This window comes from Actinosynnema sp. NPDC053489, assembly GCF_044544865.1.
GTDB lineage: Bacteria > Actinomycetota > Actinomycetes > Mycobacteriales > Pseudonocardiaceae > Actinosynnema.
Map to the genome: position 1 here is coordinate 1 of NZ_JBITXT010000005.1, position 458,969 is coordinate 458,969.

The window sequence follows — 458,969 nt, forward strand, 5'->3', positions numbered from 1 at the left end:
GACGACCCGCAGTTCTACATGGACTACACCGGTACCGGGAACTCGTTGAACGTGCGCAGCCCGCACACGTTGCAGCTGATCATGGACTCGTTGCGATACTGGGTGACCGAGATGCGGGTCGACGGGTTCCGGTTCGACCTGGCCGCGACGCTGGCGCGCGAGTTCTACGACGTGGACCGGCTGTCGACGTTCTTCGACCTGGTGCAGCAGGACCCGGTGGTCAGCCAGGTCAAGCTGATCGCCGAGCCGTGGGACGTCGGCCCGGGTGGTTACCAGGTCGGCAACTTCCCGCCGTTGTGGACCGAGTGGAACGGCAAGTACCGCGACACGGTCCGCGACTTCTGGCGCGGCGAGCCCGCCACGCTGGGCGAGTTCGCCTCCCGCATCACCGGCTCCTCCGACCTGTACCAGGACGACGGCCGCCGCCCGTACGCGTCGGTCAACTTCGTCACCGCGCACGACGGGTTCACGCTCAACGACCTGGTGTCGTTCAACGACAAGCACAACCTGGCCAACGGCGAGGACGGCCGCGACGGCGCGGACGACAACCGGTCGTGGAACTGCGGCGTCGAGGGCCCGACCGACGACCCCGAGGTCAACGACCTGCGCGCCCGCCAGCGGCGCAACCTGCTGGCCACGCTGCTGCTGTCGCAGGGCGTCCCCATGTTGCTGCACGGCGACGAGCTGGGCCGCTCGCAGGAGGGCAACAACAACGCCTACTGCCAGGACAACGCGCTGTCCTGGGTCGACTGGACGTTGCTGGAGAAGAACCGCGACCTGCTGGAGTTCACCGCGGCGCTGACGGACTTCCGCAGGCGGCACCCCGTGCTGCGGCGGCGCCGGTTCTTCCAGGGCAAGCCGATCCGCAAGGGCGACGAGCTCCGGGACATCGCCTGGTTCACCCCGTCGGGCGAAGAGATGACGGAGCAGAACTGGGGCGACGACTTCGGCCGCTGCGTCGTGGTGTTCCTCAACGGCGAGGGCATCCCGGACCTGGACCAGCGCGGCATGCGGGTGCTGGACGACTCGTTCCTGCTCGCGTTCAACGCCCACCACGAGGACATCGAGGTCACCCTCCCCGAAGAGGGTTACGGTCCGCAGTGGACGGTCGTGATCGACACCGCGACGGGTGAAGTGAAATCACCCGATCAGGGTGAAGTGGTTCCCGCGGGCGGCAAGCTGACGCTGGTCGCGCGTTCCCTCGTGGTGCTGCAGCGATTGGAGCAGGAGTGACCGGCACGCCCGGCGGACCGCCCTCGTCCACCTACCGCATCCAGTTCACGCCCGGGTTCACCTTCGCCGACGCCGAGGCCGCGGTCGACTACCTCGACGCGCTGGGCGTCGGCGCGCTCTACGCCTCGCCGGTGCTGGAGGCGGTGCCCGGCTCCACCCACGGCTACGACGTGGTCGACCCGACCCGCGCCCGGGAGGAGCTGGGCGGAGAGGCCGGCCGGGTGGCGCTGCACAAGGCGCTCCGCACCGCGGGACTCGGCTTCGTGCTCGACATCGTGCCCAACCACATGGCCGTCGGACCCGACGACGTCAACAAGTGGTGGTGGGACGTGCTCCGGCACGGGCGCGCGTCGCGGTACGCCGACTACTTCGACATCGACTGGGACTCCGGACCGCTGCTGCTGCCGTTCGCGGGCGAAGAGGACTCCGAGGAGGAGCACGAGCACTACCGGCTGGCGTTCTGGCGGCGCGGCAACACCGAGCTGAACTACCGGCGGTTCTTCGACATCACCACGCTGGCCGCGGTGCGCGTCGAGGACCCGGAGGTGTTCGACGCCACCCACGACGAGGTGCTGCGCTGGGTCGCCGCGGGCGAGGTCACCGGGCTGCGGGTCGACCACCCCGACGGCCTGGCCGACCCCGGCGGCTACGTCCGGCGGCTGCGCGAGCGCTCCGGCGTGTGGCTGGTCGTGGAGAAGATCCTGGGCGCGGACGAGCGGCTGCCCGCGAGCTGGCCCGTCGACGGCACCACGGGCTACGACGCGTTGCGCGAGGTGTGCGGGCTGTTCGTGGACCCGGCGGGCGAGGCGGCGTTCACCGCGCTGGCCGGCGAGCTGGGCGCGCCCACCGACTTCGCCGCCGTGGAGCACGAGTCCCGCGAGCTGGTGACCCGGTCGCTGCTGCGCGCCGAGGTGCGCCGGATCGCGGCCCTGGTCCGCGACGCCGACCCCGACGAGGCCGAGCGGGCCGTCGCCGAGGTCATGGTGAACTTCCCGGTCTACCGCTCCTACCTGCCCGAGGGCCTCGACGCGTGGGAGGCCGCGGTGACGGCGGCCACCTCGCCCGCGGCCGCGGCGCTGGACCGGCAGGTGCGGGCCGAGCCCGAGGGCGAGCTGGCCACCCGCATCCAGCAGACGTCGGGCATGGTCGTCGCCAAGGGCACCGAGGACACCGCGTTCTACCGGTACACCCGGTTCGTGGCGCTCAACGAGGTCGGCGGGGCACCGGACCGGTTCGGCGTGCCGCCCGAGGAGTTCCACGGGCGCGCGGCGGCCCGCGAGGCGGGCTCGCCGGCGGCGATGACCACGTTGTCGACGCACGACACCAAGCGGTCCGAGGACGTGCGGGCCCGGCTGGCGGTGCTCGCCGAGGTGCCCGAGGAGTTCGCCGAGGCGGTGCGCCGGTGGACCGCCGCGCACCCCATCGACGAGCCGTCGCTGAACCTGCTCGCGTGGCAGTCCCTGGTCGGCGCGTGGCCGATCACGCCCGAGCGGATGCGCGACTACCTGGACAAGGCGGCCAAGGAGTCGAAGGTCCGCACCACGTGGACCGACCACGACGAGGCGTTCGAGGCGGCCGTGGCGGCGTGGCCGGAGCAGGTGCTGTCCGGTCCCGTGGCGGCCGAGGTGGCGTCGTTCGTGGAGCGGATCGTCGCGGCGGGCTGGTCCAACGCCCTCGGCCAGAAGCTCGTGCAGCTCACCGCGCCCGGCGTGCCGGACGTGTACCAGGGCACCGAGCTGTGGGACCTCTCGCTGGTCGACCCGGACAACCGGCGACCGGTCGACTACGACGTGCGGCGGCGGCTGCTGGCGCGGATCGAGGACGGCTGGCTGCCCGACGTGGACGACTCGGGCGCGGCCAAGCTGCTCGTCGTGCAGCGCGCGCTGCGGCTGCGCCGGGAACGGCCCGAGCTGTTCCGCGGCTACCGGCCGCTGGAGGCGTCCGGGCGGGCGGCACGGCACGTGGTCGCGTTCGAGCGCGACGGCCTGGTCGCGGTGGCGACCCGGCTGCCGGTGGGCCTGGCCGACGCGGGCGGCTGGGGTGACACGGTGCTGCCGCTGCCGCCGGGGGAGTGGACCGACGTGCTCACGTCCCGACCCGCGGACGGGCGGCTGGACGCCATGCTGTCCCGCTACCCGGTGGCACTGCTGGTCGACGCCCGGCGGAGCCGGCGATCGGACGTGGGGGAGTCGTGAGCTTCTCGGTGTGGGCACCGGCGCACGAGCGCGTCCGGGTGCGGGTCGACGGCCGCGACCACGAGATGACGGCCGGCGCCGACGGGTGGTGGCACTCCGGCGCCACGGGGACCGACTACGGGTTCCTGCTCGGCGACTCCGACGAGGTGCTGCCCGACCCGCGGTCGCGGTGGCAGCCGAACGGCGTGCACGCGGAGTCCCGCGCGTACGACCACTCGGCGTTCGAGTGGACCGACCGGGCGTGGACCGGACGCGCCCTGCCCGGCGCGGTGCTCTACGAGCTGCACGTCGGCACGTTCACGCCCGCGGGCACGTTCGACGGCGCGGTGGAGCGGCTGGACCACCTGGTGGACCTCGGCGTCACGCACGTCGAGGTGCTGCCGGTGAACTCGTTCGACGGCACCGCGGGCTGGGGCTACGACGGCGTGCTGTGGGGCGCGGTGCACGAGCCGTACGGCGGGCCCGACGGGTTCAAGCGGTTCGTGGACGCCTGCCACGCGCGCGGGCTGGCCGTGGTGCTGGACGTGGTCTACAACCACCTCGGGCCCTCCGGGGCGTACCTCGACCGGTTCGGGCCGTACTTCGCGGGCAGCAACGACTGGGGCCCGGGCCTCAACCTGGACGGCGAGGGCGCCGACGAGGTGCGCCGGTACGTCATCGACAACGCCCTGGGCTGGCTGCGCGACTTCCACGTCGACGGCCTGCGGCTCGACGCCGTGCACGCCCTCGTGGACCGCAGCGCGCTGCACGTGCTGGAGCAGCTCGCGGTCGAGGTGGACGCGTTGTCGGCGGCCGTGGGCCGGCCGCTGACGCTGATCGCCGAGTCGGACCTCAACGACGCCCGCCTGGTCACCGCCCGGGAGGGTGGCGGCTACGGCCTGCACGCCCAGTGGGACGACGACCTGCACCACGCGCTGCACGTGGCGTTGAGCGGGGAGACGTTCGGCTACTACCCGGACTTCGAGGGCGCGCTGGGCCGGACCCTGCGCGAGGTGTTCTTCCACGCGGGCACCTGGTCGTCGTTCCGGGGCCGCAGCCACGGCCGGCCGGTGGACCGCGACCGGCTGCCCGGCTACCGGTTCCTCGCCTACCTGCAGAACCACGACCAGGTCGGCAACCGCGCGACCGGCGACCGGCTGACCGCGACGGTGCCGTGGCAGCGGCAGGCGGTGGGCGCGGCGATCGTGCTCAGCTCCCCGTACACGCCGATGGTCTTCATGGGCGAGGAGTGGGCGGCGAGCACGCCGTGGCAGTTCTTCGCGTCGTTCCCGGACCCGGAACTGGCCGAGGCGGTGCGCACGGGCAGGCGGCGGGAGTTCGGCCGGCACGGGTGGGGCGAGTCGGAGGTGCCCGACCCGATCGACCCGGAGACGGTGCGGCGGTCGACGCTGCGCTGGGACGAGGTGACCGAGCCCGGTCACCGGGAGCTGCTGGACGTCTACCGGGCGTTGATCGCGCTGCGCCGGTCGCGGCCGGAGCTCGCGGACCCGCGGCTGGACCGGTTCGTCGTGCGCGAGGAGGGCCGGGTGCTCGTGCTGCACCGGGGCGACCTGCGGGTGGTGTGCAACCTCGGGGAGGACGCCGAGGTGCGGCTGGACGTCGAGGTCGGCGAGGTGCTGCTCGCTTCCCCGGACGTGAAGGTGGACGGGCAGGCGGTGCACCTGCCCGCCGACACCTTCGCGATCGTCGACCGCGCGGCGGTCACGCCCGCTCGTCCGGCGTGAGCCACCCGACCTCGGTGAGCTTCTCGGCGAGCATCCGGCCGGCCAGCTCCACCTGGTCGGCGAGCTGCCTTCGCACCTCCGGCCGGTCGTCGTCGGAGTACCTCGCGGCGTCGTAGGCGGCGACCAGCCCGCGCGCCGCGTTGACCACCTCCACCCCCGGCCACTCGGCGACGGGCATCGGGTCGTCGAGTGGTTCGGAGGAGGTGTGGACGGCGCGCACGGCCTGCCGCGGCCCCAGCTCGGTGGAGAGGTCGAGCAGCTTCAACGCGATCGTGTGCAGCTTCACGTTGTGGTGCTGCGACATCCGGACGAGCAGCTGGAAGCCCTCCTGGGGCGTGCAGCCCTGCACGGCGGATATCAGGCCGGTGGCCTGCCCGATCACGGTGCGCGTCTGCACCGCCTTGCGCAGTCCCACGATCTCGGCCTCAAGGCTGGCGATCCGCGCGGTCAGCGAATCGTGCCCGTTGTCCCCGACCACGGTCGGGCTCCTCTCTCGCACGTCGGTACCGGTCAGCCAGGCCAGCAGTGCGAGAGCGTCAGGACACGCGGGTGCCAGCACCGGCAAGCCCACAGCTCTCGCTGACCCTGGTGCCCTTGCGGGTGCCGGGTGGCTTGCGGCTGGCTTTTCAACCGCGTAGACGATCACCGTAGTAGAGGACGGGTCCTCCGGTGCAACTGGAGGGTGCTTCCGCGTGGCGCGAGCAGCCAGAACTCGTCGCCCGCCGCGGCCGCGCACCGCCGGCGGACCGACCCGCCCGGCCGCGCGGACGGGTGCGCGGTGTTTCCGCCGTATGCCCCACGGGTACCTGATGGGTGACGGAGAAGCGCCCTACGAGAGGAACGGTCATGGGGACTGACGACAAGCTCAACAACAAGGCCGAGGAGCTCAAGGGCAAGGCGAAGGCCGCCGTCGGTGACGCCACCGACAACGAGCAGTGGCAGGCCGAGGGCCGCGCCGAGCAGGCGAAGGGGTCGTTGAAGCAGGCGGGGGAGAAGGTCAAGGACGCCTTCCGTGGCGACGACCACTGACAAGACCAGCGCCGCCGAGTTCGTGCCCGAGGGTGCGGACTTGGCGGCGCTTCGCCGTGCGGCCGCGGGGTGCCGCGGCTGCCACCTGTACGAACCGGCCACGCAGACCGTGTTCGGCACGGGGCCGGAGGACGCCAGGGTGGTGCTCGTCGGCGAGCAGCCCGGCGACGTGGAGGACCGGCAGGGCGAGCCGTTCGTCGGGCCCGCCGGCCGGCTGCTGGACAAGGCGCTGGACGAGGCCGACCTGGCCCGTGAGGGCGTCTACCTGACCAACGCGGTCAAGCACTTCAAGTTCGTCCCCGCCGAGCGCGGCAAGCGGCGCATCCACAAGACGCCGGCGCGCGGCGAGGTCGTGGCCTGCCTGCCGTGGCTGCGGGCGGAACTCGGGCGGGTGCGCCCCGACCTGGTGGTGTGCCTGGGCGCGACGGCCGCGAAGGCCGTGCTGGGCACCGGGTTCAAGGTCACCGAACGCCGCGGCCAGGTCGAGCGCGGCGAGGACTACGACGTCATCGCGACCGTGCACCCCTCGGCGGTGCTGCGCGCTCCCGACCGCGACGAGGCATACCGGGGTTTCCTGGCCGATCTGAAGGCCGTGCGCGCCCACCTGGGCCGACCTTCCCCGGAACGTAGAACGGCCCCCTGACCGCTTCCCGCACGGGGTGCGGGCCGAGCTGGACTGGGCTCGGGGTCACGGGGGCCGGGTGGCTGCCTGGGATTCGCCCAGACCACCTGGAAAGGCCGGTCCTAGCGGACAGCCACCTCACGCAGAGTCCTACAGCCGTTCAACTTCGGACCACCTCCTTCCTCGTGTACCACGAACCTATGCGAGGCCGACCTCCCCTCGCAACGCGATTTACGCCATGGCCGGGGTGCGCGGCAGGGGAGTGACGCTGGTCACAACCCGGCGTGCGAGAGGCAGCCGTCCGATTCCCGCCGGACCGGAATCCGCCGGGGCGGCAGGCTCGCGGCATGGCATTCGACGGCAAGGTCGCCCTGGTCACGGGCGGCAGCAGGGGCATCGGCGCGGCGATCGCGGTGCGGTTGGCGGAGCTGGGCGCGGACGTGGCGATCACCCACCGCAACGGCGCGGGTGACGTGGTGGACCGGGTGGAGGCGCTGGGGCGGCGGGTCGTGGCCGTGCGGGCGGACAGCGGTGACGCGGAGGCGGTGACCGCGGCGGTGGAGGAGGTCGTGGCCGCGCTCGGGCGGTTGGACGTGCTGGTGAACAACGCGGGCGAGTTCATCGTGGGGCCGGTGGAGGAGCTGGGCGCGGCGGAGTTCGACCGGACCTTCGACGTGAACGTGCGGGCGGCGTTCCTGGCGGTGAAGGCGGCGCTGCCGCACCTCGGACCCGGCGGGCGGGTGATCGGCATCGGCAGCAACGTGGCCGAGCGGGCGGTGTTCCCCGGGTTCTCGCTGTACTCGGCGTCGAAGGCGGCGCTGGTCGGGTTGACGAAGGCGTTGGCGCGGGAGCTGGGGCCGCGGGGGATCACGGTGAACCTCGTGCACCCCGGTGCGACGGCGACCGACTCGAACCCGGCCGACGGCGAGGGCGCGGACGTCGTGCGCGGCTTCACGGCGCTGGGGCGTTACGCGGAGCCGGCGGAGATCGCGGCGGCGGTGGCGTTCCTGGCGTCCGACGAGGCCCGCTACGTGACGGGGGCCCAGTTGCACGCCGACGGCGGCTTCACCGCCTGACCCGCCTCCGCGAGAGTCCTACCTCCAGACGGCGAGAGTCCTACGTCCAGGACACCCGAGTTCAACGCTCGGCACGCGGGCAGGCGGGCCTGAGCGTTGAACTCGGGGTGCGTGAACGTAGGACTCTCGCGTCGTGGACGTAGGACTCTCGCGTGCTGGAGGTAGGACTCTCGAGTTAGCCGGCGTTCACGTCGACGCAGGCGTAGAAGGCGTTTGAGGTGTCGCTGATGTTCCAGATGGCGAGCACGGTCTGGCGGCCGGACGCGCCCAGGTTCACGGTGTGCGACAGGGTGGACGGCGGCTGCTGGTTGTTGCCGGCGAAGTAGCCGACCCGCCTGCCGCCGACGTAGTACTCGTAGCTGGCGGTGGCGTGCCGCGCGGTGAACGTCCAGTTGAACGTCACCGTCTGGCCGGTGCTCGCGACCTTCCAGCCCTTGTTGTCGTCGTTCAGCTCGGCGAACCGCGCGACGCCGCCGTTGCAGCTGCGCAGCCCCTTCGGGCCCTCGACGCTCTGCGGCTCGTACTTGATGTCACCGCACGGCACCAAGCCGCGGGCGCACTGCGCCTGACGGCTGGGCGGTGACGAGATGTACCCGTGCGCGAACGCGGGCACCGAAGGCAGGGCGACCGTCACGAGCGGTGCGGCGAGCACGCCGGCCGCCACCGCGGCGATCCTTCGGCGGAGTGACATGTGGACTCCTCTGATCGGATGGGCGGAAACGCTTGTGGCGAACGCCAACCCGAGTGCGCCGGGTGGAGCGTTCACCCAAACGCGGCGGCAGGTCTAGACCATACTCTGTGTGACCGGCCTGTGACAACACCCGCGCCGGTCCTGCCCTGTACGGCTGTCCTGTTCGGGTGGACCTTGCGGGGTTCGCACCCAGTGGCTCGTCACGCGGCCTCGGTCGGGTAATGGGTCCAGGTGCGGATGGGTGAGTCGGTGGCGAAAGCCGGTCTTGGGTCGGGCTCGGGCGTTGCGCCAGCGGATGGACGAGGCGATGGCGGCGTTCTGCGCGGCGTGGCCGCGGTGGTCGGTGCCGTTGAGGGCGAAGTGGCGCAGGGCTGCGAACTCGGCCGCGGTCCGGTTCAGCCGGCTGGAGCGGGTCGGCAGGAACACCGGCTCGGTGTCGTGGTCGGCGGCCCGGTCGCGGATTCACCGATCGTCCGACTCCGCCCGCCGCTCCACCGCGGGTCCAGCGCCGCGAACCCCGCCCGTTGAACGCGTGGGTCCGTGGGGCACACCCGCACGTACTCCTCGCTCACCCGCGTCAACGAGGTGATGACCCAGACGGCCTGGCCCTGATCCGACATCAGGACCACGATCGCCCGCCTCGACCGCACCCGGTCCTTCGAGGTCCTGGCGATCCGCTGGACCTTCCGACCTTCCTCCATCGATAACGGCCTCGCGAACACGCTCGGACGACGAGCCACGACCACCTCGCGCACCCGGCGCACGGAACCAGCCTCGCCGATCAGCCCAACCGATCGACTACCGGGCCAACCCTCCGGGACGCGCCACTGGGGACCGGGACACAGGCGAGGTGGGAACGGCAGGCGGCGGAGGGAGCGGATACCCGTTTCAGGTGAATGTCCACGTTCCCCACGACCGCGGCCAGTCCCGCTCCTACCCTCGGTCCGGCTGACGCGACACGAGACAGGAGAGCGACGTGGCGGGAGGCATCCTCGATCCGGACGGCGCACGCGACCGTCTCGAGGCATGGAAGGGGCGCATCGACAAACTCGCCGCCGACACGCAGGTGATGAGCGAGCGTTTCCAGAACGTGCGGGTCACCGTGAACGATCAGAACGGGCTCGCTCAAGTGACGGTCGACTCGACCGGTGTGATGGTGGACCTGCGACTCACCGACCGGATCCACCGGGTCCCTCCGGGCGAGGTGGCGCGGGCAATCCTGGCGACGCTGAGTCAGGCGCGGGGCGAGCTGGCCGACCGGTCGCGGGAGATCATCGCGAACACGGTGGGCGACTCGCCGGCAGCGCGGGCCATCGCCGAGCGGGTCGGCAACCAGCTGCGCGGCAGTGGAAGTGCCCGCGTGGCCCCACAAGATGAAGACGACGGCAACGACTCGCGCACCTACCTCAGGGGGCGGTGACCATGACGTTCCAGGTCGATGTCGAGCAGTTGCGCGCCCACGCGGCGAACGTCGCCAAGATCCAGGCGCGGTTCGCCGCGGTGAAAGCCGCGAGCGCGCACATCACGCAGGATGGCCAGGCTTACGGGGTGTTGTGCGAGTGGATCTCCGGGGTGCTGGAAGGCAGGCACGCGGAGCAGGACGAGCTGATCGCCTACCAGGAGGAGACGCTCGACATCGTCGTGAAGACGCTGCTGGTCAGCTCGGACGACTACGAGACCGTCGACGCGGACAACGCGGGACTCGTGCGCGCGGCGGCGGGCGGGGGAGGGCCCTCATGACCGATCTGGTGGCTCCTGTCGGGTCGTCCCGCGAGGTGTGGACCGGCTCTGGTGTCGCCGACAGCATCGAAGGGCTCGTGGATGCCATCAAGGCGGACGGCTGGGTCGACGACCTGCTGGCCGGGACGGGTGCGGCCGTGGAGGTCGTCGCCTTCGCGCTCGACCCGATCAACGGCTTGCTGTCCAACGGGCTCGGCTGGGCGATCGAGTACTTCGAGCCGTTGCGGGAAATGCTCGACGAGCTCACCGGCAAGCCGGACATCGTCAGGTCGCACGCGACGACCTGGGAGAACATGGCCAAAGAGCTCTACAGCATGTCCGAGGACCTCAAGTCGTGCGTCGAGGCGGACATCCCTGGCTGGCACGGCGCGGCGGCGGACGCCTACCAGGCCAAGATGGCGAAGAACGTCGAGGCCATCGGCGCGCTGGGAGCGATCTCCGCGGCGATGGCCGTGGCCACCGAGGGTGCGGGCAACCTGGTGGAGATGACCCGCGAGATCGTCCGAGACCTGATCGCCGACCTGGTGTCCAGGGTGATCGTGTGGGCGGTCGAGGCGATCTTCGTCGTGACGATCCCGGTCATCGCCTCGCAGATCGTCGCGGCCGTGGTCAAGTGGGCAGGCCGCATCCTCACCTACACGATGGCGCTAATCAACAGCCTGACCAACCTGACGAAGCTCTTGAACGGGTAGGCGGCCATGCGCACACTGCTGCTCCTGTTGTCGCTCGTGCGGTTCGCGCTGCACAAGAAGCCACCCAGACCCGGCCCTCCTCCCGGCGGGCCTCGGAAACCGGGCAGACCGTCGCAGCAGCAAGGGTCCGTCGACGCGGGCGCAGGCCTGACCAGCGCCCAGCGAGCTGCGCGCGGCCTGGAGCAGGAGGCCAGACCCACGGGCGTGACCTCCGACCGCGACGTGCACGGCCGGATGCGCACGGGCCAGCGCGAGGTAGACGTGGATCACGTGTGGCAGAACGGCGAAATGTACATTCAGGGCGACGGGCAGATCGTCAAGGTCCTCCCCAACGGCGACGGCAAGACCTACTCGGTCGTCGTCAGGGACATGTCCAACCCGTCCGGCGCGCCGACCACCGTGCTCGACGCGCTGACCGAGAGCCAGTTGCAGAGCCGCATCGATCGTGGGTGGTGGGAATGACCTTGCCCCAGCAGGCGACCAGGGCGACGGTCGGCGAGGTGTGGCAGGCCGTGGTCGACGGCACCCTCAGCAGGGACGAGGCCCACCGTTGGGCGGCTCGTTGGATCGAGGCCGAAGACGCGGAGGACCTCGATCGGATGGTGTTGTCGGCGTTGCAGCGGTTGCACGGGTTCGACCTGGTGTGGACGGACGTGGCGCGGACCACCGTTCGGCACGGGGGTTCCGAGGTTTACGTGCACTCGGCGGGTGATGTCCGGCAGGCGCTCACGGCCTGGCAGGACGACTGTCGCAGCTACGACGCGGATCCCGTCGGGTACGTCCGGCGCAAGAAAGCCGCGGCCCGCGCCGCTGCTCGGAGTGAGCGTTAGCACTGTCCGACGATCGGTCGCGGAAAGAGCGGAGGTGGGGGGCGAGACCCCTCGTCCCCGACAGGGGTCCGTCTTGTGTTCCGCACTCGACGTGGCTCCTCACATGCCGCTGCCCGGCCGGCTCGATGCTGTCCTACCCGATGGGGCCCGGCCACCCGCTCGGTGACCAGCCCGACGATTCCCTCTGCCTCGGTTCGGCGGCACGACGCCAACGCGGCGTTCACGCGCCCGCAGCGCACTGGAGCGGGGGCGACCGATCGACGGCGTCGGACAGCCGCGTCGATTCACCCGCGCATGAGAGTTGCTCATCCGCCGGCCGTTGTCGCTTCGGCCCGATTCCCCGATCGAGTGACTGCGATGGTACGGACGGGGCGGCCCGCATACGGGGGCGATATGCCCTCGCGCCTAGCCTGCGGGCATGCGCGTGCTGATCGTGGAGGACGAGCCCTACCTGGCCGAGGCCGTCCGCGACGGGCTGCGGCTGGAGGCGATCGCCGCGGACGTCGCCGGCGACGGGGACACCGCCCTCGAACTGCTCCGGGTCAACTCCTACGACCTCGCGGTCCTCGACCGGGACATCCCGGAACCGTCCGGGGACGAGGTGGCCCGGCGCATCGTCGCCTCCGGCAGCGGCACGCCGATCCTCATGCTCACCGCCGCCGACCGGATCGACGACAAGGCCTCCGGGTTCGAACTGGGTGCGGACGACTACCTCACCAAGCCGTTCGAGCTGCGGGAGCTCGTCCTGCGGCTGCGGGCGCTGGACCGCAGGCGCGCGTACGCCCGCCCGCCCGTGCGGGAGCTGGCGGGCCTGCGGCTGGACCCGTTCCGCCGGGAGGTCTTCCGCGACGGCCGCTACGTCGCCCTGACCCGCAAGCAGTTCGCCGTGCTCGAAGTCCTCGTCGCGGCCGAAGGTGGTGTCGTCAGCGCGGAGGAGCTGCTGGAGCGGGCGTGGGACGAGAACGCCGACCCGTTCACCAACGCCGTCCGCATCACCGTCTCCGCCCTGCGCAAGCGGTTGGGCGAACCCTGGCTCATCGCGACCGTCCCCGGCGTCGGCTACCGGATCGACACCGGGGACCCCCGGTGAACCGGGGCACGGGGCTCAGCGCCCGGACGAAGCTCGCCATCAGCTACGCGGGGTTCCTCTTCATCACCGGCACGCTGCTGCTGGCACTGGTGTGGGTGTACCTGCTGCGCTACGTCCCGGACATCGACAAGGGCCTCCTGGGCATCGCGCCGAACCGCTACCTCCTCGTGCGCATCTTCTTCCCCCGCGCGCTGCTGGCGCTGGCGTTCTTGCTGGTCTTCGGCCTGGTGGGCGGCTGGGTGCTGGCGGGCCGGATGCTCGCGCCGCTCAACCGGATCGGTGACGCGGCCCGGCTCGCCGCCCGGGGCTCGCTCTCCCACCGGGTCCGCCTGGAGGGCCCGCGGGACGAGTTCCGCGAACTCGCCGACGTGTTCGACACCATGCTCGAACAACTCGAGTCCCACGTCGCCGAACAGCGCCGGTTCGCCGCGAACGCCTCCCACGAGCTGCGCACCCCGCTGGCGATCACGCAGACCCTCCTCGACGTCGCCCGCACCGACCCGGGGCGCGACCCGGTCGAGCTGATCGACCGCCTCCGAACCGTCAACAAGCGCGCGATCGACCTCACCGAGGCGCTCCTGCTGCTCAGCCGCGGCGACCGCCGGAACTTCACCCGCGAGCGGGTCGACCTCTCCCTGGTCGCCGAGGAAGCCGCCGAGACCCTGCTGCCGTTCGCCGAGCGGCGCGGGATCACGCTCGACGTCACCGGCGGGACGGCGCGGACCACCGGCAACGCGGCCCTGCTCCTGCGGGTGGTCACGAACCTCGTCCAGAACGCCATCGTCCACAACCTCCCCACCGGCGGCACGGTCACGGTCCACACCGAATCGCGCGACGACGTGAGCGTGCTGCGGGTGAAGAACACCGGTGACCCGCTCCCGCCGGAACTGGTGCCGACGCTCACCGAGCCGTTCCAGCGGGGCACCGACCGGACCCGCGCCGAGGGCCACGCCGGCGTCGGCCTCGGACTGGCCATCGTGAACAGCATCGTCCGCGCGCACGACGGGACGCTCACCCTCACCCCGCGCCCCTCCGGCGGTCTCCTCGCCACGATCCGGCTGCCGGGGTCAGCCGCGGAACGCGCGCTCGACGTGGGCGCGCAGCTCGCCGGGGTCCAGGACGGTCGTCAGCGGTGAGGCGGCGATCGCGGTCGAGCGCTCGTCGGCGCGCGCGGCGATGGCGTCCGCCGTGCGCCCCGTGCCGCGCAGCACGGCCAGCGGTCGGCGCCGGGCCAGGCTCTGCTCGGCGTCGTCGAACGTGATCCGCCCGCCGTTGACGACCACGGTCAGCGACGGCCGCGAGCCCGCGACCAGGCCCGCCACGTCGGCCACCCACGGCACCTCGTCACCCCACGCGTCACCGGGCACGAGGACGAGGAGGGTGTGGTTCGGCTCGAACGCGTCCAGCTCCACGGCCACCTGCGCGGCCACGCCGATCAACGGGAACGCGCCGCCGGCCGCCGCGCGCGCCAGGCCGACGGCCCGCACCACGCCGGCGTCCGTGCCGCCGTCGACCACCACCGCCCCGCACTCGTCCAGCAGGGGCACGAGGTCGCGCAGCACCTCCGCCACCGCCCGCACGTCGCCCGCCGCCATCCCGTCCGCCCCGCCGACCACCACCAGCACCGGTCGCCCGACCGGCAACCCGGCGCGGCCCAACGCGGCCCTCGACGTGACCCGAACCCTGTCCACGACCGGCGACGGTACCCGCGGCAACCGCGTCCTCGGCGCGTCCGGGCGCGGTACCGGGCGGGCACCGGGGAGGCCGGTGCGGCGGTGAATCCGAAGTGGACACCCGCGCGCGCCGACCGCCGCGGCCCGCCTCACAGCTCCAGGCCGGTCAGCACGAGGACCCGCTGCTCGGTCAGGTCCTCCATGGCCGCGCGCACCCCCTCGCGCCCCGTCCCCGACTCCTTCACCCCGCCGTACGGCATCTGGTCGGCGCGGAAGCTCGGCACGTCGCCCACGACCACGCCGCCCACGGCCAGCCGCTTGGCGGCGCGGAACGCCAGCCGCACGTCGTGCGTGAACAGCCCCGCCTGCAACCCGAACCGCGAGGCGTTCACCCGGTCGAACGCCTCGTCCACCGACGGCACCCGGTCCAGCACCACGACCGGGCCGAACACCTCCTCGTCCACCACCTTGCAGCCCGGCGGCACGTCGGCCAGCACCGTGGGCTCGTAGGTCGCGCCCGAGCGCCGACCGCCGGTCAGCACCCGCGCGCCCGCCGCCGCGGCCTCGTCCACCCACGCCTCCACCCGGCGGGCGGCGGCCTCGTTGATCAGCGGGCCGACGTCGGTGGCCGGGTCGGTCGGGTCGCCCGTGCCGAGCTCGCGCACGTGCGACACCACGGCGTCGGCCAACGCCGGGTACACGTCGTCGTGCGCGTACACGCGCTGCACGGAGATGCACGACTGGCCGCCCTGGTACATCGCGAACGTGGCGATCCGCTGCGCCGCCCAGTCGAGGTCCTCCCAGTCCGGGCACACGACGGCCGCCGCGTTGCCGCCCAGTTCCAGCACGACGTGCTTGCGCGGCACCCGGTCCAGGATCGAGTGGCCCACCGGGCCGGACCCGGTGAACGACACCACCGGCAGCCGCGGGTCCTCGGCGAGGGCGCCGGCGACGTCGTTGGGCACCGGCAGCACCGACCACGACCCGGCGGGCAGGTCGGTCTCCGCGAGCAGCCCGCCCAGCAGCAGGGCGACCAGCGGCGTGGTCGGCGCGGGCTTGACCACGATCGGCGCGCCCACCGCCAGCGCGGGCGCGACCTTGTGCGCCACCAGGTTCAGCGGGAAGTTGAACGGCGCGATGCCCAGCACGGGCCCGCGCGGTGCCCGCCGCACCAGCGCCAGCCTCCCGTTCGCCGCCGGGTCGGTGTCCAGCCGCTGCAACTCGCCGGAGAAGCGGCGCGCCTCCTCGGCGGCCCAGCGGAACGTCGACACCGCGCGGGTCACCTCGACCCGCGACCACTTCACCGGCTTGCCCGACTCGGCGGTGATCAGCGCCGCCACCTCGTCGGCGCGCTCGGCGAGCCGGCGGGACACGTGGTCCAGCGCCGCGGCCCTGGCGTGGGCGGGCAGGTCGGCGAACTCCCCGGCGACGGCGTGCGCGGCGGCCACCGCGCGTTCCACGTCCCCGGCGCTCGCGTGCGAGGTCACGCCGGCCACCGCGCCGTCGTGCGGGGTGCGGACCTCGACCGGGTCGTCGCTCGTCGCGGGCCGGCCCGCGACCCAGTACGGCGTCGTCGTCACTGAATGGCTCCTTCAAGCACGTCCAGGCCCTCGGCCAGCAGCTCGCCGGGGATGACGAGCGGTGGCAGCAGGCGGATCACGTTCCCACGGGTGCCGCAGGTCAGCACGACCACCCCGGCCGCGTGGCAGGTGGCCGCGACGCGTGCCGCGTCCTCGGCGGTGGCCAGTTCCACGGCCAGCATCGCGCCCCGGCCGCGCACCTCCACGACCGCGTCGGAGGCCAGGGCGCGCAGGCGGGGCAGCACGGTGGCCCCGATGCGGCGGGCGGCGGCGTTCAGGTCGAGGTCGCGCAGGGTGTCGATCGCGGCGACGGCGGCGGCGCAGGCGACCGGGTTGCCGCCGTACGTGCCGCCGAGCCCGCCGACGTGCACGGCGTCCATGACGTCGGCCCGCCCGGTGACCGCGCCCAGCGGCAGGCCGCCCGCGATGCCTTTCGCGGTGGCGACCAGGTCCGGCACGACGTCCTCGTGCTCGCACGCGAACCAGTCGCCCGTGCGGCAGAAGCCGGTCTGCACCTCGTCGGCGACCAGCAGCACCCCGTGCGACCGGCACCAGTCGGCCAGCGCGGGCAGGAACCCCGGCGCGGGCACGACGAACCCGCCTTCGCCCTGGATCGGCTCGACCACCACGCACGCCACCTCGTCGGGCCGGTCGACGGCGGCGACGGCGCGCCGGGCCGCCTCCGCGCCGGACAGGCCGTCGTGCAGCGGGTAGGAGCCGGGAACGCGCCGGACCCCGGGCGTGAACGGGCCGAAGCCGTGCTTGTAGGGCATGTCCTTGGCGGTCATCGCCATGGTGAGGTTCGTGCGGCCGTGGTAGGCGTGGTCCAGCACGACGACACCCGGCCGCCCGGTGGCGTGGCGGGCGATCTTCACCGCGTTCTCCACCGCCTCCGCGCCGGAGTTCAGCAGCACCGAGCGCTTCTCGTGCCCGCCGGGCGTCAGCTCGGCCAACTGCTCGCAGACCTCCAGGTAGCCCTCGTAGGGCGTGACCATGAAGCAGGTGTGGCTGAACCGGTCGATCTGCTCGTGCACGGCCGCCGCCACCCGGGGCGCGGGGTTGCCGACGCCGGTCACCGCGATGCCGGAGCCCAGGTCGATCAACCGGTTGCCGTCGACGTCGACGAGCAGCCCCGGCTCGGCGTGGTCGACGAACGCGGGCAGCACCGTGCCGACGCCGGCGGCGACCGCGCCTTCGCGCCGCTGCGCCAGCTCGCGGGAGCGGGGGCCGGGTACCTCGGTGCGCAGTCGGGCCATGGCTCCAGCATCGACCCGCCGGCCGCCGGCCAACAGTGTCCACTGTGGCGAAGGGACCGTCTGTGGTTGTACACACTGTCCATGGCGTTGACGGTCGGCGCGCTCGCGCGGGAGGTCGGGCTCGTGGTGCGCGTGGCCGCGGGGCTGGACCGGGTGGTGGCCTGGGTGCACAGCACCGAGCTGGCCGACCCGACGCCGTTCCTGGAGGGTGGCGAACTGCTGCTCACCACCGGGATCGCGCTCGGGCCGCCGGGTGAGTACGTGCGGCGGCTGGTCGCGGCCGGGGCGGTGGGCCTCGGGTTCGGCACCGGGTTGAGCCACGAGCACGTGCCCGGTGACCTGGTCCGGGCCGCGCGGGAGGCGGGTCTGGCGTTGCTGGAGGTGCCGCGGGCGACGCCGTTCATCGCGATCACCAAGGCGGTGTCGCGGGCCGTCGCGGCCGACGAGTACGCCGCGCTGCGGCGGGCCGGCGCGGCGCAGCGGGCGTTGACCCGGGCCGCGGTGGCCGACGGGCCGCCGGGCGTGGTGCGGCGGCTGGCCCGGCTCCTCGACGGCGCGGCGGCGGTGCTCGACCCGGGCGGCGCGCCGGTGCACGCGGTGGGCGTGCTGCCGGACCTGGCCGGGACCGTGCGGCGGCTCGCGGCGGCGGGCGGGCCAGCGGGCGCGTCCTGGCAGGCGGGGGAGCGGCACGTCGCCGTGCAGGTGCTGGGGCGGCGCGGGTACCTGGCCGTGGCGGCGGGCCGGCCGCTGGACGCGGGGGTGGTCAACGCCGCCGCGTCGCTGCTCACCGTGGCCCTGGCCCGGTCCGACGAGGTGGAGGCGGTGCGGCGGGAGCTGCGCGCGGCCCGGTTCCGGCTGGCGCTGGCGGGTGTGCCGGTGGCGGGGCTGCCCGAGGCGCCGTTCCGGGTGTTCGTGCTGCGGGAGCCTGCCGAGCCGAACGGGTTCTGGGCGGAGGTCGACGGGCGGGTGGTCGTGCTGGCGCACGCCGTGGACGTGCCGGCCGCCGCCTCGGGTCCGGTGGGCGCGACCGAGGTGGCGCGCGGCTACCGGGAGGCGCTGCGGGCGCTGGAGGCGGGGGTGGCCACGTTCGAGGAGGTCGCCGGGTCCGGCCTGCTGGCGGCGGACGCGGCCGGGTTCGCCGCCACCCTGCTCGCGCCGCTGGACGACGTGCTGCGCGAGACGCTGCGGGTGTGGCTGGCGTGCCACGGCCAGGCCGAGCCCGCCGCCGCGCGGTTGGGCGTGCACCGGCACACCGTGCGCAACCGGGTCCAGCGGGTCGAGCGGCTGCTGGGCCGTTCGCTGGAACCCGCGGGTGTGCGCGCCGAACTCTGGCTGGCGCTGCACGCCTGACCGTACGCTGGGCGTGGCCGCCGACCACTCCTTCGCCCGAGGGGGACCTCTTGGCGCGCTCCCGATTACCAGCCCACGTGGCCGGCGTCTGCACGGCCACCGCGCTCCTGCTCGCTTCCCTGTTCACCGGTCCGGCCAGCGCCTGCACCTGCGGCCCCGCCAACGAGGCGTGGCGGTACCAGCAGGCCACCTACGTCTTCTCCGGCGTCGTCCTGCACGAGAAGGTCGAGGAGACCGCGTACCGGTACACGGTCGCCGTCGACACCGAGTACAAGGGCGACGTGCCGCGCCGGGTGCACGTGCTGACCCAGCGCAACAACTCCTGCGGTCTCACGCTGGAGGTCGGCCAGGCGTACCTGGTGTTCGCCAAGGGCGACGCGGCCGACCGCCGGGTGGAGACCGACCAGTGCAGCGGCATCCGGCTCGCCTCCGGCGGCCCGCCGACCACCACGAGCCCCGCGGTCACCACCACGACGACCGCGCCGCCCACGACGCCCTGCGCCGCTGCCACGCCGTGACACCGGACGGACCCGGGTCGCCCCCGCCAGGGCGACCCCGCGTCCGTTCGGCCGCACACCGCCACCCAAGACCACGACCACAGAGGGGGTTCCCTTGGCGCGTTCCCGCTTCCTCGCGCACGCGGCCGGTGTCCTCACCATCACCGCCGCCCTGCTCACCGCCGTCGTCGCCACTCCCGCCAGCGCGTGCAGCTGCCAGCCCGGCACGGAGGGCGACCGCTACCAGCGGGCGGCCTTCGTGTTCGCCGGGACCGTGCTGCGCGAGACGCTCGACGCCGGCGACCCGGCGCAGGGCTACGACGACGTCTACCGCTACACCGTCATCGTCCGGAAGGAGTACAAGGGCGACGTGCCGCGCCGGGTGGAGGTGGTGACCTCCACCATCGGCAGCATGTGCGGCATCAGGCTCACCACGGGCGTCGAGTACCTCGTGTTCGCCCACGGCGACTCGTCCGACGGCAAGGTCGAGTCCACCCTGTGCAGCGGCACCCGGCCCGCGTCGTCGGGCCCGCCGGTCACGACGGGGACCTCCGGCACCACCACCGCCCCGCCGACGGCGACCTGCGCGACCGCCGCGCCCTGACCGCGACCCGGGCGCCGGGGGTCACCCGCGGGGGTGGTCTTCGGCGCCCGGCCGGTCGGCTGCCCGCCGCCGCCCGGCCGGGGACTCCTGCGCCGCCGGGGCCGGTGTTCGCTTCGGAGGACCGAAGAAGATCGATGTTTGTGGCGGGGTGTTGCGGGTACGCGCCCCCACGACGGCCGACCGGGTGGCTCCACCCGCCGCGCGACCGGTAGCTTCCGGCGTCCGGGCCGACGTCGTCGACGCAGCGGAGGTTCATCCGGGATGTGGGACGGTGACCTGACCGACGAGGTGGTCGACGACCGGTACGTGCTCGGCAGCCTGTTCGGGTCGGGCGGCATGGCCGAGGTGTACCGGGCGGTGGACACCCGCCTCGACCGGACCGTGGCGATCAAGTTCTTCCTGGGCGAGGCGTCCGGCGAGGACCGCATCCGGCTCGACCGCGAGGCCGAGGTGCTCGGTTCGCTCAGGTGCCCCGGCCTGGTCGAGGTGTACGGCACCGGCAGCTTCCGGGGCCGCCCGTACTTCGTGATGCAGCCGGTCGAGGGCGGCACGCTGCGCCGCCGGATGCGCGGCGCGATGCCGCCCGAGGCGGTGGCCGCGATCGGGGCGCAGGTGGCGGGCGTGCTGGCCCACGTGCACGCCAACGGCGTGGTGCACCGGGACGTGAAGCCGTCCAACATCCTGCTCGACCCGACCGGGCGGCGCGCGTACCTGACCGACTTCGGGCTGGCGCTCCAGGCGCAGGTGACCCGGGTGACCAGGTCCGGCGTGCTCGTCGGCACGGCGGGCTACCTCGCGCCCGAGCAGGTGCGCGGCGGTGACGTGGAGCCGGCCGCCGACGTCTACGCGCTCGGCCTGGTGCTGCTGGAGTGCCTCACCGGGCGGCCGGAGTACCCCGGCGGCGACACGGAGGCGGCCCTGGCGCGGCTGCACCGCTCCCCGCGCGTCCCGGCGGATCTGCCCGACCCGTGGGCCGGCGTGCTGACCGCGATGACCGCCTCCGACCCGGCCAAGCGGCCGTCGGCGGCCGAGTGCGAGCGGCTGCTGGGGCAGGCGCGGCGGGCGAGCGCGGGCCTTCCGCCGCTGGTCGAGGTGGCGGTGGTGGACCGGGCCGAGGTCGTCGAGGCCGAGCCGGGGCCGAAGTCGGACCGGCGGCCGCTGCTGGTGGGCGCGGGCGCCGCCGCCGCGGTGCTGGCCGTCCTCGGCGTCCTGGTGCTGGGCGACCCGACCGCCCCGGAGACCGGTGAGCACGTGGGTGGGCCCACGGCGACGACCACCGCCGAGCCGGTCGCCGAGCGGGCCACGGGCGTGGAGCAGCCCGTGCCGGGCAGCCCGTCCACGGTGACCGTGGTGGAGGGCGCGCCGCCGCAGACGGTCGTGGACGACGTGGGCACCGACGGCACCGACCGGGGCACGCCGGAGCCGACCTCGCCGAATCCCGAGGTGGTGGTCCCGACGACCACCACCAGGGTCCAGCCGCAGAACCCGATCGAGGTGCCGACGAACGCGCCGGTCGTGATCAAGCCAGACAACGGCCGGCCCACGATGACCGGGCCGCCGTCCCGGCAGCGCGAGGCAGGCCGGGGCTGAACCCGCCCGTCAGCGCAGGGCGGGCAGCAGCTCGCCCTTGGCGAAGTCGAGGAACTCCCGCTGGTGGTCGCCGCCGATCTGCACCAGCGCCAGGTCGGTGAAGCCCGCCTCGCGGAACTTGCCCACCGCCTCCACCACGGGGCCGACGTCCGGGCCGCACGGGATCTGCGCGGCCACGTCCTCGGGCCGCACGAACTGCGTCGCGCCGGCGAACCCGGCCGTGCCGGGCAGCTCGGAGTTGACCTTCCACCCGCCCGCGAACCAGCGGAACTGCTCGTGCGCCCGCTGGACCGCCGCGTCCCGGTCCGGGTCCCAGCAGATCGGCAGCTGGCCGATCTTGCGCGACCGGCCGCCCTGGAAGACGTCCCACTCCTGGCTCAGCGACGGGTCCGGCTCGGTCGCCACCATCGCGTCGGCCAGCGGCGCGAACGTGCGCACCGACTGCGTGCCCGACACCGCGACGGCGATCGGCACGCGCTGCTCGGGCAGGTCCCACAGCTTCGCCGAGTCGACCCGGAAGTGCTGGCCGGAGTAGTTCACGTACCCGCCGTCGAACAGCTGGGAGATGATCTCCACGGCCTCGCGCAGCAGCTCGTGCCGCACGTTGACCGGCGGCCAGCCGCGGCCGACCACGTGCTCGTTGAGGTTCTCGCCCGCGCCGATGCCCAGGGTGAACCGGTTGCCCGACAGCAGCTGCACGGTCGCGGCCTTCTGGGCGACGACCGCGGGGTGGTAGCGCACGGTCGGGCAGGTCACGTACGTCATCAGCTCGACCCGCTCGGTGGCCTGGGTGACCGCGCCGAGCACGCTCCAGGCGTAGGGCGCGTGCCCCTGCTCGTCCAGCCACGGCGAGTAGTGGTCGCTCATGACCTCGAAGTCGAACCCCGCCTGCTCGGCCAGGCCCGCGTGCTCGACCAGCTCGCGTGGCCCCGCCTGCTCGGTCATGAGGGTGTACCCGATCCGCACGATTCCTCCTACGCCATCGGCAGGTCGGTGAGGTCCGCCCGCAACTGGTCGAGTTCCTCGTAGACTGCCGACGCGCCGGCCTCCCGCAACTCGGCCTCGCCGAAACCACCCGTGCGAAGGCACACGACGGGCAGCCCGGCGCGCTTCGCGGCACCGCAGTCCCACACCGAGTCGCCGACGACCACGGCGCGCCCGCTGTGGTCGACCCGCCGCAGCGCCACCTCGATCAGGTCCGGCGCGGGCTTGCTGTCCTCCACGTCGTCCGACGAGGTCGAGGTGATGCCGGAGGCGTCGATGAGCTTGACGTAGTGGTCGACGTGGTGGCGCTTGCCCGAGCTGGCCAGCACGACCGTGAGGTCCTGCTCCAGCGCGGCGGCGATCAGGCGGTGCGCGCCCTCCAGCGGCCTGACCTCGGCCAGCATGGGCGCGAACTCCTCCTCCCACGCCTCGCGCAGCTCGTCGCCGTGCGCGCGTTCCACGTGCTCGCCCGCGACCGCGGCCACGAGCTTGTCACCGCCCATCCCGATGGCGCGGTGCAGCCGCCAGGTCGGGATGGTGAGGTCGAAGCGGCGGAAGGCGCGGAACCAGGCGACGGCGTGGTGGTAGTTGGTGTCCACCAGCGTGCCGTCGACGTCGAGGACGAGCGTGTTGGTCATGCGGCCTGGTTAACCGGACCCGGCGACCGGCAAACCGGGACGGCGGCCCTGCTCAGCGGGCGGGGACGGTGTCCAGGAACTCCTCGATGAGCCGCGCCCACTCGGCGGGCGCCTCCACGGCGGGCGAGTGGCCGCTGTCCAGCTCCGCCCACCGCGCGCCCGGGATCAGGTCGGCCAGCTCCCGCGTCGTCCCCGGTGCGATCAGCCGGTCGTGCTTCGCGCCGATGACCAGCGTCGGCACGGACAGCGCCGGCAGCTCCTCGCGCAGGTCGATCCGCTGCACCAGGTCGACGTGCTCGGGCGTGCCCGGCGGGACGGTGATCGCGATCAGCTCCAGGAAGCCCTCGGTCTGCTCGGCGGTCAACCGCCGCCGGAACGGCTCGCCCAGCGCGATGGACAGCAGGAAGCGGGCCAGCTCGGCGCGGTCGCCGTCCACGAGCCGGCGCCACTGCCGCATCCGCTCCCGGGTCTCGTCGTCGATGCGGGCGAACCCGGCGGTCAGCACCAGCGCCGTCACCCGCTCCGGGTGGCGCCGGGCCGCCCGCACCGCGACCGCGCAGCCCATCGAGTAGCCGACGACCGCGAACCGGTCCTCGCCCTCCGCCGCGGCCACCAGCAGGTCGGCGAGGTCGTCCAGCTCCAGCGGCCCGGTCGCGCGCGGGGTGGTCCCGGAGCCGGGGAAGTCCACCGCGTGCACCTTGCGCTTGCGCGACAGCCGCGGGATCAGCGGGCTGAAGTTCGCGCGGACCGTGCCACCGGCCCCGTGGGCGAGCAGAAGTGCGGGAGTCACGTGCCCGATTCTGCCGGTCCGCGGGGGTGCGGCGAAGCCGTTCGCGGGTTGAGGTGGATCACTGGGACGTGTCGACCGGCCACCTCGGGTGGTCGGGTCGGGGCAGCGGCCTGCGCAGGCAGACGCGGGTCGCCGGGTCCAGGCCGCGGGCGGCTTCGGCCGCGACCACGGCCGCCAGGCCCGGCGACGGGTCCACCACCTCGTGGAACCCGAGCCGCCGGTAGTAGGGCCCGTTCCACGGGATGTCCCGGAAGGTCGTCAGGGTCAACGCGGTGAGCCCGCGGGCCGCGGCCCAGCGGCCGACGTGGTCCAGCAGCGCCGCACCGATGCCGCGGCGGGCGTGGTCGGGGTGGACGCAGACCTGCTCCACGTGCGCCGCGCCGTCGACCGGCTCGACCGCGATCCACGCCACCGGGCGCGGGTCGGCGGCCACCCACACGTGCAGGCGGGCGAGGGTGCTCAACGGCATCGGCTCGTCGTCGGCGATCTCCGGCATGCCGTGGTCGCGGAAGGGCTCGCCGGAGGCCCGCTCGATCGGGGGCAGCAGCGGCAGTTCGTCGGGTCGGGCGGGGCGCAGGTCCACCCGCGCATGGTCAGCCGGCGGTGAGGTTCTGCTCAACCTCGTTCGCGAGGGCCTCCAGCAGGCGGGCCGGCAACTGCTCGTCCGGGCAGCCGTCCACGGCGAGTTCGGCGACGCTGCCCGCGACCCCGGCCAGGGACACCCGCAGCTCGCCCCGGCAGCCGGCACCGGCCAGCGGTTCCCAGGTCAGGAGCAGCCGGTCGTAGTCGGCGGCCAGGCTGACCTGGCGCGGCCCGTCGTGGGCGCGCAGGATCAGCACGTCGTCCGAGCGGCCGACCACCTCGTAGGGCCCGGGCAGCCACGAAGCCAGCCGCACGGGGTCGGCGGCGGCGTTGAAGACCAGGTCGGGCAGGGCGGGCACGTCTCGTCTCGCGTGGATGGTCACGGCCTCACGGTTACCCCGTTCGAGGAGCCGCACACGGGGTAACCAGCGCCCATGACCGCAGCAGACGGACCGGTGGACGAGCCGGTCGACCCGGACGAGGTGGCCGAAGAGGCGCCGATCGACCCGACCCCGCAGGAAGTCGACGAGTACCGCGCGCTGATCGGCGACGAGACGCCGGAGCCCGACGAGGGCGACCCGGTGCGGTAGAGCCGGTGCCGTAGACCCCGGTGCCGTAGACCCGGTGCCGTAGACCCGGTGCCGTAGACCCGGTGCCGTAGACCCGGTGCCGTAGACCCGGTGCCGTAGACCCGGTGCTCGTGGCTCTTGGGCTGCCAGGCGGTTCCGCCCGCCTGGCAGCCCCGTCGCGCGGGCCTAGTCGCCCGAGCCCGGTTCGGTCATCGTGCGCATCGCGCGGGCCTTCGCCGGGTCCGGCAGGACACGGCCGGCGACCGCCTGCGCCTTGGTGCGCAGCGACGCGGCGAACACGTGGTCCTCGCCGTCCATCAGGGCCTTGAAGCCCGCCCGCGCCACGTCGGCCGGGTCGTCCTTCGGACCGGTCGCGATCTTGGTGTCCGTCATCCCGGCGCGGCGGAAGAAGTCGGTGTCCGTCGGGCCCGGCATCAGCGCGGTGACGGTCACCCCGCTGTCGCGCAGCTCCTCCCGCAACGCCTGCGAGAACGACGCCAGGAACGCCTTCGACGCCGCGTACACGGAGTGGAACGGCCCGGGCGCGGTCGCGGCCACCGACGAGGTGAACAGCACCCGGCCGGCGCCGCGGTCCACCATCGCGGGCAGCAGCCGCTTCGCCAGGTGCACCGCCGAGGAGATGTTGAGGTCCACCACGCGCAGGTGCGAGCGCAGGTCGCTGTCGTCGACGAAGTCGCCGCCGATGCCGATGCCCGCGTTGACCGCCAGGGCGTCCACCGGCCGCCCGGTGCCCTCGACCACCGCCACCAGGTCCTCGTTGCCCTCGAACGTGGCCAGGTCCGCCCGCACCGGGTCGACCCGCGCCCCTCCCGCCGCCAACTCGCGCGCGACCTCGTGCACCGCGTCGTTCTCCGCCGCCACCACGAGGTCGAACCCGTTCTCGACGAACACCCTCGCCAGTTCGAGCCCGATCCCGCTGGACGCGCCGGTCACCACCGCCAGTGGCCTCTGCGAAGCAGTCATGGCCGTGAACTACCCGGAGCCGGATCACCCAATCCGGTTTCACCCGATGCGTTCCCGGGCACCCCTCCCGGTACCTCAACTCGCGAATGGTGGTGACGTATGTCCGCGCGGCCCGGTCAGGTGGGTGTGCTCGACGTCGGCAGCTTCAGCGCCCACCTCGTCGTCGTGTCGGGCTCACCGCTGCACCAGGTCGTCTCGCACAAGACCCGGCTGCGGCTCGACCGGGCCCTCGGCCGGGACAACCGACTGCGCCCGGAGGGCGTGGAACAGATCGTGACCGCCGTTCGCACCGCCCGCCGGGTCGCCGAGCGCGCCGGCGTCCCGCACGTCGTGCCGTTCGCGACGTCCGTGATCCGCGACGCGCGCAACGCCGACCAGGTCATCGCCGAGGTCGCCCGCCGCACCGGCACGCTGCTGCGCGTGCTGCCGGGGCAGGAGGAGGCGCGGTTGGCCTACCAGGCCGCGCGGCAGTGGTTCGGCTGGCACGTCGGTCCGCTGCTCGTGCTCGACGTCGGCGGCGGCACGGTGGAGCTCGCCGCCAGCCAGGACGCGGAGCCGTCCCTGGCCCGGTCGCTGCCCCTGGGCGCGCGGTCGCTGACCCGACGGCTGGGGTTGCGGCACGGCGGGCACCTCGACCCCCGCGACCTGGCCCGCGAGCAGGTGGCCGTGCACGACATGGTGCTGGCCGCGCTGGACGGGACGTCCGTCGCCGGGCACCAGGCGGTGGGGTGCTCGAAGGTGTTCCAGCAGTTGGCGCGGCTGGCCGGGGCGCGCCCGCAGCACGACGGGCCGTTCGTGCCGCGCACGTTGCGGCGGTCGGACCTGCGGGGCTGGATACCGAAGCTGGCCCGGATGCCCGCGCCCAAGCGGGCCCGGCTGCCCGGCATCTCGCGGCACCGGGCCGAGCAGTCGTTGGCGGGCGCGCTGGTGGCGGAGGCGCTGATGGTGGCCACCGGGCACGAAGAGGTGCGGATCTGCCCGTGGTCGACCAGGGAGGGGTTGCTGCTCTCCCTGCTGGGCACGGGTGATGACGACGAGTCCTACCGGGTGGCGTGAAGGGGTCGGGATGCTGGCGCTGTCGGTCGAGGCCCACCGGACGGGGTGCGCGGTGGTCGTGGCGACCGGGGAGTTGGACCTGGCGGGAGCGCGCCGGGTGCTGGACCGGATGGACCGCCTGGTGAGCGAGGGGCGTGACCGGATCGTGCTCGACATGTCCGGGGTCGCGTTCTGCGGTGCCCAGGCGATGAGCGCGCTGGTGCGCACCAGGGCGCGGGCGCAGCGGGCGGGCGGGTGGCTGAGGCTGGCCGCCGTCCCGCCGCACGTGCGGCGCGTGTTCGAGCGCACGGACCTCGACCGGCTGTTCCCGCGCTACCCGGACGTGACCTCGGCGGCGACCGGGCGTGCCGTGGCGAGCGGGGAGCAGGCCGGGGCGCGAGCCGCGGCGGGTGGCGCGGTGGCACCGGGACCGGTGGCGTCGGGGCGTGCCGCGGTGGGGCGCGGGCGGGTGGTGTCGCGCGGTGGTGGGTCGCGCGGTGGTGGTCGGGCGGTCGGCGGTGACGACGGGCGCGCGGCGGGTGCCGAGCGGTTCCCGCGGAGCGCCGACGGGCCCGCGGTCGACGGCGCCGGGCCGGTGACCGGTGGGCGGGTGGCGCGGAGCGGTGACGGGTCGGCGGGCGGCGGGCGGTCCGGTGGCCGCGGGGTGGCCCGGTCGGAGGACGAGGGGCCGGTCGGGTCCCGGTGATCGCGGGTCCCCGTGGGAGCGGGTGCCGGTGATCGCGGGTGCCGGGGGAGTGGGTCCTGGTGGGAGCGGGTGCCGGTGAGAGTGGGGTGCAGGTGGCAGCGGGTGCCGGGGGAGTGGGGTGCCGGTGAGAGCGGGTGACCGTGGATCACGGCCGTTTCGGGCGGTGGTCGCGGGGTAGTCGTGCGGCAGCCCCCGGTAACGACGAGGTGATCCGCGATGACTGCCGACGCACGGCTGCCGCACCCCCTGCGCGGGGCGGCCATGGCCGTCGCGGTCGCGTTCCTCCTGGTCGGCGTGCTCGGCTTCGTGCCCGGCCTCACCACCCACCTCGACGAGATCACCTTCGCCGGTCCCGGGTCCGGGGCGCACCTGCTCGGCGTGTTCCACGTGTCCGTCCTGCACAACCTGGTCCACCTGCTGTTCGGCGCGGTGGGGCTGGCGATGGCCCGCGGCGCCTCCTCCGCCCGCGCCTACCTCGTCGGCGGCGGCGCGGTGTACCTCGTGCTCTGGCTGTACGGGCTGGTCGTGGACAAGGCGAGCAGCGCCAACTTCGTCCCCCTCAACGACGCCGACGACTGGCTGCACCTGGGGCTCGGCCTCGGCATGGTGGCGCTGGGCCTCGCGCTGAAGGGCAACCCCAATGCGCGCAGCGCCTGACCTCCTTGAGAACGCCTTCCGCGCGCTGGCCGACGCGCGCGACGCCAAGGCGTTCCACCCGCGCGGCCGGTGGTTCGAGGGCACGCTGACCACGACGTTCGACCCCGCGCTGCCGCTGCCGGTGGGCGAGGTGGAGGTGTGCGGCCGGCTGTCCAAGGGCGTCGGCACGCCGGGCGGGCTGCCCGACGTGCTCGGGTTGGCGTTCCGGCTGCCGGGTCCGTGGGACGTGCTGCTGTCCACCTGCGCCGCCGTGGTGCTGCCCCGGCCCGCCCGCACGTGGACCAGCGCCCGGTACGGCAGCGTCACCCCGTTCCGCCACGGCGGCCGGCTGGTCTGGCTGGCCGCCGTCCCCGACCGGTCGAGCCGCGTCCGGTCGGCGGCGTTGGCCGACCTGCCCGCCGAACTGGGCTTCACGCTGGAGGTCGGCCCGTCGTGGCGGCCCGTCGGCAGGCTCGTCGCCCGCCCGCTGGACGTCGACCGGGACCTGCCGGCGCTGGACCCGGTGCGGAACCGGCCGCCGGACGTCGACCTGGCGCCGGCGTTCCTCGCCCGTGCCCGGGAGAGGGCCTACCGGGGCAGCCGACGCGGCCGATCGCCCGATCCGGTGACTGCTCCGGACGCATGAGCGGGCGCTACGCCGGGTAGTCGGACGATGTGGCGGTCGTGTCGACACCCGGGGGCTCGACCTCGCGCGGGGCCCGCCCGGGTCGTCGCCCACCCGCCGGCACCGGAGGGTGGTTCCACCTGGCCGCCTGTCCGCACCTCACCCTGCTGGGCGGCCAGTGGAACGGAGAGCGACCGATGCGACACCACCACTCGACCCCCCGACGGGTCGTCACCGCCTGCCTCGCGACGGCGTCCCTGCTGGTGGCGTCCCTGCCGGCGGCGGGCATCGCCCGGGGCCACGCCGCGCGGCAGGCCGAGGGGGACGTCCTCGGCGTCGGCCTGCCCGGTGCGGTGGAGGGCAGCTACATCGTCGCCCTGCGGGAGGACTCGGTCAGCCTGGAGCAGACCCCGGCCGTCGCCGAGTCGCTGGTCCACGAGTACGGCGGCGAGGTCAGGCTGACCTACACCGTCGCCCTGCGCGGGTTCTCGGCCGCCATGAGCGAGGCGCAGGCCCGCCGGGTGGCCGCCGACCCGACGGTCGCCTACGTCGAGCAGGACGGCCTGGCGCAGGCCACCGACACGCAGGAGAACCCGACCTGGGGCCTGGACCGGGTGGACCAGAAGGCGTTGCCGCTGGACAAGAAGTACACCTACCACAGCACCGGCGCGGGCGTGACCGCCTACGTCGTCGACACCGGCATCCACAAGGCGCACCCCGACTTCGGCGGCCGGGCCGCCGACGGGCACGACTTCATCGACAACGACGACGTGGCGCAGGACTGCCACGGCCACGGCACGCACGTGGCCGGCACCATCGGCTCGACCACCTACGGGCTGGCGAAGGCCGTGAAGCTGGTCGGCGTGCGGGTGCTCAACTGCCAGGGCTCCGGCCAGTGGTCCCAGATCGTCGGCGGGCTGGACTGGGTCGCCCGGCACGCGGCCAAGCCGGCCGTGGCCAACATGAGCCTGGGCGGCTCGGTCAACACGTCGGTGGACGAGGCCGTCAGGAAGCTGGTCGCCACCGGTGTGACGGTCGCCGTGGCCTCGGGCAACGACAACCGCGACGCCTGCGGCACCTCGCCCGCGCGCACCCCGGAGGCGATCACGGTCAACGCGACCGACGTCAACGACGACAAGGCGACGTTCTCCAACTTCGGCCGCTGCACCGACCTCTTCGCCCCCGGCGCGAACATCACCTCCACCTGGAACGACAACGGCGAGCGCACGATCAGCGGCACGTCGATGGCCGCGCCGCACGTGGCCGGCGCGGCGGCGCTGTTCCTGGGCGCCAGGCCCGCGAACGCCGCCGCCACCCCGGCGGACGTGGCCAAGGCCCTGGTCGACAACGCCACCCCCGACGTGGTCGAGAACCCGGGCGCCGGGTCGCCGAACAAGCTGCTCTACACCGGGTTCATCGGCGCGCGGGACCCGAACCGGCCGGCCTGCGCGGGCGGCTCGAACACCAAGGACGTCGACATCCCCGACGCGGGCGAGGCCGTGACCTCCGACGTGGTGGTCGCCGACTGCGCGGGCCAGGGCGTCGCGGACACCGCGGTGAAGGTGGACATCGTGCACCCGTACACCGCCGACCTGGCCGTGGACCTGGTCGGGCCGAGCGGCGCGGTGTTCCCGCTGCGCAAGGCGGGCGGCACGACCTCGGCGGACGGCGTGCACGAGACCTTCAAGGTCGACACGTCCAAGGAGGCGAAGAACGGCACCTGGAAGCTGCGGGTCCAGGACGTCTACACCTACGACACCGGTCGCATCGACGCCTGGTCGATCTCGTTCCCGTCCTGACCCGCCGCCGGTTGGCGGGTTGTTCCCCGGCGACCGGGCCGACGCGGCCGGCGCGAGCGCGAGTGGTCACCCGTGCGCGTCGGAGGTGGTCCGCCACCGCACGACGCCGACCGCCCGGGCTGCGGTGATGGCGGTCGGCAGCGCGGTCCCGCCGGCGGTCTCGCGCCCCGCGGGCCTGCCGATCGTGGTGACCGGCCTGGTCGAGGGGGCGGGCCGGTGGCGTCCGGTCAGGGGAGGGGGCGTCGCCCGGCGAAGCCGATGTCCGCCCGGTGGTACCAGTGCAGGCCGTCGTCGCCCTCCAGCCAGCACAGCAGCACGGGTACGCCGTCCAGCTCGGCGGGGAAGTCGACCAGCAGGGGCGCGAAGCCCTTCAGCTCGGCGCCCGTCTCCTGCACCCGGGTCATGAGGTCGTCCAGCCGGGCCTGCGCCGCCTTCAGCTCGGGCAGGCCGCCGAGGCCCGTCGGCGTGCCGCCGTCGAGGGAGGCGGCCAGCTCGGCGGCGTCGGCCCGGACCGCGACGATCTCGGTGAGCACCGGCAGCAACCCGGCCAGCTCCTCCCGCGCCTCCGGCACGCTGAACACGCCCCACCCCGATCCGCCTCGGCCGCCGTACCGGGACAGGCTACCGGCAGCCGGCGGCGACCCGGGGGTCGCCGCCGGCTGCCCCGACGCCGCGTCAGCGCAGCGGCGGGGAGGCCAGCTCCGCCAGTTCCAGCGCCTGCTCCGGCCACCAGCGGCCGGCGGCCGGGCCGCCCTGGCACTCACCGTCGGACTCGCCGGGCCGCTTGACCCACAGGAACGCGTCGACCAGCGGGATGCCGGTGTCGGCGGTGGGCCGCTCGCCCAGGCCGCGGCCGGGCGGGTTGCACCAGTCGGTCTCGCCCTCGCCCGGCGTGTAGTGGCCGCGCCCGTTGCGGCTGGTGTCCAGCACGAAGTGCGTCATCTTCGCCTTGTTCACCGGCATCGCGTCCAGCTCCTCGTCGGAGGGGCAGGTGGTCGCGCCGCGCTCGGTGCGCAGGTAGACGCACTTGGACACGCGCGTGCCGTAGCGGACCAGGTCCTCGGTGAAGCGGTAGTTCGAGGTGTTGAGCGCGAACCCGTCGGCCCGCTCGACGCCGCCCTTGATCAGGCGGTTGACGATGCCGAGCTGCTGCCGGGGCTCGCCGTAGCCCGCGTCGTAGTCGTTGAGCGCCTGCCACGCCGAGTGCCCGGCGTCGAGGTAGACGCGGGTGTGCCTGCCGCGCTTGAGCGCGTCGACGGCGTGGTTGATCTCGCGGAACCGCTGCGGCACCAGCTCCTCGTCCGGTCCGATCGCGCACCACGGCTCGCTGGTCAGCAGCGCCAGGCCGTCCGGCTCGACGACCACCACGGCCTTGTCGTCACCGATGCCCTCGGCGAAGGCGTCGATCCACTCCCGGTACTCCTGCTCGGTGCGCGCGCCGCCCGCCGACCACTGCGAGCAGTCGCGGTAGGGGACGAAGTACGCCACCAGCACCGGCACCTGGTGCTTGGCCCGCGCGGCGCGCACGACCTCGCGCACGTTCCGCCGCACCTCGTCCGCGCCCGCCGTGGTGAACCAGATGGCGGTCGGCTGCGCGGCCACCGCCTCCATCAGCTCGGCGTCCGCCACCCGGCCCTCGGCCCGCCACTCCCGCGCCTGCCGGGCGGCGTTGCCGTCCGGTTCGACGTAGAACGACGTCCCCTTGGGCAGGTGGGGAGGTCCCGATGCCGTCACGGTCGCCTCCGCCCCGGCGCCACCCGCGCCGATCAACGCGCACACCGCGGTCGCCGCCAGCGTCAGCCCGACGCGCCGCCGTCCCAGTCCGTTGCTCACTCGACTGCTCCTCACGGAACGCTGCCTGGGAGCGCTCCCAACCGGGCGCAAGCATGCGTCGTCATGAGCTGGATCACAACCCCCGACCGCGCGTGCGGTCACCGATTCGAAACCTGCCCGTTACCCGACCGGGGGTGGCGTGAAGCCGGCGGCGCGCAACAGCGCCACCGCGAGGTGCAGGTCCTGCAACGCGATGCCCGAGCTGTCGAACACCGTCACCTCGTCGGGCGACGTGCGGCCCGGCGCACGACCCGCCAGCACGTCGCCCAACGCGGTCGGCCGGGCCTGGGGCAGGTGCTGGAACTCGCCGATCACCGCGGACTGCTCCGGCCAGTCGCAGAACAGGCGGCCGGCCGCCAGCAGCGCCACCGGCAGCTCCTGCTTGCCCCTGGCGTCGGAACCCATGCTCGCCACGTGCGTGCCCGGGCGCACCCACCCCGCCTCGAACAACGGCGCGCGCGCCGTGGTCGCGGTGACGATGACGTCCGCCGACCGGCACGCCTCCTCCGCCCCGCGGGCCACCGCCGGCAGCCCCTCGGCCGCCAGGTCCGCCGCGAACCGCGCGCCCCGCGCGGGGTCCCGCGCCACCACGTGCACCGCCGACAGCTCGCGCACCCGGGCCAGCGCCAGGCACTCGTGCCACGCCTGCGGTCCCGTGCCGAACACGGCCAGCGAGCGCGCGTCGGGCCGGGCCAGCACGTCGGCGGCGACCGCGTCGGCCGCGGCGGTGCGGAAGGCGTTGGCGTACCCGGCCTCGACCACCGCCGCGACCCGGCCGACGGCCTGGTCGAACAGCAGCACCACCGAGTTGTGCCGCGGCAGCCCGCGCTCGGTGTTGCCCGGCCAGTAGCTGCCGATCTTCACCCCGGCCGCGGCCGGCGCGGCGGCCGACTTGACCGTGAACCGGTTGGCCGTCGACGACCCGTGCCCCACCACGGCGGGGAACAGCACGCCGCCCTCCGCCGCCTCCAGCAGCGCCGCCCGGGCGGCCTCGTAGGCCAGTTCCCGGGTCACCAGCGCGCGGGTCTCCTCCTCGGACAGGAAGATCACCAGCCGTTCACCCGCTTCCAGGTCGTGCCCGCGCCACCCGCGAACCACCGGTCATCGTTCCCCATCGGCGGGGCGGGCGCGGCACGCGGTCGGGTCGGCGCGGCGGGAGGCGGCGCGGCGGGAGGCGGCGCGGCGGGAGGCGGCGCGGCGGGAGGCGGCGCGGCGGGAGGCGGCAGCGGCGTTCAGCCCGACTTGCGGGCGACGACGCGGAACGAGTCCAGCTCCGGGTCCGACGGGTCGGGCAGCTGCATGCCGGCGGCCAGGCCGGACCGCACGTAGTCCACGACCTCCTTCGTGATCACCTCGCCCGGCAGCACGGCGGGTGCGCCCGGCGGGTACGGCGTGATCATCTCGGCCGCGACCCGGCCGACCGCCCGCTCCGGGTCGACCTGCTCGACCTCGGCGAAGAACGCGTCGCGCGGCAGCATCGCCATCTCCAGCTGCAGCTCGTCGGGGCCGGGCAGGTCGACCGGCTTCGGCGTCGGCAGCCCGTCGGCCGCGCGGACCAGCGCCCGCAGCGCGTCGAGCAGCACCTTGGCGCTGTGCTCGTCGTCGGCGTAGGTGAAGTGGGCGACGATCCGGCGGTGGTCGGACAGGCCCACGGCCACGCGCTGGTGCTCGCGCAGCCAGTCGGCCGCCTGGTAGCCGCTGATGTCCAGGCCCGACACGTCGATCACGATCTTGAGCGGGTCGAACGACCGCGCCAGGCCCGGCCCGGTGAACTCGGCCTCGCCCATGACCGCCAGGCCGGGCAGCCCGTCGACGTCCGCGCGGGTGGACCGGGCCAGCGCCAGCGCGGCCGTGAGCAGCTCCTCGCCCTGCTCGACCATCTGCCTGCGCCAGCCGTCCAGCGTCGCGTACACCAGGGAGGTGGGGCTGGTGGTGCCGAGCAGGTCCTCGCGCCCCTTGAGCACCTTCGGGTCGACCAGGTCGCCCTGGAGGTGGAACACGGAGCTCTGCTCCACCGCCGAGCCGGACTTGTGCACGCTGGTCACCACCACGTCCGCGCCGGCGTCCATGCCCCACGGCGGCAGGTCGGCGTGGAACGGCAGGTGCGCGCCCCACGCCTCGTCCACGATGAGCGGCTTGCCGAACGAGTGGCACACGTCGGCGATCGCCCGGATGTCGCCGCCCGTGCCGTAGTCGGTCGGCGTGACCAGCAGCACGCCCCTGGCCTCGGGCTCCGCCTCGAACAGCTCGCGCACCTGGTCCGGGCCGGGCGGGTGCGACAGGTGCCGCTCGGCGTCCCAGTGCGGCGAGAGCCACACCGGCTCGACGCCGCTGAGCACCAGCCCCGAGACGACCGACTTGTGCGCGTGGCGCGGCACGATCAGCTTCTCGTGCGGCCCGGCGACCGACAGCATGGCGCTCTTGACCGACAGCGAGCTGCCGCAGGTGGAGAAGAACGCGTGCTCGGCGTGCACCGCGTCGGCCATCAGCTCCTGGGCGTGCTCGATCACGCCCTGGCTCATCCGGCGGTCGTCCAGGCCGTTGAGCGAGATGACGTCGGAGGCGAACACCGCCTCGCCGACCACGTCGAGGACCCGCGGGTCGACGCCGCGGCCCTGCCGGTGGCCCGGCGGGGTGAAGGAGACGTAACCGCGGTCGTGGAACGCCTGTAGTGCTTCGAGCACCGGAGCTCTGCTGTGGTCCATGGCGGGGGAGTAGCCCGAACGGCACAACCTTGAACAACAGCGGCCGGGCCCGTTTCCGTGATCGTCCGGGGCGGTAGCCCACCACCGACGAAGGGAGGCCGCGGTGCCGTACCGGGTCCGCCGCGACGGCGGTGTCCGCAGCCTGGAGGCGGGGGTGGACCGCGCCGGGTCGCCGGTGGTCGTCGTGCCCGGTCTCGGGGTGCTGGGGCACCTGGTCGACACCCTGGTCGCGAGCGGTGACCGGGCCAGGTCGTTCCTGCTGGACGTGCCGGGGTTCGGGCACCGCCCGCCGCGGCCGTGCGCGCCCGAGGTCGGGGCGGTGGCCGACGCCGTCGAGGGGTGGCTGGACCTGGTCCTCGGTGACGAGCGGGTGGTCCTGGCCGGCCACTCGACCGGCGCGCAGGCCGCCCTGCGCGTGGCGGCGCGGCGACCCGACCGGGTGGGCGCGCTGGTGCTGATGGGGCCGACGTTCCCGCCGGAGCAGCGGCGGCTGCCCGGCCTGGTGCGCGGCTGCCTGGCGGACCTGTGCCACGAACCGCCGGTGCTGCTGCCCGTGGCGGCCCCGTACTACGCGCGCGGCGGGGTGCGCGGGCTGTCCCGGTTCGTCCGCTCCGCGCAGCGCGACGAGCCGGAGCAGGTGATCCGGGACGTCCGCTGCCCGACGCTGCTGGTGCGGGGGGAGCGGGACGCGTTCGCGCCGCGGTCCTGGCTGGACCGGCTGGCCGCCGCCGCGCCGGACGCGCGGCAGGTCGTCGTGCCGGGCGCGCACGTGTTCCAGTTCCGCCGGGGTCGGCTGACCGCCGACCTGATCGGGGAGGCGGCCCGGCGCGCCGGTCTCGTGCCGGGTGAGGCGACCCACCCGGACCGGCCCGCGTAGCCCGGCGGGTGGGCGGCGCGTCCGGACCCGCCCGCGGGGGCGGCGCTACACGGCTTCCGCGGCGACCTCCGAACTCGCCCGCTGCGCCGGGATCTCCTCCAGGGGCACCTGAAGCAGCGGGTTCGCCTCGGCCAGCAGTTCCCGCGCACCGCGCAGCCCCGCGGCGATCCGGTCCCGGCGCGTGCGCAGCTCGTCCACCCGCGCCCGCGCCTCGGCCACGACGCGCCGCGCGTGCTCCTCCGCCTCGCGGACCAGCCGGTCCGCCCGCGCCCGCGCCGCGGCCTCCTCCGCGGCCAGTGCCTCCAGCGACTCGGCCCGCCGCGCGGCCATCGCCAGCTCGAAGTCGACCCGGACCTCCTCGCGCAGCGCCGCCGCCCGCTCGTCCAGCTCGCGCCGCCGCTGCTCGGCCCGCCGCGTGTCGGCCAGCACCCGCTCGGCCGCCTCGCGCATGAGCTCCCGGTGCTCGGCCTCGGCCGCGCGCCGTTGGGCGTCGAGTTCGGCGACGAGCCGCTCCGAGCGCTCCCGCACCCGCGCGGCGGCCCGTTCGGCGGTGGCCCAGTGCCGCTCGGCGACGGCCCGCGCCCGCCCGGTCAGCTCGTCGGCCTCCCGGTGCGCCAGCTCGGCCATCCGCCGCAACCGCTCGGTGAGCGCGGTGGGGTCGATCGGGGTGCGGCTGATCCGGTCGACGTGCTCGCGCAGCACCCGGATCTCGGCCCGGGCGGTCTCCAGCTGACGGGCGAGGTCGTCGGCCCGCTCCTCGGCCGCGTCGCGGTCCACGGCGAGCACCCGGAGCTCGGCCTCGGCCGCCTCGACGTACCGCCGCACCTGGCCGCGGTCGTAGCCGCGCCACACCACGTCGAAGTCCGCCCGCAACGGCACCAGGTCCCCGTCCACCGCCATCACCGCAGCACCTTTCGTCATCACCCTCGACCACACCGGCCCTCGTGGGTGTGATCGACGAAGCCGGGCCGGATGTTGCGCACCGCCCACGATCTTTGTTAGCACTCTCCACCGAGGAGTGCCAATGCCCGTCCGCTCGGATCGGAGGTCGACTTGAGCAGCCCGCCTTCCACCGCACCGCGCCCCCGCCAAGCCGCCGGCGACCGGCTGCGCGTCGCGCTCGTGGCTCCGCCGTACTTCGACGTGCCACCCAAGGCGTACGGCGGCGTGGAGGCCGTCGTCGCCGACCTCGCCGACTCGCTGGTCGCCCGCGGCCACTCGGTGACGCTGCTCGGCGCGGGGGAACCCGGCACCGGGGCGCGGTTCGTGCCCGTGTGGGACCGCACGGTGCCCGAGCGCCTCGGCGAGCCGTTCCCCGAAGTCGTGCACGCCGCCGCGGTGCGCCGCGAGGTCGAGCGGCTGGCCGCGACCGAGGGCCTGGACGTGGTGCACGACCACACCCTCGCCGGCCCGCTGAACGCGCCCGCGTTCGCCGCGATGGGCCTGCCGACCGTGGCCACCGTGCACGGGCCCGTCGACACGGACATGCGCCGCTACTACCGGGAACTGGGCCGGGACGTCGGCCTCGTCGCCATCAGCGACCGGCAGCGCGAGCTCGCGCCCGAGCTGAACTGGGTCGGCACCGTGCACAACGCGCTGCGCCTGGCCGACTGGCCGTTCCGCGCGCGCAAGGACGACTACGCGCTGTTCCTGGGCCGCTTCCACCCCGACAAGGCGCCGCACCTGGCGCTGGAGGCCGCGCACGCCGCCGGCGTCCCGCTCGTGCTGGCGGGCAAGTGCGCCGAGCCGGTAGAGAAGGAGTACTTCGAGGCCGAGGTCCGGCCGCGGCTGACCGACCGCGACCACGTCTTCGGCGTCGCCGACGCGACCGAGAAGCGCAAGCTCCTCGCCGCCGCGCGGTGCCTGCTGTTCCCGATCCGCTGGGAGGAGCCCTTCGGCATGGTGATGATCGAGGCGATGGCCTGCGGCACGCCGGTGGTGGCGCTGCGGGCGGGCGCGGTGCCCGAGGTGGTGGTGGACGGCGTGACCGGGCTGGTCCGGGACGACCCCGCGGAGCTGGCGGCCGCGCTGCACGACGTGCGGGCGCTGGACCCGGCCGCCTGCCGGGCGCACGTGGCCGCGCACTTCGACGTCGACGGCCTGGGCGCGGGCTACGAGGCCGCCTACCGCGGCGCCCTCGAACCCGACGGCTCGCTCACCGCCCTGCGCCGCGACTACGCCGCCCTGGACTCCGCGCTCGACCGGGTCTACGAGCGCAACGCCGACGGCGGCCCGGCCCTGCACGCCTCCGGGGACCGCACGTGACCGCCGACCTGCCACCGGACCCGCTCAACGCGGGCGAGCCGGCGTTCACCGGTGACGTCGGCGGCACCACGACCCTGGTCGAGGGCAGCACGTTCTGCCTGTCCACCGGCACCGGCGACATCGAGCCCGGCACGCCGCACGGGCTGTTCTTCCGCGACGCGCGCGTGGTGTCGCGGTGGCAGCTCCGGCTGGACGGCCGCACGCCGCACCCGCTGTCGGTCGCGCACCCGGAGGCGTTCGCCGCGCGGTTCGTGCTGCGCCGGCCGCCGGCGCCGGGCGTGGCCGACAGCACGCTGCTGCTGGTGCGGGAACGGCTCGTCGGCGACGGCATGCGGGAGACGATCACGGTCGACAACCTCGGCCGCGAGGCCACCGCCGTGCGGCTGGAGCTGCACGTGGACGCCGACTTCGCCGACCTGTTCGCGGTCAAGGAGGGCCGGACCGCGCACGGCGGGTCCGACGCCGCGGTCGCCGGGCCGGAGCTGGTGCTGCGCGACCGCAAGGACGGTTCGCGGGGCGTGTCGTTCACGGCCACCGCCGAACCCGTCGTGGTGCCGGGCGCGTTGAGCTGGCAGGTCGTCGTGCCGGCGGGCGGGCGGTGGTCCACCGAGGTGGTCGTGCAGCCGACCGTGTCGGGCCGGCCGGTGCAGCCGCAGTTCCACCGCGGCGAGCGGATCGAGGCCAGCGGGCCCGCGCGCAAGATCCGGGCGTGGCGCGCGGCCAGCACGGTCGTGACCGCGACCGACCCCGTGCTGACCGGGGTGCTGCGCCGCACGGAGAGCGACCTGGGCGCGTTGCAGATCCACGACCCGGCGCGGGACGGGCGGCCGTTCGTCGCCGCGGGCGCGCCGTGGTTCATGACCCTGTTCGGCCGCGACAGCCTGCTGACCGCGTGGATGGCGCTGCCGCTGGACGTCGGGCTGGCGCTGGGCACGTTGCAGACCCTCGCCGAGACGCAGGGCAGGGTGGTCGACCCGCTGACCGAGGAGGAGCCCGGCCGGGTGCTGCACGAGCTGCGGCTCGGCCCGGACAGCACGGCCGTGCTGGGCGGCAACCACTACTACGGCACGGTCGACGCCACGCCGCTGTTCGTGATGCTGCTGGCCGAGTGCTGGCGGTGGGGCGCGGACCCCGAGGTGGTGCGCTCCCTGCTGCCCGCCGCCGACGCCGCGCTGGCGTGGGTCGACCGGTACGGCGACCGCGACGGCGACGGGTTCGTGGAGTACCGCCGCGCGACCGACCGCGGCCTGGCCAACCAGGGCTGGAAGGACAGCTTCGACGGCGTCAACGACGCCTCCGGCCGGTCCGCCCTGGCGCCGATCGCGCTGTGCGAGGTGCAGGGCTACGTCCACGCGGCGTTCCTGGCGCGGGCGGAGCTGGCCGAGGGGTTCGGCGACGAGGTCGCCGCCGCCCGGCTGCGGGCCCGCGCCGAGGAGCTGCGGCGGCGGTTCGCCGAGGCGTTCTGGCTGCCCGAGCGCGGCTGGTACGCCGTCGCGCTGGACGGGAACAAGACCCCGGTCGACGCCCTGACCAGCAACGTCGCCCACTGCCTGTGGACCGGGATCGCGACTGACGAGCACGCGGCGGCGGTGATCCGGCGGCTGGCCGAGCCGAACATGGACACCGGCTACGGCCTGCGCACGCTCGCGTCCTCGATGGGCGCGTACAACCCGATGAGCTACCACAACGGGTCCGTGTGGCCGCACGACACCGCCATCGCGGTGGCCGGGCTGCTGCGCTACGCCCACCTGCCCGGCGCGGTGGAGCTGGCGCACCGCCTCGCCGACGGCCTGCTCGACGCCGCCGCCGCGTTCGGGGGCCGGCTGCCGGAGCTGTACTGCGGCTTCTCCCGCGACGACTTCAGCCCGCCGGTGCCGTACCCGACGTCGTGCTCGCCGCAGGCGTGGGCCAGCGCCTCGCCGCTGCTGCTGGTCCGCGCGTGCCTGGGCCTGGAACCCCACGTGCCGCGGCGGACGCTGACGACCCGGCCGCACCTGCCGGCCCGGTGGGGCGAGCTGACCCTGAGCGACCTGAGGCTCGGTCAGGACACCGCGCACCTCACCGCGAAGGGGGAGGAGGTCGTGGTGTCCGGCCTGCCGGAGGGGTGGGTGACCGGGCCGGACGCGTCGGCGGGCGGTCCCGACCGGACCGGAGGGGGTGCCACCGTCGGGTGACCCGATCGACCGCCGCGGGGGGTTTGAGCCCCCCGGTGGCGTGTGAACCCACTCCCGGACGTCGCGTCCCCGTGCCGATGTGGAGGATCACCGCGATGAGCCTGGAGAAGCCGTGGAACGACGTGGCCGACCAGTCGCTGGCCGTCGACCCCGAGCCCGACGCCGGGGTCGTCGACGAGGAGGCCGCCGTGGGTCGGGCGCAGGACGCCCCGGAGCCGCCGGACGTGCCCGAGGCCGACCCGGCGGACGTGGCCGACCAGCACCGGGACGTGCCGCTGCCCGAGGACGTCGTGGAACCCTGGTAGCTCAGGGCGCGAGGTCGGCGATCGCGTCGACCAGCCGCGGGCCGTCGAGCAGCACGGGGTCGTTGTGGTCGGCCCCGGGCACCTCGACGGTCCGCGCGCGTCCGGCGGCGGCGACCGCGCGGCTCTGCTCCGGCGGCACGACCGAGTCGGCCGTGCCGTGGACGACGGTGACCGGGGCGGCGACCCGGGCCACGTGCCGCGCGGTGGCGAACTCGTCGCGCAGCAGCCACCGCACCGGCAGGAACGGGTAGTGCCGCGCGCCGACCGACGCGAGGTCCGTGAAGGGCGACCGCAGCACCAGCCCGGCGGGCGGGTGCTCGACCGCCAGTTCCGCCGCCACCGCCGCGCCCAGGCTCTCGCCGAGGTACAGCAGCCGTTCGGGCGGCACCCCGACCGCGCCGACCAGGAACTCCCGGGCCGCGCGCACGTCCAGCGCGAGCCCGGCCTCGGTCGGGGCGCCGGGGTTGCCGCCGAACCCGCGGTAGTCGACCAGCAGCACCGCCAGGCCGCGCGCGGTCAACGCCCGGGCCAGCGGGGCGCGCAGCCCGCGGTGGCCCGCGTTGCCCGGCGCGACCAGCACGGTCGCCCGCGCGTCGGCCACCGGGAAGTACCAGGCGGCCAACCGCAGGCCGTCGGCGGTGGTCAGCGCGACGTCCCTCCCGCCGGGCAGCACCTCGCCCGCGGCGGGCAGCGGCCCGCCACCCGGCAGGAACACGAGCCGGCGCTGGAACGCGAACGCGCCGCCGAGCACCGCGGCCACCAGGGCGACCACCGCGGCGAGGACCCACAACACGTGTCGGCGCACCTCTCAGCTCGTCGTGGCGGTGGTCGTGATGGTGGTCGAGGTCGTCGTCGGGTCGGGGTGCCGGGTCAGCGTGGGCGTCGGCACCGGGTTCGCGGTCGACGTGACCAGCGGCTGCGGCTCGTCCTGGGTGGTCACCCCGCACGCCGCCAGCAGCCCGGAGCACAGCAGCAGCCCGGGGCAGAACAGCAGCAGCACGACCGCGGTCCTCATCGCTCCGCCTCCGGCAGCTCCACCACGAACCGGGCCCCGCCGCCCGGCCGGTCCTCCACGCGCACCGCGCCGCCGTGCCGCTGCACGTGCTGGGCGACCAGCGCCAACCCCAGGCCGCTGCCGGTGTCCGCGCCGCGCCGCCCGGCCCGCGCGCCCCGGTCGAAGCGGTCGAAGATCCGGTCCCGCAGCTCCGGCGGCACGCCCGGCCCGGCGTCGTCGACCTCGATCCGCGCCTTGCCGTCCCGGGAGAACACGCCCACCCGCACCACCCCGCCGGCGTGCCGTTCGGCGTTGTCCAGCAGGTTGTCCACCACCCGGTCGAGCCGGCGGCGGTCGCCGAGCACCTGCGGCGGCGGCGACCCGGCGTCCACCGCGACCGGACCACCCGGACGGGCCGCGACGACGTTGCCCACCAGCGAGACCAGGTCGATCGTCTCCAGCGTCGGGTCCTCGGCCTGCTGGTCGGCGCGGGAGATCTCCAGCAGGTCCACCACCATCCGGGCGAACCGGTCCACTTCGGACGTGAGCAGGTCCAGCGCCTTGCCCGCCGTGCCGGGCACCTCGACGCGGCGGCGGCGCAGCACCTCGGCTGCGTTCACCATGGTCGTCAACGGCGACCGCAGCTCGTGGCTGACGTCGCCCGCGAACCGGGCGTCGCGCCGCACCCGCTGCTCCAGCGCCGCCGCGGTCGCGTTGAACGTGGTGGCCAGCGAGGTCAGGTCGGGGTCGGTCTGGGTCGGCAGCCTGGCACCCAGGTCGCCGCCCGCGATCCGCGAGGCCGCCCGGGTCAGCTCCGTCAACGGCCGCAGCGCCCGCCGGGCCGCCCACGACCCCAGCGCCACGCCCAGCAGGCCGCCGGCCACCGTGACGGCCACCAGCAGGGCGCTGAGGAACCGGAACGTGCGGTCGAGCTGCACCAGCGGCGCCAGCTCGACGTACGCGCCGTCGGTCGACTCGATGGGCAGCGTCACGGCCAGCACCGGGATGCCCTCCACGAGGAGCCGCTGCGCGGCGGGCGTGCCCCGCCGGCCCAGGTCGACCAACCGCCGCGGCAGCACCCGCGCGTCCACCTGCCTGCCGCTGGTCAGCACCTGACCGCCGTGGAACAGCAGGACGGTCGAGTCCGGACCGGTGGTCAACCCGGTCAGCAGCCCGGTGAGCCCGTCGGACCCGGTGCTCAGGGCCGCGTCGACCAGCCGCACGTTGACCTCGGCCTGCCGCACGGCGCTCTGCTCGCGCTGCCGCAGCATGTACCCGGAGGTCAGGTTCCACACCGCCACCGCGGTGGCGCTGGTCAGCAGCACCGAGCCCAGCCCCATCACCAGCGCGACCCGCCACCGCAGGGAGAACCGGGGCATCAGCGACCCCACCGGCGCACCGCGGGCACCCACTCGTCCTCGACCGGTTCCATCGGCCACCAGACTGCCCGACGGCGCGCCGGCCCGCAGCGATCGCAAGGCGATCGCAAGGTTGCGCCGGTGCCGACCCGAACCTCCCGGAGCCGTCGCCCGCCCGGCCGTCGATACAGTACGGGGGTAGGGTGCGCTCGTGCCCCGACGGTGGGTGACCGCCGTCACCGGGCTTGACGTCCGAGTTGACTCAGGTACCCCCCAGGGGTATGAATGTCCCTGACGGGCACGCACCAGTGTCGAAGGGAGCGGGACATGCGGGGCTACACCTCCGACAAGGAAGAAGTCCTCAAGCGCCTGCGCCGGGTCGAGGGCCAGGTCCGCGGGTTGCACCGGATGGTGGAGGACGACGAGTACTGCATCGACGTCCTGACCCAGATCGCGGCGGCGACCAAGGCCCTCCAGGCGGTCTCCCTCGGCCTGCTCGACGGGCACCTGAAGCACTGCGTGGCCGACGCCCTCGCCGCAGGCGGGGACGGGGCCGACGCGAAGGTCCGCGAGGCGAGCGAGGCGATCGCCCGCCTGGTGCGCTCCTAGCCGAGCGGCCCCGACCGAACCGAACCGACGAAAACCCAGGAGCACCAGATGGCCGAGTCCACCTTCACCGTCACCGGCATGACCTGCAGCCACTGCGTGGCGTCCGTGACCGAGGAGGTCACCAAGATCGACGGCGTGACCGGCGTGGACGTCGACCTGCCGACCGGCGCGGTCAAGGTCACCAGCGCCGCCCCCGTCGCCGAGGCGGACGTGCGCGCGGCGGTCGAGGAGGCGGGGTACGCCCTCGCCGGCTGACCCGGTGACCCCGCCGCCCCCGGTGGGCGGCGGGAGAAGAAGAACCAACGGCACAACGGCCGATCCGGAGCCCGCCCGTCGTGGCGGGCTCCACCAGTCTCGAGGACTGACCGAAATGAACACAGCAGCGAAGCTCTCCGCCTACGGTGCGGTGCTCGCCCTGGTCGCCGGTGGCGCCTGGGCGGCCGGTGGCGCTGTCGGTCCCCTCGCCGTCGACGCCGCCCCGGGCGGCCACGACGGCACGTCCGGCGGCGAGGACGCCGGGCACGGGGACGACCACGGCGGCACCGTCGCGGAGACCGCGCAGGACCAGCCCGCCGGGCTGGCGTCGTCCAGGGGCGGGTACACCCTCACGCCCACCGACCCGACGCCGACCGCGGGAACCTTCTCCTTCCGGGTCGTCGGACCCGACGGCGCGGCGGTCACCGCCTTCGACGTCGAGCACGACCAGCGGATGCACCTCATCGCGATCCGGCGCGACACGTCCGGCTACCGGCACGTGCACCCCGCGATGGCGCCCGACGGCACGTGGACCGTGCCGCTCGCGCTGACCGACGGGGGCACGTACCGCGTCTTCGCCGACTTCACGCCGACCGGGGGCGAGGCGCTCACGCTCGGTGTCGACGTGAACGTGCCGGGCGCGTTCGAACCGCGCTCCTACACGCCGTCCCGGGTGGCCCGGGTGGACGGTTACGAGGTGCGCCTGGACGGCGACCTCGTGCCCGGCCGCGCGTCCCCGGTGCGGCTGACCGTCAGCCGGGGCGGCACCCCGGTCACCGACCTCGAACCCTACCTGGCGGCGTACGGTCACCTGGTGGCGTTGCGCGAGGGCGACCTGGCCTACCTGCACGTGCACCCCGAGGGCGCGCCCGGCGACGGCAGGACGTCCGCCGGCCCGGAGATCGGGTTCGTCGCGGAGGTGCCGTCCGCCGGCCGCTACCGGCTGTTCCTGGACTTCCGGCACGACGGGGTGGTGCGCACCGCCGAGTTCACCGTGGCGACGGCGGGTGCGCACGACGAGGGGGAGAAGGAGCACGGCCATGGCTGACACGCAGGTGGAACTGGCGATCACCGGCATGACCTGCGCCTCGTGCGCGGCCCGGATCGAACGCAGGCTGAACAAGCTCGACGGCGTGACCGCGACGGTGAACTACGCCACGGAGAAGGCGCGCGTCACCTTCCCGGACGACCTCGACCCGCGCTCGCTCGTGGAGCAGGTGGAGGCGGCCGGCTACCAGGCCGCCCTGCCCGCGGCCGAGCCGGAGGAGTCGGTCGCGGAGGAGGACCCGACGGCGGCGCTGCGGCAGCGGCTGGTCGTGTCCGCCGCGCTGTCCGTGCCGGTGGTGCTGCTCGCCATGGTGCCGGCGCTGCAGTTCACCCACTGGCAGTGGATCTCGCTGGCGCTGGCGGCGCCGGTGCTGGTGTGGGGCGCGTGGCCGTTCCACCGGGCGACGTGGGCGAACCTGCGCCACGGCGCGGCCACGATGGACACGCTGATCTCGATGGGCACGGTGGCGGCGTTCGCCTGGTCGCTGTACGCGCTGCTCTTCGGCACCGCGGGCACGCCCGGCATGACGCACCCGTTCGAGCTGACCATCTCGCGCTCCGACGGCGCCGGCGCGATCTACCTGGAGGTGGCGGCCGGGGTGACGACGTTCATCCTGGCGGGCCGCTACTTCGAGGCGCGGTCCAAGCGGCGGGCGGGCGCGGCGCTGCGGGCGTTGCTGGAACTGGGCGCCAAGGACGTCGCCGTGCTGCGGGACGGCCGCGAGGTGCGGGTCCCGGTCGGCGACCTGGCCGCGGGCGACTCGTTCGTGGTGCGGCCGGGGGAGAAGATCGCCGCGGACGGCGTCGTCGTGGAGGGCAGCTCGGCGGTCGACGCGAGCATGCTGACCGGCGAGTCCGTGCCCGTCGAGGTCGGTCCCGGCGACGCCGTGGTCGGTGCGACGGTCAACGCGGGCGGCCGGCTGGTGGTCCGCGCGACGCGGGTCGGCGGTGACACGCAGCTCGCCCAGATGGCCAGGCTGGTCGAGGACGCGCAGAACGGCAAGGCCGAGGCGCAGCGGCTCGCCGACCGGATCTCGGCGGTGTTCGTGCCGGTCGTGATCGCCCTGGCCGTGGGCACGCTGGCGTTCTGGCTCGGCGCGGGCGGCGGCGCGTCGGCGGCGTTCACGGCGGCGGTCGCGGTGCTGATCATCGCGTGCCCGTGCGCCCTGGGCCTGGCCACGCCGACCGCGCTGCTGGTCGGCACCGGGCGCGGCGCGCAGCTCGGCATCCTGATCAAGGGGCCGGAGGTGCTGGAGTCGACCCGGCGGGTGGACACGGTGGTGCTGGACAAGACCGGCACCGTGACCACCGGGCGGATGAGCCTCGTGTCCGCGCACGTGGCGGCCGGGGTGGCGGAGGACGAGGTGCTGCGGCTGGCGGGTGCGCTGGAGCACGCCTCGGAGCACCCGATCGCCAGGGCCGTCGCGGCCGGCGCGGTGGAGCGGGTCGGCGACCTGCCCGCCGTGGAGGGGTTCCAGAACCTCGAAGGGCTGGGCGTGCAGGGCGTCGTCGACGGGCACGCCGTGATCGTCGGCCGGGAGCGGCTGCTGGCCGAGTGGGGCGTGCGGCTGGACGAACCGCTGGCGTCGGCCAAGCGCGCGGCGGAGGAGAAGGGGCGCACCGCGGTGCTGGTCGCGTGGGACGGCGAGGCGCGGGCGGTGCTGGTCGTCGCGGACACCGTGAAGCCGACGTCGGCCGAGGCGGTCCGGCGGCTGCGCGGGCTGGGCCTCACGCCGGTGCTGCTGACCGGTGACAACGAGGCGGCGGCGCGGGCGGTCGCGGCGGAGGTCGGCATCACCGACGTCATCGCCGAGGTGCTGCCGAAGGACAAGGTCGACGTGATCAGCCGGTTGCAGGGCGAGGGCAAGGTCGTGGCGATGGTCGGTGACGGCGTGAACGACGCCGCCGCGCTGGCCAGGGCGGACCTCGGGCTGGCCATGGGCACCGGCACGGACGCGGCGATCGAGGCGAGCGACCTGACGCTGGTGCGGGGCGACCTGCGCGCGGCGGTGGACGCGATCCGGCTGTCCCGGCGGACGCTGGCCACGATCAAGGGCAACCTGTTCTGGGCGTTCGCCTACAACGTCGCCGCGCTGCCGCTGGCGGCGGCCGGGTTGCTCAACCCGATGATCGCGGGCGCGGCGATGGCGTTCTCGTCGGTGTTCGTGGTGTCGAACAGCCTGCGGCTGCGCGGCTTCCGCGGCACGACCGCCTACGAGGACCCGGCTCGTGCGACGGAGTCCACAACGGACAAGGTGCCGGCCCGGGTGTGAACCACCGCGGCCCGGGACCGGTTCGGTTCCGGGCCGCGGGGTTCGGGTGACGTCGCGGGGGACCGGTCGCGGGCGCGGCCGGTCCCCCTCCTCGCGCGACGGTGTCAGCAGCCGCCGCAGTTGTAGTAAGTGACGTCCCAGTGGTTGCTCTCCAGGTAGTAGACGTTCCCGGAGGCGGACTGCCACTTGCTGCCGCCGATGGAGGTGAAGGTGCCGCGGATGTAGTTCGTCAGGCAGGTGGAGAGGCTGAAGTCGAGCTTGTAGCCGTTCCAGTGGCTGTAGGTGCCGCTGGCGTGGCCGGTCTCGGTGCCGCCGGTGATGTTGAGCGCGCAGCCGGTGGCCCGCTTGAGCGTCTCGGCGCCCTGGACCGTGGTGAGGTTGATCTGCTCGAACGACGTGCAGGTGGAGTTGTTGCGGTCGCTGCACCCGCCGCTGGAGGACCACGTGATGCCCGCGGTGCGGAAGCGGGAGGCGGCCTGGGAGTGGGTCAGCTTGGTGACCAGCGCGGTGACCGGGGTGTCGGCGGCGGGGGAGAAGGCGGTGTCCTCGACGGCCTGCGCGGGAGCCGCGACGGCCGTGGCGGTGAGCCCGGTGGCGAACCCGGTGACGGTGAGCAGGGCGGCGGCGGCGGCCACGACGGCGGTGCGGAATCGACCGGTGGTCATGGGGGAACGTCCTTTCGACGGGCAGCCCCCGCAGACCCGGCGGAGCGCGGGTCGGCGCGGGGGTGCGGCAGGGGTCGTCGGAAGTGCAGCTTAGGAGCCACCGTGTTACCGCACAGCGGCCAAGTGGGAGATTTTCCGACAGCATTGACCGTGGTATGGCGATCCCACGGAACCCGGGCCGGCGGAATACGGGGGTCCGATCCGCCGCGGGGCGCGTGATCGGGTTTCACACGGTCGGGGGAGGTCGCCCCGGTTAGCCGCCCGACGGGCGCGGGTACTCCTCCGCCGGTTCGAGCCGGGCGTCCGCACCCCGGCCGCCAGGAGGGGGAACGCGTGACCGCGCAGCCGGGCGACCCGACCCGATCCCGGGGTCGGTGACCGTGTCCCACATCGGAGGGCTCACCTGGGCGGTGACGATCGGGATCGTCCTCGTGCTGCTCGCGGTCGACCTCGTGCTCGCCGTCGTCCGGCCCCACCAGGTCAAGATCCGCGAGGCCACCGCCTGGTCGGTCTGCTACGTGCTCCTGGCCCTGCTGTTCGGCGTGTGGTTCACCTGGGCGCACGGCGGCGAGGCGGGCACCGAGTACTTCGTCGGCTACCTGGTCGAGAAGAGCCTGTCGGTCGACAACCTGTTCGTCTTCGTGATCATCATGTCGACGTTCGCCGTGCCCGAGGAGCACCAGCACAAGGTGCTGACCTTCGGCATCGCGCTGGCCCTCGCCCTGCGCGCCGTCTTCATCGCGCTCGGGGCGACCCTGCTGTCCCTGTTCTCCTTCGTGTTCCTGATCTTCGGCCTGCTCCTGCTCTACACGGCCGTGCAGCTGTTCCGCCACCGCGACGAGGACCCGGACGTCGAGGACAACCTCGTGGTCAAGACCGCGCGCCGGGTCCTGCCGATCGCGGACGACTACGACGGCGGCAAGCTGTTCACCCACGCCAACGACCGGCGCGAGGCCACGCCGCTGTTCGTGGTGCTGCTGGCCATCGGCAGCATCGACGTGCTGTTCGCGCTGGACTCCATCCCCGCGGTCTTCGGCATCACGTCCGAGCCGTACGTCGTCTTCGCCGCCAACGCGTTCGCGCTGCTCGGCCTGCGGGCGCTGTTCTTCCTGGTGAAGGGCCTGCTGGACCGGTTGGTGTACCTGTCGACGGGCCTGTCGCTGATCCTGGCGTTCATCGGCGTGAAGCTGGTGCTGCACTGGGCGCACGAGGACGTGGACCCGCGCGTGCCGGAGGTGCCCACGCTGCTGAGCCTCGCCGTCATCCTGGTGGTGCTGGCGGTGGTCACGGTGGCCAGCCTGGTCAAGACGCGGCGCGACCCGTCGCTGAAGGCCCGCCCCGGCTCGCTGCGGGCGCGTCGCCCGGAGCAGTCGCGGCGCCCCGGGCGGCCGGAGCGGGACGGGCCAGCAGGGACCGCAGGGCCTTGACAACCTCGCCGGGCGCTTCCTCGGCCATGAAGTGGCCGCACGAGACGGTCCGGTGCTCCAGGTCGGGCGCCCACTCCCGCCACCGGGCGGCGGCGTCGAAGCCGAGCGCCGCGCCCCAGTCCTGCTGCAGCACGGTCACCGGCATCCGCAGCCGGTTGCCCGCCGCGCGGTCCGCCAGGTCGTCCTCGACGTCCGCGGTCGCCGACGCCCGGTAGTCGGCGACGATCGACGGGACCGCCTCGCGGGACGCCTTCAGGTAGGCCGCGCGCACGTCGGCGGGGATCGCGGCGGGGTCGGTGGCCCAGAGGTCGAGGAAGTGGCCGAAGAACGCGTCCGCCGAGGCGGCGATCATGGTCTCCGGCAGGCCGGGCGGCTGCGCCATCAGGTACAGGTGGAAGCCGACGGCGGCGCTCGTGCCGCGCATCACCTCCCAAGTGTCCAGGGTCGGCAGCACGTCCAGCGACGCCAGGTGGGTGACCGCGTCCGGGTGGTCGAGGCCGGCGCGGATGGCGACCAGCGCGCCCCGGTCGTGGCCCGCCAACGCGAACCGCTCGTGCCCGAGCGCCCGGGCCAGCGCGACGACGTCGGCGGCCATGGTGCGCTTGGCGTACGTGCGCCCGTCGTCGGCCGGCTTGTCGCTGTCGCCGTAGCCGCGCAGGTCGGGGCAGATGACGGTGTGGTCGGCGGCCAGGTCGGCGGCGACGTGCCGCCACATCAGGTGGGTCTGCGGGAAGCCGTGCAGCAGCACGACGGGGCTGCCCGAGCCGCCGACGGCGGCGGTGAGCGCCACGCCGTCGGCGACGGTGACGCGCTGCTTGCTGAAAGAGGTGGTCATGTCCGCTCCGGGGTCTCGATCGGGTCGTCGGCACCACTGTGGGCGAGCCCGATCAGCGTTCGGTCAGCACGCGGTCGGCTACGTTGTCGGCGATGGTGCTTTTTCGGGTGCTGGGGCCGCTGGAGGCCGTCGACGAGCGCGGGCCGGTGGACCTGAGGGGCCCGCGCCACCGCGCCGTGCTGGCCCGCCTGCTCGTGGCGGGCGGCCGGGTGGTGCCGGTCACCCGCCTGATCGACGACCTCTGGGGCGGTGACGCGCCGGAGGGCGCGTTGGGCGCGGTGCAGACGTTCGTGGGCGCGCTGCGGAAGTCCCTCGAACCGGACCGTCCACCCCGGACGCCGTCCCGGTTGCTGGTGACCGTGCCGCCGGGTTACGCGCTGCGGTCCGGCGAGGTGGACGCGCGCCGGTTCGAGGCCGCCGTCGCCGAGGCCGCGCGACTGTCCCCACAGGACGCCCACGCGCTGCTGGACGACGCGCTCGCCCTGTGGCGCGGTCCGGCCTACGCCGAGTTCGCCGACCTGCCGTGGGCCCGCGCCGAGGCGGTCCGGCTGGACGAGTCGCGGCTGCTGGCCGTGGAACGGCGGGCCGAGGCGGCGCTGGCGCTCGGGCGGGCCGCGGAGGCGGTGCCGGAGCTGCGGGCGCACGTCGCCGCGCACCCGTTGCGGGAGGACGGCCGCCGGCTGCTCGCGCTGGCCCTCTACCGCACCGGGCGGCAGGGCGAGGCGCTGGCCGCGCTGCGCGAGTCCCGCGAGGTGCTGCGGGAGGAGCTGGGCGTCGACCCCGGCCACGCCCTGCGGTCGCTGGAGACCGACATCCTCGCGCAGGCGCCGAACCTGACCCCGCAGGCCGTCACCCCGTCGGCAGTCACCCCCTCGGCAGCCACCCCGCCGCACCCGTTCGTCGGTCGGGCGGAGGAGCTGGCCGAGCTGGACCGGGCCGCGCGCACGGGCGGCCGGTTGGCGCTCGTTTCCGGCACGGCGGGCGCGGGCAAGACGGCGTTGGCGCGGCGGCTGGCGGACCGGCTCGCCGCCGAGGGCTGGAGGACCGCGTGGGGCGAGTGCGCCGAGGACGCCCCGACCGCCTGGCCGTGGACGCGGATCGCCGACGCCCTCGGGCTCCCCGACGTCGTCGCCGCGACGAGGTTCGAGCGGCACCGCGCCGTCGCCGCCGCCCTGGCCGGGCTGCGGCGCCCGGTCCTGCTGGTGTTCGACGACGTGCACCGGGCCGACGAGGACACCCTCGCGCTGGTGACGTCGCTGGCGACCGACCCCGACGCCGGTCGCGTGCTGGTCGTGGCGACCTACCGCGCCACCGAGGTGCCGCCCGCCCTGACCGCCGCGCTGGGCCGGGCGGCCCGCGCCGAGCCGACCCGCGTGCACCTGGGCGGGCTGACCGCGCCGCGGGTGCGCGAGCTGGTCGAGGCCCTCACCGGCCGCGAGCCGACCGACGCCGACGTCCTCGCCCTCCACGCCCGCAGCGCGGGCAACCCGTTCCTGGTCCGCGAGCTGGCCCGCCTGTGGGAGACCGACCCGGCGCTGAGCACCGTCCCCGCCGGCGTCCGCGACGTCATCCGTCACCGCCTCGCCCGGCTCACCCCGACCACCCGCACGCACCTGCGCCAGGCGTCGGTGCTGGGCCTGGAGTTCGACCTCGACGTGCTGGTGCCCCTCGCGGGCGACGAGGACGCGGTGCTCGACTCGGTCGAGTCGGCGCTGCTCGCCGGCTTCCTGGTCGAGCAGGGCGCCGACCGGCTCCGGTTCGACCACGCGCTCGTGCACGAGGCGCTGTACGGCGACCTCCCGCGCGCCCGCCGCACCCGGTGGCACGCCACCGCCGCCGACCTCGTCGAACGCGTGCGCCCCGACGACGTGGAAGCCGTCGCCCACCACCTGCTGCGGGCCGGGGACCGGGTCGACCCCGCCCGCACCGCCCGCTGGACGAGGGCCGCCGCCGAGCGGGCCGAACGCCGGTTCGCGCCGCACCAGGCCGCCGCGCTGTGGCGCGAGACCCTGGCCCGACCCGGGACCGACCGGTTGGCGGCGCTGACGGGCCTGGTGCGGGCGCTGGCCGTGACCGGGGACCTGGAACAGGCTCGCCGGTACCGGGCCGAGGCGGTCACCGGGGCGGGCGGTGACCCGGTGCTGGTCGCCCGCACGGTCGGCGCGTTCGACGTGCCCGCGATCTGGACCACCAACGACGACGAGGCCCTGTCCGCCCGGCTCGCCGAGGCCGCCGAGCGCGCCCTGGCCGCCCTGCCGCCCGGTCACGACGCCGAACGCGCGCGGCTGCTGGTCACGATCGCGGTGGAACGGCGCGGCGACCGGGGCGGGCGCGGCCGTGAAGCGGCCCGCGAGGCCGAGGCCCTGGCCCGCCGGCTGGACGACCCGTCGTTGCTCGCCATGGCCCTGAACGGCCGGTTCCTGCACACCTGCCACCGGGCGGGCCTCGCGCCGCGGCGGGCCCTGATCGGCGATGAGCTGCTGGCCCTGGCGTCCCGGCACGGCCTGGTGCCGTTCGAGGTCCTCGGCCACCTGGTCCTGGTGCAGTCCCGCACGGCGTCGGCCGACCTCGCCTCCGCCGACCACCACGCCGCCGCGGCCGACGCCCTCGCCGAGCGCCACGACCTGCCGCTGGTCGGCGTCTTCACCACCTGGTACCGCGCCCTGCGCCTGGCCGTGACCGGGCGGCGGGACGAGGCGCGCGCCGCCTACCGCGCCGCCGCGTCCCGCCTCGCCGGTGCGGGCATGCCGGGCGTGGAGCGGGGGCTGCTGCCGCTGGCGCTGCTGAGCCTCGGCGACGCGGGGGACGGCGACCCGGGCCCCTACGCGCCGTGGGTCCGGCCGCTCGGCGCACCGGCTCCCGGCGAACCCGCCGCGGTGCCCGACCCGCCCCACGACCTGATGCTCGAAGCGCGGACGTGCCTGCACGCCGTCCTCGCCGTCGAGGCGGGCGACCGGGCGACCGCGGCCCTCCTCTACGACCGGCTCCTGCCGGCCGCCGGCGAGCTGGCCGGCGGCAGCGGCCTGGTCGCGTTCGGACCCGTCGACCGCTACCTCGCCGCCCTGGCCGACCTCCTCGGGCACCACGACCGCGCCGCCGGGCACCGCCGCCGGGCCGAGGGGGTCGCCGCCGCACTCGGCGCCCCGCAGTGGACGCCGCTCGACCGGCGGCGCTGAGCGTCACCCCCGCCCGCCGGGCGTGACCAGCCCGGTCTCGTAGGCCACCACGACGGCCTGCACCCGGTCGCGCAACCCCAGCTTGGCCAGGATGCGCGCCACGTGCGTCTTCACCGTGGCCTCCGACAGGTGCAGCGTCGCGGCCAGCTCGGCGTTGCTCAACCCGCGCGCCAGCAACCGCAGCACCTCCAGCTCGCGCGGGGTCAGCGCGGCCAGGTCCCGGTGCGGCGCGGCGGCGCCCTCGTCGCGGTCGGCGAAGCGCTCCACCAGGCGGCGGGTGATCGCCGGGGCCAGCAGCGCGTCGCCCGAGCGCACCATCCGCACCGAGGCGACCAGGTGCTCCGGCGTCACGTCCTTGAGCAGGAACCCGCTCGCGCCGGCCGACAGCGCGGCGTAGACGTAGTGGTCGAGGTCGAACGTCGTCAGGATGATCACCCGCGGCCCGGGCCCCGCGCCCGACAGGATGCGGCGGGTGGCCGCCAGGCCGTCCAGCTCCGGCATCCGGATGTCCATCAGCACCACGTCGGGCACCGTGCGCCGCACGGCGTCCACGGCCTCCAGCCCGTTCGTGGCCTCGCCCACGACGTCGATGCCGTCGGCGGTGAGGATCATCCGGAACCCCGTGCGCACCAGCACCTGGTCGTCGGCGACCACCACCCGCAGCGGCCCGCTCACCGCGCCCCCACCGGGATCGACGCGGTGACCTGGTACCCGCCGCCGGGCCGCGGCCGGGCCTCCAGCGTGCCGCCGTACACCGCCAGGCGCTCCCGCAGCCCGATCAGCCCGTGCCCGTTCCCGCCGGCCGCGCCCGGACCCGGCGTGCCGCCGGTGTCGACCACGTCCACCCGCAACCGGTCGTCACCGTGGTCCACGGTCACCGACACCGACCCGCCGGAGGCGTGCTTGACCGCGTTCGTCAACGCCTCCTGCACCACCCGGTACGCCGCCAGCTCCACCCCGGGCGGCAGCGGCCGCGGCTCCCCGGTCACCGTCGACCCGACCCGCACCCCGGTCTCCCGCACCCGCGCCACCAACGCCTCCACCTGGTCCAGGCCCGGCTGCGGCGCGAGGTCGGCGGCGGTCGTGCCGTCCACCGTCAGCAGCCCCATGACGTGCCGCAACTCCGTCATCGCCGCCCGGCCGCCCGCCTCGACCGCCAGCAGCGCCTCCCGCGCCTGCTCCGGCGCGGACGCCATCACCTTGCGCGCCGCGCCCGCCTGGATCGTCATCACGCTGACGTGGTGGGTCACCACGTCGTGCAGCTCGCGGGCGATGCGCGCCCGCTCGTGCTCGACCGCCCGCCGCAGCGCCTCCGCCTGCTCCCGCTCCAGCGCGGTGACCTGCGCCCGACCCCGGTCCGTGCGGATCTTCCACGTGCGCAGGCCGTTCGCCGCCACGATCAGCGGCACCAGCACCAGCAGCGGCACGTACTCGTCGGGCACCACGGGCAGCTCGGAGTCCCGGACCACGCCCACCGCCAGGACCAGCGCCGCCAGGCCCGCGAACGCGGGCGGCCGGTACGGGCTGTACGCGGCGGCGGAGTACGCGGCGACGACGCACGCGCAGAACGTCGGCCTCGGCGTGTCCAGCGGCGTCACCAGGGTCGCGTACAGCACCACCCACAGCACCGCCAGCGGGTAGCGGCGGCGCAACGCCAACGGCACCGCGGCCACGACGGCGACCAGCGCCACGCCGAACGCGTCCTCCTCCGACGGCGGCGGTGGCGGGGGAGGCACGGGCGTGATCAGGCCGCCGATCACCACCCGCTGCGGCACGTCCTGGGAGTCCATCCCGTACCGCACCGACACGATGCCGATGACCAGCGCCAGCACCGCGTCGAACACGAGGTTGCGCGCGGTCGGCCGGGGCGGCGGACCCGTCGGCACCACCGCCAGGGCGGCCCAGGACCGCAGCCGCCGCACCACCGGCGTGATCGTCACCCGGCCATTCTCACCGACCACCCGGCGGCCGGACATCCACCCGCACGACCCCTCCGCCCGCACCGCCGGACTACCTCCCGAGGATGACACCGCCGCCGCGTCGTCCCGGCGGGCTACCGGAAATGCCCCGCCGGACCGACGCGCCGCCGACCACCGCGCTCCTAGCGTCCACCGCGCCGAATCCGGGACGAACCAGGGAGCACCACCATGACGACGCCGGTGATCGAGCTGCGCGACGTGAGCCGCGGGTACGACGACGGGCCACCGGCGTTGCGCGACGTGACGCTCACCGTGCGGGAGGGGGAGGCCGTCGCGGTCCTCGGCCCGTCCGGCAGCGGCAAGTCCACGCTGCTCAACCTGATCGCCGGGCTGGACCGACCCGACCGCGGCACGGTCACCGTGGACGGGGTGCGGGTCGACGCGCTCGGCGAAGCCGCCTCCGCCCGGCACCGGCGGGCCCGCGTCGGCCTGGTCTTCCAGTTCTTCAACCTGCTCGACGACCTCACCGTCACCGACAACGTCGTGCTGCCCGCCCGGCTGGCCGGCACCAACCGCCGCGCGGCGGCCGAACGCGCGGCGGAACTGCTCGACCGGCTCGGCGTCGCCCGCCACGCCGACGCCTACCCCGGCCGGCTGTCCGGCGGCGAGCGGCAACGCGTCGCCGTGGCCAGGGCGCTGGTGAACCGGCCGGCTCTGCTGCTCGCCGACGAGCCCACCGGAGCCCTCGACACCGCCTCCGGGCAGGACGTCGGGGCGCTGCTCACCGAGCTGAACGCCGCCGGCCAGACCCTCGTCGTCGTCACGCACGACCTCGCCCTGGCGCGGTCCTGCACGCGCCGCACCGTGCGGCTGGTCGACGGCCGGATCGCGGGCGACGAGACCGCGGAGGGGGCCCGATGAGCGCCCTGGGCCGTGTCGTGCGCTCGGGCGTGGCCCGCCGCCGGGTGCAGACGGCCGTGATCGGCCTGGCCACCGGCATGGCGGTCACGTCGTCGGTGCTCGGCGGGTCGCTGCTGGTGGCGTCCGCCGCGCCGTTCGACCGGGCGTTCGCCGAGCAGCGCGGCCCGCACCTGTCCGTCCGGTTCGACGCGGCCAGAACGACCGCGGCGCAGCTCCTGAACCCGGTCGCGGGCGTCACGGCGTCGGTCGGGCCGTTCCCGGTCGTGACCGTCACCCCGGAAGGCGGGCCGGGCGGGTCGTCACCGCTCACGGTCGTGGGCCGGACCGACCCCGGCGGCGACGCGGTGGACGCCGTGACCCTGACCGGGGGCACGTGGGCCGACGCGCCCGGCGAGGTCGTGCTGTCCGCCGACAGCCCGTACGCGCACTCGCCGACCGGCTCCGGCCTCGGCCGCCGCCTCACCCTCGCCGACGGCTCCGCGCTCACCGTCGTCGGCCTGGCGCGGTCGGCCGGCCGCACCGCCGACGCCTGGGCGCCCCCGTCCTGGATCACCGCGCCCGAGGGCTACCAGGTGCTGTACCGCTTCACGTCCGCCGACACCACCGAGCAGGTCGACGCGGCCCGTGCCGCGGTGGCGGCGGCGACGCCACCGGACGCGCTGGCCGGCTCCCAGTCGTGGCTGGTGCTCAAGAAGGCCGCCGACCGCGCCGTGGCCGTGTTCGTGCCGTTCCTCGTCGCGTTCGGCGTGCTGGGCCTGGTCATGTCGCTGCTCGTGGTCGGCAACGTGGTCGCGGGCGCGGTCGGCGCGGGCACGCGGCGGATCGGCGTGCTCAAGGCCCTCGGCTTCACCCCGGCCCAGGTGGTGTGGGCCTACCTGGCCCAAGCCCTGGTGCCTGCCGCGATCGGCACCGCGGCCGGCGTCGTGGCCGGCAACCTCCTGGCCGTTCCGGTGCTCGCCGAGACCGAGGACGTCTACGGCGCGGTGAACCTGACCGTGTCCCCCCGGGTGAACGTCGTGGTGGTCGCGTGCGCGCTCGGGCTCGTCGCGCTGACGGCGTGGCTCAGCGCGCTGCGAGCCGGGCGACTGCGCACGGTCGACGCGATCGCGGTCGGCCGCACCCCGCGCCCCGGCCGCGGCCGGTGGGCCGCGCGCCTGGCCGCCCGCCTGCCCGTGCCCCGACCGGCCGGCCTCGGCCTGGCCCGCCCGTTCGCGCGACCCGCCCGTGCCGCGGCGATGGTCGCGGCCGTCCTCTTCGGCGCGACCGCGGTCACCTTCGCCGTCGGCCTCGCGTCCTCGCTCGCCGAGGTGCAGGCCGCCCGCGACCACGACTCGGCCGACGTGACGATCGGCGGCCCCGGCCCCGGCCCCGGCCCCGGTTCCCACCACCGCGGCGGTGACGCGGACCCGGCCGCGGTGTCCGCGGTCGTCGACGCCCAACCGGGGACGCGGGCGCACTACCGCACCGGCAGCACCCCGGTCACCGTCGCCGGGGTCCCCGGCACCACGACGGTCGTCTCCTTCACCGGCGACGCCACCTGGGACGGCTACCGCATGGTCTCCGGGCGGTGGTTCGAGCGGCCCGGCGAGGCGGTCGCGCCCACGCCGTTCCTCACCGCCACCGGCACCCGGGTCGGCGACACCGTCACCCTCGACGACGGCGACCGCCACGTCACCGTCCGGATCGTCGGCGACGTGTTCGAGATGGGCAACGACGGCATGGTCGTGCTCACCGACGCCGCCACCTTCCCCGCCGGGGCGGAGGAGACCGGCCACCACGTCGCGGTGCGGCCCGGCACCGACGTCACCGCCTACCTCGCCGACCTGAACACCGCCCTGCGCCCCCTCGGCGCGACCGCGCGCCCCGGCGGGTCCGGGCAGGCCGGCGACACCATCGTGCTGATCGACGCCCTCACCGCGACGCTCACCCTGGTGCTCGTCGCCGTCGCCGCCCTGGGCGTGCTCAACGCCGTCGTCCTCGACACCCGCGAGCGCGTCCGCGACCTCGGTGTCCACAAAGCACTCGGCATGACACCCCGGCAGGTCACCGCGATGGTCGTCGCCTCCGTCGTGCTCGTCGGGGCGGTCGGCGGCGCGGTCGGCGTGCCCGCCGGCGTCGCGCTGCACGCCGCCGTGCTGCCGGCGATGGGGGAGCGGGCCGGGATCGGCCTGCCCGCGTCGGCCTTCGCCGTCCACTCGCCGGTCGAGCTGCTGCTGCTCGGCGTCGGCGGCCTGCTGATCGCCGTCCTCGGGGCGCTGCCGGCCGCTACCTGGGCGGCGCGGACGTCGACGGCGACCGCGTTGCGGACGGAGTAGGGCGCAGGACCGGGACCAGGGCGAGCGCGGGGACCAGCAGCAGCGGCACGACCAGCAGCGCCCGCAGGGCGCCCACGTCGTCGCCGAGCAGGCCGACCACCGGCGGCCCGGCCAGGAACGCGGTGTACCCGATGACCGCGACCACGCCGACCCGCGCCGCCGCCCGGTCCGGCTCGTCGGCCGCCGCGCTCATGCCGACCGGGAACCCCAGCGACGTGCCCAGGCCCCACAACGCCACCCCGCCCACCGCCACCGCCGGGTGACCGCCGAACACCGCCGCCACGACACCCGCGGCCGCCAGCGGCATCGTCACCGCCAGCACCGCCACCCGCCCCCAGCGGTCGAGAGCGACCGTGCCCACCACCCGGCCGGCCGTCATGGTCGCGACGAACACGCCGAACACCACCGCGCCCGCCGCCGGCGCGAACGCGTGCCCGTCCACGAACGCCACCGCCACCCAGTCGTTCGCGGTGCCCTCGGTGAACGCCAGCACCAGCACCAGCAACCCGATCAGCAGCGTGCGCGGTTCCGACCAGGCCGCCAGGACACCGCTGCGCGCGCCGGACCCCTGGCCGCCGCCGTCTCCGAAGGACCGCGTGGCGACCAGCGTGCCGACCAGGGTGACGGCCGCCACGCCCGCCAGGTGCGCCGCCACCGGCACCCCGGCCCACGCCGCCGCCGACGCCGACCCGGCGGCCACCACCGTCCCCGAGCTCCACACCGCGTGGAACCGGGGCATGACGGTCCGCCCGACGAGCCGCTCCACCTCGGCCGCCTCGACGTTCATGGCGACGTTGCCGGTGCCGGAGCCGCAGCCGAGCAGAAACAGCCCGATCCCGGTCGTCACCGCCGACGGCCACACCCCGATCCCCGCGCCCGCGACGACCAGTCCACTCGAGACGCCGACCACGGACGCGCGCAGGGCGCGCCGCGGGCCGAGCCGGTGGGTCACCTCGCCGGCCGTGAGCATCGCCAGGGTCGCGCCGGTCGACATGGCGAGCAGGAGCACGCCCAGCTCGGCCGGACCGAGGCCCAACGCGTCCCGCGCGGCGGGGACGCGGGCGAACCAGGACGCCACGGCGACCCCGTTCAGCCCGAAGGCGACGGCCACACCGGCCGCGCGGACCCCGGTCGTCATGCGATTCCCCCTCTTCCGGTGTCGAGTACGTCGACCCCACACGTGGAAGCGCTTCCACCACAAGGCGCGGCAGCCGGCACACTGGCCGTCGTGGCGGGACAGCGGCGGAAGGCGACGTTGGCCGACGTGGCCCGGCGGGCGGGGGTCTCGGCGGCGACCGCGTCCCGCGCCCTGAGCAGCCGGGGTCACGCCTCCCCGTCCGCCCGGGACCGGGTGGCCGCGGCGGCGCGGGAACTGGGCTACACGCCCGACCCGGTGGCCCGGGCCCTGGCGACGCGCGGCGGCGGCACGCGGATCGCCATCGCCGTCGGCGGCCACACCGCGCACGTGGTCAACGACCCGTACGTGGCGCGGGTGACCGCCGCGACCGCCGTGACCGCCGCGGCGCGGTCGGTGGGCGTGTCACTGCACTGGCTGCCGCTGCACGACCCGGCGGAGTTGGTGCGGCTGGCCGAGAGCCGTGACGTGGGCGGTGTCGTCGTGGTCAACCCGACCCCCGCGGCGCTGGCCGCGGTCCCGCGCACGGCGCGCGGCCGGGTGGCGGCGATCGGCGTGGGGTCGCGCGACGTGCCGTCGTTCGACGTGGACAACGCCGGGGGCGCGACGAACGTCGTGGAGCACCTGCTGGCCACGGGGCGGCGGCGGATAGCGATGATCGCCGGCCCCTCGTGGCTCCCGTGCACGCACCGCGCCCTGACCGCCTACCGCCGTGCCGCGGAGGCCGCCTCCACCCCGCCGCGCGTGGTCGAGGGCGACTTCACGGCGGCGCGCGGCGACCGCGCGGCGACCGAGGTGATGGCGCGCTGGCCGGACACGGACGCCATCTTCGCCCTGGGCGACCTGTCGGCCCTGGGCGCGCTGGACGCCCTGCGCCGCAAGGGGATCGACGTCCCGGGCGACGTCGCCGTCGCGGGCTTCGACGACCTCCCCGTCACCAGCCTGACCCACCCCGCCCTGACCACCACCACCCACCCGGTGGAAGCCATCGCCACAGCCGCCGCCACCACCCTGCTGGACCGCCACCCCCACCCGCCTGTGACGTTCTACCCGTCCACCCTGATCCACCGCGCCAGCACCTGACCACCCACCACCGCACGCACCCCTCGTCCGGCCACAGCCACGGCCACGGCCACAGCCACGGACGCGCCCCGCCCCGCCTATCCCGCCCGTCTGTCCCGCTCCGCCTTGGCCCGCCCCGCCTCGGCTCGGCCTGACTCGGCCCACCCTGCCTCAGCTCAGCCTGCCTCAGCTCGGCCGGACTCGGCCTGCCTCGGCCCGCCTGTCCCGCCCCGCCTCGGCCCGCCCGCGCTTCGCCACTCGCCGCGCCCCGACCCGCCCCGGCGGGCACGTTCCCCGCCGCCTGCCGGGCGAGGCCGAACGGGGCTGCGGCCGGCCGGGCGAGGGCACGGGTTGGTTGCCGGCCTCGTTGTTCCAACCGACGTCCGAGCGGCTAGATAACGGCGTTACCGTTCCAACCCCGATCCAAGTTCACCCGTTCGAGCAACCAGCGAACCCGGAAAACCCCTGCTCAGCCGCACCCTACCGGGAAGCGGCACCCCGCGCGACCGACCGCTCCCGACGATCCACCGCCACCGCCGCCATCACCACGCACCCGACCATCGGCACCACCAACGGCGGCAGTTGCCAGGTGACCACCACCAGCACGGCCAGCGCCACCACCAACAGCAGCGACCCCCCGAAGTCCGCCACCGACCGACGCCCGCCCTCGCGCAGCACGGCCGCCCACCCCGCACCCGGAGCCCACGCCGCCGCCGCCCGCAGCACCACCACGGCCAGCCCCACCGCCACCACCCCGCACACGACGGCCACGAACCCGCCCCCCGCCACCCGCTCCCGCAGCACCACCACGTCCACCACGAGCACGGCGAACCCGACCACCACCCCCACCGACGCCACCCACCCGCCCGGCAACCCGGCCCGCACCCGCCCGAAGAACGCCCGCAACGAAGTCGCCTCGCCGTCGACGTGCGCCTTGATGTGCGCGCACCCCGCCGCCACCGCCGGCAGCAACGTCACCACCGGCACGGCGGCGAGCAGCACCAGCACCCCCGCGGTCAGGCACTCGGCGAACAGCGAGAACCCCTTCACCGCCTCACCCCTTCAGCCCGGACGTCGACACGCCCTCCACCAGGAACCGCTGGAAGAACAGGAAGAACAGGACCACCGGCACCAGCGCGAGCACCGACATCGCCATCAACGCGCCGAAGTCCGACCCGGCGGCCTCGTCGATGAACAGCTGCAACGCCAGCGGCAGCGGGTACTTCTCCGGGGTGCTCAGGTAGATCAGCGGCCCGAAGAAGTCGTTCCAGCTCCAGATGAACGTGAAGATGGCCGTCGTGATCAGCGCGGGCCGGCACAGCGGCAGGACGACGTGCCAGAACACGCCCCAGTGGTTGGCGCCGTCCAGCTTCGCCGACTCGTCCAGCTCGCGCGGCAGCTGCCGGATGAACTGCACGACCAGGAACACGAAGAACGCCTCGGTCGCCAGGAACCTGCCCGCCAGCAACGGCACGTAGGTGTCGATCAGGTCGAGGTTCTGGAACACCACGTACTGCGGGACGACCAACACGTGGAACGGCAGCAGCAGCGTGGCGATCATGACCGCGAACAGGGTCGACCGCCCCCGGAACCGCAGGCGGGCGAACGCGTAGGCCGTCGGCGCCGACGACACGACCGTGCCGACGACCGACAGCACCGCCAGCACCGCCGAGTTCCAGAAGAACCGGCCGAGGCCGATCCCGAAGACCCCGCCGAACACGCGCTCGTAGTTCGCGGTGGTCGGTTCGGTCGGCAGCAGGCGCAGGCTGCCGACGATGTCGCCCGACGGCTTGAACGTCGCCGCCGCCACCCACACGATCGGGTACAGCACGACGGCGAGCAGCAGCAGCGCGCCGACGTGCCACGCCACCCGGCGCAGCGCCCCTCCCGGCTTCACCGCCCGTCCCCCGGGTCCCCGGAGTAGAAGACCCACCCCCGCGCGGTGCGGAACAGGAACGCGGTGACCAGGCCGACGCCGAGCAGCAGCACCCACGCCATCGCCGACGCGTAACCCATGCGGTAGTCGCCGAAGCCCCGGTCGAACAGGTAGATCGTGTAGAACAGCGTGCTGCCGGCCGGCTGGCCGTTCGGCCCGCCCACCACGTACGCCGACGTGAACACCTGGAACGCGTTGATCGTCTCCAGCAGCAGGTTGAAGAACAGCACCGGCGAGATCATCGGCAGCGTGATCGACCGGAACCGCCGGGCCCGCCCCGCGCCGTCGACCTCGGCGGCCTCGTACAGCTCCCGCGGCACCTGCTTGAGCCCCGCCAGGAAGATCACCATCGGCGCGCCGAGCTGCCACGTCGCCAGCAGCACCAGCATGAGCAGCGAGAAGTCGGGGTTGCCCGCCCAGCCGCCGGTGTCGACGCCGAACCGCCGCAGCAGCTGGTCGACCACCGAGTCGTCGCCGAACATCGTCTTCCACACGATCGCCACGCCGACGCTGCCGCCGATCAGCGACGGCCCGTAGAACGCGGCCCGGTAGAAGCCCCGACCCGCGCGCTCGGTGTTCAGCAGCAGCGCGATCCCGAGCGCGGCGGCCAGCTTGACCGGCACGGCCAGCGCCACGTACAGCGCGGTCACGCCGACCGACCGCAGCCAGCGCGCGTCGGAGAACATCCGCTCGTAGTTCTCCAACCCGACCCAGGTGGGCGCGTTGAACAGGTCGTAGTCGGTGAACGACAGGTACAGCGAGGTCACCATGGGGCCGAGGGTCAGCAGCAGGACGCCGAGGAGCCACGGCGACAGGAACAGGTAGCCGGCCAGGCCGTCGCCGGGCAGGCGGGTCCGCCCGCCCGGACCCGCCGCGGCGACCCCGGCGCGGTCCGGCGCCATCGTCGCCCGGCTCACGACCCGAGGGTCTCTTCGACCTCGGTGAAGAACTGGTCGACGGCGTCGTCCACGGACACGCGGCCGTACTGCAGCTCCTCGCAGATCCGGGTGAAGGACTGCTCCAGCGCGCCGGCGCCCTTCGGCGGCGCGGGCGGGGTCCTGCCGAACCGGTCCTTCAACCGGTCCTCGTACGCGGCCACGGCGGCCAGCGGGCCTTCCAACCGCGCGGCGGCGCGCTGGGCGTTGGTCGGCGGCAGGCCGCGGTTCGCGCCGAAGATCCTGCCCACCTCGGGGTCGTTGACCAGGAACGAGACCAGCTTCGCCGCCGCGGCCGGGTGCTTGGTCCTCCGCGACACGCTCAGCAGCATCGACGGCTTGAGGTACTGCCCCTCGGTGCCCCGGTGGTCGGTCGGCACGGGGCCGAGCCGCAACTCCGCCCTGGCGCCCTTGTCGTAGCGGGCCAGGAAGTTGTCCCACGCGAGGTCGCCGGCAACCAGGTCCTGCTCCAGCGGGTGCGCCGGCTTGATCTGCACGCTCTTCTCGATCGGCAGCGTCACGCCGTCCCGGGCCAGCGCCGCGCCCTCCTCGAAGAACTCCGCCAGGCGCGCCTCGTCGAAGCCGATCTTGCCGTCCTCGGTGTAGAGGAGCCTGCCCTCCTGGCGCAGTTGCAGTTCGAGGTTGTAGTAGCTGCCGATGTACGCGCCACCGCCGTGCACGCCGGTCTTCCGCGTGATCGTGGTCATGGCCCGGCGGTAGTCGTCCCAGGTCCAGCCGTCCTTCGGCTCCTCGACGCCGGCCTGCGCGAACAGCGCGGGGTTATAGACGTAGCCCCAGGTGTTGCCGCCGGCGGGCACGCCGTACAGCTTGCCGCCGATCTCGCCCGCCCCCCGAAGGCCGGGCAGCAGGTCCGCCAGTTCGAGGTTCCCGCCCTCCTGCTCCTTCAGGTCGTAGAGGGCGTTGCGGTCGGAGTACTCGCGCAGGTAGGCGAAGTCCGTCTGGAGCACGTCGGGCGCGTTGCCGCCGGCGGTCTCGGTCGCCATCTTCTGCCAGTACGCCTCGAACTCCTGGAAGCTGGGGGTGACCTTGATGTCGGGGTTGCGGCTCTGGAAGAGGTCGACGGCCCTCTGCATCAGCTCGGCGCGCTCGGCGTTGCCCCACCACGAGAAGCGCAGCGTGGCGGGACCGGCCTGGTCCTGGTCGCCGCTGTCGCCGCTGCTGCCGCACGCGGCCAGCAGCGCGACGACCGACGCCGCCGCCAGTAATCTGAACCGTTTCAGTGCACCCATGATTCGGACCCTCCGGTCTCGGCCGCCGCCCCGCGTGACACCCCGGACGAGGAAAGCGCTTTCCGGGAGGTTACGAGCAGGTTGCGCCCACGTCAATGGCCACTTCGGCGGCCGTGCGGGCGTCGGGCCGCGCTGCGGGGAGGGCCGGGTGGTGTGCTCATCGGACTTCGGGCCACCTCACGGGGGTGAAGGCGGGCGGGTCCGGGTCGAACGAGGCGGGCGCTCCCGGTGCGACCGGTGGAATGTCCTCAGTGGACTGCGGCGCGGGTCGGCCGGGCCCCGGAGCGGTTCACGGCACGGTAGCGCGGGCCGATCGGGGCGAGCGAGGGTCGGGGCGAGCGAGGGTCGGGGCGAGCGAGGGTCGGGGCGAGCAAGGGTCGGGGCGAGCAAGGGTCGGGTCGGGCAAAGGTCGGGACGGGCAGGGGTCGGAGGTGGGCAAGGCTCGGGGGTGGGCAAGGCTCGGGGGTGGGCAAGGGCCGGCGGTGGCGTCAAGCGGCGGCGGAGTGGGTATGGCAACCGCATGACCGATCAGGAACCGCTGGACCTCGGCGTGACCGAGCTGTCGCCCGACGAGGAAGAGGCCACCAGGCGCGAGCACGACCTCGACCGGCCGGAGGTGTTCGACCGGCGCAACGACGTCGACCGCCGCGCGCGGACCAGGGCCGCGCTCCTGCCGGAGGAGCGGAACACCGGCAGCGCCGACCCCGAGGCGCAGGCCCGGGAGGTGTTGCGCGACTCCGACGTGCGGACCGAGGTGCCCGAGTCCGCGCCCGACACGATGGCGGAACGGCGCGAGTCCGGCGCCTGACCCGACCGGTGGAACCGGGCGGGCGGACGAGGGGAGAGTCAGGTCCGCCCACCCGGCGGGTCGTGGGTGTTCCGGGAAACTAGCGCATTGTTATCGCTAACACCAGACCTGCCGACTCATCTCGCCCGCCACCAGCGCGTTTGCTCAGCTCGGTGAGCCTCGGGTGTCTCATGCCCTCGGCGGGGCATGCATCGGCCGCACAACTGGGTATTGAGGCACGCCGACCTGCGCTGTTAGCGTTAACAGCCGCATCCCGACGCGCCACGATGGAGTGGAACCGATGGACAGTGCCGTTCCCCGGTGGACAGCCCGCAGGTTGGCGGTGGTCGCGGTGGCGGCCCTCACCGCGCTGGCGGGCTTGGCGGTGGCCCCCGCCGCGCAGGCGTCACCCGCCGCGCAGTACGCGAACCCGCTGGCGAACCAGCGGGCCGACCCGCACATCTTCAAGCACACCGACGGCTACTACTACTTCACCGCGACCGTGCCGGAGTACGACCGGATCGTCCTGCGCCGGGCCACCACGATCCAGGGCCTGGCCACCGCGGCCGAGTCGGTGATCTGGCGCAAGCACTCGTCGGGTGACATGGGCGCGCACATCTGGGCGCCGGAGATCCACTTCGTCAACGGCAAGTGGTACGTCTACTTCGCCGCCGGCCGCGCGGACGACGTCTGGCGCATCCGCCCGTACGTGCTGGAGAACGCGAGCGCCAACCCGCTGACCGGCACCTGGACCGAGCGGGGGCGGGTCAACGTCCCCTGGGACACGTTCTCGCTGGACATGTCGACCTTCGTCGTCAACGGCGTGCGCTACCTGACCTGGGCGCAGGCCGAGCCGGGTATCGCCACGAACTCGAACCTCTACCTGGCCCGCATGGGCGCGAACCCGTGGACGATCACCGGCGCGGTGGCCCGGTTGACCGTGCCGACGCTGGCCTGGGAGACGCGCGGGTACAAGGTCGCCGAGGGGCCCACCGCCATCCAGCGCAACGGCCGGGTCTTCCTCACCTACTCCGCCAGCGCCACCGACGCCAACTACTGCCTGGGCATGCTGACCGCGTCCGCGTCGGCCGACCTGCTCAACCCGGCGTCCTGGACCAAGAGCGCCGACCCGGTGTTCGCCACCAACGCCGCCACCGGGCAGTACGGCCCGGGGCACAACTCGTTCACGGTGTCCGAGGACGGCCAGAGCGACGTCCTGGTCTACCACGACCGCAACTACCGCGACATCTCCGGCGACCCCCTCAACGACCCCAACCGGCGCACCCGCGTGCAGAAGGTCTACTGGAACGCCGACGGCACGCCGAACCTCGGCATCCCCGTGGCCGACGGCGCGACGCCCGTGCGGCTCAAGTCCTTCAACTACCCCGACCGGTTCGTCCGCCACTGGGACTACCGGGCCCGGGTCGAGGCGAACCCCACCCCGCTGGCCGACTCGCAGTTCCGGGTCGTCACGGGCCTGAGCGGTTCGGGCACGGTGTCGCTGGAGTCCACGAACTTCCCCGGCTACTACCTGCGGCACCGCAACTACGAGTTCTGGGTCGAGCGCGCCGACGGCACCGCCGCCTTCCGCGCCGACGCGTCCTTCTTCCGCCGCGCCGGCCTGGCCGACGGCTCGGCGGTGTCCTTCGAGGCCCAGAACTTCCCCGGCCGGTACCTCCGCCACAACGGCACGACCGTCAACCTGACCACCACGCCCGACGCCGTCGCACGCGCCGACGCCACGTTCATCCTGGAGTGACCCCAGTGCTGCGCTACCCCCTGCTCCACCCGCCGCTGCTCAACGCCCTGGCCACGGCGGGCCACGGGTCGAAGGTCCTGCTCGCCGACGCCAACTACGCGCACCGGACCAACGTCCACCACCGCGCCGAGGTCATCCACCTCAACCTGCGCCCCGGCCTCGTGTCGGTGGACGAGGTGCTGGAACCGGTGCTGTCGGCGATCCCCGTGGAGGCCGTGCACACCATGCGGCCGGACGACTCGAGCACCCCCGGGGTGTGGGCCGACTACGCCCGCCTGCTCGGGCCGGACCTGCCGCTGCGGCCGTTGCCGCGCCAGGAGTTCTACGCGGCCTGCCGCGCGCCGGAGCTGGCGGTGTGCGTCGCCACCGGCGACGGGAGGCTCTACGCGAACCTGCTGCTGACGGTGGGGTTCGTCGCCTGACCCCGGTCTCCGGCCCGCGCGTGCCGGCGTGCGCGCGGGCCGGGGCCGGCCCTCCGCCGGACCCGCGGGGCGGGTCAGCCGAGCGGGCTGTGCAGGATCGCCGCGTAGCCGTCAGGGCCCACGGCGACGCACCGCCGCTCGTGCGGTCCGGTGGTGATCTCGCCGACCCGGAAGCCGAGGGCCTGCGCCCTGGTCCGGGCCTCCTCGACGTCGGGCACCTTCACCAGCACGGCCGGGCCGTCGTGCACGCGGTCCGCCCCGGACAGGGCCAGCCGCCCGCCCGCGACGTCGAACTGGGCCCAGCGGTCGCCGTCGACGAAGGTCGGCGCGACGCCGAGCAACGCCGACCACCGCTCGACCGCGCCGGCGAGGTCGTCTGTCGGGACAACGGGGGCGATGCGTTCAGCAGTCACGCGATCGACGCTAGTGACGCCACTCGGGACGGTCAACGCCGCCGCTGCTCCCCGTGCCACTTCAGCAACATCGAACAACCGTCCGAAGTGGATCGGGCGGCGGTGGATCGGGCGGCGGTGGATCGGGCGGCCGGCGGCGGCGGGGGCGACCGCCGGCCGCCGGCCTCAGCGGGGCTCGTCGATGCCCGGCACGGTCACGTCGTCGTCCGCGGGCGGCTCGGGGTCGCGCCACTCCTCGGCCCGGCTCGGCCGGTTGCCGCGCAGCGTGCCCTCCAGCTCGTGCTTGAGCTCGTCGTCCGTGATCGGGCCGTGCTTGTCGCTCTCGCGGTGCATGAACGGTCCTCCTCCGCACTCCTCGGGATCGGGACCCGGTTGGAGTACCCCCGTGCGGCCGACCGAACCACGCGGCCTAGCCGGCCCAGGCCGCGAGACCGGAGCGGGACGGCGTGGCGCCGGGGAAGGCGGCGGCCAGGGTCCGCGCGTACCGGCGCGCCTCGGGGGTCGTGAGGTCGGGCGGGTCGAGCCACGGCGCGAGGTGCGGCCGCGCGTCCGGGGGAGGTGCGCCGCCGAGGACCAGGGCGTCCGGCGCGTCGGGCGTGATGGGCAGGCCGAGCCGTGCCGCTTCCTCCCGCGCGATCGCCGCGGCCTCGGTCGCGCGCTGCGAGGCGTCCGCGACGAGGCGGAACGGCCCGCCGATCGAGGCGACCCGCGTGCGCAGCGCCGCCGCGTCGGCGTCGGTCAACCTCGGCCACGGCAGGTCGCCGCGCTTGCCGGTCAGCTTCGCCGCCAGGACGGCGGAGGCGTAGTCGGGGCCTTCTGGCCCGCGGATGTCGGGGCCGCTCCACGCCACCCGGCCGGTGTCGACGGGGACGGTGGTGCGCGTGCCCTCCCGGTCCAGCCACAGGTCGCTGCGGCCCTCGGGCAGCCACACCAGCGCCCACCGGCCCGTCGCGCCGTCGCGCGGTTCGGCGGGCACGAGGGCGTTCGGCGCGTTGCCCACCGCCAGCGGCGTGTCGGTGGTGTGCACGAGGTTCCAGCCCGGCATCTGCGGCACGACCAGCAGGTCTACCGGGCTCCCGCCGAGCGCGACGCGGGTGAGCAGCGGGTCGCCCGGCGCCGGTGTGCCGAGCTGCCCGGCGATGGTGACCTGGCCCAGGCCCGCCAGCAGGGTCACGCCCAGCGCCGCGCCGACGACCCGCACCGACGCGGTCGGCGGGCACAGCGCCAGCCAGGACACGCAGGCGAACGCGCCCATCAGCGTGATGTAGGCGGACGACGACGGCGGCCCGGTGAACCACGCGCCCGCGGCCGCCGTCACCAGGACGACGGCCGCGACCACGAGCCGGGCGAGGACCGGCCGCGGGCGGCGCAGCGCCACCGGGGCGGCCAGCAGGCCGATGAACGCCACCGCGGCGGGCGGCGGCATCCACGTCGCCTCCGCGATGAGCAGCACCACGACACCGCCGATGCCGGAGAACCCCGTGACCACCCGCCGCGTCAGCGTGCCCGACGCGGCGGGTGCGAACGGCCGGACCAGGGCCCAGCCCGCGACCGCGGTCACGGCGCCGAGCAGGATCAGCCGGAGGAGGGTGAAGCCGAGCGGCAGGCCGACGGCGCCGTGGTTGTGCACGCGGTCAGGCCGCCGCGCCGACCGGCAGCGCGCACGAGCACTGCATCTGCGCGCGCTCCTCCCGCGACGGCCGCATGTGCAGCACCATCGCGACGACCATCGGGATGAACACCACCGTGTTGTAGAACAGGTGCAGCTCCACCCGCGGGACGAGCAGCTGGATGATGCTCGTCGGCGCCGGCCTGCCCAGCAGGTTCGTCCCGGTCGAGGCCTGGATGATCAGCAGCAGGTGCTCGATGTGGTGCCAGAACTGCAGGCCCAGCGCGAGCGTCCACCACTTCTTCGAGCGGCCGACGAACCCCTTGCGCAGCGCGAAGAGGAACACGAGCATGACCAGCGCGTAGCCGTAGTGCATGACCTCGGACGTGACCAGCCACGGGAACCACAGGCCGAGCACGCCCTTGGCCTTGGGCACGGGCCAGCCGAGCGCGTAGATCTGGATGGCCTGGGCGATGTGCTCGGCCCAGTGGCCCAGCACGATCGCCGTGAAGACGTAAAGCGCCGCCCGGTGGCGCGTGGTGTTGAGCGGCCCGCCCACGGAATGGGTGTGGACCTGAGTGTCGACCATGGAATCCTCCTGCTGGGCCGGCCTCGATCGGGTCGATTCCCCGTGACCAGCGACGATATCTGGTTTCAAGCGGCGCAAGAACGCTTCGGTGCGGAAACGCAATCATGGAGAAGTCCACTGGTCCACGCGTCGGTACGGTGGTCGTCCTCCAGGAACCGCGCGAACCCGCGCGTCGACTGTATAGCGTTCCTATGGGGTCTTCCTCTTCCGGCTTGCGGTGGTGCGTTCACAACGCGCGGCGCCGCGTCATCGGGAAAAAGAGCAACCTGGAAGAAGCGAATGCGGTCCCGGTGTGCTGGGAACCGCGACGATTTGTCCGGATCCTGACTTTCCGGGTCGCGCGGGGTGGAATGACAACGATTTCGACCACAGCGGGGTCCCGTATACGTGAGGGACGCTCACCGTGCTGGGGTCGGCGCCCTACGCGGCCGGGCCCGGGGAGGGGAACGAGGCCAGGAACCGCATCGCCACGGCCCGGTCGCCCGACACCGCCAGGCTCCCGGCCGCGACGGCCTCCGCCGGCGTGCGCCGACCGCACACCACGTCCTTGAGCGTCACGGTGTCCGTGCGGATCACCGCGTCGGGCCGGTCGACCGGCTCGCGCGCCAACCGCAGGCCCTCGGGCGTCGTGGTGGCGCGGAACCCGTCGTCGCCCACGCTCACCAGCACGTCGGCGACGAGCCCGTCGGCCAGCGCGGGGTCGTAGAGCGAGCGCAGCGCGAGCATCATCGAGTCGACGCTGATCGGGCCGTCGCCGCGCTCACCCGGCGCCTGCGCCCCCCACCTGCCCAGGGCGGCCACGACGTGCTCCAGCTGCCGGCCCCACGGCGTCAGCTCGTACACCCACGAGGCGGCGGGCGGCGGGAGCCGGCGGCGGACCAGGACGCCCGACTCGTCCAGCTCGCGCAGGCGCTGCGACAGCACGTTGGGGCTCGCGCCGGGCAGCCCGGTGCGCAGGTCGGTGAACCGCTTGGGCCCGAACAGCAGCTCGCGCACGACCAGCAGCGCCCACCGCTCGCCGACGAGGTCGAGCGCGTACGCCGTCGAGCACCCGTCGTCGTACCTGCGCCTGGTCGCCACGGCCGAGCAGTCTAGTCCGCCCGGTACGGGAGTCACACCGGTTGGTTGCTTTTTAGGACCAACATCGATAGGTTGTGGGGTCCACGACGTCCGACGCGGACCGAGGTGCGGGGGGTGCCGGTGACCGCGAGCCGCCAGGCCGTGCCGCCACCCGCCGCGGGCGGCGGACTCCGTGCCCGTGCCGCGCCCCGACTCCACGGCGGGACCCCCAGCCCGCCGGAGCGGAGCGCGCCGGCGGTCCGCGCGTCCTACCGGGACTGAGCGACCGCCTCCCCGCGCGGGTGGGCTGGTACCGGCCCATCCGCGCGGCCCGTGGGCGACCGGTCGCGTTCTCGCGCGGGCACCCCCGCGCGTCCCGCCACATCGGCACGCCTTGCCACGCCTGCACTTCCGGTCCCGTGCGCCCGCCTCGTCGCACCCGCACGACCGGTCACGGGAGCACCTCCCGCCACACCCGTGCGTGCCGCCACGTGCGCACGTCCGGCCACATCGCACGTCGAGCCGCACCACGTCCCGCCGCTGCCGCACGTCTTGTCACGCCCGGGCGTGCGCCGCTGTGCGGTCCACAACGGACGGTGCGTCCGGTTCCGCGCGCCACCGCCCGTGCCGGGTGCCCCCGCCCTGCCGCTCCACGGGGTGGCGCGGACCTTGCGGCCGTCTGGGGTGGTCTCACCCGCCCCGTCCGGGCGCGCGTCAGCGCCGCCCATTGTTCGCGCGAATGACCGGGGCGGTTCGGGCACCGGGGGAGGGGCGCCCGGAATGGCCGTCGTCGGTGCGAGCCGGCGTCGGTCCAGTGTCCGCCCGGCGCCCCGGGCGGCGCATCTCCGAGATTGCCGTGAACCGGCCGAAAACGGACCGGGGGCGACCGCCGACCCCCGACCACCTGCGCCGACCCCGCCCGGGAGGTCGGGTCGCCGGCATCACCCGAAAGGCGCATCAATATCTTCGGCTCATGACCGAATATGTGTTCCATGGTCGCCGGAAATAAGGTCGAGGAACGTTCACAAGATCATCGGAACGGGGCGGGTCACGATCACGAGTCGTGCTCGTCAACGCCGTCTGCGCTCCTTGCGCAGGTTGTTGCGCCCCTGGTAGCTTTCAAAAATCGGGGGTACTGGGGTTACCGGGGGGTTTCACTGAGGGCCGCGGCGCGGCGTTGCGCCGGATCAACACCGCTCGAAGGGTCGATCGTCGGGTCGGGACGACGGGATTCAGCTTTCATTACATCTGCGAATGGGGGTCGTAGTGGAGGACGTAATAGAACGAGCGGTTGGCCGTGTCATCGACTTCATGCACGAAAATCTGGGTGAGCAGTTCACGATCGATGACATGGCCCGTACCGCCATGTACAGCAAGTTCCACTTCTCCCGGGCATTCCAGCGGGTCACCGGTGTCTCGCCCGGTCGCTTCCTCGCCGCGATCCGGCTGCAGGAGGCCAAACGGCTGCTCGTGTGCACCACGTTGGCGGTCACCGACATCAGCCATCGGGTGGGCTACACGAGCGTGGGGACGTTCAGCTCGAGGTTCCGCAACAGCGTCGGCGTCTCCCCGACGACCTATCGCCAACTGGGCGGACTGACCCCGCCGATCCCCATGGCGCGACGCAGTTCCGACGCCCGCACGTCCACCGTGCAGGGCGAGGTCCACGCACCTCTGGGGGGTGCGCCGGGAATCATCTTCCTGGGCCTGTTCCCGGACCGGATCCCGCAGGGCAAGCCGGTCCGCTGCACCATGCTCCACCGGCCGGGACCGTACGTGCTCACCAACGTGCCGCCCGGCACCTGGCACCTGCTGGCCCACTCCGTGGCACTGGGGCGGGAGTCGGTGCTCGGCGGGATGCCGTTCGGCCAGGACCAGGCGCTCAACGTGGCGTCGCACGGTCCGGTGCCCGTGCGGGCGGGGGCCCAGGTCAAGGACGTCGACCTGAGCCTGCGCCCGATCGGCACGCTTGACCCGCCCGTCCTGCTCGCCCTGCCCTACATCCGCACCGTGGCGCTGGACGCCGGCGCGGCGAGCTGACACCGGCGACAACACCCGGAAGACCCGCCGTCCCGGCCGGACGGCGGGTCTTCCGCTGTGCGGGGAAAACAATCCCGGCTCATTGTCCGGTGGCGTTCGAATACCGCTTCGGCCGTCGTGACCGTCCCCGCCCGGGCACGCGAACGGCCCAACCCCGCTTCGGCACACCGTACTCACCCACAGGCGCGCCACGAACCCCGGCGGTCACCGAGCGCGACGGGATCGTGTGACGTGGCGGAACGGACCCGCGGCCGGGAGCCTCCCGACGCCGGATGCGAAGCGGCGCAACGCTTCCCGGTACGCCCGTCCGGCATGCGGCCCTCCGGCTGCCATCACCCGAACAGGCCGGCAGCCCGCCACCACCTGGGTGACGGGCTGCCGGCCGATCTCACCTTGCGCGTCGGTGCGCGCGGACCGCGATCAGGTCGGGACGACCGCGGTGTGCTTGGGCGCGCCGTTCAGGGCCGGGTCCGCGACCGGCGGTTCCACCGGCAGGGCCTTCTCCGCCGCCAGCCGCTTCAGCCGCTCCTGCTCGACCCGGTTCTTCTCGATGAAGTGCAGCGCCCAGTGGAAGCCGCCGCGGATCGCGCAGACGATCGCCGTGGCGAAGAACAGGCCGTAGGCGATGCTCATGCCCATCAGGACGCCGTACACCGCCGCCACGCCCGCGCCGAACGCGATCTGCGCCCCCGGCTTGGAGGGCGAGGTGCCCGGGTCGGTCACCATGTAGTTGGTGTAGAGCACGAACGCGATGCCCGTCATCATGCCCAGGCCCGCGGGGATCGACACGTCCAGCACCATGCCGCGGATGATCGCCTGGAGGGCGAAGCCGACGAGCCAGCCCATGATCAGCCACAGCCGACCGGTGAGCATGCCGTTCAGCATCGTGCCCGCCGTCAGGATGATGCCCGGGATCAGCAGGTCCCAGAACGTCCCGACGTGCTCGCTGAAGTGGTACGGCGGTGCGACCGACGCCCACGGGAACACCAGCAGGACGACCGCGATGCCGAAGTTGGACGGGTTCATGTAGTGCCGCAGGCGGCCCTTCACCGGGGCCCGCAGGACCCACTTCGCGCCGACCGCCACGACCACACCGAAGATCATCACCCAGATCTGGTCGTTGACGTAGGTCAGCATGTTCACCGCCAGTGCGGTGATGTGCGAGGGGTAGAGGAACTCCACCAGGCCCTTCAGCCCGTTGCCCTGGTAGCGGGGCGCCCGACCCTCGATCCGCGAGCCGATCCGCTCCAGGCCGAGCTCGACGGTGTAGGCGGTGGCCAGGGCGATGAACGGCCACAGCCACGCCTGCTCGAACCCGAGGATCGTGTAGCCGAAGATGTTGAAGACGCTGATGGAGATCGCGAAGTTCCTGAGTGCCTTGGTGACCTTGGGGTCATGCCGCGGCGGGCTGGGCGCCGTCGTGGTCTCGGCCATGTCCGTCACTTCTCCTTGGCCTGGTCGCCGAGCTGGACGTCGTGCCAACCCGGGTTCAGTGTCATGTCCTGCTCGTGGATCTCGCCGCCGCGGTCGCGCCACTTGATGTGCGCCTGCACGGGTCCGTCCTCCGAGCCGAGTCCGAAGTGGACCTCGTGGCTCCGCTTGCCGGAGTGGCCGCTGCCACCGTCGACGCGGCCGATCTGCTTCTTGCCCGACGCCGAGGTGATCGTGACCTGCGCGCCGATCACCGGCGAGCCCGCGCCGCGGAAGGAGCCCTCGGACGGCTTGTCGTCGTAGGTCAGGCGCAGGCCGAGGAAGTTGTTGCCCGCGCCGCTGTTGTTGCGGTACAGCACGGGGTCCGACCACTGGCGGGACAGCGCCATGTCGAGCTTGCCGTCACCGTCGATGTCGCCGGTGGCGATGCCGCGGGTCGGGATCTGGGCGGCCATGCCCAGGTCGCCGGACAGGTCGCTGTAGAAGTTCTTCTGGTTCTTGGCGAAGAAGTGGAAGTGCTGGTTGCCGCCCACGTCGTCGCCGGGACCCACGATCGGCCACCACATCGGGTTGTCCAGCAGGGAGTCGTTCGCCGTGGCCAGCTCCTGGAGCTGGGGCCAGCGGTTGACGTCGCCCTTGACGAACCCGGTCGCCTGGAGGACCTCCGGGTCGGCGTTGTTGTCGAGGTCGGAGATCTTCACGTCCCAGCCCCAACCGGACCAGGCCAGCTGCAGCGGCGCGCTCTTGTCCTCCCAGATCGCGTCACCGTCCTCCAGCGCCGAGGTGACCCGGTTCATGTTGGTCTCCTGGCTCAGGAAGGCGAAGTGCGACTCCTCGATGCCGAACGACGTCGTGATGTTGCTGACGTACATGTCGTACACCTGGTCGCCGTTCAGGTCGCCGAAGTCGACGCCCATGCCCTTGAACGAGTCGATGCCGACGTTCTTGGACTTCGGCTCCATCGGGCCGCGCGAGCCCTCGACGAGCTTGAACTTCAGGTGGCCGGGCGTGGACTCGTTGAACAGCAGGCGGTCCGGGCCGAAGTCGTTGCCGACGTACAGCTCGGGCAGCATGTCGCCGTTGACGTCGTTGGAGCTGGACGCCAGCGCCCAACCCCGCGAGACCTCCAGCGGGAACGGGTCCGACATCTCCCACTTGGGCGTGCCGTTCGAGGTGCCCTTCGAGAGGAAGATGTAGTCCTCGCCACCGTTGAAACCGGCCGACATGGAGTGGTTCATCCACACGCCGCTGTTCTTGGACGGGTCCAGGACCGGGCCGTGCGGGAAGTAGTTGCCGATGAAGACGTCGTCGTGGCCGTCGCCGTCGAAGTCCGCGACGGTCGCGGAGTTGGAGTTCCACTGCGGGCCGTCGTAGGTGCCGGACGACTTGCCGGGCACCAGCTCGGTGGCCTGGTAGGCGGCGGCGGACATGCCCGTGGCGTCGGCCTTGGCCAGGTGCAGGATCGGCGTGCGACCCCACATGTAGACCAGCAGGTCGATCCTGCCGTCCTCGTTGTAGTCACCGGGCACGCAGCCCATCGGGGCCATCACGTCGTTCATGGGCAGCGAGCCCGGGGACAGCGCGAACGGCTCGTAGCGCGGCTTCTTGCCCGACTCCGGCGCCGGCGAGATGATCACCTGGTCGATGCGCACGTCGACGAAGCAGAGGTCGTTGGACAGCCCGTCGCCGTCGAGGTCGTTCAACGCGACCGCCGAGCCGACCGAGGAGATCCAGGCGTTGATGTGCTGGTAGCGCTGGTTCACCTGGCGAATGGTCTGCTGGGTGTAGCCGCCCGGCAGGGCGATCGACTCCGGCGTGAAACCGAATTGAGCCGCGACTTCCTGCCTCTGCTCGGCCGACACCGACGGCAGTCGGGCCACCAAGAACGTGGCCGCGACGAGCACGAGTGCCATGACGCCCGGTAGTTGCCTGCGCAGCCAACTGGCTGTGGAGGTCACAAGCTGACTCCTTCCTGGTGGACGAATTCCTCGGCGATGCGTCGCCGCCACGTCCGCGAGCGCGGGGCGGCCTCACCCGGTGACCCGGCCGGCGCCGCACCGGTGTGCGGCGCCCGGCCCGGGCGCGCCGGGACCTTCCCGATCGTGTCGGCGACGCGCTGGGCGTCGGACCTGCCGACGAACCACGTGGCACGGCCGATGTCCTGGTGGTCCGGGACGAGGCGGAGCTGCTCCGGTCGTCCCCGTCCGTGCCACGGCATGCGGGCCATCGCCCACCCGATGCCGTCGTGCTGCGTTGTGCCGTGACGCGCGGTCCGGTCCTCGTTCGGGAACCGGGCCGCCCGCCCGCCGCGACCGGTGACGAATGCCATTCCGGCGGGTTCGGGCGCGATCGCAAAGGCGGGTGTGCGGTGGAACCGCCGCCGTGCGATCTCCGGTAATTTGCGCCGTGAGGCGCGAACTGCGCTCAAGCTCTCGTCCCCCCAAGCTCGGGTGACCGTCACCGGACAAGCGAACGTTGAAAAGACTTGCAGAGGCTTCGTGAGCGCTGCTACTTCAGGCTTGCTCACCGGACGGAGCCGTGCACGAGCATTTGCAGGTGCGGTCGAGGGATCATCGACAGGTGTGGTGAACCCGTGTCGGATGAGGTGTCCTTGCAGCTCAGAGGGGGTGTGACCGCCTTTTGCGGTGATGGCGTCGCACTTCGCCCACCTTGGTGGTTGTATTTAGCTACCGACTTACCGGTGACGGCCTCGGGTGCGGTGCGGTCGCACTCGTCGTATTTACCCGGGGCTCGCCTAGGAGGTCGTCGGTCGCACTCGCGACGATCGAATGCGCGTGCCGCGAGGATCGGAGCATTGTCCGCGACCGAGTCGGCCGGACGATTCTTCCGGCTTGCTTCAGATGAGCAAGAATCCGGATGCGCGAGGTGCGGCCGGCCCCCATGCTGGACGACCCCGCCGCCCGTTCGGCGGCGGTGCCAAGTCGTCAATCTGGAAGAAGTCCCGCCGGCGGGAGCCTGCCTAGCCTGGTGGGGGATGGTTCCCGGGCCGGAACCGGGTGGCACCACTCGTCATCCGCCGTGTCGGGTCTCGGTGGAGTCGTTCCCCCGACAGTCCTGAGGAGATCTGATGACCCAGCCGAAAGTTGTCTCCCGAGCAGAGTGGTTGGAGGCTCGCAAGGCCCTCCTGGAGAAGGAGAAGGAAGTCACGCGCGCCCGCGACATGATCGCGGAGGAGCGCCGCAAGCTGCCGATGGTCAAGGTGGAGAAGGAGTACACCTTCGAGGGGCCCAACGGCAGCAGGCTGTCGCTGCTGGACCTGTTCGAGGGGCGCCGCCAGCTCATCGTCCGGCACTACATGTTCAGCCCGGGCGCGAAGGAGGGCTGCATCGGCTGCTCCATGCAGGCCGACAGCGTCGGCGAGCTGGCGCACATGTGGGCGCGCGACACGACGTTCGTCATGATCTCCCGCGCGCCGGTGGCCGACTTCGAGCCGTTCAAGCAGCGCATGGGCTGGAACATCCCCTGGTACTCATCGTACGGCAGCGACTTCAACTACGACTACGAGGTCTCGACCGAGCAGGGCGAGTCGCCGGGCGTCAGCGCGTTCTACCGCGAGGGCGACGACGTCTTCTTCACCTACTCGATCTTCGACCGCGGCGGGGACATCTTCAAGAGCTTCTACAACTACCTGGACATCACCCACCTGGGTCGGCAGGAGGACCAGCTCGAGCACCCGTGGGACTGGTGGCGGTTCAAGGACACCTACGACGCCGAGGACTCGCACGGTCCCGGCGACAACTGGTGGAACGGCACGCGCTACCAGAAGGCGTAGCCACCGTTCCGATCGACCTCTCGCGAGCGCGGGAGCACCGGCCACGGCCCGTGCCCCGCGCTCGTCCCGTGCGTGGGGCGGGTCGCGCCGGGGAGTCGTGCCGGGAGTCGTGCCGGGGGAGGGGGATCGGCCGGTCCGGGACGTGCGTTCGCCCGGGCGGAACCCCGCTCCGCGCCGAGGCCAACGACGCTGCCGCACCCGGGCCGTCCCGCCGCGCTGCGGCATGCCGTTGCCACGCGGTGGGCTGATCTGCGGGGGAGGGCGGTGGGCGGACCGGCGGTGGGCGGACCGGCGGTGGGCGGACCGGCGGGGGAGGGCGGTGGTCAGGGCCCGGTGGTCAGGGCCCGGTGGATGAAGGGCGGGTGGTGAGGGCTCGGCGGGTGAGGGATCAATGGTGAGGGACCGGTGGGTCAGGGACCGGTGGGTCAGGGACCGGTGGGTCAGGGGCCGGTGGGTCAGGGGCCGGTGGGTGAGAGCCCGGTGGGTGAGTGCCGGGTGGGTCAGGGTCGGGTGGCGACCGCCGGCTCCGGGTCCGCCTCGACCTCGGTCGGCCGACGCCTCTTCGAGGCCGCCATCGACGCCGCCACCGCGGTCGGCGAGTCGCCGACGCCCAGCATCAGGCTGTTGAGGATCGTGTCGTAGCAGCGGTCGGCGTCGACCGGGTCGATCAGGTAGCCGCCCAGCTCCAGGTTGACCAGGCCGTGCGTCGCGATCCACATCTCGTGCGCGATGAGGATCGGGTCGTCGCGGCGGAACCGGCCCTCCTCGATGCAGCGCGTGGCGCAGTCGACCACCGTCAGCAGCGTGTACCGACCGTACTGGCGGTCCTCCTCGGTGAGCGAGAAGCCGGCGAGCGACTGCCCGCCGAACATGACCGCGTACAGGTGGGAGTTCGCCTTCGCGTTCTGCCGGTAGGCGTAGCCCAGCACGGCCATGTCGGCCACCGGGTCGTCGGTCCTGCGCACCTGGGCGAACTGGCGCTCCAGCCGGGCGAAGCCCTCGTGCACCATCTCCCGCACCAGGCCGCTCATGCTGCCGAAGTGGGTGTAGACGGCCATCGTCGACGTGCCGGCCTCGGCGGCGATCTTCCGGGTCGACAGGGCCTCCGCGCCGTGTTCGGCCAGGAGCCTCGCGGCGATGTCGACGAGCGCGGCACGGGTCTCGGGATCCAGCTTTCGTGGACTCACCTTGACAGTGTTGCACAACGCCGTTATTCTTTGTGTAACGTTGTTATGCTACGTTGCGGCATTCGTGTGACATTTCCGCCCCATCGGGGTCGTTGGTCGCCCTGTCGCGCCTTTTCGCCGTTTCCGGATCCGCCTCCAGGTCGCCTGGGACGCCACCGCGGCCGTCGGCCGGGGGCGGGGTCCCCGCACGCGTTCCCGCCGACCTCCTTCGCGCTCAGGCGCGCCTGCGGCCCGGCCGCGCGGTCCTTCGCCGGCTGCCCGGTCGTCGCCGTCGACTTCGTGCGCCCGGCCCGGGGTCGTGATCGCCGGACGTTCGGCATGCCGAACCTCTCGGGCAGGAAGCCTTGCAACACCGAAGGGAGCGCAACCGACCGTCCACATCGGACCCGTGATGGGTGGTGGGGCGGGACAGCGGTTGGGGGGTGCCGCTGCCCCGCCCGTGGTGGAGCGGACGACTCGGTTCGCCGGCTTCTCCTCCACCACCGCGGGCGCCACCGGGGACCGGTCTGGGGTGCCGGTCGGCGGGTGGGCCTGGGTCCGCCGGTCGCCCTGGCGGCCGCGGGGGAGTGCCGCGCCGACTGCGAGGGGACCGGGACTGTAAGGGAACCATCCCTAGCATTGCCCGGCCAACACTAATGCAGGCGGATCGATGCAGCAAGGGTTCGTTGCGGATAGGGGGCTTCACCGGTGAACGGGGGAATTCCACGCCGATCGGCTCGGTATTGCCGGGTGTAATCGCCGTCGGCGCTGATCGGCCGGTCGGGTGTCGCGGGCGCGGCGTGGGCGGTGCGGATCGTCGTCGCTGCGGGAGTCCGATGCGGGTTTCTTCGGGGTTTCCGGCGGGGCCGGTCAGGGCATTGGTGCGGCCGGTGGGGTGATCCTGGAACACGTCGGGTGGAATTGCCGGGAATTGGCCACGGTCCGTCATTCCCGGCCCAGGGGGAATCGGCGACACGGGTGATCCGGCGGAACCGATCGGTTCCCGAAATGGTTGCCCCGCGTGTTGCATTACAGTGTTACGCATAGCGATGGTCGTCCCGCCTGGTGGCTCGTTCCGCCGTGATCGCCGGTCGGGTGTGTAGCTGGCCGTCCCAGTGGGTACGGAGATCCCCGGCGGCGGCTTCACCCCCTGCGACCTGCGCGCTCCGCTCGGGCGCCCGTCGGGGTCGGCCCCCGGCCGGCCGTCGCCGTGCTCCCGGTGGAGCTCGGGGCGCCGCCGCGGGAGCCGTGGTCCGCCGATCGCGCTGAGTGACCGGCGTTGGGCCACCTCGGCGGTCGGGTGCCGCCGCGCTGCGCTGTGCGGTCGTACCGGTTACCCGCAACGGTTCAGGGCCGTCTCGGAGATTGCGGTACTGGTTCCCGGGTAATTACGAGCGGCTCGCCGCCCTGCTAGCGTTCCTCGCGGTGCGGCGTTATGGGGGCTCCGCACAAAGGCCATCTGGGGTGGTGGAGATCGGCACCAGAGCAGGAACCGCCGTATTCACGAAAATGCGATCGGGTAGTTTCGCGCCGCACCGCTGCGGCTCTCTCCAGGACTCCGACCTGCGGGTTCGTCCTCCGTCCGGCAGCGGTGGCGTCGTACCGCGATCCGTCCGAGCGCTATTCAGGCCGAAAGGGAAACACCGTGCATGACGCTGTCCAGCGTGCCATCAAGCTGATGCGCACCAACTACTACGAACCACTCACGTTGCGCGATGTCGCGGGCGCCGCGCTGGTCAGCCCGTTCCACTTCTCCCGGCTGTTCCACGCGGCCGTCGGCGTGCCGCCCGGTCGGTACCTCACGGCGGTCCGATTATTCGAGGCGAAACGCTTGCTGCTGACCACGTGGATGAACGTCGCGGACATCGTCGCCACGATCGGGTACAGCAGCGTCGGAACGTTCACCACCAGGTTCACCCGCGCGGTCGGCCTCTCGCCGACGCAGTACCGCAACCCCCGGGTCAGCGGGCTGCTGGCGGCCGTCGCGCTGCCCGACTTCGACAACCCGCTGGAAACCGGCGCGCCCGTGTTCGACGCGATGCCCGCGCCCCGGTTCGGCGGCAGCGGCTCGGTCGTCGGCACGCTGGAGGTCCCGGCGCTGCCCGAGGCCTCCGTGGTCACGGTGGGGCTCATCGACGACCTGATCCCGTGCAGCGCCCCGGCGCCCAGCGCGCTCTTCGAGGGCCCGCTCGACCACGAGCTCCTCGTCGGCGCCACGGCCACCCGCTGCGTCGCGGTCGCCCTGCGCGGCGGCGAACCGCGCGCCGGGCTGGGGCTCGCCGCCGGGTCGAGCCACGCCATCCCGGTCGGCGCGGGCGAGCACCTGCGGGTGAGCGTCCGGATGCGCGACCGCGCCCAGGCGCCCGTCGCGGTCGGCACGGGCCGGCGCTAGGTCCCGTCCGCACCGCAAGCGTGGAGTAGTGCGGCCCGCGGCCCGCGGCGCACGCTCGGACGAACCGCCACCGCGGCGGCCGGACGTCGAAGGGGGAACCGCCGTGGACGGCACGCACCGGTCGGCGCGGGGGGAGGCGGTCCGGGTCGGCCCCGCCGTGCCGCACGGGCAGCCGGCGGGCCCGGTGCTCCGCGGTGCGCCGGTGGCGGTGGCGGTCGGCAGCCGGCACCGGCGGAGCGGTCCGGTCGACGGCGACCTGCCCGCCCACCCCGGTGCGGTGCCGGGCGCGCGGACGGGTCCCGCGGGTTGGGGTGGCTCTGACGGCCGGTCGACGCCTGCGGTGGCGTCGCCGGGAACCGGGGGTCGTGACCGCTTCGACGAGTGGAATGGAGGGACTGTTGTGCAGACCGCGGTAGAACGGGCGATCAACACGATGTGGAGCCGGTACCACGAGCCGCTCTCACTGGCCGACATGGCGGACACCGCGATATTGAGCAAGTTCTACTTCTCGCGGGTCTTCCGGACGCTGACCGGCACCTCGCCGGGCCGGTTCCTCACCGCCATCCGGCTCACCAAGGCCAAGCAGCTGCTGCTGGAGACGTCGTTGAGCGTCACCGAGATCTCCTACATGGTGGGCTACAACAGCCTCGGCACCTTCACCAGCCGCTTCACCCGCAGCGTCGGCGTGCCGCCCGCGCGGTACCGCGCGCTGTCGCACGGCGGCGTGCTGTCGCCGTCGTCGTTCTCCGGTCCCGCGCGGGGCGCGCAGGCCGGTTCGGTGTCCGGGTGGGTCGGCGTGCCGGAGACCGGGACGCCGGTGCGCGTCTACGTGGGCGCGTTCAAGGACCCGATCGCGCAGGGCATGCCGGTCGCGTGCGACATCCGCGACGGCGCGGGGCCGTACCGGTTGGAGGCCATGCCCGAGGGGCAGTTCCACCTGCGGGCCGCCGTGGTCGCGGTCGACGACCTGGACCCCAACCCGTCGAAGCGGCGGCCGCTGTTCGTCGGCGGCGCCGAGGCGGTCACGGTCCGGTCGGGCGCCGCCGCGGAGGCGGACCTGGAGACCAGGTCGGTGTGCACCTTGGACCTGCCGATCCTGCTGGCGCTGCCCGAGCTGGACACCCGCCGGTCGGCCGGCGTCGAGCTGGCCCTGCCGTCTCCCCGCTGAGTGGCGCCGAGCCCCGGGGTGCGCCGCACCGCGGGGCCGTGCGGCGTCCGGACAGGAAGGTGGGCCCGTGCGCCGCACCCGCTCGTGGAAGTGGTTGCGCCAACCCGCGGTGGCGGCCGCCGTGCTGGTGCTCGCGGTGGCGGGTGCCGTCGTCGGCGGCCGGGTGGGCGGCCCGGTGGGCGGCGCGGTCGGGGCGGGGGCGGGGCTGCTGGCCGCCGTGCTCCTGGTGGCCGCCGTGGACCGGGTGGTCTCGGGGTCGTCCCGCGACCGCCGTCGGTGAGTCCACCGCGACCGCGCCGGCAACCCGGGCGGGCTGCCGGCGCGGCGGTGTCAGTCCTGCGCGGACCGCGCGGCGGGCGGCCGGACGTCGGGCTCCTCCGCGCGGAACCGCATCCAGCTCCCCACGCGCCGCGCCGCGGCCAGGCTCGACCACGACGTCAGGTCGATCAGCGCCGCGTCGGACGGGTTGCCGGCCCGGAAGCGGTCCAGCACGGACTGGTCGATCTGGTAGGACGCCAGCGCCGTCAGCAGCGCGAGCCGCCCGGCGTCCCGCTGGTCCGCGGGCAGCCCGGCGATCGCCTCCTCGACCCACGCGCGGCTCACGCCCACCGGCCTGCCGTCCCACCGCGCCAGGCGCTCGTGGACGAGCGCGCGCACCTCGTCGGGCACCGAACGGCGACCGGCCCCGTCGATCGCCGCGGCGGCCCGCGCGTACGCGCCCGCGATGGCGGCGTGCCCCTCGGCCCACTTCAGGTCGTCGGGCAGCGGGGCCTCGGGCAGCAGGTCCAGTGAGGTGCCCGCGCGCGGTCCGCTCCGCTCCGCGGACTTGATCAGCCACACCAGCACCCGGCGCACCACGGTCATCGACGAGGCGGGCGCGCCCGGCGGCAGCGGCAGCTCGCCCAGGAAGATGTTCACCATCCGGTTGAGGTACTGCAGTATCACCGCCGTGCCGATCATCTCCGGGGCCTGCTCGGCCGGGAACGGCACCGGGTGGCCCGCCGCGCCGTCCGGCGTGGCGTTCGCGGTCGCCCAGTCGCCCACGGCCCGCGACCGCGGCTCCGGGTTCGCGCCGTCGCGGTAGCCCACGAGATCGATCAGCATCGAGGAGTGCATGGAGATGCAGAACGGGCAGTTGTTCGTCTCCGAGACCGCCGTGGAGACGGCCTCCTTCTGCGCCCGCGGCACCGCGCCGGGCACGAGCAGCGTCTCGCGCAGCATCAACCACGCACCCGCCAGCACGTCCGGCGAGGGCGCGTGCAGGGCGATCGGCGGCGCGAGCACGCCGAAGTCCCGCTCCAGTTCCCGGTACACCCGGGCCACCACGTCGTCCGCCGCGCCGTACCGCACGGCGCGGACCTGCCGGACCTGCGCGGTGGAGAGCCCGCGCAAACCGGCTCGTACCAGTGTCGCTCGCATCGAAATCGGTTCCTCCGCCGGCGCCTCAGGGATCGGGAAGAATGAAGAATCACAGCGTAATGGCCGACATGACGGGTCCGTAAGGCTCCGCGACCCGGTTGGGCCGTCCGGCCGTTCCCGCGGCGGCCGGGCCGCGCAGCCCGGCACCACCGGTCGCTGATCCCGTTCCCTGCGCCGTTCAGGTCGACGTCGGACGGACGCCGCGGCCCGCGGTGGGCGCGGCGCCCGTGAGCGCGGCGCCGCCCCCCGCGGGCGGTGCGGTCGCCCGCCCGGTCCTCACGCGACCGACCGCACCGTCATCGGCAGGCCGCCGCGCACCCGCAGCGTCAGCATCGGCTCACCGCGCACCTCGTAACCGGCCACAGTGGACAGCCGCAGTTCGCGCACGACGCTGGCCGCCACGATGGTCGCCTCCATCATCCCCAGGCCGCTGCCCACGCACACGCGCGGACCGGCGCCGAACGGGATGTAGGCGTAGCGGGAGCGGCCCGACGAGCGGCCGGGCGAGAACCGGTCGGGGTCGAACGCGTCCGGCTCCTCCCAGAAGTCGGGGTGCCGGTGCAGGGTGTACGGGCAGATGAGCACGTCGGCGCCGGCCGGCACGTGGTAGCCGCCGATCTCGTCCTCCTCGCGGGTGATCCGCGGCAGGATCCACACCGGCGGGTACAGCCGCATGACCTCCTGGATCACCTGCGTCGTGTAGCGCAGGCGCGGGATGTCCTGGAAGGTCGGTAATCGGTCGCCGAGCACCTCGACGGCCTCGGCGTGCATCCGCTCCCACACCTCGGGGTGCTTGTCGGCCAGGTGGAACGTCCAGCTGAGCGTGCTCGCCGTCGTCTCGTGCCCGGCCAGCAGCAGCGTCACCATCTCGTCGCGCATCCGCTGGTGCGCGACCGCCGGGTCCGGCTCGTTCCTGGTCGCCTCGACCAGCCGGGACAGGATGTCGTCACCGTCCTCGGTCGGGTTGGCGCGGCGCTCCTCGGCCAGCTGGGCGACGATGCGGTCCAGGTCGGCCCGGGCGCGGTGGAAGCGCCGCTGGATGGGCAGCGGCACCCAGTGCGGCACCGTGCTCAGCGACATCATCTCGAACATCGCCTGGTTCTGGACCGCCTCGAACGAGTGCCCGATGGACTCGAACGCGCCGAGGTCGGCGTCGAGCAGGGCGCGGCCGAGCACGCCGAGCGTCAGCCCGGTCATCTCCTCGCTGATGTCGATCGGGCCGCCGTCGCGGTGCGCGCGCAGCTTGGCGACCATGCCCGCGGCCTCCTGCGCGATCACGTCGGCCTTGCCGGCGATCCGCTTGGCCTGGAACACCGGCTGGATCGTCTTGCGCTGCGCCTTCCACAGCTCGCCCTCGCTGGTCAGCAGGCCGTCGCCGAGCGCGCGGCGGGCGTGCACCAGGCCGATGCCCTTGACGAAGTTGCCGGGGTTGTCGGCCAGCACGTACTTGGCGTGGTCGGGGTGGTTGAAGAAGTACATCGACTTCGGGCCCAGGCGCAGCCGCACGGCGTCGCCGTACTGCCGCGACACCGACGTCATGACGGAGAGCCGGTCGCGGGCCATCCTGGCCAGCAGGCTCAGCGTCTCGCTGCGCGGCGGGCCGGGGACGGCCCGCCGCGCGGGTGGCGTGTCGATCGCGGTCATGCCGTCACGTCCGCGTCCGTGGTCAGCGCGTCGGTCCGGAACGCCGCCGTGATGCGCTGCCGCCAGATCTCGAACGACGGGACGCCGGGGTGCTCGGGCAGCTCGGCGACGGCGGGCGGGCGCGTGTCGTGGCACAGCCGCGCGGCCTGCTCGGGCGTCATGTCGCAGAAGATCCGCGTCGCCACGCCGGTGTGGTCCACGACCAGGCCCTGGTCCACGCGCGCGGTGGCGGCGAACGCGCTGCCCTGCGCGACGTTGGGCAGGTAGCGGCCGACGCGCTCGGCGTACCACTCCAGCTCGCCGGGGGGCAGGCCGCCCGCGTAGGTCGCGGCCAGCCCCGAGCCCGCGTACAGGTCGGCGTGGCGCTCCTCGTCGAACGACTCGATCAGGTCCACCACGACCTTCGGGTCCGCGCCGCCGACGAACCACAGCGCCCGGCCGATGCCCTGGTCGATCCCGCGGGGCGAGTACCAGGCGTAGCCGTCGGTCGGCCACGGGAAGGAGGGCTCGCGGTACTGCTGCTTCACGTACTTCTCGGTGTGGAAGAACGCCTGGTGGAACCCGTAGCCGTCCAGCGCGAGCCAGCGCAGCAGCGGGTCGTCGAGCCCGAGCTTGGACCAGCGCGATCGCGGCACCCGGGCCATGGCCCAGCCCACGCCCACGATGACCATGTAGTCGTGCGCCCGGGCCTTGCCCTCCAGGAACCGCCCGGTCCGCCCGCCCCGGCCGAACGGGAGCGCGTCGCGCACGGCGAAGCCCATCCCGGCACCCTCGTAGGCGAACCCGCGGAACTTGTAGGGCATCTCCTCGAGCTTGCGCTCGGCGTCGAGGGGCACGCGCGACTCGGCCGCGTAGCCGTAACCCTCCAGGAAGGACCGGCCGACGGTTTCGAGCAGTTCCCGGGCGGTCTCGTCCTTGTAGTGGAAACCGCGCACCGACAGTTTCGTCGCGGAAATGTCGGGAGTCAGGATGCGACGTCTGAGCGCACCCCACAGGCTGGACATTGTTCGCTCCCCTCGTCCCGCTACGGGTGGCCGCAGCGATTGGACTCGACTGAAATGGTCGGTGCGACCGCGATCGGGCGCCTACTCCCAGCGTGCCCACCGAAGTGCCACGTGGGCACCGCCGACGGGCAAGTCGGCATGAACGGAGAAGGCCGCCGCGACGCCGTGAGCCGCGTTATTCGCCGCGACGGGTGGAATCCGCCGGTGCCCGTCGGGTGGAAAACCGAGGCGACCTCCGGTCGTTCCGGCCGGGCAACGCGCGAGTAGCAAGGTCATCGCGGCCGGTGCCACGCTCGGCTGGCGGGTCGCAGAACCCTGTGCCCGAAGCGCCCAATCTTCTTCGAGGACTGCTTATGACGGCTCAATATGACGACATCATCGTCGGCGCCGGGTCGGCCGGTGCGGCGCTCGCGGCCCGGCTGACCGAGGATCCCGCGCGGCGCGTGCTGCTCCTGGAAGGCGGCCCGGACTACGCCGAGCCGGAGCAGCTGCCGGAGGAGATCTTCTACGGCCGCGCGATGTCGTTCGAGGGCAATGACTGGACCTTCCGCGCGGACGTCCACGACGGCCGCCGGATCCGCTTCCCCCGGGGCAAGCTCGCCGGCGGCTCGTCGGCGGTCGGCGCGACGGTCGGCCTGCGCGGGGTGGCGGAGGACTACGACGACTGGGCCGCGGCCGGCAACCCGGGGTGGTCCTACGAGGAGGTGCTGCCCTACTTCCGCAAGCTGGAGAACGACTACGACTTCGGCGACAGCGAGTACCACGGCGGCGGTGGCCCGATGCCGATCCGCCGCTGGAGCCCCGAGGAGCTGTCGCCCGGTCAGACGGCGTTCGTCGAGGCGTGCCTGGAGGCCGGCTTCCCCGAGGTGAAGGACCACAACCACCCCGAGGCGACCGGTGTCGGCTCGATCCCGTCCACCCGGCACGACCAGGTGCACCGGGCCACGACCGGCACGACCTACCTGCGGCTGATCCGCAACCGGCCCAACCTGGAGATCCGGAGCCGGACCACGGTAGACCGGGTCGTGTTCGACGGCGCCAGGGCGGTCGGCGTGCTGGCGGCGGCGGAGGGCGGCTCCTACGAGCTGGTCGAGGGCCGCCGGATCATCCTGGCGACCGGTGCGGTCGCCTCGCCGATGATCCTGCTGCGCTCGGGCATCGGCCCGGCCGAGGACCTGCGCCGGCTCGGCGTCGACGTCCGGTCGGACCTGCCCGGCGTCGGCGGCAACCTGGTCGACCACCAGCGCACCGGCGCGTTCCTCGTGCCGCAGCCGGGGGTGATCGACCCGACCGAGGCGTTCCTCCAGCAGATCCTGCGCACCACCTCCCCGATCAGCGGCGAGTTCAACGACCTGCAGTACTACATGGTCAACCACTTCTCGCTGTCGCACTTCCCGGAGCTGCAGATGCTGGCGGGCGCCACCGAGATCCTCGGCGTGATGGTGGTGTCGCAGCGCCCCGGCTCCCGCGGCCGGATCACGCTGCCCTCCACCGACCCGTCGGCGCAGCCGAACATCGTGCTGAACTTCCTCGACGACCCCCGCGAGATGGACATCCTCGTCGACGGCGTCCGCACGGCGTGGAAGCTGGCGCACCACCCCGACATCCTCAAGCTGGGCCAGGGTTTCGTGGTGCTGCGCGACGCCATGATCGACAACGACGACATGGTGCGGCAGTACGTGAAGACCAGCCTGGACAGCGCCTACCACCCGGTCGGCACGGTCCGGATGGGACCGGCCTCGGACCCGGACGCGGTCGTGGACGAGCGGGGCGCGGTGTACGGCACCGAGTCCCTCTACGTCGCCGACTCGTCCATCATGCCGAGCACGGTGCGCGCCAACACCAACCTCACCTCGATCATGATCGGGGAGCGGATGGCGGCCTGGCTGCGCGAGGGCTGAGGACCGACCACGACGGAGCGGCTCCGGACCGAGAGGGTCCGGAGCCGCTCCGTTTCGGTGGCGGGGATCAGGGCTGGGGGAAGAACTTCGTCACGAAGACCTCCCAGGCCCGGTCGCCGAAGATCGCGCGCTGCGGCTTCAGCAGGTGGGTCGGCAGGCCGAGCCGGTACCGGATCCGCGGGTTCGGGTCCGTGATGGCCCTCTCGATGGTCTCGGCGACCTTGCCCGAGCGCACGGCCGTGCGGCCCCGGCCCTTGGGCTTGTCGACCTCCCGGTAGGCGCCGTGCCAGACGACGAAGCGCTCCCAGAAGTCGGCGTACAGGTCGCTGTCGGTGCTCAGCTCCAGGTCGCCGACCGTGGTCGGGACGAACGAGCCGAGGATGGGCGAGGGCTCGATGATGGACACCTTGATGTCCCACGGCTTCACCTCGAGCCGCAGCGAGTCGCTGATGGCCTCCAGGGCGTGCTTGGTGGCCTGGTAGTAGCCGCGACCCGGGGTGGCGAACAGGCCGAAGATCGACGACATCATGATGATCCGCCCGGAGCGCTGCTCGCGCATGCCGGGCAGCACCAGCTGCGTCATCCGGGACAGGCCGAAGAAGTTCGTCTCGAACTGCCGGCGCACCTGCTCCATCGGCGTCTCGCCGATCGTGCCGTTGAGGCTGTAGGCGGCGTTGTTCACCAGGACCCCGACCGCGCCGTGGTCCTCGGTGATCCGGTCCACCGCGGCGACCATCGACTCCTCGTCGGTGACGTCGACCCGCAACGTGGTGATGCCCTCTTCGGCCAGGTCCTTCAACCCGTCCACGCTGCGGCCGGTGGCGTACACCGGCCAGCCGGCGCGGTGCAGGCGCAGCGCGGTCGCCCGGCCTGTGCCCGAGGACAGCCCGCCGGAGGAGTTGACGCCGGTGATCAGGACCGCGCGCGAACCGGTCACGCCTCACCTCCCGTCGGGACCTCCTGCTGCGACACCCGGCTCGCGGCCACGGAGAAGCCCAGGCCCAGGCCGTCCACCATGCGGGTGATGAAGTTGAACATGCCCGCGATGAAGAAGCCCTCCAGCAGCTCCTCGGACGTCCAGCCGGCGTCCGTGGCGACCTTCCAGTCGACGTCGGTGATCTTGTACGCCTCCTTGCTGAGCTTGGTCAGCAGGCGCAGCAGGACCTTGGTCCGCTCGTCGACCGGCAGGTCCTCGACGGACTCGGCGGTCTCGACGGCCTTGGCCGTCTCCTGGGGGCCGCCGAACGCCTGGAAGAAGAAGTTGTGCGTGCCGACGCAGTACGGGCACTGGTTCACCTTGGACGTCCACGCGGCGATCAGCTCGCGCGTCGCCCGCGGCATGATGCCGGTGATGAACATGCCCTTGTAGCCCGCCACGACGCCTTCGAGCAGGTCCGGCCGCGTGGACAGCAGGCGGAACATGTCCGGCACGAACGGCAGGTTGGTGTTGCTCTTGATGTCGGCGTACAGCTCGGCGAGGCGGCCCTCGGCCTGACCCTCCTCGACCAGCGGAACCCGGACGTGGGTGGTTGCGTCCATGCTCGACTCACCTTTCAACTGCGGGTTGGGCGTCACGGGGGATGTTGCGTCGACGCAGGACCGGGATGGCCTCGGCCTGGAAGTCGAGGTCGGAGTCGAAGCCCTTGATCATGCCCTCGATGACCAGCAGCGAGAGCAGGGGGAAGGCGAACTCCGGGGCGGGGAACAGGCCGAACCGGCGTTGCAGGTCGAACAGCCGGCCGGCGAACCGCGCGAGGTCGAACTCGCCGGACTTCGCGCCCGAGGTCTCCGCCACCAGCTCGCCGAGCGCGGTGCGGAAGCCCTCCAGGTCGCAGTCCTCGGCGATCTCGGCGGCGCTCTCGATGACGATCTGGGCGCACATCCAGCCGTCGCCCATCGCCATGTTGATGAAGAAGTCCGCGAACGACCGGCGCACCGCGTCGGGGAGCTGGATCACGAAGCCCGCGTCCAGCATCACCAGGTCGGCGTTGAGGTCGAAGTACAGGTTGCCGGGGTGCAGGTCGCAGTGCACGAGGCCGTCGATGAACAGCATCTCGTAGACCGTGCCCAGCACGGCGCGCTGCACCGAGCGGCGGGTCTCGAGGTCCAGCTCGCCGGGCTCGAAGCGCCGCAGGTCGCTGACGAACTCCATCACCACGGTCTCGCGGGTGCACAGCTCCGGCAGCGGCGCGGGGATCGTGACGTTGCCGGAGCGGACCAGGTTGGCGCGCAACGCGGTCAGCGACGCGGCCTCGGCCTCGAAGTCGAGCTGCCGCAGGATCGCGCCGCCCACCTGGCCGTGCATGAGCTTGAACGGCATCTTGCGCAGCTTGGGCAGCATGCCCATGAGGCTCATCGCGGAGGCGGTCAGCGTGAAGTCCTGCCACATCACCCGCTCGATGCCGGGTCGGCGCACCTTGACCGCCACGTGGCGGCCGTCGGTGGTCACCGCCTCGTGGACGGTGGCGATGCTGCCGGAGGCGACGGGCGTCCAGTCGAACTCGCGGAACGGCCACGGCCGGTCGCGGTAGGCCTCGCGCACGGCCCGCTCGATCCGCCGCCTGCCGGGCGGCGCGGCGCCGTCGGTGAGCCGGCCGAGCGGGGTGGTGACCTCCTCGGGCAGCAGGTCCCGCCGCGTGCTCAGCAACTGGCCGATCTTGATGTAGGACGGCCCGAGCCGGGTCAGCATCCGCACCCAGCGGTCGCCGTCGCGCAGGCCGCGCCCACCCGGGGCGCGCCGCAGGCGGGCGCCGACCGCCGAGCCCGCGATGAGCAGCCCGTAGCCGAGCACGATCAGGCCGACCCACGCGCAGCGCAGCACCAGCCCGGGCAGCCGCACCAGGCGGCCGGTGGTCTCGCTCATCTTCGCCCCCTGTCGTGCGACGCGGCGGGGCGGCACGCCGCCGCCCCGCCCGATCGTGTCGACGCCGGTGGCGCGCCGACTACTCCTCCCGTGCCCCGCGGGAGTGGTCCGGCGGGGAAAGGGGCCGATTTCGACCGGAACGCCATCGCGGGGGCCGCCTTTCGGGAGGGATCACCACCTGAGGCATTACACCGTTACGGGTAGGGTGCCCTCTTCTCGCGGGTTGCTCTTCCACTCGGTCCGGTGTGGACGGTCGTCCGGGGGGCGCCCGGGAAAACACCCCGGAAACGCGACGACGCCGGCAGGGCCGAATGGCCGCACCGGCGTCGCGGTGGCGCTCGTCGATCAGAGCCCGAGCGCCTCCGAGGCGAGCCTCGTGCCCTCGACCCGGGCCGCGACCTTGGCGAACGCGGTGTCGCGCGAGGTGGACGTGTCGTCGGCGAACGGGGCGAAACCGCAGTCGTCGCACGTGCCCAGCCGGTCGAGCGGGATGAACTGCGCCGCCTCCAGCACGCGGTCGCGCACCTCCTCGGCCGTCTCCACCCGCGGGTCGATCGGGTCGGTCACGCCGATGAAGACCAGCGCGTCCGCGGGCAGGTGCCGGGCGATGATCTCCAGCACCCGGACCCGGTCCGGCTCGCTGGCCAGCTGGACGTAGAACCGACCCGCCTTGATCTTGAACAGGTCCGGCAGCAGCGCGGCGTAGTCGACGTCGGCGCTGTGCGTGGAGTCCTGGTCGCCGCCCGGGCAGGTGTGCAGGCCGATCCGGGCCCGGTCCTCCGCGGAGAACCGCTCCAGCACCGCGTTGTTGAGCGCCACGAAGTCGCGCAGCAGCCCTCCGGAGGGGTCGAGCTTGAGCGACAGCCTGCCCTCGGTGAAGTCCAGCTGCACCACGGCCGCGCCGGCGTCCAGGCAGGCCCGGATGTCGGCCTCGGTCTCGTTGACCAGGTCGGCGACGAACTCCTCGCGGGAGTAGCCGTCGATCCCGTCGGCCGGGTACAGCAGGCTCAGCGCCGACGGCGCGATCACCGGCTGCTTCACCGGCAGCGACGTGAGCCGCTGCGTGGCCCGCAGCAGGTCCACTGCGTGCGCGGTGTAGCGGAACGGCCCGCTCGTCAGCACGGGGAGCTGACGGGTGTGGCCGTCGGCGAACGGCACGACCGCGCCGCCCGCCGCCAGGTCCGGGATGCCCGCCACCGGGTAGGTGACGAAGCTCGGCTTGTCCTGCTCACCGTCGGTGACGACCGGTGAGCCGGTGGCCTCGAACCGGCTGACCGTGTCGGCTAACGCCTGGTCGGTCAGGGCGCGCAGGGCGGCGTCGTCGATCAGGCCCCCCGCGTGGTCCTGGAAGCCCTGCAGGAGCTCCGCGGGACGCGGGACGCTGCCGATCGGCTCGGTCGGAATGCCCATGTGATGTGGTTCCCCTCGACGCGATCAGGCCCACGGTGCCGTCGGGTACCACGGGATGATCTCCCGACGGGCCAGCAACCTGATGTCCCAGTACATGAAGGTGAAGACACCGGCGACGATCAGCGCGACCGCCGTGACCACGGCGATCCTGCTCGGTTTGGCCGAGAGCCACCGCTGCAGACGGCCGCCGGTGAAGTACGCCAGCGCGAGGAAGAGTAAGGCCATGATGACGATGTTGCCTACCGACTGGAGGGTGAACGCCACGGCGCCGTAGAGGGGGTTGTGGCTCTCCGCCGCGTCCCGGAACATCTGCCGGAACAGGGCGAACGGGCGGCCGATGAGGAAACCGCCGATCAGCACGCCCATGAACACCATCGGGGCGTTGGGGAACCGGCGGGCGATCCCCCGGAAGGGGTCGCGGACGTAGCCCAGCGCGGCGAGCCCCAGGTAGAACATCACGAGCCCGATGACGCCGAACACGATCAGCGACTGGACGCTGCGTCCGTTCAGCGTGCCCGGGGCGGTCGCCGCGGTGGAGAACTGCGGCATCCGCGTGCCGACGACGCCGACCAGCACGCCGTACAGCGCGGACACCGGGATCATGCCGACCGCGAGCCACCCGATCGGCTTCAGCGTGGCGGCGAGCTTCGACCAGCGCGACCCGGTGTGGCCGAGCATCGGCGCGACGGCGCCGAACGCGGCGATGTTGCACGCGGTGAAGGTGCCGGCGATGCCGCTGACGAACGCGAACGCGATGCCCGCCGCGATGCCCTGGATGGGCGTCTCCTTGGCGTCGTGGCCGAGCAGGGTGTTGGCCACGTTGTCGCCGATGGTCGAGTCGACGAACTGCGCCGACCACACGACGGTGAGCAGGAAGCCGCCGAGCGAGGCGAGCGCGAGGACGAGCCCCCGCCTGCGGGGGAAGTGGCCGTTGACGAACGACGACGTGGCTGCGGCCGCCGTGCGGGGCTCCCGTTGGACGAGCTGGTTGGTTCCGGTGCGCGCCATGTGATCCCTCTCCGGAGCAGTGCTGGTTCGGCCGACGTGGAGCGTCTTCGGCGTCGAATCGGGGTCCGCAAAGCATCCCAGTGTGATGTCAAAACGGCTTATTCGGCCGTGCGCACCTGCTGGGCCGAACGGTCCACGTCACGTGGCATCGCGGTCACTCACCCGGGCGAGGCCGCCAGCGGGCGGTCCGCGGCCGGTCGGGGCACGCGCAGGTGGCGGACCGTGCCCGCGGCGGAGGCCGTGTCGCGCGAAATTCGAATCACGCTGTTATGGAAAAAGCGCAGGTCAGCAGGGCAAGAGTGGAGAAGCAACGCGCTCGGGCGGTCGTGCAGGCTTGCGAAGCAGACTTTTTCGAAGTGCCGTGTGTTTGTCGTTTTTCACGCGCGGTGATTTTTCGGTCCATCCAGAACCCCCGATGTCCTCAAAGACGGTGAAAGCATGAGCAGTGAGCGGATCGCAATCGTCGGCATCGGCCTGCGCTACCCCGATGCCGGTTCCACCGGGGAACTGTGGGAAAACGTCCTGGCCGGTCGTCGGGCCTTCCGCAGGCTGCCCGACGAGCGGATGAACCAGGCGGACTACTACAGCCCCGACCCCGAAGCACCGGACCGCTTCTACTCCACGAAGGCGGCGGTGCTGCGCGACTTCGAGTTCGACCGGGTTCGCTACCGCGTGGCCGGCAGCACGTTCCGCTCCACGGACATGACGCACTGGCTGGCGCTCGACGTGACCGCCCAGGCGCTGGCCGACGCGGGTTTCCCCGACGGCGAGGGCCTGCCCAAGCAGACCACCGGCGTCGTGCTGGGCAACAGCCTCACCGGCGAGTTCTCCCGCGCGAACGTGATGCGGCTGCGCTGGCCGTACGTGCGGCGCACGGTCGCCGCCGCGCTGACCGGGAAGGGCTGGCCCGAGGACGAGGTCGCGGGCTTCCTGCGCGAGCTGGAGGTCCAGTACAAGGCGCCGTTCCCGGAGATCAACGAGGACACCCTGGCGGGCGGCCTCGCCAACACCATCGCCGGCCGGATCTGCAACTACTTCGACCTGCGCGGCGGCGGCTACACCGTCGACGGCGCGTGCTCGTCGTCGCTGCTGTCGGTCGCCACGGCCGCCAAGTCGCTCGTCGAGGGCGACATGGACGTGGCCATCGCGGGCGGCGTGGACCTGTCCATCGACCCGTTCGAGGTCATCGGCTTCGCCAAGACCGGCGCGCTGGCCAAGGACGTGATGAAGGTCTACGACAAGAACTCCAACGGCTTCTGGCCGGGCGAGGGCGCGGGCTCCCTGGTGCTGATGCGCGAGGAGGACGCCCTGGCGAAGGACCTGCGCATCTACGCCACGATCGCCGGCTGGGGCGTCTCCTCCGACGGCAAGGGCGGCATCACCCGCCCGGAGGCCGACGGCCACCGCCTGGCCCTGCACCGCGCCTACGGCCGCGCGGGCTACGGCCTGGAGACCGTCTCCTACTTCGAGGGCCACGGCACCGGCACCGCGCTGGGCGACGAGACGGAGATCGAGGCGCTGTCCTCGGCTCGCCGCGCCGCGGACCCGCAGGCCCGGCCCGCCGCGCTGAGCACCGTCAAGGGGAACTTCGGGCACACCAAGGCCGCGGCGGGGGTCGCCGGGTTGATCAAGGCGGCCCTCGCCGTGCACCACCAGGTCATCCCGCCGGGTACCGGGCACTACGACCCGCACCCGAAGCTGACCGCCGACAACGCCGTCATGTACGTGCCCTCGGAGGCCGAGCTGTGGCCGGAGGACCGCCCGGTGCGCGCCGGCGTGTCCGCCATGGGCTTCGGCGGCATCAACACCCACATCGCGCTGGAGGCCGCGCCCGACGCGACCCGCCGCGAGCGGCTCGACGTCCGGACCAGGGAGCTGGTCGCCGGTCGCCAGGACGCCGAGGTGCTGCTGTTCGACGCGCCGGACCGCACGGCGCTCAAGGACCGCGTGGCCGAGGTGGCGGCGCTGCTGCCGAAGCTCGCCCTCGCGGAGCTGGGCGACCTGGCCTCGGCCCTGGCGGCGCGGCTCACCGGCGCCCCGCTGCGCGGCGCCGTCGTGGCCCGCACGCCCGAGGAGGCCGAGCGCAAGGTCGCGAAGCTGATGGTGGCGGTGAGCGAGGGCGGTGCCCTGTTCGACGCCGCCGACGGGGTGTTCCTGGACGAGCGGAACACGCCGCCGCGCCTGGCGTTCCTGTTCCCGGGCCAGGGCTCGGGCCGGGGCGCGGTCGGCGCGATCCGCCGCCGCTTCCCCGCGGCCGAGGAGGTCTTCCGGTCGGCGAACCTGCCGACCGACGGCGACCAGGTCGCCACGGAGGTCGCGCAGCCGCGCATCGTGGCCGGTTCGCTGGCCGCGCTGAAGGTGCTGCGCGAGCTGGGCATCGACGCCAACACCGCCGTCGGGCACAGCCTCGGCGAGCTGACCGCGGTGCACTGGGGCGGCGCGCTCAACGCCGACCGGGTGCTGTCGCTGGCCGCCGAGCGCGGTCGCGTCATGGCGAGCGCGAGCCAGGGCGGCGGCGCGATGGCCGGCCTGGCCACCACGCCGGAGCGGGCGCTGGAGCTGGCGGCCGACGAGGACGTGGTGATCGCCGGCTACAACGGCCCGGCGCAGACCGTGCTGTCCGGCCCGGCCGAGGCCGTGGACCGGGTGTGCGCGGTGGCCCGCGCCGCCGGCGTGCAGGCGACCCGCATCAACGTCTCGCACGCGTTCCACTCGCCGCTGGTGTCCCCGGCGGCGGAGGCCATGCGGGAGCGGCTGGTCGACTTCGACTTCGGCAGGCTGATCCGCCCGGTGCACTCCACCGTCACCGGCGGGGTGCTGGAGGCCGGCACCGACCTGCGCTCGCTGCTGCGCGACCAGATCACCCTCCCGGTCCGGTTCCACGAGGCCGCCGCCAAGGCCGCCGCCGTCACCGACCTGGTCGTCGAGGTCGGCCCCGGCCGCGTCCTCACCGGCCTGCTGGAGGAGATCGCGCCCGACAAGCCCGTGCTCTCGGTCGACACCGACAGCGCGTCGCTGACCTCGCTGCTCACCGTCGTCGCCGCCGCCCACGTGCTGGGCGCGGAGGTCCGCACCGGGGCGCTGTTCGCCGGCCGGGTCACCCGCGAGCTGCCGCTGGACGGCGCGATGACGTTCCTCGCGAGCCCCTGCGAGACCGCTCCCGCGCTCGACGCCGGCCTGCTCGCCGGGCAGGACGCCCCGGCGACCCCGCTCGCCAAGTCCCCGGCGCAGGCCGAGGGCTCGGACGGCGAGTCCACGCTGGAGCTGCTGCGGCGGCTGGCCGCGCAGCGCGTGGAGCTGCCGCTGGAGGCCATCACCGCGAGCACCCACCCGCTGGACGACCTGCACCTCAGCTCGATCACGGTCGGCCAGCTGGTCAACGAGGTCACCCGCACCCTGGGCCGCCCGGCCCTGGAGGGCACGACCAACTTCGCCACCGTGCGGATGGGCGAGCTGGCCGAGCTGATCGACAGCCTGGCCGACACCGCGCACGCCGACGAGCGCGACACCGGCGAGGTCCCGGGCGTCGCACCGTGGGTGCGGCCGTTCCTGGTCGAGCACGTGGAGCGGGAGCTCCTCGCGGCCGAAGCGGGCCCGACGGGGGAGTGGGCCGTGTACGCCCCCGACGGCCACCCGCTGGCGGAACCGCTGCGGTCCGCCCTGCCGGGCGACGGCGTGCTGCTGCTCCTGCCGCCGGAGGGCGGTGACGAGCACGTGGGCCTGTTCCTGGAGGCCGCGCGCGACGTGCTGGCGTCCGGTCGCCGGTTCGCCGTCGTGCAGCACAGGCTGGGCGCGTCGGGCCTGGCCCGCACGCTGCACCTGGAGGCCCCGCACATCCCCGTGACGCTGGTCGACCTCGCCCCCGAGCGGGCGGCCGAGGTCACCGAGGCGGTCCGCCTCGTGGCGGCCGAGGTCGCGGCCACCACCGGCTTCTCGCAGGTGCGCTACGACGCCGACGGCGTGCGGACCGTGCCGGTGCTGCGGGCGGTGTCCGGACAGGTCGAGCCCGGCACCCCCGCCGGCACCCCGCTCGACTCGACCGACGTGCTGCTGGTCACCGGCGGCGGCAAGGGCATCACGGCCGAGTGCGCCATCGCGATGGCCACCGACTCGGGCGCGTCCCTGGCGCTGATCGGTCGGGCCGACCCCGCCGCCGACCCCGAGCTGGCGGCGAACCTCGCCCGGATGACCGCGGCGGGCATCAAGCACCGCTACGAGCGGGCCGACGTGACCTCCGCCGAGCAGATCGCCGTCGCGGTGGCGAAGTTCCGCGCCGAGCTGGGCGAGGTGACCGCCGTGCTGCACGGCGCGGGCCGCAACGAGCCCAAGGCGCTGACCGGGCTGTCCGAGGAGGACTTCCGGGCCACGCTGGCGCCGAAGATCAAGGGCCTGAACGCGGTGCTCGACGCCGTGGACCCGGAGCGGATCAAGCTCCTGGTCACGTTCGGCAGCATCATCGGCCGGGCCGGGCTGCGCGGCGAGGCGCACTACTCCACCGCCAACGACTGGATGTCCGAGCTGACCGTCGACTTCGGCGTGAAGCACCCGCGGGCGCGGGTCCTGGCCCTGGAGTGGTCGGTCTGGTCCGGCGCGGGCATGGGCGAGCGGCTGGGCGTGGTCGAGGCGCTGATGCGCGACGGCATCACGCCGATCTCCACCGACGCGGGCATCGCGGTGCTCCGCGAGGTGCTGGCCGACCCGACCGTGGGCCCCGTGCTGGTGGTCTCCGGCCGCGCGGCGGGCCTGCCGACGCTGGAGCTGGCCCGCACCGAGCTGCCGCTGGCCCGGTTCGTGGACCGCGTCCTGGTCCACTACCCGTCGGTCGAGCTGGTCACCGAGGCCGACCTGTCCGACGGCAGCGACCCGTACCTGGGCGACCACCTGCTCGAGGGCGACCTGCTGTTCCCGGCCGTGATCGGCATGGAGGCCATGACCCAGGTCGCGGCCGCGCTCACCGGCCACGACGCGCCCCCGCTGCTGGAGGGCGTCGAGTTCCTGCGGCCGGTGGTCGTGCGGCCCGGCGGCTCGCTGACGGTGCGGATCGCCGCGCTCGCCCGCGACGCCGAGACCGTCGACGTGGCGATCCGCGCCGAGGACACCGGCTTCTCCGCCGACCACTTCCGGGCCAGGCTGCGGTTCCCGCGCCCGGAGATCCCCGGCGACGTGGTCGACGGCGCGCCCGTGCTGCCGCTCGTGCCGGTCGACCCGGTGACCGAGCTGTACGGCAGCGTCCTGTTCCAGGGCAAGCGGTTCCAGCGGTTGCAGGGCTACCGGCGGGCCAGCGCCCGGCACGCGGTGGCCGAGGTCGCCACGACCTCCGTCGCCTCCTGGTTCGCCCCGTTCCTGCCGCAGGACCGGGTGCTGGCCGACCCGGGCACGCGGGACGTGATGATGCACGCCATCCAGTGCTGCGTCCCCGACGCCACGCTGCTGCCGCAGAGCGTGGAGCGGCTCTACCTGGCCGCGCAGGTCGACCAGCTCGCCGAGTACGTGGTGCTGGACGCCCGCGAGCGGTTCCAGGACGGCGACAGCTACACCTACGACCTCGACGTGCGCGACCCCGACGGCCGGCTGGTCGAGCGGTGGGAGGGCCTGGTGCTGCGGGCCGTGCGCAAAAAGGACGGCGCGGGGCCGTGGACGCCCACCATGCTCGGCTCCTACCTGGAGCGCTCGCTGGAGCGGGTGCTGGGCGGCAGCCGCGCGGTCGTGGTCGAGCCCGACCCGACCGACGTCACGCCCGAGCGCCGGGCGCAGACCGCGCTCGCGATCGGCCGGGCGCTGGACCGGCCCGTCGAGGTGCGCTACCGGCCCGACGGCAAGCCCGAGGTCGACGGCGTGGAGGTGTCCGCGTCGCACAGCGCGGGCGTCACGTTCGCCGCGGTCGCCGCGGGCGGCAGGCTCGGCGTGGACGTCGAGGAGGCCGTGGCCAGGTCGGAGGAGGACTGGGTCGGCCTGCTCGGCGAGGACCTGATCGCCGTGCGCGACCTGCTGGCGAAGGAGGCGCGCGAGACGGCCTCCGTCGCCGCCACGCGGGTGTGGGGCGCCCTGGAGTGCCTGCGCAAGACCGGTTCCACCACGCAGGCGCTGACCGTCGACCGGGTGGACCCGGACGGGTGGGCCGTGCTGTCCACCGGTGACGCCAAGGTCGCCACCTGGGTGACCACCCTCAACGACCGCGTCGAGCCGGTGGTGTTCACGGTGCTCGTCGGCAAGGAGGACTGACGTGACGAACTACTACGAGATCCGCCACACGGTCGGGTTCGAGGAGACCAACCTCGTCGGCAACGTGTACTACGTGAACTACCTGCGCTGGCAGGGCCGGTGCCGCGAGATGTTCCTCAAGGAGAACGCGCCCAGCGTGCTCCTGGACCTCCAGGACGACCTCAAGCTGTTCACCCTCAAGGTGGAGTGCGAGTTCTTCTCCGAGATCACCCTGTTCGACGAGCTGTCGGTGCGGATGCGGTTGGAGGAGCTGACCCAGACGCAGATCCAGTTCAGCTTCGACTACGTCAAGGTCACCGGGGGCCAGGAGGTCCTGGTCGCCAAGGGCAGGCAGCGGATCGCGTGCATGCGCGGCCCGAACACCAACACGGTGCCCTCCCGGGTGCCCGACGACCTGCGCAAGGCGCTCGCGCCCTACGCCGAGGCCCCGGCGCTCGCCCGCGCCGGGCTGGGGGGATGACGGCCATGTACGAGGCGGCGCCCACGATGGAGGAGACCTCGCTGAGGGACGCGATGTCCCTGTTCGCCACCGGGGTCACGGTGCTCACGGTCGGCGGCGAGCACGTCCACGGCATGACGGCCAACGCGTTCAGCTCGGTGTCGCTCGACCCGCCGCTGGTGCTCGCCTGCATCGCCCACTCGGCGGTGATGCACGAGGCGATCGCCACCACCAAGCGGTTCGGCGTGTCGATCATGGGCGCCGACCAGCAGGCCACCGCGAAGTACTTCGCCGACAAGCGCCGCCCGCTCGGGGCGGAGCAGTTCGACGCGGTGGACTGGGTGGAGGGCCGGCACAGCGGCGCGCCGCTGCTGAACGGGTCGCTGGCGTGGATCGAGTGCGAGCTGGTGCAGTCCTACGCCGGCGGGGACCACACGATCTTCGTCGGCCGGGTGCTCAGCGCCAGCCGGGGTGCGGACGCGCCCGCGCTGTTGTTCTACAGCAGCGCGTTCCACCGGATCTGACGTCGGCCGCACGCTTCGGGAGGTGGTGCACATGCTGGTGACCGTCACCGGTGGTACCGGGTTCGTCGGCTCGCACACGGTCGCGGAACTCGTGCGCGCCGGCCACCGGGTCCGCCTGCTGGTCCGGGACGCGGACGCGGTGGAGGCCGCCACGCGACCGCTGGAGGTGCCGCCGGGCGCGCTGGACGTCGTCGTCGGCGACGTGACCGACGAGCGGTCGGTCGCCGCGGCGGTGCGGGGCGCGGACGCCGTGCTCCACGCGGCGTCGGTGTACTCGTTCGACCGGCGCAGGCGGGCGGAGATGCTCCGCACCAACGCGCACGGCACGGAGGTGGTGCTCGGCGCCGCCCTCCGGGCCGGCGCGGGCCGCGTGGTCCACGTGTCGAGCACCGCGGCCCTGTTCGGGCCCGGGGTGCGGGTGATCGACGAGCGGTCGCCCGTCGGCACGAGCCGCGAGCCGTACGCGACCACCAAGGCCGCGTCGGAGGCCATCGCCAGGCGGCACCAGGACGAGGGGGCGCCGGTGGTCGTGAGCTACCCGCCGGCCCTCCTCGGGCCGCACGACCCGAAGCTGGGCGACCAGACGCAACGGCTGCGCAACACCGTGCGCGGCATCATGCCGATGTGGCCCGCGGGCGGGCTCCAGATCGGCGACGTCCGGGACACGGCGGCGCTGCACGTGGCGCTGCTGTCCCCGGACGCCGGACCGGACGCCCGGCCGGGCACCGCGGGCCCGAACGCACCGGGGTCGAACCCATCAGGGTCGAACCTCGGGCGGCACTTCGGGCCCGGGCACTACCTCACCACGCGGGAGTACGTCGACGCGGTCAGGGAGGCCACGGGGCGGTCGCTGCCCGCGGTCTTCCTGCCCGCGGCGGTGATGACGCCCGTCGGCCGGTTCGTCGACCTCGTGCAGCCCGCGTGGCCGTGGCACCTCCCGGCCGAGCACGAGGCCATCGCCACCGTCGGCGCGGCCGTCCGCGTCGACCCGGCGGCCAGCACGCTCGACCTCAAACCCCGTCCGTTCGCCGACACGGTCACCGACACCGTGCGGTGGCTCGCCGACACCGGAGCGGTGACCGAACGCCAGGCAGGACGCCGATGACCACTTCCGAGATCGACCACGTCAACACCACCCCGGTGCTCCGGCCGGAGCCGCCGGCGCGCACGATGGACCTGCTCCGCGAGCGCAACGACGACCTGCGCGACCGGGCGGTGTCCAACGCCGACGCGGCGCGGCGGCAGCGCGCCCTGGGCAAGCGGACCGCGCGCGAGCGCCTGGAACTGCTGCTGGACAAGGACTCCTTCATCGAGGTCGACCTGTACCGGCGGCACCAGGCGCACGGGCTGAAGGTGTCCGAGCACCGACCGCACACCGACGGCGTGGTGGCGGGCTCGGGCACCATCGAGGGCCGGCGCGTGTTCGTCTACGCGCAGGACTTCACGATCTTCGGCGGCTCGCTCGGCCAGGCGCACGCGGCGAAGATCCACAAGGTGATGGACCTGGCCGTCGACACCGGCTCGCCCATCATCGCGCTCAACGACAGCGGCGGCGCGCGCATCCAGGAAGGCGTGATGGCGCTGGACGGCTACGGCGGCATCTTCCGCCGGCAGGTGGCCGCGTCCGGTGTCATCCCGCAGATCGCCGTGGTGCTCGGGCCGTCCGCGGGCGGCGCCGCGTACTCCCCGGCGCTGGCCGACTTCACGTTCATGGTCCGCGGCACGGCGCAGATGTACCTGACCGGTCCGGACGTGGTGCAGGCGGTGTCGGGGGAGAAGGTGTCGCACGACCAGCTCGGCGGCGCCGGCGTGCACGGCGAGCTGTCCGGTGTGGCGTCGTTCGTGCACGACGACGAGGAGTCGTGCCTGGAGGACGTCCGCTACCTGGTGTCGCTGCTGCCGTCGAACAACCTGGAACCGCCGCCCGCGCACGGACCGGTCGGCGCGGTGGACGACGTGCGGCCGGAGTTCGCCTCGATCGTGCCCGTGGAGCCGAACAAGCCCTACGACATGCGCGCGTTGATCGCGGAGCTGGTGGACGACGGGGAGTTCCTCGAAGTGCACGAGGGCTGGGCGCGCAACGTGGTGGTGGCGTTCGGCCGGGTCGACGGCGACGTCGTGGGCCTGGTGGGCAACCAGCCGATGGTGTCCGCGGGCGTGCTGGACATCGAGGCGTCCCAGAAGGCGGCGCGGTTCGTGCGGTTCTGCGACGCGTTCGGCATCCCCCTGGTGTCGCTGGTGGACGTGCCGGGGTTCCTGCCGGGCACGGCGCAGGAGCACGCGGGCGTGATCCGGCACGGTGCGAAGCTGCTGTACGCCTACTGCGAGGCGTCGGTGCCGCGCATCCAGGTCATCGTGCGCAAGGCATACGGCGGCGCGTACATCGTGATGGACTCCCGGTCGATCGGCACGGACCTGTCGCTGGCCTGGCCGACGAACGAGATCGCGGTGATGGGCGCGGAGGGCGCGGTGAACGTGATCTTCCGCAAGGAGCTGGCGGCGGCCGCCGACCCGGACGCGCTGCGGGCGGAGCTGCTCGCGGAGTACTCCGAGCAGCTGGTGCACCCGTACTACGCGGCGGAGAGGGGACTGGTGGACGACGTGATCGACCCGTCCCACACCCGCGCCGCGGTGGCCCGGGGACTGGCCATGCTGCGCAACAAGCGCCGCCCGACCCCGGCGCGCAAGCACGGCAACGTGCCGCTGTAGCGACGGCGGCGCGAAGGCGACAGCGCGAAGGCGACGGCACCTCACCCTCGGGTGGGGTGCCGTCGTCTTCGCGCGTCCGGGGCTGCGCCGGCCGGGTGAGGGGAGGGGCGCGGCGCGGCGTCCGATCGGGCGAGGCGGGGTGCGGGAGCGCGTGGGCAATACGCCGGGTGGGTATATCCGGCCCGGCGGCCCGGATCGCCTTGACGGGGTTCCATAACGCCGCTATAAATAGTAGTAAGACAGTGTTATGGAACGTGTGGACGGGGTGGTTGCCGTGGTCGCGTCGGTCCGGGAAGTCGCGGGAGCGCTGGTGGTCCGCGGTGCGCTGCCCGCCGAGCTGGACGGTGCGCTGGTCTGGTCCGGCGAGTACGGCGCGTCCGGGGTCCGCCTCGGTCCCGGCGGCGCGCGCTGGTACCGCGGTCCCAGGCCGGCCGCCCTGGCGCCGGCCGACTGGCCCGCCGGTGCCACGATGGCCCGCCCGGTGTTCGACGGGAAGCTGTGGCACACGGCCATGTCCCACCCCGACCTCGGGTACGCCGAGCACGTCACCCTCGGCCCGGAGGGCGAGCTGCTGCGCGCCGAGCCGTTCCCGCTGGAGGCCGCGCCCCGGATGCGCGCCGCCGGCGTGACGGACCGGTTCGTGGTCGTCTTCGACTCCGCCCCCTACTACAGCCGGGCGGCGGACCTCGTCGGCCTGCGCGACCCGTACTCCGGCCCGGCCACGGGCCCCGCCCGCATCGGCCTGCTGGCCTACGGCGAGCCCCGCTGGTTCGAGGTCGGCGAGGGCGAGGTGCTCTCCCTCGTCAACGCCTACGAGGACCTCGGCCGCGTGGTCGTGGACGCCGTGTGGGCGCCGGGCGTGCTGCGCCGCCACACGCTCGACCTCGCCACCGGGGGCGTGCGCCGGGTGGAGCTGCCCGCGATGGACGTCGGCTCGGTCGACGGGCGCCTGACCGGTCGCCGCCACCGCTTCGTCTTCGGCGTGGCCGGCACCTCCGTCGTCCGCCACGACGTGGCCCTGGGCTGCACCTGGCGGCGCGAGCTCGGCGTGACGCCGGGCCAGCCGGTCTTCGTGCCGCGCGGCGCGGACGAGGGCGACGGCTGGGTCGTGGTGGTCGCGGGGGACGAGGTGCTGGTGCTCGACGCGGGCGACCTCGCCGGTCGGCCGGTCGCGGTGGTGCGCCTGCCGTTCGAGGTCCGGGCGTCGCGGCGCGCCACGTGGGTCGCTGGCCCGCTCGCGGGCTGAAAGCCTTGCCCGGCGGGCGGTCCCGGCCCGCCGGGGGTCCGGCCGCGGGGTCCGGTGGCGATCTTCGGTGATGGTCGGGCCACCGGCTCGGGAGTAGACTTCGGGGAACCATCCCTGGCGTGGCGACGGCGAGGGGAACCGTGCACCGATCCGCTGCTGAGACCCGGTCCCACGTGCTGCGCGTGGCCGGGGACCTGTTCTACCTGAGGGGGATCCGGGCCACGGGCGTCGACCTCGTGGCGGCCGAGGCCGGTGTCGCGCCCACCACGCTGTACCGGCTGTTCGCGTCGAAGGACGACCTGGTCGGCGCCTACGTCGAGACCGCCGACCTCGACTTCCGCGGCCGGTTCACCGCCGCCGTCGAGGGGGCGGGCCCCGATCCGCGCGACCGCATCCTCGCCGTGTTCGACCTGGTCTTCGCGGAGGTCGCCGCCGACGCCTTCCGCGGCTGCCGGTTCCTGATGTCGCTGGCCGAGTTCCCCGAGCCGGCGCTGCCCGCGCACCGCAACGCGCTCGCGGCGAAGTCGTGGACCCGGGAGCGGATCGCCGAGCTGACCGGGCAGCTCGGGGTCGCCGACCCGGGCGAGCTGGCCGACCACCTGATGCTGCTCTTCGAGGGCCTGCACGCGTCGGGCCAGTCGTTCGGCCCGGACGGTCCCGCCCGGCGCGCGCGGGGTTTGGCCGAGCGCGTCCTGGACGCCGCCGCGCCGCGTCCCGTCACTTCCTGACGATTTTCCGCCACTTCCGCCGGATTGTCCGGCGCGGCGACGTCCCGTCGTGCCCCGGTGTTTCGCCGGAACTGGTCCCGGGCACATTGTCAAGCATTTAGCCGACCGTCACTTCGGGAATGTGCGGGAATCCGTGGCGATCCGCCGCCATCCGGTTGTTCCGGCCCGTTCCGGCCTTGTGACCTGCGAAGATCGCTCCGTCGAACGCGTCGATCGCCCTCCACCGGGCCGTACGTGAAATCCGAAGCACAATTGGGTCACGCGTCCCTCGCACCGTGTTCACCTGGCACGATCGAAGGTATTCTTCGAGCCGATCACCCAATGCGCCGTGCGGCACGGCACGGCTTCGGCCGGGGTTCGGCCGCCTTCGGCGGGTAGCGCCAGAGGGGACAGAGGTGGCACGGTGAAAAGCTTCGACCAATTACGCAGGGTCGTCGTCGTCGGAGCGGGTTTGGCCGGCGTCGCGACCGCCATCCGCCTCCTCCGGTTCGCCCGCGAGCCGGTGCAGGTGGTGCTGCTCGAACGCCGGCCGGAATACCGGAACGCCGGCGTGGCGTACCAGCGGGAGAGCAACCACTGGCACCACGTGTTCAACATCCAGGCGGGCCGCATGTCGGCCTTCCGCGAGGACGTGGACGACTTCATCAGGTGGGCCAACCACGAGGCCGACCGGTCCGACTGGCCCGCCGACTGGCGCGACCACGAGTTCAGCGAGTCCGGTCCGGCGCCGCGCCGGATCTACCACGACTACCTGGAGGACCGCCTCGCCGAGGCGGTGCGGGAGGCGGGGGAGGGCGTCACGCTGGTCGAGGCCGACGGCGAGGCGGTCGACGTCGACGTGTTCGACGACCACGCGCACGTCGTGGTGGAGGGCCTGGCCATGCCGGCCGGTTCGCCGGCGACCGAGCGGGCGCTGCTGCGGGCCGACCACGTGGTGCTCGCCACCGGCCTGGAGACGAAGTACCCGGCGTTCGCGAGCGAGGTGCTCGACCACCCCGCGTTCGTCCGCAGCCCCTATTCCCCCAGCGGCATCCAACGGGTCCTCGGCGTCCGCGGAGACGGCGTCGTGGCCATCATCGGCTCGTTGCTCAGCGCCTACGACTCCGCGACGCTGCTCCTGCGGCGCGGCCACGAAGGCGCGATCCACATGATTTCCGGCTCCGGGCTGACGCCCCGCACCTATCCGGCCGACCACCGGCACCAGGTGCTCGAACTGCCGCCGCCACAACTGCTCGGCGACACCTACGAGGGCCGCGAGGAATTCATCCGCCGGTTCCGCGAGGAATGGGACCGGGCGTGCGCGCTGCTCACCCGGGAACACCCCGACGTGTCGCCGGTGGTGGTGACCGAACGCGTCGCCAAGTCGTGGGAGCCCTACCTGCCCGCGATCCTGGAACGCATTCCCACCGACGAACTGCGCGCGCTGCTCGACGGTTACGGGACCCTCCTGGCCGTGTTGCGGGTGAGCGCGATGGCGTACACCACGGACATCGTCGACGCCGCCAGGGGCGAGAACGGGCAGGTGGTGCTCACGACCGGCCGGGTGCGGCACGTCGAGGCCGCCGATTCCGGGAAGCTCGTGCTGACGGTCGTCACCCCGGATTCGACCACGCGCACGATCGAGGCCGACCTGGTCGTCTCGAACTTCGGGCGGGAGACGAATTACGAGCGCGCCGATTCCAAGCTCTGGACGAGCCTGCTGCGCAAGAAGCTCGCGGTCGTGCACCAGCGCACCGGTCGCGGTGTCGAAGTCGACCCGTGCGGCCGGCTCCTCGGACCCGACGGGGCGCCGTCCGGTCCGATCTCCGTCGTCGGCAGCCCGCGCGAGGGCGACGAGATCGTCCGGAACGGCCGGACGGGCGCCTTCACCTTCAACCTCGCCGCCATCAAGAACCACTCGGTGGAGGTCGCGGCGACGACGCTGCACCGGATCGAGTCCTGTTTCGACGAACGGGCCGTCGACGTCGCCGAAGCGCTCTCCCGCGCGGCCGACCCGGAACTGCGCGAGGCGGCGACGCGGTCGGTGGACCTCGAAGTGCGGCGGATGGCCACCAGGCCCCGCGACGAGCGCGAGTCGCTCGCCCTGCGGCTGGAGGGCGACCTCGGGCACGTCCGCGACCTGCTCGCCCGCGGCGCCGCGACCCCGCCGTCCGACCGGGCCGTGCGGTTCGCGGTCAGCTCGGCCGCCACCACGAAGCTGACCGACCTCTCCGTGACACCGCGCGAACTGCGCACCGCCCTCGGGCTCGAAGGATCCGTCGAGCCGGTCGGCTGAACCGAACTCCTCTCATCTCTCCACCATTTCTACGCGGCGCGTTCCGACACCGACTACTCCGCCGTTGCCCGCGCTCCGGCGGCGCTTCGCCGGCACGCGGGCTAACCGCACCCGCGCCGGGTGTGGCACGAATGGACCACGACCTCGCACTCGAGAAGATGCGCGGCCGCTCCGACGACTGCGAGGCTCGTGCCATGGCCCGTCGTGTTCGACGCAAACCCGGGGCCGACATCGGTTCGCACGACGTCGGCCCCCCGAGTCGGCACCAAGACCGACTTGCCCACCAGGTCCGCACCCCGAATGGAATCGGTAGGAGGATGCCGTGAGCCCGCGCGAGATCCCAGGGGTTCTGCTCGTCGGTTCGCCGTCGACGAGCGTCCGCGGCGTCGCCAATCACACCGGAAGACCCCTGCCCGGTTCCGTGTTGGTGGTCGAGGCACTCGGCCCGGAACTCTACGACACCATCGTCAAGTCCGCCGCGGTCGTCTGTTCCGGTGGCGGCCGCACCGGTCACATGGAATCCCTGTGCCGCTCACGGGGAATTCCGGTGCTCCGGATTCCGCACGCCGAACTCGCCGGCCTGGTCGGCCACGTGACCGTCCGGACGGATCGCGAGTCCGTCACGCTCGGCGAGTCCGACACCGCGGAGCAGCCCGCGGAATACCCCACCGTCACCCCGGACGACCTGCGGTCGGTCTGCGTCGTCATCGCCGACGCCACCGACATCCAGTCGACGAACGCGATCCAGCCGCGCGTCGACCAGGTCACCTCGTTCTTCATCCGCGAGGAGTTCGTGTGCCTCGCCTCCGGCCTGAGCCCGCTCGACGCGCTGCGCGCCGGCGTGGCGGAGGCCGAGCGCTACGGCGCGGCGATCGGCGCGGAGCTGTGCGCCATCGTGAAGGAGCTCCTGCCGGGCCAGCGGCTCGTGATGAGGCTGCTCGACCTCAGGTCCGACGACGCCGCGCAGATCACCAACGAGGTGGACGTCGACCACGAGTCCAACCCCGAGCTGGGCCTGCACGGCGCCCGGTGGCTGCTGCACGAGCCGTACTACCCGCACGCGTTCCAGGCGCTGCGCGCGTACGTGGCGGAGCGGCTGGGCCCGGAGGCGGGCCGCGTGAGCTTCGCGGTGCCGTTCATCAACGACCAGGACGAGTTCCTGCGGCTGAGGGCGCGCCTCGGGCTGTCCGCGGACGTGCCGCTGTCGGTGTTCGTCGAGACGCCGGCCGCGGTCCACTCGGTGGAGGAGTTCGCGGCGGCGGGCGCCAGCGAGATCTTCATGGGCACCAAGGACCTGACGCAGTTCTACCTGGCCGCGGACCGGGGCAACCACCGCGTCGCCTCGTCGTACCAGACGCGGCACGCGGCGGTCATGTCCGGGCTTCGTCAGTCGGTCGAGGCGGGGCGCAGGGCCGGCGTGCCGGTCCACGTGTTCGCCCTCGGCGCGGACGTCGGCTACTACTTCAAGCACCTGCCGACGGACCGGTTCATGATGTGCACCGCCGAACTCCGGCAGCTCGCCCTGGACGCGCACGCCGCACGGTGACGCGGCGGCCCCACCGCGCCCCGCGTCACCCGCCGCAGCACGACCGCGCCGCGCACCGCGCCGGTCGGGCGCTGCCCCCCGGAGTGGCCTCCGACGTCGACCCCCGGGTCGGGGGCCACTCCGCGGGAGGATCACCCGAGCAGCCGCTCCGGGTCGCGCAGCAGGTCCACTGTGGACGAGTACATCCGGGACTTGATGGTGCCCAGCGTGGCGCCCGCCTTGCCCGCGTGCGCGGCGGCGATGCCGACCGCGGTCGACCGGACGGCGTCCTCGGCCACCGCGACGTCCACGATGGCCGCGGCGGCGGCGTCCTCGCCCCCGTAGCGGCGGGCGGTCGTCATGGCCTCGTGCGCCGCCTGCGGGGTCAGCCGCGCCTGGATGAGCGACGACATGCCGGGCGTGAACGGGATGCCGATCTCGGCCTCCGGCAGGCACCAGAAGCCGCGGTCGGCGCGCATCACGCGGAAGTCGTGCGCCAGGGCCAGCATCGCGCCGGCGGCGAAGGTGTGGCCCTGCAGCGCGGCCACGGAGATCACCGGCAGCTCCAGCAGCCGCGCGAGCAGCGCGTGCACGGAGACGACGTACTCGCGGTACCGCTCGCCGTTGGCGGCCAGCCACTCCAGGTCCAGGCCGTTGGAGAAGAACTTGCCGGTGGCGGTGGTGACCAGGGCGCGGGCGCCCTCGGCCCGCTCGACCTCGCCCAGCGCGGCGTCGACCGAGGCGATCCAGTCGGGGTGGAACCGGTTCTCGGCGTCCCCGAGGTCGAGGATGAACACGTCGTCCTGGCGGTCGAGCTGCGGCATGGGCGTTCCTTCGGTCCGGACGGTGGCTACCGATCGGTAACATAGTGCCGGGGCCCGGCCGGTGCCACCCTTCTCTATGATCCCGGAGGTGACCGCCTACGACGATCTCGACGCGTTCGAGCACCTGGACACCTCCACCCTGCCGCCGCGCCAGCGGCGCATCCTGGCGGTGATCCGGGACTGGGTGGTCCGGCACGGGTACTCCCCGAGCACGCGCGAGATCGGCGACGCGGTCGGCCTGCGGTCCTCCTCGTCGGTGTCCAAGCACCTGGCGGCCCTGGAGGAGAAGGGCTTCCTGCGCCGCGCCGCCGCCCTGTCCCGGCCGATCGACGTGCGGCTGTTCCTGCACGGGACCCCGGCGCGGGAGTCGACCGGCGACTCCGTGCCCGTGCCCGTGGTCGGCCACATCGCCGCGGGCGCGCCCATCGCGGCCGAGGAGCACGTGGACGACGTGCTGTCGCTGCCCCGCGAGCTGACCGGCCGCGGCACGCTCTTCGGCCTGCGGGTGCGCGGGGACTCGATGGTCGACGCGGCGATCTGCGACGGCGACATCGTCGTCGTGCGGCAGCAGCACGAGGCGCACTCCGGCCAGATCGTCGCCGCGATGATCGACGGCGAGGCCACCGTCAAGGTGTACCGCCGCCGCAACGGCCACGTGTTCCTGGAGCCGCGCAACCCGGCCTACGAGGTGATCGACGGCGACCGGGCCGCGGTGCTCGGGACCGTGGTGTCGGTGCTGCGCAGCGTCTGACCGCGCCGGGCTGCGCCGAACGGCGGTCACCCGGCGTCACGTCGTCTCAGCCGAACGGCCTAATGCCTCCCGCGGCCGTTCGGCGGCAGACTGGGCCGGTCGAGACGCGCGGAGGTCGCATGGCCGGTATCGAGGCGGGTGGCCCGCAGGACCAGGGCCTGCGGCAGTACCTGCGGTTGATCGCCAGGACGCTCGGCGTCGACCTGGAGTCGTGCTGGTACGAGTGCGACCCCGACGCCACCGCCTACATCGCGCTGGACCAGCGCGTGCCGCGGCACCCGGACCACGACCTGGCACTGCTCTGGGACGAGCACACCGGGTGGTGCGCCGGCATCGAAGTGGGCCGGGGCGCGGACCTGCTCCCGCTGACCTACCTGGGCCCGCCGGTGCTGCCGCCGCCCGAGGCCGTCACGGTGTTCGTCTCGGACCTCGTCGCCGGCCGCCCGCCCGACCGCCCCGAGCCGCCCGCCATGCCGGCGGAGGCCCACCTGGGCGACCTGCTCGTCGAGTACGCCGACCACGCGCCCGCCGCGGTGCTGTGACCTCAGTCGGCGGGCCCGCGCAGGGTCAGCACGACCCGCAGCACGTGCTCGACCGCGGAGGGGAACGCGGCGCCCCGCAGCTCACCGCGCGTGGCGAGGTTGCGGGAGGCCAGGTCGAGCACCCGCTCCGGGCCGCCGCGCCGCACGACGAGCGCGGCGATCTCCTCCAGGTCCAGCCCCGGGTTGTCCAGCCGGGTCAGGGCGAACTCGACCACGACTTCCTCGTCCGTCACGACCGGCTCCCCCCGACGCGGCCTGCCCGGGCCCGGCGGGCGTGTCCGCCCGCTGCCGGGCTCACGACGACCACCAGGAGAAACCGCCGTCGCCCGGTGCCTCGTACCGCCCCGCGCGCACGGCGGCCACCGCCTCCTCGGTGGTGCGGTGCAGCCGCAGCACGTCCTCCATGTCGGTCATCCGGATCGGCCGCGCCACCGTGCGCCGACCCGCCACGACGGCGAACCCGGCGCCCACCACGTCGGCGCGCTGCCGCACCTCCACCAGGACCGCGATGCCCATCGACCCGAAGAAGCCGACGTCGCCGAGGTCGACCACCAGCGCGGCCGCGCGGCCGTTCAGGCAGGTGAACAGCGCTTCCCGCACCTCGCGGAACGTGTCGACGTCGAAGTCGCCGTGCACGTCGGCGATCACCACGCCGTCCGCGCCGCCGTCCCGCACCGTCACCGCCGGCTGCTCGACATCCACGTGCACGCCGCTCCCTCACCCCGATCCGGCTGGTCCGCGTCCCCCACCATTACCCGCTCGGCGCGCCGCCGACACCGCCGACCCGGCCGGGACGCCGCTCAGCCGCTGCCCAGGCAGACGAACGGCCGGCGCAGCGGGTCGACCGCGATGGCGTCGGCCAGCGCCACGGCCGGTCGCGCGCCGGCGGCCAGGCGGCGGTGGTAGTCGTCCATCGCGGCGGCGCACGCCCGGTCGCCCACCCGGCTCAGCGGCGCGACCACCACCTGCGAGCCGACGGCCAGCAGGGCGCTCGCGAACCCCAGCGGCTCGTCGCCGGGCCGGATGCGGTTCAGCGCCAGCTCGCACGCGGCCAGCACGACCTGCCGGGGCGGGTGCGCCAGGCCCGCCACCTCGTGCGCGTAGAGCGGGCCGTCGGCCAGCTCCAGGCGGGAGAACAGGGCGTTCTCCGGCTCGTGCACGCCGTGCGCGGCCAGGTGCGCGACCTCCGCGCCGTCCAGGGCCTCCAGCACCGAGGCGACCGAAGCGCCCTCGTCCGACAGCAACGCCGCCGTGGTGTAGTGCGCGCCCAGCCCGTCGATCTCGCCGACGGCGGCGGGCAGCCCCGGCCCGCGGGCCAGCACCGTGCGGCCGGGCGCCCGGCTCGCGGCCCGGTCCGCCGCCAGCCACGCGGTGGCCGAGGGCGCCACGGCGGTCGGCCGGCCGCGCAGCGTCGGCAGCACGCCCCACGGCACCGCGTACAGCGCGCCGGTCGGCACGATCACCAGCTCCCGGTCGCCGACCAGGCCGGTCAGCGGCTGGATCAGCTGCGCGTCGAGCCGGTCCGCCTGCTTGTGCGCCGACACCGCCATGACCCGCGCCAGCGGTTCCGGCAGGTGGTCGGGCGCGAGCGCGTTGAGGTCTGCGTTGAGCATCCGGGCGCTCTCGGCCGCCCGCTCGGCCGACCCGAGCCGCGCCAGCCGCACGTCCGAGCCCACCACGACGACCGCGACCAGCTCGTCCTCCGACGAGGCGAAGCTGACCAGCGCCCGCTCGCCCAACCGGGCCGCCACCTCGGCGAGCCGCGCGACCGGGCGCGGCCTGCCCCACCGGCCGGCGTGCCAGCCGAGCCGGTTCGCCTCGCGCAGGCTCTCCGCGTGGCGGGCGCGCAGCGCGGCGGTCGGGTGCCCCTCGTGCTCGGCCTGGTGGATCGACTGCGTGAGGCTGCGGACCTCGGCGATGCGCTCGGCCAGCTCCGGCTGGTCGGGCCGGGCCAGCGGCTCGTAGCGGTAGGTCTGCGCCCGGGTCCGCTCCAGCCAGGAGAACAGCCGGCGCGCGTCGCCGCCGTCCAGCACGAGCCGGACGGCCAGCTCCGTCAGCTCCCGCCCGTGCAGCGCGGTGCCGGACAGCAGCTCCAGCCCGCCCATCCGGTCGCGCACGTGGTCCAGGTCCGTCAGGCCGGCCCGGATCTCGGCGAGCGCGGCGGTCCGGTCGCCGCGGGCCACGGCCAGCTCGGCCCGGCACAGCCGGCGCAGCATCCGGTGGTCGATCGGCGTCAGCCTCCCCGGCCGCGGCACCCGGTCGAGCACGCGCTCGGCCGCGTCGACGTCGCCGCGCCGGATCTCCAGCCGCACCGCGAGCATCCGCGCCAGGGCCGCCTGCTCGGCCAGCCGCGGCGCGGGCAGCGCGTCGGCGAACTCCAGCGCCCGCCTGGGCACCGACCGCGGCACCCGGCCGGACCGCAGCGCCCTCGCGGTGTCCACGCGCAGCCCGATGAGGGTGGCGTTGGCGACGCACGTCTCGCAGCCCCAGCGCCGCATCCGCTGCCGCGCCGACGAGGCCATGGTCCGGGCGAGGTCGAGGTCACCGGTCATGTAGGCGGCCGCGGCCCGGTACAGCTCCACGTTGCCCAGGTACCGCGTCACGCCGTGCGCGGCGCGCAGCACGGGCAGCACGCCGTCGAGCTGGCTGCCGGCCTCGTCCGCGAGGCCCGCGGCCATGAGCGCCTGCGCCCGGTCCAGCCCGAGCAGCACCGGCATGTCCAGGCCCCGCTCGCGGAACGACCGCTCGCTGGTCTCGAAGCGCCGCAGGGCGGCCGGGACGTCGCCGCGCCGCAGCTCCAGCACGGCCAGCGCGTGGGCCGCGTCGGCCGCCCGGTCCGACAGGCCGTGCTCGGTCGCCACCGCGACGGCCCGCGCGAGGTCCTGGCGGGCCTGGCCGATCGACCCGAGCCTGGTGTGCGCGGTGCCCCGGCTCCACAGCGACTTGACCATCGGCTCGACCAGCGCGGGCGTCGGGTCGCCGATGGCCAACCGGCGTTCGTGGTGCTCCAGCGCGGAGTCGAAGACGGTCACGGCGTCCTCGATCAACCCCGCGTTCAGCAGGAGCAGCCCGCGGTTGTGCTCGACGTTGCCCCGCATCTCCTCCTTGACGAGCGGGTCGGCCAGGTCCTCGACCATCCGCCGCACCTCGGCCAGCCCGTCCAGCGCCGCGATGGGCCCGGAGGTCTCGGCCGCGAGCGCGGCGAGCGTCGAGGCCAGCCGGACCCGGGTCACCTGCCACTGCGAGCGGGTCTCGGGGTCGACGGGGGCGACCTGTTCCGCGAGGTCCTGCCCGCGGCGCAACATCCGCACGGCGTCGTGGTGCCGCCCGGAGCACGACGCGTCCACGCCGCGTCGGTGCAGCTCGCGTGCTTCGCGGATCACCAGGGCTTCGTCGTGGGCGACGGTTACCGGCACCCCTCTATGACACCACAGGCCACCCCCGCGAGAACGCCCGCCGACCAGGGGACCCGGTCGGCGGGCGTTTTCACGGTGTGACGGGTCAGGCCGGCGTCTTCGTCACGCAACCGCCACCCACGCACATCGGCGACAGCTCGCCGTCGTCGTGCGTGTGGTCGTGGTGGTGCTCGTGCCGGTGCTCCTGCGCGGTGTCCGACCCGGACGCGGTGCCGGTCTCCTCCGGCCGACCGCGCTCGGTGCCCTCGTCCCGCAAGTCGTTCTCCGTGGGCGTCGACAAAACGATCTCCCTCCCCTGGGATCTGTCGTGGCCGTGCAGCGACTCAACTGATTGCGCTGAGTCAAGTTCGGCGGACCCCTCGTACCGCTCGAACAGGTTAATGGTGGCACAACGGCCTAACGAGGGAGAGCGAATTTCGCAGATCTCGTGAACCGAGCGTTCCGGCTGTGCCTAAATGATCGTGATTTTCACCCATTCAGGTAACTGCGACCTGCGTGTTCCGAGCGCACCGCGAACCGGCCCGCGCGGCCCGGGGCGGACCCGGCCAACCGTTATCGCGCCGTGACGTCTCCGGGGCGGGCCGGCGCGTCACAGTGACCGTGAAGATCCTCCTGCCGGTGATCGCCCTCCTCGCGCTGGTCGCGGGCTGCTCCACGGCGGTGTCGGGCAGCGGCTCCGGGCCGACCCGCGCGACCACCCCCGCGACCACGCCCTCCGGGACCACGCCCTCCGAGGCGACACCCTCCGGGACGACGTCCGGGGAGGCGACCACGACCGCCTTGCCGCTGCCGACGATCGACGAGTCCGCGCCCGCCCGGTTCTGCCAGGACGCGTTCCCCGGCGCGCTGGGCAAGCCGATGCTCGCCGTGGTGGTCGAGACGCCGTCGGGCCGGCTGACGTGCGACCGGGCCGCGGCCGTGCTCGTGGACTACTACGCCGAGCGCCGCGACCCGATCACCGGGCTGCCGCCGCTGGTGGTCGCCGGCCTGACGTGCAACCAGGTGCCCGAACCGGCGCTGCCGCAGGTCGTGTGCTCCGACGGTGACGACCTCGTCTACTCGATGTGGCCGCAGACCTGACGCCCGGTCAGAACCGGCCGAACAGCCAGCGCCCCGGCTTGTCCGGGCTCGGGTCGAGGCAGAACTCGCGGGTGGCGCGGACCAGCTCGGCGACCTCGACCGTGCCGCGGCCGTCGGCGTCGAGGCGGTCGAAGAGGGCTTCGGCGTCCGGTTGGCCGCACCGCGCGAGCAGGGTCAGCAGCTCGTCCCGCTCGATCACGCCCGTGCCGTTCACGTCGACCAGCGACACCACGGCCTCGGCCAGCGGGCGCAGCGTCCGGTCGAACGCGGTGTGCGTCGCGCGGGCCGTCCAGGCCAGGAACTCCGCCTTGCCGACGCGGCCGTCGTCGTCGGTGCCGGACTCGGCGGCCAGGGCGCGCCACAGCGCGCGGTAGCCCGAGCGGACCGCCATCGCGGCGGCCGACCGGGGCGGGTGCCCGAACGACTGCGCCAGGCGCAGCGCGAAGACCTCGAAGTCGTCGCGGCCCAGCCGGCCGTCACCCGTCGCGTCCAGCAGGTCGAGGCGCGGCGCCGGCACGGCGGGCGCGGGGGAGTGGCCGGTGACCTCCGCCGCCCAGGCCACCGCGTCGGGGTGGGCGGCGGCCAGGACCGCGCCGTGGTCCGCCTCCGGGTACGTGGTCAGGCGCACCGCGCTGCCCTGCGCGGCGAGGGCGTCGGCGAAGTCGTGGACCACCTCGGGCGGCACGATCTCGTCCGCGCCGGCCGCGGCCAGGAACACCGGCCGGTCCAGGCGCGCGACCGGGACGCGGCACTCGTCCAGCACCCGGGCCACCTCGTCGTGCCGGGTCAGGTCGGTCAGCCCGGTCTCGTGGTTGGTGACGGCGGCGGTGGCGCGGAACATCTCCACCAGCGACACGCGTTCGGCCAGGTCGACCAGGGCCGTGCCGCGCTCGGTGAGGAAGCCGTGCGCGAAGCCCGGGTACCGGGCGCGCATGCCGGCCAGGACGATCGGGACGAACGGGCAGACGGCCGCGGCGGCGTCGCCGGTGCGGGTGGCGACGACCCGCAGCACGTGCACGGGCGGCGCGAGCGCGATTGTGCCGAGGAAGCGCAGCTCCGGCGCGTACGTCGTGGCCACGAGGGCGGTGAACAGCGCCGCGTGGCCGCCCTGCGAGAAGCCCGCGACGAGCCAGCGGTCCGACAGCGGGTGGTCCAGCCGCCGCGCGGCCCGGACGATGTCGATCACGTCGTCGGACACCGCCTCGCCGTTGAGGTACGGGTGCGGTCCGGGCGTGGCGAGCCCTTCGTAGTCCGTCGCGGCGACGGCGTAGCCGGCCCGCAGCCACCTCGCGACGTGCGCCCGTTCGAGCCGGAGCAGGCCGGTGCGGGAGGGCGCGGTGCGGTCGGACAGGCCCGTGGTGCCGTGGGCGTAGCCGAGGACGGGCCAGCCGCCCGGCGGCGGCGCGCCTTCGGGGAGGAACACGGACCCGGTGACGAGGCGGCCCCGGCCGTCGTGCCCGACGCCCTGGTAGAAGACCCGGTACGCGGCGTCGGCGTGGTCGGGCCGCAACCGCGCCGGCAGCGGGCGCGCCCGGATCAGCGTGCCGGGGCGCCTGGCGGGTCCGGTTCCGGTCGAGGAGGTCACGTCACCGGGACGGTAGCGGCTCGCGGGGTCGCCGACCGGGTGAACCGGTGGTCAGGCGTCGAGCCGGTACCCCGCGCCGCGCACGGTCAGCACGAGGGCCGGGTCGTCGGGGTTGGCCTCGACCTTGCGGCGCAGCCTGCGGATGTGCACGTCGAGCAGGCGGGTGTCGCCGAAGTAGTCGTAGCCCCACACGCGCTGCAGCAGCTGCTCGCGGGTGACGATCCGCCCGCCCGCCGCCGCCAGCTCGACCAGCAGCCGGAACTCCGTCCTGGTCAGGTGCACCTCGACGCCGTCGCGGTGGACCGTGCCGACGTCCGGGCGGATCTCCAGCGGCCCCACCCCGATCACCTCGTCCTGCCGCCCGCCGCCGCGCCGCCGCAGCAGCGCCCGGATGCGCGCTGCCAGCACGCTGGCGACCAGCGGCTTGGTGACGTAGTCGTCCGCGCCCGCCTCCAGCCCGGCGATCACGTCGGCGGCGTCGGCGCGGGCGGTCACGATGATGATCGGCAGGTCGCCGCGGGCGCGCAGGGTGCGGCACACCTCCAGGCCGTCCACGCCGGGCAGCACCAGGTCCAGCAGCACGACGTCGGGCTCGGTGACGGCGAGCAGCTCCAGGGCCTCCTCGCCCGACACCGCGTCGGTGACGGCGAAGCCCTCGTCGCCGAGGGCCAGCCCGAGGGCCTGCCTGATGTGCTCGTCGTCCTCGACCAGCAGAACGGAGAAGTCCATGGCACCGCGATCCTGCCGCACCGCGGCCGCCCGCGCCCGGATCGCAAGGTGACCGCAAGGTTCCGCCACCGGCGCGCCCCCGCGCGGACCTCGGACCACCCCGGCGACCTTGACGGGTCGGGGTGGGCCTTGAATACTGCTCGGAAAGCGCTTTCCGACGGAGGGGGTCCGCGTGGACGGGATCGTCGTCGCGCCCGGTGGCACGACCGCCCGGGTCGACGTGCCGGGGTCCGCGCGGTGAGCGCCCTGGCCCTGCGGCACGACGTCGGGACCGCGGTGGCGGTGTCGGACGGGGTCGTGGAGCTGGCGCGGTACACCTACGCGCCCGAGACGCCCCGGCTGGAGTCGCCGAAGCCGTTCCTGCACCCCGTCCGCACCCGGGCCGGGCGGGTGGTGAGCCTGTTCCGCCCGCACGACCACGTGTGGCACAAGGGCATCGCCTGGTCGCTGCCGAACGTGGGCGACGAGAACTTCTGGGGCGGGCCGACGTACGTGCGCGGGCGGGCCTACGTGCAGCTGGACAACAACGGCGCGCAGCGGCACCGGCGGGTGGTCGACGTCGGCGTCGAGGGCGGCACCGCCCGGTTCGCCCACGAGCTGGACTGGATCACGCGGTCCGGCCGCACCGTCGTCACCGAGCACCGCGCCCTCACCGTCACGCTGCTGTCCGACGCGGCCTGGGCGCTGACGTTCGACACCGCGATGACCAACACCTCGGGTCGGGAGGTCGCGTTCGGCTCGCCCACGACGCGCGGCCGGGAGAACGCCGGGTACGGCGGCCTGTTCTGGCGCGGCCCGCGCTCGTTCACCGGCGGCGTCGTCGTGACGCCCGACGGCACGGGCGGCGACGACGTGCGCGGCACGCGGGCCGAGTGGATGGCGTTCGCCGGCAGGCACGACGGCGACGACGCGGAGTCCCTGGTGCTGGTGGTCGACCACCGGGCCAACCCGCACCACCCACCGCAATGGTTCACCCGGTCCGAGCAGTTCGCCTGCCTCAACCCGGCGCCCTTCTTCAGCGAGGAGCTGGTCGTGGCCGACGGCGACACCGTGCGGTTCCGCTACGGCGCCGCCGTGGCCGACGGCGGCGTGGCCGACGCGGCGCCGCTGGCCGACGCGGTGCGGGACGTGCTGCGGCGGGGGGAGGGGTGAGCACGTTCCCCGGCGGCACGTCGTTGTCGTTCCTGGACGTCTACGACGACGCCGCACCCGACGGCGTCGTCGGCGGCAGCCCGCACGCGCACCTGGCGTCGACCGAGTGCTACGTGGTCGTGGGCGGGGAGGGCGAGCTGCACGCGGTGACCCCCGACGGCTGCCGCGAGGTGCCGCTGCGCGCCGGCGAGGTGGTGTGGTTCACCCCGGGCACCATCCACCGCGCGGTCAACCGCGGCGGCCTGCGGGTGGTCGTGCTGATGGGCAACGCGGGGCTGCCCGAGGCGGGCGACGCCGTGCTGACGTTCCCGCCGGACGTCCTCGCCGACCCCGACCGCTACCGCGCCGCCGCGACCCTGCCGCCCCGCGCGACGGAGGCCGAACGCGCCGCCGCCGCGCGCCGCCGCCGCGACCTGGCCGTCGAGGGCTTCCTGCCGATCCGGGACGCGCTGCGGGCCGGCGACGACACCCCGCTGCGGGAGTTCCACGCCGCCGCCACCGCGCTGGTCCGGGACCGGGCCGCGTCGTGGGCGCCGATCGTGCGCGACGGGCCGCTCGCCCAAGCCGAGGCGGTGCTCGCGCTGACCGACCGGCTGGCCCGCGGCGAGGCGCCGCACCTGGGGCGCGCGACCGTGCGCCGCGCGCCCGCGCCGGACCGGGTGTTCGGCATGTGCGGCCACCTGAGCCCCGTGGACGTGACCCGCGCACCGGAGGAGCACTTCCCGTGACCGGTCGCACCTACACCTGCGCGATCGTCGGCACGGGCGCCATCGCCGGCGCGCACGCCGCGGCGATCGCCGCGCTGCCCGGCCGGGCCCGGCTCGTCGGCGCGGTCGACGTCGAGCCCGGGCGCGCGGCGGCGTTCGCGGCGAAGTGGGGCGTGCCCGCCTACCCGACGTTGGCCGACCTGCTCGGCGCGGTCCGCCCGGACCTGGTCCACGTGTGCACCCCACCGGGCTCGCACCTGCCGCTGGCGCTGGAGTGCCTGGCGGCCGGCGTGTCGCCCGTGGTGGAGAAGCCGCCCGTGCTGTCGCTGGCCGACCTGGACCGGTTGCGGGCGGCCGAGGCGGCGGCCGGCGTGCCGGTGGCGACGGTGTTCCAGCACCGGTTCGGCTCCGGTGCCGTGCGGCTGCGCCGCCTGCTGGCCGACGGGGTGCTGGGCCGGCCGCTGGTGGCGTCGGCGAGCACGCTGTGGTTCCGCGACGACGACTACTTCGCCGTGCCGTGGCGGGGCAGCTGGGAGCTGGAGGGCGGCGGGCCGACGATGGGCCACGGCATCCACCAGTTCGACCTGCTGCTGTCGGTCCTCGGCCGGTGGACCACCGTCACCGCCCTGGCCGCGCGCCAGGCCCGCCCGACCGACACCGAGGACGTGTCCGCCGCCCTGGTGCGCTTCGGGTCGGGCGCGGTGGCCACCGTGGTCAACTCCCTGGTCTCCCCGCGCCAGACCAGCCGGCTGCGCTTCGACTTCGAGCACGCCACCGTCGAGCTGGAGCACCTCTACGGCTACACCGACGCGGACTGGACCGTCACCGCCGCCCCGGGCCGCCCGGACCCGACCACCGCCTGGGCGACGGGCGAGGACGTGCCGAGCGGTCACCCGGCCCAGCTCACCGCCATCCTGGACGCCCTGGACGACCACCGCCCACCACCGGTCGACACCGCGGCGACGAGGGAGACGATGGAGTTCGTCGCCGCCGTCTACGCCTCCGCCTTCACGGGCCGCCCGGTGACCGCCGGCGAGATCACCGAGGGCCACCCGTTCTACGGCAGCATGGCCGGCACGGGAGCGCCCTGGCCGGCGCGCGGCCCGCGCTGAACGCTCGTGGCCACCTCCGGTATCGGTCCTTCCCGGCCCGGTCAGCTCCGGGGTCGGTCGAGGAAGCGGCGCAGGCCGTCGCGGACGCCGTCGGTGGGCACCGAGGCCGCGAACCACGACGCCTCGACGGCCAGTCCCTCGTCGATGGGCAGGTTGATGCCCCGGTTCACCGCCCGCAGGCACGCGGTGACGGCGGTCGGGGCGTGCCGGGCGATGCGCGCGGCCACCTCGTGGGCCGCGTCGAGCACCGCCTCGCCCGGCACCACGGCGTTGACCAGCCCGATGGCCTCCGCGCGCCGGGCCGGGACCGGGTCGCCGGTCAGGATCAGCTCCAGCCCGCGCTTGCGGCCGACGTGGCGCGGCAACCGCTGCGACCCGCCGAACGGCGGCGGGAACCCGAGCGCGATCTCGGGCTTGGCGAACGTCGCGTGCTCCGCGGCGACGGCCAGGGCGGCCGCCTCCACGACCTCGCACCCGCCGCCGTAGGCGAGGCCGTTGACCGCGGCGATCACCGGCTTGGGGAACTCCTCGATCCGCCGGGTCAGCCCCTGCCCGCGCCGCACGACCTCGCGCAGCGCGCGCTCCACCCCGCCGGCGATGCTCTCCGCGAGCGCCGGGATGTCGGCCCCGGCGCTGAACGCCCTCGTCCCGGCCCCGGTGAGGATCACCGCCCGGACGCCCGACGCGACCTCCAGGCGGTCCAGCGCCGCGCCGAGGGCGTCGATCGTGGCGTAGTCCAGGGCGTTCAGCTTCGCCGTGCGGTCGATGGTGATCGTGGCGATGTCGTCCTGCTGGTCGATGTGGACCGTCATGCGCACCTCGTCGGATGGGTCACCGTTCGTGGACGCGACGAGGCTAGGCGGCCTAGGTTGGCACAATCCAACAATTGTCCTGGATACAGGGGTCGCCGTGCGCCCGCCTTCCTACAAGCCGCTGGTGGACGAGTTCGCCGCCGCCATCCGCCGCGGCGAGCTGGCCCCGGGCACGCGGCTGCCGACCCACCGCGACCTGGCGCGCGAACGGCGCGTCGCGCTGGCCACGGCCACGCGCGTCTACGCCGAGCTGGCCGCCATGGGCCTGGTCGTCGGCGAACGGGGTCGGGGCACGTTCGTCCGCGACCAGTCCGGGTTCGCCGGCCTCGACGCCTCGCGCGCCCTCCCGGTGCCCAGGCTCGCGGACCTGTCGTTCACCCAGCCGTTGGCCGACGAGCAGCCCGACCAGCTGCGCCACGCCCTGCGCGAGCTGGCCGGCTCCGGCGACGTGGCCTCCCTGCTGCGCCAGCACCCGCCGGGCGGGCGGCGGCACGAGCGCGCCGTCGTCGCCACGCACCTGCTCGACCGGGGCGTCGACACCGCCCCGGCCAACGTCGTGCTCACCGGCGGCGCGCAGCACGCGCTCGACACGACGCTGCGCACGATCACCCGGCCCGGGGACGTCCTCGCCGTCGACGCCCTGACCTACCCCGGCGTGCGGCTGCTCGCCGCCGCCCACCACCTCGACCTCGCGCCGGTCCCGGTCACCCCGACCGGCCCGGACCTCGACGCCCTCGACCACCTGTGCCGGACCCGGCGCGTCCGCGCCGTCTACACCATCCCGACCCTGCACAACCCGCTGGGCTGGGTGCTCGACCAGGGCGCCCGGGACCGCCTCGCCGACCTCGCGCACGAGCACGACCTGCTGGTCGTGGAGGACGGCACGTACGCGTTCCTCGACCCGTCCGCCCCGCCACCGGTGCACGCCCTCGCCCCGGACCGCACCTGCTACGTCTCCGGCCTGTCGAAGAACCTCGCCGGCGGCCTGCGGTTCGGCTTCGCCGTCGTGCCGGACCGGTTGACGGCGACGTTCGCGACGAGCCTGCGGTCCTCGACCTGGGGCACCCCGGCGCTGGTGGCCGCCCTGGCCACTCGGTGGCTCGCCGACGGCACCGTGACCCGCCTGGAGGAGCACCGCCGCGCCGACGCCCGCGCCCGGCAGGCCGTCGCCCGGACCGCCCTCGCCGGGCTGGACACGACCGCGCACCCGGCGTCCTTCTTCCTCTGGCTGCGCCTGGCCCCGCACCTGCACCCCGACCGGGTCGCTGCGGCACTGGCCCGCGAGGGCGTCCTGGTCTCCACCGCGGACGCCTTCGCGCCCGGCAGGCACGCGCCGCACGCGCTGCGCCTCGCCCTGACCGGGCCCGCGTTCGACGACCTCGCGCCGGTCCTGGCACGGCTGCGCGCGACCCTCGACGCCTTCCCCCTGTGACGGAGGTCGTTCCCACTGGGTGAGCGGCCGTCCCGGACCGTGGCCACGGGGAGGTACGGTCCCTCGCGCCAGGCCGATTACCACTTTCGGGTGAATGTCTGCTCACCGGAGCAGAGAGGGGACGGAAGCCGTGCGCCGTCGTACGCGGGGGACCGCTGTTGCCGCGATCGCGTTGAGCAGCCTCATGGTGGTCAGCGCCTGCGCGAAGGACTCCGGCGGCACCGGCGCCGGGTCGACCACCGCCGCGAGCGGCGCGGCGTGCGAGTTCGCGACCCCGCCCAGCGCGCCCGCCACCTCCAGCGCCGCCGGCGAGAAGCCCGCCGACGGCAAAAAGGTCGACGGCAGCGCCCTGAAGGTCGGGCTGGCCTACGACATCGGCGGCCGCGGCGACGCGTCGTTCAACGACCTCGCCGCCGCCGGGTTCGACCAGGCGATCAAGGACATGGGGGTCAAGAAGGAGAACACCCGCGAGCTGTCGGCCGCGCCGAGCGAGGACGAGTCGGTCAAGCAGTCGCGGCTGCGCCAGCTCGCCCGCGAGGGCTTCAACCCCGTCGTCGCCGTCGGGTTCGCCTACACCGAGTCGCTGAAGGTCGTCGCCCCGGAGTTCCCGGACGTCCGGTTCGGACTGGTGGACGCGGCCGTGCCGGACGCGCCCAACGTCACCCCGCTGGTGTTCGCCGAGCAGGAGGGCGCGTTCCTGGCCGGCGTCGTGGCCGCCTACCAGAGCCGCAAGTGCCACGTCGGCTTCGTCGGCGGCGTGGACATCCCGCTGATCCACAAGTTCGAGGCGGGCTACGCCCAGGGCGCCAAGGCCGCCGCGCCGAACGTCGTGGTGGAGAAGAAGTACATCACCCCGGCCACCGACTTCTCGGGCTTCCAGGACCCGGCGAAGGGCCTGGAGACCGCGAAGGGCCTGATCGACAAGGGCGCCGACGTCCTCTACCCGGCCGCGGGCGCGTCCGGCATCGGCGTCTTCTCCGCCGCGAAGCAGGCGGGCATCCTCGCGATCGGCTGCGACGCCGACCAGTACAACCAGCCGGCGCTCGCCGACACCAGGGACGTCATCGTCGCTTCCAGCCTCAAGCGCGTCGACGTGGCCGTGTACGACTTCGTCAAGGCCGCCGCGAGCAACGACCTGGCCTCCCTGCCGAAGGTCTTCGACCTGAAGGTCAACGGCGTCGGCTACGCCACGTCCGGCGGCAGGATCGACGCCGAGCTGCAGGGCATCCTCGAGGGCTTCAAGGCCCAGATCGTCGAGGGGAAGATCAAGGTCGCCGACAAGCCGTAGCCCGGGCCCCCGGTGCCCGGCACGCGCCGGGCACCGGGGGAGCGCCGGTCAGGACGGGACGACCGTCCGCGACCACTGCTGGTTCGCGCCCGTGTTGCACGGGTACTGCTTGAGGACCACGCCGTCGGCGGTCGAGGCGGCCGGCACGTCCACGCACTTGCCGCTGTGCCGCGCCCGCAGCTGGAAGTAGCCGCCGTTGGCGACCATCTGGAACTGCTGGTTCGCGCCCGTACCGCAGGTGTACTGCACGAGTTCGGCGCCGTCGGCGGTCGACGCGCTCACCACGTCGAGGCACTTCCCGCTGTGCCGGCTGACGATCCGCCAGTAGCCGCCGCCCGCGTCCTGGAACTGCCACTGCTGCCACGCGTTGCCGCCGTACGCGTACTGCCCGACGCGCGCGCCGTTGTCGGTGTTGGGCTGCTGGACGTCCATCGCCTTCCCGCTGTGGCGCACGTCGAGCCGGTAGAACGTGCCCGCGGGCGGGGTGGTGGAGCCGTCACCCCACGCGTACCGGACCCGGTCGGCCCCGGAGGCGTTGCGGATGCCCAGGTTCAGGTCCGTGCCGCCGCCGCTCAGGCCGAACATCGAGTAGTGGTCGTAGCCCAGGCCCGCGGTGACCTTGCCGCCGAGGGCGGGCCAGTACGTGCCGCCCATCCGGTTGTCCCGCATGACCTGCGCCATGGCGCGGAGGTAGCGCACGAAGTTGTCGGTGCTGTTCGCGTCGCCGTAGTCCAGGCCGGTGGCCATCGGAGCGCCGAACTCCGTCGCGACGGCGCGCGAGGCGCAGTTGCCCAGGCGGGTCTGGATGTGGCTGCGGAAGGCGTCGTAGGTCATCGGGCTGTAGAAGAACGCGTAGTAGTGGAACGACAGCAGCGTCGCGTTGAAGCGGCTGTCGTTGCAGATGTCCCGCAGGTCCTGGCTGAACCCGGTGCCGCCGATGAGCACCCGGCTCGGCACCGCCGACGTGTGTTGGCTCAGCCAGTTCGCCGCGACGGTGCGCCAGTCCGCCGAGCTGTAGCCGTGCGGCTCGTTCATCGGCTCGAAGTAGACGTTCGGGTTCGAGCCGTAGGTGGTGGTGACGCTGGACCACATCGCGTTCCACGCGGCCAGGTTGGTGATCCTGCCGCCGGAGGCCGCGCCGTCCTCCCAGTACGCGAGGATCACCTTGAACCCGCGCTCGGTGGCCGCGTCGATCGCCCCGCGGTAGGCGTTCCACCAGGTCGTGTTGGCCACCGTGTGGGTGTTGATCGGCAGGCGGACGGTGTTGACGTCCATGGTGGCGGCCATGTCGTCGTAGAGGGCGTTCGCCTTGGCCCGCACCGTCGCGTTGCTGTCGGACTGGCTCAGCCCCTGCACGACCAGCGTGCCGGTGCTGAAGTTGTCACCGAGCACGGCCCAGTTCATGCCGCGGAACTGGCTGGTGGCGGCCACGGCCGGCGAGGCGGGGACGACGAGGGTCGCCGCGGCGGCGAGCGCACCGACCGCGAGCACGGAGAGCAACCAACGCAACGACCGCCGTGGGCTGGACGGGTGAGCACCGGACGCCGTTGTCAGTGTCATGGGGTGTCCATTCGCTGGTATGGAGCGAGGTAGTGTTATCGCACACAAACAGGGCTGCTGGCCCTGATCGAACGATCGGGAATGAACATTGTTCGCGCTAACATCGAGCGTTCGACCTAGTGTGGGAGCGGTCACACGACAGTGTCAACACCGTAACGCTGCGTTGCTGCCACTAGGGGCGACACTCGGGCGCGGCTGGTCATATGTCGAGGGGGTGGTCGCCCGTGCCGCGACTCGCCGGTGGAGTCCCGGCTTCGCTCGGTGCGGTTCGTGCACTACCACCTCCGACCGCAGTTCGACGCCCCCGGCACGGAGCCGCCGGTTCTTGCCCGCGACGTGATGCCCACGGTCATTGCCGCGAATCGCCGACACAGCGTCGACCCGGTCGCGTCGACGTACCGCGCTCGTTGATCCCCGCGACCGCGGTACCGGTACAGGACCGCGGGGCGAACGCCTTCACCGACGGCCGGCGGATGTGTCGCACCCGGAAGAGCGTCGTGCGAAGACCTGACCCGACCCACCGCCACTCACCGCACCCGCACGTGCCGTAGGCCGAGCATCCCTTGCCGCCGGTGCGCGGGCGCGGTCAGGTGACCGTGGGTGGCCAGCGGTGTCGGCGCCACTGGTCCCAGGAGGGGAATCCGGGCGGTGCGTCGTCGACGGGTTCGGTGCCGTCCAGTTCGCCTTGTGTCGGGATCTGGAAGGCGACGGCCCATCGGGCCAGTTCCTCGTCGGACATGGGCCACGTGGTGCCCGGCTCGTCGGCCTGGCGCCGGTCGAGCCGTCTGCGCTGCTCGGCCGGGGACACCTCGAAGTAGTGCATCCGCACGCGGGCACCGCGGTCGGCCGCCGCCCGCCGCAGCGCGGACCGCTCGTCACGACTCCACAGCCCGAAGTCGACGACCACGTCGCCGCCGAGCTCCAGCACGCGCAACCCGATCTCGACCAGCCGCCCCTCGATCACGTCCGAGACCGATTGCGGGTTCTCGTGCCCGTAGAGCGCCTTCACCCACTCGTCCTTCGTCAGTCGAAGCGCCCTGTGCTCGACCTCTATGCGCCGCGCGGCCCTTGTCTTCCCGGAGGCGGGCAGACCGACCACCAGAAACAGGGTTGGTCGCACCATCCCGTCCCCCAGACCGAGCGAACCCTCGTCACCGATCACACTCTCATGCCGCAGGGGGTGCCGTCCTGCTGGTCCGGCTCCGGCGAGTCGGCAGCTGTGCTGTGTCGATTCCAGCTGGGATGTCCGCTCGACCACCAGTGGATCTGGGTGGGCACCGACGCCCGGGCGCACTGGTGGATCAGGTCAGATCCGCGAGGAGCGGGCTGCGGGTGGTCGTGGTCACCTGCACGCGACCGGAAGGGATGGTGGGGCGGACCGGTTCTGCTGGAGGCCATGGCCGTCGTGGACGGGAGCCTGGAGTTCGTCGACCGGGTGGCGGCTTGCGTTGAGCGATCAGGTCTCGAACCGGGCGACCCGCTGTTTCTCCTTCCCGGAGCATGCTGCGGTCGTGGACCCGGACCGGCGGCGGCTTGACCCAGGCGATCGCGGGACGTTGTCGCGCTGCTCCGTGCGGATGCCGGTGCGAGGCGTGCCGCCCTGTCCACGCCGGCTACCGGACCTTGTGACGGGCGCAGGGCCGGGATCGTCCTCGGCTTGGGAACCGAACCTGGCCGCGGCTGGGATCACGCGTCGGGTGCGGATGCACGACCTGCGACATGCCCATGACCCGTCGCTGCTTGCCGGTGGTGCTCAACGTCCAGGCCGTCCCGTCCGCGAGCGCCTCGGCCACGCCGCCCTCCGCGCGACCGAGAGGTACCTGCACGCTCTTGCGGCCTCCGACGTGACGGCCTTGGCGACCTTCGAGCGCATCCATCACCGGCACGCTGGTGTGGCGGGTTTCACGGTCAGCTGACGGTCAAATGCCGGAGGGTCTGTCGGCGGTGATCGCCGACAGACCCTCCGAGCTGCACTTCTCTGGTGGACGATACTGGGATTGAACCAGTGACCCCTACCGTGTCAAGGTAGTGCTCTCCCGCTGAGCTAATCGTCCGAGGCGGAGACGGGAATCGAACCCGTGTACAGGGCTTTGCAGGCCCTTGCCTAAGCCACTCGGCCACTCCGCCGTGACTCCCGAAGGCTAGCACCCGGGAGTCAGGCCTGAGCCCAAGGGGCCCTCTGCCGAGCGGATGACGAGACTCGAACTCGCGACCCTCACCTTGGCAAGGTGATGCGCTACCAACTGCGCTACATCCGCATGCTCCGTGGATTTCTCGGAACGTTTCCCTTTTGGGGCTTGTCGTTCCGGTCTTCCCCGGTGCGAGAGGAACTTTATTACATGCACCGCAGCGGGATCAAATCGGGGGGTGCTTGATCCCCTCGCAGGCCCGCCACCTGCACGTTCAGGTCAGATCGTTGGAGATCAGGTGGGTGAGGGCCTCGTCGACGTCGACCCACAGGTGCTCGTTGCCGGGCACGACGACGTCGTAGGTCCGGTCGAGGAAGTCGGCCAGCTCCTGCGCCGAGGCCTCGAACATGGCGTGGCCGGAGGGGGAGCTGAGTTCGATCACCACGACCTCGGGGTCGTCGGCGGCCGGGCGGATTCGCACGTCGCCGTCGCCGGCGTCGGCGATGAGGCCGTCGGCGAGCAGGTCGCGGGCGAACACCCACTCCACCCACCCGGCCCGGCCGGTGCGGAACGCGGCGACTACCGCGTACGGGTCTTTCGTGTCATAACGGAGTTCCACCTGCACCGGGACGGCCGGGGTCCGCGGCGCCAGCAGGTCGAAGACCGCTGTGGAGCGAAGTGTCACGTGGTCGTTGCGCATCGTCGTTACCCTCTTCTCCCTTCCCGGCCCATGGAACGACCGAGTTCTCTACTTGTGACGTGTATGTGGTGAGGAACGCTCAAGTCCCGACGGCTTGTCACCCGTTCGGGCTTACGTACCTCCGCTGGGCGACCACCTCGATGCGTTCCGTGTCCACTGGTCCGGCTGCACCCCATCTTGCTGGCTTTGACCTGACCCCGGTACCGGCTGTTGCGCGAATGTTGGACTGAGGTCCCTTCCGGTGGCCGGGTCGGCACTGCCGTGACGCGTCCCGACCGGGCGTCCCACGTCCGTGGAACTCGCCGCACGGGTGACGGTGCGTGACCGCACGGCGCTCGGTGCACTCTACGACCGGTATGTGAAGCCGGTGTACTCGCTCGTCCGGCGGATCAGCGTCGACCCTGTCCGACCTGTCCAGCCGGTCCAACCGGAGACGTCGTCACGAGAAGACACAGCGTAGACGAAGTGCCGCAGCGGTCGAAGAGGTTTCGGGGTGTGGCGTCTCGACTGGGTGAACACCGTGAACCGAGTCAAGCGCTCCCCACGCACGTTCGCCGAGCCCTCTGTGGCTTTGACCACATTCGGAATCACGCGTCTCCGTGCGGCATCGCGCGGCCCCGGTCCCGCGTGTGCCTCAAATGGGCGATGATGTGGCTATGAGCACAGAACAGCGCGAAGGCACGGGCAAGGACGCGGGGGACCGCCCGTGGTTCCGCCGCACCCCCGCGCTGAACCTCGCCTACCGCATCGGCGTCGGGGTGGTCGGCGGACTGGTCCTGGTCGGCGGCGTGCTGATGATCCCGTACCCCGGGCCGGGCTGGCTGGTCGTCTTCGCCGGCCTGGCGATCCTGGCGACCGAGTTCGAGTGGGCCGGTCGGGTGTTGAAGTTCGCCAAGCGCTACTACGACGCGTGGGTCGCGTGGCTGAAGCGCCAGAACCTCTTGGTCAAGGGCCTGGTGCTGGCGGGCACCGGCCTCGTGGTCCTGGTGACCTGCTGGCTGCTGGGCGTGTTCGCGCTGGTCGGTGGCTGGTTTGGGCTCGAGTGGAGCTGGCTGGAGAGCCCGATTTTTGGTTCGCGGGGATGATGTTGTAAGCTATGGCCACACCGCGAGAGCGGGAGTGAGAACCGAATAAGGGCGTTTAGCTCAGCGGGAGAGCGCTTCGTTCACACCGAAGAGGTCACTGGTTCGATCCCAGTATCGCCCACAGTGTGTTTTACCTGGTCAACGGCTCGTAGACGATCTTCGTCTGCGGGCCGTTGATCGTTGCGGGGAGCAGATTGGGAGCGGATGATCTTGACCGCCTTCGTATTTGCGAAGGTGGTCAGGGGTTCGTGCTCCCGGTTTGCTCCCGGGTGTGTTCCCAGCGGTGGTGGAGTGCGGCGAGCATGGTGTCGATCATGGGTTGGGTGACGTGGGAGTAGACGCCCATGACGCCGTGGAACTTGTGGCCGATGCGCTTGTGTTGGAGGACTTCGGGGACGCCGTGTTCGATGAGCCAGGTCTTGTGGGTGTGGCGCAGGTCGTGGAAGTGCATGTCGGGGTTGATGCGCGGTCGGTCGGTGGCGGTGTCGGCGCGGAGGGCGGGTAGCCAGACGGGGCGGCGGAAGTTGGAGCGTCGGTGGAGGCCGCCGTCGGTTCCGGTGAACACGAAGCGGGCGTGGGGGTGGCGGTCGTGGTGCTGGTCGAGCAGGTCGACCAGGAACTCGGGTAGGTGCACGGTGCGGACGCTGGCGGGGGTCTTGGGCGGTCCGAGGGTGAGCTTGCCGCCGACCTTGTGCAGGGCGCCGTCCTTGCCGTCGACGCGGATCTCGGCGTTGGCCGTGTCGACGCGTGACCATTGCAGTCCGGTCAGTTCACCCCAGCGCAGGCCGGTGTAGGCGGCGGTGACGATCAGGGCCGCGTTGTCGGGGGACACGCGGGCGGCCAGGCCGGTGATCTGGGCGGCGGTGGCGTGGGGCCGTTCGGGTTGATCACCAGTGGCCAAGCGGAGTTTGCGGCAGGGGTTGGCGCCGATCAGTTCCTCGTCGACGGCTTCGCCCATGATCCGTGAGAGCAGGTTGACCACGTCGCCGACGCTGCGTTCGCTGAGCTTGCGGCGCAGCTGCTTGGCCCAGACCTTGATGGTCATCCGGGTCATGTCGCCCAGTTCGGTGTCGGCGAAGCGGGGCAGGATGTGGTTGCGTAGGTGTGAGTCGTAGGTGGCCCAGGTGACCGCGCTGACGTCGTGGGCCTGGACCCACTCGCGCACCCAGTCGCCGAACCGGGTCTGCGCCAACCTGGGGTCGACGAACTTCCCGCGTCGCTGGTCGGACTCCACGTCCCGGATCCGGTTCTCCGCCTCTTCGCGCGTGTCGAACCCGTTCTCGGTGAACAACGACCCGTCCGGCAACCGGTAGCGAACCCGGAACCCGTCACCGCGTTTCTCCACCCAACCCATCACGCACTCCTCTTCCCTGGTGTGTCCGTCCGTCGTCCACGACGACGACAGTGGACGGACAGTGACGCTCCATATCCGTTGGAGAGCAACCGAAATGTGTTCAGGCCACCCCGCGCCGCAGGTGCGGGTCGCGGGTCTCGTGCCCGGTCGTGCGGTCCCCGCGGGCGGGTTGGGATCCGCGTTGGACGATGGAGCGCAGGTCCGCGTCGGAGAACCACAGATGCTTGCCCACGAACGTGCCCGCGATGTCGCGTCGTCCCGCCATCGCGGTCGGAGACCTCGTCCGGGGCCGGGGCCGGGGCCGGGGTTGTCGTGGTCCCGGCCAGGTTGTTGCACACTCCCGCTGAGACGCCCGACTGTTGGCGGTGCGGGAGTCGTGGCTGCGTCGGAACAGGCGATCGCCGTAGGGCCCCGGTCCTCCGCGTTGATCAGTTCGGCCGGGCCCGGACGCCCTCTGCGGTTCGCCAAGCCGTCGCGACCGTCCCGCCGATAGGCCCGCCACCAAGTGCCCACCGAGCGTTCGGAGACCCCGAACACCTCTGCGGCCTGCCGATAGCCCTCGACCTTTCCGGACTCCGCCGCGGCCACCACCCGCAGGCGCAGCACCTCCTGCTCCGCAGGCGACAAGCGGTGTGCACCCTCAACCTCGATCGCGAGTGATCAACTTGCAGGGAGGTGATCACTTTCGGCTCAATGACAACAATGGAACTCCTGGCAGAACGGCGCTTCGACAACGTCCGATCCACCAGGAGTTCCCCCGTCCGAGCTAAAGAGCCGTCACTCGCCCGAGCTCGGAAACGGTCGCTCAGGGGTTGCAGTTGCGGATGTAGAAGCCCGACGGGTCTCGGATGATCTTGACCGTGCAGGAGTCGGTGCCGTCGCCGCCGTCGAGGACGCCGTACCGGATGGATTCGTCGACGGTGATGGTGTCGTTGCCGGCTTCGCCGAAGACGTGGGCCACGTTCTCCGGTGGGTAGGTCGGTTCGGACCAGACGAGGGTGGTGACGGTGACGGTGTCACCGTCGAGGCCGCCGTGGACGTGGCCGCGGAGCCGGTTGATCTTGATGGTGTCGCTGCCTCCGGCGCCTTCGACGTTGCCGCCGAACTCGTGGTTCGCGATGTCGAACGAGTCGTTCTCGGTGCCGCCGCGCAGGGTTCCGGTGTTCACCCCCCCGGCGGGGACGATGATGGCGTCCGCGCCCGCTTCGCCGTCCACGGTGGCCCGGTTGGTGGTGACGGTGATGGTGTCCACGCCCAGGCCGCCGAGTACCTGTGCGCCGGAGTCGTTGGTGCCGACGTTGATCTTGTCGTCGCCGTCGTCGCCGCGCACGATGTTGCCGTTGAGGTTCTGGGACACGGTGAGGGTGTCGTTGCCGGCATCCCCGTAGACGGTGGGTTTGACGCTGGTGTTGGTGGGCTGGTCGGTGGTGACGGTGTCGGCGTCCTCGTTGCCGTGGATCGCGCCGTCGTTGCGGGTGACGGTGATCTCGTCCAGGCCGGGGCCGCCGTTGATCTGGCCGGTGGAGACGTAGTTGGTGCGGGCGCTGAGTTTGTCGTTGCCCGCGTCGCCGTTGATGGCGCCGCTGTTGATGCCGCTGCTGGTGGTGACGCTGATGGTGTCGTTCCCGGTGTCGCCCCGCAGGTTTCCGGCCGTCTCGTTGGACAGGGCGCTGAGCGTGTCGTCGCCGGGCCCGCCGTTGGCGGTGGCGTAGTTGTAGCCGGAAATGGTGATCTTGTCGGTGCCGATCCCGCCGTTGACCGTGCCCAGGTTGGTCTGGACGGTGATGGTGTCGTTGCCGTCCAGCCCGTCCACGGTGGTGTCGGACAAGACGTTGCCGCTGCAGTTGATGGTGTCATCACCGCTGGTGCCGGTGATGAGCGTGCCACTCCTGTTGGCCCCGTTGACGGTGCAGGTGCTCGCGGCGTGCGCCGGGAGTGCGGGGGCGAAGGCGGTGATGAGGACCATCACCGCGGCTGTCAGGGTGCTTCTCCGAATGCTGGTGCGGGCCTGGCCGGGTCTCGTCAGGGACCTCACGGGTGTTCCTTCCAACCGAAGGTATCGGGCGTGCGGATTGCCGCCGCCGGCCAGTTTCCTTGTGTTCCCGTTGGCGCGGCTATTCCCTGAAACGGGGTCACTGGAATGCCTCGGCCTCGATTTCCGGCACACCAGGCTGAGAACCACTCGATGGTTGCAACCGATCCCATCGCCCAGGCACGACCCGGCGCTTTCATCGACACGGTGATGACTCTGCGTGTCAAGCGCCTGCTCTGTTCACACGTACGTGAAAAGAACCGAGTGGGTTGCACGGGACGCGCATCGTGCGCGCCGTGTCAGGCCGCTGCGTCGAACGGTGTACGCATGCACCCGGACAGCTCATCACCACCACCCGCTCTGTTGCCCTGCGACGAGGCGAGTGCGCGGCAGAGTGTGCAGCGACCGTTGCGAACCGCCCTGTGAACCGCCCCGGGTTCGATAAGGACTTGTCGCAGTTGGCTATTCCAGCCGTGTGTGGCGCCGAAGTCGGCCGCATGGCTTGACCCGCGGTTGGGCTGCTGTGGGTTCGTACTCGTTGATCAGGCCGCCGAGGGCTGGTCGGTGGCGTATCGACGTGTAACCCGGCTTGGCGATCGGCTGGTCAGGTCGTGGGGGGAGCTTTAGCGCTTGGTGTGGTCGGCGGTGGTTGTCGTAGGCCGCGTAGCGGGTCGGCACTGTTCGCAGGGGGTGTTCGTTGATGATGAGCGGGCGGTCGGCGACTTCGGGTCGGATGGTGCCGACGAACCGCTCGGCGTAGCGGTTGGCCCGTTGGCACCGTGGTGGGATCTCCACGACCTGGCTGCCTGCCTCGGCGAGGACTGCGTCGAATGAGGCGGTGAACTGGCCGGCTTGGTCTCCGACGAGGAATCGGGTTCGATCATCGCCACGGTGGTGTCGTCGATCGGTGGGCACCCGATCCGGTTCGGGTGGGTCCACTTCTTCGCGACCAGGCGCCGATGCCGTCGAAGGACTGTGGCTGGTGCGCGAATCGGTGTTCGTGCGGCAGCGGCGGGTCGGCGGACCAGTGCGGCGAGCACCGCGCGGTCGGCCCTCTTCGGCCGCGCACGCTGTTCGCGGCGATGGCCGACTGCACGCCGGAGGAGTTGTCGGTCGGTGGGCCGTTGTGGACCCGTCGGACGGTGGTCGGATGAGGCCGCCAGGCAGACGAGGATGTGGTTGGACAGCAGGCACGGGCGGGGTGGGACGGCACGGTGCGGGTTCCCGGGTGGGGGTATCGGGTCTTGGTCGATTGGTGTCCCACCGGGAGCCTCGCCCACTCCGCTCTCGCGATGTGGCCTATGTCGTGACCTGCGACGTCACGATGACAACGGCTCGTGGTCACGGCCACTCCTCGGCATGTCGTAGGCGTTAATCGCGATCTTCTCGCAGTGGTGTTCCCGGCGCTCTACTCACGCGCTGTGTCGGACCCGATTTTTGCGTAATATCGTCACTCGTTCGCCGCTTTCGATCACCCGTCTGCTTTGTCCGATCCGCTTGACGCTTGTTGCGACGCTGCAGAGTATGTAGTCCGACGGCGGACGAATTGGCCAACTGTCCACTGTGTGAGCGATCTTCGCCCAGGCCGGTCGGGAGCGTTCGACGATGTGAACGAGTAGGTGTCAGACGAAGTCCTGGGCAGCGCGTTCGCAAATAATCGGTGGGCGATGCGCGGCTCGGGTGTCGGCTATCCGGTTTCGCGGTCGTGTCCGCATGTCCTGTCATGCCGCGCAGGGTGGTTCGGGGCTGTTGCGGACTTCTTGAGAAGGGTAGATCCAGAAATGAATACCGTACTGTCGCGTGAATTACGTCGCAGACCCGGGTGGCGACGCAGGGTGGCCTTGGCCGCGAGCGTGCCGTTGGTGTCGATGGGTCTGCTCGCCGTGGGCGCGCTGCCCGCCGCGGCGGACGTCACGCACCCATTTGCCTACGTGGCCAACAGCGGCACCAACACGGTGACGGCGTACGACACCGCGACCAACTCCGTCGTCGGCACGATCGTGGTGGGGTCTTCCCCGCTCGAACTCGCCGCCTTGCCGGACGGCTCGCGCGTCTACGTGTCCAGGTACACGGGCGGGGTCGTGGTGATCGACACCGCGACCGCCTCGGTCGTGTCGACGATCACGGTGGGGTCGACCCCCTACGGGCTCGCGGTCACGCCCGACGGGGCCCTTTTGCTGGCGGCCAACAGCGGTTCCGGCACCGTGTCGCTGATCGATACGAACACCAACACGGTGACCGCCACCGTCCCGGTCAGCGCCGGGCCCACCTCGATCGCCATCACCTCCGACGGCGCCACCGCCTACGTGGCCAACGACGCCTCCGGCACCGTCTCGGTGATCGACATCGCCACGACCGCGGTCACCGCCACGATCGGCGTCGGGTTCCAACCGCAGGACGTGGTCGTCACACCCGACGGCTCCACCGCGTACGTCACCCGTTACGGCAACGGCACCGTGGCCGTGATCGACACCTCCACCAACACCGTGACCGGGTCCATCGCCGTAGGCTCCATCCCGGCGGGCGCGGCGATCACCCCCGACGGCAGCCGCGTCTACGTGGCCAACATAGGCTCCGGCTCGGTCTCGGTGATCGACACCGGCACGAACACGGTGACCGCCACCGTCACGGTCGGGACCAGCCCGAGCAGGCTGACCGTCACCCAGGACGGCTCGTCGGTGTTCGTGCCCAACAACGGCTCCTCCTCGGTCTCGGAGATCGACACCGCCACCAACACCGTGATCACGACCTTCCCGGTCGGCTCCGGCCCGTTCGGCGTGGTCACCACAGACGTGGTGCAACCGGGGGTCACCGCGGTCAGCCCGACCTCGGGCCCGCCCTCGGGCGGCACGGCCGTCACCATCACCGGCACCGGCCTGGCCGCCGCCACCGCGGTCAAGTTCGGCACGACCCCGGCGACCTCGTTCACCGTCGTCAACGACACCACCATCACCGCGACCGCACCGGCCCACGCCAGCGGCACGGTCGACGTCACCGTCACCACCCCGACCGGCACCAGCACCACCAGCGCGGCCGACCAGTACACCTACGTCCTGGAAGCCGACCTGTCGGTCAGCGTCGCCGACTCGGCCGACCCGGTGTCGCTGGGCGGCGACCCGTACAGCTACACGGTGACCGTGGCCAACGGCGGCCCCTCCGGCGCGACCGGGGTGTCGATGTCCACCACCCTGTCCGGCTCGGCGGCCACGATCGACTCCGCCACCCCCTCGCAGGGCTCGTGCACCATCAGCGCCCCCACCGTGACCTGCTCGCTCGGCGCGGTCGCGGCCTCCGGCTCGGCCACGGTCACCATCACCGCCACCCCGTCCGCCACCGGCACGGTCACCGCCACCTCCTCGGTGTCGGCCACCGAGTCCGACCCGAGCGCGGGCAACAACACCGACGCCGAGTCCACCACCGTGAACAACGCGCTGGGCTGCACGATCACCGGCACCAGCGGCAACGACACGCTCACCGGCACCAGCGGTGACGACGTCATCTGCGGCCTGGGCGGCAACGACACCATCAACGGGGGCAACGGCAACGACATCGTCTACGCCGGCGCCGGCGACGACACCATCGCCGGTGGCAACGGCAACGACACCCTCTACGGCCAGGCCGGCAACGACACCAGCAAGGGGGAGACCCTTCTCGACAACCTGCTCGGGCTGTTCGACAACGGCAGCGACACCCTCTACGGCGGTCCCGGCAACGACGACCTGCACGGCCAGAACGGCAACGACACCCTCTACGACCACGACGGCACCGACACCATGAACGGCGACCTGGGCAACGACAGCATCAACGTCCAGGACGGCGTCGGTGGCGACACCGCCAACGGCGGCCTCGGCCTCAACACCTGCACCGCCGACGCCGGCGACACCACCTTCCTCTGCTGACCACCACCCATCCCGTCCGCCGCGGAGCACCGGAACGCCGACCGCTCCGCGGCGGGCCGCACCCCGACCAGTCGCGCACGCCGTGCTGCCACGTCCCCGGCGACTGGGCCTGTCGAACGAGTGGCCCTGCCCGTGGTCGGTGGTGCCGCGGAGCGGCTGTTCATGATCATGATTTTGTGATGGATGTCGATCCCCCGTGGCGACGGTGTTATCCGCGCTGTCGGCGCTGGTCGTCAGGACGTGGTGGACGGTGGCGGCATGGTGCTGGTCACGGCCCGTACCCGGGATGCGGCCGTGCCGTGTCCGGGGTGCGGGGCCGCGACGGCGCAGGTGCACGGCTACCACCGTCGGACGCTGAAGGGCGTGCCGGTCGACAGCCGTCGGGTGGTCGTGCACCTGCGCGTGCGGCGGCTGGTCTGCTCGGTCCCGGCTGCCCGGGGCAGACCTTCCGGGAACAGGTTCCCGGCTCCCGAACCGGTGATTCCGCGGGTGATCGGCGTGGACGACTCCGCCCTGCGCCGTCACCGCTGCGCCGCCACCGCTGCGCCACCGTCGTCATCGACGCCGAGGCCGTCCGACGTGCCTGCCCGACGCAGTGCAGGTCAGCGATCGATGGCATCTGTGGCGCAATCCCCGAGACGAGGTCCTGGTCGAGGTCCGCGCGCACGCCGGGTGTTGGCCGCGGTCGCCCGCCCAGCCCGGCGGGGTTCACGAGCAGGCCGTCCGCGAGCGCTGGAACAAGGTCCACGAGCTGCTCGATCAAGGGGTCGGTCTGCTCGACTGCTCGCGGCGCCTCGGCGTGGCCCTGAACACCGCCAAACGCCACGCCCGCATGTCCGAACCCCACACCCCGCGCATCGCCCCGACCTACCGCCCGACGCTGGTCGACCCCTACCGCGAGCATCCGCGCGGCCGACCCCGCGGTCCCGGTCACCCCCTGCTCGCCGAGATCCGGGAGCTGGGTTATGCCGGCAACGCCGACCTGCCGGTCCGCTACCTCAACCAGGGCCGCGCCGAAGGCGACCGCCCCGTCACGCCGGCAGCCTCCTGCTCACCAAATCCGACAACCCGCGCCCGAAGGACGCGGAGCTGTCGAGAAGATCACCGCGGCCTGCCCGGGGATGATCGCGCTCACCGACCTGGTGCGCGGCTTCGCCGCCCTGCTGACACCGGCCGCGGGCAACGACGCGAAGCCCACCGAGTGGATCGCGGAGGCCCGCGCCGTCGACTTGCCGTACGCGCAGCCTCACCAACGGTCCGGAGATCGATCGGTCCATCGTGGATTCTTCACTTTCCTGCCCTGCCACAACGGCCGCGCCGAAGGCGTCAATACGCGCACCACAAGGATCATGGGGTGGATGCGCGGACGCGCCGGATTCGACCTCCTCCACCACCGCATCCCCTACCCTGACAGGCACACGGCATCACCACCGACTACGAGTCAGAACCGCTCGTTCGACAAACCCCCTCACGTCTACAACGTCGCCTGTCGGGCGCCTTCAGCGTGCACCTGGCTCATTGTCGCGGTTGCATGGTCCTCATGGCTTCGCTCCCGGTCCGCGATCGTGCGGGTAACAGGTTGACGGGGTTCCGGGTCGTCACGGACTCGGAGTTGGGGCGCTTGGGCGACCGGGTGGTCGTTGCGGCGTCCGTGGTCGTGGTGGAGCACGCGGGTGCCGTGCTCATGGTGTTCGACGGTTGGCGGAGGCAGTGGGAACTTCCGGGAGGGTCGCGCGAGCCGGGCGAGACGTCGCGTCAGGCCGCGGTCCGGGAGTTGCGCGAGGAGACGGGCATCGACGGAGTGCAGATGGTCGGCGTCGCGGTGGCCGAGTTCGATCTCGTCGACCCCGATCGCCACGAGTTCCTCGCCGTCTACCGGGTCCGGCTCCGGGCCTTGCCCTCACTGCTGGTCAACGACGAGGTGCTCGACTTCCTGTGGTGGTCGCCGTCCGGTCCCGTCGGTGAGGACATGAGCCCACTCGACGCCGAGATCGCCAGGCGTGTCGTCCACACCCCGACCGGGTGAAACGACCTGTCGGGTGCCAATGGTCGGGCGCAGTCGCTTGACCTGCGGTCAAGTGGCTGCGGGTTCGCACTCGTTGCTCAGGCCGCCGAGGACTGGTCGGCGGCGTATCGAGGCGCGCCCGTGCTCCGGGATCGGGTGCTCCGGCTGTGGTGGCGCGAGTCGCGGTGCTCGGTGTGGTCGGCGGTGGTCGCACCGAGGGGGCGGTCGGGTGTGCGGTGGCGGCGAGGATGCGGACCGACGTCACAGCGGATGGCGGTCGTGCCCGCGAACGCTCGGTCGACGGACCCGCCGGCGGTCACCTGGCGGTCGACTCCTGCCATTCGTTCAGGTACTCGCGGAAGACCAGGTTCAGGTAGTGGCCGATCCTCAGGTAGTCCAGGTCCTCCAGGTTGGCCAGGGAGACGCGCACGGACCACTCGGGGCCGTCGAACCCACCGCCGTTGAGCAGGACCACCGAGGTCTGCTCGGCGAGCCGGAACAGGGGATCGATCGGCTCGTAGGTCGCCTGGAGGTACTCGGCGAACGCCGGGCCGTGCAGGCGCTCGGCTTCGGCGAGGATGTCCAGTTCGATGTAGTAGGCGGCGCGGTGGGGGTCGTCGGTGATCCGCATCTGGGAGCCCTCGAGCAGCAGGTCCAGCCGGCGATTCACGATCTCGCGGACCTGGTGCTTGTACTCCTGCCCCGCTTCCTGGAGCGCGTACAGCGAGAACAGCGTCATCTGCACCTGCTGCGGTGTGCTCAGGCCCGCGGTGTGGTTGAGCGCGACCCGGCGGGAGTCGGCGACGATCCGGTCGATGAAGCGGAGCTCGTCCGGTTCCAGCGTCAGCGTGCCGTAGCGCTGCCGCAGCCGGTCGCGCTCGGCGTCGGGCAGGTTCGCGATCTGCTCGTCGTAGATGTTGTCGTCGTGCAGGCCGATGACGCCCAGCCGCCAGCCGGTCGCGCCGTAGTGCTTGGAGTAGGAGTAGACGAGCAGCGTGTTGCGCGGCAGGTCGGCGGCCAGGCTGCGGAAGCCCTCGACGAACGTGCCGTAGACGTCGTCGGTGACGATCATCAGGTTCGGGTTGTGGGTCGCGACGACCTGCTGGATCTCCTTGCGCACCACGTCCGAGAGCGCCAGCGACGGCGGGTTGCTCGGGTTGACCAGGCAGACGAGCTTCACCGACGGGTCGGCCAGCTTGGCGATCTCCCGGGACGGGTAGCGCCATTCCCGCACGCCGGTGTCGCTGAACTTGTCGGCCTGCACCAGGACCAGCTCGAGGCCGTAGGTGTCGAGCACCGGGATCTCGATGTACGGGGTGAAGATCGGCACCATCAGCGCGACCCGGTCCCCCCGCTTCAGCAGGCCGTTGGCCATGAGCGAGTCGAAGATGTAGCACATGGCCGCCGTGCCGCCCTCGGTGGCGAACAGGCTCAGCGCCTGCCCTTCCGGGGCGTGCCCGTCGAAGAGCTCTTCCCGCAAGTACCGGACGACCACCTGCTCGCCGCAGCGCAGCATCCGGTCCGGCACGGGGTAGTTGTCGGCGGTGATGCCGTCGGCCAGCTCGTGCACCCAGGTGTCGGGGTCGAACCCGAACTCCTCGACGCCCAGGTCCACCGCCCGCCGCAGCTCCGCCATGCCCGGCAACCCCGGGTTGGCCAGCGCGTAGTCGGTGAACCGCGCGGCGATGCCACCCTTGGCGGGCATGCCCGCCAGGTCGCCCGCCGTCCACACGCGACGGCTCTCGGCCATCGCGAACGCCCCCAGGGCGTGGAACGCCTCTCGCGGGGCGGCCGCCGTCCAGTTCGGGTTGCCGCGTCCGGCGTTGAGCATCAGGTTGTTGGCCCGCCGCTTCTGCACGGGCTGCTCGGCGAGCCGTCGCTCGGCGAGGGCGATGAACCGCTCCTTCAGCTCGAACGGGCTCAACTGCGCGTACCGCCGCAGTTCCGCGTGGCTGTGGGCGGACTCGGTCATGGCCGCTGCCTCTCTGTGCGTCAGTGCCGGAGGATGACGATCACCGCGCCCCACACGGTGAGCAGCACGTTGCCCACGGCGTAGGGGATCGTGTAGCCGAGGGTGGGGATCTGGCTGCGGGCGGACTCGTTGATCGCCCCGATGGCGGCCGTCGTCGTCTGCGCGCCCGCGAGGACGCCCAGCAGGACGGGCAGCCGCATCTTGAGCACCCACCACCCGGCGGCGAAGCCCACCAGCAGCGGGACCACGGTCGCGACCGCGCCGAACCCGAGCAGCCCCCACCCGGCCTGGGCCAGGCCGCCGGCGAAACCGGGACCGGCGTCGATGCCGACCACCGCGACGAACAGGCACAGCCCGAAGGTGTCCATGAACCACTGCGCGCCGGGTGGCACGTTGCCGAACGTCGGATACTTGCCGCGCAGCCAGCCGAAGACCAGGCCCATGATGAGCGCGCCGCCCGACGTGGACAGGCTGATCGGCACCCCGCTCAGCGTCAGCGCTGGAATCCCGAGGCAACCGCCGAGGAACACCCCCAGCGACACCCAGGTCATGTCGGTGGCGAAGCTCGTGCGGACCGGCGTGCCGATGGCCCGGGCCGCGGGCTCGACCAGCCGCTTGGGTCCGGTGAGCACCACGGTGTCGCCGCGCTCGACCTCCGTGCCGAGCCGGAACGGGAACTCCGAGCCGGACCGGTAGAGCTTGTCGACGTAGACGCCCGCCATGAACGGCTCTTTGCGCAGTTCGGCGATGCTCTTGTGGAGTTGGTCGCGGTTGTGGACCACCACGTGCAGGTGCTCGGTCTCGTAGCCGAGCAGCGCGACGTCGTCGGTCTCGGGGCCGATCTCGTCCTCGGGGTCGAAGCCGACCAGGTCGCCGCGCAGGGCGCTGACCGCGACCACATCGCCCCGGGTGAGGACGGTGTCCTGGCTCTGCTCCAGCAGCCTCCCGTCCCGGCGCACCCTGGTGATGTAGATCCGTCGGCCCTGCTCGGCCTGCTCCCGCTCGAACGCGTCGATCGTCCTGCCCGCCACCGCCGTGCTGGTCAGCTCGTAGGCCCGCAGCACGACCTCGTAGTAGCCGTGGCCGAGGTCCGGGTCCTCGGAGTGGACGTCCATCTCCTCGGCCAGGTCCGCGCTCTCCCGGGCGAGATCCCTGCGCAGCAGCCGGGGGAGCACGTTGGCCAGCAGCAGGGCGGCCAGGATGGTGCCGAGCGGGTAGGTGACCGCGTACCCGACCGCCACCAGGTTCGCCTGCTCCGCGGCCTGCTCGGGGGACAGACCCGGCAGGTTGCCGATGGCGTCCCCGGCCACGCCGATCACCGCCGACTGGGTGAGCGCACCGCCCAGCAGACCGGCGGACAGCCCGGGGCCGTAGCCGAGCAGCGAGGTGAACAGCCAGCAGACCAGCAGGCCCGACCCGCACACGACGAGCGCGAGGAGCACCTGGGGCAGGCCGTCGGAGCGCAGTCCTCTGAAGAACTGCGGGCCGACCCGGTAACCCAGGGCGAACAGGAAGAGGACGAAGAACAGCGACTTGACCGTGCCGTTGACCTCGACCTCGAACAACCAGCCGAAGACGAGCCCGGACAGCAGGCACCCCGTGACGGACCCGAGCGCGATCGCGCGGTGGTGGAGCCTGCCGACGAGGAAGCCGAAAGCCACGACGAGGAAGACGAGCAGCTCCGGGTAAGGCCCGAAGACCTTGTCCTTCAGCAGGTCCACAACGACCACGCTCGCACATCGTCGTCGGTTCCGCGGGTGGGGAACAGCCGGATCACCCGTCAGTGGGGATGAGCGGACCGGGCCGTTCCCCGGCGGCACGCGCCGTGGCGCGGTCAGGCGCCGACGAGGCCGACCACGACCGGTCCCGTCAGCGGCAGCAGGATGCTGGAGAGCGCGTAGGTGATGGTGTAGCCGATGAGCGGCACGGAGTTGCCCGCCGCCGCGGTGACCGACGAGATCGCGGGCGTGCTGCACTGCTGCCCGGCGATGGCACCCATCAGGATCGGCGTCTCGATCTTGAGCAGCCGGTGCCCCACGAAGAGCGAGAGCAGGGCCGGGACGAGGACCATCCCGATCCCGGCCAGTGGCAGCAGCAGCCCGTACCGGACCAGCATCGGCCCGGCCTGCGGCGCGGCGGCCAGCCCGGTCGCGGCGATGAAGGTGGCCAGTCCGAGGTCCTTCATGACGGTGGCCGCGGCGGGAGGGATGTTGCCGATCGCCTTGTGCCGGGAGCGGAACCAGCCGAAGACCAGTCCCGCCACCAGCGCGCCGCCGCCGGTACCCAGCGAGAGCGGGACGTCGCCGACGCGCAGGGTCAGCTTGCCGATCAGCATGCCCAGGGTGACACCGAGCCCCAGGTAGATGAAATCCGTCCCGACGCCGCGCGGAACCGCGTAGCCGAGGCTCTTGGTCACCCGGTCGACGTCCGGGGTCGCGCCGACGACGTCCAGCGAGTCGCCCCGCCGCAGCGCCGTGCCGTCGACCACCGGGAGGCGCTTCTCCCCGCGCAGCAGCCCGACGACGAAGACCCCGTGGCTCGGCGCGCTCCGCTCCGCCCGGAACTCGCCCACGGTGGTGTGGTCCACGTCCTTCGAGGTCACCACGATCTCGCGGCTCTCCAGCGTCACCGGACCGCCGTCGACGGTGGCCTCCTCGCGGCCGAGCGCCGACTCCGCGTCGACGAGGGCCTCCCGCCTGCCGACCACCAGCACCACGTCGTCCTCCTCCAGGCGCAGGTCCGGCGCGACCGGGACCGGCTGCCCGCCCCGCACGACCCGCTCCACCGCGCCGCGCCCGGGCAGCGCCGCCTCCACCTCGGCCAGCGTGCGCCCCGCGGCCGGGCCGATCCGGTAGCTGCGGCCGACGACGGCGGGCATGGCGGGGGACAACCCCTCCTGGTCGCCGCCCCCGCCCATCCGCTTGAGCAGGTCGGCCGCCGACTCGCGCAGGTCCACCCGCAGCAGCGCCGGGCCGATCCCGCTGGTGAACAGCACGATCGTCACCAGGCCGAACAGGTAGCAGACGGTGTAGGCGGTGGCGACCTGCCCCTGCTGGGCGACGACCTCCTCGGCGGGCAGCCCCAGTTTCCCGATCGCCTCCGACGCCGTCCCGACCACCGCCGACTCCGTCGCCGACCCGGCCAGGATGCCCGACGCCACCCCGACCCCGAGGTCCATCACGCCCGCCAGCACCAGCACGATGGCCACCACGGTCACCGTTTCGACGAACGACAGCACCCCGATCTTGAGCCCGGACCGGTTGAAGTTGCCGAAGAACTGAGGACCGCCGGTGTAGCCGAGCGCGAAGATGAACAACGCGAAGGCGATGTTCTTCACCTGGTCGTTCACCGTGACGTCGAGCTGACCCACCACCATCGCCACGATCAGCGTGCCGCAGATGCCGCCCAGCTGGATCGGCCCCACCCGCATCTTGCCGACGGTGTAGCCGAGCGCCAGGCACACGAAGAGGGCGATCTCCGGGGTGGCCTGCAACAGCGATCTCACCCAGTCCATGTGGCCCTGCCCTTCCCGGCGACGGTCAGCACAGCCTCGACAGCCCCCGGCCCGCCCGCAGCGCGAGGTCGGCCACTTCACCCTTGCGGGCCCCCGGGTGCTTGCCCAGCCGTAGCGGACGTGCTGTCCGGTTGCGGTGTTGTCGTGGGGGCCTCGCGTGGAGCGTGGCGGGCAAGACGCCGCATCGGCGTCGGGCGTGAGCTGTCCGAGGCGATGGTGGGGACCTGCGGGGTTCCAAGACGGCCACACCATCTGAACTGGGCGGTGTCAACGGCCGGCCACAGGGTCTGACCTGCGGTGAGGCGGCTGTGTGCTCGTACTCGTTGATCAGGCAGCCGAGGACTGGTTGGCGGCGTGTCGAGGTCGGGCCCGGATCGTCGCAGCCAAGCCCCCGACGCGGAGTTCCGGAACCCCTCAGGACCGCGGGCGTAGGCTCTTCGGGATGCGGATCGGCGAGCTGTCCAAGCGCACGGGCGTGAGTCCGCGCTCACTGCGGTACTACGAGGAGCAGGGTCTGCTGACCAGTTCGCGCTCCGGCGCCGGGCAGCGGCACTACCCCGATGCCGCGGTGCAGCGGGTGTCGCTCATCCGGCAGTTGTTCGAGGCGGGTATGTCCAGCCGCGTGATCGCGACCGTGCTGCCGTGCGTGGACCTCCCTGACGACCTGGACGTCGCCGAGGAGACGTTCACGGCGATGACGCGCGAGCGCGAGCGGATCGACGCCGAGATCGCGCACCTCACCGAGGCCCGGGAAGCGCTCGACGTGCTGATCAAGGCCAACAGCCGGCACCGGGCGGAGCTGTCCACGGCACCGGAACCGGTGGCGCGGTCGGCTTGATGCTGTGACCCGCGCCTCAGCCGGTTGCCCCTGACACCGGTGGCAGCGGTGAGGATGGCCGCGGAGCCCGGGACCACCGGGCCGGTCACCCGGAAGGCGGCGGAAGATGGGGCAGGCGTGGGGTTTCGGCAGGTACGGCGGGCCCGAGGTGCAGGAGCTCTTCGATCGTCCCGATCCCGTCCCCGGTCGCGGCGAGGTGCTGATCCGGGTCGACGTCGCCGGCGTGAACCCCCTCGACCACATGGTGCGCTCGGGTCTGGTCCCCGGGCTCGACGGAGGGCGTCCGTTTCCCCGCGTGCTGGGCATGGAGGCGGCCGGAACCGTTCTCGCCCTGGGCGAGGACGTCGACGGGCTGGAGGTGGGTGACGCGGTGTTCGGCTTCGCGCTCACCGGTGGCGGTACCTACGCCGAGACGACGGTGCTGTCCGCGCCGAACACCGCGCGCATCCCGGCGGGCCTGTCCGCGACCGCGGCGGCGACGCTGCCGGTGGCCGGGACGACCGCGGTGGACGCGCTCGACCAGCTCGGCCTCCCGGCCGGTGCCACGGTCCTGGTCAACGGGGTGGGGGGCGGGGTCGGCCTGGCCGTCGCACGGCTGGCCGCCAGGCGCGGGCTGCGGGTGATCGGCACCGGGAGCACCGCCAAGCGCGAGGCCGCCGAGGCCGCGGGCGTGCGGTTCCTCGACTACACCGCCGAGGACGTCGTCGCCGCGGCGCGCGAGCTGGTTCCCGGCGGTGTCGACGGGATCGTCGACCTGGTCGGGGGCACGTCGCTGCGGACGGTCGCCCCGCTGGCCCGGAACCCCCGCGACGTCATCGCCGTGGGCGACATGTCGGTGCCCGATCTCGGTGGGCGCTTCGTCGAGCGCCGCCTCGACCGCGAGAACCTGGAGCGGTCCGCCCGGCTGGCCCTCGACGGAGCCCTCGCGCCCGTGATCACCGCGGTCCACCCGCTCTCAGACGCCCCGGCCGCCCTCGCCACCGTCGAGAACGGCCACACCTCGGGCAAGGTCGTCATCGAGGTGGCATGAGACGTGCCCGGCCACCGCTGCCACCACCGTCCACTGTGGACGGACGGCAAACCTCGTGGCCGGGGCCGTGCGGATCGCCCGAACCTCGAACGACGACTACCTCGACCACCACGCCCGTGCCGAGTCAGGGGGCCACGAGCACGTCGACCAGCGCCTGCCCCACGGTGTGCGCGGTCGGTGAGCCCAGCCGGTCCCTGCGGACGTGCTCGACGCTGGTCAACCGCATCAGCTTCCGGCCCTCGGCGAAGAACGCCGCGCAGTCCCAGAGCACCTCGACGTCGCCGGTCAGGTGCTCCTCGACCGTCTCGGTGTAGTCGATCGCGCCCCGTCGCACGCAGTAGCCGTAACGGTCGTCGATCATGGGTTTCGTCGAGGGCAACGAGTAGTCGCGGTAGGCCTGCCGGTTCAGCCACGTCGGGTCCTGCTGGTTGGGGTAGCACTTGCTGACCGCGCGGGCCTGCTTGACCGCGTCCCGAGCGGTGATCCCGTCGTAGACCGCGCTGTAGAGGCTGTACGGGATCGTGGTCCCGTCCGGGGCGGTCCACTGCCACCGCTGGGTCCGGCCTGCCGTCGCCGGGGTCGCCGCCGCCAGCTCCGGCACCGCCGCCGGATCCGGGCACGACACCAACGGCTGCACCCCGACCTCGGGTTGGCCCGTCGGTACCAGACCCGCCGCGGCCGTGACCTGGTCCGGCAGTACCAGCTTCTCCACCGTCGCCACCGCGATCGCCGCCTTGTCCTCCACCGGTGTCGGCGCCGGACCCGCCTGCGCCGAACATCCCGCCACCAGCACGGAGGCACACGCCACCGCCACCACACCACGCACGACAACCCCCACGGTCCCCACTGATCTGATCACTGTACGCAACCGGCACTCCAGCACGGCCGGGGGATCGGCTTCTCCCGGCTCGGGCGACGGTGAACACGCGAGGTGCGCCTGTTCTCCTGTGGCCTGGTCGTCGAGACTTCGAAATGATCACGAAGGCACCACCCGTGCGCGGGTGAAGTGGGCCGCACGATGTCAAGGCCCCCTTCCTCACCGCCGCACGGTCAGGTCCACGTCCGGCCTGATGCCGAAGGCGTCGAACGTCTCGTCGAGCATCTGCCGGTGCTGCCCGGTGGACAGCACGACCGGGGAGAAGCGGGGATCCGCTCGCAGTGCGCGGATGCCCGGCGCGCACTTGATGGCCTCGGGACGGGTACCGAGGACTACGGCTGTGGAGCGCACGGCGTCCCTTCGACGTGAATTCGTTGGGTGAAGAGCACTGGCTCGAATTCCCGCAACGATGTGCGATCGGTGATCCGATATCAAGACGCGATCGGTGCCGATCGGAACGGTGTTCAACCGAAGATTCATCGACAGTTGCACGCGGCGCCATCAGGGCTACGCGGTGCTATGCGTGGCCGGCGGTGCGGTGGGTGGTACTGACAGGGTCAGGTTCACGGCTCCCGACCGGGTTCCGATGCGGGACCATGGGGCCATGGACACGGAGTTGGGTGACTTCCTGCGCTCCCGTCGAGGCGGCCTGCGGCCGGAGGAGCTAGGCCTGGCCTCCTACGGCAGTCGCCGCGTGCCCGGCTTGCGACGCGAGGAGCTGGCGCAGTTGGCCGGGGTCAGCGTGACCTACTACACCCGCCTGGAGCAGGGCCAGAGCCAGAACGTCTCGGACAACGTGCTCGACGCCATCGCCCGGGCGCTGCGGTTGACCGACGATGAGATCGATCACCTGCGTGACCTGGCCAAACCCACTCGTCGCAAGCGGGCCAACCCCGCGCGGGCGGAGGCGGTGCGACCCTCGACGGCACAGCTGATCGGCGCGATGGAGGGCGTGGCCGTGGTGGCGATGGACCGCCGCAGCGACGTGCTGGCCTGGAACGCCCTGGGCCACCAGCTGCTGGCACCGCACTTCGCCGCGGACAGCCCGGGTTCCGCCGCGCAGCGGCCCAACCTCACCAGGATGCTGTTCCTCGACCAGGCCACCCGCGACCTGTACGTCAACTGGGAGGACGAGGCCCGGCGTTCGGTGGCCTCGTTGCGCCTGGTCGCCGGCCGCCACCCGGATGACCGCCACCTGGCCGAGCTGATCGGCGAGCTGTGCATGAAGAGCCGATTCTTCGCGACGCTGTGGTCGCGCCACCCGGTGCTCAACTGCACGTTCGGCGTGAAGTACTTCGCCCATCCCCAGGTGGGCCGATTGGAATTGCGTTTCGAAGTCGTGCAGATGCCCGACAATTCTGCGCACCGAATGCTGATGTACGCCGCGGAACCGGGGACGCCGGCCGAGGCGGCGCTGCGCCTGCTGGGCCGCGGTCCGGTGGACGAGCCGTCCGAGTCGATCCCCGGCGTGGTCGAGCGCTCGCACCGCGAACGCTGACGCGAACCGGGCCGGCACCGCGGGAACACCTCGGCATCGCCTTCGGGTGTTGCTCGCCGGCACGGCACCTCTTCGACGCCGAGCCTGCGCCGGACTCGAACTCTCCCGTTACCGAGTAGACCTGCTCATGGTCGTCAGCGTCCGCCGATCGCGCCTGTCCCCGGCAGTGCTACCCACGTCAGTGGTCGGCACACCAGGGTCCTGGTTGGCGGCGACCCTCGGCGACACCGTGGTTCCCACACCACCACGCGTGAAGGGACACCGCGATGTCAACGGTCGAGAACACCGGGAGCCCGGTGGTCGGGGTCTCACCACCGGTCGGGCGGATGGACGGTCGCCGGCGGCTGATCCTCGTCCTGCTGCTCACCGCGAGCTTCACGCTGGCGGTGGACTTCTCCATCCTCAACGTGGCGCTGCCCGCGATCGGTGCCGAGGTCGGGTTCTCCCTCGAGAACCTCCAGTGGATCGCCACGGCGTTCGCGCTGTGCGCGGCCGGGTTCACCCTCCTGTTCGGGCGCGTCGCGGACCTGTTCGGTCGGCGCAGGCTCTTCCTGGCGGGCATGGCCCTGCTCGGGGTCGCCTCGCTGGCGGGCGGCCTCGCCCAGGACCCGGCGCTGCTGCTGGTCGCCCGCGTCGCCCAGGGCCTGGCCACCGCCGCGGTCACCCCCGCCGCGCTGTCGCTGCTGACCACCTCGTTCCCCGAAGGCGGGCTGCGCGACAGGGCGCTGGGCCTCAACGGTGCGCTGATGGCCGCCGGGTTCACCACCGGCGCGATCCTCGGCGGTCTGCTCACCGACCTGCTCAGCTGGCGGTGGGCGTTCCTGATCAACGTGCCGGTCGCCGTGCTGGTCCTGGTCGTCGCGCCGATCGTGGTGCGCGAGAGCCGCCCCGCCGGGCGCGTCCGGCTGGACCTGCCGGGCGCGCTGACCGTCACCCTCGGCCTGCTCGCCATCGTGTTCGGGCTGACGCAGGCAGGTGAGCACTCCTGGACCAACCCGGTCGCCCTGGGCGCGCTCGCGGTGGGCGTGGTGCTGCTGGTGGTGTTCTGGGCGGTGGAGAAGCGCGTCGCGCAGCCGCTGGTGCCGGTGGCGATCCTGGGTCGGCGCAACGTCGGCTGGGGCAATCTCGCGGGCCTGCTGGCGTTCATCACCGAGACCTCGCTGGTGTTCCTGCTGACCCTGTACCTGCAGAAGGTGCTCGGCTTCACGCCGCTGTCGGCCGGGCTGTCGTTCGCCGTGCTGGGCATCGGCACGGTGCTCGGCGGCGTGGTCGCGCCCAAGGTCATCGGCAAGGTGGGGTCCAGGAACGCCATCATCGCCGGGTTCGCGTTCCAGGCCGCCTCGACGCTGCCCCTGGCGCTGCTGGGGCCGGGCTCCGGCTGGATGCCGCTGCTGCTGGTCCTCACCTTCACCGGCGGCGTGGCGAACCTGATCGCCATCGTCGGTTTCATGGTGACCGCGACGTCCGGCCTGCCCGACGCCGAGCAGGGCCTCGCGACCGGCCTGGCCACGATGAGCCAGCAGGTCGGCATCGCGATGGGCATCCCGATCATGAGCGCCATCGCCGCGGCCCGCGTCAACGCCCTCGGTGGGGAGAGCCCGTCGTCGGTACTCACCGGGGTCAGCACCGCCATCTGGGTCAACACCGCCCTCTGCGTCCTGGCGGCCGTGCTGATCGCGGCGTTCCTGAGGACGCGCGCCACGCGGGAGGTGTCGTGACCCCCTTGCGGAGTGGGACAACACGGTCGTCGCGGGCAGGCCGGTGCGGGTGTTCCGCCCGTCCGAGGGCCGGCGGGGGACCCTGGTCCGGGCGCACGGCGGCAGCTGGACCGGTGGTTCGGTGGCCGGGTGGCACGACCCGTGCGCCGACCTGGCCGGGTTGAGCGGTTGGAACGTGATCAGCGTCGGCTACCGCGTGGCACCCGCCCACCCCCACCCGGCCGCGCTGCGCGACGTGGCCGCCGTGGTGGAGTGGGCGACCACGCGGATCGGTGGGCTCGTCGCCGTCGGCGGGAACAGCGCCGGCGCGACCATCGCCACGAGCGTGGCCCTGGCCCTGCGCGGCCGCGGCCACGCCCCGGTCGCGCAACTGCCGGCCCACCCGCCGCTGGACCCCGAGTGCCGGGCGGCCTCCTACGGGCGCGGCGACTTCCCCACCCGGACCGACCTGCGCAACTCCTGGCGCGCCTACCTGGGCCGGACGCCCGTACTCGACCCGCCGGCGACCCCCTGGCACACCGACGACCTGACCGGGCTGCCCTTCTCGGTCCTGCTCGTCGGCGACGCCGACCCCGTCGTCGACGACGTGCGGGACTACGCCGCCCGGCTCGTCGAGGCCGGTGTGCCGACCCGGCTGCACGAGTTCGAGCACATGGGGCACGGCGAGTTCCTGCGCGCCGGCGACAGCCGCCTGCGCGCGGCCCTCGGACAGGCCCTGCGGGACATCTCCGCGCGCGACACCGCTCGCGGCGGCACCCGCCACCACGGCACCGCACCGACCAAGGAGTTCCCGTGACCGTCGTTCACCACCACGCCCTGCTGCGGCACTTCGCGGACCTGCGCGACGGCGACCACGGGAACGGCGCGGTGACCAGGCAGCAGAAGGAAGCGCTGTTCGCCACCACGGTGGACCTGCTCGACCCGGTCGCGCGCCGCGTCCTGGTCGAGCTCAACGCGGAACTGCTGCTGGACACCGGCACCGTCTCCGCCACCGGCCTGATCGACGCGTCCGACGGCGGCGTCCACGCCCTGTGGACGCTGTCGTGGGCCGAGCAGGCCGCCGCGGGCGTGGCGCCGGTCGTGCTGCGCGCCCACTACGGCAGCGGGTTCCACCACCCGCACCTCAGCGGCGGCACGGTCGGCGAGTGGCCGCTCAACGTGTTCGACGCCGAGCAGGCCGAGGCGGAGGCACCGACCCTGCGCGCCATCGCGTCGGCCGACCTGCACAACCTCGTGTTCCAGGCGGACTACCGGATCGTGCCCGCCACCCTGGCGGGGAGGTAGTCGCGATGCTGCTGTCGGTCCTGGACCAGTCCCCGGTGCCCGAGGGCGGCACCCGCGCCGAAGCGCTCAGGGCCACCGTCGCCCTGGCGGTCACGGCCGAGGGGCTCGGCTACCACCCTGGGTGGCCGAGCACCACGGTTCGGCGGCCTTCGCCGGCACCGCGCCGGAGATCGTCGCGGGCGGGGTGCCGGCGGCCACGTCGTCACTGCGCGTCGGCAGCGGCGGCGTGCTGCTGCCCCGGTACCGGCCGGAGAAGGTCGCCGAGGTGTTCACCGTCCTGTGCGCCCTGCACCCCGGCCGGGTGGACCTGGGTGTGGGCAGGGCCGGTGGCCCCGCGCACGACTTCCCGCACAGAGTGGTGGAACTGCTGAGGCGACTGCCCGACGGGCCACCGGTGTGGCTGCTCGGCGCGAGCCCCGGATCGGCGGACCTGGCCGCGGACCTGGGCACCGCCTACTGCTTCGCGCACTTCCTCAACCCGGGACCGGGCGTGGCGGCGATGGCCCGCTACCGCACGGCCGCGCAGCCTCGCGGTGCGGTCGCCGTGCGGGTGGTGGTGGCCGACACCGAGGTCGGGGCGCGGCGGCTCGCCGAAGCGCTCCTGCTGTGGCGCGCTCGCCGCGACCTCGGCATCGACGAGCCGCTACCCGACCCGGACCGGGTCGCCGCGCACGCGTGGTCCGAGCCGGAGCGCGTCCGCGCCGCGGTGGACGCCCACGCGTTGGTCAGCGGCACCCCCGAACAGGTCCGCGCCGACCTGGTGGAGTTGGCGCACCGGCACGGGGTCGACGAACTGGTGGTGAACACGCCGACCCACGACCCGGCCGACCGCTTGCGGTCATACCGGTTGCTCGCCGAGGCCATGGCCGACGCGCCCGTCTCCACCGGTTGACGGCGGGACGTTCGAGGCGGAGCTCGTCAGGCGTGGCCCACCGACGCCGGGAGCGGAAAACCTTCGTCCACGGACGCGACGAGCACCTCTTCTTGCCGGGGCCGGCCGCGGTGGCCCTGCACCTTGCGGGGCACGGGAGTCACAGCACCTCAGGTCCCGACCGGCGGCCGAGGCGGCCGAGGAAGCCCAGCACCTTGATCAGGACGACGAGGACCGCGATGATGCCGACCACCCACCCCAGGACGTCGCCGAAGTCGGTGTCCTCGTTGGGGTTCGGGTCGAGTTGGCGGGGGCCGAACTCCTCCAGCATCTGGTCCTTCGTGATGAAGCCTCCGGCGTCGTTGAGAGTCACGACGACCTCGTCCACTTCCTCCGGGTACGTGTGCCAGACGAGGCGGGCGATCTCGGTGCCGTCGTCGGTGGCCGGGGTCTTGTAGGCCGTGATCTGCACCGTGTCGTACCCGAAGGCGCTGATGGAGTGCCCGACCCAGACCCGGGTGTAGCCCGCGCCCTCGATGCGGGACCCGAGTTCGTCCATCGCCGCGCCCGAGACGCACCCGGCGGTCGGGAGGAGGCAGAGCAGCGCGCCGAGCAACAGCGGCAGTCGCGCACGAGTCGAATTCCTCACGTGGCTCCTTCGATTCTTCGTCGAAGCGCAGCGATGAGCGGTGACGTGACACCTGGCCTTGCGAATGGGCACTTCACTCTACTGTTGACGGGCTGCCCCAGGTAGCGATGTGGAGGTATTCCAAAGCCAATCGACTACGAGGCGTCCGGATCGCCCGCTTCCGGAGTCCGGTGGAGCGCTGTTCTGGACCACTGCGGACATCCGGTACAGCGTCGACGTCTCACACCGGTCTTCGTCAGCCGCCGCGGCGCTGACGGTAGGACTTCGCCCGGCCATACCGACGGTGTGATTTGTCATCAAAGGCCCTACGCCGGTCGATCGATTGTGGTTGCCTGGAAACGGGTCGGGGGACACCGTTGTGGGGGCTTGAGATGAGCGACGACAGACCAACAGTGCAGCCGCCGGGGGGCGGGTCGCCGGACGAAGAAGGTGAACCGGCGCAGGAGCAAACGGCGGAACCGGAGGCGGGGGCCGGAGTGCCGCGGGACGACGAGCCGGTGAGTGGTCAGCCGTCCGAACCGTCGGCGGCGAGTCCGTGGGCGCGGCCGGACGGGGTGGCGGAGCAGGTGGTGTGGGTCGATCCCACGCCCACCGATCCGATCCCGCGGGTTCCGCCGACGCCGCCGGAGCCGAGGTCGACGGCGGCGGCCGTGTTGTTGAACTCGACCGGGGTCGGGGCGGGGTACTTCTACTTGCGCCGACGGTGGCAGGGGTGGGTGGCGGCGGGTGTCGCCGCGGTCCTCGTCGTGGTGGCGTTCGCGACCGACGCGGCCGGTGATCCGTGGTTGTGGCGGGGGCTCGCGGCGTTGTGGGTCTTGCTGCTCGTGCTCGACGCGTGGCGGATCGGGGTACGGCACCCGCCCGTCGCGGGGCGGCGGGCCTTGGTGGTCGGGATCGTCGCCGTGGTCGCGGTGGTGGGTGCGTACGTCGGGTACGGCTTCTTGGGGCGTGTGGCGTATGACGACGGGGTCGCCGCCCAGGGCGGTGGCGACTGCGCGGTGGCGACCGAGCGGTTCGAGCAGGTGACCGGGCCGTACGAGTTGACGCTCAGCTCGGACGTCGCGGCGGCGGACCGGGGCTTGGTCGAGTGCGCCGACTTCACGCGGGCGGTCGACTCCGAGGGCGAGGCGGCTGTCGAGCGGTACCGCCAATTCCGGCGCGACCACGCCGCCAGCCCGTTGGGCCCGCTCGTCCACGACAAGCTCGTGCAGACCTACACGACCTGGGCCCGCGGGCTCCGGGACGAGGGCAGGCTCGCCGATTCGATCAAGGTGTACCGCGACCTGCTCGCCGAGGACGAGTCGTTCGCCCCGGAGGTCGCCGACGCCTACCTCCGGCTGGCGAAGAAGGTCACCTCCGAACCGCCCGTGAGCGCGAGCGAGGCGGCCACCGCGCTGGAGGCGATCGCCGACGAGTTCGCCGACACGCCCAGCGCGAAGGAGGTGCCGGCGGCGTTCGACGCGCTCTACGCGGCGGCCACCGCGCCGTTCGCGGAGGGCAAGCCGTGCCAGGCGGTGGACGTCCTCGCGTTCTTCGCGGCCCTGACGAACAAGGCCGCCGCGAAGGTCGTGGGCCAGGCGAAGACCCAGTACCCGCGTGCCATGCTCGACTGCGGGCTGACCGAGCTGCGCGACGGCCGGGCGACGGTCGCGATCGCCTCGTTCGACCGCTTCATCAGGACCTTCCCCGAGCACGGCGACCTGCCGCAGGCGCGGTCGGCGCAGATCGCCGCCCAGGTGGCCATCGGCACCGGCGCGCGGGTGCCGGTGCCCGCACCCCTCGGCGCGGGCGGCCCGAACACGATCACCTTCTACAACACCGTCAACAGCCCGATCACCATCAAGCTGGCGGGCTCGACCGCGCACGAGTTCACCCTGCCGCCGTGTGAGACCTGCCCGGAGGCCTACGCGCCCGGCGCGGGTCCGGCGGCCTGCGACTCGCCCATCGGTCGACCGTTGTTCGCCGTCGGCCTGGGCGGTGGCACGCACCACGTGCTCGCCGACTTCGGGGACGGCGAGGACCTGGTCCAGCAGTTCGAGGCCGCCGGGGAATTCAACTCGTTCTGCCTGTACGTGGAGCGCAAGAGGTGATCCGCGGCGCGCGACCGGACCCGGTGACAGGTGGTCCGGTCGCGCGCCGCAGCGGTCAGTACTGGGCCAGGTAGTAGTAGCCCTGGGCGTTGTGCAGGCAGTAGGACCCGTATGGGTAGACCTCGGCCCAACCCTCGTCGATGGTCGACTGCTTCCACGCGACGCACTCGGACTCGTCGGCCCAGTAGCCGTTGACCTCGAACCCCGCGGCGTGCGCGGACGGGGCGACGAGGACGGCCGCGGTCAGGGCGACCGCGAGCGTCGGCAGGCGACGTGGCATGGGGACCTCCGGCAGGGTGACGTGGGGCCCGACGATAAGCAGGTCCCACGTCCGGTGGACATCACCCGGTCGTGTGCCGACAGGGTGATGGCACGCCCCACTGCCGTTCGGGCGCACGGCGGGACCCGGGCGGCGGACCGGCGTCGCCGCAACCCCGCCCGGTCATTCCCGCACGCCGATGGCGTCGACCGGGCGGGCGCGCAGCGCCAGCCGCGTCGGCAGGCCCACCGCGAGCAGGCCCAGCAGGGCGGTGAACGCGACGATCCCCAGGTACACCAGGACCGGTCCGCCCACCAGCGGCGTGCCCGTCAGGCCGATCGACAGCAGGACCAGCGGTCCGGCCGGCAGCAACGTCCCCACGGCGACCGCGATGCCGACCAGCAGCAGCGCCTCGGCCCGCATCGTGCGCACCACCTGCCGCCGGGTCGCGCCGACCAGGCGCAGCAACGCGAACTCGCGCCGCCGCTGGGCCGTGGTGAGCACGAGGGTGTTGGCGACGGCGATCGCGATGTAGCCGAGGACCACGCCCATCGCCAGGACGTTGACCCAGAACTGGGTCCGCTGCTCCGCACGTTCCGCCGGCGCGAGCCGCGAGCGGTCGGTGACCGTCAGGCCGGGGAACCGGTCCGCCAGGGACGCCAACGCCCGTGCCGTCGCCGCGCGGTCGGCGTCGGGGGACAGGCGCACCAGCACCGAGGTGTCCGTGCGCGCGGACGAGTGCGCGCGCGCCAGCTCGACGGGCAGCAGGTGACCGCCGAACGCCAGGCCGCGCTCGTAGGTGGCCGCCACCCGCAGCTTCACCGGCGCGCCGTCGTCCAGGTGGAGCTCCACCTCGTCGCCGACCTGCCTGCCCGACCACCTCGCGCTGTCGCGGTCCAGCGCCACCGCGTCGCCGCGCAGGTCGTCCAACGACCCGGACACCACGCCGAAGTCCAGGTTCCCGCGCACCGACCCGACGCCCAGCGCCGGCGACCGGCTCACTTCAACGGAGTCGCCCGACCGGCTCGTCGTGATCACGTTCGTGCGCACCAGGGCCGTGACGGCCTCCACACCGGGGAGGCCGCGGGCCACGTCGGCGACCTCCGGGGACAGCCCGCCGGGCGCGGAGAGCACCTGGTCGGCCGTCGTGACGGTGTCGGCTTCCCGCCCGGTGGCCGTCTCGACCGCGGTCTGGCTGTAGAAGTTCACCACGGCGAACGCGATGGACAGCATCAGCGGCGTGAGGGCGGCCGACAGGCGGCGCGCGTTGGCCCGGCTGTTGTGCGCCGCCAGGTAGCCGCCGACGCCGAACGCGGCCAGCGGCCGGGCCACCAGCCGCACCAGCGGCTGCACCACCCGCGGACCGAGCACGGCCACGCCGACGACCATCAGCAGGACCGACATGCCCGTCATCGCGAACGCCGCCTCACCGCGGGTGAACAGCGGCACGACGGCGAGCGCCACGCCGAACACGAGGAACCCCGCCCCCGCGACCCCTCGCCACCGCCCCGGCTCCCGGGGTTCCACGGACGCCTCGACCAGCGCCTCCGTCGGCGGGATGCGGGAGGGACGCCGCGCCGCCACCAGGGCGGCCAACCGCGCGGCGCCCAGCCCCAGCAGGAACGCGGCGACCAGCGGGATCGGGCCGACGGAGAGGGCGAGGTCGTGCGGGATCACGCCGATGGCGGCGAACCCGTCCCGCAGCCGGCCCGCGACCAGCACGCCGGCGGCGGCACCGAGCGCGGCGGCGACCGACGCCACCACCCCCGTTTCGAGACCGATCAGCCGCCCGATCTGCCGCGGGGTGGCCGCGATCGCGCGCAGCAGCGCCAACTCGCGCCGCCGCTGGTCGATCGCCAGCGCGAGCGTCCCCGCCACCACGAAGACGGCGACGAGCACCGCGATGCCCGCGAAGGAGCCGGCGATCGCCATCAGCACGACCCGGGACCGGCCGACCTCGGCGAACTCGACGGCACCCCGGTCACCGCCCGCGGCCACGGTGACGTGGTCGTCCGCCAGCGCCCGCTCGACCCGCTCGGCCAGGTCCGCCGCGGCCACGCCGTCCTGCGCGAACACGCCGATCGCCCGGACCCGACCCGGTGCGTCGGACAGCCGCTCCGCCTGCGCGGTCGTGAAGTACAGGCCGGACTGCTTGACCAGGCCGTCCTTCCCCGCCGGGGCGGCGATGCCGACCACCTCGTACGCCGCGGGCGTCGACGTGGTCATGACCCCCAGCCGCGCGCCCACCCCCGCGCCGGTGCGGCGGGCCAGGTCGGCGTCCAGCACCACCTCGCCGGGCCCGGCCGGCGCACGGCCCTGCCGCAGCTCGAACGGCGTCAGCGCGGCGGCGTCCCAGTTGTGCCCCAGGACCTGCACCACCGAGCCGTCCGGGGCGACCGCGCGGGCGTCGAACGTCGACTCGCCCACGGCCGAGGCCACCCCCGGTACGGCGGCGACCTCCGCCACCAGCGCCGCCGGGATCGTCGGCACCGCGCCGACGGGCTGGGCCTCCAGGAACGGCGCGCCCTCGGGTTGGACGACCTGCTCCCCGCCGACCACGACGGACGCGGCGGCGTAGCGCTCGGTCGGCACGCCGGACCGCAGGCCCGACTCCATCAGCACCCCGCAGGCGGCGACGACGGCCGTGCCGCAGAGGATCGCGATGAACGCGCCGACGAACCCGAGCCGGTGCGCCTTCACCATCTGCCAGGCGATCGACCGCACCCTCACCACTCCCCGAGGCGCGTCAGCCGGTCCACCACGAGGGCGGGGGTCGGCCCGGTCAGCTCGCCCGCGAGCCGCCCGTCGGCGAGGAACAGCACGCTGTGCGCGTAGGAGGCCGCCACCGGGTCGTGCGTGACCATCAGCACGGTCTGCCCCGTCGTGTCCACCAGGTCGCGCAGCAACCCGAGGACCTGGCCGCCGGTGCGGGTGTCCAGCGCGCCGGTCGGCTCGTCGGCCAGCAGCACCTCCGGCCGCGTGACCAGCGCCCGTGCGATGGCCACCCGCTGCTGCTGCCCGCCCGACAGCTCGGCGGGCCGGTGGTCGAGCCGGTCCGCGATGCCGACCCGCGTGACGACCTCGCGCAGCCACGCCTCGTCCGGCCGCTCGTCGGCGAACCGCAGCGGCAGCGTGATGTTCTGCCGCACGGTCAGCGACGGCAGCAGGTTGTAGGCCTGGAAGACGAACCCGATCCGCCGCCGGCGCAGCGCGGTGAGCGCGTCCTCCTTCATCCCGGACAGGTCCGTGTCACCCAGCAGCACCCGACCGGACGTGGGCCGGTCCAGCCCCGCGGCGCAGTGCAGGAACGTGCTCTTGCCGGAGCCGGACGGCCCCATCACCGCGGTGAACGCGCCGCGCCGCAGCCCCACCGTGATCCCGTCGAGCGCCGTGACCGCCTGGCCTCCGGACCCGTAGACCTTGCGCACCGCTTCCATCCGCACCGCGTGGGCCGTGCCCACCGATGCCGTTCCCGCCACCATCGCGTTGTCCTCCCTGACGTTTGACCCGACGCTAGGTGCGCGGGTGGGCGGTGATCGATCCCGCTGCCGGGCGGGTCGTGGTAGCGCAGGCACTACCGCGCGCGGGGCGGTCGCCGGGGCAGAATCGGGACCATGGCCAGGCTCGCTCCGCTGTGGACCGCTGCGCGTTACCTCCTCGTCGGCTTCGTCACGGCGTTCCTGGCGGTGTTCGCGCTGGCGGCCCTGGCGCTGGTCGGCGCCCTGAGCCTGGTCGGCGTGGGCGTGCCCGCGGTGCCCGAGGCGCTGCGGCTGGTGCGCCGGCTGGTGGCGTTCGAGCGGCGGCGGGCGGGCGCGTTCCTCGGCGAGCCGATCCCCGAGGCGTACCGCCTGCTGGACGGACCGCTGTCCCGGCAGGCGGTGACGGCGGTCACCGACCCGGCCACCCGGCGTGACGTGGCGTGGCTGGCCGTGCACGCGCCGGTCGGCATGCTGCTGGGCGCGTGCGCGGTCGGCCTGCCGACCAGCGCCGTGAACCACGTGCTGATCCCGGTGTACTGGTGGCTCGTGCCGGGCGGCGCGGAGACGTCCTTCGGGGTGGTCGTGGACTCGTGGCGGATGGCACCGGTCGCCCTGGTCGGCGCGGTCGTGTACGGCGCGCTGACGTTCCGGCTGCCGTGGCTGGCCCGGTGGCAGGCGTCGTTCGCGCGGTGGCTGCTGTCGCCCGCGCCCGGTGTCCGGCTGACCGACCGGGTGGCCGAGCTGACCGCCTCGCGGGCGGGCGCGCTGGAGGCGCACGGCGCGGAGCTGCGGCGCATCGAACGCGACCTGCACGACGGCGCGCAGGCCCGGATCGCGGCCGTCGTGATGCAGCTCGGCATCGCGGGCCAGCTGCGGGAGCGCGACCCGGACAAGGCGTTCGAGCTGGTGGCCAAGGCGCAGGACACCGCGGTCGGCGCGTTGGCCGAGCTGCGGGACGTGGTGCGCAGCATCTACCCGCCGGTGCTCTCCGACCGCGGTCTGGACGGCGCGCTCTCGGCGCTGGCGGCGCGCTGCCCGGTGCCGTGCACCCTGGAGGTCGGCCCGGTCGGGCGTCGCCCGGCCGCCATCGAGGCGGCGGCGTACTTCATCGTGGCCGAGGCGCTGACCAACGTGACCAAGCACTCGGCGGCCCGGCACGCCGCGGTGAGCCTGGACGCCGCGGACGACGTGCTGCTCATCACCGTCCGGGACGACGGGCGGGGCGGGGCGGACGAACGCCGGGGGACCGGTATCGTCGGCATCCGGCGCCGGGCCGACGCGTTCGACGGCCGCGCCCACCTGAGCAGCCCGCCCGGCGGGCCGACCGTGTTGCGAGTGGAGCTGCCGTGCGCGTCGTGATCGCGGAGGACGACGTCCTGCTGCGGGAGGGCCTCGCGCTGCTGCTGGGCACGGCCGGGATCGACGTGGTGGCCGCCGTCGACAACGCGACCGAGTTCCTGGCCGTGATCGCCGACGACCGCCCGGACGCGGTCGTGATGGACGTGCGCCTCCCGCCGTCCTTCCGGGACGAGGGCCTCCGCGCGGCCGTCGAGGCGCGGCGGGTGCACCCCGGGTTGCCGGTCCTGGTGCTCTCGGCCTACGTGGAGGACAGCTACGCCTCCGAGCTGCTGGCCGACGGCGTCGGCGGTGTCGGCTACCTGCTCAAGGAGCGCGTCGGCAAGGTCGGCGAGTTCCTCGACGCCCTGCGCCGGGTCGCGGACGGCGGCACGGCGATGGACCCCGAGGTCATCTCGCAGCTGCTGGTGCGCCGCAGGGCCGACGACCCGCTCTCCACCCTCACCGCCCGCGAGCGCGAGGTGCTGGCGCTCATGGCGGAGGGCCACAACAACGGCACCATCGCGGACCTGCTGGTGGTCAGCGAAGGCGCGGTGCACAAGCACATCCGCAACATCTTCACCAAGCTGGACCTGCCGAACGACGAGGGCGGCCACCGCCGCGTCCTCGCCGTCCTGGCCTACCTCAACGCCTGACCTTCACCTCCGGTCGCGCAGGTGGAGCGCCACCAGCGCGACGACGCACAGCACCGTCACCCCTCCCGCCGCGATCCGCGCCACCTCGTCGAGCCCGACGAACGAGCCGATCGAGTTCACCGCCGCCGTCACCAGCAACACCAGCCACAGCACCGTCTTCGTCGCACCGGAACGCGTGCCGGTCCCTTCACCGCGAGTTCTGCTCATGGCTCGACCGTAGGTTCGCGCCGCGCCCGCGACGATCCCACCGGCTGCCGGACCGCGGTGGTGCCTGCACCACCACGGCCACCGGGGTTCGTCGCGATGCCGTTGCGGGACGCAACTCCGGATGACCCGGCGGCGCTGCTGGTGGAGATCACCGGGTCGAGCGCCCGCGTGGTGACCGAACCGGCCCGGCTGCGCCCCGCCCGCAGCGAGGTGACCCGGCTGCTCTCGGACAACACCAAGGCCCGGGCGCTGACCGGGTGGACGCCGACCGTCGGCCTGCGGGACGGCCTGACCCGGACCTCCGACTGGATCAGGGAGCACCGGCGGGAAGGACTGTCCTACCAGGTGTGAGCCGGGGCCGTGAACGGCCGGTGCCGCACACGCCCGAGAGGTACGTGTGCGGCACCGGTGGTGGAGCCGTGGTTCAGGGCGCGGTCACGCGCGGCGGGTGCGGGTCGGTGGCTCGGCCTTCGGGGTGGCGGTGCCGGCCCGGGTGGACGCGGTCACCGGCTGGTCGAGGTAGAAGGTGCCCACGACGTCCACCAGGACGTGGGTGCGACCGCTGTTGTTGTAGACGTTGACCCCGTTGTCCGGGCCGATCATCGTCTGCACGGCGTTGGGCACGATCGCCCCGGCGGCCGGGTTCAGGTTGGACGTGTTCGGTCGACCCACCCCGTCGAAGCCCTCGGGCCACACCGTCAGGTACGTCGCCGCGGTCGGCTCGACGGCGGTCACGTTGGTGGCCGGCGCCCGGGTCCGCGGGCCGGCGACCGAACCCGGTGCGACGATGGTCGCCGTGGTGGCCGGGCCGAGTGCCGACGGCCAACCCCGGCCCGCTCGGGTGTCGGTGATCCGCTCGGGCACGACGGGCTCGAAGCGCAGGCCGCCCGGCAGCGTGCCGTCGTCGTAGAAGCCCACGATGTCCACGATCACGTGCGTGTCCTGGCTGGTGTAGACGCCGATGGCGGGCGAGCCCCAGCCGTTGCACCCGCAGGAGTAGCACAGGTGGGTCGGGACCACGGCGAAGTTCGTCGCGGTCGTGTTGGTCCCGTAGTTCAGCGTGGACGTGTTCGGCAGGTTCGAGCCGAGGCCGTTCCAGGTCGTGAGGAAGCCCGGGGCGCGCGTGTCGGTGGCGGTGACGTTGACCGCGAAGGCGCGGACGCCCGAGTTCACGGAGCCGTCCCACGACGCCGACACGGTGGCGTAGTAGCCCGACGGCAACCGGCCGGTGCCCCACTCGCGCGTGTCGGCCAGCCGCACCGGGCCGGCCAGCGGGTGGTACTGCCCGCCGAGGTAGGAGGGGCGGCCCCCGGAGTAGAAGCCGTTGACGTCGGCGACGAGGTGGACCGGCGCGCCGTTGTTGTAGAGGTTGACCGCGCCGTCCGCGCCGACCTTCACGGTGACCGAGTTGGCCCCGGTCCACCCGGGCGTGTAGTTCAGCGACGAGGCGGTCGGCCGGGTGACCCCGGTCGGGTAGGCGGTGATGCGGCCCGTGCCGCCCGGCTCGGTGACGGTCACGTTGAGCACCACGGTCGACGCCTCCGCCGGGACCCCGGCCTGGCCGGTGACCTGGAGCCGGAGCGTCTGGCCCGACCCGACGGCCGCCCGCGGCGCGCCCTGCCCGGACCGGGTGTCCAGCACGCGGGTGGGCGTGAGCGGGAAGTAGGTGCCCCGGTCGCCGCGCGCGTCGAAGCCGTCGAGCGTCAGCAGGCGCCGGACTCTGCCCGCGTGCGAGTTCTCCAGCAGGGTCAGCTCCGCGGTCTGCGTGCCCTTCCCGGTGGCCGTCGCCAGGACGGTCAGCGAGCACTTCTGGCCGTACGAGAGGGTCTTGCCGGAGCAGGTGTTCGCCGTGATCCGGAACGAGGAGGGGTTCGGGCCCGCCAACGTGGCCGCGCCGAACGTCGTCGGCACGGTGCCGGTCACCTCGACCGGGACCTCCTGCCGCGTGCCGTCCCGCCCCCACGGCTGCTCGCCGAACCGGAGCTGGTGATCCCAGCTGTCGGCGGCGCTGTAGCCGAGGCCCGACCGGAACCGGATCTGGCCCGTGACCGTGCGGTCCGGGCTGCCGCACCGCACCGAGTAGTCGGCGGCGAACGCGGTGAAGAGGCCGGTCTCCCCGTCGTAGGCGACCTCGCGGACGTCGAGCGCGCCCGTGGACGGCCCCGAGGCGGAGGAACAGCCCCGCCCGTCACCGCTGACGTTGACCACCGCGATCGAGTCGAGCGGTGAGGAGGCGCTCGTCGTCGGGTAGGACCGACCGGCCTCGAACCGCGTCCCGTTGGGCGGCGACACGTCCACGTTGTGCCAGTGCGCCATGCCCGCGGTGGAGCCGAACAGGGCCAGGGCGTACCCGTTGCCGGTCCGCTGGTGGACGTCGACCTTGTTGCGCGACCTCTCGTAGGAGAAGCTGCCGTCCACGTCCCAGCCCTCGAAGTGGGCCGTCAACGCGGTGTACGGCGCGGCGGGCGGCTCGGTGGCGGCCGCCGACGGCGCCCCCGCCACCGCTGTCGTCACGGCCAGGAGCGCGGCAGCGCAGGCCGCGACGCCACGGAAAGCTCTCATGAAATCCCCCCGGTGAAGTGGACGCGGCCGGACGAACCGGCCGCGCGCCGCGCAGGACAGGGAACGCGAACCGCGCGGGGCAACGACGTTGAGGACCACCGAACCTCCCCACGGGACGAAGTGGACGGTCGCCCGGCTCGCCCCGCCCCGCCCCGTTCGGCATGATCGGCATGACGGGGCACGACCACGGGAGGCACGATGCGAAGCGACTCGACCGGCACGGGGCTGTGGGTCGGCAGCACGGACCCGCGGGTGGTCCGGGCGACCGCCGGCGGCGGCTTCGACTGGGCGTGCGTGGACGAGCAGCACGGTGGCGCGGCCGGCGGGCGGGACAACACCGGGCTGATCGCCGCCGTGCGCGCGGCGGGGGTGACGCCCTTCGTGCGCGTCGCCTGGAACCGGCCGGAGCTCATCGGCAGGGCCCTCGACAGCGGCGCCGACGGGGTGATCGTCCCGATGGTCGACGACGTCGAGCAGGCCCGGGCGGCGGCCGCGGCCACGAGGTTCGCGCCCCGGGGCACCCGCAGCTTCGGGCCGGTCCGGTCCGTCGACGCGGTGGCGCTCACCGAGCCGGCGCGGGCGAACGCGGACGTCCGCTGCCTGGTGATGATCGAGACGGTCCGCGGCCTCGACGCGGTCGCCGACATCGCGGCCGTGGACGGCGTGGACGGGCTCTTCGTCGGCCCGTTCGACCTGTCGCTCGCGCTGGGCGTCGACGTGACCGCGCTGCTGACCGACGACGGCCCGGACGCCCCGCTGCGCCGGGTGGTCGACGCCTGCCGGGCCAACGGCCTCGTGGCGGGCGCGTACGCCGCCTCGCCGGACCGCACCGCCCACCTCCGGGCGGCCGGCTTCACGATGATCGCCGCGGTGGACGACCTGACGATGATCGCCAACGCCGCCGCCGGAGCCGCGGCCGAGGCGAAGCGCGCGGGGCGGTAGCACCCGCCCGACGGCCCATGACAGATGTCATGGCGCGGTCGTGACGGTTGGAACCCGGCCCGGTCCGGCCGGGACCGCAAGCTCTACCCATGACGCACGCAACAGCCGTCCGCGCCGGAGCCGCACTGGCGATGCGCGACCTGCACAAGGCGTTCGGCGAGGTCCGGGCGGTCGACGGGGTCGACCTGACGGTGTCGCCCGGCGAGGTCGTCGCCCTGCTCGGCCCCAACGGCGCGGGCAAGTCCACGACGGTCGACATGCTGCTCGGCCTGTCCACACCGGACCGCGGCGAGGTGACCGTGTTCGGCCGCACGCCGCGCCAGGCGGTGGCCGAGGGCGTGGTCGGCGCGATGCTGCAGAGCGGCGCGCTGCTGGACGACGCCACGGTCGCCGAGACCGTCGGCCTCATCGCCGCGCTGCACCGCCGGCCGCTGCCCGTGGCCGAGGTGCTCGACCGGGCGGGGATCGCCGACCTGGCCGACCGCCGCTGCACCAAGCTGTCCGGCGGCCAGAAGCAGCGGGTGCGGTTCGCGCTCGCCCTGGTGTGCGACCCGGACCTGCTGGTGCTGGACGAGCCGACCGTGGCGATGGACGTGGAGACGCGCCGCCAGTTCTGGCAGTCGATGCGCGACTACACCTCCACCGGGCGCACCGTGCTGTTCGCCACCCACTACCTGGAGGAGGCGCAGGACTTCGCCGACCGGGTGGTGCTGATGCGCTCCGGGCGGGTCGTCGCCGACGGCTCCGTCGCGCGGGTGCGGGCCACGGTGTCCGGCCGCACCATCCGCGCGGTGGTGCCGGGCGCGCGGCAGGCCGAGCTGGCCGGGTACCCCGGCGTGCGCTCCGCCGAGCTGCGCGCCGACCAGGCCGTGCTGACCTGCTCCGACTCCGACGCGGCGCTGCGCGCGCTGCTGGCCGCCCACCCGGCGGCCCACGACATCGAGATCACCGCCCTCGGCCTGGAGGACGCGTTCCTCGCCCTGACTGGAGATGACCACCGGTGAACACCCGCTTCTTGGTGCTGGAACTGCTCCGCGCCGTCCGCAACGGCCGGTACCTGATCTTCACCGTGGTCCTGCCGACGGTGATGATGCTGCTGTTCGTGAACCTCTACGGCGGCAAGGGCGAGACGTTCCCCAACGGCCTGCCGGTGGTGACGTCGCTGATGATGAACATAGCCCTGTTCGGCGTGATGTCCGGGCCGCTGGCCACCGGCGCGCGGATCGCGGTGGAGCGCGGGTCGGGCTGGCAGCGGCAACTGCGGCTGACCCCGCTGTCGAGCACCGGCTACGTGCTGACCAAGGGCGTGCTGGGGATGCTCGTCGCGCTGCCGGCGGTGCTGCTGGTCAGCCTCGTCGGCGCGGTGGTCGAGGGCGTCCGGCTGGAGCCGGGGCAGTGGGTCGCGGTGCTGGCGGCGCTGTGGCTGGCGGCCGTCCCGTTCGTGCTGATCGGCATCGTCATCGGGCTGGTGGCCAGCCCGGACGGGATGCAAGCGGTCACCGCCGCGTCGTCCATGCTGTTCGGCCTGCTGGGCGGGATCTGGATCCCGGCCGACGTGGCCCCGGGCTGGCTGCGCGCGGTGATGGAGGTGCTGCCGACCTACTGGGCCAAGCAGCTGGCGCAGGCGCCGCTCGTGCCGGGCACCGAGGTGGGGCACGCGCTGCTGGTGGTCGGCGCCTGGGTGCTGGTGCTGGCGCTCGTCGCGGCCCGCCGCTTCCGCGCCGGCCGGGCCTGACACCTAGGTTGGCGACATGCGCGACGGGGTGAAGTGGCTGCTGTTCGGCTCGGTGTTCGTGCTGCTCTTCGTGCCGCAGGCGATGTACGAGACGGCGGTCGAGGACGGCCCCGCCGCGCGGAAGGCGCTGGGCATCTCGCTGCTGGCGGTCTACTCCGTCGGGTGGCTGTTCCTGCCGCTGGTGCTGTGGCGGTGGGAGGCGCACGACGACCGCCGCACCGCCGCCTGCGTGGCCCTGACCGTGCTGGGCCTGGCGACGGTCGCGGTGCTGGGCCTGGACGCGGCCACGCTGATGATCTACGTGATGTCGACCACGGCGGTGAACCTGCCGAGCCGGCGCGCGCTGGTCGTCGACGGCGCCGTGCTGGTGGGCCTGGCCGTCGCGATGGCGGTGACCGGTGAGCTGCCCGACGACGCGGCACAGCTCGGGACGGTGCTGTCGGTGACGCTGGGCATGGGTGCGATGGGGCGGATGCTGCGGGCCAACCAGGCGCTGCGGCGGGCGCAGGAGGAGATCGCCGCGCTGGCCGTGGTCGAGGAGCGCAACCGGCTGGCCCGCGACCTGCACGACGTCCTCGGGCACAGCCTCACCACCATCACGCTCAAGGCCGGGCTCGCCCGGCGGCTGCTGGAGAACGACGACACCGCCCGGGCGCACGACGAGGTCCGCGACATCGAGACCCTGACCCGGCAGGCGCTCGGCGACGTGCGGGCGACCGTGTCCGGGTACCGGGAGGTGTCGCTGTCCGCGGAGGTGGTCGGCGCGCGCGCCGCGTTGCGCGCGGCCGGCATCGAGGCTGACCTGCCGCACGCCGTGGACAACGTGAACCCCGACCTGCAACGGGTGTTCGGGTACGTGCTGCGGGAGGGGGTCACGAACGTGCTGCGGCACTCGGCGGCCACCCGGTGCGAGGTGCGGCTGGGCGACACGTGGCTGGAGGTGCGCGACGACGGCCGGGGGCGCGGCACGGGCGTGCCCGGCACGGGGTTGGCGGGCCTGGCCGACCGGCTGGCCGAGGTGGGTGGCACGGTGGAGGCCGGACCGCTGGAGAGCGGCGGGTACCGGCTGCGGGCGGAGGTCGCGTGATCAGGGTGCTGTTGGCCGACGACCAGGCGCTGGTGCGCGGCGCGTTCGCCGCCATGCTCGGCCTGGAACCGGACATCGAGGTGGTGGCGCAGGTCAGCGCGGGTGACGAGGTGGTGCCCGCCGCCCGCCGGACCACGCCGGACGTGGCGCTGCTCGACGTGCAGATGCCCGGCCTGGACGGGCTGTCGGCCGCCGCGCTGCTGCACGCCGCGCTGCCGTCGTGCCGGGTGATCGTGTGCACGACGTTCGGCCGGCCCGGCTACCTGGCGCGGGCGATGGCCGCCGGCGCGGTGGGGTTCGTGGTCAAGGACGCGCCGCCGGAGCACCTGGTGGACGCGGTGCGGCGGGCGCACGCCGGGCTGCGCGTGGTCGACCCGGTGCTGGCGGCCGAGTCGCTGGCCCACGGGCGCAGCCCGCTGACCGACCGGGAGCGGGACGTGCTGGCCTGCGCGCGCGACGGCGGCACGGTCGCCGACGTGGCCAGGGCTCTGCACCTGTCGGAGGGCACGGTCCGCAACCACCTGTCCGCGGCGATCGGCAAGACCGGTGCGCGCACGCGGGCCGAGGCGGTCCGGGTCGCCGAGGACAACGGCTGGCTGTGACCGACCCGGCCGGCGGGGCCGCGGTCGGTGGAATCGCGGTCGGTGGGAGCCCCGGTCGGGTGGAAGCCGCGGTCAGTAGGAGCCCCGGCCGGTGGGCTGCGGTCGGTGGGCTGCGGTCGGCGGGAGTCCCGGTCAGTGGGAGTCGCGGCTGACCCGCGACCCGCTGGAGCCCAGCAGGAAGTCCAGGTCGGCGCCCGTGTCGGCCTGGAGCACGTGGTCGACGTAGAGGCGCTCCCAGCCCCGGCGGGGTGCGGCGAAGCCTGCGTCCCGGGGCGCGCGGGCGGCCAGCTCCTCGTCGGGCACCTCCACGTCGATGCGCCGCGCCACGACGTCCAGGCTGATCACGTCACCGGTGCGCACCAGGGCGAGCGGACCGCCCGCGGCGGCCTCCGGGGCGACATGCAGGACGACGGTGCCGTAGGCGGTGCCGGACATGCGGCCGTCGCAGACCCGGACCATGTCCCGCACGCCCTGTTCCAGCAGCTTCTTCGGCAACGGCATGTTCGCCACCTCGGGCATGCCGGGGTAGCCCTTCGGGCCGCAGCCGCGCAGCACGAGCACGGAGTCGGCGTCCACGTCCAGGTCGGGGTCGTCGATGCGCGCGTGGAAGTCCTCGACGCTGTCGAACACGACGGCCCGCCCGCGGTGCCGGAGCAGGTGGGGTGAGGCGGCGGCCGGCTTGACCAGCGCGCCGTCCGGGGCGAGGTTGCCGCGCAGCACCGCGATGCCGCCGTGCTCGACCAGCGGCGCGGTGCGGGGGCGGATGACCTCCGGGTCCCAGATCGGGGCGTCGTCCAGGTACTCCACGAGCGGTCGGCCGGTCACCGTCAGCGCGTCGGGGTCGAGCAGGTCGCGGACCTCGCGCAGCACGGCGAGCAGGCCGCCGGCGCGGTGGAGGTCCTCCATCAGGAACCGGCCCGCCGGCAGCAGGTCGACCAGCACCGGCACGTCCGCCCCGACGCGGTCGAAGTCGTCCAGGGTCAGGTCGACGCCGAGGCGGCCGGCGATGGCCAGCAGGTGCACGACGGCGTTGGTCGAGCCGCCGATCGCGGCGAGGGCCACGATGGCGTTGTGGAAGGACGCCTCGGTGAGGAACGTGCCGGGCCTGCGGTCGGCGGCGACCAGCTCCACGGCGAGCCGGCCGGTGCCGTGCGCGGCTTCGAGCAGGCGGCTGTCGGGCGCCGGGGTGCCCGCCACGCCGGGCACGACGACGCCCAGCGCCTCGGCCACCAGCGCCATGGTGGAGGCGGTGCCCATGGTGTTGCAGTGGCCCCGGCTGCGGATCATCGCCGACTCCGACCGGAGGAAGTCCCGGTTGGCCAGCGTGCCCGCGCGGACCTCCTCCGACAGCCGCCACACGTCGGTGCCGCACCCCAGGGGCACGCCCCGGAAGGTGCCGGTCAGCATCGGGCCGCCGGGCACGACCACGGCGGGCAGGTCGACCGAGGCGGCGGCCATGAGCAGGGACGGGATCGTCTTGTCGCACCCGCCCAGCAGCACCACGCCGTCGATCGGGTTGGCCCGCAGCATCTCCTCGGTGGCCATCGCGGCCAGGTTGCGCCACAGCATCGCGGTGGGGCGGACCTGCGTCTCGCCCAGCGACACCACCGGCAGCTCCAGCGGGATGCCGCCCGCCTCGTAGATGCCGTTCTTCACCGACGCGGCGACCTCGCCCAGGTGCGCGTTGCACGGCGTCAGGTCGGAGGCGGTGTTGGCGATGGCGATCTGGGGGCGCTCGAAGGCGTCGTCGGGCACGCCCCGCCGCATCCACGCGCGGTGGATGTAGGCGTTGCGGCCGTCGCCGGCGTACCACTGCGCGCTCCGGAGCGTCACGTCCGACCGCCTTCCGACTGCCGACACGATGGTCTAACTTGTGGAACGCGATGAACGGTAACCACCTGTCGGCGGAACGGACAGCGTCCGAAAGCGGGGACGTGTCCCAGGTGGTCGGCAGCCCCCGGCCGACGGTGCACCCGGGCGCCGGGGTCGCCGCGCCGCGCCGGTCTCGTCGACCAGGACGCGCGCGGCCGGCACCTGCTCGGCGACGAGTTCCTCCGCACGGCGTTCGCCCACCACGAGGCGCGCCCGGACCACGTCCGCGCGCGCCCGGTGCTGGAGGTGCCGGCCCACCGGTTCGGGGAGACCGCGCACCACGCGGTGCTCGACGGCCGCGAGGTCGTCCACCGGGCGAAGGTCGACCCGCCGTCGGGCGCCGCGCGGCCGACCTCGACCGTCGGCGGGCGCAACCCCGCGCGCTCCACCGCCGTCGGCACGCCGCTGCCGACCCACCGCCTGCCGACCCGCGACGACGTCGTGGCGTGGGTCGGCGCGGCGGGCCTGGACCGCCGCACCCCGCGCACCCGCCGCACGGCCGACGAGCCGCACCGAAACCTGGCGCGGGTCCGGGAGCGCGGCTGCACGACCGACGACGGGGAGAACGAGCCCGGCGTGACCTGCCTCGCGCTGCCCGTGCCCGCCGGGTCGCCCACCGCGCCGTCGGGCGCGTCGAGCGTCAGCGCGGTGGCCTGCCGCACGCCGTTGCGGCCCCTGGTCGACGCCGTGGCCGAGATCCGCGACGCCCTCGGTGACCTCGGCGGGACGCGGTGAGCGCGGCCGGGATGCGGGCGTTCGTGCTGACCGGCCCGGGCGAGTGCGCGGTGCGGGAGGTGCCGGTGCCCGCCGCCACGCCCGGTGAGGTGGTCGTGGACGTCGAACGGGTCGGCGTGTGCGGCACGGACGTCGAGTTCTTCACCGGCGAGATGGCCTACCTGCACGAGGGGCACAGCTCGTACCCGATGCGGTTGGGCCACGAGTGGGCGGGCACGGTCTCCGCCGTCGGCGAGGGCGTCGACCCGTCCTGGCTCGGCCGCCGCGTCATGGGCGACACCATGCTGGGCGACCGCACGTGCCGCCGCTGCCTGCGCGGCCGGCAGCACGTCTGCGAGCGCCGGCAGGAGGTCGGCATCCGCGACGGCCGGCCCGGCGCGCTGGCCGAGAAGGTCGCCGTCCCCGCCTGGTCGCTGCACGCGCTGCCGGACCCGGTCGACGCGGTGCTCGGCGCGCTGGTCGAGCCGGGTGGCAACGCGCTGCGCGCCGCCCGGGCCGCCGACGCGGGGCCCGGCGACCGGGCGCTGGTGCTGGGGCCGGGCACGATCGGGCTGCTGACGGCGATGTTCCTGCGGGCCGCCGGCGCGGAGGTGCACCTGATGGGCCGCACCGACGAGTCGCTCGCCTTCGCCCGCGACCTCGGGTTCGAGCACACCTGGACCGAGGCCGCGCTGCCCGACCTGCCGTTCGACGCGGTGGTCGAGGCCTCCAACGCCGCCCACCTGCCGGCGCTGGCGCTCGACGTGGTCGAACCCGCCGGCCGCGTGGTCTACATCGGACTGGCCGGCAGCCCGAGCCGGGTGGACACCCGCGCGGTGGCGCTCAAGGACGTCACCGCGGTCGGCGTCCTGTCGGCCTCACCGGGCCTGGACGACACGATCGCCGCCTACGCCGCCGGGACGGTGGACCCCCGACCGCTCGTGGCCGCGACCGTCGGGCTGGCCGGGGTGGGCGCGGTGCTGGCCGGGGAGCCGGTCGGGGGCGCGGGGCCGGGCCCGAAGGTGCACGTCGACCCCAGGCTGCCCTGAACGGCCTCACGGCCCGTCGAGCAGCCCCCGTGCGCGGGCCACGTGGACGTCCGGCTCTCGCGGTGACAGCCCCGCCCCGTCGGGCGGCGGGGCCTCGGGAACACCGCCGAGGTCGCGGTGGACGCGGGCCGGCCGCGCCCGGGACCCTCCGTCGCAGCGCCCGGCGCCGATGTGGCGTGGACCGCACCGTGGGTGCCATCCGGTTCTGGGACGTCCGTGCCGCGCGGGACCTCCCGGCGGCGCTGTGCGCGACCGCCCGTCGCACCCTCACCACCGACGAGTGGGCACGGCACCTGCCCGGCGCGGAGTTCATCGAGGTGTGCCCGACCCGGTAGCGGGGAGGCGCGTTCCGGCGGGAGGGCGGTGGGGCACGGCGTGGTCGCCGCGCCCCACCCTCGGTCGGCCCGACCGGCGGGCCCAGGCCGTGAACGGGTCCAGCGCGCCCTCCACCTCGCACCGCTCGGTGGTCCGGCCGGAGCGGTCCAGGGCGCGGTAGGAGGCGCGGTAGTCGAAGCCGTGGGCGACGGCGTCCCGCAGGTGGGCGGTGACCCGGTCGACGTCCGGGGCGGTCATCACGCCCCGCCCGACGCGTGCCCGGGGCCGGAGGCCAGCTTCAGCCACACGACCCCGCCGATGATCACCGCCAGCCAGAGCACCCGCACCGGGGTGAGCGGCTGGTCCAGCAGGAACGCGCTGACGACCGCCGCGCCGGAGGAGCCGATACCGGTCCAGACGGCGTAGCCGATGCCGACGTCGATGTTCTTCAGCGCCAGGCTGAGCGTGAACACGGTGAGGAAGAAGAACACGCCGGCGGCGATCGACCAACCGAGGTCGGTGAACCCCTTGCTGCCGCCCACGCTGACCGCGTAGCCGATCTCGACGAGGCCGGCCAGCAGCAGGGTGATCCATGCGCGGCGGCTCGCGGTGGTGGTCGTGGTGTCCTCGTGCCGGGTGGTGCCGGGTCGGGTCGAGGTGGTCATCTCGTGTGCTCCCTTTGCGATGGTCCGCGTGCCAGGTCTTGGGCGGGTCCGTCGTCAGACGGCCGCGCCGGACAGTTCCAGCCCCACCACGCCGATGATGACGACGGCGATGCCGAGGGCCTTGCGCCAGTCCAGGCGCTCCTTGAACAGCAGCGCGCCGAGCAGCACGATGCCGACGGAGCCCAGGCCGGTCCAGATCGCGTAGCCCACGCCGACGTCCAGCGTGATGAGCGCCAGGCTCAGGAAGAACGTGCCGAGCGCGCCGATGACGAGGGTGAGGACCGAGGGCCACAGGCGGGTGAAGCCCTTGGCCGCGTTGGCGCACAGCGCGAAGGCGATCTCGAACACGGTGGCGATCGCCAGGTAGACCCAGTGCATGTCGCTTCCTTCCTAGCTCAGCGCTTCGCGCAGTTCGTCGGGGTTCGGCACGCCCTCGATGCGGTGCGAGCCGATGTCGATGGTCGGGACGGCCCGCACGCCCGCCGCCAGGGCCTCGGCGACCCTGGCCCGTGCCGCCGCTCGTACCGGCGCTCGGCCGGCGCGTCGGCGAACTCCCCGGCGTCCAGCCCCACCTCGGCGGCGAGGTCCCGGAGCACCTCCGGCCGCCCGATGTCCAGGTCCCGCTGGAAGAACGCCCGCAGCACCGCGCCGTGGTACTCCTCGGCCCGTCCGTGCTCCTCGGCGAACAGCGCGCCCTCGAACGGCAGGTGCGTGCAGGGCTGCGGTGACACGGTTGGCAACTTGACCGGCACCCCGAGCCGCTCGGCCATCGGGTGGACCGAGCTCCGCCAGACGCGGGGCAGGTACTCGTCCTCCGGCCGCAGGGTCGGGTTCGGGTGGGGCCGCAGCTCGTAGGGCCGCCACGTGACCGTCGCCCCCGCATCGGCGGCGGCCGTCTTGACGGCGTCCTCCGCGAGCAGGCAGTAGGGGCACACGTAGTCGAAGTAGACGACGACCTCGGGTGGGTTTATGTCTCCTCTCCCGATCCACACGAGGGTTGGTGCACAGAATTTGCATGCATGTGCATGCTCTTGTCAACTCTCCGGTCGGACAGATCACCGTGAAGGGCGATCAAGAGGTTTCTACCAGGCAGTACCTATGACCCCGCTGAGCGGTGATGACGGACAGTACATGCACGCACATAGAAAAAACCGGCAGTAACCGGTCGAGCCGAGTCAGGTCACGGGGGCGTACCAGCAGGCTTAGCCCCTCGACCGGCCGGTCTGGGGATAGAATGTTGCTCACTCATGGACCCGCTGCCCGATCGGAAGCGCAGGTGACGAGATGGGCGCCGCACCACGCCAGGCCACCGAGGCGGCCTCCGACCAGGCCGCCTGGAGCCGGGTCCTGACCCTGCACGTCCTGGTCGAGCGCCAACTCGCGCAGGCCATGCAGCGCCGCCACGGCGTCGGCCTGTCGGAGTACCGGGCCCTGGCCGAGCTGTCGAAGTCCCCCGCGGGCGAGTGGCGGATGCAGGAGCTGGCCGACCGGATCGGCCTGGGCCAGAGCTCGGTGACGCGCCTGCTCGCGCGGTTGGACGCCCTCGGCTTCGCCCGCCGGGACCTCTGCCCGGACGACAAGCGGGGCGTCTACGCCGTCATCACCGACGAGGGCAGGCAGCTGCACACGGCGGCCCGGGCCACCTACGCCGAGGTGCTCAGCTCGGCGCTCAACACCGCCGGCGCGGACCAGGAGCTGGCCCGGCTCGTCCAGGCGATCCGCAGCGCGATCTGACCCGGTTCCCGGCCGGACCCGCCGCCGGGCCGCCCACCCCGAACCGGACCGACGGTAGTTGCTTGACCGTACATCTGGTCGGCCGTTGACTTGCGGCCGCAGCGACAGGACGGTCGGGACCGCTGAGAGATCAGCCGGGGCGAACCCTTGCCGCTTCAGCGGGCACGTCGACCTTCGGCGCCCTTCGCGCCGGTCCGTCGCTCAGGCAGTCCTACTTCCGCGGCACAGCTTGCTCCGAGGAGGAATCGTGCCTTCGTCGCGTTTGCCCGGTCACCTCGCCGACCACGCGGTGAACCGGTCCCGGTCGGTCGCGCTGGTCGGCCCGGACCGGGAGCTGACGTACGGGGAGTTGTCCGGGCTCGCCGAGCGGTACGCGGCCGACCTGGCCGCGCTCGGCGTGACCCCCGACCGGCCGGTGTGCGTCCCCGCGCACAAGTCGGTCGAAACCGTCGCGTTGCTGATCGCCTGCTTCACCGCGGGCACCAGCGTCCTCGTGCCGTCGTCCGGATTGGGCCCGGAGGCCCTGCGGACCGTCTGCGCGCAGGCGCGATGCTCGCACGTGCTCACCGCGGACCCCGGAGGCCGGCCGGTGGCCGCGGCGGTCGACGGGCCCGCGCCCGAGGGCTTCGAGCCCGTCGACCCCCGCCGGACCGAGGTCGTGTTCACCACGTCCGGCTCCACCGGGACGCCCAAGGTCGTCCCCGTCCCGGAGTCCGCCTTCGACCGCTTCGCCGAGTGGGCGACCGTGACCGCCCCCGTCCGGGAGGAGGACCTCACGATGGCCGAACCGACCGCCGCTCCGGACGGTTGGGGTGCGCGCGCCCGGATCGGCGTGGTCGTGCCCCACGCCGACGTCGGTCCGGAGTCCGAGATGCAGGCCCTGGCACCGCGGGACGTGGTCGTCCACGGCTCGCGCGTCCACTTCGGAGCGATGCGCGCCGGGGGCGTGATGGACCCGAAGATCCCGCACGCGCCGGTCCGCGCGTTCGTCGAGCCGCCGCACGTCGACACGGCCGTCGAGCTGCTCGCCGCCGCGCCGCTCGACGTGATCGCGTTCGGGTTCACCAGCTCCGCGTACGTGCTCGGCGCGGCGGGGGAGAAGGACCTGTTCGACCGGCCGGCCGGGTACGCGCGCGGCTTGCCGGTCACCGGCACCGCGAAGGCCGCGGTGGCGGGGTTCGAGGCGCCGGGCGCCCGCCGCGTCGCGATCGTCGACCCGTCGTGGTTCGACGACGACCTGTCCGGGCTCGGGGCGCGGTACTTCGCCGAGCACGGCTTCGAGGTGGTGCGGCACGGGCCGTGCGGGTTGCCGAGCGACCAGGAGCTGATCACGCCGGAGGCGCTGGCGCAGTGGGTCCGCACGGAGGTGGCGGCGGCCGGGCCGGACGCCGTCCTCGTGGCGGGCAACGGCATCCGGGCGGTTGTTCGGCGTCCAGCCCCGGTGAGCCCGCTGTGGGATGAGCCCGCTGTCGGATGAGCCCCGCTGTCGGCCGGACGCCTCGCCCCCGCGGGGCGCCCGGCCGGCGGTTCACCGCGGTCGGCGGACCTTCACCAAATCCATGTCGGTGGCGGAGGCGCGCATGTCGCGGAAGTCCACGCCGAACTCCTCGACCGCGCGCGACGCCAGGGCCAGGGCGCGGTCGCGCACGGCCCGGTCGGTCGCCTCCACCTCGGCGCGCAGTTGCACGCGGAAGCTGAAGAAGTCCAGCGACTTGTCGTAGGACAGCGCGCCCTGCTCCGAGAAGCCGTTGGTCAGCACACCGTGCCGGTCGACCTCGGCCAGCAGCCGGGCCCGCCCGGCGTCGTCCAGGTCGGTGAACCTGCCGCGCACCATGACCCGGTAGGTGTGCTCCACCATGTTCCGTCCTCCGCTCTCGTCCGACTCCGCCCGCATCGTGGAACAGCGGCCGGCACGCCGCAATCGAGTTAACCGGTCACGCGAGCGCGGCCGGGCGGCGCGCGTCGGGGGTCGGCAGGTCCGCGGAGGCGAGCAGGGCCAGCTTGTCCGCGTCGACCGAGCCGGCGTCCGGGTGGTACACGACGAGCATCAAGCCCTCGGTCCCGCTGATGGCGAGGCGTTCCCGGTTCACCGTCAGCTCGCCCACCCGCGGGTGGGCGAGCCGCAGCGGGGTGCCGCGCTGGCCGCGGACCTCGTGGCGCGCCCACAGCGCCCGGAAGCGGGTGCTCGCCGCGGACAGCTCGCCGGTGAGCGCGAGGAAGCGGGGGTCGTCGACGTCCTTGCCCGCGGCCTGGCGGAGGTTCGCGATGAAGCACTCGGTGACGGTCGCCCAGTCCGGGTGCAGCGCCTGTTCGGCGGGCTCCAGGAACAGGTCCCTGAGCTGGTTGCGCCCCGCGACGAGGCGTGGCGAGACCGCCCTGGCGAGCGCGTTCGAGGCCAGGACGTCGAAGTACCGGTTCTCGATGAAGGCGGGGTGGACGAGGGAGTCGAGCAGCTTGAGCGCGCCCTCCGGCGGGGCCTCCCAGTGCGGCCTGCGGCGCGGCGGGCCCTCCGAGACCAGGGTCAGCAGGTGCGCGAGGTGCTCGTCGTCCAACCGCAGCACGCGGGCGATCGACTCCAGCACCTGCACCGACGGGTTGCGGTCGCGGCCCCGTTCCAGCCGCAGGTAGTAGTCGGCGCTGATGCCGGCCAGCATGGCGACCTCCTCGCGCCGCAGGCCCGGCACGCGCCGCACCCCGGTGTCGGGGATGCCGGCCTGCCCGGGCGTCACCAGGCCGCGCCGGGCCCGCAGGAACGCGCCGAGGGCGTTCTTCGGCGCGCTCACGACCCGGCGCCCCGCCGCCGCGGGACGGGCAGAGGGGGTCCTGTCACACCCCGGGCTGAACAGGGCTCTGGGTGGGGCGGGCAGCTGCGCATACCGTCCACAACAGTCCGCTCGGACCGGCTATTTCACGAGGAGAACCATGACCGTCACACTGATCACCGGGGCGAACAAGGGCATCGGCTTCGAGACGGCCCGGCAGCTCCTGGAGCTGGGCCACGTCGTCTACGTCGGCGCGCGCGACGTCGAGCGCGGCGAGGAGGCCGCCGCGGCGCTGGGCGCGCGGTTCGTGCGGCTGGACGTGACCGACGACGCGTCGGTGGCCGGCGCGCTGGCGGCGATCGACGAGGCCGAGGGTCGCCTGGACGTCCTGGTGCACAACGCGGGCGTCCTCGGGCACGGGCCGGTCGACGGACCGGCGGCGCTGCGCGTCTTCGACACCAACGCGGTGGGCGTCGTGCGCGTCACCGAGGCGGCCATCCCGCTGCTGCGCAGGTCCGCCAACCCCACCGTGGTCACCGTGTCGAGCAGCGCCGGGTCGTTCTGGGCGGTGAACAACCCGGAGCGACCCGAGTACCACCTGTCGCTCGCGCTGTACTCCGCGTCCAAGGCGGCGGCCACCATGCTCACCGTCCAGTACGCCAAGTCCCAGCCGGGCATCAAGTTCAACGCGGTCGAGCCCGGCCCCACCGCCACCGACATGACGGCGGCCTTCGGGATCGGCAGGCCGCCGCGGGAGAGCGCCCGGGTCGTCGTGCGGTTGGCCACCCTCGACGTCGACGGGCCGACCGGGACGTTCCAGGACGAGTCCGGGGTGCTCCCGTGGTGAGCCCGCCCGCCGGGCCACCTATCGCGGGCGTATGCGGAACCGCATACGCCACCGCAACGATCCGTCGAGTCCACTGGTGGGCATGACGACCCAATCCCCGGTGGCGAGGCGTGGCACCCGCAGGACGCTGTCGATCGGCCTGGCGGTCCTCGGCGTGGCGGCCGTGCTGTTCGTGCTGCGCCGGCCCCTGATGATGTCCGCCCCGGCGTGCGCGGCCGGGCGGTGGCACGGTTGCTTCGACACGGTGAACGGCGTGGTGCTCGTGACGCTGGCCGGGATCCCGTTGGCACTGCTGGCGGCCTGGGCCGTCGCGCGGGTGCGGCGTGCCCGCGGCGTCGCGTCGGCGTGGCGGGTGTCGCTGGCGGAGGTGGGCATGGTCTACGGGACGGTGCCGACCGCGTGGCTGACCATGACGCCGGGGGAGGGCGCGGGGGTCGTCCCCGGTCGGGTCAGCCTCGTGCCCCTGCGCGACCTGGTGTCGATGGGTGCGCTCGGGATCGTCGCCAACCTGCTGATCTTCGCCGCGCTGGGGTTCTTCGGCCCCGTGCGGTTCGCGGCGCTGGCGTCCGTGCCGCGGGTCCTGGCGCTCGGGGCGGCCTGCTCGGTCCTGGTCGAGTTCGCGCAGTACGCCCTGCGGCTCGACCGGGTCAGCTCCGTGGACGACGTGCTGCTCAACGCCGTCGGGGCGGCGCTGGCCGGGCTGGCGTCCCGCCGCTGGTGGCGCACCGCGGCGGGACCGTCCGACCGGCGCCGCCCCGGATCGGCGGCGACGGGCTGAGCGACGCGCGTCAGCGCCAGCCGAGGGCCGGCGCGACGTGGGTCAGGATGCTCTCCAGGACGTGGGCGTTGTAGTCGACGCCGAGCTGGTTGGGCACGGTCAGCAGCAGGGTGTCCGCCTCGGCGATGGCCTCGTCGCCCGCCAGCTGCTCGACCAGGACGTCCGGTTCGGCGGCGTAGGTGCGGCCGAAGATCGCCTTGGTGTCGGCGTCGATGTAGCCGATCTTGTCGGTGCTGTCGCCGTCCGACCCGAAGTACGCGTGGTCCAGGTCCGAGGTGAGCGCGAAGATGCTGCGCGAGACGGACACGCGCGGCTCGCGCTGCCACCCGGCCTCCGTCCACGCCTTGCGGAACGCCCGGATCTGCTCGGCCTGCTGCACGTGGAACGGCGCGCCGCCCTCGTCGTTCTTCAGCGTCGAGCTCATCAGGTTCATGCCCTGCTCGGCGGCCCAGACGGCCGTGGCGTTGGAGCCCGCGCCCCACCAGATGCGGTCGCGCAGTCCCTCCGAGTGCGGTTCGAGGCGCAGCAGGCCCGGCGGGTTCGGGAACATCGGGTGCGGGTTGGGCTGGGCGAAGCCCTCGCCCTCCAGCACCTTCAGCAGCACCTCGGCGTGCCGGCGGGCCATGTCGGCGTCCGTGTCGCCCTCACTCGGCCGGTAGCCGAAGTACCGCCACCCGTCGATCACCTGCTCCGGCGATCCCCGCGAGATGCCGAGCTGGAGCCTGCCGCCCGCGATGAGGTCGGCCGCGCCCGCGTCCTCCGCCATGTACATCGGGTTCTCGTAGCGCATGTCGATCACGCCCGTGCCGATCTCGATGCGCTCGGTCCTGGCCCCGATCGCGGCCAGCAGGGGGAACGGGGCGGTCAGCTGCCTGGCGAAGTGGTGCACCCGGAAGTACGCGCCGTCCGCGCCCAGCTCCTCCGCCGCCACCGCCAGGTCGACCGCCTGCAGGAGCGCGTCCGAGGCCGTCCTCGTCTGCGAGTGCGGCGTCTCGGACCAGTGGCCGAAGGACAGGAAACCGATGTTCTTCACGTCCGGTCGAACGCCTCGCCCGGCCGGTTGATTCCCCGTCCCGGGCCGTGCCCGCGGTCGCGGTCGGCGGGAATTCCACCCCATTCCCGAGGAGGTTCGGCAACCTCTGGGAGGGTGGCGCGGGGTTCCTGAGCAGCGGCAACGCCGGCGCGGTGAGCAGCGGACGGGTCCGCCGCAGCGCTCCACGCGGCCCGCCGAGGGCGAGGCGGTCGTGCCCGCCGCACGAGGTCGCGGACGCGATTCCAGGGCGCCTGGACGTGCCTTTGCCCCCGTCCCGGCTCTCGCGCTCGGCGGACGATCGTTCCGCGGCCGGGCAGGGGCCGGCCGCCGCGGGGATCGGCATGCCGCATCGGCCACTCGGGGGTCGCCTGTCGACGGCGGGCGAGCCGTGCCGGCACGGTGGGGGCACGTGGTCCGAGGAGGAGGCGCGCATGCGTGGTGTCCTGCTGGGTTTCGTGACGGCGGTGGCCGTGGTGGTGGGTGGCGTGGCCGTTCCGGCCTCCGCCACGGAGATCGGCGAGTGGGTCGGGCCCTACGACGTGTTCGAGCAGTGCGAGGCCGACCGGCAGCAGGACGTCCGCAGCTCGGGCCAGGTCTGCCAGCCGCGGGTGTTCGCGTGGTTCTACTTCGCCAACGGGGTGTGACCGGGTGCCGCGCGTGAAGCTCGCCGTCGTGCTCGCCGCGGTGGTGGCGGTCGTCGTCGGCGCACCCGCCCAGGCCGCCGGGGGCCGCACGCGGTACGTCGCGAGCTACCCGTCGCTGGACGACTGCGTGGTGGCCGGCGCGGTGCGCCAGGGTGACGAGGGCTGGTGGGACTACGAGTGCCGTCCCGACGGGTCGGGCACGTACGCGCTCTACGCCGTCTACTACCCGTAGTGCCGGGGCTTGTCCCCCGTGCGAGCTACCCGCGGATGTCCACCGCGCGGTGACGATTCCGGGCCGTCCGGTCCCTAGCGTTCGGGGCACCCGCGGCACACCGGCCGCGGACGGGTCGCGGAGGATCGGTCATGCGGTTGTTGGCGCAGTTCGGGGCGGTGGCGCTGGTCGCCTTCGCCGGCAGTGCGGTGGTCGGCGCGGCGGGGTGGAACGTGCCCCTCACGCTGGTCGGCGGGTTCGCGACGGCGGTGCTGTCGCTGTGGGTGTACGCGTGGGTGGTGCGGCGGACCGAGCGCCGCGAGCCCGTCGAGGTGGCCGTGGCCGGGGCGGCACCCGCGTTCGGGCGGGGGCTGCTGGTGGGCCTCGGCATGTTCGCCGCGGTCATCGCGACCATCGCGTCCCTCGGCGGCTACGAGGTGCTGGGCTGGGGGTCGCCGGCGGGCGCGGCGGCGCTGCTCGGGGTCACGGTGGCCGCCGTCGTCACGGAGGAGCTGCTGTTCCGGGGGGTCCTCTTCCGCATCGTGGAGCAGCGCATCGGCACGTGGGCCGCGCTGATGGTCAGCGGCGTGCTGTTCGGCGCGGCGCACCTGTTCAACGACAACGCCACGCTGTGGAGCGGGACCGCCATCGCGGTCGAGGCGGGGTTCCTGCTCGCCGCCGCCTACGCCGCCACGCGCACGCTCTGGCTGCCCATCGGCGTGCACTTCGGCTGGAACTTCGCCCAGGGCGGCATCTTCGGCACCAGCGTCTCCGGCCAGGACGCCCCGCGGGGCCTGCTGGACGGCGTGACGTCGGGCCCGGTCCCGTTGAGCGGCGGCGGGTTCGGTCCGGAGGCGAGCGCGTTCTCCGTGCTGGCGGGTCTGGTGGTGACGGTCGCGTTCCTGTGGCTGGCCAAGCGGCGCGGCAACCTGGTGCCCCCGCGCCGCCGCTCCGCCCCCGCGGCTACGCTCGCCGGGTGATCGGCCTCCGGCAGGTCCCGGACCTCTGGCGACGCCGGGACGTCACGGTCCGGGACACCCCGCTCGCGCTGCTGCTGGCGCTCGCCTCGCTGGTGCCGGCGCTGGAGAACCGGGGCACGCAGCTCGGCGACCTCCCGACCCGCCCGGCGGACGCCCTCGCCGCCGTCGTGATCGCGCTGGAGTGCCTGCCGCTGGTCGTGCGCAGGCGGTGGCCGCTCGTGACGCTGGCGGTGGTGGCCGCGGGGTTCGCGGCCGACCAGCTCCTCGCCTACCACACCGTGGCGGGCACCGCCCTGCCGCTGGCGCTGCTCAGCACGGGCCTGCACCTGGACCACCACCGCCGGGCGACCGCCGTGCTGGCCACGGCGGCGTACGTGCCGCTGGCCGTGGCGCTCGACCGGGGCGGGTCCACCGAGGGCGTGGCCGGGTTCGTGACGTTCTACCTGGCGCTGGCCGCCGCGTGGGCGCTGGGCGCGTGGTTGCGGTTGTCGCGGGCCGCCGAGGCGGAGCACCGCCGCCACGTGGCCGAGGCGACCCGGCAGGCGGAACGCACCCGCATCGCCCGCGAGCTGCACGACGTGGTGACGCACCACGTGACGGCGATGGTCGTGCAGGCGGAGGCGGCGCGGTACCTGGGCGGCGCGCCGGAGCGGCTCGACCGGGCGCTGGCCGCGATCACCGACACCGGCCGCCGGTCCATCGCCGACCTGCGGCACCTGCTGGACCTGCTCAACCCCGACCACGACGCCGACCCGCGCACCCCGTCCGTCGGCGAGCTGAGCGGGTTGGTGGAGCGGACGAGGCGGGCCGGGCAGCCCGTCGAGTTCACCGAGGAGGGCGTGCCGCCGCCGGGGAGCGCGAGGATGGTGGCCTACCGGGTGGTCCAGGAGGCGCTGACGAACGCGCTCAAGCACGCGCACGGCAGGCCGACCACGGTGCTCGTGCGGCACGGCGAGAGCGAGATTGTGGTGGAGGTCGGCACCGAGGGCGGTGGTGCGACGGCGGCGTCACCCGGCGGCGGGCGGGGGCTCGCGGGGCTGCGCGACCGGGTGGGCGTGCTCGGCGGCGAGTTCAGCGCGGGCGGGCGGGACGGCGGTTTCGTGGTGCGCGCCCGCATCCCGGTCGGGAGCCCGTCGTGACCGCGCCGGTGCGGGTGCTGGTGTGCGACGACCAGGCGCTGGTGCGCACCGGCTTCGCCACGATCATCGACGCGCAGCCCGACCTGGAGGTGGTGGGCGAGTGCGGTGACGGGCGGGCCGCGGTCGAGCTGGCCGCGCGGCTGCGGCCGGACGTGGTGGTGATGGACGTCCGGATGCCGGTGCTCGACGGCATCGAGGCGACCCGCCTGCTGGCCGGGACGGGGGTGGCGAACCCCGTCAAGGTGCTCGTCGTGACGACGTTCAACCTGGACGAGTACGTGTACGAGGCGCTGCGCGCGGGCGCCAGCGGGTTCCTGCTCAAGGACGCGCCGCCCGCGCAACTGCTGCACGGCATCCGCACGGTCGCGACCGGGTGGGCGCTGCTCGCGCCGGAGGTGACCCGCCGGCTCGTCGGCCGGTACGCCGAGCGGATCCGGCCCGTGCCGGGCGCGGCGGACGGCGGGCCGCTGACCCCGCGCGAGCTGGAGGTGGTGCGCCTCATCGCCGACGGCCTGTCCAACGGCGAGATCGCCGCCGCGCTCGTGCTCAGCCACGAGACCGTCAAGACGTACGTGTCCCGCATCCTCACCAAGCTCGACCTGCGCGACCGGGTGCAGGTCGTCGTCTACGCCCATCGACACGGCCTGGTCGCCTGACGCGCGGATCCATGCCGCGGTGTCGGCGTTGACGTCGCTGTCGCCGGGCGTCAGGCGGGAACGCGCGACCGCTCCAGCACGCCCAGGAACGCGCGCGACCACAGCGGGAGGTCCGGCCAGCCGCGGCAGGACACCATCGCGCCGTCGACCACGTCCGGTCCGTCCACGAAGGTCGCGCCGGCCAGCTCGACGTCCGCCCTCAGCGGTGGGAAGGCGGCGGTGGAGCGCCCGCGCAGCAGGCCCAGTGCGGCGGGCACCTGGGGCCCGTGGCAGATCGTGCCGACCGGCAGCCCGCGGTCGAAGAAGTGGCGGACGACCCGGGCCACGTCGGGGTCCGTGCGGATGTACTCCGGCGCGCGTCCGCCCGGGATCACCAGCCCGTCGTACTCGCCGGGGTCGACCTCGGCGAAGGGCAGGTCCACGGGCAGCAGGTGGCCGGGTTTCTCGGTGTAGGAGTCCCAGCCGGGCTCGAAGTCGTGCACCACCAGCTTCACCGGGCGGGTGGTCGGCGCGGCGACGACCGCCTCGTGACCGCCCTCGCGCAGCCGGAAGACCGGGTACATCGAGTCGAGCTCCTCGGCGGCGTCGGCCGTCAGGACGAGCACGCGGGCCATGGTCGCTCCCCCTCCCCGCTCGACGCGCCCCGGCGAGGCGCACGGACGGCGTTCACGCCCCCGGAGCGGACGTCGAACCGGTTCGACGGACGATCGTGACCGTACGCCGCCCGGAACCGCCCGGACAATCGACCGGACAGGTGCCCGGACGTTCCGGCTCCCGTCCGGCCGGGTGGGTCGGCCTCGCCGGTCACGCCTTCACGGGAGCCGAGCGGGCCCGGTCGATGTCCGGTCCCCGGTAGAGGTGCTCCGGGATGCCGGCCAGCGCCGAGGGGTGCACCTGCGGCCCCAGGCCGTAGAACCGCTGGAAGCTCATGATCAGCGGTCGCCAGGCGTCCGGGTCGACGTGGTCGGCCGCGTCGGCCCGGATGCCGTCGTGCGCGAACACGCGCAGCACGCGGGCCTCGAACGCGACGACCCCGCCGCGCAGCCCCTCGTCGGCCTCCGCGATCGGGTGCGCGGCCTCGACCACCACCTCCAGCGCCACCGGGCACTCGGCCACCCGCGGCGGGGTCACCGTCTCCGACGGGACCGGGGTGAGGCCGGCGCGGCCGAACTTGTCCGCGACGTGGGTGTAGCCGCGCCGGACCTTGCTCGGCGGCACCGGGTCCACGCCGGTCGTCAGCGCCAGCCGGTCCACCGCCGGGGCCAGGTCGTCCGACGGCAGGTTGAGCACCGCCTCGCCGGTGCGCCGGAGGTTGCGGGCGGTCTGCGACTTCGTGCCCAGGCCGAGCACGGCCCGCCAGCCGAGCCAGAACGCCGAGGAGATCGGCGCGAGGTTGGTCGTCCCGTCCTCGTTCTCGCTGGAGATCAGCACGACCGGCGTGCCGAAGTACAGGATGCCCGGTTCGATGCGGTGGTGCGCTGGGGTTTCCGTTCTCACGCGGCCAGTCTCGGCGTCCGGCGTGGACGGTCGCCGGCGGGAATGCGCCGCGGTGGTCCGGTCACCGCGACCGGCCGGCCGCGGCGGCGAAGCGGCGGGCCAGGTGCGCGAAGGCGTCCCGCAGCTCGGTCGGGCCGACCACCTCGACCGGGGCGTCGAACCTGCCGATGGCGGCGGCCAGGGCGGGCCACGACCACGAGCCCAGGACGAGCCGGCAGCGGTCCGGGCCGAGCGCCTCGGCGATCCCGTCCTGCGCGAACGGCGCGACCTCGGTCACGGGCAGGTGGAGGACCACCTCGCCGCGGCACGGCCAGTCGCCCGTGCCGTCGAGGCCCGCGAACCTGCCCGCGACGAAGGCCGCCACGTCCCCGCCTGGCACGTCACGCGGCGCGAAGCGCGGTCCGTTGGGGCTGCGCGGGCTGATCCGGTCGGCGCGGAACGTGCGCCAGTCGCCCCGGTCAAGGTCCCAGGCGACGAGGTACCAGCGACCGCCCCGGGTGACGAGGTGGTGCGGCTCGGCCCGGCGCGGCGCGGTGGCGGCGGCCGCGGGGGCGGCGTAGTCGAAGCGCAGCACCTCCCGGGCGTGGACGGCGCCGCTGATCGCCACCAGCACCCCGCTGTCGAGCGGTGGTGGCGCGGACCGCTCCACGGCGGTGACCCGCAGGGTGTCGACGCGGTGGCGCAGCCGGGCGGGCAGCACCTGCCGGACGGTGGCCAGCGCCCGCGCCGCGGCCTCCTCGACCCCGGCGCCGGCACCGGCGGCGAGCTGGAGGCCCACGGCCAGCGCGACGGCCTGCTCGTCGTCGAACAGCAGCGGTGGCAGTTGCGAGCCGGGACCGAGCCGGTAGCCGCCGTCCGGGCCCTTGGTGGTCACGATCGGATAGCCCAGCTCCCGCAGCCGGTCGACGTCGCGGCGCACCGTGCGAGGGCTGACCTCCAGCCGCCGTGCCAGCGCGGCGCCCGGCCAGTCCCGGCGCGCGTGCAGCAGCGACAGCAGTGCCAGCAGCCGTGCTGAGGTCTTCGGCATGGTCGCCATCCTGCCCTGAAGAAGAGGACACAACCTGTCCTCTTCCCCTGCGACCGTGGTCGGGTACCGAACACCGGGTCCGACCGAGGAGCGACCTTGTCCGTCACCACCACCACCCACCTGAACTTCCGCGGCGACGCCCGAGCGGCGCTGGAGTTCTACCGCTCCGTGTTCGGCGGCGACCTCGCCGTCGTCACCTACGCCGACGCCGGGGACGCCTCCGGCGATCCCGGGGCCGACCACGTGATGTGGGGCCAGGTGCTCGCCGGGAACGGCTTCCACGTGATGGCCTACGACGTGCCGTCGCGGCTGGCGTACGACCGGGGCGAGAACCCGTTCTTCGTCTCCGTGCGCGGCGAGTCCGTCGAGGAGGTCACCGGCTACTGGCAGGGCCTCTCCGAGGGCGCGACCGTCGTGGTCCCGCTCGGCCCGGCGGGGTGGGCTCCCGCCTACGGGATGCTGCGGGACCGGTTCGGCGTCGTCTGGGTCCTGGACGTCGTCAGCGGGCACCGGGGCTGACCCGGCGCGGAACGGGGACCGACCACGATGGCAGTGCTGGACACCAGGGCGCTCAACCGCGCGACGCTCGCCCGGCAGTCCCTGCTCGACCGCGCCGACCTGCCGGTGCTCGACGCGGTGGCGCGCCTGGGCGGGATGCAGGCGCAGGAACCGCAGGAACCGTTCGTCGGGCTCTGGTCGCGGTTGCGCGCGTTCGACCCGACCGCCCTCGACGGCCTGCTGACCGCGCGGCGCGTGGTGCGCACCCACCTCATGCGCCGCACCATCCACCTCGTCACCGCCGACGACGCCCTGGCCTGGCGGTCGCGGCACGACGCCATGCTGCGCCAGCGGGCGCTCGGGGCCTACCGCCGCGAGTTCGCCGGGGTGGACCTGGACGACCTCGCGGCGGCGGCACGGGAGGTGCTCGCCGACGACGAGCCCCGCACGATGGCCGACCTGGGCCGGGTGCTCGCCGCGCACTGGCCCGCCACCGGGCCGCGGGCGCTGGGCGAGGTAGCGGTCGCCGCGCTCGTCCCGGTCGTGCAGGTGCCGCCGCGCGGGCTGTGGCGCGTCAAGGCGGGCGCGCGGTACGTCCGCGTCGCGTCGTGGCTGGGGCGCGAGGTCGACCCGCCCGCACCGGAGGGCGCCGACCCGGTCGGCCGGGCGCTGGCCCTGCGCTACCTGGCCGCGTTCGGCCCCGCGACGGTGGCGGACCTGCGCGCGTGGTGCGGCCTCGCGGGCCTGCCCCGCGCGGTGGCCGCGATCCGGGACGGGCTGGTGGCGTTCCGCGACGAGCACGGCCGGGAGCTGCTGGACCTGCCCGACGCGCCGCGTCCCGACCCCGACACGCCCGCGCCGGTGCGGTTCCTGCCCGCGTTCGACAACGCGATCCTGGGCTACCACGACCGGGACCGGGTGGTCGACCACGCCCACCGCGGCCTGTCGGTCGCCGGCGAGCGCGTGGTGCTGGTGGACGGTCGGGTCGCCGCCACGTGGACCACCGCCAAGACCGGCGCCAAGACGGGCGCCAAGACGGGCGCCGGAACGGGCGCAGAGGCGGGTGCGGTGGCGGTCACCCCGCTGCGCCGCCTCTCCCCGGCCGAGCACGCCGCCGTGGTCGGGGAAGGGCGGGAACTGGCGTCGTTCCTCGGCGCCGGCGGTGACGCCGCCGAGCCGATCGTGCGGGTCCTCCGTTGAAATGACCGATTCCACCCCCCGCGGCCCGGTCGGGTGGCACTTCGACGTGTCCGGACGGGGTTCCGCCCTTTGCGGGGTTATGTCCGATTTGGGTGGACGATTCACCGCGTGAACCGTTTGTTCGTGACTGCTCGCATTCGCGTTCGACGGTCCGGGGAAAACCCGTTCGACGGTTCGGCGCGGCAGTTGTCGATCTTGGTGCGCGGGGTCGGCGCGCGGGCCGCGGTGCCGGCGCGCCGACCCCGCCGGCCGGGCCGGTGGGCGCCGTTTCGGGCGGTTCGCCCAACCGAAGCACGGTTCGGGCACAACTTCGACCGGTGTGGTGAGAAATCGTCGCGTTGGTGCTAAGGGTCGCGCGCCCCTGGGCGGCGCGGCGGGCCGTCGGGTGCCCGGTTCGGCGGTGTCCGTTGACCCGTTCGCCGCCGCTGAGACGCCGGCGCGGTTAATGGCGCGTTACGCGGTGCCGATGTGCGCGCCGGCCGTCGGGAACGCGGTTCGGCCGCCGGGGCGGCAAAAATGTCCGGGTTCGTGGACAAGTCGACGGGTCGTGCTATAAAGCGTCCCGAAGAGGGGGCACCGTCGCGAAAAGACCATCGTTCACCGGGCTGGAGGGGGCTGGGCAATTGGTGCCGACGGACCACGGTGGCGCCCTCGCCGAACTGGCCGACCTGTTCGTCGCGTGCACGGCGGGCACGGGCAGGCTCGCCCTCGTCAGCGGGGGTCTGGCCAGCGGGAAGACGGAACTGCTCCAGCGGTTCCAGCGCCACGTCGCCGCGTCCGGCGCGCTGCTGCTGACCGCCACCGGCGCGCCCGCCGAGCGCGCGTTGCAGGCGGGGGTCATCGACCAGTTGTTCCACGGCGCCGGTCTGCCGCCCGAAATAGCGGACCGCGTTTCGCACCTCATCACGCCGATCGCGGCGGCGGTCGGTGATCCCGGATCGGACGTCCGGAGCATCCAGCATTCGCACGTGCGGCCGGTCCACGAATTGTGCGGAATACTTCTTGAATTGTCGCGGGAACGGCCGGTCGTGCTCTGCGTGGACGACGTGCAATTCGCCGACAGCTCCTCCCTGCAATTCATCCTCTACCTGCGCAGGCGGATGAGGTCGGGACGGCTGCTCGTCGTGCTCGCCGAGTGGGAGCAGCCGCAGCCGACGCTGCCGCTGTTCAACGCCGAGCTGTCCCGCCGGCCGCACCACCGCATCCGGCTCGCCCCGCTGTCGCCCGCCGGGATCGCCGGCCTGCTGCGCGACCACGTGCCCGACCCCGACGGGCCGGCCGCCGTCTGGCACGGGCTCACCGGCGGCAACCCCATGCTGGTCCGCGCCCTGGTCGAGGACCTGGCCGCCGGGCACGAGGCCGTCGCCGACCGGGCCGGGCCCGCGTTCGGCCGCGCGGTGCTGGAGTGCCTGCACCGCTGGGAGGCCGGCTTCCCGGAGGTCGCCCGCGCGATCGCCGTGCTGGGCCGGGACGTGGTGGGGGAGGACCGCACCCCGGTCCTGCTCGGCCGGCTCGCCGGCACCACGCCCGAGGCCGTCGCGCAGGTGGTCGACGTGCTCACGGCCGCGGGGCTGCTCGCCGACGGCGGGTTCCGCCACCCCGGCGCGGCGGCGGTGGTCCTCGACAGCACGCCGGGCGCCGAGCGGGCGCGGCTGCACGCCCGCGCCGCCGAGCTGCTCTACCAGCGCGGCGCGGCGGCGGCCGTGGTCGCCGACCACCTCGTGGCCGCCGACCGGGTCGCCCCGGGCTGGCCGGTCACCGTGCTGCGCATCGCCGGTGAGCAGGCGCTCATGGACGACGACGTGGCCGCCGCCGTGCGCTACCTGGAGCCCGCGCTGCCCGCGGCCGAGCGGGACGAGCGGCTGCGCATCACCAGCGTCCTGGTCCAGGCGCTGTGGCGGGTCAACCCGGCCGCCGCCGTGGTGCACCTGGGGCCGCTGCACGAGGCGATGTGGGAGGGGCGGCTGCGCGGGCGGGCCGCCATGACCGTCGTGCAGCACGCGCTGTGGAGCGGTGACGAGACCACGGCGGTGCGCGCGCTGGGCGTGCTGGCCGACAACCCCGGCGTGCTGGACCCGCAGAGCGCGGCCGAGCTGCGGATCATCTGCCAGTGGTTCCACGGCCTCGGCGCGGTGTCCGCCGTGGCCTCCGACGTGCCGGCCGACGCCGACCCGTGGGTGGCGGCGGCGCAGGCCGTGGGCACGTTCTGGACCACCGAGTTCCACCCCGACGCGCTGGCCAGCGCCGAGCACATCCTCCAGAGCTGCCGGCTCGGCGACATGTCGCTGGAGGTCGTGCTCACCGCCCTGCTGATCCTGGCGCACGGCGGGCGCCCCGACCGGGCCGAGTGGTGGTGCGACCGGCTCGCCGCCGAGGCCACCCGCGGCGGCGCGGTGACCTGGCAGGCCATCCTGGAGGTCGTCCGGGCCGACATCGCGCTGCGGCGCGGCGAGGTGGTGGTGGCCGCGGCCCGCGCCGAGACCGCCCTGGGCCTGCTGCCGCACGAGGGCTGGGGCCTGTCCATCGGCTACCCGCTGGCCGTGCTGCTCGACGCCAACACCGCGCTGGGCCGGCACCGCGTGGTCGCGGGCGTGATGCGGCTGCGCGTGCCCGACGCCATGTTCTCCACCGTCGCGGGGCTGCGCTACCTGCACGCCCGCGGGCACGGCAACCTCGCCGCCGGGCGCGTGCTCGCCGCGATCAGCGACTTCCAGAACTGCGGCACCCGGATGCGCGAGTGGGGCCTCGACCTGCCGGTGCTCGCGCCGTGGCGCAACGGCCTGGCGCAGGCCAACCTCGCGCTGGGCCGCCCCGAGGTCGCCCGGGAGCTGATCCGCGAGCAGATGCGGCTGCCCGCGGGCGACCGGCGCACCTGCGGCGCGTCGCTGCGGGTGCTGGCGGCGGCGGGCGACCCGGCCGAGCGGCCGCGCCTGCTGCGCGAGGCGGTGCGGCACCTGCGGCGCGCGGGCGACCGGGTGGAGCTGGCCCGCGCCCTGTCCGACCTCAGCGAGGCCCTCGACGCGCTCGGCGAGCACGGTGAGGCGCGCGAGCTGGCCCGCGTCGCGGTGGCCGAGACCAAGGCGTCCTACTCCGGCGCGCTGCCCATCCCGGTCGACTGGGAGGACGGTGGCAACGACGCCGCGGGCGACGACCGGCCGGTCCTGAGCGACTCGGAGCTGCGCGTGGCCGAACTCGCCGCCAAGGGCCACACCAACCGCGAGATCAGCGGTCTCCTCTACATCACCGTCAGCACCGTCGAGCAGCACCTGACCCGCGTCTACCGCAAGCTCGGCGTGCGCAGCAGGGCCGACCTGCCGTCACGCCTGGCCCAGCGGGCGGGCGCCGGCGCCCGGGCCGTCGAAGCGCGCGGCTGAGCCCCGCCACCCACTCCAGCCGAGCAGAACGGAAGAGAGCCGCCCATGTCCACCCAGTCCACCTGCCGCGTCTGCGCGGGCGCGGTCACCGAGTTCGTCGACCTCGGCACGCAACCCCTGTCCGACGCGTTCCGCGAACCCGGGGACACCTCCGAGGAGTTCACCTACCGCCTCGCCGTGGGCTCCTGCGCCGACTGCGCCATGGTGCAGCTCATGGAGGAGGTGCCCAGGGAGCGGATGTTCCACCAGGACTACCCCTACCTGTCGCAGGGGTCGGCGGTGATGCGGGAGCACTTCGGCGCGCTGGCGCGGCGGTTCCTGGACACCGAGCTGGCCGGCGAGGACCCGTTCGTGGTGGAGCTGGGCTGCAACGACGGCACCATGCTGCGCACGGTCGCCCGGGCCGGGGTGCGGCACCTGGGCGTCGAGCCGTCGGGCGCGGTCGCCGACCTGGCCGCCGAGGCGGGCGTGCGGGTCCGCAAGGACTTCTTCGAGGAGCCCACCGCGCTGTCCATCCGGGAGCAGGACGGGCCGGCCGACGTCGTCTACGCCGCCAACACCTTCTGCCACATCCCCTACGTCGGGTCGATCCTGCGCGGCGTGGTGGCGCTGCTCAAGCCCGGCGGCGTCTTCGTGTTCGAGGACCCCTACCTCGGCGACATCGTGGCGCAGACGTCGTTCGACCAGATCTACGACGAGCACTTCTTCCTGTTCAGCGCCACCTCCGTGGACGTCATGGCGCGCCGGCACGGCCTGGAGCTGGTCGACGTCGAGCGCCTGCCGGTGCACGGCGGCGAGGTCCGCTACACGCTGGCGCTGCCCGGCGCCCGGGCCCGCTCCGAGGCCGTGGTCGCCCTGCTCGCGGAGGAGGAGGCGCGCGGGCTGCACGACCGGGCCGTGCTGGACGGGTTCGGCGACCGCATCCGCGCCATCCGCGACGACCTGCTGGACCTGCTGCGGCGGCTGAGGGCGGAGGGCAAGCGGGTCGTCGGCTACGGCGCGACGGCCAAGAGCGCCACCGTGACGAACCTGTGCGGCATCGGGCCGGACCTGGTGGAGTTCATCAGCGACACCACGCCCGCCAAGCAGCACCGGCTGGCGCCCGGCTCGCGCATCCCGGTGCTGCCGCCGGCGGCGTTCGCCGACCCCTACCCGGACTACGCGCTGCTGTTCGCCTGGAACCACGCCGAGGAGATCATGGCCAAGGAGACGGCGTTCCGCGAGGCCGGCGGCCGGTGGATCCGGTACGTCCCCGACGTCCACGTGGTGTGACCGTGCCGCGGGACCTCGCCGGCACGCGGGTCGCGGTGCTCGGCGGCTCGGGGTTCGTCGGCTCCGCGGTGGCGGCCCGGTTGGCGGCGGCGGGCGCGCGGGTCCGGGTGGTGGCCCGCGCGCCCGGCGTGCCGCCGTTCCCGGCCGAGGTCGTCGCCGCCGACCTCGCCGAGCCCGGCGCGGTGTCCGCCGCGGTCGCGGGCGCGGACGTGGTGCTGCCGCTGGTGCTGTTCACCGGCGGCGGCACGTGGCGGGTGGACGAGGGCGACGCGGCCGACGCCGCCCGGGTCAACGTCGGTGTGGTCGCCGACGCGGTCGCCGCGGCCGGCGCGGCGGTCGTGTTCGCGGGCTCCACCTCCCAGGTGGGGCCGGGCGCGCCGGAGCGGGTCGACGGCACGGAGCCGGACCGGCCGGAGTCGGCCTACGACCGGCAGAAGTGCGCCGCCGAACGGCTCGTGCTCGACGCGGGCGGCTGCTCGTTGCGCCTGCCCACCGTGTTCGGGCCGACCACCGGCTCGCCCGACCGGGGCGTGGTGACCGCGATGGCGCGCCGCGCCCTGGTCGGTGAGCCGCTGACCGTGTGGGGCGCCGGCGACATGGAGCGCGACCTGGTGTTCGTCGGGGACGTCGCCGAGGCGTTCGCCGCCGCCGTGGCGCACGCCGACCGGCTGGCCGGGCGGGCGTGGCTCGTCGGCTCGGGCGCGGGGGTGGCGGTGCGCGCGCTGTTCGAGCTGGTCGCCGCGACCGTCGCCGACCACACCGGACGCCCGCCCGTGCCGGTGCGGTCGGTGCCACCGCCGCCGCACGCCACCCCGCTGGACTTCCGCAGCCTCGTCGCCGACCCGGCGGCGCTGACCCGCGCCACCGGCTGGCGGGCCCGCGTGCCGCTGGCCGAGGCGGTGTCCCGGACCGTCGCCGCCCTCCTGGCGTCCTCTGTGGACGGTTTCGCGCCGGCACCCCTAAACCCGCGTTAGGGGTGCCCCTAGGCGGGTTGACCGGGCGGTCCGGGCCGCTGCACGCTGATCACCGTTGCGGCGGACGGGAGGTTGGCCATGAGGGCCCGTGCACTCGCCGTCGGTGGGGCCTGGGAGTTCGAGCCCGAGGTGTTCCCCGACGACCGCGGCCTGTTCGTCTCGCCGTTCCAGCGGGAGGTGTTCGCCGACGCCGTCGGCGCGCCGCTGTTCGCCGTGGCGCAGGCCAGCGCCAGCGTGTCCCGGCGCGGCGTGGCGCGGGGCGTGCACTACGCGCGCCGCGCGCCCGGCTGCGCCAAGTACGTGACCTGCTCGCGCGGGCGCGTGCTGGACGTCGTGGTGGACCTGCGGGTCGGCTCGCCGACGTTCGGGGAGTGGGACTCGGTGGAGCTGTCCGGCGACGGCTTCCGCGCCGTCTACCTGCCGCCGGGGCTCGGCCACGCGTTCCTCGCCCTGGAGGACCACTCCACCGTGCACTACCTGCTGTCCCGCGCCTACGACCCGGCCGACGAGCTGGCGGTGTCCCTGCTGGACCCCGACCTCGCGCTGCCCGTGCCCGCCGACGCCGTGCTGTCCGAACGGGACCGCCGCGCGCCCGGCCTCGCCCACGCGCGCGACAGCGGGCTCCTGCCGGTGCACACCGCGCCCGACCGGGAGGGGTCCGCCGAGTGACCGCGCCCACCCGCAGACCCACCCGCAGGCCCACCGCGACGCGCCTGGCCGAGTCGATGCTCGTGGGCGGCGGCACCGACGCCGTGCACGCCTGGCTCGCCGACACCGCCGAGCGCACCTGGATGCGCGTCGAGCGCGTGCCGCTGGACGACCTCGCGGGCTGGCGCACCGAACCCGGCACGGGCAACCTGCGCCACCACACCGGGCGCTTCTTCAGCGTCGAGTCGCTGGCGGTCGACCTGCCCGGCGCGCCCGTGCCGCACTGGTCGCAGCCCATCATCAACCAGCCCGAGATCGGCATCCTCGGCATCCTGGTGCGCGAGGTCGACGGCGTGCTGCACTGCCTGATGCAGGCCAAGCACGAACCCGGCAACCCCAACGGCCTGCAGCTGTCGCCGACCGTGCAGGCCACCCGCAGCAACTACACCGGGGTGCACCGCGGCAAGCCCATCCCGTACCTGGACCACTTCCGCGACACCTCGGCCCACCGGGTCGTGGTGGACATCCGGCAGTCCGAGCAGGGCGCGTGGTTCTACCGCAAGCGCAACCGCAACATGGTGGTCGAGGTCGACGGCGAGGTGGAGGTGCGCGAGGGCTTCCGCTGGCTGACCCTCGGGCAGGTCGCCGAGCTGATGACCGTGCCGGACCTGGTGAACATGGACGCCCGCACGGTGCTCGCCTGCCTGCCCGGCGGCGGCGCGGCGCTGGCCGGGGCGGCGACCGACCCGTTCACCGAGGCCCTGGTGCGGTCCGCGGACCCCGCCGCTTCCGGCGTGCACGGGATCGGCGACGTGCTGAGCTGGATCACCGAGGTCCGCACCCGCACCGACCTGCGGGTGAGCCTGGGACCCCTGGCGGGGCTGCCGGACTGGGCGCGGGAGAACGGCGTCATCGCCCACCGCGACGGCGGGTTCTTCACCGTCGTCGGCGTGGACGTGGCGGCGGGCGGCCGCGAGGTCGGGGCGTGGTCGCAGCCGATGGTCGAGCCGGTCGGCACCGGCGTGATCGCGTTCCTGGTCAAGGTGATCGACGGCGTGCTGCACGTGCTGGCGCACGCCCGCACCGAGGCGGGCTACGCCGACGTGACGGAACTGGCGCCCACCGTGCAGTGCGTTCCGGAGACCCACGACCGGCTGCCCGCGCGGCCGCGGTTCCTGGACGAGGTGCTGACCTCGTCGCGGGTCCGCTTCGACACCGTGCTCTCGGAGGAGGGCGGCCGGTTCCTGGGCGCGCGCAACCGCTACGTGGTCGTGGAGACCGACGTCGAGGTCCCGCCCGATGACCCGGAGTACCGCTGGCTGACCCTGAACCAGTTCGAGGAGCTGCTGCGGCACAGCTTCTACGTCAACATCCAGGCCCGCAGCCTGCTGCTGTGCCTGCGCAGCCTCGTCCCGCGCGGGTGAGGCGGACGCCGCCGCCCCCTCCGCCCGGTGGTCACAGCGTCGCGAGCACCCGCTTGAGCGCGTCCACGACGCGTTCCTGCGCGTCCTGCGGCAGCGACGGGTACATCGGCAGCGAGAAGATCTCGCCGGCCACCCGCTCGGTCACCGGCAGGCTGCCCTCGGCGTAACCCAGGTGCGCGAAGCCGGTCATGGTGTGCACCGGCCACGGGTAGCTGATGTTCAGGTGGATGTCGTGCGCCTTCAAGCGCTCCAGGATGTCGTCGCGCCGCGGGTGGCGCACCACGTGGACGTAGTGCACGTGGGTGTTGCCCGGCGCGGTCGCCGGCAGCACCAGGTCGGTGTCCGCCAACGCCTCGGCGTACCGGGCGGCGACCGCCTGCCGGGCCGCCACGTACTCGTCCAGCCGGGTCAGCTTGCGCCGCAGGATCTCCGCCTGCACCTCGTCCAGCCGGCAGTTGTGGCCGGGCGTCTCCACGACGTAGTAGGTCTTCTCCATGCCGTAGTAGCGGTGGCGGCGCAGGTTCGCGTCCACGGTCGCGTCGTTGGTGATCGTCGCACCGCCGTCGCCGTAGGCGCCCAGCACCTTGGTGGGGTAGAAGGAGAACGCGGCCGCGTCGCCTATCGACCCGGCGACCCGGCCGTGGTGACGCGCGCCGTGGGCCTGCGCGCAGTCCTCCAGCACCAGCAGGCCGTGCCGCCGCGCCAGCTCCGTCAACGGGGCCATGTCCACGCACTGGCCGTACAGGTGCACCGGCAGCAGCGCCTTGGTGCGCGGGGTGATCGCCGCGGCGACCTGCTCGACGTCCATCAGGTAGGTGTCCGGGTGCACGTCCACGAACACCGGCGTCGCGCCCACGGCGTCGATCGCCAGCACGGTCGGCGCGGCGGTGTTGGACACCGTGACCACCTCGTCGCCGCGGCCCACGCCGAGGGCCTGGAGGGCGAGGCGGAGGGCGTTCGTGCCGTTGTCCACGCCGACGCAGTGCGCGACGCCGTGGTAGGCGGCGAACTCCTCCTCGAACGACGACACGCTCGGCCCGAGTATGAGCCTGCCGGAGGAGAACACGGTCTCGACGGCGTCGAGGATGTCCTTGCGCTCCGATTCGTATTCACGGGTGTAGTCCCAGACGAGCGTGGCCATCGGCAGCCCTTTCGACAGGTCGGCTTCCCGATCAGCCTAGGTCCGGCCCTCGGCTAGGGGGTAACCCCTAATCTCCAGGTCACGGGGGTCGCCACGACCCTCGGGGATGAGCGTCGGCCGGCCCGTCCGCGGTCCCGGGGAGCCGTCCTCCGCCAGGGGTCTTAGGGGTGTCCAGCCCGCTTCGGGGGGCTTTACGGTGACCACGCTCCCGGCGCGGTCGCCGGATTTCCAGCACCCCCATCGTGGACGAGGACGACGAATGCCGCGGCATTTCCTTTTCATGTGCCACCCGGACCACGGGCACGTCATCCCGAACCTCGCCGTGGTGACCGAGCTGGTCGCGCGCGGGCACCGGGTCACCTACCTGACCGCGCCGAGCATGGCCGGCGTCGTGACCGAGGCGGGGGCCGCGGCCGTCACCTACCCCTCGCGCTACCGCGACGCCGACTTCGCGCTCGTGGCCGACGACCCCGGCTACCTGATGGGCGTGCTGCTCGACGAGAGCGAGGCCATGCTCGCCACCGCGACCGCCGACCTCGACGCCGACCGGCCCGACTGCCTCGTCTACGACACCTCGATCCTCTACGCGGGCCGCGTGCTGGCGCGCCACTGGGACGTGCCGGCCGCGCAGGTGATCCCGGTGTTCGCGTCCAACGAGCACTTCTCGTTCCTCAACGCCATGTACAACCCCGAGTCCGCCGCCGCCGAGCGGCCCAGCGCCGAGCGGCCCGCGCGGATGCCCGAGTGGGTCGGGGCGACGATGGCCCGCATCGGGGCGCTGTGCGCGCGCTACGGGGTGACCGCCGCGCCGCACGAGGTGTGGTTCGAGGTGCCGCCGCTGAGCCTGGTGACGGTGCCGCGCGAGTTCCAGTACGCGGGCGACACGTTCGACGAGCGGTTCGCGTTCGTCGGGCCGTGCGTCGGCGACCGGGGGTTCCTCGGCTCGTGGGAGCCGCCGGGCGACGACCTGCCCGTGGTGCTGGTGTCGCTGGGCGCGGTGTTCAACCGGGACGAGGGCTTCTTCCGCACGTGCGTCGAGGCGTTCCGCGGCCGGCCGTGGCGCGCGGTGATGACCACCGGCGGCGGCGTGGACCGCGCGGCGCTCGGCGACCTGCCGCCCAACGTCGAGGTGCACGACTTCGTGCCGCACGTGGCCGTGCTGGAGCACGCCGCCCTGTGCGTGACCCACGCCGGGATGGGCACCGTGATGGAGGCGTTGCGGTCGGGCACGCCGATGGTGTGCGTGCCGGGGTCCGCGCTCGACCGGCCCACCGGGTGGCGGGTCCGGGAACTGGGACTGGGCACGGTGGTCGACCCCGCCGACCTCACGCCGGGCGCCCTGGTCGAGGCGATCACCGCGGTGCTGGGCGATGCGGGGATCGCGGCCCGGTCGGAGCTGATGCGCAAGGTGGTCGCGGAGGCCGGCGGCACGGTCCGCGCCGCCGACGAGGTCGAGCGGCACCTGGCGCGGTCGCGTTGACCGCCGTGCCGGTCGAGTTCGGCGTGCTGGGCCCGATCCGCAGCCTGCACGGCGGCGTGGAGCGGCGGGTCGGCGGTCCCCGAGAGCGCGCGGTGCTGGGGCGGCTGGTGCTCGACGCCAACCGCGTGGTCAGCGTGGACCGGCTCATCGAGGCGGTGTGGCACGGCGACCCGCCGGCCAGCGCGCGCGGCCAGATCGCGATCTGCGTGTCGCGCCTGCGGCGGGCGCTGGGCGAGGCCGGTCGCGCGATCGACACCGCGAACCCCGGCTACGTGGCGCGGCTGGACGACGACGCCGTGGACTGGCTGCGGTTCACCTCCCTGGTCGGCCGGGCCCGGTCGCGGGCGGCCGGTGGCGACGCGGCGGGCGCGGTGGCGCTGCTGCGCGAGGCGCTCCGGCTGTGGCGGGGCGTGCCGTTCGAGGACCTGCCCGGCCTGCGGGCGGAAGCGGTGTGGATGCAGTCGGCGCGGCTGGACGCCGTGGAGGCGTGCGCCGAGCTGGAGCTGCGGCTGGGCCTGCACCACCGGGTCGGCGAGGAGCTGACCGCCGTGGTGGCCGAGCACCCGCTGCGCGAGCGGGCGTGGGCGCACCTGATGCTGGCCCGGTACCGGTCCGGTCGGCGGGCCGACGCGCTGCGCACCTACCAGGACGCCCGGCGGGCGCTGGTCGAGCAGATCGGCCTGGAACCCGGCCGGGAGCTGCGCGAGCTGCACGAGCAGGTGCTGCGGGACGCGCCGGAGCTGCTGGGCGCGCCCCGGGCCGAGGCGGTGCCGGTCGTGGTGCCCCGCCAGTTGCCGAGGCAGGCCCTGCCGTTCGCCGGCCGCGCCGCGGAGCTGGCCGAGCTGGACGCGGCCCTCGCGCCCGGGCCGGACGTGCCCGGCGCGGTGGTGCTGTCGGGGCCGGGCGAGGTCGGCAAGACGGCGTTGGCGCTGCGCTGGGCGCACCAGCGCGCCGACCGGTTCCCCGACGGCCAGCTGCACGCCGACCTGGTGGACGACTTCGGCCGGCCCGTGCCGGCGCCCGTGCTGCTGGACCGGTTCCTGCGGGCGCTCGGCGTGCCGGCGACGTCGGTGCCGGACGACCCGGGGGAGAAGGTGGCGCTGTACCGCAGCAGCGTGGCGCACAAGCGGGTGCTGGTGGTGCTGGACGGGGCCGTGGACCACACCCAGGTCCGGCCGCTGCTGCCGGGTGGCGCGAACACCAGGGTCATCGTGACCAGCCGGCAGCCGATGGACGAGCTGGTCGCCCGTCAGGGCGCGCACCGGGCGTTCGTGGAGCCGCTGCGCCCGGAGGAGTCGTGGCAACTGCTGACGATGCTGCTCGGCCACGACTGGGTGGCGGAGGAACGCGGTGAGGCGACCCGGATCGTGGGCTCGTGCGACGGCTTCCCGCTGCCGCTGCGCCGCGCCGCCGCGAGCGTCCGCTCCGTACCGCACCGCCTGGACCACCGCCGCCTGACGGGCGTTCCGGCCTGACCGGTCCGGGTCGACCGACCGCGACCCGGACCCCGGCTCGCCCTCAGGCGCGGGCCGGCCCTCAGGCGCGGGCCAGCACGGTGGCGACCGCGGCGGCCAGCGCGTCCGCCGAGGGCGGGGCGGTGGTGCGCCAGGCGACGTGGCCGTCCGGCCGCACGAGCACCGCACCGGCCTCGCCCACGCCGTAGACCGACGCCCAGGTCGGCGACACCACGTCGGTGGCGCCGTCGGTCGACACCTCGACCGCCGCGATCGCCGCGCCGGTCCGCGCGGCCACCTCCTTCGCCGCCTGCGCCCAGCCGCGACCCGCCGCCAGCACCGTCAGCCCGGTGCCGACCAGGTCCAGGGTGGACAGCTCCTCCGCGCCCCGGCGCACCGGCACGTGCGGCGCGCGGTGGCCCGGCCGGGCGGTCGGGACGTAGGTCCGGTAGGGGTCCACCGGGGTCGGCGCGCCGGTGCCGTCCGGCACGACGGCGGCCGACTCGTAGTGGAACCCGAGCACCAGGCCCTCGCAGCTGCGCCGACCGGCCTGCCGCGCGATGGCCTCCTTCATGGACAGCTCGCCCTCCATCATCCGGAACGTGATGAAGGCGTTGGCCAGGCTCTCCCCGACGGTGCGTTCGCCGATCGGGTGGCGTTCGGCCTCGTACGTGTCCAGCAGCGCCTCGCCCGCCGTTCCCGACAGCACCGCCGCCAGCTTCCACACCAGGTTGTGCGCGTCCTGGATGCCGCAGTTCATGCCGAACCCGCCCTGCGGCGTGGACACGTGCGCCGAGTCGCCCGCCAGGAACACCCGGCCGGAGCGGAAGCGGGTCGCGGTCACGGCCTGCTGCAACCACGGCATCACGCCGACCAGCTCGACCTCCAGGTCCGGCACGCCGACGGCCTCGCGGACCACCCGCACGCAGAACTCCGGCGTGAAGTCGGCCTCGCTGCCGCCCTCCTCGGGGTCGTACCCGGTCTGGATGATCCACCGGCGCTCGTTGTCCACGGCCTCCACCGCGCACGGGACGGCGCTGCGGATGAAGTACAGCGCGCACATCCGATCGGTCAGCAGCGGCACGACGTCGGCGTCGAACATGATGCTGATCATGTGACCGAGCGGCGGCGGGCCCTCCACGCCGATGCCCAGCCGCTCCCGCACGGTGCTGCGACCGCCGTCGGCGGCGATGGCGTAGCGGGCGCGCACGGTGGCGCGGCCGGACGCGGACTCGACCACACCGTCCACACCGGACTCGTCCTGGTCCAGGGACGTCAGCGTGGTGGCGAACCGCACGTCGCCGCCGGGCAGGCGCTCGGCCAGGTCGCGCAGCACCACCTCGAACCGGTCCTGCGCGCAGATGTAGGTGTAGGTGGGGCTCTGCGGCGCGTCCTCGGCGATGGGCGCGACCTCGCGGTGGAAGTCGGCCGCGGTCAGCGACGAGCCGACGCCCACGGCCAGGCTGTCCTCGCGCGGCAGGCCGACCCGCTCGACCTCGTCGGCCACGCCCCACGCCCGCACCAGCTCCATCGTGCGGGTGGACACCAGGCGCGCCTTGGGGAAGATCGACGTGCCCGCGTGCCGCTCCACCAGCAGCGACGTCAGCCCGTGCCGGGAGCACTCGATCGACGCGGCGAGGCCGACCGGCCCACCACCCACGATGAGGACGTCGACCTCGAAGTCAGCCATGCGGACGAGCCTGCGGCACCGCCGCGAGGGCGTCAAGGAGGCGGATATCGAAGTGATAGAGCCTTGAAACCGCAGGTCAGTAGCGTTTCGGCGAGCGACGGCGCCCGCTCCTGGCGGGCGTGCCGTGGACAACGTGGGGAGGCGCCATGTTCGCCGAAGGATCGGTCGCCGTGGTCACCGGCGGTTCGCGCGGGATCGGGCGCGCCGTCGCGGTCGACCTGGCGGCGCACGGCGTCCACGTCGTGGTCAACTACTCGCGCTCCGAGGAGCACGCCAAGGAGCTGGTCGCGCGGATCGGGGAGTCGGGCGGCAGCGCCAGCGCCGTGCGGGCGGACGTGACCGACGAGGACGCGGTGCGCGAGCTGTTCCGGTCCGTCCGCTCCGAGCACGGCCGGCTGGACGTGCTGGTGACCAGCGCGGGCGTGACGCGGGACCGGCACCTGGTCGCCATGAGCAGCGAGACGTTCCGCGAGACCCTGGACATCAACCTGCACGGCACGTTCCTGGCCTGCCGCGAGGCCATGCGGATCATGCAGCACCAACGGCGCGGGTCGATCGTGACGCTCAGCTCGGCCAGCGGGCTGGACGGCGGGTTCCCGGGCCAGACGAACTACGTCGCGTCCAAGGGCGCGATCATCGCGTTCACCAAAGCGCTGTCCTACGAGGCCGCGCCGCACGGGGTGCGCGTCAACGTGGTGGCGCCCGGTTTCGTCGAGACCGACATGACCCGGGTCATCCCCGCGAAGCTGCGCGACGGCTACGCCTCCCGCATCCGGCTCGGCCGCATGGGCCGGCCCGAGGAGATCGCGAACCTGGTCACGTTCCTGGCCTCCGACAAGGCGTCCTACATCACCAGCGAGACGTTCGTCGCCAACGGCGGCGGACTCGGCTGACAACCCGACGGCCGCAAGCGCCCCCACCGGAAGGAGAAGCGTGACCCTCGACGAACTGCGCGCCACGGCTGCGGCTCGCCACGAGACGTGCGCCCAGATCAAGAAGATGATCGTCTCGCGGCTCGACCTGCCCATCGAGCCCGCCTGGATCACCGACGACCAGCCGCTGTTCGGCCGCGGCCTGGAGCTGGACAGCCTCGACGTGCTGGAGCTGTACGTGGCGATCGAGGCCGAGTTCGGCGTCGCGCTCTACGACAGCGACATGTCGGTGTTCGGCTCCGTGTCGCGCCTGGCCGACCACGTCAACCCGGCCCTGACCGGGTCGGCATGACCGCGACCCGGGAGCCTGTGCGGGCGGGGACGTCGTTGACCAACGACCAGCTGCGGGAGGTCCTGCCCCACCGCTGGCCCTTCCTGCTGCTGGACCGGGTCGACAGGGTCGAGCCCGGCGTCGGCGCGGTCGGGGTGAAGAACGTCGCGGCCACCGAGATGTGGTTCCAGGGGCACTTCCCGGCCACCTCCGTGCTCCCGGGCGTGATCGTCGTCGAAGCGATGGCCCAGCTGGCGGGCGTGGTGTTCGCGCTCGCCGGCGCCGGGCCCATCGGTTACCTCGCGGGCGTGCGGGCGATGCGGTTCCGCCGCCCGATCGTGCCGGGGGACCAGCTCGTCCTCACCGCCGACCGCACGGCGGGAGGCCGGGGCTTCAGCGAGTTCAAGGTGAGCGCCAGGGTCGACGGCCAGGTCGCCGCCGAGGGCACCATCACCATCGCCGACCCGGCAGCCACCAGCCCTACCGGAAAGGTCTGACACGACAATGGAACCCTTGACGTCGCCGGTGAAGCCCGCGCACCCCGAGGGCACCGAGTACGCCACCGTCCTGGACGCGGAGGTCGCGCTGCGGTTCGGCGGGCTCGACGCCGAGTACCGGGCGATCCGGGAGCGGGCCGCCCTGCTCGACCTGTCCGGCGAGCGGATCGTCGAGATCTCCGGCGGCGGCGCCACCGACTTCGCGCAGCGGGTGCTGGCGCGGGACGTGGAGTACCTGACCGCCGAGCGCTGCATGACGAGCCTGGTGCTCGCCGAGGACGGCGCGGTCGTGGACCAGGTCGTCGTGTGGGGCCGGGAGAACGGCCTGCTGCTGGAGTCCTCCGCCGGCGCGGGCACCAGGCTGCTGGAGCACCTGCGCGCGCACGCCGGGTCGGACGTGGAGATCACCGACCGGACCGCCGAGCACGCGCTGTTCGGGCTGGAGGGGCCCTACGCGTGGGGCGTGGTCGGCCGGCTGATCGACGGCGAGCTGGCCGCGCTGCCGTTCGAGTCGGTCGTGGACACCCGGTGGGACGGCGTCGACATCGTCTTCGCCCGCACCGGCGTGACCGGCGAGTACGGCTACAAGGTGCTGGTGCCGAGGGACGCGGCCGAGCGGCTGTGGACCAAGGCGCTGGAGCACGCGGTGCCCGCCGGCCAGGAGGCCGTGGAGCTGGCGATGCTGGAGGTGCGCCAGCCGATCGTGCGCCACGAGGCGGGCGAGGGCGTGGACGTGCTGGAGATGGGCGCGGGCTGGCTCGTGGACATCACCAAGGAGGAGTTCCTCGGCCGGGACGCCGTGGTGGCCGCCTTCGAGGGTGTCGCGGAGCGCCGCACGGTCGGCTTCTCCGGCGGCGACGAGGTGCCCGCGCCGGGCACGCCGGTCACCGTCGACGGCGAGCGGATCGGCGAGGTCGTGCACGCCGTGCGCAGCATCGGCCTGGAGTCCTCGCTCGGCCTGCTGCGGCTGCCGCCGGACCTGGCCGCCGCGGGGCTGCGGCTCACCGTCGGCGACACCGAGGTCGTCACGCTGACCAGCCCGTACGTGACCCCCAAGAGCTGGAGCACCCCGATCATCTGACCTGGTGCCCGGGCCGCCGCCCGGGCCGCGAGGAGGAGCAAGCATGGCGCTGCGCCCTGTGGTCATCACCGGTGTCGGGGTGATCTGCGCGGTCGGCCGGGACCCGGAGGAGTTCTGGGCGCGGCTCACCGCGGGCGAGGGTGGCATCACCGCCGTCGCCGACGAGCGGTTCGCCGCGTTCGAGGCCCGGTTCGCCGGCCAGGTGCCCGACGAGTGGATCGACGGGCAGCTGCCCGCCGAGGACACCGCGCTGGACCGCACCGCCCGGCTCGCCCTCGTCGCGGCCCGGCAGGCGGTCGCCCAGGCGGGGCTGGGCGAGGTGCCCGGCGAGCGGTTCGGCCTGGTGCTGGGCAAGTGCCAGGCCACGCCGAGCCCCGCGGGCGGCTACCAGCCCATGCACGCCACCGGCGACGTCGTGGCGGGCAGGCTCGGCATGCTCGGCCCGCGCATCCTGGTGTCGACCGCCTGCGCGGCGGGCGGCAACGCCGTCGGCCTGGCCAAGGACAAGGTCCTCACCGGCGAGGCGGACGTGGTGCTCGCCGGCGGGGTCGACCCCCTGCTGTTCGGCACCTACGCCGGGTTCGCGGGCCTGCAGGCCCTCAGCTCCCGGCCGTGCGGCCCCTACAGCCGCTCGGACGGCCTGAACCTCGGCGAGGGCGCGGCGTTCCTCGTGGTCGAGGCGCTCGACCACGCGCTGGCCCGCGGTGCGACGCCGCTGGCCGAGGTGGCGGGCTACGGCCTGTCCGCCGACGCCTACCACGCCACCGCGCCCGACCCGACCGGCCGCGGCGGGGTCAGCGCGATGCGCCGGGCGCTGGCCGACGCCGGCCTGGACACCGACGCGGTGGACTACGTCAACGGGCACGGCACCGGCACCCCGGCCAACGACGCGATGGAGAAGAAGGTCATGCGCGCGGTGTTCGGCGACCGCGCGCCGAGCGTGCCGACCAGCAGCATCAAGAGCTTCATCGGGCACACGCTGGGCGCGGCGGGCGCGGTCGAGGCGGTGGCCGGCGTGCTGGCGCTGCGCACCGCGACCGCCCCGCCGACCATCGGGTTCACCGACGAGGCCATCGCCGAGTCCACGTTGGACTTCGTGCCCAACGCCGCCCGCCGGCTGGACATGGACGTCGTGGTGTCCAACAACTACGCGTTCGGCGGCAACAACGCCTCGCTGGTGCTGCGCCGCCCCGGCGGCCCGCGCGAGTACGACGAGCTGCCCGACCCCGGCGTCGTGGTCACGGGCCTCGGCCCGGTCACCGGCCTGGGCACCGGCATCGCCGAGGTCGCCGAGGCGGTCGCCACCGGCCGCACGGCCGTCGGCGCGCAGCCGTCGCTGGAGGGCCGCACGTTCGCGCCGCGCTCGCTGTGGCGGCACATGAACAACCTGTCCCGCATGGCCATCGCCGCCTCCCGGCTGGCGTGGGAGGACGCGGGGCTGAAGCTGCCGCGGACCGCGCTGGACAACGTGGGCGTCGTCTTCGCCACCGCCGCCGGTTCGGTGGAGAGCACCGACGGGTTCGACGAGAGCGTGCTGGCCAACCCGAACAAGCCCGCCGTGCTCAGCTTCTCCAACGTGGTGCTCAACGCCACCGGCGGCGCGGTCTGCCAGACCCTCGGGCTGCGCGGGCCGACGACCACCATCTGCAACGGCAACGCCTCGGCGTCCATCGCGCTGGACTGCGCGGTCGAGACGATCCGGTCTGGCAAGGCGGACGTGGTGCTGGTCGTGGCCGCGGACGAGGCCGCGCGCACCGGTGACGGCGCCGCGGTCACCCCCTACAGCCCCGACTCCGCGCCCGCCTCGCCGGCGTCCGCCGCGGTCGCCCTGGTCGTCGAGTCCGCCGCGCACGCCGCCGCCCGGGGCGCCACCCCGTACGCGCGGGTGCTGGGCAGCGCCCACGCGGGCGCCGGCGGGGGCGACGAGCGGGCCGTCGTGGACCGCAGCCTGGCCGCCCTGGCCACCGACGGCGTCGAACTGGTGGTCGGCGCCGCGACCGGTGGCGAGGGCGACGCGGTGGAGGCGGGCGCGGTGCTCGACGCCGTGCCCGCCGCGCGGCTCACCGCCACCGCGGGCCTGATCGGCGACGCGGGCTCGGCCACCGGCGCGCTGAACCTGGCGCTGGCCGCGCTGGCCGTGCGCGACGGCGTGGCGCCTGCCCTGCCGGAGCTGGTCGGCCCGCGCGCGGGCGACGTCGAGTCCTACGTGACCAAGCCCGAGCTGCCCGCGCCGCCCGCCAAGGCCCTCGTGCTCAGCGCCGCGCCCGGCTCGGTGCGCGGCGGGACCCTGCTGGGTGCGGTATGACCGGTGCGCCCTTCGACGTGTCGGAGACCGACCGGCTGCTGACCACCACCCGGTCGGTGCGGCGCAGGCTCGACCTCGACCGCCCGGTGCCCCGGGAGGTGATCGAGGACGCGCTGGAGGTCGCCGTGCAGGCGCCCACCGCCAACGACCAGCAGAACTGGCGCTGGGTCGTGATCACCGAGCAGGCCGTGAAGGACCGGCTGGCCGAGCTGTTCGACATCTCCTGGCAGTTCCACCAGAAGGAGGTGTGGACGCGGTCGGGGCGGCGGCGCAACAGCGTCCAGGCGCGGCGGAACAACGAGTCCGCGGCGGCGCTGGCCGCGACCATCGCCCGGGTGCCGGTGCTGGTGATCCCGTGCGTGCTGGGCCGCCCGCCGGACATCGGCGCGATCGACGCCGAGTGGCTCGGGCAGGACCTGGCCTCGGCGAACGAGGGCACGTGGCGGGACCAGGTGCGCATCGGCGCCATGCGGGCCAGCAACTTCTACGGCTCGATCTTCCCGGCCGTGTGGTCGTTCCAGCTCGCGCTCCGCTCCCGCGGCCTCGGCAGCACGATCACGAACATGCACCTGCCCTTCGAGCGCCACGTGGGCGAGCTGTTGGGGATCCCGGCCGGGGTCACGCAGGTCTGCATGGTGCCGGTCGCCTACACGGTCGGCACCGGGTTCCGGCCGGCCAGGCGGGTACCGGCCAAGGAGCGCACGTCGTGGGAGAGGTGGCAGGCATGACCGTCGAGCACAGCGGTGTCGACGTGGTCGTCGTGGGCGGCGGCATCGCGGGCGCTTCCGCGGCGGCCTACCTGTCGGCCAACGGGCTGTCGGTGATGGTGCTGGAGAAGCAGGAGACCTACGAGGACATCGTGCGCGGCGAGTGGATCGCGCCGTGGGGCCTGCGCGAGGCCCAGACCCTCGGCGTCGAGGACGCGTTCGGCCTCGGCGGCGCGTGGGAGATCCGCGAGTGGACGCAGTGGGACGAGACGGTCCACCCCGACGAGGCCGAGACGGTCGACATGACCCGCTTCGTGCCCGGCGTCGGCGGACCCATGTCGTTCCCGCACCACGAGGTCTGCGCGCTGATGGCCGAGCAGGCCGAGGACAACGGCGCGGTCGTCGTGATGGGCGCGCAGCGGGCGCACGTCACCGCCGGGACGAGGCCGGAGGTCCGCTACCGGCACGGCGGCCGGGAGCACCTGGTCAAGCCGCGCCTGGTCATCGGCGCCACCGGGCGCGGCTGCACGGTCGGCCGCCAGGTCGGCGTGCACATGGCCACCTCGGTGCACCACTGGGGCGGCGGGGTGCGGGTCACCGGCCTGGACGACTGGCCGATGGACGTGCAGGCGATGGGCACCGAGGACGACAAGATGTTCATGGTGTTCCCGCAGGGCGAGGGCAACGCCCGGCTCTACATCAACTTCCCGACCGCCAACAGCCGCCGCTACCAGGGCCCCGAGGGCGAGAAGCGGTTCATCGCCGACTTCGAGCTGCGGTCGCTGCCCGACGGCGGCAAGTCGGTGTACGCCGCCGCGCGGCCCATCGGCCCGCTGAAGGTGTGGCCGTCGGTGTCGATGTTCCCCGAGCAGCCGGTCGTGATGGACGGCGTGGTGCTCGTGGGCGACGAGGCCGGCAACGCCGACACGGTGCTCGGCACCGGCCTGTCGTGCAGCCTGCGCGACACCCGCGAGGTGTGCGAGGTGCTCGTCGGCGGCGACGACTGGTCGCCGCCCGCGTTCGAGCCCTACCTGGCCGAGCGGAAGTTCCGGATGGGGCGGCTGCACTTCGGCGCGGACATCATCGCCCGGCTGCACTGCGAGTTCGGGCCGGAGGCGGCGGAGCGGCGCCGCCGGGCGCGGGCGCTGATGGCCGAGAACTTCGCCGCGTCGGTGACCGGCCTGCTCAACATGGTGCCGCCGGAGGACGTCCCGGACTTCGGCTTCAGCGAGTTCTTCGCCGAGAGGCTGTTCAGGGAGAGGGCATGACCAGCAAGGACACTCTGCTGACCGACTCGGCGCACGTCAACGGCGTCGACATCGCCTACGTCGACAAGGGGGAGGGCGACCCGGTCGTGCTGCTGCACGGCTTCCCCGACTCGCACTACCTGTGGCGCCACCAGATCGACCCCCTGGTCGAGGCGGGCTTCCGGGTCATCGCGCCGGACCTGCGTGGCTTCGGCGGGTCGGGCAAGCCGCAGGAGGTCGAGGCGTACGACATGCGCACGATCGTCAACGACGTCGTGGGCCTGACCCAGCACCTGGGCATCGCCAAGGCGCACATCGTCGGCCACGACTGGGGCGCGGCCATCGCCTGGATGTACGCCTTCCTGATGCCGCGCCGCGTCGACCACCTCGCGGTGTTCTCGGTCGGGCACCCCGGCGTGTTCAGCACCCCGTCGATCGAGCAGCGCGCGGCGAGCTGGTACATGCTGTTCTACCAGTTCCCCGGCGTCAGCGAGCAGTTGCTGCGGCGCAACGGGTGGCGGCTGTTCAAGGAGATCATGGGCGGCGAGGGCGACCACCAGCGCTACCCGCGCGAGCTGGCCAAGCCCGGGGCGCTCACGGCCGCCCTGAACTGGTACCGCGCCAACCGCTCCCCGGCCGCCGAGCTGCGCGTGGAGAGCAACTTCCCGCCCGTGCTCGCGCCCACCCTGGGCGTCTGGTCCACCGGCGACAAGGCGCTGCTGGAGGAGGGCATGACGGGCTCGCAGAAGTTCGTCAAGGGCCCGTGGCGCTACGAGCGCGTCGAGGACGCCAGCCACTGGATCCCGCTGGACCAGCCGGAGGTCGTCACCAAGCTGCTGCTGGGCTTCCTGGGCACCGAGCGGGCCGCGGCCGTGCCCACGCGCCGCCGCAGGCTCTGACCCGACGGCCCGGCGACCCGACGACGGCGGCACGGCGTGAGGGAGGTTCTCAGGTGATCGGCTTCGTGTTCCCCGGCCAGGGCACCGCCCGGGTCGGCATGGGCGGCTGGCTGCGGCGCGACCCGGCGGGCGCGGCGGTGATCGCGCGCGCCGACGAGCTGCTGCCCGAGCCGGTGTCCGAGCTGTGCGCGCGGGGACCGCTGGACAAGCTCGTGAACACCCTGCACGCGCAGCCCGCCGTGACCGCGTGCAACCTGGCCGCGCTCGCCGTGCTGCGCGAGCGCGGCGTGGAACCGGACGTCGTCGCCGGGCACAGCGTCGGCGAGGTGAGCGCGTTGTGCGCGGCGGGCGTGCTGGACGTCGACACCGCCGTGCGCCTGGTCGCCACGAGGTCCCGGCTGATGGCCGACCTGCCCGACACCGGCGGGATGAGCGCGGTGATGGGCCTGCCGCCGGATCGGGTCGAGGAGCTGGTCGCCGAGGCGGCACGTCCCGGCGAGCCGCTGGTCGTCGGCCTGGAGAACGCGCCGGACCACGCGGTGGTGTCCGGCGCGACCGCGGCCGTCGCGCGGCTGGCGGAACTGGCCGCCGCCGCGGGCGCGCGCAAGGTCGTGCCGCTCAAGGTGAGCAACGCGTTCCACTCGCCGCTGATGGCCGGCGCGCTGGACGGCTGGGCGGAGGCCGTGCGCGCCACGCCGATGAGCCCGCCGCGCGTGCCGGTGGTCCCCAACGCGACCGCGGAACCCACCACGGACCTGCCGACCATCGTGGACGCGTTGATCGCGCAGCTCACCGCCCGCGTCCGGTGGACCGCGACGATGCACGCCCTCGCCGACGTCGAGACCCTGGTGGAGGTCGGCGACAGCAAGGTGCTCACCGGGCTGCTGCGGGCCGTCGACCGGCGGTGCGCGAGCCTGGCCGACCCGGCGGCCGTGCGCCGGCTGCGCCGACCGGAGCCCGCGGCATGACCGGGCCGGGCCCGGGCGGCTGGGGGAGCGCCGCCGTCGCGTTCGGCGGCCTGACCGCGCCGTGGCAGCTGGTGGAACCGATGCCGCTGGAGGTCGTCTTCACCCGGGCCGAGCGCCTGCGCTCCGGCGCCGGCCGCACGGTGCGGCACTGGGCGGGCCGGCTCGCGGCGAAGCACGCCGTGCTGCGGTTGCTGGGCGAGGCGGTGACACCGGAGCACCTGGGCGCGGTGGAGGTGCTGCCCCGGCCCACGCCGCTGTGCGAGCGCACGACCGCCTGCCTGCACGGCCACCCGCCGGGCGTCCGGCTGACCGGCGCCCTCGGCGACCGGGAGGCGGGCGGCACCCGCATCCGGGTCTCCGTCAGCCACACGGCCGACCTGGCGTTCGCGGTGGCGCTCGCCGCGGCCCGGTTGCCCGAGGACCACGACCTGGGAGCGGTGAGCACATGGACCTGATCGAGACCGCCGGCCGGTGGACCGCCGCCTGGCGGGACCGGGACCCGGCCGCCGTCGCCGACGCGGTGGCGGAGTTCGCCGACCCCGACACCCCGGAACCCGTCGGCGGCCCGGACCTCGTCGCGCACGTCGAGGCCGTGCTGACCCGGTTCCCGGACCTGGTGCTGGACTTCGCCGCGCCCGCCGACGCCGGCGACACCGCGGTGCTCACCTGGACGCTGACCGCCACGCACCGCGCCGCCTACCTGGGCGTGCCCGGCATCGGCGGCACCGCGACGGTCGTCGGCGCCGACGTGCTGACCGTCGTGGACGGCGAGGTGCGGGTGCGCCGGCACTTCGACCGCGTCGCGCTGGCCGCCTCGCTGGGGCAGTCGGCCAAGTTCGTGCCCTCCCGCGACGACCTGCGCGAGTACGGCGTCAGCGCCCGCACCCCGTCCGGGAAGACCGCCCACCCGGGCGTGCTCGCGTTCACCTACCTGGACTTCCGCGACGACGTGGAAGGGCCGGAGATCGACCTGCTCAGCACCGAGGTGGTCAAGTCGCTGCGACCCTCCCGCGGGTTCCTCGGCTTCGCCTCGTTCGAGATGGGCGGGCGCAAGTACACGCTCACCGCGTTCGACCGGCCCGAGTCGTTGCGCGCCGTGCACGGCAAGCCGCACCAGCGCGCGCTGCGCAAGTTCTTCCGCGGCGACCTGTGCACCGGCGCCTACACCAGCGTGTGGACGCTGGACCGCGCCAGCGTGCACGTCCGCTGCGCCGACTGCGGGGAGATGGTCGACGTGAGCGCCGGCCGCACCTGCTCGTGCGGCACCACCCCCACCGCCGGACCCCTCTTCTGACCAACGCCAGGGAGCAGCACGATGACGGTCTTCACCGCCGACCACCGGCCCGCGGCGGGCGGGCGGCCACTGGTGGCCTTCATGTCCGCCCTGTTCGCGGGCGGCTGGATCTGGGACCACCCGTTCGCCGCGCTCACCGACGCCGGCTGGCCGGTGCTGCGCACCCGCGAGGCGATCTGCGCGGTGGACCCGAAGGTCGCCGGTTCGATCGAACGCCTCGGCGACGCCCTGATGGAGTCCGCCGACGAGGCGGGCGCCGACGACGTGGTGGTCTGCGCGAACTCGCTGGGCGGCCTCGTCGCCATCGACCTCGCGGGCCGCTTCCCCGACCGCGTCCGGGCCATCGTGGTCAGCGGCGCGCCCGGCCTGAGCGCCGATCCCGACGTCGGGCTGAACATGGACCGGCGCGGCGACGTGCGGTTGCGGGGCGAGCAGTTCCGCGACCGGATGCTGGCCGCCCTGTTCCACGGCGAGCCGCTGTTCACCGAGGAGCAGGTCGAGTCCACGGCGGAACTGCTCCGGCAGGGCTCGGCGATGGTCGCGATGGCCCGCAGCATCCGCGCCACCCGGACCTACCGGGTGGCGCCCGCCCTGGACGAGGTCACCTGCCCGTCGCTGTACGTCTGGGGCCGCCACGACCGCATGACGCCGATCGAGCCGTGGCTGGACCTCGTGCCCGGGCACGCCGGCGCGGAGTTCGTCACCGTCGAGGACTGCGGGCACATCCCCATGATCGAGCGCGGCGAGGTCTACACCGCCGAGCTGCTGCGGTTCCTGGACCGGACCGCCGGGTGACCGCGCCGCTCGTGCTGTTCGGGGTGGACGTGGTCGACGTCTCCCGGGTCACGCGCGCCATGGCCTACAGCGGACCCGCGTACACCCGGCACGTCGCCTCGCCCGACGAGCACGACCTCCACGTCGACCCCGGCCTGGCCACGGCGGCCACGGTCGCGGTGAAGGAGTGCTTGGTCAAGGCGGTCGGCGGCCGGCCGCCGGGGTTCTCCTGGCACGACTTCGAGGCGCGCGGCGAGGCGTCGCTGCCCGGCGTGGAGTGGGCCGACCCGCTGCTGGCCGCCGCCGTGCCGGAGGTCGAGGCCGCCACCCTGGTCTCGATGACGGAGTGCCGCGCGTACGCCGTGCGCGGCGCGAGCGGGTCGGCCGCGCTGGCCCGCCTCACCGAGCGGTCCGCCGGCGACGGCGCGGCCGTCGTCGGCTTGGCCCGCTGGGGCTTCCGCGGTGACCTGATCGTCGCCGTTGCGATACTGACCACCACGTCGAGAGGAGCGCTGCGATGCCCGTAACCGAGGCCGCGGCCGAAGTGCGCGTCCAGCCCGGTGAGTCCGTCCAGGAGGCGCTGGACGCCTGCGCGCCCGGCGCGGTGCTGCGCCTCGCCGAGGGCACCTACGAGGGCAGCCTGGTCGTCGGCCGGTCGGACGTCGCGATCGTCGGCGCGGGCGCGGGCCGCACGGTCGTCGTGCCCGGCCCGATCGCGCCCACCGACGTGCCGCCGCTGCACGACGCGCCCGCCGACGTGGTCAGCGGCATCACCGCGCACGGCGTGTCCGGCGTGACCGTCGAGGGCCTGACCGTGCGCGGCTTCTCCGGCGCGGGCGTCTACGCCCACACGGCGCGCGGCCTGCGGCTGGTCGACGTCGAGTCGGTCGACAACCGGGTGTGGGGCCTGTACGTGCGCGAGTCGGCCGGGGTGGAGGTGCTGCGCTGCCGCGTCGAGGGCAGCCAGTACGGCGGCATCGCGTTCGCGTTCTGCCCGACCGCCGACGCGCTGGTCGCCGACTGCGAGAGCACCGCCAACGCCTTCGGCGTGTTCGTCGACAACTCCAGCCGCGTGCGCGTGGTGCGCAACCGCAGCCACGGCAACGCGGCGGGCGTGCTGCTGCTGCACCAGACCTACGAGGGCGAGCTGCCCGGCGGCGTGGCCGACGTGCTGGTGGCCGACAACGACATCACCGGCAACACCCTGGCCTCCGGCGGAGACGAGCCGGGCGCGCTCGGCTTCGCGGGCCCGCCGATCTCCGGCGTCGGCATCGGCGCGATCGGCGTCCACCGGGTCGCCGTGGTCGGCAACCGCGTCCACGGCAACGAACCCGGCGGCCCGTCCGTCATGGGCGCGGCGGTGGTGCTGGCCTCGTCCGCCGACTGGGGCGGTTCGGACTCGGTGGACAACTCCTTCGAGTGGAACACGATCACCGGCAACAGCCCGTTCGACCTGCAGCTCGGCACCGACCCGGGCAACCAGCGGTTCCGCAACAACGTCGTGGGCGCCTCCCAGCCGGAGGCGATCGACGGGTGCGGGCCCTGATCACCGAGAGGACGTCATGACGCCTGCGCTGGTGTGCGAGGGCCTGGTCAAGCGCTACGGCGACAAGACCGTGGTGGACCGGGTCGGCTTCCACGTCGACGAGGGGGAGGCGTACGGCCTGCTCGGCCCCAACGGTGCCGGCAAGACCACGACCATCTCCATGCTCGTCGGGTTGCTGCGCCCGGACGAGGGCTCGGTGCGCGTGGGCGGCATCGACGTCGCCGAGGACCCGGTCGGCGCCAAGCGGCTCATCGGGTACGTGCCGCAGGAGATCGCGCTGTACCCGGAGCTGACCGCGCGGGAGAACCTGCGCCACTTCGGCAGGCTCTACGGCCTGCCGCGGCGGGAGCTGACCGCGCGCATCGGCGAGGTGCTGGAGATGGTCGGGCTGGCCGAGCGCGGCGACGACAGGGTCGACACCTACTCCGGCGGCATGAAGCGGCGCACCAACATCGCCGTGGCCCTGCTGCACCGGCCGAAGCTGCTCATCCTCGACGAGCCGACCGTCGGCGTGGACCCGCAGAGCCGCGTCGCCATCCTGGACCGGGTGGAGGCGCTGGTCGGCGACGGCATGAGCCTGCTCTACACCTCCCACTACATGGAGGAGGTGGAGCGGGTGTGCACGCGGGTCGGCATCATCGACCGCGGCCACGTGGTCGCCGACGGCACGAAGCGGGAGCTGGTCGCCGAGCTGGGCGGCACGGACCGCGTCGAGCTGGTCCTGGACGGCGACGTCAACGCCGCGGTCGAGAAGCTCCGCGTCGTGGAGGGCGTGTCCGAGGCCGTGGTCACCGGGTCGACCTCGATCCGCCTGCTGGTCAACGGCGGTCGGCACGTGCTGCCGGCGCTGCTGGCCGCGGTGGGCGACTCGGGCGCGGTGACCGGCGTCGAGGTCGTCGAACCCGACCTGGAGGCCGCGTTCCTCCACCTGACCGGCAGCACCCTGCGCGACTGACGCGGGCTCGAACGAGGGGTTGGCGAGGACCTTGGGTAGGAGCACCGTGCGGCCCCTGCTGGTGGTGGCCGGGCACGAGCTGCGGTCGCGGTTGCGGGACGGCACCGCGCTGCTGATCGCGCTCGTCGCGCCGATCCTGCTGGCGACCCTGTTCGGGCTGGCGCTGGGCGGGGACGACGACCCGCCGCTCAAGGCGACCATCGGCGTGGTCGACCTCGACGGCGGCCAGTTCCCCGCCGGCGTGCAGCGCGAGGCGGTGAACACCGACGAGCTGAAGGGCGTGCTGACCTTCCGGCAGTACCCCGACGAGGCCGCCGCGCGCGCCGCCGTCGACAACGGCGAGGCGGGCGCGGCCCTGGTGTTCCCGCCCGGCTTCAGCGACGGCGTCGGCGCGGGCCGCGGCGGGCGGGTCTCCGTGCTGGAGTCGCCGGAGTCGCCGCTGGCCGGCGTGGTGGCGCGCAGCATGGTCGACCGGATCTCGGCGCTGGTCGAGGCGCGGACGCTGGCCGTGCGCGCCTCGCTGGACGCGGGCGTGCCCGCCGACGAGGTGCAGCTGTTCGTGGAGGCCAACGGCGCGGCCGGGCCGACGCTGTCGCTGGCGGACGACCCGGTCGCGAACGGGTCGGTGGACCTGGCCGTGCACTACGGGTCGGGCATGGCGGTGATGTTCGCGTTCTTCATCGTCGGCACCACGGCCCGCAGCCTGCTGACCGAGCGGCAGAACGGCACGCTGGACCGGGTCCGCGCCGCGCCCGTGCCGCTGTGGACGTCGCTGGTGGGCAAGAGCGCGGTCGGGTTCGGGCTGGCGCTGGCCGGCATGTGCGCGACCTGGCTGTCGTCGGTGCTGATCTTCGGCACGACCTGGGGCGACCCGCGCGGGGTGTTCCTGCTGGTGCTGGCGCACGTGTTCGCGGTGACGGCGATCGTGATGCTGGTCGCCAGCGGCGCGCGGACCGACGCGCAGGCCGACGGGCTCACGCTCGGCGTGGCGTTCGTGTTCGCGTTCCTGGGCGGCAGCATCGTGCCGGTCTACAACCTGCCCGAGTGGCTGCAGAAGGTCTCGCTGATCACGCCCAACGGCTGGGTATCGGCGGGGCTGTCGGAGCTGGCCGGCACGGGCGCCGGCCCGTCCGCCGTGGTCCTGCCGGTCGCCGTGGTCACCGGCATCGGCGTCGTCGCGGGCGCGCTCGCGTTCCTGCGCTTCCGCAAGGGGAGGTTCGCGTGAGGCCCCGCCCGGTCACCGCGCTGGTCCTGGCCAACCTCAAGCGCCAGGCGCGCGACAAGGTCGGCCTGTTCTTCATCGTCGTCATGCCGTTCGTGACGATCGTGTTCGTCGGCATGGCGATGGGCGGCTCGGCGGACTCGAAGCTGCCGGTGGCCGTCGTCGCCGACCCCGCCGACCCCGTCGCCGCCGCCGTGCTGGCCGAGCTGGAGTCCGACGAGGCGCTGGAGGTGCGCCGCGAGGAATCCGAGGACGACGTGCGCGACGGCGTCCGCCGGGGCACGCTCGCGGCGGGCCTGGTGATGAAGCCGGGTGACCCGGGCTTCGAGCTGGTGATGACGCAGACCAGCGGCAGCGGCATGGCCGCGCGCGGCGAGATCGACGTGGCGGTCGGCAAGGTGTCGGCGGTGCTGGAGGCCACGCGCGCGGCACGGGCGGCGGGCGCGTCGCCGGAGCAGGCCGACGCGTACGTGCGCAAGGCGCGGGAGGAGGCGGTGGCGGTCACCGTCTCGTCGTCGGGTGGGGAGGAGTCCGCCGAGCCGACGGGCTTCGCCTACACCGCTCCCGCGAACCTGCTGCTGTTCACCTTCGTCAACTCGATGGCCGTGGCCGCCGCGCTCGTGGAGAGCCGGCGCATCGGCATGGTCCGCCGCGCCCTGGCCGCGCCGGTGCGGCAGGGGCAGGTGCTGCTGGGCGAGGCGGTGAGCCGGTTCCTGGTCGCGCTGGCCCAGTCGGCGCTGATCATCGTGGTGAGCCGGCTGCTGTTCGACGTCGGGTGGGGCGACCCGCTGGGCGTGGCGGTGGTCGTGACGTTGTTCTGCCTGATCGCCACGGGCGCCGCGATGATGGTCGGCGCCCTCGTGCGGTCACCGCAGCAGGCGCCGGCCATCGGGCCGCCGGTGGGCATCGTGCTGGGCATGCTGGGCGGTTGCCTGTGGCCGCGCGAGGTGGCGGGCGAGCCGTTGAACACGATCGGCTACCTGTTCCCCCACTCGTGGGCGATGGACGCCCTGCTGACGCTGTCCCGACCGGCCGCCGGCCTGGGGTCGGTGCTGGTGGAGGTCGCGGTGCTGGCGGGGATGGCGGTGGTGGCGCTGGGCGCGGCGCTGCTCGTGTTCCGCCGGCGGGCGATGGTCACGGCGTGACACCCCGGCGAATGCCGGGAAAGGGCGGTGGGCCGCCGTCGTCGAACGTGTTCGACAATTCCTCCCATACGAGATGCGACCGTTGACGCCCTCTCGTGACCGACGCGATCCTTCGCCCAGGAGAGCCCTCTCGACCGGCGGTGACGCCGCCGTGCCCTCAGGCGAAAGGCACTCACATGACATCGTCGTCATGCGGTGCGGTCACGCGTTCGGCGCTCGCGGTCGTCGCGGGACTGGTCGCGGCGTCCGTGCTCGCGCCACCGGCCGGTGCCGCCACCGTCGACACCGCGGCCACCTACGCGGTCGTCGCGCGGCACAGCGGCAAGGCGATGCAGGTGCAGTCCACAGCGGACGGCGGCGCGGTCGTGCAGGCCACCCGGACCGACTCGCCCGCCCAGCAGTTCCAGTTCGTGGACTCCGGCGGCGGGTACCACCGGCTCAGGTCGCGCTACAGCGGCAAGGTCGTGGACATCTCCAAGGCGTCCACCGCCAACGGCGCGGACGTGGTGCAGTGGACCGACCGCGACGCCGGCAACCAGCAGTTCAGCCTGGTCGACACCGACGCGGGGCACGTCCGGATCGTCAACCGCACCAGCGGCAAGGCGCTGGACGTGTGGGAGCGCTCGACCGCCGACGGCGCGCGGATCTCGCAGTACGACGTCAACACGGGCGCCAACCAGCAGTGGCTGCTGGTCCGCCTGGGCGGCGGCGCGCCCGGCGGCAACGGCGCGCCCACCGACCCGAACGTCAACTTCTTCGGCCGGTGGAACACCGCCGACCCCACCGCGCACGCGTCGGAGTGGGCGGGCGGCTACGTGGTCGTCGGCTTCACCGGCCGCACGGTCAAGCTCAAGCAGCGCGACGCGGTCGACTTCTTCGCCGGCATCGACGGCGGCCCGGACGTGCCCTACGTCAACCGCAGCGGCACGGTGGACCTGACCCCGACGCCGCTGGCCGCGGGCAACCACACGGTGCGCGTGTCCTACCGCCCGGTCGCCGGGTCCTACCGGGGTGACGCGGTCTACCGCGGCGTCGAGCTGGACGCGGGCGCGACGACGCTCGCACCGCCCGTCCCCGGCCGGCTGGTCGAGTTCGTCGGCGACTCCATCACCGTGGGCCGGCAGTCGTCCGCGCAGGCGCTGACGGCCTACGGCTGGCTGGTCGTCGAACGCCTGGGCGCGGCCCACACCCAGGTCGCCGTGGGCGGCGCGTGCCTGGTGTCCGCGGCCGACGGCTGCCTCGGCATGAGCGACCGGTTCCTCAAGACCGGCGTCACGAACAACGCGGACTGGGACTTCGCGCGCTACACCGCGAACGCCGTGGTGATCAACCTGGGCACGAACGACGTCGGCCACGGCGTGAGCGGGGCGCAGTTCCAGAGCGCCTACGTGACGCTGCTCCAGCGCGCCCGCCAGAAGTACCCGAACGCCACGATCCTGGCGCTGCAGACCTTCCGCAAGCGCTTCATCCCCGAGACGCAGGCGGCGGTGAAGCTCGTCGACGACCCGAAGGTGCGGTTCGTGGACACCACCGGCTGGATCGTGGAGTCCACCGACACGACCGACAACGTGCACCCGAACGACCAGGGGCACCGCAAGATCGCCGACCGCCTCGCGTCGATCGTGTCGGCCGCGCTCGGCTCGGGCTGAGCGGCACGGCGTCGTCGAACCCGGTTCCGTCGGAAGACCTGGAGGATCGATGAGGATCTCCCCGCGCACCAGGTGGTTGGCGGTGGCGGCGGCCGCGTGCGCCGCCGCGGTCGCCGTCGTGGCGCCGGCGCAGGCCGCCCCCGCCCCCGCGCCCGCGTCGTGCGCCGCGACCCCGGCACCCGCCGGTGGCGCCGGCACCGCCGCCGCGCCGTTCAAGGTGTGGCTGGCCGGCGACTCCACGGTGGCCGACCCGCAGGCGACGTGCCCGGCGGGCTGGGGCAGCCAGTTCGACCGGCTGTTCACCGACGACGTCACCGTGGTCAACAACGCCGTCGGCGGCCGGAGCATCCAGACCTGGCTGTACGAGTCGAACGTGAAGAACTACACCGACCCGACCGGCGAGTGCGCGGTCACGCCCCGCACCTACGCCTCGCGGTGGGCGGGCATGCTCTCCTCCACCACCGGCATGGGGGCGGGTGACTGGCTGATCATCCAGTTCGGCATCAACGACGGCGACCGCGCCTGCCCGCGCCACGTCGGCACGGCCCGCTACCGGCAGTTGCTCTCCACCATGGCGCGGGAGGCCAGGGCCCGGGGCGTGAAGCCGGTGTTCGTCACGCCGGTGGCGGCGATCACCTGCTCCGGCTCCGCGGCCGTGGGCAACCGCGGGTTCGTCGCCGAGACGATCGCGCAGGCCCAGGCGGAGCAGGTGCCGGTCATCGACCTGCACCAGCGCAGCGTCGCCCTCTACAACTCGCTGCGCCTGTGCCCCGACAACGGTGACTACTCGCAGGGCGCGGTCGGCGCGTTCTTCTGCAACGACCACACCCACTTCGAGGTCGCGGGCGCGGCCCGGATCGCCGAGGTGGTCGCCGCGGCGCTGCGGGAGCAGGGCATCGGCCTCGCCTCGTCCCTGCGGTGAACCGGGGGCGACCGGGCCCGGGCGGTGCGCCGGGCCCGGTCGCCGCGTCAGGAACCGGTGCAGGAGAAGGACGACGCGGGCGGTGCGCCGCTGCCGATGAAGCCGAACGTGGCCGAGCCGGCGGCCGGCAGGGAGCCGTTGTAGGAGGCGTTGCGCACCGACGCGGTGGACCCGCTGACGGTGAGCGTGCCGTTCCAGACCTGGCTGATCGCCTGACCGGTGCCGAGGGCCCACTGGACGGTCCACCCCGTGATGGCGGAGCCGCCCGCCGTCACCGTGACCTCGCCCTGGTAGCCGCCGGACCAGGTGTTGACGGTGCGGTAGACCGCGCTGCACCCCGCGCCGGGCTGGGGCGTGGTGGTCGTTGTCGTGGTGGTGGTGGTGGTCGTCGTCGTTGTCGTGGTGGTCGACGTGGTGGTGCTGGTCGTGGTGCCGGTCGGCACGGGGGAGGGCACGAGCGGGCACGTGCTCTGGTAGGTCCGGATGCCCGTCGAGTCCGACAGCGGGCACAGGAACTGCGTGTAGCGGGTGTCGCTGTCCACGAACGTCTTCAGCCACGGGATGACGTTGCGCATCATCGTGCCGTTGTTGGAGGTGGGGAAGCCGTGACCGGCCCCGGTCAGCTCCAGGTACGCCTTCTCGACGTCACCGGGGATGCCGTTGTAGAGGGTGACGACGCTCGACGGGGTGACGGTGGTGTCGTTCTGCCCGGACAGCAGCATGGTCGGGACGCGCGTGGTGGTGAGGTTCTGCGAGGGGCTGAACGGGGCGAGCCCGACCGCGGCCTTCAACGACGGCCGCTGCAGCGACGCGTACGCCACACCGCCGCCGCCCATGGAGTGGCCCATGACGGCCGTCCGCGTGGCGTCGACCCGGTCGCGCACGGAGCTGCGCTGGGTCAGGTAGTCCAGCGCGGCCAGCAGTTGCGTGCCGCGGGCGGTGTCCCAGTCGTTGCGGCTGGTGGTGTCGATCCCGATCACCACGAACCCGAACGACGCGAGCCACGGGCCCATCCACGCGCCCTCGGCGGCCCACGTGGCCGTGTAGCCGGGCACGATCGCGACCGCGCCGAACGTGCCCTGGCCGGTGTCGGTCGGGTAGTAGACCACCCCGCCGCCGAAGCCGTTCCCGGCGGGCACGGTGACCTGCGCCGTGGCGAACGTGCCCCGGTTGGCCGACACGCTCGCCGGTGTGGGGTCCGGTCCGCGCTGGTACGGGTTGTCCGCGCCGGACGCCGGCTGGACCGCCACGGCGACGGATAACGCCCCGAGCACGACCGCGACGAGCGCGGCGGCGATGCCGCGCCCGGACGCGCGGGGAGCCCTTCCTCGAACTGGCACTGCGGATACCTCCTGCGGAAGGCGCGGCACTGCGACCGCTGCGGGTGGCACACCGCGATATTGGCTGGTAGCGGTGCATATATGTCACTTAGTTTGTCGGCGGTCCAGGAAAGTGTCAATAATTGAGACGGCCGGGGTCGGGTACCGGGACCGATCCCTACCGCCTCACTACGCCGACGCCCCGGCCGGCGACCGGCCCGGCGCCGGCGACCCCGGCTCGACGTGCCCGCCCGCGGCCTCGGCCTGGGCGCCGAAGCGGTCGCGCTCCACCGCTCAGCCCTCCGCCATCGCGCGGAGGTCGCGCCGGCGCAGCTTGCCCGCCGGCGTCCTGGGCAGCTCCGGCACGAAGACCACGTCCTCGGGCACCTTGTACCAGGTCAGCGCCGCCCGTGCGGCGGCGAGCAGTTCGACGCGCACCCGCTCGGGCGACGCGCCGTCCGCCAACGCCACGAACGCCCGCAGGCTCGTGACACCGGTCCCGCGCCGCGTCGAGCACACCGCGGCCTCGCGCACGGAGGGGTGGCGCAGCAACAGGTCCTCGGTCTCGGCCGGGTGCACGTTCTGCCCACCGACGATCTCCACGTCGTCCAACCGGCCGTGCAGCCGCACGAACCCGTCCTCGTCCACGGTCGCCGCGTCGCCGGTGCGGTACCAGCGGTCCCCTGTCCGCGCCGGCGGGTCGCTGCCCAGCGCGACACCGGGCGCGATCGACGGGCCCGCCACCTCCAGCGCGCCCGGCACGCGCGGTGGGACCCGCCCGCCCGAGCCGTCCACGACCCGCAGCCGGTACGGCGGCAGGACGCGCCCGACCGTGCCCGCCCGGCTGGCCCCGACGGTGTTGGCCACCAGGGCGTGCCCGATCTCGGTGGTGCCGAAGACGTTGAGCAGCCGCTCGCCGAGCACCCGCCGCAGCCGCGCCTCCAGCACGCCGGGCAGCACCTCGCCCGCGACCACCGCCAGCCGGAGCCGCGACAGCACCGCGTGGTCGGGGTGGCGCAGCAGCCGAGCGTAGAAGCTCGGCTGGCCGTAGAACACCGTCACGCCGCGGTCCGCGATGAGCCGCAACGCGTCACCCTCCGCCGCCCGCTCCGGGGACAGCACCGTCGCCCCGCCGCCGTGCAGCGGCAACCACACGGAGTTCCCGAGGCCGTAGGCGAAGTACATCCGCGACACCGAGAGGGTCACGTCCTCCGGCGTGATCCCGACGACCGACCCGATGGCCCGCTGGTACACACCCGGGTCGCCGTGGGTGTGGAAGCACAGCTTCGGCTCGCCCGTCGTGCCGGACGTGAAGACGGCGTACGCCGGGCTGTCGGCCGCTGTCGGCGCGCAGGGCGCGAAACCCGCCGCCCGCAGCAGCTCCTCCGGCGTGATCACGTCGGCCGCCGGCCTCCCCGGGACCTCCCGGCACACGACGGCGTCCGGCACGGCGATGGCGACGGCGCGGCGCAGTTCGTCCGGGTGCATGGCCGGGTTCACCGGCACGGCGACCGCGCCGAGGCGCAGCGCCCCGAGGAACGCCCACACCAGCTCGATGCCGTCCGGCAGCACGAGCGCGACCCGGCTGCCCGCGCCGTGCCCCCGTGCGGCGAGCGCGGCGGCGGCCCGACCCGCGCCCTCGTGGACGTCGGCGAACCGGTAGGTCCGGTCACCGACGTGGTAGGCGGGCCGGTCGAGCCACCCGCGGTCGCGCGCGAGCGCTTCGAGCCGGTGGACGACGTTGCCGTTGACGCCCTGCCCCGCGCGCGGGGTGCGCTCGTTCACCGACATGATTCCCCCGTCATCACGTCGAAAGCGGATCGGCCACGACTTCCCCCGGTCGTCGCCGTGGTCGAGGCTGGCGAGGCGTGCGGCGGGGTGTCAAGGGCCGCGACCGGGCCGTTCTCGTGCGAGGGCAGCGGTTTCACACCTTCGAGTGACTTCCCGGAACGCGCCGCGGGCCTGTCCGTCGTCCGGTCGCCGAACGGGTCGAAGGAGCCGCCGCCGTCACATCCGGGACTTCGGCACGTCCACCTCGCAGCCCGGCGCGTGCGGGGCGAAGCCGTGCTCGGCCGGCCGGCGCACCGACAGCGGGCTCCGCAACGACCACCACCCGCGAAGCACGTCGAGGACGCCCAGGGCGGCACCGCGCGCCGCCTCCGACCAGTCGCGCACGCCGGTCACCTCGTCGCCGGCCACGAACACGTGGCTCACCTGCGGGTGGCCGTGCGTGGACACCGGTGTCCACGGCCGCGGCGCGGCCTCGGCGACCTCCCGGTCGCGCGCGACCGGGTCGGCCGGCGGGACGCCGTTCGCCACCGGCAACCGGCACTCGACCTCGAGTTCCGCCGCCAGCTCGTCCCCGGGACGACCGGGCACGGCGGCGGCGCGTCGTGCAGCCTCAGCACGGCGGTGCCCGCCGCGGCCCGGGCATCCGGCGACGCGGGTCGACGGCTCGCCGACGCGGGCGAGCACCGTCCCCAGCAGGGCGGCGAGCGCCGGCACCGGTGGCTCGTGCCACAGCACCCGCAGGGTCGGCACCGGGGCGAGCGCCATCGCCTCGACCTCGACGTCGGTGCGCCCGCGATCGGCGTCGACCTTCAGGAACACGTCACCGACGCGCGGGGTGGCGCGCTCCTCGTGGGCGACGACGACCTCGATGCGGTCCACCTGGGCATGTCACGGGGAGGACCACCGACGCCGCCCGGTTTCCGGGTGGGGAATCCCGGGGGTACGACCTAGGCCACCCCGGCGTCGATGAGCAGCCGCCAGATCTCGCCCTGGTCCACCACCTCCACCCCCAGCTTCTCCGCCTTCGCGGTCTTGCCCGCGCCCACGTCCGCGCCCGTGATGAGCAGGTCCGTGTTCGCCGAGACCGAGGTCGCCGTAGTCGCGCCCGCCTTCTCGCAGAGCCGCTGGAACGTCGGCCGGGGCACCTTCTCCCCGGACCGCGGGTCGCTGATCGCCCCGGTGATCACCACCGTCTTGCCCGCCAGCGGCGCGTCCGAGGCGACGACCGGTGGCAGGTCCTCCTCCCGCACGTCCAGCGAGACGCCGTGCTCCCGCAACCGTTCGAGCTCCGGCCGCAACCGCCCGAGGTGCTCCAGCAACGACGCCGCGACCTTCGGCCCGATGTCCTCCACGGCCACCAACCGCTCCTCGTCGGCGTCCGCGACCTCCTCCAGCGAACCGAACCCCGCCCGGCACAACCGGGTCGCGGTGCCCTCCGAGGCCATCGGGATCGCCAGCCCGATCAACGCCCGGCGCAACCCCACCCCGCGGCTCGCCGCGATCGAGTCGACCATCCGGGTCGCCGACGTCTCGCCGATCCGGTCGAACTCCAGCAGTTGCTCCCTGGTCAACCGGTAGAAGTCCGACGGGCGCTCCAGCAACCCCGCCTCGGCCAACCGCTCGATCCACACCGGACCGACCGCCTCGATGTCCGCCGCCGCCCGCGACGCCCAGTGGATCAACCGCCGCACGGTCTGCGCGGGGCACGCCACGTTGGTGCAGAACAGCTCCCGGCTGTTGCCCTGCTCGACCAACCCCTGCCCGCACGACGGGCACGCGGCCGGCGGCACGATCTCCCGCTCCGCACCCGTGCGCCGCGACTCGTCCAGCACCCCGGCCACGAACGGGATCACGTCCCCCGCCCGCCGGATCAGCACCGTGTCACCGATCCGGATGCCCCGCGCCCGGATCACCTCCTGGTTGGCCAGCGTCGCCCTGGTCACCGTCGTGCCGCCCACGAACACCGGCTCCAGGTGCGCCACCGGCGCGATCTTGCCCGTCTTGCCCACGTCCCACACCACGTCCAGGAGCACCGTGGTCTTCTCCTCGGCCGCGAACTTGAACGCCAGCGCACCGCGCGGCGAGCTGGACCGCGTGCCCGCCGCCGCGAACGCGTTGCGGTCGGCCAGCCGCAGCACCGCGCCGTCCAGGTCGTAGTCCAGCTCGTTGCGGTGCTCCTCGATCCCGGTGATCACGGCCTGCGCCGCCGCCGCGTCCGCGCAGTGCCGCATCTCCGCGACCGCGAACCCCAGCGCGCGCAACCCGCGCTCCAGGTCCGCCGCCGCGCCGCCCTCGGACGTGTCCAGGTCGAAGGCGAAGAACGTCAACCGCCGCTCCGCCACCGTGGCCGCGTCCTTGGCCCGCAACGTGCCCGCGGCCGCGTTGCGCGGGTTGATCAGCGGCTTGTCCGGGTGCGCGGCGTTGTAGGCCGCGAACGTCGACCGCAGCATCACCGCCTCACCGCGCACCTCCACCCGGCCCGGCGCGCCCACCCGCTCCGGCACCCCGTCCACCAGCGCCCGCACCAGCGGCGTCACGTCGTCACCCGTCGTGCCGTCACCCCGGGTCACCGCCCGCACCAGCCGCCCGCCCTCGTAGACCAGCGCCAGCGACAACCCGTCCAGCTTCGGCATCACCACCACCGGCTGCCCCGGGAAGCGGTCGAAGAACGCGGCGACCTGCTCCGGCTTCGTCGCCTTCTCCAGCGACAGCATCGGCCGCGAGTGCCGGACCGGCGCGTGCAGCACGGCCGGCGCGCCCACCTGCTCCAGCGGGTTCGGGTCCGGTGCCAGCTCCGGGTGCGCCTCGACGAGCCCCCGCAGCTCGTCCTCGATCGCGTCGTACTCCGCGTCCGCCACCAACGGCGAACCCCGGTAGTAGGCGTCGCGCAGCACGACGACCCGGTCGGCGAGTTCCTGGATGCGATCGCTGGCGTTCACGGCTGCCAAGGTACCGGCGAGCACCGACGATCCGAGGCTCCCGCGCGAATCTCGCTCGCGGCCGGACCCGATCGGGCCTAACTTCTGCGTCGAGCAGAGGAGAGCCGTGGAGCAGATCAGCAAGCGACTGGTGAACTGGGCGTCCATCCTGGACGCGGGCGCGCGCGAGCAGGCCGAGCGGGCCTCGCGGATGCCGTTCATCCACCCGCACCTGGCGCTCATGCCCGACGCGCACCTCGGGAAGGGCGCCACGGTCGGCAGCGTCATCCCCACCCTGGGCGCGATCATCCCCGCCGCCGTCGGCGTCGACATCGGCTGCGGCATGATCGCCGTGCGCACCCAGTTCACGCTCGACGACTTCCGCGCCCGCCCGCTGGCGCCGCTGCGCGTGGCGATCGAGCGGGCCGTGCCGCTGTCGGCGGGCAAGCACAACACCCGGTTGACGGACACGGCGCGGGAGCGGGCCGAGGCGCTCGCCCGCCGTGCGGAGGAGGCGGGGTTCGACCCGGGCCGCTACGCGGGCAACTGGGAGCTGCAGCTCGGCTCGCTCGGCAGCGGCAACCACTTCATCGAGGTCACCCTGGACGAGGCCGGCCGGGTGTGGCTGTTCCTGCACTCGGGCTCGCGCGGCGTGGGCAACCGGATCGCCCAGAAGCACATCCGCGTCGCCCAGGAGCAGTGCGCGCGGCGCTACATCGACCTGCCCGACCGCGACCTGGCCTACCTGGTCGAGGGCGAGGACGAGTTCTGGGCCTACATCCGCGAGATGCGCTGGGCGCAGGAGTTCGCGTGGTCCAACCGCGAGGAGATGATGGACCGCGTGGTCGACTGCGTGGCCGAGTGGACGGGCCGTGACGTGGAGCGGCGGGAAGTCGTGAATTGCCACCACAACTACACGGAGCGTGAGACCCACTTCGGCAAGGAGGTGTGGTTGTCCCGCAAGGGCGCCATCAACGCCGAGAAGGGTCGCGCCGGGCTCATCCCGGGCTCGATGGGCACCGCCTCCTACGTCGTGGTCGGCAAGGGCAACCCGGTTTCGCTCAACTCCTCGCCCCACGGCGCGGGCCGCGAGTACTCGCGCTCGGCCGCGCGCCGGGCGTTCGACCGGGACGACCTGCGCAAGGCGATGGTCGGCATCGAGTACCGCGACAGCGACGCGTTCATCGACGAGATCCCGGCGGCGTACAAGGACATCGACGTCGTGATGCGCGACGCCGAGGACCTGGTCGAGATCCGCCACACGCTGCGGCAGATCGTCAACGTGAAGGGCAACTGACGCGCGATCACGCAGGGTGACCATTGATCTGTCACCAGTCACCCTGCGTGTCCAGGTCGCGCATCTCCGACCCCCGCCTATGCATGGTCATGCAGCGTCGTGCATACTTCTGGTCGTGTCCAAGGTGCTGACTTACCTCCCCGCCGGCGAACACGTCGGCATCGCGTTCTCCGGTGGTCTCGATACGTCCGTGGCGGTCGCCTGGATGCGGGAGAAGGGCGCGGTGCCGTGCACGTACACCGCGGACATCGGTCAGTACGACGAGCCCGACATCGCCTCCGTCCCGGGCCGCGCCGCGACCTACGGCGCGGAGATCGCCCGGCTGGTCGACTGCCGGGCCGCCCTGGTCGAGGAGGGGCTCGCCGCGCTCGCGTGCGGCGCGTTCCACATCCGCACCGGCGGCCGGACCTACTTCAACACCACGCCGCTGGGCCGGGCCGTGACGGGCACCATGCTGGTGCGCGCCATGCTCGACGACGACGTGCAGATCTGGGGCGACGGCTCCACCTACAAGGGCAACGACATCGAGCGGTTCTACCGCTACGGCCTGCTCGCGAACCCGTCGCTGCGGATCTACAAGCCGTGGCTGGACGCGGCGTTCGTCAGCGAGCTGGGCGGTCGCACCGAGATGTCGGAGTGGCTGCAGGCGCGCGACCTCCCGTACCGGGCCAGCACCGAGAAGGCGTACTCCACCGACGCGAACATCTGGGGCGCGACGCACGAGGCCAAGGCGCTGGAGCACCTCGACACGGGCATCGAGATCGTGGACCCGATCATGGGCGTGCGGTTCTGGGACCCCGAGGTCGAGATCGCCACCGAGGACGTCACGATCGGCTTCGACCAGGGCCGCCCGGTCACGATCAACGGCAAGGAGTTCTCCTCCGCGGTCGACCTGGTGCTGGAGGCCAACGCCATCGGCGGCCGGCACGGCATGGGCATGTCCGACCAGATCGAGAACCGGGTCATCGAGGCCAAGAGCCGGGGCATCTACGAGGCGCCGGGCATGGCGCTGCTGCACGCGGCCTACGAGCGGCTGGTCAACGCGATCCACAACGAGGACACGCTGGCCGCCTACCACACCGAGGGCCGCAAGCTGGGCCGGCTGCTGTACGAGGGCCGCTGGCTGGACCCGCAGGCGCTGATGGTGCGCGAGTCGTTGCAGCGCTGGGTCGGCACGGCGGTCACCGGCGAGGTGACGCTGCGCCTGCGCCGCGGCGAGGACTACTCGATCCTGGACACGACCGGGCCCGCGTTCAGCTACCACCCGGACAAGCTGTCCATGGAGCGGACCGAGGACTCGGCGTTCGGCCCGGTCGACCGCATCGGCCAGCTGACCATGCGCAACCTCGACATCGCCGACTCGCGCGCGAAGCTGGAGCAGTACGCGGGCCTGGGCATGGTCGGCAGCCAGTCGACGTTGATCGGCACCCCGCAGGTGGCGCCGACGGAGCTGATCGGCGCGATGCCCGAGGGCGGCGCCGAGGTGATCGCCTCGCGCGGCAAGGTGGTCGACGACGAGCTGCTCGACCACGCCGCCCTGGAGTCCGGCAACGACTGACGGTCGCCCGCACGACGCCACGCGCGTGTGCCGCCTCACGGGTGGCGCACGCGCGTTCGGCGTGGTGGGGGCATGGTGCCGTTCGCCGAGGAGGACGTCCGGGTCGTCCCCGCCAACGAGGCGTCGTGGGCCGAGCTGGAAGCCGTGTTCGGCGCCGCCGACGCGGGTCGGTGCCGGTGCCGGCGGTTCACGGTGGTCGGGTGGCTCTGGCGCGACTCCACGCAGGAGGAACGGGTCGCGATGCTGCGCGAGCAGACCGCGTGCGACGAGCCCGGCGCACCGGCCACCAGCGGGCTGGTGGCCTACGTGGGTGACGAGCCCGCGGGGTGGGTGGCGGTCGAGCCGCGGCTCGCGTACCCGAAGCTGCGCACGCTGCGCGTGCCGTGGAGCGGGCGTGACGAGGACCGGGACGACCCGGGCGTGTGGGCCGTGACGTGCTTCGTCGTGCGCAGGGGTTTTCGCGGCCGCGGGCTGACCTGCCACCTCGCGCGGGCCGCCGTCGACTTCGCCCGGGATCGCGGCGCGTCGGCGGTGGAGGGCTACCCGGTGGTCGAGGAGCCCGGCAAGGTCGTGACGTGGGGCGAGATGAACGTCGGCGCGCGCCAGGTCTTCCAGGACGCCGGGTTCACCGAGGTCGGCAGGCCCACGCTGCGCCGGGTCGTGATGCGGGTCGACTTCACCGCCGCGTCACACGCCGCAATCACGGCGAACCGGGCGTAAACGGCAAGCGCGGAGAAGTAGCGCGCCGAAAGCCGGTGTGAGACTCCCTGTACCTCGCTCCGAGCCGAAGGCAGGGTGGCATGAACAACTCCACGGTCCTCCTCCTGTTCCCGATCACCGTGGCCGTCATCATGCTCGGCCTCGGCCTCACGCTGACCGCGGAGGACTTCCGCCGGGTGCTGAAGCGCCCGAGGGCGATGGTGGTCTGCCTGGTCGTGCAGATGGTGGTGCTGCCCGCGATCTGCCTCGGCCTGGTCGTCGCGTTCGGCCTGAGGCCGGAGTTGGCGATCGGCATGATGCTGCTGGCCGCGTCGCCGGGCGGCAGCACGGCCAGCCTGTACAGCCACCTGTTCAAGGGCGACGTGGCGCTGAACATCTCGCTGACCGCGGTCAACTCGGTGCTGGCGATGTTCACCCTGCCGCTGATCGTCAACCTGTCGGTGACCGGTTTCCTCGGCGCGGACAGCTCCATCGGCCTGCAGTTCGACAAGGTCGTCCAGGTGTTCTCCATCGTGCTGGTGCCCATCGCGATCGGCATGGCGCTGCGCGCGAAGTTCCCGGCCTTCGCCGTCCGCATGGAGCGGCCCGTCAAGGTCCTCTCGGTGATCGTGCTCGTCATGATGATCGCGAGCGTGATCAGCGGACTCGGCGAGGAGGTCTTCCAGATCCTCGGGGAGATCATCGCCGTGGTCGTCCTGTTCAACCTGTTCGGCATGGCGATCGGGTACTTCGGGCCCCGGCTCGCGGGGGTCGGGCCGCGCGAGTCGACCGCCTCGGCGTTCGAGATCGGCCTGCACAACGCGCCGCTGTCCATCGCGATCGCCATGAGCCCCACCCTGCTCAACAGCACGGAGATGGCGATGCCGTCGGTGACCTACGGCTTCGTCATGTTCTTCACGGCGGTGATCTTCGGCCTGGTGGTGGCCCGGCGGGCGCGGAACGCCGCGGTGGCGACGCCCAGCCGCACCTGACCCGCCGGGGCCGGGGTGCCCCCTGCCCGCACCGGGATCGCGCGTCGCGGCCGGTGCGGGCATCGGCACGTCCGGGGTCACCAGCCGTGGCGGCGGTCGCCCGCGACGAGCTCGGCGACCCGGGCCTCGGACCGGGCGGAGAACGGGTCGCGGTACCCGGCCACGGCCTGTCGGGTCTCCTCGGCGATCAGGTCGGCGTTGATCTGGGCCCCGGCGGTGGCGCCGGCCGCGGCGGACGCCCCGACCTGGGCCGACAGGTCGGTGACGTTGCCCGCGACCCACACCCCGGGCACGTCCGTGCGGCCGGTCGCGTCGGCCGGGACGTGCTCGCCCATCCCCGAGGGGTGCGGCGCCGTCCGCAGGCCGAGCGCGTCCAGGAACCCGGCTCGGGCCACCATCCGCGACGCGACCACCACCACCTCGCGGCCGACGGTGCGGCCGTCGGCCAGCCGCAACCCGACGACGCGGTCCCCGGCGACCTCCACGGCGGCGACCTCGCCCGCCACGACGTCGACGCCCCGTGCGGCGAGCTGCCCGGCCTGCTCGGCGGTCGGGGGGTGGGTGTGGGAGAACACCACCACGTCGGCGCTCAGCTGCCGGAACAGCAACGCCTGGTGCACCGCCGTCGGCCCGGTGGCCAGCACGCCGATGGCCCGGTCGCGGACCTCCCACCCGTGGCAGTACGGGCAGTGCACCACGTCGCGGCCCCACCGCTCCCGCAGCCCCGGCACGTCGGGCAGCTCGTCCACCAGGCCCGTGGTCACCAGCAGCCGACGGGCCAGGACCGAGCGGCCGTCGGCCAGCGCGACCACGAACCCCGCGCCGACCCGCGTGACCGCCTCCACCTCGCCGGGCACGACGTGTCCGCCGTACCCGCGCACCTCCTCGCGTCCCCGCGCCAGCAGCTCGGCCGGCGGCATCCCGTCGCGGGCCAGCAGCCCGTGCACGCCGTCGGCGGGCGCGTTGCGCGGCGACCCGGCGTCGACCACGACCACCGAACGCCGGGACCGCGCGAGCATCAGGGCGCCGCTGAGCCCCGCGGCCCCGCCGCCGACCACCACCACGTCACAACCGTCAGCCAGTTGCTCCCAGGTCATCACGACCACCTCCGCGACCACCCTGAGCCGGAGCCGGTGGAAGTGGCAAACCTTGTTGCCGGTTCCGCAACAAGCGCACGACCGGGTACCCGGCGGCGACGAGCAGTGACAGCGCCGGCAGCGGAGCGCCCAGCAGGAGCCGGCCGAGCGCGTAGTCGACCGCGGGCACGGCCAGGCACAGCGCGAAGCCCCACGGCAGCGCGGTCCTCGGCTTGCCGGGCGGGGACCACGGCGTCCGCTTGAACGGCTTGGCCACCGACAGCCACACCTGGCAGGCCAGCGCCGAGGCCATCAGCAGCGAGCCGACCCGCATCAGCGCCGGCGAGCCGTCCGGGCCGAGGTTCGGGCTCAGCACGAAGATCCCCAGGTAGAGCTGGCTGAACGTGATCGCCGTCTTCGCCAGCACCCACCAGTGCCGGAAGTAGCCCCACGCGGTGAGCCCGGACAGCATCAGGCCGCTGAACGCCGACGTCGTGGCCATGAACTGGAGCACCTGCGTGTCGAGCAGCAGCGCGACCTCGAACGCCGCCCGCCGGTCCGGTGCCGACAACGCGTGGCCCACCGTGACGAACAGGGCCAGCGCCATGAACATCCAGCCGGTGGACGACACGACGTGCAACCAGACCAGGGCCTTCCGGTTCACGACCGCCTCCTAGATGTAGACACGCTACCTATCGTAAGCCTACTTATCACCACGACTCGGGATCTTCCCGCGCGGAACCGTTCCGTCAACCCCGGAAAAGCGGTGGAACGATTCGGGTTAATCGGTTCCGACGATTCATGCTTTCGTGGATGGAATGTCATCTGAATGGCGCACCGAGGCGATCCGAACAGTCACCGGGGTTGAGTGCATGGTCGCTCGACCAGCCCACTACCTGGGCCGATCCGGCGACGATCGCCGTTAACCGTCCGGACATCCCCGGACCACCCGGAATTCGCCCACCCGGTCACCCGGGTCTCAGTCCGCTCCCGTCCCTTGACAAGCGCGCGCGACGTCCCGAATCCTCCGCTGGGCTGACGCGCTTTGGCCGTCCGCGAAAAACCCGTGCCACCCGAGGAAGGTTCGACCCGTGAACCACACCCGAGTCCTGCGGTCGGTGGGCGTCGGCGCCACCGCGCTGGCGTTGCTCGCGGCCTGCGGCACGCCGCCGCCCAAGGAGGGCTCCGCGAGCGGCGCCCCGGCCGCGACCGCGAAGTCCGCCGCCGAGTTCGGCGGGCTGGACAAGCTCGTCGAGGCCGCCAAGCGGGAGGGCAGGCTCAACGTCATCGCGCTGCCGCCGGACTGGGCCAACTACGGCGAGGTGATCTCGGCGTTCGAGGCCGAGTACGGCATCGAGGTCGACTCGGCCCAGCCCGACGCGTCCAGCCAGGACGAGATCAACGCCGCCAAGCAGCTCAAGGGCGGCGACCGCGCGCCGGACGTGTTCGACCTCGGGCTCACCGTGGCGCTGGCCAACACCGACCTGTTCGCGCCGTACCAGGTGCAGACGTGGGCCGACATCCCCGAGCAGCTCAAGGAGCCGTCCGGCCGGTACTGCGGCGACTACGGCGGCTTCATGTCCATCGGCTACGACGCCGCGAAGGTGCCCGCGCCGACGTCGGTCAAGGACCTGCTCAAGCCCGAGTACCAGGGCAAGGTCGCGCTCAACGGCGACCCGACCCAGGCCGGCGCGGCGTTCTCCGGCGTGGTGATGGCCGCGCTGGGCAACGGCGGCTCCGCCGACGACATCGCGCCCGGCGTCGAGTTCTTCAAACAGCTCAAGGCCGCCGGCAACTTCCTGCCCGTCGACCCGTCGCCCGCGACGATCGAGTCCGGCCAGACCCCCGTCGTCATCGACTGGGACTACACCAACGCGGCGCAGACCGCGAAGCTCGCCGGCAAGGTCGACTGGAAGGTCGTCGTCCCGGCGGAGGCGCAGGTCGGCGGCTACTACAACCAGGCGATCAACGCCGACGCGCCGCACCCGGCCGCCGCGCGCCTGTGGCAGGAGTTCCTGTACTCCGACAAGGGCCAGAACCTCTACCTCAAGGGCCTGTCGCGGCCGGTCCGGATGGACGCGATGACCAGGTCCGGCAAGGTCGACGCGGCCGCCGCGGCGAAGCTGCCGAAGACCTCGGGCACGCAGGTGTTCCCCACCCAGTCGCAGTCGGACAAGGCCAAGCAGGTGCTGGCCTCGACGTGGGCGCAGGCGGTGGGCTGACCGGTGGTCGCACCCGTCACCGTCGCGGCCGGGGGAGCCGACCGGGCGTCCCCCGGCCGCGGGCCCGGTCGGTCGTGGCTCGCCTGGCTCGTCGCGGTGCCGTTCCTGGCCTACGTCGGCACGTTCCTGGTGTACCCCACCGTGCTCGTGCTGGCCGGGGCGTTCCAGGACTCGACCGGCGCGTTCACCCTGGCGAACCTGGCCGACCTGACCCGGGGCGCGTACCTGCGGGCGTTCCTGCGCAGCGTGGAGCTGTCCGCGATCACCGCCCTGCTCGGCGCGGTGCTCGGCGCGCTGCTGTCGTGGGCGGTGGCGGTCGGCCCGGCGGAGGGGTGGCTGCGCCGGGTCGTGGTGGCGGGCGCGGGCGTGCTGGCGCAGTTCGGCGGCGTGCCGCTGGCGTTCGCCTTCCTCGCCACGGTGGGCTTCCAGGGCTTCGTCACGCGGTTCCTGCGCGACTCGTTCGGCCTGGACCTGTTCGCCGGCGGCGCGTGGCTGTTCGAGCTGCCCGGGCTGACGCTGGTGTACACGTTCTTCCAGGTCCCGCTGATGGTGATCGTGTTCCTGCCCGCGCTGGACGGCCTGCGCCCGCAGTGGCGCGAGGCGGTGGACAGCCTCGGCGGCTCGGCGTGGACCTACTGGCGGCGCGTGGGCGGCCCGATCCTGCTGCCCGCGTTCCTGGGCGCGGTGCTGCTGCTGTTCGCCAACGCGTTCTCCGCCTACGCCACGGCGGCGGCGCTGGTGTCGCAGGGCAGCCCGATCGTGCCGCTGCAGATCCGCGGGTTCCTGACCGGAGAGGTGCTGCTCGGGCGGGAGAACCTGGGCAAGGCCCTCGGGCTGGGCATGGTCGTGGTGGTGGCGGTGGCCATGGGCCTGTACGCGCTGCTGCAGCGGAGGTTCGCGCGGTGGCAGCGGTGACCAGGCGCGGCGCGGCCCGCTTCGCGGTCCTGGCCGTCCTCGGGGCGTTCTTCCTGCTGCCGCTGGTGGCGATGGCCGAGTTCTCCACCCGCGGCGCGAACGGCACGCGCGGCCTCGCGTCGTGGGCCGCCATCGTGGACGACCCCGACCTGGTCGAGGCGATCCTGGTGTCGGTCCAGCTCGCGGTGACCAGCTCGCTGCTCGTGCTCGTCCTCCTCGTGCCCACCATGACGTGGATCAGGCTGCGCCTGCCCGGCCTGCGGCGGCTGGTGGAGTTCCTCTGCCTGCTGCCGGTGGCGATCCCGGCGATCGTGCTGGTGGTGGGCATGGCCCCGCTGTACGCCTGGGTGAACTACCTCCTCGGCGACTCGCCGTTGACGCTGACGTTCGCCTACGCCGTGCTCGTGCTGCCGTTCGCCTACCGGGCGATCGACGCGGGCCTGTCCGCGATCGACCTCGGGACGCTCGCCGAGGCGGCCCGCGGGCTCGGCGCCTCCTGGGGCACCGTGCTGCTGCGGGTCGTGGTGCCCAACATCCGCACCGCGCTGATCGGCGCGTCCCTGCTGTCGGTGGCGCTGGTGCTCGGCGAGTTCACCATCGCGTCGCTGCTGAACTTCGACACGCTGCAGGTGCGGGTGAACCTGCTCGGCAAGCGCGACGCCGGCGTGTCGATCGCGGTGTCGCTGCTGAGCCTGCTGTTCGCGTTCGCGCTGCTATTCCTGCTCTCGTTCATCGGCGGGCGGCGGCGGGGCACCGCCGTCGAGGAAGGCTGACCATGGGGTACCTGCGTCTGGACGGGCTACGCAAGTCGTTCGGCGGGCAGACCGCGCTCGACGGGCTCGACCTGGAGCTCGCCGAGGGCGAGCTGGTCAGCCTGCTCGGGCCCAGCGGCTGCGGCAAGACGACGGCGCTGCGCGTCGTGGCCGGGTTCGAGTCGGCCGACTCCGGCCGCGTCCTCGTGGCGGGCCGCGACCTCACCGGCGTGCCCGCCAACAAGCGGGACATGGGGATGGTGTTCCAGGCCTACAGCCTGTTCCCGAACCTGAGCGTGACCGAGAACGTGGCGTTCGGCCTGCGCCTGCGCAAGGCGCCGGACCGCGCCGGTCGGGTCGCCGAGCTGCTGGACCTCGTCGGGCTCGCGCACCTGGGCAAGCGGTACCCGCACCAGCTGTCGGGCGGGCAGCAGCAGCGCGTGGCGCTGGCCCGTGCCCTGGCGATCCAACCGCGCGTGCTGCTGCTGGACGAGCCGCTGTCCGCGCTCGACGCGAAGGTGCGGGTGAACCTGCGCGAGGAGATCCGGCGCATCCAGACCGAGCTCGGCACGACCACGCTGTTCGTCACGCACGACCAGGAGGAGGCGCTGGCCGTCTCCGACCGGGTGGGCGTGATGTCGCAGGGCAGGCTGGAGCAGCTCGACACGCCCGCGGTCGTGTACCGGGAGCCCGCGTCGGCGTTCGTGGCGCAGTTCGTCGGCGTGACCAACGCGGTGCACGGCACCGCCGAGGCGGGCGGTGTGCGGCTGGGCCCGTTCCGGCTGCGCACCGACGCCGCCGATGGGCTGACCGGCGAGGTGAAGGTGATCGTGCGGCCGGAGGACATCGGGATCGCGCCGCACGACGGGCCGGCCGACGGCGCGCTGACCGGCAACGTGCTCACGCAGAGCTTCCTCGGACCGGTGACCAGGCTGTCCGTGCGGCTCGACGGCGGCGACCAGGTCGTGCGGGTCGACCAGCCGTCCGGGCGCGCGGCGGACTTCCCGCCCGGCACGGCCGTCGCGCTGGACCTCGCGCCGGGCCGGGTGATGGTCGTCGAGGCGTGACGGAGGCTAGGGGCGGCGCAATTTCGTCAACCGGAGCCGTTCGTCCTCCGACAACGCCGAATCGGTCAGGACGCGCACCCCGCGCGCGCCGATCGGCTGCCCGTTCACCGACGTCACCCAAGTGGTGGGCACATCGGTGAACAACGTGACTTCCGGCGTGCCCCGGAAATGACCGTAACCCAGTACCGTCGACCGGCCGACGCTCGGACCGTTCAGCACGACGTAATCCTGGTCCGCCGGCGCCGGGTCGGTCACCCACGGCACCTCCTCGCCCAGCGTCCAGCCGCCGACGCCGCCGTAGCGCAGCAGGAACGTGCGGGCGTGGTGGATGGTGACCACGTAGTGGTGGTCGCAGTCCGGGTCGACGGGCACGGGCGTGCGGGCGAAGTTCAGGCCGTGGGGGACGCCCGCGGCGCGCAGGCCGCGGGAGAACGCGGCCAGGTCGCCACCGCCGGTGCTGATCGCCCGCGACAGCGCCGACCACGCCCCGCTGGCCGTCTGGTTCGGCAGGCGGGCGCCCGGCCACGGGTCGCGAATGGTCATCCCGCCCCAGATGAGGCGCACGGCCGGGGCCGGCCAGACATTGTCGCGCTCACCCCGGTAGAGGGTCATGTCCGGCATGGGAAATACTCCTCGCGAGGAATTCGTGAAGAGGAATCGGCTCCGATCGTACGCCGGGCGCGACCGAACCCGGAATGATTCACCGGCAAGGAGTACCGGCCCGCTGAATTGCGGATTTCGAAGAGGGGCGGATATGCGACGCGCGTCGCCCGGGCACGGCGAAGGGCCCGCCGCTGGGGCGCGACGGGCCCTTCGGGTGCCAGGACGGTCGGACCGCCCGGGCTAGCGCGGGAACAGGTCCCGGTACGAGCCCTGCGTCTGCACGTTCAACTCGCCGACGCGGACGAGCTTCGCCGTCGCCGTCCGCGGGTCGCGGATGTCCAGCACGTCGAAGCCCTTGGCCATGTCGGACGAGAAGATGTAGCCGTTGTAGTAGTACGCCGACCACGAGCCGCCGACCGCGCCGTCGGGCAGCGGACCGCGCTCGAACCAGCCGATCTCCTTGGGGTTGCCGGAGTCGGTGAAGTCCCAGACCGAGATGCCGCCCTGGTACCACGCCTGGACCATGATGTCGCGGCCCTGGACCGGGATCAGCGACCCGTTGTGCGCCACGCAGTTCTCCGTGTCGCCCTGGGTCCGGGAGATCTTGTAGTAGGAGCGGAACTCCAGCTTGCGGTCGTCGCCGCGGCCGGTGATGTCGTAGATGCCGTCCGCGCCGCGGGTCGGGCCGATCTTCTCGTTGCACGTCGGCGCGCCGCCGCCACCCAGCTCGTCGGTGAAGACGACCTTGGTGCCCGCGTTGTTGAAGGTGGCCGAGTGCCAGAACGCGAAGTTCACGTTGTCCTGCACGCGGTTGATCTCGCGGGGCTTCTCCCGGTCGGAGATGTCCCACAGCACGCCGTCACCCATGCAGGCGCCGGCCGCGAGGTCCTTGGACGGGTACACGGTGATGTCGTGGCAGCCCGAGGTGGCGCGGACGTAGCCCTCCTCGATCGTGCCGTCGCGGCCGGGGTTGCCGCCGTCGGGGAACACGACGGTCTCCGACAGCACCGACGCCGACGCCGGGTCCTTCAGCGGGACCTTGACGATGGAGATCAGGTCGTGCGGCGGCTGGCAGTCCGGGAAGGTCGCGTTCGGGCTGTACGACGAGACGTACAGGTAGGCGTTCTTGCCCTTCTTGTCCGGCACCAGCGTGTGCGTGTGCGAACCGCACTTGGTCTCGACCGCGGCGACGTACTTCGGGTTCTTCTTGTCGCTGATGTCGAAGATCTTGATGCCCTCCCACGCGTCCTTGTTGGTCGCGGGGAGCGGCGTGCTGGCGCAGGAGTTGTCGCTGCGCGAGGAGTCGGTCGACAGGAAGAGCAGGTTGTCCTTGACCGAGATGTCGTTCTGCGAGCCCGGGCACCAGACCGTGCTCACGATGGAGGGCTTGCGCGGGTTGCGCACGTCGTAGATGACGAAGCCGTCGTAGTTGCCGTCGAAGGCGTAACCGTCCTGGAACGCCAGGTCCGACCACGTGGAGGAGGCCGTGAAGGGCGCCGGCTTCGGCAGGTTCGCCAGGTGCTTCACGTTGCGGCTGTTGCGGATCTCGTCGACGCCCGGGATGCCGGTGGCCGGCTGCTCCTGGCTCGACAGCTGGGTCTCGGACAGTCCGGCCAGGTCGGCGTCGTCCGGTGCCGCCGCGGCCTGGGGAGCCCAGGCCACGACCGAGAGGCTGAGCGCGAACGCCCCCAAGACCGCCGCCGGCCTTCTGCGGCGGCGGGCCACATCGCGTACTTCCACTTCGCGTTTCCCCTTCCAACCCGGTGCAGGGCTCGCAGTATCACCCGTTCGCATGGCTAAGGACAGGGCCGATCGGCGGGAAATGTCCGACTTCCGGCAGGTGGGACGGCCGGGTACGTTGGCGGCCGAGCGGAGGTTCTAGGGGGTAGTGGGATGCGGATCGTGTTCGTCGCGGTGCTGGTGGCCGTCCTCGCCGGCTGCACGTCCCAGCCGGAGGACCAGCCCCCGATCATCGCGCCGCAGGGGCCGGGCGAGCAAGCGCAAACCCTGTCACCAGGGGATTTCGGCACCGACCGGTGGGTCGCGCCGAGCGAGGCGGACCTGCGGTACGTGGCCCGCATGATCGTGCACCACCGGCAGGCGCTGGAGATGGCCGCGCTGGCGCCCGACCGCGCGCGGGACGAGACCGTGCGCGGCCTGGCCTCGCGCATCCACGACACCCAGGGGCCGGAGATCGCCGCGATGGAGCAGTGGCGGCGGCAGTACGCCGAGAACGCGCCCGCGCACGGCCACAGCGCCGACCTGCCCGACGTCGGTCACGAGTCCATGCCGGGCATGGCCACCCCGGAGCAGCTGGCGGCGCTCGCGGCCGCCCGGGGCGCGGACTTCGACCGGCTGTTCCTCCAGCTGATGATCGCCCACCACGAGGGCGCGTTGCAGATGGCGGTGGAAGTGCTGTCCACCGGCCGGGACGTGCGGGTCGAGGAGATGGCCAACGACGTCTCCGCCTCGCAGACCGACGAGATCAACCGGATGAAAGCCATCACCATCCCTTAACCCCCCGTGAGTCCTACCTCCAGACCTCGTGAGTCGTACCTCCAGGTCTCGAGAGTCCTACGTCCAGGACCCCCGAGTTCAACGCTCAGGTACCCCTGAGGCCGGTTCGGGGTGGTCTACGGGAAGACCAACCGATCGGTTGATGCGAGGTGTGGCCCACCGTGTGATCCGGCCGGACGCCCCGGCGACGACGCTGGTGGCATGCCAATCATCGAGGTGGTCGACCTCGTCAAGACCTACGGCGGGAAGGTCGCGGTGGACGGTGTCTCGTTCACCGTCGACGCGGGGGAGATCTTCGGAATCCTCGGCCCGAACGGGGCCGGGAAGACCACGACAGTGGAATGCATCGAGGGCCTGCGGTCACCGGACGGCGGCACGATCCGGGTCGACGGCCTCGACCCACAACACGATCGGGCGAAAGTGCGCACCCGAGTGGGTGTGCAGTTGCAGCAGAGCGAACTGCCCGACCGCATCCGGGTCGGCGAGGCGCTGGAGCTGTACGCGTCGTTCCACCGCGACCCGGCCGACTGGCGGGACCTGCTGGCCCGCCTGGGCCTGGCCGACCGCGTCAAGACCGAGTACCGCAGGCTGTCCGGCGGCCAGAAGCAACGCGTCTCCATCGCGCTGGCGCTGATCGGCAGGCCGAAGGTCGCCGTGCTCGACGAGCTGACCACGGGCCTGGACCCGCAGGCCCGGCGCGACACCTGGGACCTGGTCGAGCAGATCCGCGACTCCGGCGTCACGGTCGTGCTGGTCACCCACTTCATGGAGGAGGCCGAACGGCTCTGCGACCGGATCGCCCTCATCGACGCGGGCAGGCTGGTCGCGGTCGACAGCCCGGCCGGCCTCGTGTCCCGCGTGGACGGTGAGCAGCGGGTCCGGTTCCGCCCCTCGTCCCCGTTCGACGTGGCGCTGCTCGCCGCGCTGCCCGAGGTCGCCCACGTCGAGCGACACGGCCCGCAGCTCGTCGTGACCGGCACGGGCAACCTGCTGCACGCCGTCACGTCCGTCCTCGCCCGCAACCAGATCGTCGCCGCCGACCTGCGCATCGAGCAGGCCGGCCTGGACGACGCCTTCATCCGCCTCACCGGCCGCAAGCTCACGGAGTAGCAGCATGCTGAAGATCGTCACCACCGAGTGGAAGCTGTTCCTGCGCGAGCCGAGCACGGTCGTGTTCGCGGTGCTCTTCCCGACCGCCCTGCTCCTGGTGCTCGGCGCGATCCCGGCGCTGCGCACCCCCGACCCGGTCTTCGGCGGCCTCCGGTTCATCGACGCCTACGTCTCCACCCTGGTGGTCATCACGCTGGCGTTCCTGGGGCTCAACAAGCTGCCCTCCACGGTCGCCACCTACCGCGAGAAGGGCGTGCTGCGCCGCTTCTCCACCACCCCGGTGCACCCCGTGCGCCTGCTGCTGGCGCAGGTGCTCGTCAACGTGGTCGCGGGAACCATCTCCATCGCGCTGCTCATGGTCACGTGCCGGGTCGTGTTCGACATCGACCTGCCGCACCACCCGGTCGGGTTCCTGGTGACGTGCCTGCTGGGGGTGCTGTCGCTGTCGGCGGTCGGCCTGCTGGTGGCGGCGTGGGCACCGAACGCGCGTGCCGCCGGCGGGTGGGCGGGCGTGCTGTTCATGCTGGTCATGTTCTTCGGCGGCGCCTACCTGCCGCGGTTCCTGATGCCGGAGTCGCTGATCCGCGTCGGCGAGTACCTGCCGCCGGGGGTGGCCGCGTTGCAGGCGGCGTGGCTGGGCGGGACTCCGGACCCGGTCCACCTGGCGATCCTGGCCCTGGTCGCGCTGTCAGCGGGTACGGTCGCGGCCAGGTCGTTCCGCTGGGAATGAGGGGGTGGGCGGGGTGAGCGACGGCTTGGACCTCTGGGAGAAGCGCCTCGACGCCGTCGGGCACGCGATCCCGTACCTCGTCCTGGTCCTGCCCACGGTCATCTACGTGGTGCTGGAGCCCGACCCGTGGCCGGTGGTGGCCGTCAACGTCGGCATCGCGGCGGCCACCGGCCTGTGGATGCTGTGGTGGTTCACGCTGCACCCGGGCTGGCGGTCCCGCACCGGCCTGATGGCGGTGTTCTTCGTCGGCGTCCTGGTCGCGTACGCGGTGCTCGGCCTGCGCGAGCCGATCTTCGGGTTCTTCTCCTTCGCCGGCTACGTCTACGCCATCGAGGTGCTGCCGGGCCGGTGGAAGTTCGCCGGCGTGGTCGTCAACGGCGTGCTGGCGGCCACGTCGCTGCACGGCGGCTTGCCGCCGGCGCGGTTCGGGCCGATCGTCGTCTACCTCATCATCGTGCTGGTCATCGTGACGGTCGCCTGCACGTTCACGATGCTCGGCCACATCACCACCGAGCAGTCGCGGCGGCGCAAGGAGATGGTCGCCGACCTGGCGGCGATGGTGGAGGAGAACGCCGGGCTGCACGCCCAACTGCTCATCCAGGCGCACGAGGCGGGCGTGCTCGACGAACGGCAGCGGCTGGCCCGCGAGATCCACGACACGCTCGCCCAGGGGTTCGCGGGCATCATCACGCAGCTCCAAGCGGACGAGGATCCGCCGCGGCACGTGGAGACGGCGTTGCGGCTGGCTCGGGAGAACCTGGCCGAGGCGCGCCGCTCGGTGCACGCCCTGCGCCCGCCCGCGCTGGTGGACGCGAACCTGCCGGACGCGTTGGCCGAGGTCGCGGCGGGGTGGACGGACCAGACCGGGGTGGCGGCGTCGATCCACACGACGGGTGCGGCGCGCGCTCTGCACCCCGAGGTGGAGGTGACGTTGCTGCGCGCGGCGCAGGAGGCGTTGTCGAACGTCGCCAAGCACGCGCGTGCGTCGCGGGTCGGGTTGACGCTGTCCTACATGGAGGACGTGGTGACGCTGGACGTGCGCGACGACGGCGCGGGGTTCGACCCCGAGGCCCACACGGACGGGTTCGGGCTGGTCGGGATGCGGCAGCGGGTGTCCCGCCTCGCGGGCGCGCTGGTCGTGGAGTCCGAACCGGGTGGCGGCACGGCGGTGTCGGCCTCGGTGCCCGCGATCCCGGCCGAGGTGGCCCGGTGATCCGCGTGGTGATCGTGGACGACCACCCGGTGGTGCGCGACGGGCTGCGGGGGATGCTCGCGGGCGCGGGTGACGTCGACGTGGTGGGCGAGGCGGCGGACGGCGGCGAGGCGGTGACCGTGGTGCGGGCGCTGCGGCCGGACGTCGTGCTGATGGACCTGCGGATGCCCGGCGTGGACGGCGTCACGGCCATCGAGCGGCTGCGCGGCTGCCCGACGCGGGTGCTGGTGCTGACGACGTACGACACGGACAGTGACGTGCTGCCGGCGATCAAGGCGGGAGCGACGGGGTACCTGCTGAAGGACACCCCTCGTGACGAGCTGTTCCGGGCGGTGCGTTCGGCGGCCAGGGGAGAGGCGGTCCTGTCACCGTCCGTGGCAACCCGGTTGGTGGGTCAGGTGCGGCAGCCGGTGGCGGAGCCGTTGAGCGACCGCGAGGTCGAGGTGCTGGGGTTGATCGCCCGCGGGTGCACCAACCGCGAGGCGGCGGCGAAGCTCTTCATCAGCGAGGCGACCGTGAAGACGCACCTGGTGCACGTCTACGCCAAGCTCGGGGTGAAGGACCGCGCCGCCGCCGTCGCGGTGGCTTACGAACGGGGTCTGCTGGGCGCCTGACCGGGTTGTCCACAGGTTCGGACCCCTCCGTCGCCGCCCACCAGCGGTTCCGCCGCGGCCTCGAAACCGCGAACGGAAGTTGTCCACAGTCGGCGAAGAAGTCCTCGCGACCCTCGGGGATCGAGCCCAACCTGGGCGCATGGCGAACCACCAAGACCACGACGAACCACCACCCCCACGACGCTCGGCCCTCCACGTCGTCCGCAGGGCACTGCGCCGCCTCCCTCGCGTCCTGCGGCTAGTAGTCGACGCGGTCGGGGCGGGACAGCCACGCGGTGAACGGCGTGGTGTCCTCGCCCGTCGAGACCTGGTGCACCGGCAGGCTCCACGTCTCGCGCGGCCTGCCGAACAGCGCGTGGAACTCCCGGTCGTCGAACCCCGCCTCGGCGGCGTCGTGCCGGTCCGCGGCGTAGACGACCCGGTCCACCCGCGCCCAGAGCGCGGCGGACAGGCACAGCGGGCACGGCTCGCACGAGGACACCAGCACGCAGCCGGTGAGCCGGAAGTCGCCGACCACCCGGCAGGCGGCGCGGATCGCGACGACCTCGGCGTTCGCGGTCGGGTCCAGGGTCGGGGTGACCTGGTTGGTGCCGGTCGCGATCACCTCGCCGTTGCGGACGATCACCGCGCCGAACGGGCCGCCGCCCTCGGCGACGTTGCGGGTGGCGAGTTCGATCGACTCGCGCAGCCAGGCGTGGTCGGGGGACAGGGACGTGGTCATGGGGTGCTCCTCGGGGCGTGCGACAACGCGCCACGGAGGCCGTGGCGACGTCATCCTGCGGGACGGGGGTCAGGTGCCGGTGATGTGCTCCGGTCGCACGGGCACGCGGGTCAGGGCCAGCCCGGTGGCGGCGCGGATGGCCGCGACGATGGCCGGGGTGGAGGAGATCGTGGGCGGCTCACCGACGCCCCTCACGCCGTAGGGGGCGTTCGGGTCGGCGAGTTCGAGCACGTCGATGCTCATCGGCGGCATGTCGAGCACGGTCGGGATGAGGTAGTCGGTGAACGACGGGTTGCGCACCCGGCCGTCCACGACCTGGATCTCCTCCATCACGGCGAGGCCGAGTCCCTGCGCCGAACCGCCCTGGATCTGGCCCAGCACGGCCTGCGGGTTCAGCGCCCTGCCGACGTCCTGCGCGCAGTCCAGCTCGACCACCTTGACCAGGCCCAGCTCGACGTCCACGTCGACCACGGCGCGGTGCGCGGCGAACCCGTACTGGACGTGGGCGTTGCCCTGCCCGGTCTCGGGGTCGAGGGGCTCGGTGGCCCGGTGCCGCCACTGCGCGGTCTCGTCGATCACCTCGTCGCCCAGCAGCGCCGCCAGGTCCACCCCGGCGAGGTCCCGACCGCCGGCGAGCCTGGCCAGCTCCTCCCGCACCGCCGCGCAGGCGGCCTTCACCGCGCCGCCGGTGACGTAGGTCTGGCGGGACGCCGAGGTGGAGCCGCCGTTGCCGATGCTGGTGTCCATCGGCAGGATCGTGACCTGCTCGACGCCCAGCTCGGTGCGCACGATCTGCTGCATGATCGTCACCAGGCCCTGGCCGACCTCGGCCGCCGCCGTGTGCGCCAGGGCGACCGGCTCGCCGTTGATGACCTGGAGCCGGACGCGTGCGGTGGAGTAGTCGTCGTAGCCCTCGGAGAAGCAGATGTTCTTGATGCCCACGGCGTAGCCGACCCCGCGCACGACGCCTTCCCCGTGCGTGGTGTTCGAGACGCCACCGGGCAGGTCCCGCAGGTCGACCGCGGTCGGCCGCGGCGGCATCGGCTTGTCGCGCACCAGCTTGAGCAGCTGTGCGACGGGTGCGGCCGAGTCGACCACCTGCCCGGTCGGCATGACCGAACCCTCGCTCATCGCGTTGACGACGCGCACGTCCACCGGGTCCATGCCCAGTGCCTCGGCGAGCTTGTCCATCTGGGACTCGTAGGCGAACCCGGCCTGCACCGCGCCGAACCCGCGCATCGCGCCGCACGGCGGGTTGTTGGTGAACACGCCCCAGCAGTCGACGGTCACGTTGTCCACGTCGTACGGGCCGATGCCGAGCGTCGCCGCGTTCGCGACCACGGCCGAGGTGCTGGAGGCGTACGCGCCGCCGTCGAGGAAGATCCGTGCCTTGACGTACACGAGCTTGCCGGTGCGGTCCGCGCCGTGCTCGTAGTACAGCACCGCCGGGTGCCGGTGCACGTGGCCGTAGAACGACTCCTGGCGGTTGTAGACCATCTTGGTGGGCTTGCCGGTGTGCAGCGCGAGCAGGCACGCGTGCACCTGCATGGACAGGTCCTCCCGGCCACCGAACGCGCCGCCGACGCCGGAGAGCGTCAACCGCACCCGTTCCAGGGGCATGCCGAGGGCCGCCGCGACCTGGCTCTGGTCCACGTGCAGCCACTGGGTGGCGATGTAGAGGTCGACCCCGCCGTCCTCGGCGGGCACGGCCAGGCCCGACTCGGGCCCGAGGAACGCCTGGTCCTGCATGCCGACCTCGTACCGGCCGGTGACCACGACGTCGGCTTGTGCGTGCTGGTCGCCCCTCCGGACGGGCACGTGCCGCACGAGGTTGCCCGCGGGGTGCAGCGGCGTGTCGTCGATGGCGGTCTCCATGTCCACGACCGGGGTGAGCACCTCGTACTCGACCTTGATGCGCTTCATGGCGCGCTGCGCCGTCTCCGGGTGGTCCGCGCCGACCAGGGCGACCGGTTCGCCCTGGTAGCGCACCACGTCCTCGGCGAGCACCGGCTGGTCCTGGTGCTCCAGCCCGTACCGGTTGCGGCCCGGCACGTCCTCGTGCGTGAGCACGGCGTAGACACCGGGCACTTTCAGGGCCTCGGTCAGGTCGACGGAGAGGATGCGGGCGTACGGGTGCGGGCTGCGCAGGGTCGCGCCCCAGATCATGTCCTCGTGCCAGAGGTCCGAGGCGTACGCGAACTCGCCGCGGACCTTGAGGGCGCCGTCGGGCCGCTGCGGGCTGGAGCCGATGCCACCGGTCACGGTGGAGGTCGGTTCGGCGGGGGTGAGGCTCATCGCGTCCCCTTCAGTCGCTCGGTGGCGGCGCGCAGGTCGCGCGCGAGGTCGGTCTCGGAGGCGGTGCGCAGCTCGCCGTCCTCGACCACAGTCCGGCCGCCCACCAGCAGGAGCTTGAGCTTCGGCAGCGGGCCGAGCACCAGGGCGGCGACCGGGTCGTCGATGCCCGCGTGGTCGAGGCCGTCGAGCCGCCACACGGCCAGGTCGGCGAGCTTGCCCGGCTCGACGGAGCCCAGCTCGCCCTCTCTCCCGAGGCACCGCGCGCCGCCCATCGTGCCCAGCCACAGCGCGTCGCGGACACCCAGCGCCGCGGGCCCGCCGCGCTGCCGGGCCTGGAGCAACGCCTGGTGCAGCTCCTCGACCAGCCCACCGGACTCGTTGGACGCCGCGCCGTCCACGCCCAGGCCCACCGGCGCGCCCGCGTCGAGCAGCTCGCGGACCGGGGCGATGCCGGTGCCCAACCGACCGTTCGAGGTGGGGCAGTGCGCGCTGCCGGTGCCGGTCGCGCCCAACCGCTTCACCGCATCGGGTGACAGGTGCACGGTGTGCGCGAGCCACACGTCGTCACCGAGCCAGCCGAGGCGTTCGGCGTACTCGGTGGGCGTGCAGCCGTACTCGGCCCGGCACTGCTCCTCCTCGTCCACGGTCTCGGCGAGGTGGGTGTGCAGCCGGACGCCCTCGGTGCGGGCCAGCTCCGCCGCTCCGCTCATCAGCTCGGCGCTGACCGAGAACGGCGAGCACGGGCCGACGGCGACCCTGGTCAGCGCGTCCGGGGCCGGGTCGTGGTGGTCGCCGATGGCGCGTTCGGTGGCCAGGAGCGCGGCTTCGGTGTCCTCGACCAGGTTGTCCGGTGGCAGGCCGCCGTGCGACCGGCCGCGGTCCATCGAGCCGCGGATGGCGTGCAACCGGGTGCCGACGCGCCGGCCCGCCTCGACCAGGGCCGCGAACTGGTCGCCGCCCTCGCGCGGGTGGACGTAGTGGTGGTCGGCGGCGGTCGTGCAGCCCGTGAGCGCGAGCCGCGCCAGGCCGGCGGAGGCCGCCGAGTGCGTGATCTCGGCGTCCAGGCCGCGCCACACCGGGTACAGGGTGGTCAGCCACTCGAAGAGCGTGGCGTCCTGGGCGATGCCCCGGGTCGCCCACTGGTAGAGGTGGTGGTGGGTGTTGACCAGGCCGGGGGTGACCAGGCAGCCGCTGCCGTCGACCCACGTGTGCGGTCCGGTCGGCCGGGGCGCCTGGCCGGGCCCGACCGCGGTGATCCGCCCGTTCTCGATGACGACGTGGCCGAACGGGTGCTCGGTCCCGGCGGCGTCGACGGTGGCCACGGCGACGCCGTCGAGGATGGTCGGCGTCATCGGGCCGCGCCCTCCTGCTCCGCCTTGCGGCTCGCGGCCAGGCGCACGGCGTCCAGGATCTTCTCGTAGCCGGTGCAGCGGCACAGGTTCCCGGCCAGGGCCTCCCGGATCTCCGGGTCGCTCGGTCGTGGCACCCGGTCGAGCAGGTCGTGCGCGGCGACCACCAGGCCGGGCGTGCAGAACCCGCACTGCACCGCGCCCGCCTCCACGAACGCCTCCTGGACGGGGTCGAGCCGGTCCCCGTCCGCCAACCCCTCCACCGTCCGAACCTCGCGGTCCTGAACCTGGCCCGCGGCCACCAGGCAGGAGCACACCGGGATGCCGTCCAGGTACACCGTGCAGGAGCCGCACTCGCCCTGCTCGCAGGCGTTCTTCGAGCCGGGCAGGCCGAGCCGCTCCCGCAGCAGGAACAGCAGGCTCTCGCCCTCCCACACGTCGTCCGCCTGCCGCTGCTCGCCGTTCACCGTCACGTTGACGCGCATGGTCAGGTCACCTTCCCGGCGTAGTCGCGCCAGGCCCAGTCGAGCGTGCGGCGGGCCAGCACGGCGAGGGCGTGCTTGCGGTACGCGGCCGAGCCGCGCACGTCGTCGATGGGGTCCGCGGCCTGCGCCACCAGGTCGCCGAACCGCCGCTTCACCGAGTCGGGCAGCGGTTCCGGCCTCTCCCACCGGTCGGTGGCCGTCAGCTCGGCGGACAGGAACTCCTCGGCCTCCGCCGCGCGGCGGGGCGTCGGGGCGGCGCTGCCGACCGCCGCGCCCACCCGCTGCCGCGCGGGGTGCAGGGCGACGGCGAACGAGCACACCGCGATCACCATGGCGTTGCGCGTGCCGACCTTGGCGAACTGCTGCGGCGCCCGCGCGGTCGGCACGTGGACCGCCGTGATCAGCTCGTCCGGCTCCAGGGCGTTGCGCTTCACGCCCAGGTAGAACCCGGTGGCCGGGATGAGCCGGGTGCCCCTGGTGGAGGCGACCTCCACGGTGGCGTCCGCGGCGAGCAGCACGGGGTGCGTGTCGCCGGCGGGTGAGGCGGCGCCGAGGTTGCCGCCGACCGTGCCCCGGTTGCGGATCTGCGGCGAGCCGACCGTGCGGGACGCCATCGCCAGGCCCGGCAGCCGTCCTCCCAGCTCGTCGATGATCCGCGCGTACGGCACTCCCGAGCCGATGCGCACCGTGTCGTCGTCGTCCACGTCCCAGGAGCGCAGGTCGGCGATCCGGGTCAGGTCGAGCAGGGCGGCGGGGCGGCGGTGGTCGAAGTTCAGCTCCACCATCACGTCCGTGCCGCCGGCGATCGGCACGGCGTCCGGGCGCTGCGCCTTGACGGCGAGCGCCTCGGCGAGGGTGTCGGGACGGAGGAAATCCATCGGCTACCTCGGTGGGTGGGTGCGCGGTGTGGGAGCCAGTACACAGACCGGGGCCGATGATCGGCTACGGCGGCGGCACATGAATCCCAGGCTCCTACGACGAGTTGTTTTGTGCTTTCCTACAAACACGATCGGAGGACCGTAAACCGGCGAGATGACGGTGAGGAGGCGTTCGTGTTGCTGGTGCGCAGCCTGCTCGGGATGCCGGAACTCCGACTGCGGCTCGTCACCGGGGCCGACGCGCTGGACCGGCCCGTGACCAGGCTCTACGGGACGGAGCTGCCCGAGCCGACCCGCTACCTGTCCGGTGGCGAGCTGGTGCTGTCCGGGTTGCTGTGGCACCGCACGGCCGCCGATTGTGAAAAGTTCGTCACTTCGCTGGCGGTATCGGGAGTGGCCGCGTTGGCGGCCAGCGCGCCCGATGCCGGGGAATTGCCCGAAGCGCTGGTCGAGGCGTGCGAACGGCACGGCGTGCCGCTGCTGGAGGTCCCGGTCGACCTGTCGTTCGCGACCATCACCGAGCGCGTGGTGCTGGAGCTGGCCGCCGAACGGGTGGGCGACGCCGGCGTGCTGCTGGGCAGGCACCGGCGGCTGCTGACCGCGTTGGCGGAGGGCGGAGGGCTGTCCGAGCTGGTGGCGGCCGGCGCGGCGGAACTGGACGCGCCGTGCTGGGTGCTGTCGTGCACGGGGCGCGTCGTTGCGGGGCCGGCGCTGCCGGGAGCGACGGCGCTCGTGCGCGAGTTCCTGCTGGCCGACCGGCTGCCCGCGGTGGTGCGCGGCACGACGTTGCTGCCGGTGCCCGCGCGCGGTGGCTCGCGGCTGACGTCGTGGATCCTGGCGGTGACGGGGGACCGCGCGCGGGACGAGGTGGCCGCCGAGCTGGCCAGCCTGGTCGGCGTGGAGCGGGCGCGGGTCGTGCAGGGCCGCGAGATCGAGAACCGGGCGGCCGGGCCGCTGCTGCGGGAGGTCCGCGCCGGCGGTGACGTGGCCGCCCGGATCGCCGCGGTCGGGTGGGACCCGGACGAGCCGCTGCGGGTGCTCGCCGCCTCGGTCACCGACGGACCCGACGAGCAGGCCGTCGCGCTGGTGGAGGAGGTGCTGGCGTCGGTCACGCCGACGTTCCTGGTCACCGCCGCGGGCGGGGAGGTCTACGCGTTGGCGCCGTCCGGGCCGTGGACCGAGGGCGTCCGGTCGGCGTTGCGGGCGCTGGAACCGGGGCTGCGCTCGACCAGGGTGCTGGTCGGCATCTCCTCACCGGTCGGGCACGCGGGGCTGCGCGGCGCGGCGGAGGAGGCGTCGCACGCCCGGCGGCTGGGCGAGCGGCGGACCGGCCGGACCTGCGTGGTGGCGGGGGAGGAGATCGCCCTGCACCAGCTGCTGCTGGCCGGTGTGCCCGAGGAGCTGCGCCGCTCGCTGCGCCGACGGCTCCTCGGGCCGGTGCTGGACTACGACGCCGAGCACGGTTCGGACCTGGTCGGCACGCTGCGCGTGTTCCTCGACTGCTCCGGGTCCTGGACCACGGCCGCCGCCCGCCTGCACGTCCACGTCAACACCCTGCGCTACCGGGTTGGCCGGGTGGAGGACCTGCTGGGGGTCGACCTGTCGGACTTCGCCGAACGGGTGGACCTGTACCTGGCCCTGCACGCCGGCTGAGCGCTACCGGCGGTCGTCCTCGACGATCTCCGTGGCGCCGTTCTTGCCGAACGCGGCCCACAGGTTGAACACCACGATCCCGAGCCCGACGGCGAACCACAGCCAGAAGAACGGCCGGTCGAGCGGGAAGTTGAGCAGACCGAACACCAGGAGCGCCACGCCGACGACGGTGCCGAAGACCGCGGCCGGCTTGGACGGGCGGATGCGTGCCATCGATAACCTCCCCAGATTGATCGCACACAGATTGATCGCACAGCGTGATCACACACGGGTGATCACGCCGCTGCGGGGTTACCTCCCCCGGCCACGCGGAAAACCTGGCCGGAACAAGGCCGTCCCCGACCCGCCGCCGCGCTGGGTCGGGGACGACCTCCTCCTCACCCACCACCACGGGACGAGCGTCCGGCGCCCGGTGACCGGTCTCGCGGCGGGTGGGGAAGTCACAAATGCGGAATTACGAAGTGCCGGAACGTACACAAACCGTCCACATCGGACGAAGAAACCGTCCGGGCCACCGTCACTCCCGGCACCGGCGGCCGCTGTTCACGCACTGCACCAGCCGGTTCATGATCTCCTGGGACATCACGTTGGCGAAGTCGTCGTGGTCGGAGAACGGGTTGTGCTCCTCCTGCGGGAACGCGTCGACCGCATACTTACCGGCGACCTGGACGTCGCGGGGGATGTTGTAGGTCAGGCTGATCCGCAGCTGCGGCACGGCCTTGAAGCCCTGCGGGCACTTGCCGTCGCCGTCCGCGTAGGTCATGTGGTCGCGGTGGTTGGCGCTGTCGGTGTTCCTGCCGTCCCAGCAGCCGGCGAAGTCGTGGACGCGCTTGACCTTGCTGCCCTCCGGGCAGATCGGGTACTTGTCGATCAGCACCTTGTCCTCGAACCCGGTGCAGGTCCACGACTTGCGGGCGTTCTTCGGGCCGTTCGTGGAGACCTTGGCGTCACCGTAGAGGACGCGCAGGAACTGCGGCATCGCCTCGACCTTGCCGACGGCGCTGCCGCGGAAGGTGATGTCCACGGTCTCGGGGCGCTGGATGTCACCCTCGTTGCCGGGCAGCTCGTTCTCGTCGCTGGTGCTCTTGCCGTCGCCCTTCTCCGGCGCGTCGGGCTCGGCCTCGCGCGCGGCCTCCGCGACCTTGGCGTCGTTGGCGTCACCGTCCTTCACCGTGCACGGGGCGAGCCTGCGCAGCCAGCGGGGGCGCTGCCCGGCCCGGTCGATGGCGATGGTGATGCGCTCGATCGTCGCGGTCCGCTTGTCCCGCAGCGGCCGGAGCACGGCGTTGTTGACGAAGTCCGGGTCGTCGACGTTCGCCGCGGCCCTGAGCTTCTGGTTCGCCTCGGCGATCTGGTCCTGCAGCGCCTTGAGGTTGCGGTCGACCTCGGCCCTGGCCTGGCGGGGGACGTTGCGCAGCTTGCGCTTGACGTCCGGGCACTCCACCTCGGCGCCCGCCGGCTCGCCCGGCTCCTCGCCCTCGTCCTCCCGGTCGATGCGGACCACCGGCCAGAAGTAGGCGGACTTGTCACCGTTCCTGCACGTGGTGTCGGCTTCGAGCAGGCTCTCGTTCGTGGAGTCGGCGTCGGTCGACACGTTGCCCACGTAGTCGTGCAGGTGCTGGGCCCCGTTGCGGACCCCCGGCTGCGCGATGAAGTTGTCCGGGTTGAAGTGCCCGTTCTCGTTGCGGCCGCAGTCGACGGTGAACGTGCCCGTGCTCGCGCCCCGCTGCGGTCGGGGCGCGCGCACGTTGCGCTGCTGCTTGGTGATGTCGACGAACAGGGCGATGTCGGCCCCGTCCGCCTGGGCCGTTCCCTGGTCCCCGGTGGTGCTGATCGCGACGGCCAGGCCGATCGTGAGCGCCAACCCGGTCACACCGGCGGTCAGCTTCGTGCGCCGGGAGAAGCGGTGCCGCCCCTGGTTTCGCGTCATGGATGTGTCACCTCGTCGTAGGTACGCGCCTGCGTGCGTCAAACCCCGACCGCCGGTGCTCGGCGGACAACCTGGCATACGTATCGCGCCCAGTCCGCGACCTCGCCGTTACCTCTTCGTTATCTGAACCGACCCCTAACTTCCCCGGCAGTGGACCGCGGGCGCGGCTCTGTCGGTTCCGTGTCGGGGCTTCACCGGGCCTTGATCGCTGCGGAACACTCCGGACGTCTCCCGGGCGAACGCTCGGGAGCGAAGGAGGAGTGGTCATGTTCCGCACCCTCGGTGCGCTGGCCGCCGTGGTGCTCGGGGTCTCCCTCGTCACCGCCGCGCCCGCCGCCGCAGCGCAAGCGCACCCGTTCCCCACCGCCTTCCCCCTGCCCGACGGCTTCCTCCCGGAGGGCATCGCGATCGGCGCGGCGCCGACCGCCTACTTCGGGTCGCGGGCCGATGGCGACCTGTTCCGCGTCGACCTGCGCACCGGGCGCGGGGAGGTGTTCAGCCAGGGGTCCGGGACCGCCTCGGTCGGCTTGAAGGTCGACCAGCGCCGGCGGCTGTTCGTGGCCGGCGGCGCCGGCGGTGACGGGCGGGTGGTCGACGCGCGGACCGGAGCGATCACCAAGTCCTATCGCTTCGCCGCCGACGCCGACACATTCGTCAACGATGTTGTGATCACCGATGACGCGGCCTACTTCACCGACTCGCGGAAGGCGGTGCTGTATCGCGTCGCGTTCGGCCGGCACGGCTCCTTGCCCGCCTCGCACACCGCGATTCCGCTGTCGGGCGACTTCGTGCTCACGCCCGGCGTGAACAACGCCAACGGCATCGCGGAGACGCCCGACCGCAAAGCGCTGTTGATCGTCCAGAGCAACACCGGGCAGGTCCACCGGGTCGACCCGCGGTCCGGTGCGACGACACTGGTCGACCTCGGCGGCGAGGTGCTGACCAACGGCGACGGGCTGCTGGTCGAGGGTCGCACGCTGTACGTGGTCCAGAACCGGCTGAACACCGTCGCGGTGTTCGCGCTGGCCAGGGACGGGTCGAGGGGCGAGCTCGTGACCAAGGTCACCGACCCGCGGTTCGACGTGCCGACCACGGTCGCCTCGTTCGCGGGCCGTCTCTACCTGCCCAACGCCCGCTTCACCACCCCGCCCACGCCCACGACGACCTACGACGCGGTTTCGGTGCCCAAGCCGTGAAACGCGGGGGCCGGTGCCGAGAAGTTCACATCGGCCCCCTGTTCGTGGCATCACTCGACTGGGTAACCTCATCGTCGCGTCGCGCAAGTGATCGCTGTCTCTTCGTAATAATGATCATCGAGTGTTACCGTTCCGTCGCCGATCGGGTGAAGAAGAGGCAGCGTTCCTAGTGCTGCGCCTGACCAGGCAACGGACGAGGCTGCGGAGCGCTGTGAAGCAGAAGAGCACCACGGAGACGAACTACAAGACGATCCGTTCACGACTCACCGGTGTCGTCGTCGTCCCCAGCATCGTCCTGCTCATCATGTGGGCGCTGTTCTCGTCGTACACCCTGTTCGACGGCTTCTACCTGCGCGCCGTGGCCTCCGGCGTGAAGGACGCGTCGATCCCGGCGGTCCAGACGTTCGCCGCGCTGCAGAAGGAGCGCGAGCTCAGCATGACCGCGCTGAGCCAGCCCGACCGCGGCACCAGCGACCTCGAGGTGCAGCAGGGCGAGACCGACCGGGCCGTCGAGGAGATGCGCAAGGCGTTCACCGACCTGGCCTCGCAGGCGCCGCAGGAGATCGTCGAGAAGATCAACGCCCTGAACGTGCTGCTGGACCAGCTGCCGCAGCGCCGCGCCTCCCTCGACGCGAAGCGGGCGTCCAAGAGCGAGATCTACACCTACTACAACAGCCTGCTCGACGCCGGTGACGCGCTGTTCAGCGTGCAGGCGCGCGTGGTGCCCGACCACGAGGCCGTCAAGGGCGCGATCACGGCCACCGAGTACTTCAAGGCCGCCGACTGGATGTCCCGCGCCACCTCGCTCGCGTCGAGCGCCCTGGCCGCCGGGCAGTTCTCGCCCGAAGAGCACATCGAGTTCGCCAACCTCGTCGGCGCCTACCACTCGTCCTACGACTCGATCGCCCCCTACGCCCGCCCCGAGGTGCGCGAGCACTACCAGTTCATGATCGAGGGCGACCAGTGGAAGCGGCTGGTCGAGTTCGAGGGCAGGCTGATCCAGAACGGCCCGAAGCCGTCCAACGCCGGGTCGCTGCAGGAGTGGCAGAACATCAGCGGTCCGATCTCCGACGAGCTGACGGCGCTGGTCAGCGAGCAGGCGTCGAGCGCGGTGGGCGTCACCATGTCCCGCGGCGAGAGCAAGTTCCGCACCGTGCTGATCGGCAGCCTGGTCGCCCTGCTCGCCGTGATCATCGGCATCCTGATCGCCATCCGCACGTCGAACCGCCTGGTCAACCGCGCCCTGATCACCCGCCTCGCGGCGCTGAAGAAGGACTCGCTGACCCTGGCGCACGAGCGGCTGCCCGACATCGTCGACCGCCTGCGCGAGGGCAAGCACGTCGACGTCGAGGTCGAGGTGCCGCCGCTGGACTACGGCAGCGACGAGATCGGCCAGGTGGCCGACGCGTTCAACGCCGCCCAGTACACCGCCGTCGCCGCGGCCGTCAAGGAGAGCCAGGCCCGCGAGGGCGTGAACCGGGTGTTCCTCGACATCGCGCACCGCAATCAGGGCCTGGTGCACCGCCAGCTGAAGATCCTGGACAAGCTGGAGCGCGAGGAGGAGAACCCCGAGCAGCTCGACGCGCTGTTCCAGCTCGACCACCTGGCCACCCGCGCCCGCCGCAACGCGGAGAACCTGATCATCCTCGCGGGCGAGCAGCCCGGCAGGCAGTGGCGCAAGCCCGTGCGCCTGCTCGACGTGCTGCGCGCCGCGGTCGCCGAGACCGAGCAGTACGTCCGGGTCAAGGTCAACCCCGTGCCGGACACGGCGCTGGTCGGCGCGGCCGTCGCGGACACCATCCACCTGATCGCCGAGCTGGTGGACAACGCCACCGCGTTCTCCTCGCCCCGCTCGCAGGTGCAGGTGCACGCCAGCGAGGTGCCCCAGGGCATCGTGGTCGAGATCGAGGACCACGGCCTGGGCATCAACCCCGAGGACCGCGAGCAGCACAACGCGATGCTGGCCGACCCGCCCGAGTTCGACGCGATGCGCCTGCGCGGCGAGTCCCGCCTGGGCCTGTTCGTGGTCGCCCGCCTGGCCGCCCGCCGGGGCATCCACGTCGAGCTGCGCGACTCGCCCTACGGCGGCACGCTGGCGCTGGTCCTCATCCCGTCCGCGATCGTCGCGGGCCCCACCACGGCGACGGAGCCGGCCGAGACGCGCCAGCTCCCGCGCCGCTCCTTCCACGACATCCCGGAGCAGGGCGACGACTCAGTGCGAGACGCCAGGTTTCCCGACAGTTCCCGAGACCTGGAGGGGTTCTGGGCCCAGGCCGAGGCCGCGGCCAACGAACATCCCCTTCCAGAGGTCGAACGACTGAGCGGCGGGCTGGACCTGTCGCAGCGCAGCGGCGAGCTCGAACTGCCGCAGCGGAGGCGGGCCACGGCCGAGTGGCCCGCGTCCGAACCGGAGTCGGCCGCCACCGCCGCCGACCGACCCGAACTGCCACGAAGGCGCCGTCAGCAGAACCTGGCGCCGCAGTTGGTGCGCAACGATTTCCACCCTTCGCCCGAACCGCTCCCCGAGGCCGATTCCGAGAAGTCCGCCGAGAAGGTCCGCAAGGGCCTGTCGGCGTTCCAACGGGGCACACGCGATGCCCGGCGGACACCCGCCGACGACCTCGAACCCTGACCAGCAGTGGCCGGACGACTGGAAACCGGAAAGGCAACCCGATGAACGACATGACCAGCCAGCACAACGAACTGAACTGGTTGTTGGAGGACCTGGTCGGCCGGGTGGTCGGAGCTCGGCACGCGGTGGTCCTCTCGGCGGACGGTCTGCTGCTGGGCCGCTCGCCCGGGCTGTCGAAGGACGACTCGGACCACCTGTCGGCGATGGCGTCGGCGTTCCAGAGCCTGGCCCGCGGGACGGGCCGGCACTTCGGGGGCGGCGCGGTGCGGCAGACCATCGTCGAGATGGAGCACGCCTACCTCTTCGTCACCGCCGCGGGCCACGGCGCCTGCCTGGCCGTGCTCGGCGAAGAGGACTCCGACATGGGCATGATCGCCTACGAGATGAACATGCTCGTCAAGCGCGTCGGCACGTACCTGTCCTCGGCGCCGCGCGGCACGGCCGCCGCGAGCCTGCCCGCCGCCCGAAGGTCCTCCTGATGGCCGGCCGCGAGGACTGGTGGTACGACGAGGCGGCGGGCCCTCTGGTCCGCCCGTACGCGATGGTGCGCGGCCGGACCAGGCCGCTGCGGCCGGAGCTGCACCTGGTGACCCAGGTGCGCGCGATGCCGTCGCCCGCGGACCCGGACGCGCTGTCGGTCGAGCACATGGAGATCATGGAGCTGTGCCGGCGCCCGCTGTCCGTCGCCGAGGTGGCCGCGTACCTCGACGTGCCGCTCGTCGTCGTCAAGGTGCTGCTGAGCGACCTCATCCAGCGCGGTGACGTCGTGATCCGAGACCCCTCCCGAGTCCCGCAAGTGCCGGACCGGAACCTGCTCCAGGCTGTGTTGGATGGTGTCCGTGGAATCTGAGCGGCCGGGTGGGGAACTGCTCGTCCCCACCCCAGTGAAGATCGTCATCGCCGGTGGCTTCGGCACCGGGAAGACGACGATGGTCAACTCGGTCAGCGAGATACCGCCGCTGCACACCGAGGAGCTGCTCACCGAGGCCGGTGTCGGGGTCGACGACGTGCTGGGCCTGGAGTCCAAGGAGACGACCACGGTCGCCCTCGACTTCGGCCGCATCACCATCAACCCGGAGGTGGTGCTGTACCTGTTCGGCACCCCGGGCCAGAACCGGTTCTGGTTCATGTGGGACGAGCTGGCCTACGGCGCGATCGGCGCGGTGATCCTGGTCGACACGCGCCGGCTGGACAGCAGCTTCCCGTCGATCGACTTCTTCGAGCGGCGCGGCATCCCGTTCATCATCGCGGTGAACTGCTTCGAGGGCGCACACAGCTACGAGGTCGACGAGGTGCGCCGGGCGCTGGACGTGGACGCGGCCATCCCGCTGGTGCTGTGCGACGCGCGGGACCGCGAGTCCGCCAAGACGGTGCTGGTCAGCCTGATCCAGCACACCATGGACCGGCTCGACGCCATGGCCTAGGTCGTCGTCGCGCCGCCGGCGTCCCCGGCCCGAGGTGCTCGACCGGGCAGCCGACGGCGCGTGCCCGTGACGCGGGCGGTGCGACGAGGAGCGAGGGCTACCGGACCGGTTCGAGGCGGCAGTTGAAGTGCCGCAGCAGCGGCGGCACGTGCGTCAGCCGGTACCCGGGGACCCGCTCGGGGTCCTTCGCGATCTCCGCCAGCGTCTCGCCGACGTACTCCAGGTGGCTCTGCGTGTAAACGCGGCGGGGGATGGCCAGGCGGACCAGCTCGTACGGCGCGGGCTTCACCAGCTCGCCGGCGTCGTCCAGCTCGCCCAGGTACAGCGAGCCCAGCTCGGCGCACCGGATGCCACCGGCCAGGTACAGCTCCGTGGCCAGGGCGAACCCCGGGAACCGGCTCGGCGGCAGGTGTCGCAGCAGCCGCCCGGCGTTGAGGTACACCGCGTGCACGCCGGTCGGCCGCACGCTGTCCACGCCCGCCGCCCGCGCCAGGTCCGCCACGTACGCGGTCGCGTCGGCCCGGGCCCGCAGGTACTCGGGGTCGGTGACCTCCAGCAGGCCCTGCGCGAGCATCTCCAGGTCCCGACCGGACAGGCCGCCGTACGTGCGGAAGCCCTCGGTCGCGATCAGCAGCAGCTCGCACTTCGCGGCCAGCTCGGGGTCGCGGACCGCGAGCAGCCCGCCGATGTGGACGATGGCGTCCTTCTTCAGGCTCGCCACGCAGCCGTCGGCCAGGCGGAACGCCTCCTCCGCGACCTGCCGGGGGGTGTGGTGCTCGTAGCCGGGCTCCCGCTGGGTGACCAGCCACGCGTTCTCCGCGAAACGCGCGGCGTCGAGGAAGAACGGCACGCCGTGGCGGCGGGCGATCCCCGCCGCGGCCTTCAGGTTGGCCATCGACACCGGCTGCCCACCACCACCGTTGTTGGTGATGGTGAGCAGCACGACGGCGACGTCCTCCGGTCCGGACAGGATCGCTTCCAGCGCCTCGAGGTCGATGTCCCCCTTGAACGGCGCGTCGTCGTCGAGGTCCGCGGCCGCCCGGCACGGCAGGTCGACGGCCTTGCCGCCGAGGATCTCGACGTTCGCCCGCGTGGTGTCGAAGTGCGTGTTGCTGACGCTGACCCGGCCCGGCCCGAGCAGCGCGGTGAACAGGATCCGCTCGGCGGCGCGTCCCTGGTGGACCGGGAAGGCGTGGGGGTAGCCGGTCAGGTCGTGCACCACGTCGCGGAACCGGTAGTAGGAGCGCGCGCCCGCGTAGGTCTCGTCGCCCCGCAGCCCCGCCGACTGCTGCTCGGCGGACAGGGCGCCGGTGCCCGAGTCGCTGAGCAGGTCGATCGTCACGTCGGTGGCGGCCAGGTTGAACGGGTTGTAGCCGGCCGCGGCCAGCGCGCGTTCGCGGTGCTCGCGCGTGGTGATCGGGATCGGCTCCACGACCTTGATGCGGTACGGCTCCATCGTGGGCATCGGTGAGGCTCCTAGCCTGCCAGGCTGATCGAACGGGGTGAGGCCACGTCGTGCGCCTCGGACGAGAGGTAGACGGTGATGCCGGGCCGGGGCCTGCCCATGCGCAGCGACACGTGGGCGATCAACCCGACGCCCTCGTCCAGCGGCCGACGCGCGATGGTGCGCAGCGCGTCGTCGAACTGCGTGGGGTCGAGGTCGTACTTGGCCATCACCGCGAGCACGCGCCGGCGGGCCTCCTCGTCGTCGGCCACGTAGTCGCGGATCGGCACGTACAGCGAATAGCCGCTGGGCGCCTCGGCGTCGCCGTCCAGGAACGTGTAGCTGGAAATCAGCGGGCGCTTGTCGAACGTCCCGGTGCTGCCGCCGGTCAGCAGGCAGAAGTCCGGCAACCGGTCCACGTCGACACCGCGCGCGGCCTTCGCGGCACGCGTGACGTCCGTTACATCGGCCGCGTGGTGGGAGATGTAGACCTTCACCCGGGCCCGCTGTTGTTCCACCAGGTCGAGCGCGAAGAAGGAATACCGGTCGAGATCGGGCCGGGTGACCGCGTGCGTGCGCAGGACCGGGAAAGCGGCGGCGAAACCGGTCCGGTCGAGTCCTTCGCGCACCAACTCCTCGGCGGCGGCCTCGCCGCGCACTTCCGGGTTGAAGTACACCTTCACCGCGGGCGCCTCGTCGGCGCGGAAAACCAGCGAGTACCAGAACGTGAAGTCGCGTTCCGACTGCTCGGGCAGGAACAAATCCCGAACGGCGTCGAAGCGGCGCGTGTCGAGGTTCTCGCGGTGCCGCATCCGGTCGAGCGCGGCGAGCGCGGCGGCCGTGTTGGCGGCACGGGAAGGGCTGATGGCGGTGGGTTCGACGATGGTGCGGAGGATGGGCGTCTCACCCGCCGCGAACGCCGCGGAGAACTCGACCGGGGTGTGGTCGTCCGCGACGTCGGAAGGCCAGGCGGGGCCGCCGGAAATTGAGCGCAGGCCACCGGGTCCGAGCGCGTCGGCGAGCAGTCCCACGGATTTCACGGGGTTCTCCGTGATTCCCAGAGAATGCAGGAGGGCGCTGAGCTGCTGGCCCGTGAAATCGCGTATGGAGATTTTCTGAGGGTCCAAGGCGGGGTTCTCCTCGTGGGGGGCGAGTCGAAAGTTACGCTAGGCGAAGCAATCTTGTCCACCAGGCGGCCGTAGCGTGACGTAGGGCACTCTAAAGGCAGGTCACAGCTTCTGTCGATCAGTAGCCGCACGGATGACGACGGTAATCAAGAATACTCCGAACGGCCTATTGACCGAGCGTCCGTCAGTCTTTCGCACCAATCTTCGGACGATCTTCGATGACAGATCGTGGTATTGCGCTCCGATCGTTCGCCGAGTAATGCGTCCCGCCATTCAAGACACTGTCGCGGAACATTCGCCGATGTGTTCGGGTGACGTTCGCGCCGAGGTGTGGTAAAGGGTCCGGACACGCGGACGGGGCCGCCGACCACCCGGTCGACGGCCCCGCCGGGCGCCCGGTCAGGACGCGTAGTCGTGGAACCCGCGCCCGCTCTTCTTGCCCAGCAGCCCCGCGTCCACCATGCGCAGCAGCAACGGCGGCGGCGAGTACAGCGGCTCCTTGAACTCCTCGTACATGGACTCGGCGATGGCCTTCGTGGTGTCCAGCCCGATGAGGTCGGTCAGGCGCAGCGGACCCATCGGGTGCGCGCAGCCCAGCACCATGCCGTTGTCGATGTCCGAGGCGCTGGCGAACCCGGACTCCAGCATCCGGATCGCCGAGAGCAGGTAGGGGATCAGCAGGGCGTTGACGACGAAGCCGGCCCGGTCCTGCGAGCGGATGACCTCCTTGTGCAGGGCGTCGGTCACGAACGCCTCGGCCCTGGCCCTGGTCGTCTCGCCCGTCAGCAGCGACGGCACCAGCTCCACCAGCTTCAACACCGGCACCGGGTTGAAGAAGTGCACGCCGATGACCTGCTCGGGGCGGCTCGTGGCCATGCCGAGCTTCATGATCGGGATCGAGGAGGTGTTGGACGCGAAGATCGCCTCCCGGTCCGCGACGACCTTGTCCAGCGCCGCGAACACCTCGGTCTTGACCTGCTCGTTCTCCGCGACGGCTTCCACGACCAGGTTCCGGTCGGCGAAGTCGGCGAGGTCGGTGGTGAACCGCAGCCGCTCCAGCGCGGCGTCCCGGTCCTCGGCGGACAGCTTGCCGCTGCGCACCCCGCGGCCGAGCGACGCGGCGATCCGCCCGCGCGCGGCCTCCGTGGCGTCCGGGCTGACCTCGGCCACCAGCACGTCCAGCCCGGCCCGCGCGCAGACCTCGGCGATGCCGGAGCCCATCAGGCCCGATCCCACCACTCCAACTCGTTGAATGTCACTCACGCCCCGATCCTGCCAGGGGCGGTGGCCGCGGGCACACCTCCGCCGCGGTTTCCCCGGTCGGCGCGGTGGGTGGACCGGGCGGCGGGGCGGCCCGCCCGGCCGACGACCCCGACCGGTCCCTCGACGCACCGCCCCACCTGGCGGTCAGCCCGTCGTGCCGAAGTCCTGCGTCCAGTAGTACTTGTTGGACCCGTCCACGGAGCGGGCGACACCCAGGTCGCGCAGCGCGCAGTTGACGATGTTGGCCCGGTGGCCCTCGCTGTTCATCCAGGCCCGCACGACCTCGTCGGCACTGCCCTGGCCGGCGGCGATGTTCTCGGCCATCGCCCGGTAGTGATACCCCGCATCGGTGACGCGTTGTGCCGCTGTGCTGCCGTCCGAACCGTTGTGGCTGAAGTTGCCGGTGCGCGCCATGTCGTCGCTGTGCCGCTTGGCCGCGGCGGCGAGCTGGGCGTTGGAGTTGAGTGCCGGGCAGCCCGCAGCGGACCGTTCCCCGTTCGTCAGAGCCAAAACCTGGTCTTCGAAAGTCGGCGCGGCGAGTGCGGGCGCGGCGGTGAACAGCAGTGCCGCGACAGCCGTGCCGACCGTCGACATCCGGAGCTCCATGGTCGTCCCTCCCGTCGTGCGCGAATCCCTTGTTGTCAAGGGGTTCCCACGTGCGGAAGGACTTGCTGTACACGATGGGCTGAACGTGGTCACGTCGGGTGGCTTGGCGCACCACCACCCGACGTGGCCCGCGGTCAGTCCCGCAACTCCTCCTCCGCCCGCGCGATCGCCGCGAACTCCTCCTCCGGCGCGGCGGCCACGAGGTGGTGCCTGCTGTAGAACCAGAAGTACGCCAGCGCCACCACGACGATGGCCGCGGTGATGCCGGCCGCCAGCTCGTCCACGAAGAACGTCGCCACGACCGCCGCCACCGCCAGCACCAGCGCCACCCCGGTGGTGACGACGCCGCCGGGCGTCCGGTACGGCCTGGCCAGCCCCGGCTCGCGCACCCGCAGCACTATGTGCGACACCATCATCAGCACGTACGACAGCGCCGCGCCGAACACGGCCACGTTGATCAGCGTCGCGCCGCTCCTCAGGACCGCGGCCAGGGCGAAGCCCAGGGTCCCGGGCACGATCAGCGCCAGGTACGGCGTCCGGCGCCGGCCCGTCCTCGACAGCGGGCGCGGCAGGTAGCCCGCGCGGGACAGGGCGAACAGCTGCCGCGAGTACGCGAAGATGATCGAGAAGAACGACGCCACGAGCCCGGCCAGGCCCACGTAGTTGACCACCCGCGCCAGGGCGTTGTCACCGCCGTAGGCCGCGCGCACCGCCTCCGGCAGCGGGTTGCCCGACGACATGAGCGCCGCCGCCCCGGCGCCACCGGGCGCGAACACCAGGATCGCCGCCGCGAACACCAGCAGCACGACCACCGCGCCGATGATCCCGCGCGGCATGTCCCGCTTCGGGTCGCGCGCCTCCTCGGCCGCCAGCGGCACGCCCTCGACGGCGAGGAAGAACCAGATCGCGTAGACGAGCGCGCCCAGCGCGCCGGTGACGCCGAACGGCAGGAACCCACCGTCCCCGACGTCGAACAGCTTGGCCGGGTCGAACCGCGGGACCATCCCGACCACGAACGCGACCAGCGCCACCACCGCGACCCCGGTGATCACGAACATCAACCGCAGCGCCTCGCCGACGCCGTACAGGTGCACGCCGACGAAGATCGCGTAGCAGGCCAGGTACACCGGCCACGAGCTGGTGAGCCCGAACAGGCCGAGCGCCTGCACGTAGTCGCCGATGAACACGACGATCGCCGCGGGCGCGATGGCGTACTCGACCAGGATGGCGATGCCCGTGGCGAAACCGCCCAGCGGTCCCAGGGCGCGGCGGGCGAAGCCGTACCCGGCCCCGGCCACCGGCAGCGCGGCGGCCAGCTCCGCCAGGCCGAACACCATGCACGTGTACATCGCGCCCATGAGGACCGTGGCGACCAGCAGGCCGCCCCAGCCGCCCTGCGCGAGCCCGAAGTTCCACCCGGCGAAGTCGCCGGAGATGACGTACGAGACGCCCAGGCCCGCCAACAGCACCCAGCCGGCGGCCCCGCCCTTGAGCCGGCGCTGCTCCAGGTAGTCGTTGCCCACCTTCTCGTACTCGACGTGATCGGCCATCTGCACTCCCAATGGGTCAGACGCGCTCCTTTGCTCGGAGGGTGGCGCGGGCCACCGGATCGTGTCAACAGCCCCGCGGCCGAAGATCCGGTCGACGCGGTTCTGGCGGCCGTCGCCCGTCAGGTGCCAAGATGAGGCGTCCAATGGCTCGCTCACATACCTTTGGAGGTACTGCGGATGCTCGCCGTGGAGGAGTTGCGCGTGCTCGTGGACGCGGGGGAGATCGACACGGTGCTGGTCGCCGTCGTCGACATGCAGGGCCGTTTGCAGGGCAAGCGCTGCGCGGCGCGCTACTTCGTGGACGAGGTGCTGCCGAACTCCGCCGAGGGCTGCAACTACCTGCTGGCCGTCGACGTGGAGATGAACACCGTCGCCGGCTACGCCATGTCGTCGTGGGACGGCGGCTACGGCGACTTCGTGATGAAGCCCGACCTGTCCACGCTGCGCCGCGTGCCGTGGCACGAGGGCACCGCGCTGGTCCTGTGCGACCTGGTGTGGGAGAACGGCGATCCCGTCACCGTCTCGCCGCGCCAGGTCCTCCGGCGCCAGCTCGACCGGCTGGCCGAACGCGGGCTGCGCGCGTTCGTGGGCACCGAGCTGGAGTTCATCGTCTTCGACAACACCTACGAGGACGCCTGGAACCGCGGCTACCGCGACCTCACGCCGGCCAACCAGTACAACGTGGACTACTCGCTGCTCGGCACGGCGCGCGTCGAACCGCTGCTGCGGGCCATCCGCAACCACATGGCGGGCGCGGGCATGGTGGTCGAGTCCGCCAAGGGCGAGTGCAACCCCGGCCAGCACGAGATCGCGTTCCGCTACACCGAGGCGCTGGCCACGTGCGACAACCACAGCGTCTACAAGACCGGCGCCAAGGAGATCGCGGCGCAGCAGGGCCGGTCCATCACGTTCATGGCCAAGTACAACGAGCGCGAGGGCAGCTCCTGCCACATCCACCTCAGCCTGCGCTCGGCCGACGGCGAGCCGGTGTTCGCCGAGGGGTCGGGCCGGTCGAAGCTCATGGACCACTTCATGGCGGGCCAGCTGGCCGCGCTGCGCGAGCTGACCTGCTTCCTCGCGCCCAACATCAACTCCTACAAGCGGTTCGCACAGGGCAGCTTCGCGCCGACCGCGGTGGCGTGGGGCAAGGACAACCGCACGTGCGCGCTGCGCGTCGTCGGCCACGGCCAGTCGCTGCGGTTCGAGAACCGGGTGCCCGGCGCGGACGTGAACCCGTACCTGGCCGTCGCCGCGCTGATCGCGGCCGGGCTGCACGGCGTGGACAACGAGCTGCCGCTGGAGGAGGAGTTCGTGGGCAACGCCTACGCCTCCGCCAAGCCGACCGTGCCCGCCACCCTGCGCGACGCCGCGTCCCTGCTGGCCCGCAGCGAGCTGGCGCGCGAGGCGTTCGGGCAGGACGTGGTCGAGCACTACCTCAACGCGGCCCGGGTGGAGCTGGCCGCCTTCGACAAGTCGGTGACGGACTGGGAGCGCATCCGTGGGTTCGAACGGCTCTAGGGCTCGGCCGCTGATCGGCGTCAGCACGTACCTGGAACGCGTGAAGTTCGGCGTCTGGGACGTGGAGGCCGCCGTGCTGCACCGCGACTACCTCGACTCGGTGGTGCGCGCGGGCGGCAACCCCGTGCTGCTGCCGCCGGTCGGCGCGTGGGACGCCGACAGCGTCGCGTTCCTCGACGGCCTGGTGCTGGCCGGCGGGGCGGACGTCGACCCCGCCCTGTACGGGCGGCCGCGCGACCCCCGCACCGGCCCGGCGCGACCCGGGCGGGACGCCGTCGAGCTGGACCTGACCCGCGCGGCGCTGAAGCTGGACCTGCCGCTGCTCGCCGTGTGCCGGGGCATGCAGGTGCTCAACGTGGCCCTGGGCGGCACGCTGGTCCAGCACGTCGACGGCCACAACCCGTCGCCCGGGGTGTTCGAGCACACCGGGATCGCGGTCGCGCCGGGGTCGGTGCTCGCCGGGGTCGTGGGCCTGGCCACCACGGTGTACTGCCACCACCACCAGGCGCTGGACGTCCTCGGCGACGGGCTGCGCGTGGTGGCGGGCGCGCCGGACGGCACGGTGGAGGCGGTGGAGCTGCCGGGCTCGCGGTTCGTGCTCGGCGTGCAGTCGCACCCGGAGGCCGACAACGAGGACGACCGCCTGTTCGCCGCGCTCGTCGGGGCGGCCGCGGACAGGTCGGCCCAGGACAGGTCGGCTCAGGACAGGTCGGCTCAGGACAGGGGGGTGCGGTGACCACGTTCGACGTCATCAACCCGGCCACCGAGGAGGTGGTCCGCTCGGTGCCGCTGGCGACTCGGGAGGAGACCGACGCGGCGATCGCCCGGGCCTCGGCGGCGCTGCCCGCGTGGCGCGCGGTGGCGCCCGGCGACCGGGCCAGGCTGCTGCGCCGGTTCGCCGAGGCGGTCGACGGCGCGGTGGAGGAGCTCGCGCGGCTGGAGGTGCTCAACTCCGGGCACACCATCGGCAACGCGCGGTGGGAGGCCGGGAACGTCCGCGACGTGCTGAACTACTACTCGGCCACGCCCGAGCGGCTGTTCGGCAGGCAGATCCCGGTGCCCGGCGGGCTGGACGTCACGTTCCACGAGCCGGTGGGCGTGGTCGGCGTGATCGTGCCGTGGAACTTCCCCATGCCGATCGCCGGCTGGGGCTTCGCGCCCGCGCTGGCGGCCGGGAACGCGGTGGTGCTCAAGCCGGCGGAGCTGACACCGCTGACGGCGCTGCGGCTGGCGGAGCTCGCGCTGGAGGCCGGCCTGCCACCGGACGTGTTCCAGGTGCTGCCCGGCGCGGGCCCGGTGGTGGGGCAGCGGTTCGTCACCCACCCCGACGTGCGCAAGGTCGTGTTCACCGGCTCCACGCGGGTCGGCAAGCAGGTCATGGCCGGCTGCGCGGACCAGGTGAAGCGGGTGACGCTGGAGCTGGGCGGCAAGTCGGCCAACATCGTGTTCGCCGACGCCGACCTGGAGCGGGCCGCGGCCACCGCGCCCTACGGGGTGTTCGACAACGCCGGCCAGGACTGCTGCGCCCGGTCCCGCATCCTGGTGCAGGCGTCGGTCTACGACCGGTTCATGGAACTGCTCGAACCCGCGGTCAAGGGCGTCGTGGTCGGCGCGCCGGGTGACGAGGCGACCGAGATGGGGCCGCTGATCTCCGCCGCGCACCGCGAGAAGGTGGCGTCCTACGTGCCCGACGACGCGCCGGTGGCGTTCCGCGGGTCCGCGCCCTCGGGTGCCGGGTTCTGGTTCCCGCCCACCGTGCTCGCGCCCGTCGCCCCCGGCGACCGCGCCGCCGTGGAGGAGATCTTCGGCCCGGTGGTGGCCGTGCTGCCGTTCACCGACGAGGAGGACGCCGTGCGGCTGGCCAACGACTCCGACTTCGGCCTGTCCGGCTCGATCTGGACGCGGGACGTCGGGCGGGCGCTGCGCGTGTCGCGTGCCGTCGAGGCCGGGAACCTGTCGGTCAACTCGCACTCGTCGGTGCGGTACTGGACGCCGTTCGGCGGGTTCAAGCAGTCCGGGCTGGGGCGCGAGCTGGGGCCCGACGCCCCCGACTCGTTCACCGAGACCAAGAACGTCTTCATCGCTCACTGATTGGGAGAGACATGGTTGTGCGACTTGAGGGCCGGGTGGCCGTGGTGACCGGTGGCGGCAGCGGCATCGGCCTGGCCTCGGCGCGGCGGCTGGCGTCCGAGGGGGCGAAGGTCGTCGTCGCGGACGTCGACGTCGAGTCGGGCAAGGCGGCGGCCGACGAGGTCGGCGGGCTGTTCGTGCCGACCGACGTGACCGACGAGGAGCAGGTGTCGGCCCTGTACCGGACCGCCGTGGACACCTACGGGTCGCTCGACGTGGCGTTCAACAACGCGGGCATCTCGCCGCCGGACGACGACTCGATCCTCACCACGGGCATCGAGGCGTGGGACCGGGTGCAGAAGGTCAACCTGACGTCGGTGTACCTGTGTTGCAAGCACGCGATCCCGCACATGCTGGAGCGCGGGCGCGGCTCGGTGATCAACACGGCGTCGTTCGTGGCGACGATGGGCGCGGCGACCTCCCAGATCTCCTACACCGCGTCCAAGGGCGGGGTGCTGGCGATGAGCCGCGAGCTGGGCGTGCAGTTCGCCCGGCAGGGGGTGCGGGTGAACGCCCTGTCACCCGGACCGGTGAACACGCCGCTGCTGCGCGAGCTGTTCGCGAAGGACCCGGAGCGGGCCGCGCGGCGGCTGGTGCACGTGCCGCTCGGCCGGTTCGCCGAGCCGGAGGAGATCGCGGCGGCCGTCGCGTTCCTGGCCAGTGACGACTCGTCGTTCATCACCGCGTCGAACTTCCTGGTGGACGGCGGTATCGCCGGTGCCTACGTGACACCGCTGTGATGCCGCTGGAGGACGCGTTGTTCCGCCCGGTGCGGGCGGGCAACGCGTTCGAGGGGACCGTGGAGCGGCTGGTGCAGGCGATCCGGCTCGGCGTCGTCGCGCCGGGGGAGCGGTTGCCGGCGGAGCGTGACCTGGCCCACCGGTTGGGTGTCAGCCGGGTGACGCTGCGGGAGGCGATCCGGTCGCTCCAGGACGCCGGGTACGTGGAGTCGCGGCGCGGCCGGTACGGCGGGACGTTCGTGAACCCGCCACCGCCGCCGCCCTCGCCCGACCACCGGGTGGACGCCGACGAGCTGGTGGACGCGCTGACGTTGCGCTCGGCGGTGGAGACCGGCGCGGCGGAGTGCGCGGCGGGGCGGGCGCTGGGGCCGGTGGAGCGGCGCAACCTGCTGGAGCGGCTGGCCGGGTGCCGTGCCGCCTCGGTCGACTCCTACCGGCGCAAGGACTCGCGGCTGCACCTGGCGATCGCCGAGGCGACCGGTTCGGCGTCGCTCACGGCGGCGGTCGCGGACGCCCGTACCCGGGTCAACGCCCTGCTCGACCGCATCCCGCTGCTGCCGCCGAACCTGGCGCACTCCAACGAGCAGCACGAGCTGATCGTGACCGGGATCCTGGCGGGCGACCCGGAGGCCGCGCGGCGGGCGATGGCCGAGCACCTGGCCGGCACGGCCCTGCTGCTGCGCGGCTTCCTGTCCTGACCTCAGCGGTCGTGCCCGGGCAGCCGGTCGGGCCCGCGGTGGCCCCGGTCGTCGAACCGCGAGTGACCGGGCCGGTCGTGCCCCGCCCCGTGGCGCGGGTGGTGGTCGTGCCCGACCAACGCGACGATCCCGCCACCGAGGACGAGCCCGAGCAACCCGACCGCGACCAACTGGGTGGCGCGGTGGCCGACGACCCGGCGGAACCCCGCGCCCCGGCCGGCGTGCGGGGTCGCGCCGGCGGCCGACCAGGCGGGCTCACCGACCGGCCCGGCCGCGGGGTGTCCGCTCGGCGTGCCGGGACCCGCGGCCGGGTGCGCACCCGGCACGGTGGCGCCGGCCGCGGTCGGGTGGTCGGCGGGCGCGCCCGGTCCGGCGCCGGCGGCGGTCGGGTCGGTGGTGGGTGCGCCCGGTCCGGTGCCGGCGGCGGTCGGGTGCGCGGAGGGCGCGGTGCCGGCCGGGTCGGCGGGCTGGTGGGGCGACGCCGGGGTCGTGGCGCCGGCGGGCGGGGCGGGGGGAGTCCGGTCCGCCGGGTGGTCGGGGCCGGCGCTCGCCGGGTGGTTCGGGTCTGACATGGCGGAACTCCTGCTTCTCCCGTGCTGGTGACCGCCATGGTGGACCGCCCACCTGAGCGCAACCTGATGGGTGCCTGTCTGTCGGCTGTGGGTCCCGGCCGCCCCGACGCCCGGTCCGGGGGCGGTGACCTCGGGCGACGCGCCACCGAGCCGCGAACGGGTGCTCCGCGGGACCCCGGGACCGCGCACCCGGTGCGCGCGAAAACGACTCGGTGAGCACCGATAACATCTCGGTCGAAGGCACCGACGCACACCGAGGAGTCACCGTGTCCCAGCCACGTCCCGCAGCCGCACCCACCCCACCGCGCGTGGTGGTGCCGGCGGGGACCACCGCGGGGACGGCGGTGCGCGAGGCGGGGCTGCCCGGCAAGGGACCCGACGCCGTCGTGGTCGTCCGCGACGCCGAGGGCCACCTGCGCGACCTGTCCTGGGCCCCGGAGGTCGACGTGGAGGTCGAGGCGGTCGCCGCCGACACCGAGGCCGGCCGCAGCGTCATCCGCCACTCCGCCGCCCACGTGCTGGCCCAGGCCGTGCAGCAGCAGTTCCCCGAGGCCAAGCTGGGCATCGGGCCGCCGGTCAAGGACGGCTTCTACTACGACTTTCAGGTCGACAAGCCGTTCACCCCCGAGGACCTCCAGGCGCTGGAGAAGCGCATGAAGGCGATCGTCAAGGGCGCGCAGCGGTTCGACCGCCGCGTGGTCGAGTCGGTCGACGCGGCCAAGGCCGAGCTGGCCGCGGAGCCGTTCAAGCTCGAGCTGGTGGACATCAAGTCCGAACCGTCGGACACCGTCGTCGACTCCTCCGAGGTCATGGAGGTCGGCGGCGGCGAGCTGACGATCTACGACAACCTCGACCCGCGCTCGGGCGAACGGGTCTGGGGCGACCTGTGCCGCGGCCCGCACGTGCCGACGACCAAGCACATCCCGGCGTTCAAGCTGACCCGCGTCGCCGCCGCGTACTGGCGCGGCAACGAGAAGAACCCGCAGCTCCAGCGCATCTACGGCACGGCGTGGGAGTCGCAGGAGGCGCTGGACGCGCACCTGGAGCTGCTGGCCGAGGCCGAGCGCCGCGACCACCGCAAGCTCGGCGTCGAGCTGGACCTGTTCAGCTTCCCGGACGAGATCGGCTCCGGCCTGGCCGTGTTCCACCCGCGCGGCGGGATCATCCGCAAGGCCATGGAGGACTACTCGCGGGCCCGCCACACCGAAGAGGGCTACGAGTTCGTCTACTCGCCGCACATCACCAAGGGCAACCTGTTCGAGACGTCCGGTCACCTCGACTGGTACAAGGACGGCATGTACCCGGCGATGCACCTCGACGCCGAGCACAACGAGGACGGCTCCCTGCGCAAGCCGGGCCAGGACTACTACCTCAAGCCGATGAACTGCCCGTTCCACGACCTGATCTTCAAGTCGCGCGGGCGGTCCTACCGCGAGCTGCCGCTGCGCATGTTCGAGTTCGGCGGCGTGTACCGGTACGAGAAGTCCGGCGTGATCCACGGCCTGACCCGCGTGCGCGGCATGACGCAGGACGACGCGCACATCTTCTGCACCCCCGACCAGGTGCAGGACGAGCTGAAGTCGCTGCTGTCGTTCGTGCTCGGGCTGCTGCGCGACTACGGGCTGGACGACTTCTACCTGGAGCTGTCCACGCGCAACCCGGAGAAGTCGGTCGGGTCCGACGAGGTCTGGGAGAAGGCCACGGAGGCGCTGCGCGTCGCGGCCGAGGACTCCGGCCTGGAGCTGGTGCCCGACCCGGGTGGCGCGGCGTTCTACGGGCCGAAGATCTCCGTGCAGGCCAAGGACGCGCTGGGCCGCACCTGGCAGATGTCGACCATCCAGGTCGACTTCAACCTGCCCGAGCGGTTCGAGCTGGAGTACACCGGCCCGGACGGCACGCGGCAGCGCCCGGTCATGATCCACCGCGCGTTGTTCGGCTCGGTCGAGCGGTTCTTCGGCGTGCTGACCGAGCACTACGCGGGCGCGTTCCCGGCGTGGCTCGCGCCGGTGCAGGTCGTGGGCATCCCGATCGCGGACGAGCACGTCGACCACCTGCTCGCGGTGGCCCGGCAGCTCAAGGCCAAGGGCATCCGGGTCGAGGTGGACGCCTCCGACGACCGGATGCAGAAGAAGATCCGCAACCACACCACGCAGAAGGTGCCGTTCATGCTGCTGGCGGGCGGCAAGGACGTGGAGCAGAACGCCGTGTCCTTCCGGTTCCGCGACGGCACGCAGGTCAACGGCGTGCCCGTCGAGCGGGCCGTCGAGACGGTCGTGGACTGGGTGGCGCGGCGTGAGAACGCCTCGCCCACGGCGGACCTCGTCCAGTGACGGACCGGTACGAGGAGCAGGACGGGGTCGGGGTCGACGACGCGTTGCAGCGGTTGTGGACCCCGCACCGCCTGTCGTACGTGCGCGGCGAGGGCAAGGCCGTCGGTGACGAGCCCGAGGGGTGCCCGTTCTGCCGGGTGATCGGGTTGGACGACTCCGAGGGCCTGATCGTGGCGCGCGGCGAGCTGGTGTTCGCGGTGCTCAACCTGTACCCGTACAACCCGGGTCACCTGATGGTGCTGCCGTACCGGCACGTGCCCGACTACACCGACCTGACCGCGGCGGAGACGGCGGAGTTCGCCGCGTTCACGCAGAGGGCGATGCGGGTGATCCGGTCGGCGTCCGGGCCGCACGGGTTCAACATCGGCATGAACCAGGGCGTGGTGGCGGGCGCGGGCATCGCGGCGCACCTGCACCAGCACGTCGTGCCCCGCTGGGGCGGTGACGCGAACTTCATGCCGGTCGTCGGCCACACCAAGGTCCTGCCGCAGCTGCTCGGCGAAACGAGACAGCTCCTCGCCGACGCCTGGTCCACCACCGGCTGACCGGCCCATCGAACCCCCGGGCCCCGTGTGTCGAACCCCCGGGCCCCGTGTGTCGAACGTTCGCGACCCCCGAATTCGCCGTTCCGGCCCGGGGCACCGGACCCGGACGTGGAACTCGGGGGTCCCGGGCGTTCGACACACCGGGCGCGGGCGTTCGACACACGGGACGCGGGCGTTCGACACACGCGGGTGCGGTGGGTGGAGGTTTTTCGGGTTCGGCTTGAACGGACGGCGGGGCTGTCTCGTTCAGACCGGGTGACCACGCCCGGCTGACGAGAGGTGCACACCCCGTGACGGCCATGACCGAGCCCACCGGCTTACCGCCGCGCGATCGTCCGCTCTTCCCGCGCTTCGGCCGAGGTCCGAGCGCCACCCCGCCGCACGACCGCGTCCACCACGCCTTCGAGGCCCACGCGGCACGCACGCCGCACGCGCGGGCCGTCGAGCACGAGGGCGCCTGCCTGACCTACGCCGAACTCGACCACCGCGCCGACGTCGCCGCCGCCGCGCTGCTGGACGCGGGCGTCCGGCCCGGCGACCACGTCGGCGTGTTCCTGACGCGCTCGATCCACCTGGTCGTCGGCATCCTGGCCGTGCTGAAGGCCGGTGCCGCCTACGTCCCGCAGGACGTCCGGATCACCCCACGACCCCACCTCGACCACGTCGTGCGCACGGCCGGCATCGAGGTCGTGCTCACCACCGCCGAGCACGCGCCCGGCCTCGACGCCCCCACCCTGCTGCTCCTCGACGCCCTCCCGGACCGCCACGTCCCCGCGCCGCGCGTGACCGGCGGCGACACGGCGGTCGTCATCTTCACCTCCGGCACGACCGGCGTCCCCAACGGCGTCCGCGTCACGCACGCGAACCTGTGCAACGTCCTGCTCACCGAACCGGGCTCGCTGGGCATCCGGCCGGGCGACCGGGTCGCGCAACTGCTCAACATCGCCTTCGACATGGCGGTGTGGGAGATCTTCGGCGCGCTGGCGCACGGCGCGACGTGCGTGGTGCGCGGCCGGGACATCGCGCGGACGGCGAGCACCGCCACGGTCCTCATCGCCACCCCCGGCGTGCTGTCCACAGTGGACCCGGCGGCGTGCCCGGACGTCCGGGTCGTGGCCGTGGCGGGCGAGCGCTGCCCCAAGCCGCTCGCCGACGCCTGGTCCGCCCGCGCCGCGTTCCACAACGCCTGCGGCCCCACCGAGGTGACGATCGTCAACACCGTGCAGCGCTACGACCCCGCGGTGGGCGTCCTGACCATCGGCCGACCCGTGCCCAACACGACGGTCTACGTGCTCGACGAGGACCTGCGGCCGTGCCCGGTGGGCGAGGTCGGCGAGATGTGGGCGGGCGGCGCCTGCGTCACGGCCGGCTACCTCGGCAACGACGTGCTCACCGCCCAGCGCTACCGCCCCGACCCGTTCCTGGGCGGCGACCACCTGATGTTCCGGACCCGCGACCTGGGCCGCTGGACCCCGGATGGCGAGCTGGAGCACCACGGCCGCACCGACGACCAGGTGAAGGTGCGCGGCTTCCGGGTCGAGCTGGACGCCGTCACCTCCGCCCTGGAGACGACACCCGGCTGCGCCCGCGCCACCACCGTCCTGCACGAGGGCCGGCTCGTCGGCTTCGTCAGCCCCTCCGCGGTGGACCCCCGCGCGGCGACGGACGCGGTGGCCCGCGCGCTGCCCTACTACTGCGTGCCGACCTCGGTCGTCGCGGTGGACGAACTGCCGCTGACCTCGCGCGGCAAGGTGGACCGGGCCGCGCTGGCGTCCCTGGTGACGGTCGCATGACCACCACCCGCGCCGCCGCGCCCGTCTCCGCCGCGAGGCTCCGGCTGCGCAGGCGCCCGTTCACCCACCACAACCGGCTGGCCGCCGCGGTCGTGCTCGGCAACGCGGTCGCGGCGCTCGGCGTCGACTCGGCGGAGGCGATCGCGGACCTGGTCGTCGCCAACGTCGCCCTGGCCGTCCTGATCCGCCAGCAGCACGTGATCAACCTGCTGTTCCGGCTCGCCACCGGCGCGCCGACGACGTGGCCGCTGCGCGTGCGCTGGGTGCTGGGCAAGGTCTACCACTTCGGCGGCCTGCACGTCGGCGCGGCGGTGTCCGCGACCGCCTGGTTCGCCGCGCTGGCCGTCGTCCGGGCCGACCCGCTCACCTGGGCGATCCTGGCGCTGATGGCGGCGATGGTCGGGTCCGCCCTGCCGCCCCTGCGTGCCCGGTGGCACGACGCGTTCGAGCGCGTGCACCGCTTCGCGGGGTGGACCGTGCTCGCGCTGTTCGCCCTGGACTCCGCCCGGCAGCCCGACTTCGTCGGCTCGACGCGGTTGTGGCTGCTCCTGGCGGTGGTCGTGAGCGTCGCGCTGCCGTGGACGCGGCTGCGGCGCGTGCCGGTCCGGATCACCCGGCCGTCGCCGCACGTCGCCCTGGTGTCGTTCGACCACGGCGTGACGCCGTTCGCCGGCTCCTCGACCGCCGTCAGCCGCCACCCGCTGCTGGAGTGGCACTCGTTCGCCACCGTGCCGACGCCCGGCCGCACCGGCTTCCGGCTCACGATCTCCCGCGCGGGCGACTGGACCGGCGACCTGATCGACCACCCGCCGACGCACCTGTGGGTCAAGGGCGTGCCGACCGCGGGCGTGGGCAACATCGACAAGCTGTTCACCAGGGTGGTCTGGGTGGCCACCGGCAGCGGCATCGGGCCGTGCCTGCCGCACCTGCTGTCGGGCGAGACGCCGGCGCGCCTGGTCTGGTCCACCCGCACGCCGCGCGCCACCTACGGCGACGACCTGGTCGACGAGATCGAGGCCGCGCAGCCGCACGCCCTGGTCTGGGACACCGTCCGCGACGGCAAGCCCGACCTCGTTGAGCTGGCGCTGCGCGCCCACCGCGAGTTCGACGCCGAGGCCGTCATCTGCATCTCGAACAAGAAGACCACCTGGCACGTGGTGGAGGAGCTGGAAGCGCGGGGCGTGCCCGCCTTCGGCGCCATCTGGGACTCGTGAGGAGACTCCGTGGACTACTCGACCTTGCTCATCGACGAACGGGACGGCGTCACCACGGTCACCGTGTCCCGACCGCCGGCGCGCAACGCGCTGTCCGGCCGCGCCCTCGCCGAACTCGACCACTTCCTGTCCGGTGTGCTCGCCGGACCCGCGCCGCGCGGGATCGTCCTCACCGGAGCACCCGGTCCGGCGTTCGTCGCGGGTGCCGACATCCGCGAGATGGCCGCGATGACCCCGGCGGAGGGCGAGCGGTTCGGCGGGCTCGGCCAACGCGTCACCCGGCTGCTCGAAGAGGTCCCGTGCCCGGTCGTCGCCTGCGTGGACGGCTACGCGCTCGGCGGCGGCTGCGAGCTGGTGCTGGCGTGCGACTTCGCCTACGCGACCCGGCGCGCGGTGTTCGGCCAGCCGGAGGTGGTGCTCGGGCTGATCCCCGGCTTCGGCGGGTGCGTGCGGCTGCAACGCCTGGTCGGCCCCGCGGTCGCCCGGGAGCTGATCTACACCGGGCGGCACGTGGCCGCGGCCGAGGCGCTGCGCCTCGGCCTGGTCACCGCGGTGTTCGACGGCCGCGATGAGATGCTGGCCGCCGCGCGCGGGGTGCTCGGCCGGATCGCGGGCAACTCCGCCACGGCCGTGGCGCTGGCGAAGGCCGCGGTCAACGCCTCCGGCGGCACGACCGTCGCCGCGGGCCTCGCGCTGGAGCTCGACGCGTTCCGCGCGGCCTTCACCACCGACGACATGCGCGAGGGCACGGCGGCCTTCCTCGCCAAGCGCCGGCCCGCCTTCGCCGCCGGCGCGAGGGACTAGCCCAGGAGGTGCGCGATCAACGACAGTCACATCGCCCTGCTGCGGTCCCTGCACGACGAGCACGCGCCCGCGCTGTGGCGGTACGTGCGCCGGCTGACCGGTGACGACGAGCTGTCCCGGGACGTGGTGCAGGAGGCGCTGCTGCGGGCGTGGCGCAACCCCAAGGTGCTGGAACAGGGGTCGACGGCGGCCCGGGCGTGGCTCTACACCGTGGCCCGCAACGTGGTGATCGACGAGCGGCGCAGCGCCCGCGCCCGCTGGGAGGTCGGGTCGGAGCGGGTGCCCGAGCGGGCCCGGTCCGACCACAGCGACGCGGCCCTGGACGCCTGGCTGGTGGCCGACGTGCTCACCCAGTTGACTCCGGAGCACCGCGCGGTGATCGTGCGTGCTTACTACATGGGCCAGTCGGTCGCCGAGCTGGCCGTCGCGCTGGACCTGCCGGAGGGAACCGTGAAGTCCCGGCTGCACTACGGCCTGCGGGCGCTGCGGCTGGCGCTGGAGGAGAAGGGGGTCACCGGACGTTGAGCTCGCCAGTCGATCCGTACCGGGACTGGGGCGCCGCGTACGTCCTGGGTTCGCTGTCGCCGGGCGAGCGCCGCGAGTTCGAGGGGCACCTCGCCGGGTGCCCGGAGTGCTCCGGCGACGTGGCGTCCCTCGCGGGCGTGCCCGGCATCCTCTCGGCGGTGCCCCGCGACCGGGCGCTCGACCTGCTCGAACCCGAGGCCGGCTCGGCCGAGCCGCCCGCGGCGCTGCTCACCGGCCTGCTGGCGGCCGAGCGGTCGCGGCGGTGGCGCGCCCGGGCGCTGGTGGCCGCGGCGCTGGTCGTGGCGGCGTTCGCGGGGGCGGCGGTCGCGCTGACCGTGCGACCGGCCGCCCCGGACACCACCGCCCAGGGCACCACCGCGCAGGCGCCGCCCGCGCCGGACGTCGTGATGCGGCAGACCGTGCCCAGCCCGGTGACGGCCAGCGTGCACCTGGTGGACGAACCGTGGGGCACCCGGATCGACGTGCTGTGCTCCTACGCCGTCCCCGACGGACCGCCGCCACCCGCGTTCTCCTACGCCCTGCACGTGGTCACGGCCGACGGCACGGCGGCGCGGGTGGCGACGTGGACGGCCGGGCCCGGCTCGACCACGCGGCCCACGGCCACCACCGAACTGACCCGATCGGACATCACCGGCGTGGAGATCAGGCTGGCGCAGAACGACCTCGTGCTCCTCCGGGTCGCTTTTTGACGCCCGTCACCCGCTGCAAGCGCAGCTGCACACCCGGATGCACGTGCGATGGGCGAAAAGTGGGATACGTGTCCCAGATCACCTGCGGCGACACGCGGCGCGGTCGCCAGACACCTTCCTGGCCGATCGTCAAGCGGGGTGAGCGTCGATACGGTGCGTTGCATGACCGCACCTGAGCGTTCGCGGCTGGCCCGAGAACGGCTCTCGCGCGAGTTACGAAGGCTGCGCACCGAGGCCAAGATGACCGGCACGGCCACGGCGCGCGCTACCGGGATGAGCCAGTCCAAGCTGTCGAAGATCGAGAACGGCATGCTCCTCCCGTCCGTGACCGACGTGGAGCGCCTGGTCGCCGAGCTGTCCGCGACCAGGGAGACCAGGGTCGAGCTGGTGGAGTTGGCCCGGCAGTTGCACGCCGAGGCGGAGACCCGCCGCGTGGTGCTGCACCGAGGCGCGCACCGCCACCAGCAGACCGTGGCCCGTATCGAAGCCCGTGCCACGACCAGCCGCTTCTTCCAGAACGCGGGAGTGCCCGCGCTGCTGCAGAGCGAGAACTACCTGCGAGTGGTGCTCAACTCGACACCGCCGCACGAGCAGGACACCGCGATCGCCACCCTGCGCGCCCGCCGCGCCCGGATGGACGACCTGGGCAAGCGGTTCGTGTTCCTGCTCGCGGAGAGCGCGCTGCGGTGGCGGATGGGCTCGGCCGACCTGATGTGCGAGCAGATCGACCACCTCGTGCAGGTGATCCGCCGGCCGAACGTGCAGCTCGGCGTGGTGCCGTGGACCGCGGACGCGAACATGGTCGCCCTGCACGGCTTCCAGGTCTACGACGAACGGGTGGTGACGTTGAGCGTGCTGACCGGCAACGCGACCATCACCGACCCGCACGACGTGCGCGAGTACCTGGCCCTGTTCGGCAGGCTCGAACGGCTGGCGGTGCGCGGCGACGCGCTGGAGGACCTGCTGGGACAGATCTCCAGGGACCACCGCAAGCTCGGCTGAGCTGGGTGGTTAGGCTGCCGGAGACCACGTCGTCCCCTCCGGTAGGTGCCCCGCCACCCCATGCTGAACATCTTCGCCCGCGCGTCGGTCTCGCGCGTCACCGATCCGATCGGGGCGTGGTTGCTGCGCCTCGGCCTCACCCCGAACGCCGTCACGGTGCTGGGCACCGTCGGCTCCGTCGCCGCCTCGCTGTGGTTCATCCCGCGCGGGCAGCTGTTCACCGGCGCGGCCCTGGTCACCGCGTTCGTGCTGTTCGACCTCATCGACGGCGCCATGGCGCGCGCGCAGGGCGGCGGCACGAAGTTCGGCGCCGTGCTGGACGCGAGCTGCGACCGGATCGCCGACGGCGCGCTGTTCGCCGCGATCACCTGGTGGGCGTTCGGCGCGGACGAGCGCGGCCTGGCCGCCGCGGCGCTGGTGTCGCTGGTCGGCGCGCAGGTCACCTCGTACGTGAAAGCGCGTGCCGAGGCGTCCGGCCTCTCCGCCGACGGCGGGCTCGCCGAACGCGCCGAGCGGTTCATCGTGGCGCTGGTCGGCGTCGGCCTGCACGGGCTCGGCGTGCCCTACGTGCTGCCGGTGTCGCTGTACCTGCTGGCCGCGCTGGTGACGATCACCGTCGTGCAGCGCGTCCTGGCCGTGAGCCGCGCCGCGAAGGAGCTCGGGACGTGAACGAACGGCTGGCCGACCTGGCCTACGCGGCCGGGTGGCGCCTGGTGCGGCTGCTGCCGGAACGCGCGGCGCGGTGGCTGTTCGACGCGGTCGCCGACCGGGCCGCCCGGCGCGGCGGCGGCGGCGTGCGGCAGCTGCGGGCCAACCTGCGCCGGGTCGTGCCGCGGGCGGGCGAGGCGGAGCTGGACGAGCTGGTCCGCCTGGCCGTGCGCTCGTACGCGCGGTACTGGCGCGAGGCGTTCCGGCTGCCGTCGCTGGACCTCGCGGAGGTCTCCGCCGAGCTGGACCGGTCGCTGAGCGGCGTCGAGAACCTCGACGCGGCGCTGGCCGGCGGCCGGGGCGCGGTCGTCGCCCTGCCGCACTGCGGCAACTGGGACATGGCCGGTGTCTGGCTGGTCGCGCACTGCGGCACGTTCACCACCGTCGCCGAGCGGCTCAAGCCCGAGTCGCTGTACCGGCGGTTCATCGCGTTCCGGGAGGGCCTCGGCTTCGAGGTCGTGCCGCTGACCGGCGGCGACCGCAACCCGGCCCTGGTGCTGGCCGAGCGGTTGCGCGCCAACCAGGTCGTCTGCCTGCTGGCGGACCGGGACCTCACCGCGGGCGGCGTGCCCGTGACGTTCTTCGGCGAGCGCACGCTGATGCCCGCCGGTCCCGCGCACCTGGCCGCGACCACCGGCGCCGCCCTCATCCCGGCCGGCCTGTGGTTCACCGAGGACGGCTGGGCGATCCGGCTGCACCCGCCGATCCGCGTGGCCGGCACGGCCGGCGTGGCCGCGGCGACCCAGCAGATGGCCGACGTGTTCGCCGCCGACATCGCCGCGCACCCCACCGACTGGCACATGATGCAGCAGCTGTGGCTGACCGACCTGCCCGAGAGCAGGCAGAGGGCGCTGCGCCGGGTGCTGGCGCGCCGGGGGGAACCCGCGTGAAGGTCGGCATCGTCTGCCCGTACTCCTTCGAGGTGCCCGGCGGGGTGCAGGCCCACGTGGTCGACCTCGCCCGCGCCCTGCGCGGCCTCGGGCACGACGTGGAGGTGCTGGCGCCCGCCGACGACGACACGCCGATGCCGGAATTCGTCACCTCGGCCGGTCGCGCGGTCGGCATCCCGTACAACGGTTCGGTGGCCAGGCTGTCGTTCGGACCGGTGTCGTTCGCCCGCGTCCGGCGGTGGATCGCCGAGCACGACTTCGACGTGCTGCACCTGCACGAGCCCATCGCGCCGTCGCTGTCGATGCTGGCGCTGATGGTGGCCGACGGGCCGATCGTGGCCACCTTCCACACCTCCACCCCGCGCTCGAAGATGCTGTCGGCGTTCCAGGCGGTGCTCCAGCCGTTCCTGGAGAAGGTCACCGCCCGGATCGCGGTGTCGGCGCTGGCCCGCCGCGTGCAGGTGGAGCACCTGGGCGGCGACGCGGTGGAGATCCCCAACGGCGTGGACGTCGGGTTCTTCGCCGACGCGACCCCGTTGCCCGGCTACCCGCGCCCCGGCGGCACGGTCGGCTTCGTCGGCCGGTTCACCGAGCCGCGCAAGGGCATGCCGGTGCTGCTGGACGCGTTCCGCGAGCTGGACCTGCCCGACGCGCGGCTGCTCGTGGTGGGCCGCGGCGACGAGGACGAGCTGCGCCGGCAGGCCGGGCCGGAGCTGGCGTCGCGGATGGTGTTCCTCGGCATGGTCGACGACGAGACCAAGGCGCGCGCCCTGCGCAGCGTCGACGTCTACTGCGCGCCCAACACCGGCGGCGAGAGCTTCGGGATCATCCTGACCGAGGCGATGTCGGCGGGCGCCGCGGTGGTGGCCAGCGACCTCGACGCGTTCCGGCGCGTGCTCGACGACGGCAAGGCGGGCGTGCTCACGCCGGTCGGCGACCCGTCCGCGCTGGCCGCGGCGCTGCGGGACGTGCTGGCCGACCCCGCGCGGCGGGCCGGGTACGTGGACGCGGCGCGGCAGCGGGTCGTGATGTTCGACTGGTCGGTGGTCGCGAACCAGGTCCTCAGGGTGTATGAGAGCGCCATGGCGGCAGACCCCCGTCGGGTGGGTGAGGCGTGACCAGTTCCGGCGTCACGACGACGTTCCTGGTGCTGCTGGCGCTGGCCGTGCTGGTCGGGCCCTGGACGCTCGGGACCGCCAACCGGCTGGACCGGCTGCACGTGCGCACGGACGCGGCCTGGGCGGCGCTCGACGCGGCCCTGGCCCGGCGGGCCGTGGTGACGCGGGCGGTCGCGGCGGTGTGCGGGCAGCCGGGGCTGCGCGAGGCCGCGGACCGGGCCGAGCGGGCCGCCCGGTCGGAGCGGGAGGCCGCCGAGAACCGCCTCTCCGCGCTGCTGGACGACCTCGACCGGTCGGTGCTGGAGCCCGCGCTGGCGGCGGAGCTGTCCGACGCCGAGCAGCGCGTCGTGCTGGCCAGGCGGGTGCACAACGACGCCGTGCGCGACACGTTGGCGTTGCGCCGGCGGCGGTCCGTGCGGTGGCTGCGCCTGGCGGGCACCGCGCCCACGCCGTCGTACTTCGAGATCGCCGAACCGGACGGCGACGCGGAGGCGTCGGCGTTGACCCCGCGCGTGTCGGCGCGGGTCGTGCTGCTGGACCCCGAGGACCGCGTGCTGCTGTTCGAGGGTGTCCTCGCGAGCCGGCCGGACGAGCCGTTCTGGTTCACCACCGGCGGCGGGGTCGAGCCGGGGGAGGACCTCCGGGCGGCGGCCGTGCGCGAGGTCTTCGAGGAGACCGGTGTCGAGGTCTCCGGCGAGGAGTTGATCGGTCCGGTGTGGAAGCGGCACGCCGCGTTCGCTCTCGACGGCTTGAGCTACGCGGCGGTCGAGTGGTTCTTCGTGGCGAAGGTGAAGGGGGTCGAAGTGGACACCTCACGGTTCAACGAGATCGAGCGGCAGACCATCCGCGGGCACCGCTGGTGGTCGGTGGCGGACCTGGCGTCGACCGACGCGACCGTCTACCCGGTGCAGTTGGCGGAGGTGCTGCCCGGCGCGCTGGCCGGGTGGGACGGCACGACCCGCTCGGTCCGATGATCGGGATCTCGAGCCGGCTGGACGACGTCGTCGCCTTCTACCGCGCTCTGGAGGAGTCGGACCGGCCGCGCGCGTACTTCGAGTTCGTGGACGTCGAGGGCTGGGTGGACGAGGGCGCGCGGGCGCTCTACGAGACCGTGGAGCACGAGGGCGAGCTGATCGCGATCCGGCAGGTCGAGTTACCCTCGGCCGGGGGCGTCCACCGCTACTCGTGGCGCAGGCTGGAGGACGCGTTCGGCGGGCTGACCGACGAGCCGATCGACCCGCACGAGGACCCGGTCAAGCCGATACCCCGCGAGGTCTTCCTCGCCGCCTGGGACGCCCGGCCGCACGGGGTGTGACCGGTCGGCCACCCGCCGAGCGCTCCTCGCCTTTCCTCCTCCGCTCCACCCGGGGTGATCGCGGAGAGCGGGGGAAGCCACGTGGCGGCGGGTCGCGGTGTCGGTGTGCGCGCTGGTCGCGCCGGTGGTGGCCGAGGCCGCTCCGGGAACGGCCCCGATGGTGGACGAGGGCGCCGCGTTCGTCCCCGTGCCGCCGCGACGGGTGCTGGACGCCCGGGAGGGCGGGCAGTCGACCGGCGAGGTGGTCCTCGACCTGTTCGCGCACCTGCCGGCCTCGGCCACCGCGGTGGTGTTCACCCTGACCGGCGCGCAGCCGTCCGAGGACACCTACGTCAAGGCCACCACGGAGCGGTACTCCCGGCCGGCCCACTCCAGCCTGAACCTCTCGCGGGGCGGGACGAGGGCGAACCTGGTCACCATGGCGCTGCCGTTCGGGCGGCGGCAGGCCCACCTCTACGACAACGCGGGCTCGGTGCAGCCGGTCGCCGACCTGGCGGGCCACTACACCACCGACGCGGCGTCCCGGTTCACCGCGACACCGCCCACCCGGGCCCTCGACACCCGCGCCTCCGGCGGGCCGCTCGACGCGGGCCGGACGAGAGAGGTCGGCCTCGCCGGGTGGGTACCGCCCGCGGCGTCGGCCGCCGTGGTGAACCTGACCGACACCAACGTGACCGCGGCGACCCACCTGTCCGCGTACGCGGCGGGCTTCACCCGGCTCACCGCGTGGGACCTGAACCCGGAGCCGGGTCGGGACACGGCCAACGGCGCGGTCGTCTCGATCGCCGGTGGCGTCGAGGTCGGCTACGCCGTGACCGCGGACGGGCGGGCGTGGGCGTGGGGTGACGACTACCGGGGCACCCCGGGCACCGGGGCGTCGTGCGACAGCCCGGCCACGGGCTGCCGGGTCGGGGTGCCCGTGCGGGTCACGGGGATCAGCGGGGTCGTCTCGATCACCGGCGGTGATGGCACGGCCCTGGCGCGCACGACGGACGGCTCGGTGTGGGCGTGGGGCCGCAACGGCCCCACCGGCGAACTGGGCAACGGCACGACGGGGGAGTGCGCGGCGTTGCCGTACCCGCGGGAGTGCCGGGCGAGCGTGCCGGTGCGGACGCTCGTCACCGGCGCGTCCGCCCTGGCCTCCGGCCTGCCGGGCGAGTTCGCGGTCGTCCCGGGTCCGGCGCGCTGTCCCGGGCCCGACCGCGCCCGGGACTCACAGGACGAACGTCGCGATCATCTGCCCCAGCAGCCGCACGTCGGCGTGGCCCTTGAACTCCAGCCGGACCTGGCCCAGCCCGCTGAACCACAGGTCCAGCTCGGCGTCCATGTCGAACGTGCCCGCCGTCTCGATGGAGAACGCCTGCACCCGGCTGTAGGGCAGCGAGGTGAAGTCCTTCTTGCGGCCGGTCATGCCCTGGACGTTCACCGCGATCACCCGCTTGTTGGTGAACACCACGAAGTCGCGCACGGTCTTGAAGCTCGACACGATCTGCTCGCCCTGGATCAGGATCGGCGACACCTGCGGCGCGATGTCCTCGGGCCGGCACGGGGCCAGCTTGAAGACTGACTGCTTCTCGAAGTCGATCACCTCTCCGACGGTACCGGCTACCGCGGCCACCCCGCCGGGTTCGAGGCCGATTCCCGGGAGATCCCCGACCCCGTCTCCGGGAAGTCCCCGAACCGCTGCTCGTGCAACCGGGCGAAGAAGTAGCAGAACGCCTCGCACTCCGCGTCCTCCACCGCGACCCGGGGGTCGCGCGCCACCGCCTCGTAGAACTCCCGCCCGAGCGCGAGCACGAACCCGCGCGCGTACAGGAACCCGTCGTCCGAGCCGTCGGTGACCGCGTGCAGGTCGGCCCGGTCGATCTCGTGGAGCTTGCGCTCGGCCACCCGGTCGAGCGCGGTCAGCTCCTCGGCCGGCAGCCCGTCGCAGGCGTGCGCCAGCGCTCTCAGCACGGCGTCGAGGTGGCCTTCCAGCTCGGCGGCCTCCTCGAACGCGTCCACGGACACGTCACGCTTGGCCAACGCCCGGCGCACCTCGTTCGGCTCCGGGCCGAGCGTGGCCCACGTGTCTTCCAGCATCGCCCAGAAACGGACCTCTTCGGCAGCGGTCGGGAGGATCATGCCGCGAACGTAGCAATGGGGTACGACAATCCCGGGCCGGCGGTCACCGCGCCTGGAACGCGGGGCTGACCCAGTAGTGGCTGTCGTGCCAGCTCTCGGTGGGGAACCCGCCGTCGTAGCTGTAGACGCCGGCGTGCGCGGGCAGGACGAGCGGGGCCTTGACCACGGTGGCCGGGAACACGTCCTCGGTCGTCGCGTACCGGCCGTTCGGCGTGGTGAACGAGGCCACGTACTCCACACCCGGCTCGACCGGCACGGGGGTGGGGAACGTGCCGGTGGCGGGCCGGTCCGCCAACAGGGTGCCGTCGCCGCGCCACAGCCGCACCCGCAGGGCCTCGCTGCCCTGGCGCCACGTGGAGATGTGGGTCACCGAGAGCGGTCGGTCGACGCGGAACCGCAGCCCCAGTTCCAGCGGCACCCCCTCGTCCGCCCACACCGCGGGGTTCTCGGTGGAGAAGCCGCACTGGTAGCACAAACCGGGGATGAACCCGGGCGCGGGCGCGGGCACGCCGACGTACAGGGTCGTGGGCGCGGAGACGGCGCCGATCGCGGTGTCGGTGTCGACCCGGCTCACGATCGTGTACACGCCGGGCTCCTCCGGGGTGAACGCGTAGGCCCACAGCGCCTGGGTGATCCCGGATTCGCCGCCCAGCGGCGCGGTGCCGGTGCGGTACCCCGACTCCCAGGTCTGCCCGCCGTCGACCGAGACCTCGTAGGCCCGCACCGTGTCGGCCCGGTAGCCGTCGTAGCCGCCACCCGTGACCTGCACGGGTTCGCCGACCTCGACCTGGCCGCCGGTGGTGGGCGTGTAGATGTGGGACTGCGGCGGCCGGTCCGCCGCGTGGGCCGTGCCGGCGGACAGCACCACGGCCGCCGCGGCGAGCACCAAGACCTTGCGCATGCGTTCTCCTCGCGAGTCGTCGCCCGGGGGATGGCCCCTCGTGGGCGTGATCGCGGGAGGTGACGGTATCGCTACAGCGCGGCGCGGACGGCGCAGCGGCCCGTGCGCGGACGGCCCAGCCGGGTCGTCCGCGCACGGCCCGCCGCCCGGTCACACCCGGCCGATCACCTCGTTGCCGTAGGAGGCGAGCGTCTTGTCCTTGTCGTCGTGCATGAGGTAGAGCGAGAAGTTGTCCACGCCGACCTCCCGCAGCTCCTGCAGCCGGTCGACGTGCGCGGACGCCGGGCCGAGCAGGCAGAACCGGTCCACGATCGAGTCCGGCACGAAGTCGGTCGACCGGTTGCCCGCGCGGCCGTGGTGGGCGTAGTCGTAGCCCTCGCGGCCCTTGATGTAGTCGGTCAGCGCCGCCGGCACCGCGCCCGAGTCGCCGTACCGCGCGACCAGGTCGGCCACGTGGTTGCCGACCATGCCGCCGAACCAGCGCAGCTGGTCGCGCTGGTGCGCCAGGTCCGTGCCCACGTACGCGGGCGCGGCCACGCACATCGTGATCGACGCCGGGTCGCGGCCCGCCGCGACCGCCGCCTCGCGCACGGTCCCGATCGTCCACCGCGCGATGTCCGGGTCCGCCGTCTGGAGGATGAACCCGTCGGCCTGCTCGCCGACCATCCGCAGCGCCTTGGGGCCGTACGCGGCCATCCACACCTCCAGCCGGCCGTCGCGCACCCACGGGATGCGCACCGGCGTGCCGTGGTGCTCGACCTCGCGGCCCTCGGCCAGTTCCTTGATCACCGTCATGGCCCGGCCCAGCGTGGCCAGCGACGCGGGCCGCTGCCCGATCACCCGGCGGGCCGAGTCGCCGCGCCCGATGCCGCACACCGTGCGGTTGCCGAACATGTCGTTCAGCGTGGCGAACAGCGACGCGGTGACCGACCAGTCCCGGGTGCCCGGGTTGGTCACCATCGGGCCCACGACCAGCTCCCGCGTCGCCGCCAGCACCTGCGAGTAGATGACGAACGGCTCCTGCCACAGCACGACCGAGTCGAACGTCCAGCCGTAGCGGAAGCCGTTGTCCTCGGCCGCCCTCATGCCGGCCACCACGTCCCGCGCGGGCGGGTCGGTCTGGAGCACCACCCCGAAGTCCACGTCCGCCTCCTAGACCAGGTACTGGTTCAGCTCGCGGGACAGGAACCGCCCGTGCCCGGCCGCGCCGCGGAAGCCGCCGGCGTCCACGACCACCCGGCCGCGCGAGAGCACCGTCTCGACCCTGCCGGTGACCTCCATGCCCTCGTACGCCGAGTAGTCGACGGCCATGTGGTGCGTGGCCGCCGAGATGACCTGCCGCGCGGTCGGGTCGTACACCACGACGTCGGCGTCCGCGCCGGGCGCGATGACCCCCTTGCGCGGGTGCAGGCCGAACATCCGCGCCGGGGTGGTGGAGCAGATCTCCACCCACCGCTCCAGCGTGATCTCGCCCTTCACCACGCCCTGGTGCAGCAGGTCCACCCGGTGCTCGACGCCCGGCATCCCGTTGGGGATCTTGGAGAAGTCGCCGCGGCCCAGCTCCTTCTGGTCCTTGAAGCAGAACGGGCAGTGGTCGGTCGACACCACCGACAGGTCGTTGGTGCGCAACCCGCGCCACAGCTCCGACTGGTGCTCCTTGGGGCGCAGCGGGGGAGAGGCCACGTACTTCGAGCCCTCGAAGTCCGGCTTGGCCAGGTCCTCCAGCGACAGGTACAGGTACTGCGGGCACGTCTCGGCGAAGACGTTCTGCCCGGTGTCGCGCGCCCTGGTCACCGCGTCCAGCGCCTCGGCGGCCGACAGGTGCACGACGTAGAGGGGCGACCCGGTGACCTTGGCCAGGGTGATGGCGCGGGAGGTGGCCTCGCCCTCCAGCTCCGGCGGCCGGGTCAGGCCGTGCTCCACCGGGTCCGTGCGGCCCTGCGCGAGCGCTTGCGCCACCAGTTGGTCGATCGCGATGCCGTTCTCCGCGTGCATCATGATCGTCGCGCCGATCTCGCGCGCCTTCTGCATGGCGCGCAGGATCTCCCCGTCGGTGGCGTAGAAGACGCCGGGGTAGGCCATGAACATCTTGAACGTGTTCACGCCCGCGTCGACGCAGGACTCCATCTCCTTCAACGACGTGTCGGTGACGTCGGAGACGATCATGTGGAACCCGTAGTCGACGGCGCACCGGCCGTCCGCCTTGGCGTGCCACCTGTCCAACGTGGACAGCAGCGACGAGCCCTTGGCCTGCACGGCGAAGTCCACGATCGTGGTGGTGCCGCCCCACGCCGCCGCGATCGTGCCCGTCTCGAAGGTGTCGGCGGAGGACGTGCCGCCGAACGGCATCTCCATGTGGGTGTGCCCGTCGACGCCGCCGGGGATCACGTACCGGCCGGTCGCGTCGATCGTCGCGTCCGCCTGGACGGGGAAGCCGGGCGCGAGCAGCGCGACGATCTTCTCCCCGTCGACCAGCACGTCGGCCGCGACCGCGCCGGTGGCGTTGACGACCGTGCCGCCCTTGATGAGGGTGCTCACGGCCGCACCAGCCCCTCGTAGGTGTCCGGGCGCCGGTCGCGGTAGAACGCCCACAGGTCGCGCACCTCGGCCAGCAGGTCCATGTCGAGGTCGCGGACGACGATCTCCTCCTCGGTGTCCGACGCCGCCTCGCCCACGAGCTGCCCGCGCGGGTCGGCGAAGTACGACTGGCCGTAGAACTCGTTGTCGCCCAGCGGTTCCACGCCCACGCGGTTGATCGTGCCGACGTAGTACTCGTTCGCCACGGCCGCCGCCGTCTGCTCCAGCCGCCACAGGTACTCCGACAGGCCCCGGCTGGTGGCGGACGGGTTGAACACGATCTGCGCGCCGTTGAGGCCCAGCGCCCGCCAGCCCTCCGGGAAGTGCCGCTCGTAGCAGATGTACACGCCCACCTTGCCCACGGCGGTGTCGAACACCGGGTAGCCGAGGTTGCCGGGCTTGAAGTAGAACTTCTCCCAGAACCCCTTCACCTGCGGGATGTGGTTCTTGCGGTGCTTGCCGAGGTACGTGCCGTCGGCGTCGATCACCGCGGCGGTGTTGTAGTAGACGCCCGGCTGCTCCTGCTCGTACATCGGCACGACGAGCACCACGCCCAGCTGCTCGGCCAGCTCGCACATCAGCTCGGTGGTCGGGCCGTCGGGGATGCCCTCGGTGTAGGAGTAGTAGTCGGCGTCCTGGACCTGGCAGAAGTACGGCCCGTAGAACAGCTCCTGCAGGCACACGACCTGCGCGCCCTGCGACGCGGCGGTGCGGACCGCCTCGACCGCGTTGGCGATCATGGATTCCTTGTCGCCGGTCCACTTCTGCTGCACCAGACCGGCTCGGACGAGGTTGCTCACGCGTTCTCCCTCCGTGGTGCCAGCGCCAGGTAGACCACCATGCCGCCGACCAGGCCGACCACCCAGTTGTAGTCGTAGAGCGGTTTGAGGGGCGGGATCAGGCCGTCGGCCGGGAACGGGCCGTTGTACGCGCCGCCGACCGCGAGCACCGAGCCCACCAGCGTGGCGACCACCGCCCGCCAGTTCCAGCCCGCCCGGAACCAGTACGCGCCCCGCCCGGCGAGGTACAGGTCCGCCAGCTCCAGCCGGGTCCTGGCCAGGATCCAGTAGCCGGCGACGAACACGCCCGCCACGGAGGCCAGCAGGCCGCCGTAGAAGCCGAGCCAGGCGAAGATGTAGATGTTCGGGTCCGAGATCAGCCGCCACGGCTGGATCACGATGCCGAGCACGCCCGTGATCAGCCCGCCCACCGCGAACGTGATCTTCCTGGGGAACGCGTTGGAGAAGTCGTAGGACGGGCTCACCACGTTCGCCGCGAGGTTCGCCGACACGGTCGCCAGCACCAGCGCCACGAGCGCGACCAGGACCACCGCCGTGCTGTCGAACCGGCTCGCCAGCTCCGCCGGGTCCCAGATCGCCTCGCCGTACAGCTTCACCGCGCCGGACGTGGTCAGGATCGCCACGATGGCGATGAAGGACATGGTGGTCGGCAGGCCGAGGACCTGGCCGAGCACCTGCTTGCGCTGGCTGCCGCCGAACCGGGTGAAGTCCGGCATGTTGAGCGACAGCGTCGACCAGAACGCGATCATGCCCATCAGCGCCGGGAAGAACACCTTCCAGAAGTCGGCGCCCCAGCCCAGCCGCGACGGCTCCGACAGGATGGGGCCGAACCCGCCCGCCTTGACCGCCACGTAGGCCAGCAGGACCAGGAAGCCGACGCTGACCAGCGGCGCCGTCCAGTTCTCGAACCGGCGGATCGCCTCCATCCCGCGCCAGATGACCAGCATCTGCACCACCCAGAACGCCAGGAAGCACAGCCACAGCGTCCACACCTGGCCCAGCACCGCCGGCGCGTGCGTCCAGCCGTCACCCGCCAACCTGCCCACGATGACGTGCAGCGCCTTGCCGCCGACCCACGTCTGGATGCCGAACCAGGCGCAGGCGATGAACGCCCGCAGCAGCGCCACCAGGTTCGCGCCCCGGACGCCGTAGAACGCGCGGGCGAACACCGGGAACGGGATGCCGTACTTCGTGCCCGCGTGGCTGTTGAGCAGCATCGGGACCAGCACGACGAGGTTGCCCAGGGTGATGGTCAGGAACGCCTGCACCCAGTCCATCCCCAGCGCCACCAGCGAGGCGGCCAGCGTGTAGCTCGGGATGTTGTGCGCCATGCCCATCCACAGCGCGAAGAAGTTGTACGTGGACCAGGTGCGCCGCTCCAGCGGCACCGGAGCCAGGTCGGGGTTGTAGTGCGGGCTGTCCGCGATCGTGGAGCGATCACGCAGCTCGACGCGTCCGTCGGGATCGGTCGTGACCCGGGTAGCGGAGTCGAGGGCCATCGGTCACTTCCCTGTTACGCTCGTGGAACACCCTTCGTGCGGGCGGTTCGGCGCGATGTCCATCCCGGCATCCTCCGGTCGGCCCGCGCGCGTCGGCAGTGGCAAAGTGTCCACGCTTGCCATGATCAGGGCACACTCTGCCCATTGCCACTCCGGCCGCCGGCCCGGCCCGCGCGCGGGCGTCCGCCGGGCTCTCGACTGGCGGGTGAGCGGTGACCTAACGTCCGGTGGATGAAGCTCGAACTGCGGCACCTGCGGGTCGTCTGCGCCATCGCGGACGCGGGCAGCCTCTCCAAGGCGTCCTCCCTCTTAGGGCTGGCGCAACCCGCCCTCACCGCCCAACTGCACCGGATCGAGGCACTGCTCGGCGGCAGGCTGTTCGAGCGCGACCACCGGGGCGCGCGGCCCACCCCGCTCGGCGAGCTGGTGCTGGAGCGGGCGCGCGTGCTGCTGCCCGCGTTCTCCCGCCTGCAGGAGGACGCGATGCGCCTGGTGGACGACACCGCGCCCGGCGACCGCTACCGGGTGGGCGCGGTGAACGGCCCGATGCTCGGCGGGCTGGTGCACCGGCTGACCGAGGCGCACCCCGGCGCGCACGTCTCCACGCAGGTGTCCTGGTCGGGTGAGGAGCTGTCGGCGATGGTCGCCGCGGGCCGGCTCGACTACGTGCTGGTGGGCGTGTGCGGCGACGCGCCGCCGCCGACGGAGCACGGGCTGACCTGGCAGGTCATCGCGGTCGAGCCGGTGTTCGTGCTGATGCCCGAGGACCACCCGTTCACGCTGCTGGAGGAGGTCGACCTGGCCGCGCTGTGCGACGCGCAGTGGGCGGTCGTGCCGGGAGACGGGTGCTTCGGCGACTGCTTCGTGGCCGCGTGCAGCCGGGCCGGCTTCACCCCGCGCACCATGTACGAGGTCGACATCACCAGCTGCATCGACCTGACGTCGGCGGGGGACGCGGTCGCGCTGTGCCAGCCGACGTTCCGCCGCGTGCCGGGCCTGGCCGCGATGCCGCTGGCCGGCGCGCCGCTGCGGTGGCGGCACCTGATCGGCTGGGACCCGGACGGCCCGGCCGCCGCGTTCGGCCCGCAGGTGCTGCGGTACGCCGCCGAGGCGTACCGGGAGACGGCCGAGCGCAGCCCCCGCTACGCGAGCTGGCTGCCCGCCCACCCCGAGTACGGCCCGGTGCCGCACCACGCGGTGCTCTGAGCGCGGGTGCCCTGAGCGTGGTGCCCTGAGCGTGGTGCCCTGAGCGTGGTGCCCTGAGCGTGCTACTCCGATCGGGTGGCCATCACCGCGTCTTATGACCCAAGCGGTATTACCGCGACCGGGTCGGCGGACCTAGTTTCACGGGGAATCCCTGCCCTCCCTCGAGGAGAATCCCCCATGTCAGCACTGTTGAGACCCCTGGCGCTGGCCGCGGCGCTCGTGACGGCGGGCGTCCTGTCGCCCGTCGCCGCGCAGGCCGCGCCCGCGGGTCAGGACGCCGAGGTCCTGGCGGCCGTCCAGCGCGACCTCGGCCTGGACGCCGACGGCGCGCGCGCCCGGCTGGCCGCCGACGAGCGCTCCGCCGACACCGCCCGCGGCCTGCGCAAGCGGCTGGACGACCGGTTCGGCGGCGCGTGGATCGACGCGGGCGGCGCGCTCACCGTCGGCGTGACCCGCGCGTCGGACGCCGACCAGGGCGGCGTGCGCACGAAGCTCGTGCAGCGCAGCGAGCGCGACTTGGACGCGGTCAAGGCGGCCCTGGACGCCAACGTCGCCAAGGCGCCGCGCTCGGTGCCCGGCTGGTACGTCGACCTGCCGACGAACACCGTGGTGGTCAAGTCCCGGCCCGGTGGGCTGGCCGCCGCGCGCGCGTTCGTCGCCTCGTCCGGCGTCGGCGCGCCGGCCGTCCGGTACGCGACGACCGAGGAGTCGCCCCGCCCGCTGATCGACGTGATCGGCGGCAACGCCTACACGATCGGCAGCGGCACGCGCTGCTCGGTCGGCTTCCCGGTCAACGGCGGGTTCGTCACCGCCGGGCACTGCGGCACGACCGGCGCGTCCACGTCGAACCCGAGCGGCACGTTCCGCGGGTCGAGCTTCCCCGGCAACGACTACGCGTGGGTGCAGGTCGCGGCGGGCAACACCCCGCGCGGCCTGGTCAACAACTACTCCGGCGGCACGGTGTCGGTCGCGGGCTCGCAGGACGCCCCGGTGGGCGCGGCGGTGTGCCGCTCCGGGTCCACCACGGGCTGGCACTGCGGCACCATCCAGGCGCGCAACTCGTCGGTGACCTACCCGCAGGGCACGGTGACCGGCCTGATCCAGACCACGGTGTGCGCCGAGCCCGGCGACTCGGGCGGCTCGCTGCTGGCCGGCACGCAGGCGCAGGGCGTCACCTCCGGCGGTTCGGGCAACTGCTCCTCCGGCGGCACCACGTACTTCCAGCCGGTGAACGAGATCCTCCAGGCGTACGGCCTGACGCTGGTGACGAGCGGTGGCGGCAACCCCGACCCGCCGACCGGCTGCCAGGGCGCGAAGACCACCTACACCGGCACCCTGGCCGCGGGTGGCCAGGCGTACCAGCCGAACAACAGCTACTACCAGTCCACGGTGTCGGGCGCGCACGTCGGCTGCCTGACCGGTCCGAGCGGCGCGGACTTCGACCTGTACCTGGAGAAGTGGAGCGGCACCGCCTGGGCGGTCGTCGCGAAGGGCGACACCCCGGGCGCGAGCGAGACCGTGAACTACAGCGGCACGCCCGGCTACTACCGCTACCGCGTCCACGCGTACAGCGGCTCCGGGAGCTACACGCTGGGGGTCACGAACCCCTAGCACCGCCGGGGGAAGACCCGCCGCGGGCCCGTGTCGCCCTTTCCGTCTCCCCGACACGGGCCCGCGGCGGCCTGGGAACCGCCAAGGGGGCGGGCGGCCCCGCGGTCCGGTGCCCCGACACCGGACCGCGGGGCTTTCACCTATCTCGACGGGTGGCACGCTCCTCGAACGGGTGGCGTGAGGGCACGGAGCGTGAGTCACTCGATCGAGCGGTCAAGGGCCGGGGCGACGGCGGTCGATGGGGAGTGAGTCACTGTGCAGGTCCCCAACCAGGTTAGGAAAACCGTGTCCGGATACCGCACGCGCGGACTCCTGCGTGCCGCCGCCCTGCTCGCCCTCGGCACCTCGCCGCTGTTCGCGTCCGCCGCGTCCGCCGCCGAAGGCCCCACCGAGATCGTGGACGGCAACCTCGGCACCATCGGCAACGCGCCCGAGGTCGACGTCGACGCCACCAAGCCCGCCGACCTCCTCGGCGGCCAGGCCCTGAAGCTGCCCGCGCCGCTGCCCGGCGGCGCGTCGGAGGTCACCGCCCCGCGGGTCGCGGCCCCCGCCGCGCTCAAGCCGCCCGCCGCGCCCGCGCTGCCCCTGCCGGCCGACGCGCTCGCGCCGCAGGCCCGCGCGCTGCCCGGCCTCCCGGCGCTGCCGATCGCCCCGCCGATCTCCGGGCCGGAGCAGGCCCCGGACCTGGACGGCGAACTGGACAAGCTGCCCGTGCCGTCGCCGCTGGGCTGAGGATCGCGGCGGGCGGCCCCGTGCCGCCCGCCGGTGCCCTCCCGGCCGCGGCTAGGTCGCCGCGCCCGGTTCGCGGGGCAGCCGGGGGTCGTGCTCGCCCAGCTCCCGCACCAGCAGCGCCACGTGCAGCGACAGCACGGACTCCGGGTCTTCCAGCGACACGCCCAGCACCTGCTCGATCCGGCTCAACTGCTGGTAGTAGGCGGTCCGGGAGAGGTGGGCGGCGGCGGCCGCGGCGGACTTGTTGCCGCCGTGCTCGCAGAAGCACCGCAGCAGCTCCACCAGCCGGGTGCCCTGGTTCGCGTCGCGCGACAGCAGCGGGCCCAGCTCGCGGTCCGCGAACGCGACCACCCGCTCGTCCTCGCGCAGCAGGTGCAGCAGCCCGCGCAGCCGCACGTCGTCCAGCCGGTGGTACAGCCGCGTCCCCGGCGACCGCAGCGCCGCGCCGGCCACGTGCGCCGCCTCGCCCAACGACCGCCGCACGTCCGGCAGCTCCGTCACGGTCGTGCCGACGGCCACCACCACGGGCAGCGCGTGCTGGGTGGCCGCCGCCCGCCGGTGCACCTCCCGCGCCAACCGCCGCAGCACGCCGTCCAGCCCCGCCTGCGGCGGCAGCGACAGCAGCGCCCGCACGCTCGTCTCGTCCACCACGCCGACCAGCGCGGGCACGGTCACCCGCCGGGCCGCCAACGCCGTCGCCTCGGCCAGGTCCCGCAGCACCTCCTGCGACGCCAACGCCTGCGCGGGCACGCTCGCCGTGCCCGGCCGGATCGCCACCCCGACGAGCTGCCGCCGGTCCAGCGGCACGCCCAGCGCCGCGGTCCGCGCCGGCAGGTCGGGCGGTGGCTGCCCGAGCAGCTGGGTGAGCAGCGTGCGGTGGGTCTGCCGCTCCAACGACTCCCGGTCGCGCGCCACCAGCCGGTGCACGGCCAGCGCCGACGCGGCCCGTTCGGCGACCACGACGTGCCGGTGCGGCGGCGGGTCCGGGCACAGCAGCACCAACCGCCCCCAGTCCGCGCCCCGCGCCCCGACCACGGTCACCAGCCAGCCCGCCTGCTCGTGGTAGGCCGTCCGCTCGGCCACGGCGACCGCGCGCGACCGCTGGCCCCAGTCGGCCAGCACCGCCGTCGGGTCCTGCCCGGCCGCGTCGTAGGCCAGCACCTCGTGTCCCAGCGTCTCCAGCACCACCGGCAGCCCGGAGGTCCGCGCCACCTCGCGCAGCACCTCGGCGGGCTCCGCGCCGGCCACCGTCAACGCCGTGAACGTCTCGTGCACCTGCTCGGCCGCCCGCAGCTCGGCGAGCTGCGCGTCCACGATCAGCGACACCACGGCCTCGGTGACGGACACGAACCGGGTCTCGCGGGCCAGCGTGACCAGCGGCAGCCCGTGCCGCTCGGCGGCGGCGACCAGCGCGCCGGGCACCTCGTCGCTCCACCGCCGCACCAGCTCCACCACCAGGCCGGCCGCGCCCACCGAGGCGAGGTCGGCGACGTACCCGCGCAGCCCGTCCGGGTCGTCGGGCAGCGCGATGCCGGTGGTCAGCACGAGTTCGCCGCCGCGCAGCAGGTGGGCGATGTCGGCGACCTCGGCGGCGTGCACCCACCGGACCCGGCGGCCCAGCCCGCCCGCGCCCGCGACCACGGTGGGCTCGCCGCGCCGGACCACGGGCAGGGCGAGCGCTTCGGCGACCGTCGGGTACATGGACACAACGTAATGCGCCCCGCCGGAAAGGGGTACAGGTTGTCCATGGCGGCCCCTCCCGCCTGCGGCCAGACTCCTGGTAGGGACCTACGACCGGAGGACGCGATGGGACACGAGGAGCTGCTCGCCCGGCACCGCGCGGTGATGCCCGACTGGATGGCCCTGTACTACGAGCGGCCGATCGAGCTGGCGAGCGCGAGCGGGCGCCGCGTCACCGACCGGGAGGGCCGCACCTACCTGGACTTCTTCGCCGGCATCCTGACCAACGCGATCGGCTACGACGTCCCCGAGATCTCCGACGCGATCCGCGCCCAGCTCTCGACCGGCGTGCTGCACAGCTCCACGCTCTACCTGATCCGCTCGCAGGTCGAGCTGGCCGAGAGGATCGCCGAGCTGTCCGGCATCCCGGACGCGAAGGTGTTCTTCACCAACTCCGGCACCGAGGCCAACGAGACGGCCCTCATGCTGGCCACCCGGTACCGCCGCAGCGACCAGGTCCTCGCGCTGCGCAACTCCTACCACGGCCGGGCGTTCGCCACGGTCGCGATCACCGGCAACCGGAGCTGGTCGGCGTCCTCGCTGAGCCCCGTGAAGGTGAGCTGGGTGCACGGCGGCTACCGGTTCCGCAGCCCGTTCAAGGACTTCTCCGACGCCGACTACGTCAAGGCGTGCGTGGCGGACCTGCGCGAGGTGATCGAGACGACGACCGCGGGCGACGTGGCGTGCATGATCGTCGAGCCGATCCAGGGCGTGGGCGGGTTCTCGTCACCGCCGGACGGGCTGTTCGCCGCGTTCAAGGAGGTGCTGGACGAGTACGGCATCCTGCTGGTCTCCGACGAGGTGCAGACCGGATGGGGCCGCACCGGCGAGCACTTCTGGGGCATCCAGGCGCACGGCGTGACGCCCGACGCGATGACGTTCGCCAAGGGCCTCGGCAACGGCCTGGCGATCGGCGGCGTCGTCGCGCGCGGCGACGTGATGGACTGCCTCACCGCCAACTCGCTGTCCACGTTCGGCGGCAACCCGGTCGCGACGGCCGGCGCGCTGGCCACGTTGGACTACCTGCTCGACCACGACCTGCAGGCCAACGCCGCCAAGCTCGGCGAACGGCTGCTCGACGGGTTGCGCGACATCGCGGCGGACCGGCCCGCGGTGGGCGACGTGCGGGGCAAGGGGCTGATGATCGGCCTGGAGATGGTCGGCCCCGACGGCGAGCCCGACCCGGCGAGGGCGGTCGCGGTGCTGGAGGGCACGCGGGAACGCGGCCTGCTGGTCGGCAAGGGCGGGCTGCACGGCAACGTCATCCGCCTCGCGCCGCCGATGACGTTGACCGAGGACGAGGTCGAGGAAGCGCTCGGCATCCTGGAGGACGTGCTGTGACGACGGTCGGACCGAAGCGGATCGGGCACTGGATCGGCGGCAAGCCCTGGTCGGGCGACAGCGCCCGGGCCGGTGACGTGTACGACCCGGCGACCGGGGAGGTGGCGGCCCGGGTCGACTTCGCCGACGAGCCCACCGTGGACGCGGCGGTGGCGGCGGCCGGGGAGGCGTTCGCGTCGTGGCGCGACGCGTCGCTGGCGCAGCGGTCGAACGTGATGTTCGCGTTCCGGGAGCTGCTCAACGCTCGCAAGGGCGAGCTGGCCGCGATCGTCACCGCCGAGCACGGCAAGGTGCTCTCCGACGCGGCGGGCGAGGTGCAGCGGGCGCTGGAGGCGGTGGAGTTCGCGTGCGGCATCCCGCACCTGCTCAAGGGCGGCTTCAGCGAGAACGCCTCCACCCGGGTCGACGTGTACTCGATCCAGCAGCCGCTCGGGGTGGTCGGCGTGATCTCGCCGTTCAACTTCCCGGCCATGGTGCCGCTGTGGTTCGTGCCGAACGCGATCGCGTGCGGCAACGCGGTGGTGCTCAAGCCGTCGGAGAAGGACCCGTCGGCGGCGAACTTCATCGCGGAGCTGCTCGCCGAGGCGGGGCTGCCCGACGGGGTGCTGAACGTGGTGCACGGCGACAAGGTCGCGGTCGACCGGCTGCTGGCGCACCCGGACGTCAAGGCCGTGTCGTTCGTGGGGTCCACGCCGATCGCCCGGTACGTCTACGAGACCGGAACGCGGCACGGCAAGCGCGTGCAGGCGTTGGGCGGTGCGAAGAACCACATGGTCGTGCTGCCCGACGCGGACCTCGACCTGGCGGCGGACGCGGCGGTGTCGGCCGGGTTCGGCTCGGCGGGCGAGCGGTGCATGGCGATCTCGGTCGTCGTCGCGGTCGACCCGGTCGGCGACGAGCTGGTGGCGAAGATCGTCGAGCGGATCGGGGCGCTGCACGTCGGCGACGGCCGCCGGCCGGGCTGCGAGATGGGGCCGCTGGTGACGGGCGCGCACCGCGACCGGGTGCTGTCCTATGTGGACAAGGGGCGCGAGGAGGGCGCTTCGCTGGTCGTGGACGGGCGGCAGCACGCGGTCGACGGTGCACCCGGGGGGTTCTGGCTCGGGCCGACCCTCTTCGACCACGTGGGGACGGAGATGTCGGTCTACCGGGACGAGATCTTCGGGCCGGTGCTGTCGGTGCTGCGGGTGGCGACGTACGACGACGCGCTGGAGGTGGTCAACGCCAACCCGTACGGCAACGGGACGGCGATCTTCACCAACGACGGCGGTGCGGCGCGGCGGTTCCAGAACGAGGTCGAGGTCGGGATGGTCGGGGTGAACGTGCCCATCCCCGTGCCGGTGGCGTACTACTCGTTCGGCGGGTGGAAGGACTCGCTGTTCGGGGATTCGCACGCGTACGGGCCCGAGGGGGTGCACTTCTTCACGCGGACGAAGGTGGTGACGGGGCGGTGGCTGGACCCGTCGCACGGTGGGGTGAACCTGGGGTTCCCGCAGAACGTGTGAGGGTCACCCGGGTTGGGCGGAGAGGGCGTGGGGGAGGGGGTCGTAGCGGGTGAAGCGGCGGGTGTAGGTGCCGGTGCCCGAGGTCAGCGAGCGCAGTTCGACGGCGTAGCGGAGGAGCTCGGTGGCCGGGACCTCGGCGCGGACGACGGTGTGGCCCGGGCTGTCCGACTCGGTTCCCAGGACCCGGCCGCGTCGGCCGGAGAGGTCGCCCAGGACGGTGCCCAGGTGCTCGTCCGGCAGCCGCACCGCCACTTCGTCGACGGGTTCCAGCAGCGTGGTGCGGCCGTTGGCGGCGGCGTCCTTCAACGCCAGCGCGCCCGCGGTCTGGAAGGCCGCGTCCGAGCTGTCGACCGAGTGGGCCTTGCCGTCGACCAGGGTGACGCGGACGTCCACGACCGGGTGCCCCCCTTGCAGGCCGCGCTCCAGTTGGGCGCGCACGCCCTTCTCCACGCTCGGGATGAACTGGTTGGGGATCGCGCCGCCGACGATCCGGTCCACGAACTCGAAGCCCGCGCCGCGCGGCAGGGGTTCGACCACGAGGTCGCACACCGCGTACTGGCCGTGGCCGCCGGACTGCTTCACGTGCCGCCCGTGGCCCTTGGCCTCGCCCGTGAACGTCTCGCGCAACGCGACCCGCACCAGCTCCGTGTCGACCTCCGCGCCGCCGGCCCGCAACCGGGCCAGCACGACGTCCGCGTGCGCCTCGCCCATGCACCACAGCACCAGTTGGTGGGTCTCGGCGTTGCGCTCCAGCCGGAGCGTCGGGTCGCCGGCGACCAGCTTGCCCAGGTTGCGGGCGAGGGTGTCCTCGTCGCTGCGGCTGCGCGGCACGACCGCCACCGGCAGGAGCGGCTCCGGCATCTCCCACGGGGCGACCAGGAGCGGCTCGTCCGGGGCGGAGACCGTGTCGCCCGTCTCGGCCGAGCCGAGCTTGGTCAGGGCGCACAGGTCGCCGGCCACGCAGTAGGGCACCTCGCGCAGGTTCGCGCCCAGCGGCGAGTAGACGTGCGCCACCCGCTCGTCCGCGTCGTGGTCCTCGTGACCCCGGTCGGCCATGCCGTGGCCCGACACGTGCACCGGGCGTTCGGGGCGCAGCGTCCCGGAGAACACGCGCACCAGCGACACGCGGCCCACGTACGAGTCGACGGCCGTGCGCACGACCTCGGCCACGAGCGGGCCGTCCGGGTCGGCCGCCAGGCGCGGCCGGGGGACGCCGTCCAGGCCGGTCACGTCCGGCAGCGGGTGCTCCAGCGGTGAGGGGAAGGCGCGGGCGATGCCGTCCAGCAGCTCCGGCAGGCCGACGCCGGTCATCGCGCACACCGGCAGCACGGGGTGGAAGGAGCCGCGCGCGACCGCCGTTTCGAGGTCCGCGACGAGCGTCGCCTGGTCGACCTCCTCGCCGCCGAGGTAGCGCTCCATCAGGGTCTCGTCCTCGCTCTCCGCGATGATCCCCTCGATGAGCGCGTTGCGCTGCTCCTCGAAGCGGGGGTCGTCGGTGGTGAGCAGGTTGACCAGGCCGTCGCCGTCGGGCAGGTACAGCGGCACGACGCCCGCGCCGAACGCGGCCTGGCACGAGGCGATCCCGGTCGCCACGTCGGCGCGCTGGTGGTCGGTGCGGGCGACCACGACCGCGCGGGGCATGCCGACCGCCGCGCACTCCTGCCACAGCGCCACGGTGGCGGGGTCGACGCCCTCGGCGGCGCTGATCACGAACAGGGCGGCGTCCGCCGCGCGCAGGCCGGCGCGCAGCTCGCCGACGAAGTCCGCGTAACCGGGCGTGTCGATCAGGTTGATCTTGATGTCGCCGTGCCGGACCGGGGCGACCGCGAGCCCGACCGACCGCTGCTGGCGGACCGCCGCGGGGTCGTGGTCGCACACCGTGGTGCCCTCGGTGACCGAGCCGGGGCGGGTGAGGACGCCGGTGCCGGCGAGCAGGGCCTCGGCGAGCGTGGTCTTGCCGGAGCCGGACGGGCCCACCAGCACGACGTTGCGGACCTTGGCCGGGTCGTCCACGGCGACCGCGCCTGCCGAGTGGCCGTTGTCGGAGTGCTTGTTGCCCATGGGACCACCCTCCACAAGTCTTCAGTGTCCGATCTCACACCCGCGAGCCGTGGCGGACAACCCCAACCGGTCGTGGTCAACCCGGCAGGAGGAACCCGGACGGTGACCGGCGGAGGTGTCCGGACCGCCGTTCGCCGAGTCGGGGTTTCGGGAGGTGGCGCACGCCACTACCTGCGGCGGGAGGGCAAGTGGCCTGCCGAGAACGCGCTTGATTGGCATGCTTGGGCGGTCCACGTCGGCCTTACCATGGGTGGTGTTCGCCCCCTACTTCGAGAAAGGCTGGTCGTGACCACTTCACCCGACGCCGGCACCCAGGTCACCGGCACTTCCCGCGTCAAGCGGGGCATGGCGGAGATGCTCAAGGGCGGCGTGATCATGGACGTGGTCAACGCCGAGCAGGCCAAGATCGCCGAGGACGCGGGCGCCGTGGCCGTCATGGCGCTGGAGCGGGTGCCCGCCGACATCCGCGCGCAGGGCGGCGTGTCCCGGATGAGCGACCCCGACATGATCGACGGCATCATCGAGGCCGTGTCGATCCCGGTCATGGCCAAGGCCCGCATCGGCCACTTCGTCGAGGCGCAGGTGCTGCAGTCCCTCGGCGTGGACTACATCGACGAGTCCGAGGTGCTGACCCCGGCCGACTACGCCAACCACATCGACAAGTGGCAGTTCACCGTGCCGTTCGTGTGCGGTGCGACCAACCTGGGCGAGGCGCTGCGCCGCATCACCGAGGGCGCGGCGATGATCCGCTCCAAGGGCGAGGCCGGCACGGGCGACGTCTCGAACGCCACCACGCACATGCGCAAGATCCGCGCGGAGATCAAGCGCCTGCAGAACCTGCCCGCCGACGAGCTGTACGTGGCGGCGAAGGAGTTGCAGGCGCCGTACGAGCTGGTGCGCGAGGTCGCCGAGGCGGGCAAGCTGCCCGTCGTGCTGTTCACCGCGGGTGGCATCGCCACCCCGGCCGACGCGGCGATGATGATGCAGCTGGGCGCGGAGGGCGTGTTCGTCGGCTCGGGCATCTTCAAGTCGGGCAACCCGGCGCAGCGGGCGGAGGCCATCGTGAAGGCGACGACCTTCCACGACGACCCCGACGTGATCGCGAAGGTGTCGCGCGGCCTGGGCGAGGCGATGGTCGGCATCAACGTGGACGAGATCCCGGAGCCGCACCGCCTGGCGGAGCGCGGCTGGTAGGGCGGTCCGGCGTCGGCGGCCCGCCGGGACCTCCCGGCGGGCCGCCGTCGTCCGCCCCGGCCCGGACGCGCTACACGTGCTCCGAGACCAGCAGGGCGGTGGTGCCCTCCTCCAGCGCCTGGGCCGTGTGCGGGAGGTCGCCGGGGTACAGCAGGTAGTCGCCGGGCCCCAGTTCGACCGGCTCGGCCCGCGGACCCGCCAGCATGCGGCCCGTGCTGACGATCACGTGCTCGACCGTGCCGGGCATGTGCGGCTCGGACTCGCGCGCCGGGCCCGGTTCCAGCCGGAGCAGGTAGATGTCGCGCCGGGCGCCCGGCGGGCAGGACGCCAGCAGGGTGGCGGTGTAGTGCGCGCGTTCCGAGTAGATCGCCGGGCCCTCGCCCGCGCGGATGACCCGGACGCGCGGGGTCGGCGGGTCGACCAGGCGTGAGAACGGCACACCCAGCGCCACGCCGAGCGCCCACAGCGTCTCCACGCTCGGGTTGCCGCTCGCCGACTCCAGCTGCGACAGCGTGGACTTCGCGATGCCCGCGCGCTTCGCCAGCTCGCTCAACGACAGCCCGACCCGCTCCCGCTCGCGGCGCAGCGAGGCGGCGATGACGTCGAGCGGCGCGCCCGTGTTCGACATGACAGTCCTATCGTTCGGCTTGACGAACGCTTGCCTACTGTTCATCGTAGAAGACGATGCGTTCGACATGGCGAACCCTTGATGCCCGGCTGCTGCGCGACGTCGCCGCGGTGGCCGCCGGCGCCGCGGTCAGCGGCGCCTCGTTCGGCGCGATCTCCACCGGCGCGGGCCTGCCCTGGTGGCTGCCCGTGGTGATGTCGCTGCTGGTCTTCGCGGGCGGCTCGCAGTTCATGGCGGTCGGCGTGGTCGCCGCGGGCGGCAGCCCGGCCGCGGCGGTGGTGGCGGGCCTCCTGCTGAACGTCCGCCACCTGCCGTTCGGCTTGGCGGTCGGCGACGTGCTCGGCACGGGGCTGCTGCGGCGGCTGGTCGGCAGCCACCTGCTGATCGACGAGACCACGGCCTTCGCGCTCGCCCAGGGCGACCCGCGCCGGGCCAGGGCCGCGTACTGGTCGTGCGGCGTCGCGCTGTTCCTCGCCTGGAACGTCGCCGTGCTCGCCGGCGCGCTCGTCGGGCGGAACATCGGCGACCCGGGCGCGTTCGGGCTCGACGCGGCGTTCCCGGCGGCGCTGCTGGCGCTGCTGCTCCCCGCGCTCGGGGACCGGGCGACCCGGCACGCGGCCCTGCTCGGCGCGGCCATCGCCCTGGCCGCCACCCCGTTCCTGCCCGCCGGCGTCCCGGTGCTGCTCGCGCTGGGCGGCCTGGTGGTCACCGCACGACAGGAGGTCCGGGGATGACGTTGGCCGCCGTGCTGGTGCTCGCCGCGGGCACCTACGCCCTCCGCCTGGCCGGACCGCTGCTGCGCGACCGCGTCACGCTGTCCGCCCGGGTCACCCTGCTGATGTCCACCGCGGCGACCGTGCTGCTGTTCGCCCTGATGGCGACGTCCGCGCTGACCAGGGGGCACGGCTTCGCGGGCGTCGCGCTGCCGGCCGGCGTGCTGGTGGCCGGGGTGGCGGCCTGGCGCAAGGCGCCGTTCGTGGTGGTGGTCGTGCTGGCCGCGGTCACGACCGCCGTCCTGCGCCTGCTCGGCGTGCCGTGACCTAGAGGTACTCGCTGAGCCGGTCGGCCAGCCCGCGGCGGTCCGGCGCGGCACCCGGCTCCGGTTCCGCGCCGCCCGGCTTGCCCGCCAGCACGTCGGCCACGAACCGCGCCACGTCGCGCGGCGGCGGCACGAGCGGCAGGCCGAAGTGGGCCACGACGAGCGGCCTCTCGGCCGGGCCGGTCTCCACGGCGATCGACCAGCCGCGCTGCTCGTTCCACAGCAGCATGAGGTCCGGCCCCGGCCCCTCCAGAGCCAGGTACGCCGTGGCGGTGTCGCTGACCTCGAACTCCGTGGCCTCCGGCGGCACGCCGACGTGCTCGGCCACCGCCCGCACGTACCCGCCGAGCGCGCGGCTGACCGGCGTGCCGCCGTCGTCGATCTCCGTCATGCCCCCGCCCTCCCCGTCACGCGCCCGTGATCGGCGCGGCGAGCCAGGTCTCCGGGATGCCGAACGCGTCCACCAGCGTGCGCGCGTGCGGGCGCAGCCGGCCGCACAGCGCGTTCACCGCCTGCGACACCGCCTTCGACCGCTGCGGCGTGAGCCTGCCGTGCTCCAGGAACCACGCCCGGTCGGCCTCGATCGTGCTCAGCGCGTACAGGTCGCACACCTGGTCCAGCAGCGCCGTCGCCTCCGGGTCCGGGCACCGGTCGATCGCCGCCACGAACGCCTCCAGCACCACCCGGTCCACGTGGACGCGCGCGGCGTGCAGCACGTGGTCCTGCGCGGCGTTGAACACGTCGAACGCGTCGTCCCGCGACGCCCGCCGCAGCCGCCGCGCCAGCCCCTCCAGCACGTGCTTCTCGCGGTCCTCGAACTGCCGCACCTGCCAGCCGCGGTCCAGCAGCGCGTCCGAGCTGCCCGACACCAGCCGGTCGATGATCGCCCGGGCCGCCGTCCGCTCGATCACCACGCCCACCGCCTGGTCGGCCACGAACCGCGCCATGCCCCACGGGTCGAGGTCGCCGACGTGGTCGCGGTAGCTCGTCAGCAGCCCCTTGGCGACCAGTTGCAGCAGCACGGTGTTGTCGCCCTCGAACGTGGTGAACACGTCCGTGTCGGCCTTCAGCCCGGCGAGCAGGTTCTCCGACAGGTACCCCGCGCCGCCGCACGCCTCGCGGCACGTCTGGATGGTCCGCGTCGCGTGCCAGGTCGCCACCGCCTTCAGCCCGGCCGCCCGCGACTCCAGCTCGCGCTGCTGCCGGTCGTCGGACACGTCGTGCAGCGCCGACACCATCTCCTCCTGCGCGAAGTGCAGCGCGTAGGAGGTGGCCAGCGCGGGCAGCAGCCGCCGCTGGTGCGCCAGGTAGTCGAGCACCACCACCTCGTCGCCGGTGTCGGGGCGGGTGAACTGCCGCCGCGCGTCCCCGTACCGGACGGCCAGCGCCAGGGCCTTCTTCGTCGCGCTGCCCGCGCCGCCCGCCACGCTGATCCGACCGCGCACCAGCGTGCCCAGCATGGTGAAGAACCGGCGGCCACCGCCCTCGATCGGGCTGCTGTAGGTGCCGTCCGGGGCGACGTCGCCGTAGCGGTTGAGCAGGTTCGCCCGGGGCACGCGCACGTGGTCGAACCACAGCCGCCCGTTGTCCACGCCGTTCAGGCCCGCCTTCGGCCCGCAGTCCTCGATCCGCACGCCCGGCGCCGGCGCGCCCGAGGCGTCCCGGATCGGCACCAGCACCGCGTGCACGCCGTGCTCCTCACCGCCCGTGACGAGCTGCGCGAACACCACGGCCATCCGCCCGTCGCGCGCCGCGTTGCCGATGTAGTCCTTGCGCGCCGACTCGTCCGGCGTGTCGACGACGAACTCCCCGGTGTCCGGGTCGTAGGTCGCCGTGGTGCGCAGGTGCTGCACGTCCGACCCGTGGCCGGACTCGGTCATGGCGAAGCAGCCGGGCAGCTCCAGGTTCATGATCGCGGGCAGGTACCGCTCGTGGTGCTCCGCCGTGCCCAGCGCCTGCACCGCGCCGCCGAACAGGCCCCACTGGACGCCGGCCTTGACCATCAGCGACAGGTCGCCGAAGCCCAGCACCTCGAACGCCACCACCGAGCCGCCCACGTCGTCCTGCCCGCCCTGCGCGGCCGGGAAGCCGATCAGCGGGTGGCCGCCGGCCGCCAGCGCGTGCAGCTGCTCCAGCACCCAGGCCCGGTACTCCTCGCGGTCGAGGTCGTGCACCGGCTTCAGCTCGGCGAGCAGGTCCAGCGAGCGGCGGCGCAGGGGCGCCCACCGGCCGTCGAGCAGGTCGCGCAACGCTTCGATCCCCATGGTCTTTGTTAACACAGGTTCACGTCGGCGGCGCGGCAGCCCCCGCCGTCACGCCCACCGGTCACCGCCCGCCGGCGGCACGGTGTGCTTGCGGACGTGCTGGAAGAGCAGGTTGGTCTGCACCTCGCTGACCTCGCGGCGGGTGGTGAAGCGGTCGAGGACGAGGCGTTGCAGGTGCGCGGTGTCGGCGACGGCGACGTGCACCAGGAAGTCCTCCGGGCCCGCCACGTGCGACAGCGCCAGCACCTCCGGCAGGGTCAGCACGTAGTCCATGAACGGCTCGACGATCGCCCTCGTGTGCGGTCGCACGCGCACCGCGATGATCGCCTGCACCGGCCTGCCGACGGCGGCCAGGTCCACCTCCGCGTGGTAGCCGGTGATCACGCCCCGCTCGCGCAGCGACCGGTGCCGGACCACGCACGTCGACGCCGCGACGTTCACCCGGTCGGCCAGGTCCTTGTTGGGCAGCCGAGCGTCCTTCTGCAGCTCCTGCACGATCGCCGCGTCCACCGAATCCAACACGCCCGAACCCTCCGATCGCCGAACACCCTGCGGAACTTTCCCCAATTCGCCGATGATAAGTCCAGGATTCGGCCATGACGCGCTTGCGAACGACGGCGGTGCACGGGGGACGCGACGACCTCGCCGACCTGGGCGTGCACGCCCTGCCGATCGACCTGTCCACCACCTACCCGATCCCCGACCAGGCCGAGGGCGGCCACGCGCTGCAACACCTCGCCGACGGCGCGGCGCACGCCACCTCGCCGGTCTACTCCCGGCTGCACAACCCGACCGTGGCGCGGTTCGAGAAGGCCCTCGCCGCGCTGGAGGGCACGTCGGCCGCCGTGGCGTTCGGCAGCGGCATGGCCGCGGTGACCGCCGTGGTGCAGGCCGCGTGCGTGCTCACCGGCAAGCCGCACGTGGTCGCGGTCCGACCGATCTACGGCGGCACCGACCACCTGCTGTCCTCGGGCCTGCTCGGCATCACCACGACCTACGCCGAGGCCGACCGGATCGCCGACGCCGTCACCCCGGACACCGGGCTCGTCGTGGTCGAGACCCCGGCCAACCCGAACCTCGACCTGCTCGACATCGCCGACGTCGTCGCGCAGGCGGGCGACGTGCCGGTGGTCGTGGACAACACCTTCGCCACCCCCGTGCTGCAGAACCCGGCCGCGCTCGGCGCGACCTACGTCCTGCACTCGGGCACCAAGTACCTCGGCGGGCACGGCGACGTGCTCGGCGGCGTCGTGGCCTGCGCCGAGGAGCACGCCGGGCCGTTGCGCCAGGTCCGGATCGTCACCGGCGCGGTGCTGCACCCGCTGGGCGGCTACCTCATGCACCGCGGCCTGGCCACGCTCCCGCTGCGGGTGCAGGCCGCCCAGCACAGCGCGGTGGAGCTGGCCGCGCGGCTCGACGCCCACCCCGGCACCGGCCTGGTGCGCCACCCGAGCCTGCCCGGCGCCGACCCGGCGGGCCTGGTCGGCACGCAGCTGCGCGGACCCGGCGCGGTGCTCGCCTTCACCACCCGCGAGGACCCCGTCGCGGTCGTGCGCCGGCTGCGCCTCGTCACGCCCGCGGTCAGCCTCGGCTCGGTCGACACGCTGGTCGAGCACCCGTCGGCGCTGACCCACCGGCTCGTGCCCGGCACGGCGCGCGAGGCCTCCGGCGTGCCCGCCAACCTGCTGCGCCTGAGCGTGGGCCTGGAGGACGTCGAGGACATCTGGGACGACCTGGACAGGGCGCTCTCCGGACCGTGTGAAGAGGATTACCTCAAATCTTCCTCAAACGATTTCCGGGAGCCCGCCGCCAGCCGCTAGCGTTCGGCCACCATGAATGAGCAGACGGTCGCGGAGCCCGACGCCGACGGTTACACCAAGGCGCTGTCCAAGCGCCAGGTTCAGATGATCGCCATCGGCGGCGCCATCGGCGTCGGCCTCTTCCTCGGCGCGGGCGGCAAACTCGCCCAGACCGGCCCGTCGCTCGTCTTCGCGTACGCCCTGTGCGGCCTGGCCGCGTTCTTCGTGATGCGCGCGCTCGGCGAATTGGTCCTGCACCGGCCCACCGCGGGCAGTTTCGTGGAATACGCCCGCGAGTTCATCGGTCCGTGGGCCGGGTTCACCTCCGGCTGGATGTACTGGGTGAACTGGGCGATGACCGGCATCGCCGAGATCACCGCCGTGGCCATCTACGTGCACCGCTGGCTGCCGGACGTGCCGCAGTGGGTCACCGCGCTGGTCGCGCTCGGTTTCCTCGTCGTGGTCAACCTGCTGTCGGTGAAGCTGTTCGGCGAGCTGGAGTTCTGGTTCAGCGTCGTCAAGGTCACCGCGATCGTGGTGTTCCTGTTCACCGGGATCGCGTTGGTGATCGGGCGCGCGGACATCGGCGGCGGTGAAGCGGGCGTGGCCAACCTGGTCGCGCACGGCGGCATGTTCCCGGCGGGCGTCGGAATCGCGTTGATGACCCTCCAGGCCGTCATCTTCGCCTATTCGGCCATCGAACTCGTCGGCATCGCCGCGGGGGAGACCGCCGATCCGCGCCGGGTGATCCCGAAGGCCATCAACGGCGTCGTGTACCGGATCGGCGTGTTCTACGTCGGTTCCGTGCTGCTGCTCGCGATGCTGCTGCCGTGGAACCTCTACAGCGGCGGGGAGAGCCCGTTCGTCACGGTGTTCTCCGCGCTCGGCATCGCCGGCGTGGGCGACGTGATGAACGCCGTCGTGCTCACCGCCGCGTTGTCGTCGTGCAATTCGGGCCTCTACTCCACCGGTCGCATCCTGCGCTCGCTCGCGCAGCACGGCGAAGCACCCGCGTTCACCGGGCGGATGAACCGCAGGCACGTGCCCCAGGGCGGCATCCTGTTCACCTCGGTGGCGTACCTGTTCGGCGTCGTCCTCAACTACCTCGTGCCGAAAGAGGCGTTCGACATCGCCATCGCGGTGGCCTCGCTGGGCGTCGTCGCGACCTGGGCCACGCTGATCGCCTGCCAGCTGCGGCTGCGCCGGGCCGCGCTGCGCGGCGAGGTCGAGCGGCCCGCGTACCGGATGCCCGGCGCGCCCTACACCGGTTGGGCGACCCTGGCGTTCCTCGCCCTGGTCATCGTGCTGATGGCCTTCGGCGGACCGGCCGAGCGCATCGCGTTCTGGTCCATCCCCGTGCTCGCCGTGCTGCTGTTCGTCGGCTGGCGAGCCGTCCGAGCCCGTCGTTCGACCGCCCACCAGGCGGCCGAGCGGGTCGCGGCGCCCGACTAGCGCGTCGCGGGAAGGCCGAACGGCCGGACGGGTGCCACGAGCACCCGTCCGGCCCGGTCACCTAGGCTGGTCGCAGTTCACCCGGGAGGAAGTCCAGCCGTGTCCGTCGTCGGTGTCCTCGCCCTTCAGGGCGACGTCCGTGAGCACCTCGTCGCGTTGGCCGAGGCCGACGTGCTCGCCCGACCCATCCGCAGGCCGGAGGAACTGGCCGAGGTCGACGGCGTGGTGCTGCCGGGCGGCGAGTCCACCGCCATCAGCCGGCTGCTCGCCACGTTCGAGCTGCTGGAGCCGCTGCGCGCGCGGATCAAGGAGGGCATGCCCGCCTACGGGTCGTGCGCCGGGATGATCCTGCTCGCCGACCGCGTCCTGGACGGGCGGCCCGACCAGCACCAGCTCGGCGGCCTCGACATCGTGGTGCGGCGCAACGCGTTCGGCAGGCAGGTCGATTCCTTCGAGGCCGAACTCGACTTCACCGACGTGGGCCAGGTGCACGCGGTGTTCATCCGCGCCCCGTGGGTGGAATCGACGGGATCGGACGTCGAGGTGCTCGCCCGGGTGCCCGAAACGGAAGACGCCGGGGAGGCCGCCGGTAGGATCGTCGCGGTTCGGCAGGGGCACGTGCTCGCCACCTCGTTCCACCCGGAACTGACCGGTGACGGGCGGGTGCACCGCCTTTTCGTGGACATGGTCCGTGCGGCGGGCTGAGTATTCGACGGAGGAGAAATGAGCGGCCACTCAAAGTGGGCGACCACCAAGCACAAGAAGGCCGCAATCGACGCCAAGCGCGGCAAGCTCTTCGCGCGGCTGATCAAGAACATCGAGGTGGCGGCCCGCACCGGCGGCAGTGACCCCGACGGCAACCCGACGCTGTACGACGCCATCCAGAAGGCGCGCAAGAACTCCGTGCCGCTGGACAACATCGAGCGCGCCCGCAAGCGCGGCGGCGGCGAGGAGGCCGGCGGCGCCGACTGGCAGACCATCATGTACGAGGGCTACGGCCCCAACGGCGTGGCGGTGCTGGTCGAGTGCCTGACCGACAACCGCAACCGGGCCGCGTCCGAGGTCCGCACCGCGATGACCCGCAACGGCGGCTCGATGGCCGACCCCGGCTCGGTGGCCTACATGTTCACCCGCAAGGGTGTCGTCATCGTGCCGAAGGGCGACCTGTCCGAGGACGACGTGCTGATGGCCGTCCTCGACGCCGGCGCCGAGGAGGTCAACGACCTGGGCGAGAGCTACGAGGTCGTGTCCGAGGCGGGTGACCTCGTGGCGGTCCGCAAGGCCCTCCAGGAGGCGGGCTACGACTACGAGTCCGCCGAGGCGAACTTCCTGCCGTCGGTGAGCGTGCAGCTGGAGGCCGAGGGCGCGCGGAAGATCTTCAAGCTGATCGACGCGCTGGAGGACTGCGACGACGTGCAGAACGTCTACGCGAACTTCGACGTCTCCGACGAGGTGATGGCCGAGGTCGACTGACCTCCGGCGTCCGGCGGTGGTGTGTCGAACGGCTCCGCGCCACCCCGGCGCGGGGCCGTCGCGCTTATGCGGTGTTGACACCGGCGGCGTGCACAATGTCGGGGTGTCGAACCCCTCCCAGCCCTCCGTGCAGGACATCAACCTGCGCAACTGGCTGCTGACCCAGGCCGAGCAGCACGGCCACGCCGTGGTGACCGTGCCCGAGGACGCCGAAGGCGCCGGCTACTCCTTCTCCGTCGGCGCGTGGCGCCGGTTCGGCGTCGCCGAGGCGGTGGTGCTGGGCCTGCCGCCCGAGCACGCGCAGGTGCTCATCCGCGCCTACGTCGACCGGGCCAGACGGGGTGAGCGGTTCGTGCCCGGTCGGCTCTACCACGACTTCTTCGAGGGCGTTCCGGTCACGTTCGAGCGGGTGTTCAAGGGCTTTTACCCGGAGTTCTTCGGCAGCGCGTTCCTGCTGTACGGCAAGGGCGACTTCGCCGCCGTGCAGATCATCGTGCCCACGGCGGACGGCCGGTTCCCGTGGCACCACGACGCGCCGATGGGCTTCGGCGACTGGCAGTTGCTGTTGACCGAGACCGGCCGGCCGGAGAGCTGGGAGCCGGGCGTCACCGGCCCCTGACCCGGGGCGAGCACCCGTCGGGCCCGACCGCACCGCGCGGCCGGGCCCGACGTCGTTGTCCGGGAAGTGTTGTCAGCCGGCGGTCCGCCGACCGCTGACAACGCGCCCGCGCTATCACGGTGGGGTGCGTCGACACCGTCGGGGGCGGCGCACGGTGCGAGGGGGAGGTGCGTCCCGTCCCGTGCGGTCGGGGGAGCCGTGCGGGACGGGACGCGCGCGACCGGGCTTGGTCACGGGAGCCCCGCCCGGACCAGGGAATGGGCCGCGGGGAGGGCTCCCGATGGGTCCTCCCCGCGGTGGGCGGGGGCTGCCGTCACGGGGTGCGGCCGAGCAGGGCGAGCAGCCGGGTCTGCGGGTCCGCGTCGTCCGGCACGGGCACCGGCGGGTCGAACAGCCCGCTCGCCGCCCACCTCCCCGCGTTCCGCTCGACGTGGTCGAGCACGGTCCGGGCGAGGTCCGGGCCGAGCCGCTCGTCCACCCCGATCGCCCGGGCCAGGTCCCAGGCGTGCACGGCCAGATCGGAGGTCATCTGCCAGCCGTACTCGACCGCCGTGGTCCGGCCGTAGCTCAGGCGCACCGGCTTGAGCAGCGCTTTCGGCGCGATCCACGCCTCACGGGCCGCGGCCGCCGCCAGCACCCACGAGTGCAGCGGGTCGTCGCCGAGCTGGTCGCCGTCGAACCGGTCGCCCACCTGCTCGACCGTGCAGCCCGCCAGCAGCTCGGGCGCCCACAGCTGCTCGTGGACCAGGTGGTTCACCAGGTCCCGGACCGACCACTCCCGGCACGGGGTGCCCCGGTCCCACTGCTCGGGGAGCACCCGGCGCACCCGCGAGTCGAACTCCGTCATCGCGCGTCCGTGAGCCTCGATCAGATCCACCCCACGAGTGCACCAAACGCGGCACGGGACCGCACCCCGGAGCTGTGCGGTAGGCCACTCGGCGGTATCGCGGTTTCTTCCAGTACGACCGTACGGCGTAGCGTGACGCGGTACGCCGGCGGTGACATCGTTGACACCCAGGAGGACCACGTGAGCGCCACGAGCGCCGTCTCCACCCCGCAGCGGGGCTTCTTCGGGCACCCCCGAGGACTGTCGACGCTGTTCTTCACCGAGCTGTGGGAGCGCTTCTCCTACTACGGGATGAAGGCGATCCTCGCCTACTACCTGTACCGCTCGACCGCCGAGGGCGCGCTGGGGCTCGACAAGAGCTTCGCGCTGTCGCTGGTGGCCATCTACGGGGCGTCGGTCTACATGTCGGGCGTGGCCGGCGGCTGGCTGGCCGACCGGGTGCTGGGCGGCCGACGGGCGGTGTTCCACGGCGGCGTGCTGATCATGCTCGGGCACGTGGCGCTGGCGCTGCCGATCGGCGTCACGGGCGTCTACACCGGCCTGGTGCTGATCGTGCTGGGCACCGGCCTGCTCAAGCCGAACATCTCCACCGTGGTCGGCGGGCTGTACGAGCGCACCGACCCGCGCCGCGACGCCGGGTTCACGATCTTCTACATGGGCATCAACCTCGGCGGCTTCCTCGCGCCGCTGGTGTGCGGGTTCCTGGGCGAGAACTACGACTGGCACCTCGGCTTCGGCGCGGCGGCGGTCGGCATGGCGCTGGGCCTGGCCGTCTACCGGCTCGGCAGGCGCGGGCTGGGCGACTCGGCCGCCGTGCCGCCGTTCCCGCTGCCCGCCGAGGAGCGCGGGCGGGTGCTGGGCCGGATCGCCGCCGTGGTGGTGGGGGCGGTGGTCGTGGTCGCGGCGCTGGTCCTGCTCGGCGTGCTGGGCGCCGAGGGCGTGATCAACCTGATCAGCCTGCTGTCGGTGCTGCTGCCGATCGGCTACTTCACCACGATGATCCGCAGCCCGCGCACCACGCCGGAGGAGCGGTCGCGGGTGATCGCCTACGTCCCGCTGTTCGTCGCGGCGGCGATGTTCTGGCTGCTGTTCGAGCAGAGCGCGACCGTGATCGCCGCGTTCGCCGACACCAGGGTCGACAACTCGCTGTTCGGCGTGGTGTTCCCGCCGTCGTTCATCCAGTCGGTCAACCCGGTGCTGATCATCGCCGTCGCGCCGCTGTTCGCGCTGCTGTGGGTCCGGCTCGGCAACCGCCAGCCCCGGACGCCGCGCAAGTTCGGGTACGCGCTGCTGCTGGTGGGCCTGTCGTTCCTGCTGCTGATGGTCGTCAGCCAGGGCGACCCGTCGGTGCGCGTGAGCTTCCTCTGGCTCGTCCTGATGTACCTGGTCATGACGTGCGGCGAGCTGCTGCTGTCGCCGGTGGGCCTGTCGGTGACCACGAAGCTCGCGCCCCGCGCGTTCGCCTCGCAGACCATGGGGCTGTGGTTCCTGGCCACGGCGGCGGGCTCGGGCGTCGGCGCGATCGTGGTCCGCTTCTACAGCGACGAGAACGCGGTGGCGTACTTCGGCGTGCTCGGCGCGGTGGCGATCGGCCTGGGCGTCGCGCTGGTCGCGTCGACCAGGGCGATCCACCGGTTGATGCGGGGCGTCGACTGACGTGCGGCCGGGCGGGGACGCGGGCACGCCCCCGCCCGGCGGTCACCGGAAGGCCGCCGCGTTGCGCGCCGCCCAGGCGGCGAACGACCCCGCGGGGCGGCCGAGGACCCGTTCGACGTCCGGGCTCACCCGCCGCTCCTCGGCCGTCGGCGCGCCGAGGATGTCGAGGGTGGCCTCGGCGATCACCTCGGCATGGACGCCGTCATGGCGGCCTTGGCCTCGGCACGGCTCAGCTCCGCGAACCGCACCGGCTCGCCCAGCGCCTCCCCGATGGCGGCGACCTGCTGCCGGGGCGTGACGGCCTCCGGCCCGGTCAGCACGTAGGTCCGGCCGGCGTGGCCCGCTCCGCGCAGCGCGGCGGCGGCCACCCCGGCGATGTCGTCCGGGTCCACGACCGGCAGCGCCACGTCGGCGAACGGCGCGGCGGCCGACCGCCGCGCGCGGATGGTCCCCGCCCAGGCGAACGCGTTCGACGCGAAACCGCCGGGCCGCAGCACGGTCCACGCCAGGCCCGAGCCCGTGACCGCCTCCTCCAGCGCGGGGGAGTGCCGGCCGGTCCCGACGCCCTGCGAGGACAGCAGGACGACCCGCTCGGCACCGCCGGCCCGCGCCAGGTCGAGCACCTCCCGCAGCACGCCGCCGCCGTCGCCCGCCGCCGTGAACCCGCCCGACGTCAGCACGAACACCGCGGCCGCGCCGTCGAACGCGGGCCGCAGCCCCGCCGGCTCCGCGAGGTCCGCCCGCAGGTGGCGCACGCCCGCCGGCACGTCCCGAGTCCCGATGCCGCGCGACACCGCCGTCACCGGCTCGCCCGCCTCCGCCAGCACCCGCACCAGCGCCCGACCGACGTTCCCCGTCGCACCGGTCACCACGATCATGGTCGTTCCCCGTTCCGCCGTCCGTTGCGTTGCGGCGGGGACGTTACTGTCCTCGATATAGTAGGTACCTAGAGGAAAGTAATGGCGGAAGGGGCCGGATGTGACGAGCGGCACGAGCCGGGCCGAGGTCGACCCGGAGCTGGCCTGCCCCATCGCGCCGGTGGTGGACCTCGTGTTCAGCCGGTGGACGACCCCGATCCTGTGGGCGCTCAACGAGTTCGGGCGGCAGCGGTTCGTCGAGCTGTCGCGCCGGATCACCACGATCACGCCCAAGGTGCTGACCCAGCGGTTGCGGCAGCTGGAGCGCGACGGGCTCGTGGTGCGCACCTACCACGCCGAGGTGCCGCCGCGGGTGGAGTACGAGATCAGCGAACTCGGGCGCAGCCTCGCGCCGCTGTTCGCGACGCTCGCCGAGTGGTCCGCGGTGAACCTGGAGAAGGTCGAACGCGCCCGCCGGGAGCACGACTCGAGGCAACGCGGGGGCTGAGCGCGGGAAGACCGCACCGGTGAAGACCGCACCGGTGCGGAAAGGACGCAACGACCCGCCGCGGCGGCGGTGCGGCGGGTCGGCGCGCGGTACCAGCATGCACCACATCCCTGTGGCTCAGCTGATGGTTTGCCCGATCGGGTGTTCTTTTGTAACGCCGGTGGCGACGGGGAACCGGGCGGCGCCCCTGATGACCCGGGACGGGCGGCGGTGCACGCGGCCGGCCGCCCGCAGGTCGGGGAACCGGCGGAACAGCCCGCGCAGCGCCGCCGCTCCCTCCATCCGGGCCAGTCCCGCGCCCAGGCAGTAGTGGATGCCGGAGGAGAACGCCAGGTGCTCGCGCACGTCCGCGCGGTCGGGGTCGAACCGGTGCGGGTCGGCGAACACCGCGGGGTCGCGGTTGGCCGCGGCGAGCATCAGCATGACCGGCGTGCCCTTCGGCAGCCGCGTGCCCGCCAGCTCGACGGTCCGGAACGGCACCCGCACCGTGTACTGCACCGGCGGGTCGTGGCGCAGCGTCTCCTCCACGACGGCGTCGGCGTGGGCCGGGTCGTCGAGCAGGCGGGCGCGGACCTCCGGGTGCGCCAGCACCGCGAGCACCGAGTTGCCGATCAGGTTCACCGTGGTCTCGAACCCCGCGACCAGCAGCAGCTCCGTCGTGGCGATCAGGTCCTCGCGGGACAGGTCGTCGTGCGCGACCAGGGCGGACACGATGTCGTCCCCGCCGGGCCGCCGCCGCCGGTGCGCGATCAGGTCGTCCAGGAACTCCTCGAACTCGCGCAGGGCCGTCTGCAGCGCCCGCAGGTCGCGCATGGTCCGCACGCCGTCGAGGGCGTTGACCAACGCCCGGCCCCACCGGGCGAACGTCGCGTGGTCCGCGCCGGGCACGCCGAGCAGGTCGGCGATCACCTGGATCGGCACCCTGGCCGCGAAGTCGCCGACGAGGTCGAACGTCCCCCGGTCCGCCACCTCGTCCAGGTACTCCTCGACCACCCGCTCCACGGTGGCGACCTGCGCGCGCAGGCCGCGGGGGGTGAACCAGGGCGCGACCAGCCGCCGCAGCCGCGTGTGCTCGGGCGGGTGGCGCACCAGGAACGACTCCTCGACGGGGTTGACCAGCCGCCGCCCGTCGAGCCGGACCGAGGTGTCCACCGGGGACAGCTCGCCCGCGCGCAGCGGGCCGAAGTCGGGGTCGCGCAGCACCCGCGCGCTCAGCTCGTGCGAGGCGGTCAGGTACAGCCCCATCCTGGTCTTCACCAGCACGCCCCGGCGGCGCACCGACTCGTAGACGGGGTACGGGTCGCGGGTGGGGCTGAGCCCGAGCAGCCGGGCCGCCGGGTCGCCGAGGAGGGCTTGCGCGCGGACGACGGTGCGCCCCAGGAACAGCAGCGTCGCGTTCTTCACCGTGGACGGCATGCCACCACGGTGGCGCGAACGCGAAGAAGGTTCAAGGCGGGCGCGGCCGGAAAACCGATCACCGCCCGGACCGCGCCCCACCCCGGCCGGACCCGGGCCCGGTCACCGGGTGCGGACCGCCAGCGACGCCAACCGCCACGTGCCGCCGTCCGGCGTCCGGCGGGGCGTCTCCGCCAGGGCGAGGTCCGGGAACCGGTCCAGCACCGCCGACAGCGCCGCCTGCGTCTCCACGCGCGCGAACGCCGCGCCGAGGCAGAAGTGCGCACCGTGCGAGTAGCCGAGGTGCCCGGTCGGCGGCACCCGCGTGACGTCCAGCTCGTCCGGGTCCGAGTACACCCGCGGGTCGCGGTTGGCCGACACGATCGCCGTCATCACCCGCTCGCCCCGGCGGATCACCACGTCGCCGAAGGCCACGTCCTCCCGGGCGAACCGGGGCACGGTGAGCAGCTGCGGCCCGACCCACCGGGTCAGCTCCTCCACCGCGCGCGGCAGCAGCGCGGGGTCCGCCCGCAGCGCCGCGAGCTGCCCGGGGTGCGTCAGCAGCGCTTCGAGGCCGTTGACGATGAGGTTGGTCGGCGTCTGCCCGGCGATCACCAGTTGCCAGACCAGGGACACCAGCTCCGCGTCGGTGAAGCGGTCGCCGTCCTCGTCGCGGACGCGCAGCAGCTGCGAGATCAGGTCGTCGCCCGGTGAGGTCCGGCGCAGCGCGACGGCCTCGATCGCGCCCTCGACGATGCCGGGGACGGCCGCTACGAACCCCGGTCCGAAGCCGCTGACCACGGCCGCGCCGTACTCCCGCCACCGCGGCCGCTGCTCGTCGGGGATGCCCACCAGCTCGCAGATCACGTCCATCGGCAGCGGGCGGGCGAAGTGCTCCAGCAGGTCGACGGCGTCCCCGTCCGGCAGCGCGTCGAGCAGCGCGGCCACGATCGCCTCGATCCGCCGCCGGTACTCCTCCGCCCGCCGCGCGGTGAACGCGGGCGCGGCCAGCCGCCGCAGCCGCAGGTGCTCCTTGCCGTTCAGCTCCGACATCGTGCGCAGGTAGGGCCCGTAGTGGTCCGGGATGCCCGGCAGGCCCAGGAAGCTGTTGGCGCTCAGCTCGAACCGCGGGTCGGCGAGCATCGCCTTCGCGTCCTCGTGCCGCGTCAGCACCCAGGTGTCGCCCATGCCGGGCAGGTGGACGCGCGCCACCGGCCCGCGCTCCCGGGCCTCGCCGTAGGCGGTGAACGGGTCGAGCAGCACCTCGGGGTTGGTGGGGTCGATCTCGGGAACAGTCAACGTCCGCCTCCGGATGTTCAAATCAGATGTTCTCATCATCTGAATGGTGACGGTATCCTGACGCGGCGGCGCGAGGCAAACGGGAGCGTGGACGTGCGGCTGAGCAGGGCGGAGGCGCAGGAGCGCAACCGGGCGCGAGTCCTCGACGCCGCCCGCGCGGAGTTCGCCGAACGCGGCTACCGCGAGGCCAAGGTCGACGCGATCGCCCAGCGCGCCGAGCTGACCAGGGGCGCGGTGTACTCGAACTTCCCCGGCAAGCGCGCCCTCTACTTCGCCGTGCTGGCCGACCTCGTGGAACGCCAGGAGGTCCCCGCCAACCCGCAACGGGGGGCGAACCGCCGGGAAGCCCTCGGCGCGTTCGCCCGCGCCTGGGTCACCTCACCGGGCCACGACGCCCTGGCCCGCGACTTCCTGGCCGAGGTGGCGGCCGGGGAGGAGACCCGCCGGCCGTTCGCGCAACTGCTGGAGCTGGACGCGCTGCTGCTCAGCCTCGCGCTGGAGGCCCTGGACCCGCGCGTGCCGCCGCCGGGCGCGCCGCCGCTCCGGGTGGTCCGCCTCGCCGGGGTCGTGCTGGCCACCCTGCACGGCGCGAGCGGGCTGGCCGCCGCCGCGCCCGGGTTCCTGGAGCCGTTCGACGTGATCAGCGCCTGCGAGCGGCTCGCGGACCTGGACCTCGGCGACTGGTGGGCGCCCCCTCCGGGTGCGGTGGTGGTGGGGGAGGACCGGGCGTGGACGCCGCCGACCGCGCTGGACCTCGTGCGCGGCGAGCGGTTCACGCCCGGGGAGGACGGCGTGGTGGTCGTGCTGGGGCTCAACCGCCTGGCCGCCGTGGAGCAGGCCGTCCGCAACGACGCCCGGGTGACCCTCGCGGTGGTGACCGGCGCGCCGGGCGAGCTGGCGCCGCTGGCCCGGCTCGTGGTGGCGCGGTCGTGCGTCGGCCTGCGGCAGGCGTTCCCGGTCGCGGCGTGGCCGCGGCTGCGGGTCGTGCCCGACGACACCGGCGCCCTCGCCGCCGCCGCCGGGGTGCCGTCGGTGAGCGACGAGACCGAGACCGCGGTCCGCGTCGAGCGCGGGCGGGTGGTGGCGCGGGCCGAGGGGTCGGGCGCCGCGCACGCGGTCAGCGCCGGGGCGCGGGAGCGGTCCGCGCCACCGGCCGGGCGGTGACCGGGCGGCGTTCCAGGACCCTGCGGAAGTCGGGCGGGATCGGCGTGGCGCGCAGCTCCGGCGTGCCGAAGGAGACGTACCGGTTCCAGCCGGTGGCGACCGGGGTGCCGGCCACGTCCGCGTCGAAGCCCAGGGTCAACGTGGTGGTGCCGAGCGTGCGCACGCGCACCCCGATCCGCAGCAGGTCGTCGAACCGCGCCGGGTTGAGGTACCGGATGGAGGTCTCGGCCATCACGAAGTCGACGCCGTGCTTCTCCAGCTCCTTGTACGACCCCAGCAGCGACCGCACCGTCTCCACCATGGCGGCCTCGAAGAAGACCGCGTAGCGCGAGGCGTGCACGATCCCGCGCTGGTCGCAGTCGGCCGGGCGCACCCGCACCCGGTGCACGTGGGCAGGTCGCGCGTCGGCCATGGCGGCGATCCTATGGCCTCGCCGCGACCTCGCGCTTCGGCCTGGCGGCGGCTGCTCCGACCGCCGCGCCCGCCAACCGGCCGAGCGCCGCCGGCGGGATCACCGACGTCGTCGGCCACGCGGTGGGCGGCGCCCCGCCTCCCGCCGGCCGGGGGCGGCGGCCCGTCAGCCCGTGCGGCGGTGCCGCCGGACGCTCTCCTCCACCAGGTCCAGCACCGGTTCCAGGTCGTCCGCGGGCAGGCCCATGGCCAGGTGCGACACCAGGCCCTCCAGCACCAGTTCCAGGAACGAGGTCAGCACGTCCACGTCCACGTCGTCGCGCAGGTTGCCCGCCTCGCGCTGGCGCTCCAGCCGCTGCCGGGTCGCGTCGGTCAGCTGCCGCGACCGCTCCGCCCACCTGGCCCGGAACTCCGGGTCCGTGCGCAGCCGCCGCGACACCTCGAGCCGGGTGCCCAGCCAGTCGGCCGGGTGCTCGACGTCCTGGGGGTCGGGCGGGTACAGCAGGTCGCGCATCACCTGCACGAGCCCCTGCCGCGCGACGACCTCGGCCATGCGCAGCGCGTCGTCCTCGGCGAGGGCGAGGAACAGCGACTCCTTGTCCCGGAAGTGGTGGAAGATCGCGCCCCTGGACAGGCCGGTAGCCTCTTCCAGGCGGCGCACGGTCGCGCCTTCGTAGCCGAAGCGCGCGAAACACGCACGTGCGCCGTCGAGGATCTGACGGCGACGGGCGTCGAGGTGGTCCTGGCTCACCCTGGGCACCTGTCGATGTTGCCAGGGCCGCCTGACGAAATCCAATCAGTACGTACGGCTTGCCGGGTCCACTTTGGGGTGTACTTCGCCGCCGCCGCTCGAAACCCCAGGTCACCGCCACTACGGTGGCGCACCGTGATCGCAGGTGAGGACATCCGGCCGGCGCCGGCGCCGGGACCGGGCCGGCCGAACCGACCGTCCAGGGTGGACCGCGGTCGGCGCGGCCCGGGCCCGGTCGACCCGACCGGGCACCTCGGCCACCGGCCGGCCGAGGTCGCGGACCCGTGGGCCGCCGCACCGCCGGACCCGGTCGCCCGGGACGCGCCGTCGTCGCGCGCGTGGTGCCGCGGCCGGTCCGCGCACCACCGGAACCGGTAGGGGAGCACACATGGCAACGAACGCACCGGCGTGGTCCGCGGCGGGCCGGCGGCGGGCGGCGGTGGCCGCCGTCACGGCCGCGACGGCCCTGTCCCTGCTCACCGCCTCGGGCGCCGCGCACGGGCTGCCCGACCACCAGGCCGAGGCCGCCACGGTGTCCGGCGGCGTGGTCGCCTCCGACCACGACGGCTTCACCGGCTCCGGCTACGTCGACTACGACGACGAGCCGGGGGGCTACGTCGAGTACGCCGTGACCGCGGCCCGGTCCGGCGAGCACACCCTGGTCTTCCGGTACGCGAACGGCTCCGGCGTCGACCTCCCGCTCGCGCTGACCGTCAACGGCAGGCGCGCGATCACCGCCTCCTTCCCCGGCACGGGCGCGTGGACGGTGTGGCGCGAGGTCACGGCGGCCGTGACGCTGGAGGCGGGCGGCAACCTGGTCCGCGCCACCGCGATCAGCCGCCGGGGCGGCCCGAACGCCGACCGCCTGACCGTGGACGACACCGACGACGAGGCGCCGACCCCGCCGCGCCGGCTGCGCGCCACGGCCAAGTCCGACACCAGCGTCTCGCTGGCCTGGGAGGCGTCGACCGACAACGTCGACGTGGTCGGCTACGACGTCTACCAGCACGGCCAGCTCATGACGAGCGTGCCGGGCACGACCCTGACCGCCGCCGTGACGGGCCTGCGCCCCGCCACCACCTACGACTGGACGGTGCACGCGCGCGACGCCACCCCCAACGTCTCGCAGGCCAGCAACAACGTCGTCGTGCGCACCGACGCGCCGGCGCCGGACGACCAGGCGCCGACCGCGCCCGCGAACCTGCGCGCCACCGGCCGGTCCGCCGGCAGCGTCACCCTGTCCTGGGACGCGGCCACCGACGACGTCGGCGTCACCTCCTACCAGGTGCTGCGCGACGGCGCGCCCGCGGCCACGACCGACGCGACGACCGCCACCGTCACCGGCCTGACCGCCGGCACCGGCTACCGGTTCGCCGTGCGGGCGCGCGACGCGGCGGGCAACCTCTCCGAGCCCGGTGACGAGGTGATCGCCGCGCCGGGCGGGACGCCGCCGCCCGGCGAGCCGAGGCCGGGCGCGGTGACCACGCTGCGCGAGGGCACCGACGTGCCGTGGGGGCTGGCGTTCCTGCCCGACGGCTCGGCGGTGGTGTCCGAACGGGAGCGGTTCGCCCTCTACCGCCTGTCGCCGGACGGCACGCGCACGGACCTGGGCCGGGTGCCGGGCGCGCAGGCCACGAACGGCGAGGGCGGCGTGCTGGGCGTCGCCGTGTCGCCGACCTTCGCCACCGACAACCTGGTGTTCGTCTACCACACCGCGGCGAGCGGCAACCAGGTCGTGCGGGCCCGGCTGGTCGGCGACCGGCTCGCCGGCTGGACCAGGATCCTCTGGGGCCTGCCCAAGAACCGCTACCACAACGGCGGCGGGCTGCGGTTCAGCCCGGACGGCCGGTACCTCTTCGTGTCCACGGGCGACGCCCAGAACGGCAGCTTCGGGCAGAACCTGAACATCAACGCGGGCAAGATCCTGCGCATCTTCCCGGACGGCTCGATCCCGCCGGACAACCCGTTCCCGGGCAGGGCGATCTGGAGCTACGGGCACCGCAACGTGCAGGGCCTGGCGTTCGACTCGCAAGGCAGGCTGTGGGCCACGGAGTTCGGCAACAACTCGTGGGACGAGCTGAACCTGATCGAGCGCGGCGGCAACTACGGCTGGCCCGGCTGCGAGGGCAACGACGGGTACTGCGAGGACAGCATCCCGCCCAAGGCGACGTGGCCGACGACGGCCGGCGGTCCCAGCGGCCTGGCCATCGTCAACGACCACCTGTTCATCGGCACGACGGTGGGGCAGCGGCTGTACCGGCTGCGCATCGCGGGCTCCGACGTCGTCGACCAGCAGGTGTACTTCCAGGGCCGGTACGGGCGGTTGCGCACCGTCGAGGTCGACCGCGAGGGCGACCTCTGGCTGACCACCACGTGGGACCTGGACGAGGTCGTCGGCAACGACCGCGTGCTCCGAGTGGACATCGAGTACTCCGGTTCGTGATGTCACCCGGATGCCGCGAGGTGTTCACGGCGTGACCGGATTGTCCGACTGGTGGTCGGGAAGCGCCCACTCGGAGCAGCTCGGGAGCCGCCGGAACGTCGTCCACCGCCACCCGACCGGCCGTCACCGCCGTTCCCGCCGGTCCACATCCCGTTGATCCCCAACGGTTTCGACGGCTGCGAGTGTCGGTGCCTGCGTGTAGCGTCGAACGGACCAGAATTGATCACGGGGAGTGCGTACCAGTGACTGCTGTCCGTAGTGCCCCGACTCCGGGGCCGGGCCCGGCGGTGTTCCGGGACAGAGCGGAGGCCGAGGCGTACGTCGCCTCGGTCTGCTTCAAGCACGGGCCTCCGAGGCTGCTCGGAGTCGAACTCGAATGGACCGTCCACCACGTCGAAGATCCCAGCCGGCCGCTCGACGCGAAGACCCTCGCGGCGGCACTCGGCCGGCACGCGCCACCGACCCTCGTCCCCGACAGCCCTCAGCGGCCACTGCCCTCCGGCACCCCGCTGACCGTGGAACCGGGTGGCCAGGTCGAGATCTCCACCCCGCCCCGGGAATCCCTGACGGAGCTGCTCAAGACCGTCGCGGCGGACATCGAACACCTCCAGCGCCTGCTCGAACCGGCCGGTCTGCGGCTCGGTCAGCACGGGGCCGACCCGTTCCGCCCACCGCGCCGGATGCTCCAGGTGCCCCGGTACGCGGCCATGGAACACGCCTTCGCCCCGATCGGGCCCGAGGGCATCACGATGATGTGCAGCACGGCGGGCCTCCAGGTGTGCCTGGACTTCGGCTTCGCCGACGACCTGCCCACGCGCTGGGCGGCCGTGCACGCGCTGGGCCCGGTGGTCAGCGCCCTGTTCGCCAACTCGCCCGGCGTCAACGGCCGCCGGACCGACTGGGCCAGCGCGCGGATGCGCACGCTCTACGCCACCGACCCGGTGCGCACCCGCGCGGCGGCGGTGTGCGCGAACCCGGCGGACGCGTGGGCCAAGCGCGTGCTCGACTCGCCGGTCATCGCGGTGCGCAGGCCGGGGCCGAACTGGCTGCCGCCGCACCCGTTGACGTTCGCCGACTGGATCGACGGCGCGCTCGACCGGCCGGCGACCGCCGACGACCTGGACTACCACCTGACGCTGCAGTTCCCGCCGGTCCGGCCGCGCGGGTACCTGGAGGTCCGCTACCTCGACACCCCGCCGCACGGCCGCTGGCTGCCGCCGGTCGTGCTGATGGCGGCGTTGTTCGCGAAGCCGGCGACGGTGGACCGGGTGCTCGCCGCCACCGAGGGAGCGGCCAACCGCTGGCTGGCCGCCGCGCGCTACGGCCTGCGCGACCCCGTCCTCGCCCGCGCGGCGCGCGACGTGGTCGACCTGGGCTGCGCCGCGCTGCCCGACACCGACCTGTCGGCCGACCAGGCCGACGCCATCGCCGAAGAACTGCACCGCACGCTCGCCGAGAAGACCGGAGGGGGCCAGTCATGACCAGCCAGTTCACGACCGGCGCGGAGAACTCGAGCGCCGAGGGGCTTCGCGACCGGGTCGCCGCCCAGCTCACCAGGGCCCGCGCCCGCAGCAGGCAGCTCACCGACGCGGTGGACGACCACGACCTCGTCCGCCAGCACTCCAAGTTGATGTCACCGCTGGTGTGGGACCTCGCGCACATCGGCAACCAGGAAGAGCTGTGGCTGGTGCGGGACGTGGGCGGCCGCGAGCCGGTCCGCTCCGACATCGACGAGCTGTACGACGCGTTCAAGCACGCGCGGGCGGTCCGGCCCGAGCTGCCGCTGCTGGGGCCCGCCGAGGCCCGCAGGTACGTCGGCGAGGTCCGGGACAAGGTGTTCGACGTCCTGGAGCGCACGCCGCTGGAGGGCAACCGGCTGGTCGACGGCGGGTTCGCCTTCGGCATGATCGTGCAGCACGAGCAGCAGCACGACGAGACCATGCTGGCCACGCACCAGCTGCGGGTCGGCGAGCCGGTGCTGGACGCGCCGCCGCCACCGCGGGGCGGTCCGGTCGGCCCGGCCGAGGTGCTGGTGCCCGGCGGCCCGTTCACCATGGGCACGTCCACCGAGGCGTGGGCGCTGGACAACGAGCGGCCCGCGCACCAGGTCGTCACCGAGCCGTTCTTCATCGACACCGCGCCGGTGACCAACGGCGCGTACGCGGAGTTCATCGAGGACGGCGGCTACCGCGACCCGCGCTGGTGGAGCGAGGCCGGCTGGGCGCACGTGCGCAAGGCGTCCCTGGTCGCGCCGCGGTTCTGGGAGCGGATCGGCGACCGGTGGCACCGCACCGCGTTCGGCCGCACCGCGCCGATCGACGTCGACCAGCCGGTGGTGCACGTCTGCTACCACGAGGCCGAGGCGTACGCGAGGTGGGCGGGCAAGCGGCTGCCGACCGAGGTGGAGTGGGAGAAGGCGGCCCGCTTCGACCCGGCGACCGGCCGGTCCCGCCGCTACCCGTGGGGTGACGAGGACCCGACGGAGCGGCACGCGAACCTCAACCAGCGGCACCTGTCGCCCGCGCCGGTCGGCGCGTACCCGGCGGGCGCGTCGGCGCTGGGGGTGCACCAGCTGATCGGCGACGTGTGGGAGTGGACGAGCTCCGACTTCCACGGGTACGCCGGGTTCGAGGTGTTCCCGTACGCGGAGTACTCGCAGGTGTTCTTCGGTCCGGAGTACAAGGTGCTGCGCGGCGGGTCGTTCGGCAGCGACCAGGCCGCGGTGCGCTCGACGTTCCGGAACTGGGACTACCCGATCCGGCGGCAGATCTTCGCCGGCTTCCGGTGCGCGCGGGACGCGTCGCGGGACGACCTGGCCTGACCGTGTGCCGCCACCTGGGTTACCTGGGCCCCGCCGTGCCCGTCTCCGCGCTGGTGCACGACCCGCCGCACTCGTTGGTGCGGCAGTCGTACGCCCCGCGGGACATGCGCGGCGGCGGCACGGTCAACGTGGACGGCTACGGCGTGGGGTGGTACCCCGCGCCGGGCGGTCCGGCGGTGCGCTACCGGCGCGCGGGCACCATCTGGTCGGACGAGAACCTGCTGGCGCTCGGCCGCGTCACGGTGTCGGGCGCGGTGCTGGCGGCGGTGCGGTCGGCGACGGTCGGCATGCCGGTGGCGGACACCGCGTGCGCGCCGTTCACCGACGGCCGGTGGCTGTTCAGCCACAACGGGCGGGTGGCCGACTGGCCGGAGTCCGTGGTGGACCTGGCCAAGACGCTGCCGGTGGCCGCGTTGCTGACGCTGGACGCGCCGACCGACGCGGCCCTGCTGTGGGCGCTGGTGCGGTCCCGGCTGGCCGCGGGCGCGGCCCCCGGCGCCGCCCTGGCGTCCGTGGTGTCCGAAGTGGCCGCCGCCGCGCCGGGTTCGCGGCTGAACTTCCTGCTCACCGACGGCACCGTGCTGGCCGGCACGACGTGGACCCACTCGCTGTGGGTGCGCTCCGGCGACGGCGCGGTGACGTTGGCCTCGGAGCCGTTGGACGACGACCCGCGCTGGCGGGAGGTGCCCGACGGGCACGTCGTCACGGCAGATATGTCTACTGTGGACGTTCAACGGATTGGACGAGCATGACCGAGCCTGTGCTGGACGTGCACCTGACCCCCGAGGACGCGGCGATCGCGCTGCGCGCCGAGGCGAGGGCGGGGCTCACCGCGCGGCCGAAGTGGGTGTCGCCGAAGTGGTTCTACGACGCGGTGGGCAGCGACCTGTTCGAGGAGATCACCCGGCTGCCCGAGTACTACCCGACCCGCGCGGAGCGGGAGATCCTGGTGGCGCGGGCGGCGGAAGTCGCGTCGCTGACCGGGGCGCGGTCGCTGGTGGAGCTGGGCTCCGGCTCCTCGGAGAAGACGCGGCTGCTGCTCAGCGCGCTGCGCGACCACGGCACGCTGGAGGAGTTCGTGCCGCTGGACGTGTCGCCGTCGGCGTTGACGGACGCGGCGCGGGCGATCGTGGCCGACTACCCCGGGCTGCGGGTGCACGGGGTGGTCGGCGACTTCACCGAGCACCTGGGCCTGCTGCCCGGCACGCCGCCGCGCGTGGTGGCGTTCCTGGGCGGGACGATCGGCAACCTGATCCCGGAGGAGCGGGACAAGTTCTTCGCGTCGGTGCGGGACGTGCTGGACGCGGGGGAGTGGCTGCTGCTCGGGACGGACCTGGTCAAGGACCCGGGCACGCTGGTCCGCGCCTACGACGACGCGCGGGGCGTCACGGCGGAGTTCAACCGCAACGTGCTGCGGGTGATGAACCGCGAGCTGGGCGCGGACTTCGACCCGGAGGACTTCGAGCACGTGGCGCTGTGGAACGCCGAGGAGGAGTGGATCGAGATGCGCCTGCGGGCGCTGCGCCCGGTCAAGGCGCACGTGTCCGCCCTGTCGCTGGAGGTCGCGTTCGCCGAGGGCGAGGAGCTGCGCACCGAGGTCTCGGCGAAGTTCCGCCGCGAGGGCGTGACGCGGGAGCTGGCGGCCGCGGGCTTCGAGTTGCACCGCTGGTGGACCGACGAGGAGGGCCGCTTCGCCCTGTCGCTGTCGCGGGCGATCGGCTGACGGCGGCGTGCGGTGGTCCCCACCCGGGACCACCGCACGGCCGCGGGTCAGACGAGCCGGTGGCCGCCGTCGACGTGCAGCACCGACCCGGTCATGAACCGGTTGCGCAGGACCGCGGCGAACGCCTCGGCGAGGTCCTCGGGCGTCCCGACCCGCCCGGCGGGCAGGCGGTCCGCCATCGCGGCCAGCCGGTCGGCCTTGGCGGGACCGGCCAGGACGTCCCAGACGGGGGTGTCGACCCACCCCGGTGAGACGGCGTTGACGCGGACCGGCGCGAGTTCCACCGCCAGCGCGCGGACCAGCGCTTCCAGCGCGCCGTTGGCCGCGGCGAGCACCGAGGCGCCCGGGCCGGGCCGGTGCGCGGCCACGCCGGAGGTGACGGTGATCGAGCCGCCGGGCGCGAGGCGCGGACCGGCGTGCTTGGCCACGAGCCAGGGGCCGAGGAGCTTGGTGCCCAGCACCGCGCGGGCGTGCTCCAGGGCGAAGTCGGCGATCGGGAAGTAGGCGTCGCGGGCGTCCACGGCGGTGACGACGACGTGGTCGAGCGGGGCGGTCCGCTCCACCAGCCGCCGCACCTCGTCCTCCCGGGTGATGTCCACCCGTTCGGTGCGCAGCAGGTCGGGCCGGTCGAGGGAGCGGGCGGCGTCGGCCAGGCGTTCGGCGGACCGGCCGGCGATCGTGACGGCGGTGCCCCGGGCCAGGAGGTGCCGGGCCAGGCCCAGGCCCAGGCCGGAACCGCCGCCGATGACGAGTACGTGGGTCATGGTGGCAGCGTCGCCGCGCGCGGGCCGTGCCGGGAGACCGGAGCGGGCCTGGTCCCCGCGGGGCCACCCCCGGCGCCGGGCGGGGTGCGAGACTCGGCGGCGTGGGCGAGCTGGGTGAGTTCCTGCGCAGCAGGCGCGGTCGGGTGCGGCCCGGGGACGTGGGCCTGCCGGCGGGGATCGGGCGGCGGCAGACGCCGGGGCTGCGGCGGGAGGAGCTGGCCGCCCTGGCGGGCGTGAGCGTGGACTACTACACCCGGCTGGAGCAGGGGCGGGACACCAACCCGGGCCCGGAGGTGCTGCGCGCGCTGGCCGCGGCGCTGCGGCTGGGCGCCGACGAGCGGGCGCACCTGCACGCGTTGGCGCGCCGCGCGGCCGGCCCGCCCCCGTGGGGCGCGGGCGCCCCGCGCCCCGGCCTGCTGCACCTGCTGGAGGCCGTGCGGCCGACCCCGGCGTACGTCCTGGACCAGGTCAGCACGCTGCTGGCGGTGAACCCGGAGGGCGCGCGCCTGATGCCGGGGCTGGTCGAGGCGGGCAACCTGGTGCGCTACGTGTTCACCGACCCGCGGGCGCGCGAGGTGTTCGTGGTGTGGGAGGACATGGCGCGCGACTGCGTGGCGCACCTGCGCACGGTGGCCGCGGCCGACCCGCCGCCCGCGCTGGCCGACCTCGTGGCGGAGCTGTCGGCGGCCGACGGCGGGTTCGCCCCGCTGTGGCGGCACTACGACGTGAGGGGCAAGACGGGCTCGCGCCGGGCGTTCCGCGACCCGGCGGGCGCCACGGTCACCCTGACGTCGGAGGTCCTCACCGCCCCCGACGGCCAGCGGCTCGCCGTCTTCCGCCCGGAGCCCTGACCGGGACACCCCGGGGGCGGCCGGGCAAGGACCGTTCGTCGGCCGTGAATCCTCCGTTCTGCGGGTGTTGCCGGACACGTTCGAGTGAAAGCCTCGCGCGACGGCGTCGCGGTGTCACTGGAGGGCGACGTCGAGCGAACCGAGGGAGCGCTGCCCCATGCAACTCCGCAACCGAGCGCTGGTTCTCGCGCTGGCCCTGGGCACGACGGTGTCCGGCCTCGTGGGAACCGGTCCCGCCGCCGCCCAGCAAGCGCAGGGCGCCACCCCGATCCAGTGGTCGACCTGCGCGCAGGACGTCCTCGACGAGATCCCGGCCGCGCAACGCGACAAGGTCACGTGCGCGAACCACCCCGTGCCGCTGGACCACCGCAAGCCGAACGGCTCCAAGATCACCATCGCGCTGATGAAGCGCCCGGCCGACGACCAGGCCGCCAAGGTGGGCTCGCTGTTCATCAACCCGGGCGGTCCCGGCGGCGCCGGCCTGATCTACTCCGCCTACGGCAGCTCGTTCTTCCAGCCCGAGGTCATGAAGAGGTTCGACCTCATCGGGTTCGACCCGCGCGGGGTGGGCCGCAGCTCGCCGCTGCGCTGCTTCAAGACCCTCGAAGAGGCCGACGAGGTCTTCGGGCGCATGTCCGCGGTGCCGGTGACCCGCACCGAGATCCGCGACACCGTGGACGCCACCGAGGACTACACCGACGCGTGCGCGCGCAACGCCGGCCCGCTGCTGGACCACATGTCCACCGAGGCGGTCGCGCGCGACCTCGACCTGCTGCGACAGGGCGTCGGCGACCGGCAGCTGACGTTCGTCGGCTTCTCCTACGGCACGCTCCTCGGCGCGACCTACGCCAACATCTTCCCCTCGAAGTCCCGCGCCCTGGTGCTGGACGGCAACGTCGACCCGGCGCTGCGGACCTCCAACGGCCCGGAGTACGACCGGCAGCGCGCGCAGGGCTTCGAGATCTCGCTCGACGCCTGGCTGAAGCGCTGCGACGCCGAGGGCGACAAGTGCGCCTACAGCGACGGCAACCCGCGCGCCAAGTTCGACGAGGTGCGCGACCACCTGCGCACGCAGCCGATCACGCTGCCGGACGGCCAGGTCGTGACCTACGCCGGCTACATCGGCCGGGTCACCAGCGACCTGTACGCGCCGACCCGCTTCAAGGCGCTGGCCGCGTGGCTCCAGAGCATCTACGCGGTGCTGCACCCGGCCGCCGCGACGTTCTCCGCGCAGGAGCAGGCCGCGCCGCGGCCGCCGCTGGCGAACAAGCACGGCCTGGCCGACGTCCGCGCCGGGGTCACCGGCGACACCGAGTACCTGTACGACGACTCGTACTACGGCGTGAACTGCACCGACAAGCCGTTCCCGCGGCTGCCGCGGCTCTTCCCGGCGCTGGCCGCGCTGTGGGAGCGGGAGTCGCCGACGTTCGGCCGCCAGCAGGCCGCCTCCGACCTGCTGACGTGCGCCACGTGGCCGGTGCCCCACCCGGACCGCTGGGCCGGCCCGTGGAACCGGCGCACGCCCAACCCGGTCGTCGTGGTCGGCAACTACTACGACCCGGCCACCCGCTACGACTTCGCCAAGCGGATGGCCCGGCAGCTGGGCAACGCGCGCCTGCTCAGCGTCGACGCGTTCGGCCACTGCATCCTCGGTGACAGCGCGGGCGTCGACACCGCGGTGACCGACTACCTGGTCAACCTCAAGGCCCCGGCCAACGGCCAGGTGTTCCAGCCGAACGTCCAGCCCTTCTAGCACCGCGCGGTGCGGCCGTCGTCACGCGGGCGACGGCCGCACCGGGTCCCGCTCCCGGACCGCTGCTTCGGCGGCGGGACCAGGCGGCTCACCGGTGCCGACCGGTTGCCGGTCGCGCCCGCGTTCGGACCGGCGGGAACGGCGGAGGGCCGCCCACCTCCGGGTGGACGGCCCTCCGCGCGCGACGACTAGCCGCGCACCATCTTGCGCAGCACGTACTGCATGATGCCGCCGTTGCGGTAGTAGTCGGCCTCACCGGGCGTGTCGATGCGGACCACCGCGTCGAACTCGACCTTCGAGCCGTCGCCCTTCGTCGCCACCACGTGCACCGTGCGCGGCGTCTCGCCGTCGTTCAGCGCGGTGATGCCGGTGAAGTCGAACGTCTCGGTGCCGTCCAGGCCCAGCGACTCCGCCGACCCGCCGTCGGGGAACTGCAGCGGCAGCACGCCCATGCCGATCAGGTTCGACCGGTGGATGCGCTCGAACGACTCGGCGATCACGGCGCGCACGCCGAGCAGCGAGGTGCCCTTCGCCGCCCAGTCGCGCGACGAGCCCGAGCCGTACTCCTTGCCCGCCAGCACGACCAGCGGGACGCCGGCCTCGGCGTAGGCCACCGACGCGTCGTAGATCGTGGTCTGCGGCGCGCCCTCCTCCAGGAAGTTGCGGGTGAACCCGCCCTGCACGCCCTGCCCGTTGTTCTCGTCGGCGAGCAGCTGGTTGCGCAGCCGGATGTTGGCGAACGTGCCGCGGATCATCACCTCGTGGTTGCCCCGCCGGGAACCGTAGGAGTTGAAGTCCTTGCGCTCGACGCCGTGCTCGGTCAGGTACTTGCCCGCGGGCGAGTCGGCCTTGATCGCGCCGGCCGGGGAGATGTGGTCGGTGGTGACCGAGTCGCCCAGCAGCGCCAGCACGCGGGCACCGCTGATCTCCGTCACCGGGGCCGGCTCCATCTCCATGCCCTCGAAGTACGGGGGCTTGCGCACGTAGGTGGAGTCCTCGGCCCACTCGAACGTCTTGCCGGTCGGCGTGGGCAGCGACTGCCAGCGCTCGTCGCCCGCGAACACGTCGGCGTAGCCCTTGGTGAAGCCCTCCGGCGAGATCGCCGCGGCCACGACCTCCGAGATCTCCTGCGGCGACGGCCAGATGTCGGCCAGGTGCACCGGGTTGCCCTCGGCGTCGGTGCCCAGCGGCTCGGTGGTGATGTCCTTGTCCATCGAGCCGGCCAGCGCGTACGCCACGACCAGCGGCGGGGACGCGAGGTAGTTCATCTTGATGTCGGGGTTGATCCGGCCCTCGAAGTTCCGGTTGCCCGACAGCACCGACACGGCGGCCAGGTCGCCCTGGTTGATGCCCGCCGAGATCTCCTCCTGCAGCGGGCCGGAGTTGCCGATGCACGTGGTGCAGCCGTAGCCGACCAGGTGGAAGCCCAGCTTCTCCAGGTACGGCAGCAGCCCGGCGCGCTCGTAGTAGTCCATGACGACCTTGGAGCCCGGCGCGAGGGTCGTCTTGACCCACGGCTTGCGCTCCAGGCCCTTCTCCACGGCCTTCTTCGCCAGCAGCGCGGCGCCGATCATGACCGACGGGTTGGACGTGTTCGTGCAGGACGTGATGGCGGCGATCGCCACCGCGCCGTGGTCGAGCTCGAACTCCGCGCCGTCCACGGTCACCTTCACCGGGTTGGACGGGCGGCCGTCCGCGCCCTCGGCGGCGGTGTGGACCACGCGCGGCTCGCCGCCGTTGTCGCCGTCGGCGGGCGAGATCGGGTCGCTGGCCGGGAAGGTCTCCTCGACGGCCTCGTCCACGCTCGACGTCGACGTCGGCTCGGTGTCGGCCACGTAGGAGCCCAGCGCCTGGCGGAACGCCTGCTTGGCGCTGGTCAGCTCGATGCGGTCCTGCGGGCGCTTCGGGCCGGCGATCGACGGCACGACCGTCGACAGGTCCAGCTCCAGCGTCTCGGAGTACACCGGCTCGACGGCCGGGTCGTGCCACAGGCCCTGCTCCTTGGCGTAGGCCTCGACCAGCGCGAGCTGCTCGGCCGAGCGGCCGGTCAGCTTCAGGTAGTCGATGGTCTCGCCGTCGATCGGGAAGATCGCGCAGGTCGAGCCGAACTCCGGGCTCATGTTGCCGATCGTCGCGCGGTTGGCCAGCGGCACCGCGCCGACGCCCGAGCCGTAGAACTCGACGAACTTGCCGACCACGCCGTGCTTGCGCAGCATCTCGGTGATCGTGAGCACCAGGTCGGTCGCGGTCGCGCCGGCGGGCAGCTCGCCGTGCAGCTTGAAGCCGACCACGCGCGGGATGAGCATGGACACCGGCTGGCCGAGCATGGCGGCCTCGGCCTCGATGCCGCCGACGCCCCAGCCGAGCACGCCGATGCCGTTGACCATGGTGGTGTGGCTGTCGGTGCCGACCAGCGTGTCCGGGTACGCCTGCCCGCCGCGGACCATCACCACGCGCGCCAGGTGCTCGATGTTCACCTGGTGCACGATGCCGGTGCCCGGCGGGACGACCTTGAACTCGTCGAACGCCGTCTGGCCCCAGCGCAGGAACTGGTAGCGCTCCTTGTTGCGCTCGTACTCCAGGTCCACGTTCAGCTCGAACGCGTCCGGCCGGCCGAAGATGTCGGCGATCACGGAGTGGTCGATGACCAGCTCGGCGGGCGCCAGCGGGTTCACCTTCGACGGGTCGCCGCCCAGCTGGGTGACCGCCTCGCGCATGGTGGCCAGGTCGACCACGCACGGCACGCCGGTGAAGTCCTGCATCACCACGCGGGCGGGCGTGAACTGGATCTCGGTGTCCGGCTCGGCCGACGGATCCCAGCTGCCCAGCGCGCGGACGTGGTCGGCGGTGATGTTCGCGCCGTCCTCGGTCCGCAGGAGGTTCTCCAGCAGGATCTTCAAGCTGTATGGCAGGCGCTCGGCGCCCTCGACCGCGCTCAGCCGGAACACCTCGTACGAGGCGTCGCCGACGGTGAGCGTGCCGCGGGCGCCGAAGCTGTCCTTGCTCGCTGGTGCAGTCACGTGAAACTCCATCTGGTGACGCGCAAAGTCGGTTGGGGAACTACTGCTGAGTCTTCCGCACCCGTGGGTGCGGCGCCCTCTCACCCCAAACAGTACGCGTGTCCTGTATTCCGCTTCAACCCGGCCCTACCTTGATCGGGGCATCATCACACCCGTGGTGCGTCTTGATCGAATCGGCAAGCGCTACGGCCGCGGCCCGTGGGTGCTGCGCGACGTCACGCTGGCCGCCGGGCCCGGCGAGGTGGTCGTGCTGCGCGGCGGCAACGGCGCGGGCAAGTCCACCCTGCTGCGCATCGCGGCGGGCGTGACCGCGCCGACGACCGGGCGGGTGAGCCGCGGCGCGTCGGTCGGGTACGCCCCGGAGCGGTTCCCCACCGGGGTGAGGCTGTCCGCCCGCGAGTACCTGCGCCGCCTCGCCGCCGTGCGCGGCGTGCCGCCGCGCTGGGACCTGGTCGAGGCGCTCGGGTTCGTCGGCGACCCGGACGCGCCCATGGCCACCCTGTCGAAGGGCAACGCGCAGAAGGTCGCGCTCGCCCAGGCGCTGCACGCCACCGACCTGCTGGTGCTCGACGAGCCGTGGTCGGGCCTGGACGCCGCCGCGAGCGCGGTGCTCGGCGAGTTGGTGACGTCGGCGCAGGCGGCCGTCGTGCTGACCGACCACCACGGCCACGACCTGCCCGGCGCGCGCGAGGTGGCGCTCGGCGCGGCCCGGCCCGGCGGCGTGGTGATCGAACTGGACCGGGTGGGGGAGGCGTTTCCGCTGATCAGCGCGTTGGACGGGGTGTTCGCGGCGCACGAGGTCGGCGGCGGCGCGCGGGTCGAGGTGAGGGCCGGGTTCAGCGACGGCGTGCTGGCCGAGGCGCTGCGGCTGGGCTGCTCGGTGCGGAGCGTGCGGTCGTGACGGCGCTGGTGCGGTACCTGCTGGTGGACGTGCTGCGCGCCCAGCGCTGGCTGCCGCCGGTGTTGCTGCACGTGGCCGTGCTGGGGATGCTCTACGCCTCCGACGCCGGGCCGCCGCTGCCCGCCTACGCCGGGACGTGCGTGCTGGTGTGCCCGGTGTCGGCGTGGCTGACCGTGGTCGTCGCGACGGCCGAGGACCCGGTGCGCCGGGCGGTGACCGTCGTGGCGGCGGGTGGCTGGGCCCGCGCGCAGGCGGCGGTGACCGCGTTGTCGGTGCTCGCGGCGCTGTCGGTGGCCCTGCTCGCCGCGCTCGTCCCGGTGGTGACGCAGCCGCGCCCGTACCCGCCCGCGGTGGTCGTGCAGGGCTTCGCGGGGTTGGCGGTGTGCGCGCTGGTCGGGGTCGGCATCGGCGTGCTGTGCGCCCGCCCGGTGATCACCGGGGTGGGCTGGTCCGTGCTCGCCGCGACGGGGCTGGTGGTGCTGGTGTTCCTGTTCGGCCGCACCCCGCCGGTGGGCAACGTGCTGTGGGCGCTGTCGCACGACGAGGGCGTGCCGTCGGCGCTGGCGGTCTCCGGGGTGGCGGCGGTGCTGCTGGTGGCCGCCGCGACGTGGCTCGGCACCGCGCTGGGCCCCCGCCGCGGCTAGCTCCGCGACCGGGCGTCACCACCGCCTGCGGACCGCGGCCTTGACGCCCGTGACCAGGGTCGACGGCGGCACGTCGTCGACCACGACCGCCCCCGCCGCGATCACGGCGTCACGGCCGATGGTGACGCCGGGCAGGATGGTGGCACCCGCCCCGATCCAGACGTTCTCCGCCACGTCGATCGGGCCGCCGCTCAGCCACTCCCGCCGCCGCCCGGGGTCGACCGGGTGGCCGACGGTGATGAACGTGGCCCTCGGCCCGACCATCACCCGCTCGCCGAGCCGGATGCCCGCGTAGTCCAGGAACGTGCAGTTCTGGTTGACGAACACCCGTTCCGCCAGGTCCAGGCGCAGGCCGTGGTCGGTGTAGAAGGGCGGTTGGATCGTCACCCCGCCCGGCAGCGGCCGCCCCAGGATCAGCTCGAACAGCTCGGCCTTGCCCGCCTCGTCGTCGAACGGCAGGACGTTGAGGCGGGAGGTCAGCTCGGTGGCCCGCAGCACCCGCTGCGACATGGCCCGGAACTCGGCGCTGTGGATCCGCACGAGGCGGTCGTCGGGCATGCTCGGTCGCTCCTCATCGTGGCGCCGGCGCCCAGGCGGGGCGCCAGACGGGTTCGGTGATCGTCGGCAGGCCGCGGAGGTGGGCCCGGACGGCCCGCAGCCCGGGGTGCGGGTTCGCGGCGGGCAGCAGCAGCGAGACCGGGTAGGCGAGCACCGGGTCGGCGATCGGGATGCGGCGCAGGTCGTGCCGCGCGGGCCAGGTGTACCGGTCGCGCGCGCCGACGAGGGTCGCCACGTCCGCGGAGTCCGCGAGCACGTCCTGGAGGACCTCGTCGCCGAAGTTGGGCCCCGCGGCGTCGACGCGGAGGTCGAAGTCGGCGGCGAGCTGGTCGTAGCACTCCGCCCACTCGCTGCGCGGCGCGATGCCCGGCACCCAGATCCGGTGCCCGCGCAGCCGTGCCGGCGTCAGCCGCCGCGCGGACGCGAGCGGGTGGCGCGGGCCGACGAGGAGCTCCAGCGGCGAGTCGAACGCGTGGACCATCCGCACGGCGCGCGGCAGCCCGGCCGGGTCGGTGACCGAGCGGAACGAGGCGTCCACGTCCCCCGACTCGACCGCGGCGGCGGCCAGCCGCGGGTCGTCCACCCTCAGGGTCACCACGTCGAGCTTCGTGCCGGGGCGCGAGCGCCAGAAGTCGTGCAGGACGACCGCCTGCGCGCTGCGCAGGCCGAGGACGTCGACCCGCAGCGCCCGCGCGCCGGGCCGCACCGCCGTGACGGCGCGGTCGGCCCCCGTGACGATGCCCCGGGCGTGCGGGAGGAACGCCCGGCCGTCCGGCGTCAGCTCGACGCCCCGGGCGGTGCGGGTGAACAGGCGGACGCCCAGCTCGCGCTCCAGCGCGGCGACCCGCTTGGAGACCGCCTGCTGCGTCACGCCCAGCTCGGCGGCGACGTGGCGCAGCCGCCCCAGCTCGGCCGCCCGGACGAACGACCGCAACGCCTCGGTGTCCACCGGCAGAGCCTAAGCGGGGTCAACCGGGGGTTGTCGCCGAGCGGAGGCCGGTTGTCCGCACCGCGGTGGAACGACAGCAGGGGTCCCCTCGGCGGGGACCCCTGCGGGCGAAGCGAGACCGACGACTACTTGATCGCCTTGATCAGCTCGTCGACGTCCTTCGGCTCCAGGCCGCGCATCAGCGTCAGGAACAGCTCGCTGTAGGTGCGGAACGGGCTGACGTACCACTTGCCGTCCACCTCGGTGGCGACCACGCCGATGCCGTCCTTGAGCACCTGCGCGCCCACCCGGGCGATCACGTCGACCGCGGCGCGCGGGATGTCCCGGCCGCCCTGCTGCTCGACCAGCTGCGTGATCTCGTCCGCGCACAGCCGCTGGGACTGGCCCTGGGCCGTGGCGTTGTAGCAGTCGCCGTCGCGGCTGATCTCGACCGTCTCGCCCTCGGCCTCGACGACCAGCTTGCGGATGGTCAGCAGCGAGCCGCCCTTGACGTCCTTCGAGTCGGTCTCCAGCTCGACCAGCTTCGCGCCGGTGGCCGGCGTCCTGCCGACCTGGTCGAGGATGACCGGGCCGACGTCCTGCAGCACGCCCATCTCGTCCGGCGGCAGCAGCGCGATCACGCCCTTGACGTCACCGTCGAGCGCCTTCTCCACGAGCTGCTTGGCGGCGTCGTTCGCCGAACCCGCGCCGGCCGGCGCGATGCCCTGCGCGGGCCACTTCAGGTCCTCTTCCTCCAGCGCGGCGTTGGCGATGGTGTAGAAGAGGCTCGGGTACCACTCGTCGCCGACCTTGATCGTCGCGATGCCGATCGGCTTGCCGCCCCGGTCCGCCTTCTCCTTGGCGAAGTCCAGCGTCTCGGTCTCCGTGCCCGCCTTCTGCAGGTCCGAGCCGAGCGCGTCGACCAGCTTGTCGGTCAGCGGGATCTGCTTGACGTCCGAGGTGACCGTGATCCTGCCCTCGACCACCTTGTTGATCGTCAGGTGGTCGTTGACCTTCTCCGCGGCGGCGTCGTCGAACTTGATGCCCTCGCTCTTGATCTGCACGCCGCTGACCTTGTTCGGGTCGGCGTCCTTCTTCAGGATCTCCAGCCGCTTGGCCTCGTCGATCGTGGCCTCGGTGTAGTCCTTGCTCAGCTTGGCCTCGGCGGGCGCCAGGCCGTTCATGATGCCCAGGACGTCACCGCTGCCCAGCGCGCTGAGCAGGTTGTTCGCCGCGGTGGACGGGTTCTCGGAACCGGCGGCCACGTCGTCGGAGCTGCGCAGCGCCCAGACCGTGGCGACGGTGCCCGCGGCCAGCGCGAGGACGGCGACGATCGCGGTGACGACCAGGCCGGTGCGCTTCTTCTTCGGCGGCTCACCGCCCGCGTAGCCGTACGGCGGCTGGCCGTAGGGCGGCTGGCCGCCGAACTCCTGCTGGTAGCCGGGCTGCTGGTACCCGGGCTGCTGGTAGCCGGCCTGCGGGTGACCGGGCTGCTGGTAGCCCGGCTGCTGGTGACCGGGCTGCCCGAAGCCCTGCGGTCCGGTCTGCGGGTAGCCCTGCTGCGGCTGGGGGCCGGTCTGCGGGTAACCACCCTGGTGGCCCTGCTGCGGGTGTCCCCCCTGCGGCTGGCCGTACGGGTCGTTCTGCGGTGGCCATTCGCCTCCGCCGCCACCTGGGTACGTCACGGTGCTCCTCCTGAGGTGCCGATCGCTGTGCGGGATTTCGCGGTGAGCACGGTGATCGCCCCGGCGATCCCCAGCACAGCACCACCGAGGGTCGTCACCGGTCCGGTCAGGCTGATCCCGACCAGTGCCCCCTCGTCGCCCCCTTGGACGGCGGCGAGTGCCGCCACCGTTCCCGCAATCGTGCCAAACACCAGTGCGAGGCATGCCCCGAATCGGTGAAACCCGGCCAACCACAGCACCACGCAGCACACCGCCACGGGGGTGAGCCCCACCCACGCGGCGCGCACCACCTCGCCCGGCGTGCCCCCCAACCCGGCGAAACCACGCAGAGCGAGCACCTCGTAACTGGTCCGCGTGACCGCCCCGGACCGCAGCCACGGCAGGAAGAACCCCACCACCGCTGTGATCAAGCCGATAGCCGCGAGCACCGCGCCCGCCCGTCGTGCGGGTGTCGGCCCCGCTGCAGGTGTACCGCGCATGCCGACAATGCTCGCAGGCGTGTGGGACGGTGGGGGCATGAGTGCACGGGACGTGATGGCCGTCGCACGGCGGATCACCGCGCTCACCGGCGCCGGCGTGTCCGCCGCGTCGGGGGTGGCGCGGTTCCGGTTCGACGCGGAGCCGTTCCTAGCGTCGGCGCGCGTGCGGCGGGAGGTGTGGCTGTCCTGGCTGGACGATCCCTTGTGGACCGCCGAGCCGAACGCCGCGCACCGCGCGCTGGCCGGGTTGCAGCGCGTCGGGCGGGTGCGCTCGGTGCTGACGCAGAACGTGGACGGGCTGCACCAGCGGGCCGGGTCGTCGGTGCTGGAGCTGCACGGGTCGATGGCGCGGGCGGTGTGCGCGTCCTGTGGCGACGTCAGCGCGATGCGTGACGTCCTGGCCCGGGTGCGCGCCGGCGACGTGCCGCCGGACTGCGCGGTGTGCGGCGGGGTGCTGCGGCCGGCGGCGGTCGCGTTCGGCGAGCCGGTGCCCGACGACGTGCTGCGGGCGGCGCGCACGGCGGCGCTGGACTGCGACGTGATGCTGGTGGTCGGGTCGTCGCTGACCGTGGAGCCGGCCGCCGGGCTGGTGCCGTTGGCGGCGAGGGCCGGCGCGGCGGTCGTGATCTGCACCCTCGACCCGACGCCGTACGACTCGGTGGCGGCGGCCGTGGTGCGGGCGCCGGCGGAGGAGGCGTTGCCCGAGCTGGCCGCGGTGCCCGTCGTGGCGACCGGGCCGGTCCGCACGTGGGGTGACCCGAGCACCTGGTGACCGGCCACCCGTGGGCGGGGTGCGCCGGGGGTGATCCGCGCGGGAGGTCGGCAGCCGCCGGTCCGCGCCGGCCGCGGGCCTGGTCGGGGAGCAGGCGGCTCAATAAGGTCACCTCGTATGCGCGTACCCCTGACTGTCGCCGATTTCCTCTACCGGGCGGAGCGGGTCTTCGCCGACACCACGGCCGTCGTCGACGAGCCGCACCAGCCCGCGGCTCCCGTGCCGACCACCACCTACGGCGCCTTCGCCACCCGCGTCCGCGCCTGGCAGGCCGGGTTCGACGCCCTCGGCCTGGCCGAGGGCGAGCGCGTCGCCGTCGTCAGCCACAACTCGGCCCGCCTGCTCGAACTGCTGCACGCCGTGCCCGGGACGGGCCGCATCGCCGTGCCGGTCAACTTCCGCCTGCGACCCGACGAGGTGTCCTACATCGTCGAGCACAGCGGCGCGTCCGTGCTCCTCGTGGACCCCGAGCTGGAGCTGGACGGCGTCACCGCGCGGCACCGGTTCGTGCTCGGCGAGCAGACCGAGGCCGAGTTGATGCGCTTCGACGCCGAGCCCCGCCCGTGGCGCGAGCCGGACGAGGACGCCACCGCCACGATCAACTACACCTCCGGCACGACGGCCCGGCCCAAGGGCGTCCGGATGACCCACCGCAACATCTGGCTCAACGCCGTCACGTTCGCCATGCACGCCCGCGTGTGGGAGCGCGACGTCTACCTGCACGTGCTGCCGATGTTCCACTGCAACGGCTGGGGCATGCCCTACGGGCTGGCCGGCCTCGGCGTGCCGCAGGTCGTGCTGCGCAAGGTCGACGGAACGGAGATCCTCACCCGCGTGCGCGACCACGGCGTCACGCTGGTCTGCGGCGCGCCCGCCGTGTGGAACGCCGTGCTCGACGCCGCCCGGGAGTGGGACGGCGAGATCCCCGGCCGCGACCGGGTGCGGGTGATCTGCGCCGGCGCGCCGCCGCCCAGCCGCACGATCGCCCGCGTCGGCGAGGAGCTGGGCTGGGAGTTCCTCCAGCTCTACGGCCTGACCGAGACCTCGCCGCTGCTGACGTTCAACCGCACCCGCCCGGCCGACGACGCGCTGCCCGCCGAGGACCGCGCGCGCAAGCTGTCCCGGGCCGGCGCGCCGGGGCTCGGGGTGCGGATCGCCGTGTCCGAGTCCGGCGAGGTGCTGGCGCGGGGCAACGTCGTCATGGCCGGCTACTGGGACAACCCCGAGGCCACCGCCGAGGCGTTGGAGGGCGGCTGGTTCCACACCGGTGACGGCGGCGAGCTGGACGACGAGGGCCACCTCACCATCTCCGACCGCAAGAAGGACGTGATCATCACCGGCGGCGAGAACGTGTCGTCCATCGAGGTGGAGGACGCGCTGTTCAGCCACCCGGCGGTGGCCGAGGCGGCGGTCATCGGGGTGCCGCACGACAAGTGGGGCGAGACGATCAAGGCACTCGTGGTGCCGGCCGGCGGCGCGGAGGTCACCGAGGCGGAGCTGATCGCCCACTGCAAGGCGCGGCTGGCGGGCTTCAAGGCGCCGACGTCGGTCGAGTTCCGCGACGCCATCCCGCGCACCGCCACCGGGAAGGTGCAGAAGTTCAAGCTCCGCGAGCCGTACTGGGCCGGCCTCGACCGCGAGGTGAACTGATCATCGCGTCACTCACCCGAGTGAGCGGTGGTTTGCGCGTCCGCCGTTACCCGTGTGGTTGATGTTCGGCCGGCGACCGTTGGAGCGGTGTGGCGGCAGTGGCACAGTCGGTCCGCGTGCGCCGTTCGGCGTAACGCGGATCGGCCGAGTGCGCGGGAGGCGGCAGTCGTGGTTCGGTGGGTGATCCCGGTCGTGCTGGCGTTGACCACCGCGATGGCACCGGGCGGCGCCGCCCGCGCGGTGCCGCCACCGCCGCCCAACCCGAGCGACGCCGAGATCGGCGCGGGCCGCGAGCAGGCCGACGCCAAGGCCGCCCGCGTCGGCGAGTTGACCGGCAGGCTCACCGAGGCCGAGGCGCGCCTGCGCGAGCTGACCGACGACGTCGCGTTCAAGCTGGAGCTGGCCAACAAGGCGCGGGTCGACCTGGAGGCCGCACGGGACGAGGCGGACCGGGCGCGTCGCGCCGCCGAGGCGGCCCGCACCGAGGCCGAGGCCGCCGGCCGGGCCGTGGAGGACGCCCGCAGGCGGCTGGACGAGTTCGCCGCCGCCAGCTACGAGCAGGGCAGCGTGGTCGGCTCCGTCTCGGCGTACTTCGGCGCGACCAGCCCGGAGGACCTGCTCGCCCGGGCGCAACTGCTCCAGGCCGTGAGCGAGTCGAGCCTCGACGCGCTGGACGACGTCGAGCGCACCCGCGCCGAGCAGGCGAACAAGGACGCCGCCGCCCGCGCCGCGTTCGACGTGGCCGACGCCAGGCGGTCCGACGCCGACCGGGCCAAGCGGGACGCCGACGCGGCCGAGGCCGGCGCGGTGCTGGCCCGGCAGGACCAGGCGGTCGCCGCCCGGAGCCTGCAGGACGACAAGACCCGCGTCGAGTCGGAGCTGGACCAGGCGCTGCGCGCCGTCGAAGGGCTGGAGGGCAGGCGCGAGCAGTACAACCGGTGGCTGGACGACAAGCGCCGCGAGGAGGAGGAAGCCGCCCGCCAGGCGGCGCTGGTCGCGGTGCCGAGGCCGCAGGCACCCCAGGCGCCGGAGGCACCACAGGCACCGCAGGCGCCGCAACCGGTCGCGGCACCCGTCGCCGGTGGCGTCGAGACCGTCGTCGCCCGCGCCATGGCGCAGCTCGGCGTCCGGTACTCGTGGGGCGGCGGCGACTACGACGGCCCGACCGTCGGCATCCGCGACGGCGGCGTCGGCGACGCCCACGGCGACTACTACAGCGTCGGCTTCGACTGCTCCGGGTTGATGATGTACGCGTTCGCCGGCGCGGGCGTGTACCTGCCGCACTACAGCGGCTACCAGTACAACGCGGGCCGCAAGGTGCCGCTGTCGCAGGCGCAGCGCGGCGACATGCTGTTCTGGGGACCGGGCGGCGGGACGCACGTCGCGCTCTACCTCGGCGGCGGCATGATGATCGAGGCGCCGTACTCCGGCTCGGCCGTCCGCGTCGCCCCGGTCCGGTACGGCGGGATCATGCCCTACGCCACCCGGGTACTCTGAGCCTCACCGCTCGCCCGCCGGCCCCAGCCCCAGGGGCTCCAGGTCCAGCGACTGCGCCGGTCCCGGCCGCAGGGCCCGGACCTCGTCCCGCAGCGCGCGCACCTCGGCGAGCAGGAGGTCGTCGGACGCGCCCACCGCCGGGGCCGTCGGCTCGGACTCCATGGCGCTGCACACGACCGCGATGAACAGGTTCAGCATGGTGAACGTGCCGACCAGCAGGTAGACCAGGAAGAAGATCCAGGCCAGCGGGTGGGTGACCATGACGTCGCGCATCACGTCCGACCAGCCGTCGCCGGTGGTGAGCTGGAACAGCGTCAGGAAGGTCGCGCCGAGGCCGTCGAACCGCGGGTCGCCGCCGGAGCGGAACAGGTTGATCGCGACCACGCTGCCGACGTACAGCATCAGCAGGAGCAGCCCGGACAGCGAGATCAGGCCGGGGATCGACCGGACCAGCGCCGTCACCACGCGGCGCATGCTCGGCACCATCGCGACCAGCCGCAGGGCGCGCAGGATCCGCAGCGCGCGGACCACCGACAGCGGTCCCGCGGCGGGCAGCAGGGCGACGCCGACCACGACGAAGTCGAAGCAGTTCCACGGGTCCCGGAAGAACCGCAGGCGGTGCGCGTACGACCGGGCGGCCAGCTCGACCACGAAGAACGCCAGCGCGGCGCGGTCCACGGCGTCGAACGCGCCGCCGTGCGCCGCGACGAGCGCCGTGGACGTCTCGCAGCCGAGGGTGATCGCGTTGACCACGATCACCGCCACGACCAGCCGCTGGAAGCGCCTGCCGTCCACGACGTCGCGGACGCGGTCGCGCAGAGCCATGCCGAACTCCTCCTGCACGCGTCGGGGATTCCGCTCGATCGAGCACAGCCCCATCGGCCGGTGGGCCGCACGGCTTGAGCCGATTCACCCGGTCGAGTGGAAGCGGGGCTCGCGCGTGGGGAAACCGCCGTTCCACAGTGGATCACGGGTGGATATGAACCCTATTCAGGGTCGTCGCGGAATGGGCACCCCAGAATTGCGGGAAAATGGTGCCGATCACCCGAATGCGCGACGCCGATTCGGTAGCGTCGATGTCCACAGGGGGAAGTCAAGTCCAGGGGGGACCATGACGGCCGACCGGTTGTTCCTCGGTGACGGCGCATCGGCTCGCGGCGGACGTGACGGCCGACGTGGCGGTGGACGTGGTGGCGGTGGGCGTGGTGGCGGGCCGCCCGCCGTGCCGTCGCACCGCGCGCTCCCGCGGCTGCCCAGCGCGTCGCGATGAACGGCGGGTTCCACCGGGCGGTGCTCGAACGGGCCGACGCCGCCGTGCTGGTGGTCGACCCGGGCGACCTGGGCGTGCGGTGGGCGACCCCGGCGGCCCGGCGGCTGTTCGGCGGCGCCTCCGGCCTGCTGCCCGACCTGGTGGCGAACGGCGACGCGGCGGCCGTGGGCACGTTCCTGCAGGCGGCGGGGCGCACGGGGGCGTCGCGGCTGTCGTGCGCGGTGCCGGTGGAGGGCTCCGCCCAGCGGCGCGTCGACCTGATCGCCCGCGACCTGAGCACCGACCCGGACGTGCGCGGCCTCGTGGTGGTGGCGCTGGACGTGACGGGGTGGGCGGAGACGGCCGACGTGCTGGGCAGCAGGCTCACCACCGACGCGTTGACGGGCCTGGCCAACCGCACCGGGTTCCTGCCGCGGCTGGAGCAGGCGGTGCGCGGCGCGCCGGGCCCGGTGCTGGTGTTCCTCGACCTCGACCAGTTCAAGGACGTCAACGACCGCCACGGGCACGCCGTCGGCGACCACGTGCTGCGCCTGGTCGCGTCGCGGCTGGCGGAGGCGGTGGCCGGGCGCGGCACGGCGGCGCGGCTGGGCGGCGACGAGTTCGTCGTGCTGCTCGACGAGCTGGACGAGCGCGAGGCCGTCGCCGCGGTGTGCGACATCGCGGCGGTCATCGGCAGGCCGGTGGTGCTGGACGAGGACGTGGTGCGGGTGTCGGCGTCGGCGGGCATCACGTTCGTGCGGCCCGGCCACGGCGGGGAGGAGCTGCTCCAGCAGGCGGACCTCGCGATGTACCGGGCCAAGACGATCGGGCCGGTCGGCGTGGCGGTCTACGACGAGGACCTGGAGGACTGGGCGCTGGCGCGCAAGCACCAGGTGGACCGGCTCGCCGAACGGCTGGAGCAGCTGCACGCGGAGAACCGGGCGCTGGCCGAGGCGGCGACGGTCGACCAGCGGACCGGCCTGCCCAACCCGGCGGCGTTCGACGCCGACCACGCCCGGCGCAACCGCGTCGGCGAGCCGTACAGCCTGCTGCTGGTCGACATCGACCGGTTCCACGGCTACAACACGCTGTACCGGTACCTGGCCGGGCACGAGACGCTGCGCGCGGTCGGCGAGGCGATCGACCGCACCACCCGGGCGGGTGACCGCGCGTACCGGTACGGGGGCGAGGAGTTCACCGTGCTGCTGCCGGGCACGCGGCTGGACGGCGCGCTGGCCCTGGGCGAGCGGGTCAGGCAGGCGGTGGAGCGGCTCGGCATCGAGCACCGGGGCAACCCGGGCGGCGTGGTGACGGTGTCGATCGGCGCGGTGGAGGTCCGGCCCGGCGCGTCGGTCACGGACGCGGTGGAGGAGGCGAGCGTCGCGGTGCTGGAGGCCAAGGACGCGGGCCGCAACCGGGTGGTCGGGCGGATCGCCGGCCCCTGAACCGTCGGCTCACCCGCGTGGCGCGGTGTACGGCCGTTCAGCCCAACTCTCAACTACTCACAGTAGATTATTTCGTGAGTTGCATTGCGAGTTGATGAATTGACCTGGGCTGATCTGGTGAAGGCGATCACGGTCGGTTAGTAAGGGCTGTGCACCACGATTCACTGCAGCACTTCTCCGACGGCCTCTCCACGCTGGTGCCGGCCTACGTCGTCTCCGTGATCGGCTCGCTGATCGGCCTCGCCTGCATGGCGCGGGCCCAGGGAGAGCCCAACCGTGCGCTCAAGGCGCGCTGGGTCGTGTTCGGCGCGTTCGCCATCGGCGGCGTCGCCATCTGGCTCATGCACTTCATCGCGATGCTGGGCTTCGACGTGCCCGACGCGTCGGTCAAGTACTCCGTGCCGCCGACCGCGCTGTCCGCCGTCGTGGCGATCGGGGTGGTCGGCGCGGGCCTGTCGGTGGTGACGCTCCTGCGGTTCACCCGGATGCGGCTGCTCATCGCGGGCGCGCTGGCCGGGCTGGGCGTGGCGGGCATGCACTACCTGGGCATGTCCGCGCTCCGGTTCCGCGGCGAGGTCTCCTACGACCCGGCGCTGGTCGCCCTGTCGTGCGTGATCGCGGTGGTGGCCGCGACCGCCGCCTTCTGGTTCACCCTGGTCGTCAGGACCGCGCCGGCCCGCGTCGCCGCCGGGTTGATCATGGGCGTGGCGGTCACCGGCATGCACTACACGGGCATGGCGGCGGCGCGCGTGAGCACCGACCCGTCGTTCCCCGTGCCCCGGGGTGCGGACGCGTTCGACCTGGTGTTCCCGGTGTTCGTGACGAGCGCGCTGGTGGTGGCCGCGCTGCTGTGGATGCTCTTCACCGCCGACGACGACGCGCTGGGCGAGGTCGCGTAGGCCGCCGCTACGGTGGTCGGCGTGTCGTGGTCGGCGGTCGTGCTCGCGGGTGGTCGGGGCAGCAGGCTGGGCGGCGTCGACAAGGCGTCGCTCGTGGTCGGCGGCCGCACGCTGCTGGACCACGTGCTGGCCGCCGTGGCGGGTGCCGCGCGGGTCGTCGTGGTCGGCCCGAGCAAGGACGACGTGCCGGGCGTGACGTGGGCGCGGGAGGACCCGCCGGGAGGCGGTCCGGTGGCCGGCCTGGCCGCGGGCCTGGTCCACGTCGGGACCGACCTGGTGGTGGTGCTGGCCGTGGACCAACCTGGCCTGACGAGGTCCACGGTGGACCGCCTGCGGGCCGCCGTCGCCGACGCGGGCGCGGTCCTGGTGGACGACGCGGGCCGCGCGCAGTGGCTCATCGGCGCGTGGCGCACCTCGGCGCTCCGCGAAGCCCTCCCGGCGGACCCGCGCGGCACGTCGATGCGCTCCGTCCTGGCGCCGCTGACCCCGGTCGAGGTCCCCGCCCTCCCGGGCGAGTCCCGCGACGTGGACGCACCGGGCGACCTCGTCCCGTGACCTCAGCCCTTCTCCGCCAGACGATCTTGCAACGTTGCGTGTCGGAACTGGTAGACCGGGCCGACGGTGCGCAAGAGGTGCCGCTCCCGAGCGTCTTCGAGAAACCGGACTAATCGTAACGGGGTTCCGTGTCGAATGGCCAGATACACCTGCGTCAACGCGGTTTGCCAGCTCTGCAAGCCCATCACAGCCAATGACAAGAACATGCAGGACACGGCGACGAGCATCACAGGTGAATCGAACATCAGATCCAGTGTAGCGCCCAATGTCAACCAAAAAACCAGCCACAAAGCACGTTCACGTCGCCATGTCTGAACCGGGTCCGCCGGCTCCCCAGTGCCGTTGGATGGCGTAATGAACCCACTGAGCAGGGTCACGAGAATTAGTGTGATTACACCTTTCGGTGCCCCTTCCAGCCAGTAGACGGCAAATCCGGACGAGAGCCCCGCGCCGAGGCGGTACCTTGCTCCTGCGAGGCTGAATACGCTCCCGAATGACAGCCTGACTTTAGCAGGGGGTCGGGCACCGACAATGGTGATCGCGAGTCCGAACACCGAGCCCAGTACTCCACCGACGACTAGTCCGCCACGTAGGGCGACCACGGTGCCGAAGAGCGTGCTGAGCGCTACGCCGAAGACGACGGCGAACAGCGCGCCGCCGAACAACGTGCTGAGAAGAATACGAACGCTGGCCGGGATCCACCTGGGGATGTCCCACCAAGCCAGATCCCGGGTCGTCTGCGCGTTAAGCCGGCGCGCGATGAGGGTGAGAGCGCGGCGCGCCCGGTACGCGGAGTACCGGGGGACGGGTCGTCCTGGTCGGGGGCTGTACGCCGCAGTGACCGCACGATCGAGCAAATGGTCGGTAATGGCTTTTGGCGTGGGGAATCGGGTCTCGTCGAGGAGTTCCCCGACAGGTCCGGTTGGGTGGTAGACGTCGTGTACGAGACTCACCCACAAGGGCGTCACCAGGCTTCGGCCCAGTGGGCTGCCCGGTCGGCTGGTAACCGTGGTTGCGACCCGCCGCCAACTATCCGGAGCGGGGTCGGTCAACGGTCGCAAGAGATACTCGGCGACGGTGTCCGGAGGCAGCGCTTGGAGTTCTAGCGCCACCGCGCTGTACAGACCGTGGTGCCGGACCGCCTCCGCGAGTTCGGCGCTCCGGGTCAGTAGCACGAGCCGGAACGTAGCCTGTTCGCTCAAGGCAAGCAGGGCGCGCGGCCGCACCTGCTCGACTATCTCGTCCAAGCCGTCCAAGAACACTGCGATTCGACCCGCGTCCAGCAGCTTACCTGCCAACCGCGTCCAGCCGCGCAGCGGCGGCAGGTCGGTCAATTTGGCGGTTAGCCAGTCACGCAAGCTGGTCGTGTTCGGGTCCCAACTCCGTAGGGTGAACATTACCGGCACCGGAATCTGCCTTCTATGGACATCCGAGGTGGCTTGTTCGCGATAGCGGAGTGCGTCCAGCATAAGCAGCACAGCAGCCGAGCTCTTGCCGGCGCCGGGGCCACCGACGATCATCAGTCGACCAGACGGCAGGCCGCCATAGATCGCGTGCAGGTTCTGGCGGGTTCCGCTGCTTATGTGGTCGACAGTGACCCGAGTGAGGCCCGGCAGTGGGTCGAACCAGTGCTGACCGTCGGTCGCAGCCGAGACCGGACCCGCAAGGCCGCCACCGGCTCGCCGCCACCGGATCGGGAGCGGCGCGGGCTGGATCAGCCTGCGTTCCACGGCGGTCGCCTCACCCTGGCTGCGCATGGCGAGCGCCAATTGGTCGGTGACCTCGTCCAGGTCCGGAACCGGCGAACCCGCCGCCGCACGCCACAGAGCGACCAAGCTGATCGGCAATCCGACAGCGGCGAGGACGAATTGGCCGTAGCCGCTGGCTGTGCTGCGGTCAACAGGATCGAGCAACGCGACTTCGAAGACCCACCAGCCGAGGGCAGCAGTTAGGAGGACGAACCCTACGAGCGGCAACCACTTGCGTTGCGTCACGTCGGTACAGTCTCGCAGCCGCGATCCGGAGGCACCGCGATCGACGTAACCAGTCCGCTGTTCACCCGAACGGCAGTGCGTCAGCGTCTCGCCAACCCGATCCGGTGACGCGTTGACAAGATCAGGTGGGAGCGGCGTGAGCTGCGTCGCGACGCCGGTCACCGGGGCGGACCCCTTCACAAGAGCCACACCGTCCGCAGGGGAGACTGGAACACAGTCGCACAACCCTGTCGAGGAGGACCTGTTGTCCGAGCCCGCCGCCGAGGCGCCCCACACGCCGGCTCGTGACGCCCAGTTGCTCGAACGCACGGTGTTCGAGGTCAAGCGGGTGATCGTCGGTCAGGACCGGTTGGTCGAGCGGATGCTCGTCGGCCTGCTGGCGAAGGGCCACCTGCTGCTGGAGGGCGTGCCCGGCGTCGCCAAGACGCTCGCCGTGGAGACGTTCGCCAACGTCGTCGGCGGCTCGTTCTCCCGCGTGCAGTTCACCCCCGACCTGGTGCCCGCCGACATCCTCGGCACCCGCATCTACCGCCAGGGCAGCGAGAGCTTCGACGTCGAGCTCGGCCCGGTGGTCGCCAACTTCGTCCTCGCCGACGAGATCAACCGCGCCCCCGCCAAGGTCCAGTCGGCGATGCTGGAGGTCATGGCCGAGCGGCACGTGTCCATCGGCGGCAAGACGTTCCCGATGCCCACCCCGTTCCTGGTCCTGGCCACCCAGAACCCGATCGAGAACGAGGGCGTCTACCCCCTGCCCGAGGCGCAGCGCGACCGGTTCCTGTTCAAGATCCAGGTCGAGTACCCGACGGCCGAGGAGGAGCGGGAGATCGTCTACCGGATGGGCGTCGAGCCGCCGGTGCCCAGCCAGGTCCTCGGCCCGGACGAGCTGGTGCGCCTGCAGGGCGTCGCCTCCCGGGTCTTCGTGCACCACGCGCTGGTCGACTACGTGGTGCGGCTGGTCATCGCGACCCGCGCGCCCAAGGAGCACCAGCTCACCGACGTGGCCGGGTGGGTCGCCTACGGCGCCTCGCCGCGCGCCAGCCTCGGCATCATCGCCGCCGCCCGCGCCCTGGCGCTGGTGCGCGGGCGCGACTACGTGCTGCCCCAGGACATCGTGGACGTGGTGCCGGACGTGCTGCGGCACCGCCTCGTGCTGTCCTACGACGCACTGGCCGACGGCGTCCCGCTGGACCACATCATCACCCGCGTGCTGCAGACCGTGCCGCTGCCGCAGGTCTCCGCGCGCCCGCAGACGCCGCAGCCCGCGGGCAGGCCGTGACCGAGGCGAACCCGACGACCGGCGCGCGGCCGAACTGGGCGCCGCCGGTGCTGCACGGCGGCCGGATGGAAGCGGCGCTGCGCACGCTCGAACTGGAAGTGCGCCGCCGGCTGGACGGCCTGCTGCAGGGCAACCACCTGGGGCTCGTGCCCGGACCGGGGTCCGAGCCCGGCGAGGCCCGGCCCTACCAGCCCGGTGACGACGTGCGGCGGATGGACTGGGCCGTCACCGCGCGCACCACCGTGCCGCACATCCGCGAGACCGTCGCCGACCGCGAGCTGGAGACGTGGCTCGCGATCGACCTGTCGCCGAGCCTCGACTTCGGCACGGCGGCGTGCGAGAAGCGCGACCTGGTGGTCGCCGCGACGGCCGCGGTCGCGCACCTGACGCGCGGCGGCGGCAACCGGATCGGCGCGCTGGTCTCCACCGGCGCGGAGCTGGTCCGCGTGCCCGCCCGCGGTGGCCTGGCGCACTCGCGCGGCCTGATCCGCAAGGTCGCCGAGACCCCGCGCGCCCCCGAGGGCACCCGCGGCTCCCTGGCCGACGTGGTCGAGCAGCTGCGCCGCCCGCCGCGCCGCCGCGGCCTGGTCGTGGTGATCTCGGACTTCCTCGGCGGCACGGAGTGGCAGCGCCCGCTGCGCGCGTTGTCCGCCCGGCACGACCTCGTGGCGATCGAGGTCGTCGACCCGCGCGACATCGACCTGCCCGAGGTGGGCACGGTCGTGCTGGCCGACCCGGAGTCGGGCAGGCAGCGGGAGGTCGTCGCGTCGCCGCTGCTGCGCCGCGAGTTCGCCGCCGCGGCGGCCGAGCACCGCGCCGAGGTGGCCGCGGGCCTGCGCCGCGCCGGGGCGGGCCACCTGGTCCTGCGCACCGACTCGGACTGGATCGCCGACACCGTGCGATTCGTCGTCGCGCGCAAGCGCCGCTGGTCGGGAGGGGTGGCCTGATGAGCCTGTCGGGTTTCACCGCGCCCTGGTGGTTCCTGCTGCTGGTGGCCGTGGCGGCGCTGGCCGCGCTGTACGTCGTGCTGCAGCGCGTGCTGCGCAAGCGGACGCTGCGGTTCGCCAACCTGCCCATGCTGGAGAAGGTCGCCCCCAAGCGGCAGGGCTGGTACAAGCACGTGCCCGTGGCGGTGCTGATGGTGGCGTTCATCGCGCTGACCGTGGCGCTGGCCGGGCCGACCGCCGAGCAGAAGGTGCCGCGCAACCGGGCCACCGTGATGCTGGTGGTCGACACGTCGCTGTCGATGAAGGCGACCGACGTGCAGCCGTCCCGGCTGGAGGCCGCCCAGGTGGCCGCCAAGTCGTTCGCCGACGGGCTCACGCCGGGCATCAACCTGGGGCTGATCTCGTTCGCGGGCTCCGCCACCGTGCTGGTCGCGCCGACGACCGACCGCGCGGCGGTGACGCAGAGCATCGACGGGCTGAAGCTGGCCCAGTCCACCGCGACCGGTGACGCGATCGTGGCCGCGCTGGCGGCGATCGACTCGTTCGGCAAGGTGGTCGGCGGCGCGGACGGGCCGCCGCCCGCGCGGGTCGTGCTGATGACCGACGGCAAGGAGACCGTGGGCACGCGGGACGCGTTCGACGCGGCGGAGGACGCGAAGAAGGCGGGCGTGCCGATCTCCACGATCTCGTTCGGCACCGAGTCGGGCGTGGTCGAGATCGAGGGCCGGCGGCAGGAGGTGCCGGTGGACGACGACTCGATGAAGGAGATCGCGAAGCTGTCCGGCGGCGAGTTCTTCAAGGCCGCGAGCGCCGAGGAGCTGCGCCGGGTGTACGACACGCTGGGTGAGCAGATCGGCTACGAGAAGAAGCAGGCCGACGCGTCCCGGCCGTGGGTGGCGCTGGGCACCGTGCTGGGGATGATCGCCGTGGCGGGCGCGCTGCTCTTCGGCCAACGCCTGCCCTGACCTCCCGACCCCGACCGCGAGAGTCCTACGTCCAGAGCGCGAGAGTCCAACGCTCGCGACCCCCGAGTTCAACGCTCAAGCCGAACGGCGTAAGCCTCGAGCGTCGAACTCGGGGTGCCTGGACGTAGGACTCTCGCGCTCCCAACGTTGGACTCTCGCGCTCCGAACGTAGGACTCTCGCGTTCTGAAGGTAGGACTCTCGGGTCAGCCGTGGAGGTGGCGGTAGGTGGCGGCGGCGCCCGGGTGCAGGGGGAGGGTGGCGGTGCCGATCAGGCTCCGGACGTCGAGGAACTGGGTGCCCACGGTCTGCCCCGGCACGAGGGCCGCCGCACGCGACACCAGCGTGCGGGTGACGGCGGCGGCCACGTCGTCCGGCAGCGACGCCCGGCACACCAGCAGGTTCGCCACCCCGATCGTCGGCACCTCGCGCGCCGCGCCGTACACGCCCACCGGCACCGGCACCTGCTCGTACACCGAGCCGTGGGCCGCCCGCAGCCGCGGCACGAGATCGCCCAGCGGCAGCAGCCGGATGCCCGGCAGCCGGTCCAACGTGGGCGTCGGCACGCCGCCCGACCACAGCAGCGCGTCCACCCGCCCCCGCGCCAACGCCCGCGCCGCGTCACCCAGCCTGAGGTGCTCCACCCGCACGGACCCGCGCAGCCCCAGCGCCGCGAGCATCCGCTCACCCGACAGCGACGCGCCCGAGCCCTCCGCGCCCAGCGACACCGCCCGCCCCGCCAGGTCCGCCGGCACCCGCGCCGGGTCGTCCTCCCGCACGACCAGCTGCAGGTAGTTCTCGTACACCCGCCCCAACGCGCGCAGCTCCAGCCCCGGATCGGCGACCAGGGCCGAGTCGGCGAGCGTGAGCGCGACCTGCGCCCCGCCGCTAGCCAGCAGCCCCAGGTTCGCCAGGCTGCCCTCCGTCTCCAGCACCCGGCCGCGCACGTCCACCAGCTGCCCGGTCAGCAGCGTCGCGAACTCGAAGTACATCCCGCCCCGCTCGCCGGCGGCGATCACCACCTCACCCGACGACCCACCGGCCGAGCACCCGGCGGCCAATGCCCCGAGCAGGAACACCCGCCGGTTCACAGCGCCGGCTCCAGCGGCAGCTCGACCCGGGCGGTGAACCCGTCCGCCGACGACAGCCGCAGCACGCCCTGCCGCGCCTTGACCAGCTGGTCCGCGATGGCCAGGCCCAACCCCGTCCCCGGCTGCCCGGACCGCCCGCGCCAGAACCTCGCCGTGGCCAACGCCAGCTCCTCCTCGCCCAACCCCGGACCGTCGTCGTGCACCTCGACCCAGCCGACCCCCGCCGCGCGGTCCGCCCCGAGCGACACCCGCACCGCGCCGCCGTACTTCACCGCGTTGTCCAGCAGCACGTCCAGCACCTGCGCGAGGTCCGACTCCGGGCACCGCACCAGCACCGGCAGCGCGGGCACGTCGGGCAGCGGCACCTGCCAGAACCCGGCCCGGTCCACCGCCACCGCGCCCGCGTCGGCCAGCTCCGGCTCACGCCCGCCGGCCGCCACCTCGGTCGCCGCGCTCTCCGCCGCCGCCAGCGCCAGCAGCCCGTCCAGCAGGGACTCCAGCCGCTCGATCTCGGCCACGGCCGCCGCGTACGCGCGCGACCCCGCCGGCCCGACCTGGCCGCTCAACGTGTCCATGCGCAGCCGCAGCGCCGCCATCGGGTTGCGCAGCTGGTGCGAGGCGTCCGCGATGAGCCTCCGCTGCTGGTCGGCCGCCTCCGTCACGGCGTCGGACATCCGGTTGAACGACTCCGACAGCTCCCGCACCTCCGGCGGCCCGCTGCTGCCCGGCACGTGCGCCCGCCGCTCGCCCGCCGCGACCGCGCGGACCCCCACGGCCAGCTCGGCCAGGGGTTCGAGCAGCCACCGCGCCACGGCCAGCACCAGCAGCACCGAGGCGACGGCCGCCGCCAGCGCCCCTCCGAGCACCAGCAGCCACCGGGTCGCCACGTCCGCCGCCGCGCGGTCCACCGACGCCCGCAGCACCACCGCGCCCGCCACCCTGGTGCCCGTGCCGACCGGCCGGGCGAACACCACGTGCCCCGACGACCAGGGCGTCACCGTCGGCACGGCCGGTGCGGGCTGGTTGCGCAGCGCCGCGTCCAGCACCCCCGCCACCGCGGGGTCATCCGCCCCGAGGCCCGCCTGGGCGACCGGCTGCCGCCGCGCGTCGACCACCACCACCTGGTCGCCGTACAGCCCGACGTACGCGGCGACCTCGTCCTCCAACGCCGCCCGGTCGCCCGTGGTCTCGGCCTGCTGGGCGAGCGCGGCGAACCGGTCCAGGTCGCCGGTGCGGGCCAGCACGAACCGCTGCGTGCGCTCGGCGGCCGTCGCGGACAGCAGCGGCACGGCGAACGCCGTCACTGCGGCGGCGGAGAACAGCAGCAGCACCAGCAGCAGGCGGCGGCGCATTCACCTGCCCGCCTGCTCGTCGCCGGTGGACGCCAGCCGGTAGCCGAACCCGCGGATCGTGGTGAGCAGGCCGGGACGGTCCAGTTTGGCCCGCAGCCCCGCCAGGTGCACGTCCAGCGAGCGCGACACGGCCAGGTAGGCGTCGCCCCACACCTCGTCCATGAGCTGCTGGCGGCTGACCGCCGTGCCCGCGCGGCCCGCCAGCGCGGCCAGCACGTCGAACTCCTTGGTGGTCAACGAGACCTCCACGCCGCCGACGACGACCCGCCGCGCCTCCAGGTCGATCTCCACGTCGCCGACCCGCACCGCGCGGTCCCTCGGCCCGGTGAGCGCGGCGCTGCGCCGGGCGACCGCGTCCATGCGGGCCAGCAACTCCCCGAGGCGGACCGGTTTCACCAGGTAGTCGTCCGCGCCGAGGCGCAGCCCGCGCACGATCGACCGCTCGTCGCCGCGCGCGGTGAGAACGAGCACAGGCATCGCCGACACCTTCCGGATCTTGCGCAGCACCTCCAACCCGTCGGTGTCGGGCAGCCCCAGGTCGAGCAGCAGCAGGTCGAAGTCGCGGTGTGCCAACAGCGCGTCCGCGCCGCGCGCGACCCGGCTCGGCCGGTGGTCGTGGGCCTCCAGCGCCTCGACCAGGGCGTCCGCCACCCCGTCGTCGTCCTCGACGAGCAGCACGCGCACCCCGTCCACCCCCTCCGGTTGGGGCGATTATGGCGTTCGAGGTGTAAACAAGGGGCTGTGAGCATTGACGAACACGTCCCCGCCGTCCTCCTGGACGAGGCCAGCGAGGCGTTGGAGGAGCTCGCGGGCGTGCTGGCCGACGGCCAGACCCTGAAGGAGGCCCTCCAGCAGTTGGCGGAGTCGGCCTCCCGGGTCATCCCGGACGCGGAGAACGTCAGCGTGACCGCCGTGGACCCCGACGGGGCGTCCACGGTGGCCGCGACCGACGAGAAGGTGCTCGCGGTGGACGCCGACCAGTACGAGGCCGGTGACGGACCGTGCCTGGAGGCGGCCCGGACGCTGCGGCCGGTGCGCGCCACCGTCGAGAGCGGCCGGCGGAAGTGGCCCCGGTTCGCCGACGCCGCCGAGCGGGCGGGCGTGCGCGCGTACCTCTCCACGCCGATCGTGCTCGAGGACGAGATGCTCGGCTCGCTCAACCTGTACAGCTCGAACGACCGGGCGTTCGACCCGTTCGACGAGGCGCTGCTGCGGTTGTTCGCCACGGCCGCGTCCACCTCGATCACCGGGTTCCGCCGCTACGAGCGGTCCCGCCGGCTGATCGAGCACCTCCAGCACGCGCTGGAGTCGCGCGCCGAGATCGACCAGGCCAAGGGCGTGCTGATGGCCGCGCACGGCGTGGACGCCGAGGCCGCGTTCGGCCAGCTGGTGCTGGAATCCCAGCAGCACAACACCAAGCTGCGCGAGGTCGCCCGCAACCTGCTCGCGTCGGTGCGCCGGGACCCGTGATTGTCACGTCCCTGACAAAGGCGCGATTCGCTTTTTCGCTTTTTCCACAGGAATGAATCGGGCGGTTCCGCGGCGTCGATTCCCGGTTAGAGTGGGCTGGTCGGCAGCCGAATCCCATTCTGGTCCGAGGAGAAGCATGCGCCAGCACCGCGCCGCCGCGGCGGGAATCGCCGTCGCGGTCTCCGCCGCGCTTTCCGCGTGCACCGGTACCCCGCCGCCGGCGTCGTCGGTGCGGGCGTTCGACACGCCGCAGGCGCTGGCCGAGGCGAACCAGGTGGCCGCCGAGCGCAAGGGCTCGGTGACCGTCGACCTCGACCTCGCCACCAACGGCAAGGGCAGCTGCGGGCTGCGGACCACCGACTACGCCGCGTCGTGCCGGATCTCGATCGCCGGCGCGGAGGAGGTGGCGTACGTGATGGTGCCGGAGGGCATCTTCGTGCGGATACCGCGGGGCCAGGCGCCCCAACCGGACCGGCCGTGGTTGCGGGTCGACCCCGAGGACCCGGCCAACGCGCTGGGGCGCGCGATGGCGGACGTCGCCGTGCACGTCCGCGACACCGCCGACCTGCGCAAGGCGCTGCCCGGGGGTTCGCGGATCGTGGAGAAGGTCGAGGAGTCGCTGTCCGGCAGGCAGACCGTCCGCTACACGGCGCACGTGGTGGTGAACGGGCAGGCGTCGGTGCTGAAGCTGTGGGTGGACGACGCGGACCTGCCGGTGCGGACGGAGGTCGGCACGCCGGTCGAGGGCGGTGAGCCGGTGCGGGTGGTCGCGGACTACCGGGACTGGGGCAAGCCGGTCGAGATCGCCGTGCCCACGCCGGACCAGCTCGGCGAACTGCCGAAGCTGCCGGGCTGACGCCGGGACCACACCGTCCCCTCCGGCGCGTTGCCGGAGGGGACGACGCCGTTGTGGCGCGACGGTTCGTCAGGTGCGACGGCGGGTTCGGCGCAGGTGGAGCAGCACGGTCGCGCCGAGGGCCAGCAGCGCCGAGCCCAGGACCAGCGGTCCGGTGATCGAGGAGCCGGTGTAGGCGAGCTTCCCGGGGCCGTCCGGGTGGTTCGTGACCGGCACCACGGTCTGCGTCGTGGTGGTGGCCGGCTGAGTCGTCGTGGTGGTTGACGCCGTTGTGGTGGTGGTCGGCTGAGTCGTGGTGGTCGTGGTTGTTGTTGTCGTGGGCTCTGTGGTGGTGGGCTCTGTGGTGGGTTCCGTGGTGGTCGGCTCGGTCGTCGGTTCGGTTGTCGTCGGCTCCGTTGTCGTCGGTTCGGTCGTGGTCGTTTCGGTGGTGGTGGTCGTTTCGGTGGTGGTCGGGTCGGTCGTGCTGGTCGTCGGGTCGGTCGGATCCGTTGTGGTGGTGGTGGGTTCGGTCGTGGTGGTGGTCGGGTCCGTTGTCGTGGTGGTGGGTTCCGTGGTGGTCGTCGTCGGCTCGGTCGTGGTGGTCGTGGTGGTCGTGGTGGTGGCCTCCGGGAGCACGGTGAACTCGTAGAGGCGCGTCGCCTGACCCGGCTTCAGGGTGCACGGCGAGGTGAACGTGCCCAGCCCGGTCAGCGAGCCGTCGGCCGTGCGCGGGGTCAGCGTGGTCTCGAAGTCGCCGACGTCGATGGTCGTCCGGCCCGCGTTGGGGAAGCTCACCGGCGGCGTGGCACCCGAGGCGACGGTGTCGAACGGGCCCGACTGCGGCACCGGGGTCTTGGCCACGGTCAGGTCCGGCACGACGTCGAGCGCGAAGCCGGCGTTGTCCACCCGGGTCCGCGCCTTCGCCGTGCCCTCCACGGTCGCCGCGCCCACGAGCGCGAGGCCCTGCGTGGCCAGGTCCGGCACGGTGGCCGTGGCGGTCACGCGCGCCTCCGGGATCGGGCTGCCCACCTCCGCCCCGTCCGGCAGGCCGTCCACCACGATCCGCACGCTCATGTCCTGCGCGCCGATCAACGGGAACGGGCAGTTGTAGACCAGGGTGAGGGTCGCCGTCGCCGCACTGCCGACGCCCGCGCCCCACAGGGCCGAGGCACCCACCGCCGCCGCGGCGACGCCCAGCGCGGCCACCCGGTGTCGCAATCTCATCTCAGGCTCTCCAGGGAAGTGGGATCACTGCTTGGCGATCTGGAGGTCGAGCGTGTTGCCCCGACCGGGGATGGTGCCGTTGACCACGGCGGTCACCAGGCCGCAGCGCTCGAACCGGCCGATGTCGTAGGTGCCGGTGAGGCCGCCGCCGGTCAGCGGGTCGAAGCCCGGCTTCGACTTCAAGTCGATGGCGCTGGGCGTCACGGTCGTGCACCGGTCGGTCGGCCGCACGACCTGGATGCCCAGCACCCGCACGTCGGTCAGCTTGACGGCCGCGGTGGTGCGGGCGGTGACCGCGCCGGCGGTGATCGTGCCCGTCGTGCGGCCCTGCGGGATCAACCGCACGGTCGCCGTGGTGGGCACGAAACCGAAGAGCTTGAACTTGCCGGACGCGTCCGGCAGCGCCAGGTCGCCCTGGAACGTGCCGCCGAGCAGGTCGACCTCGGTGGCCAGCGTGCCCGGCCCGAGCGGCAGGCTGGAGCCGAGCTTCTTGATGGTCGACGAACCGGTGGCCCCGTAGGTGATGCGCAGCGGGTCGTTGGGTGCGGGAGTGGTCGTCGTCGGTTGAGTCGTAGTGGTCGTCGTTGTTGTTGTAGTGGTCGGCGCGGTGGTGGTGGTCGTTGTTGTCGTCGTTGTTGTGGGGGTGGACGCGGGCGACACGGTGAATTGGTGCAGCCGCGTGTTCTGATCCGGTTTGAGCGTGCAGTCGGAGGTGAACGTGCCCAGCCCGGTCTCGCTGCCGTCCGGTTTGCGCGGTGTCAACGTGGTGCTGAAGTTCCCGACCGTGATGGTGGTCGTGCCCGCGTTGGCGAACGTGAGCGGAGCGGTGCTCCCGGTGGCCACGGTGTCGAACGCCCCGGAGGAGGGCACGCCCGTCCTGGCCACCGCCAGGTCCGCCACGACGTCCTGCGCCGCGCCCGCGTTGTCCACCCGGGTGGTGGCCCTGGCCGTCCCCTCCACGGTCGTCGCGCCGACCAGCGTCAACCCCTGCGTCGCGGTCGCCGGCACGGTCGCCGTGGCGGTCACCCTGGTGGCGGCGACGGGTTGGCCGACCACGGCGGAGTCGGGCAGGTCGGCCACGTCGACGCGGACGCTCATGTCCTGCGTGCCGATCAACGGGAACGGGCAGCTGTAGACCAGGGTCACGCTCGCCGTGGCCGCCGTGCCCGTGCCCGCGCCGGTGAACGCCACCGCGCCCGCGACCGCGGTGACCACCGCCACCCCGCCGACGACCGATCGACCAGTTCGTCCCAGCATGTGCTTCTCCTCGTCGAGAGCCGTGCGGAAAACAGAGGCTACTGGTCGGTAAGGTAGCTATGAGGAACACTCGTAGCAAGCATTCCCGTTATTGTTTCCCGCGTCATGTCAGCCTGACGACAAAAGCTCTCGAAGAACTTGTCACGCGCATGACAAATCATTGTCCGGCGCTTGTGCGGCCATCATCGGGAAAGTAGTTTCGAAGAATGAGCGGAGCCGTGCGGTGAGGGTCACGCCGGTGCTGGTCGCGGCCGCCGTGCTGGCGGCCGCGGCGCTGTCGCCGACGGGGGCGGCGCGCCGGGAGGTGCCCGCGCCCCGGCCGGCGGCCGGGATCAAGGTCGTCTACCGCGTCGAGGGCACGAGCCGCATCCACAAGCTCCAGTCCGACCTGGCGATCGGGCCCGGCCTCCTGGAGGCCGAGATCGACCTGGTCAGCGGCACCATCACCGGCGACCTCACGCTGCCGCCGAGCGACGGCTACTTCGTCGTCTTCGGCTTCGTGCCCACCACCGCGCGCACCGACCTGATCCCGGTCGCCAAGGTCACCGGGACGATCAAGGAGGGCGACGTCGCGGCGAACTCCAGGCTCGACATCGCGCTCGGCGACGTCGCCGTCAACGCCCAACCGCTGGACGTCGGCGGCGCGTGCCGGACGGTCGAGCCCGCGTCGATCGACCTCGCCGGGCCGTTCGAGCTGGCGCAGATGCGCATGCGGGGCGTCTACGCCATCCCGCCCTTCGCCGGCTGCCGGGGCCGCGAGCGGTTGGACCCGCTGCTGACCGGGCTGATCTCCGGGCCCGACAACGCGATCGACCTCACGCTGACCTTGCTCCCGGGGGTCCCGTGAACCCCGGCGCGCCGGCCGGCCCGAGCTGCCCGGCGCGTCCCGGCGACCCGCCCAGCAGCCGCAGCGCCCGCAGCGCGATGCCCATGTCGAACAACGCGTCCGGGTCGTGCAGCCTCGCCCCGAACAGCTCCTCCAACTGCCGCAACCGGTAGCGCACCGTCTGCGGGTGCACCGCCAGGCTCGACGCCACCTCCGGCGCGCTGCCCCGCGTCTCCACCCACGCGGTCATCGTCTCCCGCATCCGCTGCTGCTGCTTGGGCGTCAGGCCCGCCAACGGCGCCAGCGTCCGCTTCACCAGCTCCCGCACCAGTTCCTCGTCGCCCAGCAGCAGCAAGGTCGACAGGTGCTCGGTCGTGTCGACCATCGGCCGGTCCTCGATCACGCCCGACTGGATCAGCGTGATGGTGCGGCGCGCCCAGCGCAGCGACTGCCGCGCCGACGCCAGCGGCACGACCGGGCCCACGGCGGCGCGCCACCCGCCGAGCTTGTGCTCCAGCGCGACGAGCTGCCGTTCCGGGTCGGTGAGCAGCAGGCACGGCTCGCTGCCCTCCAGGTCCATCAGGATGTCCTCGTGCAGCACCGGTATCGGCAGCTGGTGCTGGTCGGTGCGCCGTTCCAGCGCGACGACGACCACCTTGTCCGGCAGCGGCCAGTGGGCGGCCTCGGCGAGCTCGGCCAGCGCGTTGGGGTGGTAGCCCGGTTCACCGAGCAGCAGGTCGAGCAGCCGCTTGCGCCGCCGCTGCACCGCGCCCGCGTGCCGGGCCTGCGCCTCGGCGTAGCCCTCCATCGAGCGCAGGGACAGCTCGTCGATGTAGGCGAAGATCGCCTCGGCGATCAGGCACATGGTGGCCAGCGGCACGCGTTCGGTCTGCCCGAACTCGGAGATCCGCCGCCACGCCACCCGCGCGCCGATCCGGTAGGCGGTCTGCAGCAGGTCGAGGCTGCGGCCCGCGCTCACCTCCAGCTTGCCGAGCAGGCGGAACAGCTTCGCCCGGTCCTCCCGCTGCGCGGTCGGGTCGACCATCCGGTCGATGAACTGGTGGATCGCCTGTTCCACGCCCTCGACCACCACCTGGCCGAACATCCCCTCCAACTTCTGTGAATATTCGGCGATCTGGTTCTGGATTTCCCGGACCATGTCCACGGCGACGTCGCCGGCCCTCGCCCGGAACTTCGGCGCGAGGTCGGCCGGCAGTTGCTCCCAGAGGTCCACGTTCCCGATGAGCGGTAACTCGGAGGCTCGGAGTTCTCCGGTCCTGTTCATGCTGTTCGCCCACCACCAAACGACTAGGTGTGATTCCGAACACTGTATTTTTGATCAAGAAAAGTTGTCAACCGGCGCGCACTCGCGTGACAAGTCCACCGGCGCCGCCGTGCGTCTTGTGACAACCACCTGCGGCGCCGGGGCGGCGGCGGTCGTCCGAGGCGCACGACCGATCGGGCGAGTCGCCGACCTCGCCGCGACCGGGTCGGCAGACGTGGCACGCGGGCTCCCGGGGTTCTCGACGACGCCGGTCATTGGTAGCCGCACGGCGGCCCGGGGCGCCAGGGCCCGACCCTCTTTGTGCATCCGGGTGAGTGGTGCGCGCAGTGTTCTTGTCATGCGGTTGACAAAGCTTTCCCGATCCTTGTGCGGTGCGGCGTCCATCAGTACCGTACTCGTCGGTAACGTCATTATCGGGCAATTCACACCACCTTCCGGAGAATATCCGTGGCAGTGCGTCGACGCCTGTTGGGGCTGCTGTTCGCCGCCCTTCTGCTCGCGCTGTGCGGCCTGTCCGTCGCGGCCTACCAGAAGGTGTTCACCGCGCGGGTGACCGTGTTGTTGCGCACCGACCACGTCGGCAACCAGTTGCGGGCAGAGTCGGACGTGAAGCTGCTCGGCGTGCCGGTCGGCGAGGTGCGGGCGATCCGCTCGCGCGGCGACGGCGCCGAGCTGGAGCTGGCCCTGCGCCCGGACCGGGTCGACCGCATCCCGGCCAACGTCTCCGCCCGCCTGCTGCCCAAGACCCTGTTCGGCGAGCGGTTCGTCAGCCTCGAACTCCCGGCCGACCCGGCGGGCGCGCTGGCCGAGGGCGCGGTGATCGAGCAGGACCGCACCTCCGCCGCGGTCGAGCTGGAACGGGTGCTCGCCGACCTGCTGCCCACCTTGCGGGCGGTGCGGCCGGACAAGCTGGCCACGGCGCTGACCTCGATCGCGCGGGCGCTGGACGGGCGCGGGGCGACGCTGGGGCAGACCGTCGTGCGGCTCGACGCCTACCTGCGCGAGCTGAACCCGCTGCTGCCCGTGGTGCGGGAGGACATCAGCCGGCTCGCCGACGCCGCCGGCGCGTACGCCGACGCGGGCCCGGACCTGGTGGCGGCGCTGCGGGACGCCACCGAGGTCAGCCGCACGATCGCCGAGCAGCGCGCCGACCTCGACGCGGTGTACGCGAGCCTCACCACCGCCTCCGCCGACCTCACCGGGTTCCTGCGGGACAACGGCGGGACGGTGGTCGCGCTGGCCGACCGCGCCCGGCCGACCGTCGAGCTGCTCGCCACCTACTCGCCCGGGTTCGGCTGCGTGCTCAGCGCGGTCAACGCCCTCCGGCCCCGGATGGACCAGGTGCTCGGCAAGGGCACCGACCAGCCCGGGGTCCACGCGGAGGTCACCGTCGTCCCGCCGGGGCAGCCGTACCTGCCCGGCCGCGACGAGCCGGCCGACCACCGCGGCGGCACGCCCCACTGCCCGGCCGGCCCGGCCAACGCCGTCGCGCCGGAGCAGGTGCCCGCCTGGGCGGGTCTGCTGGTGGGCGGCGGGGGAGTGGAACGCCGATGAGGGACGTCGCAGCCCCGCTGACCAAGTTTCTGGTGTTCGTCCTCGTCACGGTCGCCGCCACCGGGTTCCTCGCCGCCACCGTGGCCGGCAGCCGGGTCGGTTCGACGGTCGGCTACACGGCCCGGTTCACCGACGTCACGGCGCTGGCCGAGGGCGACGACGTGCGCATGTCCGGGGTGAAGGTCGGCCAGGTCGAGTCGCTGGAACTCGTGGACGACGAGCTGGTGGACGTCGGGTTCTCGGTCGTCGAGGGCCGGTCGCTGTCCGCCGGCGTCACCGCCACCGTCAAGTACCGCAACCTCGTCGGGCAGCGGTACCTCGCGCTGGAGCAGCCCGCCGGCCGGGTCGGGGGCGTGCTCGCGCCCGGCGACCTCATCCCGGTCGAGCGGACCACCCCCGCACTGGATCTCACCACGCTGTTCAACGGGTTCAAGCCGCTGTTCCAGGCGTTGAGCCCGGACGACGTCAACCGGCTGTCCCAGGAGATCGTGCAGGTGCTGCAGGGCGAGGGCGGCACGGTGGAGAGCCTGCTCGCGCACACCGCGTCGCTGACCTCGGCCCTGGCCGCCAAGGACGAGGTCATCGGCCGCGTGGTGGACAACCTCAACACCGTGCTGGAGACCGTCGACTCCCGCGACGACCGGTTCGGCGAGCTGCTGACCTCGATGCGGCGGCTCGTGTCCGGGTTCGCCGCCGACCGCGAGCCGATCGACAACGCCATCACCGGCCTGGCCGCGTTGAGCGACAGCACCGCGTCGCTGCTGGAGCAGGGCAGGCAACCGCTCAAGGACGACATCGCCGCGCTCGGCCTGCTCGCCGGCAACCTGGCCGACGCCCCCGAGCTGGAGCCGTTCCTGCGGACCCTGCCGGTGAAGTTCGAGGCGATCGGCCGCACCGCGTCCTACGGCTCCTGGCTCAACTTCTACCTGTGCTTCGCCTCCTCGCAGGCGCCACCCGCGCCCGGCGGACCGCCCGTCGGCATCCCCGTCACCGAATCGAGGTGCCACCGATGACGCGCAGACCGGTGCTGCTGGGAGCCACCGGCCTCCTGGTGATCGCCGTCGCCGCCGTGCTCGCGTTCTTCCTGGAGGACCTGCCGTTCCTCGGCGGCGGCACGCGGCACACCGCCGACTTCACCGAGGCGGCGGGACTGCGCGTGGACGACGAGGTCCGCGTCGCCGGCCTCAAGGTCGGCTCGGTGACCGACGTGCGGCTACACGAGGGGCGGGTGCGGGTGGCGTTCCGAATCGGCGGCGTCCGGCTGGGCGACCGCACCCGCGCCGAGATCCGCATCAAGACCCTGCTCGGGCAGAAGTACCTGGCGCTGGATCCCGAGGGCCGCGACCCGCTCGCCGGCACCATCCCGGTCGAGCGCACCACCTCGCCCTACGACGTGGTGGAGGCGTTCAACGAGCTGTCGACCACGGTCGACCGCATCGACACCGACCGGTTGGCGCGCAGCTTCGAGGTCCTCTCCGACACCTTCCGCGACTCGCCCGAGCACGTGAAGCGGGCGCTGGAGGGGCTGTCGTCGCTCTCGCGGACGATCTCCTCCCGCGACGGGCAACTGGCATCGCTGCTCCAGGGCGCGAACCGGGTCAGCGGGGCGTTGGCCCAGCGCAACCAGGACCTCGCCGCGCTCGTCACCGACGGCAACCTGCTGCTGGAGGAGATCGGCCACCGCCGGGACGCGATCGCGCGGCTGCTCGACGGCACGCGCGAGCTGTCCCGGCAGCTCTCCGGCCTGGTCGCCGACAACGACGAGCAGCTGCGGCCCGCGCTGGAGCAGCTGGAACGCGTCACCGACGTGCTGCGGGACAACCAGGAGTCGCTCGACCGGGGCCTGGCGCTGGCCGGGCCGTACTACCGGGTGCTCAACAACTCCCTGGGCAACGGCCGGTGGGTCGACACCTACCTGTGCGGGCTCGTGGTGGAACCGGGCGCGCGACGCGACTGCCCGACGGGGGGCCGCTGATGTTCGCCCGGACGCGCGGCGGCCGCCGGGTGGTCGTGGCGCTGGCGCAGGCCCTCGCGCTGGTGCTGGTGGCGGTGCTCGCGGTGTGGTGGGTGTTCCTGCGGCCGACGCCGACCCGCTTCACCGCCCGCTTCGCCGCCGCCGTCGGCGTGTACGAGGGGTCCGACGTCCGGGTGCTCGGCGTGAAGGTCGGCCGGGTGGTCGGCGTGCTGCCGGAGGGGGCGGCGGTCCGGGTGGACCTGGAGGTGGACCACGGCGTGGACGTGCCCGCCGACGCCCGCGCCGTCGTCGTCTCGCCGAACGTCGTGGCCGACCGGTACGTGCAGCTCACCCCCGTCTACACCGGTGGCGACCGGATCGCGCCCGGCGCGGTGCTCGACACCGCCCGCACGGCCGGCACGGTCGAGCTGGACCAGCTGTACGCGAGCCTCGACGCGCTGCTCACCGCGCTCGGGCCCAACGGCGCCAACCGGCAGGGCGCGTTGTCCGACCTGCTGACCACGGGCGCGGAGAACCTCGACGGCGCCGGCGCCGCCCTGGGCGAGACGATCCGGCGGCTCGCGGACGCGGCGCGGGCGCTGGCCGGGTCGCGCGACGACCTGTTCGGCACCGTCGACCACCTCCAGTCGGTCACCTCGGTCCTGGCCGCCAACGACGAGCAGGTGGGCCGGGTGGCCGACCAGCTGGCCGACGTGTCGGGCTTCTTCGCCGCCGAGCGGGACGACCTCGGGGCGGCGCTGGGCGAGCTGGCCACGGCCCTGGAGCAGGTGCGCGACTTCGTGCGCGACAACCGCGACCGCGTCAGGTCGGGCGTGGAAGACCTCGCCGTGCTCACCACCACCCTGGTGCGGCAGCGGCAATCGCTGACCGAGCTGCTGGAGGTCGCGCCCGTGGCGCTGCACAACGTGGTGAACGCCTACGACCCGGCGACGGGCACGTTGACCGCGCGGGCCAACCTCGACGAGTTCGTCCGCGACCTGCTCAGCGTGCCCGGCGGCACGCGGTGAGGCGGCTCGCGGCCCTCGGGCTGGTGCTGGCGCTGACCGGGTGCTCGGCGCTGCCCAGCGCGTACGACCTGCCGCTGCCGGGCGGCGCGGACCTGGGCGACCGCCCGTACCGGGTGACCGTCGAGTTCGACGACGTGCTCGACCTCGTGCCGCACGCCGCCGTGAAGGTGGACGACGTGGCGGTGGGCGAGGTGGAGGACGTGGCGCTGTCCGAGGACGGCGCCACGGCGCTGGTGCGCGTCGCGGTGCGCGGCGACGTGCTGCTGCCGGCGAACGCCCTGGGCCGGCTGCGGCAGTCCAGCCTGCTGGGGGAGAAGTACGTGGAGCTGGCCGCGCCGGCACAGCGCTCGGCGGCGCCACTGGTGGACGGCGCGGTGGTCCCGGTGACCCGGACCGACCGCAACCCCGAGGTGGAGGAGGTGTTCGGCGCGCTGTCCCTGCTGCTCAACGGCGGCGGCATCGCGCAGCTCCGGGACATCTCGCGCGAGCTGGGCGCGGCCTTGTCCGGCAACGAGGCCGCGGTGCGCTCGCTGCTGTCCACGATGGACTCGTTCGTCGGCGCGCTGGACTCGCACAAGTCCGAGATCACCCGTGCGCTGGAGGGCATGGACAGGCTCGCGTCCTCTTTGGAGGCGCGCAAGGGCGACATCGGCGAGGTGCTGGACGGCCTGGAGCCGGGCCTGCGGGTGCTGCACGAGCAGCGCGGGCGGCTGGTCGGCCTGCTCGACGCGTTGCGCGACCTCTCCGACGTCGCCGTGGACACGGTGAACCGGAGCCGGGACGACCTGGTGGCCGACCTGCGGGCCCTGGAGCCGACGCTGCGGCGGCTGGCCGAGTCCGGGCAGAACCTGCCGCAGTCGCTGGAGATGCTGCTGACCTTCCCGTTCACCGACGCCGTGCTGGACGGCATCAAGGGCGACTACCTCAACACCTACCTGACCCTGAAGCCACCACCCGGAGGGCGTTGATGATCACGCGGCGGATCAAGGCGCAGATCGCGCTGTTCGCGGTCATCGCGCTGCTCGGCGTCACCTACGTGGGCGCGAGGTACGCCGGCCTCGTGGTGGTGGACGACGGGTACGCGGTCCGGCTGGAGCTGGCGCGCGCCGGCGGCCTGTTCACCGGCGGCGAGGTGACCTACCGGGGCGTGCCGGTGGGCCGGGTAGGGCCGATCGCGCTGGGGGAGGGCGTGGTCGAGGTCGAGCTGCGCATCGACGGGGCCGCGCCGCCCATCCCCGCCGACGTGGACGCGGTGGTCGCGAACCGGTCGGCGGTGGGCGAGCAGTACGTCGACCTGCGACCGCGCGGCGGCGACGGGCCGTACCTCGGCGACGGTTCGGTGATCCCGCGCTCGCGCACCGCGGTGCCGCTGCCGGTGGAACGCGTGCTCACCGGCCTCGACGACCTCGCGCGCTCGGTGCCGGTGGACTCGCTGCGCACCGTGGTCGACGAGCTGGACCAGGCGCTGCGCGGCACCGGGCCGGACCTCCAGGCGCTGCTCGACGCGACCACGCGGTTCATCGAGTCCGCCACCGCGCACCTGCCCGCCACCACGCGGCTGATCGCCGACTCGGCCACCGTGCTGCGGACCCAGGTCGACCACGCGGCGGCGATCAACTCGTTCGCCGACGACGCCCGGCTGGTCGCGGCGCGGCTGCGCGGGTCCGACGGCGACCTGCGGCGGCTCATCGGGGCCGTGCCCGGCGCGTCGGAGCAGGTCAGCGCCCTGTTGCGGGAGTCGGGGCCGAACCTCGGCGTGGTCCTGGCCAACCTCCTGACCACGGCGGACGTCCTGGTCACCCGGCAGGGCGCGCTGGAGGAGGTGCTGGTGACCGTGCCGGACGCGGTGTCGGTCGGCGCGTCCGCCATCGGGTCCGGGCAGGCGCGGTTCGGCCTCGCCCTGACGTTCTTCGAGCCGCCGCCGTGCCGGGCGGGCTACGAGGGCACCCCGCGCCGGAGCGGCCTCGACACCTCGGCCGGACCCTTCAACACCGCCGCCGCCTGCACGCTCCCCCGCGGCTCCGGCACCGGCGTCCGCGGCTCCCAGAACGCGCCGCGCTAGTCCGAACCGCCGTCGAGGTCGTCCTCGTCCTCCTCCGCCGGGTCGTCCGCCAGGGCGGCCACCATGTCGGCGGGGATGCGGAACGCGACGGCCCTCACGCCGCTGTAGACCGGGGTGAGCGCCGCTTCGACGTCGCGGGCGACGACACCGCGGCTCTGCAGCATGCGCGTGATGCGGGCGACCGGTTTGGTGAAGCCGCGCAGCACCCGGTCGTCGTCGAACCCGCCGATCTCGTAGATCGCGTCACGCTCGATGCGCCCGCCGCGACGGGCCGCCTCCCGGATGACCTCCGCCTGCGGGCGCTCCTCGAAGTCCAGGTGCCGCAGCAGCGCCGCCACGCCGTCGGCGGTCCACGTCCCGCTCTCCTGGCTCTCGCTCACCCGGGCGACGTCGGTCACCGAGTCGCTGCTGACCTCGACCTCCAGCGCGGACGCCCGCCGCAGCAGGTCGACGGGCCGCATCAGGTACAGCCGCCTGCCGGACGCGGCGGCGAACTCCTCCACCAGCTCCACGCGCGGGCCGAGGAACTCCGACCGGTAGCGCCACCACCAGTCCTCCTTCTCGTCCCCGGTCACGAAGAGCAGGTCGGCGTCGCGCCGCGCCGCCTCCTGGACGGCCTGCGCCCACACCAGGTAGTCGCCCGCCGCACCCTCGGGCAGCGTCGAGTCCTCCTTGTTCGCGTCGAGGTACCCCGGCGGCTCCTTCGCGCCCGCCCGGCGCTTGCCCTCCTGCACCTGCGCCTTCCACTGCCCGTGGTCGGGCTTCGCGCCCACCTTGCCGCGCAGCAGCTCCTCCAGCCGGTCCAGCACCGGCTCGTGCCCGGGCACGCCCGGCGAGTCCGGCGCGGGCGGGGTGTGCGACCGGATCGCCGCGTCCAGCTCGTGGTGCAGCGCGGCCACCCTCCCGCCCAGCTCGTCGCGGACCGCGTCGGCCACGGCCGTGGTCTTGGCCCACTGGTGCAGCGCGTCCTCGGCCGCGCGCCGCTGCTTGCCCAGGGCGGCGAGCACCTGGTCGGTCGCCGCGGCCCGGCTCGCCAGCACGCTCAGCCGGTTGCGCCAGAACTCGCGCATGACCTGGTGCGGCACCCACAACCGGTCGCCCACCCCGCGCAGCAGGCCGAGCAGGTCGTCCCGGGTCGACCCGTTGTAGCGGTAGAGGTTGAGCAGCACGTTCGCGTCGACCACGACGAGCGCGGTGCGCAGGGCCTCGGCCAGCTCGTCCTCCGCGGGGCGGCGGTAGCCGGGGAAGGCGTCGTAGATCCCAGAGCTGCCGTCCGGCTGTTCCACCACGAAACGTCCCTCCGCACCCGTGCCGACTCCCGCGACCGCGGGGAGATCGTCGTGCGGGGGAGATCGTCGTACGGGCGCACGGCGTTTCAGGCCCATCGGCCGCCGATCGAACCGCCGCGCTACGCCGTGCCCACGTAGAGCCAGGCGCCGCCCTCGCGCACGAAGCGGCTCTTCTCGTGCAGCACCTCGTGCCCGCCCGGGTAGCGGTAGTGGGCGCGGAACTCCACCGTGCCCGTCGTCTCGAACGGGGTGCCGCCGGTGTGCGACAGCACCTCCAGCCGCGTCCAGCGCTGCTCCGGGTCGAGATCCAGCGAAGCGGGCCGGGTGTCGGGGTGCCAGGTGGCCAGCAGGTACTCCTCGTCGCCCACGGCGAACGCGCTGTAGCGCGAGCGCATCAGGGCCTCCGCGGTCGGGGCCTTGCGCGTGCCGTCGTGCAGCGGGCCGCAGCACTCGTCGTACGGCTCGCCCCGCCCGCACGGGCAGCGGTCCGGCGCGCTCATCCCGGCTCGCTCATTCGGGCGCGCTCATTCGGGCCGGTCGCAGGCCGTGCGGCCGGAGCGGTCGTAGCGCACCCACGCCAGGGCGTTCTCCGCCTCCCGGTCACCGGCCGCCGCGTCGGCCGCCAGCGACGCGTGCACCTGGTAGCGCAGGTCGGCGGGCACACCGGGGTTGGTGAGCAGGTTCGCCCGGATCGCCGGTCGCGGGTCGTCGGCCAGCAGCGCCAACGCCTCGGCGGGCGCGGACGGGTCGGCCGACAGCGCCTCGCGCACGGCGTCGTCCGGGTCGCGGGCCAGGGCCGCGCCCCGAGCGGCGGACATCGGTTCGGTCACGGCACCAGGATATAGGGGAAGCGGCTCCCCTCCCGTTGACTGCCAGTCGGGGAGGGGAGCCGCTTCGAGGGCCGGCTACGGCGTCAGCCGCACGCCACACCGTTCAAAGTGGGAGAAGTGAACGGTGGGGTACCGCCGCTGAAGCTCGCGTTGTAGCCGATGGTCGCGGTACCACCGGTCGCGAGTCCGCCGTTCCAGGCCGCGTTGCCGACGCGGACGATGTCGCCGCTGTCGGTCCACGTCCCGTTCCAGCCCTGGGAAACGGTCACACCGGGCGCGGAGAACGTGAGCGTCCAGCCGTTGAGGGCCGGCCCGCGGTTCTCGATGACGATCTCACCGGTGTACCCGCCCGACCACTGGCTCACCACGCGGTGCGTCACCCGGCATCCGTCCCCGGGGGGCGGAGTGGTGGTCGTGGTGGTAGTGGTCGTGGAAGTCGTGGTGGAAGTGGTCGTAGTAGTGGTGGTGGTGGTGGTGGTGGTGGTGGTGGTGGGGCCGGCGGCGATGGCGAGGTCGTAGGCGCGTTGGGGGACGAACTGGCCGGCTTGGGCGATGCAGCCGTCGGCTTCGCCGGGGAGTTTGACCCAGAGGAAGGCGTCGATGCGGGAGTCGCCGGTGTTGGTGGTGCTGGGGGTGCCGATCGCGCGGCCGGCGGGGTCGCACCACTCGGTGCCCAGGGGGCCGTTGCCGTTGCGGCTGGTGTCGATGACGGCCTTGAGGCGGCCGTCGCCCAGGGCGTTGAGGATGTTCTTGACGTAGGCGACCTCGTCGGAGGTGCGGCGGTAGTTGGAGACGTTGGAGGCGATGCCGTCGGCGCTGTTGGACACGTCGGCGGCGCGCAGCCGGTTGGCCGCCTCGGAGGGGGTCAGCCACGCCGAGTTGCCGATGTCGAAGTAGACCCGGGCCTGGGAGGAGCCGGCCTTGAGCCGCTTGCCGGCGTAGGCCAGCGAGGCGGTGGTCTCGGCCTGCTGGGAGGCGCTCTGGCAGTTGGTCATGATCGGCAGCACGTCGGGTTCGAGCACGATCGAGGCCGGGCGGCCGGCCAGGCCGGCGGCGATCTCGTCGATCCAGGCCCGGTAGGCCTGGTGCGAGGGCGCGCCGCCGCCGCTGGCGCCGCCGCAGTCGCGGTTGGGGATGTTGTAGACCACCAGGATCGGGATCTTCCCCGCCGAGGCCGCCGCGCCCACCAGGGAGTTGATCTCGGAGCGGACGGTGGAGGTGTTGGTGGTGGTGAACCACCGCGCCGCCGGCACCGAGGCGATCCGGTCCCGGATCACCGCGGTCCGCGAGTCGTTGGGGTTGGCCGCCACCCACCGCGCGCTGGAGGAGGACGGATCGGTGTAGAACGCCGAATCGGCCGCCCGCGCGGTCGTCGCGCCACCACCCAGCACCAGCGCCACCGCGCCGGCGACCAACACACCCGACAACCCCCCGGCGGCGGCCACCCGCAGACGGTGCCGCGGCCGGGAGGCGGAATGACCGGTGTCCGGGACGTCCTGTACTCGCATCGCGGGTCCTCGCAGCTTCGGTGCTGAACGGGGCTGACTGCCACCTGGGAGCGCTCCCAGGTGGCAGGACTGTAGCCACCCGGAAACGGTGAAGAAAAGAGGGCGTGATCCGGCGGTGACCGCCACCGGTTTTCACGGTCGGTGAGGGAATGGCCGAACGAATCACACGTGAGACGGCTGTGCCGCCGATGAACGCAGCGTCGCGCACTCACGGTGAGCGCTCCTCGTCGTCAATTGCTCTGATCGAGTGAGTGAGATGCGGGTCACGGTGAACCGCATGTTGATGTTGCGATTTCCGCGAATTGCTCCGGCCGGTCGTGCCGCACGTGGGCCGAAGGGATCAACTCTGGTGCGCGGAACCGGACATTCCTAGTCTGGGAACGCTCCCAGTCCCTGTTCCGGACCCCGTTCCCGGAGGCACCGCAATGACGCGCACTCCCTCCCGACCCGTCGCGGTGGCCGCGACGACGGCCCTCCTCGCGGCCGTCGCCCTCGCCGCCACCGTGCTCGTGCCGCACCTGCGGCCCGTGGCCGCCGCGCAGGTGGCCGCGCAGGCCGACCCGCGGGTCGAGCAGCTGCTCGCCCGCATGTCGCTGGACGACAAGGTCGGCCAGATGACCCAGGTCGACCGCGCCGCGCTGAAGTCGACCTCGGACCTGGCCACCTACCGGATCGGCTCGGTCCTGTCCGGCGGCGGCTCCGCGCCGACGCCGAACACCGCCCAGTCGTGGGCCGACATGTACGACGGCTTCCAGCGCACGGCGCTGTCCACGCCGCTGGGCATCCCGCTGATCTACGGCGTGGACGCCGTGCACGGGCACAACAACGTGCGCGGCGCGACGATCTTCCCGCACAACATCGGCCTGGGCGCCACCCGCGACCCGGACCTGGTCGGGCGGATCGGCGCGGCCACCGCCGAGGAGGTCGCGGGCACCGGCATCGACTGGAACTTCGCGCCCTGCCTGTGCGTGGCGCGCGACGACCGGTGGGGCCGGACCTACGAGTCGTTCGGCGAGGTGCCGGAGATCCCCACCGCGATGACCACCTACATCGACGGCCTGCAGGGCGCGACCCTCGGCGGCACGGCGGCCTCCGTCCTGGCCACCGCCAAGCACTTCATCGGTGACGGCGGCACCGCCGGCGGCGACGACCAGGGCGACGCGCGGATCAGCGAGCAGGAGCTGCGCGCGGTGCACCTGCCGCCGTTCAAGGCCGCCGTCGACCGGGGCGTCGGCTCGGTGATGATCTCCTACAGCAGCTGGAACGGCGTCAAGGCGCACGGCCACCGCTACCTGATCACCGACGTGCTCAAGACCGAGCTGGGCTTCACCGGGTTCGTGGTCTCGGACTGGGCGGGCATCGACCAGCTCGACGGCGCGACCGGCTTCACCGGCGCCGAGGTGGCCGCCGCCGTCAACGCGGGCATCGACATGGTCATGGTCCCGACCGACTACCAGCGGTTCACCGGCCTGCTCAAGGCCGAGGTCCAGGCCGGGCGGGTGACGATGGCCCGGATCGACGACGCCAACCGCCGCATCCTGACCAAGAAGTTCCAGCTCGGCCTGTTCGAGCGCCCGCTCACCGACCGGTCGCTGACCTCGACGGTCGGCTCCGCCGCGCACCGCGACCTGGCCCGCCGGGCGGTGCGGCAGTCGCAGGTGCTGCTGCGCAACGACGGCGTGCTGCCGCTGGCCAGGTCCGGCCGGTACTTCGTCGCGGGCAAGTCGGCCGACAACATCGGCTACCAGAGCGGTGGCTGGACGATCTCGTGGCAGGGCGGCAGCGGCGGCACCACCCCCGGCACCACCATCCTGCAGGGCATCCGCGACCTGGTCGGTTCCGGCGCGACGATCACCCACGACCGGTACGGCGCGGGCGTGGACGGCTCGTACACCGCGGCCATCGCGGTGGTGGGGGAGACCCCGTACGCCGAGGGCCAGGGCGACCGGCCCGACGGCCTCGGCCTGGACCGCGAGGACCTGGAGACGATCAACCGGCTGCGGTCGGCGGGCGTCCCGGTGGTCGTGGTGCTGGTGTCGGGTCGGCCGATGGACGTGGCGGGCCAGGTGGGCGACTGGGACGCGCTGCTGGCGTCGTGGCTGCCCGGCACCGAGGGGCGCGGCGTGGCGGACGTGCTGTTCGGCGACTACAACCCCACCGGCAAGCTGCCGATGACCTGGATGGCCACCAGCTCGCAGCAGCCCATCAACGCCGGTGACGGCAAGGTTCCGCTGTACCCGCTCGGGTACGGCCTGAGCTACGGCCCCACCACCACCACCACCACGAGCACGACGACCACCACCACGCCGACCTCGACCACCACGACGCCAACCACCACGACGACCACCTCGACCACCACCACCGCGCCACCGCCCGGCGGCTGCTCGGCCACCACCCGCGTGACGTCCTCCTGGCAGGGCGGTTTCCAGGCCGAGGTCACCGTCACCAACACCGGGACCGCCCGGCTGAACGGCTGGACCGTCGGCTGGACCAGGGCGGGCGACCAGGCGATCACCTCGCTGTGGAACGGCAGGCTGACCCAGACCGGCACGGCGGTGTCCGTGGACGACGTCGGCTGGAACGGCACGCTCGCGCCGGGCGCTTCGGGGTCCTTCGGGTACACGGCGAGCGGCTCGCCCACCACGCCCGAGCTGACCTGCCGGGCGAGGTAGCGGACCGCCGTGGTCACGCTCTGGGAGCGCTCCCCCACGCTGGGTCGTTCAGCCCAACACCCGCCGACGTTCGGCCCACACGGCGAGAGCCTGGAGGTCGAACTTGTCAAGGCTTTGTGGCTGAACCCTCTTTTCACGGTGTTTCGATGCCGTTACAGTCCCCGACTGGGAGCGCTCCCAGAAACCTCCACCGCCCTGCCCCTCGGAGGCACCGCATGCGACGACGCATGTCCGGAGCACTGGCCGGCACGCTAGCCGTGCTGGTCAGCGCCTTGACGCTGACCCCGTTCCAGCCCGCCGCCACGGCCGCGCCCGCGTTCAACTACGGCGAGGCACTCCAGAAGTCGATCTGGTTCTACGACGCCCAGCGCTCCGGCGACCTGCCGGAGGACAACCGGGTGAACTGGCGCGGCGACTCGGCGCTGCGCGACGGCAGCGACGTCGGCCTCGACCTCTCGGGCGGCTTCTACGACGCGGGCGACCACGTCAAGTTCGGGCTCCCGTTCGGCGCCTCCATGACCATGCTCGCGTGGGGCGCGGTGGAGAACCGCGACGCCTACGAGAACTCCGGCCAGCTCCGCTACCTGCTGTCCAACCTCAAGTGGGGCACCGACTGGATCATCAAGGCGCACCCGTCGCCGAACGTGGTCTACGGGCAGGTCGGCAAGGGCGACGACGACCACAAGTGGTGGGGTCCCGCCGAGGTCATGCAGATGGCCCGGCCGGCGTACAAGGTGGACGCCTCCTGCCCCGGCTCCGACCTCGCGGGCGAGTACGCGGCGGCGATGGCGTCGGCGTCGATGGTGTTCAAGCCGACCGACCCGACCTACGCGGCCACCCTGCTGACCCACGCCAAGCAGCTCTACAGCTTCGCCGACACCTACCGCGGCAAGTACAGCTCCTGCATCACCGACTCCGCCAACTTCTACAACTCCTGGAGCGGCTACCAGGACGAGCTGGTGTGGGGCGCGATCTGGCTGTACCGCGCCACGGGCGACGCGAGCTACCTGGCCAAGGCCAAGGCCGAGTACCCCAAGCTGTCCACCGAGCCGCAGTCCACCACGCGGTCCTACAAGTGGACCATCGCCTGGGACGACAAGTCCTACGGCGCCTACGCGCTGCTGGCCAAGCTCACCGGTGAGGCCGAGTACGTCGCCGACGCCAACCGCTGGCTGGACTACTGGACCACCGGCTACAACGGCAACCGGATCCGGTACTCGCCGGGCGGCCAGGCGGTGCTCGACACCTGGGGCTCGCTGCGCTACGCGGCCAACACCGCGTTCGTCGCGCTGGTCTACAGCGACTGGCTGCGCGACCGCGACGCCACCAAGGCGGCCACCTACCACGACTTCGGCGTGCGGCAGATCAACTACGCGCTGGGCGACAACCCGCGCAACTCCAGCTTCGTCGTCGGCTTCGGCGCCAACCCGCCGCGCAACCCGCACCACCGCACCGCGCACGGCGCGTGGGCCGACACCATGCAGGAACCCGTGACCAGCAGGCACATCCTGTACGGCGCGCTGGTCGGCGGCCCCAGCACCAACAACGACGCGTACGTGGACAGCCGCACCGACTACGTCGCCAACGAGGTCGCGCTCGACTACAACGCGGGCTTCACCGGCGCGCTGGCCCGGCTGTTCAAGGAGTTCGGCGGCACGCCACTGGCCAACTTCCCGGTCGCCGAGGCCACCGACGGCCCCGAGCTGACCGTGCAGGCGTCGGTCAACCAGAGCGCGCCCGGGTTCACCGAGATCAAGGCGTTCATCTTCAACAAGACCGCGTGGCCCGCCCGGATGTTCAACGGCTCGCTGCGCTACTACTTCACCCTGGACGGCTCCACCACGCCGGACCAGATCACCGTCACCACCAACTACAACCAGTGCGGCACGCCCAGCGCGCCCAAGCAGCACAGCGGTTCCACGTACTACGTGGACGTGCCGTGCCCCGGCGTGTACCCGGGCGGCCAGTCCGCGCACAAGCACGAGGTGCAGTTCCGCATCACCAGCACCGGCACGTGGGACCCGGGCAACGACTGGTCCTACGACGGCCTCGGCTCCGGCAACACGGTGGCGCTGACCGACCGCCTGGTGCTCGCGCAGGACGGCAAGGTGCTGTGGGGCAAGGAGCCCGGCCCGGCCGTCGTGGACCGCGAGGCGCCGACCGTGCCGCAGGGCCTGAAGGCGGTCGCCGGCCCGAACAACACCTTCACTCTGGGCTGGACCGCCTCCACCGACAACGTCGGGGTGACCGGCTACGACGTGCTGCGGGCGGACGGCACGGTCGTAGGTGCCACGGCCACCCCGACGTTCCCCCTCTCCGGCCTCGCGCCGGGCTCGCACTCCTTCTCGGTGCGGGCCAAGGACGCGGCCGGCAACGTGTCGGCGGCGAGCACGCCGATCACCGTCACCGTCGCCGACAACGGAGACCGCGAGGCGCCGACCGTCCCGGGTGGACTGACGGCCTCCGCCGTCACCAGCACCGGGGCGACGCTCACCTGGAGCGCGTCCACCGACAACAACGCGGTGGTGGGCTACGACGTCCTCCGCGCCGACGGCACGGTCGCGGCCACCACCACCGGCCTGAGCCACCAGCTGACCGGCCTGACCGCGGACACGTCGTACACCTTCGCCGTCCGCGCCAGGGACGCCGCCGGCAACGCCTCCGCGGCGAGCACCGCGGTGACCTTCCGGACCAGGACCGGCGGGGTGAGCGGCGCGCTGGCCGTGCAGCAGCGCGGCGGCGGTGGGGCGAGCGTCAACCAGATCGGCACGACGCTCGCCCTGGTCAACCGCGGCACCGCGGCGGTCGACCGGTCGACCGTGACCCTGCGGTACTGGTTCACCGGTGACACCGCCAACGCCAACTACCAGGTGTTCTGCGACTGGGCGGTGGTCGGCTGCGCCAACGTGCGCGCCACCGTCGTGAAGCTGCCCACCGCGCGGCCGGGCGCGGACGCCTACCTCCAGGTGTCGTTCGCCGCGGGCACCCTCGCCGCGGGGGCGAGCACCGGCGACATCCAGCTGCGGGTGGCCAAGTCCGACTGGTCGACCTTCAACCAGGCCGACGACCACAGCTACCGCGACGCTTCCTCGCTGACCGACTTCGACCGGGTGACCGCCTACACCGGCGGCACCCTCACCTGGGGCGTCGAGCCCTAGCACCAGGCTCGGCACGGGGCGTTCTGCGCGCCCAGGCGTCCCGTGCCGACTCCACTCCCCGCCACCGCCTTTCAAGCTCGCGGGTCAATGGCTGATCCGTGCAGGAGGAGGACGCATGAGGTACCGCACCAGAGCGGGACGGTTGCGCACCGGTCCGCTCGCGCTGATAGCCGCGGCGGCGACCGCCGCGGGTGTTATGCCGTTCGTCGCGCCGGTGGCGAACGCGGCCGTGGCTTGCACGGTCAACTACCAGATCTCCAGCCAGTGGCAGGGCGGCTTCGGGGCCAACGTGTCCGTCCGCAACGAAGGCGACCCCGTCAGCAACTGGCGCCTCACGTGGACCTTCCCGGACGGCCAGCGCGTGCAGCAGGGTTGGAACGGCACGTTCACGCAGAGCGGCAGCGCCGTGACCGTGGCCGCGCCCAGCTGGTCGCCGAACCTGGGCACGGGCGCCACCGTGACCCCGGGCTTCAACGGCTCGTGGACCGGCCAGAACCGGCCGCCGACGGACTTCGCGCTCAACGGCACCCGGTGCACCGGCCCGAACGTCAACGTCAACCCGACGGCGTCGCTCACCTCGCCGACCTCGGGCCAGGCGTTCCAGGTCGGCCAGCCGGTGACGTTCGCGGCCACCGCGGCCGACACCGACGGCACCGTCGCCAAGGTCGACTTCATCGCCGACGGCGTGGTCGTCGCCACCGACACCACGGCCCCGTACACGGGCTCGTGGACCGGCGCGACCGCGGGCGAGCACTCGATCGCGGCGCGGGCCACGGACGACAAGGGCGGCGTGGGCACCTCCACCGCCGTCGGCATCCGGGTGATCGCCGGCCAGAGCATCCAGGTCAGCCCGGCCACGCTGAACGTCAAGCAGGGCGGCACCGCCACCTTCGGCGTCTCCCTCGCCACCGCGCCCACCTCCTCGGTGACGGTCGCCGTGGCCCGCTCGGCGGGCAGCACCGACCTGACGGCCGCGCCCACGTCGCTGACGTTCACCACGTCCAACTGGGCGACCAAGCAGAACGTGACGGTCACCTCGGCGGCCAACGGCGGCGACCTGGCCACGGCCACGTTCACCGCCAGCGCCACGGGCGTCACGTCCGGCTCGGTGGAGGTCAGGGAGACCTCGGCGGACACCTCGCCGTTCGAAGAGGCGTTCCTCGAGCAGTACAACAAGATCAAGGACCCGGCCAACGGCTACTTCCGCAACTTCAGCGGGCTGCTGGTGCCGTACCACTCGGTCGAGACCTTCATGGTGGAGGCGCCCGACCACGGGCACGAGACCACCTCCGAGGCGTTCAGCTACTACCTGTGGCTGGAGGCGAGCTACGGCCGCATCAGCGGTGACTGGGCTCCGTTCAAGCAGGCCTGGGCCTCGCTCGAGCGCTACATCATCCCGGCGCACGCCGACCAGCCGACGAACGACAAGTACAACGCCTCCAAGCCGGCGACGTACGCGCCCGAGCACCCGCGGATGGACCTGTACCCGTCCGTCCTGGACTCGAACGTCCCGGTGGGTTCGGACCCGATCGCGGCCGAGCTGAAGGCCGCGTACGGCACGGACGACATCTACGGCATGCACTGGCTGATCGACGTCGACAACACCTACGGCTTCGGCCGCTGCGGTGACGGCACGACCGCGCCCGCGTACATCAACACCTACCAGCGCGGCTCGTCCGAGTCGGTGTTCGAGACCATCCCGCAGCCCTCGTGTGACACGTTCAAGCACGGTGGCCCCAACGGGTACCTCGACCTGTTCACCAAGGACGCGTCCTACGCCAAGCAGTGGAAGTTCACCAACGCCCCGGACGCCGACGCACGTGCGGTGCAGGTGGCGTTGCTGGCCCAGCAGTGGGCGACCGCGCAGGGCAAGGCGAGCGACATCGCCGCGGAGACCGCCAAGGCGTCCAAGATGGGCGACTACCTGCGGTACGCCATGTTCGACAAGTACTTCAAGAAGATCGGCAACTGCACCAGCCCGTCCTGCGCCGCCGGCAGCGGCAAGGACAGCGCGCACTACCTGATGTCCTGGTACTACGCGTGGGGTGGCGCGACCGACACGTCCGCGGGTTGGGCGTGGCGCATCGGTGACGGCGCGTCGCACCAGGGTTACCAGAACCCGCTCGCGGCCTACGCGCTGTCGCAGAACGCGGCGCTGAAGCCGAAGTCGGCCACGGCCGTGGCGGACTGGACGAAGAGCCTGGACCGCCAGCTGGAGCTGCTGCAGTGGCTGCAGTCCGCCGACGGCGCGATCGCCGGTGGTGTCACGAACTCGTGGGAGGGCAAGTACGGCACGCCCCCCTCGGGCACGCCGACCTTCTACGGCATGTTCTTCGAGCAGCACCCGGTCTGGCACGACCCGCCGAGCAACCGGTGGTTCGGCTTCCAGACCTGGCAGATGGAGCGCACCGCCTCGCTGTACCAGATGACCGGTGACGCGCGGGCCAAGAAGATCCTCGACAAGTGGGTCCCCTGGGCCATCGCGAACACCACCGTCGGCACCGGCGGGGACTTCCAGATCCCGTCCGACATCAACTGGACCGGCGCGCCGGACACCTGGAACCCCAGCTCGCCGGGCTCCAACGCCAACCTGCGCGCCACGGTGCTGAACTACAGCCAGGACGTCGGCATCGCCGCGTCGTTCGCCAAGACCCTGCTCAACTACGCGGCCAAGTCGGGCAACGCCCAGGCCCGGACCGTGGGCGAGGGCCTGCTGACGGCGCTGCTGGCGCACAAGGACGACAAGGGCATCGCCGTGCCGGAGACCCGGGCCGACTACAACCGGCTCGACGACCCGTACAACTCGTCCACGGGCGAGGGTGTCTACGTGCCGTCCGGCTGGACCGGCAAGATGCCGAACGGCGACGTGATCAACAGCTCCTCGACGGCGTTGTCGATCCGTTCGTTCTACAAGAACGACCCGGACTGGCCCAAGGTTCAGGCGTACCTGAACGGCGGCCCCGCGCCGACCTTCACCTACCACCGGTTCTGGGCACAGGCCGAGATCGCGACCGCGTTCTCGCTGCACTCGGAACTGTTCGGGTAGACCGCTGAAGGTCGCCGGCACCCCCCTCACGACGTGGTGAGGGGGGTGTTCGGCGTGTCGCGATTCGCCGCTCCGGCGTCTCAATTGTCGAATGCGTTCGACGTCGGCGTCCCGATGAAACAAGCGTGAAACTTCGGTGTTGACTCCGGCGAGAGAGCTGTGCCACATTTCTGGAACCCCGCTCCGCTGACCCCGGTCGGCGACGTTTTCGCAGCGATCGAAACGATTCGATTCAGTGAGCTGCGCATTCGAACAATTCGACGACCGCGAGAGGTGTGCCGTGAACCCGCTGCCGTTCCGCGACCCGGGTCTGCCGGTCGAGGACAGGGTGACCGACCTGCTCGGCCGGCTGACCGACGAGGAGAAGGTGGCGCTGCTGCACCAGCACCAGCCGGCGGTGCCGAGGCTGGGCCTGGCGGCGTTCCACACCGGCATGGAGGCGTTGCACGGCGTCGCGTGGCTGGGCGTGGCGACGGTGTTCCCGCAGGCGCTGGGGCTGGGCGCGTCGTGGGACCCGGACCTGGTGCGGCGGGTGGGCGAGGCGGTCGGCGTGGAGGCGCGCGGCTTCCACCACCGCAACCCCGTCGCGCACGGCCTGAACGTGTGGGCGCCGGTGGTGAACCCGCTGCGCGACCCGCGCTGGGGCCGCAACGAGGAGGGCTACTCGGAGGACCCGACGCTCACCGCGGCGCTGGGCACGGCGTACGCGACCGGGCTGCGCGGCGACCACCCGCGCTACCTGCGCACCGCGCCGACGTTGAAGCACTTCCTGGGCTACAACAACGAGGACGACCGCTGCGTCACCTCGTCGGACCTGCGGCCGAGGGTGCTGCACGAGTACGAGCTGCCGTGCTTCCGCGGCCCGGTCGAGGCGGGCGCGGCGGTGGCGGTGATGCCGTCGTACAACCTGGTCAACGGGCGTCCCGCCCACCTGAGCCCGCTCATCGCCGAGGAGCTGCGCGCCTGGGCGCCGGACGGGCTCGCCGTCGTCAGCGACGCGTACGCGCCGTCGAACGTGGCCGGGTTGCAGGCCTACCTGCCCACCCAGGCCGAGGGCCACGCGGCGCTGCTCAACGCGGGCCTGGACAGCTTCACCGACCAGGACGCCGACCCGACGCTGATGGTCGAGAGCGTCACCACGGCCCTCAAGGACGGCCTGCTGGACTGGTCCGTCGTGGACCGCGCGGTCGGCAACGTGCTCGCGCTGCGGTTCCGGCTGGGCGAGTTCGACCCGCCGGACGACAACCCGTACGCGTCGATCACCGCGGACGTGATCGGCACGCACGGCGAGCTGGCGCTGGAGGCGGCGCGGCGGGCGGTCGTGCTGCTGCGCAACGAGTCCGCGCTGCCGCTGCGCCGGGGCACGAGCGTCGCGGTCATCGGCACGCACGCCGACGCGCTGTTCGAGGACTGGTACAGCGGCACCCTGCCCTACCAGGTGACCGTCCGCAGGGGCTTGGAGGAGTTCGCCTCCTCGGTGACCCACGCCGAGGGCGTCGACCGGATCGCGCTGCGCGCGGCGGACGGCCGGTACCTCGGGGTGCGCGGCGGCGTCGTCGGCCTGGGGGAGCGGGCCCTGTTCGACCGCTTCGACTGGGGCGACGGGGTGTGGACGCTGCGGGACGTGGGGTCGCGCCGCTACCTCGGCATGGCCGAGGACGGCACGCTGGTCGCCACCGCGACCACGCCGGGCGGCTGGGACGTGCGGGAGCTGTTCGAGCCGCGCCCGGTCGAGGGCGGCGTGGTGCTGCGCAACGTCGTCGGCGGCGCGGACCACCCGGCGGTGATCCGGGGGTCGGTCGCGCTGGAGTCCGTGGTCTTCGAGGTCGAACTCGTGGTGGACGGGGTCGCCGCCGCCGCGCGGGTCGCGGCGGCGGCCGACACCGCCGTGCTGGTGCTGGGCAACGACCCGCACATCAACGGCCGCGAGACGCAGGACCGCACGACCCTGCGGCTGCCGTGGCTGGGCCTGGTCCGCGCGGTACGCGAGGCCAACCCGAACACGGTCCTGGTGCTGGTGAGCAGCTACCCGTACGCGCTGGACGGCGAGGAGGAGCACCTGCCCGCGATCGCGTGGACCGCGCACGGCGGGCAGGAGCAGGGCCGGGCGGTCGCCGAGGCGCTGTTCGGCGCGTACTGCCCGTCCGGCCGGCTCACGCAGACCTGGTACCGCTCCGACGACGACCTGCCCGACATCTTCGACTACGACATCATCCGCGCCGGGAGCACGTACCTGTACTTCACCGGCGAGCCGCTGTTCCCGTTCGGCCACGGCCTGGGCTACACCTCCTTCGCGTACTCGGAGCTGACCTGGGCCGACGGCGTCGCCGAGGTCTCGGTCACCAACACCGGCGAGGTGGCGGGCGCGGAGGTCGTGCAGCTGTACTCGTCGGCGCCGGGCTCGCGGGTGCGGCAGCCGGCGCGCAAGCTCCAGTCGTTCCACCGGGTCGACCTCGCGCCCGGCGAGAGCGCGGTGGTGCGGCTGCGCACCGACCGGCTGTGGCACTGGGACGTCACGACCGGTCGCCGGGTGGTCGAGGCGGGCCGCTACGAGCTGGGCGCGGGCTCCTCGTCGCGGGACATCCGGTCCCGGCTGGTGGTCGACGTGCCGGGTGAGGTGATCGGGCCCCGCTCGGGCGCGCTGCCCGCGCTCGACTTCGACGACTGCGACGGCGTGCGGCTGGTGGACGACGAGGTCGTGTTCACCCGGGCCGGCGCGTGGATCGCGTTCCACGACGTGACGCCGGAGCCGCGGTCCGCGCCGCCGGACACCCGGCTCGCGGTCGACGGCACGTCGCTGGTGCTCACCGCGGAGGCGGCGGGCGTGCGGGTTCGGGAGGTGCGTTGACGTGGTGACCATCGCCGATGTAGCACGGCACGCCGGTGTCGCGCCCAGCACCGTGTCCTACGTGCTCACCGGGCGGCGTTCGATCTCCTCGGCCACCAAGGCCCGGGTCGAGGCGAGCGTGCGCGCGCTGGGCTACCACCCGCACGCGGGCGCCCGGTCGCTGGCCAGCAACCGCGCCAACGTGCTCGCGCTCGTGCTGCCGATGCGCGAGGGCATGCACATGCCGGTGCTGATGCAGTTCGTCGTCGCGGTGGCCAACGCGGCCCGCCGGCACGACCACGACGTGCTGCTGGTGACCGCCGACCAGGGCGCGGCCGGGCTGCGCCGGGTCGCGGGCAGCGCGCAGGTCGACGGGCTGCTGGTGATGGACGTGGAGATGCACGACGAGCGCGTGCCCGTGCTGCGGGAGCTGGACCGGCCGTCGGTGCTGATCGGCTTCCCCGCCGACGCGGCCGGCCTGACGTGCGTCGACCTCGACTTCGCCGAGGCGGGCTCGCGGTGCGTGGACCACCTCGCCGACCTCGGGCACACCTACGTGGCGCTGATCGGCGCGCCCCGCGCGGTCTACCAGCGCGACACCGGGTTCGCCCACCGCACCATGGCCGGGTTCAGCGCGGCGGCGATGCGCCGGGGCGTCTCCTCGACCACCCTGCCCACCGAGACCGACCACGAGTCGGTCCGGGTGGCGATCACCGGCCTGCTGGAGCGCCACCCGGCGGTGACGGGGCTGGTGGTGCACAACGAGGCCGCGCTGCCGTCCGTGGTCGAGGTGCTGCGGTCGCTGGGCCGCAAGGTGCCCGACGACGTGGCCGTGGTCGCGATCTGCCCCGACGACCAGGCCGAGCGCCTGATGCCGCCGCTGACCTCCGTGGCGGTGCCGGCCGAGCAGCTGGGCCACCACGCGGTGGCGCTGCTGATGGCCAAGCTCGACCGGACCCCGACCCCACCGCTGACCCTGCTGCCGCCCCGGTTGACCGAACGGGCCAGCACGAGCCGCTGACCACCCGCCGCTCCGGCCGGCGCGCACCCGCGTCCGGTTTCGAAGCGCTTCGACGTACCGGGAAGGACACGATGGGCTCGCGATGGAGCGCCGGCGGGGCCGGAAGCGGGGTCGACGGCGGGTCGGGCGACCGCGACCACCCCCGCCCGCGCGCCGGCCCGGCGTTGACGACCGGTCCCGTCCGCCCGACCGCATCCCGCTCCCACCGCGCGCAGGCGCGACTTCCCTGACCCGACACAGAGGGGCGTTCTACCGATGATTCTCAACCGCAGGGGCTTCCTGACCCTCACGGCGGCGGCCGGCGGCACACTGCTGGTGGGGTGCGGCGGCCCGGCCACGCAGCACACCGGCACCGCGCTCGGCGAGGACGCGCTGGCCAAGGTGCTGCCGTCCTACCACCCGGTGGACTTCGCCAAGCCGGACCTGCCGGGCGTCAACGGCTCGACCGCGGGCTACCTGAAGTTCCCGACCGCGCTCGTCGACGCGGTCGGGGGCAAGGTGCTCGACGGCGGCGAGGTCACCGCCATGACGCCCGCGTTCTGGCCGCTCCCGCCGGGCCTGGGCCAGAACTCCTACTGGGACGCGGTCAACCAGCGCATCGGCGGCGTGGTGAGGTTCGAGCAGGTGCAGGGCCAGGACTACCAGGCCAAGCTCGGCGCGATGGTGGCCGCCCGGCAGGTGCCCGAGGTGACCGTCATGCCGACGTTCACCATCCCGCCGCGGTTCAGCGAGGGCGTGGGCCAGGTGTTCGCGGACCTGACCGACCTCCTCAGCGGCGACAAGGTCGAGGACTACCCGCTGCTGGCCAACATCCCGACCGAGACGTGGCACTCCTGCGTCTACGGCGGCAAGCTCTACGGCGTGCCGTTCCGGGGCGAGCTGTTCCCCGAGACGATCATGTACCGCAAGGACGTCGTCGAGAAGCTCGGCGGTACCGCACCGAAGAACGTCGACGAGTTCTACCAGCTCTGCAAGAAGGTCAACGACCCGGCGGCCAACCGGTGGGCGCTCGGCGACGTGTTCCGGTCGATGGTGCGCGTCTTCGGCGACCCCGGCGACTGGAGCCGCGACCCCTCCGGCAAGGTCGTCAACAAGATCGAGACGACCGCCTACAAGGAGGCCGTCAAGTTCACCCGCTCCCTCTACGACGCCGGGTTCGTGCACCCGAACGTCGTGGCCGGCAGCAACACCGGCATCAACGAGCTGTTCGAGGGCGGTCAGATGCTGATCCACCTGGCCGGCCTGGGCTACTGGGGCGAGGCGGTGCGGCGGCAGCGGCCGGCCAACCCCTCGTTCGGCCTGGAGGCCCTGCCGCTGTTCGCCCACGACGGCGGCAAGCCGCGGTACTCCGTGTCGCCGCCGACCGCGATGGTCACCCTGTTCCGCAAGGACCTGTCGGTCGACCGGATCAAGGAGCTGCTGCGGTTGGCGAACTTCGTCGCCGCGCCCGTCGGCACCACCGAGCACTACCTGATCAACTACGGCGTCGAGGGCAAGCACAGCACCCGCGACGCCAACGGCGCGCCGGGCCTGAACGAGCTGGGCCGCAAGGAGATCACCCTGACCTACGGATTCGTGTCCGCGCCGCCGGACACCATCATCGACGCCCAGTACCCGGACTTCGTCAAGGCCAAGCACGCGTGGCTCGCCGACGCCTACGAGCACCAGGTGCGCCCCCTGACGTTCGGCATGCGCATCGAGGAGCCCGCCGAGCACTCCAAGCTCGGCCAGGAGTACCAGGACAAGACCTACGACATCCTGCGCGGCCGGGTCGACGTGGGCGAGGTCGACGCGCTGGCCGAGAAGTGGCGCAAGGCGGGCGGCGACGAGCTGCGCGAGTTCTACGACAAGGCCCTGCGCGATGCCGGGCGCTGACCTGCTGGACCGCCCCGCGCTCCGACCCCGCACGCCGGCGGCCGCCGGTCGGCGTGCGGGCTGGCGCCGCAGGCTCCGCCGCGACTGGGTGCTGCTGCTCATGGTGGCGCCCGCCATCGGGCTGCTCACCGTGTTCCACTACGTGCCCCTGCTGGGCAACGTGGTGGCGTTCCAGGACTACTCGCCGTTCGTCGGCATGACCTACAGCCCGTGGGTGGGGTTCGGGAACTTCGTCCGCATCATGGAGGACCCGGAGTTCTGGGACGCGACGGCGAACACGCTGGTGATCACCGCGTTCCAGCTCGTGTTCTACTTCCCGATCCCGATCGGCCTGGCGCTGCTGGTGCACAGCCTGATGAGCCCGCGGCTGCGGGTGTTCGTGCAGAGCGTGGTCTACCTGCCGCACTTCTTCTCGTGGGTGCTGGTGATCACGCTGTTCCAGCAGATGCTCGGCGGCGCGGGCGTGCTCAACCAGGCGCTGCGGGCCAACGGCGCGGCGACGTTCGACGTCATGACGGACCCGGACCTGTTCCTCGGGCTGGTGACGGCCCAGGCGGTGTGGAAGGACGCGGGGTGGGGCGCGATCGTGTTCCTGGCCGCGCTGGCCACCGTGGACACCAGCCTGTACGAGGCGGCGGCCGTCGACGGCGCGGGCCGGTGGCGGCGGATGTGGCACGTCACGCTGCCCACGTTGATCCCGGTGGTCGTGCTGCTGCTGATCCTGCGCCTGGGCGAGGCGCTGTCCGTCGGCTTCGAGCAGTTCCTGCTGCAACGCGACGCGGTGGGCCGGGAGGCGGCCGAGGTGCTGGACACGTACGTGTACTTCACCGGCGTGGTCAACGCCGACTACTCCTACGCCGCCGCGGCGGGCCTGATCAAGGGCGTGATCGGGTTGCTGCTGGTGCTGGCGGCGAACCGGGTGGCGCACCTGGTGGGCGAGCAGGGGGTGTACTCGCGATGACGGCCACCGCCCCCGCCCGCCGCGGGCCCGCCGCGCGCACCCGCCCGATCTGGGACGAGCCGCCCACGCGCTCCGGCCAGGCGGCCAAGGGCGTGCTGGTGGGGCTCGTGCTGCTGGCCGTGCTGTTCCCGCTGTGGGTCGTGGTGGTCACCAGCGTCTCGCCCGCCTCGGCCATCACCGAGGCGGGCGGCCTGGTGATCGTCCCCGACGGGTTCAGCACCGGCGCCTACGAGGAGCTGCTGTCCGGTGGCGTGGTGACCAGGTCGGTGCTCGTCAGCACCGGCGTCACGGTCGTCGGCACGCTGTTCAGCACGGTCGTGACGCTGCTGGCCGCCTACGGGCTGTCGCGACCGGGCTCGTTCGCGCACCGGCCGCTGCTGTTCCTGGTGCTGCTGACGTTCCTGTTCGGACCGGGCCTGATCCCCACCTACCTGCTGGTCAGCTCGCTGGGCCTGCTGGACACCTACGCGGCGCTGGTGCTGCCCGGCGCGGTGGCCGCGTTCAACCTGGTGGTGCTGCGGTCGTTCTTCATGAACCTGCCGCGGGAGGTCGTCGACAGCGCCCGCATCGACGGCGCGAGCGAGCTGGGCGTGCTGACCCGGATCGTGCTGCCGCTGTCGAAGGGCGTCACGGCCGTCATCGCGCTGTTCTACGGCGTGGGCTACTGGAACGCGTTCTTCAACGCCTTCCTGTACCTCAACTCCAACGACAAGTGGCCGTTGCAGATGGTGCTGCGGACCTACGTGCTGCAGGGGCAGTCGATCCCGGGCGCGAGCGCGGTCGACTCCACCCTGGACCACACCGGCGGCCCGGTCGCCACGCTGGCGATCAAGATGGCCGTGATCGTGCTCGCCGTGGTGCCGGTGCTGGTGGTGTACCCGTTCGTGCAGAAGCACTTCACCAAGGGGGTCATCGTGGGGGCGATCAAGGGGTGACGGGCCTGCGCTACGGCGGCGACTACAACCCGGAGCAGTGGCCCGAGGAGGTGTGGGCCGAGGACGTCGAGCTGATGCGCCGGGCGGGCGTCACCACCGCGACGGTCGGCGTGTTCTCGTGGGCGCGCATCGAGCCGCGGCCGGGTGAGCGCGACTTCGGCTGGTTGGACCGGGTGCTCGACCTGCTGCACGACGGCGGGATCGAGGTCTTCCTGGCCACGCCGACCGCGTCGCCGCCGCCGTGGCTCGGGCGCCGCCACCCGGAGACGCTGCCGGTCGACTTCGACGGCCACCGGCTCGCCTACGGCTCGCGCAACCAGTTCTGCCCGTCCTCCCCGGTGTACCGGGAGCACGCGCTGTCGCTGGTGGCCGACCTGGCCCGGCGGTACGCCGACCACCCGGCGGTCAGGCTCTGGCACGTCGGCAACGAGCTGGGCCAGGTGTGCCACTGCGACGTGACGGCCGGGCACTTCCGGCGGTGGCTGCGCGAGCGCCACGGCTCGCTGGAGGCGCTGAACGACGCCTGGTCCACCGCGTTCTGGAGCCAGCGCTACGGCGAGTGGGACGAGGTGGTCCCGCCGCGCCGCGCGCCGTACCTGATCAACCCCGCGCAACGGCTGGACTTCGCCCGGTTCTGCTCGGACGCGCTGGTCGAGTGCTTCCTGGCCGAACGGGACGTGCTGCGGCGGTTCGCCCCGGGCGTGCCGGTGACGACGAACTTCATGGGCTTGCAGGCGCCCCTGGACTACTGGGAGCTGGCGCGGCACGAGGACGTGGTGTCGCACGACTGGTACGCCGACCCGTTCGACCCGACCGGGCACGTGATGAGCGCGTTGGGCTTCGACCTGGTGCGGTCGCTGGCGGGCGGGCCGTGGGTGCTGATGGAGCAGGCGGCGAGCGCGGTCAACTGGCGGCGGCGCAACCCGCCCAAACCGGCCGGGCAGCTGCGGGCCCAGTCCGTGCAGGCGGTGGCGCGCGGTGCGGACGCGGTGTGCTTCTTCCAGTGGCGCGCCTCGCGCGGCGGCGCGGAGAAGTTCCACTCGGGCATGGTGCCGCACGCGGGACCGGACAGCCGGGTGTTCCGGGAGGTGGCCGCGCTGGGCGCGGACCTGCGGGCGCTGGCCCCGGTGGCCGGCTCGGCGGTGCCCGCGTCGGTGGCGGTGGTGCTGGACTGGGAGAGCTGGTGGGCCAGTGAGCTGGACGCCCACCCGTCGGGCGACTTCGCCCTGCTCGACCGGCTGCGCGACTTCTACGAGCCGCTGTTCGACCTTGGCGTCACGGTGGACTTCGCGCACCCGTCGGCGGACCTGTCGGCGTACCGGCTGGTCGTCGTGCCGAACCTGTACCTGGTCGCCGACCCGGAGCCGCTGCGCTCGTACGTGGCGGGCGGCGGCACGCTGGTGATGGGCTTCTTCTCCGGGATCGTGGACGAGCACGACCGGGTGCGGCTCGGCGGCTACCCCGCGCCGTTTCGGGACGTGCTCGGGCTGCGGGTCGAGGAGCCGGTGCCCCTCGCGCCGGGCGAGGTGCTGGCGTGCGCCTCGGCGTCGCTGGGGGAGTTCACCGCCGACTTCTGGTACGAGGACCTACGCGCGGAGGGGGCGGAGGTCGTGGCGTCCCTCGTGGACGGTGGGGTGCCGGTGGTGCTGCGCAACCGGTTCGGCGACGGCGTGGCCTGGTACGTGGCCACCCGGCCGGCGGCGGACGCGACGCGGCGGCTGCTGGCGCGGGCGGTCGCGGAGGCCGGCGTGGAACCGGTCCTCGCCCCGCCGCCCGGGGTGGAGGTCGTGCGCCGCGGCGACGTGCTGTTCCTGGTCAACCACGGTCGCGCCGACGTGCGGGTGGCCGTGCCGGGCGCGCACGTGGACCTGCTGACCGGCGCGCCCGTCACCGACGAGGTGGCGCTGGGGAGGTTCGGGGTCGCGGCCCTCGTGCCCGCACTACCCTCCGGTGGATGAGCGACAACCACGTCGTGGTGATCACCACCACCGACAGCGAGGACGCGGCGGTCACGCTGGCGAAGGCCGTCGTGGAGGCGCGGCTGGCGGCGTGCGCGCAGGTGGGCGGCCCGGTCCGCAGCGTCTACCGGTGGCGGGGCGAGGTCCACGACGAGCCCGAGTGGCAGCTGTGGATCAAGACCGCCTACGACCGGGTCGACGAGCTGACCGAGTTCGTCAAGGCGCGGCACGGCTACGACGTGCCGGAGGTGCTGGCCCTGCCCGTCCTCGGCGGCAACCCCGACTACCTCGCCTGGCTCACCGAGCAGACCCGGCCCTGAGCCGGCTCAGATCCCCAGCCGCCGCCGGACCAGGGTGGCGGTGTGCACCGGCTCGGCGGCGCTGCCGTGCCGGACCTGCGTGCGGCAGCTGAACCCGTCCGCCACGACCGGCGTGCCCGCGCCCGCCGCGCGCACGGCCGGGAACAGCACCTGCTCGCCCACCGCCATCGACACCTCGTGGTGCCCGCGCTCGAAGCCGAAGTTGCCCGCCAGCCCGCAGCACCCCTCCAGCAGCGACGCGCGCACCCCCGCCTTGGCCAGCAGCTCGCGGTCGGCGTCCAGGCCCAGCTCGGCGTACTGGTGGCAGTGCGGCTGCACGACCGCCGGCCCGTCGCCCGGCACCTGCTCCAGCAGCGGCGACACGTGCTCGGCGAACGTGCGCACCGACTCCGCCAGCCGCACCACGTCCGGGTCGTCGCCCGCCACCTCCAGCGCGTCGGAGCGCAGGAACGCCGTGCAGCTCGGCTCCAGCCCCACCACCGGCACGCCGTCCCGCGTCCACGGTCGCAGCACCCGCGCCGTCCGCCGCACCACCCGCCGCGCCACGCCGAGCTGACCGGTGGAGAACCACGTCAACCCGCAGCACACCGCGCCCCGGGGCACCTCGACGGCCTGCCCCGCGTGCCCGAGCACCGCCGCCGCGTCCAGCCCGATCCCCGGCTCGAAGTGGTTGGTGAACGTGTCCGGGAACAGCAGCACCCGCTCGCCCCCGTCGCCGCCGCCGGGGAAGCGCGACTGGAACGACCGCACCGGCTCGGGCAGCGGCCGTTCCGGCGCGACCCCGGCGAACCGCCCGAACCGCGCCGTCAGCCCGTTCACCAACCGCAACCGCAGCCACAGCGGCAACCACCCCATCGAGTAGTGCGCCGCCGGCCGCACCCGCCCCCGGTAGTGGTGGTGCAGGAACTCCGCCTTGTAGGTGGCCATGTCCACGTCCACCGGACAGTCCCGCTTGCACCCCTTGCAGCCCAGGCACAGGTCCAGCGCGTCCCGCACCTCCGCGGACCGCCAGCCGCCGCGCACCACCCCGCCGTTGAGCATCTCGAACAGCAGCCGCGCCCGGCCGCGCGTCGAGTGCCGCTCCTCCCGCGTCACCCGGTAGCTGGGGCACATCACCCCGCCCGAGGTGTTCAGGCACTTGCCGACGCCCACGCACCGCCGTGACGCCGCCGCCAGGTCGCCGCCGTCGGCCCGCAGCGCGAGCGCCGCCCGGGTCGGGATCACCGGCGGCGCGACCAGCACGCGCAGGTCGTCGTCCAGCCTCGCGGGCGCCACGATCCGGCCGGGGTTCATCCGGTTGCCCGGGTCGAACGCCGCCTTGAACCGCGCGAACGCCTCGATCGCGGCCGGCGGGTACATCCGGGGCAGCAGCTCCGAGCGGGCCTGACCGTCGCCGTGCTCGCCGGACAGCGACCCGCCGTGCGCCACCACGAGGTCGGCCGCGTCCTGCAGGAACGACCGGTGCCCGCGCCGGAAGTCGAAGTCGACCCGCACGTGCAGGCACCCCTCGCCGTAGTGGCCGTAGGTGATGCCGCGCCGGCCGTGCCCGGCCAGCAACGCGTCGAAGTCCCGCAGGTAGGCGCCCAGCCGCTCGGGCGGCACGGCCGCGTCCTCCCAGCCCGACCACGCCTCGCCGCCGTCGGGCATCCGGGTCGCCAGTCCCGCGCCGTCCTCCCGCACCCGCCACAGCGCGCGCTGGAGGGCCGGGTCGGTCACCACCGCCGAGTGCGGCGCGAGCGCGGCGGCCCGGTGCGCGACCGCGTCGTCCGCGGTCTCCACGAACAACCAGCTCTCGCCGCGCGGCAGCAGCCGCCACGACTCGCCGGCCGCGCGGACCAGCGCGGCGGTCAGCCCCTCGATCGTGAGCACGTCCAGCTCGCGCAGGTGCGGCGCGAGGTCCGCCGCGTCGTACGGCCCGTCGAAGCCCAGCACGGCCAGCACCCGCCGCGGCGGCACCGGCACCAGCTCCACCGTCGCGCCCAGCACGGTCGCGCACGTGCCCTCCGAGCCGACCAGCGCCCTGGTGAGGTCCGGCAGCGCGTCCAGCCGGTAGCCCGACACCCGCCGGTCCAGCGCCGGGAACCACGCCGGGTCGACCTCGGGGAGGTCCAGCGGCGGGGGAGTGCGGGTGTCGAACCGGCGGCCGTCGGGCAGCAGCACGTCGAGCGCGCGCACGTTGTCGCTGGTCTTGCCCCAGGCCACGGAGTGCGCGCCGCACGCGTCGTTGCCGATCATCCCGCCGAGCGTGCAGCGCGAGTGGGTGGACGGGTCCGGCCCGAACACCAGCCCGTGCGGCCGGGCGGCGTCGTTGAGGCGGTCGAGCACGACACCCGGCTGCACCACCGCGACCCGCTCCACCGGGTCCACCGAGATCACCCGGTCGAGGTACCGGGAGAAGTCGATCACCAGGCCGGACCCGGCCGAGTTCCCCGCGATCGAGGTGCCCGCGCCCCGGTTGGTGATCGGCACGCCGTGCTCGACCGCCACCCCGACCGCCGCCACCACCGCGTCCGCGGACCTCGGCCGCACCACGACCGCGGGCACGTGGCGGTAGTTCGACGCGTCGACGGAGTACAGCGCGCGGTCGCCGGGACCGGCGAGCACGTCGCCGTCCACCGCGGCCCGGAGTTGTTCGACGAAACCGGTCACCACCCGATTGTGATCCACCACCGGCCAGTGGTGGCGTACCGAGGGGTAGGGGATAGCCTCGCCCGCATCAACCAGCAGCGATGGGAGCAAGCGTGTCGAGGTCCGTTCTGGTCACCGGCGGCAACCGGGGCATCGGTCTGGCGATCGCGCGGGCGTTCGCCGCTCAGGGCGACAAGGTCGCGGTGACCCACCGCGGCTCCGGCGCGCCCGAGGGCCTGCTCGGCGTCAAGTGCGACGTGACCAGTTCCACCGAGGTCGACGCGGCGTTCGCCGAGGTCGAAGCCGCGCACGGGCCCGTCGAGGTGCTCGTCGCCAACGCCGGCATCACCGACGACACCCTGCTGCTGCGGATGTCCGACGAGCAGTTCACCCGCGTCCTGGACGCCAACCTCACCGGCGCGTTCCGGGTGGCGCAGCGCGCGTCCCGCGGCATGCTGCGCAAGCGCCGCGGCCGCATCGTGTTCATCTCCTCCGTGGTCGGCCTCATGGGCGGCGCGGGCCAGGTCAACTACGCCGCCAGCAAGGCGGGCCTGGTCGGCGTGGCCCGCTCGATCGCCCGCGAGCTGGGCACCCGCGACATCACCGCGAACGTCGTCGCGCCCGGGTTCATCACCACGGACATGACCGACGCGCTGCCCGAGGAGCGCAGGCAGCAGATCCTCGCCCAGGTGCCGGCGGGCCGCTACGGCACGACCGACGAGATCGCCGCCGCCGTCACGTTCCTGGCCTCCGACGCCGCCGCCTACATCACCGGCGCGGTGCTGCCGGTCGACGGCGGCCTCGGCATGGGCCACTGACCCGTTGGGTCGAACCAGTACCACTGCACAACATTCGGAGGACGGGTTTCAGTGACGGGACTGCTCGAAGGCAAGCGGCTGCTGGTCACCGGTGTGATCACGGACGCCTCGATCGCCTTCCACGTGGCCAAGGTCGCGCAGGAGCAGGGCGCCGAGGTCGTGCTCACCGGCTTCGGCCGGATGAGCCTCGTGGAGCGGATCGCCAAGCGCCTGCCGCGGCCCGCGCCGCTGGTCGAGCTCGACGTGCAGAACCAGGAGCACCTGGACACGCTGGCCGAGCGGGTCCGCGAGCACGTCGACGGCCTCGACGGCGTGGTGCACGCGATCGGCTACGCGCCGCCGTCGTGCCTGGGCGCGCCGTTCATGGACGCGCCGTGGGAGGACGTGTCCACCGCGATGCACGTCTCGGCGTACTCGTACAAGGCCCTGGTGCAGGCCACGCTGCCGTTGTTGGGTCGCGGCGCGTCGGTGGTGGGCCTGGACTTCGACGCCCGCCAGGCGTGGCCCGCCTACAACTGGATGGGCCCGGCGAAGGCGGCGTTCGAGGCGATCAACCGCTACCTGGCCCGCGACCTCGGCCCGGAGGGCATCCGGGTCAACCTGGTCTCGGCCGGCCCGGTGCGGACGATGGCCGCGAAGTCGATCCCCGGCTTCGGGCAGCTGGAGGCCATGTGGGGCGAGAAGGCCCCGCTGGGCTGGAACGTGGACGACCCCGAGCCGGTGGCCAAGTCGGTGTGCGGCCTGCTGTCGGACTGGTTCCCCGCCACCACCGGCTCCATGGTGTTCGTCGACGGCGGCGTGCACTTCCTGGGCCTGTAGCCCGCGGTCGGGTCGGCGCGCCCCCGCGCGCCGACCCCGCTCGTGCCGCCGGCCGTCGCAGGACCGGGCCGTCGCAGGACCGGGCCGCCGCACGACCGGGCCGCCGTGCCCGCGGTCACGCCGACCCGGTTGTGCGCGCCGCCCGCGGCGGCGCGAGGATGTCCGGGTGAGTTACGACGCGCTGCTCTGGCTGTCCTTCGGCGGACCGGAAGGACCCGAGGACGTCCGCCCCTTCCTGGAGAACGTGACCCGCGGCCGGGGCGTCCCGCCCGAGCGGTTGGACGAGGTCGAGCAGCACTACCAGCACTTCGGCGGCGTGTCGCCGATCAACGCGCTCAACCGCGCCGCCATCGAGGCCGTGCGCGGCCTGGTGGACCTGCCGATCTACTTCGGCAACCGCAACTGGCACCCGATGGTCGAGGACACCCTGGCCGAGATGAAGGCCGACGGCGTCCGGCGCGCGCTGGTCTTCCCCACCAGCGCCTACGGCGGCTACTCGGCGTGCCGGCAGTACGACGAGGACATCCTGCGCGCCCGCGCGGCCGTCGAGGACGCGCCCGAACTGGTCAAGCTGCGCCAGTTCTTCGACCACCCGCTGTTCGTGGAGTCCTTCGCGGACGCCGTGCGCGCCGCCGCGGCGCAACTGCCCGACGAGCCCTACCGGGTGGTGTTCACCGCCCACTCGGTGCCGGTGTCGGCGGACCGCGCCGCCGGACCGCCCGAGGACGGCGGCCACCTCTACTCCCGGCAGGTCGCCGAGGCGTCCCGGCTGGTCGCCGAGGCCGTCGGCGTGGTCGAGCACGACGTGGTGTGGCAGTCGCGGTCCGGTCCGCCGCAGGTGCCGTGGCTCGAGCCCGACATCGTCGACCACCTCGACACCCTCCACGACAAGGGTGTGCGCAACGTGGTGGTGTGCCCGATCGGGTTCGTCAGCGATCACCTGGAAGTGGTGTGGGACCTCGACACCGAGGCCCGCGAACGCGCCGGGGAACTCGGCATGGGCTTCGCCCGCGCGGCCACGCCCAACGACGACCCCCGGTTCGCCCGGCTCGTGGCGGAACTCGTCGCCGAGCACGTGGCGGGCGCGCCCGCGCGCAAGCTCTCCGGCTTCCCGATCCGGGGCTGCACGACCGACGGCGCGTTCTGCGCCACGAGGTGCTGCGAGCCGGTGAGGCGGCCGGGAGCCGACCGGTGAGCGTGGACTTCAGCTGGTCGCCCCGGCCGGCCGACTGGCGCGACGCGCTGCGCACCGCCGTGCCGCTGTACCGGTGGGCGCCGTGGTTCGCCGCGGCGCTCGCCGTGCTGGGCGTGGTCGTGCTGGTGCTGGGCATGACGTGGGCGGGCGTGTTCGGGCTCGTGCTCGCTGTGATCATCATCGCACTCGTCCCGGTGGGCACCGCGGTGAACTTCCACAACCACCCGCTGGCCGCCAGGACCGTGACGGGCACGGCGGACGCGCACTCGCTGCGGATGTCCGTCGGCCAGGCCGCGCGCAGCGAGCTGAGCTGGTCCGACCTGCCCGGCTGGGCCGAGACCGCGCGCGGGTTCGTGCTGCGGACCGCCACCACCGCCGTGTACGCCGTCCCGCACCGCGCGTTCGCCGACGCGGAGGCGGTCGGGGCGTTCCGGTCCCTGCTGACCGAGCACGTCGGCCCGGCCGACTGACCGGCGGGCCGGTCCGCGTACCCTCGGCAGGCGTGTCCTGTGCGAGTGCGACGCTGGTCGTCTGGACGTCGGCCTGGCTGCATGGTGCGGCCGCTGCCGACGACGTCTTCGACGCCCTGGGGTTCTGGGCCGAGTTGCACGAGGTGGTGGCCGACGACGACGGCACCGCCACGGCCCTGGACCTCCCCGGCCCCGACGAGGCCCCGGTCGGGCCCGCCCTGCTGCTGGCGTCGTTGCGCCGCGCTTCGGCGACCGCGGCCCGGCTGGTGATGCCCGTGCCGGGTGACGTGCGGGGGCTGGGCGCCGACGGGCCGCTGGGCAAGTCCGCGTTGCGGGCGGGCCAGGCCGCCGTGCTGCCCGACGTCGGCGTGGGCCTCGTGCCCAAGCTCGTGGCCGACGGCGTGATGCGGTGGACGGTGTTCGACCTGCCCGCCGCGCCGGCGGGGGAGCACGTGCCGATCGGCGAGGCGGAGCACGGGCTGGCGTCGGCGATGCGCGAGGCGGCCACCGCGCTGGTCACGCTCGACGTGGCGCGGCACCGGCCGAACGTGCGCACCGAGATCGCCGCGCTGTCCGCGGAGCACTCGGCGCTGGAGTGGCCCGCCGGGATGCCGCCCCGCGCCCTGCGGGTGCTGCAGCGCGCCTCGGAGGTCGCCGCGATCCTCGCCGTGGCCGCGTCCGACGCGCCGGGCGGAGCGGTGTCGGCGAGCGCGACGAGGGCGCGGGACGAGGCGCTGCGGCCGTTGTCCGAGGCCGTGCGGCGCGCTCGGCTCGCGGCCGTGGGCGAAGCCGTCCGGGTCCTTTCGGACCAGGGGGCCGGCCGCCATTAGGCGGTAATGGTCGTCGAATGTTCGACAACCATTCGGTGATCTTCGAAATGGCGACTTGTCCGGTTGTCCGTTCGACGGTCGAATATTCGATCGCGAACCTGCTCCGGAGTCGCACCGGCAATCGGCTGAACAGGTGACGCGGTGGGCGGCCGTTCGCGCGCCGAATCGATTCCGGCTCACCTCGGACTGGGAATCCCATTGGTGGCCGAAGTAGGATAACCGCAGGTCAGGGGAGTCATGGCCGGGCTACGTGCGCGGGTATAGCCACGGATTATCTCCAGGTCAACCCCTCGTCAACACGAGGTGTCGTGCGTTACGGTACGTCTGGGAGCGCTCCCAGGAAGCTGTTTCGGTCTCGCGTCGAATCCCGATTCGGCGAAATCGCTGGGAGCGCTCCCAGATGGCGGGTTGCTCGCAAGGAGGCGATGCATGAGTCTGCGCACGTTCGTACGCTCCCGGAGAATGACCGGGGCATTGGCGGTGACCTCGGTGGCGGCCCTGTCCGTCGCCGGGGTGGTGGCCTCCACGGCCACCGCCAGTGCCGCTGCCGGTTGTCGGGTGTCGTACCAGATCAGTAGCCAGTGGCAAGGCGGATTCGGCGCCAACGTCACGGTCACCAACCTCGGTGACTCCATCTCCGGCGGCTGGACGCTGGAGTGGGACTTCGCCGCCGGCCAGCAGGTCCAGCAGGGCTGGAACGGCACGTTCTCCCAGTCCGGGAGCCACGTGACGGTCCGCAGCCCATCCTGGGCCGGCAACCTCGGCACCGGCGCGTCGGTCACGCCCGGCTTCAACGGCTCGTGGAACGGGTCCAACCCCGCCCCCGCGCAGTTCAAGCTGAACGGCACGGTGTGCACGGGGTCGATCAGCACCACGACCACGACCACCACGACGACCACCACTACCACCACGACGACGACCACCACGACGACCACGACCGGGACCAACCCCGGTGGCGGCAAGGTGGACAACCCGTACGTGGGCGCGGGCGTGTACGTCAACCCGCTGTGGTCGGCCCAGGCCGCCGCCGAGCCGGGTGGCTCGCGGATCGCGAACCAGCCGACCGGTGTGTGGTTCGACCGGATCAGCTCGCTCGACGGCAACGGCTCGCCGACCACCGGCAACATGGGCCTGGCCGCCCACCTGGACGAGGCCGAGAAGCAGCGCGCGGCCCGCTCGGACGGCAACCTGGTCTTCCAGTTCGTGGTCTACAACCTGCCCGGTCGCGACTGCGCCGCGCTGGCCTCGAACGGTGAGCTCGGCGCCACCGAGATCGGTCGCTACAAGACCGAGTACATCGACAAGATCGCGAGCATCATCAGCAACCCGAAGTACTCGAAGCTGCGCATCGTCCCGGTCATCGAGATCGACTCGCTGCCGAACCTGGTCACCAACGTCTCGCCGCGCGCCACGGCCGTGGCGAACTGCGACACGATGAAGGCGAACGGCAACTACGTCGAGGGCGTCTCGTACGCCGTCGGCAAGCTGGGCGCGGTCTCGAACGTCTACAACTACCTCGACTCCGGCCACCACGGCTGGATCGGGTGGGGCGACACCGTCCCGGAGTACGACAACTTCTACGCCTCGGCGAAGATGATGGCGTCCATCCTGGGCAAGAACGGTGCCACCAAGGACAAGGTCCACGGCTTCATCACCAACACGGCGAACTACTCCGCGCTGGAGGAGCCGTACTGGACGGTCGACGACGTGGTCGGCGGCGCCGTGGTGAAGGAGCGGGCCAAGTGGGTCGACTGGAACGACTTCAACGGTGAGCTGGGCTTCGCCACGGCCATGCGCGCCGAGCTGGTCAAGCAGGGCTTCGACAGCGGCATCGGCATGCTGATCGACACCTCGCGCAACGGCTGGGGTGGCGCCAACCGGCCCACCGCGAAGTCGACCTCGACCAACGTGGACGACTACGTGAACCAGTCGCGCATCGACCGCCGCTACCAGAAGGGCAACTGGTGCAACCAGGCCGGTGCCGGTCTGGGCGAGCGGCCGAAGGCCGCGCCGAAGCCGTACATCGACGCCTACGTCTGGATCAAGCCGCCGGGTGAGTCCGACGGTGCGAGCAGCCAGATCCCGAACGACGAGGGCAAGGGCTTCGACCGGATGTGCGACCCGACCTACGGCGGCAACGTCCGCAACGGCAACAACCCCTCGGGTGCCCTGCCGAACGCGCCGCTGTCGGGCCACTGGTTCTCGGCCCAGTTCCAGGAGCTGATGAAGAACGCCTACCCGGCGCTCTGACCCCGGCTCGACGCACGACAACCGAATAAGCACTGCACTCCCGCAGGCGGCGTCCGCTCGGACGCCGCCTGCGGGCGTTGTGGCGCGCGGGCGGTGGGGAGGTCCGCCGGATCTCGCCCACGTCCGGCCTGACGGCCCTGACCAGGGCTGGAGCCGCTCCACGTCGACCGGACGCCCGTCAGTGCGTAACTTCGGTGGGGTGACCTCTGACCTTCCCACCACCGCAGGCGCCCTCCGCGCGGCCGGTTACGCGCCGCGCGGGGTCAAGGCCGAGATCCGGGAGAACCTCCTGGCCGCCCTCCGCGACGGCCGCGACCCGTGGCCCGGCATCGTCGGCTTCGACCGCACCGTCCTGCCGCAGCTGGAGCGCGCCCTGCTCGCGGGGCACGACGTGGTGCTCCTCGGCGAACGGGGACAGGGCAAGACGCGGCTCCTGCGCACCCTCGTCGGCCTGCTCGACGAGTGGACGCCGGTGATCGAGGGCGCCGAGCTGAACGAGCACCCGCTCGACCCCATCACCCCCGAGTCGAAGCGCCGCGCGCGCGAGCTCGGCGACGACCTGCCCGTCGTCTGGAAGCACCGCGACGAGCGGTTCGCCGAGAAGCTCGCCACGCCCGACACCAGCGTCGGCGACCTGGTCGGCGACGTCGACCCGGTCAAGGTCGCCCAGGGGCGCAGCCTCGGCGACCCGGAGACCATCCACTACGGCCTGCTGCCCCGCTCGCACCGCGGCGTCATCGCCGTCAACGAGCTGCCCGACCTGGCCGAGCGCATCCAGGTCGCGCTGCTGAACGTGATGGAGGAGCGCGACATCCAGATCCGCGGCTACACGCTGCGGCTGCCGCTGGACGTGCTCCTCGTCGCCACCGCCAACCCCGAGGACTACACCAACCGCGGCCGGATCATCACGCCGCTCAAGGACCGCTTCGGCGCGGAGATCCGCACCCACTACCCGCTGGAGATCGGCGCGGAGGTCGACCTGGTCCGCCAGGAGGCGCACCTGGTCGCCGAGGTCGGCGACCACCTGCTGGAGGTGATCGCCCGGTTCGTGCGGCACCTGCGCGAGTCGTCCTCGATCGACCAGCGCTCCGGGGTGTCGGCCCGCTTCGCGGTCGCCGCGGCGGAGACGGTGGCGGCGAGCGCCCTGCGCCGTAGCGCCCTGACCGGCGAGAACCCGCCCATCGCCCGGCCGGTCGACCTGGAGTCGGTGCCCGAGGTGCTGCGCGGCAAGCTGGAGTTCGAGGCCGGCGAGGAGGGCCGCGAGCAGGAGGTGCTGGTCCACCTGCTGCGCCGGGCGGTCGCGGACACGGCGAGGTCCGCGTTCGCGGGCGTCGACCTGCGCCCGTTGGCCGAGGTGGTGTCGGACGGGCACCCGGTGGCCACCGGCGAGCGGGTGCCCGCCGGCGAGCTGCTGGCCGCGCTGCCGGAGCTGCCCGTGCTGCACGACGTGGCGCAACGGGTCGGCGCGGGCCCCAAGGACCCGGCGGGACGCATCGCGTCGGCCGTCGAGCTGGCGTTGGAATCGCTCTACCTCACCCGTCAGCTGTCCAAGGACGGCGACGACGACCGAACGGTGTACGGATGAGCGGCTACCGGTACGGCAGGTACGTCGACGGGCCCGACCCGCTCGCCCCGCCGACCGACCTGCGCGCGGCCATGGACGAGCTGGGCCGCGAGGTGATGGAGGGCGCGTCGCCCGACTCGGCGCTGCGCGAGCTGCTGCGCCGCGGCCTGCCGGGCACCCGCGGGCTGGACGACCTGACCGCGCGGCTGTGGCAGAAGCGCGCCGCGCTGACCAGGCGGCACCGCCTGGACGGCACGGTGCAGGAGATCCAGCGGCTGCTGGAGGAGGCGCTGACCGCCGAGCGGGCCGCGCTGTTCCCCGACCCCGACGACGAGGCCCGGTTCCGCGAGGCCCGGCTGGACGCGCTGCCGCAGTCGACCGCGGCCGCCGTCACCGAGCTGGCCGAGTACGACTGGCGCTCGCCGCGGGCGCGCGAGTCCTACGAGAAGATCCGCACTCTGCTCGGCCGCGAGCTGATGGACCAGCGGTTCCAGGGCATGAAGCAGGCCATGGAGAACGTGCGCCCGGAGGACGTGCGCCGCATCCAGGACATGCTGGCCGACCTGAACGAGCTGCTGGCCGCCCACGCCGCCGGCGAGGACACCGCCGAGCGGTTCGAGCGGTTCCTGCGCGAGCACGGCGAGTTCTTCCCGGAGAACCCGAAGTCGGTCGACGAGCTGATCGACGCGCTGGCCGCCCGGTCCGCCGCCGCCCAGCGGATGATGAACTCGATGTCGCGGGAGCAGCGCGAGGAGCTGTCGGCGCTGTCCCGGCAGGCGTTCGGGGACTCGGGCGTCGGCTCGCAGCTGTCCCGGTTGGACTCCCTGCTCCAGGGGCTGCGGCCGGGCGAGGACTGGGACGGCTCGGCGCGGTTCCGCGGCAACGCCCCGCTCGGGCTGGGCGAGGGCGCGCAGGCGATGGCGGACCTGGCCGAGCTGGACGCGCTGGCCGAGCAGCTCTCCCAGTCCTACCCCGGCGCGCGGCTGGAGGACATCGACCTGGAGGCGCTGGTCCGGCAGCTCGGCGGGGAGGCGGGCGTCGACGCGCGCCGGCTGGCCGAGCTGGAGCGGGAGCTGCGGGCGCAGAACCTGCTGGAACGCGCGCCGGACGGCTCGCTGCGGTTGACGCCGAAGGCGCTGCGGCGGCTGGGCGAGACGGCGTTGCGCGGCGTGCTGGACCGCGCCCGGGAGCAGGGGCAGCGGGACAACGCGTCAGCGGGCGCCGCCGGTGAGCTGATCGGGTCGACGCGGCCGTGGCGGTTCGGCGACACCGAGCCGTGGAACGTGCCGCGGACGGTGACCAACGCCGTGCTGCGGTCCGCGGGCGGCCCGGTGCGGCTGGACGTGGTGGACGTGGAGGTCAGCGAGACCGAGCAGCGCTCGCGCGCGGCGGTCGCGCTGTGCGTGGACACGTCGTGGTCGATGGTGCAGGACGGCCGGTGGGTGCCGATGAAGCGCACCGCGCTGGCGTTGCACCACCTGGTGCGGACCCGGTTCCGCACCGACGCGCTGGAGCTGATCACGTTCGGCCGGCACGCGGAGACCGTCGACATCGGGCAGCTCACGGCGTTGGAGGGGGTGTGGGAGCAGGGCACCAACCTGCACCACGCGCTCCTGCTGGCCGGTCGGCACCTGCGCAGGCACCCCGACGCGCAACCGGTGGTGCTGGTGGTGACCGACGGCGAGCCGACGGCGCACCTGGAGGCGACCGGTGAGGCCGAGTTCCACTACCCGCCGCTGCCGCGCACCATCGGCAAGACCCTGGTCGAGGTGGACGCCCTGGCCCGGCTCGGCGCGGCCGTCACCGTGTTCCGGTTGGGCGACGACCCGAGGCTGACCAGGTTCGTCGACGCGGTGGCGCGGCGGTCCGGCGGCCGGGTCGTCGCGCCGGACGAGGACGGCCTGGGCGCGGCCGTCGTCAGCGACTACCTGCGCTCCCGCAAGCGCCGCTAGCCCGGTCCCGGGCCGGTCCTCCCGTCGGGGCCCGGCCCGGGTCAGTCGTTGCGGTCCTCCTTGACGTCGTCCTTGGTCTCGCGCTCCCGCTCGGTCGGGGCCAGGGCCTTCTCGGTGGCGGTGTCGGCCTCGACCCGCTTGCCGGACTTGGTCAGCGAGAAGTGGGACTCGTCCCGCATCCGCTCGACCATGTGCGGGTAGTGCAGCTCGAACGCGGGCCGCTCGGAGCGGATGCGGGGCAGCTCGGTGAAGTTGTGCCGCGGCGGCGGGCACGACGTCGCCCATTCGAGGGAGTTGCCGAAGCCCCACGGGTCGTCGCGCCCGGCCGGGTCGCCGAACCGGTAGCTGCGCAGCACGTTCCAGACGAACGGCAGCACGGACGCGCCCAGCACGAACGCCCCGATCGTGGAGATGGTGTTCATCAGGGTGAAGTTGTCGCTCGCCAGGTAGTCGGCGTACCGGCGCGGCATGCCCGCGTTGCCCAGCCAGTGCTGGATCAGGAACGTGCCGTGGAAGCCCAGGAACGTGGTCCAGAAGTGCAGCTTGCCCAGCGGTTCGTTGAGCATCCGCCCGGTCATCTTGGGGAACCAGAAGTAGATGCCCGCGTAGGTGGCGAACACGATCGTGCCGAACAGCACGTAGTGGAAGTGGGCGACCACGAAGTAGGTGTCGTGGACGTGGAAGTCCAGCGGCGGCGAGGCGAGGATGATGCCGGTCAGCCCGCCGAGCAGGAAGGTCACCAGGAAGCCGATGCTGAACAGCATCGGCGTCTCGAACGTCAGCTGCCCCTTCCACATGGTGCCGATCCAGTTGAAGAACTTGATGCCGGTGGGCACCGCGATCAGGAACGTCATCAGCGAGAAGAACGGCAGCAGCACCGCGCCGGTGGCGAACATGTGGTGCGCCCACACCGCCGTCGACAGCGCCGCGATGGCGAACGTGGCGAAGACCAGGCCCTTGTAGCCGAACAGGGGTTTGCGGCTGAACACCGGGATGATCTCGCTGACGATGCCGAAGAAGGGCAGCGCGACGATGTAGACCTCGGGGTGGCCGAAGAACCAGAACAGGTGCTGCCACAGGATCGAGCCGCCGTTGGCGGGGTCGAACACGTGCGCGCCCAGGTGCCGGTCGGCGGCCAGGCCCATCAGGGCGGCGGTGAGGATCGGGAACGCCAGCAGGATCAGCAGGCTCGTGACGAAGATGTTCCAGGTGAAGATCGGCATCCGGAACATCGTCATGCCGGGTGCGCGCAGGCAGCACACCGTGGTGATCATGTTGACCGCGCCGAGGATCGTGCCGAGGCCGGACACCGCCAGCCCCATGATCCACAGGTCGGGCCCGGGGCCGGGCGCGTGCGTCGCGCTGCTCAGCGGGGTGTACGCGGTCCAGCCGAAGTCGGCCGCGCCGCCGGGGGTGAGGAACCCGGCCATCACGGTGAGCCCGCCGAACAGGAACAGCCAGTACGAGAGGGCGTTCAGCCGCGGGAACGCCACGTCCGGCGAGCCGATCTGCAACGGCAGGATGTAGTTGGCGAAGGCGAACACGACGGGCGTGGCGTACAGCAGCAGCATGATCGTGCCGTGCATGGTGAACAGCTGGTTGTACTGCTCGTTGGACAGGAACTGCAGCCCCGGCCGGGCCAGCTCGGTGCGCAGCAGCAGCGCCATCAGGCCGCCGACCATGAAGAACAGGAACGACGTGGCGAGGTAGAGGATGCCGATCTGCTTCGGGTCGGTGGTGCGGAACAGCCCGAGCAGCACGGCGCCCTTGGACCGCCGCCGGGCCGCACCGGGGTGGGTGATGACCGGTTCCGGCTTGAGAGCGGTCATGCCGCCTCCCTCATCCCGACGACGTGAGCCAAACCACATCGTCCACCCGCCCACCGGGCGCGGCAAACGCGAAGCGCCAGGTCAAGCCGCTGACCAGCGGTTACTTCGCGTTGATCGCCCAATGGGGGACACGCGGTCGCGCAGTCGGGCACGGGACCGCACCCCGGTGGCCGGCGTCGCGCCCGGGAGCGCCGTCCGCGTCCCCGCGCAAGGGGGCCCGGCCGCGCTCCCGCGAGGCGGACGTTTCGTCCCTGGTCGGGCGCGCGAGTTAGGGTCGTGCCCATGCAGACCTGGTCATCCACTCCTGTCCCGCGGGTAGCGGGGGAGCCGCGCCCGTTGCGGCTGTACGACACCGCCGCCGGTGAGGTGCGCCCGACCGCTCCCGGCGCCACCGCCAGGATGTACGTCTGCGGCATCACCCCGTACGACGCCACGCACCTGGGCCACGCGGCCACCTACCTGACGTTCGACCTGGTCCACCGGGTGTGGCTGGACAACGGCCACGACGTGCACTACGTGCAGAACGTGACCGACGTCGACGACCCGCTGCTCGAGCGGGCCGAGCGCGACCAGGACGACTGGGTGGTCCTGGGCATGCGGGAGACCGCGCTGTTCCGCGAGGACATGGTGGCGCTGCGGGTGCTGCCGCCGCGCGACTACGTGGGCGCGGTCGACGCCATCCCCGAGGTGGTCGAGGTCATCGCGAAGCTGCTGGCCGGCGGGGCGGCGTACCGGGTGGACGATGCGGAGCACCCGGACGTCTACTTCGACCACACGGCGACCGGCCGGTTCGGCTACGAGTCGAACTACGACCCGGAGACCATGGCGAGGTTCTTCGCCGAGCGCGGCGGCGACCCGGACCGGCCCGGCAAGCGCCACCCGCTGGACGCGCTGCTGTGGCGCGCCGCCCGGCCGGGCGAGCCGTCGTGGCCGTCGGAGCTGGGCGAGGGCAGGCCCGGCTGGCACATCGAGTGCAGCGCCATCGCCCTGAACCGGCTCGGCACGTCGTTCGACGTGCAGGGCGGCGGCTCGGACCTGATCTTCCCGCACCACGAGTTCTCCGCCGCGCACGCCGAGGCGGTGACCGGGGAGCACCCGTTCGCCCGGCACTACGTGCACGCGGGCATGATCGGGCTGGACGGCGAGAAGATGTCCAAGTCGCGGGGCAACCTGGTGTTCGTGTCGAAGCTGCGGGCGCAGAAGGTCGACCCGAACGCGGTGCGGCTGGCGCTGTTCGCGGGCCACTACCGCGCCGACCGGCCGTGGAGCGACGCCCTGCTGGCCGAGGCGGAGGCCCGGCTGGACAGGTGGCGGCAGGCCGCGGCGCTGCCGGCGGGTCCGAGCGCGGTGTCCGCGGTGGCCCGCCTGCGCGACCACCTCGGCGACGACCTGGACACCCCCCGCGCGCTGGCGGCGCTCGACGCGTGGGCGGCGGAGGCGCTGTCGACGGGCGGCGACGACCACACGGGCCCGACGCTCTTCCGCGCGGCGGCCGACTCGCTGCTGGGCGTGGAGCTGTAGCACGCGGGAGCGGGACCGCCCGGGCGGGCGGTCCCGCGGCTCACTCGGGGGTGTCCGCCGCCTTCAGCCGCTCCTCCCGGTACGCCCGCCAGTGCTCCAGCAGGTTCGGCAGCTCGGAGTGGACGAACTCGAAGAACATCAGCGTCTCGGCGATCCGCTCGCCCGCGGGCGTGTCGGGCCCCAGCGCCCCGATGCCCTCGCGCAGCGGACCCGACCAGCGCCGGAACATCTCGTCGCGGCGGAACAGGGCCTCGTACCAGACGTCGTCGAACACCCGGTAGAGGTCGCGGCGGGACCCGGTCTCCCGCTCCCGGCTGACCAGGTTCACCTGGGTCAGGTAGCGGACCGCCCCGGAGATCGCCGCGGGCGACACGCGCAGCAGGTCGGCCAGCTCGGCCGCGGTCATCCCGCCGGAGTCGGTGGCCAGCAGGGCGACGAAGACGCGCGACGGCATCCTCGGCATGCCAGACTCGGCGAACACCGCGCCGAAGCGCTCGATGAACCGCAGCACCGCCTGCTCGTCGCGCTCACCCACGGCCGGATCCTCCCTTCGAAGTCCTCTGATCGGGGAGAGTTTATACGCTTCCTTAACTTCACGACTTTGTGAATTGACTGTAACTTACGGCGCATGACTGCTGCGATATCCGTGTCGGGCCTGGTCAAGACCTTCGGCCCGACGCGTGCACTCGACGGTTTGGACCTGACCGTCGACGAGGGGGAGGTGCACGGCTTCCTCGGCCCCAACGGGTCGGGCAAGTCGACCACCATCAGGGTCCTGCTCGGCCTGCTGCGCGCGGACGCGGGCTCGGCGTCGCTGCTGGGCGGCGACCCGTGGCGCGACACCGCCGAGCTGCACCGCAGGCTCGCCTACGTGCCCGGCGACGTGAGTCTGTGGCCGAACCTGACCGGTGGCGAGGTGATCGACCTGCTGGGCAGGCTGCGCGGCGGCCTGAACGAGAAGCGCCGCGCCGAGCTGCTGGAGCGGTTCGAGCTGGACCCCCGCAAGAAGGGGCGCACGTACTCCAAGGGCAACCGGCAGAAGGTGGCCCTGGTCGCGGCCCTCGCGTCGGACGTGGAGCTGCTGATCCTGGACGAGCCGACCTCCGGGCTGGACCCGTTGATGGAGGCCGTGTTCCAGGACGCGGTGCGCGAGCTGCGCGGGACCCGGACCGTGCTGCTGTCCAGCCACATCCTCGCCGAGGTCGAGGCGCTGTGCGACCGGGTCAGCATCATCCGCAACGGCCGCACCGTCGAGACCGGCACGCTGGCCGACCTGCGCCACCTCACCCGCACCAGCGTGTCCGCCGAGCTGGCCGGCACGCCGAACGGGCTGGCGGAGCTGCCCGGCGTGCACGACCTCCTGGTGGAGGGCACGCGGGTGCGGTTCGAAGTGGACACCGACCACCTCGACACCGCGTTGCGCGCGTTGGTCGGCACCGGGGTCCGCACGCTGACCAGCCAGCCGCCCACGTTGGAGGAGCTGTTCCTGCGCCACTACGAGGACGAGCTGCCCGCCGAGGGGGCGATGTCGTCGTGACCGGCCTGGGTTCGCTGGTGCGGCTGGCGCTGCGCCGCGACCGGCTGCTGCTGACCGCGTGGGTGGTGGGCCTGGTCGGCATCACGCTGAGCACCGCGTCCACCGTCGGCGAGCTGTACGGCTCGGTCGAGTCGCGGCAGGAGCTGGGCGTGACGGCGGGGAGCAACCCGGCGTTCCTGGCGATGCTCGGCCCGCTCTACGACGCCTCGACCACCGGGGGCGTGGTGGCCTGGCGGTGGGGCGTGTTCGGCGGGCTGCTGATCGCACTGATGAGCACGTTCCTGGTCACCCGGCACACCAGGGCGGAGGAGGAGGCGGGCCGGCTGGAGCTGATCGGCTCCACCGTGGTGTCCCGGCACGCGCCGCTGGTCGCGGCGGTGCTGGTGGCGTTCCTGGCGAGCGCGCTGATCGGCGTGCTGGTCGCGCTGGGCCTGACCGGGCTGGGCGAGCCGGCGCCCGGGTCGTGGGCGCTGGGCCTCGCGTTCGCGTCCGTCGGCTGGGTGTTCGCCGCCGTGGGCGGGGTCGCCGCGCAGCTGACCGAGGGCGCCCGCGCGGCCAACTCGATCGCCGGCGCCGTGCTGGGCGCGGCCTACCTGCTGCGGGCGGTGGGCGACGCGGCCGGCGACCAGGGCCCGACGTGGCTGACCTGGCTGTCGCCGCTGGGGTGGCTGGAGCTGGCCAGGGCGTTCGCCGGCGACCGGTTCCCGGTGCTGCTGCTCCCGGTGGCGCTGGCCGCGGTGCTGCTGGTGGTCGCCTCGGTGCTGGTGACGAAGCGCGACCACGGTGGCGGCCTGCTGCCGACCCGGCTCGGCCCGGCCCGCGCGCCGCGGTCGCTGGGCAGCGCGTTCGGCCTGGCCTGGCGGTTGCAGCGGGGCACGCTGATCGGCTGGACGCTGAGCCTGTTCGTGCTCGGCGTGGTCTACGGGTCGGTCGCGCGGGGCGTGGAGCAGATGCTGGAGAGCAACCCGGCGCTGCGGGACGTCATCGCGCGGATGGGTGGCACGGGCGCGATCGTGGACGTCTACCTCGCGTCGATCATCGGCATCATCGCCCTGTTCAGCGCGATCTACGTGGTGCAGGCGACGTTGCGGCTGCGGGCCGAGGAGACCGCGTTCCGCGCCGAGCCGGTGCTGGCCACGCCGGTCAGCCGGCTCGGGTGGGTCGGCTGCCACGCGCTGTTCGCCACGGTCGGCTCGGCCGTCGTGCTGGCCGCGGCGGGCTTGGGCGCGGGCCTGGTGCACGGCGCGCGCGTCGGCGACGTCGGCGGGCAGGTCGCGCGGCTGGTCGGGGCGGCGTTGGCGCACGTCCCGGCGGTGTGGGTGGTCGCGGGCCTCGCGCTGGCGCTGTTCGCGCTCGCGCCGAAGCTCGCGTCGGCGAGCTGGGCCCTCATCGTGGTGTTCCTGGTGCTCGGCCAGCTCGGGCCGCTGCTGCGGCTCGACCAGTGGGCGATGGACCTGTCGCCGTTCACGCACATCCCCAAGGTGCCGGGCGTGGAGCTCACGGCCACGCCGCTGCTGTGGCTGACGCTGGTCGCGGCGGCGTTGATCGGCGTGGCACTGGTCGGGTTCCGGCGACGGGACATCGGCTGATCCGAAAGAGACCTTCCGGAAGTCCTCTCTCAGGTTGCCGTCGGGGTCGTGGACCTCCCACGCCCCCGACGGGGCACCGACGTCGACGCGGCGAAGGCGTCGGCGCACCTCCACGACGGCGGCCAGGCGCTCGGCACGGCGCTGGCCGGCGTCCTCACGCCCGTGGCGGGCCTGTCGGCGCTGCTCGACGCCCAGGCCGGGTGGTACCCGGCGGCGGGGACCTCCGCCCTGGTCACGCCGGGCCGCCGGGTCGATGGTCGGCAGCCGCGACCCGCTCGCGCCGGGCCAGCAGGAGCGCGGGCGGCACCGTCGCGACCAGCCCGGCGGGCACCAGGAACGCGCTCACCGGATCGAGGTGGTACAGCGGCACGAACGCCACCGGCGACACCGCCGCACCCAGGAACCGGAACGACTGCACCACCGACACCGCCCCGCCCCGGTTGTCGCCCGAGGACAGCACGAGCGCGGTCAACCCGACGGTCACCGCCTGGCTGAACGCGCCCGCCACCGCCCACGACACCCCGACGGCCACCGAGGACGGCAGCAGGCCGACGCCGACGAGCAGCACCCCGCCGACCGCGGCGCTGGCCGACGTCCACCGCCGTGCCCCGAACCGGTCGACCGCCCACCCGGTCAACCGGGCGCTGAAGATCCCGACCAGCCCGAACCCGGTCAGCATCAGCCGCGCGGCCCCGCGCCCAAGCCGAACGCGTCACCCAGCCGCAGCGCCACCAGGAACGACACCCCGCCCAGGCAGCCCCAGCCGACGAACCCGGCCGCCGCCAACCGCAGCGTCCGCACCCGCCACGCGCTGCGCAGCCGCGGCCGCGCGCCGTCACGCGGCGGGTCGGCCGGCAACCCGACCACCGCCAGGACAGCCGCCACGACCGCCGCGCCGACGAACGCCCACCGCCACGAGAACCCGGCCGCCAGCCCGCCCACCAGCGGCGCGGACGTCTGCCCGGCCGCCTGCATGGACGCGAACACGCCCAGCGCCCGCCCCAACCGGGCCCTCGGCGTCACCGCCGCGATCGTCGCCAGCAGCAGGGGGGTGGTGAACGCGTTCGCGGCGCCCTGCACCGCCCGCCCGGCCATCAGCACGGGGAACGACCAGGCCACCGCGCACAGCACCGACGCCGACACGTACACGACGTAGGCGACCCGCACGGTCCGCCGCGCACCCCACCGCTCGCCCACCGTGCCGGAGACCAGCATGAGCCCGGCGAACGGCAGGAGGTACCCGCTGACCGTCGCCGCCGCCGCACCGGCCGAGGTGCCGAAGTCCCCGCCGACCTCGGGCAGCACGGACGACGTCACGGCCCCGCCGAAGGGCCCGAGGAACCCGCCCGCGTACAACGCCGCCAACCGCACCCGGGACCGCGGGTTGTCCACAGGCGGCACCTTCACCGACGACATCCCCGCCCTCGCGTGGCAGGGTTGAAGCAGGGGACCCCCGGGCGGGGACCTCTGCCCGGCACTGCGAGCCGCCCGATCCCGTCGGGGCTGGTCTTGTCAGGGCTGGTCCTGGCGAGACCGGTCTTGTCGGGGCTGGTCTTGTTAGGGCTGGTCCTGTCGGTGCCGGTCTTGTCAGGGCAGATCCTGGCGGGACCGGTCCTGTCGGTGCCGGTCCTGCCGCGACCGGCCCCGCGGGGACGAGCCCCGCTCACATCCCCGTCGGCCCGCGCCCCGGCCCCCGCCCCCGCCGCCGCAGGTAGCGCTCGAACTCCGCCGCGATCGCGTCGCCGCTGGCCTCGGTGATCTGGATCTCCGCGTCCCCGCGCTCCTCCAGCGCCCGCACGTAGTTGCGCACGTCCTCGTCCTCGTCGGCCATCTCGCTGACCGTGCGCTCCCACTCCTCGGCCTGCTCCGGCAGCGCCCCGAGGGGCACCTCGACGTCCAGCACCTCCTCCACCCGGTGCAGCAGGGCGAGCGTCGCCTTCGGCGAGGGCGGCTGGGACACGTAGTGCGGCACCGCCGCCCAGAACGAGATCGCGGGCACCCCCGCCTGCACGCACAGGTCCTGGAACACGCCGACGATCCCGGTCGGCCCCTCGTACCGCGACCGCTCCAGCCCGTACTTCGCCGCCGCCGCCTCGTCGTACGCCGTCCCCGTCACGGGCACCGGCCGCGTGTGCGGGGTGTCCATCAGCAGCGCGCCCAGCGTCACCACGGTGGTCACGCCCAGGTCCTCGATGTGGCCCAGCAGCTCGGACGCGAACTTCCGCCACCGCATGTTCGGCTCGATGCCGTGCACGAGCACCACGTCGGTCGACGACCCGGGCGGGCGGCACACCGACAGGCGCGTCGTCGGGAATTCCACCCTCCGGGTGACACCGTCCACGAGTCGGACCGTGGGGCGCGTCACCTGGAAGTCGTAGTAGTCGTCCGGATCGATCTCCGCCAACGGCGTCGCGTCCCACGTGAGCTGCAGGTGTTCGATGGCCGTGCTGGCGGCGTCTCCTGCGTCGTTCCACCCCTCGAACGCGGCAACCATGATCGGGTTGTTGAGCGGTTCGCTGGGGTCGAAGGGGGTCTGGGCGGCCTGGTCCGGATCGGTCACGCGGCCAGACTACGACCACCGGCTCACACCCGACGCCGTAGGCTGAGCGCATGTCGGGTCGTGTCACGCCGCCGGTCCCCGGCGCGCTCGCCGACCACGTCACCGTCACCGAGGGGGTAACGGCGGCCGCGCCGCGGGCCGTTGCCGTCACCGTGGACGATTTCGCAGGTCAGGAGTGTTCCAACGAGACCGGGCACGGCCTCGCGGACCGGTTCGGCGAGCCGCCGCGCCGGGGTGCCGAACCCACTGCCCGAAGCGCCGACGACCGCACCACCCGGAAGTGGAGTGACCAACGCGTGATCATGACGGTCGAGGCCGTGCTGTGGGACATGGACGGCACGCTGCTGGACTCCGAGAAGCTGTGGGACATCCCGTTGTACGAGTTCGTGGAGAAGCTGGGCGGCACGCTGTCCCGGGAGACCAGGGAGGCGATGGTCGGCTCCAGCGTGCCCCGCACGATGTCGATGCTGTTCGCCGAGGTCGGCGTGGACCGGCCCAGCGCGGAGGACGTCGCCGACGGCGCGGCGTGGATCATGCGGCGCACCGAGGAGGTGTTCCGCGCGGGCCTGCCGTGGCGGCCGGGCGCGCGTGAGGCGTTGCGGGCGGTCCGCGACTCCGGTGTGCCGATGGCGCTGGTGACGTCCACCGAGCGGCAGTTGACCGAGGTCGCGCTCGACACGATCGGCCGTGACCTGTTCGACGTCACGGTGTGCGGCGACGAGGTGGACCGCCGCAACAAGCCGCTGCCCGAGCCGTACCTCAAGGCCGCGCGCCTGCTCGGCGTCGACCCGACCCGGTGCGTGGCCGTGGAGGACTCGCCGACCGGCGTGGCCTCCGCCGTCGCCGCCGGCTGCACGGTGCTGGTCGTGCCGTGCGACGTGCCGGTGGAGCCGGGCGAGCGGCGCGTGTTCCGCGAATCCCTGGTCGGCGTCGACCTCCCGCTGCTGGCCGGCCTCGCGGGCGGGGCCGCCTGAGACGACCCCGCCCTGCGGTCACACCGCCGGCGCCACCTGCCGGACCCGGCGCGTGGCCGGGTCGACCAGCAGGCCGAACACCACGCCGAGACCGAGCCACAACGTGGCCGTCTCGGCCAGCGAGGCCAACCGGAACTCCCACAGCACCGACGCCGGCACGTCCGCCGGCACGGCGTCCGGCGTGGCCGGGAACGCGACCAGCAGCACGACCACCGCCGCCACCACGGCCAGCGCCACGGCGGTCGCGCGCACCGGCGACGACAGGTGGCCCAGCCGGGACGCCAGGTGGCTCGCGCCGAGCGCGACCAGCAGCCCGGCCGCGATCAACCCCAGGTAGAGCACCGTGCGGTACTCCACCGTGTCCGGGTCGCCCACCGCGGGCGGGTTGGCCGGGTACTTCACCGCGGGCAGCAGCGCCGCCGCGCCGAACGCGGCCACCGACAGCGCCACCGCCCGGGTAAACGGCGCCTTGCCGGGGAACCAGCGCCGCGCCCCCGCGTAGGCGGTGGCGAACAGCGCGCCGACGGCCAGGCCCACCAGCACCGCGGCGAGCACACCGCCGACCACCTGCGTGCCGCGGCTGAACACCTCGCCGTGGTCGTGACCCGCGCCCGGCTCGACCGGCCGGGCCTCTTCGACGGCCAGCGCCGCCCGGATCGGCACCTCGACCACCAGCACGCCGACCAGCCCCGCGAGCAGCCCGGACACCGCGCCCGCGCCGACACCCCGCAGCAGCAACCCCCGGTACGAGGACGTGTTCGCCATGTCGGCGCGCCCTAGTGGCACGGGACGCCGAGCGCGTGGCGCCCGTCGTGGAAGAACTCGTGCACGGCCTCGGCGGCGTGGCCGAGCGCGATGCCGTTCTCCTGCAGGACCAGCCACGCCACGATCAGCGCGACCAGGGCGACGGCGTAGGCCCACCGGGGGACGGGAGTGGAAAGGGGATGCGCGGGGCTCGTCATGACGGCCTCCTCCATACCTCGTGGAAGGTCAACAACAACTCGTGCCGCAGCCGGTCTCCTGACTCCCGGATCGACGCCGTCCCCGCGTCTTCCCAGCCGCGGCGCGGCCAGTGACGTTCTCGGCGGGTTGGCTCCCCGGTCACAGTGGCGAGGACCGCGCCGGATTCCCACCGGCTTCCCGTCCACTGCGGCGCCCGAACGGTAGATGTCGATCGAGGTCCGGCACAACCGACCAGACGAGTTGTCGTGTTCCTCACGTGCCGGGTCGGCGCGGCAGCGGGCAGTCGCCGCACGTGCCGCCGCCGTCGAGCCGGTAGTACAGGCAGCAGCTGCGCCGCCGGAACACCACCTCGCCGGGGAAGGGGGCGAACCCGCCGGTGTCGCGCAGCGGCGGGTCGGCGAACAGCTCGTCGATCAGCCCGGCGCAGTCGACACCGCTGCGGGCGATCGTGCGCAAGGCCCCCGCCACGGACGACCCGGCGTTGCCCCACAGCAGCCCGCGGGCGACGGGCGCGACCGCGCGGACCGCCTCGACCACCGGCTCCATCGACTCGGCGATGCCGACGCCCGCGACCGGGTCCTTCAGCCGCACCTGGAGCCCCTCCGGGCCGTAGCGCCACCAGACGTTGCCGGGGCGGACGTCCGGCGCCGTCCCGCCGACCGCGCGCGCGGCGACGACCGGGCTGAGCAGCCGCGCGGTGTAGCTCAGGAAGAACAGCGACGCGGCGACCCGCCGTTCGCCGGTGCGGTAGCGGACGCCGATCCGGTCGACGGCGTCGGCGAGGGCCGGCCCGCGCGGCAGGTCGGCGCCGTCGTGCCAGCCGTCGTCGGGCCGGCCGACGTCGAGGGCGAAGAACGGGCTGAGGCCGCGGATCTGCCGCAGGGTGGCCAGGACTCGGGCGAACTCGGACACGTGCCCTAGTCTGCCGCCGTGGACGCACTGGGCCTGGGCCTGGCCCTCGGCCTGACCGCGAGCCTCAGCCCCGGCCCGCTGCTGGTGCTGGTGGTGACCTCGGCGTTGCGGTCGGGCCGGCGGGCCGGAGCGCTGACCGCCTGCGCGCCGCTGCTGTCGGACGCCGTCGTGGTCGCGGTGACGCTGCTCCTGCTGGACCGCCTGCCCGTGCGGGCGCTGGGCGTGCTCGGCGTCGTCGGCGCGGTGTTCGTGGTGTGGAGCGGCCTGCGCACCGTCCGCGAAGCGCGAACCGCCACCCTGACCAACCGCCCCGTGACCCCCGCGCCGACCGCCCCGATCGCACCAACCACGGCTTCGCAGGAGTCCCCGCCCAGGGGAACCCTGAACTCGATCCTACCGACGCGGTCCGACAATTCCGGCACGTCGACCGGCGGCGAGGCCCTGCGCCGAGCGGTCCTGGTGAACCTGCTCAGCCCCCACCCGTGGATCGCCTGGGCCACCGCGCTCGGCCCGCTGACCGTCACCACCTGGCGCGCGTCACCGCTCGCGGGGTCGGCGTTCCTGATCGGCTTCTACCTCACCCTGGTCGGCGGCAAGGTCGTGATCGCCCTCCTGGTCGCCCGCGGCCGCCGCGGGCTCGGCGACACCGGCTACCGACGAGCCCTCACCGCCGCCGGCGCGCTGCTCGTGCTCGCGGGCGTGGCGATGGGTGTCCAGTTCGCCGCCTACGCGACGTAGAACGTCGGCAGGCCGCCCGCGCACCGGCGGGAGCAGGGTCGCCGGCCGGTCGTCCGCAGCGGGGGCCCGCGTTCGGCAAGGCCCGAGGGCCGAACAGCGGCGCCGCCGTCGTCCGGGGCGCGTTGCGGCGATCGCCACCGGATTTCGCTGGCGCTTCCGCCCGCGGCCACGCAGAATCCGCGCCATGCCGTGGCTCCCCGCTGACTTCGCCCACCCGACCCGCGTCCCGCTCGACGCCGAGCACCACCTCCGACCCATCCGGGAGTCCGATGTGGACATCGACTACCCCGCCGTGATGGGCTCGCGCGAGCGCCTCTGGGCCCGGTACGGGGAGAAGTGGGGCTGGCCGCCCGCCGACATGACCCACGAGCAGGACCGCGTCGACCTCGCCCGCCACGAACGCGAGCAGGACGCGCACGAGTCGTTCAACTACGCCCTCTTCGACGCCGCCGAGACCCAGCTGCTGGGCTGCGTCTACATCGACCCCGACGGCGCCGACGCCCGGATCTCGTGGTGGGTGGTGGACGAGTACGTGGGCACGGACCTGGAGCGCGCGCTGGACGCGTTCGTGCCGAAGTGGATCGCCGAGGTGTGGCCGTTCACCAGCCCGCACTACGGCGTCTAGGGTTCGCCGGGTGACCCAACCGGCCAAGTGGACCATCGTCTCGATCTGCCTCACCGTGCTCGCCGTGCTCGTGCCGTGGGCGCACTACGGCGACGTGGACGTGGAGCTGTCCCGGTTGCCGCTGTGGTGGGCCTACCTCGGCGCGGCGGTCGTGATGCACGCGTGCTCACGCGTGGCCCGGCCCGTCGCGGCGGTGTTCGCCGGCGTCGCGGTGGTGGCGGCGGTGGTCGTCGCGGTCGGGTACGACGCCTCGGCGCACGTCTTCGAGCACGTCGCGCCGACGGCGGTCCCGCGTCCCGGCCTCGGGGTGCTGTTCGCGGTGGCGTCGGCGGCGGCCCAGGCGGCCGGCCTGCGCGCGCACGTCCGCGCCACGCGGTCCGTCCCGGCCTGACCTGGCTGCCCGCGGCCGTTCGGGGGATGGGAGGATCGGACCCCGTGAAGACCTTCGACGAGCTGTTCGCCGAGCTGAGCGAACGCGCACGCACCCGCCCTGAGGGCTCCGCCACCGCCGCGGCTCTGGAGGCCGGGGTGCACGCGCAGGGCAAGAAGGTGCTGGAGGAGGCGGGTGAGGTCTGGATCGCCGCGGAGCACGAGTCCGACGAGCGCCTGGCCGAGGAGGTCTCCCAGCTGCTGTACCGGGTGCAGGTGCTCATGCTCGGCCGCGGCCTGACGCTCGAGGACGTCTACAAGCACCTGTGACCGTCGAGCGCTACCGCCCGCCGTGCCGGCGCAGCAGTTCGACCACCTGCTCGTCGCCGGTCTGGTCGAAGCGGGCGTAGAACCGGCCGACCGCGCGGAAGTCCGCGCGCGGGTGCGGGCACACCACCAGGTCGGCGTCGGACCCCAGGGCGCGCACCGCGTCCGCCGCGCCCACCGGCACCGCCAGCACCAGGCGTCGCGGACCGTGCCCGCGGGCTTCGCGTAGCGCGGCGCGGGCCGTGACGCCGGTGGCCAACCCGTCGTCCACGACGAGCACGTCACGACCTTCGAGCCGCACGGGACCGGCCCGGTACAGCGCCACCCGGCGGCGGGCCTCCCGGCGTTCGGCCTCGCACTCGTCGGCCAGGTCCGCAGGGCGGAGGCCGAGCAGGCGCAGGGCGGCGTCGTCGTAGATCGGGTCGCCCTCGGCGGTGACCGCCCCGATGCCGTACTCGGGGTGGCCGGGAGCGCCGATCTTGCGCGCCACGGCCACGCCCAGCTCGCCGCCCAGCGCCGAGGCGACCTCGGCGGCCACCGGCACCCCGCCGCGGGCCAGGCCGAGCACCAGGGGATCGGTCCACGACCCGTCCACCAGGGCGCGGGCCAGCACCCGGCCCGCGTCGGAGCGGTCCGCGAACCTCATCACCCCATGGTGCGCGCGCCGGTCGGTCAGCGCTCCCGCACGAACAGCGACTGCGCCGTGCCGCCCACCGGCCCGCGCTCGTCGTGCAGCACGCTGCTCGCCACGCCCACGCCCGACGGGCCGATCACCGTCCGCGCGTCCAGGGCGAACCACTCGCCGACCGGCTCCCGGTGCAGGTGCACGGTCAGGTCCGTGTTGATCGCGTACCAGGTGCGGATGTCCAGCCGGCTCGACACACCGCTCGCCGAGTCCGCCACCGTGAACAGGCGTTGCGTCGCGCTCGGCTCCTCGCCGGCCACCACCGGCACCTCCGCGCGGCCCCACACCACCGCGTCACCGGGGGAGAACACCCCGCCGCTGACCGAGCGCCACCGCATCGCGGCCAGGTAGCCGCCCCGCCAGTGCTCCGGGATCGCCATGGGCTCGCACGCCGTCGGCGGCGGCAGCGGCTCGCCCGGGCCGGTCGCCACCCCCGCCGTGTCGCCGGCCACGATCCGCCACGCCGTCGCCCGCAGCACCGCCCGGCCCGCGTGCGCCAGCTCCGCCACCAGCAGCTCCACCGAGCGCCCCGGCCGCACCACCGACGCCGTGACGGTCAGCTCCGCCACCGGCACCGGGCCGAGCACGTCGAACGCCACTCGCGACAGCACCGCCCCGGCCCGCGGAGCGCACTGCTCCAGCGCCCGCACCAGCAGCGCCGACGGCGGCCCCAGGTGCTGGCTGTCCTCGCCCCACGGCCCGGAGGTGTGCCCGGTCGCGGCGAACCGGTCGACGTCCAGCCGCTCGTAGAACGCGTCCACCGGCGTCACCCCCCGTCAGTCCGCCCGGTCCAGCGCAGTCTCGACGCCGGCGTCCGGCTCCGGCCACCCCGGGTACGGCGGCGGCGTGCCGTCGAACGCCGGGCACAGCGCCTTGTGGTCGCAGTAGTCGCACAGCCTGCCCGGGTTCGGCCGGAAGTCGCCGGACTTCGCCGCGCGCAGGATCGCCTCCCAGATCGCCTCCAGCGTGCGCTCGAACCGGGTCAGCTCCGCCTCGTCCGGCTGGTAGGCCAGCGCCTGCCGGTCCGCCAGGTACATCAGCCGCAGCTGGCGCGGGACCACACCGCGCAGCCGCCACAGCACCAGCGCGTAGAACTTCATCTGGAACAACGCCTTGGCCTCGCCGACCTCGCGCGGCGCGGCGCCGGTCTTGTAGTCGACCACCCGGATCTCACCGGTCGGCGCGACGTCCACGCGGTCGACGTACCCGCGCAGCAGCACGCCCGAGGGCAGCTCCCACTCCACCAGCAGCTCCCGCGCGTCGGCGTCGAACCGGCGCGGGTCCTCCAGCCCGAAGTAGCCGTCCAGCAGCTCCTCCGCCGACGCGAGCCACCGCTCCTGCTCCGGGTCGCCCTCGGCGAACAGCTCCGCGAACTCCGGCCGCTCCGCCCGCACCCGCTCCCACGCCGGCCCGACGAGCGCCCGCGCCCTCTCCGGCAGCCGCTCGGCGGCGGGCAGCCCGAACAGGTCCTCCAGCACCGCGTGCACCACCGTGCCGCGCACCTGCGCCCTGGTCGGCTTCTCGGGCAGCCGGTCGACGGCCCGGAAGCGGTAGAGCAGCGGGCACTGCTTGAAGTCGCCCGCTCGCGAGGGCGACAGCGCTGGCCTGCGAACAGGGCGCTCGGTGATCGTCGGCACTGCCATGGGAGCAAACCATAGGCCAACCCCCCGACAAGATCGGGTTCGAACCGTCGGGCGGGAAGCGGTCGTCCCGTACCGCCGGAACGCGGTGGCGGCCGTCGCACCCCTCCTCCGGGCCGAACACCGGGGATCGCACCTTCGAGTGAGTACCGTCCGCGCCGACCAGGTCGAACGTGCGCGGCGCCCGTGGCCGGCGAGCCCGAGCCGGTGGCGCTCGCGACCGACCCGGCGCCGGCCGCGCCGCCCGGATCGGCGACGGACCCGGCGTTCTCCTCCGTCCCAACCGGGCCTGATCCAACACAGTCCTGATACACGCGGCACCCTAGGCTCGGGACGTGGCGACGAAGGGGAGTTGGCGACGGCAGGTCGGCCGGGACGGCGGGCTGCCGCTGTTCCGCGCGGCCGGGATACCGGTGCTGCTCGCGCCCTCGTGGTGGCTGGGGTCGGCGGCCATCGTGGTGCTCTACGCGCCGCTGGTCGGCCGCCTCGCGCCCGGTATCGGCGGGCTCACGGGCGTGCTACTCGCGGCCACGTTCGCGGTCTTCCTCGGCCTGTCCGTGCTGGCGCACGAACTCGGCCACAGCCTGGTCGCCCTGCGCCTGGGTCTGCCGGTGCGGCGGCTGCGGCTGTTCCTGCTCGGCGGGGTGTCCGAGGTGATGCGCACGCCGACCCGCCCCGGTCACGAGGGCGCGATCGCCGCCGCGGGCCCGATCGTGTCCATCGTGCTGGCGGGCGTGTTCGCGCTGGGCGCGTCGGCCATCCCGGAACCCGACGCGATCTGGCTGCTGATCGCGCAGACCGCCTTCGCCAACGCCGCCGTCGCGGTGTTCAACCTGCTCCCGGGCCTGCCGCTGGACGGCGGCCGGATCCTGCGCGCGGGCGTGTGGGCCGTCACGGGACGGCGCGCGGCGGGCACGAGGGCCGCCGTGGTCGGCGGTGGCGTGGTGGCCGCGCTGCTCGTCGTCTGGGCCGTCTGGGGCGTGCTCGACGGGGCGGAGGACCGCTGGCTGCGCTTCGGCGTGTGCCTGCTGACCGCCTGGTTCGTGGTGGCCGGCGCGCGCGGGGAGTTCACCGCCGAGCGCCGCAGCTCCTGGCCGGACGGCCTCACGCTGCACGAGCTGGTCCGCCCGGTGCTCCAGCTGCCCGCCGAGAGCCCCGTGTCGGGCGCGCTCACCGCGTCGGCCGGCCGGGGCGTGGTGCTGGTCCGCGCCGACGGCGTGGCCGCCGGCCTGCTCGACCGCGAGATGGCGCGCCGCCTGGCCAGCACCTCGCCGCACGCGCCCGCCGAGCAGGCCGCCGTGCCGATCCGGCCGGAGACCGTGCTGCTGGAGAACGAGAGCGGCGCCGAGGTGGTCGAGCGCGTGCACGGCACCGCGGCCTGGGAGTACCTGGTCGTCGACCTCGAGGGGCGGCCCTCGGGCGTGCTGCGGCGCGAGGACCTCAAAGCCGCGCTGGACCGCCGCTGACCGGCCCGACCCCGCCTACGGCCTTCACTCGATCGGGTGATTCGACCGCTCCTCGGCGAGGTGGAGCACGTCACCTCGCCCGTGGCGTCGTACGAACTGATGACCCGGCCTCGGTCTCCCCGACGACGCGGACCATGATCCCCGCACGGCATCATCGGGGTCGTGGTGGAACCGTTGGTCATCCTCATCGTGGCGTGCGAGATCGGGTTCTGGGTCGTGCTGGGGGCGGGGCTGCTGGCCCGGTACGTGCTGCGGATGCCCCGGCTGGGCGGCGTTCTGCTGGTCTGCACCCCGCTGGTGGACGTCGTGCTGCTCGTCGCCACCGTCTTCGACCTGCGGCGCGGGGGAGAGGCCACCGGCGTGCACGGGCTGGCGGCGATCTACCTGGGCGTCAGCGTGGCGTTCGGGCACACCATGCTGCGGTGGGCCGACCAGCGGTTCGCCCACCGGTTCGCGGGCGGCCCGCCGCCGGTCAAGCCGCCCAGGCACGGCCCGGGGAAGGTCCGCTACGAGTGGCGCGAGTGGGGCAAGTTCGCGCTGGCGTGGGTCATCGCCTGCTCGGTGATGCTGCTGCTCAGGTACGTCGTGGGCACGCCGGAGCGCACCGAGGCGCTGTGGGGCCAGATGCAGGGCATGACGCTGGTCGGCGGGGTCTGGCTGGTCGGCTGGCCCGTCTTCCACACGATCGCCGAGCTGGCGAAGGGCAACCTGCGCGACCGCCGGTAGGCCGCCACGGGCCGGGCGCGGCGCGCGTGCGACCATCGTGCGCCGTTGACACGCGTTACGCAGGAGGTTCGCCGCGGTGAGCACCGCCAGTGGTCCGTTCCAGCCGGGTGACCGGGTGCAGTTGACCGACCCGAAGGGACGGCACTACACGATCGTGCTCGAACCGGGCAAGGAGTACCACACCCACCGCGGCGCGCTGCCGCACGACAAGCTGATCGGGCAGCCCGAGGGGTCCGTGGTCGTCTCGGTCGGCGGCACGTCGTTCCTGGCGCTGCGGCCGCTGCTGTCGGACTACGTCCTGTCGATGCCGCGCGGCGCGCAGGTGATCTACCCCAAGGACGCCGCCCAGATCGTCATGTACGGCGACGTGTTCCCCGGCGCGCGGGTGCTGGAGGCAGGCGCCGGGTCGGGTGCCCTGACCTGCTCGTTGCTGCGCGCGGTCGGCGAGAAGGGCAGCGTGACGTCGTACGAGGTCCGGCAGGACCACGCCGACCACGCCATCCGCAACGTCGAGCAGTTCTTCGGCGAGCGGCCGGGCAACTGGTCGCTGACCGTGGGCGACGTGGCCGACCACGAGGGCGAGGTCGACCGGGTGGTGCTCGACATGCTCGCGCCGTGGGACGTGCTGCCCGCGGTGTCGCGCAGCCTCATCCCGGGCGGCGTGCTCGTGGTGTACGTGGCGACCACCACGCAGCTGTCCCGGGTCACCGAGGCGATCCGGGAGCAGCAGCACTGGACCGAGCCGCACGCGTGGGAGACCCTCGTGCGCCCGTGGCACGTGGTGGGCCTCGCGGTCCGCCCGGAGCACCGCATGATCGGGCACACCGCGTTCCTGCTGACCACCCGCAGGCTCGCCGACGGGGTCACCCCGCCCCGGCCGCAGCGCCGGCCGTCCAAGGGCTGATCAAACGCCCTGACCAGCGAAAACGGCCCGGCACACCGCGTGCCGGGCCGTTCTGTCGGCGGGGGGATCAGCTCTTGGGGCAGGCGACCCAGCCGTCGTCGGTCTTCTTCAGCGGCAGCGTGTCGGTCTGGTCCTTGACGAAGTCCTTCATGCTGTCCGGCACGCCCTCGAACCGGACGGAGATGGTGGCGGCGGCCTCCGAGTCGGTCTTCTCCTCGACCTTGTCGACGGTGAGGTTGACCTTGATGTTCTTCGCCGCCTCCTGGGCCTCCTCGATCTGCTTCTTGAACTCCGGAGGCAGGTCCTCGAGCTCCTTCTCCAGCTCCGCGGCGAACGCGCCGGGGTCGGTGGCCTTCTTGATGTCGTCGATCGTGCCGTGCTTCTCGGCGCAGGTCAGCGTCTTGAGCTTGTCGAAGTCGCGGGCGTTGACCGCGGCGACGTAGCTGTCGGCCGCGTCCTTGGGCGAGCCGTTGCCCCCACCGCCGAGGATCACGACCAGCGTGACGACGACGCCGATCACCACCACGGCGCCGAGGCCGCCGAGGATCCAGGGCAGCGGGCTCTTCTTCGGCGGTGCGCCGTAGGGGTCGCCGAAACCACCCGGTTGGCCGTAACCGGGCTGGTGGAACTGGCCGGGCTGGCCGTACGGCGGCTGACCGGGGACGGGCTGGCCGTAGGGCTGCTGGCCGTAGGGCTGCTGACCCGGGGAAGGCTGGCCGTAGGGGTGGTCACCGGGGGAGGGCTGGCCGTAGGGCTGGTCGCCGGACCCCGGCTGGCCGGGCGGCGGGTAGCCGCCCGGAGGCGGCCCGTAACCGGGCTGCTGCCCACCCTGTGGGAAACCCTGGGGCGGCGGCGGGTACCCGCCGGGCTGCTGGCCGTACCCCGGCTGCTGGCCGAACTGGCCAGGTTGCTGGCCGAACGGACCCGGCTGCTGACCGTGGGGACCCGGCTGCTGCGGCGGGACGGACATCACGTTCTCCTAGAACTTTCCGCTGGTGGCAGAGGACACTGCCCGGACTACGCGCGTGAGGCTCGTTATGGGACGCACGGTAGCGGGTAGGAGGTTCCGGCAGACACCGGTATGGAGCAGTTGATCCGGCCGAGCGGGCGGTTTGTGTCATCACACGACTCCCGGGAACCCGCTGGGTGGCGGCTTTTGTCGGTGATCGCCGGTACCGTTGTCGTACGAACACGGGAGGAGGGTGCCGACATGCAGCACGGTCATCCCGGCAGCCAGCCCGACGAGGGCGGCGAGCTGAACAAGGGCAACAACTCTGGTGAGCTGACAGCGCAGATCAGGTTCCTGGAGGACGAGATCGCGTTGCTGCGCCGCAAGCTGACGGAATCCCCACGACACGTCCGCTTGCTGGAGCAGCGGCTGGCTGAGGCGACGGAGCGCGTCAGCCAGTTGACCGAGCGCAACACGAAGCTCATCGACACCCTTCGAGAGGCGCGGAGCCAGCTGCTCGCGCTGCGCGAGGAAGTGGACCGGCTCGCGCAGCCGCCCAGCGGTTACGGCGTGTTCCTGGCCAGGTTCGACGACGGCACGGTGGACGTGTTCACCTCCGGCCGTCGCATGCGGGTTTCCGTATCGCCGGCGGTCGAGGCGTCGTCGCTGGTCATGGGTCAGTCGGTGCGCCTCAACGAGGCGCTGACGGTGGTCGAGGGCGGCGACTTCGAGCGCATCGGCGAGGTCTGCACGCTGCGCGAGGTGCTGACCTCGGACACGGCCGACGGCTCGATCGGCCGCGCCCTGGTCGTGGGCCACGCCGACGAGGAGCGGGTCGTCTGGCTGGCGCAGCCGCTGATGGACGCGCCGCTGAAGGCGGGTGACTCGCTGCTGGTCGACTCGAAGGCCGGCTTCGCCTACGAGCGCGTGCCCAAGGCCGAGGTCGAGGACCTGGTGCTGGAGGAGGTGCCGGACGTCCGCTACGAGGACATCGGCGGCCTCTACCGGCAGATCGAGCAGATCCGCGACGCGGTGGAGCTGCCGTTCCTGCACGCCGACCTGTTCCGCGAGTACAAGCTGCGCCCGCCCAAGGGCGTGCTGCTGTACGGCCCTCCCGGTTGCGGCAAGACGCTCATCGCGAAGGCGGTGGCGAACTCGCTGGCCAAGCAGGTCCACGCCGCCCGCGGTGAGGACCACCGCGAGGCGAAGAGCTACTTCCTCAACATCAAGGGCCCCGAGCTGCTCAACAAGTTCGTGGGCGAGACCGAGCGGCACATCCGGCTGATCTTCCAGCGGGCGCGCGAGAAGGCGTCCGAGGGCACCCCGGTGATCGTGTTCTTCGACGAGATGGACTCGATCTTCCGCACCCGCGGCAGCGGCGTGTCCTCCGACGTGGAGACCACGATCGTCCCCCAGCTCCTCAGCGAGATCGACGGCGTCGAGGGCCTGGAGAACGTGATCGTGATCGGCGCGTCCAACCGCGAGGACATGATCGACCCGGCGATCCTGCGGCCCGGCCGGCTCGACGTCAAGATCAAGATCGAGCGTCCGGACGCCGAGGGCGCGAAGGACATCTTCAACAAGTACCTGACGCCCGACCTGCCGATCCACGCCGACGACCTGGCCGAGTTCGGCGGCGACCCGGCGGCCTGCATCGACGGCATGGTGCAGCACACGGTCGAGCGGATGTACGAGGAGTCCGAGGAGAACCGCTTCCTCGAGGTCACCTACGCCAACGGTGACAAGGAGGTCCTGTACTTCCGGGACTTCAACTCGGGCGCGATGATCCAGAACATCGTCGACCGCGCCAAGAAGGCGGCCATCAAGAGCCTGCTGGACACCAAGCAGCCGGGTCTGTCGGTGCGCCACCTGCTGGACGCGATCGTGGACGAGTTCGCCGAGAACGAGGACCTGCCCAACACGACCAACCCGGACGACTGGGCCAGGATCTCGGGCAAGAAGGGCGAGCGGATCGTCTACATCCGCACGCTCGTGACCGGCAAGAACCAGGAGTCGGGCCGCGCCATCGACACGGCCACGAACACCGGTCAGTACCTGTAACACCGCCTCACCAACCACCAACCCGCCAGGAAAGCCCCGCCCAGCCACCGCGCCGGGCGGGGCTTTCCGCATCCACCGGCCCCTTTCACCCGCAACTCTTCACCCGCAGCTCTCCACCCGCTGCCCCTTCTCCACAGCCCCTTCCCCACAGCCCCTTCCCCACAGCCCGGCCCCGGACCTTTCTGCCACCGCCCCTTCTCCCGCCACCCACCGCACCTCATTCACCCCGCTCACCGATCACCCTCCGACCACTCCTGCACCCGGCTCACTCCTGCGTGCCCAGACACCCCTCCGCCCCAGCCCGCCGCCCTCACCCGACCTCCACCCTCACCCGATCTCCACCCTCAGCCACCGTCCCCACTCGCCACGCCTCACCACACCCGCCGCCTCTCAGCCAGCCTCCCCGACCGACCTTGCCCCGCTTCCCGCTTGCCCATTCCGCCTGTCTCCCCGCCCGCGTGCCCCCGCCAGCCCTCGCCTACCTGCCTCTGCCTCCTACCTGCTCTGCCGCGGGCTCCCGCCTGCCCACTCCCGCCTGCCACTCCCGCCTGCCCACGCCCAGGTGCTCCGCCTGCCCAGTCCCGCGTGTGCTCGCCCGCCCGCCCCTGACCGCGTACTCCACCTGCCCAGTCCCGCGTGTGCTCGCCCGCCTGCCCCGACCGGCTTGCTCCGCCCGCCCTCGATCGCGTGTCTCACCTGCCGTTGACCGCGTGTCCCACCCGCCCTCCCTTCGGCCCTCCGCCTGCCGCTGCCCCAGCGGCACCTGCCCGCTGCCGCCTCGCACCCACCCTTGGTGTCCCGCCGCCACTCGCCCGCCTTGCAGAGCCCTCAAGCCGGACACTGCCCCGCCCCGCGGCTTGCCTTCCCCTGCCCGCCTGTCTCAGCCACCCCGCGCCTGCCTGCTCTGCCGCCTACTCCCTGACTTCCTCCATGCCTCTTTCCCGCCTCTTCCACCGCACCTGTGATGGCAGCGCTTCCTCTCCCTCGCCTGCGGCCCGCCACCCACCCTCGACTTACTCCGCCCTACCCCCGCTCACTGTCGGCACGAAGTCCTCCCCATTAGCCCTGTCGGGTCGAGCCTTACCCGCGTACCCCGTGCCGCCTGCTCGTTGCGCCTCGACCCCGCCCCACGCCGGTCCGACACCCGTCTGCGAGACCCGCCACCGGCTCATGCCCGTGCTGTGACCAGGCCCGATTCGTAGGCGGCGATCACCAGTTGGGCCCGGTCCCGGGCGTGGAGCTTGTGCAGCAGGCGGCCGATGTGGGTCTTCACCGTGCCGGTGGACAGGTGCAGCGCCCGCATGATCTCGACGTTCGAGAAGCCACGGGCGATGAGGACCAGCACCTCCTGCTCACGCTCCGTGATCGTGCCGACCCGGATCGGCCGGAGGGCAGGCGTGCGGGCGAACTCCGACACCAGCCTTCGAGTCACGGAGGGTGACAGTAGAGCGTCCCCGGCGGCCACTACGCGGATCGCGGCCAGCAGTTCGGCCGGGGGCGTGTCCTTCAGCAGGAACCCGCTCGCACCTGCCCGCAACGCCGAGCAGACGTACTCGTCCAGGTTGAACGTCGTCAGGATCAGCACCTTGGCCGCGCTGAACCCACCGATCTCCCGGGTGGCCGCGATGCCGTCCACGCCCGGCATCCGCACGTCCATCAGCACGACATCCGGCGACGTCGACCGCACCACCGCCACCGCCTCCGCCCCGTCACCCGCCTCGCCCACCACCCGCAGGTCGGGGGCGGAGTCCACCAGCACCCGGAAGCTGCCCCGCAGCAGCGCCTGGTCGTCCACGATCACCACGTCGATCACGACAGCGGCACCTCCGCCCGCACCGCGAACCCACCGCCGGCCCGCGGCCCGGCCGAGAACGTGCCGCCGTAGACGGCCACCCGTTCCCTCATCCCGATCAACCCGTGCCCCCCTCCGCCGCCGGCCAGCACCCGTTCACCCGGACCGTCGTCGACCACCCGGACCTCGACCGCGGCGTCCCCGACCACGATCGACACCTCGCAGGTGGCCGGCGCGGCGTGCTTGACCACGTTCGTCACCGACTCCTGCACGATCCGGTACACCGTCAGCCCCAACCGGTCGGGCAGCTCGCCGGACACCGAGACCGACACGTCGACCCCGGCCAGCGACGCACGCGACACCAGCCCGGGAAGGTCGGCCATGCCCGGCATGGGCGCCAGCTCGACCTCCGCGTCCTCCGACCGCAGCACGCCCAGCAGCCGCCGCATCTCGACCAGCGTGCCGCGCGAGGTCTTCTCGATCACCTCCAGCGCCTCCTGCGCCTGCTCCGGCCGGACCGACGCCACGTGGGCCGCGACGCCGGCCTTGACCGTGATCAGGCTCAGGCTGTGCGCGACCACGTCGTGCAGCTCGCGGGCGATCCGCATCCGCTCCTCGACCACCGCCCTGGCCGACGCCTCGACGGCCTGGCGCGCCTCGTAGGACCGGCGGATGCCGGTGGTGCGCCCCAACGCCCACGCGCCGCTCACCACGAGCGTGAGGAACACGCACAAGCCCAGCGACTCCGGCCACGGCTCGCTGAGCAGCACGGCCACCCACGCCGCGCCGAGCGCGACCACCAGCGCGCCGCGGGCCACCCGTCGATCGCACACCGACGCCACCATGTACATGGCGAACGCCGTCGCGCTGTAGGGCTCCAGCGTGATGTGGGCGACCGTGGCGACGGTCTGCGCCGCCAGCACGACCCCGAGCGTGAGCACGGGCCGGCTGCGGCGCAGCGCCAGGGGAGCCCCGACCAGCACGGCCACCGGGTAGCCCAGCCACGCCGGCGCGCCGCTCATCCGGGCGAAGTCCAGGTACACCATGACCAGGACCACGGCCACCGCCGTGTCCAGCGCGTACAGGTAAGCGGTCGGGAGCATCCGCAGGACTCGCGAGGTCATGATCGGCACGGTAATCGGCGGGGGTGGCGGTGACATCGGACCACGGTCCGACCCGGAAAACGGGGACCCTGGTCCGATCCGCCGAACCGCCGAGCCCGGCAAGCTCATCGCCATGATCGAAGTGCGGAACCTGACCAAGCGCTACCGCGCCACGAGGGCCGTCGACGGCCTGTCCTTCGAGGTGAAGCCCGGGTACGTCGCGGGCTTCCTCGGGCCCAACGGCGCGGGCAAGTCCACCACCATGCGGGCCATCCTCGGACTGGACCGCCCCACCAGCGGCGAAGCGCTCGTGGAGGGCCGCCCCTACGCCACCATCCGCCGCCCCATGCACCACGTCGGCGCGCTGCTCGACGCGGGCGCGGTGCACGGTGGTCGGTCGGCCTACGACCACCTCCGCGTGCTGGCGCGCAGCAACGGCATCAAGGACAGCCGCGTGGTCGCCACCCTGGAGCGGGTCGGGCTGGCCGGCGTGGCGAAGAGACGCGTGGGCTCGCTGTCGCTGGGCATGAAGCAGCGGCTGGGCGTGGCGGCGGCCCTGCTCGGCGATCCGGGCGTGCTGCTGTTCGACGAGCCGGTGAACGGCCTGGACCCGGAGGGCATCCGCTGGATCCGCCACCTCATGCGCGGCTTAGCCCAGGAGGGCCGCACGGTGCTCGTGTCCAGCCACCTGATGAGCGAGATGGCCCTGACCGCCGACCGGGTCATCGTGATCGGCCGAGGCCGGTTGATCTTGGAAGCGTCGATGCAAGACCTCCAGGACAAGTTCAGGAGGGACGTCCTGGTTCGAACCCCCACGCCGGACTCCCTGGTGCCGCTCCTGACCGCCGCGGGAGCCACCACCGACCTCGAAGGAGGTGCCGTGCTGGTCCAGGGCGTCGAGGCCGCCGAGATCGCCACCCTGGCCGCCCGCAACCACATCGCCATCCACGAGCTGACCCCGCGCAGCGCGTCGTTGGAGGACGCCTACCTGCAACTGACCGAAGACAGTCTCGAATACCGGACCACGCCGACCTCGCCCTGACCAGAGACCCGATAACCGCCCGCGCACTCCGGGCGGCGACCACCTCGACCGGACCGGAGCCTCCGTCACCGCCTTCCCATCGCGCCCGAGCAACCGCGCCGGAGCCGCGCGTCGGTGTGGTGAGCCCGGCTTGGCGTGTCGACCCACCGGTGGGTCGAAGGCTGCGGTCGCCGACCGCGCCCGGACCTGTGACCGACCCACGCCGAGCTCCCGTCGATACCCGCTGCACGCTTGGGCAGGGCGCGTGCCGGTAGCTCAGGGGCAGTGCCCAGAGGGCACCTGCCGGGGTCCACCTGTCGGGCCGAGGGAGCCGACTACCGGGTGCGGCACGTGGCGCACCTACCCGAAAACCACCGGGGGCCGCGATCCCCCGTCGAGGAAACGAAGGAGACCGTTCGATGACCGACGTGCTGAGCTCGGAGTGGTTGAAGCTCCGCTCCGTCCGCTCGACCACCTACGTCCTGCTCGCCATCGTCCTGTCGTTGCTGGTCGGCACGCTCGTGTCCTACCTCATGACCGCGGACTGGGACACGTCGCCGCCGGACCTTCAGCGGAAGTTCGGGGCGGCCGACCCCGGCGTGATGGTCGTCCCGTTCACCCAGTTCTGCCTCGGAGTGCTCGGCGCCCTGGCGGTGACCTCGGAGTACGGCTCCGGCATGATCCGCACCGCCCTGGTGTCCGTGCCGCGACGCAAGACCTACCTGCTGGCCAAGACGGCCGTCGTGGCCGGCGCGTCGCTGGTCGTCGCCCTGGTCTCGGTGTTCCTCGCCTACCAGGCCGGCGAACTGATCACCGGAGACCGGCCCGAGCCGATCTCGGCCTACTCCTCGTTCGCCGAAGCACTGCCCACGCTCCTGGCCAACACCGCTTCGATGGTCCTGCTCGCGCTCCTCGGTCTGGGCCTGGGCTTCCTGCTCCGCTCCACGGCGGGCACCCTGGTCGGCCTGTGCGCCCTGCTGTTCGTCCTGCCCTCGCTCACGCTGATCCTGCCGGACCCCTGGAACGAGCGGGTGTACTCGGTGATGGTGCCGTCGCTCGCACCTCAGCTCGCCGGCGAGGTGCCCGGCGCGCCCCTCTCGCCGGTCCAAGCCGGTTTGGTGATGGTCGCCTACGTCGGGCTGGCCTTAGGTGCGGGAACGGTCGCGCTGCTCCGGCGTGACGCCTGACCGAGGGGTCGGCGGGCCGCTGTCCGGCGGGGTGCCGGTGCGGGCGGCTACGGTGTCGGACGTGCCCGAATTCGCCCTCGGCCTGGCCGCGCTCGGTCGACCCGCCTACATCAACCTCGGGCGCGAGGACGCGTTGCCCGAACACCGCGACGTGGACGCCATGCGCGCCCAGTGCCACGCCGTGCTGGACGCCGCCTACGCGGCGGGCGTGCGGCGGGTCGACGCGGCCCGGTCCTACGGACGGGCCGAGGAGTTCCTGGCCCAGTGGCTCGCCGCACGCGGTCACCAGGACGTCCTCGTCTCCAGCAAGTGGGGTTACGCCTACGTCGGCGAGTGGCGGCGGGACGCGGACACGCACGAGATCAAGGAGCACACCGTCGAGCGGTTCACCCGGCAGTGGCGGGAGACCGAGGAGCTGCTCGGCGCGCACGTCGGCCTCTACAACGTGCACTCGCTGACCTCCGACAGCCCGTTGTTCGGCGACCCGGACCTGCTGCTCGCGCTGGGCGGGTTGCGGGACTCCGGGGTCCGCGTCGGGTTCTCCACCTCCGGCCCCCACCAGGCCGAGACGGTGCGGCGGGCGTTGGAGCTGGCCGTCGAGGGGCGGCGGCTGTTCGACAGCGTCCAGTCCACCTGGAACGTGCTGGAGCCGTCGGTCGCGCCGGCGCTGGCGTACGCCCGGGAGTCCGGTGCCGAGGTGTTCGTGAAGGAGGGCCTGGCCAACGGCAGGCTGGCCGTCGACCCGCCGCCGCGGGTGCGGGAACTCGCCGAGAAGCACGGGGTCGGCGCGGACGCCATCGCGTTGGCGGCGGTGCGCGCCCAGCCGTGGGCCGACGTCGTCCTCAGCGGGGCGGCCAGTCCGGAGCAGTTGCGCGCCAACCTGGAGGCGCGCGACGTCGACCTGGACCCGGACGAGCTGGCCGACTGCGCCGAGCCCGCCGAGCGGTACTGGGCGACGAGGGCGTCACTGGCCTGGGACTGAACCGGGGGCCGAGGCGGGCGTCACCCGGCGCAGCCACTCGCGGAACAGCAGCCGACCGTCCGGCACGACGGGCCATTCCGGGTCATCCACCAGCGCCCGGACCTGCGCCAGCTCCATCCAGCCGCCCCATGCCACCTCCTCCGGCTGGTGGGTGAACGGCCCGTCGCTGCGCACGTCGTAGACGTGGGCGACGTAGCGGATCGTCCCGTCCACGAACGGCGTGCGGAACCGGAACGACGGCGTCGCCGAGACACCCAGTTCCTCGGCCAACTCCCGCACGGCGCACTCGTCCGGCGTCTCGCCCGCCGCGACGACACCGCCGCACGTCGGGTCGTACAGCCCGGGGTAGACGTCCTTGGTGTCGGTGCGCCGGTGGACGTACACCCGCGTCCCGTCCGGCGACCGCACCACGATGGCGGCACACGCGTGCCACAGCCCCTCGGCGCGCATCCGGGCGCGGGTCGCCGTGCCGACGGGCGTGCCGTCCGGGTCCACCACCAGTACGTGCTCCACGGGGAGATCCTCCCCAGGTAGTACCGGACCGTGCTACCTCGGGCCGACGCCTGCCGACCCGGCCGCTTCCTACCGTCGTGCCGTTCGCGTCACGAGGAGGAGTTGTGCCCACATCCCTGCGGCTCGCGGTCGCCGAGTTCCGCAACCGGCCCGGCCGTGCCGTGCTGCCCGGTGTCGCCCTGGTGGTCGGCGTCGCCTGCCTGCTGGCCGCCCTGATGCTCAGCGACGCGATGGTCCGCGCCACCGACGAGGGCGTGCCGACCGTGCCCGCCGGGGTCGACTTCGTCGTCCGCCCGCCGGCCTTCGGCAACGACGACCTCGACCAGGCGACCGTCGACCGGGTGGCACGGGTCGCGGGGGTGACGCTGGCGCAGCCGGTCCGCGAGGTCCGCGCCGACCTGCTGCTCGACGGCGGCCGGGCGGACGACCGCCGCGTCACCGCCGACATCGAGCCCGACCGCGCGGACCTGCACCGCGTGCCGATCCAGGACGGCCGCTCGCCGGGCCCGGACGGCGAGATCGCGGTCGACCGGGTCACCGCCTACGAGCACGGCCTCCGACCGGGCGCGTCCGTGCGGCTGGCCGACGCGGCGGGCAAGCCGGTCGACGTCGTCGTCCGCGGCATCACCAAGCGCGGCTCGATCGCCGACGAACCGCTCGTCGTGGTCGGCGAGCGCCTCGCCGCCAAGCTCGGCGGCGAACCCCGCCTCAAGGCGGTTTACGTGGTCGGCGGCGACCGGGAGGCCCTCGCGAACGCCGCCGGCGGGGATGTCCGGGTCGACACCCGCGCGGCCGTGACCGGGGAGCGGCCCGCCAACGACCTGGCCGTCGTGCTGCTGCCGTTCAGCATCCTGGCGCTGGCCACGTCGGTGTTCGTGGCCTCGGCCACCTACCGCGCCGTCTACGCGCAACGGCAGCGGCACACGGCGCTCCTGCGCTGCCTGGGCGCGCACCGCGGCCCGCTGGTCTGGGCGAACCTGCTCGAAGCCCTGGTCACCGGCGTGGTCGCGGGCGTGGTGGGCGCGGCGCTCGGCGGGTCGGTCGCGTGGCTGCTGGCCAGGCTGTTCGACGGCACGGGCCTGTCGGCGCTGCTCGGCGCGGTGGAGCTGAGCCCGTCCCTGCTGCCCACGGCGGGCCAGTTGCTGATCGGCGTCGTCACGTCCGCGACGCTGAGCGCGTTCGCCGCGGTCCGGCCCTCGCTGGCCGCCGCTCGCATCTCGCCCCTGGCGGCCCTGCGGACGTCCGAAGGCCAGACGCCGGACCGGGCCGTGGTGCGCAGGCGGCGGGTCTTCGGGATCGCGTTGGTCGTGCTCGCGGCGGTCCTGGCCGCGCTGGCGCTGGTCGCGTCGGGCTCGCTCGCCGCGATCTTCCTGGTCCTGTTCTCCGGCATCACGGCCGTGTTCGGCCTGTTCGGGGTGCTGGGGCCGGTCGTGGTGCCGGCGCTGGGCCGGATCTTCGGCTCGGTGGCGAGCCGCTTCGGCGGCGCGCAGTGGAAGCTGGCCGCGGCGGAGGTGCGGCGGGTGCCGCAGCGGTCGGCGTCGGTGGCGATGCCGCTGCTCCTGGCCGCCGCGATGGTCACGTTCTTCGCCGTCACGGTGGGTTCCGCGCAGCGCATGGAGGACGAGTTCAGCAACGAACCGCGACCCGACGCCGTGGTGGTGGACTCCGGCGGGCGGGCGCTCGCCGAGGGCGCGGCGACGGCGGCCGCCCGGCCCGAGGTGGCGTCCTCGGTCGTGCTGCACGGCGTCGACGTGGACCAGCGCGACACCGAGGGCCACAGGTTCCCCGCCCAGGTCGTCGGCGCGGACCCGGAACGGCTGCGCGACTGGCTGACCAGCCAGGACGTCAACGTCAAGGACTTCGCCGCCGGCACCGTCCTGGTCGACGAGTGGTACGCCGAACGGCTCGGCGCGCGCGTCGGCGCACCGTTCACGGTCGAGGGGCTGCCCGGTGGGCCGCGCACGGCCACGGTCGTCGGGACGTTCACCGGCTCCCTGCTGGACGGTGCCGACGTGGTGCTGCCCGACCCGGGCCTGGCGCCCGCCACGAAGGTCCTGGTGGCGCTGCGACCGGGCGCGGACCCGGCCGCCTACCAGGCGGGCGTGCGGGCGGAGCTGGCCGACGCGCCCACCGTCCTGGTGAACACGAACGCCGAGAAGAGCGCCCGCGACCAGCGCTACCTCGACCTGGGGATCGTGCTGCTGATGGTGCTGCTCGGGCTGTCCGTGGCGGTGGCCGTGACGGGCATCGGGACCGCCTTGACCATCTCCGTGCAGGAGCGTCGCAAGGAGCTGGCGCTGCGGCGCGCGCTGGGCGTCACCAAGGGCGGCCTGCAGGGCGGGGTGGTGGCCGAAGCGGTGCTGTTGGCGCTGGTCGGGGTGCTGGGCGGGGGCGTCTTCGGCCTCGTCTACGCGGAGCTGACGCTGGCCGCCGTCGGCGCGCTTGTCTGGCCGACGGCGGCGGTCGCCCCGCTGCTGTTCGGCGGCGTGGGCGTGGTGGCCCTGGCGGTGCTGGCGGCGTTCGGCCCGGCGCGCGGCGCGTCCCGCATCCGGCCGGCCGCGGGGCTCGCGGCGGGCTGAAACCTCGGCCGGGTTCGGGCGGTGTGGTGGTCGGAGGTCGTAGTCTGCGTACATGCGGCGGATCATGGGAACCGAAGTCGAGTACGGCATCTCGGTGCCGGGTGACGCGACGGCGAACCCGGTGCTCACCTCGACACAGGTCGTGCTGGCCTACGCGGCGGCCGCCGACATACCGCGGGCGCGCCGGGCGCGCTGGGACTACGAGGTCGAATCGCCGTTGCGCGACGCGCGCGGCTTCGACCTCGGCGCGCCCGGCGGCCACCCCGGCGACAGCGATGTCGAGGACCTGGGCGCGGCCAACGTCATCCTCACCAACGGCGCGCGCCTCTACGTCGACCACGCGCACCCCGAGTACTCCGCGCCCGAGGTCACCAACGCGCGCGACGCGGTGATCTGGGACAAGGCGGGGGAGCGGGTCATGGAGGAGGCCGCGATGCGCGCGGCCACCGTCCCCGGCCAGCCGAGGCTGCAGCTCTACAAGAACAACGTGGACGGCAAGGGCGCCAGCTACGGCACCCACGAGAACTACCTGATGCAGCGCAGCACGCCGTTCACCGCGGTGATCGCCGGGCTGACGCCGTTCTTCGTCTCGCGCCAGGTCGTCGTCGGCTCGGGTCGCGTCGGCATCGGCGCGGCGGGCGAGGAGGCGGGCTACCAGCTCTCCCAGCGCTCGGACTACATCGAGGTCGAGGTCGGCCTGGAGACCACGCTCAAGCGCGGCATCATCAACACGCGCGACGAGCCGCACGCCGACGCCGACAAGTACCGCAGGCTGCACGTCATCATCGGCGACGCGAACCTCGCCGAGTACTCCACCTACCTCAAGTGCGGCACCACCTCGCTCGTGCTGGACATGATCGAGGCCGGTCGCCGGTTCGACGACCTGCGGTTGCTCGAGCCGGTCCGGTCGGTGCACCAGATCAGCCACGACCCGACCCTCAAGACGAAGGTCGAGCTGACCGACGGGCGCAAGTTCACCGGGTTGGACCTGCAGTTCGCCTACTACGAGCGGGCCTCGGCGTTCGTCGAGCAGGAGGGCTACGGCGACCGGGACGTGCTGCGCGTGTGGGGCGAGGTGCTCGACGCGCTGGCCCGCGACCCGCAGGAGTGCGCCGACCGGCTCGACTGGGTGGCGAAACTGCGGTTGCTCGAAGGTTATCGGGCCAGGGACGGCCTGGCCTGGGGTTCGCCCCGGCTGTCGCTGGTCGACCTGCAGTACTCCGACGTGCGGCTCGACAAGGGCCTGTACAACCGGCTGGTCGCCCGCGGCTCGATGAAGCGCCTGGTCAGCGAGGACGAGGTGCGGGCGGCCATCCTCGCGCCGCCGGAGGACACGCGCGCCTACTTCCGCGGTCGCTGCCTGGAGCGCTACCCCACCTCGGTGGCCGCCGCGTCGTGGGATTCGGTGATCTTCGACCTCGGTCGCGAATCACTCGTGCGAATCCCCACCCTCGAACCCCTGCGCGGTACGAAAGCGCACGTCGGAGCCCTGCTGGAAGCCTCGGACACGGCCGAGCAGCTGGTGGAGGCGCTCACCCGGGGCTGATCAACAGACCCGAGTGGCAGGCGCAGGATGTCGTACCTGGTGGGTAGTGTTTAACTCGCAGGACCCGAAGACCGGGAGGTCGACATGGCCCAGGAACAGGTTCAGCGCCAAGGCGGCGGTGACGGCGACGAGGGCGCCGCCGGCGCGGCGGGCGCCGGCCAGGAGCGCCGGGAGAAGCTCGGCGAGGACGTCGACGCGATCCTCGACGAGATCGACGACGTGCTCGAGGAGAACGCCGAGGACTTCGTCCGCGCGTACGTGCAAAAGGGCGGCGAGTAAGAAGCCGCCGGCGGGACAGGAGAAGAACGCACACATGGACCACAGCTCGACCGGGCACTACCCGGCCGCGTCGTTGCCCCCGGCCTACCTCAGGCCGGGGTCGTCGTCGTTCACCGATTTCCTCCGCGCCCAGGCTCCCGAACTGCTGCCGTCGAGCCGCACGCTGCCCGAGGGCAGTGCCGTGCAGGCTCCGCACGGCACCACCATCGTCGCCCTCACGTTCAAGGGCGGCGTGGTGATCGCGGGCGACCGGCGCGCCACGATGGGCAACGTGATCGCGCAGCGCGACATGAAGAAGGTGTTCATCACCGACGACTACTCGGCGGTGGGCATCGCCGGGACGGCGGGCATCGCGGTCGAGATCGTCCGGCTCTACGCGGTCGAGCTCCGGCACTACGAGAAGATCGAGGGCGTCTCGCTGTCGCTGGACGGCAAGGCGAACCGGCTCTCCGCGATGATCAAGGGCAACCTCGACGCCGCGCTCGCGGGCCTGGCGGTCGTGCCGCTGTTCGCCGGGTTCGACACCGACGCGCCCGACCCGGACCGGGCGGGCCGCATCGTGTCCTACGACGTGACCGGCGGCCGGTACGAGGAGTCCCAGGGCTACCAGGCCGTGGGCTCGGGCTCGCTGTTCGCGAAGTCGGCGATGAAGAAGCTCTACGACCCGGACGCCGACGCCGAGGCCGCCATCAGGACCGCGATCGAGGCGCTGTACGACGCGGCGGACGACGACTCGGGCACCGGCGGCCCCGACCTGGTGCGCCGGATCTACCCGGTGGTCGTGACGATCACGGCCGACGGTGCGGCGCACGTGCCGGAGGAGCGGACCTCCGGCCTCGCGGAGGCGGTCGTCGAGGGCCGCCGGTCCAGGCCGGCGGGCTGAGCGCCGTGTCGACCCCCATCCCCACCCGCATCCGCCGAGCCCGGGAGCCGCAGCAGTGACGATGCCGTTGTACGCCTCACCCGAGCAGATCCTCCGCGACCGCGCGGAGTACGCCCGGAAGGGTATCGCCCGAGGCCGGAGCGTCGTGGTGCTCCGGTACGCCGACGGCGTGCTGTTCGTCGCGGAGAACCCGTCCGCGACCCTGCACAAGGTGTCGGAGATCTACGACCGCATCGCGTTCGCCGCGGTCGGCCGCTACAGCGAGTTCGAGAACCTGCGCCAGGCGGGCATCCGGTTCGCCGACATCCGCGGGTACCAGAACGACCCGCGCGACGTGACGGGCCGCTCGCTGGCGAACGTGTACGCCCAGACGCTGGGGTCGATCTTCGCCGAGCAGATCAAGCCGCTGGAGGTGGAGATCTGCGTCGCCGAGGTCGGCACCGAGCCCGAGCAGGACACGCTGTACCGGCTGACCTACGACGGCTCGATCGTGGAGGAGCCTCAGTACGTCGTGATGGGCGGCCAGGCCGAGGCGACCGGCACCGCCCTGAAGGACGCCTACACCGAGGGCCAGCCGCTGGCCGAGGCCGTGGCCACGGCGGTGAAGGCCCTCAGCTCGGGCAGCACCACCACCGGCAACGGCAAGCCGGACCTGCTCGACCGCGGCAAGCTGGAGGTCGCGGTGCTGGAGCGCTCCCGGCCGCGGCGGGCGTTCCGCCGGATCGCGGGCGCCGCGCTGGCGGCCCTGCTGCCCGGTGACGACGCGGCACCGGCGGACGAGCCGGCCGCGAAGGACGAGAAGAAGCCGGCGAGAGACGTGAACCTCCCGCCGAACGACGACAAGGCGTAGGTCCCGCGGTCCACGGCGAAGGCCCCCGGCACGTGCCGGGGGCCTTCGCCGTGCCGGAGCACCCCTCAGGCGTGGGCCAGGGGCGAGGGCAGCTCGGTGAAGTCCTTGGTCCGCTCCAGCGCCGTGAGGAGGGCGAGCAGCTCGGCCGGTGGCGCGACGAGCCTGCGGGCGTCCAGGTCGAGCCACCCGGCGGTGGTGGTGATGGTGGCGGCGGTGCGGCCGTCCGCCCGGATGATCTTGTTGTGCAGGCGGAACCGGGCGCCGTCCGACGCCAGGCCCGCCAGGCGCAGCTCCACCACGATCGGGTCGAGCAGGCGCATCTCGGCGCGGTACCGGATGTCGTGGCCGTGGGACACCGGGCCGAGGCGGCGGGCGGCGAACTCGGTGACCGGGAAGCCGCCCGACGCGAAGTACCGCATCCGGTTGTCCTCGGCGGCGTCCAGGTACGCGGTGGTGCGCATGTGGCCGTTCTGGTCGACGTCCGGCCAGCGCACGTGGGTGGTGCTGGTGAAGGGCATGCGTGGAGTATCCGGATCACCGCCGGGGTCACCCTCGCGGCAGGCCGGCGGACGACCCCGCTCCAGGTCCGGCGCCCGGGTCCGGGCCTCCAGCCGCCGACCCGGCCACCGTCCACGGCACCACCCGGTCGGACCGGGCGTTCGGCTCGGCGAACACCGACTCGCCGTGCGGGGGCAGGGCGACGGCGTGCCGGCGCGCGTCGCGCTCGGACGGCGTGCGGGTGACCGGACCCGTCCGGTCGAACGCGGTCGGGACGCGGCTGGGACAGCCGGCGCCCAATCCGAGCGCGGTCCGCGGGTCGGGCACCTCGCACGGGCCCCGGCCGGCTCGAACAGCACCCGGTCAGCGAGTACGGCGAGGACGAGGTGGCGGAGTGGACCTCATCCGCGTGGTCGGTACACGGCCAGGGCGGCCGGGCGGGCCCGGAACTCGAACCTCGTCCCCGTCGGGCCGACCTCGCCGTCCGTCGCGATCGCCACCGCCCCCTCCCGCAGCCGTACGTCCAGCCACCGCGTCTCCAGGTGCCGGTAGGTCCGGCTGCGGTGCAGCGAGCCGAGCAGGGCGCCCAGGAAGAATCTCGCCCGCGAGAACCGGGTGTCGGCGCGGATGTAGCGCACGTCCAGCAGCCCCGCGTCCAGGGCCGGCCGCATGGTCGGCGCGAAGCCCTTCGGCCGGTACGGGCCATTGCCCACGAACAGCATCCAGACCAGGTGCGGCTCGCCGTTCAGCTCGACCCGCAGCGGCCGCGAGCTGCGCAGCACCCGGGCCAGCGCGATGCCGGCGGCGGGCCACTTGCCCCACCGGTCCTGCAACTGCTCGCGCAGCCGCACCATGTCGGGGTAGCCGCCCAGGCTCGCGGTGTTGACGAACCAGCGCGGCCCGGCGCCGTCCACGGACACCGCCGCCAGGTCCACCAGCACGCCGTCGCCCTCCGCGACCGCCCGCGTGCTGTCGTCCAACCCCTGCACGCCGATGTCGCGCGCGAAGTGGTTGAGCGTGCCGGCGGGCACCAGGACCAGCGGCAGGCGGTGCGCCGCCGCCAGCGCCGCGACCGCCGCCACCGACCCGTCACCCCCGGCCACGCCCAGTGCGTGCGGAGCGTGGTCGGCGATCACCGTGTCGAGATCCTCGATTCCCACGATCGTGGCTTTCGGCCAGGCCTCCGCGATCCGGTCGGTCGGGTCGTCGGCGCCCAGCCCCGCGCTCGGGTTCACCACGACCACCAGGCCCTCCCCGTCGACCAGGGCCTCCAGCGACCGGTGGTCGCGCGCCGACGCGGGCTCGGTGCGCCCCAACGGCCACCAACGCCTGGTCAGCAGGGCCGCACCCGCGCCGATCGCCGCGCCCGCGGCCACGTCGGACGGCCAGTGCACGCCCGTGTGGACCCGCGAGTACGCCACGGCCGCCGCGACGGGCGCGACCACCGCCCCCAGCACGGGCGACTCCATCGCCAGCGCGGTGGTGAACGCCGCCGCCGACGCCGCGTGCCCGGACGGGAACGACGACGACGTGGGCCGCTTCGTCAGCCGCCGGGGCACCAGCAGCAGGTCGGCGGCCGGACGGCGGCGCGGGAACAGGCGCTTCGCGACCAGGCTCGCGCTGAAGCTCGCGCCACCGATCGCCGCCACGCCGCGCAGCGCCGCCCGCCGCGTCACCCCCTTGCGCACGGCCAGCACACCCGCCGCCACCAGCCACAACGCGCTGTGGTTGGCGGCGCGTGACAACGTCTTCATCCCCGCGTCCACCGGTGAGGCGCGCAACGCCCCCGAACGCCTCATGAGGGCCAGGTCCAGGCGGTTCACTCGTCGCAGCACACGAGAACGTTATCCGCCATTCCGGCGCGACGCCCGATTGGATCACTGAGGAAAGCTCCGAATGCGCCTACTGTTGAGGGATGCAGCGGCGGATCTTCGGCATTGAGACTGAGTTCGGGGTGACCTGCACCTTCCACGGGCAGCGCAGGCTGTCCCCGGATGAGGTCGCGCGTTATCTGTTCCGCCGGGTCGTCTCGTGGGGACGCTCGTCGAACGTCTTCCTGCGCAACGGCTCTCGGCTCTACCTGGACGTGGGCTCGCACCCCGAGTACGCCACGGCGGAATGCGACGACCTCGCCCAGCTCGTCACGCACGACAAGGCTGGTGAGCGCATCCTCGAGGACCTGCTCGTCGACGCCGAGCGCAGGCTCGCCGACGAGGGCATCGGGGGGGACATCTTCCTGTTCAAGAACAACACCGACTCCGCGGGCAACTCCTACGGTTGCCACGAGAACTACCTGGTCGCGCGGGCGGGGGAGTTCTCCCGCATCGCCGACGTCCTGCTGCCGTTCCTGGTGACCCGGCAGCTCATCTGCGGCGCGGGCAAGGTGCTCCAGACGCCGCGCGGAGCGGTCTACTGCCTGTCGCAGCGGGCCGAGCACATCTGGGAGGGCGTGTCCAGCGCCACCACCCGGTCCCGCCCGATCATCAACACCCGCGACGAGCCGCACGCCGACGCCGAGCGCTACCGCAGGCTCCACGTCATCGTCGGCGACTCGAACATGTCCGAGGTGACCACGCTGCTCAAGGTGGGCAGCGCCAACCTCGTGCTGGAGATGATCGAGCAGGGCGTGCAGTTCCGCGACTTCAGCCTGGACAACCCGATCCGCGCCATCCGCGAGATCAGCCACGACCTGACCGGCCGCCGCACCGTGCGGCTGGCGGGCGGCAAGGAGGCGTCGGCGCTGGACATCCAGCGCGAGTACTACGAGCGCGCGGTGGAGCACGTGGCCAAGCGCGCGCCCGACCCCATGGCGGAGCGGGTGCTGGAGCTGTGGGGCCGCACCCTGGACGCGGTCGAGTCCGAGGACCTGTCCAAGATCGACCGCGAGATCGACTGGGCCATCAAGTACCGGCTGATGGAGCGCTACCAGTCCAAGCACGGGATGGACCTGTCCAACCCGCGCATCGCCCAGCTCGACCTCGCTTACCACGACATCCGGCGCGGCCGGGGCATCTTCGACCTGCTCCAGCGCAAGGGCCAGGTCGAACGGGTCACCGACGACGGCGAGATCGAGGCCGCCAAGGACACCCCGCCGCAGACCACGCGGGCCAAGCTGCGCGGTGACTTCATCGCCGCCGCGCAGGCCGCGGGCCGCGACTTCACCGTCGACTGGGTGCACCTCAAGCTCAACGACCAGGCGCAGCGCACCGTGCTGTGCAAGGACCCGTTCCGCGCCGTGGACGAGCGCGTGGAGCGGCTGATCTCGTCCCTCTAGCGGGGCGGAGCGCGTCGGCAGGCCCCGGGTCGCCCGGCCCGGGGCCTGCTCTTCGCCTGATTGAAAAAATACTTTTTGACGTACAACATGATTTTTGCCATGAGAGACGTCCTGTACCTGGAGCAGATCGAGCAGGCCGAGGCCCTGCTCAAGCCGCAGCGCATCGAGGTGCTGCGGCAACTGGCCGAGCCGCACTCGTGCACCGAGGTCGCCGCCGCGCTCGACCAGACCCCGCAGCGGGTCTACTACCACGTGAAACGCCTGGTCGAGGCCGGCCTGGCGACGAGGGTGGCCGAGCGGCGGGTGCGCGGCATCGGCGAAGGCGTGTACCAGGCCACCGCCCGCTCGTACTGGCTGTCGCCGGGGCTGGTGGGGCGGCTGGGGCTGCGCCGCGCCCGGGACGAGCTGAGCCTGGGACACCTGCTGGACCTGGTCGAGCAGGTCCAGGCGGACATCGCCGGGCTCGACCGGACCCGACCCGAGCTGCCCTCGCTGGGCGTGTCCGGCGAGATCCGGGTCCGGCCCGACCAGCGGCAGCGGTTCTTCGACGAGCTGAAGACCACCTTGCAGGACCTGTTCGCCCGCTACGGCGGCGCGGAGGGCGACGCCTTCCGGCTGGCCGTGGCGTGCTACCCCAAGGAGGAGACCGATGGATGAGACCGTGGTGCTGCGCGCCCGCACCAGGGCGTCCGCCGACCGCGTGCGCCGCGCCCTGACCGACGCGACCGAGCTGGCCACGTGGCTGGCCGAGCACGCGGAGGTGGAGCTGCCCGACCGGTTCGCGTTCTGGGGCCGCCATACCCCCGAGGGCGACGCGCCGCACCAGACCTTGCGGCACGCGGACGAGCACTCCCTGAGGTTCGACTGGGCCGTCGGCGGCGAGGACACCACCGTCGAGATCGCCTGGTCCGCGCAGGACGGCGGCACCCTCGTCACGCTCTCCCAGAGCCACTTCCCCGGTTGGGGCGTGGCCGTCGCCGAGACCAGCGTGCTCGGCCACCTCTACACGTACTGGTGCCTGTCGCTGGCGAACCTGGTCGACCACGTCGAAGGCCGCCCGCTGACGCCGAAGGTGGACTTCACGTCGACCGCGATGCGCGGCGAGGTGCTGATCGACGCGCCGACCGAGGCCGTGGCGCGGTCCCTGGTCGACGCCGGGGAGTACTCCCGCTGGTTCGGCGCGAAGATCGACATCGAGGCGTGGGAGGGTGGCCGGGTCGCGATGGGCGGGTTCGACCACGACCCGCACCCGGCGAAGGTCGTCGACTTCGAGCCCGGCAAGCGCATGGGCGTCGACTGGCACGGCATGGTCTCGACCTGGGAGCTGGCCGAGTCCGGCGGCGCGACCCGGCTGACGTTCGTGCAGAGCGGGTTCGACACCGGTCAGCCGCCGTACGCGGCGTGGGCGGGCTGGCTGTCGGGCGTGGCGGAGCTGCGCCGCTACCACGAGCTGCCCGACTGGCGGCCGATCTGGCTGCGGCCGGAGGTGCCCGGCCTGCCCGAGGGCGTGCTCAGCGGGAGCTGAGGCGGATCAGCTTCAGCTCGACGGCGGTCCGCACGGCCGCCGTCCGGGTGTCCACGCCCAGCTTGTCGAAGATCCGGACGAGGTGCGTCTTCACCGTCGCCTCGCTGATGAACAGCGCCTTCGCGATCTCCCGGTTGCCCAGGCCGCGGGCCAGGTGGTCGAGGATCTGCACCTCGCGCTTCGTGACCGCGGGCGCGGTGGAGGGGCGCAGCAGCCGCCGGGCGATGTCCGGCGACAGCACGGTGCGGCCCGTCGCGGCCTGGCGAACGGCGGCCGCCAGCTCCTCGGGCGGGCAGTCCTTGAGCAGGTAGCCGGTCGCGCCCGCCTCGACCGCGCGCACCACGTCGGCGTCCGAGTCGTACGTCGTCAGCACCACGACCTGCGGCGGTCCGGGCAGCGCGCGGATGCGGCGGGTGGCCTCCACGCCGTCGACGCCCGCGCCCAGCTGGAGGTCCATCAGCACCACGTCCACGTCACCGGTCGCGGCGAGCCGGACCGCGTCCTCGCCGGTGGCGGCCTCGCCGACCACCTCGAAGTCCCGTGCCAGCAACCCGGCCAGGCCGAACCGGACCACCGGGTGGTCGTCCACCACCAGCACCCGCAACCGGCCCGTCACGGCGTCGGCACGCTCACGGCCAGCGCCGTGCCCTCACCCGGCGCGCTCTCCACCGCCATCGTGCCGCCGAGCTCGGCGACCCGGTCGCGGATCGCCTCCAGCCCGTAGCCGCGGCCCGGCTCCGGGCGGGTCGCGGCCGGGTCGAACCCGCGGCCGTCGTCACGCACGTCCAACGTCACCGCATCGCCCAGGTAGGTGAGCGTGATGACGGTGGTCGTGGCGTCGGCGTGCTCGCGGACGTTGGCCAGCGCGCCCTGCGCGACCCGCAGCAACGCCACCTCCACCGGCACCGGCAGCGGGTACGGCTCGCCCTCGACCTCCACCCGGTCGGACAGGGCGCGCAGGGCGTCGGTCAGCGTGCGGCCGTCCAGGGGCGAGAGGTCGCGCACGAACCGGCGCGCCTCGGCCAGGTTCTCCTTGGCGACCTCGCGGGCGCGGGCGGTGTCGCCGAGGTCCAGCAGCAACCCGATGCTGGACAGGCCCTGCGCCAGCGTGTCGTGGATCTCCCGGGCGAGCCGCTGCCGCTCCTGCAGCACCCCGGCCTCGTGCAGGAGGCGCCGCCGGTCGAAGAACACGGCGGCCGTGATGACCGCCACCCCGACCGGCCCCAGCACCAGGCTCGGCTCGACCATGTCGGCCAACCGCACCTGCGCCAGCGCCACCGCCGCGGTGAGCACCCCGGCCACCGGCACGGCCAGGCGCGGCCGCAGCTGGCGGAGGCACTGGAAGAACAGCGGGATCGCGCACCAGCCGAAGCTCGGCGCGAGCCACACCAGCACCAGCCACAGCGCCAGGACCAGCGGCAACGCCCCCGTCCGCCGCGCGCCGAGCGGGTAGGCCGCGCCCAGCGCGACGGCCGTGACCAGCACGGCGGGCGCGACGCCGTGGTACGCGACGTACCGCGCCGCCGACGCCGTCAGCAGCACGTAGAAGCCCGCGTGCATCGCCCGGTGCAGCCACACCCGGCCGACCCTAGGCCAGGTCCGGCCGCGCGGGGTCAACCGATGGGTTGAACCGGGGTCAACCGGAACCACCAGGTGCCCGGGACGCGGCGCGACCAGTCTCGGAGACGAGCACGAACCGGGTTCCGAGGAGGGTGTGGCGATGCGCAAGACCACGATCGCGGTGCTGGTGGCGTTGTCCGTGGCGGGTGCCGGCGGGTACGCGGTGGCCGACCAGCAGCACGGGCGCGGTGACGCCGCGGTGCGGACCGCGACGACCATCACGGTGGACGCCGCCGTGCGGGCGGCCCGGGCGGCGCTGGACGCGGCCGAGAAGGACGGGCAGCGGGTGACCGTCGCCGTGGTGGACCGCGGCGGTGACGTCGTCGTGCTGCTGCACGGCGACGGCGCGGGACCGCAGACGGAGGAGTCGGCGCGGCGCAAGGCGTTCACGTCGGTGTCGTTCAACGCGCCGACCTCGGTGCTGGCGGGCCGGGTGACGGGCGCGGGCGCGACGCTGCGGGACATCCCGGGCACCCTGTTCCTGGCCGGGGGCGTGCCCGTCGCGTCGAACGACGCGCCGATCGCCGGCATCGGCGTGGGCGGGGCGCCGAGCGGCGACCAGGACGAGCGCTACGCCCGCGCCGGCCTGTCCACCATCACCCCGTGACGGTCCTGACCGTTCGACTCGGCGGTCCTGAACGTTCGACACCCGGGCTCTGAGCGTTCGACACCCGGGCTCTGAGCGTTCGACACCCGGGGCGCGAGCGTTCGACACACGGGGAGCCGCGTGTGTCGAACGTTCAGGACCCGGGTGTCGAACGCCCGGGACCCCCGAGTTCCACGTCGCGGGGCGGGTCGTCGGGCGTCCGACCAGGGCATCGGGGTTTCGGCAACCGGCTGAATGGACCATTCACCCGAGCCGAAGGCGGGGACGGCGCCATCCGGTGTTCGTCCGGGGTTAGGGTTCGGTGTGGCCATCGCACGTGCCGAGAGGCTCGTCAACCTGGTGCTGTGCCTGCTCTCGACCCGGCAGTACCTCACCGCCGAGCGCATCCGCGCCATCGTCCCCGGCTATGCCGACGCCGCGACGGACGAGGCGTTCTTCCGCATGTTCGAACGCGACAAGACCGAGCTGCGCGACCTCGGCGTGCCGCTGGAGACCGGGCGCGGCACGGGCTTCGACGCGGTCGACGGGTACCGCATCGCCCGCCGCGACTACGAGCTGGGCGACATCGACCTGGAGCCGGACGAGGCCGCCGCGGTGGCGCTCGCCGCCCGCCTGTGGGACTCGCCGCAGTTCACCGGCGCGGCGCACGGCGCGCTGATCAAGCTCCGGGCCGCGGGCGTGGACGTCGACCAGGACGTGCACGTGCCGGTCGAGCCGAAGGTCCGCACCAGCGAACCCGCGTTCCCGCCGCTGCTCGCCGCCGTCCAGGAGGGCCGCGTGGTCGAGTTCGACTACCGCCGCCCGGTGCCGGTCGAGGTGCGCACCCGCACGGTCGAGCCGTGGGGCGTGGTCGCCTGGCGCGGCCGCTGGTACCTCGTCGGGCACGACCGCGACCGCGACGCGCCCCGCTGCTTCCGCCTGTCCCGGATCGTGGGAGACGTCCGCGTGGCCGGCAAGGCGGGCGAGGTGCGCCGGCCCGACCAGTTCGACCTGCTGTCGTTCGTGGTCCGCAACCAGCCCGCCGCCGACCAGCCGCCCGCCGCGGCCAAGCTGTGGGTCGCGCGGGGCCGCGCGCAGGGCGTGCGCCGGCGTGCCCGGGTCATCGGCTCGCGGGACTTCGACGGCGAGCCCGGCGACGTGCTGGAGATCGACCTGAGGTTCCCCGACTCGGCCGCCGGGTGGATCGCGGGCTTCGGCGCGGACGTGGTGGTGCTGGAACCGGAAGTGCTGGCCAAGACGGTCCGGGAGAAGCTGCTCGGAGCGCTGCGCGGTGCGGGGGTGCGCGCGTGAACGCCTCCGCCGACCGGCTGCCCCGCCTGCTCGCCCTCGTGCCCTACCTGCTGGCCCGCCCCGGCATCCCGATCGAGGAGGTCGCGGCCGACTTCGACGTCACCCCCAAGCAGGTCCGCAAGGACCTCGAACTGCTGTGGATGTGCGGCCTGCCCGGCTACGGCCCCGGTGACCTGATCGACCTGTCCTTCGAGGGCGACACGGTCACCGTCACGTTCGACGCGGGCATGAGCCGCCCGCTGCGGCTGACCGCCGCCGAGGCCACGTCGCTGCTGGTGGCGCTGCGCGCGCTGGCCGAGACGCCCGGCGTGGCCGACCAGGCCGCGGTGCAGCGGGCGGTCGCCAAGATCGAGGCCGCCGTCGGGCAGGCGCAGCCCGCGGGCGTCGCCGTGGGGCTGGCCCTGCGGGAGGCGCCGGAGACGGCGCGGGTGCGCGACGCGGTGTCCGACGGCGTGCGGCGCGGTCGGGCGCTCAACCTGCGCTACTACACGCCGTCACGGGACGAGATCACCGAACGGGTGGTCGACCCCATGCGGATGCTGCTCGTGGAGGGGCGCGGCTACCTGGAGGCGTGGTGCCGGGCCGCGGACGGCGTCCGGTTGTTCCGGCTCGACCGGATCGACGCGGTGGACGTGCTCGACGAGCCCGCCGCCCCGCCGCCGCACGCCACGCCCACCGACACCTCGGAGGGGTTGTTCCAGCCGGACCCGTCGCAGCGCACGGCGGTGCTGGTGCTGGAGCCGGACGCCCGCTGGGTGGCCGAGTACTACCCGACGGACGGCCTGGTCGAGCTGCCCGAGGGCCGGGCGCGGGTGCTCATGCGGTACGCCGACACGGCGTGGATGGTCCGCCTGCTGCTCGGTCTGGGCGGTGACGTGCACGTGGAGCAGCCGCCCGACCTGGTGGCCGAGGTCGCCCGGCAGGCCGAAGCCGCGTTGCGCCGGGCGGATCACCTCCCGGCAACCTAGGGCAAGTACGGTGGTGCCGTGCCGTACTTGCCGATCCTGGCGCTGATCGTCCTCGGGGTGGTCGTGCTGGTCCTGACCTCGGTCCGGGTCGTCCGATCCTTGCGCCGCTTCCGCGTCGCAAGCACCCTGGTCGGTGACAGGGTCGGCGACGGCGTCGGCCTGCTGCGGGCGCGCTACGCCGCGCTCGGGGTGGCCCTCGCCCGACGGCGTCCGGACCAAGCCCGCGAGGGCGAGCCCCGCGTACCATCGGTGGACCGGGGGAGACAGGAGGACAACCGTGCCTAACCTCGGACCTACCGAGCTGATCATCATCGCCGTGGTGATCATCCTGCTGTTCGGCGCGAAGAAGCTGCCCGACATGGCCCGCTCGATCGGCCGTTCGGCGAAGATCCTGAAGGCGGAGACCAAGGGTCTGCGCAGCGAGGACGAGCAGCCGCAGCCGGGCACGACCGCCCAGCAGGTGCAGCCCGCGCCGCAGCAGCTCCCGCCGGCCCAGCCCCCGGTGGCGCAGCAGCCGGTCGTGCAGCAGCCGGTCGCCCAGCCCGTGGCGCAGCCGGTCGCGCAGCCGCAGGTCGCGCAGCCCGTCGAGCAGTCGGCGCAGAACCTCCAGAACAACCAGAAGACCAACTAGACCCGCGTCAACGAGAGCCTAAGGACGGTCCGCACGGTGGGGGCAAGTCCGGTCCGGTGGTGGGCCCGGCGCCGGGAGCGCCGCAAGATCACGAGTCGCCGGGGCAACCCGGACGGCACCATGTCGTTGAAGGAGCACCTCTACGACCTGCGGCACCGGCTGGGGTTGGCGCTGCTGTTCATCGTGCTCGGTGCGATCTTCGGCTTCATCTGGTGGGACTGGCGCATCGCCGGTCTGCCCAGCCTCGGTGACATCGTCATCCAGCCCTACTGCGGCATCCCGGAGACGCAGCGGCTGACCCAGGCGGGCCAGGGCTGCCAGCTGTTGCAGACCAAGCCGTTCGAGGTCTTCATGATCCGGCTGAAGGTCGGCGCCGGGGCCGGCATGGCGCTGACCGCGCCGCTGTGGCTGTTCCAGCTGTGGCGGTTCATCTCCCCGGGCCTGTACGCGAAGGAGCGGCGCTTCGCCGTCATCTTCGTGCTGTGCGCGTCGGTGCTGTTCGTCGCGGGCGCCACGCTGGCGTTCTACGTGGTGCCGCAGGGCCTGGCGGTGCTGGTCGGCTTCGGCGACGACCAGTTCATCACCGCGTTGACGGCGGGGGAGTACGTCAGCTTCGTGCTGGCGCTGCTGCTGATCTTCGGCGTCAGCTTCGAGCTGCCGCTGATCGTGGTGATGCTCAACCAGGTGGGCGTGGTCAGCTACGCCAAGCTGCACAAGTGGCGGCGCGGCATCGTGTTCGCCCTGTTCGTGTTCGCGGCCTTCGCGACCCCGGGCACCGACCCGATCTCCATGGTCGCGCTGGCGGTGGCGCTCGTGCTGCTGTTCGAGGTGGCCATCCAGTTCGCCAGGGTGCACGACAAGCGGGTCGAGCGCAGGCGCAAGGCCGAGGGCCTGGACGACCTGCCGGACGACGTGGCCGCGCCGTTCGACTACACACCGTCGGCGGTCGAGGAACCGTCACCCGATCCAGTGGTCACGCCCCACCCCGCGCCGGAGTCGCCGGGCCGGGTGCGCTACGACGACGTGACCTGAGCGAGATCACCTGATCCGGTGAAGTCTTTGTAGGCTTCCCGACCATGTCGACGGCAACGCGCGCGGCCCTGCTGGTGTCACCCACCTCGGGCAAGGGGCGGGCGGCGCGCATGGCCGGCACGGTCGCGCACCGGCTGCGCGCCGTGGTCGACCGGCTGGACCTGCACGTCGCGCGCACCGCCGAGGGCACGGCCGAGGCCGCGCGCCGGGCGGTTGACGACGGCGTGGACGTGCTGGTCGTCCTGGGCGGCGACGGGGGCGCGCACCTGGCCGTCCAGGCGTGCGCCGAGTCCCCGACCGCCCTGGCCGTGGTGCCGGCGGGCACCGGGAACGACCTGGCCGCGGCCCTGGGCACGGCCTCCGTGGACGACGTGGTCACCGCCCTGGTCGAGGGTCGCCGCACCCGCCTGGACCTCGGCCGCGTGGAAGGCGGTCCCTGGTTCGCCACCGTGCTGTGCGCGGGCTTCGACTCCGCGGTCAACGAACGGGCCAACGCCATGCGGTGGCCCGCCGGACCGCGCCGCTACGACCTGGCGATCCTGGCCGAGCTGGCGGCCCTGCGACCGCGGCGGCTGGTCGTCGAGACCGAGGACGACGTGCTGGAGCTGGACGCGCTGCTGGTGGCGGTCGGCAACACGACCAGCTACGGCGGCGGCATCCCGGTCTGCCCGGACGCCTCCACCACCGACGGCCTGCTCGACCTCACGGTGGTCCGCGCCACGCCCCGGCGCACGCTGCTGCGGATGCTGCCCACGCTGCGCACCGGCCGGCACGTGGACCACCCGGCCGTGCACACGCTGCGGGCCCGTTCCGCGCGCCTGTCCGGGCCGTCGTGGACCGCCTACGCCGACGGCGAGCGGCTCAGCGGGGTGCCGCTGACCACGACGTGCGTCCCCGGTGCCCTCACCGCCGTCACCGGTGCCGGCTGAGCACGTCCCGCTCGCGCCACGAAGCCCGCGGCACGGTCGTGGCCCGGTCCAACAGCCACCCCGTGACCGCCAACACCCCGTTGGCCGCCGCCAGGGGCGTGTCGTGGGCCGACTCCACGGTCTCGATCTCGTGCCTGCCGCAGTCGTGGATCGCGTCGCACCGCACCGAGATCTCGCCCTCCACCTGCCACGGCGGCGGTGACCTGACGACGTGGCGGTGCGGGTCGCGCGGCAGCGAGACGTGCACGTCGAACGCCACCTCCTCGATCTCGGCGCGGGCCGACAACCCGGCGTAGGGCGCGCCGGGCAGGTGGTCGAACACCAGGTCGGCGCCCGGTCCGCCGAGGTGGCCGGACAGCCGCTCGACCCGTGCCGCGGCCCGCCGCAGCACGGCGAGCACCGGGTCGACCTCGACCAGGTCCGGGAACACCCACCTGAGGTCGCCCTCCGCCAACGGAATCGCCTGCACGGCTCCCGAGTGTGCCGCAGGATCGACCCCAGTGGTCTTTATAACTTCAGTGTAGACTTAAAGAAGTGCTCGGCGCCCCGGTGCGGATCTGAAGCGATTTTGTCGGTCCCGTATGACAGCCTGGAGAGGTGTCAAGCACTTCGCGGTCTCCGGCCGACTCGTACGCGGACTTCCGCCGTCGCTCCGCCCGGCCCAAGCTGGCCGACTTCCTGGGGGTCATCTCGTTCGAACTCGACCCGTTCCAGCAACGCGCCTGCGAGGCGCTGGAGGACGGGCACGGCGTGCTGGTCTGCGCGCCCACCGGCGCCGGCAAGACCGTCGTCGGCGAGTTCGCCGTGCACCTGGCCCTGTCCGAGGGCAGCAAGTGCTTCTACACCACGCCGATCAAGGCCCTGTCCAACCAGAAGTACGCCGACCTCGTCGCCCGCTACGGCGCCGGCAAGGTCGGCCTGCTCACCGGCGACACCTCGGTCAACGGCGACGCCCCGATCGTCGTGATGACGACCGAGGTGCTGCGCAACATGCTGTACGCGGGCTCCTCGACCCTCGCCACCCTCGCCTACGTGGTGATGGACGAGATCCACTACCTCGCCGACCGGTTCCGCGGCCCGGTGTGGGAGGAGGTGATCCTGCACCTGCCCGAGTCCGTGCGGCTGGTCGGCCTGTCCGCCACGGTCAGCAACGCCGAGGAGTTCGGCGAGTGGCTGGTCGAGGTGCGCGGCGACACGACCGTGGTGGTCGACGAGCACCGGCCCGTGCCGCTGTGGCAGCACATGCTCGCCGGCGGCCGGATGATGGACCTGTTCGCCGGCGACAGCCCGGACGGCCACGCCCGCATCAACCCGCAGCTCCTGCGCCACACCGACGACCTGTCCCGCTTCCACGTGCCGTGGAGCCGCGGCCGCAACAACCGCGACCAGCGGGGCCGCCCGCCGCGCGGCTCCGGGTTCAAGCCGCCGTCGCGGGTCGACATCGTGCAGCGGCTCGACGGCGCGGGCCTGCTGCCCGCCATCGACTTCGTGTTCAGCCGGGCGGGCTGCGACGCGGCCGTGACCCAGTGCGTGCGCGCCGGGCTGCGGCTCAACTCCGCCGACGAGGTCGAGCAGATCCGCGAGGTCATCGAGGAGAAGACCAAGGACCTCCCCCAGGGCGACCTGATGGTCCTCGGCTACTGGGAGTGGCGCGAGGCGCTGGAGCGCGGCATCGCCAGCCACCACGCCGGCCTGCTGCCCGCGTTCAAGGAAACGGTGGAGGAGCTGTTCGTCCGCGGCCTGGTGAAGGTCGTGTTCGCCACCGAGACCCTCGCCCTGGGCATCAACATGCCCGCCCGCACGGTCGTGCTGGAGAAGCTCGTCAAGTACAACGGCGAAGCGCACGTCGACCTCACGCCCGGCGAGTACACCCAGCTCACCGGCCGTGCCGGGCGGCGCGGCATCGACGTGGAGGGCCACGCCGTCGTGGTATGGCAGCCGGGCGTCGACCCGAAGGCCGTCGGCGGCCTCGCCTCCACCCGCACCTACCCGCTGCGGTCGTCGTTCCGGCCCGGCTACAACATGGCCGTCAACCTGGTCAACCAGCTCGGCGCGGCGGCGGCCCGCGAGCTGCTGGAGCAGTCGTTCGCCCAGTTTCAGGCCGACCGGTCGGTCGTCGGCCTGGCCCGGCGCATCGAGCGCAACCGCGAGGCGCTCGCCGGCTACGCCGAGGCCATGACGTGCCACCTGGGCGACTTCACGGAGTACGCCTCGCTGCGCCGCCGCGTCGCCGACCGGGAGAAGGCGCTGACCCGGCAGAACACCTCGGCCAGGCGCGCCGAGGCGGCCGCGTCCCTGGAACGGCTGCGCAAGGGCGACGTGATCGCCGTGCCGTCCGGCCGCCGGTCCGGGCTGGCCGTCGTCATCGACCCCGGGCTGGAGCCGCTGGGCGAGGCCCGCCCGTTCGTGGTCACCGAGGACCGGTGGGCGGGCAGGCTGTCGTCGGCGGACTTCCCGATGCCCGTCGAGGTCCTGGGCCGGATGAAGCTCGGCAGGCAGGTCGACACCCGGTCGCCGAAGTCGCGGCGCGACCTGGCCGCGTCGCTGCGCGCCACCGGCATCGTCGCGCCCGCCATGCGCAAGCGCCGCTCGACCGCCGACGACGACGCGGAACTGGCCACCCTGCGGCGGGCGTTGCGGGCGCACCCGTGCCACGGCTGCGAGAAGCGCGAGGAGCACGCCCGCTGGGGCGAGCGCTACCACCGGCTGCTGGCCGAGACCGAGCAGCTCGAGCGCAAGGTCGCCGCCACCACCCACTCGCTGGCGCGCGAGTTCGACCGCATCCGCGGCCTGCTGCGCGAACGCGGCTACCTGCACGCCGAGGAGAACGGGCCCGGCGAGGAGGTCACCGAGCACGGCAAGCGGCTGACCAGGCTCTACAGCGAGTCCGACCTGCTGGCCGCGGAGTGCCTGCGGCACGGCGTGTGGCGCGAGCTCGACCCGGCCGAACTGGCCGCCGTCGTCTCCGCGCTGGTGTACGAGGCGCGCCGGGACGGCCCGCTGGAGGCGCGGCTGCCACCGGGCAGGGTGTCGGACGCGTTGACCGCGACGGCGCGGCTGTGGGCCGAGCTGGAGGACGACGAGCGCCGGCACCGGCTCGACCGCACCCGCCAGCCCGACCCGGGGTTCGCGTGGGCGGTGTACCGGTGGGCGCGCGGCGAGTCGTTGGAGAAGGTGCTGTCCGCGGCCGAGGAGAACGGGTCGGAGCTGGGGGCGGGCGACTTCGTCCGCTGGTGCCGGCAGGTGATCGACTTCCTGGACCAGATCCGCGACGTCGTCGGCGGCGGTGATCCGGTCGGCGCCGCCGCCCGCAAGGCGGTGGACGCGCTGCGCCGCGGGGTGGTGGCGATGGCCACCGTTTGACAAAGCTTTGCGGGGTGGGTGGGTCACGCGCGCGCGCCTGTGGTTTGATCGCGCCCGCAAGCCTTGAACAGCTCGTCGGGCTCGTTCGAGACCGTTCCAGACCTTGTCCAGACCGACCGTCGGAGGCCGAGCATGACCAGTCCGTACGGACCGTCCGGAGGGAACGACCCGCAGCCGCAGTGGGGCCAGCAGCAACAGCCCTACGGTGGTGGGTACCCCGGCACGCCGTCGGGTGGTTTCCCCGCTCAGCAGCCCAACCCCTACGGGCAGCCGGATCCGTCGCAGCAGCAGTGGGGCCAGCAGCCCCAGCAGCAGCCGTACCCGCAGCAGTACCCCGGCGGTTACGACCCGAACAACCCGCAGTCGAACCCCTATGGGCAGCCGCAGCAGGGTCAGTACGGGCAGCCGGGGCAGTACGGCCAGCCGCAGCCCGGCCAGTACGGGCAGCAGCCGGGCCAGTACGGCCAGCCCGGCCCGTACGGCCAGCAGCCGCCGAAGAAGTCCAGCGCCGTGCTGTGGGTCGTGGTGGCCCTCGTCGTGCTGGTCGTCGCGGCCGTCGGCATCACCGGCTTCGTCACGCCCGGGTTCTTCAACACCAAGGTGTTCGACCAGACCGCCGTGCAGAACGGCGTCGTCGGCGTGCTGAAGGACGACTACAAGATCTCCGAGGTCGAGGGCGCGACGTGCCCGGCCGACCAGGAGGTCAAGCCGAACACGACCTTCGAGTGCAAGGTGAAGGTCGGCGGCAAGGAGAAGACGGTCAAGATCACGGTCAAGACCGAGGACGGCGAGTACGAGGTCGGGCAGCCCGCCGGCTGATCGCCCTTCGTGACCGGTGAGGCCACTCCCGCTGCTCGTCGGCGGGAGTGGCCTCCGTCATGGAGGCCGAAAGTCGTTAGCGATGCGAGCGACCTGTGGGGCACGATGCGCGCGTGACCGACCACGACGTCCGCGTGCTGGACGACTCCCAGTACCGAAGCGCGCACACCCTGTTCCGCGGCACCCTGCACCACACGCCCGCGCCGGACGACCAGTGGGAGTTCGCGCGGGAGACCTACCACGAGGGTCGTGCGTTCGGCGCGTTCGTCGACGGGGAGATGGTCGGCACGCTCCAGTCGTTCCCCTCGGCGCTGGCCGTGCCCGGTGGCGCGGTGGTGCGGCACGCGGCCGTGAGCCGGGTCGGCGTGCGGGCTGACTGGACGCGGCGCGGCGTGCTCAGCGCGCTGCAACGGACCCAGCTGCGGGCGATGCGCGAGGACGGCGACGTGGCCGCCACCCTGCGCGCCTCCGAGACCGCCATCTACGGCCGGTACGGCTACGGCGTCGCCACCCGGTACCGGTCGCTGCGGATCGACCGGCGCAAGGCCGCGCCGCGGACCCGGCCGGTCGGTCGCGTGCGGCTGGTCGAGGGTGAGGCGGGGGAGCGGATCGCGCGGGAGCTGTTCGACGCGCTGTCGCCGGGGCGCGCGGGCACGATCTCGCGCTGGCCGGGGTGGTGGGGGTTGAGCATCCGGCGCGTGGCGGCCGAGGAGAACCTCAAGATCGCGGTCCGGTCGGGTGAGTCCGGTGACGACGGGTTCGTGGTGTTCCGGGTCGTGCCGGGGGAGCACGGGTTCACCGGTGAGAAGCCGACGACGCTGATCGTGATGGACCTGTGGGCGCGCGACGCCGAGGCGTGGGCCGACCTGTGGCTGTTCGTGCTCGGCGTCGACCTGGTGGACGAGGTGACGTCGTACGGGCGGCCGGTGGACGAGCCGGTGGCGTGGCTGCTGGGCGACCGTCGCGCGTGCCGGGTCGAGGGGGAGACGGACGAGACGTGGCTGCGCCTGCTGGACCTCCCGGCGGCCCTGTCGGCTCGCACGTACCGCCCGGCCGAGCCGGTCGTGCTTGGGGTGCGTGACGTGTACCTGCCGGAGAACGCGGGTGCCTACCGGATCACCGGGGACGGCGTGACGCGGGTGGACGACACTCCCGACCTGATCCTGGACGTGGACGTGCTCGGGTCCGCGTACCTGGGCGACGTCACGTTCACGGCGCTCGCCGACAGCCGTCGGCTGGAGGTGGTCGACCGGGCGGCGTTGGCGCGCGCCGACGCGCTGTTCGCGGTCTCCCGGCCGCCGTGGTGCGGCACTTACTTCTAGCCGGTCCCGGCCCTGGTCCGCGGCTCGGCGGCCTGTCGCGCGGTGCGGCCCGGGGGTGCTCCGGGGCGTCGAGGGGCGCGGTCGCGGTGGGGCGAGGCGGCCGGCGGGTTGGCTGGAGCCGGGCGGGGACGGCAGCGTGGCCGCAGGCGGTTGTGAGGCGCACCCGGCCGGCAGGCGGCGGGCGGAGTCGGCCGGCCGCGAGCCAGGTCGGCGTGGAGCGGGATGGTTGCGGGCGCGGCGCGGCGTGGGTGAGGGCGCGGGGTTAGCGGCGTTCCAGGGCGGTCAGCAGGCGGGGGAGGGAGCTGCCCAGACCCCAGCGGCGGGTCAGGGCGGCGACGCGGTCCGGGTCGGCGGGGGCCGCGGGGACGGGGTCCGGGCGGTCCATGACGATCTCGGCGTCGGTTGCCACGTCGACCACGGTCGGGGCGACGGCCAGGTAGTCCTGGGCGTTGAGCAGGGCGGTGCGGGCGCGGGTGGTCAGCTTGCGGTCGCGGCCGTCGTGGACGGCGGCCAGGACGGCTTCCAGGGAGCCGAACTCGGTGATCAGCTTGGCCGCCGTCTTCTCGCCGATACCGGCCACGCCGGGCAGCCCGTCCGACGGGTCGCCGCGCAGCACGGCCATCCCGGCGTACGCGCGGCCGGCGTCGTGCTCCGGCAGGCCGTACTTGGCGGCCAGCTCCCCGGGACCGATCAGCTCGGCCTTCGCCCAGCCGCGGCCCAGGTAGAGGACGCGCACGGGGGTCGGCTCCTCGCGGACGACCTGGAACAGGTCGCGGTCGCCGGTGATCACCTCGACCGGGTCGGCGGTCTCCCGGGCGGCGAGGGTGCCGATGACGTCGTCGGCCTCGTAGCCGGCGGCCTCGGCGGTCGCGATGCCCACCGCGTCCAGCACCTCGCGGATGATCGGGACCTGCGGGGTGAGGGTGTCGGGCACCTCCTCCTCGCCGTCGGCACCGCCCTCGGCCACGCGGTGGGCCTTGTACGACGGGAGGGCGGCGACGCGGAACTCCGGCCGCCAGTCCGCGTCCATGCACGCCACCAGGCGGCCGGCCTTCCGGTCGGTGACGACCTTCGTGATCGTGTCCACGAACCCGCGCACCGCGTTCACCGGGGTGCCGTCCGGGGCGGTCATCGACTCGGGCAGCGCGTAGAACGCCCGGAAGTACAGGCTGGCGGCGTCCATCAGGACCAGCGGGTTGCTCACCCGTGACAGCTTGCCAGAGACCACTGACACCGAGGACCGGCTCCGGGCTGCCTGTGGACTACTCCCGAGCGGTGGGGATCGGGGGGACGGGTGACCGGGAACGGGTGATCAGGGACGGGTGACCGGGGACGGGCATGGGGGTGGTTGCCGGCGGCCTCGTTGTTCCAACCGACGCGCGAGGGCGTTGAAAACGGCGTTGTGGTTGATGCCCATACTGAAGTTCACCCGTTGGTGATCGGCCGTCGGCAGGAAAGCGCTGGTCGGCATGGGTGTTCACCCGGATGGGCACGTAGCGTTGCGGTGTCGTGGCTGATGGCGTGCGACGGCCCCCGCACCACTAGGCTCCCCCTCATGTCGACCCAAGTTGGGCCCGTGGACGTGGACGCACTGCGCGCGCGCCTCGACCGGGCCACCGCCGCCGCCTCCCTGGCCGGCGTTGACGCGCTGCTCATCGCGCCCGGCTCGGACCTGCGCTACCTCCTCGGGGCGGGCGGCACGTCGTTCGAGCGGTTGACGTGCCTGGTGCTGCCGGTCGGCGGCACGCCGGTCCTGGTGGTG

At 73.2% G+C, this 458,969-nt stretch carries 416 protein-coding genes, 4 tRNA genes, 7 pseudogenes and 1 riboswitch (1 of these 428 running past the window's edge); of the genes and pseudogenes, 258 read left to right on the top strand and 169 right to left on the bottom strand.

Going from position 1 to position 458,969, the window contains the following annotated elements:
- The 3 genes from ACIGNX_RS12340 to treZ all read left to right on the top strand — a co-directional run.
- Positions 1-1,233 (top strand): glycogen debranching protein (locus tag ACIGNX_RS12340; protein ID WP_396539211.1); only part of this gene is annotated, 1,233 nt, incomplete at its 5' end.
- Positions 1,230-3,428: a malto-oligosyltrehalose synthase gene (treY, locus tag ACIGNX_RS12345; RefSeq protein ID WP_396539213.1), complete on the top strand. Its 2,199-nt coding sequence runs from the start codon at positions 1,230-1,232 to the stop codon at positions 3,426-3,428. The genes ACIGNX_RS12340 and treY, both read left to right, overlap by 4 nt.
- Positions 3,425-5,152 (top strand): malto-oligosyltrehalose trehalohydrolase, encoded by a 1,728-nt coding sequence (gene treZ, locus ACIGNX_RS12350; RefSeq protein WP_396539215.1) that lies wholly within the window; start codon positions 3,425-3,427, stop codon positions 5,150-5,152. The genes treY and treZ overlap by 4 nt, the downstream gene beginning before the upstream one ends.
- Here treZ and ACIGNX_RS12355 read toward each other — a convergent pair.
- The gene (locus tag ACIGNX_RS12355) at positions 5,130-5,630 is read right to left on the bottom strand and encodes an ANTAR domain-containing protein (protein WP_396539217.1); all 501 of its coding nucleotides are present in this window, start codon (positions 5,628-5,630) and stop codon (positions 5,130-5,132) included. The genes treZ and ACIGNX_RS12355 overlap by 23 nt on opposite strands.
- Positions 5,631-5,998: 368 nt before the next feature.
- Between ACIGNX_RS12355 and ACIGNX_RS12360 the strand changes: the two genes are divergently transcribed.
- From ACIGNX_RS12360 to ACIGNX_RS12370, 3 genes are all read left to right on the top strand, one after another.
- Complete coding sequence (locus ACIGNX_RS12360; protein WP_396539219.1) at positions 5,999-6,181, top strand: CsbD family protein; 183 nt, start codon at positions 5,999-6,001, stop codon at positions 6,179-6,181.
- A complete protein-coding gene (locus ACIGNX_RS12365) occupies positions 6,165-6,824 on the top strand; it encodes a UdgX family uracil-DNA binding protein (RefSeq protein WP_396539221.1) in 660 nt (219 codons plus the stop codon). Before ACIGNX_RS12360 ends, ACIGNX_RS12365 begins: the two co-directional genes overlap by 17 nt.
- A 326-nt stretch (positions 6,825-7,150) precedes the next feature.
- A complete protein-coding gene (locus ACIGNX_RS12370; RefSeq protein ID WP_396539223.1) occupies positions 7,151-7,879 on the top strand; it encodes an SDR family NAD(P)-dependent oxidoreductase in 729 nt (242 codons plus the stop codon).
- Positions 7,880-8,054: 175 nt separating this feature from the next.
- Here ACIGNX_RS12370 and ACIGNX_RS12375 read toward each other — a convergent pair whose 3' ends face one another.
- On the bottom strand, positions 8,055-8,570 hold the full coding sequence (locus ACIGNX_RS12375; RefSeq protein WP_396539225.1) for a lytic polysaccharide monooxygenase auxiliary activity family 9 protein: 516 nt from the start codon (positions 8,568-8,570) through the stop codon (positions 8,055-8,057).
- 976 nt (positions 8,571-9,546) lie between these two features.
- Between ACIGNX_RS12375 and ACIGNX_RS12380 the strand changes: the two genes are divergently transcribed.
- The 7 genes from ACIGNX_RS12380 (at position 9,547) to ACIGNX_RS12410 (ending at position 14,058) form a co-directional block, all read left to right on the top strand.
- The gene (locus tag ACIGNX_RS12380; RefSeq protein WP_396539227.1) at positions 9,547-9,990 is read left to right on the top strand and encodes a YbaB/EbfC family nucleoid-associated protein; all 444 of its coding nucleotides are present in this window, start codon (positions 9,547-9,549) and stop codon (positions 9,988-9,990) included.
- Positions 9,991-9,992: 2 nt separating this feature from the next.
- A complete protein-coding gene (locus ACIGNX_RS12385) occupies positions 9,993-10,310 on the top strand; it encodes a hypothetical protein (RefSeq protein WP_396539229.1) in 318 nt (105 codons plus the stop codon).
- Positions 10,307-11,002 (top strand): WXG100 family type VII secretion target, encoded by a 696-nt coding sequence (locus tag ACIGNX_RS12390; protein WP_396539230.1) that lies wholly within the window; start codon positions 10,307-10,309, stop codon positions 11,000-11,002. Before ACIGNX_RS12385 ends, ACIGNX_RS12390 begins: the two co-directional genes overlap by 4 nt.
- 6 nt (positions 11,003-11,008) lie before the next feature.
- Positions 11,009-11,464 (top strand): hypothetical protein, encoded by a 456-nt coding sequence (locus ACIGNX_RS12395; protein WP_396539232.1) that lies wholly within the window; start codon positions 11,009-11,011, stop codon positions 11,462-11,464.
- Complete coding sequence (locus tag ACIGNX_RS12400; RefSeq protein WP_396539234.1) at positions 11,461-11,832, top strand: hypothetical protein; 372 nt, start codon at positions 11,461-11,463, stop codon at positions 11,830-11,832. Before ACIGNX_RS12395 ends, ACIGNX_RS12400 begins: the two co-directional genes overlap by 4 nt.
- Positions 11,833-12,250: 418 nt before the next feature.
- Complete coding sequence (locus tag ACIGNX_RS12405; RefSeq protein ID WP_396539236.1) at positions 12,251-12,922, top strand: response regulator transcription factor; 672 nt, start codon at positions 12,251-12,253, stop codon at positions 12,920-12,922.
- Entirely contained in the window at positions 12,919-14,058 is a 1,140-nt protein-coding gene (locus tag ACIGNX_RS12410; protein WP_396539238.1) for a sensor histidine kinase, read from the top strand. The genes ACIGNX_RS12405 and ACIGNX_RS12410 overlap by 4 nt, the downstream gene beginning before the upstream one ends.
- Here ACIGNX_RS12410 and ACIGNX_RS12415 read toward each other — a convergent pair.
- From ACIGNX_RS12415 to gabT, 3 genes are all read right to left on the bottom strand, one after another.
- Positions 13,990-14,613 carry a hypothetical protein gene (locus ACIGNX_RS12415; protein WP_396539240.1) on the bottom strand — a complete coding sequence of 208 codons (624 nt, stop codon included), beginning with the start codon at positions 14,611-14,613 and terminating at the stop codon, positions 13,990-13,992. The two genes, ACIGNX_RS12410 and ACIGNX_RS12415, sit on opposite strands and share 69 nt — an antisense overlap.
- A gap of 131 nt (positions 14,614-14,744) precedes the next feature.
- Positions 14,745-16,175 carry an aldehyde dehydrogenase family protein gene (locus ACIGNX_RS12420; RefSeq protein WP_396539242.1) on the bottom strand — a complete coding sequence of 477 codons (1,431 nt, stop codon included), beginning with the start codon at positions 16,173-16,175 and terminating at the stop codon, positions 14,745-14,747.
- Complete coding sequence (gabT, locus tag ACIGNX_RS12425) at positions 16,172-17,431, bottom strand: 4-aminobutyrate--2-oxoglutarate transaminase (protein WP_396539244.1); 1,260 nt, start codon at positions 17,429-17,431, stop codon at positions 16,172-16,174. Before gabT ends, ACIGNX_RS12420 begins: the two co-directional genes overlap by 4 nt.
- Before the next feature lie 66 nt (positions 17,432-17,497).
- On the opposite strand from gabT, the gene ACIGNX_RS12430 reads away from it, so the two are divergent.
- From ACIGNX_RS12430 to ACIGNX_RS12445, 4 genes are all read left to right on the top strand, one after another.
- Positions 17,498-18,781, top strand: a complete 1,284-nt coding sequence (locus ACIGNX_RS12430; protein ID WP_396539246.1) for a PucR family transcriptional regulator — start codon at positions 17,498-17,500, stop codon at positions 18,779-18,781.
- A gap of 77 nt (positions 18,782-18,858) precedes the next feature.
- Entirely contained in the window at positions 18,859-19,299 is a 441-nt protein-coding gene (locus tag ACIGNX_RS12435; RefSeq protein WP_396539248.1) for a hypothetical protein, read from the top strand.
- 94 nt (positions 19,300-19,393) lie between these two features.
- The gene (locus ACIGNX_RS12440; protein ID WP_396539250.1) at positions 19,394-19,882 is read left to right on the top strand and encodes a hypothetical protein; all 489 of its coding nucleotides are present in this window, start codon (positions 19,394-19,396) and stop codon (positions 19,880-19,882) included.
- 261 nt (positions 19,883-20,143) lie between these two features.
- Complete coding sequence (locus tag ACIGNX_RS12445) at positions 20,144-21,472, top strand: protein kinase (protein ID WP_396539252.1); 1,329 nt, start codon at positions 20,144-20,146, stop codon at positions 21,470-21,472.
- 9 nt (positions 21,473-21,481) lie between these two features.
- Here ACIGNX_RS12445 and ACIGNX_RS12450 read toward each other — a convergent pair whose 3' ends face one another.
- Genes ACIGNX_RS12450 through ACIGNX_RS12470 form a run of 5 tightly spaced genes read right to left on the bottom strand, consistent with a single transcriptional unit; the run spans position 21,482 to position 24,849 of the window.
- Positions 21,482-22,438 carry an LLM class F420-dependent oxidoreductase gene (locus tag ACIGNX_RS12450; protein WP_396539254.1) on the bottom strand — a complete coding sequence of 319 codons (957 nt, stop codon included), beginning with the start codon at positions 22,436-22,438 and terminating at the stop codon, positions 21,482-21,484.
- An 8-nt stretch (positions 22,439-22,446) separates the two neighbouring features.
- Positions 22,447-23,094, bottom strand: a complete 648-nt coding sequence (locus ACIGNX_RS12455) for an HAD family hydrolase (protein ID WP_396539256.1) — start codon at positions 23,092-23,094, stop codon at positions 22,447-22,449.
- Positions 23,095-23,146: 52 nt separating this feature from the next.
- Entirely contained in the window at positions 23,147-23,884 is a 738-nt protein-coding gene (locus ACIGNX_RS12460) for an alpha/beta fold hydrolase (protein ID WP_396539257.1), read from the bottom strand.
- Positions 23,885-23,942: 58 nt separating this feature from the next.
- Entirely contained in the window at positions 23,943-24,467 is a 525-nt protein-coding gene (locus ACIGNX_RS12465; RefSeq protein WP_396539259.1) for a GNAT family N-acetyltransferase, read from the bottom strand.
- A 10-nt stretch (positions 24,468-24,477) separates the two neighbouring features.
- The gene (locus ACIGNX_RS12470) at positions 24,478-24,849 is read right to left on the bottom strand and encodes a hypothetical protein (RefSeq protein ID WP_396539261.1); all 372 of its coding nucleotides are present in this window, start codon (positions 24,847-24,849) and stop codon (positions 24,478-24,480) included.
- A gap of 51 nt (positions 24,850-24,900) precedes the next feature.
- On the opposite strand from ACIGNX_RS12470, the gene ACIGNX_RS12475 reads away from it, so the two are divergent.
- Positions 24,901-25,056 (top strand): hypothetical protein, encoded by a 156-nt coding sequence (locus ACIGNX_RS12475; RefSeq protein WP_396539263.1) that lies wholly within the window; start codon positions 24,901-24,903, stop codon positions 25,054-25,056.
- Positions 25,057-25,221: 165 nt separating this feature from the next.
- On the opposite strand, the gene ACIGNX_RS12480 is transcribed toward ACIGNX_RS12475, so the two are convergent.
- Entirely contained in the window at positions 25,222-26,019 is a 798-nt protein-coding gene (locus ACIGNX_RS12480; protein WP_396539265.1) for an SDR family NAD(P)-dependent oxidoreductase, read from the bottom strand.
- Between the two features lie 99 nt (positions 26,020-26,118).
- On the opposite strand from ACIGNX_RS12480, the gene ACIGNX_RS12485 reads away from it, so the two are divergent.
- The 5 genes from ACIGNX_RS12485 to ACIGNX_RS12505 all read left to right on the top strand — a co-directional run bounded on the left by ACIGNX_RS12485 (position 26,119) and on the right by ACIGNX_RS12505 (position 30,820).
- Positions 26,119-27,075: a Ppx/GppA phosphatase family protein gene (locus ACIGNX_RS12485; protein WP_396539267.1), complete on the top strand. Its 957-nt coding sequence runs from the start codon at positions 26,119-26,121 to the stop codon at positions 27,073-27,075.
- Between the two features lie 10 nt (positions 27,076-27,085).
- On the top strand, positions 27,086-27,760 hold the full coding sequence (locus tag ACIGNX_RS12490) for an STAS domain-containing protein (protein WP_396539269.1): 675 nt from the start codon (positions 27,086-27,088) through the stop codon (positions 27,758-27,760).
- Positions 27,761-27,976: 216 nt separating this feature from the next.
- Positions 27,977-28,417 carry a DUF4383 domain-containing protein gene (locus ACIGNX_RS12495; protein WP_396539271.1) on the top strand — a complete coding sequence of 147 codons (441 nt, stop codon included), beginning with the start codon at positions 27,977-27,979 and terminating at the stop codon, positions 28,415-28,417.
- On the top strand, positions 28,401-29,042 hold the full coding sequence (locus ACIGNX_RS12500) for a hypothetical protein (RefSeq protein WP_396539273.1): 642 nt from the start codon (positions 28,401-28,403) through the stop codon (positions 29,040-29,042). Before ACIGNX_RS12495 ends, ACIGNX_RS12500 begins: the two co-directional genes overlap by 17 nt.
- Before the next feature lie 176 nt (positions 29,043-29,218).
- Positions 29,219-30,820, top strand: a complete 1,602-nt coding sequence (locus tag ACIGNX_RS12505; protein ID WP_396539275.1) for a S8 family serine peptidase — start codon at positions 29,219-29,221, stop codon at positions 30,818-30,820.
- 227 nt (positions 30,821-31,047) lie between these two features.
- On the opposite strand, the gene ACIGNX_RS12510 is transcribed toward ACIGNX_RS12505, so the two are convergent.
- From ACIGNX_RS12510 to ACIGNX_RS12525, 4 genes are all read right to left on the bottom strand, one after another.
- Positions 31,048-31,401, bottom strand: a complete 354-nt coding sequence (locus ACIGNX_RS12510) for a DUF2203 domain-containing protein (protein WP_396539277.1) — start codon at positions 31,399-31,401, stop codon at positions 31,048-31,050.
- A gap of 94 nt (positions 31,402-31,495) precedes the next feature.
- Complete coding sequence (locus ACIGNX_RS12515; protein WP_396539279.1) at positions 31,496-32,653, bottom strand: glycoside hydrolase family 6 protein; 1,158 nt, start codon at positions 32,651-32,653, stop codon at positions 31,496-31,498.
- A gap of 120 nt (positions 32,654-32,773) precedes the next feature.
- Positions 32,774-33,751: an ornithine cyclodeaminase family protein gene (locus ACIGNX_RS12520; RefSeq protein ID WP_396539281.1), complete on the bottom strand. Its 978-nt coding sequence runs from the start codon at positions 33,749-33,751 to the stop codon at positions 32,774-32,776.
- Between the two features lie 134 nt (positions 33,752-33,885).
- On the bottom strand, positions 33,886-35,358 hold the full coding sequence (locus ACIGNX_RS12525) for an aminotransferase class I/II-fold pyridoxal phosphate-dependent enzyme (protein WP_396539282.1): 1,473 nt from the start codon (positions 35,356-35,358) through the stop codon (positions 33,886-33,888).
- A gap of 103 nt (positions 35,359-35,461) precedes the next feature.
- On the opposite strand from ACIGNX_RS12525, the gene ACIGNX_RS12530 reads away from it, so the two are divergent.
- The gene (locus ACIGNX_RS12530) at positions 35,462-36,235 is read left to right on the top strand and encodes an alpha/beta fold hydrolase (protein ID WP_396539284.1); all 774 of its coding nucleotides are present in this window, start codon (positions 35,462-35,464) and stop codon (positions 36,233-36,235) included.
- Between the two features lie 45 nt (positions 36,236-36,280).
- Here the strand turns inward: ACIGNX_RS12530 and ACIGNX_RS12535 are convergent, their stop codons facing one another.
- Positions 36,281-37,135, bottom strand: coding sequence for a hypothetical protein (locus ACIGNX_RS12535; protein WP_396539286.1), 855 nt, complete (start codon positions 37,133-37,135; stop codon positions 36,281-36,283).
- Positions 37,136-37,288: 153 nt separating this feature from the next.
- Here ACIGNX_RS12535 and ACIGNX_RS12540 point away from each other — a divergent pair, with 153 nt between their 5' ends.
- The 3 genes from ACIGNX_RS12540 (at position 37,289) to ACIGNX_RS12550 (ending at position 40,979) form a co-directional block, all read left to right on the top strand.
- Positions 37,289-38,500 (top strand): glycosyltransferase family 4 protein, encoded by a 1,212-nt coding sequence (locus tag ACIGNX_RS12540; protein ID WP_396539288.1) that lies wholly within the window; start codon positions 37,289-37,291, stop codon positions 38,498-38,500.
- Positions 38,497-40,674: a glycogen debranching N-terminal domain-containing protein gene (locus ACIGNX_RS12545; RefSeq protein ID WP_396539290.1), complete on the top strand. Its 2,178-nt coding sequence runs from the start codon at positions 38,497-38,499 to the stop codon at positions 40,672-40,674. Before ACIGNX_RS12540 ends, ACIGNX_RS12545 begins: the two co-directional genes overlap by 4 nt.
- A 95-nt stretch (positions 40,675-40,769) precedes the next feature.
- Positions 40,770-40,979, top strand: a complete 210-nt coding sequence (locus tag ACIGNX_RS12550; RefSeq protein WP_396539292.1) for a hypothetical protein — start codon at positions 40,770-40,772, stop codon at positions 40,977-40,979.
- Between the two features lies 1 nt (position 40,980).
- Here the strand turns inward: ACIGNX_RS12550 and ACIGNX_RS12555 are convergent, their stop codons facing one another.
- From ACIGNX_RS12555 to ACIGNX_RS12565, 3 genes are read right to left on the bottom strand one after another with little or no spacing between them, the layout of a single operon-like run.
- The gene (locus ACIGNX_RS12555; protein ID WP_396539294.1) at positions 40,981-41,772 is read right to left on the bottom strand and encodes an alpha/beta hydrolase; all 792 of its coding nucleotides are present in this window, start codon (positions 41,770-41,772) and stop codon (positions 40,981-40,983) included.
- A 15-nt stretch (positions 41,773-41,787) separates the two neighbouring features.
- Positions 41,788-41,994 (bottom strand): hypothetical protein, encoded by a 207-nt coding sequence (locus ACIGNX_RS12560; protein ID WP_396539296.1) that lies wholly within the window; start codon positions 41,992-41,994, stop codon positions 41,788-41,790.
- Positions 41,991-43,352, bottom strand: coding sequence for an ATP-binding protein (locus ACIGNX_RS12565; protein ID WP_396539298.1), 1,362 nt, complete (start codon positions 43,350-43,352; stop codon positions 41,991-41,993). Before ACIGNX_RS12565 ends, ACIGNX_RS12560 begins: the two co-directional genes overlap by 4 nt.
- A 306-nt stretch (positions 43,353-43,658) precedes the next feature.
- Here ACIGNX_RS12565 and ACIGNX_RS12570 point away from each other — a divergent pair, with 306 nt between their 5' ends.
- The 4 genes from ACIGNX_RS12570 to ACIGNX_RS12585 all read left to right on the top strand — a co-directional run bounded on the left by ACIGNX_RS12570 (position 43,659) and on the right by ACIGNX_RS12585 (position 47,515).
- Positions 43,659-43,940, top strand: a complete 282-nt coding sequence (locus ACIGNX_RS12570; protein ID WP_396539300.1) for a metal-sensitive transcriptional regulator — start codon at positions 43,659-43,661, stop codon at positions 43,938-43,940.
- A 48-nt stretch (positions 43,941-43,988) separates the two neighbouring features.
- Entirely contained in the window at positions 43,989-44,195 is a 207-nt protein-coding gene (locus tag ACIGNX_RS12575) for a heavy-metal-associated domain-containing protein (protein ID WP_366201333.1), read from the top strand.
- A gap of 115 nt (positions 44,196-44,310) precedes the next feature.
- On the top strand, positions 44,311-45,243 hold the full coding sequence (locus tag ACIGNX_RS12580) for a hypothetical protein (protein WP_396539303.1): 933 nt from the start codon (positions 44,311-44,313) through the stop codon (positions 45,241-45,243).
- A complete protein-coding gene (locus tag ACIGNX_RS12585) occupies positions 45,236-47,515 on the top strand; it encodes a heavy metal translocating P-type ATPase (protein WP_396539305.1) in 2,280 nt (759 codons plus the stop codon). The genes ACIGNX_RS12580 and ACIGNX_RS12585 overlap by 8 nt, the downstream gene beginning before the upstream one ends.
- Positions 47,516-47,619: 104 nt before the next feature.
- Here ACIGNX_RS12585 and ACIGNX_RS12590 read toward each other — a convergent pair whose 3' ends face one another.
- On the bottom strand, positions 47,620-48,180 hold the full coding sequence (locus ACIGNX_RS12590) for a hypothetical protein (protein WP_396539307.1): 561 nt from the start codon (positions 48,178-48,180) through the stop codon (positions 47,620-47,622).
- 380 nt (positions 48,181-48,560) lie between these two features.
- Here ACIGNX_RS12590 and ACIGNX_RS12595 point away from each other — a divergent pair.
- Positions 48,561-49,556, top strand: a pseudogene (locus ACIGNX_RS12595) (TerC family protein); the annotation flags it as partial.
- Here the strand turns inward: ACIGNX_RS12595 and ACIGNX_RS12600 are convergent.
- Positions 49,483-50,442 (bottom strand): alpha/beta fold hydrolase, encoded by a 960-nt coding sequence (locus ACIGNX_RS12600; RefSeq protein WP_396539309.1) that lies wholly within the window; start codon positions 50,440-50,442, stop codon positions 49,483-49,485. The pseudogene ACIGNX_RS12595 and the gene ACIGNX_RS12600 sit on opposite strands and share 74 nt — an antisense overlap.
- A gap of 92 nt (positions 50,443-50,534) precedes the next feature.
- Here ACIGNX_RS12600 and ACIGNX_RS12605 point away from each other — a divergent pair, with 92 nt between their 5' ends.
- Positions 50,535-53,618 (top strand): BTAD domain-containing putative transcriptional regulator, encoded by a 3,084-nt coding sequence (locus ACIGNX_RS12605; protein WP_396539311.1) that lies wholly within the window; start codon positions 50,535-50,537, stop codon positions 53,616-53,618.
- A gap of 3 nt (positions 53,619-53,621) precedes the next feature.
- On the opposite strand, the gene ACIGNX_RS12610 is transcribed toward ACIGNX_RS12605, so the two are convergent.
- A complete protein-coding gene (locus ACIGNX_RS12610) occupies positions 53,622-54,293 on the bottom strand; it encodes a response regulator (protein WP_396539313.1) in 672 nt (223 codons plus the stop codon).
- On the bottom strand, positions 54,290-55,558 hold the full coding sequence (locus ACIGNX_RS12615; protein WP_396539315.1) for a sensor histidine kinase: 1,269 nt from the start codon (positions 55,556-55,558) through the stop codon (positions 54,290-54,292). The genes ACIGNX_RS12610 and ACIGNX_RS12615 overlap by 4 nt, the downstream gene beginning before the upstream one ends.
- A gap of 207 nt (positions 55,559-55,765) precedes the next feature.
- Between ACIGNX_RS12615 and ACIGNX_RS12620 the strand changes: the two genes are divergently transcribed.
- A complete protein-coding gene (locus ACIGNX_RS12620) occupies positions 55,766-56,458 on the top strand; it encodes an ABC transporter ATP-binding protein (protein WP_396539317.1) in 693 nt (230 codons plus the stop codon).
- The gene (locus ACIGNX_RS12625) at positions 56,455-58,773 is read left to right on the top strand and encodes an FtsX-like permease family protein (protein WP_396539319.1); all 2,319 of its coding nucleotides are present in this window, start codon (positions 56,455-56,457) and stop codon (positions 58,771-58,773) included. Before ACIGNX_RS12620 ends, ACIGNX_RS12625 begins: the two co-directional genes overlap by 4 nt.
- Here the strand turns inward: ACIGNX_RS12625 and ACIGNX_RS12630 are convergent.
- Positions 58,724-59,911, bottom strand: coding sequence for an MFS transporter (locus ACIGNX_RS12630; RefSeq protein WP_396539321.1), 1,188 nt, complete (start codon positions 59,909-59,911; stop codon positions 58,724-58,726). The two genes, ACIGNX_RS12625 and ACIGNX_RS12630, sit on opposite strands and share 50 nt — an antisense overlap.
- Before the next feature lie 90 nt (positions 59,912-60,001).
- Here ACIGNX_RS12630 and ACIGNX_RS12635 point away from each other — a divergent pair, with 90 nt between their 5' ends.
- Positions 60,002-60,991 (top strand): LacI family DNA-binding transcriptional regulator, encoded by a 990-nt coding sequence (locus ACIGNX_RS12635; protein WP_396539323.1) that lies wholly within the window; start codon positions 60,002-60,004, stop codon positions 60,989-60,991.
- Between the two features lie 459 nt (positions 60,992-61,450).
- On the opposite strand, the gene ACIGNX_RS12640 is transcribed toward ACIGNX_RS12635, so the two are convergent.
- From ACIGNX_RS12640 to ACIGNX_RS12655, 4 genes are read right to left on the bottom strand one after another with little or no spacing between them, the layout of a single operon-like run.
- Positions 61,451-62,020, bottom strand: a complete 570-nt coding sequence (locus tag ACIGNX_RS12640; protein WP_396539325.1) for a hypothetical protein — start codon at positions 62,018-62,020, stop codon at positions 61,451-61,453.
- Positions 62,021-62,024: 4 nt separating this feature from the next.
- A complete protein-coding gene (locus tag ACIGNX_RS12645) occupies positions 62,025-62,867 on the bottom strand; it encodes a carbohydrate ABC transporter permease (RefSeq protein WP_396539327.1) in 843 nt (280 codons plus the stop codon).
- On the bottom strand, positions 62,864-63,808 hold the full coding sequence (locus ACIGNX_RS12650) for a carbohydrate ABC transporter permease (RefSeq protein WP_396540120.1): 945 nt from the start codon (positions 63,806-63,808) through the stop codon (positions 62,864-62,866). The genes ACIGNX_RS12645 and ACIGNX_RS12650 overlap by 4 nt, the downstream gene beginning before the upstream one ends.
- An 11-nt stretch (positions 63,809-63,819) precedes the next feature.
- Positions 63,820-65,091, bottom strand: coding sequence for an ABC transporter substrate-binding protein (locus ACIGNX_RS12655; protein WP_396539329.1), 1,272 nt, complete (start codon positions 65,089-65,091; stop codon positions 63,820-63,822).
- Between the two features lie 520 nt (positions 65,092-65,611).
- Between ACIGNX_RS12655 and ACIGNX_RS12660 the strand changes: the two genes are divergently transcribed.
- The 3 genes from ACIGNX_RS12660 to ACIGNX_RS12670 all read left to right on the top strand — a co-directional run bounded on the left by ACIGNX_RS12660 (position 65,612) and on the right by ACIGNX_RS12670 (position 68,059).
- Complete coding sequence (locus tag ACIGNX_RS12660) at positions 65,612-65,899, top strand: hypothetical protein (protein ID WP_396539331.1); 288 nt, start codon at positions 65,612-65,614, stop codon at positions 65,897-65,899.
- A gap of 280 nt (positions 65,900-66,179) precedes the next feature.
- Positions 66,180-67,637: a family 43 glycosylhydrolase gene (locus ACIGNX_RS12665; protein WP_396539333.1), complete on the top strand. Its 1,458-nt coding sequence runs from the start codon at positions 66,180-66,182 to the stop codon at positions 67,635-67,637.
- A 5-nt stretch (positions 67,638-67,642) separates the two neighbouring features.
- Complete coding sequence (locus ACIGNX_RS12670; protein WP_396539335.1) at positions 67,643-68,059, top strand: RbsD/FucU family protein; 417 nt, start codon at positions 67,643-67,645, stop codon at positions 68,057-68,059.
- A 74-nt stretch (positions 68,060-68,133) separates the two neighbouring features.
- On the opposite strand, the gene ACIGNX_RS12675 is transcribed toward ACIGNX_RS12670, so the two are convergent.
- The 5 genes from ACIGNX_RS12675 to ACIGNX_RS12695 form a co-directional block, all read right to left on the bottom strand.
- Positions 68,134-68,472, bottom strand: a complete 339-nt coding sequence (locus tag ACIGNX_RS12675) for a VOC family protein (protein ID WP_396539337.1) — start codon at positions 68,470-68,472, stop codon at positions 68,134-68,136.
- Positions 68,473-68,637: 165 nt separating this feature from the next.
- Positions 68,638-68,805 carry a hypothetical protein gene (locus tag ACIGNX_RS12680; protein ID WP_396539339.1) on the bottom strand — a complete coding sequence of 56 codons (168 nt, stop codon included), beginning with the start codon at positions 68,803-68,805 and terminating at the stop codon, positions 68,638-68,640.
- A 76-nt stretch (positions 68,806-68,881) separates the two neighbouring features.
- Positions 68,882-70,102, bottom strand: coding sequence for a DUF6239 family natural product biosynthesis protein (locus tag ACIGNX_RS12685; RefSeq protein WP_396539341.1), 1,221 nt, complete (start codon positions 70,100-70,102; stop codon positions 68,882-68,884).
- A 4-nt stretch (positions 70,103-70,106) separates the two neighbouring features.
- On the bottom strand, positions 70,107-70,670 hold the full coding sequence (locus tag ACIGNX_RS12690) for a hypothetical protein (protein ID WP_396539343.1): 564 nt from the start codon (positions 70,668-70,670) through the stop codon (positions 70,107-70,109).
- A 420-nt stretch (positions 70,671-71,090) separates the two neighbouring features.
- Positions 71,091-71,750, bottom strand: a complete 660-nt coding sequence (locus tag ACIGNX_RS12695; RefSeq protein ID WP_396539345.1) for a winged helix-turn-helix transcriptional regulator — start codon at positions 71,748-71,750, stop codon at positions 71,091-71,093.
- A gap of 1,245 nt (positions 71,751-72,995) precedes the next feature.
- On the opposite strand from ACIGNX_RS12695, the gene ACIGNX_RS12700 reads away from it, so the two are divergent.
- On the top strand, positions 72,996-73,769 hold the full coding sequence (locus ACIGNX_RS12700) for a helix-turn-helix domain-containing protein (RefSeq protein WP_396540122.1): 774 nt from the start codon (positions 72,996-72,998) through the stop codon (positions 73,767-73,769).
- A gap of 420 nt (positions 73,770-74,189) precedes the next feature.
- Here ACIGNX_RS12700 and ACIGNX_RS12705 read toward each other — a convergent pair whose 3' ends face one another.
- Genes ACIGNX_RS12705 through ACIGNX_RS12715 form a run of 3 tightly spaced genes read right to left on the bottom strand, consistent with a single transcriptional unit; the run spans position 74,190 to position 77,529 of the window.
- Entirely contained in the window at positions 74,190-75,203 is a 1,014-nt protein-coding gene (locus ACIGNX_RS12705; RefSeq protein ID WP_396539346.1) for an enediyne biosynthesis protein, read from the bottom strand.
- Positions 75,204-75,208: 5 nt separating this feature from the next.
- Positions 75,209-77,158 carry a CRTAC1 family protein gene (locus ACIGNX_RS12710; RefSeq protein WP_396539347.1) on the bottom strand — a complete coding sequence of 650 codons (1,950 nt, stop codon included), beginning with the start codon at positions 77,156-77,158 and terminating at the stop codon, positions 75,209-75,211.
- Complete coding sequence (locus tag ACIGNX_RS12715; RefSeq protein WP_396539349.1) at positions 77,155-77,529, bottom strand: hypothetical protein; 375 nt, start codon at positions 77,527-77,529, stop codon at positions 77,155-77,157. The genes ACIGNX_RS12710 and ACIGNX_RS12715 overlap by 4 nt, the downstream gene beginning before the upstream one ends.
- 795 nt (positions 77,530-78,324) lie before the next feature.
- Between ACIGNX_RS12715 and ACIGNX_RS12720 the strand changes: the two genes are divergently transcribed.
- Complete coding sequence (locus ACIGNX_RS12720) at positions 78,325-78,993, top strand: DUF899 domain-containing protein (protein ID WP_396539350.1); 669 nt, start codon at positions 78,325-78,327, stop codon at positions 78,991-78,993.
- 500 nt (positions 78,994-79,493) lie between these two features.
- On the opposite strand, the gene ACIGNX_RS12725 is transcribed toward ACIGNX_RS12720, so the two are convergent.
- Entirely contained in the window at positions 79,494-80,180 is a 687-nt protein-coding gene (locus tag ACIGNX_RS12725; RefSeq protein ID WP_396539352.1) for a TetR/AcrR family transcriptional regulator, read from the bottom strand.
- Positions 80,181-81,804: 1,624 nt separating this feature from the next.
- Between ACIGNX_RS12725 and ACIGNX_RS12730 the strand changes: the two genes are divergently transcribed.
- The 3 genes from ACIGNX_RS12730 to ACIGNX_RS12740 all read left to right on the top strand — a co-directional run bounded on the left by ACIGNX_RS12730 (position 81,805) and on the right by ACIGNX_RS12740 (position 83,999).
- Positions 81,805-82,551, top strand: a complete 747-nt coding sequence (locus ACIGNX_RS12730) for a helix-turn-helix domain-containing protein (protein WP_396539354.1) — start codon at positions 81,805-81,807, stop codon at positions 82,549-82,551.
- 400 nt (positions 82,552-82,951) lie between these two features.
- A complete protein-coding gene (locus ACIGNX_RS12735; protein ID WP_396539356.1) occupies positions 82,952-83,719 on the top strand; it encodes a helix-turn-helix transcriptional regulator in 768 nt (255 codons plus the stop codon).
- Between the two features lie 67 nt (positions 83,720-83,786).
- On the top strand, positions 83,787-83,999 hold the full coding sequence (locus ACIGNX_RS12740; RefSeq protein WP_396539358.1) for a hypothetical protein: 213 nt from the start codon (positions 83,787-83,789) through the stop codon (positions 83,997-83,999).
- A 50-nt stretch (positions 84,000-84,049) separates the two neighbouring features.
- Here ACIGNX_RS12740 and ACIGNX_RS12745 read toward each other — a convergent pair whose 3' ends face one another.
- The 3 genes from ACIGNX_RS12745 to ACIGNX_RS12755 form a co-directional block, all read right to left on the bottom strand.
- A complete protein-coding gene (locus tag ACIGNX_RS12745) occupies positions 84,050-85,138 on the bottom strand; it encodes a carboxymuconolactone decarboxylase family protein (RefSeq protein ID WP_396539360.1) in 1,089 nt (362 codons plus the stop codon).
- Positions 85,139-85,414: 276 nt separating this feature from the next.
- Positions 85,415-86,782 (bottom strand): cytochrome P450, encoded by a 1,368-nt coding sequence (locus ACIGNX_RS12750; RefSeq protein ID WP_396539362.1) that lies wholly within the window; start codon positions 86,780-86,782, stop codon positions 85,415-85,417.
- On the bottom strand, positions 86,779-87,786 hold the full coding sequence (locus tag ACIGNX_RS12755; RefSeq protein WP_396539364.1) for a DUF1702 family protein: 1,008 nt from the start codon (positions 87,784-87,786) through the stop codon (positions 86,779-86,781). The genes ACIGNX_RS12750 and ACIGNX_RS12755 overlap by 4 nt, the downstream gene beginning before the upstream one ends.
- 353 nt (positions 87,787-88,139) lie before the next feature.
- On the opposite strand from ACIGNX_RS12755, the gene ACIGNX_RS12760 reads away from it, so the two are divergent.
- Positions 88,140-89,687: a GMC family oxidoreductase gene (locus ACIGNX_RS12760; protein WP_396539366.1), complete on the top strand. Its 1,548-nt coding sequence runs from the start codon at positions 88,140-88,142 to the stop codon at positions 89,685-89,687.
- Between the two features lie 67 nt (positions 89,688-89,754).
- Here ACIGNX_RS12760 and ACIGNX_RS12765 read toward each other — a convergent pair whose 3' ends face one another.
- From ACIGNX_RS12765 to ACIGNX_RS12785, 5 genes are all read right to left on the bottom strand, one after another.
- Positions 89,755-90,624, bottom strand: a complete 870-nt coding sequence (locus tag ACIGNX_RS12765) for an SDR family NAD(P)-dependent oxidoreductase (protein ID WP_396539368.1) — start codon at positions 90,622-90,624, stop codon at positions 89,755-89,757.
- Positions 90,621-91,226, bottom strand: coding sequence for a carboxymuconolactone decarboxylase family protein (locus tag ACIGNX_RS12770; protein ID WP_396539370.1), 606 nt, complete (start codon positions 91,224-91,226; stop codon positions 90,621-90,623). The genes ACIGNX_RS12765 and ACIGNX_RS12770 overlap by 4 nt, the downstream gene beginning before the upstream one ends.
- Before the next feature lie 7 nt (positions 91,227-91,233).
- Complete coding sequence (locus tag ACIGNX_RS12775) at positions 91,234-92,550, bottom strand: ABC1 kinase family protein (RefSeq protein WP_396539371.1); 1,317 nt, start codon at positions 92,548-92,550, stop codon at positions 91,234-91,236.
- 345 nt (positions 92,551-92,895) lie between these two features.
- Positions 92,896-93,960 carry a cobalamin-independent methionine synthase II family protein gene (locus ACIGNX_RS12780; RefSeq protein ID WP_396539373.1) on the bottom strand — a complete coding sequence of 355 codons (1,065 nt, stop codon included), beginning with the start codon at positions 93,958-93,960 and terminating at the stop codon, positions 92,896-92,898.
- Positions 93,961-93,984: 24 nt separating this feature from the next.
- Positions 93,985-94,968: a hypothetical protein gene (locus ACIGNX_RS12785; RefSeq protein ID WP_396539377.1), complete on the bottom strand. Its 984-nt coding sequence runs from the start codon at positions 94,966-94,968 to the stop codon at positions 93,985-93,987.
- Positions 94,969-95,406: 438 nt separating this feature from the next.
- Here ACIGNX_RS12785 and ACIGNX_RS12790 point away from each other — a divergent pair, with 438 nt between their 5' ends.
- The 10 genes and pseudogenes from ACIGNX_RS12790 (at position 95,407) to ACIGNX_RS12835 (ending at position 110,657) form a co-directional block, all read left to right on the top strand.
- A complete protein-coding gene (locus ACIGNX_RS12790; RefSeq protein ID WP_396539379.1) occupies positions 95,407-101,190 on the top strand; it encodes an SDR family NAD(P)-dependent oxidoreductase in 5,784 nt (1,927 codons plus the stop codon).
- A gap of 1 nt (position 101,191) precedes the next feature.
- Positions 101,192-101,650 carry an acyl-CoA thioesterase gene (locus tag ACIGNX_RS12795; protein WP_396539381.1) on the top strand — a complete coding sequence of 153 codons (459 nt, stop codon included), beginning with the start codon at positions 101,192-101,194 and terminating at the stop codon, positions 101,648-101,650.
- Entirely contained in the window at positions 101,647-102,153 is a 507-nt protein-coding gene (locus ACIGNX_RS12800) for a flavin reductase family protein (RefSeq protein ID WP_396539383.1), read from the top strand. Before ACIGNX_RS12795 ends, ACIGNX_RS12800 begins: the two co-directional genes overlap by 4 nt.
- Positions 102,154-102,184: 31 nt before the next feature.
- Positions 102,185-103,258, top strand: a complete 1,074-nt coding sequence (locus ACIGNX_RS12805; RefSeq protein WP_396539385.1) for an SDR family NAD(P)-dependent oxidoreductase — start codon at positions 102,185-102,187, stop codon at positions 103,256-103,258.
- Positions 103,255-104,862, top strand: a complete 1,608-nt coding sequence (locus ACIGNX_RS12810) for an acyl-CoA carboxylase subunit beta (RefSeq protein WP_396539387.1) — start codon at positions 103,255-103,257, stop codon at positions 104,860-104,862. The genes ACIGNX_RS12805 and ACIGNX_RS12810 overlap by 4 nt, the downstream gene beginning before the upstream one ends.
- Positions 104,863-105,136: 274 nt before the next feature.
- The gene (locus ACIGNX_RS12815; protein WP_396539388.1) at positions 105,137-106,108 is read left to right on the top strand and encodes a carotenoid oxygenase family protein; all 972 of its coding nucleotides are present in this window, start codon (positions 105,137-105,139) and stop codon (positions 106,106-106,108) included.
- A gap of 119 nt (positions 106,109-106,227) precedes the next feature.
- A complete protein-coding gene (locus ACIGNX_RS12820) occupies positions 106,228-106,836 on the top strand; it encodes a TetR/AcrR family transcriptional regulator (protein WP_396539390.1) in 609 nt (202 codons plus the stop codon).
- A gap of 403 nt (positions 106,837-107,239) precedes the next feature.
- Entirely contained in the window at positions 107,240-109,111 is a 1,872-nt protein-coding gene (locus tag ACIGNX_RS12825) for an FAD/NAD(P)-binding protein (protein ID WP_396539392.1), read from the top strand.
- A 427-nt stretch (positions 109,112-109,538) separates the two neighbouring features.
- A pseudogene (locus tag ACIGNX_RS12830) lies at positions 109,539-109,604 on the top strand (hypothetical protein); the annotation flags it as partial.
- Between the two features lie 54 nt (positions 109,605-109,658).
- The gene (locus ACIGNX_RS12835; RefSeq protein WP_396540124.1) at positions 109,659-110,657 is read left to right on the top strand and encodes a putative PEP-binding protein; all 999 of its coding nucleotides are present in this window, start codon (positions 109,659-109,661) and stop codon (positions 110,655-110,657) included.
- A gap of 131 nt (positions 110,658-110,788) precedes the next feature.
- On the opposite strand, the gene ACIGNX_RS12840 is transcribed toward ACIGNX_RS12835, so the two are convergent.
- Complete coding sequence (locus ACIGNX_RS12840; protein ID WP_396539394.1) at positions 110,789-111,460, bottom strand: enoyl-CoA hydratase-related protein; 672 nt, start codon at positions 111,458-111,460, stop codon at positions 110,789-110,791.
- Positions 111,461-111,548: 88 nt separating this feature from the next.
- Here ACIGNX_RS12840 and lexA point away from each other — a divergent pair, with 88 nt between their 5' ends.
- On the top strand, positions 111,549-112,211 hold the full coding sequence (gene lexA, locus ACIGNX_RS12845; protein ID WP_396539396.1) for a transcriptional repressor LexA: 663 nt from the start codon (positions 111,549-111,551) through the stop codon (positions 112,209-112,211).
- A 119-nt stretch (positions 112,212-112,330) separates the two neighbouring features.
- The gene (locus ACIGNX_RS12850) at positions 112,331-112,753 is read left to right on the top strand and encodes a DUF6292 family protein (RefSeq protein ID WP_396539398.1); all 423 of its coding nucleotides are present in this window, start codon (positions 112,331-112,333) and stop codon (positions 112,751-112,753) included.
- 2 nt (positions 112,754-112,755) lie between these two features.
- On the opposite strand, the gene ACIGNX_RS12855 is transcribed toward ACIGNX_RS12850, so the two are convergent.
- The 4 genes from ACIGNX_RS12855 to ACIGNX_RS12870 form a co-directional block, all read right to left on the bottom strand.
- Positions 112,756-112,986: a hypothetical protein gene (locus ACIGNX_RS12855; protein ID WP_396539400.1), complete on the bottom strand. Its 231-nt coding sequence runs from the start codon at positions 112,984-112,986 to the stop codon at positions 112,756-112,758.
- A gap of 61 nt (positions 112,987-113,047) precedes the next feature.
- Complete coding sequence (locus ACIGNX_RS12860; protein WP_396539402.1) at positions 113,048-113,461, bottom strand: STAS domain-containing protein; 414 nt, start codon at positions 113,459-113,461, stop codon at positions 113,048-113,050.
- Between the two features lie 92 nt (positions 113,462-113,553).
- Positions 113,554-116,058 carry a CHAT domain-containing protein gene (locus ACIGNX_RS12865; RefSeq protein ID WP_396540126.1) on the bottom strand — a complete coding sequence of 835 codons (2,505 nt, stop codon included), beginning with the start codon at positions 116,056-116,058 and terminating at the stop codon, positions 113,554-113,556.
- A 196-nt stretch (positions 116,059-116,254) separates the two neighbouring features.
- Positions 116,255-116,449 (bottom strand): hypothetical protein, encoded by a 195-nt coding sequence (locus ACIGNX_RS12870; RefSeq protein WP_396539404.1) that lies wholly within the window; start codon positions 116,447-116,449, stop codon positions 116,255-116,257.
- Between the two features lie 320 nt (positions 116,450-116,769).
- Here ACIGNX_RS12870 and ACIGNX_RS12875 point away from each other — a divergent pair, with 320 nt between their 5' ends.
- Positions 116,770-117,249, top strand: coding sequence for a hypothetical protein (locus ACIGNX_RS12875; RefSeq protein ID WP_396539406.1), 480 nt, complete (start codon positions 116,770-116,772; stop codon positions 117,247-117,249).
- 7 nt (positions 117,250-117,256) lie between these two features.
- Here ACIGNX_RS12875 and ACIGNX_RS12880 read toward each other — a convergent pair whose 3' ends face one another.
- Complete coding sequence (locus ACIGNX_RS12880) at positions 117,257-118,834, bottom strand: lipase family protein (protein ID WP_396539408.1); 1,578 nt, start codon at positions 118,832-118,834, stop codon at positions 117,257-117,259.
- Positions 118,835-118,885: 51 nt separating this feature from the next.
- Positions 118,886-119,563 (bottom strand): response regulator, encoded by a 678-nt coding sequence (locus tag ACIGNX_RS12885; RefSeq protein WP_396539410.1) that lies wholly within the window; start codon positions 119,561-119,563, stop codon positions 118,886-118,888.
- Positions 119,564-119,800: 237 nt separating this feature from the next.
- On the opposite strand from ACIGNX_RS12885, the gene ACIGNX_RS12890 reads away from it, so the two are divergent.
- From ACIGNX_RS12890 to ACIGNX_RS12900, 3 genes are read left to right on the top strand one after another with little or no spacing between them, the layout of a single operon-like run.
- A complete protein-coding gene (locus tag ACIGNX_RS12890) occupies positions 119,801-120,715 on the top strand; it encodes a PmoA family protein (protein ID WP_396539412.1) in 915 nt (304 codons plus the stop codon).
- Positions 120,712-121,443 carry a cupin domain-containing protein gene (locus ACIGNX_RS12895; RefSeq protein WP_396539414.1) on the top strand — a complete coding sequence of 244 codons (732 nt, stop codon included), beginning with the start codon at positions 120,712-120,714 and terminating at the stop codon, positions 121,441-121,443. Before ACIGNX_RS12890 ends, ACIGNX_RS12895 begins: the two co-directional genes overlap by 4 nt.
- The gene (locus ACIGNX_RS12900; protein WP_396539416.1) at positions 121,440-122,534 is read left to right on the top strand and encodes a Gfo/Idh/MocA family protein; all 1,095 of its coding nucleotides are present in this window, start codon (positions 121,440-121,442) and stop codon (positions 122,532-122,534) included. The genes ACIGNX_RS12895 and ACIGNX_RS12900 overlap by 4 nt, the downstream gene beginning before the upstream one ends.
- A 41-nt stretch (positions 122,535-122,575) precedes the next feature.
- Here ACIGNX_RS12900 and ACIGNX_RS12905 read toward each other — a convergent pair whose 3' ends face one another.
- Complete coding sequence (locus ACIGNX_RS12905) at positions 122,576-123,346, bottom strand: enoyl-CoA hydratase-related protein (protein WP_396539418.1); 771 nt, start codon at positions 123,344-123,346, stop codon at positions 122,576-122,578.
- Positions 123,347-123,443: 97 nt separating this feature from the next.
- Here ACIGNX_RS12905 and ACIGNX_RS12910 point away from each other — a divergent pair, with 97 nt between their 5' ends.
- Together ACIGNX_RS12910 and ACIGNX_RS12915 are read left to right on the top strand one after the other, a co-directional pair.
- Positions 123,444-124,778: a PLP-dependent aminotransferase family protein gene (locus ACIGNX_RS12910; RefSeq protein WP_396539420.1), complete on the top strand. Its 1,335-nt coding sequence runs from the start codon at positions 123,444-123,446 to the stop codon at positions 124,776-124,778.
- 184 nt (positions 124,779-124,962) lie between these two features.
- Positions 124,963-126,066: a BMP family protein gene (locus ACIGNX_RS12915; protein WP_396539422.1), complete on the top strand. Its 1,104-nt coding sequence runs from the start codon at positions 124,963-124,965 to the stop codon at positions 126,064-126,066.
- Positions 126,067-126,114: 48 nt separating this feature from the next.
- Here ACIGNX_RS12915 and ACIGNX_RS12920 read toward each other — a convergent pair whose 3' ends face one another.
- From ACIGNX_RS12920 to ACIGNX_RS12945, 6 genes are all read right to left on the bottom strand, one after another.
- Positions 126,115-127,557: an RICIN domain-containing protein gene (locus tag ACIGNX_RS12920; RefSeq protein WP_396539424.1), complete on the bottom strand. Its 1,443-nt coding sequence runs from the start codon at positions 127,555-127,557 to the stop codon at positions 126,115-126,117.
- A 655-nt stretch (positions 127,558-128,212) separates the two neighbouring features.
- The gene (locus tag ACIGNX_RS12925) at positions 128,213-128,788 is read right to left on the bottom strand and encodes an AAA family ATPase (RefSeq protein ID WP_396539426.1); all 576 of its coding nucleotides are present in this window, start codon (positions 128,786-128,788) and stop codon (positions 128,213-128,215) included.
- An 817-nt stretch (positions 128,789-129,605) separates the two neighbouring features.
- Positions 129,606-129,680, bottom strand: a tRNA-Val gene (locus tag ACIGNX_RS12930).
- Between the two features lies 1 nt (position 129,681).
- Positions 129,682-129,753: transfer RNA gene (locus ACIGNX_RS12935), tRNA-Cys, on the bottom strand.
- Positions 129,754-129,811: 58 nt separating this feature from the next.
- Positions 129,812-129,884: transfer RNA gene (locus ACIGNX_RS12940), tRNA-Gly, on the bottom strand.
- 145 nt (positions 129,885-130,029) lie between these two features.
- The gene (locus ACIGNX_RS12945) at positions 130,030-130,455 is read right to left on the bottom strand and encodes an SsgA family sporulation/cell division regulator (protein ID WP_073893954.1); all 426 of its coding nucleotides are present in this window, start codon (positions 130,453-130,455) and stop codon (positions 130,030-130,032) included.
- Positions 130,456-131,111: 656 nt separating this feature from the next.
- On the opposite strand from ACIGNX_RS12945, the gene ACIGNX_RS12950 reads away from it, so the two are divergent.
- Positions 131,112-131,540, top strand: a complete 429-nt coding sequence (locus tag ACIGNX_RS12950; protein ID WP_396539428.1) for a TIGR02611 family protein — start codon at positions 131,112-131,114, stop codon at positions 131,538-131,540.
- Positions 131,541-131,589: 49 nt separating this feature from the next.
- Positions 131,590-131,661: transfer RNA gene (locus ACIGNX_RS12955), tRNA-Val, on the top strand.
- Between the two features lie 117 nt (positions 131,662-131,778).
- On the opposite strand, the gene ACIGNX_RS12960 is transcribed toward ACIGNX_RS12955, so the two are convergent.
- The 5 genes and pseudogenes from ACIGNX_RS12960 to ACIGNX_RS12980 all read right to left on the bottom strand — a co-directional run bounded on the left by ACIGNX_RS12960 (position 131,779) and on the right by ACIGNX_RS12980 (position 136,120).
- Positions 131,779-132,732 (bottom strand): tyrosine-type recombinase/integrase, encoded by a 954-nt coding sequence (locus ACIGNX_RS12960; RefSeq protein ID WP_396540128.1) that lies wholly within the window; start codon positions 132,730-132,732, stop codon positions 131,779-131,781.
- Positions 132,733-132,994: 262 nt separating this feature from the next.
- A complete protein-coding gene (locus tag ACIGNX_RS12965; RefSeq protein WP_396540147.1) occupies positions 132,995-133,159 on the bottom strand; it encodes a hypothetical protein in 165 nt (54 codons plus the stop codon).
- Between the two features lie 188 nt (positions 133,160-133,347).
- A pseudogene (locus tag ACIGNX_RS12970) lies at positions 133,348-133,500 on the bottom strand (helix-turn-helix domain-containing protein); the annotation flags it as partial.
- A 199-nt stretch (positions 133,501-133,699) separates the two neighbouring features.
- Positions 133,700-135,076 (bottom strand): hypothetical protein, encoded by a 1,377-nt coding sequence (locus ACIGNX_RS12975; protein WP_396539430.1) that lies wholly within the window; start codon positions 135,074-135,076, stop codon positions 133,700-133,702.
- Positions 135,077-135,388: 312 nt separating this feature from the next.
- Positions 135,389-136,120, bottom strand: coding sequence for an integrase core domain-containing protein (locus ACIGNX_RS12980; RefSeq protein WP_396539432.1), 732 nt, complete (start codon positions 136,118-136,120; stop codon positions 135,389-135,391).
- Between the two features lie 587 nt (positions 136,121-136,707).
- Here ACIGNX_RS12980 and ACIGNX_RS12985 point away from each other — a divergent pair.
- From ACIGNX_RS12985 to ACIGNX_RS12995, 3 genes and pseudogenes are all read left to right on the top strand, one after another.
- Positions 136,708-138,825 (top strand): IPT/TIG domain-containing protein, encoded by a 2,118-nt coding sequence (locus ACIGNX_RS12985; RefSeq protein ID WP_396540130.1) that lies wholly within the window; start codon positions 136,708-136,710, stop codon positions 138,823-138,825.
- 205 nt (positions 138,826-139,030) lie between these two features.
- Positions 139,031-140,225 (top strand): annotated as a pseudogene (locus ACIGNX_RS12990) (transposase family protein); the annotation flags it as partial.
- A 140-nt stretch (positions 140,226-140,365) separates the two neighbouring features.
- A complete protein-coding gene (locus tag ACIGNX_RS12995; protein ID WP_396539434.1) occupies positions 140,366-140,851 on the top strand; it encodes an NUDIX hydrolase in 486 nt (161 codons plus the stop codon).
- A gap of 295 nt (positions 140,852-141,146) precedes the next feature.
- Here ACIGNX_RS12995 and ACIGNX_RS13000 read toward each other — a convergent pair whose 3' ends face one another.
- The 3 genes from ACIGNX_RS13000 to aspT all read right to left on the bottom strand — a co-directional run bounded on the left by ACIGNX_RS13000 (position 141,147) and on the right by aspT (position 146,316).
- The gene (locus ACIGNX_RS13000) at positions 141,147-142,802 is read right to left on the bottom strand and encodes a bifunctional aspartate transaminase/aspartate 4-decarboxylase (protein ID WP_396539436.1); all 1,656 of its coding nucleotides are present in this window, start codon (positions 142,800-142,802) and stop codon (positions 141,147-141,149) included.
- Positions 142,803-142,822: 20 nt separating this feature from the next.
- Positions 142,823-144,532: an aspartate:alanine exchanger family transporter gene (locus ACIGNX_RS13005; RefSeq protein ID WP_396539438.1), complete on the bottom strand. Its 1,710-nt coding sequence runs from the start codon at positions 144,530-144,532 to the stop codon at positions 142,823-142,825.
- Between the two features lie 104 nt (positions 144,533-144,636).
- A complete protein-coding gene (gene aspT, locus ACIGNX_RS13010) occupies positions 144,637-146,316 on the bottom strand; it encodes an aspartate-alanine antiporter (protein ID WP_396539440.1) in 1,680 nt (559 codons plus the stop codon).
- Positions 146,317-146,758: 442 nt separating this feature from the next.
- Here aspT and ACIGNX_RS13015 point away from each other — a divergent pair, with 442 nt between their 5' ends.
- Together ACIGNX_RS13015 and ACIGNX_RS13020 are read left to right on the top strand one after the other, a co-directional pair.
- A complete protein-coding gene (locus ACIGNX_RS13015; protein ID WP_396539442.1) occupies positions 146,759-147,154 on the top strand; it encodes a MerR family transcriptional regulator in 396 nt (131 codons plus the stop codon).
- Between the two features lie 106 nt (positions 147,155-147,260).
- Positions 147,261-148,184, top strand: a complete 924-nt coding sequence (locus tag ACIGNX_RS13020; RefSeq protein ID WP_396539444.1) for a zinc-binding alcohol dehydrogenase family protein — start codon at positions 147,261-147,263, stop codon at positions 148,182-148,184.
- A 124-nt stretch (positions 148,185-148,308) separates the two neighbouring features.
- Here the strand turns inward: ACIGNX_RS13020 and ACIGNX_RS13025 are convergent, their stop codons facing one another.
- Positions 148,309-148,992: a hypothetical protein gene (locus ACIGNX_RS13025; RefSeq protein ID WP_396539446.1), complete on the bottom strand. Its 684-nt coding sequence runs from the start codon at positions 148,990-148,992 to the stop codon at positions 148,309-148,311.
- A 228-nt stretch (positions 148,993-149,220) separates the two neighbouring features.
- Entirely contained in the window at positions 149,221-149,412 is a 192-nt protein-coding gene (locus tag ACIGNX_RS13030) for a hypothetical protein (RefSeq protein ID WP_396539448.1), read from the bottom strand.
- 253 nt (positions 149,413-149,665) lie between these two features.
- On the opposite strand from ACIGNX_RS13030, the gene ACIGNX_RS13035 reads away from it, so the two are divergent.
- The 5 genes from ACIGNX_RS13035 to ACIGNX_RS13055 all read left to right on the top strand — a co-directional run bounded on the left by ACIGNX_RS13035 (position 149,666) and on the right by ACIGNX_RS13055 (position 154,453).
- Positions 149,666-150,559, top strand: coding sequence for a helix-turn-helix domain-containing protein (locus tag ACIGNX_RS13035; protein ID WP_396539450.1), 894 nt, complete (start codon positions 149,666-149,668; stop codon positions 150,557-150,559).
- A 266-nt stretch (positions 150,560-150,825) separates the two neighbouring features.
- On the top strand, positions 150,826-152,277 hold the full coding sequence (locus ACIGNX_RS13040; protein ID WP_396539452.1) for an MFS transporter: 1,452 nt from the start codon (positions 150,826-150,828) through the stop codon (positions 152,275-152,277).
- Positions 152,278-152,320: 43 nt separating this feature from the next.
- Positions 152,321-153,073 (top strand): alpha/beta hydrolase, encoded by a 753-nt coding sequence (locus ACIGNX_RS13045; protein ID WP_396539454.1) that lies wholly within the window; start codon positions 152,321-152,323, stop codon positions 153,071-153,073.
- A complete protein-coding gene (locus tag ACIGNX_RS13050; RefSeq protein ID WP_396539456.1) occupies positions 153,070-153,561 on the top strand; it encodes a hypothetical protein in 492 nt (163 codons plus the stop codon). Before ACIGNX_RS13045 ends, ACIGNX_RS13050 begins: the two co-directional genes overlap by 4 nt.
- Before the next feature lie 121 nt (positions 153,562-153,682).
- On the top strand, positions 153,683-154,453 hold the full coding sequence (locus ACIGNX_RS13055) for an LLM class flavin-dependent oxidoreductase (protein ID WP_396539458.1): 771 nt from the start codon (positions 153,683-153,685) through the stop codon (positions 154,451-154,453).
- 139 nt (positions 154,454-154,592) lie between these two features.
- Here ACIGNX_RS13055 and ACIGNX_RS13060 read toward each other — a convergent pair whose 3' ends face one another.
- A complete protein-coding gene (locus ACIGNX_RS13060; RefSeq protein WP_396539460.1) occupies positions 154,593-155,081 on the bottom strand; it encodes a hypothetical protein in 489 nt (162 codons plus the stop codon).
- Between the two features lie 650 nt (positions 155,082-155,731).
- On the opposite strand from ACIGNX_RS13060, the gene ACIGNX_RS13065 reads away from it, so the two are divergent.
- Positions 155,732-157,171 carry a hypothetical protein gene (locus ACIGNX_RS13065; RefSeq protein WP_396539462.1) on the top strand — a complete coding sequence of 480 codons (1,440 nt, stop codon included), beginning with the start codon at positions 155,732-155,734 and terminating at the stop codon, positions 157,169-157,171.
- Between the two features lie 55 nt (positions 157,172-157,226).
- On the opposite strand, the gene ACIGNX_RS13070 is transcribed toward ACIGNX_RS13065, so the two are convergent.
- The 3 genes from ACIGNX_RS13070 to ACIGNX_RS13080 form a co-directional block, all read right to left on the bottom strand.
- Positions 157,227-157,451 carry a hypothetical protein gene (locus ACIGNX_RS13070; RefSeq protein WP_396539464.1) on the bottom strand — a complete coding sequence of 75 codons (225 nt, stop codon included), beginning with the start codon at positions 157,449-157,451 and terminating at the stop codon, positions 157,227-157,229.
- Between the two features lie 162 nt (positions 157,452-157,613).
- Positions 157,614-160,154 (bottom strand): ABC transporter permease, encoded by a 2,541-nt coding sequence (locus ACIGNX_RS13075; protein WP_396539466.1) that lies wholly within the window; start codon positions 160,152-160,154, stop codon positions 157,614-157,616.
- A 2-nt stretch (positions 160,155-160,156) separates the two neighbouring features.
- The gene (locus ACIGNX_RS13080) at positions 160,157-160,912 is read right to left on the bottom strand and encodes an ABC transporter ATP-binding protein (RefSeq protein WP_396539468.1); all 756 of its coding nucleotides are present in this window, start codon (positions 160,910-160,912) and stop codon (positions 160,157-160,159) included.
- 132 nt (positions 160,913-161,044) lie between these two features.
- On the opposite strand from ACIGNX_RS13080, the gene ACIGNX_RS13085 reads away from it, so the two are divergent.
- The gene (locus ACIGNX_RS13085; RefSeq protein WP_396539470.1) at positions 161,045-162,268 is read left to right on the top strand and encodes a sensor histidine kinase; all 1,224 of its coding nucleotides are present in this window, start codon (positions 161,045-161,047) and stop codon (positions 162,266-162,268) included.
- The gene (locus ACIGNX_RS13090) at positions 162,256-162,900 is read left to right on the top strand and encodes a response regulator (RefSeq protein WP_396539472.1); all 645 of its coding nucleotides are present in this window, start codon (positions 162,256-162,258) and stop codon (positions 162,898-162,900) included. Before ACIGNX_RS13085 ends, ACIGNX_RS13090 begins: the two co-directional genes overlap by 13 nt.
- A gap of 3 nt (positions 162,901-162,903) precedes the next feature.
- On the opposite strand, the gene ACIGNX_RS13095 is transcribed toward ACIGNX_RS13090, so the two are convergent.
- Positions 162,904-163,107: a hypothetical protein gene (locus ACIGNX_RS13095; protein ID WP_396539474.1), complete on the bottom strand. Its 204-nt coding sequence runs from the start codon at positions 163,105-163,107 to the stop codon at positions 162,904-162,906.
- 96 nt (positions 163,108-163,203) lie between these two features.
- Here ACIGNX_RS13095 and ACIGNX_RS13100 point away from each other — a divergent pair, with 96 nt between their 5' ends.
- Positions 163,204-163,458 (top strand): hypothetical protein, encoded by a 255-nt coding sequence (locus tag ACIGNX_RS13100; RefSeq protein ID WP_396539476.1) that lies wholly within the window; start codon positions 163,204-163,206, stop codon positions 163,456-163,458.
- Positions 163,459-163,542: 84 nt separating this feature from the next.
- On the opposite strand, the gene ACIGNX_RS13105 is transcribed toward ACIGNX_RS13100, so the two are convergent.
- Positions 163,543-165,669: a hypothetical protein gene (locus ACIGNX_RS13105; RefSeq protein WP_396539477.1), complete on the bottom strand. Its 2,127-nt coding sequence runs from the start codon at positions 165,667-165,669 to the stop codon at positions 163,543-163,545.
- Positions 165,670-165,867: 198 nt separating this feature from the next.
- On the opposite strand from ACIGNX_RS13105, the gene ACIGNX_RS13110 reads away from it, so the two are divergent.
- The 5 genes from ACIGNX_RS13110 (at position 165,868) to ACIGNX_RS13130 (ending at position 170,035) form a co-directional block, all read left to right on the top strand.
- Entirely contained in the window at positions 165,868-166,611 is a 744-nt protein-coding gene (locus ACIGNX_RS13110) for an HpcH/HpaI aldolase/citrate lyase family protein (protein WP_396539479.1), read from the top strand.
- 89 nt (positions 166,612-166,700) lie between these two features.
- Positions 166,701-167,615: an ABC transporter ATP-binding protein gene (locus tag ACIGNX_RS13115; RefSeq protein WP_396539481.1), complete on the top strand. Its 915-nt coding sequence runs from the start codon at positions 166,701-166,703 to the stop codon at positions 167,613-167,615.
- The gene (locus tag ACIGNX_RS13120; RefSeq protein WP_396539483.1) at positions 167,612-168,346 is read left to right on the top strand and encodes an ABC transporter permease; all 735 of its coding nucleotides are present in this window, start codon (positions 167,612-167,614) and stop codon (positions 168,344-168,346) included. The genes ACIGNX_RS13115 and ACIGNX_RS13120 overlap by 4 nt, the downstream gene beginning before the upstream one ends.
- 16 nt (positions 168,347-168,362) lie before the next feature.
- Entirely contained in the window at positions 168,363-169,433 is a 1,071-nt protein-coding gene (locus tag ACIGNX_RS13125) for a sensor histidine kinase (protein ID WP_396539485.1), read from the top strand.
- Positions 169,430-170,035: a response regulator gene (locus ACIGNX_RS13130; RefSeq protein ID WP_396539487.1), complete on the top strand. Its 606-nt coding sequence runs from the start codon at positions 169,430-169,432 to the stop codon at positions 170,033-170,035. The genes ACIGNX_RS13125 and ACIGNX_RS13130 overlap by 4 nt, the downstream gene beginning before the upstream one ends.
- A gap of 132 nt (positions 170,036-170,167) precedes the next feature.
- Here ACIGNX_RS13130 and ACIGNX_RS13135 read toward each other — a convergent pair whose 3' ends face one another.
- Positions 170,168-171,868 carry an IlvD/Edd family dehydratase gene (locus ACIGNX_RS13135; protein ID WP_396539488.1) on the bottom strand — a complete coding sequence of 567 codons (1,701 nt, stop codon included), beginning with the start codon at positions 171,866-171,868 and terminating at the stop codon, positions 170,168-170,170.
- Positions 171,869-172,153: 285 nt separating this feature from the next.
- On the opposite strand from ACIGNX_RS13135, the gene ACIGNX_RS13140 reads away from it, so the two are divergent.
- The 3 genes from ACIGNX_RS13140 (at position 172,154) to ACIGNX_RS13150 (ending at position 174,005) form a co-directional block, all read left to right on the top strand.
- Positions 172,154-172,642, top strand: a complete 489-nt coding sequence (locus ACIGNX_RS13140) for an IclR family transcriptional regulator C-terminal domain-containing protein (RefSeq protein ID WP_396539490.1) — start codon at positions 172,154-172,156, stop codon at positions 172,640-172,642.
- Between the two features lie 11 nt (positions 172,643-172,653).
- Positions 172,654-173,670 carry a zinc-binding dehydrogenase gene (locus ACIGNX_RS13145; protein ID WP_396540132.1) on the top strand — a complete coding sequence of 339 codons (1,017 nt, stop codon included), beginning with the start codon at positions 172,654-172,656 and terminating at the stop codon, positions 173,668-173,670.
- Between the two features lie 176 nt (positions 173,671-173,846).
- The gene (locus ACIGNX_RS13150) at positions 173,847-174,005 is read left to right on the top strand and encodes a hypothetical protein (RefSeq protein ID WP_396539492.1); all 159 of its coding nucleotides are present in this window, start codon (positions 173,847-173,849) and stop codon (positions 174,003-174,005) included.
- On the opposite strand, the gene ACIGNX_RS13155 is transcribed toward ACIGNX_RS13150, so the two are convergent.
- The 4 genes from ACIGNX_RS13155 to ACIGNX_RS13170 are packed head-to-tail and all read right to left on the bottom strand — an operon-like array spanning position 173,980 to position 175,642.
- A complete protein-coding gene (locus ACIGNX_RS13155; protein ID WP_396539494.1) occupies positions 173,980-174,243 on the bottom strand; it encodes a hypothetical protein in 264 nt (87 codons plus the stop codon). The genes ACIGNX_RS13150 and ACIGNX_RS13155 overlap by 26 nt on opposite strands.
- Entirely contained in the window at positions 174,243-174,650 is a 408-nt protein-coding gene (locus tag ACIGNX_RS13160; RefSeq protein WP_396539496.1) for a DMT family transporter, read from the bottom strand. The genes ACIGNX_RS13155 and ACIGNX_RS13160 overlap by 1 nt, the downstream gene beginning before the upstream one ends.
- A 54-nt stretch (positions 174,651-174,704) precedes the next feature.
- A complete protein-coding gene (locus tag ACIGNX_RS13165) occupies positions 174,705-175,028 on the bottom strand; it encodes a DMT family transporter (protein ID WP_396539498.1) in 324 nt (107 codons plus the stop codon).
- 17 nt (positions 175,029-175,045) lie between these two features.
- Positions 175,046-175,642 carry a DsbA family protein gene (locus ACIGNX_RS13170; RefSeq protein ID WP_396539500.1) on the bottom strand — a complete coding sequence of 199 codons (597 nt, stop codon included), beginning with the start codon at positions 175,640-175,642 and terminating at the stop codon, positions 175,046-175,048.
- Between the two features lie 292 nt (positions 175,643-175,934).
- Between ACIGNX_RS13170 and ACIGNX_RS13175 the strand changes: the two genes are divergently transcribed.
- Both ACIGNX_RS13175 and ACIGNX_RS13180 read left to right on the top strand, forming a co-directional pair.
- Positions 175,935-176,384 (top strand): MarR family winged helix-turn-helix transcriptional regulator, encoded by a 450-nt coding sequence (locus tag ACIGNX_RS13175; RefSeq protein WP_396539502.1) that lies wholly within the window; start codon positions 175,935-175,937, stop codon positions 176,382-176,384.
- A 247-nt stretch (positions 176,385-176,631) separates the two neighbouring features.
- Positions 176,632-177,861 (top strand): AMP-binding protein, encoded by a 1,230-nt coding sequence (locus ACIGNX_RS13180; RefSeq protein ID WP_396539504.1) that lies wholly within the window; start codon positions 176,632-176,634, stop codon positions 177,859-177,861.
- A 51-nt stretch (positions 177,862-177,912) separates the two neighbouring features.
- Here ACIGNX_RS13180 and ACIGNX_RS13185 read toward each other — a convergent pair whose 3' ends face one another.
- Together ACIGNX_RS13185 and ACIGNX_RS13190 are read right to left on the bottom strand one after the other, a co-directional pair.
- Complete coding sequence (locus tag ACIGNX_RS13185; protein WP_396539506.1) at positions 177,913-178,242, bottom strand: DUF6204 family protein; 330 nt, start codon at positions 178,240-178,242, stop codon at positions 177,913-177,915.
- Between the two features lie 76 nt (positions 178,243-178,318).
- Positions 178,319-179,167 (bottom strand): helix-turn-helix domain-containing protein, encoded by an 849-nt coding sequence (locus ACIGNX_RS13190; protein ID WP_396539508.1) that lies wholly within the window; start codon positions 179,165-179,167, stop codon positions 178,319-178,321.
- A gap of 139 nt (positions 179,168-179,306) precedes the next feature.
- Between ACIGNX_RS13190 and ACIGNX_RS13195 the strand changes: the two genes are divergently transcribed.
- A complete protein-coding gene (locus tag ACIGNX_RS13195) occupies positions 179,307-179,993 on the top strand; it encodes an SDR family NAD(P)-dependent oxidoreductase (protein ID WP_396539510.1) in 687 nt (228 codons plus the stop codon).
- 82 nt (positions 179,994-180,075) lie between these two features.
- Positions 180,076-180,771 carry a VanZ family protein gene (locus tag ACIGNX_RS13200; RefSeq protein ID WP_396539512.1) on the top strand — a complete coding sequence of 232 codons (696 nt, stop codon included), beginning with the start codon at positions 180,076-180,078 and terminating at the stop codon, positions 180,769-180,771.
- Between the two features lie 10 nt (positions 180,772-180,781).
- Here ACIGNX_RS13200 and ACIGNX_RS13205 read toward each other — a convergent pair whose 3' ends face one another.
- Positions 180,782-181,804, bottom strand: a complete 1,023-nt coding sequence (locus ACIGNX_RS13205) for an LLM class flavin-dependent oxidoreductase (protein WP_396539514.1) — start codon at positions 181,802-181,804, stop codon at positions 180,782-180,784.
- Between the two features lie 431 nt (positions 181,805-182,235).
- On the opposite strand from ACIGNX_RS13205, the gene ACIGNX_RS13210 reads away from it, so the two are divergent.
- From ACIGNX_RS13210 to ACIGNX_RS13230, 5 genes are all read left to right on the top strand, one after another.
- Complete coding sequence (locus ACIGNX_RS13210) at positions 182,236-182,448, top strand: hypothetical protein (RefSeq protein WP_396539516.1); 213 nt, start codon at positions 182,236-182,238, stop codon at positions 182,446-182,448.
- 4 nt (positions 182,449-182,452) lie between these two features.
- The gene (locus tag ACIGNX_RS13215; RefSeq protein WP_396539518.1) at positions 182,453-182,680 is read left to right on the top strand and encodes a hypothetical protein; all 228 of its coding nucleotides are present in this window, start codon (positions 182,453-182,455) and stop codon (positions 182,678-182,680) included.
- Between the two features lie 131 nt (positions 182,681-182,811).
- Positions 182,812-183,639, top strand: a complete 828-nt coding sequence (locus ACIGNX_RS13220) for a lysostaphin resistance A-like protein (RefSeq protein WP_396539520.1) — start codon at positions 182,812-182,814, stop codon at positions 183,637-183,639.
- A complete protein-coding gene (locus tag ACIGNX_RS13225) occupies positions 183,636-184,778 on the top strand; it encodes a sensor histidine kinase (protein WP_396539522.1) in 1,143 nt (380 codons plus the stop codon). Before ACIGNX_RS13220 ends, ACIGNX_RS13225 begins: the two co-directional genes overlap by 4 nt.
- A complete protein-coding gene (locus ACIGNX_RS13230; RefSeq protein ID WP_396539524.1) occupies positions 184,775-185,434 on the top strand; it encodes a response regulator in 660 nt (219 codons plus the stop codon). The genes ACIGNX_RS13225 and ACIGNX_RS13230 overlap by 4 nt, the downstream gene beginning before the upstream one ends.
- A 50-nt stretch (positions 185,435-185,484) precedes the next feature.
- On the opposite strand, the gene ACIGNX_RS13235 is transcribed toward ACIGNX_RS13230, so the two are convergent.
- The 3 genes from ACIGNX_RS13235 to ACIGNX_RS13245 all read right to left on the bottom strand — a co-directional run bounded on the left by ACIGNX_RS13235 (position 185,485) and on the right by ACIGNX_RS13245 (position 187,958).
- A complete protein-coding gene (locus tag ACIGNX_RS13235; protein ID WP_396539526.1) occupies positions 185,485-186,048 on the bottom strand; it encodes a DJ-1/PfpI family protein in 564 nt (187 codons plus the stop codon).
- A 190-nt stretch (positions 186,049-186,238) separates the two neighbouring features.
- Positions 186,239-186,931 (bottom strand): flavin reductase family protein, encoded by a 693-nt coding sequence (locus ACIGNX_RS13240; protein WP_396539528.1) that lies wholly within the window; start codon positions 186,929-186,931, stop codon positions 186,239-186,241.
- Positions 186,932-186,992: 61 nt separating this feature from the next.
- Positions 186,993-187,958, bottom strand: coding sequence for a helix-turn-helix transcriptional regulator (locus tag ACIGNX_RS13245; RefSeq protein ID WP_396539529.1), 966 nt, complete (start codon positions 187,956-187,958; stop codon positions 186,993-186,995).
- A 96-nt stretch (positions 187,959-188,054) separates the two neighbouring features.
- Here ACIGNX_RS13245 and ACIGNX_RS13250 point away from each other — a divergent pair, with 96 nt between their 5' ends.
- The 7 genes from ACIGNX_RS13250 (at position 188,055) to ACIGNX_RS13280 (ending at position 197,348) form a co-directional block, all read left to right on the top strand.
- On the top strand, positions 188,055-188,477 hold the full coding sequence (locus ACIGNX_RS13250) for a VOC family protein (protein ID WP_396539531.1): 423 nt from the start codon (positions 188,055-188,057) through the stop codon (positions 188,475-188,477).
- A 27-nt stretch (positions 188,478-188,504) separates the two neighbouring features.
- Positions 188,505-189,656 (top strand): winged helix DNA-binding domain-containing protein, encoded by a 1,152-nt coding sequence (locus ACIGNX_RS13255; RefSeq protein WP_396539533.1) that lies wholly within the window; start codon positions 188,505-188,507, stop codon positions 189,654-189,656.
- Positions 189,657-190,282: 626 nt separating this feature from the next.
- Positions 190,283-193,030 (top strand): AAA family ATPase, encoded by a 2,748-nt coding sequence (locus tag ACIGNX_RS13260; protein WP_396539535.1) that lies wholly within the window; start codon positions 190,283-190,285, stop codon positions 193,028-193,030.
- Positions 193,031-193,075: 45 nt separating this feature from the next.
- Positions 193,076-194,302 (top strand): methyltransferase domain-containing protein, encoded by a 1,227-nt coding sequence (locus ACIGNX_RS13265; protein WP_396539537.1) that lies wholly within the window; start codon positions 193,076-193,078, stop codon positions 194,300-194,302.
- Positions 194,303-194,304: 2 nt separating this feature from the next.
- Positions 194,305-195,276, top strand: a complete 972-nt coding sequence (locus ACIGNX_RS13270; RefSeq protein ID WP_396539539.1) for an NAD-dependent epimerase/dehydratase family protein — start codon at positions 194,305-194,307, stop codon at positions 195,274-195,276.
- A 78-nt stretch (positions 195,277-195,354) separates the two neighbouring features.
- Positions 195,355-195,945: a dTDP-4-dehydrorhamnose 3,5-epimerase family protein gene (locus tag ACIGNX_RS13275; RefSeq protein WP_396539541.1), complete on the top strand. Its 591-nt coding sequence runs from the start codon at positions 195,355-195,357 to the stop codon at positions 195,943-195,945.
- Positions 195,942-197,348, top strand: coding sequence for an NDP-hexose 2,3-dehydratase family protein (locus ACIGNX_RS13280; RefSeq protein ID WP_396539543.1), 1,407 nt, complete (start codon positions 195,942-195,944; stop codon positions 197,346-197,348). Before ACIGNX_RS13275 ends, ACIGNX_RS13280 begins: the two co-directional genes overlap by 4 nt.
- Before the next feature lie 31 nt (positions 197,349-197,379).
- Here the strand turns inward: ACIGNX_RS13280 and ACIGNX_RS13285 are convergent, their stop codons facing one another.
- Positions 197,380-198,489: a DegT/DnrJ/EryC1/StrS family aminotransferase gene (locus tag ACIGNX_RS13285; protein ID WP_396539545.1), complete on the bottom strand. Its 1,110-nt coding sequence runs from the start codon at positions 198,487-198,489 to the stop codon at positions 197,380-197,382.
- A gap of 259 nt (positions 198,490-198,748) precedes the next feature.
- Here ACIGNX_RS13285 and ACIGNX_RS13290 point away from each other — a divergent pair, with 259 nt between their 5' ends.
- Together ACIGNX_RS13290 and ACIGNX_RS13295 are read left to right on the top strand one after the other, a co-directional pair.
- Positions 198,749-199,969, top strand: coding sequence for a macrolide family glycosyltransferase (locus ACIGNX_RS13290; protein WP_396539547.1), 1,221 nt, complete (start codon positions 198,749-198,751; stop codon positions 199,967-199,969).
- Between the two features lie 5 nt (positions 199,970-199,974).
- Positions 199,975-201,444 (top strand): BTAD domain-containing putative transcriptional regulator, encoded by a 1,470-nt coding sequence (locus ACIGNX_RS13295; RefSeq protein WP_396539549.1) that lies wholly within the window; start codon positions 199,975-199,977, stop codon positions 201,442-201,444.
- Between the two features lie 61 nt (positions 201,445-201,505).
- On the opposite strand, the gene ACIGNX_RS13300 is transcribed toward ACIGNX_RS13295, so the two are convergent.
- Positions 201,506-203,113 carry an FAD-dependent monooxygenase gene (locus ACIGNX_RS13300; RefSeq protein WP_396539551.1) on the bottom strand — a complete coding sequence of 536 codons (1,608 nt, stop codon included), beginning with the start codon at positions 203,111-203,113 and terminating at the stop codon, positions 201,506-201,508.
- A gap of 146 nt (positions 203,114-203,259) precedes the next feature.
- On the opposite strand from ACIGNX_RS13300, the gene fabG (ACIGNX_RS13305) reads away from it, so the two are divergent.
- From fabG (ACIGNX_RS13305) to ACIGNX_RS13395, 19 genes are all read left to right on the top strand, one after another.
- On the top strand, positions 203,260-204,006 hold the full coding sequence (gene fabG, locus ACIGNX_RS13305) for a 3-oxoacyl-ACP reductase FabG (protein ID WP_396539553.1): 747 nt from the start codon (positions 203,260-203,262) through the stop codon (positions 204,004-204,006).
- A gap of 40 nt (positions 204,007-204,046) precedes the next feature.
- Positions 204,047-204,337 (top strand): acyl carrier protein, encoded by a 291-nt coding sequence (locus ACIGNX_RS13310; RefSeq protein WP_396539555.1) that lies wholly within the window; start codon positions 204,047-204,049, stop codon positions 204,335-204,337.
- Complete coding sequence (gene fabZ / locus ACIGNX_RS13315) at positions 204,334-204,813, top strand: 3-hydroxyacyl-ACP dehydratase FabZ (protein WP_396539557.1); 480 nt, start codon at positions 204,334-204,336, stop codon at positions 204,811-204,813. The genes ACIGNX_RS13310 and fabZ overlap by 4 nt, the downstream gene beginning before the upstream one ends.
- Before the next feature lie 7 nt (positions 204,814-204,820).
- A complete protein-coding gene (locus ACIGNX_RS13320) occupies positions 204,821-205,894 on the top strand; it encodes an aminomethyltransferase family protein (RefSeq protein WP_396539559.1) in 1,074 nt (357 codons plus the stop codon).
- Positions 205,895-205,937: 43 nt separating this feature from the next.
- Positions 205,938-208,199: a beta-ketoacyl synthase N-terminal-like domain-containing protein gene (locus ACIGNX_RS13325; RefSeq protein ID WP_396539561.1), complete on the top strand. Its 2,262-nt coding sequence runs from the start codon at positions 205,938-205,940 to the stop codon at positions 208,197-208,199.
- A complete protein-coding gene (locus ACIGNX_RS13330; protein WP_396539563.1) occupies positions 208,196-208,927 on the top strand; it encodes a nitroreductase family protein in 732 nt (243 codons plus the stop codon). The genes ACIGNX_RS13325 and ACIGNX_RS13330 overlap by 4 nt, the downstream gene beginning before the upstream one ends.
- Positions 208,906-210,174, top strand: coding sequence for an FAD-dependent oxidoreductase (locus ACIGNX_RS13335; protein WP_396539565.1), 1,269 nt, complete (start codon positions 208,906-208,908; stop codon positions 210,172-210,174). Before ACIGNX_RS13330 ends, ACIGNX_RS13335 begins: the two co-directional genes overlap by 22 nt.
- Complete coding sequence (locus ACIGNX_RS13340; RefSeq protein ID WP_396539567.1) at positions 210,171-211,052, top strand: alpha/beta fold hydrolase; 882 nt, start codon at positions 210,171-210,173, stop codon at positions 211,050-211,052. Before ACIGNX_RS13335 ends, ACIGNX_RS13340 begins: the two co-directional genes overlap by 4 nt.
- Before the next feature lie 53 nt (positions 211,053-211,105).
- Positions 211,106-212,020 carry an ACP S-malonyltransferase gene (locus tag ACIGNX_RS13345; protein ID WP_396539568.1) on the top strand — a complete coding sequence of 305 codons (915 nt, stop codon included), beginning with the start codon at positions 211,106-211,108 and terminating at the stop codon, positions 212,018-212,020.
- Positions 212,017-212,475, top strand: a complete 459-nt coding sequence (locus tag ACIGNX_RS13350) for a phosphopantetheinyl transferase (RefSeq protein ID WP_396539570.1) — start codon at positions 212,017-212,019, stop codon at positions 212,473-212,475. Before ACIGNX_RS13345 ends, ACIGNX_RS13350 begins: the two co-directional genes overlap by 4 nt.
- Entirely contained in the window at positions 212,466-213,314 is an 849-nt protein-coding gene (locus tag ACIGNX_RS13355) for an ester cyclase (RefSeq protein ID WP_396539572.1), read from the top strand. Before ACIGNX_RS13350 ends, ACIGNX_RS13355 begins: the two co-directional genes overlap by 10 nt.
- A 21-nt stretch (positions 213,315-213,335) precedes the next feature.
- Positions 213,336-214,109, top strand: coding sequence for an alpha/beta fold hydrolase (locus tag ACIGNX_RS13360; protein WP_396539574.1), 774 nt, complete (start codon positions 213,336-213,338; stop codon positions 214,107-214,109).
- Positions 214,106-214,615, top strand: coding sequence for a phosphopantetheinyl transferase (locus ACIGNX_RS13365; protein ID WP_396539575.1), 510 nt, complete (start codon positions 214,106-214,108; stop codon positions 214,613-214,615). Before ACIGNX_RS13360 ends, ACIGNX_RS13365 begins: the two co-directional genes overlap by 4 nt.
- Positions 214,606-215,634, top strand: a complete 1,029-nt coding sequence (locus tag ACIGNX_RS13370; RefSeq protein ID WP_396539577.1) for a nitrous oxide reductase family maturation protein NosD — start codon at positions 214,606-214,608, stop codon at positions 215,632-215,634. Before ACIGNX_RS13365 ends, ACIGNX_RS13370 begins: the two co-directional genes overlap by 10 nt.
- A gap of 16 nt (positions 215,635-215,650) precedes the next feature.
- A complete protein-coding gene (locus ACIGNX_RS13375; protein ID WP_396539579.1) occupies positions 215,651-216,589 on the top strand; it encodes an ABC transporter ATP-binding protein in 939 nt (312 codons plus the stop codon).
- 46 nt (positions 216,590-216,635) lie between these two features.
- Positions 216,636-217,814: an ABC transporter permease gene (locus ACIGNX_RS13380; protein WP_396539581.1), complete on the top strand. Its 1,179-nt coding sequence runs from the start codon at positions 216,636-216,638 to the stop codon at positions 217,812-217,814.
- Positions 217,811-218,956 carry an ABC transporter permease gene (locus ACIGNX_RS13385; protein ID WP_396539583.1) on the top strand — a complete coding sequence of 382 codons (1,146 nt, stop codon included), beginning with the start codon at positions 217,811-217,813 and terminating at the stop codon, positions 218,954-218,956. The genes ACIGNX_RS13380 and ACIGNX_RS13385 overlap by 4 nt, the downstream gene beginning before the upstream one ends.
- Before the next feature lie 176 nt (positions 218,957-219,132).
- Entirely contained in the window at positions 219,133-220,605 is a 1,473-nt protein-coding gene (locus ACIGNX_RS13390; protein ID WP_396539585.1) for an RICIN domain-containing protein, read from the top strand.
- A gap of 49 nt (positions 220,606-220,654) precedes the next feature.
- Positions 220,655-221,527, top strand: a complete 873-nt coding sequence (locus ACIGNX_RS13395; RefSeq protein WP_396539587.1) for a GDSL-type esterase/lipase family protein — start codon at positions 220,655-220,657, stop codon at positions 221,525-221,527.
- A gap of 47 nt (positions 221,528-221,574) precedes the next feature.
- On the opposite strand, the gene ACIGNX_RS13400 is transcribed toward ACIGNX_RS13395, so the two are convergent.
- The 4 genes from ACIGNX_RS13400 to ligA form a co-directional block, all read right to left on the bottom strand.
- Complete coding sequence (locus ACIGNX_RS13400) at positions 221,575-222,867, bottom strand: cellulose binding domain-containing protein (RefSeq protein ID WP_396539588.1); 1,293 nt, start codon at positions 222,865-222,867, stop codon at positions 221,575-221,577.
- 273 nt (positions 222,868-223,140) lie between these two features.
- A complete protein-coding gene (locus ACIGNX_RS13405; protein WP_396539590.1) occupies positions 223,141-224,631 on the bottom strand; it encodes a class I adenylate-forming enzyme family protein in 1,491 nt (496 codons plus the stop codon).
- Positions 224,632-224,853: 222 nt separating this feature from the next.
- Positions 224,854-225,516 (bottom strand): aminoglycoside phosphotransferase family protein, encoded by a 663-nt coding sequence (locus tag ACIGNX_RS13410; RefSeq protein WP_396539592.1) that lies wholly within the window; start codon positions 225,514-225,516, stop codon positions 224,854-224,856.
- A gap of 68 nt (positions 225,517-225,584) precedes the next feature.
- Complete coding sequence (ligA, locus tag ACIGNX_RS13415) at positions 225,585-227,576, bottom strand: NAD-dependent DNA ligase LigA (RefSeq protein ID WP_396539594.1); 1,992 nt, start codon at positions 227,574-227,576, stop codon at positions 225,585-225,587.
- Between the two features lie 106 nt (positions 227,577-227,682).
- Between ligA and ACIGNX_RS13420 the strand changes: the two genes are divergently transcribed.
- From ACIGNX_RS13420 to ACIGNX_RS13435, 4 genes are all read left to right on the top strand, one after another.
- The gene (locus tag ACIGNX_RS13420; protein ID WP_396539596.1) at positions 227,683-228,852 is read left to right on the top strand and encodes an RtcB family protein; all 1,170 of its coding nucleotides are present in this window, start codon (positions 227,683-227,685) and stop codon (positions 228,850-228,852) included.
- A 115-nt stretch (positions 228,853-228,967) separates the two neighbouring features.
- Positions 228,968-230,410 carry an argininosuccinate synthase gene (argG, locus tag ACIGNX_RS13425; protein ID WP_396539598.1) on the top strand — a complete coding sequence of 481 codons (1,443 nt, stop codon included), beginning with the start codon at positions 228,968-228,970 and terminating at the stop codon, positions 230,408-230,410.
- A 72-nt stretch (positions 230,411-230,482) separates the two neighbouring features.
- Positions 230,483-231,130 carry a GNAT family N-acetyltransferase gene (locus ACIGNX_RS13430; RefSeq protein ID WP_396539600.1) on the top strand — a complete coding sequence of 216 codons (648 nt, stop codon included), beginning with the start codon at positions 230,483-230,485 and terminating at the stop codon, positions 231,128-231,130.
- An 80-nt stretch (positions 231,131-231,210) separates the two neighbouring features.
- Entirely contained in the window at positions 231,211-232,101 is an 891-nt protein-coding gene (locus ACIGNX_RS13435) for a bile acid:sodium symporter family protein (RefSeq protein ID WP_396539602.1), read from the top strand.
- A gap of 77 nt (positions 232,102-232,178) precedes the next feature.
- Here ACIGNX_RS13435 and ACIGNX_RS13440 read toward each other — a convergent pair whose 3' ends face one another.
- Both ACIGNX_RS13440 and ACIGNX_RS13445 read right to left on the bottom strand, forming a co-directional pair.
- Complete coding sequence (locus ACIGNX_RS13440) at positions 232,179-233,198, bottom strand: NAD(P)/FAD-dependent oxidoreductase (RefSeq protein ID WP_396539604.1); 1,020 nt, start codon at positions 233,196-233,198, stop codon at positions 232,179-232,181.
- A complete protein-coding gene (locus ACIGNX_RS13445; RefSeq protein ID WP_396539606.1) occupies positions 233,176-233,841 on the bottom strand; it encodes a hypothetical protein in 666 nt (221 codons plus the stop codon). The genes ACIGNX_RS13440 and ACIGNX_RS13445 overlap by 23 nt, the downstream gene beginning before the upstream one ends.
- A 427-nt stretch (positions 233,842-234,268) precedes the next feature.
- On the opposite strand from ACIGNX_RS13445, the gene ACIGNX_RS13450 reads away from it, so the two are divergent.
- Genes ACIGNX_RS13450 through ACIGNX_RS13465 form a run of 4 tightly spaced genes read left to right on the top strand, consistent with a single transcriptional unit; the run spans position 234,269 to position 238,133 of the window.
- Positions 234,269-235,399: an ABC transporter substrate-binding protein gene (locus ACIGNX_RS13450; RefSeq protein WP_396539608.1), complete on the top strand. Its 1,131-nt coding sequence runs from the start codon at positions 234,269-234,271 to the stop codon at positions 235,397-235,399.
- A gap of 3 nt (positions 235,400-235,402) precedes the next feature.
- Positions 235,403-236,314 (top strand): ABC transporter permease, encoded by a 912-nt coding sequence (locus ACIGNX_RS13455; protein ID WP_396539609.1) that lies wholly within the window; start codon positions 235,403-235,405, stop codon positions 236,312-236,314.
- Positions 236,302-237,087 (top strand): ABC transporter permease, encoded by a 786-nt coding sequence (locus ACIGNX_RS13460; RefSeq protein ID WP_396539611.1) that lies wholly within the window; start codon positions 236,302-236,304, stop codon positions 237,085-237,087. The genes ACIGNX_RS13455 and ACIGNX_RS13460 overlap by 13 nt, the downstream gene beginning before the upstream one ends.
- Before the next feature lie 2 nt (positions 237,088-237,089).
- Positions 237,090-238,133, top strand: coding sequence for an ABC transporter ATP-binding protein (locus ACIGNX_RS13465; protein ID WP_396539612.1), 1,044 nt, complete (start codon positions 237,090-237,092; stop codon positions 238,131-238,133).
- Positions 238,134-238,139: 6 nt separating this feature from the next.
- Here the strand turns inward: ACIGNX_RS13465 and ACIGNX_RS13470 are convergent, their stop codons facing one another.
- Positions 238,140-238,754, bottom strand: a complete 615-nt coding sequence (locus ACIGNX_RS13470) for a hypothetical protein (protein ID WP_396539614.1) — start codon at positions 238,752-238,754, stop codon at positions 238,140-238,142.
- A 222-nt stretch (positions 238,755-238,976) separates the two neighbouring features.
- The gene (locus ACIGNX_RS13475) at positions 238,977-240,476 is read right to left on the bottom strand and encodes an LVIVD repeat-containing protein (RefSeq protein WP_396539616.1); all 1,500 of its coding nucleotides are present in this window, start codon (positions 240,474-240,476) and stop codon (positions 238,977-238,979) included.
- Between the two features lie 153 nt (positions 240,477-240,629).
- On the opposite strand from ACIGNX_RS13475, the gene ACIGNX_RS13480 reads away from it, so the two are divergent.
- From ACIGNX_RS13480 to ACIGNX_RS13500, 5 genes are all read left to right on the top strand, one after another.
- Positions 240,630-241,253 (top strand): DUF305 domain-containing protein, encoded by a 624-nt coding sequence (locus tag ACIGNX_RS13480; RefSeq protein WP_396539618.1) that lies wholly within the window; start codon positions 240,630-240,632, stop codon positions 241,251-241,253.
- A gap of 201 nt (positions 241,254-241,454) precedes the next feature.
- Positions 241,455-242,363 (top strand): ABC transporter ATP-binding protein, encoded by a 909-nt coding sequence (locus ACIGNX_RS13485; RefSeq protein ID WP_396539620.1) that lies wholly within the window; start codon positions 241,455-241,457, stop codon positions 242,361-242,363.
- Between the two features lie 4 nt (positions 242,364-242,367).
- Positions 242,368-243,093, top strand: coding sequence for an ABC transporter permease (locus ACIGNX_RS13490; RefSeq protein ID WP_396539622.1), 726 nt, complete (start codon positions 242,368-242,370; stop codon positions 243,091-243,093).
- 13 nt (positions 243,094-243,106) lie between these two features.
- Positions 243,107-244,306 (top strand): sensor histidine kinase, encoded by a 1,200-nt coding sequence (locus tag ACIGNX_RS13495; RefSeq protein ID WP_396539624.1) that lies wholly within the window; start codon positions 243,107-243,109, stop codon positions 244,304-244,306.
- Positions 244,303-244,920: a response regulator gene (locus ACIGNX_RS13500; RefSeq protein WP_396539626.1), complete on the top strand. Its 618-nt coding sequence runs from the start codon at positions 244,303-244,305 to the stop codon at positions 244,918-244,920. Before ACIGNX_RS13495 ends, ACIGNX_RS13500 begins: the two co-directional genes overlap by 4 nt.
- Positions 244,921-245,158: 238 nt before the next feature.
- Here ACIGNX_RS13500 and ACIGNX_RS13505 read toward each other — a convergent pair whose 3' ends face one another.
- The 5 genes from ACIGNX_RS13505 to ACIGNX_RS13525 all read right to left on the bottom strand — a co-directional run bounded on the left by ACIGNX_RS13505 (position 245,159) and on the right by ACIGNX_RS13525 (position 250,648).
- Positions 245,159-245,641 carry a nucleoside deaminase gene (locus ACIGNX_RS13505; protein WP_396539628.1) on the bottom strand — a complete coding sequence of 161 codons (483 nt, stop codon included), beginning with the start codon at positions 245,639-245,641 and terminating at the stop codon, positions 245,159-245,161.
- Positions 245,642-245,710: 69 nt separating this feature from the next.
- Complete coding sequence (locus ACIGNX_RS13510; RefSeq protein WP_396539630.1) at positions 245,711-247,936, bottom strand: molybdopterin cofactor-binding domain-containing protein; 2,226 nt, start codon at positions 247,934-247,936, stop codon at positions 245,711-245,713.
- A complete protein-coding gene (locus ACIGNX_RS13515) occupies positions 247,933-249,288 on the bottom strand; it encodes an 8-oxoguanine deaminase (RefSeq protein ID WP_396539632.1) in 1,356 nt (451 codons plus the stop codon). Before ACIGNX_RS13515 ends, ACIGNX_RS13510 begins: the two co-directional genes overlap by 4 nt.
- On the bottom strand, positions 249,285-249,770 hold the full coding sequence (locus ACIGNX_RS13520) for a (2Fe-2S)-binding protein (RefSeq protein WP_396539634.1): 486 nt from the start codon (positions 249,768-249,770) through the stop codon (positions 249,285-249,287). The genes ACIGNX_RS13515 and ACIGNX_RS13520 overlap by 4 nt, the downstream gene beginning before the upstream one ends.
- 2 nt (positions 249,771-249,772) lie before the next feature.
- A complete protein-coding gene (locus tag ACIGNX_RS13525; protein ID WP_396539636.1) occupies positions 249,773-250,648 on the bottom strand; it encodes an FAD binding domain-containing protein in 876 nt (291 codons plus the stop codon).
- Between the two features lie 174 nt (positions 250,649-250,822).
- Here ACIGNX_RS13525 and ACIGNX_RS13530 point away from each other — a divergent pair, with 174 nt between their 5' ends.
- The gene (locus ACIGNX_RS13530; RefSeq protein ID WP_396539638.1) at positions 250,823-252,301 is read left to right on the top strand and encodes a PucR family transcriptional regulator; all 1,479 of its coding nucleotides are present in this window, start codon (positions 250,823-250,825) and stop codon (positions 252,299-252,301) included.
- 3 nt (positions 252,302-252,304) lie between these two features.
- Here ACIGNX_RS13530 and ACIGNX_RS13535 read toward each other — a convergent pair whose 3' ends face one another.
- Positions 252,305-252,514, bottom strand: a complete 210-nt coding sequence (locus ACIGNX_RS13535; RefSeq protein WP_396539640.1) for a hypothetical protein — start codon at positions 252,512-252,514, stop codon at positions 252,305-252,307.
- 304 nt (positions 252,515-252,818) lie between these two features.
- Positions 252,819-254,231 (bottom strand): DUF1996 domain-containing protein, encoded by a 1,413-nt coding sequence (locus ACIGNX_RS13540; RefSeq protein ID WP_396539642.1) that lies wholly within the window; start codon positions 254,229-254,231, stop codon positions 252,819-252,821.
- Positions 254,232-254,497: 266 nt separating this feature from the next.
- Here ACIGNX_RS13540 and ACIGNX_RS13545 point away from each other — a divergent pair, with 266 nt between their 5' ends.
- The 5 genes from ACIGNX_RS13545 to ACIGNX_RS13565 all read left to right on the top strand — a co-directional run bounded on the left by ACIGNX_RS13545 (position 254,498) and on the right by ACIGNX_RS13565 (position 259,483).
- Positions 254,498-255,427, top strand: a complete 930-nt coding sequence (locus ACIGNX_RS13545) for an SMP-30/gluconolactonase/LRE family protein (protein WP_396539644.1) — start codon at positions 254,498-254,500, stop codon at positions 255,425-255,427.
- Between the two features lie 211 nt (positions 255,428-255,638).
- Positions 255,639-258,059, top strand: a complete 2,421-nt coding sequence (locus ACIGNX_RS13550) for a nitrate- and nitrite sensing domain-containing protein (RefSeq protein WP_396539646.1) — start codon at positions 255,639-255,641, stop codon at positions 258,057-258,059.
- Between the two features lie 41 nt (positions 258,060-258,100).
- Positions 258,101-258,538, top strand: a complete 438-nt coding sequence (locus ACIGNX_RS13555; RefSeq protein ID WP_053718071.1) for a roadblock/LC7 domain-containing protein — start codon at positions 258,101-258,103, stop codon at positions 258,536-258,538.
- Positions 258,538-258,909 (top strand): DUF742 domain-containing protein, encoded by a 372-nt coding sequence (locus ACIGNX_RS13560; RefSeq protein WP_396539648.1) that lies wholly within the window; start codon positions 258,538-258,540, stop codon positions 258,907-258,909. The genes ACIGNX_RS13555 and ACIGNX_RS13560 overlap by 1 nt, the downstream gene beginning before the upstream one ends.
- Positions 258,890-259,483: an ATP/GTP-binding protein gene (locus ACIGNX_RS13565; protein WP_053718069.1), complete on the top strand. Its 594-nt coding sequence runs from the start codon at positions 258,890-258,892 to the stop codon at positions 259,481-259,483. The genes ACIGNX_RS13560 and ACIGNX_RS13565 overlap by 20 nt, the downstream gene beginning before the upstream one ends.
- Before the next feature lie 97 nt (positions 259,484-259,580).
- Here the strand turns inward: ACIGNX_RS13565 and ACIGNX_RS13570 are convergent, their stop codons facing one another.
- From ACIGNX_RS13570 to eat, 5 genes are all read right to left on the bottom strand, one after another.
- Positions 259,581-260,948, bottom strand: a complete 1,368-nt coding sequence (locus ACIGNX_RS13570) for a tryptophanase (protein ID WP_396539650.1) — start codon at positions 260,946-260,948, stop codon at positions 259,581-259,583.
- A gap of 11 nt (positions 260,949-260,959) precedes the next feature.
- Positions 260,960-261,967 carry a tryptophan dimethylallyltransferase family protein gene (locus tag ACIGNX_RS13575; RefSeq protein ID WP_396539652.1) on the bottom strand — a complete coding sequence of 336 codons (1,008 nt, stop codon included), beginning with the start codon at positions 261,965-261,967 and terminating at the stop codon, positions 260,960-260,962.
- Between the two features lie 486 nt (positions 261,968-262,453).
- Positions 262,454-263,317 carry a 3-hydroxybutyryl-CoA dehydrogenase gene (locus ACIGNX_RS13580; RefSeq protein WP_396539654.1) on the bottom strand — a complete coding sequence of 288 codons (864 nt, stop codon included), beginning with the start codon at positions 263,315-263,317 and terminating at the stop codon, positions 262,454-262,456.
- Between the two features lie 144 nt (positions 263,318-263,461).
- The gene (locus ACIGNX_RS13585; RefSeq protein ID WP_396539656.1) at positions 263,462-263,911 is read right to left on the bottom strand and encodes a CAP domain-containing protein; all 450 of its coding nucleotides are present in this window, start codon (positions 263,909-263,911) and stop codon (positions 263,462-263,464) included.
- Positions 263,912-264,057: 146 nt separating this feature from the next.
- Positions 264,058-265,473, bottom strand: coding sequence for an ethanolamine permease (gene eat / locus ACIGNX_RS13590; RefSeq protein WP_396539658.1), 1,416 nt, complete (start codon positions 265,471-265,473; stop codon positions 264,058-264,060).
- Between the two features lie 177 nt (positions 265,474-265,650).
- On the opposite strand from eat, the gene ACIGNX_RS13595 reads away from it, so the two are divergent.
- Genes ACIGNX_RS13595 through ACIGNX_RS13615 form a run of 5 tightly spaced genes read left to right on the top strand, consistent with a single transcriptional unit; the run spans position 265,651 to position 270,559 of the window.
- Positions 265,651-266,991: a glutamine synthetase family protein gene (locus ACIGNX_RS13595; protein WP_396539660.1), complete on the top strand. Its 1,341-nt coding sequence runs from the start codon at positions 265,651-265,653 to the stop codon at positions 266,989-266,991.
- A complete protein-coding gene (locus ACIGNX_RS13600; protein ID WP_396539662.1) occupies positions 266,972-267,727 on the top strand; it encodes a gamma-glutamyl-gamma-aminobutyrate hydrolase family protein in 756 nt (251 codons plus the stop codon). Before ACIGNX_RS13595 ends, ACIGNX_RS13600 begins: the two co-directional genes overlap by 20 nt.
- Positions 267,724-269,082: an aldehyde dehydrogenase family protein gene (locus ACIGNX_RS13605; RefSeq protein WP_396539664.1), complete on the top strand. Its 1,359-nt coding sequence runs from the start codon at positions 267,724-267,726 to the stop codon at positions 269,080-269,082. The genes ACIGNX_RS13600 and ACIGNX_RS13605 overlap by 4 nt, the downstream gene beginning before the upstream one ends.
- An 11-nt stretch (positions 269,083-269,093) precedes the next feature.
- Complete coding sequence (locus ACIGNX_RS13610; protein ID WP_396539666.1) at positions 269,094-269,861, top strand: 3-oxoacyl-ACP reductase; 768 nt, start codon at positions 269,094-269,096, stop codon at positions 269,859-269,861.
- A complete protein-coding gene (locus ACIGNX_RS13615; protein WP_396539668.1) occupies positions 269,861-270,559 on the top strand; it encodes a FadR/GntR family transcriptional regulator in 699 nt (232 codons plus the stop codon). Before ACIGNX_RS13610 ends, ACIGNX_RS13615 begins: the two co-directional genes overlap by 1 nt.
- A 2-nt stretch (positions 270,560-270,561) precedes the next feature.
- Here the strand turns inward: ACIGNX_RS13615 and ACIGNX_RS13620 are convergent, their stop codons facing one another.
- Complete coding sequence (locus tag ACIGNX_RS13620; RefSeq protein WP_396539670.1) at positions 270,562-271,131, bottom strand: hypothetical protein; 570 nt, start codon at positions 271,129-271,131, stop codon at positions 270,562-270,564.
- A gap of 308 nt (positions 271,132-271,439) precedes the next feature.
- On the opposite strand from ACIGNX_RS13620, the gene thrS reads away from it, so the two are divergent.
- The 13 genes from thrS to ACIGNX_RS13685 all read left to right on the top strand — a co-directional run bounded on the left by thrS (position 271,440) and on the right by ACIGNX_RS13685 (position 284,085).
- Positions 271,440-273,461: a threonine--tRNA ligase gene (thrS, locus tag ACIGNX_RS13625; RefSeq protein ID WP_396540134.1), complete on the top strand. Its 2,022-nt coding sequence runs from the start codon at positions 271,440-271,442 to the stop codon at positions 273,459-273,461.
- Entirely contained in the window at positions 273,458-274,006 is a 549-nt protein-coding gene (locus tag ACIGNX_RS13630) for an HIT family protein (protein WP_396539672.1), read from the top strand. Before thrS ends, ACIGNX_RS13630 begins: the two co-directional genes overlap by 4 nt.
- A gap of 299 nt (positions 274,007-274,305) precedes the next feature.
- On the top strand, positions 274,306-275,799 hold the full coding sequence (locus ACIGNX_RS13635; RefSeq protein ID WP_396540136.1) for an amino acid adenylation domain-containing protein: 1,494 nt from the start codon (positions 274,306-274,308) through the stop codon (positions 275,797-275,799).
- On the top strand, positions 275,796-277,013 hold the full coding sequence (locus tag ACIGNX_RS13640) for a hypothetical protein (protein ID WP_396539674.1): 1,218 nt from the start codon (positions 275,796-275,798) through the stop codon (positions 277,011-277,013). Before ACIGNX_RS13635 ends, ACIGNX_RS13640 begins: the two co-directional genes overlap by 4 nt.
- 9 nt (positions 277,014-277,022) lie before the next feature.
- The gene (locus ACIGNX_RS13645) at positions 277,023-277,817 is read left to right on the top strand and encodes an enoyl-CoA hydratase-related protein (RefSeq protein ID WP_396539676.1); all 795 of its coding nucleotides are present in this window, start codon (positions 277,023-277,025) and stop codon (positions 277,815-277,817) included.
- 15 nt (positions 277,818-277,832) lie between these two features.
- A complete protein-coding gene (locus ACIGNX_RS13650) occupies positions 277,833-278,342 on the top strand; it encodes a sigma-70 family RNA polymerase sigma factor (protein WP_396540137.1) in 510 nt (169 codons plus the stop codon).
- A complete protein-coding gene (locus ACIGNX_RS13655) occupies positions 278,339-279,052 on the top strand; it encodes a zf-HC2 domain-containing protein (RefSeq protein WP_396539678.1) in 714 nt (237 codons plus the stop codon). The genes ACIGNX_RS13650 and ACIGNX_RS13655 overlap by 4 nt, the downstream gene beginning before the upstream one ends.
- Positions 279,053-279,214: 162 nt before the next feature.
- Positions 279,215-280,054: a helix-turn-helix domain-containing protein gene (locus tag ACIGNX_RS13660; protein ID WP_396539680.1), complete on the top strand. Its 840-nt coding sequence runs from the start codon at positions 279,215-279,217 to the stop codon at positions 280,052-280,054.
- A 60-nt stretch (positions 280,055-280,114) separates the two neighbouring features.
- Positions 280,115-280,723, top strand: coding sequence for a phosphatidylinositol phosphate synthase (gene pgsA, locus ACIGNX_RS13665; RefSeq protein ID WP_396539682.1), 609 nt, complete (start codon positions 280,115-280,117; stop codon positions 280,721-280,723).
- Complete coding sequence (locus ACIGNX_RS13670) at positions 280,720-281,652, top strand: phosphatidylinositol mannoside acyltransferase (protein WP_396539684.1); 933 nt, start codon at positions 280,720-280,722, stop codon at positions 281,650-281,652. Before pgsA ends, ACIGNX_RS13670 begins: the two co-directional genes overlap by 4 nt.
- Positions 281,649-282,770, top strand: coding sequence for a glycosyltransferase family 4 protein (locus ACIGNX_RS13675; RefSeq protein WP_396539686.1), 1,122 nt, complete (start codon positions 281,649-281,651; stop codon positions 282,768-282,770). Before ACIGNX_RS13670 ends, ACIGNX_RS13675 begins: the two co-directional genes overlap by 4 nt.
- Complete coding sequence (locus tag ACIGNX_RS13680; RefSeq protein ID WP_396539688.1) at positions 282,767-283,744, top strand: NUDIX domain-containing protein; 978 nt, start codon at positions 282,767-282,769, stop codon at positions 283,742-283,744. Before ACIGNX_RS13675 ends, ACIGNX_RS13680 begins: the two co-directional genes overlap by 4 nt.
- Complete coding sequence (locus tag ACIGNX_RS13685) at positions 283,741-284,085, top strand: hypothetical protein (protein WP_396539690.1); 345 nt, start codon at positions 283,741-283,743, stop codon at positions 284,083-284,085. Before ACIGNX_RS13680 ends, ACIGNX_RS13685 begins: the two co-directional genes overlap by 4 nt.
- A gap of 501 nt (positions 284,086-284,586) precedes the next feature.
- On the opposite strand, the gene ACIGNX_RS13690 is transcribed toward ACIGNX_RS13685, so the two are convergent.
- Complete coding sequence (locus ACIGNX_RS13690; RefSeq protein WP_396540149.1) at positions 284,587-284,808, bottom strand: hypothetical protein; 222 nt, start codon at positions 284,806-284,808, stop codon at positions 284,587-284,589.
- Between the two features lie 196 nt (positions 284,809-285,004).
- Between ACIGNX_RS13690 and ACIGNX_RS13695 the strand changes: the two are divergent.
- Positions 285,005-285,073, top strand: a pseudogene (locus tag ACIGNX_RS13695) (hypothetical protein); the annotation flags it as partial.
- A 225-nt stretch (positions 285,074-285,298) separates the two neighbouring features.
- Here the strand turns inward: ACIGNX_RS13695 and ACIGNX_RS13700 are convergent.
- From ACIGNX_RS13700 to ACIGNX_RS13730, 7 genes are all read right to left on the bottom strand, one after another.
- Complete coding sequence (locus ACIGNX_RS13700) at positions 285,299-285,673, bottom strand: PH domain-containing protein (RefSeq protein WP_396539692.1); 375 nt, start codon at positions 285,671-285,673, stop codon at positions 285,299-285,301.
- 17 nt (positions 285,674-285,690) lie between these two features.
- Positions 285,691-286,209, bottom strand: coding sequence for a DUF4240 domain-containing protein (locus ACIGNX_RS13705; protein WP_396539694.1), 519 nt, complete (start codon positions 286,207-286,209; stop codon positions 285,691-285,693).
- A 43-nt stretch (positions 286,210-286,252) separates the two neighbouring features.
- Complete coding sequence (locus tag ACIGNX_RS13710) at positions 286,253-287,110, bottom strand: DUF4082 domain-containing protein (RefSeq protein ID WP_396539696.1); 858 nt, start codon at positions 287,108-287,110, stop codon at positions 286,253-286,255.
- Between the two features lie 150 nt (positions 287,111-287,260).
- Positions 287,261-288,253: a TIGR03842 family LLM class F420-dependent oxidoreductase gene (locus tag ACIGNX_RS13715; RefSeq protein WP_396539698.1), complete on the bottom strand. Its 993-nt coding sequence runs from the start codon at positions 288,251-288,253 to the stop codon at positions 287,261-287,263.
- A gap of 9 nt (positions 288,254-288,262) precedes the next feature.
- A complete protein-coding gene (gene hydA / locus ACIGNX_RS13720) occupies positions 288,263-289,648 on the bottom strand; it encodes a dihydropyrimidinase (protein WP_396539700.1) in 1,386 nt (461 codons plus the stop codon).
- Complete coding sequence (locus ACIGNX_RS13725; protein WP_396539702.1) at positions 289,645-290,487, bottom strand: nitrilase-related carbon-nitrogen hydrolase; 843 nt, start codon at positions 290,485-290,487, stop codon at positions 289,645-289,647. Before ACIGNX_RS13725 ends, hydA begins: the two co-directional genes overlap by 4 nt.
- On the bottom strand, positions 290,484-291,986 hold the full coding sequence (locus ACIGNX_RS13730) for an NCS1 family nucleobase:cation symporter-1 (RefSeq protein ID WP_396539704.1): 1,503 nt from the start codon (positions 291,984-291,986) through the stop codon (positions 290,484-290,486). Before ACIGNX_RS13730 ends, ACIGNX_RS13725 begins: the two co-directional genes overlap by 4 nt.
- 231 nt (positions 291,987-292,217) lie before the next feature.
- On the opposite strand from ACIGNX_RS13730, the gene ACIGNX_RS13735 reads away from it, so the two are divergent.
- From ACIGNX_RS13735 to ACIGNX_RS13745, 3 genes are all read left to right on the top strand, one after another.
- Positions 292,218-293,192 (top strand): LysR family transcriptional regulator, encoded by a 975-nt coding sequence (locus ACIGNX_RS13735; protein ID WP_396539706.1) that lies wholly within the window; start codon positions 292,218-292,220, stop codon positions 293,190-293,192.
- Between the two features lie 177 nt (positions 293,193-293,369).
- Positions 293,370-294,803 carry a S1 family peptidase gene (locus ACIGNX_RS13740; protein ID WP_396539708.1) on the top strand — a complete coding sequence of 478 codons (1,434 nt, stop codon included), beginning with the start codon at positions 293,370-293,372 and terminating at the stop codon, positions 294,801-294,803.
- A 285-nt stretch (positions 294,804-295,088) separates the two neighbouring features.
- A complete protein-coding gene (locus ACIGNX_RS13745) occupies positions 295,089-295,535 on the top strand; it encodes a hypothetical protein (protein WP_396539710.1) in 447 nt (148 codons plus the stop codon).
- Between the two features lie 51 nt (positions 295,536-295,586).
- On the opposite strand, the gene ACIGNX_RS13750 is transcribed toward ACIGNX_RS13745, so the two are convergent.
- Entirely contained in the window at positions 295,587-297,236 is a 1,650-nt protein-coding gene (locus ACIGNX_RS13750; RefSeq protein WP_396539712.1) for a PucR family transcriptional regulator, read from the bottom strand.
- A gap of 105 nt (positions 297,237-297,341) precedes the next feature.
- Here ACIGNX_RS13750 and ACIGNX_RS13755 point away from each other — a divergent pair, with 105 nt between their 5' ends.
- Together ACIGNX_RS13755 and ACIGNX_RS13760 are read left to right on the top strand one after the other, a co-directional pair.
- On the top strand, positions 297,342-298,616 hold the full coding sequence (locus ACIGNX_RS13755) for an aspartate aminotransferase family protein (RefSeq protein ID WP_396539714.1): 1,275 nt from the start codon (positions 297,342-297,344) through the stop codon (positions 298,614-298,616).
- Entirely contained in the window at positions 298,613-300,121 is a 1,509-nt protein-coding gene (locus ACIGNX_RS13760) for a CoA-acylating methylmalonate-semialdehyde dehydrogenase (protein WP_396539716.1), read from the top strand. The genes ACIGNX_RS13755 and ACIGNX_RS13760 overlap by 4 nt, the downstream gene beginning before the upstream one ends.
- A gap of 3 nt (positions 300,122-300,124) precedes the next feature.
- Here ACIGNX_RS13760 and ACIGNX_RS13765 read toward each other — a convergent pair whose 3' ends face one another.
- Complete coding sequence (locus ACIGNX_RS13765) at positions 300,125-302,182, bottom strand: elongation factor G-like protein EF-G2 (protein WP_396539718.1); 2,058 nt, start codon at positions 302,180-302,182, stop codon at positions 300,125-300,127.
- Positions 302,183-302,428: 246 nt separating this feature from the next.
- Here ACIGNX_RS13765 and pdxS point away from each other — a divergent pair, with 246 nt between their 5' ends.
- Complete coding sequence (gene pdxS / locus ACIGNX_RS13770) at positions 302,429-303,376, top strand: pyridoxal 5'-phosphate synthase lyase subunit PdxS (protein ID WP_396539720.1); 948 nt, start codon at positions 302,429-302,431, stop codon at positions 303,374-303,376.
- Positions 303,377-303,446: 70 nt separating this feature from the next.
- Here the strand turns inward: pdxS and ACIGNX_RS13775 are convergent, their stop codons facing one another.
- Entirely contained in the window at positions 303,447-304,004 is a 558-nt protein-coding gene (locus tag ACIGNX_RS13775; protein WP_396539722.1) for a helix-turn-helix domain-containing protein, read from the bottom strand.
- Between the two features lie 56 nt (positions 304,005-304,060).
- On the opposite strand from ACIGNX_RS13775, the gene ACIGNX_RS13780 reads away from it, so the two are divergent.
- Together ACIGNX_RS13780 and ACIGNX_RS13785 are read left to right on the top strand one after the other, a co-directional pair.
- Positions 304,061-304,738, top strand: coding sequence for an AzlC family ABC transporter permease (locus tag ACIGNX_RS13780; protein ID WP_396539724.1), 678 nt, complete (start codon positions 304,061-304,063; stop codon positions 304,736-304,738).
- On the top strand, positions 304,735-305,043 hold the full coding sequence (locus tag ACIGNX_RS13785; RefSeq protein WP_396539726.1) for an AzlD domain-containing protein: 309 nt from the start codon (positions 304,735-304,737) through the stop codon (positions 305,041-305,043). Before ACIGNX_RS13780 ends, ACIGNX_RS13785 begins: the two co-directional genes overlap by 4 nt.
- Before the next feature lies 1 nt (position 305,044).
- Here the strand turns inward: ACIGNX_RS13785 and ACIGNX_RS13790 are convergent, their stop codons facing one another.
- From ACIGNX_RS13790 to ACIGNX_RS13800, 3 genes are read right to left on the bottom strand one after another with little or no spacing between them, the layout of a single operon-like run.
- Positions 305,045-305,434 carry a DUF6292 family protein gene (locus ACIGNX_RS13790; protein ID WP_396539728.1) on the bottom strand — a complete coding sequence of 130 codons (390 nt, stop codon included), beginning with the start codon at positions 305,432-305,434 and terminating at the stop codon, positions 305,045-305,047.
- A 16-nt stretch (positions 305,435-305,450) separates the two neighbouring features.
- On the bottom strand, positions 305,451-307,307 hold the full coding sequence (locus ACIGNX_RS13795) for an acyl-CoA dehydrogenase (protein WP_396539730.1): 1,857 nt from the start codon (positions 307,305-307,307) through the stop codon (positions 305,451-305,453).
- Positions 307,308-307,355: 48 nt separating this feature from the next.
- A complete protein-coding gene (locus ACIGNX_RS13800; protein WP_396539732.1) occupies positions 307,356-307,829 on the bottom strand; it encodes an Lrp/AsnC family transcriptional regulator in 474 nt (157 codons plus the stop codon).
- Between the two features lie 74 nt (positions 307,830-307,903).
- On the opposite strand from ACIGNX_RS13800, the gene ACIGNX_RS13805 reads away from it, so the two are divergent.
- The 5 genes from ACIGNX_RS13805 (at position 307,904) to ACIGNX_RS13825 (ending at position 312,650) form a co-directional block, all read left to right on the top strand.
- Complete coding sequence (locus ACIGNX_RS13805) at positions 307,904-309,127, top strand: trans-sulfuration enzyme family protein (protein ID WP_396539734.1); 1,224 nt, start codon at positions 307,904-307,906, stop codon at positions 309,125-309,127.
- 12 nt (positions 309,128-309,139) lie between these two features.
- Positions 309,140-310,558 (top strand): amino acid permease, encoded by a 1,419-nt coding sequence (locus ACIGNX_RS13810; protein ID WP_396539736.1) that lies wholly within the window; start codon positions 309,140-309,142, stop codon positions 310,556-310,558.
- Between the two features lie 99 nt (positions 310,559-310,657).
- Positions 310,658-311,263 carry a pyridoxal 5'-phosphate synthase glutaminase subunit PdxT gene (gene pdxT, locus ACIGNX_RS13815; protein WP_396539738.1) on the top strand — a complete coding sequence of 202 codons (606 nt, stop codon included), beginning with the start codon at positions 310,658-310,660 and terminating at the stop codon, positions 311,261-311,263.
- 18 nt (positions 311,264-311,281) lie between these two features.
- Positions 311,282-312,031, top strand: a complete 750-nt coding sequence (locus ACIGNX_RS13820; protein WP_396539740.1) for a YebC/PmpR family DNA-binding transcriptional regulator — start codon at positions 311,282-311,284, stop codon at positions 312,029-312,031.
- A 103-nt stretch (positions 312,032-312,134) separates the two neighbouring features.
- A complete protein-coding gene (locus tag ACIGNX_RS13825) occupies positions 312,135-312,650 on the top strand; it encodes a DUF4262 domain-containing protein (protein WP_396539742.1) in 516 nt (171 codons plus the stop codon).
- A gap of 313 nt (positions 312,651-312,963) precedes the next feature.
- Here the strand turns inward: ACIGNX_RS13825 and ACIGNX_RS13830 are convergent, their stop codons facing one another.
- Entirely contained in the window at positions 312,964-313,497 is a 534-nt protein-coding gene (locus ACIGNX_RS13830) for a TIGR03086 family metal-binding protein (protein ID WP_396539744.1), read from the bottom strand.
- 180 nt (positions 313,498-313,677) lie between these two features.
- Here ACIGNX_RS13830 and ACIGNX_RS13835 point away from each other — a divergent pair, with 180 nt between their 5' ends.
- The gene (locus ACIGNX_RS13835) at positions 313,678-315,153 is read left to right on the top strand and encodes a peptide MFS transporter (RefSeq protein ID WP_396539746.1); all 1,476 of its coding nucleotides are present in this window, start codon (positions 313,678-313,680) and stop codon (positions 315,151-315,153) included.
- Positions 315,154-315,195: 42 nt separating this feature from the next.
- Here ACIGNX_RS13835 and ACIGNX_RS13840 read toward each other — a convergent pair.
- Positions 315,196-316,031: pseudogene (locus tag ACIGNX_RS13840) on the bottom strand (NAD(P)H-binding protein).
- A gap of 100 nt (positions 316,032-316,131) precedes the next feature.
- Here ACIGNX_RS13840 and ACIGNX_RS13845 point away from each other — a divergent pair.
- Entirely contained in the window at positions 316,132-316,518 is a 387-nt protein-coding gene (locus tag ACIGNX_RS13845; RefSeq protein WP_396539747.1) for a winged helix-turn-helix transcriptional regulator, read from the top strand.
- A 117-nt stretch (positions 316,519-316,635) separates the two neighbouring features.
- Here ACIGNX_RS13845 and ACIGNX_RS13850 read toward each other — a convergent pair whose 3' ends face one another.
- Complete coding sequence (locus tag ACIGNX_RS13850; protein WP_396539749.1) at positions 316,636-317,934, bottom strand: cytochrome P450; 1,299 nt, start codon at positions 317,932-317,934, stop codon at positions 316,636-316,638.
- A gap of 102 nt (positions 317,935-318,036) precedes the next feature.
- Positions 318,037-319,248: a cytochrome P450 gene (locus ACIGNX_RS13855; RefSeq protein ID WP_396539751.1), complete on the bottom strand. Its 1,212-nt coding sequence runs from the start codon at positions 319,246-319,248 to the stop codon at positions 318,037-318,039.
- Between the two features lie 57 nt (positions 319,249-319,305).
- Between ACIGNX_RS13855 and ACIGNX_RS13860 the strand changes: the two genes are divergently transcribed.
- A complete protein-coding gene (locus ACIGNX_RS13860) occupies positions 319,306-320,376 on the top strand; it encodes a TetR/AcrR family transcriptional regulator (RefSeq protein WP_396539753.1) in 1,071 nt (356 codons plus the stop codon).
- On the opposite strand, the gene ACIGNX_RS13865 is transcribed toward ACIGNX_RS13860, so the two are convergent.
- The gene (locus ACIGNX_RS13865; RefSeq protein WP_396539755.1) at positions 320,330-320,788 is read right to left on the bottom strand and encodes an acyl-CoA thioesterase; all 459 of its coding nucleotides are present in this window, start codon (positions 320,786-320,788) and stop codon (positions 320,330-320,332) included. The genes ACIGNX_RS13860 and ACIGNX_RS13865 overlap by 47 nt on opposite strands.
- A 165-nt stretch (positions 320,789-320,953) precedes the next feature.
- Entirely contained in the window at positions 320,954-321,547 is a 594-nt protein-coding gene (locus ACIGNX_RS13870; protein ID WP_396539757.1) for a TetR/AcrR family transcriptional regulator, read from the bottom strand.
- A 379-nt stretch (positions 321,548-321,926) separates the two neighbouring features.
- Here ACIGNX_RS13870 and ACIGNX_RS13875 point away from each other — a divergent pair, with 379 nt between their 5' ends.
- The 5 genes from ACIGNX_RS13875 (at position 321,927) to egtD (ending at position 328,525) form a co-directional block, all read left to right on the top strand.
- Positions 321,927-323,981 carry a PQQ-dependent sugar dehydrogenase gene (locus ACIGNX_RS13875; protein ID WP_396539759.1) on the top strand — a complete coding sequence of 685 codons (2,055 nt, stop codon included), beginning with the start codon at positions 321,927-321,929 and terminating at the stop codon, positions 323,979-323,981.
- 287 nt (positions 323,982-324,268) lie between these two features.
- Positions 324,269-325,462 carry a glutamate-cysteine ligase family protein gene (locus ACIGNX_RS13880; RefSeq protein WP_396539761.1) on the top strand — a complete coding sequence of 398 codons (1,194 nt, stop codon included), beginning with the start codon at positions 324,269-324,271 and terminating at the stop codon, positions 325,460-325,462.
- The gene (gene egtB, locus ACIGNX_RS13885) at positions 325,459-326,802 is read left to right on the top strand and encodes an ergothioneine biosynthesis protein EgtB (RefSeq protein ID WP_396539763.1); all 1,344 of its coding nucleotides are present in this window, start codon (positions 325,459-325,461) and stop codon (positions 326,800-326,802) included. Before ACIGNX_RS13880 ends, egtB begins: the two co-directional genes overlap by 4 nt.
- A 2-nt stretch (positions 326,803-326,804) precedes the next feature.
- Positions 326,805-327,554: an ergothioneine biosynthesis protein EgtC gene (egtC, locus tag ACIGNX_RS13890; protein WP_396539765.1), complete on the top strand. Its 750-nt coding sequence runs from the start codon at positions 326,805-326,807 to the stop codon at positions 327,552-327,554.
- Positions 327,551-328,525 (top strand): L-histidine N(alpha)-methyltransferase, encoded by a 975-nt coding sequence (gene egtD / locus ACIGNX_RS13895; protein ID WP_396539767.1) that lies wholly within the window; start codon positions 327,551-327,553, stop codon positions 328,523-328,525. Before egtC ends, egtD begins: the two co-directional genes overlap by 4 nt.
- 47 nt (positions 328,526-328,572) lie before the next feature.
- Here the strand turns inward: egtD and ACIGNX_RS13900 are convergent, their stop codons facing one another.
- A complete protein-coding gene (locus ACIGNX_RS13900) occupies positions 328,573-329,289 on the bottom strand; it encodes an SDR family oxidoreductase (RefSeq protein ID WP_396539769.1) in 717 nt (238 codons plus the stop codon).
- Positions 329,290-329,390: 101 nt separating this feature from the next.
- Here ACIGNX_RS13900 and ACIGNX_RS13905 point away from each other — a divergent pair, with 101 nt between their 5' ends.
- Together ACIGNX_RS13905 and ACIGNX_RS13910 are read left to right on the top strand one after the other, a co-directional pair.
- Positions 329,391-330,140, top strand: a complete 750-nt coding sequence (locus tag ACIGNX_RS13905; RefSeq protein WP_396539771.1) for a helix-turn-helix domain-containing protein — start codon at positions 329,391-329,393, stop codon at positions 330,138-330,140.
- A 157-nt stretch (positions 330,141-330,297) separates the two neighbouring features.
- Positions 330,298-331,893 carry an alpha/beta hydrolase gene (locus ACIGNX_RS13910; RefSeq protein ID WP_396539773.1) on the top strand — a complete coding sequence of 532 codons (1,596 nt, stop codon included), beginning with the start codon at positions 330,298-330,300 and terminating at the stop codon, positions 331,891-331,893.
- A 188-nt stretch (positions 331,894-332,081) separates the two neighbouring features.
- On the opposite strand, the gene ACIGNX_RS13915 is transcribed toward ACIGNX_RS13910, so the two are convergent.
- Entirely contained in the window at positions 332,082-334,913 is a 2,832-nt protein-coding gene (locus tag ACIGNX_RS13915; protein ID WP_396539775.1) for an aconitate hydratase, read from the bottom strand.
- Between the two features lie 157 nt (positions 334,914-335,070).
- On the opposite strand from ACIGNX_RS13915, the gene ACIGNX_RS13920 reads away from it, so the two are divergent.
- Both ACIGNX_RS13920 and ACIGNX_RS13925 read left to right on the top strand, forming a co-directional pair.
- The gene (locus tag ACIGNX_RS13920; protein ID WP_396539777.1) at positions 335,071-335,814 is read left to right on the top strand and encodes an ATP-binding cassette domain-containing protein; all 744 of its coding nucleotides are present in this window, start codon (positions 335,071-335,073) and stop codon (positions 335,812-335,814) included.
- Positions 335,811-336,458: a hypothetical protein gene (locus ACIGNX_RS13925; protein ID WP_396539779.1), complete on the top strand. Its 648-nt coding sequence runs from the start codon at positions 335,811-335,813 to the stop codon at positions 336,456-336,458. The genes ACIGNX_RS13920 and ACIGNX_RS13925 overlap by 4 nt, the downstream gene beginning before the upstream one ends.
- Before the next feature lie 15 nt (positions 336,459-336,473).
- On the opposite strand, the gene ACIGNX_RS13930 is transcribed toward ACIGNX_RS13925, so the two are convergent.
- The 4 genes from ACIGNX_RS13930 to ACIGNX_RS13945 form a co-directional block, all read right to left on the bottom strand.
- Complete coding sequence (locus ACIGNX_RS13930; protein WP_396539781.1) at positions 336,474-337,016, bottom strand: DapH/DapD/GlmU-related protein; 543 nt, start codon at positions 337,014-337,016, stop codon at positions 336,474-336,476.
- A 13-nt stretch (positions 337,017-337,029) separates the two neighbouring features.
- Positions 337,030-337,965 carry a LysR family transcriptional regulator gene (locus ACIGNX_RS13935; RefSeq protein ID WP_396539783.1) on the bottom strand — a complete coding sequence of 312 codons (936 nt, stop codon included), beginning with the start codon at positions 337,963-337,965 and terminating at the stop codon, positions 337,030-337,032.
- Between the two features lie 125 nt (positions 337,966-338,090).
- Positions 338,091-339,629, bottom strand: coding sequence for a flagellar basal body protein FliL (locus tag ACIGNX_RS13940; RefSeq protein WP_396539785.1), 1,539 nt, complete (start codon positions 339,627-339,629; stop codon positions 338,091-338,093).
- Complete coding sequence (locus ACIGNX_RS13945; protein ID WP_396539787.1) at positions 339,626-340,024, bottom strand: hypothetical protein; 399 nt, start codon at positions 340,022-340,024, stop codon at positions 339,626-339,628. The genes ACIGNX_RS13940 and ACIGNX_RS13945 overlap by 4 nt, the downstream gene beginning before the upstream one ends.
- Positions 340,025-340,145: 121 nt before the next feature.
- Between ACIGNX_RS13945 and ACIGNX_RS13950 the strand changes: the two genes are divergently transcribed.
- From ACIGNX_RS13950 to ACIGNX_RS13960, 3 genes are all read left to right on the top strand, one after another.
- Complete coding sequence (locus tag ACIGNX_RS13950) at positions 340,146-340,880, top strand: SIR2 family NAD-dependent protein deacylase (RefSeq protein ID WP_396539788.1); 735 nt, start codon at positions 340,146-340,148, stop codon at positions 340,878-340,880.
- A gap of 117 nt (positions 340,881-340,997) precedes the next feature.
- Positions 340,998-342,530 (top strand): AMP-binding protein, encoded by a 1,533-nt coding sequence (locus ACIGNX_RS13955; protein WP_396539790.1) that lies wholly within the window; start codon positions 340,998-341,000, stop codon positions 342,528-342,530.
- A 168-nt stretch (positions 342,531-342,698) separates the two neighbouring features.
- A complete protein-coding gene (locus ACIGNX_RS13960) occupies positions 342,699-344,027 on the top strand; it encodes an NlpC/P60 family protein (protein ID WP_396539792.1) in 1,329 nt (442 codons plus the stop codon).
- A gap of 3 nt (positions 344,028-344,030) precedes the next feature.
- Here the strand turns inward: ACIGNX_RS13960 and ACIGNX_RS13965 are convergent, their stop codons facing one another.
- On the bottom strand, positions 344,031-344,852 hold the full coding sequence (locus ACIGNX_RS13965) for an ion transporter (RefSeq protein WP_396539794.1): 822 nt from the start codon (positions 344,850-344,852) through the stop codon (positions 344,031-344,033).
- Positions 344,853-345,293: 441 nt separating this feature from the next.
- On the opposite strand from ACIGNX_RS13965, the gene ACIGNX_RS13970 reads away from it, so the two are divergent.
- The 3 genes from ACIGNX_RS13970 (at position 345,294) to ACIGNX_RS13980 (ending at position 348,175) form a co-directional block, all read left to right on the top strand.
- Positions 345,294-346,721, top strand: a complete 1,428-nt coding sequence (locus ACIGNX_RS13970; protein ID WP_396539796.1) for a diguanylate cyclase domain-containing protein — start codon at positions 345,294-345,296, stop codon at positions 346,719-346,721.
- A 149-nt stretch (positions 346,722-346,870) separates the two neighbouring features.
- Positions 346,871-347,620 carry an MHYT domain-containing protein gene (locus ACIGNX_RS13975; RefSeq protein WP_396539798.1) on the top strand — a complete coding sequence of 250 codons (750 nt, stop codon included), beginning with the start codon at positions 346,871-346,873 and terminating at the stop codon, positions 347,618-347,620.
- 21 nt (positions 347,621-347,641) lie between these two features.
- On the top strand, positions 347,642-348,175 hold the full coding sequence (locus ACIGNX_RS13980) for a molybdenum cofactor guanylyltransferase (protein WP_396539800.1): 534 nt from the start codon (positions 347,642-347,644) through the stop codon (positions 348,173-348,175).
- 2 nt (positions 348,176-348,177) lie between these two features.
- Here ACIGNX_RS13980 and ACIGNX_RS13985 read toward each other — a convergent pair whose 3' ends face one another.
- On the bottom strand, positions 348,178-350,169 hold the full coding sequence (locus ACIGNX_RS13985) for a hypothetical protein (RefSeq protein WP_396539802.1): 1,992 nt from the start codon (positions 350,167-350,169) through the stop codon (positions 348,178-348,180).
- 244 nt (positions 350,170-350,413) lie between these two features.
- On the opposite strand from ACIGNX_RS13985, the gene ACIGNX_RS13990 reads away from it, so the two are divergent.
- From ACIGNX_RS13990 to ACIGNX_RS14000, 3 genes are all read left to right on the top strand, one after another.
- A complete protein-coding gene (locus ACIGNX_RS13990; protein WP_396539804.1) occupies positions 350,414-351,445 on the top strand; it encodes an AAA family ATPase in 1,032 nt (343 codons plus the stop codon).
- A gap of 65 nt (positions 351,446-351,510) precedes the next feature.
- Positions 351,511-352,392: a DUF58 domain-containing protein gene (locus ACIGNX_RS13995; RefSeq protein WP_396540139.1), complete on the top strand. Its 882-nt coding sequence runs from the start codon at positions 351,511-351,513 to the stop codon at positions 352,390-352,392.
- Positions 352,392-353,357, top strand: a complete 966-nt coding sequence (locus ACIGNX_RS14000) for a VWA domain-containing protein (protein ID WP_396539806.1) — start codon at positions 352,392-352,394, stop codon at positions 353,355-353,357. Before ACIGNX_RS13995 ends, ACIGNX_RS14000 begins: the two co-directional genes overlap by 1 nt.
- Before the next feature lie 204 nt (positions 353,358-353,561).
- Here the strand turns inward: ACIGNX_RS14000 and ACIGNX_RS14005 are convergent, their stop codons facing one another.
- Genes ACIGNX_RS14005 through ACIGNX_RS14015 form a run of 3 tightly spaced genes read right to left on the bottom strand, consistent with a single transcriptional unit; the run spans position 353,562 to position 356,482 of the window.
- The gene (locus ACIGNX_RS14005; RefSeq protein WP_396539808.1) at positions 353,562-354,446 is read right to left on the bottom strand and encodes a TAXI family TRAP transporter solute-binding subunit; all 885 of its coding nucleotides are present in this window, start codon (positions 354,444-354,446) and stop codon (positions 353,562-353,564) included.
- Entirely contained in the window at positions 354,443-355,798 is a 1,356-nt protein-coding gene (locus ACIGNX_RS14010) for a sensor histidine kinase (RefSeq protein ID WP_396539810.1), read from the bottom strand. The genes ACIGNX_RS14005 and ACIGNX_RS14010 overlap by 4 nt, the downstream gene beginning before the upstream one ends.
- Positions 355,799-356,482: a response regulator transcription factor gene (locus ACIGNX_RS14015; RefSeq protein ID WP_396539812.1), complete on the bottom strand. Its 684-nt coding sequence runs from the start codon at positions 356,480-356,482 to the stop codon at positions 355,799-355,801.
- A gap of 57 nt (positions 356,483-356,539) precedes the next feature.
- Between ACIGNX_RS14015 and ACIGNX_RS14020 the strand changes: the two genes are divergently transcribed.
- A complete protein-coding gene (locus tag ACIGNX_RS14020) occupies positions 356,540-357,268 on the top strand; it encodes an ANTAR domain-containing response regulator (RefSeq protein ID WP_396539814.1) in 729 nt (242 codons plus the stop codon).
- A 136-nt stretch (positions 357,269-357,404) separates the two neighbouring features.
- On the top strand, positions 357,405-358,124 hold the full coding sequence (locus tag ACIGNX_RS14025) for a hypothetical protein (RefSeq protein WP_396539816.1): 720 nt from the start codon (positions 357,405-357,407) through the stop codon (positions 358,122-358,124).
- Positions 358,125-358,193: 69 nt separating this feature from the next.
- Here the strand turns inward: ACIGNX_RS14025 and ACIGNX_RS14030 are convergent, their stop codons facing one another.
- Both ACIGNX_RS14030 and ACIGNX_RS14035 read right to left on the bottom strand, forming a co-directional pair.
- Positions 358,194-359,327: a DUF6801 domain-containing protein gene (locus ACIGNX_RS14030; RefSeq protein WP_396539817.1), complete on the bottom strand. Its 1,134-nt coding sequence runs from the start codon at positions 359,325-359,327 to the stop codon at positions 358,194-358,196.
- A gap of 24 nt (positions 359,328-359,351) precedes the next feature.
- Positions 359,352-360,584, bottom strand: coding sequence for a DUF6801 domain-containing protein (locus ACIGNX_RS14035; protein ID WP_396539819.1), 1,233 nt, complete (start codon positions 360,582-360,584; stop codon positions 359,352-359,354).
- Positions 360,585-360,807: 223 nt separating this feature from the next.
- Here ACIGNX_RS14035 and ACIGNX_RS14040 point away from each other — a divergent pair, with 223 nt between their 5' ends.
- Entirely contained in the window at positions 360,808-361,431 is a 624-nt protein-coding gene (locus tag ACIGNX_RS14040) for a hypothetical protein (RefSeq protein ID WP_396539821.1), read from the top strand.
- On the opposite strand, the gene ACIGNX_RS14045 is transcribed toward ACIGNX_RS14040, so the two are convergent.
- Complete coding sequence (locus tag ACIGNX_RS14045; RefSeq protein ID WP_396539823.1) at positions 361,400-362,644, bottom strand: helix-turn-helix domain-containing protein; 1,245 nt, start codon at positions 362,642-362,644, stop codon at positions 361,400-361,402. The two genes, ACIGNX_RS14040 and ACIGNX_RS14045, sit on opposite strands and share 32 nt — an antisense overlap.
- A 498-nt stretch (positions 362,645-363,142) precedes the next feature.
- Between ACIGNX_RS14045 and ACIGNX_RS14050 the strand changes: the two genes are divergently transcribed.
- From ACIGNX_RS14050 to ACIGNX_RS14075, 6 genes are read left to right on the top strand one after another with little or no spacing between them, the layout of a single operon-like run.
- The gene (locus ACIGNX_RS14050) at positions 363,143-364,249 is read left to right on the top strand and encodes an MCE family protein (protein WP_396539825.1); all 1,107 of its coding nucleotides are present in this window, start codon (positions 363,143-363,145) and stop codon (positions 364,247-364,249) included.
- Positions 364,246-365,262: an MCE family protein gene (locus ACIGNX_RS14055; protein ID WP_396539827.1), complete on the top strand. Its 1,017-nt coding sequence runs from the start codon at positions 364,246-364,248 to the stop codon at positions 365,260-365,262. Before ACIGNX_RS14050 ends, ACIGNX_RS14055 begins: the two co-directional genes overlap by 4 nt.
- Complete coding sequence (locus tag ACIGNX_RS14060) at positions 365,259-366,224, top strand: MCE family protein (RefSeq protein ID WP_396539829.1); 966 nt, start codon at positions 365,259-365,261, stop codon at positions 366,222-366,224. Before ACIGNX_RS14055 ends, ACIGNX_RS14060 begins: the two co-directional genes overlap by 4 nt.
- Positions 366,224-367,231 (top strand): MCE family protein, encoded by a 1,008-nt coding sequence (locus ACIGNX_RS14065; RefSeq protein WP_396539831.1) that lies wholly within the window; start codon positions 366,224-366,226, stop codon positions 367,229-367,231. Before ACIGNX_RS14060 ends, ACIGNX_RS14065 begins: the two co-directional genes overlap by 1 nt.
- Positions 367,228-368,199 carry an MCE family protein gene (locus ACIGNX_RS14070; RefSeq protein ID WP_396539833.1) on the top strand — a complete coding sequence of 324 codons (972 nt, stop codon included), beginning with the start codon at positions 367,228-367,230 and terminating at the stop codon, positions 368,197-368,199. Before ACIGNX_RS14065 ends, ACIGNX_RS14070 begins: the two co-directional genes overlap by 4 nt.
- Entirely contained in the window at positions 368,199-369,293 is a 1,095-nt protein-coding gene (locus ACIGNX_RS14075) for an MCE family protein (protein WP_396539835.1), read from the top strand. The genes ACIGNX_RS14070 and ACIGNX_RS14075 overlap by 1 nt, the downstream gene beginning before the upstream one ends.
- Here ACIGNX_RS14075 and ACIGNX_RS14080 read toward each other — a convergent pair.
- From ACIGNX_RS14080 to ACIGNX_RS14095, 4 genes are all read right to left on the bottom strand, one after another.
- Complete coding sequence (locus ACIGNX_RS14080) at positions 369,290-370,582, bottom strand: PIN-like domain-containing protein (RefSeq protein WP_396539837.1); 1,293 nt, start codon at positions 370,580-370,582, stop codon at positions 369,290-369,292. The genes ACIGNX_RS14075 and ACIGNX_RS14080 overlap by 4 nt on opposite strands.
- A 119-nt stretch (positions 370,583-370,701) precedes the next feature.
- The gene (locus tag ACIGNX_RS14085) at positions 370,702-371,082 is read right to left on the bottom strand and encodes a YchJ family protein (RefSeq protein WP_396539839.1); all 381 of its coding nucleotides are present in this window, start codon (positions 371,080-371,082) and stop codon (positions 370,702-370,704) included.
- A gap of 24 nt (positions 371,083-371,106) precedes the next feature.
- Complete coding sequence (locus tag ACIGNX_RS14090) at positions 371,107-371,412, bottom strand: hypothetical protein (RefSeq protein ID WP_396539841.1); 306 nt, start codon at positions 371,410-371,412, stop codon at positions 371,107-371,109.
- A gap of 83 nt (positions 371,413-371,495) precedes the next feature.
- Positions 371,496-372,857, bottom strand: coding sequence for a glycoside hydrolase family 6 protein (locus ACIGNX_RS14095; protein WP_396539843.1), 1,362 nt, complete (start codon positions 372,855-372,857; stop codon positions 371,496-371,498).
- A 488-nt stretch (positions 372,858-373,345) separates the two neighbouring features.
- On the opposite strand from ACIGNX_RS14095, the pseudogene ACIGNX_RS14100 reads away from it, so the two are divergent.
- The 11 genes and pseudogenes from ACIGNX_RS14100 to cutA all read left to right on the top strand — a co-directional run.
- Positions 373,346-375,181, top strand: a pseudogene (locus ACIGNX_RS14100) (glycoside hydrolase family 3 protein); the annotation flags it as partial.
- Positions 375,173-375,592 (top strand): cellulose binding domain-containing protein, encoded by a 420-nt coding sequence (locus ACIGNX_RS14105; protein ID WP_396540141.1) that lies wholly within the window; start codon positions 375,173-375,175, stop codon positions 375,590-375,592. The pseudogene ACIGNX_RS14100 and the gene ACIGNX_RS14105, both read left to right, overlap by 9 nt.
- A 215-nt stretch (positions 375,593-375,807) precedes the next feature.
- Positions 375,808-378,750: a glycoside hydrolase family 9 protein gene (locus ACIGNX_RS14110; protein ID WP_396539845.1), complete on the top strand. Its 2,943-nt coding sequence runs from the start codon at positions 375,808-375,810 to the stop codon at positions 378,748-378,750.
- A 115-nt stretch (positions 378,751-378,865) separates the two neighbouring features.
- Complete coding sequence (locus tag ACIGNX_RS14115; RefSeq protein WP_396539847.1) at positions 378,866-381,796, top strand: glycoside hydrolase family 48 protein; 2,931 nt, start codon at positions 378,866-378,868, stop codon at positions 381,794-381,796.
- 280 nt (positions 381,797-382,076) lie between these two features.
- Positions 382,077-384,644, top strand: coding sequence for a beta-glucosidase (locus ACIGNX_RS14120; protein WP_396539849.1), 2,568 nt, complete (start codon positions 382,077-382,079; stop codon positions 384,642-384,644).
- A gap of 1 nt (position 384,645) precedes the next feature.
- Complete coding sequence (locus tag ACIGNX_RS14125; RefSeq protein WP_396539851.1) at positions 384,646-385,644, top strand: LacI family DNA-binding transcriptional regulator; 999 nt, start codon at positions 384,646-384,648, stop codon at positions 385,642-385,644.
- Positions 385,645-385,899: 255 nt separating this feature from the next.
- Positions 385,900-387,519, top strand: coding sequence for an extracellular solute-binding protein (locus tag ACIGNX_RS14130; protein WP_396539853.1), 1,620 nt, complete (start codon positions 385,900-385,902; stop codon positions 387,517-387,519).
- On the top strand, positions 387,506-388,480 hold the full coding sequence (locus tag ACIGNX_RS14135; protein ID WP_396539855.1) for an ABC transporter permease: 975 nt from the start codon (positions 387,506-387,508) through the stop codon (positions 388,478-388,480). Before ACIGNX_RS14130 ends, ACIGNX_RS14135 begins: the two co-directional genes overlap by 14 nt.
- Positions 388,477-389,415 (top strand): carbohydrate ABC transporter permease, encoded by a 939-nt coding sequence (locus ACIGNX_RS14140; protein WP_396539857.1) that lies wholly within the window; start codon positions 388,477-388,479, stop codon positions 389,413-389,415. Before ACIGNX_RS14135 ends, ACIGNX_RS14140 begins: the two co-directional genes overlap by 4 nt.
- Entirely contained in the window at positions 389,412-391,373 is a 1,962-nt protein-coding gene (locus ACIGNX_RS14145) for a beta-galactosidase (RefSeq protein WP_396539859.1), read from the top strand. Before ACIGNX_RS14140 ends, ACIGNX_RS14145 begins: the two co-directional genes overlap by 4 nt.
- The gene (gene cutA / locus ACIGNX_RS14150; protein WP_396539861.1) at positions 391,370-391,693 is read left to right on the top strand and encodes a divalent-cation tolerance protein CutA; all 324 of its coding nucleotides are present in this window, start codon (positions 391,370-391,372) and stop codon (positions 391,691-391,693) included. The genes ACIGNX_RS14145 and cutA overlap by 4 nt, the downstream gene beginning before the upstream one ends.
- A 6-nt stretch (positions 391,694-391,699) precedes the next feature.
- Here the strand turns inward: cutA and ACIGNX_RS14155 are convergent, their stop codons facing one another.
- On the bottom strand, positions 391,700-394,342 hold the full coding sequence (locus ACIGNX_RS14155; protein ID WP_396539863.1) for an FAD-binding and (Fe-S)-binding domain-containing protein: 2,643 nt from the start codon (positions 394,340-394,342) through the stop codon (positions 391,700-391,702).
- 92 nt (positions 394,343-394,434) lie between these two features.
- Between ACIGNX_RS14155 and fabG (ACIGNX_RS14160) the strand changes: the two genes are divergently transcribed.
- The 8 genes from fabG (ACIGNX_RS14160) (at position 394,435) to ACIGNX_RS14195 (ending at position 404,219) form a co-directional block, all read left to right on the top strand.
- Entirely contained in the window at positions 394,435-395,139 is a 705-nt protein-coding gene (gene fabG, locus ACIGNX_RS14160; protein WP_396539865.1) for a 3-oxoacyl-[acyl-carrier-protein] reductase, read from the top strand.
- 51 nt (positions 395,140-395,190) lie between these two features.
- Positions 395,191-395,958, top strand: coding sequence for an enoyl-ACP reductase FabI (gene fabI / locus ACIGNX_RS14165; RefSeq protein WP_396539867.1), 768 nt, complete (start codon positions 395,191-395,193; stop codon positions 395,956-395,958).
- Between the two features lie 166 nt (positions 395,959-396,124).
- The gene (locus tag ACIGNX_RS14170) at positions 396,125-397,153 is read left to right on the top strand and encodes a ferrochelatase (RefSeq protein ID WP_396539869.1); all 1,029 of its coding nucleotides are present in this window, start codon (positions 396,125-396,127) and stop codon (positions 397,151-397,153) included.
- Positions 397,150-397,623 carry a YcxB family protein gene (locus ACIGNX_RS14175; RefSeq protein WP_396539871.1) on the top strand — a complete coding sequence of 158 codons (474 nt, stop codon included), beginning with the start codon at positions 397,150-397,152 and terminating at the stop codon, positions 397,621-397,623. Before ACIGNX_RS14170 ends, ACIGNX_RS14175 begins: the two co-directional genes overlap by 4 nt.
- Before the next feature lie 32 nt (positions 397,624-397,655).
- Positions 397,656-398,453, top strand: coding sequence for a hypothetical protein (locus tag ACIGNX_RS14180; RefSeq protein WP_396539873.1), 798 nt, complete (start codon positions 397,656-397,658; stop codon positions 398,451-398,453).
- A gap of 462 nt (positions 398,454-398,915) precedes the next feature.
- Complete coding sequence (locus tag ACIGNX_RS14185; RefSeq protein WP_396539875.1) at positions 398,916-400,703, top strand: glycoside hydrolase family 6 protein; 1,788 nt, start codon at positions 398,916-398,918, stop codon at positions 400,701-400,703.
- A gap of 199 nt (positions 400,704-400,902) precedes the next feature.
- Complete coding sequence (locus ACIGNX_RS14190; protein WP_396539877.1) at positions 400,903-402,288, top strand: sigma 54-interacting transcriptional regulator; 1,386 nt, start codon at positions 400,903-400,905, stop codon at positions 402,286-402,288.
- Entirely contained in the window at positions 402,285-404,219 is a 1,935-nt protein-coding gene (locus ACIGNX_RS14195; RefSeq protein ID WP_396539879.1) for a VWA domain-containing protein, read from the top strand. The genes ACIGNX_RS14190 and ACIGNX_RS14195 overlap by 4 nt, the downstream gene beginning before the upstream one ends.
- Positions 404,220-404,260: 41 nt before the next feature.
- On the opposite strand, the gene ctaD is transcribed toward ACIGNX_RS14195, so the two are convergent.
- The gene (gene ctaD, locus ACIGNX_RS14200; RefSeq protein ID WP_396539881.1) at positions 404,261-406,048 is read right to left on the bottom strand and encodes a cytochrome c oxidase subunit I; all 1,788 of its coding nucleotides are present in this window, start codon (positions 406,046-406,048) and stop codon (positions 404,261-404,263) included.
- A gap of 282 nt (positions 406,049-406,330) precedes the next feature.
- On the opposite strand from ctaD, the gene mshC reads away from it, so the two are divergent.
- Positions 406,331-407,569 (top strand): cysteine--1-D-myo-inosityl 2-amino-2-deoxy-alpha-D-glucopyranoside ligase, encoded by a 1,239-nt coding sequence (gene mshC, locus ACIGNX_RS14205; protein WP_396539883.1) that lies wholly within the window; start codon positions 406,331-406,333, stop codon positions 407,567-407,569.
- Between the two features lie 40 nt (positions 407,570-407,609).
- Here mshC and ACIGNX_RS14210 read toward each other — a convergent pair whose 3' ends face one another.
- Positions 407,610-408,104, bottom strand: coding sequence for a GbsR/MarR family transcriptional regulator (locus ACIGNX_RS14210; RefSeq protein WP_396539885.1), 495 nt, complete (start codon positions 408,102-408,104; stop codon positions 407,610-407,612).
- Between the two features lie 93 nt (positions 408,105-408,197).
- On the opposite strand from ACIGNX_RS14210, the gene ACIGNX_RS14215 reads away from it, so the two are divergent.
- Positions 408,198-409,106, top strand: coding sequence for an ATP-binding cassette domain-containing protein (locus tag ACIGNX_RS14215; protein ID WP_396539887.1), 909 nt, complete (start codon positions 408,198-408,200; stop codon positions 409,104-409,106).
- Positions 409,103-410,695 (top strand): ABC transporter permease, encoded by a 1,593-nt coding sequence (locus ACIGNX_RS14220; protein WP_396539889.1) that lies wholly within the window; start codon positions 409,103-409,105, stop codon positions 410,693-410,695. Before ACIGNX_RS14215 ends, ACIGNX_RS14220 begins: the two co-directional genes overlap by 4 nt.
- 232 nt (positions 410,696-410,927) lie before the next feature.
- Here the strand turns inward: ACIGNX_RS14220 and ACIGNX_RS14225 are convergent, their stop codons facing one another.
- The 3 genes from ACIGNX_RS14225 to ACIGNX_RS14235 all read right to left on the bottom strand — a co-directional run bounded on the left by ACIGNX_RS14225 (position 410,928) and on the right by ACIGNX_RS14235 (position 413,255).
- Positions 410,928-411,374, bottom strand: coding sequence for an MFS transporter (locus ACIGNX_RS14225; RefSeq protein ID WP_396539891.1), 447 nt, complete (start codon positions 411,372-411,374; stop codon positions 410,928-410,930).
- Positions 411,374-412,087, bottom strand: coding sequence for an MFS transporter (locus ACIGNX_RS14230; RefSeq protein ID WP_396539893.1), 714 nt, complete (start codon positions 412,085-412,087; stop codon positions 411,374-411,376). The genes ACIGNX_RS14225 and ACIGNX_RS14230 overlap by 1 nt, the downstream gene beginning before the upstream one ends.
- A 271-nt stretch (positions 412,088-412,358) precedes the next feature.
- Positions 412,359-413,255: a PAC2 family protein gene (locus tag ACIGNX_RS14235; protein ID WP_396539895.1), complete on the bottom strand. Its 897-nt coding sequence runs from the start codon at positions 413,253-413,255 to the stop codon at positions 412,359-412,361.
- A 302-nt stretch (positions 413,256-413,557) separates the two neighbouring features.
- Here ACIGNX_RS14235 and ACIGNX_RS14240 point away from each other — a divergent pair, with 302 nt between their 5' ends.
- Entirely contained in the window at positions 413,558-414,229 is a 672-nt protein-coding gene (locus ACIGNX_RS14240) for an HAD family hydrolase (protein ID WP_396540143.1), read from the top strand.
- Positions 414,230-414,247: 18 nt separating this feature from the next.
- Here ACIGNX_RS14240 and ACIGNX_RS14245 read toward each other — a convergent pair whose 3' ends face one another.
- The 3 genes from ACIGNX_RS14245 to ACIGNX_RS14255 all read right to left on the bottom strand — a co-directional run bounded on the left by ACIGNX_RS14245 (position 414,248) and on the right by ACIGNX_RS14255 (position 416,104).
- Complete coding sequence (locus tag ACIGNX_RS14245) at positions 414,248-414,994, bottom strand: CbtA family protein (RefSeq protein WP_396539897.1); 747 nt, start codon at positions 414,992-414,994, stop codon at positions 414,248-414,250.
- 11 nt (positions 414,995-415,005) lie between these two features.
- Positions 415,006-415,191, bottom strand: coding sequence for a CbtB-domain containing protein (locus ACIGNX_RS14250; protein WP_396539899.1), 186 nt, complete (start codon positions 415,189-415,191; stop codon positions 415,006-415,008).
- A 30-nt stretch (positions 415,192-415,221) separates the two neighbouring features.
- Positions 415,222-415,404: riboswitch (cobalamin riboswitch) on the bottom strand.
- Between the two features lie 40 nt (positions 415,405-415,444).
- Complete coding sequence (locus tag ACIGNX_RS14255; protein ID WP_396539901.1) at positions 415,445-416,104, bottom strand: (2Fe-2S)-binding protein; 660 nt, start codon at positions 416,102-416,104, stop codon at positions 415,445-415,447.
- A gap of 18 nt (positions 416,105-416,122) precedes the next feature.
- Between ACIGNX_RS14255 and ACIGNX_RS14260 the strand changes: the two genes are divergently transcribed.
- The 4 genes from ACIGNX_RS14260 to ACIGNX_RS14275 all read left to right on the top strand — a co-directional run bounded on the left by ACIGNX_RS14260 (position 416,123) and on the right by ACIGNX_RS14275 (position 418,166).
- Entirely contained in the window at positions 416,123-416,842 is a 720-nt protein-coding gene (locus ACIGNX_RS14260; RefSeq protein ID WP_396539903.1) for a LysE family transporter, read from the top strand.
- 184 nt (positions 416,843-417,026) lie between these two features.
- Positions 417,027-417,467, top strand: coding sequence for a GNAT family N-acetyltransferase (locus ACIGNX_RS14265; RefSeq protein WP_396539905.1), 441 nt, complete (start codon positions 417,027-417,029; stop codon positions 417,465-417,467).
- 10 nt (positions 417,468-417,477) lie between these two features.
- A complete protein-coding gene (locus ACIGNX_RS14270; protein ID WP_396539907.1) occupies positions 417,478-417,858 on the top strand; it encodes a hypothetical protein in 381 nt (126 codons plus the stop codon).
- 44 nt (positions 417,859-417,902) lie between these two features.
- Positions 417,903-418,166 carry a phosphoribosyl-ATP diphosphatase gene (locus ACIGNX_RS14275; RefSeq protein WP_033434999.1) on the top strand — a complete coding sequence of 88 codons (264 nt, stop codon included), beginning with the start codon at positions 417,903-417,905 and terminating at the stop codon, positions 418,164-418,166.
- Positions 418,167-418,176: 10 nt separating this feature from the next.
- Here ACIGNX_RS14275 and ACIGNX_RS14280 read toward each other — a convergent pair whose 3' ends face one another.
- The 3 genes from ACIGNX_RS14280 to ACIGNX_RS14290 are packed head-to-tail and all read right to left on the bottom strand — an operon-like array spanning position 418,177 to position 420,491.
- Positions 418,177-418,809: a phosphoribosyltransferase gene (locus ACIGNX_RS14280; RefSeq protein WP_396539909.1), complete on the bottom strand. Its 633-nt coding sequence runs from the start codon at positions 418,807-418,809 to the stop codon at positions 418,177-418,179.
- Positions 418,810-418,835: 26 nt separating this feature from the next.
- Complete coding sequence (locus tag ACIGNX_RS14285; RefSeq protein ID WP_396539911.1) at positions 418,836-419,609, bottom strand: thioesterase family protein; 774 nt, start codon at positions 419,607-419,609, stop codon at positions 418,836-418,838.
- 15 nt (positions 419,610-419,624) lie between these two features.
- The gene (locus tag ACIGNX_RS14290) at positions 419,625-420,491 is read right to left on the bottom strand and encodes a RecB family exonuclease (protein ID WP_396539913.1); all 867 of its coding nucleotides are present in this window, start codon (positions 420,489-420,491) and stop codon (positions 419,625-419,627) included.
- 332 nt (positions 420,492-420,823) lie between these two features.
- Here ACIGNX_RS14290 and ACIGNX_RS14295 point away from each other — a divergent pair, with 332 nt between their 5' ends.
- From ACIGNX_RS14295 to ACIGNX_RS14305, 3 genes are all read left to right on the top strand, one after another.
- On the top strand, positions 420,824-421,954 hold the full coding sequence (locus tag ACIGNX_RS14295) for a site-2 protease family protein (RefSeq protein WP_396539915.1): 1,131 nt from the start codon (positions 420,824-420,826) through the stop codon (positions 421,952-421,954).
- A 162-nt stretch (positions 421,955-422,116) separates the two neighbouring features.
- Entirely contained in the window at positions 422,117-422,680 is a 564-nt protein-coding gene (locus tag ACIGNX_RS14300) for a hypothetical protein (protein WP_396539917.1), read from the top strand.
- A gap of 76 nt (positions 422,681-422,756) precedes the next feature.
- Positions 422,757-423,584: a tRNA (adenine-N1)-methyltransferase gene (locus ACIGNX_RS14305; protein ID WP_396539919.1), complete on the top strand. Its 828-nt coding sequence runs from the start codon at positions 422,757-422,759 to the stop codon at positions 423,582-423,584.
- Between the two features lie 67 nt (positions 423,585-423,651).
- On the opposite strand, the gene ACIGNX_RS14310 is transcribed toward ACIGNX_RS14305, so the two are convergent.
- Positions 423,652-424,554, bottom strand: coding sequence for a hypothetical protein (locus ACIGNX_RS14310; RefSeq protein ID WP_396539921.1), 903 nt, complete (start codon positions 424,552-424,554; stop codon positions 423,652-423,654).
- A gap of 240 nt (positions 424,555-424,794) precedes the next feature.
- On the opposite strand from ACIGNX_RS14310, the gene arc reads away from it, so the two are divergent.
- Complete coding sequence (arc, locus tag ACIGNX_RS14315; protein ID WP_396539923.1) at positions 424,795-426,594, top strand: proteasome ATPase; 1,800 nt, start codon at positions 424,795-424,797, stop codon at positions 426,592-426,594.
- A gap of 1,168 nt (positions 426,595-427,762) precedes the next feature.
- Here arc and ACIGNX_RS14320 read toward each other — a convergent pair.
- On the bottom strand, positions 427,763-428,407 hold the full coding sequence (locus tag ACIGNX_RS14320) for a response regulator (RefSeq protein ID WP_396539925.1): 645 nt from the start codon (positions 428,405-428,407) through the stop codon (positions 427,763-427,765).
- Entirely contained in the window at positions 428,404-429,510 is a 1,107-nt protein-coding gene (locus ACIGNX_RS14325) for a histidine kinase (protein ID WP_396539927.1), read from the bottom strand. Before ACIGNX_RS14325 ends, ACIGNX_RS14320 begins: the two co-directional genes overlap by 4 nt.
- Positions 429,511-429,622: 112 nt before the next feature.
- On the opposite strand from ACIGNX_RS14325, the gene ACIGNX_RS14330 reads away from it, so the two are divergent.
- The 3 genes from ACIGNX_RS14330 to ACIGNX_RS14340 all read left to right on the top strand — a co-directional run bounded on the left by ACIGNX_RS14330 (position 429,623) and on the right by ACIGNX_RS14340 (position 432,679).
- The gene (locus tag ACIGNX_RS14330; RefSeq protein WP_396539929.1) at positions 429,623-430,531 is read left to right on the top strand and encodes an ABC transporter ATP-binding protein; all 909 of its coding nucleotides are present in this window, start codon (positions 429,623-429,625) and stop codon (positions 430,529-430,531) included.
- A gap of 398 nt (positions 430,532-430,929) precedes the next feature.
- Positions 430,930-431,697, top strand: coding sequence for an ABC transporter permease (locus ACIGNX_RS14335; protein WP_396539931.1), 768 nt, complete (start codon positions 430,930-430,932; stop codon positions 431,695-431,697).
- A 61-nt stretch (positions 431,698-431,758) separates the two neighbouring features.
- Positions 431,759-432,679 (top strand): aldo/keto reductase, encoded by a 921-nt coding sequence (locus ACIGNX_RS14340; protein WP_396539932.1) that lies wholly within the window; start codon positions 431,759-431,761, stop codon positions 432,677-432,679.
- Here the strand turns inward: ACIGNX_RS14340 and ACIGNX_RS14345 are convergent.
- A complete protein-coding gene (locus ACIGNX_RS14345; protein ID WP_396539934.1) occupies positions 432,662-433,192 on the bottom strand; it encodes an NUDIX hydrolase in 531 nt (176 codons plus the stop codon). The two genes, ACIGNX_RS14340 and ACIGNX_RS14345, sit on opposite strands and share 18 nt — an antisense overlap.
- Positions 433,193-433,296: 104 nt before the next feature.
- On the opposite strand from ACIGNX_RS14345, the gene ACIGNX_RS14350 reads away from it, so the two are divergent.
- From ACIGNX_RS14350 to prcA, 5 genes are all read left to right on the top strand, one after another.
- Positions 433,297-435,771 (top strand): FtsX-like permease family protein, encoded by a 2,475-nt coding sequence (locus tag ACIGNX_RS14350; protein WP_396539936.1) that lies wholly within the window; start codon positions 433,297-433,299, stop codon positions 435,769-435,771.
- Between the two features lie 52 nt (positions 435,772-435,823).
- The gene (gene dop, locus ACIGNX_RS14355) at positions 435,824-437,317 is read left to right on the top strand and encodes a depupylase/deamidase Dop (protein WP_396539938.1); all 1,494 of its coding nucleotides are present in this window, start codon (positions 435,824-435,826) and stop codon (positions 437,315-437,317) included.
- Between the two features lie 84 nt (positions 437,318-437,401).
- Positions 437,402-437,596: a ubiquitin-like protein Pup gene (locus tag ACIGNX_RS14360; RefSeq protein ID WP_396539940.1), complete on the top strand. Its 195-nt coding sequence runs from the start codon at positions 437,402-437,404 to the stop codon at positions 437,594-437,596.
- A 34-nt stretch (positions 437,597-437,630) separates the two neighbouring features.
- The gene (gene prcB / locus ACIGNX_RS14365; protein ID WP_396539942.1) at positions 437,631-438,479 is read left to right on the top strand and encodes a proteasome subunit beta; all 849 of its coding nucleotides are present in this window, start codon (positions 437,631-437,633) and stop codon (positions 438,477-438,479) included.
- 55 nt (positions 438,480-438,534) lie between these two features.
- Complete coding sequence (gene prcA / locus ACIGNX_RS14370; RefSeq protein WP_396539944.1) at positions 438,535-439,329, top strand: proteasome subunit alpha; 795 nt, start codon at positions 438,535-438,537, stop codon at positions 439,327-439,329.
- Between the two features lie 65 nt (positions 439,330-439,394).
- On the opposite strand, the gene ACIGNX_RS14375 is transcribed toward prcA, so the two are convergent.
- Both ACIGNX_RS14375 and ACIGNX_RS14380 read right to left on the bottom strand, forming a co-directional pair.
- Entirely contained in the window at positions 439,395-439,847 is a 453-nt protein-coding gene (locus ACIGNX_RS14375) for an acyl-CoA thioesterase (RefSeq protein WP_396539946.1), read from the bottom strand.
- A 381-nt stretch (positions 439,848-440,228) separates the two neighbouring features.
- Positions 440,229-441,662: a bifunctional phosphatase PAP2/diacylglycerol kinase family protein gene (locus ACIGNX_RS14380; RefSeq protein WP_396539948.1), complete on the bottom strand. Its 1,434-nt coding sequence runs from the start codon at positions 441,660-441,662 to the stop codon at positions 440,229-440,231.
- An 80-nt stretch (positions 441,663-441,742) separates the two neighbouring features.
- Between ACIGNX_RS14380 and pafA the strand changes: the two genes are divergently transcribed.
- The 3 genes from pafA (at position 441,743) to ACIGNX_RS14395 (ending at position 444,626) form a co-directional block, all read left to right on the top strand.
- Positions 441,743-443,101: a Pup--protein ligase gene (gene pafA, locus ACIGNX_RS14385; RefSeq protein ID WP_396539950.1), complete on the top strand. Its 1,359-nt coding sequence runs from the start codon at positions 441,743-441,745 to the stop codon at positions 443,099-443,101.
- A 99-nt stretch (positions 443,102-443,200) separates the two neighbouring features.
- On the top strand, positions 443,201-443,758 hold the full coding sequence (locus ACIGNX_RS14390; RefSeq protein ID WP_396539952.1) for a helix-turn-helix domain-containing protein: 558 nt from the start codon (positions 443,201-443,203) through the stop codon (positions 443,756-443,758).
- Positions 443,751-444,626: an SRPBCC domain-containing protein gene (locus tag ACIGNX_RS14395; protein ID WP_396539954.1), complete on the top strand. Its 876-nt coding sequence runs from the start codon at positions 443,751-443,753 to the stop codon at positions 444,624-444,626. Before ACIGNX_RS14390 ends, ACIGNX_RS14395 begins: the two co-directional genes overlap by 8 nt.
- On the opposite strand, the gene ACIGNX_RS14400 is transcribed toward ACIGNX_RS14395, so the two are convergent.
- Complete coding sequence (locus ACIGNX_RS14400) at positions 444,613-445,242, bottom strand: response regulator (protein ID WP_396539956.1); 630 nt, start codon at positions 445,240-445,242, stop codon at positions 444,613-444,615. The two genes, ACIGNX_RS14395 and ACIGNX_RS14400, sit on opposite strands and share 14 nt — an antisense overlap.
- The gene (locus tag ACIGNX_RS14405; RefSeq protein ID WP_396539958.1) at positions 445,239-446,204 is read right to left on the bottom strand and encodes a sensor histidine kinase; all 966 of its coding nucleotides are present in this window, start codon (positions 446,202-446,204) and stop codon (positions 445,239-445,241) included. Before ACIGNX_RS14405 ends, ACIGNX_RS14400 begins: the two co-directional genes overlap by 4 nt.
- 142 nt (positions 446,205-446,346) lie before the next feature.
- Between ACIGNX_RS14405 and ACIGNX_RS14410 the strand changes: the two genes are divergently transcribed.
- The 7 genes from ACIGNX_RS14410 (at position 446,347) to ACIGNX_RS14440 (ending at position 451,703) form a co-directional block, all read left to right on the top strand.
- Entirely contained in the window at positions 446,347-446,853 is a 507-nt protein-coding gene (locus ACIGNX_RS14410; RefSeq protein ID WP_396539960.1) for a heme-binding protein, read from the top strand.
- Positions 446,854-447,156: 303 nt separating this feature from the next.
- Positions 447,157-448,143, top strand: a complete 987-nt coding sequence (locus tag ACIGNX_RS14415) for a helix-turn-helix transcriptional regulator (protein ID WP_396539962.1) — start codon at positions 447,157-447,159, stop codon at positions 448,141-448,143.
- The gene (locus ACIGNX_RS14420; protein WP_396539964.1) at positions 448,140-449,111 is read left to right on the top strand and encodes a helix-turn-helix transcriptional regulator; all 972 of its coding nucleotides are present in this window, start codon (positions 448,140-448,142) and stop codon (positions 449,109-449,111) included. Before ACIGNX_RS14415 ends, ACIGNX_RS14420 begins: the two co-directional genes overlap by 4 nt.
- A gap of 18 nt (positions 449,112-449,129) precedes the next feature.
- Entirely contained in the window at positions 449,130-449,396 is a 267-nt protein-coding gene (locus tag ACIGNX_RS14425; protein ID WP_396539966.1) for a bacteriophage holin, read from the top strand.
- On the top strand, positions 449,389-449,742 hold the full coding sequence (gene tatA, locus ACIGNX_RS14430; RefSeq protein ID WP_396539968.1) for a Sec-independent protein translocase subunit TatA: 354 nt from the start codon (positions 449,389-449,391) through the stop codon (positions 449,740-449,742). The genes ACIGNX_RS14425 and tatA overlap by 8 nt, the downstream gene beginning before the upstream one ends.
- Before the next feature lie 120 nt (positions 449,743-449,862).
- A complete protein-coding gene (gene tatC, locus ACIGNX_RS14435) occupies positions 449,863-450,774 on the top strand; it encodes a twin-arginine translocase subunit TatC (protein WP_396540145.1) in 912 nt (303 codons plus the stop codon).
- 44 nt (positions 450,775-450,818) lie between these two features.
- Complete coding sequence (locus ACIGNX_RS14440) at positions 450,819-451,703, top strand: diacylglycerol/lipid kinase family protein (RefSeq protein ID WP_396539970.1); 885 nt, start codon at positions 450,819-450,821, stop codon at positions 451,701-451,703.
- Here the strand turns inward: ACIGNX_RS14440 and ACIGNX_RS14445 are convergent.
- On the bottom strand, positions 451,687-452,172 hold the full coding sequence (locus ACIGNX_RS14445) for a hypothetical protein (RefSeq protein WP_396539971.1): 486 nt from the start codon (positions 452,170-452,172) through the stop codon (positions 451,687-451,689). The genes ACIGNX_RS14440 and ACIGNX_RS14445 overlap by 17 nt on opposite strands.
- A 128-nt stretch (positions 452,173-452,300) precedes the next feature.
- Here ACIGNX_RS14445 and ACIGNX_RS14450 point away from each other — a divergent pair, with 128 nt between their 5' ends.
- The 3 genes from ACIGNX_RS14450 to ACIGNX_RS14460 all read left to right on the top strand — a co-directional run bounded on the left by ACIGNX_RS14450 (position 452,301) and on the right by ACIGNX_RS14460 (position 457,207).
- On the top strand, positions 452,301-455,066 hold the full coding sequence (locus ACIGNX_RS14450; protein ID WP_396539973.1) for a DEAD/DEAH box helicase: 2,766 nt from the start codon (positions 452,301-452,303) through the stop codon (positions 455,064-455,066).
- Positions 455,067-455,198: 132 nt separating this feature from the next.
- Positions 455,199-455,885, top strand: a complete 687-nt coding sequence (locus tag ACIGNX_RS14455) for a DUF4333 domain-containing protein (RefSeq protein WP_396539975.1) — start codon at positions 455,199-455,201, stop codon at positions 455,883-455,885.
- A gap of 113 nt (positions 455,886-455,998) precedes the next feature.
- A complete protein-coding gene (locus tag ACIGNX_RS14460; RefSeq protein WP_396539977.1) occupies positions 455,999-457,207 on the top strand; it encodes a GNAT family N-acetyltransferase in 1,209 nt (402 codons plus the stop codon).
- A gap of 262 nt (positions 457,208-457,469) precedes the next feature.
- Here the strand turns inward: ACIGNX_RS14460 and ACIGNX_RS14465 are convergent, their stop codons facing one another.
- Positions 457,470-458,411 carry a 5'-3' exonuclease H3TH domain-containing protein gene (locus ACIGNX_RS14465; protein ID WP_396539979.1) on the bottom strand — a complete coding sequence of 314 codons (942 nt, stop codon included), beginning with the start codon at positions 458,409-458,411 and terminating at the stop codon, positions 457,470-457,472.
- A gap of 351 nt (positions 458,412-458,762) precedes the next feature.
- Between ACIGNX_RS14465 and ACIGNX_RS14470 the strand changes: the two genes are divergently transcribed.
- On the top strand, positions 458,763-458,969 hold the 5' end (the start) of the coding sequence (locus ACIGNX_RS14470; protein WP_396539981.1) for a M24 family metallopeptidase. It continues 921 nt past the right edge of the window; 207 of the gene's 1,128 nt are visible here — the first part of the coding sequence; it begins with the start codon at positions 458,763-458,765; the stop codon falls past the right edge of the window.

Bases quoted from the DNA above. Each gene is read 5' to 3' on its own strand.
- ACIGNX_RS12360 (WP_396539219.1), top strand. From the start codon at position 5,999: ATGGGGACTGACGACAAGCTCAACAACAAGGCCGAGGAGCTCAAGGGC.
- ACIGNX_RS12370 (WP_396539223.1), top strand. From the start codon at position 7,151: ATGGCATTCGACGGCAAGGTCGCCCTGGTCACGGGCGGCAGCAGGGGC.
- ACIGNX_RS12375 (WP_396539225.1), bottom strand. From the start codon at position 8,570: ATGTCACTCCGCCGAAGGATCGCCGCGGTGGCGGCCGGCGTGCTCGCC.
- ACIGNX_RS12385 (WP_396539229.1), top strand. From the start codon at position 9,993: ATGACGTTCCAGGTCGATGTCGAGCAGTTGCGCGCCCACGCGGCGAAC.
- ACIGNX_RS12390 (WP_396539230.1), top strand. From the start codon at position 10,307: ATGACCGATCTGGTGGCTCCTGTCGGGTCGTCCCGCGAGGTGTGGACC.
- ACIGNX_RS12395 (WP_396539232.1), top strand. From the start codon at position 11,009: ATGCGCACACTGCTGCTCCTGTTGTCGCTCGTGCGGTTCGCGCTGCAC.
- ACIGNX_RS12400 (WP_396539234.1), top strand. From the start codon at position 11,461: ATGACCTTGCCCCAGCAGGCGACCAGGGCGACGGTCGGCGAGGTGTGG.
- ACIGNX_RS12405 (WP_396539236.1), top strand. From the start codon at position 12,251: ATGCGCGTGCTGATCGTGGAGGACGAGCCCTACCTGGCCGAGGCCGTC.
- gabT (WP_396539244.1), bottom strand. From the start codon at position 17,431: ATGGCCCGACTGCGCACCGAGGTACCCGGCCCCCGCTCCCGCGAGCTG.
- ACIGNX_RS12445 (WP_396539252.1), top strand. From the start codon at position 20,144: ATGTGGGACGGTGACCTGACCGACGAGGTGGTCGACGACCGGTACGTG.
- ACIGNX_RS12455 (WP_396539256.1), bottom strand. From the start codon at position 23,094: ATGACCAACACGCTCGTCCTCGACGTCGACGGCACGCTGGTGGACACC.
- ACIGNX_RS12475 (WP_396539263.1), top strand. From the start codon at position 24,901: ATGACCGCAGCAGACGGACCGGTGGACGAGCCGGTCGACCCGGACGAG.
- ACIGNX_RS12480 (WP_396539265.1), bottom strand. From the start codon at position 26,019: ATGACTGCTTCGCAGAGGCCACTGGCGGTGGTGACCGGCGCGTCCAGC.
- ACIGNX_RS12485 (WP_396539267.1), top strand. From the start codon at position 26,119: ATGTCCGCGCGGCCCGGTCAGGTGGGTGTGCTCGACGTCGGCAGCTTC.
- ACIGNX_RS12490 (WP_396539269.1), top strand. From the start codon at position 27,086: ATGCTGGCGCTGTCGGTCGAGGCCCACCGGACGGGGTGCGCGGTGGTC.
- ACIGNX_RS12495 (WP_396539271.1), top strand. From the start codon at position 27,977: ATGACTGCCGACGCACGGCTGCCGCACCCCCTGCGCGGGGCGGCCATG.
- ACIGNX_RS12500 (WP_396539273.1), top strand. From the start codon at position 28,401: ATGCGCGCAGCGCCTGACCTCCTTGAGAACGCCTTCCGCGCGCTGGCC.
- ACIGNX_RS12505 (WP_396539275.1), top strand. From the start codon at position 29,219: ATGCGACACCACCACTCGACCCCCCGACGGGTCGTCACCGCCTGCCTC.
- ACIGNX_RS12525 (WP_396539282.1), bottom strand. From the start codon at position 35,358: ATGGACCACAGCAGAGCTCCGGTGCTCGAAGCACTACAGGCGTTCCAC.
- ACIGNX_RS12535 (WP_396539286.1), bottom strand. From the start codon at position 37,135: ATGGCGGTGGACGGGGACCTGGTGCCGTTGCGGGCGGACTTCGACGTG.
- ACIGNX_RS12550 (WP_396539292.1), top strand. From the start codon at position 40,770: ATGAGCCTGGAGAAGCCGTGGAACGACGTGGCCGACCAGTCGCTGGCC.
- ACIGNX_RS12560 (WP_396539296.1), bottom strand. From the start codon at position 41,994: ATGAGGACCGCGGTCGTGCTGCTGCTGTTCTGCCCCGGGCTGCTGCTG.
- ACIGNX_RS12565 (WP_396539298.1), bottom strand. From the start codon at position 43,352: ATGCCCCGGTTCTCCCTGCGGTGGCGGGTCGCGCTGGTGATGGGGCTG.
- ACIGNX_RS12570 (WP_396539300.1), top strand. From the start codon at position 43,659: ATGCGGGGCTACACCTCCGACAAGGAAGAAGTCCTCAAGCGCCTGCGC.
- ACIGNX_RS12575 (WP_366201333.1), top strand. From the start codon at position 43,989: ATGGCCGAGTCCACCTTCACCGTCACCGGCATGACCTGCAGCCACTGC.
- ACIGNX_RS12580 (WP_396539303.1), top strand. From the start codon at position 44,311: ATGAACACAGCAGCGAAGCTCTCCGCCTACGGTGCGGTGCTCGCCCTG.
- ACIGNX_RS12585 (WP_396539305.1), top strand. From the start codon at position 45,236: ATGGCTGACACGCAGGTGGAACTGGCGATCACCGGCATGACCTGCGCC.
- ACIGNX_RS12590 (WP_396539307.1), bottom strand. From the start codon at position 48,180: ATGACCACCGGTCGATTCCGCACCGCCGTCGTGGCCGCCGCCGCCGCC.
- ACIGNX_RS12600 (WP_396539309.1), bottom strand. From the start codon at position 50,442: ATGACCACCTCTTTCAGCAAGCAGCGCGTCACCGTCGCCGACGGCGTG.
- ACIGNX_RS12605 (WP_396539311.1), top strand. From the start codon at position 50,535: ATGGTGCTTTTTCGGGTGCTGGGGCCGCTGGAGGCCGTCGACGAGCGC.
- ACIGNX_RS12620 (WP_396539317.1), top strand. From the start codon at position 55,766: ATGACGACGCCGGTGATCGAGCTGCGCGACGTGAGCCGCGGGTACGAC.
- ACIGNX_RS12625 (WP_396539319.1), top strand. From the start codon at position 56,455: ATGAGCGCCCTGGGCCGTGTCGTGCGCTCGGGCGTGGCCCGCCGCCGG.
- ACIGNX_RS12630 (WP_396539321.1), bottom strand. From the start codon at position 59,911: ATGACGACCGGGGTCCGCGCGGCCGGTGTGGCCGTCGCCTTCGGGCTG.
- ACIGNX_RS12650 (WP_396540120.1), bottom strand. From the start codon at position 63,808: ATGGCGCCGGACCGCGCCGGGGTCGCCGCGGCGGGTCCGGGCGGGCGG.
- ACIGNX_RS12655 (WP_396539329.1), bottom strand. From the start codon at position 65,091: ATGGGTGCACTGAAACGGTTCAGATTACTGGCGGCGGCGTCGGTCGTC.
- ACIGNX_RS12660 (WP_396539331.1), top strand. From the start codon at position 65,612: ATGACCGATCAGGAACCGCTGGACCTCGGCGTGACCGAGCTGTCGCCC.
- ACIGNX_RS12665 (WP_396539333.1), top strand. From the start codon at position 66,180: ATGGACAGTGCCGTTCCCCGGTGGACAGCCCGCAGGTTGGCGGTGGTC.
- ACIGNX_RS12680 (WP_396539339.1), bottom strand. From the start codon at position 68,805: ATGCACCGCGAGAGCGACAAGCACGGCCCGATCACGGACGACGAGCTC.
- ACIGNX_RS12690 (WP_396539343.1), bottom strand. From the start codon at position 70,670: ATGGTCGACACTCAGGTCCACACCCATTCCGTGGGCGGGCCGCTCAAC.
- ACIGNX_RS12705 (WP_396539346.1), bottom strand. From the start codon at position 75,203: ATGGCCGAGACCACGACGGCGCCCAGCCCGCCGCGGCATGACCCCAAG.
- ACIGNX_RS12715 (WP_396539349.1), bottom strand. From the start codon at position 77,529: ATGGCATTCGTCACCGGTCGCGGCGGGCGGGCGGCCCGGTTCCCGAAC.
- ACIGNX_RS12745 (WP_396539360.1), bottom strand. From the start codon at position 85,138: ATGCGAGCGACACTGGTACGAGCCGGTTTGCGCGGGCTCTCCACCGCG.
- ACIGNX_RS12750 (WP_396539362.1), bottom strand. From the start codon at position 86,782: ATGACCGCGATCGACACGCCACCCGCGCGGCGGGCCGTCCCCGGCCCG.
- ACIGNX_RS12755 (WP_396539364.1), bottom strand. From the start codon at position 87,786: ATGTCCAGCCTGTGGGGTGCGCTCAGACGTCGCATCCTGACTCCCGAC.
- ACIGNX_RS12760 (WP_396539366.1), top strand. From the start codon at position 88,140: ATGACGGCTCAATATGACGACATCATCGTCGGCGCCGGGTCGGCCGGT.
- ACIGNX_RS12770 (WP_396539370.1), bottom strand. From the start codon at position 91,226: ATGGACGCAACCACCCACGTCCGGGTTCCGCTGGTCGAGGAGGGTCAG.
- ACIGNX_RS12775 (WP_396539371.1), bottom strand. From the start codon at position 92,550: ATGAGCGAGACCACCGGCCGCCTGGTGCGGCTGCCCGGGCTGGTGCTG.
- ACIGNX_RS12780 (WP_396539373.1), bottom strand. From the start codon at position 93,960: ATGGGCATTCCGACCGAGCCGATCGGCAGCGTCCCGCGTCCCGCGGAG.
- ACIGNX_RS12785 (WP_396539377.1), bottom strand. From the start codon at position 94,968: ATGGCGCGCACCGGAACCAACCAGCTCGTCCAACGGGAGCCCCGCACG.
- ACIGNX_RS12790 (WP_396539379.1), top strand. From the start codon at position 95,407: ATGAGCAGTGAGCGGATCGCAATCGTCGGCATCGGCCTGCGCTACCCC.
- ACIGNX_RS12800 (WP_396539383.1), top strand. From the start codon at position 101,647: ATGACGGCCATGTACGAGGCGGCGCCCACGATGGAGGAGACCTCGCTG.
- ACIGNX_RS12805 (WP_396539385.1), top strand. From the start codon at position 102,185: ATGCTGGTGACCGTCACCGGTGGTACCGGGTTCGTCGGCTCGCACACG.
- ACIGNX_RS12810 (WP_396539387.1), top strand. From the start codon at position 103,255: ATGACCACTTCCGAGATCGACCACGTCAACACCACCCCGGTGCTCCGG.
- ACIGNX_RS12840 (WP_396539394.1), bottom strand. From the start codon at position 111,460: ATGCCGCAGCTCGACCGCCAGGACGACGTGTTCATCCTCGACCTCGGG.
- ACIGNX_RS12850 (WP_396539398.1), top strand. From the start codon at position 112,331: ATGGCCGGTATCGAGGCGGGTGGCCCGCAGGACCAGGGCCTGCGGCAG.
- ACIGNX_RS12865 (WP_396540126.1), bottom strand. From the start codon at position 116,058: ATGTTGCGCCGCGGGCAGGACCTCGCGGAACAGGTCGCCCCCGTCGAC.
- ACIGNX_RS12885 (WP_396539410.1), bottom strand. From the start codon at position 119,563: ATGGACTTCTCCGTTCTGCTGGTCGAGGACGACGAGCACATCAGGCAG.
- ACIGNX_RS12905 (WP_396539418.1), bottom strand. From the start codon at position 123,346: ATGACGGTCCACATCGACCAGCAGGACGACATCGCCACGATCACCATC.
- ACIGNX_RS12915 (WP_396539422.1), top strand. From the start codon at position 124,963: ATGGTGGTCAGCGCCTGCGCGAAGGACTCCGGCGGCACCGGCGCCGGG.
- ACIGNX_RS12945 (WP_073893954.1), bottom strand. From the start codon at position 130,455: ATGCGCAACGACCACGTGACACTTCGCTCCACAGCGGTCTTCGACCTG.
- ACIGNX_RS12950 (WP_396539428.1), top strand. From the start codon at position 131,112: ATGAGCACAGAACAGCGCGAAGGCACGGGCAAGGACGCGGGGGACCGC.
- ACIGNX_RS12965 (WP_396540147.1), bottom strand. From the start codon at position 133,159: ATGGCGGGACGACGCGACATCGCGGGCACGTTCGTGGGCAAGCATCTG.
- ACIGNX_RS12985 (WP_396540130.1), top strand. From the start codon at position 136,708: ATGAATACCGTACTGTCGCGTGAATTACGTCGCAGACCCGGGTGGCGA.
- ACIGNX_RS12995 (WP_396539434.1), top strand. From the start codon at position 140,366: ATGGCTTCGCTCCCGGTCCGCGATCGTGCGGGTAACAGGTTGACGGGG.
- ACIGNX_RS13000 (WP_396539436.1), bottom strand. From the start codon at position 142,802: ATGACCGAGTCCGCCCACAGCCACGCGGAACTGCGGCGGTACGCGCAG.
- aspT (WP_396539440.1), bottom strand. From the start codon at position 146,316: ATGGACTGGGTGAGATCGCTGTTGCAGGCCACCCCGGAGATCGCCCTC.
- ACIGNX_RS13015 (WP_396539442.1), top strand. From the start codon at position 146,759: ATGCGGATCGGCGAGCTGTCCAAGCGCACGGGCGTGAGTCCGCGCTCA.
- ACIGNX_RS13020 (WP_396539444.1), top strand. From the start codon at position 147,261: ATGGGGCAGGCGTGGGGTTTCGGCAGGTACGGCGGGCCCGAGGTGCAG.
- ACIGNX_RS13035 (WP_396539450.1), top strand. From the start codon at position 149,666: ATGGACACGGAGTTGGGTGACTTCCTGCGCTCCCGTCGAGGCGGCCTG.
- ACIGNX_RS13040 (WP_396539452.1), top strand. From the start codon at position 150,826: ATGTCAACGGTCGAGAACACCGGGAGCCCGGTGGTCGGGGTCTCACCA.
- ACIGNX_RS13070 (WP_396539464.1), bottom strand. From the start codon at position 157,451: ATGCCACGTCGCCTGCCGACGCTCGCGGTCGCCCTGACCGCGGCCGTC.
- ACIGNX_RS13080 (WP_396539468.1), bottom strand. From the start codon at position 160,912: ATGGTGGCGGGAACGGCATCGGTGGGCACGGCCCACGCGGTGCGGATG.
- ACIGNX_RS13085 (WP_396539470.1), top strand. From the start codon at position 161,045: ATGGCCAGGCTCGCTCCGCTGTGGACCGCTGCGCGTTACCTCCTCGTC.
- ACIGNX_RS13095 (WP_396539474.1), bottom strand. From the start codon at position 163,107: ATGAGCAGAACTCGCGGTGAAGGGACCGGCACGCGTTCCGGTGCGACG.
- ACIGNX_RS13100 (WP_396539476.1), top strand. From the start codon at position 163,204: ATGCCGTTGCGGGACGCAACTCCGGATGACCCGGCGGCGCTGCTGGTG.
- ACIGNX_RS13105 (WP_396539477.1), bottom strand. From the start codon at position 165,669: ATGAGAGCTTTCCGTGGCGTCGCGGCCTGCGCTGCCGCGCTCCTGGCC.
- ACIGNX_RS13110 (WP_396539479.1), top strand. From the start codon at position 165,868: ATGCGAAGCGACTCGACCGGCACGGGGCTGTGGGTCGGCAGCACGGAC.
- ACIGNX_RS13115 (WP_396539481.1), top strand. From the start codon at position 166,701: ATGACGCACGCAACAGCCGTCCGCGCCGGAGCCGCACTGGCGATGCGC.
- ACIGNX_RS13125 (WP_396539485.1), top strand. From the start codon at position 168,363: ATGCGCGACGGGGTGAAGTGGCTGCTGTTCGGCTCGGTGTTCGTGCTG.
- ACIGNX_RS13145 (WP_396540132.1), top strand. From the start codon at position 172,654: ATGCGGGCGTTCGTGCTGACCGGCCCGGGCGAGTGCGCGGTGCGGGAG.
- ACIGNX_RS13155 (WP_396539494.1), bottom strand. From the start codon at position 174,243: ATGACCGCCCCGGACGTCGACCGGGTCACCGCCCACCTGCGGGACGCC.
- ACIGNX_RS13160 (WP_396539496.1), bottom strand. From the start codon at position 174,650: ATGACCACCTCGACCCGACCCGGCACCACCCGGCACGAGGACACCACG.
- ACIGNX_RS13165 (WP_396539498.1), bottom strand. From the start codon at position 175,028: ATGCACTGGGTCTACCTGGCGATCGCCACCGTGTTCGAGATCGCCTTC.
- ACIGNX_RS13175 (WP_396539502.1), top strand. From the start codon at position 175,935: ATGGGCGCCGCACCACGCCAGGCCACCGAGGCGGCCTCCGACCAGGCC.
- ACIGNX_RS13185 (WP_396539506.1), bottom strand. From the start codon at position 178,242: ATGGTGGAGCACACCTACCGGGTCATGGTGCGCGGCAGGTTCACCGAC.
- ACIGNX_RS13195 (WP_396539510.1), top strand. From the start codon at position 179,307: ATGACCGTCACACTGATCACCGGGGCGAACAAGGGCATCGGCTTCGAG.
- ACIGNX_RS13200 (WP_396539512.1), top strand. From the start codon at position 180,076: ATGACGACCCAATCCCCGGTGGCGAGGCGTGGCACCCGCAGGACGCTG.
- ACIGNX_RS13210 (WP_396539516.1), top strand. From the start codon at position 182,236: ATGCGTGGTGTCCTGCTGGGTTTCGTGACGGCGGTGGCCGTGGTGGTG.
- ACIGNX_RS13220 (WP_396539520.1), top strand. From the start codon at position 182,812: ATGCGGTTGTTGGCGCAGTTCGGGGCGGTGGCGCTGGTCGCCTTCGCC.
- ACIGNX_RS13235 (WP_396539526.1), bottom strand. From the start codon at position 186,048: ATGGCCCGCGTGCTCGTCCTGACGGCCGACGCCGCCGAGGAGCTCGAC.
- ACIGNX_RS13245 (WP_396539529.1), bottom strand. From the start codon at position 187,958: ATGCCGAAGACCTCAGCACGGCTGCTGGCACTGCTGTCGCTGCTGCAC.
- ACIGNX_RS13255 (WP_396539533.1), top strand. From the start codon at position 188,505: ATGGCAGTGCTGGACACCAGGGCGCTCAACCGCGCGACGCTCGCCCGG.
- ACIGNX_RS13265 (WP_396539537.1), top strand. From the start codon at position 193,076: ATGTCCACCCAGTCCACCTGCCGCGTCTGCGCGGGCGCGGTCACCGAG.
- ACIGNX_RS13275 (WP_396539541.1), top strand. From the start codon at position 195,355: ATGAGGGCCCGTGCACTCGCCGTCGGTGGGGCCTGGGAGTTCGAGCCC.
- ACIGNX_RS13285 (WP_396539545.1), bottom strand. From the start codon at position 198,489: ATGGCCACGCTCGTCTGGGACTACACCCGTGAATACGAATCGGAGCGC.
- ACIGNX_RS13290 (WP_396539547.1), top strand. From the start codon at position 198,749: ATGCCGCGGCATTTCCTTTTCATGTGCCACCCGGACCACGGGCACGTC.
- ACIGNX_RS13300 (WP_396539551.1), bottom strand. From the start codon at position 203,113: ATGGCTGACTTCGAGGTCGACGTCCTCATCGTGGGTGGTGGGCCGGTC.
- fabG (WP_396539553.1), top strand. From the start codon at position 203,260: ATGTTCGCCGAAGGATCGGTCGCCGTGGTCACCGGCGGTTCGCGCGGG.
- fabZ (WP_396539557.1), top strand. From the start codon at position 204,334: ATGACCGCGACCCGGGAGCCTGTGCGGGCGGGGACGTCGTTGACCAAC.
- ACIGNX_RS13320 (WP_396539559.1), top strand. From the start codon at position 204,821: ATGGAACCCTTGACGTCGCCGGTGAAGCCCGCGCACCCCGAGGGCACC.
- ACIGNX_RS13325 (WP_396539561.1), top strand. From the start codon at position 205,938: ATGGCGCTGCGCCCTGTGGTCATCACCGGTGTCGGGGTGATCTGCGCG.
- ACIGNX_RS13330 (WP_396539563.1), top strand. From the start codon at position 208,196: ATGACCGGTGCGCCCTTCGACGTGTCGGAGACCGACCGGCTGCTGACC.
- ACIGNX_RS13340 (WP_396539567.1), top strand. From the start codon at position 210,171: ATGACCAGCAAGGACACTCTGCTGACCGACTCGGCGCACGTCAACGGC.
- ACIGNX_RS13350 (WP_396539570.1), top strand. From the start codon at position 212,017: ATGACCGGGCCGGGCCCGGGCGGCTGGGGGAGCGCCGCCGTCGCGTTC.
- ACIGNX_RS13355 (WP_396539572.1), top strand. From the start codon at position 212,466: ATGGACCTGATCGAGACCGCCGGCCGGTGGACCGCCGCCTGGCGGGAC.
- ACIGNX_RS13360 (WP_396539574.1), top strand. From the start codon at position 213,336: ATGACGGTCTTCACCGCCGACCACCGGCCCGCGGCGGGCGGGCGGCCA.
- ACIGNX_RS13370 (WP_396539577.1), top strand. From the start codon at position 214,606: ATGCCCGTAACCGAGGCCGCGGCCGAAGTGCGCGTCCAGCCCGGTGAG.
- ACIGNX_RS13375 (WP_396539579.1), top strand. From the start codon at position 215,651: ATGACGCCTGCGCTGGTGTGCGAGGGCCTGGTCAAGCGCTACGGCGAC.
- ACIGNX_RS13390 (WP_396539585.1), top strand. From the start codon at position 219,133: ATGACATCGTCGTCATGCGGTGCGGTCACGCGTTCGGCGCTCGCGGTC.
- ACIGNX_RS13395 (WP_396539587.1), top strand. From the start codon at position 220,655: ATGAGGATCTCCCCGCGCACCAGGTGGTTGGCGGTGGCGGCGGCCGCG.
- ACIGNX_RS13430 (WP_396539600.1), top strand. From the start codon at position 230,483: ATGGTGCCGTTCGCCGAGGAGGACGTCCGGGTCGTCCCCGCCAACGAG.
- ACIGNX_RS13435 (WP_396539602.1), top strand. From the start codon at position 231,211: ATGAACAACTCCACGGTCCTCCTCCTGTTCCCGATCACCGTGGCCGTC.
- ACIGNX_RS13440 (WP_396539604.1), bottom strand. From the start codon at position 233,198: ATGACCTGGGAGCAACTGGCTGACGGTTGTGACGTGGTGGTGGTCGGC.
- ACIGNX_RS13465 (WP_396539612.1), top strand. From the start codon at position 237,090: ATGGGGTACCTGCGTCTGGACGGGCTACGCAAGTCGTTCGGCGGGCAG.
- ACIGNX_RS13470 (WP_396539614.1), bottom strand. From the start codon at position 238,754: ATGCCGGACATGACCCTCTACCGGGGTGAGCGCGACAATGTCTGGCCG.
- ACIGNX_RS13480 (WP_396539618.1), top strand. From the start codon at position 240,630: ATGCGGATCGTGTTCGTCGCGGTGCTGGTGGCCGTCCTCGCCGGCTGC.
- ACIGNX_RS13485 (WP_396539620.1), top strand. From the start codon at position 241,455: ATGCCAATCATCGAGGTGGTCGACCTCGTCAAGACCTACGGCGGGAAG.
- ACIGNX_RS13490 (WP_396539622.1), top strand. From the start codon at position 242,368: ATGCTGAAGATCGTCACCACCGAGTGGAAGCTGTTCCTGCGCGAGCCG.
- ACIGNX_RS13505 (WP_396539628.1), bottom strand. From the start codon at position 245,641: ATGACCACGTCCCTGTCCCCCGACCACGCCTGGCTGCGCGAGTCGATC.
- ACIGNX_RS13510 (WP_396539630.1), bottom strand. From the start codon at position 247,936: ATGAGCCTCACCCCCGCCGAACCGACCTCCACCGTGACCGGTGGCATC.
- ACIGNX_RS13515 (WP_396539632.1), bottom strand. From the start codon at position 249,288: ATGACGCCGACCATCCTCGACGGCGTCGCCGTGGCCACCGTCGACGCC.
- ACIGNX_RS13520 (WP_396539634.1), bottom strand. From the start codon at position 249,770: ATGCGCGTCAACGTGACGGTGAACGGCGAGCAGCGGCAGGCGGACGAC.
- ACIGNX_RS13525 (WP_396539636.1), bottom strand. From the start codon at position 250,648: ATGGATTTCCTCCGTCCCGACACCCTCGCCGAGGCGCTCGCCGTCAAG.
- ACIGNX_RS13535 (WP_396539640.1), bottom strand. From the start codon at position 252,514: ATGGCACGCATCCGCCCGTCCAAGCCGGCCGCGGTCTTCGGCACCGTC.
- ACIGNX_RS13540 (WP_396539642.1), bottom strand. From the start codon at position 254,231: ATGACGCGAAACCAGGGGCGGCACCGCTTCTCCCGGCGCACGAAGCTG.
- ACIGNX_RS13545 (WP_396539644.1), top strand. From the start codon at position 254,498: ATGTTCCGCACCCTCGGTGCGCTGGCCGCCGTGGTGCTCGGGGTCTCC.
- ACIGNX_RS13555 (WP_053718071.1), top strand. From the start codon at position 258,101: ATGAACGACATGACCAGCCAGCACAACGAACTGAACTGGTTGTTGGAG.
- ACIGNX_RS13560 (WP_396539648.1), top strand. From the start codon at position 258,538: ATGGCCGGCCGCGAGGACTGGTGGTACGACGAGGCGGCGGGCCCTCTG.
- ACIGNX_RS13565 (WP_053718069.1), top strand. From the start codon at position 258,890: ATGGTGTCCGTGGAATCTGAGCGGCCGGGTGGGGAACTGCTCGTCCCC.
- ACIGNX_RS13570 (WP_396539650.1), bottom strand. From the start codon at position 260,948: ATGCCCACGATGGAGCCGTACCGCATCAAGGTCGTGGAGCCGATCCCG.
- ACIGNX_RS13585 (WP_396539656.1), bottom strand. From the start codon at position 263,911: ATGTCGACGGTCGGCACGGCTGTCGCGGCACTGCTGTTCACCGCCGCG.
- eat (WP_396539658.1), bottom strand. From the start codon at position 265,473: ATGGCCGATCACGTCGAGTACGAGAAGGTGGGCAACGACTACCTGGAG.
- ACIGNX_RS13595 (WP_396539660.1), top strand. From the start codon at position 265,651: ATGCTCGCCGTGGAGGAGTTGCGCGTGCTCGTGGACGCGGGGGAGATC.
- ACIGNX_RS13610 (WP_396539666.1), top strand. From the start codon at position 269,094: ATGGTTGTGCGACTTGAGGGCCGGGTGGCCGTGGTGACCGGTGGCGGC.
- ACIGNX_RS13615 (WP_396539668.1), top strand. From the start codon at position 269,861: ATGCCGCTGGAGGACGCGTTGTTCCGCCCGGTGCGGGCGGGCAACGCG.
- ACIGNX_RS13620 (WP_396539670.1), bottom strand. From the start codon at position 271,131: ATGTCAGACCCGAACCACCCGGCGAGCGCCGGCCCCGACCACCCGGCG.
- ACIGNX_RS13635 (WP_396540136.1), top strand. From the start codon at position 274,306: ATGACCGAGCCCACCGGCTTACCGCCGCGCGATCGTCCGCTCTTCCCG.
- ACIGNX_RS13640 (WP_396539674.1), top strand. From the start codon at position 275,796: ATGACCACCACCCGCGCCGCCGCGCCCGTCTCCGCCGCGAGGCTCCGG.
- ACIGNX_RS13660 (WP_396539680.1), top strand. From the start codon at position 279,215: ATGACCGCACCTGAGCGTTCGCGGCTGGCCCGAGAACGGCTCTCGCGC.
- pgsA (WP_396539682.1), top strand. From the start codon at position 280,115: ATGCTGAACATCTTCGCCCGCGCGTCGGTCTCGCGCGTCACCGATCCG.
- ACIGNX_RS13685 (WP_396539690.1), top strand. From the start codon at position 283,741: ATGATCGGGATCTCGAGCCGGCTGGACGACGTCGTCGCCTTCTACCGC.
- ACIGNX_RS13705 (WP_396539694.1), bottom strand. From the start codon at position 286,209: ATGATCCTCCCGACCGCTGCCGAAGAGGTCCGTTTCTGGGCGATGCTG.
- ACIGNX_RS13710 (WP_396539696.1), bottom strand. From the start codon at position 287,110: ATGCGCAAGGTCTTGGTGCTCGCCGCGGCGGCCGTGGTGCTGTCCGCC.
- ACIGNX_RS13730 (WP_396539704.1), bottom strand. From the start codon at position 291,986: ATGGCCCTCGACTCCGCTACCCGGGTCACGACCGATCCCGACGGACGC.
- ACIGNX_RS13735 (WP_396539706.1), top strand. From the start codon at position 292,218: ATGAAGCTCGAACTGCGGCACCTGCGGGTCGTCTGCGCCATCGCGGAC.
- ACIGNX_RS13740 (WP_396539708.1), top strand. From the start codon at position 293,370: ATGTCAGCACTGTTGAGACCCCTGGCGCTGGCCGCGGCGCTCGTGACG.
- ACIGNX_RS13750 (WP_396539712.1), bottom strand. From the start codon at position 297,236: ATGTACCCGACGGTCGCCGAAGCGCTCGCCCTGCCCGTGGTCCGGCGC.
- ACIGNX_RS13755 (WP_396539714.1), top strand. From the start codon at position 297,342: ATGGGACACGAGGAGCTGCTCGCCCGGCACCGCGCGGTGATGCCCGAC.
- ACIGNX_RS13765 (WP_396539718.1), bottom strand. From the start codon at position 302,182: ATGGGCAACAAGCACTCCGACAACGGCCACTCGGCAGGCGCGGTCGCC.
- pdxS (WP_396539720.1), top strand. From the start codon at position 302,429: ATGGGTGGTGTTCGCCCCCTACTTCGAGAAAGGCTGGTCGTGACCACT.
- ACIGNX_RS13775 (WP_396539722.1), bottom strand. From the start codon at position 304,004: ATGTCGAACACGGGCGCGCCGCTCGACGTCATCGCCGCCTCGCTGCGC.
- ACIGNX_RS13780 (WP_396539724.1), top strand. From the start codon at position 304,061: ATGCGTTCGACATGGCGAACCCTTGATGCCCGGCTGCTGCGCGACGTC.
- ACIGNX_RS13785 (WP_396539726.1), top strand. From the start codon at position 304,735: ATGACGTTGGCCGCCGTGCTGGTGCTCGCCGCGGGCACCTACGCCCTC.
- ACIGNX_RS13790 (WP_396539728.1), bottom strand. From the start codon at position 305,434: ATGACGGAGATCGACGACGGCGGCACGCCGGTCAGCCGCGCGCTCGGC.
- ACIGNX_RS13795 (WP_396539730.1), bottom strand. From the start codon at position 307,307: ATGGGGATCGAAGCGTTGCGCGACCTGCTCGACGGCCGGTGGGCGCCC.
- ACIGNX_RS13805 (WP_396539734.1), top strand. From the start codon at position 307,904: ATGACGCGCTTGCGAACGACGGCGGTGCACGGGGGACGCGACGACCTC.
- ACIGNX_RS13810 (WP_396539736.1), top strand. From the start codon at position 309,140: ATGAATGAGCAGACGGTCGCGGAGCCCGACGCCGACGGTTACACCAAG.
- ACIGNX_RS13820 (WP_396539740.1), top strand. From the start codon at position 311,282: ATGAGCGGCCACTCAAAGTGGGCGACCACCAAGCACAAGAAGGCCGCA.
- ACIGNX_RS13830 (WP_396539744.1), bottom strand. From the start codon at position 313,497: ATGACGGAGTTCGACTCGCGGGTGCGCCGGGTGCTCCCCGAGCAGTGG.
- ACIGNX_RS13850 (WP_396539749.1), bottom strand. From the start codon at position 317,934: ATGCCGTCCACGGTGAAGAACGCGACGCTGCTGTTCCTGGGGCGCACC.
- ACIGNX_RS13855 (WP_396539751.1), bottom strand. From the start codon at position 319,248: ATGAGAACATCTGATTTGAACATCCGGAGGCGGACGTTGACTGTTCCC.
- ACIGNX_RS13865 (WP_396539755.1), bottom strand. From the start codon at position 320,788: ATGGCCGACGCGCGACCTGCCCACGTGCACCGGGTGCGGGTGCGCCCG.
- ACIGNX_RS13875 (WP_396539759.1), top strand. From the start codon at position 321,927: ATGGCAACGAACGCACCGGCGTGGTCCGCGGCGGGCCGGCGGCGGGCG.
- egtB (WP_396539763.1), top strand. From the start codon at position 325,459: ATGACCAGCCAGTTCACGACCGGCGCGGAGAACTCGAGCGCCGAGGGG.
- egtD (WP_396539767.1), top strand. From the start codon at position 327,551: ATGACCGAGCCTGTGCTGGACGTGCACCTGACCCCCGAGGACGCGGCG.
- ACIGNX_RS13900 (WP_396539769.1), bottom strand. From the start codon at position 329,289: ATGACCCACGTACTCGTCATCGGCGGCGGTTCCGGCCTGGGCCTGGGC.
- ACIGNX_RS13910 (WP_396539773.1), top strand. From the start codon at position 330,298: ATGCAACTCCGCAACCGAGCGCTGGTTCTCGCGCTGGCCCTGGGCACG.
- ACIGNX_RS13930 (WP_396539781.1), bottom strand. From the start codon at position 337,016: ATGCCCGACGACCGCCTCGTGCGGATCCACAGCGCCGAGTTCCGGGCC.
- ACIGNX_RS13950 (WP_396539788.1), top strand. From the start codon at position 340,146: ATGAGTGCACGGGACGTGATGGCCGTCGCACGGCGGATCACCGCGCTC.
- ACIGNX_RS13955 (WP_396539790.1), top strand. From the start codon at position 340,998: ATGCGCGTACCCCTGACTGTCGCCGATTTCCTCTACCGGGCGGAGCGG.
- ACIGNX_RS13965 (WP_396539794.1), bottom strand. From the start codon at position 344,852: ATGGCTCTGCGCGACCGCGTCCGCGACGTCGTGGACGGCAGGCGCTTC.
- ACIGNX_RS13970 (WP_396539796.1), top strand. From the start codon at position 345,294: ATGAACGGCGGGTTCCACCGGGCGGTGCTCGAACGGGCCGACGCCGCC.
- ACIGNX_RS13995 (WP_396540139.1), top strand. From the start codon at position 351,511: ATGGAAGCGGCGCTGCGCACGCTCGAACTGGAAGTGCGCCGCCGGCTG.
- ACIGNX_RS14000 (WP_396539806.1), top strand. From the start codon at position 352,392: ATGAGCCTGTCGGGTTTCACCGCGCCCTGGTGGTTCCTGCTGCTGGTG.
- ACIGNX_RS14010 (WP_396539810.1), bottom strand. From the start codon at position 355,798: ATGCGCCGCCGCCTGCTGCTGGTGCTGCTGCTGTTCTCCGCCGCCGCA.
- ACIGNX_RS14025 (WP_396539816.1), top strand. From the start codon at position 357,405: ATGCGCCAGCACCGCGCCGCCGCGGCGGGAATCGCCGTCGCGGTCTCC.
- ACIGNX_RS14030 (WP_396539817.1), bottom strand. From the start codon at position 359,327: ATGAGATTGCGACACCGGGTGGCCGCGCTGGGCGTCGCCGCGGCGGCG.
- ACIGNX_RS14035 (WP_396539819.1), bottom strand. From the start codon at position 360,584: ATGCTGGGACGAACTGGTCGATCGGTCGTCGGCGGGGTGGCGGTGGTC.
- ACIGNX_RS14055 (WP_396539827.1), top strand. From the start codon at position 364,246: ATGAGGGACGTCGCAGCCCCGCTGACCAAGTTTCTGGTGTTCGTCCTC.
- ACIGNX_RS14060 (WP_396539829.1), top strand. From the start codon at position 365,259: ATGACGCGCAGACCGGTGCTGCTGGGAGCCACCGGCCTCCTGGTGATC.
- ACIGNX_RS14065 (WP_396539831.1), top strand. From the start codon at position 366,224: ATGTTCGCCCGGACGCGCGGCGGCCGCCGGGTGGTCGTGGCGCTGGCG.
- ACIGNX_RS14075 (WP_396539835.1), top strand. From the start codon at position 368,199: ATGATCACGCGGCGGATCAAGGCGCAGATCGCGCTGTTCGCGGTCATC.
- ACIGNX_RS14085 (WP_396539839.1), bottom strand. From the start codon at position 371,082: ATGAGCGCGCCGGACCGCTGCCCGTGCGGGCGGGGCGAGCCGTACGAC.
- ACIGNX_RS14110 (WP_396539845.1), top strand. From the start codon at position 375,808: ATGCGACGACGCATGTCCGGAGCACTGGCCGGCACGCTAGCCGTGCTG.
- ACIGNX_RS14115 (WP_396539847.1), top strand. From the start codon at position 378,866: ATGAGGTACCGCACCAGAGCGGGACGGTTGCGCACCGGTCCGCTCGCG.
- ACIGNX_RS14130 (WP_396539853.1), top strand. From the start codon at position 385,900: ATGATTCTCAACCGCAGGGGCTTCCTGACCCTCACGGCGGCGGCCGGC.
- ACIGNX_RS14135 (WP_396539855.1), top strand. From the start codon at position 387,506: ATGCCGGGCGCTGACCTGCTGGACCGCCCCGCGCTCCGACCCCGCACG.
- ACIGNX_RS14140 (WP_396539857.1), top strand. From the start codon at position 388,477: ATGACGGCCACCGCCCCCGCCCGCCGCGGGCCCGCCGCGCGCACCCGC.
- cutA (WP_396539861.1), top strand. From the start codon at position 391,370: ATGAGCGACAACCACGTCGTGGTGATCACCACCACCGACAGCGAGGAC.
- ACIGNX_RS14185 (WP_396539875.1), top strand. From the start codon at position 398,916: ATGACCGGGGCATTGGCGGTGACCTCGGTGGCGGCCCTGTCCGTCGCC.
- ACIGNX_RS14195 (WP_396539879.1), top strand. From the start codon at position 402,285: ATGAGCGGCTACCGGTACGGCAGGTACGTCGACGGGCCCGACCCGCTC.
- ctaD (WP_396539881.1), bottom strand. From the start codon at position 406,048: ATGACCGCTCTCAAGCCGGAACCGGTCATCACCCACCCCGGTGCGGCC.
- mshC (WP_396539883.1), top strand. From the start codon at position 406,331: ATGCAGACCTGGTCATCCACTCCTGTCCCGCGGGTAGCGGGGGAGCCG.
- ACIGNX_RS14215 (WP_396539887.1), top strand. From the start codon at position 408,198: ATGACTGCTGCGATATCCGTGTCGGGCCTGGTCAAGACCTTCGGCCCG.
- ACIGNX_RS14225 (WP_396539891.1), bottom strand. From the start codon at position 411,374: ATGCTGACCGGGTTCGGGCTGGTCGGGATCTTCAGCGCCCGGTTGACC.
- ACIGNX_RS14240 (WP_396540143.1), top strand. From the start codon at position 413,558: ATGACGGTCGAGGCCGTGCTGTGGGACATGGACGGCACGCTGCTGGAC.
- ACIGNX_RS14245 (WP_396539897.1), bottom strand. From the start codon at position 414,994: ATGGCGAACACGTCCTCGTACCGGGGGTTGCTGCTGCGGGGTGTCGGC.
- ACIGNX_RS14250 (WP_396539899.1), bottom strand. From the start codon at position 415,191: ATGACGAGCCCCGCGCATCCCCTTTCCACTCCCGTCCCCCGGTGGGCC.
- ACIGNX_RS14265 (WP_396539905.1), top strand. From the start codon at position 417,027: ATGCCGTGGCTCCCCGCTGACTTCGCCCACCCGACCCGCGTCCCGCTC.
- ACIGNX_RS14280 (WP_396539909.1), bottom strand. From the start codon at position 418,809: ATGAGGTTCGCGGACCGCTCCGACGCGGGCCGGGTGCTGGCCCGCGCC.
- ACIGNX_RS14290 (WP_396539913.1), bottom strand. From the start codon at position 420,491: ATGGCAGTGCCGACGATCACCGAGCGCCCTGTTCGCAGGCCAGCGCTG.
- ACIGNX_RS14310 (WP_396539921.1), bottom strand. From the start codon at position 424,554: ATGTCCGTCCCGCCGCAGCAGCCGGGTCCCCACGGTCAGCAGCCGGGT.
- arc (WP_396539923.1), top strand. From the start codon at position 424,795: ATGCAGCACGGTCATCCCGGCAGCCAGCCCGACGAGGGCGGCGAGCTG.
- ACIGNX_RS14325 (WP_396539927.1), bottom strand. From the start codon at position 429,510: ATGACCTCGCGAGTCCTGCGGATGCTCCCGACCGCTTACCTGTACGCG.
- ACIGNX_RS14330 (WP_396539929.1), top strand. From the start codon at position 429,623: ATGATCGAAGTGCGGAACCTGACCAAGCGCTACCGCGCCACGAGGGCC.
- ACIGNX_RS14335 (WP_396539931.1), top strand. From the start codon at position 430,930: ATGACCGACGTGCTGAGCTCGGAGTGGTTGAAGCTCCGCTCCGTCCGC.
- dop (WP_396539938.1), top strand. From the start codon at position 435,824: ATGCGGCGGATCATGGGAACCGAAGTCGAGTACGGCATCTCGGTGCCG.
- ACIGNX_RS14360 (WP_396539940.1), top strand. From the start codon at position 437,402: ATGGCCCAGGAACAGGTTCAGCGCCAAGGCGGCGGTGACGGCGACGAG.
- prcB (WP_396539942.1), top strand. From the start codon at position 437,631: ATGGACCACAGCTCGACCGGGCACTACCCGGCCGCGTCGTTGCCCCCG.
- ACIGNX_RS14375 (WP_396539946.1), bottom strand. From the start codon at position 439,847: ATGCCCTTCACCAGCACCACCCACGTGCGCTGGCCGGACGTCGACCAG.
- pafA (WP_396539950.1), top strand. From the start codon at position 441,743: ATGCAGCGGCGGATCTTCGGCATTGAGACTGAGTTCGGGGTGACCTGC.
- ACIGNX_RS14390 (WP_396539952.1), top strand. From the start codon at position 443,201: ATGAGAGACGTCCTGTACCTGGAGCAGATCGAGCAGGCCGAGGCCCTG.
- ACIGNX_RS14395 (WP_396539954.1), top strand. From the start codon at position 443,751: ATGGATGAGACCGTGGTGCTGCGCGCCCGCACCAGGGCGTCCGCCGAC.
- ACIGNX_RS14410 (WP_396539960.1), top strand. From the start codon at position 446,347: ATGCGCAAGACCACGATCGCGGTGCTGGTGGCGTTGTCCGTGGCGGGT.
- tatC (WP_396540145.1), top strand. From the start codon at position 449,863: ATGTCGTTGAAGGAGCACCTCTACGACCTGCGGCACCGGCTGGGGTTG.
- ACIGNX_RS14440 (WP_396539970.1), top strand. From the start codon at position 450,819: ATGTCGACGGCAACGCGCGCGGCCCTGCTGGTGTCACCCACCTCGGGC.
- ACIGNX_RS14455 (WP_396539975.1), top strand. From the start codon at position 455,199: ATGACCAGTCCGTACGGACCGTCCGGAGGGAACGACCCGCAGCCGCAG.